Origin of the sequence: Rudanella lutea DSM 19387 (assembly GCF_000383955.1) — a bacterium.
Lineage (GTDB): Bacteria > Bacteroidota > Bacteroidia > Cytophagales > Spirosomataceae > Rudanella > Rudanella lutea.
The window spans coordinates 3,934,069-4,395,441 of sequence record NZ_KB913013.1 but is presented as its reverse complement, the minus strand read 5'-3'; the positions used below and the strand labels follow the sequence as shown (position 1 = coordinate 4,395,441).

General features: G+C 54.2%; 363 protein-coding genes and 7 tRNA genes (1 of these 370 only partly in view). 174 read left to right on the top strand and 196 right to left on the bottom strand.

Features of this window, described 5'->3' with window-relative positions:
• Window positions 1–192 precede the first annotated feature (192 nt).
• Window positions 193–1,980, top strand: coding sequence for an acyl-CoA dehydrogenase (locus RUDLU_RS0118230; RefSeq protein ID WP_019989849.1), 1,788 nt, complete (start codon window positions 193–195; stop codon window positions 1,978–1,980).
• Between the two features lie 37 nt (window positions 1,981–2,017).
• On the opposite strand, the gene RUDLU_RS0118225 is transcribed toward RUDLU_RS0118230, so the two are convergent.
• The 3 genes from RUDLU_RS0118225 to RUDLU_RS0118215 are packed head-to-tail and all read right to left on the bottom strand — an operon-like array spanning window position 2,018 to window position 5,556.
• On the bottom strand, window positions 2,018–2,815 hold the full coding sequence (locus tag RUDLU_RS0118225; protein WP_019989848.1) for an SDR family oxidoreductase: 798 nt from the start codon (window positions 2,813–2,815) through the stop codon (window positions 2,018–2,020).
• A gap of 49 nt (window positions 2,816–2,864) precedes the next feature.
• On the bottom strand, window positions 2,865–4,253 hold the full coding sequence (locus RUDLU_RS0118220; protein ID WP_019989847.1) for a cytochrome P450: 1,389 nt from the start codon (window positions 4,251–4,253) through the stop codon (window positions 2,865–2,867).
• A gap of 40 nt (window positions 4,254–4,293) precedes the next feature.
• Window positions 4,294–5,556, bottom strand: a complete 1,263-nt coding sequence (locus RUDLU_RS0118215; RefSeq protein ID WP_027303188.1) for a chorismate-binding protein — start codon at window positions 5,554–5,556, stop codon at window positions 4,294–4,296.
• Window positions 5,557–5,958: 402 nt separating this feature from the next.
• On the opposite strand from RUDLU_RS0118215, the gene RUDLU_RS0118210 reads away from it, so the two are divergent.
• From RUDLU_RS0118210 to RUDLU_RS27720, 3 genes are read left to right on the top strand one after another with little or no spacing between them, the layout of a single operon-like run.
• Window positions 5,959–6,987 carry a catalase family protein gene (locus tag RUDLU_RS0118210; protein ID WP_019989845.1) on the top strand — a complete coding sequence of 343 codons (1,029 nt, stop codon included), beginning with the start codon at window positions 5,959–5,961 and terminating at the stop codon, window positions 6,985–6,987.
• Between the two features lie 26 nt (window positions 6,988–7,013).
• The gene (locus RUDLU_RS27725) at window positions 7,014–8,951 is read left to right on the top strand and encodes a LodA/GoxA family CTQ-dependent oxidase (protein ID WP_019989844.1); all 1,938 of its coding nucleotides are present in this window, start codon (window positions 7,014–7,016) and stop codon (window positions 8,949–8,951) included.
• A 2-nt stretch (window positions 8,952–8,953) separates the two neighbouring features.
• Complete coding sequence (locus tag RUDLU_RS27720) at window positions 8,954–10,072, top strand: tryptophan 7-halogenase (protein ID WP_019989843.1); 1,119 nt, start codon at window positions 8,954–8,956, stop codon at window positions 10,070–10,072.
• Here RUDLU_RS27720 and RUDLU_RS0118195 read toward each other — a convergent pair.
• A complete protein-coding gene (locus tag RUDLU_RS0118195; RefSeq protein WP_027303187.1) occupies window positions 10,053–10,469 on the bottom strand; it encodes a hotdog fold thioesterase in 417 nt (138 codons plus the stop codon). The two genes, RUDLU_RS27720 and RUDLU_RS0118195, sit on opposite strands and share 20 nt — an antisense overlap.
• Window positions 10,470–10,601: 132 nt before the next feature.
• On the opposite strand from RUDLU_RS0118195, the gene RUDLU_RS0118190 reads away from it, so the two are divergent.
• The 5 genes from RUDLU_RS0118190 to RUDLU_RS0118170 all read left to right on the top strand — a co-directional run bounded on the left by RUDLU_RS0118190 (window position 10,602) and on the right by RUDLU_RS0118170 (window position 14,473).
• Window positions 10,602–11,237, top strand: coding sequence for a histidine phosphatase family protein (locus tag RUDLU_RS0118190; RefSeq protein ID WP_019989841.1), 636 nt, complete (start codon window positions 10,602–10,604; stop codon window positions 11,235–11,237).
• Window positions 11,238–11,536: 299 nt separating this feature from the next.
• Window positions 11,537–12,574, top strand: a complete 1,038-nt coding sequence (locus tag RUDLU_RS0118185; RefSeq protein WP_019989840.1) for a sensor histidine kinase — start codon at window positions 11,537–11,539, stop codon at window positions 12,572–12,574.
• A gap of 83 nt (window positions 12,575–12,657) precedes the next feature.
• Window positions 12,658–13,398, top strand: a complete 741-nt coding sequence (locus RUDLU_RS0118180) for a LytR/AlgR family response regulator transcription factor (RefSeq protein WP_019989839.1) — start codon at window positions 12,658–12,660, stop codon at window positions 13,396–13,398.
• Between the two features lie 43 nt (window positions 13,399–13,441).
• The gene (locus tag RUDLU_RS0118175; RefSeq protein ID WP_044130544.1) at window positions 13,442–14,239 is read left to right on the top strand and encodes a DUF3298 and DUF4163 domain-containing protein; all 798 of its coding nucleotides are present in this window, start codon (window positions 13,442–13,444) and stop codon (window positions 14,237–14,239) included.
• Between the two features lie 9 nt (window positions 14,240–14,248).
• Window positions 14,249–14,473 (top strand): VF530 family protein, encoded by a 225-nt coding sequence (locus RUDLU_RS0118170; protein WP_019989837.1) that lies wholly within the window; start codon window positions 14,249–14,251, stop codon window positions 14,471–14,473.
• A gap of 43 nt (window positions 14,474–14,516) precedes the next feature.
• Here the strand turns inward: RUDLU_RS0118170 and RUDLU_RS0118165 are convergent, their stop codons facing one another.
• The 5 genes from RUDLU_RS0118165 to tsaD all read right to left on the bottom strand — a co-directional run bounded on the left by RUDLU_RS0118165 (window position 14,517) and on the right by tsaD (window position 19,949).
• The gene (locus tag RUDLU_RS0118165) at window positions 14,517–15,440 is read right to left on the bottom strand and encodes a hypothetical protein (protein WP_211220217.1); all 924 of its coding nucleotides are present in this window, start codon (window positions 15,438–15,440) and stop codon (window positions 14,517–14,519) included.
• 201 nt (window positions 15,441–15,641) lie between these two features.
• Window positions 15,642–17,006, bottom strand: a complete 1,365-nt coding sequence (locus RUDLU_RS0118160; protein WP_019989835.1) for an Nramp family divalent metal transporter — start codon at window positions 17,004–17,006, stop codon at window positions 15,642–15,644.
• A 76-nt stretch (window positions 17,007–17,082) separates the two neighbouring features.
• Window positions 17,083–17,931, bottom strand: a complete 849-nt coding sequence (locus RUDLU_RS0118155) for a UbiA prenyltransferase family protein (protein ID WP_019989834.1) — start codon at window positions 17,929–17,931, stop codon at window positions 17,083–17,085.
• A gap of 137 nt (window positions 17,932–18,068) precedes the next feature.
• The gene (locus RUDLU_RS0118150; protein ID WP_019989833.1) at window positions 18,069–18,938 is read right to left on the bottom strand and encodes an MOSC domain-containing protein; all 870 of its coding nucleotides are present in this window, start codon (window positions 18,936–18,938) and stop codon (window positions 18,069–18,071) included.
• A 12-nt stretch (window positions 18,939–18,950) separates the two neighbouring features.
• On the bottom strand, window positions 18,951–19,949 hold the full coding sequence (tsaD, locus tag RUDLU_RS0118145) for a tRNA (adenosine(37)-N6)-threonylcarbamoyltransferase complex transferase subunit TsaD (protein WP_027303185.1): 999 nt from the start codon (window positions 19,947–19,949) through the stop codon (window positions 18,951–18,953).
• Window positions 19,950–20,119: 170 nt separating this feature from the next.
• Between tsaD and RUDLU_RS0118140 the strand changes: the two genes are divergently transcribed.
• Window positions 20,120–24,862: a translocation/assembly module TamB domain-containing protein gene (locus RUDLU_RS0118140; protein WP_019989831.1), complete on the top strand. Its 4,743-nt coding sequence runs from the start codon at window positions 20,120–20,122 to the stop codon at window positions 24,860–24,862.
• 80 nt (window positions 24,863–24,942) lie between these two features.
• On the opposite strand, the gene RUDLU_RS0118135 is transcribed toward RUDLU_RS0118140, so the two are convergent.
• A complete protein-coding gene (locus tag RUDLU_RS0118135; protein ID WP_019989830.1) occupies window positions 24,943–25,536 on the bottom strand; it encodes a hypothetical protein in 594 nt (197 codons plus the stop codon).
• Window positions 25,537–25,567: 31 nt separating this feature from the next.
• Window positions 25,568–26,113, bottom strand: coding sequence for a PAS domain-containing protein (locus RUDLU_RS0118130; RefSeq protein ID WP_027303184.1), 546 nt, complete (start codon window positions 26,111–26,113; stop codon window positions 25,568–25,570).
• 245 nt (window positions 26,114–26,358) lie between these two features.
• Between RUDLU_RS0118130 and RUDLU_RS0118125 the strand changes: the two genes are divergently transcribed.
• The 12 genes from RUDLU_RS0118125 (at window position 26,359) to RUDLU_RS0118050 (ending at window position 43,767) form a co-directional block, all read left to right on the top strand.
• Window positions 26,359–26,432 (top strand) — tRNA-Asp (locus RUDLU_RS0118125).
• 167 nt (window positions 26,433–26,599) lie between these two features.
• Window positions 26,600–27,865 carry a site-specific integrase gene (locus RUDLU_RS0118120; RefSeq protein ID WP_019989828.1) on the top strand — a complete coding sequence of 422 codons (1,266 nt, stop codon included), beginning with the start codon at window positions 26,600–26,602 and terminating at the stop codon, window positions 27,863–27,865.
• An 18-nt stretch (window positions 27,866–27,883) separates the two neighbouring features.
• Window positions 27,884–28,804 carry a hypothetical protein gene (locus tag RUDLU_RS0118115; protein WP_019989827.1) on the top strand — a complete coding sequence of 307 codons (921 nt, stop codon included), beginning with the start codon at window positions 27,884–27,886 and terminating at the stop codon, window positions 28,802–28,804.
• A gap of 1,339 nt (window positions 28,805–30,143) precedes the next feature.
• Window positions 30,144–31,394 carry a VapE domain-containing protein gene (locus RUDLU_RS0118095; RefSeq protein WP_157580264.1) on the top strand — a complete coding sequence of 417 codons (1,251 nt, stop codon included), beginning with the start codon at window positions 30,144–30,146 and terminating at the stop codon, window positions 31,392–31,394.
• A 382-nt stretch (window positions 31,395–31,776) separates the two neighbouring features.
• Window positions 31,777–32,556 (top strand): DNA-primase RepB domain-containing protein, encoded by a 780-nt coding sequence (locus tag RUDLU_RS28850; protein WP_019989822.1) that lies wholly within the window; start codon window positions 31,777–31,779, stop codon window positions 32,554–32,556.
• Between the two features lie 699 nt (window positions 32,557–33,255).
• Entirely contained in the window at window positions 33,256–34,092 is an 837-nt protein-coding gene (locus RUDLU_RS0118080) for a recombinase family protein (RefSeq protein ID WP_019989820.1), read from the top strand.
• Window positions 34,093–34,402: 310 nt separating this feature from the next.
• Entirely contained in the window at window positions 34,403–36,454 is a 2,052-nt protein-coding gene (locus RUDLU_RS27710) for a cytidine/deoxycytidylate deaminase family protein (RefSeq protein ID WP_019989819.1), read from the top strand.
• Between the two features lie 88 nt (window positions 36,455–36,542).
• Window positions 36,543–38,510: a hypothetical protein gene (locus RUDLU_RS0118070; RefSeq protein ID WP_019989818.1), complete on the top strand. Its 1,968-nt coding sequence runs from the start codon at window positions 36,543–36,545 to the stop codon at window positions 38,508–38,510.
• Between the two features lie 11 nt (window positions 38,511–38,521).
• Window positions 38,522–38,881: a hypothetical protein gene (locus RUDLU_RS0118065; RefSeq protein ID WP_019989817.1), complete on the top strand. Its 360-nt coding sequence runs from the start codon at window positions 38,522–38,524 to the stop codon at window positions 38,879–38,881.
• A 23-nt stretch (window positions 38,882–38,904) separates the two neighbouring features.
• Entirely contained in the window at window positions 38,905–41,391 is a 2,487-nt protein-coding gene (locus RUDLU_RS0118060; protein ID WP_019989816.1) for an Hsp70 family protein, read from the top strand.
• Window positions 41,392–41,618: 227 nt separating this feature from the next.
• Complete coding sequence (locus RUDLU_RS0118055; RefSeq protein WP_019989815.1) at window positions 41,619–43,415, top strand: DUF262 domain-containing protein; 1,797 nt, start codon at window positions 41,619–41,621, stop codon at window positions 43,413–43,415.
• A 52-nt stretch (window positions 43,416–43,467) separates the two neighbouring features.
• Window positions 43,468–43,767: a helix-turn-helix transcriptional regulator gene (locus tag RUDLU_RS0118050; RefSeq protein ID WP_157580262.1), complete on the top strand. Its 300-nt coding sequence runs from the start codon at window positions 43,468–43,470 to the stop codon at window positions 43,765–43,767.
• Between the two features lie 178 nt (window positions 43,768–43,945).
• Here the strand turns inward: RUDLU_RS0118050 and RUDLU_RS0118045 are convergent, their stop codons facing one another.
• Together RUDLU_RS0118045 and RUDLU_RS0118040 are read right to left on the bottom strand one after the other, a co-directional pair.
• Window positions 43,946–45,499 carry a two-component regulator propeller domain-containing protein gene (locus RUDLU_RS0118045; RefSeq protein WP_245581687.1) on the bottom strand — a complete coding sequence of 518 codons (1,554 nt, stop codon included), beginning with the start codon at window positions 45,497–45,499 and terminating at the stop codon, window positions 43,946–43,948.
• 442 nt (window positions 45,500–45,941) lie between these two features.
• Entirely contained in the window at window positions 45,942–46,337 is a 396-nt protein-coding gene (locus tag RUDLU_RS0118040; RefSeq protein WP_019989812.1) for a hypothetical protein, read from the bottom strand.
• 371 nt (window positions 46,338–46,708) lie between these two features.
• Here RUDLU_RS0118040 and RUDLU_RS0118035 point away from each other — a divergent pair, with 371 nt between their 5' ends.
• From RUDLU_RS0118035 to RUDLU_RS0118015, 5 genes are all read left to right on the top strand, one after another.
• A complete protein-coding gene (locus RUDLU_RS0118035) occupies window positions 46,709–48,199 on the top strand; it encodes a c-type cytochrome domain-containing protein (RefSeq protein ID WP_019989811.1) in 1,491 nt (496 codons plus the stop codon).
• 15 nt (window positions 48,200–48,214) lie between these two features.
• Window positions 48,215–51,469, top strand: coding sequence for a DUF1553 domain-containing protein (locus tag RUDLU_RS0118030; RefSeq protein WP_019989810.1), 3,255 nt, complete (start codon window positions 48,215–48,217; stop codon window positions 51,467–51,469).
• 4 nt (window positions 51,470–51,473) lie between these two features.
• Window positions 51,474–52,964, top strand: coding sequence for a DUF1501 domain-containing protein (locus RUDLU_RS0118025; RefSeq protein ID WP_019989809.1), 1,491 nt, complete (start codon window positions 51,474–51,476; stop codon window positions 52,962–52,964).
• A 161-nt stretch (window positions 52,965–53,125) separates the two neighbouring features.
• Complete coding sequence (locus RUDLU_RS0118020) at window positions 53,126–55,516, top strand: glycoside hydrolase family 95 protein (RefSeq protein ID WP_019989808.1); 2,391 nt, start codon at window positions 53,126–53,128, stop codon at window positions 55,514–55,516.
• Window positions 55,517–55,520: 4 nt separating this feature from the next.
• Window positions 55,521–56,762, top strand: a complete 1,242-nt coding sequence (locus tag RUDLU_RS0118015) for a flavin-dependent oxidoreductase (protein ID WP_019989807.1) — start codon at window positions 55,521–55,523, stop codon at window positions 56,760–56,762.
• 73 nt (window positions 56,763–56,835) lie between these two features.
• Here RUDLU_RS0118015 and RUDLU_RS0118010 read toward each other — a convergent pair whose 3' ends face one another.
• The 3 genes from RUDLU_RS0118010 to RUDLU_RS29355 all read right to left on the bottom strand — a co-directional run bounded on the left by RUDLU_RS0118010 (window position 56,836) and on the right by RUDLU_RS29355 (window position 59,949).
• Window positions 56,836–57,939, bottom strand: a complete 1,104-nt coding sequence (locus tag RUDLU_RS0118010; protein ID WP_019989806.1) for a quercetin 2,3-dioxygenase — start codon at window positions 57,937–57,939, stop codon at window positions 56,836–56,838.
• Window positions 57,940–57,984: 45 nt separating this feature from the next.
• On the bottom strand, window positions 57,985–58,932 hold the full coding sequence (locus RUDLU_RS0118005; protein WP_019989805.1) for an alpha/beta hydrolase: 948 nt from the start codon (window positions 58,930–58,932) through the stop codon (window positions 57,985–57,987).
• A 265-nt stretch (window positions 58,933–59,197) separates the two neighbouring features.
• A protein-coding gene (locus RUDLU_RS29355; RefSeq protein ID WP_152127412.1) for an IS5 family transposase occupies window positions 59,198–59,949 on the bottom strand; the annotation gives its coding sequence in 2 pieces (ribosomal slippage) (window positions 59,198–59,613 and window positions 59,613–59,949; 753 coding nt in all).
• Between the two features lie 205 nt (window positions 59,950–60,154).
• On the opposite strand from RUDLU_RS29355, the gene RUDLU_RS0117990 reads away from it, so the two are divergent.
• The 4 genes from RUDLU_RS0117990 (at window position 60,155) to RUDLU_RS0117975 (ending at window position 64,420) form a co-directional block, all read left to right on the top strand.
• Window positions 60,155–60,580, top strand: a complete 426-nt coding sequence (locus RUDLU_RS0117990; protein WP_019989804.1) for a response regulator — start codon at window positions 60,155–60,157, stop codon at window positions 60,578–60,580.
• A 22-nt stretch (window positions 60,581–60,602) separates the two neighbouring features.
• On the top strand, window positions 60,603–62,111 hold the full coding sequence (locus RUDLU_RS0117985; RefSeq protein ID WP_019989803.1) for a BNR-4 repeat-containing protein: 1,509 nt from the start codon (window positions 60,603–60,605) through the stop codon (window positions 62,109–62,111).
• 192 nt (window positions 62,112–62,303) lie between these two features.
• Window positions 62,304–63,617, top strand: a complete 1,314-nt coding sequence (locus RUDLU_RS0117980; RefSeq protein WP_019989802.1) for a hypothetical protein — start codon at window positions 62,304–62,306, stop codon at window positions 63,615–63,617.
• Between the two features lie 200 nt (window positions 63,618–63,817).
• Window positions 63,818–64,420 carry a GDSL-type esterase/lipase family protein gene (locus RUDLU_RS0117975; RefSeq protein WP_019989801.1) on the top strand — a complete coding sequence of 201 codons (603 nt, stop codon included), beginning with the start codon at window positions 63,818–63,820 and terminating at the stop codon, window positions 64,418–64,420.
• 68 nt (window positions 64,421–64,488) lie between these two features.
• Here the strand turns inward: RUDLU_RS0117975 and RUDLU_RS0117970 are convergent, their stop codons facing one another.
• Window positions 64,489–65,244, bottom strand: a complete 756-nt coding sequence (locus RUDLU_RS0117970) for a DUF547 domain-containing protein (protein ID WP_019989800.1) — start codon at window positions 65,242–65,244, stop codon at window positions 64,489–64,491.
• A gap of 135 nt (window positions 65,245–65,379) precedes the next feature.
• Here RUDLU_RS0117970 and RUDLU_RS0117965 point away from each other — a divergent pair, with 135 nt between their 5' ends.
• The 3 genes from RUDLU_RS0117965 (at window position 65,380) to RUDLU_RS0117955 (ending at window position 68,277) form a co-directional block, all read left to right on the top strand.
• Entirely contained in the window at window positions 65,380–66,471 is a 1,092-nt protein-coding gene (locus RUDLU_RS0117965) for a BamA/TamA family outer membrane protein (RefSeq protein ID WP_019989799.1), read from the top strand.
• Between the two features lie 176 nt (window positions 66,472–66,647).
• Window positions 66,648–67,340 (top strand): TIGR04283 family arsenosugar biosynthesis glycosyltransferase, encoded by a 693-nt coding sequence (locus RUDLU_RS0117960; RefSeq protein ID WP_019989798.1) that lies wholly within the window; start codon window positions 66,648–66,650, stop codon window positions 67,338–67,340.
• Window positions 67,341–67,380: 40 nt separating this feature from the next.
• The gene (locus tag RUDLU_RS0117955) at window positions 67,381–68,277 is read left to right on the top strand and encodes an SDR family oxidoreductase (RefSeq protein ID WP_019989797.1); all 897 of its coding nucleotides are present in this window, start codon (window positions 67,381–67,383) and stop codon (window positions 68,275–68,277) included.
• Window positions 68,278–68,398: 121 nt separating this feature from the next.
• On the opposite strand, the gene RUDLU_RS0117950 is transcribed toward RUDLU_RS0117955, so the two are convergent.
• On the bottom strand, window positions 68,399–69,403 hold the full coding sequence (locus RUDLU_RS0117950) for a metallophosphoesterase (protein ID WP_019989796.1): 1,005 nt from the start codon (window positions 69,401–69,403) through the stop codon (window positions 68,399–68,401).
• Window positions 69,404–70,031: 628 nt separating this feature from the next.
• On the opposite strand from RUDLU_RS0117950, the gene RUDLU_RS0117945 reads away from it, so the two are divergent.
• Together RUDLU_RS0117945 and RUDLU_RS0117940 are read left to right on the top strand one after the other, a co-directional pair.
• Window positions 70,032–73,007, top strand: coding sequence for a SusC/RagA family TonB-linked outer membrane protein (locus tag RUDLU_RS0117945; protein ID WP_019989795.1), 2,976 nt, complete (start codon window positions 70,032–70,034; stop codon window positions 73,005–73,007).
• Window positions 73,008–73,042: 35 nt separating this feature from the next.
• A complete protein-coding gene (locus RUDLU_RS0117940; RefSeq protein WP_019989794.1) occupies window positions 73,043–74,719 on the top strand; it encodes a RagB/SusD family nutrient uptake outer membrane protein in 1,677 nt (558 codons plus the stop codon).
• A 459-nt stretch (window positions 74,720–75,178) separates the two neighbouring features.
• Here RUDLU_RS0117940 and RUDLU_RS0117935 read toward each other — a convergent pair whose 3' ends face one another.
• From RUDLU_RS0117935 to RUDLU_RS0117915, 5 genes are all read right to left on the bottom strand, one after another.
• Window positions 75,179–76,339, bottom strand: coding sequence for a mevalonate kinase family protein (locus tag RUDLU_RS0117935; protein WP_019989793.1), 1,161 nt, complete (start codon window positions 76,337–76,339; stop codon window positions 75,179–75,181).
• Between the two features lie 327 nt (window positions 76,340–76,666).
• Complete coding sequence (locus tag RUDLU_RS0117930; RefSeq protein WP_245581686.1) at window positions 76,667–78,037, bottom strand: DUF3472 domain-containing protein; 1,371 nt, start codon at window positions 78,035–78,037, stop codon at window positions 76,667–76,669.
• A gap of 100 nt (window positions 78,038–78,137) precedes the next feature.
• The gene (locus tag RUDLU_RS0117925; protein WP_019989791.1) at window positions 78,138–79,589 is read right to left on the bottom strand and encodes a RagB/SusD family nutrient uptake outer membrane protein; all 1,452 of its coding nucleotides are present in this window, start codon (window positions 79,587–79,589) and stop codon (window positions 78,138–78,140) included.
• Window positions 79,590–79,601: 12 nt separating this feature from the next.
• Window positions 79,602–82,538: a SusC/RagA family TonB-linked outer membrane protein gene (locus tag RUDLU_RS0117920; protein ID WP_019989790.1), complete on the bottom strand. Its 2,937-nt coding sequence runs from the start codon at window positions 82,536–82,538 to the stop codon at window positions 79,602–79,604.
• 43 nt (window positions 82,539–82,581) lie between these two features.
• Window positions 82,582–83,952: a Gfo/Idh/MocA family protein gene (locus tag RUDLU_RS0117915; RefSeq protein ID WP_019989789.1), complete on the bottom strand. Its 1,371-nt coding sequence runs from the start codon at window positions 83,950–83,952 to the stop codon at window positions 82,582–82,584.
• A gap of 244 nt (window positions 83,953–84,196) precedes the next feature.
• Here RUDLU_RS0117915 and RUDLU_RS0117910 point away from each other — a divergent pair, with 244 nt between their 5' ends.
• Complete coding sequence (locus RUDLU_RS0117910) at window positions 84,197–85,213, top strand: LacI family DNA-binding transcriptional regulator (RefSeq protein ID WP_027303180.1); 1,017 nt, start codon at window positions 84,197–84,199, stop codon at window positions 85,211–85,213.
• Between the two features lie 3 nt (window positions 85,214–85,216).
• On the opposite strand, the gene RUDLU_RS27705 is transcribed toward RUDLU_RS0117910, so the two are convergent.
• Both RUDLU_RS27705 and RUDLU_RS0117900 read right to left on the bottom strand, forming a co-directional pair.
• Window positions 85,217–87,514: an IPT/TIG domain-containing protein gene (locus RUDLU_RS27705; RefSeq protein ID WP_169578051.1), complete on the bottom strand. Its 2,298-nt coding sequence runs from the start codon at window positions 87,512–87,514 to the stop codon at window positions 85,217–85,219.
• Between the two features lie 216 nt (window positions 87,515–87,730).
• Entirely contained in the window at window positions 87,731–88,825 is a 1,095-nt protein-coding gene (locus RUDLU_RS0117900; RefSeq protein ID WP_211220216.1) for a hypothetical protein, read from the bottom strand.
• Window positions 88,826–89,225: 400 nt separating this feature from the next.
• Here RUDLU_RS0117900 and RUDLU_RS0117895 point away from each other — a divergent pair, with 400 nt between their 5' ends.
• On the top strand, window positions 89,226–89,618 hold the full coding sequence (locus RUDLU_RS0117895) for a DoxX family protein (RefSeq protein ID WP_019989785.1): 393 nt from the start codon (window positions 89,226–89,228) through the stop codon (window positions 89,616–89,618).
• Between the two features lie 102 nt (window positions 89,619–89,720).
• Here RUDLU_RS0117895 and kbl read toward each other — a convergent pair whose 3' ends face one another.
• Complete coding sequence (gene kbl / locus RUDLU_RS0117890) at window positions 89,721–90,929, bottom strand: glycine C-acetyltransferase (RefSeq protein ID WP_019989784.1); 1,209 nt, start codon at window positions 90,927–90,929, stop codon at window positions 89,721–89,723.
• A 5-nt stretch (window positions 90,930–90,934) separates the two neighbouring features.
• Window positions 90,935–91,897, bottom strand: a complete 963-nt coding sequence (locus tag RUDLU_RS0117885; RefSeq protein ID WP_019989783.1) for an NAD-dependent epimerase/dehydratase family protein — start codon at window positions 91,895–91,897, stop codon at window positions 90,935–90,937.
• Window positions 91,898–92,108: 211 nt separating this feature from the next.
• Here RUDLU_RS0117885 and RUDLU_RS0117880 point away from each other — a divergent pair, with 211 nt between their 5' ends.
• On the top strand, window positions 92,109–92,573 hold the full coding sequence (locus tag RUDLU_RS0117880) for an Lrp/AsnC family transcriptional regulator (protein ID WP_019989782.1): 465 nt from the start codon (window positions 92,109–92,111) through the stop codon (window positions 92,571–92,573).
• Window positions 92,574–92,581: 8 nt separating this feature from the next.
• On the opposite strand, the gene RUDLU_RS0117875 is transcribed toward RUDLU_RS0117880, so the two are convergent.
• On the bottom strand, window positions 92,582–93,193 hold the full coding sequence (locus RUDLU_RS0117875) for a trimeric intracellular cation channel family protein (protein WP_019989781.1): 612 nt from the start codon (window positions 93,191–93,193) through the stop codon (window positions 92,582–92,584).
• 171 nt (window positions 93,194–93,364) lie between these two features.
• On the opposite strand from RUDLU_RS0117875, the gene RUDLU_RS0117870 reads away from it, so the two are divergent.
• The gene (locus RUDLU_RS0117870; RefSeq protein ID WP_019989780.1) at window positions 93,365–95,029 is read left to right on the top strand and encodes a GMC family oxidoreductase; all 1,665 of its coding nucleotides are present in this window, start codon (window positions 93,365–93,367) and stop codon (window positions 95,027–95,029) included.
• A 115-nt stretch (window positions 95,030–95,144) separates the two neighbouring features.
• On the opposite strand, the gene RUDLU_RS0117865 is transcribed toward RUDLU_RS0117870, so the two are convergent.
• The 4 genes from RUDLU_RS0117865 to RUDLU_RS0117850 all read right to left on the bottom strand — a co-directional run bounded on the left by RUDLU_RS0117865 (window position 95,145) and on the right by RUDLU_RS0117850 (window position 99,523).
• Window positions 95,145–96,266: an alginate O-acetyltransferase AlgX-related protein gene (locus RUDLU_RS0117865; protein ID WP_019989779.1), complete on the bottom strand. Its 1,122-nt coding sequence runs from the start codon at window positions 96,264–96,266 to the stop codon at window positions 95,145–95,147.
• A 68-nt stretch (window positions 96,267–96,334) separates the two neighbouring features.
• Window positions 96,335–97,756 carry an MBOAT family O-acyltransferase gene (locus RUDLU_RS0117860; RefSeq protein ID WP_019989778.1) on the bottom strand — a complete coding sequence of 474 codons (1,422 nt, stop codon included), beginning with the start codon at window positions 97,754–97,756 and terminating at the stop codon, window positions 96,335–96,337.
• 374 nt (window positions 97,757–98,130) lie between these two features.
• The gene (locus RUDLU_RS0117855; RefSeq protein ID WP_019989777.1) at window positions 98,131–98,772 is read right to left on the bottom strand and encodes a hypothetical protein; all 642 of its coding nucleotides are present in this window, start codon (window positions 98,770–98,772) and stop codon (window positions 98,131–98,133) included.
• A 121-nt stretch (window positions 98,773–98,893) separates the two neighbouring features.
• Window positions 98,894–99,523: an MgtC/SapB family protein gene (locus RUDLU_RS0117850; protein ID WP_019989776.1), complete on the bottom strand. Its 630-nt coding sequence runs from the start codon at window positions 99,521–99,523 to the stop codon at window positions 98,894–98,896.
• Window positions 99,524–99,671: 148 nt separating this feature from the next.
• Here RUDLU_RS0117850 and uvrA (RUDLU_RS0117845) point away from each other — a divergent pair, with 148 nt between their 5' ends.
• The 5 genes from uvrA (RUDLU_RS0117845) to RUDLU_RS0117825 all read left to right on the top strand — a co-directional run bounded on the left by uvrA (RUDLU_RS0117845) (window position 99,672) and on the right by RUDLU_RS0117825 (window position 105,088).
• A complete protein-coding gene (gene uvrA, locus RUDLU_RS0117845; protein WP_019989775.1) occupies window positions 99,672–102,665 on the top strand; it encodes an excinuclease ABC subunit UvrA in 2,994 nt (997 codons plus the stop codon).
• Window positions 102,666–102,673: 8 nt separating this feature from the next.
• Complete coding sequence (locus tag RUDLU_RS0117840; protein WP_019989774.1) at window positions 102,674–102,910, top strand: DUF4160 domain-containing protein; 237 nt, start codon at window positions 102,674–102,676, stop codon at window positions 102,908–102,910.
• On the top strand, window positions 102,867–103,250 hold the full coding sequence (locus RUDLU_RS27700; RefSeq protein WP_157580256.1) for a DUF2442 domain-containing protein: 384 nt from the start codon (window positions 102,867–102,869) through the stop codon (window positions 103,248–103,250). The genes RUDLU_RS0117840 and RUDLU_RS27700 overlap by 44 nt, the downstream gene beginning before the upstream one ends.
• A gap of 128 nt (window positions 103,251–103,378) precedes the next feature.
• Complete coding sequence (locus RUDLU_RS0117830) at window positions 103,379–104,359, top strand: pyruvate dehydrogenase complex E1 component subunit beta (RefSeq protein WP_019989772.1); 981 nt, start codon at window positions 103,379–103,381, stop codon at window positions 104,357–104,359.
• Window positions 104,360–104,803: 444 nt separating this feature from the next.
• Window positions 104,804–105,088 carry a hypothetical protein gene (locus tag RUDLU_RS0117825; protein ID WP_044130517.1) on the top strand — a complete coding sequence of 95 codons (285 nt, stop codon included), beginning with the start codon at window positions 104,804–104,806 and terminating at the stop codon, window positions 105,086–105,088.
• Window positions 105,089–105,098: 10 nt separating this feature from the next.
• Here RUDLU_RS0117825 and RUDLU_RS27695 read toward each other — a convergent pair whose 3' ends face one another.
• Window positions 105,099–106,502: an MBL fold metallo-hydrolase gene (locus RUDLU_RS27695; protein WP_019989770.1), complete on the bottom strand. Its 1,404-nt coding sequence runs from the start codon at window positions 106,500–106,502 to the stop codon at window positions 105,099–105,101.
• A 363-nt stretch (window positions 106,503–106,865) separates the two neighbouring features.
• On the bottom strand, window positions 106,866–107,663 hold the full coding sequence (locus RUDLU_RS0117815; RefSeq protein ID WP_019989769.1) for a sulfite exporter TauE/SafE family protein: 798 nt from the start codon (window positions 107,661–107,663) through the stop codon (window positions 106,866–106,868).
• 130 nt (window positions 107,664–107,793) lie between these two features.
• On the opposite strand from RUDLU_RS0117815, the gene RUDLU_RS0117810 reads away from it, so the two are divergent.
• Complete coding sequence (locus tag RUDLU_RS0117810) at window positions 107,794–108,018, top strand: hypothetical protein (RefSeq protein WP_019989768.1); 225 nt, start codon at window positions 107,794–107,796, stop codon at window positions 108,016–108,018.
• A gap of 59 nt (window positions 108,019–108,077) precedes the next feature.
• On the opposite strand, the gene RUDLU_RS0117805 is transcribed toward RUDLU_RS0117810, so the two are convergent.
• Window positions 108,078–108,464, bottom strand: coding sequence for a hypothetical protein (locus RUDLU_RS0117805; RefSeq protein WP_019989767.1), 387 nt, complete (start codon window positions 108,462–108,464; stop codon window positions 108,078–108,080).
• Window positions 108,465–108,490: 26 nt separating this feature from the next.
• Complete coding sequence (gene purN / locus RUDLU_RS0117800; RefSeq protein WP_019989766.1) at window positions 108,491–109,078, bottom strand: phosphoribosylglycinamide formyltransferase; 588 nt, start codon at window positions 109,076–109,078, stop codon at window positions 108,491–108,493.
• A gap of 156 nt (window positions 109,079–109,234) precedes the next feature.
• Here purN and RUDLU_RS0117795 point away from each other — a divergent pair, with 156 nt between their 5' ends.
• The 3 genes from RUDLU_RS0117795 (at window position 109,235) to RUDLU_RS0117785 (ending at window position 111,572) form a co-directional block, all read left to right on the top strand.
• Window positions 109,235–109,861, top strand: a complete 627-nt coding sequence (locus tag RUDLU_RS0117795; protein ID WP_019989765.1) for an ABC transporter ATP-binding protein — start codon at window positions 109,235–109,237, stop codon at window positions 109,859–109,861.
• Entirely contained in the window at window positions 109,858–110,559 is a 702-nt protein-coding gene (locus RUDLU_RS0117790) for a peptidylprolyl isomerase (RefSeq protein ID WP_027303178.1), read from the top strand. The genes RUDLU_RS0117795 and RUDLU_RS0117790 overlap by 4 nt, the downstream gene beginning before the upstream one ends.
• 92 nt (window positions 110,560–110,651) lie before the next feature.
• Window positions 110,652–111,572, top strand: coding sequence for an SDR family oxidoreductase (locus RUDLU_RS0117785; protein ID WP_027303177.1), 921 nt, complete (start codon window positions 110,652–110,654; stop codon window positions 111,570–111,572).
• A gap of 77 nt (window positions 111,573–111,649) precedes the next feature.
• On the opposite strand, the gene RUDLU_RS0117780 is transcribed toward RUDLU_RS0117785, so the two are convergent.
• The 4 genes from RUDLU_RS0117780 to RUDLU_RS0117765 form a co-directional block, all read right to left on the bottom strand.
• Window positions 111,650–112,462 carry a polyprenol monophosphomannose synthase gene (locus RUDLU_RS0117780; RefSeq protein ID WP_027303176.1) on the bottom strand — a complete coding sequence of 271 codons (813 nt, stop codon included), beginning with the start codon at window positions 112,460–112,462 and terminating at the stop codon, window positions 111,650–111,652.
• 90 nt (window positions 112,463–112,552) lie between these two features.
• On the bottom strand, window positions 112,553–113,596 hold the full coding sequence (locus RUDLU_RS0117775; RefSeq protein WP_019989761.1) for a class I SAM-dependent methyltransferase: 1,044 nt from the start codon (window positions 113,594–113,596) through the stop codon (window positions 112,553–112,555).
• Between the two features lie 185 nt (window positions 113,597–113,781).
• Window positions 113,782–114,489 (bottom strand): hypothetical protein, encoded by a 708-nt coding sequence (locus RUDLU_RS27690; protein ID WP_019989760.1) that lies wholly within the window; start codon window positions 114,487–114,489, stop codon window positions 113,782–113,784.
• Between the two features lie 106 nt (window positions 114,490–114,595).
• On the bottom strand, window positions 114,596–116,155 hold the full coding sequence (locus RUDLU_RS0117765) for a hypothetical protein (RefSeq protein WP_245581685.1): 1,560 nt from the start codon (window positions 116,153–116,155) through the stop codon (window positions 114,596–114,598).
• A 288-nt stretch (window positions 116,156–116,443) separates the two neighbouring features.
• Here RUDLU_RS0117765 and argS point away from each other — a divergent pair, with 288 nt between their 5' ends.
• The 3 genes from argS (at window position 116,444) to RUDLU_RS0117750 (ending at window position 119,926) form a co-directional block, all read left to right on the top strand.
• Window positions 116,444–118,234: an arginine--tRNA ligase gene (argS, locus tag RUDLU_RS0117760; protein ID WP_019989758.1), complete on the top strand. Its 1,791-nt coding sequence runs from the start codon at window positions 116,444–116,446 to the stop codon at window positions 118,232–118,234.
• 153 nt (window positions 118,235–118,387) lie between these two features.
• Window positions 118,388–118,945 carry a glutathione peroxidase gene (locus RUDLU_RS0117755; RefSeq protein ID WP_425414143.1) on the top strand — a complete coding sequence of 186 codons (558 nt, stop codon included), beginning with the start codon at window positions 118,388–118,390 and terminating at the stop codon, window positions 118,943–118,945.
• Window positions 118,946–119,029: 84 nt separating this feature from the next.
• Window positions 119,030–119,926: a 1,4-dihydroxy-2-naphthoate polyprenyltransferase gene (locus RUDLU_RS0117750; protein ID WP_019989756.1), complete on the top strand. Its 897-nt coding sequence runs from the start codon at window positions 119,030–119,032 to the stop codon at window positions 119,924–119,926.
• Window positions 119,927–119,929: 3 nt separating this feature from the next.
• Here the strand turns inward: RUDLU_RS0117750 and RUDLU_RS0117745 are convergent, their stop codons facing one another.
• Window positions 119,930–120,865 carry a hydrogen peroxide-inducible genes activator gene (locus tag RUDLU_RS0117745; protein ID WP_019989755.1) on the bottom strand — a complete coding sequence of 312 codons (936 nt, stop codon included), beginning with the start codon at window positions 120,863–120,865 and terminating at the stop codon, window positions 119,930–119,932.
• Window positions 120,866–120,949: 84 nt separating this feature from the next.
• On the opposite strand from RUDLU_RS0117745, the gene RUDLU_RS0117740 reads away from it, so the two are divergent.
• The 7 genes from RUDLU_RS0117740 to RUDLU_RS0117710 all read left to right on the top strand — a co-directional run bounded on the left by RUDLU_RS0117740 (window position 120,950) and on the right by RUDLU_RS0117710 (window position 131,009).
• Window positions 120,950–121,726, top strand: coding sequence for a hypothetical protein (locus RUDLU_RS0117740; RefSeq protein WP_019989754.1), 777 nt, complete (start codon window positions 120,950–120,952; stop codon window positions 121,724–121,726).
• Window positions 121,727–121,839: 113 nt separating this feature from the next.
• Window positions 121,840–122,913, top strand: a complete 1,074-nt coding sequence (gene hemH / locus RUDLU_RS0117735) for a ferrochelatase (RefSeq protein WP_019989753.1) — start codon at window positions 121,840–121,842, stop codon at window positions 122,911–122,913.
• Window positions 122,914–123,307: 394 nt separating this feature from the next.
• Complete coding sequence (locus RUDLU_RS0117730; protein WP_245581684.1) at window positions 123,308–126,508, top strand: SusC/RagA family TonB-linked outer membrane protein; 3,201 nt, start codon at window positions 123,308–123,310, stop codon at window positions 126,506–126,508.
• A 20-nt stretch (window positions 126,509–126,528) separates the two neighbouring features.
• Window positions 126,529–128,376 carry a RagB/SusD family nutrient uptake outer membrane protein gene (locus RUDLU_RS0117725; RefSeq protein ID WP_019989751.1) on the top strand — a complete coding sequence of 616 codons (1,848 nt, stop codon included), beginning with the start codon at window positions 126,529–126,531 and terminating at the stop codon, window positions 128,374–128,376.
• Window positions 128,377–128,385: 9 nt separating this feature from the next.
• Complete coding sequence (locus tag RUDLU_RS0117720) at window positions 128,386–129,057, top strand: DUF3823 domain-containing protein (protein WP_019989750.1); 672 nt, start codon at window positions 128,386–128,388, stop codon at window positions 129,055–129,057.
• 87 nt (window positions 129,058–129,144) lie between these two features.
• A complete protein-coding gene (locus RUDLU_RS0117715) occupies window positions 129,145–130,101 on the top strand; it encodes an arabinan endo-1,5-alpha-L-arabinosidase (protein ID WP_019989749.1) in 957 nt (318 codons plus the stop codon).
• Between the two features lie 65 nt (window positions 130,102–130,166).
• The gene (locus tag RUDLU_RS0117710; protein ID WP_019989748.1) at window positions 130,167–131,009 is read left to right on the top strand and encodes an MBL fold metallo-hydrolase; all 843 of its coding nucleotides are present in this window, start codon (window positions 130,167–130,169) and stop codon (window positions 131,007–131,009) included.
• Between the two features lie 59 nt (window positions 131,010–131,068).
• Here the strand turns inward: RUDLU_RS0117710 and RUDLU_RS0117705 are convergent, their stop codons facing one another.
• From RUDLU_RS0117705 to RUDLU_RS0117685, 5 genes are all read right to left on the bottom strand, one after another.
• Complete coding sequence (locus tag RUDLU_RS0117705) at window positions 131,069–131,431, bottom strand: hypothetical protein (RefSeq protein ID WP_019989747.1); 363 nt, start codon at window positions 131,429–131,431, stop codon at window positions 131,069–131,071.
• Window positions 131,428–131,772 carry a hypothetical protein gene (locus tag RUDLU_RS0117700; RefSeq protein WP_245581683.1) on the bottom strand — a complete coding sequence of 115 codons (345 nt, stop codon included), beginning with the start codon at window positions 131,770–131,772 and terminating at the stop codon, window positions 131,428–131,430. The genes RUDLU_RS0117705 and RUDLU_RS0117700 overlap by 4 nt, the downstream gene beginning before the upstream one ends.
• Before the next feature lie 77 nt (window positions 131,773–131,849).
• Window positions 131,850–132,212 carry a hypothetical protein gene (locus tag RUDLU_RS0117695; protein ID WP_019989745.1) on the bottom strand — a complete coding sequence of 121 codons (363 nt, stop codon included), beginning with the start codon at window positions 132,210–132,212 and terminating at the stop codon, window positions 131,850–131,852.
• Window positions 132,213–132,237: 25 nt separating this feature from the next.
• A complete protein-coding gene (locus RUDLU_RS28845) occupies window positions 132,238–132,975 on the bottom strand; it encodes a hypothetical protein (protein WP_019989744.1) in 738 nt (245 codons plus the stop codon).
• A gap of 11 nt (window positions 132,976–132,986) precedes the next feature.
• A complete protein-coding gene (locus tag RUDLU_RS0117685) occupies window positions 132,987–133,352 on the bottom strand; it encodes a hypothetical protein (protein ID WP_019989743.1) in 366 nt (121 codons plus the stop codon).
• 278 nt (window positions 133,353–133,630) lie between these two features.
• Here RUDLU_RS0117685 and arfB point away from each other — a divergent pair, with 278 nt between their 5' ends.
• Window positions 133,631–134,038: an alternative ribosome rescue aminoacyl-tRNA hydrolase ArfB gene (arfB, locus tag RUDLU_RS0117680; RefSeq protein ID WP_019989742.1), complete on the top strand. Its 408-nt coding sequence runs from the start codon at window positions 133,631–133,633 to the stop codon at window positions 134,036–134,038.
• 108 nt (window positions 134,039–134,146) lie between these two features.
• Window positions 134,147–135,286, top strand: a complete 1,140-nt coding sequence (locus RUDLU_RS0117675; protein ID WP_019989741.1) for a 5-(carboxyamino)imidazole ribonucleotide synthase — start codon at window positions 134,147–134,149, stop codon at window positions 135,284–135,286.
• 120 nt (window positions 135,287–135,406) lie between these two features.
• On the opposite strand, the gene RUDLU_RS0117670 is transcribed toward RUDLU_RS0117675, so the two are convergent.
• From RUDLU_RS0117670 to RUDLU_RS28835, 3 genes are all read right to left on the bottom strand, one after another.
• Complete coding sequence (locus tag RUDLU_RS0117670) at window positions 135,407–136,246, bottom strand: fumarylacetoacetate hydrolase family protein (RefSeq protein ID WP_019989740.1); 840 nt, start codon at window positions 136,244–136,246, stop codon at window positions 135,407–135,409.
• Window positions 136,247–136,435: 189 nt separating this feature from the next.
• Entirely contained in the window at window positions 136,436–140,038 is a 3,603-nt protein-coding gene (locus RUDLU_RS28840) for a putative Ig domain-containing protein (RefSeq protein ID WP_019989739.1), read from the bottom strand.
• Window positions 140,039–140,294: 256 nt separating this feature from the next.
• Window positions 140,295–143,027 (bottom strand): hypothetical protein, encoded by a 2,733-nt coding sequence (locus RUDLU_RS28835; protein ID WP_019989738.1) that lies wholly within the window; start codon window positions 143,025–143,027, stop codon window positions 140,295–140,297.
• 169 nt (window positions 143,028–143,196) lie between these two features.
• Between RUDLU_RS28835 and recO the strand changes: the two genes are divergently transcribed.
• Entirely contained in the window at window positions 143,197–143,889 is a 693-nt protein-coding gene (gene recO / locus RUDLU_RS0117655; protein WP_019989737.1) for a DNA repair protein RecO, read from the top strand.
• A 143-nt stretch (window positions 143,890–144,032) separates the two neighbouring features.
• Complete coding sequence (locus RUDLU_RS0117650) at window positions 144,033–144,728, top strand: 3-keto-disaccharide hydrolase (RefSeq protein ID WP_027303172.1); 696 nt, start codon at window positions 144,033–144,035, stop codon at window positions 144,726–144,728.
• Between the two features lie 100 nt (window positions 144,729–144,828).
• Here RUDLU_RS0117650 and RUDLU_RS0117645 read toward each other — a convergent pair whose 3' ends face one another.
• Complete coding sequence (locus RUDLU_RS0117645) at window positions 144,829–145,692, bottom strand: YitT family protein (RefSeq protein WP_019989735.1); 864 nt, start codon at window positions 145,690–145,692, stop codon at window positions 144,829–144,831.
• A gap of 260 nt (window positions 145,693–145,952) precedes the next feature.
• On the opposite strand from RUDLU_RS0117645, the gene RUDLU_RS27670 reads away from it, so the two are divergent.
• Both RUDLU_RS27670 and RUDLU_RS0117635 read left to right on the top strand, forming a co-directional pair.
• Window positions 145,953–147,887, top strand: coding sequence for a gluzincin family metallopeptidase (locus RUDLU_RS27670; protein ID WP_019989734.1), 1,935 nt, complete (start codon window positions 145,953–145,955; stop codon window positions 147,885–147,887).
• A 26-nt stretch (window positions 147,888–147,913) separates the two neighbouring features.
• Complete coding sequence (locus RUDLU_RS0117635) at window positions 147,914–149,356, top strand: MBL fold metallo-hydrolase (protein ID WP_019989733.1); 1,443 nt, start codon at window positions 147,914–147,916, stop codon at window positions 149,354–149,356.
• A gap of 89 nt (window positions 149,357–149,445) precedes the next feature.
• On the opposite strand, the gene RUDLU_RS0117630 is transcribed toward RUDLU_RS0117635, so the two are convergent.
• From RUDLU_RS0117630 to RUDLU_RS29345, 11 genes are all read right to left on the bottom strand, one after another.
• Complete coding sequence (locus tag RUDLU_RS0117630) at window positions 149,446–150,495, bottom strand: DUF3500 domain-containing protein (RefSeq protein WP_019989732.1); 1,050 nt, start codon at window positions 150,493–150,495, stop codon at window positions 149,446–149,448.
• A gap of 140 nt (window positions 150,496–150,635) precedes the next feature.
• Window positions 150,636–151,343: a hypothetical protein gene (locus RUDLU_RS0117625; protein WP_019989731.1), complete on the bottom strand. Its 708-nt coding sequence runs from the start codon at window positions 151,341–151,343 to the stop codon at window positions 150,636–150,638.
• Between the two features lie 66 nt (window positions 151,344–151,409).
• A complete protein-coding gene (gene nhaD, locus RUDLU_RS0117620) occupies window positions 151,410–152,708 on the bottom strand; it encodes a sodium:proton antiporter NhaD (protein ID WP_019989730.1) in 1,299 nt (432 codons plus the stop codon).
• Between the two features lie 30 nt (window positions 152,709–152,738).
• Entirely contained in the window at window positions 152,739–154,166 is a 1,428-nt protein-coding gene (locus RUDLU_RS0117615) for a DUF5723 family protein (RefSeq protein ID WP_027303171.1), read from the bottom strand.
• Between the two features lie 95 nt (window positions 154,167–154,261).
• Window positions 154,262–154,864 carry a NifU family protein gene (locus RUDLU_RS0117610; RefSeq protein WP_019989728.1) on the bottom strand — a complete coding sequence of 201 codons (603 nt, stop codon included), beginning with the start codon at window positions 154,862–154,864 and terminating at the stop codon, window positions 154,262–154,264.
• Window positions 154,865–155,068: 204 nt separating this feature from the next.
• Window positions 155,069–155,341, bottom strand: a complete 273-nt coding sequence (gene rpmA, locus RUDLU_RS0117605) for a 50S ribosomal protein L27 (RefSeq protein ID WP_027303170.1) — start codon at window positions 155,339–155,341, stop codon at window positions 155,069–155,071.
• Window positions 155,342–155,433: 92 nt separating this feature from the next.
• Window positions 155,434–155,751 (bottom strand): 50S ribosomal protein L21, encoded by a 318-nt coding sequence (gene rplU / locus RUDLU_RS0117600; RefSeq protein ID WP_019989726.1) that lies wholly within the window; start codon window positions 155,749–155,751, stop codon window positions 155,434–155,436.
• A 94-nt stretch (window positions 155,752–155,845) separates the two neighbouring features.
• Complete coding sequence (locus RUDLU_RS0117595) at window positions 155,846–156,160, bottom strand: hypothetical protein (protein ID WP_245581682.1); 315 nt, start codon at window positions 156,158–156,160, stop codon at window positions 155,846–155,848.
• 106 nt (window positions 156,161–156,266) lie between these two features.
• Window positions 156,267–156,437, bottom strand: a complete 171-nt coding sequence (locus tag RUDLU_RS29350) for a DUF1059 domain-containing protein (protein WP_019989724.1) — start codon at window positions 156,435–156,437, stop codon at window positions 156,267–156,269.
• A gap of 21 nt (window positions 156,438–156,458) precedes the next feature.
• Window positions 156,459–156,938, bottom strand: coding sequence for a DsrE family protein (locus RUDLU_RS27665; RefSeq protein WP_245581681.1), 480 nt, complete (start codon window positions 156,936–156,938; stop codon window positions 156,459–156,461).
• Window positions 156,928–157,098, bottom strand: a complete 171-nt coding sequence (locus tag RUDLU_RS29345) for a DUF1059 domain-containing protein (protein WP_019989722.1) — start codon at window positions 157,096–157,098, stop codon at window positions 156,928–156,930. Before RUDLU_RS29345 ends, RUDLU_RS27665 begins: the two co-directional genes overlap by 11 nt.
• A gap of 149 nt (window positions 157,099–157,247) precedes the next feature.
• On the opposite strand from RUDLU_RS29345, the gene RUDLU_RS29340 reads away from it, so the two are divergent.
• The 3 genes from RUDLU_RS29340 to RUDLU_RS0117565 all read left to right on the top strand — a co-directional run bounded on the left by RUDLU_RS29340 (window position 157,248) and on the right by RUDLU_RS0117565 (window position 163,087).
• Complete coding sequence (locus RUDLU_RS29340; protein ID WP_083940596.1) at window positions 157,248–159,167, top strand: sensor histidine kinase; 1,920 nt, start codon at window positions 157,248–157,250, stop codon at window positions 159,165–159,167.
• 211 nt (window positions 159,168–159,378) lie between these two features.
• Window positions 159,379–162,498 (top strand): sensor histidine kinase, encoded by a 3,120-nt coding sequence (locus RUDLU_RS27655; protein WP_019989720.1) that lies wholly within the window; start codon window positions 159,379–159,381, stop codon window positions 162,496–162,498.
• Window positions 162,443–163,087, top strand: a complete 645-nt coding sequence (locus RUDLU_RS0117565) for a response regulator (protein ID WP_019989719.1) — start codon at window positions 162,443–162,445, stop codon at window positions 163,085–163,087. The genes RUDLU_RS27655 and RUDLU_RS0117565 overlap by 56 nt, the downstream gene beginning before the upstream one ends.
• A 10-nt stretch (window positions 163,088–163,097) precedes the next feature.
• On the opposite strand, the gene RUDLU_RS0117560 is transcribed toward RUDLU_RS0117565, so the two are convergent.
• Window positions 163,098–163,538 carry a PaaI family thioesterase gene (locus RUDLU_RS0117560; protein ID WP_044130500.1) on the bottom strand — a complete coding sequence of 147 codons (441 nt, stop codon included), beginning with the start codon at window positions 163,536–163,538 and terminating at the stop codon, window positions 163,098–163,100.
• A gap of 128 nt (window positions 163,539–163,666) precedes the next feature.
• Here RUDLU_RS0117560 and RUDLU_RS0117555 point away from each other — a divergent pair, with 128 nt between their 5' ends.
• The 5 genes from RUDLU_RS0117555 (at window position 163,667) to nagA (ending at window position 167,539) form a co-directional block, all read left to right on the top strand.
• Window positions 163,667–164,437, top strand: coding sequence for a phosphosulfolactate synthase (locus tag RUDLU_RS0117555; protein ID WP_019989717.1), 771 nt, complete (start codon window positions 163,667–163,669; stop codon window positions 164,435–164,437).
• Window positions 164,438–164,520: 83 nt separating this feature from the next.
• Window positions 164,521–165,174: a DedA family protein gene (locus RUDLU_RS0117550; protein ID WP_019989716.1), complete on the top strand. Its 654-nt coding sequence runs from the start codon at window positions 164,521–164,523 to the stop codon at window positions 165,172–165,174.
• Between the two features lie 133 nt (window positions 165,175–165,307).
• Window positions 165,308–166,075 (top strand): shikimate dehydrogenase family protein, encoded by a 768-nt coding sequence (locus tag RUDLU_RS0117545; protein ID WP_019989715.1) that lies wholly within the window; start codon window positions 165,308–165,310, stop codon window positions 166,073–166,075.
• A gap of 18 nt (window positions 166,076–166,093) precedes the next feature.
• Window positions 166,094–166,384: a putative quinol monooxygenase gene (locus RUDLU_RS0117540; RefSeq protein ID WP_019989714.1), complete on the top strand. Its 291-nt coding sequence runs from the start codon at window positions 166,094–166,096 to the stop codon at window positions 166,382–166,384.
• Between the two features lie 12 nt (window positions 166,385–166,396).
• On the top strand, window positions 166,397–167,539 hold the full coding sequence (gene nagA / locus RUDLU_RS0117535) for an N-acetylglucosamine-6-phosphate deacetylase (protein WP_019989713.1): 1,143 nt from the start codon (window positions 166,397–166,399) through the stop codon (window positions 167,537–167,539).
• An 18-nt stretch (window positions 167,540–167,557) separates the two neighbouring features.
• Here the strand turns inward: nagA and ribD are convergent, their stop codons facing one another.
• From ribD to RUDLU_RS0117510, 5 genes are all read right to left on the bottom strand, one after another.
• Window positions 167,558–168,601, bottom strand: coding sequence for a bifunctional diaminohydroxyphosphoribosylaminopyrimidine deaminase/5-amino-6-(5-phosphoribosylamino)uracil reductase RibD (gene ribD, locus RUDLU_RS0117530; RefSeq protein ID WP_019989712.1), 1,044 nt, complete (start codon window positions 168,599–168,601; stop codon window positions 167,558–167,560).
• A gap of 27 nt (window positions 168,602–168,628) precedes the next feature.
• Window positions 168,629–170,161, bottom strand: a complete 1,533-nt coding sequence (locus tag RUDLU_RS0117525) for a P-loop NTPase family protein (RefSeq protein ID WP_019989711.1) — start codon at window positions 170,159–170,161, stop codon at window positions 168,629–168,631.
• Window positions 170,162–170,470: 309 nt separating this feature from the next.
• Window positions 170,471–173,863, bottom strand: a complete 3,393-nt coding sequence (gene infB, locus RUDLU_RS0117520) for a translation initiation factor IF-2 (protein ID WP_027303168.1) — start codon at window positions 173,861–173,863, stop codon at window positions 170,471–170,473.
• A 76-nt stretch (window positions 173,864–173,939) separates the two neighbouring features.
• Complete coding sequence (gene nusA / locus RUDLU_RS0117515; RefSeq protein ID WP_019989709.1) at window positions 173,940–175,184, bottom strand: transcription termination factor NusA; 1,245 nt, start codon at window positions 175,182–175,184, stop codon at window positions 173,940–173,942.
• 114 nt (window positions 175,185–175,298) lie between these two features.
• Window positions 175,299–175,802, bottom strand: coding sequence for a ribosome maturation factor RimP (locus RUDLU_RS0117510; protein WP_019989708.1), 504 nt, complete (start codon window positions 175,800–175,802; stop codon window positions 175,299–175,301).
• An 87-nt stretch (window positions 175,803–175,889) separates the two neighbouring features.
• On the opposite strand from RUDLU_RS0117510, the gene RUDLU_RS0117505 reads away from it, so the two are divergent.
• Window positions 175,890–177,059 (top strand): endonuclease/exonuclease/phosphatase family protein, encoded by a 1,170-nt coding sequence (locus tag RUDLU_RS0117505; protein ID WP_245581680.1) that lies wholly within the window; start codon window positions 175,890–175,892, stop codon window positions 177,057–177,059.
• Here the strand turns inward: RUDLU_RS0117505 and RUDLU_RS0117500 are convergent, their stop codons facing one another.
• Entirely contained in the window at window positions 177,060–177,470 is a 411-nt protein-coding gene (locus tag RUDLU_RS0117500; protein WP_019989706.1) for a molybdenum cofactor biosynthesis protein MoaE, read from the bottom strand.
• 121 nt (window positions 177,471–177,591) lie between these two features.
• A complete protein-coding gene (gene moaD, locus RUDLU_RS0117495; RefSeq protein ID WP_019989705.1) occupies window positions 177,592–177,840 on the bottom strand; it encodes a molybdopterin converting factor subunit 1 in 249 nt (82 codons plus the stop codon).
• 188 nt (window positions 177,841–178,028) lie between these two features.
• On the opposite strand from moaD, the gene RUDLU_RS0117490 reads away from it, so the two are divergent.
• Complete coding sequence (locus RUDLU_RS0117490; protein ID WP_019989704.1) at window positions 178,029–179,132, top strand: vWA domain-containing protein; 1,104 nt, start codon at window positions 178,029–178,031, stop codon at window positions 179,130–179,132.
• A gap of 100 nt (window positions 179,133–179,232) precedes the next feature.
• On the opposite strand, the gene gldG is transcribed toward RUDLU_RS0117490, so the two are convergent.
• On the bottom strand, window positions 179,233–180,918 hold the full coding sequence (gene gldG, locus RUDLU_RS0117485; RefSeq protein WP_019989703.1) for a gliding motility-associated ABC transporter substrate-binding protein GldG: 1,686 nt from the start codon (window positions 180,916–180,918) through the stop codon (window positions 179,233–179,235).
• Between the two features lie 136 nt (window positions 180,919–181,054).
• Here gldG and RUDLU_RS0117480 point away from each other — a divergent pair, with 136 nt between their 5' ends.
• Entirely contained in the window at window positions 181,055–182,038 is a 984-nt protein-coding gene (locus RUDLU_RS0117480) for an HNH endonuclease (RefSeq protein ID WP_019989702.1), read from the top strand.
• A gap of 694 nt (window positions 182,039–182,732) precedes the next feature.
• On the opposite strand, the gene RUDLU_RS0117465 is transcribed toward RUDLU_RS0117480, so the two are convergent.
• Both RUDLU_RS0117465 and RUDLU_RS0117460 read right to left on the bottom strand, forming a co-directional pair.
• Window positions 182,733–183,905, bottom strand: a complete 1,173-nt coding sequence (locus RUDLU_RS0117465; RefSeq protein WP_019989699.1) for an ATP-binding protein — start codon at window positions 183,903–183,905, stop codon at window positions 182,733–182,735.
• A 48-nt stretch (window positions 183,906–183,953) separates the two neighbouring features.
• Window positions 183,954–185,111, bottom strand: a complete 1,158-nt coding sequence (locus RUDLU_RS0117460; protein WP_027303166.1) for a cysteine desulfurase family protein — start codon at window positions 185,109–185,111, stop codon at window positions 183,954–183,956.
• A 127-nt stretch (window positions 185,112–185,238) separates the two neighbouring features.
• Here RUDLU_RS0117460 and RUDLU_RS0117455 point away from each other — a divergent pair, with 127 nt between their 5' ends.
• The gene (locus RUDLU_RS0117455) at window positions 185,239–186,714 is read left to right on the top strand and encodes an MFS transporter (protein ID WP_019989697.1); all 1,476 of its coding nucleotides are present in this window, start codon (window positions 185,239–185,241) and stop codon (window positions 186,712–186,714) included.
• A 158-nt stretch (window positions 186,715–186,872) separates the two neighbouring features.
• On the opposite strand, the gene RUDLU_RS0117450 is transcribed toward RUDLU_RS0117455, so the two are convergent.
• Window positions 186,873–187,274 (bottom strand): hypothetical protein, encoded by a 402-nt coding sequence (locus RUDLU_RS0117450; protein WP_019989696.1) that lies wholly within the window; start codon window positions 187,272–187,274, stop codon window positions 186,873–186,875.
• 262 nt (window positions 187,275–187,536) lie between these two features.
• On the opposite strand from RUDLU_RS0117450, the gene RUDLU_RS0117445 reads away from it, so the two are divergent.
• The 5 genes from RUDLU_RS0117445 (at window position 187,537) to RUDLU_RS0117425 (ending at window position 196,056) form a co-directional block, all read left to right on the top strand.
• A complete protein-coding gene (locus RUDLU_RS0117445; RefSeq protein WP_019989695.1) occupies window positions 187,537–189,447 on the top strand; it encodes an NADH-quinone oxidoreductase subunit 5 family protein in 1,911 nt (636 codons plus the stop codon).
• A gap of 9 nt (window positions 189,448–189,456) precedes the next feature.
• The gene (locus tag RUDLU_RS0117440; protein ID WP_019989694.1) at window positions 189,457–191,118 is read left to right on the top strand and encodes a complex I subunit 4 family protein; all 1,662 of its coding nucleotides are present in this window, start codon (window positions 189,457–189,459) and stop codon (window positions 191,116–191,118) included.
• 47 nt (window positions 191,119–191,165) lie between these two features.
• Window positions 191,166–192,449 (top strand): APC family permease, encoded by a 1,284-nt coding sequence (locus tag RUDLU_RS0117435; protein ID WP_019989693.1) that lies wholly within the window; start codon window positions 191,166–191,168, stop codon window positions 192,447–192,449.
• A 62-nt stretch (window positions 192,450–192,511) separates the two neighbouring features.
• Window positions 192,512–195,220, top strand: coding sequence for a TonB-dependent receptor (locus tag RUDLU_RS0117430; RefSeq protein WP_019989692.1), 2,709 nt, complete (start codon window positions 192,512–192,514; stop codon window positions 195,218–195,220).
• A gap of 89 nt (window positions 195,221–195,309) precedes the next feature.
• The gene (locus tag RUDLU_RS0117425) at window positions 195,310–196,056 is read left to right on the top strand and encodes an SRPBCC family protein (RefSeq protein ID WP_019989691.1); all 747 of its coding nucleotides are present in this window, start codon (window positions 195,310–195,312) and stop codon (window positions 196,054–196,056) included.
• Between the two features lie 80 nt (window positions 196,057–196,136).
• On the opposite strand, the gene RUDLU_RS0117420 is transcribed toward RUDLU_RS0117425, so the two are convergent.
• Window positions 196,137–197,354 (bottom strand): lytic transglycosylase domain-containing protein, encoded by a 1,218-nt coding sequence (locus tag RUDLU_RS0117420; protein ID WP_019989690.1) that lies wholly within the window; start codon window positions 197,352–197,354, stop codon window positions 196,137–196,139.
• A gap of 221 nt (window positions 197,355–197,575) precedes the next feature.
• Window positions 197,576–198,166 carry a DUF6134 family protein gene (locus tag RUDLU_RS0117415; protein WP_027303165.1) on the bottom strand — a complete coding sequence of 197 codons (591 nt, stop codon included), beginning with the start codon at window positions 198,164–198,166 and terminating at the stop codon, window positions 197,576–197,578.
• Window positions 198,167–198,295: 129 nt separating this feature from the next.
• Here RUDLU_RS0117415 and RUDLU_RS0117410 point away from each other — a divergent pair, with 129 nt between their 5' ends.
• The 3 genes from RUDLU_RS0117410 (at window position 198,296) to RUDLU_RS27650 (ending at window position 201,064) form a co-directional block, all read left to right on the top strand.
• Entirely contained in the window at window positions 198,296–199,750 is a 1,455-nt protein-coding gene (locus RUDLU_RS0117410; protein WP_019989688.1) for an APC family permease, read from the top strand.
• A 699-nt stretch (window positions 199,751–200,449) separates the two neighbouring features.
• Complete coding sequence (locus RUDLU_RS0117405; protein ID WP_019989687.1) at window positions 200,450–200,698, top strand: type II toxin-antitoxin system Phd/YefM family antitoxin; 249 nt, start codon at window positions 200,450–200,452, stop codon at window positions 200,696–200,698.
• Between the two features lie 63 nt (window positions 200,699–200,761).
• Window positions 200,762–201,064 carry a type II toxin-antitoxin system RelE family toxin gene (locus RUDLU_RS27650; RefSeq protein ID WP_019989686.1) on the top strand — a complete coding sequence of 101 codons (303 nt, stop codon included), beginning with the start codon at window positions 200,762–200,764 and terminating at the stop codon, window positions 201,062–201,064.
• 439 nt (window positions 201,065–201,503) lie between these two features.
• On the opposite strand, the gene RUDLU_RS0117395 is transcribed toward RUDLU_RS27650, so the two are convergent.
• Window positions 201,504–203,024 carry a bifunctional metallophosphatase/5'-nucleotidase gene (locus RUDLU_RS0117395; protein ID WP_019989685.1) on the bottom strand — a complete coding sequence of 507 codons (1,521 nt, stop codon included), beginning with the start codon at window positions 203,022–203,024 and terminating at the stop codon, window positions 201,504–201,506.
• A gap of 224 nt (window positions 203,025–203,248) precedes the next feature.
• On the opposite strand from RUDLU_RS0117395, the gene RUDLU_RS0117390 reads away from it, so the two are divergent.
• From RUDLU_RS0117390 to RUDLU_RS0117375, 4 genes are all read left to right on the top strand, one after another.
• Entirely contained in the window at window positions 203,249–204,604 is a 1,356-nt protein-coding gene (locus tag RUDLU_RS0117390; RefSeq protein WP_019989684.1) for a vanadium-dependent haloperoxidase, read from the top strand.
• 131 nt (window positions 204,605–204,735) lie between these two features.
• The gene (locus RUDLU_RS0117385; protein WP_019989683.1) at window positions 204,736–205,464 is read left to right on the top strand and encodes a hypothetical protein; all 729 of its coding nucleotides are present in this window, start codon (window positions 204,736–204,738) and stop codon (window positions 205,462–205,464) included.
• A gap of 72 nt (window positions 205,465–205,536) precedes the next feature.
• Entirely contained in the window at window positions 205,537–206,262 is a 726-nt protein-coding gene (locus RUDLU_RS0117380; RefSeq protein WP_044129530.1) for a hypothetical protein, read from the top strand.
• Between the two features lie 60 nt (window positions 206,263–206,322).
• Window positions 206,323–208,359 (top strand): kojibiose hydrolase, encoded by a 2,037-nt coding sequence (locus RUDLU_RS0117375; RefSeq protein WP_019989681.1) that lies wholly within the window; start codon window positions 206,323–206,325, stop codon window positions 208,357–208,359.
• Between the two features lie 37 nt (window positions 208,360–208,396).
• Here the strand turns inward: RUDLU_RS0117375 and RUDLU_RS0117370 are convergent, their stop codons facing one another.
• Window positions 208,397–209,782, bottom strand: a complete 1,386-nt coding sequence (locus RUDLU_RS0117370; RefSeq protein ID WP_019989680.1) for a DUF4403 family protein — start codon at window positions 209,780–209,782, stop codon at window positions 208,397–208,399.
• Window positions 209,783–209,855: 73 nt separating this feature from the next.
• The gene (locus RUDLU_RS0117365; RefSeq protein WP_019989679.1) at window positions 209,856–211,031 is read right to left on the bottom strand and encodes an alpha/beta hydrolase family protein; all 1,176 of its coding nucleotides are present in this window, start codon (window positions 211,029–211,031) and stop codon (window positions 209,856–209,858) included.
• 349 nt (window positions 211,032–211,380) lie between these two features.
• On the opposite strand from RUDLU_RS0117365, the gene RUDLU_RS0117360 reads away from it, so the two are divergent.
• The 6 genes from RUDLU_RS0117360 to RUDLU_RS27640 all read left to right on the top strand — a co-directional run bounded on the left by RUDLU_RS0117360 (window position 211,381) and on the right by RUDLU_RS27640 (window position 217,329).
• The gene (locus RUDLU_RS0117360) at window positions 211,381–212,283 is read left to right on the top strand and encodes an HAEPLYID family protein (protein WP_019989678.1); all 903 of its coding nucleotides are present in this window, start codon (window positions 211,381–211,383) and stop codon (window positions 212,281–212,283) included.
• Between the two features lie 21 nt (window positions 212,284–212,304).
• Entirely contained in the window at window positions 212,305–212,994 is a 690-nt protein-coding gene (locus RUDLU_RS0117355) for a response regulator transcription factor (RefSeq protein ID WP_019989677.1), read from the top strand.
• Complete coding sequence (locus RUDLU_RS0117350; protein ID WP_019989676.1) at window positions 212,991–214,361, top strand: HAMP domain-containing sensor histidine kinase; 1,371 nt, start codon at window positions 212,991–212,993, stop codon at window positions 214,359–214,361. Before RUDLU_RS0117355 ends, RUDLU_RS0117350 begins: the two co-directional genes overlap by 4 nt.
• 254 nt (window positions 214,362–214,615) lie before the next feature.
• A complete protein-coding gene (nhaA, locus tag RUDLU_RS0117340) occupies window positions 214,616–215,953 on the top strand; it encodes a Na+/H+ antiporter NhaA (protein ID WP_044129527.1) in 1,338 nt (445 codons plus the stop codon).
• Between the two features lie 71 nt (window positions 215,954–216,024).
• The gene (locus RUDLU_RS30550) at window positions 216,025–216,378 is read left to right on the top strand and encodes a hypothetical protein (protein WP_019989673.1); all 354 of its coding nucleotides are present in this window, start codon (window positions 216,025–216,027) and stop codon (window positions 216,376–216,378) included.
• 69 nt (window positions 216,379–216,447) lie between these two features.
• Window positions 216,448–217,329, top strand: a complete 882-nt coding sequence (locus RUDLU_RS27640; RefSeq protein ID WP_342663150.1) for a serine hydrolase — start codon at window positions 216,448–216,450, stop codon at window positions 217,327–217,329.
• Window positions 217,330–217,409: 80 nt separating this feature from the next.
• Here the strand turns inward: RUDLU_RS27640 and RUDLU_RS0117330 are convergent.
• Together RUDLU_RS0117330 and RUDLU_RS0117325 are read right to left on the bottom strand one after the other, a co-directional pair.
• A tRNA-Gln gene (locus tag RUDLU_RS0117330) sits at window positions 217,410–217,480 on the bottom strand.
• Window positions 217,481–217,645: 165 nt separating this feature from the next.
• A complete protein-coding gene (locus RUDLU_RS0117325) occupies window positions 217,646–218,878 on the bottom strand; it encodes an ROK family transcriptional regulator (RefSeq protein WP_019989671.1) in 1,233 nt (410 codons plus the stop codon).
• Between the two features lie 332 nt (window positions 218,879–219,210).
• Between RUDLU_RS0117325 and RUDLU_RS0117320 the strand changes: the two genes are divergently transcribed.
• From RUDLU_RS0117320 to RUDLU_RS0117280, 9 genes are all read left to right on the top strand, one after another.
• The gene (locus RUDLU_RS0117320) at window positions 219,211–221,283 is read left to right on the top strand and encodes an alpha-L-fucosidase (RefSeq protein WP_019989670.1); all 2,073 of its coding nucleotides are present in this window, start codon (window positions 219,211–219,213) and stop codon (window positions 221,281–221,283) included.
• Between the two features lie 49 nt (window positions 221,284–221,332).
• On the top strand, window positions 221,333–222,478 hold the full coding sequence (locus RUDLU_RS0117315; protein ID WP_019989669.1) for a glycoside hydrolase family 18 protein: 1,146 nt from the start codon (window positions 221,333–221,335) through the stop codon (window positions 222,476–222,478).
• 17 nt (window positions 222,479–222,495) lie between these two features.
• Window positions 222,496–223,464 carry an ROK family protein gene (locus RUDLU_RS0117310; protein ID WP_019989668.1) on the top strand — a complete coding sequence of 323 codons (969 nt, stop codon included), beginning with the start codon at window positions 222,496–222,498 and terminating at the stop codon, window positions 223,462–223,464.
• A 53-nt stretch (window positions 223,465–223,517) separates the two neighbouring features.
• Window positions 223,518–225,179, top strand: a complete 1,662-nt coding sequence (locus RUDLU_RS0117305) for a beta-N-acetylhexosaminidase (protein WP_027303162.1) — start codon at window positions 223,518–223,520, stop codon at window positions 225,177–225,179.
• 407 nt (window positions 225,180–225,586) lie between these two features.
• Window positions 225,587–228,691: a SusC/RagA family TonB-linked outer membrane protein gene (locus RUDLU_RS0117300; RefSeq protein WP_027303161.1), complete on the top strand. Its 3,105-nt coding sequence runs from the start codon at window positions 225,587–225,589 to the stop codon at window positions 228,689–228,691.
• Between the two features lie 7 nt (window positions 228,692–228,698).
• Window positions 228,699–230,294, top strand: a complete 1,596-nt coding sequence (locus RUDLU_RS0117295) for a SusD/RagB family nutrient-binding outer membrane lipoprotein (RefSeq protein WP_019989665.1) — start codon at window positions 228,699–228,701, stop codon at window positions 230,292–230,294.
• 95 nt (window positions 230,295–230,389) lie between these two features.
• Window positions 230,390–233,737 (top strand): VCBS repeat-containing protein, encoded by a 3,348-nt coding sequence (locus tag RUDLU_RS0117290; RefSeq protein ID WP_019989664.1) that lies wholly within the window; start codon window positions 230,390–230,392, stop codon window positions 233,735–233,737.
• Window positions 233,737–235,077 (top strand): vanadium-dependent haloperoxidase, encoded by a 1,341-nt coding sequence (locus tag RUDLU_RS0117285; protein WP_019989663.1) that lies wholly within the window; start codon window positions 233,737–233,739, stop codon window positions 235,075–235,077. Before RUDLU_RS0117290 ends, RUDLU_RS0117285 begins: the two co-directional genes overlap by 1 nt.
• A gap of 27 nt (window positions 235,078–235,104) precedes the next feature.
• On the top strand, window positions 235,105–236,541 hold the full coding sequence (locus RUDLU_RS0117280; protein ID WP_019989662.1) for an alpha-L-fucosidase: 1,437 nt from the start codon (window positions 235,105–235,107) through the stop codon (window positions 236,539–236,541).
• A 178-nt stretch (window positions 236,542–236,719) separates the two neighbouring features.
• Here the strand turns inward: RUDLU_RS0117280 and fabD are convergent, their stop codons facing one another.
• On the bottom strand, window positions 236,720–237,604 hold the full coding sequence (gene fabD / locus RUDLU_RS0117275) for an ACP S-malonyltransferase (RefSeq protein WP_019989661.1): 885 nt from the start codon (window positions 237,602–237,604) through the stop codon (window positions 236,720–236,722).
• A gap of 368 nt (window positions 237,605–237,972) precedes the next feature.
• Between fabD and RUDLU_RS0117270 the strand changes: the two genes are divergently transcribed.
• The 3 genes from RUDLU_RS0117270 (at window position 237,973) to RUDLU_RS0117260 (ending at window position 241,492) form a co-directional block, all read left to right on the top strand.
• On the top strand, window positions 237,973–238,671 hold the full coding sequence (locus RUDLU_RS0117270) for a succinate dehydrogenase cytochrome b subunit (protein ID WP_083940593.1): 699 nt from the start codon (window positions 237,973–237,975) through the stop codon (window positions 238,669–238,671).
• A gap of 24 nt (window positions 238,672–238,695) precedes the next feature.
• Window positions 238,696–240,633, top strand: a complete 1,938-nt coding sequence (locus RUDLU_RS0117265; protein ID WP_019989659.1) for a fumarate reductase/succinate dehydrogenase flavoprotein subunit — start codon at window positions 238,696–238,698, stop codon at window positions 240,631–240,633.
• A 106-nt stretch (window positions 240,634–240,739) separates the two neighbouring features.
• Complete coding sequence (locus tag RUDLU_RS0117260) at window positions 240,740–241,492, top strand: succinate dehydrogenase/fumarate reductase iron-sulfur subunit (protein ID WP_019989658.1); 753 nt, start codon at window positions 240,740–240,742, stop codon at window positions 241,490–241,492.
• A 99-nt stretch (window positions 241,493–241,591) separates the two neighbouring features.
• Here RUDLU_RS0117260 and RUDLU_RS0117255 read toward each other — a convergent pair whose 3' ends face one another.
• The 5 genes from RUDLU_RS0117255 to RUDLU_RS0117235 all read right to left on the bottom strand — a co-directional run bounded on the left by RUDLU_RS0117255 (window position 241,592) and on the right by RUDLU_RS0117235 (window position 247,174).
• Entirely contained in the window at window positions 241,592–243,676 is a 2,085-nt protein-coding gene (locus tag RUDLU_RS0117255) for a glycoside hydrolase family 3 protein (protein ID WP_083940592.1), read from the bottom strand.
• A 138-nt stretch (window positions 243,677–243,814) separates the two neighbouring features.
• Window positions 243,815–245,098 carry an ABC transporter permease gene (locus RUDLU_RS0117250; RefSeq protein ID WP_019989656.1) on the bottom strand — a complete coding sequence of 428 codons (1,284 nt, stop codon included), beginning with the start codon at window positions 245,096–245,098 and terminating at the stop codon, window positions 243,815–243,817.
• A gap of 2 nt (window positions 245,099–245,100) precedes the next feature.
• On the bottom strand, window positions 245,101–245,532 hold the full coding sequence (locus RUDLU_RS0117245; RefSeq protein WP_019989655.1) for a GNAT family N-acetyltransferase: 432 nt from the start codon (window positions 245,530–245,532) through the stop codon (window positions 245,101–245,103).
• Window positions 245,533–245,544: 12 nt separating this feature from the next.
• Window positions 245,545–246,468, bottom strand: a complete 924-nt coding sequence (gene hemC / locus RUDLU_RS0117240) for a hydroxymethylbilane synthase (RefSeq protein ID WP_019989654.1) — start codon at window positions 246,466–246,468, stop codon at window positions 245,545–245,547.
• Window positions 246,469–246,478: 10 nt separating this feature from the next.
• A complete protein-coding gene (locus RUDLU_RS0117235) occupies window positions 246,479–247,174 on the bottom strand; it encodes a polysaccharide deacetylase family protein (RefSeq protein WP_019989653.1) in 696 nt (231 codons plus the stop codon).
• A gap of 242 nt (window positions 247,175–247,416) precedes the next feature.
• Between RUDLU_RS0117235 and RUDLU_RS0117230 the strand changes: the two genes are divergently transcribed.
• Window positions 247,417–247,839: an Hsp20/alpha crystallin family protein gene (locus tag RUDLU_RS0117230; RefSeq protein WP_019989652.1), complete on the top strand. Its 423-nt coding sequence runs from the start codon at window positions 247,417–247,419 to the stop codon at window positions 247,837–247,839.
• Window positions 247,840–247,944: 105 nt separating this feature from the next.
• Here the strand turns inward: RUDLU_RS0117230 and RUDLU_RS27635 are convergent, their stop codons facing one another.
• Window positions 247,945–248,763, bottom strand: coding sequence for a glycosyltransferase family 2 protein (locus RUDLU_RS27635; protein WP_019989651.1), 819 nt, complete (start codon window positions 248,761–248,763; stop codon window positions 247,945–247,947).
• A 313-nt stretch (window positions 248,764–249,076) separates the two neighbouring features.
• Here RUDLU_RS27635 and RUDLU_RS0117220 point away from each other — a divergent pair, with 313 nt between their 5' ends.
• The 6 genes from RUDLU_RS0117220 (at window position 249,077) to RUDLU_RS0117195 (ending at window position 257,976) form a co-directional block, all read left to right on the top strand.
• Window positions 249,077–250,120, top strand: a complete 1,044-nt coding sequence (locus tag RUDLU_RS0117220) for a ribonucleoside-diphosphate reductase small subunit (protein ID WP_019989650.1) — start codon at window positions 249,077–249,079, stop codon at window positions 250,118–250,120.
• 77 nt (window positions 250,121–250,197) lie between these two features.
• Window positions 250,198–250,476 carry a DUF4258 domain-containing protein gene (locus RUDLU_RS0117215; RefSeq protein ID WP_019989649.1) on the top strand — a complete coding sequence of 93 codons (279 nt, stop codon included), beginning with the start codon at window positions 250,198–250,200 and terminating at the stop codon, window positions 250,474–250,476.
• Window positions 250,466–250,660: a DUF2283 domain-containing protein gene (locus tag RUDLU_RS0117210; protein WP_019989648.1), complete on the top strand. Its 195-nt coding sequence runs from the start codon at window positions 250,466–250,468 to the stop codon at window positions 250,658–250,660. The genes RUDLU_RS0117215 and RUDLU_RS0117210 overlap by 11 nt, the downstream gene beginning before the upstream one ends.
• 163 nt (window positions 250,661–250,823) lie before the next feature.
• Window positions 250,824–252,872: an OPT family oligopeptide transporter gene (locus RUDLU_RS0117205; RefSeq protein ID WP_019989647.1), complete on the top strand. Its 2,049-nt coding sequence runs from the start codon at window positions 250,824–250,826 to the stop codon at window positions 252,870–252,872.
• Between the two features lie 64 nt (window positions 252,873–252,936).
• Window positions 252,937–253,485 (top strand): hypothetical protein, encoded by a 549-nt coding sequence (locus RUDLU_RS0117200; RefSeq protein ID WP_019989646.1) that lies wholly within the window; start codon window positions 252,937–252,939, stop codon window positions 253,483–253,485.
• Window positions 253,486–253,560: 75 nt separating this feature from the next.
• Window positions 253,561–257,976, top strand: coding sequence for a LamG-like jellyroll fold domain-containing protein (locus RUDLU_RS0117195; RefSeq protein WP_019989645.1), 4,416 nt, complete (start codon window positions 253,561–253,563; stop codon window positions 257,974–257,976).
• A gap of 62 nt (window positions 257,977–258,038) precedes the next feature.
• Here RUDLU_RS0117195 and RUDLU_RS0117190 read toward each other — a convergent pair whose 3' ends face one another.
• From RUDLU_RS0117190 to RUDLU_RS0117130, 13 genes are all read right to left on the bottom strand, one after another.
• Entirely contained in the window at window positions 258,039–258,509 is a 471-nt protein-coding gene (locus tag RUDLU_RS0117190) for a DUF1801 domain-containing protein (protein ID WP_019989644.1), read from the bottom strand.
• A 124-nt stretch (window positions 258,510–258,633) separates the two neighbouring features.
• Window positions 258,634–259,869 carry an alkaline phosphatase family protein gene (locus tag RUDLU_RS0117185; RefSeq protein ID WP_211220215.1) on the bottom strand — a complete coding sequence of 412 codons (1,236 nt, stop codon included), beginning with the start codon at window positions 259,867–259,869 and terminating at the stop codon, window positions 258,634–258,636.
• Window positions 259,870–259,927: 58 nt separating this feature from the next.
• Entirely contained in the window at window positions 259,928–261,046 is a 1,119-nt protein-coding gene (locus RUDLU_RS0117180) for a vWA domain-containing protein (protein WP_019989642.1), read from the bottom strand.
• 7 nt (window positions 261,047–261,053) lie between these two features.
• Complete coding sequence (locus RUDLU_RS0117175) at window positions 261,054–261,980, bottom strand: AAA family ATPase (RefSeq protein WP_019989641.1); 927 nt, start codon at window positions 261,978–261,980, stop codon at window positions 261,054–261,056.
• A 392-nt stretch (window positions 261,981–262,372) separates the two neighbouring features.
• Window positions 262,373–262,855 (bottom strand): IS200/IS605 family transposase, encoded by a 483-nt coding sequence (gene tnpA, locus RUDLU_RS0117170; RefSeq protein ID WP_019989640.1) that lies wholly within the window; start codon window positions 262,853–262,855, stop codon window positions 262,373–262,375.
• Window positions 262,856–263,131: 276 nt separating this feature from the next.
• Window positions 263,132–264,070 carry a heme-dependent oxidative N-demethylase family protein gene (locus tag RUDLU_RS0117165; protein ID WP_027303159.1) on the bottom strand — a complete coding sequence of 313 codons (939 nt, stop codon included), beginning with the start codon at window positions 264,068–264,070 and terminating at the stop codon, window positions 263,132–263,134.
• 64 nt (window positions 264,071–264,134) lie between these two features.
• The gene (locus RUDLU_RS0117160) at window positions 264,135–264,938 is read right to left on the bottom strand and encodes an FAD binding domain-containing protein (RefSeq protein ID WP_019989638.1); all 804 of its coding nucleotides are present in this window, start codon (window positions 264,936–264,938) and stop codon (window positions 264,135–264,137) included.
• Between the two features lie 107 nt (window positions 264,939–265,045).
• Window positions 265,046–267,418, bottom strand: coding sequence for a xanthine dehydrogenase family protein molybdopterin-binding subunit (locus tag RUDLU_RS0117155; protein ID WP_019989637.1), 2,373 nt, complete (start codon window positions 267,416–267,418; stop codon window positions 265,046–265,048).
• Window positions 267,419–267,511: 93 nt separating this feature from the next.
• Window positions 267,512–268,081, bottom strand: a complete 570-nt coding sequence (locus RUDLU_RS0117150) for a (2Fe-2S)-binding protein (protein WP_019989636.1) — start codon at window positions 268,079–268,081, stop codon at window positions 267,512–267,514.
• An 85-nt stretch (window positions 268,082–268,166) separates the two neighbouring features.
• Complete coding sequence (locus RUDLU_RS0117145) at window positions 268,167–268,613, bottom strand: SRPBCC family protein (protein WP_027303158.1); 447 nt, start codon at window positions 268,611–268,613, stop codon at window positions 268,167–268,169.
• Window positions 268,614–268,797: 184 nt separating this feature from the next.
• A complete protein-coding gene (locus RUDLU_RS0117140) occupies window positions 268,798–269,937 on the bottom strand; it encodes a cysteine desulfurase family protein (RefSeq protein WP_027303157.1) in 1,140 nt (379 codons plus the stop codon).
• Window positions 269,938–269,939: 2 nt separating this feature from the next.
• On the bottom strand, window positions 269,940–271,049 hold the full coding sequence (locus tag RUDLU_RS0117135; protein WP_027303156.1) for an XdhC family protein: 1,110 nt from the start codon (window positions 271,047–271,049) through the stop codon (window positions 269,940–269,942).
• Between the two features lie 328 nt (window positions 271,050–271,377).
• Window positions 271,378–271,869, bottom strand: coding sequence for a DUF6265 family protein (locus RUDLU_RS0117130; protein WP_019989632.1), 492 nt, complete (start codon window positions 271,867–271,869; stop codon window positions 271,378–271,380).
• Between the two features lie 82 nt (window positions 271,870–271,951).
• Between RUDLU_RS0117130 and RUDLU_RS0117125 the strand changes: the two genes are divergently transcribed.
• The gene (locus RUDLU_RS0117125) at window positions 271,952–272,548 is read left to right on the top strand and encodes a 3-keto-disaccharide hydrolase (RefSeq protein ID WP_019989631.1); all 597 of its coding nucleotides are present in this window, start codon (window positions 271,952–271,954) and stop codon (window positions 272,546–272,548) included.
• Between the two features lie 59 nt (window positions 272,549–272,607).
• Complete coding sequence (locus RUDLU_RS0117120) at window positions 272,608–273,732, top strand: DmpA family aminopeptidase (protein WP_019989630.1); 1,125 nt, start codon at window positions 272,608–272,610, stop codon at window positions 273,730–273,732.
• 57 nt (window positions 273,733–273,789) lie between these two features.
• Here the strand turns inward: RUDLU_RS0117120 and RUDLU_RS0117115 are convergent, their stop codons facing one another.
• On the bottom strand, window positions 273,790–274,320 hold the full coding sequence (locus RUDLU_RS0117115) for a DinB family protein (protein WP_019989629.1): 531 nt from the start codon (window positions 274,318–274,320) through the stop codon (window positions 273,790–273,792).
• A gap of 160 nt (window positions 274,321–274,480) precedes the next feature.
• Between RUDLU_RS0117115 and RUDLU_RS0117110 the strand changes: the two genes are divergently transcribed.
• Window positions 274,481–275,032: a DUF4136 domain-containing protein gene (locus tag RUDLU_RS0117110; protein WP_019989628.1), complete on the top strand. Its 552-nt coding sequence runs from the start codon at window positions 274,481–274,483 to the stop codon at window positions 275,030–275,032.
• A gap of 84 nt (window positions 275,033–275,116) precedes the next feature.
• Here RUDLU_RS0117110 and RUDLU_RS0117105 read toward each other — a convergent pair whose 3' ends face one another.
• The gene (locus RUDLU_RS0117105; RefSeq protein ID WP_019989627.1) at window positions 275,117–275,830 is read right to left on the bottom strand and encodes a response regulator transcription factor; all 714 of its coding nucleotides are present in this window, start codon (window positions 275,828–275,830) and stop codon (window positions 275,117–275,119) included.
• Between the two features lie 224 nt (window positions 275,831–276,054).
• Between RUDLU_RS0117105 and RUDLU_RS0117100 the strand changes: the two genes are divergently transcribed.
• Window positions 276,055–277,203, top strand: coding sequence for an AI-2E family transporter (locus tag RUDLU_RS0117100; protein WP_019989626.1), 1,149 nt, complete (start codon window positions 276,055–276,057; stop codon window positions 277,201–277,203).
• 37 nt (window positions 277,204–277,240) lie between these two features.
• On the opposite strand, the gene RUDLU_RS0117095 is transcribed toward RUDLU_RS0117100, so the two are convergent.
• Complete coding sequence (locus RUDLU_RS0117095) at window positions 277,241–277,888, bottom strand: LON peptidase substrate-binding domain-containing protein (RefSeq protein WP_019989625.1); 648 nt, start codon at window positions 277,886–277,888, stop codon at window positions 277,241–277,243.
• Between the two features lie 15 nt (window positions 277,889–277,903).
• Window positions 277,904–278,380, bottom strand: coding sequence for a gliding motility lipoprotein GldH (locus RUDLU_RS0117090; RefSeq protein ID WP_019989624.1), 477 nt, complete (start codon window positions 278,378–278,380; stop codon window positions 277,904–277,906).
• Between the two features lie 112 nt (window positions 278,381–278,492).
• Between RUDLU_RS0117090 and RUDLU_RS0117085 the strand changes: the two genes are divergently transcribed.
• Complete coding sequence (locus RUDLU_RS0117085; protein ID WP_019989623.1) at window positions 278,493–278,855, top strand: BlaI/MecI/CopY family transcriptional regulator; 363 nt, start codon at window positions 278,493–278,495, stop codon at window positions 278,853–278,855.
• A 1-nt stretch (window position 278,856) separates the two neighbouring features.
• Entirely contained in the window at window positions 278,857–280,563 is a 1,707-nt protein-coding gene (locus tag RUDLU_RS28830; protein ID WP_019989622.1) for a M56 family metallopeptidase, read from the top strand.
• A 29-nt stretch (window positions 280,564–280,592) separates the two neighbouring features.
• Here RUDLU_RS28830 and RUDLU_RS0117070 read toward each other — a convergent pair whose 3' ends face one another.
• The 7 genes from RUDLU_RS0117070 to recQ form a co-directional block, all read right to left on the bottom strand.
• Entirely contained in the window at window positions 280,593–280,985 is a 393-nt protein-coding gene (locus tag RUDLU_RS0117070) for a hypothetical protein (RefSeq protein WP_211220214.1), read from the bottom strand.
• Window positions 280,986–282,269: 1,284 nt separating this feature from the next.
• Window positions 282,270–282,794, bottom strand: a complete 525-nt coding sequence (locus tag RUDLU_RS27625) for a hypothetical protein (protein WP_044129525.1) — start codon at window positions 282,792–282,794, stop codon at window positions 282,270–282,272.
• A 647-nt stretch (window positions 282,795–283,441) separates the two neighbouring features.
• Window positions 283,442–283,759 carry a hypothetical protein gene (locus RUDLU_RS0117045; protein ID WP_019989616.1) on the bottom strand — a complete coding sequence of 106 codons (318 nt, stop codon included), beginning with the start codon at window positions 283,757–283,759 and terminating at the stop codon, window positions 283,442–283,444.
• A 1-nt stretch (window position 283,760) separates the two neighbouring features.
• A complete protein-coding gene (locus RUDLU_RS0117040) occupies window positions 283,761–284,573 on the bottom strand; it encodes a hypothetical protein (RefSeq protein ID WP_211220213.1) in 813 nt (270 codons plus the stop codon).
• Between the two features lie 425 nt (window positions 284,574–284,998).
• Entirely contained in the window at window positions 284,999–286,156 is a 1,158-nt protein-coding gene (locus RUDLU_RS0117035; protein WP_083940591.1) for a PSP1 domain-containing protein, read from the bottom strand.
• A gap of 99 nt (window positions 286,157–286,255) precedes the next feature.
• The gene (gene purD / locus RUDLU_RS0117025; protein WP_027303152.1) at window positions 286,256–287,542 is read right to left on the bottom strand and encodes a phosphoribosylamine--glycine ligase; all 1,287 of its coding nucleotides are present in this window, start codon (window positions 287,540–287,542) and stop codon (window positions 286,256–286,258) included.
• Window positions 287,543–287,649: 107 nt separating this feature from the next.
• On the bottom strand, window positions 287,650–289,866 hold the full coding sequence (recQ, locus tag RUDLU_RS0117020) for a DNA helicase RecQ (RefSeq protein WP_019989611.1): 2,217 nt from the start codon (window positions 289,864–289,866) through the stop codon (window positions 287,650–287,652).
• Window positions 289,867–290,180: 314 nt separating this feature from the next.
• Between recQ and RUDLU_RS0117015 the strand changes: the two genes are divergently transcribed.
• Window positions 290,181–291,149, top strand: coding sequence for a KpsF/GutQ family sugar-phosphate isomerase (locus tag RUDLU_RS0117015; RefSeq protein WP_019989610.1), 969 nt, complete (start codon window positions 290,181–290,183; stop codon window positions 291,147–291,149).
• A 60-nt stretch (window positions 291,150–291,209) separates the two neighbouring features.
• Window positions 291,210–292,391 (top strand): ATP-binding protein, encoded by a 1,182-nt coding sequence (locus RUDLU_RS0117010; RefSeq protein ID WP_027303151.1) that lies wholly within the window; start codon window positions 291,210–291,212, stop codon window positions 292,389–292,391.
• A 57-nt stretch (window positions 292,392–292,448) separates the two neighbouring features.
• Here the strand turns inward: RUDLU_RS0117010 and RUDLU_RS0117005 are convergent, their stop codons facing one another.
• The 5 genes from RUDLU_RS0117005 to RUDLU_RS0116985 form a co-directional block, all read right to left on the bottom strand.
• Window positions 292,449–294,110 (bottom strand): ArnT family glycosyltransferase, encoded by a 1,662-nt coding sequence (locus RUDLU_RS0117005; RefSeq protein WP_019989608.1) that lies wholly within the window; start codon window positions 294,108–294,110, stop codon window positions 292,449–292,451.
• Between the two features lie 9 nt (window positions 294,111–294,119).
• Window positions 294,120–295,934, bottom strand: coding sequence for a MutS-related protein (locus RUDLU_RS0117000; protein WP_019989607.1), 1,815 nt, complete (start codon window positions 295,932–295,934; stop codon window positions 294,120–294,122).
• 11 nt (window positions 295,935–295,945) lie between these two features.
• Complete coding sequence (locus tag RUDLU_RS0116995; RefSeq protein WP_019989606.1) at window positions 295,946–296,359, bottom strand: Fur family transcriptional regulator; 414 nt, start codon at window positions 296,357–296,359, stop codon at window positions 295,946–295,948.
• A gap of 81 nt (window positions 296,360–296,440) precedes the next feature.
• Window positions 296,441–298,261, bottom strand: coding sequence for an ABC transporter ATP-binding protein (locus RUDLU_RS0116990; protein WP_019989605.1), 1,821 nt, complete (start codon window positions 298,259–298,261; stop codon window positions 296,441–296,443).
• Window positions 298,262–298,319: 58 nt separating this feature from the next.
• Complete coding sequence (locus RUDLU_RS0116985) at window positions 298,320–299,297, bottom strand: gliding motility protein GldB-related protein (protein ID WP_019989604.1); 978 nt, start codon at window positions 299,295–299,297, stop codon at window positions 298,320–298,322.
• A gap of 171 nt (window positions 299,298–299,468) precedes the next feature.
• On the opposite strand from RUDLU_RS0116985, the gene RUDLU_RS0116980 reads away from it, so the two are divergent.
• Entirely contained in the window at window positions 299,469–300,365 is an 897-nt protein-coding gene (locus RUDLU_RS0116980; RefSeq protein ID WP_019989603.1) for an outer membrane beta-barrel protein, read from the top strand.
• A gap of 295 nt (window positions 300,366–300,660) precedes the next feature.
• On the opposite strand, the gene RUDLU_RS29705 is transcribed toward RUDLU_RS0116980, so the two are convergent.
• Entirely contained in the window at window positions 300,661–300,972 is a 312-nt protein-coding gene (locus tag RUDLU_RS29705) for a hypothetical protein (protein WP_157580246.1), read from the bottom strand.
• A 478-nt stretch (window positions 300,973–301,450) separates the two neighbouring features.
• On the bottom strand, window positions 301,451–301,738 hold the full coding sequence (locus RUDLU_RS0116970; protein WP_152123244.1) for a hypothetical protein: 288 nt from the start codon (window positions 301,736–301,738) through the stop codon (window positions 301,451–301,453).
• Between the two features lie 447 nt (window positions 301,739–302,185).
• Here RUDLU_RS0116970 and RUDLU_RS0116965 point away from each other — a divergent pair, with 447 nt between their 5' ends.
• From RUDLU_RS0116965 to RUDLU_RS0116945, 5 genes are all read left to right on the top strand, one after another.
• Window positions 302,186–302,647 (top strand): regulatory protein RecX, encoded by a 462-nt coding sequence (locus RUDLU_RS0116965; protein WP_019989600.1) that lies wholly within the window; start codon window positions 302,186–302,188, stop codon window positions 302,645–302,647.
• 219 nt (window positions 302,648–302,866) lie between these two features.
• Window positions 302,867–305,338, top strand: coding sequence for a TonB-dependent receptor (locus RUDLU_RS0116960; RefSeq protein WP_019989599.1), 2,472 nt, complete (start codon window positions 302,867–302,869; stop codon window positions 305,336–305,338).
• 234 nt (window positions 305,339–305,572) lie between these two features.
• Window positions 305,573–306,355 (top strand): TlpA family protein disulfide reductase, encoded by a 783-nt coding sequence (locus tag RUDLU_RS0116955; protein ID WP_169578050.1) that lies wholly within the window; start codon window positions 305,573–305,575, stop codon window positions 306,353–306,355.
• 320 nt (window positions 306,356–306,675) lie between these two features.
• Window positions 306,676–306,882 carry a heavy-metal-associated domain-containing protein gene (locus RUDLU_RS0116950; protein ID WP_019989597.1) on the top strand — a complete coding sequence of 69 codons (207 nt, stop codon included), beginning with the start codon at window positions 306,676–306,678 and terminating at the stop codon, window positions 306,880–306,882.
• A gap of 66 nt (window positions 306,883–306,948) precedes the next feature.
• A complete protein-coding gene (locus RUDLU_RS0116945) occupies window positions 306,949–309,201 on the top strand; it encodes a heavy metal translocating P-type ATPase (protein WP_019989596.1) in 2,253 nt (750 codons plus the stop codon).
• Window positions 309,202–309,308: 107 nt separating this feature from the next.
• On the opposite strand, the gene RUDLU_RS0116940 is transcribed toward RUDLU_RS0116945, so the two are convergent.
• From RUDLU_RS0116940 to RUDLU_RS0116910, 7 genes are all read right to left on the bottom strand, one after another.
• Window positions 309,309–310,172 (bottom strand): aldose 1-epimerase family protein, encoded by an 864-nt coding sequence (locus RUDLU_RS0116940; protein WP_019989595.1) that lies wholly within the window; start codon window positions 310,170–310,172, stop codon window positions 309,309–309,311.
• 110 nt (window positions 310,173–310,282) lie between these two features.
• Entirely contained in the window at window positions 310,283–312,244 is a 1,962-nt protein-coding gene (nagB, locus tag RUDLU_RS0116935; RefSeq protein WP_019989594.1) for a glucosamine-6-phosphate deaminase, read from the bottom strand.
• 148 nt (window positions 312,245–312,392) lie between these two features.
• On the bottom strand, window positions 312,393–313,910 hold the full coding sequence (locus RUDLU_RS0116930; RefSeq protein ID WP_019989593.1) for a Do family serine endopeptidase: 1,518 nt from the start codon (window positions 313,908–313,910) through the stop codon (window positions 312,393–312,395).
• A 297-nt stretch (window positions 313,911–314,207) separates the two neighbouring features.
• A complete protein-coding gene (locus RUDLU_RS0116925; protein ID WP_019989592.1) occupies window positions 314,208–314,660 on the bottom strand; it encodes an Hsp20/alpha crystallin family protein in 453 nt (150 codons plus the stop codon).
• 214 nt (window positions 314,661–314,874) lie between these two features.
• On the bottom strand, window positions 314,875–315,639 hold the full coding sequence (gene rnc / locus RUDLU_RS0116920; RefSeq protein ID WP_019989591.1) for a ribonuclease III: 765 nt from the start codon (window positions 315,637–315,639) through the stop codon (window positions 314,875–314,877).
• The gene (fabF, locus tag RUDLU_RS0116915; RefSeq protein WP_019989590.1) at window positions 315,640–316,893 is read right to left on the bottom strand and encodes a beta-ketoacyl-ACP synthase II; all 1,254 of its coding nucleotides are present in this window, start codon (window positions 316,891–316,893) and stop codon (window positions 315,640–315,642) included.
• Between the two features lie 114 nt (window positions 316,894–317,007).
• Window positions 317,008–317,247 (bottom strand): acyl carrier protein, encoded by a 240-nt coding sequence (locus RUDLU_RS0116910; protein ID WP_009284998.1) that lies wholly within the window; start codon window positions 317,245–317,247, stop codon window positions 317,008–317,010.
• Window positions 317,248–317,558: 311 nt separating this feature from the next.
• On the opposite strand from RUDLU_RS0116910, the gene kdsA reads away from it, so the two are divergent.
• On the top strand, window positions 317,559–318,371 hold the full coding sequence (gene kdsA, locus RUDLU_RS0116905) for a 3-deoxy-8-phosphooctulonate synthase (protein WP_019989589.1): 813 nt from the start codon (window positions 317,559–317,561) through the stop codon (window positions 318,369–318,371).
• Here kdsA and RUDLU_RS0116900 read toward each other — a convergent pair whose 3' ends face one another.
• From RUDLU_RS0116900 to RUDLU_RS0116890, 3 genes are all read right to left on the bottom strand, one after another.
• The gene (locus tag RUDLU_RS0116900) at window positions 318,372–320,774 is read right to left on the bottom strand and encodes a sialate O-acetylesterase (protein ID WP_019989588.1); all 2,403 of its coding nucleotides are present in this window, start codon (window positions 320,772–320,774) and stop codon (window positions 318,372–318,374) included.
• 53 nt (window positions 320,775–320,827) lie between these two features.
• Window positions 320,828–321,892 carry a hypothetical protein gene (locus RUDLU_RS0116895; RefSeq protein ID WP_019989587.1) on the bottom strand — a complete coding sequence of 355 codons (1,065 nt, stop codon included), beginning with the start codon at window positions 321,890–321,892 and terminating at the stop codon, window positions 320,828–320,830.
• Between the two features lie 252 nt (window positions 321,893–322,144).
• Complete coding sequence (locus tag RUDLU_RS0116890) at window positions 322,145–324,274, bottom strand: S9 family peptidase (protein ID WP_019989586.1); 2,130 nt, start codon at window positions 324,272–324,274, stop codon at window positions 322,145–322,147.
• A 206-nt stretch (window positions 324,275–324,480) separates the two neighbouring features.
• On the opposite strand from RUDLU_RS0116890, the gene RUDLU_RS0116885 reads away from it, so the two are divergent.
• Complete coding sequence (locus RUDLU_RS0116885) at window positions 324,481–324,705, top strand: hypothetical protein (protein ID WP_019989585.1); 225 nt, start codon at window positions 324,481–324,483, stop codon at window positions 324,703–324,705.
• Window positions 324,706–324,797: 92 nt separating this feature from the next.
• The gene (locus RUDLU_RS27620; protein WP_044130469.1) at window positions 324,798–326,081 is read left to right on the top strand and encodes an amidohydrolase family protein; all 1,284 of its coding nucleotides are present in this window, start codon (window positions 324,798–324,800) and stop codon (window positions 326,079–326,081) included.
• Between the two features lie 149 nt (window positions 326,082–326,230).
• On the opposite strand, the gene rpoC is transcribed toward RUDLU_RS27620, so the two are convergent.
• From rpoC to RUDLU_RS0116665, 42 genes are all read right to left on the bottom strand, one after another.
• A complete protein-coding gene (gene rpoC / locus RUDLU_RS0116875; RefSeq protein WP_019989583.1) occupies window positions 326,231–330,577 on the bottom strand; it encodes a DNA-directed RNA polymerase subunit beta' in 4,347 nt (1,448 codons plus the stop codon).
• A gap of 117 nt (window positions 330,578–330,694) precedes the next feature.
• A complete protein-coding gene (rpoB, locus tag RUDLU_RS0116870) occupies window positions 330,695–334,540 on the bottom strand; it encodes a DNA-directed RNA polymerase subunit beta (RefSeq protein ID WP_019989582.1) in 3,846 nt (1,281 codons plus the stop codon).
• A 267-nt stretch (window positions 334,541–334,807) separates the two neighbouring features.
• Window positions 334,808–335,191, bottom strand: coding sequence for a 50S ribosomal protein L7/L12 (gene rplL, locus RUDLU_RS0116865; RefSeq protein WP_019989580.1), 384 nt, complete (start codon window positions 335,189–335,191; stop codon window positions 334,808–334,810).
• A gap of 69 nt (window positions 335,192–335,260) precedes the next feature.
• Window positions 335,261–335,791 (bottom strand): 50S ribosomal protein L10, encoded by a 531-nt coding sequence (rplJ, locus tag RUDLU_RS0116860; protein ID WP_019989579.1) that lies wholly within the window; start codon window positions 335,789–335,791, stop codon window positions 335,261–335,263.
• Between the two features lie 2 nt (window positions 335,792–335,793).
• Window positions 335,794–336,492, bottom strand: coding sequence for a 50S ribosomal protein L1 (rplA, locus tag RUDLU_RS0116855; protein WP_027303147.1), 699 nt, complete (start codon window positions 336,490–336,492; stop codon window positions 335,794–335,796).
• Between the two features lie 30 nt (window positions 336,493–336,522).
• Window positions 336,523–336,969 (bottom strand): 50S ribosomal protein L11, encoded by a 447-nt coding sequence (rplK, locus tag RUDLU_RS0116850; protein WP_019989577.1) that lies wholly within the window; start codon window positions 336,967–336,969, stop codon window positions 336,523–336,525.
• 160 nt (window positions 336,970–337,129) lie between these two features.
• Window positions 337,130–337,690 (bottom strand): transcription termination/antitermination protein NusG, encoded by a 561-nt coding sequence (gene nusG / locus RUDLU_RS0116845; protein ID WP_027303146.1) that lies wholly within the window; start codon window positions 337,688–337,690, stop codon window positions 337,130–337,132.
• A gap of 111 nt (window positions 337,691–337,801) precedes the next feature.
• Window positions 337,802–337,993 (bottom strand): preprotein translocase subunit SecE, encoded by a 192-nt coding sequence (gene secE / locus RUDLU_RS0116840; RefSeq protein ID WP_019989575.1) that lies wholly within the window; start codon window positions 337,991–337,993, stop codon window positions 337,802–337,804.
• Between the two features lie 13 nt (window positions 337,994–338,006).
• Window positions 338,007–338,080: transfer RNA gene (locus RUDLU_RS0116835), tRNA-Trp, on the bottom strand.
• Between the two features lie 97 nt (window positions 338,081–338,177).
• A complete protein-coding gene (gene tuf, locus RUDLU_RS0116830) occupies window positions 338,178–339,365 on the bottom strand; it encodes an elongation factor Tu (RefSeq protein ID WP_019989574.1) in 1,188 nt (395 codons plus the stop codon).
• Between the two features lie 137 nt (window positions 339,366–339,502).
• Window positions 339,503–339,574, bottom strand: a tRNA-Thr gene (locus tag RUDLU_RS0116825).
• Between the two features lie 95 nt (window positions 339,575–339,669).
• Window positions 339,670–339,742 (bottom strand) — tRNA-Gly (locus RUDLU_RS0116820).
• 17 nt (window positions 339,743–339,759) lie between these two features.
• Window positions 339,760–339,842 (bottom strand) — tRNA-Tyr (locus RUDLU_RS0116810).
• A gap of 169 nt (window positions 339,843–340,011) precedes the next feature.
• Complete coding sequence (locus RUDLU_RS0116805) at window positions 340,012–341,055, bottom strand: outer membrane beta-barrel protein (protein ID WP_019989573.1); 1,044 nt, start codon at window positions 341,053–341,055, stop codon at window positions 340,012–340,014.
• Window positions 341,052–341,906 (bottom strand): hypothetical protein, encoded by an 855-nt coding sequence (locus tag RUDLU_RS0116800; RefSeq protein ID WP_157580244.1) that lies wholly within the window; start codon window positions 341,904–341,906, stop codon window positions 341,052–341,054. The genes RUDLU_RS0116805 and RUDLU_RS0116800 overlap by 4 nt, the downstream gene beginning before the upstream one ends.
• On the bottom strand, window positions 341,872–342,462 hold the full coding sequence (locus tag RUDLU_RS0116795; RefSeq protein ID WP_019989571.1) for an RNA polymerase sigma factor: 591 nt from the start codon (window positions 342,460–342,462) through the stop codon (window positions 341,872–341,874). The genes RUDLU_RS0116800 and RUDLU_RS0116795 overlap by 35 nt, the downstream gene beginning before the upstream one ends.
• Before the next feature lie 86 nt (window positions 342,463–342,548).
• Window positions 342,549–342,818 (bottom strand): DUF983 domain-containing protein, encoded by a 270-nt coding sequence (locus RUDLU_RS0116790; RefSeq protein WP_245581678.1) that lies wholly within the window; start codon window positions 342,816–342,818, stop codon window positions 342,549–342,551.
• A gap of 358 nt (window positions 342,819–343,176) precedes the next feature.
• Entirely contained in the window at window positions 343,177–343,719 is a 543-nt protein-coding gene (locus tag RUDLU_RS0116785) for a DUF420 domain-containing protein (protein ID WP_019989569.1), read from the bottom strand.
• 9 nt (window positions 343,720–343,728) lie between these two features.
• Complete coding sequence (locus RUDLU_RS0116780) at window positions 343,729–344,439, bottom strand: SCO family protein (protein ID WP_019989568.1); 711 nt, start codon at window positions 344,437–344,439, stop codon at window positions 343,729–343,731.
• 1 nt (window position 344,440) lies between these two features.
• Window positions 344,441–344,767: a cytochrome C oxidase subunit IV family protein gene (locus tag RUDLU_RS0116775; RefSeq protein WP_019989567.1), complete on the bottom strand. Its 327-nt coding sequence runs from the start codon at window positions 344,765–344,767 to the stop codon at window positions 344,441–344,443.
• Between the two features lie 18 nt (window positions 344,768–344,785).
• Complete coding sequence (locus RUDLU_RS0116770; protein ID WP_019989566.1) at window positions 344,786–345,565, bottom strand: cytochrome c oxidase subunit 3; 780 nt, start codon at window positions 345,563–345,565, stop codon at window positions 344,786–344,788.
• A 35-nt stretch (window positions 345,566–345,600) separates the two neighbouring features.
• Window positions 345,601–346,194, bottom strand: a complete 594-nt coding sequence (locus tag RUDLU_RS0116765) for a cytochrome c oxidase subunit 3 (protein WP_019989565.1) — start codon at window positions 346,192–346,194, stop codon at window positions 345,601–345,603.
• 1 nt (window position 346,195) lies between these two features.
• Window positions 346,196–347,095 (bottom strand): heme o synthase, encoded by a 900-nt coding sequence (gene cyoE / locus RUDLU_RS0116760; protein ID WP_019989564.1) that lies wholly within the window; start codon window positions 347,093–347,095, stop codon window positions 346,196–346,198.
• On the bottom strand, window positions 347,092–348,117 hold the full coding sequence (locus RUDLU_RS0116755) for a COX15/CtaA family protein (protein WP_019989563.1): 1,026 nt from the start codon (window positions 348,115–348,117) through the stop codon (window positions 347,092–347,094). Before RUDLU_RS0116755 ends, cyoE begins: the two co-directional genes overlap by 4 nt.
• Window positions 348,092–349,975 carry a cytochrome c oxidase subunit I gene (locus tag RUDLU_RS0116750; protein ID WP_019989562.1) on the bottom strand — a complete coding sequence of 628 codons (1,884 nt, stop codon included), beginning with the start codon at window positions 349,973–349,975 and terminating at the stop codon, window positions 348,092–348,094. The genes RUDLU_RS0116755 and RUDLU_RS0116750 overlap by 26 nt, the downstream gene beginning before the upstream one ends.
• A gap of 25 nt (window positions 349,976–350,000) precedes the next feature.
• Entirely contained in the window at window positions 350,001–351,119 is a 1,119-nt protein-coding gene (locus RUDLU_RS0116745; RefSeq protein ID WP_019989561.1) for a cytochrome c oxidase subunit II, read from the bottom strand.
• A gap of 15 nt (window positions 351,120–351,134) precedes the next feature.
• A complete protein-coding gene (locus RUDLU_RS0116740; RefSeq protein WP_019989560.1) occupies window positions 351,135–352,439 on the bottom strand; it encodes a hypothetical protein in 1,305 nt (434 codons plus the stop codon).
• Window positions 352,440–352,547: 108 nt separating this feature from the next.
• On the bottom strand, window positions 352,548–353,153 hold the full coding sequence (locus tag RUDLU_RS0116735) for a c-type cytochrome (RefSeq protein WP_027303145.1): 606 nt from the start codon (window positions 353,151–353,153) through the stop codon (window positions 352,548–352,550).
• Between the two features lie 14 nt (window positions 353,154–353,167).
• Entirely contained in the window at window positions 353,168–353,704 is a 537-nt protein-coding gene (locus RUDLU_RS0116730; protein WP_019989558.1) for a DUF3341 domain-containing protein, read from the bottom strand.
• Between the two features lie 21 nt (window positions 353,705–353,725).
• Window positions 353,726–355,153: an NrfD/PsrC family molybdoenzyme membrane anchor subunit gene (gene nrfD, locus RUDLU_RS0116725; RefSeq protein ID WP_019989557.1), complete on the bottom strand. Its 1,428-nt coding sequence runs from the start codon at window positions 355,151–355,153 to the stop codon at window positions 353,726–353,728.
• Between the two features lie 38 nt (window positions 355,154–355,191).
• Window positions 355,192–358,278 (bottom strand): TAT-variant-translocated molybdopterin oxidoreductase, encoded by a 3,087-nt coding sequence (locus RUDLU_RS0116720; protein ID WP_019989556.1) that lies wholly within the window; start codon window positions 358,276–358,278, stop codon window positions 355,192–355,194.
• A 22-nt stretch (window positions 358,279–358,300) separates the two neighbouring features.
• The gene (locus tag RUDLU_RS0116715) at window positions 358,301–359,641 is read right to left on the bottom strand and encodes a c-type cytochrome (RefSeq protein WP_027303144.1); all 1,341 of its coding nucleotides are present in this window, start codon (window positions 359,639–359,641) and stop codon (window positions 358,301–358,303) included.
• Window positions 359,642–359,869: 228 nt separating this feature from the next.
• Window positions 359,870–359,940, bottom strand: a tRNA-Cys gene (locus RUDLU_RS0116710).
• Between the two features lie 179 nt (window positions 359,941–360,119).
• Entirely contained in the window at window positions 360,120–361,901 is a 1,782-nt protein-coding gene (rpsA, locus tag RUDLU_RS0116705) for a 30S ribosomal protein S1 (protein ID WP_019989554.1), read from the bottom strand.
• A 255-nt stretch (window positions 361,902–362,156) separates the two neighbouring features.
• Window positions 362,157–362,675, bottom strand: coding sequence for an HNH endonuclease (locus RUDLU_RS0116700; RefSeq protein WP_027303143.1), 519 nt, complete (start codon window positions 362,673–362,675; stop codon window positions 362,157–362,159).
• Between the two features lie 128 nt (window positions 362,676–362,803).
• Window positions 362,804–364,309 carry a tagaturonate reductase gene (locus RUDLU_RS0116695; RefSeq protein ID WP_027303142.1) on the bottom strand — a complete coding sequence of 502 codons (1,506 nt, stop codon included), beginning with the start codon at window positions 364,307–364,309 and terminating at the stop codon, window positions 362,804–362,806.
• A 98-nt stretch (window positions 364,310–364,407) separates the two neighbouring features.
• Complete coding sequence (locus tag RUDLU_RS0116690; protein ID WP_019989551.1) at window positions 364,408–365,745, bottom strand: MFS transporter; 1,338 nt, start codon at window positions 365,743–365,745, stop codon at window positions 364,408–364,410.
• A gap of 155 nt (window positions 365,746–365,900) precedes the next feature.
• Window positions 365,901–366,986, bottom strand: coding sequence for a saccharopine dehydrogenase family protein (locus RUDLU_RS0116685; RefSeq protein ID WP_044130463.1), 1,086 nt, complete (start codon window positions 366,984–366,986; stop codon window positions 365,901–365,903).
• A gap of 59 nt (window positions 366,987–367,045) precedes the next feature.
• Entirely contained in the window at window positions 367,046–368,830 is a 1,785-nt protein-coding gene (locus RUDLU_RS0116680) for an ABC transporter ATP-binding protein (RefSeq protein WP_019989549.1), read from the bottom strand.
• 222 nt (window positions 368,831–369,052) lie between these two features.
• Complete coding sequence (locus RUDLU_RS0116675; RefSeq protein WP_019989548.1) at window positions 369,053–370,267, bottom strand: glycosyltransferase family 1 protein; 1,215 nt, start codon at window positions 370,265–370,267, stop codon at window positions 369,053–369,055.
• A 127-nt stretch (window positions 370,268–370,394) separates the two neighbouring features.
• Window positions 370,395–370,796 carry an MBL fold metallo-hydrolase gene (locus RUDLU_RS0116670; protein ID WP_157580242.1) on the bottom strand — a complete coding sequence of 134 codons (402 nt, stop codon included), beginning with the start codon at window positions 370,794–370,796 and terminating at the stop codon, window positions 370,395–370,397.
• A complete protein-coding gene (locus tag RUDLU_RS0116665; RefSeq protein ID WP_169578049.1) occupies window positions 370,756–371,250 on the bottom strand; it encodes an MBL fold metallo-hydrolase in 495 nt (164 codons plus the stop codon). The genes RUDLU_RS0116670 and RUDLU_RS0116665 overlap by 41 nt, the downstream gene beginning before the upstream one ends.
• 36 nt (window positions 371,251–371,286) lie before the next feature.
• Here RUDLU_RS0116665 and RUDLU_RS0116660 point away from each other — a divergent pair, with 36 nt between their 5' ends.
• Complete coding sequence (locus RUDLU_RS0116660) at window positions 371,287–372,819, top strand: M20/M25/M40 family metallo-hydrolase (protein ID WP_019989547.1); 1,533 nt, start codon at window positions 371,287–371,289, stop codon at window positions 372,817–372,819.
• A gap of 31 nt (window positions 372,820–372,850) precedes the next feature.
• On the opposite strand, the gene RUDLU_RS0116655 is transcribed toward RUDLU_RS0116660, so the two are convergent.
• The 5 genes from RUDLU_RS0116655 to RUDLU_RS0116635 form a co-directional block, all read right to left on the bottom strand.
• On the bottom strand, window positions 372,851–373,435 hold the full coding sequence (locus RUDLU_RS0116655) for a Uma2 family endonuclease (RefSeq protein ID WP_019989546.1): 585 nt from the start codon (window positions 373,433–373,435) through the stop codon (window positions 372,851–372,853).
• A 122-nt stretch (window positions 373,436–373,557) separates the two neighbouring features.
• Entirely contained in the window at window positions 373,558–375,789 is a 2,232-nt protein-coding gene (locus tag RUDLU_RS0116650) for a S9 family peptidase (protein ID WP_019989545.1), read from the bottom strand.
• Window positions 375,790–375,896: 107 nt separating this feature from the next.
• The gene (locus RUDLU_RS0116645) at window positions 375,897–376,466 is read right to left on the bottom strand and encodes a hypothetical protein (RefSeq protein WP_019989544.1); all 570 of its coding nucleotides are present in this window, start codon (window positions 376,464–376,466) and stop codon (window positions 375,897–375,899) included.
• 288 nt (window positions 376,467–376,754) lie between these two features.
• Complete coding sequence (locus tag RUDLU_RS0116640) at window positions 376,755–377,822, bottom strand: NADH:flavin oxidoreductase/NADH oxidase (protein WP_019989543.1); 1,068 nt, start codon at window positions 377,820–377,822, stop codon at window positions 376,755–376,757.
• Between the two features lie 56 nt (window positions 377,823–377,878).
• Complete coding sequence (locus RUDLU_RS0116635; RefSeq protein WP_157580240.1) at window positions 377,879–378,250, bottom strand: DUF4783 domain-containing protein; 372 nt, start codon at window positions 378,248–378,250, stop codon at window positions 377,879–377,881.
• Window positions 378,251–378,439: 189 nt separating this feature from the next.
• Between RUDLU_RS0116635 and RUDLU_RS0116630 the strand changes: the two genes are divergently transcribed.
• The gene (locus RUDLU_RS0116630) at window positions 378,440–378,943 is read left to right on the top strand and encodes a phosphoribosyltransferase family protein (protein WP_019989541.1); all 504 of its coding nucleotides are present in this window, start codon (window positions 378,440–378,442) and stop codon (window positions 378,941–378,943) included.
• 6 nt (window positions 378,944–378,949) lie between these two features.
• Here the strand turns inward: RUDLU_RS0116630 and RUDLU_RS0116625 are convergent, their stop codons facing one another.
• Window positions 378,950–381,961, bottom strand: a complete 3,012-nt coding sequence (locus RUDLU_RS0116625; RefSeq protein ID WP_019989540.1) for a DEAD/DEAH box helicase — start codon at window positions 381,959–381,961, stop codon at window positions 378,950–378,952.
• Between the two features lie 259 nt (window positions 381,962–382,220).
• Here RUDLU_RS0116625 and RUDLU_RS0116620 point away from each other — a divergent pair, with 259 nt between their 5' ends.
• The 4 genes from RUDLU_RS0116620 to RUDLU_RS0116605 all read left to right on the top strand — a co-directional run bounded on the left by RUDLU_RS0116620 (window position 382,221) and on the right by RUDLU_RS0116605 (window position 386,789).
• Window positions 382,221–382,850: an IMPACT family protein gene (locus RUDLU_RS0116620; protein ID WP_019989539.1), complete on the top strand. Its 630-nt coding sequence runs from the start codon at window positions 382,221–382,223 to the stop codon at window positions 382,848–382,850.
• Between the two features lie 81 nt (window positions 382,851–382,931).
• Window positions 382,932–384,020 (top strand): alpha/beta hydrolase, encoded by a 1,089-nt coding sequence (locus tag RUDLU_RS0116615; protein WP_019989538.1) that lies wholly within the window; start codon window positions 382,932–382,934, stop codon window positions 384,018–384,020.
• Between the two features lie 27 nt (window positions 384,021–384,047).
• Window positions 384,048–385,499: a leucyl aminopeptidase family protein gene (locus RUDLU_RS0116610; protein ID WP_019989537.1), complete on the top strand. Its 1,452-nt coding sequence runs from the start codon at window positions 384,048–384,050 to the stop codon at window positions 385,497–385,499.
• Between the two features lie 78 nt (window positions 385,500–385,577).
• Window positions 385,578–386,789 carry an ATP-grasp domain-containing protein gene (locus RUDLU_RS0116605; RefSeq protein ID WP_019989536.1) on the top strand — a complete coding sequence of 404 codons (1,212 nt, stop codon included), beginning with the start codon at window positions 385,578–385,580 and terminating at the stop codon, window positions 386,787–386,789.
• On the opposite strand, the gene RUDLU_RS30545 is transcribed toward RUDLU_RS0116605, so the two are convergent.
• Window positions 386,786–386,950, bottom strand: a complete 165-nt coding sequence (locus RUDLU_RS30545) for a hypothetical protein (protein WP_342663147.1) — start codon at window positions 386,948–386,950, stop codon at window positions 386,786–386,788. The two genes, RUDLU_RS0116605 and RUDLU_RS30545, sit on opposite strands and share 4 nt — an antisense overlap.
• A gap of 151 nt (window positions 386,951–387,101) precedes the next feature.
• Window positions 387,102–387,350 carry a hypothetical protein gene (locus RUDLU_RS0116595; RefSeq protein WP_019989534.1) on the bottom strand — a complete coding sequence of 83 codons (249 nt, stop codon included), beginning with the start codon at window positions 387,348–387,350 and terminating at the stop codon, window positions 387,102–387,104.
• Between the two features lie 160 nt (window positions 387,351–387,510).
• Between RUDLU_RS0116595 and uvrA (RUDLU_RS0116590) the strand changes: the two genes are divergently transcribed.
• Window positions 387,511–390,444, top strand: coding sequence for an excinuclease ABC subunit UvrA (uvrA, locus tag RUDLU_RS0116590; RefSeq protein WP_019989533.1), 2,934 nt, complete (start codon window positions 387,511–387,513; stop codon window positions 390,442–390,444).
• An 82-nt stretch (window positions 390,445–390,526) separates the two neighbouring features.
• Here the strand turns inward: uvrA (RUDLU_RS0116590) and smpB are convergent, their stop codons facing one another.
• The 4 genes from smpB to RUDLU_RS0116565 form a co-directional block, all read right to left on the bottom strand.
• Window positions 390,527–390,988 (bottom strand): SsrA-binding protein SmpB, encoded by a 462-nt coding sequence (smpB, locus tag RUDLU_RS0116585; RefSeq protein WP_019989532.1) that lies wholly within the window; start codon window positions 390,986–390,988, stop codon window positions 390,527–390,529.
• 548 nt (window positions 390,989–391,536) lie between these two features.
• Complete coding sequence (locus tag RUDLU_RS0116575) at window positions 391,537–392,136, bottom strand: OmpH/Skp family outer membrane protein (protein WP_019989531.1); 600 nt, start codon at window positions 392,134–392,136, stop codon at window positions 391,537–391,539.
• A gap of 157 nt (window positions 392,137–392,293) precedes the next feature.
• Entirely contained in the window at window positions 392,294–392,647 is a 354-nt protein-coding gene (locus tag RUDLU_RS0116570) for a hypothetical protein (protein WP_019989530.1), read from the bottom strand.
• 55 nt (window positions 392,648–392,702) lie between these two features.
• Window positions 392,703–395,159, bottom strand: a complete 2,457-nt coding sequence (locus RUDLU_RS0116565; protein ID WP_019989529.1) for a penicillin acylase family protein — start codon at window positions 395,157–395,159, stop codon at window positions 392,703–392,705.
• Window positions 395,160–395,342: 183 nt separating this feature from the next.
• Here RUDLU_RS0116565 and RUDLU_RS0116560 point away from each other — a divergent pair, with 183 nt between their 5' ends.
• The 5 genes from RUDLU_RS0116560 (at window position 395,343) to RUDLU_RS0116540 (ending at window position 403,416) form a co-directional block, all read left to right on the top strand.
• Window positions 395,343–396,245 carry a glycerophosphodiester phosphodiesterase family protein gene (locus RUDLU_RS0116560; RefSeq protein WP_019989528.1) on the top strand — a complete coding sequence of 301 codons (903 nt, stop codon included), beginning with the start codon at window positions 395,343–395,345 and terminating at the stop codon, window positions 396,243–396,245.
• Window positions 396,246–396,310: 65 nt separating this feature from the next.
• The gene (locus RUDLU_RS0116555; RefSeq protein ID WP_019989527.1) at window positions 396,311–397,837 is read left to right on the top strand and encodes a GH3 auxin-responsive promoter family protein; all 1,527 of its coding nucleotides are present in this window, start codon (window positions 396,311–396,313) and stop codon (window positions 397,835–397,837) included.
• A 22-nt stretch (window positions 397,838–397,859) separates the two neighbouring features.
• On the top strand, window positions 397,860–398,210 hold the full coding sequence (locus tag RUDLU_RS0116550; RefSeq protein WP_019989526.1) for a single-stranded DNA-binding protein: 351 nt from the start codon (window positions 397,860–397,862) through the stop codon (window positions 398,208–398,210).
• Window positions 398,200–399,291 (top strand): tyrosine-type recombinase/integrase, encoded by a 1,092-nt coding sequence (locus RUDLU_RS0116545; protein ID WP_019989525.1) that lies wholly within the window; start codon window positions 398,200–398,202, stop codon window positions 399,289–399,291. Before RUDLU_RS0116550 ends, RUDLU_RS0116545 begins: the two co-directional genes overlap by 11 nt.
• Window positions 399,292–399,459: 168 nt before the next feature.
• Complete coding sequence (locus RUDLU_RS0116540) at window positions 399,460–403,416, top strand: sacsin N-terminal ATP-binding-like domain-containing protein (protein ID WP_019989524.1); 3,957 nt, start codon at window positions 399,460–399,462, stop codon at window positions 403,414–403,416.
• 181 nt (window positions 403,417–403,597) lie between these two features.
• Here RUDLU_RS0116540 and RUDLU_RS0116535 read toward each other — a convergent pair whose 3' ends face one another.
• A complete protein-coding gene (locus tag RUDLU_RS0116535) occupies window positions 403,598–404,089 on the bottom strand; it encodes a flavin reductase family protein (protein ID WP_027303137.1) in 492 nt (163 codons plus the stop codon).
• Window positions 404,090–404,257: 168 nt separating this feature from the next.
• Between RUDLU_RS0116535 and RUDLU_RS0116530 the strand changes: the two genes are divergently transcribed.
• Window positions 404,258–405,499, top strand: a complete 1,242-nt coding sequence (locus RUDLU_RS0116530; protein ID WP_019989522.1) for a 4-hydroxy-3-methylbut-2-enyl diphosphate reductase — start codon at window positions 404,258–404,260, stop codon at window positions 405,497–405,499.
• A 5-nt stretch (window positions 405,500–405,504) separates the two neighbouring features.
• Here RUDLU_RS0116530 and RUDLU_RS0116525 read toward each other — a convergent pair whose 3' ends face one another.
• Together RUDLU_RS0116525 and RUDLU_RS29330 are read right to left on the bottom strand one after the other, a co-directional pair.
• Window positions 405,505–407,184 carry a glycoside hydrolase family 10-like protein gene (locus RUDLU_RS0116525; protein ID WP_019989521.1) on the bottom strand — a complete coding sequence of 560 codons (1,680 nt, stop codon included), beginning with the start codon at window positions 407,182–407,184 and terminating at the stop codon, window positions 405,505–405,507.
• A 324-nt stretch (window positions 407,185–407,508) separates the two neighbouring features.
• Window positions 407,509–407,649, bottom strand: a complete 141-nt coding sequence (locus RUDLU_RS29330) for a DUF2256 domain-containing protein (RefSeq protein ID WP_083940590.1) — start codon at window positions 407,647–407,649, stop codon at window positions 407,509–407,511.
• Between the two features lie 112 nt (window positions 407,650–407,761).
• On the opposite strand from RUDLU_RS29330, the gene RUDLU_RS0116520 reads away from it, so the two are divergent.
• The 3 genes from RUDLU_RS0116520 to RUDLU_RS0116510 all read left to right on the top strand — a co-directional run bounded on the left by RUDLU_RS0116520 (window position 407,762) and on the right by RUDLU_RS0116510 (window position 409,798).
• Entirely contained in the window at window positions 407,762–408,031 is a 270-nt protein-coding gene (locus RUDLU_RS0116520; RefSeq protein WP_019989520.1) for a TIGR03643 family protein, read from the top strand.
• 178 nt (window positions 408,032–408,209) lie between these two features.
• A complete protein-coding gene (locus RUDLU_RS0116515; protein ID WP_027303136.1) occupies window positions 408,210–408,680 on the top strand; it encodes an Lrp/AsnC family transcriptional regulator in 471 nt (156 codons plus the stop codon).
• Between the two features lie 89 nt (window positions 408,681–408,769).
• Window positions 408,770–409,798, top strand: coding sequence for a sialidase family protein (locus RUDLU_RS0116510; protein ID WP_019989518.1), 1,029 nt, complete (start codon window positions 408,770–408,772; stop codon window positions 409,796–409,798).
• A 104-nt stretch (window positions 409,799–409,902) separates the two neighbouring features.
• Here the strand turns inward: RUDLU_RS0116510 and RUDLU_RS0116505 are convergent, their stop codons facing one another.
• Complete coding sequence (locus tag RUDLU_RS0116505) at window positions 409,903–411,129, bottom strand: tetratricopeptide repeat protein (protein WP_019989517.1); 1,227 nt, start codon at window positions 411,127–411,129, stop codon at window positions 409,903–409,905.
• Between the two features lie 189 nt (window positions 411,130–411,318).
• Here RUDLU_RS0116505 and RUDLU_RS0116500 point away from each other — a divergent pair, with 189 nt between their 5' ends.
• The 3 genes from RUDLU_RS0116500 to RUDLU_RS0116490 are packed head-to-tail and all read left to right on the top strand — an operon-like array spanning window position 411,319 to window position 413,919.
• Window positions 411,319–412,680 (top strand): D-arabinono-1,4-lactone oxidase, encoded by a 1,362-nt coding sequence (locus RUDLU_RS0116500; RefSeq protein ID WP_019989516.1) that lies wholly within the window; start codon window positions 411,319–411,321, stop codon window positions 412,678–412,680.
• A gap of 35 nt (window positions 412,681–412,715) precedes the next feature.
• Window positions 412,716–413,246 carry a hypoxanthine phosphoribosyltransferase gene (gene hpt, locus RUDLU_RS0116495; protein ID WP_019989515.1) on the top strand — a complete coding sequence of 177 codons (531 nt, stop codon included), beginning with the start codon at window positions 412,716–412,718 and terminating at the stop codon, window positions 413,244–413,246.
• Between the two features lie 55 nt (window positions 413,247–413,301).
• Window positions 413,302–413,919 (top strand): PDDEXK family nuclease, encoded by a 618-nt coding sequence (locus tag RUDLU_RS0116490; protein ID WP_019989514.1) that lies wholly within the window; start codon window positions 413,302–413,304, stop codon window positions 413,917–413,919.
• Window positions 413,920–413,924: 5 nt separating this feature from the next.
• On the opposite strand, the gene moaA is transcribed toward RUDLU_RS0116490, so the two are convergent.
• A complete protein-coding gene (gene moaA, locus RUDLU_RS0116485; protein ID WP_019989513.1) occupies window positions 413,925–414,905 on the bottom strand; it encodes a GTP 3',8-cyclase MoaA in 981 nt (326 codons plus the stop codon).
• A gap of 40 nt (window positions 414,906–414,945) precedes the next feature.
• Between moaA and RUDLU_RS0116480 the strand changes: the two genes are divergently transcribed.
• From RUDLU_RS0116480 to RUDLU_RS0116465, 4 genes are all read left to right on the top strand, one after another.
• Window positions 414,946–415,590 (top strand): ABC transporter ATP-binding protein, encoded by a 645-nt coding sequence (locus RUDLU_RS0116480; protein WP_019989512.1) that lies wholly within the window; start codon window positions 414,946–414,948, stop codon window positions 415,588–415,590.
• Between the two features lie 74 nt (window positions 415,591–415,664).
• Window positions 415,665–416,108 carry a DUF4920 domain-containing protein gene (locus RUDLU_RS0116475; protein ID WP_019989511.1) on the top strand — a complete coding sequence of 148 codons (444 nt, stop codon included), beginning with the start codon at window positions 415,665–415,667 and terminating at the stop codon, window positions 416,106–416,108.
• Window positions 416,109–416,369: 261 nt separating this feature from the next.
• Window positions 416,370–417,656 carry a metal-dependent hydrolase family protein gene (locus RUDLU_RS0116470; RefSeq protein ID WP_019989510.1) on the top strand — a complete coding sequence of 429 codons (1,287 nt, stop codon included), beginning with the start codon at window positions 416,370–416,372 and terminating at the stop codon, window positions 417,654–417,656.
• Window positions 417,657–417,741: 85 nt separating this feature from the next.
• Window positions 417,742–418,056 (top strand): DUF3467 domain-containing protein, encoded by a 315-nt coding sequence (locus tag RUDLU_RS0116465; protein WP_019989509.1) that lies wholly within the window; start codon window positions 417,742–417,744, stop codon window positions 418,054–418,056.
• Window positions 418,057–418,185: 129 nt separating this feature from the next.
• On the opposite strand, the gene tamL is transcribed toward RUDLU_RS0116465, so the two are convergent.
• Both tamL and RUDLU_RS0116455 read right to left on the bottom strand, forming a co-directional pair.
• A complete protein-coding gene (tamL, locus tag RUDLU_RS0116460) occupies window positions 418,186–420,600 on the bottom strand; it encodes a translocation and assembly module lipoprotein TamL (RefSeq protein WP_019989508.1) in 2,415 nt (804 codons plus the stop codon).
• A gap of 29 nt (window positions 420,601–420,629) precedes the next feature.
• Window positions 420,630–425,648 (bottom strand): translocation/assembly module TamB domain-containing protein, encoded by a 5,019-nt coding sequence (locus RUDLU_RS0116455; protein ID WP_027303135.1) that lies wholly within the window; start codon window positions 425,646–425,648, stop codon window positions 420,630–420,632.
• A gap of 336 nt (window positions 425,649–425,984) precedes the next feature.
• Here RUDLU_RS0116455 and rpsL point away from each other — a divergent pair, with 336 nt between their 5' ends.
• From rpsL to RUDLU_RS0116435, 4 genes are all read left to right on the top strand, one after another.
• A complete protein-coding gene (gene rpsL, locus RUDLU_RS0116450; RefSeq protein ID WP_027303134.1) occupies window positions 425,985–426,410 on the top strand; it encodes a 30S ribosomal protein S12 in 426 nt (141 codons plus the stop codon).
• A 141-nt stretch (window positions 426,411–426,551) separates the two neighbouring features.
• The gene (rpsG, locus tag RUDLU_RS0116445) at window positions 426,552–427,019 is read left to right on the top strand and encodes a 30S ribosomal protein S7 (RefSeq protein WP_019989505.1); all 468 of its coding nucleotides are present in this window, start codon (window positions 426,552–426,554) and stop codon (window positions 427,017–427,019) included.
• Between the two features lie 206 nt (window positions 427,020–427,225).
• Complete coding sequence (trxA, locus tag RUDLU_RS0116440; RefSeq protein WP_019989504.1) at window positions 427,226–427,525, top strand: thioredoxin; 300 nt, start codon at window positions 427,226–427,228, stop codon at window positions 427,523–427,525.
• Between the two features lie 16 nt (window positions 427,526–427,541).
• Window positions 427,542–429,716: an FUSC family protein gene (locus tag RUDLU_RS0116435; protein ID WP_019989503.1), complete on the top strand. Its 2,175-nt coding sequence runs from the start codon at window positions 427,542–427,544 to the stop codon at window positions 429,714–429,716.
• A gap of 283 nt (window positions 429,717–429,999) precedes the next feature.
• On the opposite strand, the gene RUDLU_RS0116430 is transcribed toward RUDLU_RS0116435, so the two are convergent.
• Window positions 430,000–432,306, bottom strand: a complete 2,307-nt coding sequence (locus RUDLU_RS0116430) for an SdrD B-like domain-containing protein (protein WP_019989502.1) — start codon at window positions 432,304–432,306, stop codon at window positions 430,000–430,002.
• Between the two features lie 428 nt (window positions 432,307–432,734).
• On the opposite strand from RUDLU_RS0116430, the gene RUDLU_RS0116420 reads away from it, so the two are divergent.
• Genes RUDLU_RS0116420 through RUDLU_RS0116410 form a run of 3 tightly spaced genes read left to right on the top strand, consistent with a single transcriptional unit; the run spans window position 432,735 to window position 436,025 of the window.
• Window positions 432,735–433,181 (top strand): LytR/AlgR family response regulator transcription factor, encoded by a 447-nt coding sequence (locus RUDLU_RS0116420; protein WP_019989500.1) that lies wholly within the window; start codon window positions 432,735–432,737, stop codon window positions 433,179–433,181.
• Entirely contained in the window at window positions 433,159–435,207 is a 2,049-nt protein-coding gene (locus tag RUDLU_RS0116415; RefSeq protein ID WP_211220212.1) for a histidine kinase dimerization/phosphoacceptor domain -containing protein, read from the top strand. Before RUDLU_RS0116420 ends, RUDLU_RS0116415 begins: the two co-directional genes overlap by 23 nt.
• 17 nt (window positions 435,208–435,224) lie before the next feature.
• Complete coding sequence (locus tag RUDLU_RS0116410) at window positions 435,225–436,025, top strand: response regulator (RefSeq protein WP_019989498.1); 801 nt, start codon at window positions 435,225–435,227, stop codon at window positions 436,023–436,025.
• Window positions 436,026–436,119: 94 nt separating this feature from the next.
• On the opposite strand, the gene RUDLU_RS0116400 is transcribed toward RUDLU_RS0116410, so the two are convergent.
• On the bottom strand, window positions 436,120–436,716 hold the full coding sequence (locus RUDLU_RS0116400) for a hypothetical protein (protein ID WP_019989497.1): 597 nt from the start codon (window positions 436,714–436,716) through the stop codon (window positions 436,120–436,122).
• A 580-nt stretch (window positions 436,717–437,296) separates the two neighbouring features.
• Here RUDLU_RS0116400 and RUDLU_RS0116395 point away from each other — a divergent pair.
• Together RUDLU_RS0116395 and RUDLU_RS0116390 are read left to right on the top strand one after the other, a co-directional pair.
• On the top strand, window positions 437,297–438,616 hold the full coding sequence (locus tag RUDLU_RS0116395) for a DEAD/DEAH box helicase (RefSeq protein WP_019989496.1): 1,320 nt from the start codon (window positions 437,297–437,299) through the stop codon (window positions 438,614–438,616).
• Between the two features lie 192 nt (window positions 438,617–438,808).
• Complete coding sequence (locus tag RUDLU_RS0116390) at window positions 438,809–439,258, top strand: ferritin-like domain-containing protein (RefSeq protein WP_019989495.1); 450 nt, start codon at window positions 438,809–438,811, stop codon at window positions 439,256–439,258.
• A 318-nt stretch (window positions 439,259–439,576) separates the two neighbouring features.
• On the opposite strand, the gene RUDLU_RS0116385 is transcribed toward RUDLU_RS0116390, so the two are convergent.
• On the bottom strand, window positions 439,577–440,443 hold the full coding sequence (locus tag RUDLU_RS0116385; RefSeq protein WP_019989494.1) for an aldo/keto reductase: 867 nt from the start codon (window positions 440,441–440,443) through the stop codon (window positions 439,577–439,579).
• Between the two features lie 142 nt (window positions 440,444–440,585).
• Entirely contained in the window at window positions 440,586–441,383 is a 798-nt protein-coding gene (locus RUDLU_RS28825) for a hypothetical protein (RefSeq protein WP_019989493.1), read from the bottom strand.
• 625 nt (window positions 441,384–442,008) lie between these two features.
• Between RUDLU_RS28825 and RUDLU_RS0116375 the strand changes: the two genes are divergently transcribed.
• Genes RUDLU_RS0116375 through RUDLU_RS28820 form a run of 3 tightly spaced genes read left to right on the top strand, consistent with a single transcriptional unit; the run spans window position 442,009 to window position 444,509 of the window.
• Window positions 442,009–443,184: a pyridoxal phosphate-dependent aminotransferase gene (locus tag RUDLU_RS0116375; RefSeq protein ID WP_019989492.1), complete on the top strand. Its 1,176-nt coding sequence runs from the start codon at window positions 442,009–442,011 to the stop codon at window positions 443,182–443,184.
• Between the two features lie 14 nt (window positions 443,185–443,198).
• Entirely contained in the window at window positions 443,199–444,056 is an 858-nt protein-coding gene (locus RUDLU_RS0116370; protein WP_019989491.1) for a prephenate dehydrogenase, read from the top strand.
• Between the two features lie 3 nt (window positions 444,057–444,059).
• The gene (locus RUDLU_RS28820; RefSeq protein ID WP_019989490.1) at window positions 444,060–444,509 is read left to right on the top strand and encodes a molybdopterin-binding domain-containing protein; all 450 of its coding nucleotides are present in this window, start codon (window positions 444,060–444,062) and stop codon (window positions 444,507–444,509) included.
• A gap of 36 nt (window positions 444,510–444,545) precedes the next feature.
• Here the strand turns inward: RUDLU_RS28820 and RUDLU_RS0116360 are convergent, their stop codons facing one another.
• The gene (locus RUDLU_RS0116360; RefSeq protein ID WP_019989489.1) at window positions 444,546–445,844 is read right to left on the bottom strand and encodes a hypothetical protein; all 1,299 of its coding nucleotides are present in this window, start codon (window positions 445,842–445,844) and stop codon (window positions 444,546–444,548) included.
• A 426-nt stretch (window positions 445,845–446,270) separates the two neighbouring features.
• Here RUDLU_RS0116360 and RUDLU_RS0116355 point away from each other — a divergent pair, with 426 nt between their 5' ends.
• From RUDLU_RS0116355 to RUDLU_RS0116340, 4 genes are all read left to right on the top strand, one after another.
• Complete coding sequence (locus RUDLU_RS0116355) at window positions 446,271–446,498, top strand: DUF433 domain-containing protein (protein WP_019989488.1); 228 nt, start codon at window positions 446,271–446,273, stop codon at window positions 446,496–446,498.
• Window positions 446,498–446,758, top strand: a complete 261-nt coding sequence (locus RUDLU_RS30045; protein ID WP_019989487.1) for a DUF5615 family PIN-like protein — start codon at window positions 446,498–446,500, stop codon at window positions 446,756–446,758. Before RUDLU_RS0116355 ends, RUDLU_RS30045 begins: the two co-directional genes overlap by 1 nt.
• 211 nt (window positions 446,759–446,969) lie before the next feature.
• Window positions 446,970–447,356, top strand: coding sequence for a RidA family protein (locus RUDLU_RS0116345; RefSeq protein ID WP_019989486.1), 387 nt, complete (start codon window positions 446,970–446,972; stop codon window positions 447,354–447,356).
• Window positions 447,357–447,452: 96 nt separating this feature from the next.
• The gene (locus tag RUDLU_RS0116340; RefSeq protein ID WP_019989485.1) at window positions 447,453–451,184 is read left to right on the top strand and encodes an SNF2-related protein; all 3,732 of its coding nucleotides are present in this window, start codon (window positions 447,453–447,455) and stop codon (window positions 451,182–451,184) included.
• A 94-nt stretch (window positions 451,185–451,278) separates the two neighbouring features.
• Here the strand turns inward: RUDLU_RS0116340 and RUDLU_RS0116335 are convergent, their stop codons facing one another.
• Window positions 451,279–455,058 (bottom strand): RICIN domain-containing protein, encoded by a 3,780-nt coding sequence (locus tag RUDLU_RS0116335; protein ID WP_019989484.1) that lies wholly within the window; start codon window positions 455,056–455,058, stop codon window positions 451,279–451,281.
• 323 nt (window positions 455,059–455,381) lie between these two features.
• Here RUDLU_RS0116335 and RUDLU_RS0116330 point away from each other — a divergent pair, with 323 nt between their 5' ends.
• On the top strand, window positions 455,382–457,310 hold the full coding sequence (locus tag RUDLU_RS0116330) for a DNA polymerase III subunit gamma/tau (RefSeq protein ID WP_019989483.1): 1,929 nt from the start codon (window positions 455,382–455,384) through the stop codon (window positions 457,308–457,310).
• Between the two features lie 48 nt (window positions 457,311–457,358).
• Here the strand turns inward: RUDLU_RS0116330 and RUDLU_RS0116325 are convergent, their stop codons facing one another.
• Complete coding sequence (locus RUDLU_RS0116325) at window positions 457,359–458,498, bottom strand: tetratricopeptide repeat protein (RefSeq protein WP_019989482.1); 1,140 nt, start codon at window positions 458,496–458,498, stop codon at window positions 457,359–457,361.
• A gap of 98 nt (window positions 458,499–458,596) precedes the next feature.
• Between RUDLU_RS0116325 and RUDLU_RS0116320 the strand changes: the two genes are divergently transcribed.
• The 3 genes from RUDLU_RS0116320 to RUDLU_RS0116310 all read left to right on the top strand — a co-directional run.
• Window positions 458,597–459,844, top strand: a complete 1,248-nt coding sequence (locus tag RUDLU_RS0116320; RefSeq protein ID WP_019989481.1) for a M16 family metallopeptidase — start codon at window positions 458,597–458,599, stop codon at window positions 459,842–459,844.
• 41 nt (window positions 459,845–459,885) lie between these two features.
• Window positions 459,886–460,365: a 2-C-methyl-D-erythritol 2,4-cyclodiphosphate synthase gene (gene ispF, locus RUDLU_RS0116315; RefSeq protein WP_019989480.1), complete on the top strand. Its 480-nt coding sequence runs from the start codon at window positions 459,886–459,888 to the stop codon at window positions 460,363–460,365.
• A 74-nt stretch (window positions 460,366–460,439) separates the two neighbouring features.
• Window positions 460,440–461,373: the 5' portion of an amidohydrolase family protein gene (locus tag RUDLU_RS0116310; protein WP_019989479.1), read on the top strand. 188 nt of this gene lie beyond the right edge of the window; only the first 934 of its 1,122 coding nucleotides appear in the window; the start codon lies at window positions 460,440–460,442; its stop codon lies off the right edge, out of view.

Here is a 461,373-nt window from a genome sequence, read left to right as displayed (position 1 = left end):
TGTCTACTCAAATTGTTGTTTAGAATCCCGCTAATTGCGCCCTTTATGGACAGATGGACGCACAAAAGGTTTAAAGGAGCTCCTTAGCCGCCAAATATGCAGCCGCTTACTTGCAGGATTGAACAACTTCACCTTATTTTTATCCAATAATTAGTATGCACGCATACGATTAACCAAAAATCAGCCCGTCCGATGGCAACCTATTTCAGCAAACGCAACCTACAGTTTCTGCTCCATGAAGTATTTCAGGCCGAGCAACTGGCCCAATACGAATACTTTAGCGGACACGACAAAGAGACCTTCAACATGGTGCTCGATTCGGTGACCCACATCGCCGATACGCTCATGTACCCGTACCTCAAAGAAGCCGACAAAAACCAGCCCGAACTAAAAGACGGAAAGGTAACGGTGCATCCGAAAATCAAGGAATACCTGAAGGCTATGGGCGAGGCTGGCCTCATTGGAGCCGGTTTTAGCTACGACCACGGCGGTCAGCAGCTGCCTGAGCTGATCAACTCGACGGTGGGCTTTATCCTGATGGCAGCCAACAATGGCATGATGTACACCGGCCTTACCTCTGGTGCGGCTCATCTTATCACGTCGTTCGGGTCCGAGGAACTCCAGAAAACCTACGTCGAAAATATGCTGTCGGGTAAGTGGCAGGGCACTATGGCCCTCACCGAGCCGCAGGCAGGTAGCTCGCTCTCAGACGTGGTCACGTCGGCCACTCCGCAGCCTGACGGCACTTACAAAATCCGGGGACAAAAGGTGTTTATCTCGGCCGGTGACCACGATGCCACCGACAATATCATTCACCTGCTGCTCGCCCGTATCGACGGAGCCCCCAAAGGCACCAAGGGCATTTCGCTGTTTGTGGTACCCAAGTACCGGACCGATGGCGCGCCCAACGACGTGACCTCTACGGGCGTGTACCACAAAATGGGGCAGCGGGGTGTACCGGCTATGCACCTGACCTACGGCGAAAACGACGATTGTATCGGGTATCTGGTGGGGCAACCGCACATGGGGCTTTCGTACATGTTCCAGATGATGAACGAGGCCCGCATTGGGGTAGGTATGACAGCGGCCGCCATTGCCACGGCCGCTTACCATGCAGCCCTGCAATACGCCAAGGAACGCCCGCAAAGCCGCCGACTGAATCAGAAACACGCGCTCGACGCCCCGCAAACACCCATTATCAACCACCCCGATGTGCGCCGGATGCTGCTGTTCCAGAAAGCCGTAACCGAGGGGTCGCTGTCGTTGCTGCTCGAAACGGCTCGCCTGTTCGACCTGGCGCAGGTGACCGAAGGCGAAGAAAAAGAAAACAACACCCTACTGCTCGAAATTCTGACGCCTATGGCCAAAACCTATCCCTCTGAAATGGGTGTACAGGCCACCAGCCAAAGCGTGCAGACTTTTGGCGGGTACGGGTTCACCGAAGATTTCCCGGTGGAACAACTCTACCGTGATATCCGGATTACGCCGATCTACGAAGGCACCACCGGGATTCAGGCGCAGGATCTGCTCGGTCGGAAAATGACCATGAAGGGCGGCAAAGCGGCCCAGCTGCTGTTTGCTGAAATAGGTAAGAGTATTGCCGAAGCGAGTGCTTACGACGACCTGAAGCCCTATGCCGACAAGCTCAACCGCGAACTAAAGCAGGCGCAGGAGGTATTTATGGCCCTGATGCCGCACGCCATGAGCGATGTGGAGCGCTACCTCTCCGACGCTACCCTGTTCCTCGAAATGCTCGGCATCGTCACCGTGGCATGGCAGTGGCTTAAGCAGGCCGTAGTTGCCAAACAGGCGTTGCTTACCCAAAACCCACAGGGTGACGAGTTGGCGTTCTACGAGGGTAAAATCCACACGATGAAGTTCTTCTTCCACTACGAAGTGCCCAAAACCCTCGGTTTGGCGGCCCGCCTGAAAGACCCTGAGGTGCTGACGATCGTATCGGAGAAAGAGCTGGCGCTGTAATAACCTGTAGAGACGCCTACTGGCGTCTCTACGTATTTTAACCCAATAACAGCGATTCGGCTCCGTCGATCCAGATGGGTGTACCCGTAATATGACTCGCCCGGTCGGAGGCCAGAAACAAGACTAAATCGGCAACTTGCTCGCTCGTACCCGGCTTGCCATCGGTTAGGGGGATTTTACCCTCCGGAAACTCGGCGGGCTCTTTTACCCGTTCGAGATCGCGGTGTTCGGTATTCTCTTCAATATTAGTCTCGATAGCCCCCGGACAAACTACATTGACCCGAATCTTGTGCTTGGCCAGTTCGAGGGCGATCATCTGGGTGAAGGCCACCTGCGCGGCCTTGGTTGACGAGTAGGCTGTGGCACCCGTATTCGTAAAAATACGCGTTCCGTTGACCGATGCCGTGACGATGATGGAGCCTTTGCCAGCCTGCTTGAGAAGCCGCAAGGCGTGCTTGACCGTCAGAAACGTACCGGTCAGGTTAATATCAATTGTTTTCTGCCATTCGTCGAGTTCAATTTCGTCGAGCGGGGCCCAAACTCCGTTAATGCCCGCGTTGGCAAACACAATGTCGAGTCGGCCGTAGCTTTTTTCAACCTGCTCGTACAACGCCTTCATATCGGGTTCTTTCGAAATATCGGCGGCAACGGCGATGGCCTCACCCCCCGCCTGTTCGATTTCGGCAACAGTCTGTTTTATTTCGTCGTCCGAACGACTCACGGCCACCACCTTTGCCCCTTCGCGGGCCAGTCGTAGGGCGGCCGCTTTACCAATCCCCGATCCGGCACCCGTAATTACGGCTACCCGGCCTTCCAGTTCTTTTTCTTGTGCCATAACGCTGATTATGTGTGCACTTACTTTACCAGCGAACAGGCCCGATTGTTCAGGAGAACCAGTTGGTGTTCCGTTGCATCACCAGATGCAGCGGTTTTTTGGGGCGTAACGTAATAAGTGGCTGCGGAACCGGTGGGGTTTCGGGACGTTGCAGTGTAAAGTCGCGAAGTAACAGCCCGAGCAGAATCTGCATCTCCATCAGGGCAAACTGATTACCAATGCAAAGCCGGGGACCGCCCCCAAACGGCAGGTACGCGTACGGATGCCGCTCTTTTTCGCGTCCGGCCGCAAACCGGTCAGGATCGAACCGGTCGGGGTTGTCCCAATGGCGTGGGTCGCGGTGCAACACGTAGGGCGATACCAGCACCGTAGCGCCCGCCGGAACCCGATGCGGGCCGAGCTGATCGTCGGTAACGGCCATACGGCTCATAGCCCAGGCCGGTGGGTACAACCGCAGCGATTCCTGAATAACCTGCAGCGTGTACGTCAGCGACCGGAAGGCATCGGCACCTGGCACCCGGTCGGTACCGAGTTTCTCCCGAATTTCGGTCTGCACACGGGCCTGTATGTCGGGGTGCGTAGCCAGCAGAGAGAGTGTCCAGGCCATTGATACGGCCGTTGTTTCGTGCCCGGCCGTGAACAGGGTCACGCACTCGTCGCGCAGTTGCGTATCCGACATTACGGCCCCGGTTTCTTCATCGACGGCATGGAGCAGCATATCGAGCAGGTCATCGCGCGACTCGCCCGTTTGGCGTCGGGTGGCAATAAACCCGTAAATCAGGGTATCGACCAGCGCGCTTGCCTTCCTGAACCGGACATTGTTGGGCGTGGGCCACGAACGCGGCACCTTAACAGGCGTCAGCAGCATCTGATTAGCCAGGTAATTGAGCGTTTCGAGCGAGTGCGAAAGCCCCTCGGTTCGGCCCGTGCCCGATACAGTTGTGTACTCCGTGCCAAACAGCGTTTTGCACACAATCCGCATGGTCACGTCCATGAGTGACTGCGACACATTGACCGGCCCACCGGGATTAGCCTCTACACCCACCCTCAACTCATCCACCCAACCCACGGCCTCCTCTACCATCGTTTGGGCCAGCATGGCCAATTTCTGCCGGTGAAACGCAGGTTGGGCCAGTCGCCGTTGCCGACGCCAGAAATCGCCATCACTCGTGAGCAGGCCTTCGCCCAGAAACCGTTTGAGTATCAGAAAGGCAGGCGACCGCACGTAGTTCCGGTTGTTTTCCTGAAACACGTACTTCACATCTTCGGGGCGGAGCGCCACAAACTGCTTTCGGCCGCCAATGGCAATACGCACCACCCGCTCGTATTGCTGCGAGAGCCGGGAAAACATCGCCAGCGGATTGCGGGCAAACTCAAGGGTGTTGCCCACCACGGGCCAACCCGGGTGTACGGGTGTGGAGGTTTCGGATGCTACCATGACTATCGGAGAGAGGTTCCGTAAAGATAGGGCGATCCGGCTACTGTCCGGCATTCAGGCTCTTCATCACCGAGAGCAATGTCTGGCATTTCATCTCGGTCTCTTTCCACTCTTTTTGCGGGTCGGAGTCTTCGGTCAGGCCAGCACCGGCAAATAGGGTTGCCTGGCTGCCTTCTACCTTCATGCACCGAATATGCACGAACAGATTGCTTTCGGTACCCTCGGTGGCGCCATCGGGCGTCATGTTGACCGGCCCCAGAAAACCACTGTAAAATTCACGGTCGTAGCCCTCGTGTTCGTTGATGAAGTTGAACGCGGCTGTGCGCGGCATCCCGCACACAGCCGAGGTTGGGTGCAACAGCCGGATCATCACGGTGCCCAGTTGCCCGTAGCGCACGGCCTGCGTGTCTACCGTAAAATGGCTGCCCAGGTGCATCAGATTCCCCGCCAGAATGGTCTTGGGACCTTCTTCGAGGTACTCCCGCAAACGGATTTTCTTAAAGCACTCAATGATGTAGCGGCTCACCAGGGCCTGCTCCTCAATTTCTTTCTGTGCCCACAGAGCCTCCGAAGTGCGCTTAAGCCGCCCCCCGGCATCGTAGGCTGACTGAGTGCCGGCCAGTGAAATGGTACGAAATATACCGGCCGCATCCACGCTTACCAGCCGTTCGGGGCTGGCACTGATCCAGACCTGCCGCCGGTCGGGGAGCCATACAGCCGCAACAAATGCGGTTGGGTAGGCTACGCACAGTTGGTCGAACAGGGCCACGGCATCGGGCTCTTCGTTGAACCAGACCGATTTGGTACGCGATAGCACCACTTTCCGGAATACGCCCTGCTGCATCGCCGAGACAGCCTCTTCTACACTCTGCTCGAAACGCTGTTGGGCTACGCTGTTGATTTGGTCGGCCGCCGAGTCGTCGACCATCTGGGCTACGGGGCGGCCGGTTGGTCGGTAGGCCTGCACCTGCCCGATGAGTTCTTCGGCCCGGCGCGAGGTTACGGGCCCGGCGAGTTCCCAGCCACGACCCGCCTGCTTCACGTGCAGGTCAGCGCGCAGGAACGGAGCCTCAAACGGCGCACCGGTGCCATAGTCAAAATTGTTGAACGGGCTCATTACAAACCCGGCGGGTAGTTCTTCCAGATCGACCGACACCATAGCGGGCGTCGGGTCGAGGTGAACGATCAGGTGTTTTTCGGTCTGATTGGGTAGCCGCCACAGCGCAGCCGGATAACCAGCCTGCCGGGCTACCTCCCACCAGGCTGTCGCGGTGGGCTGCGCGAAGTCTGGCCGAATATCCATTGCCTCTACTTGCATAATCAACGGACCGACGACCAACAGAGTCAGCCGGTTAAGAGGATAACAGTTTGTGCACCGAAAAAGTCACGGCACGGGCAAAATCAATGCGTTGGGTGCAGTTCTATCCCAATTCGGTACAAATAATTGACGCGGAGCCCCTAAATCAATGAAAAAGATACCATCTGTCAGAAAAGCCCGTCGGCCATCTACAGCATCACATATATTGATCCGAATTCTACCGCAAGCCATTCACAATTAAGACCTTACCCCCATGCGTTTTATCATCTACTTCGTCCGGATTCGTAATACCTGCCGACTGATCGTGTATTCCTACCCCTGACCAGGGGTATCCTGGACCCGTTCGGATCGCGTCTGCTTTTCTCTTTCCTCAAAACCAATACCTCTATGGCTATCGATTGCTCAGCCGACCCCATCGGGTCGCTTAAACAGATGTTCGTCGACAAGACAATGGGCCCGCGGATTCTGGCGGGCCAGCAACCCGTCCGACGGGCGGTTTTTTTGCGCCCGCACGGCGTTGCATACGGCACATTTACCGTTAACCCCGACTTGCCCGATACGCTCAAAATCGGGGTTTTCAGCTACCCCTCATTTGCGTGCTGGGTGCGGTTTTCGTCCGATACTCTACCCCTACTGCCCGATCAGGGTACTACGCTGGGCCTGTCGATCAAGCTAATTGATGTGCCCGGCCGCAAGTTGCTCCCCGGCGAAGAAGACGCCACCACACAGGATTTTACCCTCCAGTTCATCGACCGGTTTTTTGTGCCAAACGCGACTGAAATGTGCGCGTTCACCCAAGCTGGGGTGGTGGGGCACAATTACGATACCTACCTGAATTCGCACCCGGTTACGCAGGCGATCCTGAACGAGATGGACAAGTCGTTTCCCGATGTGCTGGCCACGCCCTACTGGAGTTGTCTTCCTTATGCTTTTGGCGAAGGCGAATACGTGAAATACAAGGTAACGGCTTCGGTTGCCGACCAGCCGGGCGACGTACCGACCAACAACCCCAACTACCTCCATGACCGCCTGCGTGGCCGATTGCTGGAGCAGCCTGTCACGCTGACGTTTTCGGTGCAGTTTCGGCGCAACCCGGCCACCATGCCCCTCGACGATGCCACTGTGGCCTGGAGCGAGCAGGAGTCGCCCCCGGTTCCGGTCGCTACCATCACGCTGCCGGTACAGGACATCGACGCCCCCGGTCAGGCGGCTTTCGGCGAAAACCTGGCGTTTAATTCATGGCACGCCCTGCCCGAACACGCCCCAGTGGGTAGTCTCAACGAGGTTCGAAAGGTGGTGTATCAGGCCTCGGCCGAACTCCGGCGCTACCTCAACGGCGTACCCGTTGGCGAACCTACGGTCAACCGGCCACCCCATCCGCCGTCCAACGTGATTCCGCAACCGGCTTCGAAGTAAACTCTTTCCTAAACCAACACGTAACGATGTCTTCTATTGACCAGACAATTGTGCGGGCGGCTATCTACCCCGCCATTGGCGTTGCCCGCGTAGGCAACAGCCCCGATTCGTATTTCATTGGCCCCGAGGTACTGGCCCCCGCCCGGCAGCCCGCAGCCTTCTACAAAGACCGGCGTGGAGCACTCAAACGGCAGGCCGCCCGGTTTCGGGTATTTGGCCTCAACGCGCAGGGGCAGGTGGTGCAGGAGCTGAACGCGTCGAATGCCTCCATCACCTGGACGGCCCATGTGGCCAATAAAAAAGCAGCCTGGTACGAGTTCGACGTGGCTATGGATATTCCGCAGGCCAAGCCCGTACCGCTTCGTAACGCCAATTTTCAGGGCAGCGACCGGCAGCAGCTGATTATTGATCCGGGGCCCGTGTCGATCACCGGCACCAACGAAAGCGGCCCGCAATATGCGTTTGACAAAGGGCAGTTTTTGGGTGAATCGGTGTATCTGGGCGAGCTACGCACCGACGAAACGGGCCACTTGCTGTTCCTGGGCGGGCATGGCGTATCGAACACGCCCTACCCCGGCAACACCCCTACGACCTTTGCCAACAACAACGGCTGGCACGACGACACCTCCGACGGTCCGGTGGACGCCATGGTGACGTATGAGGGCCAGAACCTACCCGTTGAAGGGGCCTGGGTTGTGTGCGGACCGCCCAATTACGCACCTGACATTATCTCGGTGCAGACCATGTACGATGTGGTGGCCGACGCCATCAGCGGGTATTTCAACACGCCCACAACCACGCGTCCCTCGTTTCAGCACGATATTCTGCCCATTCTGGATCAATTCAGCCAAAATCAGTGGGTTAATCAGGGCTTTTTTGTGGCCTACGGACACGGACAGGCCTACGATTTCACCCAGCCCGGCCTGCTGCACAAACTATCGACGATCACGACGGATGCCGATGGCAACGTAACCGACGATTACCGGGAGTACCGCCGACAGATTTTCAATTACTTCCGCTCGCCCAAATCAACTCAGATTGAGCCTCAGCGGTGGCCCTGGATGTACGGTGACAATATGAACGTGCCAGCCTCGACACCCAATGCCTACTTCACGCTCACCAAAACCCTGTATGGCTACCTGACCAGTTGGGTAAACGGAAACTTTACGCCCGACTGGGACCCGAATTACCAGCCCCCCCAATCCCTGGCGGACGTCAGTACTCCGCAGCAACAAGCCGACACCCTGACCAAAGCCGCACTTTGGTACTGCCTCGGTGGCCCGTTCCACCCCGGTTGCGAAATGACCTGGCCCATGCGACAGGTAGGCATGTACAGTGGCCCGTTTCGGATTCGTCGGCGGCCGGCCAACTACCCCGAGCCCGACTACGGCCCGCTGCTCTCGCCCGATTTGTTGAGCGATGTATTCACCACGCCACCCGGTATTTTCTGGAACGGCCCCGGCGACCTGACCCGCTGGATGGCCTGCCCCTGGCAGAGCGACACCGCCAGCTGCCGGGCCGGGTACGAATCGCAGTACGATCCGCTGGTGCCGACGTTCTGGCCCGCCCGCGTACCCAACACGGTTCTGAAACAGGCTGATTACGACGTGGTCATGGACACAGCCCGCGACCGATCAGAGCGGCTCGACGCGTTCAATCGTCGGGCCAGCTGGTACCGGATTCTCGGCCCTGGTTACCTCGATGCGCTGGTCAATATGGTCGACAAGTTCGGCGATCTGGGCGTGATTGGCCACCAACCGGGCCTGCCCGACGATCCTGATTTTCCGCCTGCGATGTACGTGGAGTCGCCCCCGTTTGCGCCGGGCGAAACACCCGATGCGGGGGTACTCATGGCCGATCACATAGACGCAATCCGGAAAAACCTGGCCGACGAAGCCACCCAAATTCCCGACGATCAGGGGTTGTACGTAGGTCGGGTAGGTCGGGCCGCCCGGCGGAGATAGCCATGCTGTACGATGTACTGATTGTGGGTGGTGGCCCCGCCGGAGCCGCGTCGGCGAGCCTGCTCAGCCGGGCGGGCCTGTCGGTTGGGCTGGTGTACGACCCAGGCGGACCATTATTTGCCGGAGGGGAGAGCCTCGCCCCTTCGGCAAAACCCATGCTGGTCGAACTCGGGGCGTGGGCGGCTTTTCAGGCCGACGCGCACCGGGTTTGTTATGGCAACACATCGGCCTGGGGCAGCAGCCACCTGGCCGATCGGTCGTTTATTCACTCGCCCTTCGGCAATGGCTGGCACCTCGACCGGCCCCGGTTCGACGACTGTTTACGACAAGTGGCCCGGCAGGCTGGTGCCACCTTGCTGCCGACACGGATCACGAAAATTGCCCGGCAGCAGACCGGTTGGCTCGTTATGCCCGACGACCCCGCCCAAAGCCCCCTGACCGCCCGCTTCCTGATCGACGCGAGTGGGCGCCGGGCGTTGGTAGGCCGGGCGTTGGGCATTCCGATTGAGCACCACGACCGGCAGGTTGCATTTATGGGTTGGTTTACGATTGCCAACGGCACCCCACCCGACGAAGAGGGTACTACTCTGATTGAGTCGGTGGCCGACGGGTGGTTTCATACGGCCCTGCTGCCTACCGGAAAGCGCGTGGTTTCGTTTTTCACCGACGGTCACCTCCCGGCCAGTAAGCTGGCTAAAACACCAGCCGGGTTCAGCACGCTGGTTCGGCAAACTACCCACATAGCCGAGCGGCTCCACCGATACGGGTATCAACTTCAGGGGCCACCCGTAGCCGCCGATGCCCGGAGCGGCCGGCTGGCCCAGGCTACTGGGTCGGGTTGGCTGGCCGTGGGCGATGCCGCCCTTCGGTTCGATCCGTTGTCGGCACAAGGGGTCCTGAGCGCCCTCTACACGGGTATTCTGGGAGCCAAAGCCATATTAAGCGAGCGAGCCGGCGCAGACGCCCTTCCATCGTATGCGCGCGCCCTCCACCACCTGTACGAGGCCTTTCTGACCAACCAAACCATGTATTACCGGCAGGAACAGCGTTGGCCATCGGCCCCTTTCTGGCAGGCACGGCTCAACGCTGATTCCGCAGTTATCAACCACCTACAATCATAACCGTAAGGCGGCTCACGCAAACCGAGCGCCCTTGCTCATCGCGGATACGAATGTCCCAAACGTGTGTGGTACGGCCCAGGTGAATAGGCGTACACCGGCCGTACACCCACCCATCGCGCACGGCCCGCAGGTGGTTGGCGTTGATCTCCAGCCCGACAGCCCGTTGTTTGGCGGGGTCGTCGAGCAGCATAAACGAGGCCGTACTCCCGAGCGATTCGGCCAGTACTACCGAGGCCCCGCCGTGCAGAATCCCGAAGGGCTGATGCGTGCGACCATCCACGGGCATACGGGCTTCGAGGTAGCCCTCACCAGCCTCTGTAAACTCAATACCAAGATGTTTGACCATGGAATCGGTGTGGGCGAACTGCAACGAACTCAGATCAAATCCAGCTTTCATAATGCGATTGGTTTTGTGTAATTTTGCACCCGATTTGACCATAGAGTTTATGGTTTTGGACACGTCATTGCCCACGTTTCAGCAGGGTACGACCGCCCCCAAAACCATAAGCCATAAACTACTGACGGGCGCTTGGGACATAAAAGTATTTATATAATTCGGCACGGCGAAACGGACTACAACCGTCGGGGAGTAGTACAAGGCAGCGGGGTCGACGCCGATTTGAATGATATGGGCCGCGCACAGGCACAAGCCTTTTTCGCGGCTTACCAGCATGTTCCGTTCAGCAAAGTGTACATATCGGCCCTGAAACGGACGCTTCAGACCGCCCAGCCGTTTATTGATCTTGGCATTCCGTACGAACGACACACGGGCCTCAACGAGATCAGCTGGGGCATTATGGAAGGCAAAGTGCCGGGCAACGTTGACGATGAATACTACCGCGACCTGACCGAGAGCTGGTCGTCGGGCAACACAGCCCGCTCAACCGAAGGGGGCGAAAGCCCGGAGCAGGTTCGGGACCGGCAGAAGCCCGTAATTGATCTGATTCTGTCGCGCCGGGACGAAAATCCGGTTCTGATCGCCATGCACGGGCGGGCCATGCGGATTCTGCTCTCCTGGCTCATGAACGAGCCCCTTTCGCAAATGGACAATTACGAGCACAGCAACCTCTGCCTGTACAAACTGGACTACGATTACGAAACCGGGCAGTTTACCATCGAACTGGCCAATAACACCGCCCACCTTATTTCGTTGGTCATGGCGTAGAAAAGGAGAAAGGAGGAAAGGGAGAAGGGACAAAGAAAATGAGTAACTTATAGCACGCTCATTTCTTTGTCCCTTCTCCTTTTTTCCCTTCTTCCCTCCTTCCCTCCCTTCCTTCCTTTTCTCCTTTCTTCCCCGTTTCCTCCCTTTCGTCCTTTTCTGCCGGGGTTTTTGCGTAGATGTCCTATCTTCGCTTATTGACCCTTAAAGGGACACACCCGAAAAAGGGACATACTGAGATGGGTTATCCGAAACATAAGATATATTGGTTTTGCCAGATATTTGGCTGGACACTCGTCATCATGATCGAGTGGCTGGCCTTTTGGCTGGATGATGGCTACAACCCAGATACGATCTATCTGGCGTTGGCTAACATCGTACTGGGCATTTCGCTGACACACGCCTACCGGCATGTGATCCGGCGCTGGAACTGGGTTCGCCTACCGTTTTTCCGGCTCGCCCCCCGCGTACTCCTGTCAGTGCTGGTACTGGCGAGTATCATGACGTTTGTGAATCTACCTTTCGACCGCACGCTTTACCCCGAACTCTTTATTAATGAGCCGGTTGTTTTGTTCGGCTACCTCATGAGCTGGGGCAAAACCATGTTTGCGTGGGTGCTGAGTTACACAGCCTATCACTACGTGGAGCGAACCCGCGATGCCGAGATCGAAAAGCTGCTCCTTAAAACAAGCATCCGCGAAACCGAAGCCAAAGTGCTGCGTTCGCAAATGAACCCGCACTTTATCTTCAACGCCCTCAACAGCATTCGGGCGCTGGTGTACGAAGACCCCACGAAGGCGCAGCAGGGTATCACGCAGCTATCCAACATTTTGCGCAACTCCCTCCTGGCCGACCGGCGTAAAACCGTCGAACTTCGCGAAGAAATCAAGACCGTAGAGGATTATCTGGCGCTGGAGAAAATTCGGTACGAAGACCGGCTCAACGCCCATATCGACCTCGATATGCGGACACTGTATTGGCAGGTGCCCCCCATGATGCTCCAGACCCTGGTCGAAAACGCCATTAAACACGGGGTTCAGAAGGCCGTGGGCGGTGGTTTTGTAGAAGTTACCTCCTGGCTCGAAGCCGATGCCAAAGACCACGACCTACTGCACATCCGTATCCGCAACACGGGGGTTCTGGGCGACAAAGAAGCTTCGGACGGCTTCGGTCTGAAAAATACCGCCCAGCGGCTCGACCTGCTGTATGGCTCACCCGCCAGCTTCCATATCGTGCAGGAAAAAGAAGATGTTGTTTGCGCTGAGATTGTCATTCCCAGCCAGTCAGACACCATTTTCCGCAAGAATGACACCAAAAACATAACCTCTCAGGCCGCCTGAAACCCGGTGCGACCCGGTAAGTTGTTGTCGTACCCTATGACAACGGCCTGAATCTGAACTTGATTATCTGACAAATACCAACCATGCGAACCCTGATTGTTGATGACGAACGTTTAGCGCGGAATGAGTTGCGCCGACTGCTTGAGAACTTCCCCAAAATTGACATTGTGGGTGAAGCGGCCAATGCCGACGAAGCCCTGCCCCTGATCGAGGATCTTCAGCCCGACCTATTGTTTCTGGATATCCAGATGCCGGGCAAAAATGGCTTCGAGCTGCTACAGGCTATCGAAGGCAAAGCCCCCGATGTGGTGTTTACAACGGCCTACGACGAGTACGCTATCAAAGCGTTTGAGTTCAACGCGCTCGACTACCTGCTCAAACCCATCGAGCTGAACCGGCTTACGGAGGCTATTCACCGGGTTGAAGAAGAATTGCAGAGTCACCCAACCGAGGCCCCGCGCCCAAGTTCGGAGCCCGGCACAAAAATTCTGGGCGAAAACGATCAGGTGTTTGTGAAAGACGGCGAGAAATGCTGGTTCGTTAAACTGGGCAAAGTGCGGCTTTTTGAGTCGATGGGCAACTATGTCCGGCTTTACTTCGACGATCAGAAACCCCTCGTACTCAAGTCGTTGAATGCCCTCGAAGACCGACTCGATGCGGCTACGTTCTTCCGCGCTAACCGCAAGCACATCATCAACCTCAACTGGATCGAGAAAATCGAACCCTGGTTTAGCGGGGGCTTGCTGGTGACCCTGCGGGGGGGCGACAAAATTGAAATCAGCCGCCGACAGGCTATTCGATTCAAGGATTTACTAAGTTTGTAAGAACGCTGGCGCGGTCGGTTTGGCCGCGCCGGTGCTTCTGTCCATGCGCATCCCTATTTTCGGTTTCTTTTTTGGCCTGCTAACAACCCTTTGGTGCTGCAACCAATCGGACGATGGGTCGACAACTACACTCAAACCTATTACCTACGAATACACCGGCGAGGGCCGGTGCGACACGGCTAAGAACCGGGGGGTAAAGGTATCGGCAGAGTATTTCGAACTGGTGGGTACGTCGCCCGCCACCCGAAGCATCAACGACTCTCTGCGGGCGATGGTGGCTACGGGCATCATCAACTGGGTCGATAGTACGGCATTGGCGCAGACACCCGCTGCCCGTACCGATCTGGGCAAAGGGGCCGCCCTATTCTGGGAGAGCTACCGGCAAATGGGCGAAGAAGGCCGTATGTTTGGCGGCTGCTGGGAACTGGAAATTCACTGTGATTCGATCTACAGCAGCCCCGAAATTCTGACCGTTCGGCAGGCCACGTTTACCTACTCAGGCGGTGCCCACCCCAATACCCAAACGACACTGCAAAGTTTTGACCGGCGCACCGGCCATGCCCTCAAGCTGACCGAAGTGGTGTCGGACACAACAGCCTTGCTCCCGCTGGTCGAACGGGCGTTTCGGCGACAACAGGAGATTCCGGCCAATGGGGACCTCGAAGCCGCTGGCTACTTCCTGCGCGATGGGCAGTTCTTTCTGCCCGGTACGTTCGGCATAGGCCGCGAAGGGCTCATTTTTCTGTACAATCCCTACGAAATTGCGGCTTACGCAGTCGGACCTATTGAGCTGACGGTGCCTTACGCTCAGCTGAAAGCGCTTTTGCGGAAAGAAAAGTAGTGTACGCCCATGACGCCCCAACAGCCCAACAACCCTCTGCACGGCAAAACTCTCGAAGCAATTCTGAACGAGCTGGTCGACTATTACGGCTGGGATGAACTCGGCGACCGCATTCGGATCAACTGCTTTCAGAGCAACCCCAGCATTAAATCGAGCCTTACGTTTCTGCGTAAAACGCCCTGGGCCCGGCAAAAAGTTGAAGACCTGTACGTTCGGATGCTCCGACGCCGGTAGTTGCCCCAACTTTATTTACCAACGGCCTTAAAGGCCCAATTGGCTACCGGGCTTCTACGTAAAACAGAAGGTCGCGCCAGGTATCTACATCCGGGTAGCCATTGGTACCGGGCAGAATCTGAACTCGTTGGCTAAAATCGGCTGGAAAATGAGCCGACGCGAGCGCCTGGGCATTGGCAGGGTGCGTAAAATCCTGACGGGGATCGGCGGAGACGGGCGGGAACAGACCGTTACCATCGCGCCGGATAGCATGACCCGCTGCATACTTCCCCGTGTAGTGATTGGCTAAGGTAAAGCCACAATCGAGCCCCATCTGGTCGAGCATTACCAGAAACGCATAGCGTTTACCCGGCTGTAGCCAGATCGGTTTGGCATCGGCAAACACAAAGCGCAAATACCGACCTTTCAGGCTGGGATGATCGGGCGGGACAGGCACGTCGGCCGAGGCAAAGCCAAAGGCCACTTTATCCGGGAAAACAGCCCCCGAAAACACCCCCAGCGACCGGTACTCCTCGCCCACCAGATAGTCGTCTCGTTCGGCAGGGATGGGCAAGGCGGGCCGATTGTGCGGAAACCCGTGAAACGCGTTCGTTGCCCCTTCGGAGCCGTTGGTGTGCCGTATGGGTTCGCCGGTCACTTCAAACAGTTGCAGCGATATGCCTCGGCCATACATGCCTGCACGAACCACGTTGGTTCCGTATCCGGTCGACACCGTGATGGCGGTCAACTGTCGGGCCACGGGCCCAGCATACGTAAACGTCTGCCCCAGATCCCGATCCCGTTTGATGTAGGGTATTTCACGGCCATCGGGCGTAAAATATCCCCACGGCTCTGCCTTGTACGGCGATGTTCCCGACCATTTGTAGCTATTCTCCCCATCGAACGCGACGGATGTATTGCCCCCGGTATCGTAACCGTCATACGAAGCCACGACGTTGGCAGTGGGTGGTTGCGCTACGACAGACACCTTCAAATTCGGTATCTGACCAAAGCCAACCGTCGACCAGACCAACAGGAAGCACAAGCAGATTCTTCGGAAGACATATTTAGTATTCATACCTGAATGCAGAATGAAAAATGCACAATGGACAACGACTTATTTATTTGATTATCAGTCTATTATTTATTTATTCTACATTATGCATTACCCATTTTATTTCGACTCCGTTCATAGTACTTGCCATACCCCGTAGACACTAACCCCCAGAATAGCCAATACGCTGAGCCAGAGCCAGAGATCGTAGGCCCGCGAGGGCTGCAAACTCGGCGGCAATTGCCGATACCGAAACTGAAGGGCCGCCCAAACAACCACCAGCAACAGCACCGAGGTAGCAACACCACCCAGCAGAATCATCAGCACAGGCAGTTTGATAAACAGGTACAACACACACCACAGCGCCGGGAACGCCCACGACAACTGCGCCACGGCGCGGGTGCGGGCCTGTGGGTTAGTAAAGTTCAGCCAGCCCAGTTCGCCAAACGCATCGGCAAAGATCCGCGACCAACTGGCCGTAGCCGTGAAAAGAGTCGAATACAGAACAAAGAAAGCCCCCACCATAAACGCTACCCGCGCCCCATCGCCGAGGGTGGCCGTAAACAACCGCGACAACGTCTCGACCATGGCGTAGCCTTCGGGCACTTGCCCCTCCTGCGCGTGCAGCAACGAGGCCCCCAACAGGTAAAACGCAGCCGTTACGGTAGTGTACACGACCATGGAGCAAAGGGCGTCGAAGGTCATGACCCGAATCCAGCCACGGGCCCGCTCGGTCCACTCCGCCGAGTCGTCGCGGGGGCCGGTATAAGCCGCGTACCCTTTTTCGATACACCAGTAATTGTAGTACATGATTTCGTCGCCCCCGACGCCCGTAATCCCGAAAGCCGCCAGGGCTACGCCCACCGTTTCGGGCGGTAGCGAAAACGACAATCCACTGGCCAGATCGGCTCCGCTGATGGCGAAAGCCGTTTGCTGGAGCAAAAACAACGACAACAGAATTAGACTGGTAAACAGCAGAATCATTACGAGCGAACCCGACTCAACCCAGCCGTAGCGACCGGTGGCAATAAGCCCGGCCGCCGACCCCGCCGAAATCACCGCCCATGACCAGACTGGCAGCCCCGGCCACGCCATGTGCAGCACCAGTGCCACGCCCCCGACAATACCGCCCACCTGCAATACCTTGAGCGTTTGTAAACTCAGCCAGAGCCAGATAGTCCAGTTGGCCTGCCCCAACCGTGGGCCGGGCAACCGATTCATCGACTGCATGGTGGGCACGCCGGTGTAAATGGCGTTTTTGCCAAACTCAAGCTGTAAGGCCACCTTCACAAAGCAGCTCACCAGAATCACCCAAAATGTGATAAAACCGGCTTTTGCCCCCAGCGCCGTGGTGGCAATCAGTTCGCCCGAGCCCACAATAGCGGCCGACATGATGAAGCCGGGGCCGAGGTGACGAAGGCTTTTCAGAAACGTAGGGGGGGCATCCCGCACACGTTCGGGCGTGAGGGTGTACAGGTCGGAGGGCGGAGTTGCGATCAAGGGAGTAGGCGTTTACCCGTAAAGCCTAAACTCGCCGTGACATAATCAGATCGGGGCCCGATTTACAGGCGCTCGCCTAAAGCACCAGAGCGGGCAACCAGAACACGGCATCGCCAAGCCAGCGGTAGCGCTCGTGTTTGCTGTAATAGCCCGGATACCGTTGGATCACGTACAGCACCACGCTCATGATCCCCAGCATCAGGGCCGACCGTTGCGCAAACCGCAAACCGCCCCCTACGCTGCCGTTGTCGGCCATGAGGCATATACCAAACGCAGCCGCCACCACGCCAAACGTGAGCCAGCGCAGAATTTGGTCGCAGGCCATCGACCCCCAGGCCGTAGCGAGAGAATAGGGCCGGGCACCCGTGTACGGTTCAGTTTGTTCGAACAGATCGAAAAGGAGCAGATTCTGAAACGCGATGGCCGTAAACATGAGTCCTTCGGTCCACTCGACGGCCGAAATCGACGCTCGTTGCGCCCACACGCTCCCCCACACACCGGCCGAAAACAGAATAGCCACCAGCGGCTCTTTGAGCAGGAGCGCCGGGTGCCGGGTCGGCAACCGAAACACGGCCAGCACGTAGCCGGCACAAATACCACCGAGAACCAATCCGAATTTCCAGACCGGTTTAGGCAGAAAAAAAACCAGAATACCCGCCAGCAGGGCTGCCCCCGCAACTATCTGCCCCAATAGGTTAGCATGCGTACGGTGAAACGTATGCCGGGGTGTTTGCGGGCCACTCGCTTTGCGTACATCCAGCAAACGATCGACGGTGTAGATAATCCAGACCACCAGCGCCAGCACAACGGACGTAGCCCAATGAATAGGCACTACGTCGGAGAGCCGGGCCGCCATCCGGTTCGACAACACAGCCCCCAGTACCACAGGCAGGCTCAGATAATTAAAGGTATAAAGTGGTCTCAATCGGTTGTAAGTGAATGTACAATGAATAATGCACAACTGAAAACAATTTATTCCCTTGACTGTCAGATTGTTTATCCATTCTACACTGTACATTATTCATTAAATAGTACTTCGTTCTGAGCGGGTAATCCGGCTCGCTACAGTCGGGCCTCCAGATGTTCGATCACCGACACCAGATCGCCTACCCGCACAACACCGCCCGCACCGGGCTGGAGCACCGCGTTTTGCCCAAACAAAATCTTATGGTCGATCTGGCGATAGGTAGCCAGCGTTCGGAGGGGCTCGTTGCCTTTCTGCGCGGTTTCGGGGTCAATCGTCGTCATGGTGCAGCGAACGCAGGGCTTCACCCCAAAAAACGATACGTCGCCCACCCGAAAATGCCCCCAGCCGTCCTCATCGTGCGGGCCTGCCGTACCCGATACAACCAGATTGGGTCGAAACCGGCTCATACTGACCGGCTCCGCCAGCCGTCGGTTCAACTCATTCAGCGACTCGGCACTTGCCACCAGATACGGAAACCCGTCGGCAAAGCTAACCGCCGGTGGATGACTCTGGTGGCGAGGAACCCGATAACCTGAGGAAACGGGCCGGGTAACCGTGTCAGGCATATACACCAACTGACATACCGTGCCGAGCATCTGACTAAACCAGGCGTCGGCCTCGGGGCTCACCAATTGTCCTTCAAACGGGGCGCTGTCCCATACCTGTACCGATACGGTGCCGCCCCCGGCTGCGGGGGTCAGGGGCACAGTCAGTACCGAGCCCGGTTGGTGCCGGTGGTTAATCTGGAGCGTTTCGCCCGGTCCGAAAGCCACGTCGAGCAAAGCTATGTTGGGGTATTGCCGCTGCGTCATCATCCGGCCTATCGGCAGCCCGTCGACCCGTTTCGGCTCTACGAGCATAAACCGGCGGTCGTGCCGGAAACCCCGTTCTTCGACCGTCGCTTCGGTCACCGAAATACCCGTCAGCGATTTTACCGGGTACAGCACCAGTTGAGAAAGTCTCATACACGCGAAGGGTTAAAAACTCATGCGCGGCAACGGGCTTACGTCCTGCCCCACAAAGTCCGACTGGTCAAATTTAAACTTGGCCGCCATAGCAATCATAGCGGCATTATCGGTACAGTACTCAAAGGCCGGGATAAAAACCCGCCAACCCAATTCCTGGCCGGTTTTTTGCAGAGTCTCCCGCAGCCCACTATTGGCCGACACCCCGCCCGCAATGGCAATGTCGCGGATGCCGGTTTCGCGGGCCGCCCGCTTGAGCTTGGTCAGCAGCATCTGCACGAGCGTGTGCTGGATACTGGCGCAAATGTCGGGCAGGTTTTGGTCGATAAACTGGGGATTGTTTTTGGTCTGATCGCGCAGAAAATACAGGATAGCCGTTTTGATACCACTAAACGAGAAATCGAGACCGGGCATTTCGGCGAGCGGAAACCGAAACGCCAGCGGGTTACCCTGCCGGGCGTACCGGTCGATGAGCGGCCCGCCCGGATACGGCAGGTTGAGCAACTTCGCCGATTTGTCGAAGGCTTCGCCCACGGCATCGTCCTGCGTTTGGCCAATCACTTCCATATCGAGCGGAGCCCGCACCAGTACAATCTGGGTATGGCCCCCGCTCACGGTGAGGCACAAAAACGGAAACGCCGGATTGGTATCGCCGATAAAATGGGCCAATACGTGCGCCTGCATGTGGTTTACCTCGATAAGCGGGATGTTGAGCCCGAGAGCGAGCGCCTTGGCAAACGAAGCCCCCACCAGCAGCGAACCCAAAAGGCCCGGTCCGCGCGTAAAGGCAATGGCATCCAGTGCGGTTTTCGGTATCTTTGCATCGGCAAGGGCCCGCTCCACCACCGGCACGATGTGTTGTTGGTGGGCACGCGAAGCCAATTCCGGAACAACACCGCCGTATTGTTCGTGGATGAGTTGCGCGGCAATGACATTCGAGCGAATCTGGTTGTCCACCAGAACAGCCGCCGACGTCTCGTCGCAGGAAGATTCGATTGCTAGTAAATTCACCGGACAAAAATACAAGTTACCGTTCAATCGGTTGCGCACCAGCAATGGGCGCTTTTGCGTTTAGAATGTAGTTTTGTGTAGCAACACCCCTTTTTTAGGCATATCCATTAAACAAAGGAGGGTCAAATCCATCTAAAGTCCATCGGTCGGACACCCAGCTTCCTCAGCGAATGCGTGATTTCTTCGCCATACTTGTCAAATCAATCGGCTACGCCCTGATGGCGGTAGTGGCTTTGGTATTGACCGTGGCGATTGGGTTGCAGATTCCGGCAGTACAAACGAAGGCCGTGCGTCAGTTGGCTGGGTGGGTGTCGGCCAAGATGCAGTTTCCGATTGATATTCAGCACGTTTCGATCAAATGGTTCGATTCGATGGTGCTCGAAGGCGTCACCGTCAAAGACCGGCAGCAACGCCCCATGATCGACGTGGAACGGCTGGAAGTGAACTACAACCTGCGCAACCTCATCGACTCGTCGGCGCACAACATTCACCTGGATGAGGTGCTGCTGTATCAGCCCGATGTACGGCTGGTGAAAAACCCACGCACCGGCGACCTCAACATCGACGAATTTATTGCCCGCATTGGCGAGTTGCTCGCGGCCGACACCACCCAGCCCCAAAAGCCCGACAACAATGTGCCGTTTACGATTGGCCGGGCTACCGTGGCCGATGGATCGTTTCAGTTCGATGATCCCCGGCAGGCCCGGATGAACGACCGGCGGTACTTCGACTACTACCACTTTCGGCTCGAACGCATCAACGGCAACGTTCGCAACTTTCTGGCCCTCGGCGACACCATCGCCCTCGACATCAGCAACCTCAAAACCGTCGACCGCGATTCGCGATTGCGGGTACACAAGCTGAACACGCAGTTTTTGTGGTGCGCCAAAAAGATGGAAATGAACGATTTATACGCCCGCATCAACGAGTCGACGGTGCGCGAACAAATTGTGTTTCTGTACGATAGTCCTTCAGCCTTCGGCGATTTCAACCGGGAAGTAACCATGATCGGGCGGCTCCGCAACAGTCTCGTTACCTCCGCCGATCTGGGGTATTTTTCGGAGTACCTGCGGAACCTGCGCGAAACCTGGGCCCTCACTACCGACTTTGTGGGCACGGTCGATAATTTCAAGCTCCGGCGTACCGACCTCCGCTTCGGGCCCGGCCTTCGGAGCCGGTTAGCGGGCAATATCGGATTCAAAAATCTGCCCCGCACCGACAACATCATCACCGATTTTGACTTTACGCCTTCGGAGGTGAACATGGCTGATATTCGGCAGTATTACCCCGACAAGGCCTTTAACGACGTGGTGCAGCAACTGGGCACCGTTACGTTTGCGGCTACGTTTGCCGGGCTGTTCGACGATTTCAAAACAGCCGGTACCTTCCGTACGGCTCTCGGCAACGTTACGGGCGATCTGAAGCTGAAGCTGGGCGAGCAGTCGGCACAGACCACCTACACCGCCAACCTACGGGGCGAAAACTTTGCGCTCGGTAAACTTATCAATCAGCCCGATCTGATTGGGCAACTCGACGGGCAAGGTCGCATTACGGGCCGGGGTGGCCTCGACCTCACCAAAGCCTCCGTCGACATCGACGGCAAGCTGACCCGGTTCGGCTTTCAGGGCTACGACTACCGTAACTTTACGGTACGCGGCAATCTTCAGAAAGCCTTTTTCCACGGGCAGGTAAGCCTACGCGACCCAAACCTGAGTTTCGACCTCGACGGCGAGAGTGACCTGGGCAGTCCCCGTAATCATTTCGACATCCGGGGCGCGGTGCAACACGCCAACCTGCGTGCTCTGGGCTACACCAGCGACACCCTCACGGTCAGCACCGAGCTGGACGTAATCATGGACGGCAACACGATTGATCAGCTCGAAGGGCGGGCCAATTTCCGCAACGCCATGCTGGTACTCAACCGGCGCCCCCTCAACATCGACACGCTACAGGTGCTGTCGGCGATTCAGCCCAACGGTCGCCTGCTGACGGTCGATTCGGATTTTCTGACGGCCGAGCTACGGGGTAATTTCCTCCCCAATCAAACCGTCAACGACCTGACCACGCTCGCCAAAGAGTACGCCCTCTACTTTACGGGCGACCTCAACACCCGGCAGGCCTACTACTACCGCAAGCTCAACCGGGCCAAAACCGGCCCCTCAGACCGGTACGATATTCAGTACCGATTCGCGACCCGCAATCTGCAACCCCTGCTCGATTTTGCCCTGCCTTCGGTACGGGTAGCGCAGGGTACCACGGTGGAAGGCCGTTTCTCGGTCGACCGGACAGCCCTGCTCACCGCCAACGTACAAACCGACTCGCTCCGGATCGGCGACATTCGGCTGGGTGCGAGCGAAGTGGACCTGACCACGTCGAAGTTTGTCGATAATCAGGAGGTACTGGCCTCGGTAGTAGCCACGTCGCAAAAACAGGCCCTGGGTAGCCTTGCCCCAACCGAGAATCTGCTGATTGAAGCCGCCTGGGACGTAGATCACATCGACTTTTCGAGCAGTGTGCAGCAACAGAACAGCACCAACCGGGCCGACCTGAACGGAGAACTTCGGTTCAGCGGCAACGCGCTCGATCTGATGTTTCACAACTCGAAAGTTCGGGTTCTCGACAGCACCTGGACCGTCAGCCCCGATGGTCTGGTGCGGAAAGTCGGGCGCAACTACACCCTTACTGACCTCATGCTCTCGCACAGCGATCAGCGCGTGATGGCCTCGGGTCGGGTTGGCACCGATACAGCCGCCGTGCTTCGGATTCAGGCCGATAACTTCCTGCTCGAAACCCTCAACCCGCTCCTGAATACCCGGCTGGCGGGTACGCTCGACGGCACCGCCAAGATCCGCAACGTGTACCAGACCCCGATCGTGGAGAGCAACCTGACCGTAGACCGGCTGCGGTACGACGATTTTCTGATTGGTAACGTCAACGGCCTGGGGGTGTATGACCCAAGCGGTCAGCGAATCAACATCGACGCCCGGCTCAACCGGGATGGAGTCGATGCGCTCACCTTGCGGGGCAGTTATACACCCGTCAACACCGACGAGGCTTTTGATCTGAAAGCTGTGTTTACCAATGCCGACCTGCGCGTGCTCGAACCGTTCACCGAGGGGCTGTTTTCCAATATTGGCGGCACGGCAAGCGGCACCATCGACCTCACCGGGCCGGCTACAGCACCCGTGTTGAAAGGGGCACTGGACGTCCAGAAAGGCCGCCTGACGATGGATTACCTCAAAGCCGAAGCGACCTTCGACGACCGGGTGTATTTCGGTGATGGCGAGATTATTGCCCGTCGGCTCACCTTGCGCGACCCGCTCGGCAACATCATGAACCTCCGGGGCGGGGTGTACCACGATCAGTTTCGGTATTTTCAGCTGCGGTTCGATGCCGACCTGCGCAATTTCCGGATCATGAACACCGCGGCCAAGGATAACGACCTGTTTTACGGAGCCGCCTTTGCCACCGGGAAAGCGGAACTGTACGGCCCCATCGACAACCTGACTATTCGGGCTGATGTGACCAGCAACAAAGGAACCCGCATCTACATTCCGCTCGATCAGGCCACCTCCGTATCGTCGGCCGAAGACGACTTCGTCCAGTTTGTCGACCGCACGCCAGTATCGACCACGGCGGTCAGCACCAGTAACGCCCTCGCCAACATCGACAAAGCCGAGCCGACCCTCGATCTGTCGGGCATCAAAATGGACTTCAACTTCGATATTACGCCCGATGCGTACTGCGAAATCCAGCTCGACCGCCAAACCGGCGACATCATCAAGTCGAACGGGGCGGGCCGAATCAACATGCAGATCGACACAAAAGGGGCGTTTTCCATGACGGGCAACTACGAGATTCAGCAGGGCGAATACACCTTTACGTTCGAAAACGTGATCAACAAGCGGTTCCAGATTCGGCCCAACAGCCGCATCACCTGGACCGGCGACCCCTACCGGGCGTTGCTTAACGTGTCGGCCGCTTATACGCAGTACACCTCCCTGCAACCCCTGCTCACGAGCCTGTATAATGGGGCCTCGTCGGGCGCCAGCCGCAACCCCGACGGCAACCGGCGGTACCCCGTCGATCTGATTATCAATCTGGATGGCGAGTTGCAGTCGCCCGCTGTTACGTACGATCTCGAGGTGAAAGAGTACCCGGCTTCGTCGGACTTCCGGCAGGCCGTCACGGCATTCGAAGCCCGCTTGCAGGCCAACGAACAGGAACTGACCCGGCAGGTGAGCAGCGTGTTGCTGTTCAGCCAACTACTACCCGAAGGTTCGAGCCTGTTTGATCAGGGCAATGTAAACAGCGGTTTGGCTAATAGCGTGGGCGAACTGCTTTCTAACCAGATAAGCCGCATTGCTTCAAACATCGACAAAAATCTGGACGTGGGCGTGTCGTTTGGCGGCTTTACGAGCAACACCAACAACGAAAACCTGCTGAATAACCTGCAACTCCGGTTCTCGTACCGGTTCCTCAACGACCGGTTTCGCATCAGCCGTGATGGTGGTTTTACATACGGACAGAATGGGGCGGGCCAAACGCAAACCAGCGCGGCCAGTTTGCTCGGCGAGTGGACCCTCGAATACTGGGTAACGCCCGACGGTCGGTTCCGGGCCAAGATGTACAACCGCAACCAGCAGAACGTGCTGAGCCAGGCCACCACCAACAGTACCCTCACCACGGGCGGGGGCATCAGTCTGCAATACACTCGTACGTTCAACCGGTTGTTTGGCGGCTCCCGTAAACCCGCCCCGGGCGTATCGGTGCCCAATGCCGGGCAAACGCCCAAAGCCGACCCCGCTGGCGAGCCTCTGCCGGGCCTGTCACTTCCGGTAACCCGAAATCCGGTTTCGTCGGGTCGGCGAAGCGTGTCGGTTCAGCTGGAGAAGTCATCGCTGGATCGGTAAAACATTCAACCCGACGGGTGGTTGAGCAGTAAACACAAATCATGCAACGGAGAGGCCATTTTTAACGGTTTACCCGCCTATCAGACTGGAATTGACTTTCGGTAACCGCCCTTTTTATCGAAGATGATAATCACATCTCCACCATTACCTGTTAAGTTCCGCCTGTTTCCCTCGTTCATTCTTCTGTTTGAAATCGGTAATACCATACTCGTCCAACGCGTTCGCTTTGGGGGGCGAGTAAATACGCGATCACCGATAATCTGCTCCAGGCAACGGTTGCGCGCGGCTATATCACCCGTTGTTTTGTAAGGATGCCCAACCGAGTCGGCATCGTACACCAAAATTATATCGCCATTAAAATCACTAAACCGGGTTGGCGGATTATCCTTGTAGCTATCATCTATCAAAGGCATAAGGAGCCAGCACTCCTCCCCATGTGCGTTTTGATACTGGTAGAGGTGAATAATTCCCTTATCGTATTTGGGCAAAAATTCTTTGTTACGGATACAAGCCCCCAGGAAATCGGCTAGAATGCGTCTTCGCAGCGGGTCGGTGTCGAGCTTTATTTCCTGCACGTTAGAACAAGGGGGCGGATTGCCTTGCTGCGCGTATGATTGATAGAAGAAGAGGAGCCACAGCAACTGCAGCCCGAGAGCCTTTTTTACCAGTTTCATAACGTCTGAGTCTACCGATTGCACGAGCCTCTCAGGCTTCGGCTACTTCGTGTTCCACTGCCAGAAAGTGCGTCAGGTCGCCCTGTGTGTTGCGCATTGGGCTGATCATAATTCGGCACAGATACGATTCGCCGTTTTTGCGGTGATTACGGGTCGTAATATTCACGGGTCGGGCATGGCGTAGCTGCTCCCCTACCTTCCGCATCAACGACATATTCGTATCGCTGCCCTGCAACAAGGAGGGCGTGCGGCCGAGCACCTCACCCATGGTGTACCCGGTCAGCGTCAGAAAACTATGGCTTGTCCACAGAATACTTTTTGATAGGTCAGTCAGCACGAGGGTCATGCCGTCCTGCAAGCTTTGGGCGTAGTACCGGCGCTGCTGCCGGGTGAGCTTCCAGTCGAAAATGCGGCACAGCCGGGCAAACAGGGCTTTCTCCCGTTCTTTAGCTCGTTGTTGAGCTTCGTGTAAGAGGGTAATTTCCAGGCTGGCAATCGGAAACGGCCGACAGCCCTCCTGTTGGGAAGGCCGAAATGACCGATTCAGCATTTCGACGTATGATTCAGAGACATTCATGAGATCGTGTAAGAGGAGGTGAACCAATTCGAAAACTACGATGAATAGGGTTCATTGTCAATTTTTTTTCGCGGAAATAATCAAGTGGTTTTCAAACGCATACCCTTCTTTAACGTCTGTATTGGCCATTTTCGGAGAAAGTTTTTTCACTTTTTTTTAGGCGCTCTCTTGCGTTGAATAGCCCGACGCACTACTTTTGCACCACGATTAAGGACAACGGCAACGGAAACTTAATCAGAAAAAATGGTGCGGTAGTTCAGTCGGTTAGAATACCTGCCTGTCACGCAGGGGGTCGCGGGTTCGAGTCCCGTCCGCACCGCTCAAAAAGCCTCTCAGTGCAAACTGAGGGGCTTTTTTCGGTTTTCACGTGCACTAAAAAAGTTTTTTTGTATCATTTAGTACCATAGAATTCGCCCTGTTTGATACAGATTTGATACACAAATTTTCGCTATATGTTTGAGCCGTTACTGACAAACAACGGCAACCATGACAGGAAAAGTAGCGTATCGAGTTCTCTACAATCGGGCCAATCGACTCGACACACAGGGTAAAGCATCAGTGATTATTGAGGCCATGATGAATGGTCGACGTCGGTACTTCAAAACAGGTATCAGGCTGAAACCAGCTGAATGGGATAAACGAAAAAACGAAGTGAAAGGTAATCCATCATATAACACGCTGATTCGAGATCGCATCCGCGAGTTGGAAACCTTTGAGCTCCGCTTCCCAGCCATTTTCGGACGTCCATTCACATTAGACGATTTTGACAGCTCTACAGATAACCAATCGTCTTCTGACTCAAAAGCTCCAGCACTGACATTTACAGAATTTGTCATCAGACAGTGTGAGCAGGATAAGCACAAAGTCTCTGAGGATACAACCCAACGCTATTTGCGTACCAATGAATATCTGAAGCTTTACAACAAAGACGTACCTGTACAATTCAAAGACATCACATACGACTTCGTTGAAGGCTTTGAATCATGGCTACGAGCATCTGGGCGGGCCAAAGAGAAGTCTACTATTTACAAACACCATAAGGGGATTAAGAAGTATCTAAGCTTAGCCACTCGCAAGGGCCTGTTTGATGCAAATACTAACCCCTATTTGAACTTCGCCATCAAAAACGGGGAGTCTATCATCGATGTAGTACAACCCAATGAAATACGTCGTTTAGAACAATTAGATCTCACTGGTGAAAACTCAAGGTATGCCATCTACCGGGATGCCTATCTTTTCGGCTATTACACGTTGTTGCGTATTAGCGACATAACACGCCTACGGCAGTCTCATTTGATAGAGACGGAAAGAGGGTTGTGTATCGATCTCAAAGCGAAGAAGACGGGGAAACATAACTGGATACCTCTTTACGAACTGCACCTTGATGAAAATGGTCAGAGCAAACCTGTGCAGTTGATTAAGCGATACACCCGCGATGATCAGAAACCATTGTTCGGCCGTACAGACCAGGTTATCAATCGGAATTTGAAGGTTCTATTCCGAATGGCCCGAATTAACAAGCCAGCTTATTTCCACACCGCAAGACACTCAGGCATCACCTTTTTGCTGGAGATAGGGATTCCTATGCACGTTGTTCAACGCCTGGCTCAGCATTCAAAGCCACAAATGACGATGAAGTACGTGCATTTGACCAATCATGATGTGGTTAAGATACTTTCCAGGACAGAATGGAATACCGGCTCCAATGCCAAGAGCCCACAAACATCAAAAACGCTCCCCAAGGATTTGTGAGAGCGCCCCACGACGATTATGCAGCACGATAATAAACACGGACAGAAGATTTCTGTAAAGCATTATCTCAATACTAACTTGAAACCCAAGTTAAGCGTACAAACAAATGAGGATGGATATGAGGAAATCCATCTTTATCCGATCTATGTTAGGATAAAAGTCAAAGGACAACTAACCCGCTTGAAGAGCAAATTAACAGAGTACTATTCTGAAGATGTATTTGCTCATATTCAAGGTGAGAATCCACTTCCTCATTATAGTCCGCTAATTCAAGATATAGAGAATGAAGAGTACATTATTATACAACAGATACTCAAGCAAAAACCGTTTGACAATCCAAATTTTAATTTAAATACTGCAGTTCATTGGAATTTTCACTATTGGCCCCCCTATTTGCTTGATACGGCGGTCAACTCGTACTTACGAAGTAGAGTTAATAATGTCTTTCAAGAAGTTGCAACGGAGGTGTACCACAATGATCAAGAGTGGATTAACATTGATGAGATAATACACCAGGTGTGGGTACATGATCCAGAATCTGAAGATGAAGGTGACTTAGTAGAGACTGCTTTACTACATTTTGGGGAAATCTTACCGGAATCACCCCGCACTGTTGCTGCAATGGTCTTTCTATACAGCCACTTCATAAAAGAAGTTAGAGATTTAAGAAACGAATACCCTCCTTCATTTTGGCAATTACAATACTACATTGATATCATGAGGAACGAATCCGGGCAATATGATCCTAAATACATTCCACCAATTGTTCGTAGAGAATTATTCACTATACGTGAATGGGTAACCGGTTCTTTTGAGGATCAGTTTATGAGGGTTATAGGCGATTCAAGGGCTCTTGAAGGGATAAAAATAGGCATCAACAAAATGCTAATGAACGACTCCGAGATAGCAATGGCTTTTAAGGATGCCGAGGAAAGGTGAAATAAATAAAATTTTATTTCACCTTTCCTTTTGTAATGAACCTATGGGCTTTACATTTGCTCTTGAAGGACTAAATAACCTTCTCAGAGCATGACACAGCATATCCCCCAGGTAAAGCCCTTAGCCATCGAGATAAGTGAATGGTTAACACCAGCTGAATGCAAACGTATATTCAAGCTGAGTAACACGAAATTCTGGCAGCTGGTAGCAAACGGCTACATTAAGGCTTACCGGCCAGACCCAACCCCTAATAGTAGGCTTACACGATTCCGCCGTTCCGAGGTTGAACGATTCTTTCTCACTGGTATCAAGCCTGAGCAATTAGCCAAAGCTCTATCCGAATAAATCTTCTCATTTAATTACTGCTTAAGGGCTTAACGACCTACTTATGGATAGCTATTCGCTATGGCCGTGTGGCATCGCCATGTCGTTTCAGCGCAGCTTACGAAGACACTAGACCCTGTAAGGCACTAATATACAGTCGCATACAAGATCGCAATGTAATTCTCATCCAACTAACTAAACGTTGTTAGTCTGCGCTAGATCAGGTCCTGAGTATGCCTTGAACGGCATTCAACTCATCTAGATGGAATTAAGAAAAACGGTCAAGTAGGGCAGCACTTGACCGTCTAATGCCTGTGCCGGAGGGACCGGCAAGGAGCCAAAAAGCACCTAGCGGTGCAAAGATTATGTAACATGGCAAAACTAACGGATGCACAATTCGGGAGCAAACTTCCTGAGCCAATCCTAATTGTTCGCCTTCGGGCTGAAAACCGGCGCAAGGACGCCATTATCGCAACTAAGAACCGCCAGATCGACCTTCTCATTGCTCAATTGACAAGTCAAAAGAGCCCACTGGCATCTAGCACCGACCCCCAAAGAACAGCTCTGTAAGCTGCTAGTCCAAAGAAGCCCATCGACCAGTCGATGGGCTTCCTCATACATAGTATAAGTAAGTTTCTGCACACTATGCCCCGCAACCGAAAAACCCAGTACAGTGCCTCTGAATGCACGTACATCAAGCCATTGAAACGTTTAATTGCCTTTGGCTTTTGGCGCAGTCGAACGCGCAAAACACAGCATATTTCCGAAGTAGCCAAGACAATTCTTGACTATGTGCAAAGCCAGATTAGCCACGAACCCATCTAAGTTCTACGGTGAAGCAGAGCCCCTGACCAATGGCTATCCACTTCAAAGTAGGCTCAATTCTACTTTTTCTAGCAGCACCTTACTTAGTGCTTTTCCAAGTCGCATTCCCTCAACGGCCGATTACGGACATCGAGCATTCTAGCTACCGCTTACCCATCCCCAATTTGATTTTAACTGCGTTCCTACAACCGTGAACAAAACGCTCACTGACGATATGGCTATTATCGCTATTGAACCCGAATCGGGCAAACCTAAGAATTCAACAGTCAAGCATTATAAGGGAGAAGAACCGCTCATTGTACGGCTCAAAAACTTTCTCAACGCGCGATATACCTTCCGGCTCAACATCGTTTCCAATGATCTCGAAGCTAAACCCGCTCGTTCTACAGCAGACTGGCTGGTACTTAACCCGGACGATCTCAACTGCCAACTTTACGAAGCCAACTATAAAGCGTTCGACAAACCCCTGTCAGCGTTGCTTGGCTCTAGTTACGTGCCGCGTTATGATCCCCTCGCGGCTTACTTCGAGCAGCTTCCCAAGTGGGATGAATCCCAACCCGATTACATACGTCAATTAGCAGGCTTTGTCAAAACAACAGACCAAAAATGGTTTGAAAGTATGTTTAAAAAGATGCTTGTACGAGTAGTGGCTTGTGGCATCGGTAGCCTTCCCTTCAACAAACATTGCTTTATTTTAAAAGGCGAGCAAAATGACGGTAAAACATCATTTGTTCGCTTCTTATTCCCTCCTGCCATGCAGCGTTACGCTACTGAATTCATTGATTTTCAGAGCAAGGATGGCTACATCAGCCTGGCCACAAACCTATTCGTTTTCCTGGACGACATGGATAAGATGCCAGAACCCAACATTGGCAAAATAAAAGCCATGTTGACCACTGCCACCATCAAATTACGAAGACCTTTTGGCAAGCGTGATCACCTTGATAGACGCCGAGCTAGTTTCTTTGGCACCACCAATCAAGATGAGTTTCTCACCGATACAACAGGCAATGTTCGCTGGCTCGTTTTCGACGTGCGAAAGATTCTCCATGACTATGGTGGCGAGAAAGGCTACAGTCAGAATATTGACATTGACCTGGTCTGGGCTCAAGCTTATGCCTTGTGTAAAGGGGGGTATGCTGCCGAACTCACAGGCGAAGAAATTAAGTACTCCGAAAAGAAGAATAAAGAATTCATGGTCCGCAGCTATGAGCTAGAGTTAGTCGAACAGTATATAAAGCCGAGCAAACCACATGCCCCTGGAGCTGAACATCTCACCGCCACTGACATCTACAATCGACTAGCCACTAAAACTCGTGCCCCTATCAATGTTTACAAACTGCAAACAGCCATCAAGGCCCAGTGTGGTAAACGCATAAGCAATCGTCACAAAGGCCAGAAATCTTACTCTATTCAGGGGTATTGGGTCATCATGGAATAGCACTAATTTTCTTTTTTTCTAATTATTTGCTGACTACAGTGACTACAAACCCCAAAAACGCCGTTCCCAGGCTCTAAACGCCTTTTTTTGTAGTCAGACATTGCTATTTTTTGCTGACTACAAGCTGACTACATCTGACTACATTTAATCAAAAAAACGATCATTTTGAGCGCATTTAGGGCCATAAATGGGCGTTTTTAGCCCTTTTTTACCCTTTTGCTGACTACAAAAAAGACTGACTACACTCCAAAAAGTGCCTCTACGGGCTCCAAACCGGCTTTGTAGTCAGTAGTCAGTGTAGTCAGACTATTTTTCGAAAAAATTCATCGAGCAATTAGCTATGTTTTTCTTCAACACAGCCCCCCACCAGGGGTAAAAAATTATGACAACAGCAACCGGGGTTATCGTGCAAACTTTTGCGGACGCGCTACGAGCTGAACGCTATAAGATTCAAGTGCACCATCCCCAAACAGAAGATGCCTTTTGGGTCGAGTACACTCCCGAGCAATTACTTCGGTCCGTTAGCTATTTGCGGTACAAGAATGGACAAGGCTTCAATATTTATGTTCGCCCAATAGGGTGGCAGTACGTGCTGCTCGATGACCTTACTCGGTCGTCGCTTACGGCGCTGGCTTCTCTAAAACCTTGTCTGCTCATTGAGACTAGTCCAGCCAATTACCAAGCCTGGTTGATTCTTTCCGAACTCCCCCCCGACCGAGCCAACGCCCTGGCCAATTGTCGCCAGCTAGCAGAGCAACTAGGCGGTGACCTAGCCAGCGCTGAGCCCGACCATGTTGGCCGTCTGCCTGGATTTACGAATCGTAAGGAGAAACATCGGCAAGCTAACGGCTATTACCCTTTTGTCCGCTTGTGCAAAGCGCACTACCGCCTGTCTACTTTTTACCCCTCGGGGGGGGGCGTGCCGAAAGAGGATGTATCAATACAGGCGATGCCTTCTTCTATTCATGCTACCCAGCTCAATAGTGAAAGCGAACATGATTTTGGAATTATCTGCGGTCTGATAAAGCTGGGACGTACTGACACGCAAATTACCGCTCATTTGCTCCAACACAGCCCTAACCTCATCCAACGAAAAGGCAGACATGTGCATAGCTATATCGAGCGGAGTATTCGTAAAGCGCGGGCCTGTTTTGCTGGGTAATACCGCCAGGTAATACCAGGATTTCGGGTAATACCGACATTTCAGGTAATACCGCTAGTAATACCGGCCGGGTAATACCAGGATTTTGGGTAATACCGCCGGGTAATACCGACATTTCAGGTAATACCGGCCGGGTAATACCAAGATTTCGGGTAGTACCGCCGGTAATACCGCCGGGTAATACCAGGATTTCGGGTAATACCAGCGGTAATACCGGCCGGGTAATACCAAGATTTCAGGTAATACCGCCGGTAATACCGGCCAGGTAATACCAAGATTTCAGGTAATACCGCTGGTAATACCGGCCGGGTAATACCAGCCGGTAATACCAAGGTTTCAGGTAATACCGGCCGGGTAATACCGCTGGTATTACCGTCTGCCCCTTCCTTGAAACAAGCAGGTATTACCAAAGTAGTACCGGTGAAGGACAAAAGACAAAGTGGGTAATACCGCTGGCAGAACCTAAAGCTCCCCAGTCCCTTCTGGTGTTGCGTCCTGAAAAAAGCAAGTGGTTTTCGCAAGCCAGAATTAAGCCTTGTTTTTAGGGCAAATCTGACCGGAAACAAAGCCAATTCATGCAACACTTTTTTTAGGACACTTTGGTATATTTATACCGAAGCCTACCGACGCGCCGTAAGCCTCGCATACCACCGGTAGCAATCAAGCTTGCTATCCACGCATCCATGAATGTGACTGTTTATGAACCAACCCAAAAAGATACCCAGCACCAGGAAAAAGAAGACTTCGGAAAAGGACCCCTATGAAGAGCCTACTCCTTACCTGAACCCTAACCATAAACTGGCCAACGTTAAGATTAACGGCGTCTGGCATCACTACAATGACGAAGGGGTAATGGTAGTGAGTAATCCTAAAAACCAATTAATCCCTGTTGCTCTCTTTGTAAGAGTTAGTAAAAAATCTCAAAACTATGACCGGCAGGTAGCCGATCTATTACCAGTTGCAAAACGCCAAGACTGGACAGTCACTCACATCATTGAAGAAAAGGGCTCTGCAACCAAACGTCGGTTGGCTAATCGCCCCGAGCTTACCAAGCTTTTAGAGCTGTGCCGATCAGGGGCGATCAAGAAGGTTCTTGTTACCGAGTTTTCCCGACTGGGGCGGCTACGTGGGGAGACACCACAAGTCATTGATGAAATAACAGAGCTGGGGGTTTCTATATATGCTCACAATCTGGGGATGGAAACCCTATTGTTCAACGGTCGTATCAATCCGGGAACAGCGATGGTGCGGGCAATTATGGTAGAAATGGCAGCTCAGGAGGTAGAGCGTAGCTCAGAGCGTATAATTAGTGGCCAACAGAAAGCGGTATTGGACGGTAAACACATTGGGCGACCCAAGGGCTCAATAAAGTCTGACCATAGTCTGTTAAAGGAGTATTCAAGCATTGTTGGCGATTTGCGTAAAGGTGACAGCATCCGGCGTATTGCTTCATACCGCGAGGTTTCTAAGGCAACCGTTGAGAAAGTAAAAGCAGCCTGGCTGCGTACCAATCCACCTACAGCTGAAAGCGTGTAATTCCCCTTGAATAGAATGCCACTAAATCACTACCGACACTGTAGCATAGCGGTATTGCTGCCGGTTTAGACATCGGATGAATCCATCAATTTAAGCTGCCGTATGTAAAGAACTTAATGGTTCTTGTTAACTACCTATGGGATTTAATTCATGAAATATCGTATTTTCCCATTTTGAACGGATTCTATACGCGCCTACCGCACCTTGTACTGACCTATGTTAGCCTGGGAGAACATGGCAGTTTCGTAAATGAATAACAAAATAAAGTTGTCTTCACACATTCGTCCACCACTACCAAGCAAAACTACAAATGGAAACTACTAAGCAAGGGACATCTTTGGATAAGCTGTACAATCTGAGAAAAGACTTCCTGGTAATCGGCCTTACCGGCCGCCTTGGGTCAGGCTGCACAGAAGTTGCTAAACTATTAAGAAGTCAGACCTTTTCTGCGTGCAATTTCCCTCAACCTATCAATCGGGATTTTACCAACAATGAAGCTAGGAAGTATCGTATAGTTTATAATTTCATGCAATCCAATTGGGATCCATTTACGCTAATTCGCGCTAGTGATATAATTACTGCTATACTTCTTGAGAATGAATTAGATGCTGTTATTTCATATTTAGCCAAGGAGTACAAAAAAGGTGCTAGCGATATTACAAGTTGGCTAGACAAAGAAATAGTTCACAATGGAAATACTTTGCGAAAAGAATACGAGGAGCTTCGTATTGAAAAGCTTGCAATAGAGGCAGTCGACGATAAAAGTGGTGATTGTGCTGATGTTGAACGAAAGAAAGATTTAGCTTATAAGTTTTATGTAGAAGACGGAAGGTTGTCAAAATTTGCAGAGTCCATAAAGCGTGTACTGATTGATGGGCTCAAAAGCTCAGAAAAGGCATCACCATATCAATACTTTGGCAATAATATAAGGATGTCAGGAAACGCCATTGATAATTCTAAGCAATCGGATGATTACTACAAAATCCCCAAAATATTAGATGAAATAATTGAGACAACACGTAGCAGAAACAAGCTTACGGGAAAGAAAACATGGATAGTTATAGATTCTATCCGTAATTCATTGGAGGCTTTTTATTTCAAAGAGCGCTACTCGTCGTTTTATCTGTTTGCTATCAATACTGACAATGAACACCGCTACAAACGCTTAGATAGTCATTATAATAAACGAGAATTAGAACGTTTAGACCAAGAGTATGATGATGATGTTAAGGCTCACGAAAAGTTTTATAAACAAGACATTAAAAGTTGTATCCAATCTTCCGATATATACCTTTATAACCCAACCGATGATGCAAATAGCGGGGATACTCGTAGAACACTCAAACAATCATTAATAAGATACTTAGCATTGATCTTACAGCCTGGTATAATAACACCAACACCAACAGAACGCTGTATGCAAATTGCTTATACGGCCAAATACAACTCCGGTTGTATATCCAGACAAGTTGGGGCGGTAGTGACAGATTCTTCTTTTTCAATAAAGTCAATAGGATGGAATAACACTGCTGAGGGGCAGACTCCTTGTTTGTTACGCAATGTAAATGATCTTATTACCAACTCAGATAGTAATGCTTTTAGCACTTACGAAAAAACAGGAAAAATAAGAAGCCTCTTAGAGACTTCTTACCCGCAGAGTGCCATAGACGAACGAAGTAACCGGTTACTGGGAAGAAATACGTCATTCTGTTTCAAAGAAGGGCAAAACTGCTTAGATGGCGAAAAGAACCAAGTACACACTCGTTCACTCCATGCTGAGGAAAACGCTATGCTTCAAATATCGAAGTATGGAGGAGAGGGTTTGAAAGATGGTTTTTTGTTTACTACTGCATCCCCATGCGAGTTATGCTCTAAAAAAGCGTTTCAACTGGGCATAAAAAAGATTTTTTATATAGATCCTTATCCCGGTATAGCAAAAGAGCAGATAATTGATTCAGGCGACAGTAACCATCAACCTGAATTATGTCTTTTCTCTGGGGCGATTGGTCGCGCTTACCATCAGATTTTTGAGCCTTTCATGCCCTATAAAGATGAACTGAAAATACGTCTGGATTACAATTACTCTACTGATCTTGAGACAGTAATCAAAAACGATGAAGCTGACACCAAAGCTTACATCAATGATCTACAAAACCAGAAAGATAAGATTGAAAAGATATTAAGACGACTAGCCGCCACCTCAGAAAAAAAACGAAAAGGTAAATCATCTCTTTTAAAACGATTAAATCTAGCAATTCATGCTAATCAATCTGCTACATCACCTCATGTGATACTTAACTCACATTTTGGACTGAGCGAATCGGAGTATCCACGCGCCGGGGAGAACATGGCAGACAATTAATACGGCCTAAGTGTAAAGTGATAGACTGAAGTTAGTATGTAACCTCACTATCTAATTTAAAGCAATCCACAACTTAACCTTACCTTTTATGCAGTACATAAACCCTATTGAACTATTTTTCCTACAAAACGTAGATCCTTCTACGATAACGACACAGGACATTCGAAAAGCGCGAAAAAAATTAATTGCAGAACTCAGTCTATCTGATTCTGATACTATTCAGTACAGAGGAATAAGCCTTAATAAATCTGATATAGAAGATATAACTAGCTTATTAGAGGATCCTGACAACCTTAAGGCATATCACTTTTTATCCAATTTCCCCACGTTAAATTCATTCTTGGCTACAGGCCAATTGAACTACTTTTCTTCCAACAAGTCTCAGCACCCCCCTTTGCCTGTTTCCCTAGATTTTATTGAAAAATTAGTCAGCCCTTTCTTTGCGGAACAATTTAATAAAGCACTAACAACTGCATTCAATGGTGGTGATTTTGTCACTGTACAAAAGCTATTCAGCAAACGCATTTTAGTTAAGCCCACGGATGAAAGTAAAGCGTATCGTGGAATCACCCAAGAGCTTGTAAATCGTATCAAGCGTATAGAATTAATTGATCATACACTGACAGTAAAAGGAGAAAAAGGAGAAAACCTTGATGAAAACATTGTGCAGATGCTCAGAAATGAGGTAAATGTTGAAATACTAAATTTACTACCCAAGTCTTTTCAAGCTTTGCGCAATCAGACTGCTTTGGCAATTCGAGGGTTATCAGTAACAGTTTTTAACCACTTTGGCAATGATCAAAAAGCACTTAAGTTACTTGAGTACGCCCTTAAGCTTAATCTAGATGGCCTCGCTAATGATAAGCTGTTAGCTGATAAGAAGCAGATTGATACCATCATCGCAGACCGACAAGACCAAATTCGAATTCAAGGTGTCTTTACGAAGTATGGAGGTATTGTAAAAGGAATTATAGACCATCTAGAAGCGGTAAAAAGTAAAACTACTTATCCAATAGCAATTAAGTCTTGGGCAATCCAGAACATTTCTGTCGGCGATATTAACCGATTGGAGGGCGAATTTTCTGAAATTAGAGATCAGATTGCGATTGGCTTAAAAGCACTATCAGTTGAAGTCTGGAATCAGTATAGTGACATTGACGTAGCAATCTTTTTGATTGATCTTTCTCTCACCATTAATATACAAAACTCTGAACTGAGCGAGAATATCAATAATGCCAAACGTCAACTAAGTGACATGAAAAGGCAGAGGGATTCAGCTCTACAATCTGTTTCATCTGTACCGAAGCCCAACCTTGTCCAGCCCAAGTTAAGCAGTGCTTCTCCAAAAGCTCCAACCCAATCAAATGAATCAAACGGCAGTACACTTTTATACCTGCTTGTTTTTATGTTCATTGTTTTTTTTATGGTTTTCTTGAATACGCAAGACGACACGTCCTCCGGATCAACTCAGTCTGTTGTAGATCCTACGGTAGATTATTCCACTAGTTCAACCACTCCTGACTCAACTATTATGACGATGGACAGCTCATCTAGTCCAGAGAAGCAATATGATCTACCCCTCTCCAATGAAGTTGAGCAAAATCCTTACAAAGGCAATCAATTAAGTAATGGAGCATCACCCTTCAGTAACTGCTTTGGTAAAGGTCGATACGGTGGCCAAGCCTTTATAATTTTTGATAATAGTAATGATTATGATGCTGTTGTTTCACTTGTAAATGTTTCCTCCGGGCAAACAATTCGTAATGAATACATTCAAGCTGGCAGCAGTTTTAAAATGTCACGGATACCAACTGGCATATACTACCTCAAAGTATATTATGGTAAAGATTGGAATCCATTAAAAGAAAACTTTTGCGGTACAACAGGAGGATTTGAGACGGAAGAGCATTTCAGCAAATCCGATGACCCAAGTGATTATCTACAGGTAGAGAACTCCGAATATAGTTACACAACTGGAAGTGTAACACTCTACGCTGTTCCTAATGGAAACATGAGTTCACAACCAACTAATGCATCTGACTTTTTCAATCGTTAACCTTATCCAAAATGCAAGATCCAATGCGTATTCCAAAGCTTTATCTCGACATCGTCAACCAGATATTTGAGATAGAAAAAAAAGCAAACAAACTACAGGAGAGCAACTCCATTCAGCGGAATATAAACAAGCTTCGTGAGATATTACAGAATGATTTATCAGAGCAAAGCGAAGAACCAGCTGGATTGATTTACCATAATCCAATAGGCGAAGATTACAACGAGACACGGACCGACTGTGAAGCCAGTATAGCAGGCAGCAGTACCGAAAACTTGAAAATTACGGATGTTATAAAGCCAATCATCCGATTCAACAGAGGAGGAATTAGCCTGATCGTTCAGAAGGGTATTGTTGTCGCTGAAGCAATCTAAAAACTTAAACCTTAATCCTAGACATGGAAAACATGATTAACTATGGTATCGATTTAGGTACCACCAACTCGGCAATTACAAAATTCATTAAAGGAGATGTTACTGTTTATAGTAATCCAACTGACTATGGCCGTAACACTTTACCTTCTGTAGTTGGATATAAGAAAGACCGAATTTTTATAGGCAGTAAAGCAAAAGAGCTACTTGAAAAAGACCCGCGCAATGTAGTTGGCACCTTCAAACGGAAAATGGGTACGTCCGAGAGTTATAAAATTAAAGCAATTAACGATTCCAAAACACCTATAGATCTGTCTGCTGCAGTTCTTAAAGAGTTAAAGACGTTTGTATCTACAGGTGATTCCCTGGACGCAGCTGTTATTACCATACCGGCATCTTTTGATACCATTCAATCTAACGCTACGAAAGAAGCTGGCCTACAGGCTGGTTTCAAACAAGTTGTTCTTCTACAGGAGCCTATCGCTGCAAGTTTGGCTTACGCCAACATGAAAAAAGAAAAAGACTTACAAGATGGTCAATGGTTAGTCTATGACTTTGGAGGGGGGACTTTCGATGTGGCGCTTATTCGAATCAAGGAAGGCGAAATGAAAGTATTGGACCATGAAGGTGATAATTACTTAGGTGGAGCAGACTTCGACCGTTTGATTGTAGAAAAAGTACTAGTCGCCAAACTGGAAGAAAAATATTCCTTTACTGATCTAGAGACATCTTTAAAAAGTGCTTCTGGACAACTGAACGCACAATATTATGTCATGCTTCGCCGAGCTGAAGAAGCTAAAATTCAACTTTCGGCAAAAACGTCCGCTGAGATAGTGGTTGATGGACTGACGGATGAAGATGATAATGAGATTGATGAAGAGATTACAATAACACGATCTGAATTCAACGATCTCATCCGGCCACATATCGACGCTACGTTGGATATGATCAAACAAATACTGACCAGAAATTCATTGCGTCCTTCAGACATTCAGTTTACATTAATGGTGGGAGGGTCAACGTATATTCCTTATGTTCGTCAGCGAGTAGAGGAAATCCTCCAAATTCCTGTTAATTGCGAAATTGATCCGACAACTGCGGTGGCAATTGGGGCGGCCTATTATGCAGCCACAAAACCGAAAGAATTAGCAGGTACTACCAAGGCAAAGGCCCAATCTCGCTTGTCCATCAAGGCTGCCTATGAAAAAATGTCCAAAGAGAAGGAGGAGATTTTTTCAGCCAGAATTACAGGCGACGTTAACGGACTCTTCTACCGTATAACACGAGAAGACGGAGGCTTTGATACAGGATTAAAGAATCTAACCGAACGTATTAACGAAGATTTACCACTTGTTGAAGGCGTCTACAACTTCTTTAAACTGACTATTTATGACGCCCAGAGCAATATTATCGAAACGGGTCTAGATATTATCGGCATAAATAGTGGATACGGAATTAGCGGACAGCCTTTACCAGAGGACATATGCTTAGTAGTAGATGATGAAGATAATATTGGAGATACAAGACTCTTTCCTGTTTTCCAGAAAAACTCAATTCTTCCACTTAGGAGATCGATAACAAGGCAACTGAATAAAACGGTACTCAAAGGGGCTAGCGAAGACATTATCCGCGTTAATATTTTAGAAGGTCCTCATACAGCGCTTCCAGAGGCAAATAAGACGATTGGTTATTTAGAGTTAACAGGACGTCAGCTAACCCGAGATGTTCATAAAGGATCCGATATTGAAATTACTATTCAAATGTCTGAATCGCGTGATCTAATAATTTCAGTCTACCTGACGATGGCAGATCAGGATTTCATGGGAACCTTCAATCCAAAGGCTCGCCACACCCCAATAGGTAAATTGCGGCTTGATATTGATAGTCTGTCCGAAAAACTAGAAGCAGAGATCGAAGAGGCTACTGAGCAAGAGAATTATGAAGTCGCGAAAGAATTATCTGGTTTACGTAAAGATGTGGAGGTAGTTGCTGAACAAATTAGCTCAATAGCTGATGATGATGTAACAGATGCTCGCTATCAATTAGAGGATAAAAAACGAAAACTTGCTCAGTCAATTGATTTTGCAACAAAAGATAAGCGTTTTACAGTAGCTCGAATCAAGTATTCAGAAGCAAGAGATAAATGCGTCAAGATCGTAGATGAAAACGGTAATGACTCAGAAAGGAAGCATATAAGCGACATAATAGCCCAAGAACCAATTTTCTTGAATGGTAATAATCTGAATAAAATTCAGGAAAAGACTGACGAAGTTTTAGCTATTCAATGGCAAATCCTTTGGCGAATGCCTAAATTCTTGACGAACTATTTTGCTTATCTAGTTCAGCAAACTCATCGTATGAACGATCAGGAAAAAGCCAGATCCTTTGTTGATGCAGGTCGTTTTGCAATTGAAAGCCAAAATTGGGAAAGGTTAAGAGAGGTAAACAGTTCTCTAATAAATCTACTACCAAGGTCTAACCGCGAGGAAATAAATACCATCATTGGCTTTTAACAAGATGATTTTTTACTGATAGCTAAGCTTAAATTTTTCTGTACGTATAACGTCAGACTTGAAATGGGTACGCATTTCCCAAGAATCGAGAAAAGCTATGGCTCGGGCAGGCTTTGCTACTAGTCCCAGTGTTTGAAGATCACACTAACTACCTTTTTGTACGATTGTAAAAATCACCACAGCCATTAAACCCTTATTCATCGGGTGTAAAAATCCTCAATGCTTTCATGATTCAATCCGCCAGCAACTACCCCCTTTCCATTCTTTTCAATCCAGACCAGAATAACAAATACATTATTCCCAAGTACCAACGCGAGTACGTTTGGCAGCAACATAACTGGGAGGCTCTTTTCGACGATATTCTCGAAAACGATAAAGGCCATTTTCTAGGGTCGATCATCTGCATCAACCACAGCACCGATGCCCTGCAAACCCTGCGGCTCGAACTGGTCGATGGGCAGCAACGCGTGACCACCACCTCGATACTTTTTGCTGCGTTGTACACCTGGCTTAACCAACATGCCGATAAATCGGACATTAACATACTGGTGGAGCTGGCGGGTATTCAAAACAAACTGATACAGAAAAACAGCCCGGCCGTTACGCGGCTCGAACCCTCGTTGCAGGGTAAAAACCTACCCGATTTTGAGTATGTGCTTAATCAGGCGGGTGTGTTGAAGCGCGAAGTCGATAAGCTGGCCAACGTAGGCAAACGACGCATCGAACGAGCCTATCGGTATTTCCTCAGCCGCCTGAACGAAACCGACGAAGACGGTATCATGCGATTCAACACGGCATCGGTACTGGCTTTTCTGGAAAAGTTAAATGCGGCATCGATGGTGAAAATCGAAGTCAGCAGCCATTCCGACGCGTTTACCCTGTTTGAAACCCTCAATAATCGGGGTGAGCCTCTATCGGCGCTCGATCTGATCAAGAATAAGTTGCTGGATGTACTCGAAAAGCAGAACGTCAATACACTGGATCAGAACTTCGAACGGTGGACCCGGCTACTCGACCACCTGACCGACGACTCGGCTACCCAACAGCGGTATCTACGGCATTACTACAATGCGTTTAAGTATCGGCCCGAGGTCGCTGTCAAAGGCTTTTCGAAAGCAACACGCTCCAACATTCTGGACATTTACTCCCGATTGATTGACGCCGATGTTCGTACCATTTTCGACAACCTGTACGATAAAGCAAAGCTATACGGCCGCCTGGTACGACCGGACCACCCCGACAATCCGGCCCTTGTTACTCAGGCTCTGCTCGATTTACAGCGTATTGGCGGAGTCACGTCGCAGGCGTTTTTGTTGTTTTTGGTCGCCAACTACCCAGACCTTTCCCCCAACGACCTGGCCGCCATTGTACGCTTGCTGGTTACCTTCTTCGTGCGTCGTAACATCACCGATACCCCCCCTACACGCGACCTCGACAAGCTATTTATCGACCTAATCGACTGGTGCCGACAGCACGAACAAACACCCACGGAGGCACATATCCGGTCGTTTTTACGTCAGCCTGTTTGGTATGTATCCGATGAGTTATTTCGTCAGAAGCTCATGGGCAACGTCTATCAGGACAATGTCGACGCGGCCCGCTTTTTACTGTGCAGCATCGAACGGACGCATCAGACACTCGAAACCTATACCGATCTATGGCGACGTCTGGAAAGTGGCCAATACGTCTGGACCATTGAGCATATTCTGCCTCAAGGGAAGAACCTCCCGGCTGAGTGGGTCAGCATGGTAGGTGACAGCGACGCCACTACCGCCCGGCAAATTCAGGAACAGCACGCTCATAAACTGGGTAACCTGACCATTTCGGGTTATAACAGTTCGTTGGGCAACCTGCCATTCAATGAAAAGCGGGATCGGAAAGACAAGAAAGGCCACCCGGTTGGTTACCAGAATGGCTTATTCCTGAATGAAACACTGGCCCATAAAGAGACTTGGAAAGCCGAAGACATTACCGAACGAACGCTGTATCTGGTCGATACCTGTGTGGCGCTTTTTAGCTTGTAAGGAATAATAAACCGCTTTCGCGAGAATATTATCATCGAATAAGTTGCTGAATATGGATACGAATTGGAATAATGTTCAAGCCATCAGAGCCACTTTCAGTGTTTTGTTCGAGAATCGAACCGACCAAGAACGTCGCGATGATGCCGCTCAGCTGCTGTCGTTCCGCTTTATGAGTGAAGTAGAACGGATAATGGACGAACGAGGCATGACGAAACACGATCTGGCTGAAGCCTTAGGTACGTCAACCGGTCACATCACGCAGTTATTCCGGGGAAACCGAATACTGAACTTCGATATGTTTGCTCGATTGGAAAAAGCGCTATCGGTCAACTTTACTATCAACTCACGTTAGCCTGGCTACAAGCCACCACCTATCCCGCTACACACGCTCATGATACATTCTTGATACACCCGACGGACAACCTCTGTAAGTAACTGTTAATCAAAACAGTCACCCAGTCCCGTCCGCACCGCTCAAAAAGCCTCTCAGTGCAAACTGAGAGGCTTTTTTGTTGCTCCTTACAAAGAGATTATCTCATATGTTTCCTGGCTACGATTTTGATAAAAAGCTTGACGTCGTCGGAGATAGTGCCATCACCAGACTTTAAAAAGTACTTTTCTGAGCCAGAATCGATACCCCACTCGGTTCGGTCAATGGTCAGCGCACCATTTAGCTCGACCGTTCCGTCCATTCCGTCCTTGAAGTGCATTTTTGCCCGAACGGTAACTGCCTTCGTGATCCCTTCAATAGTCAGGTTACCCGTAATGTTCAGATTACCTTCCGCTGTGACCCGAATACTTCCATCCGTTGGAACGTTTGCACTTGCCCCATTCTCCGGCTCAACCTTCGTAATAGTGAACGTAGAAAGGGGGAATTTCTTTACATCAAAAAAGGAGGGCAACTTGTTGCGTGGACGTTGATCGTCCATCGTTTCCTGAATGGTCGTCATGTCGATTTCAACAGTACCGCCCACCAAATGACGGTCGCTCCGGCGATCCGATTCGATGGTCAATTCTCCCTTTTTCAGACCGACGTTGCCCGTACGGCTACCATCGCCCCGAAACGTAGTACCTTCCCATCCACCCAGTAGCATAGACCCTCTCCATACGATAGCGCTTTGCTTCGGATCGATGCTATATTTTTTCTGCCCCCCTTTATTGTAAAAGTCCGTGATGGTCCTTCCATCATACCGATACACACCGGTCGCATCGCCAAACCAAATACTACCATCGTTCGCTTCCAGAAGCCCAAAAAAAGCCTTTCCCGACTTGATCTCGGTAACGATGGGGGTATCACTATGGAGCGACGTTGCCTCGTACCGGGAAAGTGCCTGAACCGTCCAATTGGCCGGATTTACGGGGCCCGTCGTCCAAATATTTCCTTTTTTATCTTCGATTATCGCATATGCCCCTCGCTCCGATACCTTCGTAAAAGTCCGGCCGTCGTAACGATAGAGACCACCGGTCCGGCCTACTCTAAAGCCATTGTAACCGCCCAGCCAAATGGTACCTTTTCGATCTTCGATTATGCTCCAAACGTCGAGAAAAGGCTCGCCTTTATGGGTCAGCGTGGTAAACGTTTTCCCGTCGTACACAAAGGCGTCGCCCCTTGTGCCTACCCACAATTTCCCGGTTTTATCTTCTAAGATTGTATGAATATCATGATTCCAATGTCCTTCTTTATAAAAAAGGGGAGCGTTTGGCGAGGTGAAATTTCGAAATGATTTCCCGTCGTAGCGACTGATTCCGTCGGCAGTGCCGAACCAGATAATACCATCTTTATCTTCATAAACAGACCTAACCGAATTACTGGCGAGGCCCTCCTTCGTGGTAAAATGTTGAATGGTTTTGCCGTTGTCATAATAAACGCCGGCATCCGTAGACGTGAACCAAAGGTTGCCGCGTCGATCTTCCAGAACATCCCAGAATTGGTGCGGACCCAGTTTACGGGTAAGATTCGTGAACGATTTCCCCGGCTCGTCGGGCAGGCGGGCATCGTACCGAAACACATCCCCAAAGGATGCATTGTTGGGGCCCGCCATCAGAATGGTGCCATCTCTGCCTTTTTTCAGATTACGCACCATCAGGTTGGGACCTATGTCTTTGATTTCGGTCTTGATGGACTCCTGTGTTTTATTGGGCTGGTTTTGTCCGCAGGAAGTAAGCCAAACAGACAGTACGAGCAGAGCGTATAGGCGGAAGTAGTTCATCTTTTTCCCTTTTTGGTATCAACGAATTTGGGCTGCACCGGCAGCACGGCACGGCGGGGGCCGTCTCTACGGTGCCCGGCATTGCGGTGGTCAGCAAACCTACCAGGCTTTGTTCGGAGATGTACCGGAGGGATAGCAAAAGAATGTTAACGAAACGTAAAAGTTACTTATACAGGCTTCAAGGTTTTACTGTCCATAGTAAGGTAAGCAAACCACACTTCGGATGGAATTGTAGCCTCAGAGACTTTTCAGATGATTTTATACGAAAAAGCGCAAGCCGGGGCATCCCAGCTTGCGCTTTCTTTGGTCATACGTATCACAACTGAGCAAATGCATCGTCATTTACCGACGCCATATCAATCGAAATGACCTGATTGATATAAATCTTTTTCTGCCGCAGGGCATCGCGAAATTCATCGAACAACCGGGGCGACTCCTCCTTGAATTTTAGCCAGTAACCGGGTGGTAGTTGCAGCATCAGCTCCCGAAGTGTCAGCGTCTTTTCGACCAAATAGCCGGCCTGTGTGTTCTGCTTATAAGCCCGAAACAGCGTGCTCCGGGTGTTGGCCCGAATAGGCAAATCCTGCACCAGCAATTCGTCGGGTAAACTTTCGGCCTGTTTCCGGCGTCGTTCTAATTCATCGGTTATTTGTTCGAGTGTTTTTTGTAGTTCCGTGGTGGGCGTGTAACGCAATCGCTTAATCGTACTCATCGAATGTGTTAGTGGGCAATTGGGCAATTAAGTGCAAAAAGAGCCTTGTCTAACCACCAAGTAAGCAAAAAACTAAATCGATCGACTTTCCCGCCATTACCCCAAACCAACATTACCTTCTCGCATTCAGGCAATTATCGCCCTCTCACCACTACGTTTTTTTCATATAAAATACCTGTGTCGCTCTTCAGAGGGAGTCGTCTGCCACTCGTGGTGTATGGGCCTCTCGCACGAAAATTGGCGGACAGCCTGGTAAAACAAACACCGGTTTATGCTTTCTTCATTGGGCACTTTACTCACGTACGCCCAAAACTTAAGTTTACGTAAGTTTGGCCTCATTGGCGCTTAATATCCGCAAACGTTCCATACACATGTTCGATTTTATTGCCCATTTGCACCCGTTGCTGGTTCACCTGCCCATTGGCATTCTCCTGTTTGCGGGTGCCCTGATGGTGTTTGGCCGGTGGCGGTCGGTCGATGTCGAAGCGGCCGAGTCGCTGGCGTGGGGGTTGGGCGCGGGGTCGGCCCTGCTGGCGTGTGGTGCAGGCTGGATGCTGGCGCAGTCGGGCGAGTACGATGCGGATCTGGTGCAGCGGCATCAATGGACCGGGCTGGCTACGGCCGGTTTTGGGGCGCTCACCTATTTTCTGAGACGCTACCGGCCGGTACTGGCTACAGCTACCGTGCTGTTTCTGACGGTAGCGGGCCACTACGGCGGCAATCTCACCCACGGCGAAGATTACCTCTTTCCGGGGGCAAAGTCGGTAGCTGATACACCCACTAACATGGACTCAACTGGATCGGCAGCGGTGGGCGAGCTGGCCATACGCGCTACGGATTCGGGCGCAACAGCCGCGCAACCCACCATCCGGCGTACATTTCTCTACCGCGACCGCGTGGTGCCGGTTCTCGAAACCAAATGCTACAGCTGCCACTCATCACGCAAGAAAAAAGGCGGCCTCCGGCTCGACACCGAAGCGTTTATCCGGCAAGGCGGCAAAAATGGCTCAATCCTGACTCCCGGCAATCCGCAAAAAAGTAAACTGTTTACCTATCTGCTGCTGCCCGAAGGCGACGATATGCACATGCCCCCCAAAGGCAAGCTGCAACTGAGCCGGGCCGAAATCGCCCTGATTCATCACTGGATACAAACAGGGGCTTCGTTCAAGGAACAAATCGAAGTCATTGCCCCGGCGGCAACCGGTAGTGGCCTGGTAGCCGCAGCTACCGATGCCCTCCCCGCCAACCCGGTGTATGAGTTGCCCGCCCTGCCCGCCAATACTCTCCCCCCGGCAGGTAGCCCGGTAGCGAGCCCACCCGCAAGCGTCGAGGCCCGATTGCTGACCAACCCTGTGGCGGCACCCGCCCCGGCCGTGCTCGAAAAACTCCGGTCCGAACAGGTGACCCTCACCCGGCTCACCGACGGCAGCCCCTACCTGTCGGCCAATTTTGTGAACGTCAAATCCTTTGAGCCCCGTCTGCTCGATGCGCTCACGGGCGTGGGTCAGCAGGTAATGCGGCTGCGGCTTTCCGATCAGCCCGTACGCGATGCCGACATACAGGCGTTGCGTCAGTTTCCGAACCTTACCCGGCTCAACCTCGAAAATACCCCGATTACCGATGCCGCCCTCGGGCACTTGTCGGCCCTGCCCCATCTGGAGCAGTTAAACCTATACGGTACAGCCGTGACCGACGCGGGTCTGGCCCAACTGGCGCAATTGCCCAACCTGAAGGTGCTGTATCTGTGGCAAACCAAAACCACCCCGGCCGGTGTGGAACGGCTTCGCAAAGCCCGACCCGACCTGATTCTTGACACCGGAACGCTTCAGCTGGCCAAACCCGATACCAACAAGGCGCTCTAAAACCCACACAAACGTATGCTTCGGTTCTTCCTTTTTCTGTTTGGTAGTGTGCCGCTCTGGATACCCACCGGGCCACCCGGCACCGACGTAAAACTCCCCGCCGACGTAGCCTCTGCTTACGCCAAATTACCGGCTGAGCTGGACTATAACCAGCACGTAAAACCGGTGTTGTCGGACAAGTGCTTTGCCTGCCACGGCCCCGACAAGGCCAAGCAAAAGGCCGGTCTGCGACTCGATGTGGCTTCGGCTGCGTATGGCCCCCTGCCCGAAAGTCCCGGCAAAGTGGCTGTCAAGCCCGGCAACTGGGCCAAAAGCGAAGTGGTGCACCGGATTCTGAGCACCGACCCCGACTATCGAATGCCCACGCCTGAGTCGCACCTGAGTTTGTCGGCCGAGGAGAAAGCCGTGCTGCTCAAGTGGATTAAAGACGGGGCCGTTTACAAGCCACACTGGGCGTTTGTCACGCCCCAGAAGAAAGCCCTGCCAACCCTGAGTGCCACGCTTGCCGGCCGGGTAGTGAACCCTATCGACGGGTTTGTATTGGCCCGACTCGAACGGGAAGGACTACAACCCGCCCCCGAAGCCAACCGCGAGCTGCTGCTCCGGCGGCTTTCGCTCGACCTGACGGGACTGCCCCCCACCCCGGCCGAAATCGACCGTTTTCTGACCGACAAAAGCCCTGATGCCTACGAAAAGCAGGTCGACCGGCTCTTGGCCTCACCCCACTACGGGGAAAAAATGGCAACCGACTGGCTCGATTTGGCCCGGTTTGCCGATTCGCATGGCTACACCGTCGACCGGCTGCGCGACATGTCGCCCTATCGTGATTGGGTTATTCGGGCGTTCAACCGCAATATATCGTACCGGACGTTTGTGCATCAGCAACTCGCCGGCGACCTCATGAAGGGCCCCGACGATGATAAGGCGGCCCACCGCGACAGGCTCATTGCTACGGCCTTCAACCGGCTGCATCCGCAAAACATGGAAGGCGGTATTGTGGAAGAAGAATTCCAGACTGAATACGTCATGGACCGGACCAACACCCTGGGCGATGCGTTCATGGCGATTTCGGTGGGGTGTGCGCGCTGTCACGACCACAAATACGACCCTATCAGCCAAAAGAACTACTACGAGCTGTACAGCTTTTTCAACAATGTGCGGGAAGCCGGGCAAATTTCGTGGAACGACGACCTGCCCACGCCCACCTTACTGTTGCCAACCGACAAGGAAGAAGCCCTGATCCGGTTTATGCAGTCGGGGATTACCGAGCAGGAAGCCGCCGTCGGCAGGGCTGAGCGCGACGCTCTCACGGGCTTTAGCGAGTGGCTGGCGTCGGGCAGTTACCGCAAACTGGCTTCCGAAACCTTACCTCAGGCCGGTTTGCAGGGATATTATCCGTTTGAAGACTCGCTGCGCAACAGCCTTAACCCTAAGCAGAAAGGCGTGATAAAGCGCGACGCGGGCGAGGCCGATACCCCTGTTTTTGAGACTACCCCACAAGGAAAAGTGCTGCTACTAAACGGCGACTCCTACGCCGACCTGCGCGATGTGGGTGTGTTTCGCAAGTCGGAGCCGTTTTCGGTGGGTATCCGGGCGTGGTTTCCGAACGGGTTTAAGGAGGGCGTCATTTTCCACAAAAGCAATGCCGAGCGGCTGTACAATTTCAAAGGCTACCACCTGCTGCTGAAAAACAACCGGCTCGAAATCACAATGGCCCATACGGCCCCCTCCAACGCCATTACGCGCCTGAGCACCCAACCCGTACCGCGCGAGAAATGGGTGCAACTCACCCTGACCTACGACGGGTCGGGCCGGGCCGAGGGGTTCCGGCTCTACCTTGACGGGGCTGAGCTGGCGATGGAAACGGTGATCGATCAGCTCTACAAAGACATCATTTTCTTCGAGAAGAACGAGCCCGCCCTGCAAATTGGGGGCTGGTACCGGGGGCTCGGTTTCAAGGGGGGCAAGGTCGACGATGTGGTGGTGTACAACCGCCCGCTTACTCCATTTGAGATTCGGGTGCTGGCCCGCAAAGCAAGCTGGGCTAACCTGGCGGGCAAAGCCCCGGCCGAGTTGTCGGAGGCCGACAAAGCCACCCTGCTGGCGTACTACCTTGCCGTAGAAGACACCAACGTGCGGGCCGCCCGGCAAACCCTGCAACAACGCCGTACGGCCTTCAGCGACTCGACCCGGCGCATTGCCGAACTGATGGTGATGCAGGAAATGCCCAGCCCGAAAAAAACGTTTCTGCTCAACCGGGGGCAGTACGACCTACCCGGCCCGGAGGTATTTCCGAACACGCCCGCGTCGATTCTGGCGTTTCCGGCTTCGTTGCCTAAAAACCGGCTGGGGCTGGCGCAGTGGCTCACCGACAACCGGCACCCGCTCACCGCCCGCGTAGCCGTGAATCGGTACTGGCAGAATTTCTTCGGCACGGGCCTCGTCAAAACCACCGAAGACTTTGGCAATCAGGGCGAGTTGCCCAGCCACCCTGAACTGCTCGACTGGCTGGCCGTAACCTTCGCGCAGGACTTCGACTGGGACGTAAAACGGCTGGTGAAGCTGATGGTGATGTCGGCAACGTACCGGCAGGATTCGCGGGCGTTGGCCGGCCTGCGCGAGCGTGACCCCGAAAACCGGTTGCTGGCCCGCGGCCCCGCCACCCGGCTCACGGCCGAAATGCTCCGCGACAACGCCCTCATGGCGAGCGGCCTGCTGAATCCCAAACTTGGCGGCAAAAGCGTGAAACCCTACCAGCCCGACGGCCTTTGGGAGATCAACAGCATGACTTACAAGGCCGACACTACCGATGCCGTGTACCGCCGAAGCCTGTATGTAGTGGTGAAACGGTCGGTGCCCAACCCAACACTGGGCACGTTTGATGCCCCGTCGCGGAGTAGCTGCGTGGTTCGGCGGCAACGCACCAACACGCCCCTGCAAGCCCTCGTAACGCTCAACGATCCGACGTTTGTTGAAGCTGCCGGGGTTCTGGGCGAACACATGGCCCGGCAACCCGACGCCCGGCAGGCCATTACCGATGCCCACCGACGCCTGACGGGCCGCACACCCGCCGAGCGCGAGCTGGCTCTGCTGCTTAAACTCCAGCAAACCGAATTTGAGAAGTTTAAGGCCAACCCCGCCAAAACAACCGGCTGGCTTAAAACCGGGCGTCACCGACGCGACCCGTCGCTCGACCCGGCTGGGGTGGCAGCCTATGCCGTAGTAGCCAGCACGATTCTAAACTCCGACGCCACCCTGACCAAACGTTAACCCCATGGCACATCATCACGACGAACCTTTTCGACCCAACGGGGGCGACTTCTCGGACCTGAACCGCAAGCTCGACCGCCGGGACTTTCTGCTCCGCACGGCTTCGGGGTTGGGCGCGGTAGCCCTGAGTGGATTGCTAACCGGTCGCGCGGTGGCCAACCCCGCCGAGGCAATGGCCAACCAGATTTCGGCCCGGCTGGGGCAAATTGCGCCCAAAGCCAGGCGGGTGGTGTATCTGTTTATGGCGGGTGGCCCCTCGCAGTTTGAGACGTTCGATTACAAGCCCAAACTGCTGTCGATGCTCGGCAAAAACCTGCCCGACTCGGTACGCAAAGGGCAGCGACTCACGGGCATGAGCGCCAATCAGGCCGCCTTGCCCATTGCCCCCTCAGCGTATCAGTTCAAGCCATACGGCAAAAACCAGACCTGGGTAAGCGAGCTGTTGCCCTACACGGCGCAGGTGGTCGATGAGCTGTGCCTGATTAAGTCGGTGTACACCGAGCAAATCAACCACGACCCGGCCATCACGTTTTTTCAGACGGGCCATCAGTTGCCCGGTCGGCCGTCTATTGGGTCGTGGGTGAGCTACGGGCTTGGCTCCGAAAACAACAACCTGCCCGCGTTTATCGTGCTGGTGTCGAAAGATGCCTCCAAAGACCAGCCGCTTTACGCCCGACTATGGGGCAACGGATTTCTGCCCTCCGAGCATCAGGGCGTGCAGTTTCGGTCGGGCAAAGACCCGGTTCTGTTTCTGAACAACCCCGAAGGCTACGACGGCACCGACCGCCAACAGATGCTGGCCTACCTCACTCAGCTCAACCAGTTGCAGAACGAAAGCTGGGGCGACCCCGAAGTAAACGCCCGGATTGCGCAGTACGAAATGGCCTACCGGATGCAAACGTCGGTGCCCGATGTGATGGACACCACCCGCGAGCCCGACGAGGTATTTGACCTCTACGGCCCCAGCAGCCGCGACAAGGGCTCGTACGCGGCCAACTGCCTGCTGGCCCGTAAACTGCTCGAAAAAGACGTGCGCTTTGTGCAACTCTACCATCAGGGTTGGGACCACCACGGGGGCCTGCCCAAAGGCATGAAGCACCAGTGCGGGCAAATTGACCGGGCTACGGCCGCCCTCATTGTCGACCTGAAACGGCGGGGACTGCTCGAAGATACCCTGGTGGTGTGGGGCGGTGAGTTCGGCCGGACGGTGTACTCACAGGGGCAACTGTCGGCCACCAACTACGGCCGCGACCACCATCCGCGCTGCTTTACCATGTGGATGGCGGGCGCGGGTGTGAAAGCGGGCATCTCGTACGGCCAAACCGACGATTTCAGCTACAACATTGTGAAAGACCCCGTACATGTGCACGATTTTCAGGCTACGCTGATGCATTTGCTGGGCGTGGACCACGAGCAGCTGACCTACAAATATCAGGGCCGCCGGTTCCGCCTGACCGATGTACACGGCAAGGTGATAAACGGCATTCTGAGTTGAATTCTGGCTTATCTTCCCAGCCGAGATGTCATCTTGTTTGGAAAGATGACATCTCGGCTGGGAAGATGACATCTCTGCAACGCTCCCCCCATACACTCCAAACAATTACCTTTAACCCCCGAACTCTTTACCGGCCTCAAAACGGCCGTTTTCCGACACTCATGCGTACCTGCTTCCTGTTTCTGGCCCTATTTCTGGCCCAAACGGCTTTGGCCCAACCCCACCCACCGCTCAAACTCTGGTACAAAACACCCGCCAACGCGCAAATAGCCGATGTCGATAGAGGCTGGAAAGACGACCCCGAATGGCTCAAGGCCCTACCGCTGGGCAACGGGTCGCTGGGGGCAATGGTGTTTGGTGATGTAAACAGCGAGCGCATTCAGCTCAACGAAGAAAGTATGTGGTCGGGGAGCCCCGACGACAATAACAACCCTAACTCGTTTGCGGCTCAGGCCGAAATCCGAAAACTCCTGTACGCCGGAAAATATAAAGAAGCTACCGAGCTGACCGACAAAACCCAGATCAGCAAGGGGGCAGGCTCCGGCAACGGCAACGGAACCAAGGTACCTTACGGCAGTTTTCAGACCCTCGGCGAACTGTATCTCGATTTTGCCAGCACAGCCCCCTATACCGACTACTACCGTGAACTCGACCTGCACGATGCCGTGGCCCGGGTCCGCTACACCCAAAACGGGGTTCGGTTTAGCCGCGAAGCTTTTGTGAGCTACCCCGATCAGGTGATGGCTATCCGGTTCACCGCCGACAAACCCGGTGCGCTGTCGTTTAAGGCCCGGCTGTGGCGACCTGAGCGATTCCGTACCTACACAGCCGATAATCAGCTGATTATGGCGGGCAACCTTTCCGACGGCAAAGGGGGCGACGGACTGGCCTACATGACCCGGCTCAAGGCCCAGAATAAAGGTGGCACGGTAGCCTACACCGATGCGGGGATTTCGGTCAGCGGAGCCACGGAAGTGATTCTGTATCTGACGGCCTCCACCGACTACAAGCTGCAACACCCCACCTACCGCGGTCGCGATCAGGTGAGTATTACGGCCCGCACGCTGCAACAGGCCATCCAGAAACCCTACACCCGGCTCCTGAATGACCACCTGGCCGACTACCGGCGCTATTTCGACCGTACCACATTTACTCTGTTTTCGGGCAACGACACCCAACCTACCGACGAACGGCTGGCGGCTTTCAAAACCAACCGCAACGACCCGCACCTGTACGAACTCCTGTTTCAGTACGGCCGGTATCTGCTCATTTCGTCGTCGCGGCCCGGCACACTACCCGCCAATTTGCAGGGCATCTGGGGTAATAAAATCCAGACTCCCTGGAATGGCGACTACCATACGAACATCAATATCCAGATGAATTACTGGCCGGCCGAGGTAACCAATTTGTCGGAGCTACACCTGCCGTTTTTCGATCTGTTGCGTTCGCTCACCACACCCGGTGCCGAGACCGCCCGTGTTCACTACCACGCGCGGGGCTGGGTGATGCACCCGATTACCAACGTCTGGGGCTACACCGCCCCCGGCGAGCAGGCCAGTTGGGGAATGCACACCGGGGCTACTGCCTGGTTATGCAGCCACATTGCCGAACACTACCGCTACACCCAGGACAAAGCCTTTTTGCGGCAGATGTACCCCGTACTGAAAGCGGCCACCGAGTTTTACATGGACTGGCTGGTGGTGCATCCGCAAACGGGCAAGCTGGTGTCGGGCCCGGCAGGCTCACCCGAAAACACGTTTATTGCGCCCGATGGCAGCAAAAGTCAGATTAGCATGGGACCCGCCCACGAGCAGCAGGTGATCTGGCAGTTGTTCCATGATTTTGGGATGGTTTCCAAAGCCCTCGGCATCTCGGATAGCTGGACCCGGCGCATTGCCGAGGCTCAGGGGCAATTGGCCGGGCCGCAGATCGGGGCCGACGGACGACTGATGGAGTGGGCCGAGCCGTTTAAAGAAGCCGAGCCCGGCCACCGACATATTTCGCACTTGTTTGCGCTGCACCCCGGTCATCAGATCAACGCCGTGCAAACGCCCGACCTGATGGATGCCGTTCGGAAATCGCTCGACTACCGCATTGCCAACGGGGGCGGGCATACGGGCTGGAGTGCCGCCTGGCTCGTGAGTCAGTACGCGCGGCTGGGTGAAGCCGAAAAAGCGAAGGCAAGTCTGGACGTAGTGGGTGCCAAAAGCACCTCTATCAACCTCTTTGGGCAGCACCCGCCCTTTCAGATGGATGCCAACTTCGGCACCACGGCCGGCATTGCCGAAATGCTCCTGCAAAGCCATGTTGAAACCCCGGAAGGCGGGGTGCTGATTGACCTGCTACCGGCCCTGCCCGCGAGCTGGGCCAACGGAGCCGTAGGTGGGCTGGTGGCCCGTGGTGGCTACAACATCAGCATGAACTGGAAAGCCGGGCGGTTGGATCAGGTAACGGTAGAGGCCCGACAGGGTGGTCGGGCCACGCTGCGGTACAAGGGCCAATCGAAGCCGGTTGTGTTGAAAAAAGGCGAGAAGCGCGTTTACCGATTCTAAACGAATGGTGAAAATAGGCATTATCGGCGGGGGGATTGGTGGGCTAACTGCTGCCCTCTGCCTGCATCAGGCTGGCTTTAGGGTACAGGTTTACGAGTCGGTGTCCGTTATTCGGGCGCTTGGGGTGGGTATCAATCTGTTGCCCCACAGCGTTCGGGTACTCACCAACCTGGGGTTGGCCCCGAAACTTGCCCGGATAGCCGTCGAAACCGAAGACCTGCGGTATTATAACAAACACGGGCAGCTGTTCTGGCACGAGCCCCGTGGTCGCCACGCGGGCTACCGGTGGCCGCAGTTTTCGGTGCATCGCGGGCGGTTTCAGGAAATGCTTTACGACGAAGTGCTGACCCGAATCGGGCCGGATGCCGTGCGGCTGGGTCACCATCTGTCCTCGTTCAGCCAAACCGAACAGAACGTAACCGCTACGTTTACCGACCGGGCTACCGGCACCGTGTTGACAACCGACACCGTTGACCTGCTGATTGGCTGCGACGGTATTCACTCGGTGGTACGGAAACAACTGTACCCGACCGAAACCGAGCCCCGTTTTTCGGGCAATGTGCTATACCGGGGTACCACTCGCATGAAGCCCTTTCTGAACGGCCGCTCGATGGTGATGATTGGCCACCTGAAACAAAAAATGGTGGCCTACCCCATTGGCGAACCCGACGAAACAGGCTTGCAGGTAATCAATTGGGTGGCTAATCTTTGGGAGCCCGAAACGGCTATGACCGTGCGCGACTGGAACCGGCAGGCCGACCCCGACCGGCTGGTGAATCTGTACCAGAACTGGCACTTCGACTGGCTCAACGTGCCCGCCATGATTGCCGGTGCGCCTTCGGTTTACGAGTTTCCGATGTCGGACCGCGACCCGCTCGACCGTTGGACATTCGGGCGGGTCACGCTGCTCGGCGACGCGGCTCACCCCATGTACCCGATTGGCTCCAACGGGGCGTCGCAGGCTATTCTGGACGCCGAAGCCCTCACGCAGGCATTGACCACCCAACCCGACGCGCCAACGGCTCTCCAGACCTACGACCGGGAACGCGTGCCGGCCACCACACGGGTGGTGCTACAAAACCGCCAAAAAGGGCCTGATCAGATTCTGGACATGATGGAAGAAGTCGCCCCCGACGGATTCGCCCACCCCGACGAGGCTATTCCGTACGAAGAGCTGAAACAGGTGATGGACAGCTACCGGCAAATTGCCGGCTTTGACAAAGAAACGCTCAATGGTAAAGAGTGAAAGAGTAAAAGAGTGAAAGAGTGATGCGCCATATCGACAATTCACTCTTTCGCTCTTTCACCAATTCACTCATTTACTGCGGTGGTCCCGGTCGTTCGACAAAGACCAGATCAAGCTGGCTTATTTTCGCGAAGTTCGGGCCGGGCGTCGGGGCTTGGGGGTACACGTGATCGGTGTACGGGTGCGCCGACCGGAAGAAATCTTCGAAAATGCCGGGCGTAAGCATACCTACAATGCGGGTGTACGGGCTTTTGAACTGGTACGCATGAATGGTACCGGCCGGAGCCGACAGAAAATCGCCCGGATTCAGGTCGAGCAGGGAGCCGTTGGCCCACATCGCCATTTGCCCATCTACACAGAAAAATGACTCGGAGTGTTTCTGGTGAAAGTGCTTGATAATCATGTGCCCGGCCGGTCCCTCGGTACCTACCACCAAAAGCTTATGGGCGGTACTGGCGTTGTCGCTCAGCACCGTAAACAACTGATCACCAATAGTGTACCGATCACCCTCGCCCGCTGCCAACACATACGGCACCACCGCACCGGGCAATTGCGCGTTGGTTACCCGACGGGGCGAGTCGCCCGTGAGGGGCTCGTTCGTAAACCGAATATCAGCCACCTGCTCAGCCTGTTGCATAACCTCGGCCGCCAACGGAGCCACGGCATCGCCCGGCTGCACATGGCCGGTGTAAGGCACTCCTAACGTCGAGTACAATAACGACAGGCCATCTTCGCTCGTCATCGAAATCAGCTGATTGCGGTGCGTATCCATCCGAAACCCGTGCGGTACCGTAGGCGGAATACTGGCAAAATCGCCTTTGACCAGCAAATGGTGTTCGCCGTTCAGCCAAAGTTCCACCACGCCCTCAAGTACGTAGATCACCTCGTGGGTGTGCGCGTGCGTGTGCATGGGCAGCGTGGCCCCTTTGCCGCCGGTCAGCACCGACCACTCGAACAGATTACCCGTATCGGCCGGGCGGGCCAATTGGCTCACCACCAGCCCACCAACCAGGTAGCGGTCGCCGGAGCCGTTGAGCAGGTAGTACGGGATTTTCTGGCCCGGCAGAGCATTTTGCGGGGTCACGGCCTGAATAGCCGACAGGCCGCCGGGCATCTCGGCGCCTTTTTGGTAGAGTGCCGTCAAATCGGCAGAGGTTAGTTGGGGTTCAGACGACATAGTGGTTCGGTGAATGGCTAAAAATGGGGCTGCTTGTCTGTCGGTTTACTTTTTGCGGCTCGCGCGGAGCGTGTCCAGAAAGCGGAGCATCTGATCAAAATACGGGTCGATCATGACGCCGGGGCCATGCCCACCACCCGGTACCAGCACCAGCTCGGTTTTGACACCCGTTGCCTGTTGTTTTTCAAACAACTTCTCGCTCTGACAGGGCGGTACCAGCGGGTCTTTGTCGCCGTGAAATAGCAGAAAAGGCGGGTTGCCTTTGCGCACATAGCTGATAGGATTGGCCACCGCGCACTTTTCCTTGTTCTGCTGAATAGGCCCGCCTACCAGCACCGACTCCGGCGACTGGGCGTCGTCGTGCGACATGGTGCTCCCACAGCTATCCATAATCAGAAAGTCGGTGGGGCCAAACCAGTCAACCACCGCGTCGACCTGACTGCTAACGCCCGTGAATGCGCCCAGATTTCCCTCCAGATCAACATCCAGCCCGGCCACGGTTGTCTTTTTGAGACCGTTGGTTGTCCCGGCCATAGCGGCCAGATGCCCACCCGACGACCAGCCCGTAATGGCCACAAACGAATCGTCGAGGTCCAGTTGCGCAGCATTGGCCCGCACAAACCGGATAGCAGCTTTCACGTCGTGAATCTGAGCCGGAAAAACGGCATCGCTACTCGACCGGTAGTTGATACTGGCCACGGCATACCCTTTTTCGAGCAACCGCTGCCCAATGCCGTCTTTAAACGAATTGGCTTTCCAGCTGTTCGACCGCCAGGCACTGCCATAAATGCAGATCACCACGGGGTACGGTGCTTTGCCGTTCAGCGGCAAGTGAATGTCTAATTTGTGGCCAACCAGATTGTCGCCCACGTAATCGAGGTCCAGCCAGTACCGCGATGATTGAATGGCAATTTTGTCGAAGTTCACAGGTTTATGTTGGGCTACGGCACCCAGTGCGCTAACCAGCAACGCCAGGGTAAGTACAAATCTCATACCCTATAAAGCCAAATGGCGGCCGTTATACCTACCCGGAGCGCGGTGCTGCCACCATGCTCGCCCGCCAGGTTCGTTAAATAAGAATCTATTTATTTTCAGGCACGTATAGTGGTGAACGACAGGCGTAGCCGGTACCTTCGAACTGCCTAAGCCAGTCTACAATTTTTGCCTGTCCAGGCCCACACTAATAGACACTTAAATCAGTTTTGTTTCTTAACAATTTACTTGTTAAATTTGATTGTTTATTAGAGTGTGTGGACAATCAGAGCAACAAAATCATACTTGAAGCCAGATGAACCATCGCCAAGAAGCTGCTGGCTGTTTTTTCGTAGCGAGTTGCTACCCGGCGATACTGTTTCAAGCGGTTAAAATAGCGTTCAATCTTGTTGCGATCAGCGTACAAATTCTCATCGATTACCCGCTGCTCCACCCGATTCACTTTGGAGGGAATGATCGCGTCACAACCGTTGTGGGCCAACCCTTCCAGCAACCAATCGGCATCATAAGCCTTATCGGCAATCACAGCAAAAGCCTCACAGTCAGCCAGTAAGGTGGCTGCGCAAGGCGCATCACCCGCATGGCCAGGACTTAACTCAATGCGGATAGGATTGCCTAAGGCATCCACCAGAGCATGAATTTTTGTGGTCAAGCCGCCCCGTGAGCGGCCTAATGCTTGTTGCTGGAGACTACTTTTTTTTGCCCAGCAGCCTGTTGATGAGCTCGCACCGTTGTCGAGTCAATCATTACCCAATCCAGGTCGGGCTCTTGCAGGGCATCAAAGACCTGTTTCCACACCCCAGCCTGAGCCCAGCGCCGAAATCGTCGGTAGTTGCTGTTCCAATTGCCGAAGCGTTCAGGCAAGTCGCGCCAAGGCGCACCCGAGCGGGCAATCCAGAGCACGGCGTTGATAAACAAGCGGTTATCGAGTGCTTTTCGGCCTGCTGAGCCTGCCTGTCCTGGTAGAAGAGGGGTGATTTTAGTCCATTCCTGCTCGGTGATCTCATAGCGTCTCATGCCACAAAGATCGTAGGATTGGGTAAGTTTATCCTAATTGTCCACACACTCTAAGACGTAGGCATTCCCGGGCAAACGTCGCCCAACCATACAGTCCACCTCTTCGCGCACCCCATTAGTCGGCTCCGGCCCGGCACTTCATTCAGTCGGCGTTTCTCTTTTTTGGGTGCTCCCGGGTACCTTCCATACGTTCTAACCACTCCACATGCTTTCTCCATCCAGTCAATCCCCTAATGTCTGGCTCGTCGACGACGATCAGGATGACCAGTTTCTGGTCTACACCGCGTTTGAACAACACACACCCTCCATACCGCTCAAAATCCTGAACGACGGCGACGAGGTGCTGCCCGAACTTTCCAACGCCCCCGAACCACCCCGGCTTATTTTGCTCGACATCAACATGCCCCGGCAAAACGGGTTCGAAACGCTGGCGCAGGTTCGGCGGACCGTTGCCTGGCAAGACCTGCCCATCATTCTGTTTACCACTTCCAGTACAGATGGGGATCAGGAACGGGCGCAGGCCCTGGGCGCGACCCACTTTTTGACCAAACCCACCGATTACGGCCAACTGAAGGTCATGATTAGCCAGTTGGTGAAACACTATTTACCCGGTAACACATTGCCCTCCTGAGCGTGTCGGGGCAAACCACGCTTTGGTACATTTAAAAGCCGTTAAGTACGGGTCGGGCGGTGCTTTTACGGATATGCTCAAACACCTTACCCTCCCGATTAGCCTGCTTGCGGGCATCAGTGCCTTTGCGCAACCGATTCCTACCCTCAACCAACCCGACGACGGCTACCGGGGCATCTGGTACCACATTGGGCCACTCAAAACCGAGTACGCATACAAATACAGCGGGGGTCTTGCCACCTATCCGGCCAACCACCACCCATTCGCCGTATATGCCCCAGCCGTTCAGAAAACGTTTTTCTGCTTCGGCGGAGCCTCCAAAAGCCCCCGGCCGAGCCTGCTCCACGAAGTTGGCGTATTTGACCACCGCACCGGCACGGTGTCACGACCCACAATTGTACTCGACAAACAGACCGACGACGCCCACGATAACCCGGTACTCAATATTGACCGGCAAGGCTACATCTGGCTCTTTTCAACCTCACACGGCACCGAACGCCCATCGTTGATCCATCGGAGCCGGAAACCATACGACATCACGACCTTTGAGCGGGTGCCAGCGACCCGGATGCAGGGCGATAGCCTTGTCCCGTTCGACAATTTCTCGTACCTCCAGAGCCACTACGACCCCGACCGGGGGTTTCTGCATCTGATGACCCACTACGAGCGCGGTATGCTTAAATACGGTCCGAAAAAACCCCGCCGAACCATTGGTTACATCACCAGCCGCGACGGTATCCGGTGGTCGGCCATTCGGGATATTGCCGCCATTGAGGAAGGCCACTACCAAACCAGCCACCAATACGGCCGCAAAGTGGGCACCGCGTTTAACATGCACCCCGACACCGAAAAAGGGGCCGGGCTCGACTATCGCACCAATCTCTACTACGTCGAAACAACGGATTTCGGGCAGTCGTGGCAAACAGCGGGTGGCCAACGGATCAGCCTGCCGGTACGCGAAACCCAAAACGCAGCCCTCATACATAACTACAAGGCCGAAGGGCTCAACGTGTACATCAACGATGTGGCTCACGACAGTAAGGGCAACCCCGTGATTCTGTACATCACGAGCAAAGGCCCTGAACCCGGCCCCAACAGCGGGCCTTACACCTGGCACGTAGCCCACTGGACGGGCAAAGCGTGGACTATTTATCCGGTCACCACCTCCGACCATAACTACGACATGGGCTCGCTCTACTGCGAACCCGACGGGACCTGGCGCATTGTGGGGCCTACGGGCACCGGCCCGCAGGCGTACAATACCGGCGGAGAGCTCGCCGTTTGGGTTAGCCGCGATCAGGGGCAACACTGGCAACAAACCGGCGCCCTCACCCGCAACAGCCCCCGCAACCACAGCTACCCCCGCCGACCGGTTGGTGCACATCCCGATTTTTACGGGCTTTGGGCCGATGGCAACGGTCGGCAGCCTTCTGAGTCATTTTTGTATTTCGGGACGAAATCCGGGGCCGTATTCAGGTTACCCGCCCAAATGACCGGCCCCACAGCCAAGCCGGAGCGGGTAAAACCGTAAAAAGGCCGGACAGAAAATACCGATGGGGTGAAAAAAAATAGTTTTTCACCCCATCGGCAAAACCCATCTGGCCATGAACCAATTAGCTCCATATTTTTTTTTAAATCTATAGGAGCTATAGAAACCGTAGCCTAAATAAATCGTAAACCTTCGTACATTTATCCAAACAATTTTCAGCCTCGTCAACTGCCAATGATTCAAGTGATGCCAACCAACTTCGACGCCCCGAAGTTGGTGGATTACCCATCTGTTTCCCATAAATCGTACACCCAACAACAGGCCTCCGAGGCTAACCACGCCTTCGATCAGGCGGTGCGTCAATTTCTGCACCAATGGATTGAGCAGGGCACCGCTGCCGACACCGAACACGCCTACGAGGGCAACTTGCAGGACTTTGTGCAGCAAGGCGCGTTGCGCAGCTTTTTCAAGCATCACGACGACGCCCTTGAGCGGCTGCTCAGCCACGATACGCTGGCCCGGCACCTGCTCCGACCGGCCAACGAGGTCTATTTTGAACCCGACGCGTACGAGCCACTGCTGGCCACCTTCGAACGGCGCATTTATAACCTGGCAGCTCACCGCGAACACCGCGAAGTGCCGTTTCGGTACAGCTCGCCCAACCGGCAGGGCGCTTACGGCGACTCCATTGGGCTGAGCGACCTCCCGCCCGAACAAGCCCGCGAGGATATTGGCTACTATTTTGGTACCCGTCGCTCCGACAACACCGCCCTGAACCTGCTGGCCCGTCAGTTGCGGTTCGAGGCCCGGTTTGCCACGGTTTTGCCCACCCACGTGCTCAACGAGGGGTACATGGCGGAGTCGTTGCGGATGGTGCGCCTACAAACCGAACAGCAGCAGGCCGAAGAGGATACAGAGCTTCATTGCTACGTGATTCACCGTCGGCACGCCATCGACGACCGGCATCTGGGGCTGGCTACCGTGCTCATGAACCCACAACAGCCCCACCGGCCGCAACGGGTTATTTTCCACGACACACTCCGGCCCAATGGGCGCGCCCCCTGGTGGAATACCTTCCGGCGTTGCCTCGATTCAGTGTTTCCGCAACCGGAAGGCGAGCCCCCGGCTTCGGATTTTCTGGAAGATGGCGGGGTGAATCTGCAACGACTGCATGATGGCGTACCCATTCGGCATCAGGATATCGACTGTGCGTTTTACACAGCCGCTATGGGTCGGGCGATGGTCCAACTGGCCAAGCAGTCGCCCGAACTGATTACGAGCGGCCCCATTGAGCAGTTGGTAAGCCAGATGACCGAGCGAATGACCGACTATTTCGACGGCCCTAACCAGCCCCAACACCCTGATACCATCCGGTTTACCAATATTGTGCGCCGGTGGGAAACGGGCCGTGCCGCTCTCGACGACATTCGGCAACAGTACCTGTTAACCCATACCGAAGTTCCCCTGCCCCCCGGCGGGCCGGACGCCCTCAACTGGGCCGCCCCCGACTCACTCGGCCAAAACCCCGACGTGTCGGTAGCGGCCTGATTCACAACCGGGCGGTCAGGTCGGAATTGTGCGGCTATCCCGACCTGACCGCTCACCATACGGCCACCCAGCTGTTTCTTACCGTCCGGCCCGACCCGCAAGTGGTTCGGAAACAACCCCTTAGGCTTCTATCAGCAAGGCACAAACCGATAAACAAGCCTGCTTGTAAACCTTTCGGGCAAGGGCGTGATTTAGTTTGCATGAATTTGTTTGAAGACGAGGTAGCGCTATTGGAGCAGCGCGTGCGGGCTCACCCGGCCGGTAGTACGGTGTTTTACGGTAGCTCGACCATCCGGCTCTGGCCCGACCTGAACGCCCACTTCCCGACTATCGACGCCTTGAATCTGGGTTTTGGCGGCTCTACGCTGGCGGCCTGTGCCTGGCATTTTGAGCGGCTCGTGGTGCCAGCGCACCCGCGCGCCCTCATCCTGTACGCGGGCGACAACGACCTGGGCGAGGGCCAGTCGCCTGAGGCTGTTTACCTTTTTTTCTGCGCCCTCATGGAGAAAAAAGAGCGGTTTCTGCCCGACGTACCGTTGTCGTTTATCTCGATCAAACCGAGCCCCGCGCGGTGGTCCCTGATCGAGTCGATTCGGGCGGCTAACCGGGCCATTGCCACCGAAATTAAACGGTTACCGCACTGCTCGTTTCTGGATTTGTCGGCGGCTATGCTCACCGAGAGCGGCCAACCCCGCCCCGAGTTGTACGAAGACGACGCCCTGCACCTCAACGCAGCCGGTTACGCCGTTTGGCGAACCGAACTGGCGCGACATCTATTTAATGGTGAAAGAGTGAATGAGTGAATGAGTGAATGAGCAAACGCAGCAACCACTCTTTCGCTCTTTCACTTTTCACTCTTTCACTCTTTCCCCTACTGTTCGTTCAAATTCCAGTTGTAATCGAGATAGGAGACCTTGGTATTCGCGTCGATTTTGGTGTTGGCGTACCGATTTACCCACTTCACCACCGACTGTCCGTTGTCGTTCCAGTCTCCTTTGTACCAGTCGAAGTACCTGGATAGTTGGGCTTTGTCTTTGGCCAGCTTGTTTTTGGCCGGATTATTCAGGAAATCGCTCCCCTGATCGTCGAGCTGGGCATCGAGTTTATCGGCCGTGAAGGCCTCATTGCGCAAACGCGGGCAGGAGATCGACGCGCACACGAGGGCGAAGTGAATCCGGGGATCATCGAACTGTTTACGTAGCGTACCGTGCTCAATGTTGTCGAGGCTCATCTTCTCGTTGCCGATGGTGATAAACTTAGCCGCCCAGGGGGTGGTGACAAACGGAATCTTGATTTTTGACCCAATATCCTTGATGCTTTTTACAGGGTAATGATTCAGAATCAGCCGGATGGTGTACGCGTTGTACGCATTGATCCAATAGGCCATCTGCTCCTTTTTCGACCAGCTACTGGCGGGCGGATTCTTGCTTAGCTGGTCCAGATACGCGTTGAATACCTTCTCGTCGGCCTTGAAACCTTTATAATCTACAAGGCCCTGCGTATTCACGTGTTTTTTTAGCAACCGATCGTAGGCGCTGTGGTCAACGGGTGCGGTTTTGGGTTTTACAAAGGCCACCATACCCACGAGCGTGGCTATCAGTAAGGCACTATTCAGGCGTTTGTTCATGGAGTTGATTTGTTGTTTCTATTCGTTTCGGTTATTTATTTACGCGTTTCGACCCCGAATGGTTTGATTTTTCGGACATGAACCCATCCCCTACTGTTTCCCGTATATATCCGCATCGATACGATTTCAGCCTCCATGCCCCTCGTCTCTCTCCTGCTCGCTCTGGCTTTTACGGCCCCGCCCGATAGTCTGCCCAAACGGTTTAAACTCCTGCCCCTGCCGCTGGTTTATTACACCCCCGAAACCCGGCTGGCCTATGGTGTAGCCGCTACGGCCACGTTTCAGCTGGGTGCCCGGCCCCGCCCGGCCGACACCACTAACACCCTCTCCCGGCCCTCGCAGGTTACGTTTGGCGTGGCTTATACCCAAAATAAGCAGATGCTGTTCTACCTGCCGTTCAACCTTTTTTGGGCGCGCGATACCTACTACGCCAATGGCGAAGTGGGCTACTACCGCTACAATTACTTTTTCTTCGGACTGGGGCAGCAGGAAGTGAGGCAGGAGTTATACGGTGTAGACTTCCCCCGGATTCGGATCAATGCGTTTCGGCGAATCATCCCTCAACTGAAGGCTGGAAAGCTTTACGCCGGGCTACGCTATCAGTACGAAGATTACCGGGTCACGAGTGTGGAGCCGGGTGGCTTATTGGCAAGCGGAACAGTACCCGGTGGAACCGGAAGCCGACTGTCGGGGGGTGGGCTGGGCCTGTTTTACGACCGGCGGGATCAAATTTTCTTTCCCACCAAAGGGTTGGTGGCCGACCTCACGTACCTCAATCATCACCCGGTGCTGGGTAGCGGAGTACGGTTTACGCGGTACGGGTTCGACGTTTCGTCGTATCATTCGCTCCACCGGCACGCGGTACTGGCCCTCAACTACGCCCTGAGCGGCACCATAGGCACGGCTCCGTTTAATGCGCTCTCGCTGCTGGGCGGCACCAAACGGATGCGGGGTTATTACGAAGGCCGGTTTCGCGACGACAATCTGGCCCTGCTACAGGCCGAAATCCGGTTCGACCTCTACCGGCGGTTGGGGGCCGTTGTATTTGGATCCGTGGGGGTGCTGGGCGATACCCAACGCTGGCTCCGGCCCGACGACCCCAAGGGTGCCTACGGGGGTGGCCTGCGCTTCACGCTCAACCGACGCGACCACCTCAACCTCCGGCTCGACTACGGCATCGGCCGCCAATCGACCGGGTTTTACCTGACCATCGGCGAAGCGTTTTGAGAGTTCGAGACGACCAAACACCTCGTTTTGCCGTATATGTCTATAAACCAAACTCAGTACTGGACATTCGATGTTGGACGTTAGACTTCTCTACAGAATGGTAGTAGGTCTAACGTCTGGTATCTAAAGTCCGAATGTCCAGTACTGAATAAATTGAACACACAAACCTATACTCTGTGACGATTAGTGTAATCATACCCACCTTCAATGAAGCCGACAATATCCGTCCGTTGGTCGAGGCCGTACGCACGTATGGCGGTCAGGCCGTAGCCCAGATTCTGGTAATTGACGGCGGCAGTTCTGACCAGACCGTTGCGCTGGCTCAACAGGCAGGGGCTACGGTACGGCGCTCACCGGCAAGCGGGCGGGCCGCCCAAATGAATTACGGAGCAAGCATCGCAACGGGCGAGGTGCTGTATTTTGTGCATGCCGATGTGCAGCTCAACCCGGCCTTTGCCGCCGACATTACCGAGGCCGTGCGGGCAGGGTACGAGGCCGGTTGCTACCGGTTTCGGTTCAATTCCGACAAGCCCATGCTGCGGTTCAACAGCTACGGCACCCGGTTTGAGGGGCTCATGAGCCGCGGGGGCGACCAAACCCTGTTTATTACGCGGTCGCTTTTCGACCGGCTGGGGGGCTTCAACGAACGGTACGTAATCATGGAAGACTTCGACATTATTGTCCGTATCCGGCAGGTGGCCCGCTTCCGCATTATTCCCAAAGACGTGCTGGTGTCGGCCCGAAAGTACGAAACTAATAGCTGGTTGCGGGTGCAGTTGGCGAACCTAACGGCTTTTTCCATGTTCTTCCTGAAGGTATCGCCCCAACGCATTGCCCGCACCTACAAATTCATGTTGAACCACCGCTAACCAACCGTTTCGGTTTAGCAGGTGTCCCTTTTGCTCTCTTATGCCATCTATCCTCCTTGAACGTAGCGCCCCAAAGCCTTCTTTCACCCATAAACCCACCGATACGCTCATACCCGGCGCACGCCAGTCGGCCTTTGCGGGCAAAGTAGCCCTTATTACCGGCTCTGAATCGGGCATCGGGCGGGCTACCGCCTTTGCACTGGGCGAAGCCGGGGCTCGCCTGGTCATTAATGGCTTGTCGGACGAACGACTGGCTCAAACCGAGCGGCTCTTACAGGCCGAGGGGTATCCGGTTGTGAGTTGTGTGGCCGATGTGACCCGGTTCGATGCGTGTCAGCGGCTCGTCGACACAGCCATCGATGCCTACGGACAACTCGATATTCTGATTACCAACGCCAGTATTTCAATGCGGGCGTACTTTGCCGATATGCAGCCCGACGTGTTTCAACGCGTGCTCGACAGCAATGTGTACGGCACGGTGTACCCCCTCAAAGCGGCCCTGCCCTACCTGATTGAGTCGCGGGGTAGTGTCACCTTTATCTCGTCGATTTCGGCGCTCAACGGGATGCCGAGCGGATCAGCGTATTGCGCGGGTAAGGCCGCCGTCTCGAACCTGGCCCACACGCTCCGACTCGAGCTGGCGCATACGGGTCTGCATATCGGGGTGGTACATTTAGGTTTTACCAAAAACGATACGACTAAACGCGTGCTCGACGCCAACGGGCAGCCCGTGCCCATTGCGTACCGGTCTCCGCGCTGGCAAAAAACGCAGGAGCAGGTCGCCCAGGTGATTCTGAGTCATATCCAGCGCCGACGGCAGCGGACAGTGGTTTCGGGGCTCGGTAAACTTATCGCGTTTGTGCACACCTACCTCCCGCGCTTAGGCGACTGGATTGTCCGGCAGTCGATGCGTCGGTTGCGGCACTTTTACGAATAGGTGGGGTGGGGTGGGTTTATAGTTTTTGGTTTTTAGTTTATGGTTTTAGGTTGGTTTGCTCGAACCAAAAACTATAAACGACAAACTATAAACTATAAACAACAAACTATAAACCACAAACTTACTTCCGGGCGGTTTGGGCTTTGCTCAATACCCGGCTGAACAGAATCTCCCCTTTGTAGTCGATTGCCTGCACCAGAAACTGGTCGGCCTGTATCGAAAACGTCATGAACCCGTTGACACCCGCGTAGAATACGTTTTCGGGGGTTTTGTGGGGAAAGTTGCTCAGCTCCGAGCCTGCTCCCGACAGAAAATGGTGCGTGGGGCCGGCTGGTTTGTTGTATTGCAAGTCGTGGTCGTGTCCGCAGAGGTAGAGGTCTACCGCGTACCTGTTCAAAATAGGCTCAATCACCTTCCGAACGGGGCCCGTTACGGCGATTCGTTTGCCCGCCGTGTACACCGGATGATGCCCCACCACCACGCGCCAGCGCAGGTCGGGGTCGGTATCGCTCAGGGTTTGGCGTAACCATTGCAGTTGCGCCGTGGTATCCTGCTGACTCAGCGCCGGGGCTAAATCTTCATTTTTGTAGTAGCCCGGCTCCAGACCGTTGGTGTCGATACACACAAACAGGACTTTGCCGCCCCCCGGCAGCCTTTTCTTAAACGAATAATACCGGCCCGGCATCCGCCACCGCCGACTGATCCCCGAATAAGCCACCTGCGCATCGGGGTTGCCGCCGTAATCGTGATTGCCCAGCACCGGGTACCACGGTGCCTGAAGCCACGCGTAGGTGTACACCTGCTCGAAACTGCTTTGCCAAAGCGGGTCCTGCGTACTCATCACGCCACTGGGATAAAAATTGTCGCCGGTGGAAATAATAAAACTACCACTCAGGCCCGCCATAGCTCGTGCCATCTGAAGGGCCACATCACGTTGCCGGTACTCGCCCTGCCGACCCCAATCGCCCACTACGGCAAAATGTAGCGCTTTATCGAGCGTTTGCAGTCCCGGAATAACGCCTAACTGATAGCCCGCAGCCTGTTGGCTCGAATAGTCGGCCGGGCGCTGGGCAAACAGCAAGCCACACCAAAGCCCGCTAAGCAAGAAAAATGAGAGAAACCGCATGGTTGGATTAGAAGCTAATGGGCAAAATTACTAGCTGACAGCCGAACAAAGCCGCCGGGCCTGTTATCATTTTATGATCTAAAAAACGGTACGTTGCCCTCTCGTTACTAAGGCCACTAACCAGCCAGGTTTACTGCCTTACTTAACCGACAATTATTACCAAACAGAGTATATACAGGTCCGTTCTTCACAAAAAAATAACCCACCGAACCCGAGTTACAATCGTAATTTTTCCGGTTTCGGCACACGCATCTACTTAAGCAAAGACTGAAATTGATCCTGTAAAATGGGTAAACGATTGATAAACAGCCCTTTTTAGTTTTTAAAATTTCTCAAAAACTAAACCCACCGATGAGAGTCAGTAATCACCTGAATAACAGTCATTTATCAATCATATACACCTCCTCCCTTACGCACACCACAAAATATTTCAAGTCGAACAGGCCGCCTACCCTTACATAGTATTATTTTATCTTTAAATCGCTCAAAGTTTGAGTATCGAGTACCCCCTCGGGGCCAATTTTGCACTTTAAACGTAGTATCCCGTATGTCTAACTTGTATGGATTCTCTACTCCTCCATGGGCTTCATCCTGGAGAGTACCCCTCTGCGCGTTACTGGCTTTTCCTTTGCTCACTGCGCAGGGTGCCACTGTTCCGCCAGCACGCACAACCGTGCCCAACGGAGCCACCCGTCAGGTGGCCGACATCACGGTCACGGGCCGGGTAGTTGATGCCGCCACCAACGAACCCCTCGCCGGGTGTAGCGTATTGCTCAAAGGCACACAGCGCGGTACCACCACCGACGCCAATGGTAATTACAAGCTTGTTGTTCCCGAGGGCTCGGCCGTACTGGTGTTCGGGTTTATCGGGTTTGTATCGCAGGAAGTAACGGTCGGCAACCAGTCGACCATCAACGTATCGCTCAAGGCGTCGGCTTCGGAGCTGAATCAGGTGGTGGTTATCGGTTACGGTAGCGCCACTAAAAAGGATATGACGGGCGCCATTAAGTCGGTCAAAAGCACCGATTTTAACCGAGGTATCGTCAACTCACCTGAGCAGTTGCTGCAAGGCCGGGTAGCCGGTGTGAACGTAACCTCGGCGAGTGGTGAACCGGGCGGGCGGCAGAACATTACGGTTCGCGGGCCGGGTGGCGTACGCACGGGCAGTACGCCTTTGTTTGTGCTCGACGGAATTCCGCTCGACAACTCCAGCACGGGCGGAGCCGGTAACCCACTCAACTTCCTTAACCCGCAGGACATCGAGTCGATCGATGTGTTGAAAGATGCCTCGGCTACGGCTATTTACGGGGCCCGGGGTGCCAACGGCGTTATCCTGATTACGACCCGCAAAGGCAAGGCTGGCGCGGCCAACCTGACCCTGTCGTCGAACGTCGGAATCTCGAACATTGCCCGCCCGCTGCCGCTCTTCACAGCCGACGAGTTTCGGAAAGAAGTAGCGGCCATTGGTGGGGTTGTTGATGATCAGCGGGCGTCGACCGACTGGCAGCGCGAAATTACCCGGACAGCCATCACGCAGGACCACAACATCGCTTTTAGCGGAGGAGCCGAGCGCCTGTCGTACTACGGTTCGGTAGGGGTGCAGAATCAGGAAGGTATTCTGAAAGGCAGCGGCCTGAAACGCTACACGGGCCGGTTCAACGCGTCGCAGAAGTTTATGGAAGACCGGCTGGTGCTCGATGTAAACCTGACGGCTTCGCAAACAGTCAACGACCGTCCGTCGATCGACGGTCTGATTGGCGCGGCTCTGTCGGCTAACCCCACGTATCCGGCCTACGACCCCACAACTGGTCAGCCAGCGCGTTATCAGGCGTTTACCAACCCGCTCATCACGCTGCAACTCCAGAAAGACGCCACGACCATCAATCGGGTAGTGGCGAGTGTGTCGCCTTCGTACAAGATCACCAAAAACCTGACGTACAAGCTGAACCTTGGCGTGGACAACGCCAGCTCAACACGCGATTTGCAGTCGCTGGCGAGTGCCCTGCCCCAACAGGACGGCCGTCTGGAAAGTATCTACGGCAACAACCGCAACGTTCTGATTGAGAACTACTTCACGTACAACCGCAACTGGGCCAAGCATAGCCTTTCGGCCTTGTTGGGTCATTCGTACCAGCAGTTCGATATTCGGGGCCGCAACTGGAGCATCAACCGATTCCCAGTTTCGCCCATTGAGCCCGGCAACAACCCCGGCTTAGGGCAGGAACTGGCGCTGGCCACCAACCGGCCGGGCGGCTTTGCTATCCAGAACGAGCTGCAATCGTTTTTCGGACGTTTGAACTACCAGTTTAACGACCGGTACCTGTTTACGGCAACCGTACGGGCCGACGGATCGAGCAAGTTCGGGGCCAACAACAAGTACGGGGTGTTCCCGTCGTTCTCGGCAGGCTGGCGGATTTCGGAAGAAGAGTTCCTCAAGTCGGGGCCATTCTCCGACCTGAAACTGCGCCTGGGCTGGGGGCAAACGGGTAATCAGGAGATTCCGTCAAAGATTACGCAGGCGCTGTTTACCTCAAGCACGTCGGCCGCTACGAGCTATCCGCTCGACAACTCGACCAACTTCCCGGCCGGTACCACCTATACCCGACTCGCTAACCCCGACATTCAATGGGAGCTGTCGACCCAAACCGACGTCGGTCTTGATTTTGGCCTGTTCAACGGTGCCCTGACCGGTACGCTCGATTATTTCCGCAAGGTATCGGGCAAGATTCTGCTCGAAGTAATCCCGGCCGACCCCATTCAGCCCGCATCGACCTACTGGACCAACGTACCCGACATGACCATCACCAACCAGGGCGTTGAAATGGAACTGAACTACCGGTATGTGAGCCAAAGCGGTCTGCGCTTCGACATCGGCGGCAACATGACGTTTATCAAAAACCGGGTCGACAACTCGCCCTACACCGTGATTACCTCAGGGTCAGCATCGGGTCCGGGTCTGACGTCGGCCACGGTCAACGGCTACGTAAACGGGCAACCCATTGGTACGTTCTACCTGCGTGAATACCTCGGTATCGACGAGAAAGGCGTGAACCGTTTCCGGGATGTGGACGGCGACGGAATTGGCGGCACCGACAAAGATCGGATTGCGGCTGGTAGCGCCCTGCCTACGCGTCAGTTCAACATCAACGGCAGCGTAGCGTACAAAGGCTTTGATCTGGCGGCCAACTTCAACGGGGTGTCGGGCAACAAACTGTACGACAACACGGCGAACGCGTTCTTCTACCGGGCTCGTCTGGTGAAAGGTCTGAATGGCCCGGCTTCATCGGTAGGCGAGGCAAACGAGTCGATCAACAACGCGGCTCCTGTATCAACGCGCTTCCTGAAAGACGGGGCTTTCTTCCGGCTCAACAACGTAGCCTTGGGCTACAACCTCAGCCCTCGCAGCATCGGGCTCGACCGCTGGGTGTCGAACATTCGGCTGTCGGCTACAGGTCAGAACCTGTTCGTCATCACGAAATACGATGGCTTTGACCCTGAGGTTAATACCGACCGTACCGTCAACGGCATTGTGTCGTACGGTATCGATTACCTGAGCTACCCCCGCGCGCGGTCGTTTGTGTTTGGGCTCAACGTAACATTTTAGGCAGGAGATCCTTCCATTTAAGACGAAAATCGACCATGAAAAAGATACTCGTAAGCTCGCTCGCCTTGTGCGGCCTGCTCTTTTTGAATAGCTGTACCGACCTGACCGAAAAAGTACTGGACGAATCGTCGGTAACGGGCCTGACCGACAAGCAGGCTGCGGATGGTAACCTGGCTCCGGTGTACGCCCGTCTGCCCGATATTTTCCTGCACACCAACTACTTCAACCTGCAGGAGATTTCGACCGATGAGGCCATTCTGCCTTACCGGGGTGGCACCGACTGGGGCGACAATGGGATTTATCTGGCTATGCACCAGCATACCTCTACCAGCACTGACCCGAACATCCGCAACACCTGGCAGTTTCTGACCCAGGGCATTTCGCGGGCGCTCACGGCCATCAACACCCTGCCCACTATCAACGACCCAGCCGCCAAGGTCTACATTGCCGAAGCACGGGGGATGCGGGCCTACTACAACATGGTGTTGCTCGACCTGTTTGGGCTGGTTTTTGCCAAAGACGATGCACAGGGTATTTCGGAGATTCTACGGGGTGAGAAAGCCTTCGACTATGTTCGAACTGAGTTTCTGGCCGTTGAGCCCGACCTGCTGACCAACGTAGGCCCCGGCCGCCTGACCAAAGGGGCCGTGTGGGGTTTGCTGGCTCGGCTGCACCTGAATGCGGCCGTGTACCGCGATCGCTACGCTACCAACTTTACCTTCAAGCCCGAAGATATGGACAAGGTGGTGGAGTACTGCGACAAGATTATCAACTCAGGGCAGTACCAGCTGGCGCGGGATTACTTCTCGATTTTCAACTCCGACAACAACACGAACAAAGAGTTGATTTTCGCAGTGGATCAGCGGGCCGAACTCAACGGCCACAACCGTCTGGCGTATTTCTCGCTCTCGGGCGATCAGTTTCCGCTACCGGCTTTCCCGGCCGCTAACGGTACCGATGGCCCGGCCATTACGCCCGACTTTTACCGGACCTGGGTAGATACCTACGCTCCCCGCGACCCGGCAGCCGCCGACCCCCGCTTTTTCAAGCAAAACCTGAACATCCCCGCTGACTCGTGCGTGTCGGCCAACGATTTCAACATGAACCGGGGTATCCTGCGTGGACAGCAGTTTGGTCTGATTCGGGTCAACGGCGCGTTTGTACGTTGCGGCAACAACTACCGCGTGGGCCGCTTGTTCAACGTAACCCGCAACCGCCCAACCACCCCCGTGGTATTTACCGAGCGTGTGGACTTTACCGTGGCTGGTAGCGATTACAGCACCGGTTTCCGGGTGTTGAAATATGAATTCAGCAAGAAGTCTTCGTCGGGCCGGAACCTGGGCGATGCCGATATTTCGATTGTTCGTTTGGCGGATGTGTACCTGATGCGGGCCGAAGCCAAACTCCGCAAGAGCAACGATGCGGCCGGTGCCCTAGCCGATGTGAACCTGGTGCGGGCCGCTCGTACGGCAAGTACACCCCCGCCTGCTCTCACGTCGATGAACCTGGATTTGCTGTTCCGCGAGCGGGGCTTTGAGTTTTACTGGGAGATGCTGCGCCGGACTGACATGATCCGCTTCGGAAAATACGAAGGCACCTGGACCGAGAAATCAAACAACGACCGCCGGAAGCGTATTTTCCCGATTCCGCAAACGGCCATCGATGGTGCTTCGAACCTGCCCGGCTATCTGGTACAGAATGAGAGTTACTAAGAGGGTTTATCGTTTTTAGTTTCTGGTTTATAGCGAGGACGCTGCGGTTAGGTGGTAAGAACACCGGCACCGAACAACCACCCCCCTCCCCCCTCCTTGAACTAAGGAGGGGGAGGAAAGAACGTCAAATTTGACCAACAGAAGGGAAGTTTCAAGGCTCTTTGGTAGTCTGGTAAGGTTCCCCCCCCTGTTTTTCAGGAGGGGGTTAGGCCGGGCGGCTGGGGCAGGTGGTCAACAAAAAGGCCCGGTACGGCAAGCATCTGCTCCGTACCGGGCCTTTTTGTTGACCACCCCCTCCTTGAACTAAGGAGGGGGTGGAAAGAACGTCAAATTTGACCAACAGAAGGGAAGTTCTAAGGCTCTTTGGTAGTCTGGTAAGATTCCCCCTCCTGTTTTTCAGGAGGGGGCTAGGGGGTGGTAAAGCTCCGTACCGGGCCTTTTTTTAGTTAAATCGCTTTCTTACAACGCCGTGCTGGTAGCCAACTGGTGGCGAACCGTGCCTTCATCAACCGACACAATGTAGGCCCGGCCACCTTCACGCTCGATGGCCTCAGCCACCCGACGAGCCGTCGCTAATGGATCGCTATCCGCTCCGCCGAGCGAAACGTCGCCCGGCGCATACGCAAACATGCAGCCGCCCCCACCTGAACCGTTGATTTTGCCCCCCAGCGCACCGGCTGCCAAAGCGGCATCGAGCATCCGGTCGATTTTGGGTGTCGAAATTCGCTGGGCATCGCGCAGGTTGGCGTGGTGTTCGGTAAGCAGTTGACCCAGCCGCGCATGATCGAGCGGGATGCCCGTTTGCTCCGACGCCCGAATCAGACTCAATGCCTGCCGCAGAATATCACGGTTTGAGAGGGTGCCTTTCAGCAACATGTAATCGTCTTTGGGGAGCACATCTTTAAACTCGGTCACCTGGGTCAATTGGGTGGTATGCAGCGAGAAAGCCGGGTTCAACTCGGTCAGTTGTTTAGCAATCCGCAACATCCCGTACTTCACGCGGCCCAGTATCCCGATAGTATCTTTCGGCTCCTGTGAATCGCCCAATACAAAAGCACCCAGTGCCGGTTTGTAGGTTTCGAGCCGGATAGCCGGTTGCGATTCGAGGTAGATAACCCCACCCACGGCCGTTGCATAATGGTCCATCATACCGCCGGGTTCGCCAAACTCAAGCACCTCGGCCCGGTAGGCCAATTCGGCGAGTTGGCGGGCCGACAGCTCGCGTGGGTTGTCGGCGAGTTGGGTCAGCACGTTGAGCCACGAAATCAACAGGGCCGACGAACTCGACGTACCCGCGTTGATCGGAATTCGGCCGCGTACCTCGCCCGCCAGACCATGCCCAAACTGAAATCCCTCGCGCAGCAGCACGTTGATGGCACTCCGGAAATAGTCCCGGTCATGCTGATACGGCAAAGGAAGTTCGGAAAGGCTAAACACTTCCTGACTGCCAATATCAGGCAGTTCGAGGTGAACCGTGGGTTGGTTGATTCGCTCGGCATTGATTTGAATCCGGCAGGAAATGGCTGCGGCAATCACAGGAAGCCCCAGATAGTCCTGATGTTCGCCAAAAAGGCAAATACGGCCGGGGGTCGAAACAGAAATAGCTTGGTTATGTATCATACCTGCAAGGTATTTGGCAGCTTCACTACCAGATGGTTTACGTAGTTTTTGGTTTTTAGTTTCTGGCCTGAGTACTGAACAACCTATACAATCAAGCGATTGACGTAGCCAACCGATGTCAACTGAACGCGGATAACGCCGATTTAACGAATTCACGCCGATGAGTAGATCCGTGAAAACCGGCTTAACCTATTTCATCCGCGGGCCAATTCTTTGTATTGCAGTAAGTACCCATACCGAAAACTCAGTCCCGAATTCGCTTTTCAAAAGAGTAGATAGACGAGACAATTTACTGTCGGGCTCGTGCGGAGCTAGCCCCCCGCGCCATTACGGTAAGGCCGCCCAATCGATAGCCGGAGCCACTGACCGGGCGGGGCGGGTAAAATCGGAGCGCAACGGGGTGTATCGATCAAAGAAACCACAGTTCCGCAGGAAAAACCGCCCCGACGCGCTCAAACCACCGGCATAGTCCATCCGAAACGATTTGCGGGCCGTGTTGTCGCCGGTAAATTGAACCTGGTTCAGCTCAATCCATTGGCCCTCCCGGGTGCGCGCCCAGGCATTGCCAAACTCGGCTTCGCGCTGCACGTTGCCCGTATTGGGCACAAAATTCTCCAGAAACGAATAGAGCGATTTGAGGTACGTGTTAGTTTGAGGCCGCCGGAAGCTCGCAATCAGCTGCCAACTGCCTACCCCTACCGGCCGGAAATACGCTGTGTACGTGGTGTAGCCATCCGTACCGGGCTGGCCGCGCAGCAAAAACGCATAGGTTTGACCCGCCTGCCAGTTGTACCGCAGAAAACTCTGCCCCCCCGACCCCTCGTTGCCAAACTCGTTGGTGACTACGTCCGGCCCTTTGCGGTCAAGTCGGATTTTCTGATTTTCGGGAATCTGCTTCGGGTCGTCGGTCTGAAACGGGCTCCAGACCGAAAACAGAATCCGGCGCTCCGTGGCTGAGTTCACCTGCATTCCGAAGTAGCCTTCGCCAAAGCCATTGGCCATGTAATACGAGCCAATAACGTCGTTCCCTGTAGGCACGGTGATTTCGTTGTAAAACCACTCCACCGGTTGCTCAGCCGGTACAGGATAGCGCAAGTGTACCGATGGCCCCCGCCGACCCCAGTAATAAAAGTTACCTTCGTTATTGCGCACAAAGGCCGTTTGTCCATCCACCACTTCCCCGCCTATGCCCAAATGGGTCACCTCGGCGTAGGTAGCGCCCGTTTTGCGCACGCCCTGCAAGCTAATTTTCACATAACCGCCGGGCGAGTCCACGCCAGGCGTGGATAACGTTTCGATACGCCATTCGCCCAGCCGGTGCTCGGCAAGGGCACTTCCGGCTATATCAAATTCTTTCGACTGCCCTCCAACTGTGACCCGAATCCGGCTTTTGCCGGTTGGCACGCGGAGCCGGGCCGAGAGGGTTAGCTGGCCGGTTTTTCCGAACCGGACGTAGGTGTCTACCACCGCGCCCGCACTCGACCAATTGGCCAGTCCCTCGGCCGTAAGGGTTTCGGGCAGATTCTCCCCACCCGTAATCCAGCTATTGCCCCCAAGGGGCACGCGTACAGCCAGGGTGTCGGCGGGCGCGGTCGGTAGGGCTTCCGGTGCTTTCGACAGGGTACAGGTGGTGGTCAGCAACAAACTAACGAGACAGGCCCAGAGCAACCGGGCAGACGGAATATGCATTTGACTCATGGGAATGGGTTGGTAAAACAACCGCTCTAAGCTACGGTTTCCGGCGAAAAAAAGACCACCCATCCAGGTGGACGAGTGGTCTCCGGTGTAAAACATCAGGTTACAGGGGATTTTGCTTTAAGTTTTTGTTCAGCACCAGCTCCGATTCGGGTACCAGATGCACCACCTGCTTATCGTCGGGGGGCACGGTTTGCTGGCCAGTGGCCGTATTGTGGTAACCGGGATAGTTGCGAACCAGGCTCCGGTTATTACGGAACAGGTCGTACGGGCGATGACCTTCAAACGCCAGCTCGACCCGGCGCTCCTGCAACACCACATCCAGCACGGAGGGCAAGCCCTTCAGGTCGGTGGGTGCGTAGAGATCGGTGCCACTCAGGCCCGCCCGACGGCGAATCAGGTTTACGTCGTCAATTGCCTTGGCCGATTCGCCCAGTTTGGCGTAAGCCTCGGCCCGATTCAGGTATAGTTCGGCAAGCCGCAACACAACCGGTGAGCTGAGCGTGGGCAGGCCCGCCTGATTGGAGAATTTCGTCACGTACACCTTATCAATGCCGTTGCGTTTCTCCTGCGCGCCCTGAGCTGTCAGCTTCCGTACCAGATACGACCGGCGCTGGTCGTTGGGATACTTGTTGACGAGATCCTGGAAGGCCTGCGATGCGTACACTTCGCCCCAGCCCACCCCGCCGGGTGAGGTGTAGTACATCGAACCGATGGAACTCCAGGTGCGGTCGTCTTTGAGCGTATGCTTGATGGCAAAAATGATCTCTTTGTTTTGCTCGTTTTCCACCGCATAAAAGTCGGGTACCTGCGTCGGCGTGGCCAGCGCAAAGCGGCCCTCGGCAATCACCAGATCGGCGTATTTGATGGCGTTGGCGTTGTCGTTCATGTACAGGTACACGCGCGAGAGCAGCGCATTGGCCGCTGCCGGACTCGCGTAGCTGTTGGTCCGGTTCACCGTCATGAGCCGGGCGGCTTTCTGCAATTCGCTCACTACAAACGCATACACTTCTTTTACGGTGGCACGGCTGGCGTTATCGTCGGCTCTGGTATCGGTTTTGATGATAATGCCGAGATTGGTTTCGGGGCTTTGGGTATAGGGCCGACCAAACAGGCGTACCAGGTCAAAATGCACCATAGCCCGCAGAAACAGGTTTTCGCCCAGAATCTGATCCAGCTCTTTCGAGCTTCCTTCTTTAATCGCTCCAATCACTTTGTTACACCCCACAATAGCCTGATACCCTTTGCGGTAAATCTGGAGCGCGTTGCCCTGATCGGAGGTTCGGCGGTAGGTATATGTCAGAAACAGAGGGTCGGTTGTTGTACCGCTCAGCGTGACATTGTCGCCGGGATACTCATTCATGATATACAGGTTCCGGGTGTAATCCGAATCCTTGATAAACATATAATTACCATCGGTTGCCGCCCGCAGGCCCTGCGCGTTCTGCAGCACGGCATCTTCGGGCAGACCGTTGTACGGTTTTTTGTCGATGCTACAGGCACTCATCATTACGACCAGTCCTAGCCCTGCCAACCGGGAAAATAAAGCGTTCATACGGGATAGTGGTTAAAAGTTGAGTTGAACACCAAAAACAAATTTCTTGCTGAAGGGGTACTTCGTTCCGACTTCGCCCGTCTCGGTCACGTCGGGGTCGATCCCCGAAAATTTGGTGACCGTAAACAGGTTGTCGGCTGAGGCCGTCAGGCGTACCCCTTCGAGCCGGGCCCTGCGTAGCCAGGTTTTGGGCACGTCGTAGTTAAGGCTGATGTTCCGCAGGCGGAGGTAGTTGCCGCTTTCGAGGAAGCGCGACGAGGGGCGCTGAGCATTTTTGTTGCCTCCAATCACGTATTTTGGGTGCGTAGCCACATCGCCCGGCTTTTCCCAACGGCTCCAGCCCGGCTGCAAGGCCATCAGGCTGTAACGGTCGTAGGCTCCGTCGTTGTCGAACAGGTTGCGGTCGCCGTTGTAGATCGTTACCCCGGCTGCGTAGGTGAAGAAAGCGTTCAGTTCAAAGTTGTTCCAGCTCAACACCTGACGTACCCCACCAAACAGTTTCGGATTGGCGTTGGAGCCGATAAACTGAAGCGTGGCCTCGTTGTAATTGTTGGTAGTCGCCACCGATCCGTCGGCATTGACTTTCTCCCAGAGAGGGTCGCCCGTGGGGGCATCGACGCCCGCCCACCGGCGCATATACCAGCTGTTGAGCGGCTTATCGAGCGCAAACGGACGTTGCCCGTTGGCCACCAATGTGCGGTCGCCGTACAGTTTGATGAGCCGGTTCCGGTTCAGGCCTGCGTTGAGTTCGGTGCGCCATTTGAGGGCCGTTTTCTGGAGAATATCCGCCGACAGTACCACTTCGAGACCCTGGTTACGTACCGCCCCGATGTTTTCAGTGATAAATGCATACCCACTTGTACCCTGCAAAGGCCGGTTGAACAGCAGATTGTTGGTAAGCCGGTTATACAGATCAACCGTTACCGAGAGCCGGTTCCAGAGGGTAGCATCGACCCCAACGTTGGCGTTGTTCGAGACTTCCCACGAGAGGTTTGGATTCTCGATCCGGGTAGGGAAGGCCGAGGGCACACCCGCGTACTGCCCTGTCAGGTTATACAGACCCTGTGCTGCGTAGTCATTGATTCCATCGGCATTACCTGTGGTTCCGTAGCTAAGCCGGAATTTGAGGTTGTTGAGCGTGGCATTGCTACTCAGGAAGGCTTCGTTCGAGGCAATCCAGGTAAGACCCACGGCGTAAAAGTTACCGAAGCGCCGGTTACGCCCGAACTTCGACGATCCATCGCGCCGGAACGAGGTCGTTACCAGATACTTCTCATTGTAGCCGTAATTGGCTTGCAACAGGTACGACGTAAACGCATTCTCGGTCTTGGTGCCGTTGATACTTTCGGGTTGCGAGGTCGCATCCAGAATATTCAGGCCGGAGAAAATACCCTTCCCCGTAGCCCCCAGCGATTCAAAGTAGTACCGCTGAAACTCATAGCCCGCCAAACCGTCGATACTATGTCCACCGGCAAAACTCTGCTTGAACTTAAACAGGTTGGAGGTCAGCAGGTTGTAATCGCGGCTGCTGTAGTCCGAGAGCCGGCCGAGTACGTCGGCAGCCGCGTTGCCGCGCAAATCCTGGCTGCTCTCGCTGCCATAGTAGCTGGTTTGTGCGCGGTTGGTGGTCGAAAATGAGAGCCACGGCAGCAGGTCATATTCGGCCTTGAACAGTACATCGCCCGCAAAGGTGTTCTCCCGAAACGTGTTGAACTGCCTGTTGTAGATAAAGTTGGCGTTGTCGCGGCCGTACCACCGTTTCGCGCCGGTTACGGGGTTATACGGCTTCCCGTCGAGGTAGGGGCTATCGTAGGGCAGGTAGGTGTATGCTGCGTAGAGAGCCCCGTTGCTATCGTCGTAACCACGTGTGTACAGGCCTGAGGTGTTAATGCTCACCCGAAATTTATCGCTCACGTTGTGGCTGAAATTGAGCCGCCCCCCAAACCGGTCGAGGCCGGTCCCTTTCAAAATCCCCTGCTCCTGATAGTAGTTGCCACTCATGAAAAAGCGGGTCTTTTCGTTTCCACCCGACGCGCTCAACTCAGCCAGCGTGTTGGTAGCGGGCCGAAACGCCAGATCGAACCAGTTGGTGTTGGCATTGGCTTCGGGCGTGGGCAGATAATCGTTGACATTGGCCGTGGGCCGGTCGCGCTGAAATACCCCTTTTTGCAGGGCGTACAGGTCTGTACCATTGAGCAGGCCAAAATTCCCCAGGCTCAGATAACCCATTCCTTTGTTGAGCCGGGCCGACAGTCGGGTTTTACCGGCGGCTCCCCGGCGGGTAGTTACGACAATGACGCCGTTGGATGCCCGCGCTCCGTACAAGGCCGTCGATGCGGCATCTTTCAGCACCGTAATGGTTTCGATATCGCTTGGGTTCGGAATCCCCCCGATCACCCCATCCACCACATACAGCGGATTTGAACTCGCCGTGAGTGTGCCAATACCCCGCACCAGCACTTTCGGAGGGGTGCGGGGGTCGCCCGAACTGTTGCCGATAAACACCCCGGCCGCTTTGCCCTGAAGCAGTTGCCCTACATTGTTGGCGGTTACGTCTTTCAGGTCCTTGGCCGTAACCGACTGAGCCGCCCCGGTCAGGTTTTTCTGGGTAGTTGAGGTGTATCCCAACACGACCACCTCGTCCAAGGTAGCCGTCGACCGGTTCAGCGAAATCTCCACCGAGGTGCGCCCGTCGACGGCGACCGTCGTACCCTGAAACCCAATCGAACTGATTTCGAGCACATCGGAAGGCTGCACCCGGATCGAAAACGAACCTTCGGCGTTGGTGGTGGTGCCGGTGGTGGTGCCCCGTACCACAACCGTTGCCCCCGGCAGGGGCTGACCGGCATCGTCGCGCACGGTTCCGCTCAGGCTGAGCGATTGCCCGTAGGCTGTCAGGGTCATCACAACCAACGACAGTACGAGCAGGCAGGCATACATTTTTTTCATATTGGATAGGTTGAAACGTGGACAGAAGCGAAAAACGCGCACATCAATACACTTCGTTGAGGCCGAAAATGGGCTTATTGGTTTTCCATTTACCCCGCGTAAAGTCGGGAATCTCGACCGGCTTGCTGCCTTTGGCAATACTCTCTTCCGACAGCGGGCTGATGGCACTCCAGGCGGCCGCGTCGTACACGTCGATGGGGGGCGCTACCTGATTTTTGATGGCCTCAATGAATCCACGCAGCACAAAGAAGTCGATACCGCCGTGGCCCGCATTCTGGGCGGTTTGAGCGTGCTGTTTCCAGAGTGGGTGGTCGTATTTTTCGCCGTATGGCCCAAACGGCTCCCATTGGTGCGGTTTAGGACTTATACCTTCCAGATAGATGGTGTCGCCATCGTCCATCCAGATTCCTTTAGTACCCTGCGCCCGGAACCCAAGTGAGTACGGCCGGGGCGAGTTGGTATCGTGAATAATCACGATGTTTTCACCGTTGGCACATTCTACCATCGTCGTCACCACATCACCCAGCTTGAAGTTGACCTTGGCGTTGGGATGGTTGGGGCCGCCCTTGTCGACCACGTATTGGTGCAGCCCCCGGCTTTTGGTGGCCATGGAGGTAAGCCGCACAAACTGATTGCCCCGGTTAATGTTGAGCCAATGCGCCACCGGTCCGAGGCCGTGAGTCGGGTACAGATCGCCGTTACGATCTACGGAATGCTGGGTGCGCCAGCTCGCTTCTGAGTAGGCGTTTTTGCCAAACTCAGCCCCTACGCCATGTCCTTTGCCATCGTTGAACTTAATGTTGCGCAGATCATGCTCGTAACCACAGTGGGTATACGTCATTTCGCCAAACATACCCTGACGCACCATATTCAGAATCGCCATTACATCGCGCCGGTAGCATACGTTTTCGAGCAACATGCAGTGCGAGCCCGTTTTTTCGTAGGTATTCACCAGATCCCACGATTCTTTGAGCGTTACGGTGGCCGATACTTCCAGCCCGGCATACTTACCTGCTTTCATGGTGGCCACGGCCATCGGCGTATGCCACTCCCAGGGTGTTGAAATCACCACCCCGTCGATGTCGTCGCGCTTGAGCATGTCCAGGTACGCTTCATCGCCTTTCGTGTAAGCCACGGGGGCCTTCCGACCCGCCTTTTCGATCATAGCGTTGGAGCGGGCAATTGCGTCGGGCGAGATGTCGCAGAGTGCCGTAATCTCTACATCGGGCCGGTACAGCGCCTGTTGCAGGTGGCTACGACCGCGTAAACCGACCCCGATAAAGCCGAGCCGAACTTTCGACAGGGCCGCGGGTTGTGCCTGGGCTGAGGCCGCCCCGGTCAGGGCGGGTAAAAACGGTACGGCGGCCGTACTGAGGGCGGCCGTACGCAAAAAAGAACGCCGGGAGGTTGTCATGTCTGGTGATGATTGAAGGGAAAACCGCACGCCCTGTTTGGGTCGTGGGGCGGCTAAAACTTTTTGAAAATTACTCCCCTCAATTGTCTCCTAAAAGGTCACATTCGGCCCAAAACTGTTTAATTTAACCCGTAGTACCTGTGCAAACGTTTGCTCTACGGTGTGCAATCGTTTGCTCAAAACAGGAGATTTTTTTGCGTTTGGGCACCCAAAACGTATTTTGTATACGTGGACCAGCCGTTCGATGAAAGAAACAATCACAATTAAGGAGATTGCCCGTCGGTTACACATCTCTCCGTCAACGGTTTCGCGGGCGTTGCAAAACAACCCCCGGATCAGCCCGGCCACCCGCGAGGCTGTGCATCGGCTGGCGGGTCAGCTCAAGTATTTTCCGAGCACCACGGCCCGTAACCTGCGCCGGGGCAAAACCGGGGTGTTTGCCATGGTGCTCCCCGAAATCCGGGAGAATTTCTTTTCGGAAGTCGTCAACGGCGTAGAAGAGCTGGCCTTTGGACATCAGTACACCGTGGCCCTGTACCAGTCGCACGACCTGTTTGAGCGTGAACGGCAGATTTTGTCGGTCCTGGCGGCCAACCAGGTCGATGGGGTGATGCTGTCGGTGGCCAAGGAGTCGCAGCAGTTCGACCATATCCAGAATCTGCTCGACCGCCGGATTCCGGTGGTCCTCTTCGACCGAATTCCGCCCCGGATCGAGACCCATCAGGTAGGCTGTGACATGGAAAAAGGGGCCTACGAAGCTACCAAGTGGCTGGCAAGCCGGGGGTTTCGGCGAATTGCCCTGATCAACGGACCGCACCCCCTGGTAGCCAGCGAAGACCGCTACCGGGGCTATGTACGGGCCTTGCTGGAAGAAAACCTGCCGGTAGAAAACGCCCTGATCAAGCGCGTCGACCTGACACCCGACGATACGGCCCGGCAAATGGCGCAGTTGCTCAGCACCCCGCACCGGCCCGACGCGGTGCTGGCGTTCAACGATTATGTAGCCCTCGACGCCATGCAGGTTTGCCGCAAGCAGGGCCTTCAGATCAACGCCGACATCTCGTTTGTCAGTTTTGCCAACCTCCCGCTCACAGCCTACATGGATCATTCGCCCCTGGCGTCGGTAGAGCAACACCCGTACCAGATTGGCCGCAAGGCCGTCGAGATTCTGCTGTCGGTCACCGAGTCAGGCACCCACGAGCCGGGCCCCGCTTTCCAGCGCGTTATGCTCGAACCCGACTTGGTGGTGCGGATTTGCTGATACCTACCGTACCGTAAAACTAACAGCCGTACAACCCTCTCCCCCGCTGTTGGTGATACAGATTGGGCCATTGGCGGCATCTGTAGGGACAGTAACCGACAGAGACGCTGGCGTGGTAGGCAACACCCGGAAAGTAGCCGCCGACGACCGACCATTGGTAAAGCGCACTTCGCGCGTGGTACTCAAATTGGCACCCGTAATAATCACTTCAGCCCCAACGGCAGCCGCTGTAACCGACAAGGCGAGGTTGGCCGGGGGCGGAATAAGCGTGAAGTTCTGGGTTGAACAACCTGTGCCCCCATCGTTTATCAGACAGATCGGTCCGGTCTGCGCATCGGGCGGTACAGTAACCACCAGTGTTTGCCCAACCATCCGAAACGGTGCGGCCGACGACCGGCCATTGTTGAACCGTACCTCCCGCACGCTCTGAAGGCTGGCGGCCGTAATGGTAATACTGCCCCCCACGCTGCTGCTGGTGGGCGCAAAGGTGAAATTGGTGATGGGCGCAATCACAAAGAAGGAACCTACCGAACAGACCGTACCGGCATCGTTGGTGACGCAAATGGCGCCGTCGGTGGCATCAGCAGGTACGGTGACAATCAACGACTGCCCCGACACCCGGAACCGGGCTGCCGACGACCGTCCGTTGCCAAACCGCACCTCCGTGGCATCGGTCAGGTTGGAGCCCGTAACCGTGATGTCGGTACCCGGCCGGGCACGGTCGGGACCAAACGCAATACCAGCCGGCGCCCGCAAAGCCGTAAAGGAGGTGGTGAGCGTTTCTCCCGCTTCGTTGACCACCCGGATGGGGCCGGTTTGGGCGTCGTTGGATACCCTCACCCAGAGTTCGCTATCGGTGTTGCGGCCGTCTGACGGAGCCGCCCCCTGGCTACCCGTAAAAAACACCTGTGCATTGAGTAGGTGAGCCCCGGTCAGAACTACCCGGCTCCCCACAATAGCCTTCTGGGTAAAGGTTGATATAACAGGGCGAAGTACCACCGTAAGCGAGCGGCTGCTGGTGGCTGTACCAGCCCGGTTGGTCAGCATAATGGGACCGGTAGTCGCGTCGGCCGGCACCGCAAATTTCACTTCCGACCCTTCGATTCGGCTTGTGATAGGGGCCGGCCGTCCGTTTACGGTTGCGCCCGTAATCCGAAACAAACTCTGTCCGTTCACCACAATCTCGCGCCCCCGAATAGCGCGGGTGGGCGAAAACGTCAGGTCGGCCGGAGCGTTGTAGTACAGAAATGGCTGCGTACTGGTGATACTGCCTCCGAGGTTTGTCAGGGCCAGAAACACGTTGCCTGCCTGCTGGCGTTCGGGCAGAATCACCTCCAGTTGCGTATCGTTGAGCGCCCGAAAGGTTGCGGGTGTGCCCCCCAACGTAACCGACGAAACATCGCGCAGGTTGCGGCCGGTTATCAGCAGCCGATCGCCCCGGACGCCCTCGGTGATGCTAAAGCCACCGGGGTCGATGGTGGGGACTAACGCCAGAAGCAAGGTATCGGCCGAAACAGCCGTGAGCTGATCGTAGAGGGTTACGGCAATACGGCCCGAAGTTGCATTGGCCGGTACAGTAAACCGGAGTTCAGTATCGGTATTACGGGTGAGGGGCATTCGGAGGCCGTTGAGCAGCACAACGCCATCGAGCAGGTTACGTCCCTGCACACTTACCTCCTCCGAAAGCCGGGGGCGCCGGGGAGCAAACGACGTGATTTGTGGAACACCCGCCACCAGAAACGGCCGGGATACCCTACCGCCTATGGTTTCTACTTCGAGTTGTTGCGGCCCGCGCGTCACCCCGGCTGGCACCGTCACGGTGATCGACTGCGGAGTCCCGTTTTCAACCGAATTGACGCCGTTTACGCCGAAGCCCACCCAGCGTAACTGATCCAGATAATCGCCCTGAATCACGATCCGCTCTCCGGGCAACGCGTTGGTTGGGGTAATGGAGGTAATCACGGGCATGGGCTGATTGACGGTGAAAGCCACCGGATCTGTAACGCCCTGCTCGTTGGTGACCCGTATCTGCGTGGCGCCGATGGGCATTCGTGGCACCGTTACTTTGATAACCTGATCGTTGGCGTCGCTTACCTGCGCCTGTACAAACGTTCCTTCTCGGCCAAAGTGTACGGTTGGTTCATCGCCAAACTGGTAACCGGTCAGCGTGATCTCCTGCCCGATTGGTGAGGTGGATGGCAGCGCCTGCGTTAGTTCGGGCGGATATTTCTGTACCCGGCACCCACTCAGGGCACCCATCAGTACAAGGCCCATCCAAACCAGCCTATACCAATAGCCCATTGGTTTCGGTGCAGCCCTTTTCTTCAAATCTAAAAACGTATACGTATTTACTAAAGAAGAGTATATAAGTCGATACATCAACCAGAGACGGTAAACGAATCCTCCCAACCCACTACTCTCGCTATTCATCTGCATTGTGCCAACGGTATCGTATATCCAACGCAAAAGTAGGCAAAAGGCGGTGGATTGGCGGTGCTCCCCGTGTCGTGTCTATGCTTACCCAAGAAAATAATGTACCAGCTTGAGGGGAGCGGGCACCTGCCAGAAGAAATTATGAAAGTGGTATTTGTACGTCGGGATCAACAGATTAAAGCACAAAATCCCAAGCATGACGTAGCGGGTGTACCGAATTGGATACCGGTTGGCCAATAACCCAAACGCAATCAACAGGGCCGGAAAACTATACGAAACGCTCCGGCTGACATCCCAAACGCAGCAGGAAACAACCAAAATAATGACCAAAATACCCAGATAACTCGCCAACAGGCTATACGACCGGTTCGTCAGGAAAACATAGGCAGCCGCCCCAATCAGCAGCCAACTGCCTTCGTAGGCCAGCACTACCGCCAACGGTATATGCGAAAGCTGGTCCAGAAATACCGAAAAACCCGCATCAGCACGCCCCCCAACAGGCGTGTGCAGGTCGTACTCCGCTTGTAATACGAGCCGCATAACCGCATACAGGCCCAGCGTTGCGAAGTACGGAATATACGTCCGGTAATTCGCCAGCATCTGTTTGGGCGTTAGGGTTTGCCAGCCACCCCTATCCAACAAGTGGTACAACAAAATCAGCGGAGATGCGATTACGGCCCGCTCATCGGTCCAGTACGCAAACGACAGGACCGCGAAAGCGGCCCACGGTTTTTTCAGGCACAGCGCCATCATCATAATGAAGAAAGCAATGCCATCGAAAAACGGGTAAAACTCGTAAAAAAAACAGCGGCCTATATAAACGAATACAAACGAATACACTACTAAAAACACACTAACCTTATCGGCAACCGTGGCATAGGCCCATTTGATAAGCATCAGAAAAAATAATACCCCACATAGGTGTTGTACAAAGAATATAAACATCACGCGGGAGAGCGGCTCGCTAAAGGGGGCAAGCTGACCAATCAGCGCCGGAAAAAGCCGAAACGCTATTTTTGCCTCATGGCTTCGTGGGTCATAATGCCCTGCTTTCAACGGATGTTCAATCTGATTCGCAATGGCTGTCCAGATTGACTTATAGTCGTTGTTGGGGTTCCAAAACCGCTCGTAACTGGGTAAGGCAAAAAACAATACACTTAGCAGAGAGAATATGAGCAACTTGGGTACCCAGTATTTACCACCCAATGCCGTCTCAATCTGACAAAATAAGGTTCGGTCGACTAAATTTTTGTGGATAGGTGTTTCCTCTGGAATTAGCTTCCGATGGTGTGTGCCGTATACATTGACCATTGTGGATGTGGATGGTATTCATGCGATTACTAAGAAACGAAATTATGTTTTTTTTTACAAACCCGAACCATCGCTCCTCTTCAGTCAAATATCGACACCTTACTCTTTACTTACGAGTCAAACAAAAATACCTGTGTTTATCCTCGCCCTCTACATTTCAAGCACTTATTAATCAGATTAATAAACATCTCTTAGTGCATACCGATTCGTATTTTAATCAGGTGGCCTACACATGTACCAAATAGGCTACCGAATAATAAATAACGGTATGGATCTGACAAAACATGCAAAAGTAGCCGCCCGGATAGCGCTGGGTAGCTCATTGATTTGGGCCGGCATAAGCCACCTGACCGTGGCCCGGCAGGAATTTCGGGCGCAAGTTCCCGACTGGGTACCACTCGATGTCGACGACACGGTGGTGTATTCGGGCCTTGCCGAAATAGCCCTGGGTAGCGCGCTGGTATTGGCCAACCCAACCTACGAACAAACGGTGGGCAAAGTAGCTGCGGGCTTCTTCGCAGCTGTGTTTCCGGGTAATATTTCGCAGTACGTGAACCGACGCAGCGCCTTCGGCCTCGACACCGACCGGAAACGGTTCGCCCGGTTGTTTTTTCAGCCCGTATTGATGTATTGGGCGCTCAAAAGCACCAACAACCTGTAAAAAAAGTCTCCTGTGCGTCGGCCTGCTTGTGGGCAAATAGGCTGACGCACAGGAGACTCTCGGCGAAGTAAAAAAGGCCGTTCCGGCGGACCAGTCTCTACGTTAGGCGACGGTTTCGGCGGCTTTGATAACCCCCAGCTCCTGCCCTACTTTGGTAAAGGCAGCAACGGCTTTTTGCAGATGTTCGGGCTCGTGACCGGCCGAAATCTGTACCCGAATCCGAGCTTTGCCCTTCGGTACCACCGGGTAGAAGAACCCAATTACATAGATGCCTTCCTGCAGCAGCCGGGCCGCAAATTCCTGCGCCAGGGGAGCGTCGTAAAGCATGATAGGCACAATGGGGTGCTCGCCGGGCAGAATATCGAACCCAGCAGCCGTCATGGCCTCCCGGAAATACTGCGTGTTGGTTTCGAGTTTATCGCGCAGGGCGGTCGAGCTTTCGAGCATGTCCAGCACTTTGAGCGACGCCCCTACGATGGTCGGTGCCAGGGTGTTGGAAAACAGGTACGGCCGCGAGCGTTGGCGCAACAGCTCCACAATCTCTTTGCGAGCGGCCGTAAAACCACCCGATGCTCCACCGAGGGCCTTACCGTAAGTACCCGTGATAATGTCGATCCGGCCCAGCACATTGCGGTACTCCGGCGTACCCCGGCCCGTTTTGCCGATAAACCCGCTGGCGTGGCACTCATCGACCATCACCATAGCCCCGTACTGATCGGCGAGGTCGCAGATTTTGTCGAGCTGGGCAATGGTGCCATCCATCGAAAACACACCGTCGGTCACAATCAGCGTCCGGCGGGCCGACGAAGCCGCCTGCAACTGGGCTTCGAGGTCGGCCATGTCGTTGTGTTTGTACCGGAACCGCTTGGCCTTGCACAACCGAATCCCGTCGATGATCGACGCGTGATTCAGTTCGTCGGAGATGATGGCATCTTCTTCGTTGAGCAGGGGCTCAAATACACCACCGTTGGCATCAAATGCAGCCGCGTACAGAATACAGTCTTCGGCCCCGACAAACTCGGCCGTCCGGCGTTCGAGCTCCTTGTGAATATCCTGCGTACCGCAGATAAACCGCACCGACGACATGCCAAAACCGTGGCTGTCGAGCGTTTTGTGAGCCGCTTCGACTACGTCGGGGTGCGACGACAGGCCGAGGTAGTTATTAGCGCAGAAATTGAGCACTTCGCGGCCATCGTGTACGGCAATTACCGACGACTGGGGCGATACAATAATCCGCTCTGACTTGAACAGACCGGCTTCTTTGATACTATCGAGTTCTTGCTGAAGTTGTTCTTTGATGCTTCCGTACATGGTGTTTAAACGGTTGCGACCAGCGGCTGGTAAGCCGGGGTCAGGTTGGTGATCATTTCGTGCGTCATCCGGGGCAGGTCAAACGCGGGTTTCCAGCCCCAATCCTGCCGGGCCACCGAATCGTCGATACTCCGGGGCCACGACTCGGCAATAGCCTGCCGGAAATCGGGCTTGTACACGGTCGAAAACTCCGGGAAATACGCCTGAATGGCGGCCGTCAGCTCGGCGGGCGTAAAACTCATCCCGGCCAGATTGTACGACGTACGCACGCTGATACGATCCGCGGGGGCCTCCATCAGTTCGAGGGTAGCCCGCAGGGCATCGTCCATGTAAATCATGGGCAGGCGGGTGTCTTCGGCCAGGAAACATTCAAACGGTTGCCCCTGCACGGCCGCGTGAAAAATCGACACGGCATAATCAGTAGTGCCGCCCCCCGGCATCGACTGGTAGCTGATCACACCCGGATACCGCAGCGAGCGCACATCGAGCCCGTAGCGTTTGTGGTAGTAAAGCGACCAGTTTTCGGCGGCTACCTTACTGATTCCGTACACCGTAGCCGGGTCGAGTGGGCTGCTTTGGGGCGTCTCGTCTTTGGGCGCGTGTTCGCCAAAGGCCGCAATGGAACTCGGCACAAATACCTTACGAACCTGGTACTGCCGCGATACTTCGAGCACGTTGAGCAGGGTCTGCATGTTGAGGTTCCAGGCCCAGAGCGGATCGCCCTCGCCTTTGGCCGACAACACAGCCGCCAAATGATAAATCTGCGTAACCCGATACCGGCGCACTATGTCGGTCAGGGCATCGGGTTTTGTGGCATCCAGCACCTCAAACGGGCCCGATTCCACCACCGGGGGGCGCAGGTCGGTAGCCACCACGTGGCCAACGCCAAACTGAGCCTGCAACTGCGGGAGCAGGGCCGTTCCGATTTGCCCATTTGCTCCGATCACTAATACGGTTTCGCGCTGCATAAGACGTTAAGTAAGGGTGTGATGAAGTAAGTTTCGTTGATGAAAACGCAATTCGACAACAGCGTCTATTTACGGAGCAAAGTTATTTTTACAGGGAATAAGTAGTGCGTTTCTGAATAAATCCGTGAATTTTATGGCTAATCAGATTTAATGCCGCAAGCCTTTCGATAACGTACTGTATTTTTAAGCCACCCATAGAAAATTTTTCGGCATGGACACCTTAGACGATACCGACAAGAAACTCCTGCGCCTGTTGCAGCAGGACGCCAAGCTCACCACCAAGGAGCTGGCGTCGCATCTGGGCCTCACACTGTCGCCGGTTTATGAGCGCATCAAACGGCTCGAAACCCTCGGCTACATCAAGCAGTACATTGCCGTGCTCGACAAAAGTCTGCTCGGTCAGCCCATCACCACGTTCTGTCAGGTATCTATGCGCTACCACGACAAAGCGTTTATCGACAAGTTTGAGGAAGAGGTCCAGAAACTGGAAGAAGTGCAGGAATGCTACCACATGGCCGGGCAGGTGGATTTTATGCTCAAGATTCACGTAGCCAGCCTGGCCGAGTACCACGATTTTGTGAAGTACAAGCTCTCCCAGATCGAGAACATCGGCGTACTCAACAGCACGTTTGTGCTTAAAGAAATCAAGCACAACTTAGGGTATCATATTCCGTAGCGGAAGAGCTACTCAACGCGGGGCAAAGACCAGCCCTTCCGGATAGCCACTAACCGAAACAAGGTGATAGTACCCGCCGAGAGAACGAAGTTCAGGTTGGTGTCGAGGCCGAGCGCGAGGCCAGCCAAATACAGAATAGCCCCCGCCAGACAGGGCGTTGCGTACAGTTGCCGGTCGAAAATAAGGGGCAAGTCGTTGACAAGGGTATCGCGGATAACCCCGCCAAACAGGGCCGAAATGAGACCGAGCAAAATAGCCGCCCACTCGTTTACCCCGTGGGCCAGGGCTTTCTGCATGCCCAGAATCGTGTAGATACCGATGCCGAGGGTGTCAAAAATCAGCAAAGGCCGCCGGAGCATCCCCAGCCACCAGGTACGGCACAAAACGGCAATAAGCACGCTGGCAATAATGACAACCAGGTAGTTCGGGTCGCGAATCCAGGCAATCGGGTGGGCGCCCATGATGATGTCGCGGAGGGTACCACCCCCGATGGCCGTCACGAAACCGACAAAAAATATACTGAACAGGTCGTGGTACATTTTCTTTTGCAGGGCCGATAAAGCGCCGGAAATCGCGAATACACTTGTACCAATCAGGTCGGTCAGGTACCAAATAGTCATGAATTGGGGGCAGGTTGGTAAACCAGCTGCGAAAGTACGGCATATTTTCGGCGGTTGCGGTGATGGGTTACGCAATCCCTTTTCCATAAAAAAGAGGCACACCCGGCTTTTATAGTCCGATACCGTGAAATAATTGTACCTTCAACATTCCTATCGTCTTTTCAACGAGTCATGAACTACGATTTTATCATTGTGGGTGCCGGTTCGGCGGGCTGTGTGTTGGCCAACCGACTTTCGGCCGACCCGTCCGTTTCGGTGCTGCTGCTCGAAGCAGGCGGTCCCGACTCAAAACTCGAAATTCAGATTCCGGCCGCCTACGGCAAACTGCACCGGTCGGCGGTCGATTGGGGGTTCTGGACCGAACCGCAGCAAGCCCTCGACGGCCGACGAATCTACCTCCCACGGGGCAAAACGCTGGGCGGATGCAGCAGCACCAACGCCATGGCCTACGTGCGGGGCAACCGCGAAGACTACAACGACTGGGCCCGGCTGGGTAATACCGGCTGGAGTTTTGAGGAGGTGCTCCCCTATTTCATGCGGTCGGAGCACAACGAACAGGCCGATCAGCTCGACGCGGGCTATCACGGCACCGGTGGGCCACTCAATGTTACCTTTGCCCAGACGTTTCGGACGCCCGTGGCCCCCGCGTTTGTGCAGGCCTGCGGACAAACAGGCATTGCCCCCAACGCCGATTATAACGGGGCCAATCAGGCCGGGGCTGGCTTTTTCCAGTTTACCATCAAAGACGGCAAGCGGCACAGCACCGCGAATGCATTTCTGAAGCCGGTACTGAACCGCCCCAACCTGAAGGTAATTACCCATGCCCTCACCCAACGGGTTATTCTGCAACAGGGCCGGGCCACGGGGGTCGAGTTTATTACCGGTAAAAGCACCACGCAGACAGCCACCGCCCGGCGCGAAGTAATTCTGTCGGCCGGGGCGTTTCAATCACCCCAACTGCTGATGCTGTCGGGCATTGGGCCTAAAGACGAGCTAAAACGCCACGGTATCGACGTGAAACATGAGCTACCGGGCGTGGGGCAGAATCTCCAGGACCACCTGTTTACGGCTGTCAGTGCGCTCTCGTCGCAACGCGGGAGCACGAGCAATTTTCACCTGGCTCCGCTGCGGCAGGTACTGGCCCTGACGCGATATTTCATGGGCCGGAAAGGCCCCATGAGCATCAGCCCGCTCGAAGCCTACGCCTTCACCAACCAACTCGACCCCACGGGCCGGGTCGACTTGCAACTGCACTTCGCCCCTATTCACCTCGGCGATCAGTACGATGTGGATTTGTACGACCTGAACACCTTCCCGCATACCGATGGCTACACCATTCTGCCCACGCTGCTCCGCCCCGAAAGCCGTGGCTACGTAGGTCTGCGCTCAGGCAGTGTGGCCGATGCTCCCGTGATTCAGCCCAATTTCCTGACGGCCGAAAACGACCGGGCCATTCTGATGGGCGGCATCAGACGTTCGTTGGAAATTATGGAGGCCGATGCCTTTGGGCCGTTCCGCCAGCGGATTCAGACGCCCCCCAACCGCTCCGACGAGGGTCTGTGGCATCATATCCTAAACCAGCTCGAAACGGTGTACCACCCAGTAGGCACCTGCAAAATGGGTATCGATGATATGGCCGTGGTCGACCCTCAACTGCGGGTGCAGGGGGTAGAAGGCTTACGCGTGATTGATGCGTCGGTGATGCCGCTGGTAGTGTCGGGCAACACCAATGCGGCCGCCATCATGATCGGCGAAAAAGGGGCCGATCTGGTACTGGGGGGTGTAGGACAAGTTTATTTTTCTGACCGCCCGGCGGCCCGGAGGATTACAGGATAAACAGGATTTTTTTGGGCTCAATCAATCCTGTTCATCCTGTAATCTTGTCAGAAAAAAACCTTTTGTCGAACCTATCACAAAGAACTTGTCCTACACCCGTGCTGGGGCAAACGGCTCAGATTTCGGCCAGCCAGCCCAAATTGCGCTCTACGATCTGAAACACCACTACGTCGGGTTTTTCCTGCTGCACCACGGCTGGGCTAAGGTAACTACTGCGGGAAAAATACGACTCCCGGAAGTAACCCGCCAGCAGGGGCATCATGCTGTGACTGAACGAGTCGCCAATAAAGAGGAGCTTCGGCGCACGGGAATTCGGGCCCACAAAACGGGTACTCGGAAACCCCGTAGCGCGGGGGCCGGTTTCGGTATTGGGTACCTCGGCGGTTTGGCGCGCCGTAATGGCCGGGGCGGTTTTAATCTCGTAAAATACCGGGTCACGGATGTCGTCCTGCAAAGCCATCATCCGAACCAGATCCCCGCTGCCCCCGCGCATTTTAGTAATCTGGTAATCGGCCGGTTGCACGGGTCTCATGGCCGGAAAATCGGGCCCAATCCGGTTCAGCAACCGGGCTGACCCTACCAGCGTACCGTAATCATTCCAGTGTGTGTCGGTCTGGTAATAGACCACATCCCGCTTTTTGGCCGCCAGCAGAGTGTCGCGCAGGTCGATAAACGGTACCTGCCCCTGCTGCTCAAGGGTTTGGCGGAGGACATCGAGCCGCGAGGGGGCCTTGTACGCAACGCGGTCGGGCAGAAATTCGGGGTAAATACTGTGTGAGTCGGGGGCAATGAGCACGTACAGCCGGATGCCCTGCGCGGTCAGTTCGGCCTGCCGCCGAAGCAGGTGCGTGCTGATGAGCCGGGCCGAGTCGGCCGAGAGCGGCATGAGGCCCCGGTGCTGCTTCACCACATTGTTGTAGCTATCGCCCAGGAAAAACCAGCCTTCTTTGCCCACCACTACTTTTTCGGGCAGGGGCGACCCACCCAGCCCCCAGTACTGCCAGCGGCTGTAGGCGTAAAACAAGGCGTTGCGCCAGCCAAAATTCTCTTTGTAATACTGATCGAACTGCCGCACAAAGCTATTGATGTGCGGAAAATGAAAAGCGGGCACCCCACCGGCCCGGCGGTTTTCGGTACTCTCGAACCGGGCCGACAAGCCCAGCAGCTGATCGAGGGTAGGCAGCAGCAACAGCAGTCCAAAGCCAAAAGCGAGTATGCGGAATCGGGGGTTGTTCATAGCGTGATGCCGGGTTTGTCAGACGGCGAAAAACAGAGGTAGGTATGGCCAAACAGCCAGTTGCCAACTCAGAACCGGAAATAAATAAACGGGTTGTAGGTGTCGGCGGCTAAGTACATAACCGCAGCGATAAACAGGCCAAACAGCCCCAGCGAGTACACCACCTCCCGAATGGCCACGGCCGGCAAACCCTGCCAGAACCGTTGAAACCGGTGGTACACAGGCGTAGCCAGCACCACGGCAAGGCCCAGCGATACCAGCACTTCGGTATTGATAAAAAACGAGAGCGGATAGGCCACAGCTGCCGGGCCTGCGCTCAAGCCGGCCATCTTACCCAGATACGCCAGGGCACTGCTCAGGTCGACCGCCCGGAAAAACACCCAGCCGACCAGCACCACCAGCAGGGTGTACACATGCCCCACTACGGCCGGGGCCCGCTCCAGCCGCTTACCCAACCCGGCGCGTTCAATCAGCAGAAATACGCCGTGGTACAGCCCCCAGACAATGAAGTTGAGACTCGCCCCGTGCCATAGGCCCGTCACAAAAAACACAATCAGGAGGTTGCGGTAGGTTTTAAACTCCCCGCCCCGGTTGCCGCCCAGTGGAATATACACATAGTCGCGAAACCAGCTCGACAGCGAAATGTGCCACCGACGCCAGAAATCCTGAATGGACCGGGCGATGTAGGGGTAATTGAAGTTTTCTTTAAAATCGAACCCTACCATCTTGCCCAGACCGATAGCCATGTCGGAATAGCCCGAAAAGTCGAAGTAAATCTGGAAAGTGTAAGCCACGATACCCAACCAGGCCGTAGCCGTGCTGATGTCGGACAGTTGCGCGTTGAAAATCTGGTCGGCGAGGCTCGCAAACGTGTTGGCCAGAAGAATTTTCTTGGCCATACCAATGATAAAGCGCTCGGCCCCCACCCCGAATTTCTCGACCGTTACGTGCCGCTCGGCCAGTTCGGGGGCAATGTCGGCGTAGCGCACAATAGGCCCGGCTATCTGATGCGGAAACATAGCCACGTAGGTACCGTAGTTGATAAAGCTCTTGTTGGCCCGGATGCGCCCCCAGTATATGTCGAGCGTGTACGAGATACCCTGAAACGTATAAAAGCTAATGCCGATAGGCAGGGCAATAGCCGCCAGCTCGATATTGCCGGCCCCGGGCAGGCTCAGAGCCTCGGCAAAGCCCCGCACCGACTCCACAGCGAAGTTGCTGTACTTGTAATAAAACAGCAATGACAGGCTCCCCGCCAGCGAAAGCCACAAACCAGCCTTCCGTTTGCCCTGCTCAATGAGTCGACCAGCTATGAAGTTGATCCCGGCCGACAAGAGCAGAATCAACACAACGATACCTTCTCCCCAGGCATAAAATACCAGACTGGCTGCAAACAAAAACGCGTTTTTGAAGCGCGTAGGCAGCAGGTAATAGATAATCAGAAAGGTGGGCAGGTACAGAAAAAGAAATATGGCCGAGCTAAAGAGCATGGGGAAGGACTACGTTTCGGGACCAAAATTAACAATCCGCCAACAAAGCCCGCGTATCTCTTAGCAAAGGGGGCAGAGTACCCCTCAGTTCCTTCCTACAAAAGGTCAGTATTACCAGACTTATAAGGCATATATCTCAGGACTGGACATTAGACATTAGATGTTGGACATTAGACGTTAGACTTCTCTACAGAATGGCAGTACGTCTAATATCTGAAGTCCGGATGTTCAGTACAGTAGGCGTACTATACTACCCCTTTTGTTAGTCAAGGTAAACGTTTCGAACACCCCCTCCTGATTTCAGGAGGGGGCCGGGGGGGGTGACCCGGCCACCGCAGCAGCCGGGTTGAACAAAACGGAGTTGTGCCCTCTGTTTAGAAGAACGAAATACGGAACACAAACGGGCTCCCGTAAATGGCCTGATTAAGCCGGTTCCCGTTGTAATTCAGATTGTACAGGGCCGTAATGTTTACCCCCGCCAGTCGGCCCACCCGCTGCGAAAACGTCAGACCCAGCAACGGAGCCGTTACGCTTGCCGTTTGCCGACCGCCATTGATGTTATCGATCACCTGAATGGCACTGTTGTCGACCTCGCCGTGCAAATACAGGTTCGGAATAACCGAGGGCAGTGCCTCAAACATGGCGAATCCGCGCGCACCAAACTGATTGTACGTCTCAAACGGAATAGTGCGACCCGTAACCCGGTCGATGGCTTTGTAACGCGTGTAAGTGTAGCTGCCGCCAATACCCAGCACCAACCTCTCCGACGCCTGATACGCGACCACCGGTGCAGCCCCTAAGCTAAACGGGTTTCCAAACCGGAACCCGGTAATGCCGCCCCCCACGCGCAGACGCTGCCAGAATGGCAACGGCCGCCCCTCAGGTGTCTGTGTACGGAGGGGCTCGTACCCCTGATTGCCCCGCTCCCGATCTTCGGGGTCTTCGGTGATTTGCCCGAAAGCCATGCCGCTGCTCAACAGCGCAACAGCCAGTAAAATACGACGAATATGTCTCATGGTTCGTTTAGAGTGTGCAGTTCGCGGGGTGGTTTCGGCCGGTGAGCCCGGTTGAGGGCAGCACGGGTGCCGAGACCCCACAAACTAAATGAAAGAACGAAAAAGGGGCACCCGAAATTTTTTAGAACACAAACTGCTTTACTTCGGCATCGTTTAAGAGCCGCTTGATACACTTTTCGTGGGCTTTATCAGGGCCCGACACCCGCCACTGTCCGATAATCTCATTACCAATACGCTCCTGACGCCCGCGCCGTGGCACCAGCCCGCACTCTTCAAACAGCCGCTCGTAGTGTTGCAGCGTTTTGTTTTTAAAGGTCGTCACGATTTTGTAGTCGCGCTGCTGATTTTTGGAGCCAATCCAGTTGGAGGTTCCTACCATGAGCCAGAGCGTTGCCAGCACCACCGCAGCCCCCACCAGCCCGATGTCGTAATGCCCACCGCCGATGCACATGCCCAGAGCCCCCACCGCCCAAACGGTAGCGGCCGTGGTGAGCCCTCGCACCCGGTTGTCTTCCTTAAAAACAATACCCGCGCCCAGAAAGCCGATACCGTTGACGATATTGGCGGCAATCCGGTCGCCGGAGTCACCGATACGTTCCGAAGCTAGCGTAAACAAAGCCGCCCCCACACAAATCATGATCATGGTCCGAAACCCCGCAGCCTTGCTGTGGTATTCGCGCTCTACCCCGATCAGGCCACCCACCAGCAGGGCCACCAGCAATCGGTACAAATCATCTTCGACAAAATTCATAGCGGAATGGTTGGTAAAAAACAACGAATCGACGGACAAGCTACCCAAACATACCGGCTCTTTGGCAAGCCAACGAATGATTGAATTCCAGAAACCTAATTCCGTTGAAAACCGTTAGCCTACAGATACGGTTTGCTTAACTTTCTGAATGAACACAACCTCCGGGAATCTTGCGGAAACAGGCCCAGCAGTCACTATTGACGACCTCGATCCGAAACAGTATATCCTTATCAAAGGAGCAAAGGTACACAACCTGAAAAATGTTGACGTTGCCATTCCCCGCAATAAACTGGTGGTCCTGACGGGACTCTCGGGCTCCGGCAAATCATCGCTCGCGTTCGACACGCTGTTTGCCGAAGGCCAGCGCATGTACGTGGAGAGTTTGAGCAGCTACGCCCGCCAGTTTTTGGGTCGAATGGAAAAACCCGAAGTGGAGTATATCCGGGGGGTATCGCCGGCCATTGCCATCGAACAAAAAGTCTCGACGCGCAACCCCCGCTCTACAGTCGGTACCAGCACCGAAATTTACGATTACCTCAAGTTACTCTTTGCCCGGGCGGGTACCACCTACTCGCCGGTGTCGGGCCGGGCGGTGCGCCGGGATACCGTGACCGATGTGGTCAACTATATTTTTGCGCAGGCCGCCCCCCCCGACCAACCCACCGAGCGGGTCATGATTACCACGCCCCTGCTCATTCACGAAGGCCGAACGCTCGAATATGAACTTCGGATTCTGTTGCAGAAAGGCTACACCCGCGTGGTGATCGACAACGGCACAACCGACCAGGCCGACCGTCAGGTACGGCAGATTGAAGACCTGCTCGAACTCCCCGCCAACGAACTCGACGCACTCGCTAACACAGCCCCGCTCGAACTGCTGGTTGACCGGGGTACGGTGTTGCTCGACGACAAGGGCCAACCCGACGAAGATACGCAATACCGGTTTTCAGATTCGGTCCAGACGGCTTTCAACGAGGGCGACGGCACCTGCCGCGTCGATGTAGTAAGCCGGGGAGAATCGCAGCTGTTTTCGGACAAGTTTGAACTCGACGGCATCGCGTTTGAAGAGCCGAGCGTGAATCTGTTCACGTTCAACAACCCGTACGGAGCCTGCCGCCGGTGCGATGGCTTCGGGAAGGTCCTCGGCATTGACCCTGATCTGGTGGTGCCCGACAAAAACCTGTCGGTATTCGAGGGGGCTATTGCTCCTTGGCGGAGCGAAAAAATGAGCGAGGAATTCCTGAAACCCCTGCTGCGCAATGGTATTCGGTTCGACTTCCCCATTCACCGACCCTTCAAAGATCTCACGCTGGAGCAAAAAGATTTGCTCTGGACGGGTAACTCGTACTTTTCGGGACTGCACGATTTCTTTGTGTGGGTCGAAAGTCAGACGTTCAAGGTGCAGTACCGGGTGATGCTCTCGCGGTACCGGGGCAAAACCACCTGCCCCGAATGCCGGGGTTCGCGCTTGCGGAAAGACGCCAGCTACGTGAAACTGACCGGCAGCGACGGCCGCAAAATCTCTATCACCGATCTGGTACTGATGCCCATCAGCGAGGTGGCGACTTATTTCCGCACCCTCGATCTGCCCGAGACTACCCAGAAAGTAGCCGGTCGGATTCTGGTCGAAATTCGGAACAGGCTCGATTACATGGAGCGCGTTGGGCTGGGCTATCTGACCCTCAACCGGCTCACCAATTCGCTATCAGGCGGTGAATATCAGCGCATTAAACTGGCCACCTCGCTCGGATCGGCGCTGGTGGGGTCGATGTATATTCTCGACGAACCGAGCATTGGCCTCCACCCGCGCGACACCCGCCGACTCGTGAGCGTACTCGAATCACTCCGCGACATGGGTAATACCGTGATCGTGGTTGAGCACGAAGAAGAGGTGATGCGGGCTGCCGACCAATTGATCGACATTGGCCCCGAAGCTGGTACCGGTGGAGGGCATTTGGTTTTTCAGGGCTCGTTAAGGAGCGAGGAGCGAGGAGCGAGGAGTGAGGAGATAGAGCTCGCGCAAGCAACTCCTCACTCCTCACTCCTCGCTCCTCGCTCCTTCCATTCCCACACTCTCGACTTCCTGACGGGCCGCGAAACCATCGCGACGCCCACGTTCCGGCGGAAGGGGATGCATTTTATTGAGCTGAAAGGAGCCAATGAAAACAACCTCAAGCACGTGGATGCCCGGTTTCCGCTCAACACCCTGACGGTCGTCACGGGCGTGTCGGGCTCAGGCAAGAGTACACTTATCCGCAAAGTGCTGTACCCGGCTCTTGCCCGCCTGAAAGGTGAAGGCTCCGAAGAGGCCGGCCGTTACAGCGAACTTACCGGCAGCCTCGATCAGATCACGGCCATCGAAATGATCGATCAAAACCCAATCGGCAAATCGAGCCGCTCAAACCCCGTCACCTACATCAAAGCCTACGATTATCTGCGGCAGGTGATGTCGGAGCAACCGATTTCGAAGGCACGCGGCTACAAACCGAGTCAGTTTTCGTTCAACGTCGATGGAGGCCGCTGCGAGGTGTGTCAGGGCGAGGGCGAAGTAAAGGTAGAGATGCAGTTCATGGCCGACATTTACCTCAAGTGCGAGGGGTGCAACGGTCGGCGGTTCAAGCAGGAAGTGCTCGAAGTAATGTTGCACGGCAAAAACGTGGCCGATATTTTGAGCATGACCGTAGATGAAGCCATTACGTTTTTCCGCGAAGCCGACCCCAAAATGGCCGACAAGCTACAACCCCTGCAAGAGGTGGGGCTGGGTTACGTAGGGCTTGGGCAATCGGCCAACACGCTGTCGGGCGGTGAGGCTCAGCGGGTGAAACTGGCGTCGTTTCTGAGCAAGGGCAACCCCAACAAAGGCGGCACCCTGTTTATTTTCGACGAACCGACCACGGGTTTGCATTTTCACGACATCCGAAAACTGCTCAAGGCCATCAACGCCCTGGTGGATCAGGGCGACTCGGTGATTATTATTGAGCACAACATGGAAGTCATCAAAAGTGCCGACCATATCATCGACCTCGGCCCTGAAGGGGGCGAAACGGGCGGGTATATCACCTTTGCGGGCACGCCCGAAGAGATGGCCCAACTCCCTGAAGGGCAAAACTACACGGCTGATTTCCTGCGGGAGAAATTGTAACTTGCCGTATGCCTACCATTTTGCTGATTCGCGGTTATCGCTTTTTCTTCTATCTGAATGAGCACGAACTAGTCCATGTGCATGTTACCAAAGGCGGCAATGAAGCTCGCTTCGTACTCGTTCCAGAAATTGACATGACCTATTCACACGGGTTCAAGAGAAGTGAAATTCGTGATATTGTTACCTTAATCACCCAGCATTATGCAACCCTCATCAGCGCCTGGCACAACACCTTCGGTGAGTAATCGTTTGGCAGCATGGCTACAGGACGAGAGTGAACAACCAGTTACCATCCGGGAAGATGAGTTCGACCGGCTTATTGCCGCGCAGAGCCTTCAGATTGTCCGCTTTGTATTTTTTCGGGAGATCGACATGTTCATCCTGATTTTGAACAACCGAAAAATTATTAACCGCCGGCTATCTGAATATCCTTTTCTTGCGCGTGCTACTGATGCACAGCTGTCTGATTACAGTGTGTCTGTAACCGGTATACACTGGCCACAGCTCGATGCCGACCTTAGTCTGCGTGGCTTTTTGATGCAGGAGGCTGTTGCCGTAGTCCAAGCTTATCCCTCTGTTGCATAAACTTGTCGTTGCCCGGTAGCTCATTTGCCCAATCCCCTATTGTTGTCTAATTTTGGCCGTTTTTGTGTGAGAACCCGGAGACTTCCCACTCGTACAGAAACCCTAACGGATAGATCACTCGAATTACTATGAGAGAAATACAGTTTCGCGAGGCCCTGCGGGAGGCTATGTCCGAAGAAATGCGCCGGGACCCGAAGGTTTTCCTGATGGGCGAAGAGGTGGCCGAGTACAACGGTGCCTACAAAGTCAGTCAGGGTATGCTCGACGAGTTCGGACCGGAGCGCGTATGGGACACCCCCATTGCTGAGCTGGGCTTTGCCGGTATTGGCGTCGGAGCGGGTATGAACGGTCTGCGGCCTATTATCGAGTTCATGACGTTCAACTTCTCGCTCGTTGCCATCGATCAGGTGATCAACAGCGCGGCCAAAGTAATGTCGATGTCGGGCGGGCAGTACTCATGCCCCATTGTATTCCGTGGCCCCACCGGCAACGCCGGGATGCTGTCGAGCCAGCACTCTCAGAACTTCGAGAACTGGTACGCCAATACACCGGGCCTGAAAGTGGTGGTTCCGTCGAACCCCTACGACGCTAAAGGCCTGCTCAAGTCAGCCATCCGCGACGATGACCCCGTGATTTTCATGGAGTCGGAGCTGATGTACGGCGACAAAGGTCAGGTACCCGAAGAAGAGTACCTCATTCCAATTGGCAAAGCCGATGTGGTGCGCGAAGGTAACGACGTGACCATCGTATCGTTTGGCAAAATGATGAAAGTGGCCAACCAGGCTGCCGAAGAATTAGCCAAAAACAATATTTCGGCCGAGGTAATCGATTTGCGTTCGGTACGCCCGATTGATTACGCTACCATCATCAACTCGGTAAAGAAAACTAACCGGTGTGTGATTGTAGAAGAAGCGTGGCCGTTGGCTGCCATCTCGTCGGAACTGACCTACAACATTCAGCGCAACGCGTTCGATTATCTGGATGCGCCGGTAGTTCGGGTGAACAGCCTCGACCTGCCGCTTCCGTACGCGCCTACGCTCATCGAAGTGATTCTGCCCAATGTGAAGAAAACCCTGCAGGCCGTTGATTCGGTGATGTACAAGAAATAAGCAGGTCCGCCTATAACAAAAGCCCCGATATCGCGCAGATATCGGGGCTTTTTTGTGGAGTGTAAAGGCATACATCGTACTAACTGAGACGCAGTAGGTTGCATCTCTACGAATTGGATACTACTTATCACGGACGTTTACAGTACCGGACATTCGGACTTCAGACATTAGACGTTCGACTTACTACCATTCTGTAGGGAGGTCTAACGTCTAATGTCCAACATCTAATGTTCAGTAGTGAGACGGACGGCCAATTCTGCACACAAAAAAAGCCCAAACCGAATGGCCTGGGCTTCTGCAAAATCTATACATCATAAACGCACCGGGGCACGCAGATATTTTGCAGTTGAAAAATAGTTTGATAATTTACCATAAAACAACTGATGTAACTAACACTATCCCCAAACCGTGCGCATCGAAACCAAGGTGATTTACGAGATCACCATGCAGCATATTGGCTCGCTCAACACGCTCCGACAACGAGAACCAAACACCATTTTTTTCTCGAACCTCAAGAAAGCCGTTGAAGCCATTACGGCCGAGCTGCTCGTGAACAACTGGCCACTGAAAGTAAATTACACGGCCGTGTACCGGGGCGTAAAACAACGAAAGTTTTACTCCTGCGATTTCGACGTAGCGGGTACCAAGGTGTTTCGGATCAAAGTAGTACCGCGGGTGCTCAACCCTGCCCTACCCCGGCTGGGTATCGACGAAAACCCGATTCGGTGAGACCGGCCGCTTAGTGCGCAGGCTCGCCTGCTTCGATCAGGGTTGGCGCGGCTTTTTTGATGGCGGCAATGCCCCCCTCTACGTTCACCACATTATCGAAACCCCGCGCTTTCAGAATCGAGTTAGCCACCATGGACCGGTAGCCGCCCGCGCAATGCACATACACCGCCCCCGTGCGCGGAATAGCCGCCATATGGTCGTTGAGGGTATCGAGCGGTACGTTTTCGGCACCGGCAAGGTGCTCCGGTCCAAACTCAACCGGCTTGCGCACATCCACCACCGGGGCTGCGGGGGTCTGCGCATGGCGTTGCACAAACTCCTCCGCCGAAATCGACTCCACCGTGTCGATCTCTTTACCGGCCGTACGCCAGCTGGCAAAGCCACCTTCGAGGTAGCCCACGCAATTGTCGTACCCGACGCGCGCCAGTCGCAGCACGGTTTCTTCTTCCTTTCCAACAGGAGCAATCAAGGCAATCGGCTGTTGCAGGTCCGGGATCAGAGCCCCAACCCAGGGTGCAAACTGCCCGTTGAGACCAATATTAATCGCGTTGGGAATAAAGCCGGCCGCAAACTCGGCAGCCTCCCGAACGTCGAGCATCAGGGCGCCGGTACCATTGACAGCCGCTTCGAACGCATCGGGGCCCAGCGGCCGACTCCCCCGCTGCATCACCTGATCGATGGATTCGTAGCCCTCCTTGTTGAGCCGGGCGTTCTGGGCAAAGTATAGCGGAGCCTGCGTGAGTCCATCGAGTACCTGCGTCACAAACTCTTCTTTCGAACGGGCCTGTAAAGCGTAGTTAAACCGTTTCTGATTGCCCAGCGTGTCGGTGGTTTCCTTGCTCATATTCTTGCCACAGGCCGACCCCGCCCCGTGCGCCGGGTACACAATCAGGTCATCGGGCAGGGGAATTATCTTTGTCTGTAAGCTATCGTACAGCATGCCAGCCAGATCCTGTTCGGTCAGGGCACCTTTAATGGCCAGATCGGGGCGCCCCACATCGCCGATAAACAGGGTATCGCCCGTGAAAATGGCATGGGGCCGACCTGTTTCGTCGAGCAGCAGATAGGTTGTCGACTCCAGCGTATGGCCGGGCGTGTGCAGCACCCGAATTCGGATTTTGCCTATGCTGAACTCTTCGCCATCGCGGGCTACGTAAGCTTCATAATTGGTTTTGGCGTTCGGGCCGTACACAATAGTCGCGCCGGTTTTACGGGCCAGATCGATGTGGCCCGACACAAAATCGGCATGAAAATGGGTTTCAAACACATACCGGATCGTTGCCCCGGCCTGTTCGGCCTTGCGAATGTAGGGGCCGGTTTCGCGGAGCGGGTCAATAACGGCAGCCTCGCCCTCGCTTTCGATGTAATAAGCCCCCTGCGCCAGGCAGCCTGTGTATAGTTGTTCGACAAGCATGGTTTTGAGTTTACAGTTTTTGGTTTAGAATAGTGTAGGATAAGTTTTTTGACAGGATTACAGGATGAAGAGGATTTATTCAGGCCTGGATAAATCCTCTTTATCCGATACGTCGGCCCGGCTGTAAATTCTCCGGACCGCAGGACGGTCAGAAAAACGTTTTTGCAAACCTGTCAAAATAAACTTGTCCTATACCCGTACCAACGGATGTTGGACAAGTTTTGTAGCTCTGGGCCATCGAATTAATAGCCCAAATAAACTTCCCTTACACTTGTTTAGAGCTTACAGTTGGGGTTGAGTCAAAAATCAAGTACGGTCACGTAGGTTAACTCTTAACTTGCAACTCTTAACTCCTAACTTCCTCTACATCACTTCTTTTAGAATAATGTACCCCGCTACCGCCAGCACAAACCAACCGAACCCTTTTTTGAGTTGATCGGGGGCCACAAAACGGGCCAGATACATACCCAGAAAAATACCGATGATGGATAACCCGGTAAACGGCAGGAGAAAATCCCAGTTGAGCCGGGTGTGCTGAAGGTCGCCGAGTAACCCCACAAACGAGTTGACTGCAATAATCAGCACCGACGTAGCCACGGCCCGGTGAATGGGTAGCCCCGCCAGCAACACCAGCATCGGTACGATCAGAAACCCGCCCCCGGCCCCTATGGTTCCGGTAAGCAGACCGACCGCCAGCCCGTCGAGGGCCAGGGTACCGTACCGCGGCCGACCATCGCGGGCCTCGCCCTGTTCGGGTTTCTGGTTACGGATCATGGCACGGGCAGCCATCACCATCACAAAAGCAAAAAAGAACAGAATGGCGTCTTCTTTGGCCAGATAGGTGTCACCAAAACGAACGATTGGGTCGGGCAGAGCGGGCACCAGAAACCGTCGCGACAGGTACACCGACAAAAACGAAGGCAAGGCAAAGGCCAGCGTAGTCCGCAAGTCGACACGACCCTGCCAAAGATGGTTAACAGACCCCACCATCGACGTAACCCCGACCACAAATAACGAATAGGTTGTAGCCAGCAAGGGCGAAATACCGAATCCGTACACAAAAATGGGCACCGTCAGAATTGACCCGCCCCCGCCCGCCAGACCGATAACCAGTCCTACCAGCAAAGCGGCCAAATACCCCAAAAAAGCTCCTCCTGTCATGCCGAATAAAGAGTAACAACACCGCCTGTCGGGTGTGCCTGCCGCCTGAATTAATTGCTACCTTTGTACACCTCGTCACGCCAAACTAAACGTAGGTCACAAACGTTATTGATTCGTAAACGCGACGCACATGTTACTTAAGATTCTGTTCATCATTGCTCTGCTCATCGCATTTGTCCCCCCCGTTCGCCGGTTTGTGTTTTACCTGCTGGTTGGTCGTCAATTGGTGAAAGAGCAGCGTCGCCAGGCCCCTCCGCGTCGCCGGGAGGGCGACACTAAGGTCGACTATGTGCCTCCCCGGCCCGACTCTCCCTACAAAGGTGGCGAATACGTAGATTACGAAGAGGTGAAGTAGGTTTTGGTTTCGGACAAGCAGCCAACCCAAAACCATAAACGCTAAACCAAAAACCTCCCTTAGTTTTCGGGCCGGTATTTTACGGCCTGCCCACTGAGCAGATAACCGTTTACGGTAGCGGTCGTGTAGTACGTGTATTTCACATTGATGAGCGCATCGGCCCCGGCGCGTTGGGCGTCGAGCGTCATTTTAGCCAGCAGCAACTCCTTATCCTGCATGGTATTACCCCGGCTTAACATGCGGCCGTCCTGATTCTGACGCCGGTCGAGTGGTAACTCCTGGCGGCTCTCCATTTCCTGCAACACCTCGTAGGGGCGGTATGGACGCTCGTTCTCGTAGAAAACATCAATAGGGAATTTCGGCCCCGTCGAGATCGGAATAGCCGGCCGGAAACAACCGGTCAGTGAAAGCAATAATCCTCCCAGAAGGAATATCCAGCGTAGCATATGAAGTGTAGTGGTTTACTAATCAATTAGAGCGAAGCCAGCACCTCGGCCACCACCCGTGGGTAATGCGCGTGTTCGAGCACCTGTACCTTGCGCGCTACCTCGTCGGGGGTATCGGTTGGCGCTACGGGGCAGCTTGCCTGATAAATAACCGCCCCCTCATCATAGTGTTCGTTGACGAAGTGAATCGTAATACCGGATTCGGGCTCCCCGGCGGCCACCACGGCCTCGTGTACAAAATGACCGTACATGCCTTTTCCGCCGAACTTAGGCAACAGGGCCGGGTGGATATTCACAATTCGATTCGGGAACGCCTGCACCAGTTGGGCGGGCACTAGCCACATAAAACCGGCCAGTACAATCAGGTCGACGGCCTGGTTCTGTAGCAGCTCGATGATCTGATTGGTCTGGTAAAACGTCGGGCGATCAAACACAACCACCGGTGTATGCACCCGCCCCGTACCAAAGCCCCGGCGGGCGCGCTCAATTACACCGGCTTTGGGGTTGTTGGTCAGAACAAGGTTTACCGAAACACCCTCGTGCTCGGCGAAATAGTCGGCTATTTTTTCGGCATTGCTACCGGATCCAGATGCGAAAAGGGCTATTTTTTTCAAAATGCGTAATGTGTAATGCTTAATGATGAATGCGAATGATGACTTTGCGACTGCGAACGTTTCTTTACGCATTACGCATTTATCATTACACATTCCCAACCCCCGAAATTACGAGGTTTTTGTAACTTTGTCGGAATGCTCCTTCTGCGTTAAGGTATGTTAACAACCCAGTCACTAACGTTTGCTTACGGCTCCGACAAACAATTTGTCTTTCCAGACCTTCACTGTGCCGACCGCGAGGCTCTGCTGATTCTGGGTCGTTCGGGCACTGGCAAAACCACCCTGCTCCACCTGTTGGCCCTGCTGCTGAAGCCGCACAAGGGGTCAGTTGTGATTCATAATACCGACCTGACGCAACTCAGCGCGGCCGAGACGGCCGCCTTCCGGGCTAAGCATGTGGGTATTGTTTACCAGAAACCGCACTTTGTGGGGTCACTGTCGGTGCTCGACAACCTCGTACTGGCCAATTATCTGGCCGGGCAACCGCAACATAAAGACCGCGCCCGCCAATTGGCCGCCCAGTTGGGTTTTTCAGACCGGCTCGACAAGAAACCCAACCAACTGAGCCAGGGCGAACAACAACGGGTAAGTATTGCCCGGGCGGTAATGAACGGGCCGAGTGTTATTCTGGCCGACGAACCGACCTCCAGCCTCGACGACACCAATACCGACCGGGTAATTGATCTGCTACGCCAGCAATCGGAGCAGATTGGGGCCAGTTTGGTGGTTGTTACCCATGATCAACGCCTGAAAGACGCCTTTGCGAATCGAGTCAACTTGTGAAGACTACCCTACTCCTACTCCTTTTACTACCTGTGCTGGCTCAGGCACAGAACCGCCGGAAAAAAGACTTTCTGGTCACGCTGACAACGGACTTTGGCACCATGCGGCTCCTGCTGCACGACCAGACTCCGAAACACAAAGACAACTTCATTAAACTCGTCAACGATAAGTTTTACGACGGGCTATTGTTTCACCGCGTCATTGAGCGGTTTATGATTCAGGGGGGAGACCCTAACTCCAAAGCAGCCGAAGCCGACCGACCACTCGGCAGTGGCGATGTAGGCTACAAGATCCCGGCCGAGTTTGTCCCGACTCTGTTTCACAAAAAAGGCGCGTTGGCCGCAGCCCGCGACGGCAACCCCGAGAAGGCATCGAGCGGTTGTCAGTTTTACATTGTGCAGGGACGCGTGTGGGACGATGCCGGCATGCAGCAGCAGATCAGCCGGATTCGGAACATGAGCGGCCACGTACCCACCCCCGAACAGCAGAAGGTGTACCAAACGCTGGGCGGCAGCCCTCACCTCGACGGTAACTATACCGTGTTTGGGCAGGTGGTTGAGGGCTTGGCCGTGGTCGACAGCATTGCCAAACAACCCCGCTCCGCACAGGACCGCCCGCTGAAAGACGTGCGAATGACCGTTTCGGGGAAATGGGTCAAAAAGAAGAAGTTAGCGAAACTATATCAGGTTCAGTTCTGAGGAATTGAACGGGTGGAATGAGTATCCGACGTGTGTCTGTTCTCACTCCTCACCGCCGGGCGGCCCCGTCCTCACTCCTCACTCCTCAAAAAATTATGCGTATACTCATTACGGGTGCCAACGGGCTGTTGGGCCAGAAATTAGTGGATCTATTGTCGAACAACCCCGAGGTCGAACTGATTGCGACCGCGCGCGGGGCCAACCGACTACCCTACACCGAAGGCTACACCTACCGGAGTATGGACATCACGGACGAGCAGGAAGTGCTCGAGGTAATAGGCGACGTACGGCCCGATGCCGTGATTCACGGAGCCGCCATGACCGATGTGGACAAGTGCGAGCGCGAAAAAGACGCCTGCTGGGCGCAGAACGTGACCGCCGTAGAATACATAGTAGAGGCTTGCCGACAAACCGACGCCTTTCTGTGCCATGTCTCAACCGACTTTATTTTCGATGGAGCTGCCGGCCCGTACGATGAGCAGGCACAGGGTAACCCTATCAGTTTCTACGGCTGGAGCAAGTATGCAGCCGAAAAAGTGGTGATAAACGCCGGTCAGGTAGGCAAACCCATTCGCTGGGCCATTGCCCGGACGGTGCTGGTGTACGGCATTGCCCACGATATGAGCCGCAGCAACATTATTCTTTGGGTGAAGAAGTCGCTCGAAGACGGCAAGAATATTCAGGTAGTGACCGATCAGTTTCGGAGCCCAACGCTGGCCGAAGACCTGGCGGCCGGTTGCGCCCTCATTGCGACCCAACAGGCAGAAGGTATTTTTAATATCTCCGGCAAAGAAGTACTCACGCCCTACGAAATGGCGATTCAAACGGCCGATTTCTTCGGTCTCGACAAGTCATTGATTGCGCAGGCCGACGGCTCTACGTTTAAGCAAATTGCCCGGCGCCCACCCCGCACGGGTTTCGATATCACTAAGGCCCAAACAGTACTCGGTTATAACCCACGCAGCTTCTCGGAAGGTATCGCCATTCTGGCCGAGCAGATTAGTCAGCGGTAACGTTTGTAGCCGTCAGCCTGGCAGATGTTGGATGTTAAGGTTTGCTTAACTTCAGCATCTGTCAGGCTAGTATCGCCCTACGCACTTACTTTGGCCTCTTCGATTGCCAATGCAGGCTTGCCGGGGATATAATGCCGAAAAAACGAGCCGATTTTCATTTGAAGAACCCCAAAAACGGCTTCCTTGAAAATCTTGGTCGACATTTTGGAGGTGCCTTTGGTACGGTCGGTGAAGATGATAGGCACCTCAACGAGCCGGAAACCGTATTTCCAGCAGGTAAACTTCATCTCAATCTGGAAGGCATACCCCACAAATCGAATCCGGTTTTGCAAAATCGTGTCGAGTACCCGGCGCGTGTAGCAGATAAAGCCCGCCGTCGGATCCATGATGGGCATTCCCGTCACAAACCGCACGTACACCCCGGCAAAGTACGACATCAGCACCCGGCCCATAGGCCAGTTTACCACGTTGACACCTTTGATGTAGCGTGAACCCACGGCCACATCGGCCCCCTCACGGGCGCAGGCATGGTACAGCCGAATCAGATCATCGGGGTTATGCGAGAAGTCGGCGTCCATCTCAAAAAAGTAGTTGTACCCCTGCGCCATCCCCCACCGGAAACCATCCAGATACGCCGTTCCCAAACCGAGTTTACCTTTTCGTTCGAGCAGGTGTAAGCGGGCGACTGTAGCCGTGCCCGCCATCTCGGCCCGAATGTCGCGCACCACCTGTGCCGTACCGTCGGGCGACCCATCGTCGACAATCAGCAGGTCAAATGGGCATTCGTCGGCCCGGCCATTGGGATCGCGCAGCGAAAACACTTTGCGGATAATGGCTTCAATATTCTCGATCTCATTGTAGGTCGGGATGACCACTAAGCATTCTCTCACAGCTATGGAAACGAGGGGGGAGGCTCGTTGTTGGTAAAACACAAAGAACCGCGAAGTTCGTGCTTTCTGCCTGTTAAAAATTGTTGTCGACTATTTTTTTGCCACCACCATGGCCCGGCCGGGTATGGTCAGGTAATTGATTATGCGGTGTGGTTTGAGCCCGGCCCCGGCTTGCCAGTCTTTTATTTCGGCAACGGAGTAGTTACCGGCCGTACTCGTGAGGCCATAAAACAAGTCGGTAGAGCCGCCGACCAACTCGGGTTTGGCACCGGTTTCGGGCCGAATAAACTCATTGATGATGTAAACCCCACCCGGCCGAAGGGCCCGCGCTACTTTCTGCGCCACGGCCCGGTTTTGTTCATCGTTGAAATGATGCGCCAGGCTCGACATCAGAATCACATCGTACTGTTCGTGGCCAAAATCATCGGTGAGGGCGTTGCCCGGCCGGTGTTGTACGCGCTCGCCCAACCCCAGCCGGGCCAGCAGCGGGGCAGCCTGCGCGATGGCCTCAGGTAAGTCCAGAATGGTGGAGCGGAGGGTTGGAATCCGGCGGCAAAGTGCCACCGAGTGCTGTCCGTGCGAACCACCAATGTCGAGCATATCGGTAGCCGTTTTGGCAACGGGCGCTTTGCGGCCAAACTCTTTTGCTTCGGTACCGGTAGCGGCCAGCATAGCGTTCTGGTAGTATTGCCACTCTTCGGCCGTCAGGTGGTCATGGTAGTGAATCCCCTTGCCGGTTTGCAGGTACTCGCCCATTTTATCGAGCCAAGGCCACATCACCCGGTTGTTAAACAGCATCATACCGTACACCGACTCGGGATTGTCTTTGAGCACCCATTTCCGGGCCGATTTGGTCAGGGTAAATCGTTCGTTATGGTACTTAAAATACCGCAAGGCCGTGAGCAGACCCATTAGCTCGCGGGTGGCTTTGGGGTGCAGGTTGCAGGTTTGGGCAACAGCGGCTACTGTGTCGGCCCCGGCGGCTACGGCCTCAAACACCCCTTTGTCGGCGGCTTCGAGCACGGCTTTGGCCACAACGGGCATAATCTGCACATGGGCAAGCGGCCAAGGCACAATGTCGGCCCGCAGGGCGAGCCATTCGAGGGGGTTGTCGGGAGAAATGGATAGCTGCATGTAGGGGGCGGGCGGTTCCTGGTTTATGGTGTCTGGTTTTTTGTTTATGGTTTGTGCCGTCTGGTGTATAACCGCGAACGCCTACCTCGTCGTCAGACAGGTAAACCAGCAATGAGCCAACCAAAATCGATGAACTATATAAACACCAAAACGCCGGTAATAAGCCCTAAAAATCTGTTTCCTGGCTATTTTGCCACCCGCCCGGCACGCTCCAGCCGGTCGAGTGCAAGCACGCGGCTGAGGCTCTGCCATGCCCAATGCAATTGCTGCTCCATACGTTGCCAGTCGGCTTCTTTGGGTACCGGATTCCGCCGACGAGCCTCGTCGTACTGCCGGATGGCCTGCGCCCGCAACACGCCATAATCGGCAAATCGGGCCGGGGGCAAGCCGTATAGCTTACCGGCACTTTGGGCCAATATGCGCGCCAGGTCGTCGTACGAGTAACGGCCCCGGTTGCGGTGCATCGCCCAGGCTTCGACGTCGAGCCGGGCCATAGCCTGCGGATCGAACGATTCGCCCGACAGCCGTTTGACGGCCGTGTAATAATCCAGCAGCAACGGAACAGCCGCTTCATAGTCGGCCGGGGTATTGCCTTCTTTGAGAACAAAGGCAGCCCGGCTCGCCTGAAACGCCAACCCATACGACCGCCAGTAGGGTGTATTAAACTGCGACCGCAGCCCACCCGCCAACTGCCGGTAAAGCGACACCCGGCCGTTGTTGACGTATGAGCGCCAAATGGCCGTTTCGATACGAGCCACACTGTTAGGGTCGAATTGTCGGATGCTGTGCGGCCGTGGAATAGCCAGATCCGTCACAACCCAAACCACCAATCCAACTACGAGTAAAATACCCAACCACCACCCGGCTGAGCGCCGGTTAAACCATCGATTCATTGTACAAAGTTTGACGTTCGCCCACGGGGTGCGCGTTTGGGCTGCAAGTTACGGAGTTCGCCGGGATTCAGGTTTTACCACTGCCAGTGGTCCCGCTAAAGACCATCTACTTCCCCGAACGGCTCGCTTTATCGTCGGCAGGTTTTTCGTCGAGCGAGTACGTGAGCTTGTTCAGATAGAACACCTCGCGGGGGTTGAAGCCCTGCCGGGGGTCGTCGACAATTTTCTGAAACCCGCAGGCCAGAAAATAATGCCCGTACCAGGCCGCTAAGTTTTCGTGTTCGCTATCGGTGATTTTCTGCCGCTCGTTGGCGCCCACCTTAAGCGAGAAGTTTTCGCGCTCCCGAATGGTGCGGTTACCCTGCATCACTTCCAGGTTGATTTCGCCTTTGTTTGGATAAGCCAGCACCAGTTTATCCTCCACCTGCGACACCTGCACCCGCTCTACCAGTTCGTTGCTTTCCATGTCTGGAATAGGCAGACAGTTGTCCCAGAGTAGGTTGCCCTGCCGGTCGAAGCCGCACACAATAGCGTGGGTGTAGCGGTAACTATCGAAGTACCGATCAACGGCCGACGGCCCTACGCGCGGGGTACTGATGGCGTACGGCAGGGCATTGCCCCGGTACTGCGGGAAAAACACCTCGGCCACCAGCAACAGCCCATCGTGGGTCAGAATAGGGTCGTGCACCAGCAACCGGTACCGGAATTTAGTCTCCCGATTCTCCTGCTTACGCCGGTCGATGCGGGCCTGCATTTTCTGCTGTTGCTTCGGTTTGAGGTACTTGAAAAAGTTTTGCAGGGCCGAAAACTCGATGTACTGAATCCGGTCGGCATCGGCGGGGCCGCTCTCATCGTGCCGGATACGGGTCACGTAAATACCCTGCGAGTAGGGCGTACAGTCGGCCGAGTAATTACCGATGAGCAGCAACTCATCATCGTTGACGGTCAGGAGTTTCCCCGAAATGAGGTTGTGCTCATCCCCGCCAAACTCCAGCGTCCGAATCGGCTTGGTATCATACCCGTACGAACGGACCGAAAACTGGCAGCCGCGTTTCTGGCTGTGTACCAGCACATGCACCTCGCGCCGGATCGGGTCGACCTCGATACTGCTGATTTCGATATGGTTGACGTACAGGCCGGGCAGCACCTTGGCCGTGCGGTCGAAAAACGAAAAGGCCATGACCACCGGCCGGGTGCTGTGACTACCGCCGATATACGCCAGGTTCTCCACCACTTTGAAATGATGAATATCCATACCGTTGAGCAAATCGCCCTCGAAGGTTTCGACCAGTCCGTCGTTGAGGCCCACCCGCAGCACCTGAATATTATCGGTATTGTCTTCCTGAAAAAGCCAGTACAGAAAGTTCTGATCGTGGTACGAAAGCCGGGGCTCAAACCGGCCATCCGCTTTGAATTGAGCGCTCCAAAGCTCCTTGAGGTCGGTGCTGTAGGCCTGAAACCGGAACTGAGCCGGGTCGTTGGGGTAATAGCCCCCTTTCCGAACCGTCACCAGAACGCCTTTCAGGCCGAGCGTCGTGACGTCGAATGACTCCTGCACGTTGGGGTCAACGGCAAATTCGAGTCGGCGAGCCTGCTCCAGTTGCGCCTGTGCACCGACCATCGCTCCCAGCCACCCAATCAAGATAAGAAGTAGTTGTACCCGCATGAATTTCAGCTTGTCCGTAGTGAGGTAAAGTTAAACGTTTAACGCTGCATATCCTGTATCAGAAGCTGTTTGAGTTAACCACTTTGGCTCGTAAAGGCAGCTTTCGGTCGCTGTCTGCACCACTTTTTTGGGCCGTAGCAACAGCTACGACCGGCAAAAATTGGCTTGTCAGCAACCAAAATCCGCTCCCTACAATCTCAAATCGCTAACTCAAACAGCTTCTCAAACATCCGCGTTGTACTTTTGCACCCGAAAACTCCCGTCGGACCACTAAGCCGACCGCATCGAATGGATTTACAAGCGCAACTAAAGGCCGCCATCGGGCAGGCGATCACCACGATTTACGGCGAAACCGTTTCTGATATCACCCTCCAGCCTACTAAAAAAGAGTTCGAGGGCCTTTACACGTTCGTTACCTTTCCGCTCACCAAAGCCCTCCGCAAGTCGCCCGTCGAAATTGGGCAGACCATCGGGCAGTGGTTGCAGGAAAACACCGATGTGGTCAGCCGATTCAACGTGGTGCAGGGCTTTCTGAACCTGAGCGTTGCCGATTCGGTCTGGACCGATCTGCTCACGGCTCTGCGTACCGAGGCCCCCGCCCCAGCCCATCGTGGCTCGGTGATGGTCGAGTTTTCGTCGCCCAACACCAACAAGCCATTGCACCTGGGTCACTTACGTAACAATTTTCTGGGCGAATCGGTTAGCCGAATTCTCGAAGCCAACGGTTTCGACGTGGTGCGGGCCTGTATTGTCAACGACCGGGGCATCCATATTTGTAAGTCGATGCTGGCCTACCAGAAGTTTGGACAACTACCCAACGGCACCTGGGAGACGCCCGAATCGGCCGGTCTTAAAGGCGACCACCTGATCGGCAAATACTACGTGCTGTTCGACAAGGCCTATAAAGCCCAGATTGAGCAGTTGGTGGCCGAGGGCATGGACAAAGAAAAGGCCGAAAAGCAGGCTCCGCTCATTCTGGAGGCACAGGCCATGCTCCGCCGGTGGGAACAGGGCGATGCCGAGACGGTGGCCCTCTGGAAGCAAATGAACGAGTGGGTGTATGCCGGTTTCGACGCGACCTACCGCAAAATCGGTACCCACTTCGACAAGACGTATTACGAATCACAAACCTACCTGCTGGGTAAAGAGGTGGTGGAAGAAGGCCTCCAGAAAGGTGTTTTCTACCGTAAAGACGACGGTTCGGTCTGGATTGACCTCACCGCCGAGGGCCTCGACCAGAAACTCGTGCTCCGCTCCGACGGCACCTCGGTGTACATCACGCAGGACCTGGGCACCACCGACCTGAAGTTCAACGACTTCGGAAACGACCGTTCCATCTGGGTGGTGGGCAACGAGCAGGACTACCATTTTCAGGTGCTGTTCTCGATTATGCGTCGGCTGGGCCGCCCTTATGCCGAGGGTTGCTACCACCTCTCATACGGCATGGTCGACCTGCCCTCGGGCAAGATGAAGTCACGCGAGGGCACCGTGGTCGATGCCGACGATCTGGTATCGACCGTGACCGAGGCCGCCCGCACCGCTGCCGACGAAGCCACCAAAGGCAAGGTCGACGAGTTTACGGCCGATGAGCAGGCCACCTTGTTTCAGATGGTCGGACTGGGGGCGCTCAAGTACTTCCTGCTCAAGGTAGATGCCCAAAAACGGATGCTATTCAATCCGGCCGAGTCGGTCGATGTGCACGGACATACGGGGCCGTTTATCCAGTACACCTACGCCCGTACACGCTCCATCATGCGCAAGGCAGCCGAGCAGGGGCTGGCTGTTCCGGCCGAGCTGCCCGCGGTGTCGTTCCACCCGACGGAGCAGCAACTGCTGTTTTTGCTGAGTCAGTACACGCAGCGAGTAGCCGAAGCCGGCGACGATTACGCGCCTTCGTACATTGCCCAATACGCGTACGAACTGGCCAAGACGTTCAATCAGTTCTACGCCGACGTTTCGATTCTGAACGAACCAGACGCCCGCATACTGATCGTGCGGTTGGCACTAACCGACCTGGTGGGGCAGACCATCAAGAAAGCCATGGGGCTGCTGGGCATTGAGGTACCCGAGAAAATGTAAGCCATATACGGTCAAAACCTTTCGTTTTAACAATGGGTTGTTTAGTTGCATCGATAACGATGTCTGCCAACAACCCATTTTTCGATTACCTCCGTGAAACGTACAATCACTGTATTTACTCTGGTCGCCCTTGCGCTGGTGACCGCTAATGCTATGTCACTCTCAACACTTGTCAAAGGCATTTTCAGCGACAAAAAAGCCGCTGCTTCTGCCCCTGCACACATGGAAGCCCCCGCAAAAACGCTGTTTGATTTTACCGTAAAATCGCTCGACGGCAAAACCATTGACCTTGGCAAATACAAGGGCAAGAAAGTGGTGATTCTGAATACAGCCTCGAAATGCGGCTATACCCCCCAGTACGCCGACTGGGAGAAATTCTACAAAACGCACGGCGACAAAATTGTGGTACTGGGGTTCCCGGCCAACAACTTTGCCGGTCAGGAGCCCGGTAGCAACGATGATATTGCTACTTTCTGCCAGAAAAACTACGGCGTTACGTTCCCGATGTTCGAGAAAGTGGAAGTAGTGGGCGACAATCAGCACCCGCTGTATAAGTGGCTCTCTAAAAAAGAGCTGAACGGCTGGAACGACAAAGCGCCTACCTGGAACTTCTGCAAGTACGTGATCAACGAGCAGGGTCAGCTGACCAACTTCTTCGCGTCGGGTGTGAAGCCAGACGACGCTGAGTTTAAGAAGGCAGTCGGAATTTAATGGCGAAAGAGTGAAAGAGCGAAAGCGTGGAATTCGAAGACGGGTTCTCTTTCACTCTTTCACTCTTTCACTCTTTCACTCTTTATGAAATCCTGGATTGCCGCTGCGCGCCCCCGTACCTTACCATTAGCCCTGGCCAGTATTATTCTGGGAAGTTTTCTGGCCTATGCTACCGGCCATTTTAGCCCAACCATTGCCGCACTCGCCTGCCTGACAACGGTTTTTCTGCAAGTACTCTCCAACTTTGCCAACGATTATGGCGACGCCGTGTCGGGCAAAGACACCGCCGAGCGGGTAGGCCCACGCCGGGCCGTTGCTACGGGCGACATTACCAAAGAAGCCATGTTTCGGGGGATTGTAGTCACGGCGGTACTCTCGCTGGTGGCGGGTATCTGGCTCCTGGTGGAAGCAACCCGCGTGGGCGGGCAGGTGGTGTTCTGGTCGTTCTTTATTCTGGGTCTCGGCTGTATCGCGGCCGCTATCGGGTACACCAACGGCAAGCGACCATACGGGTATGCCGGTCTGGGCGACATTGCTGTGCTTATTTTTTTCGGCTGGGTGGGCGTGTTGGGCACCTACTATCTGCACGCCCTTACGTTCGATTCGCTGCTGCTGTTGCCCGCTACCAGCGTGGGGCTATTTGCCACGGGCGTACTGAATATCAACAACATCCGCGATATCGAAACCGACGCCAAAACGGGCAAAAACTCGATTCCGGTGCGGCTCGGGCGGGCGGGGGCTATTCAGTATCATTGGGCGCTGCTGCTGGCTGGCATGATCTGCGCCCTGCTGTATTCGGTGATGACCTCGGCCCCATCGGTCACGTACCTCTACCTGCTTTCGTTTCCGCTGTTTGTGCTCAACGGCCGGGCGGTAGCCACCCACCGGCAACCGGGCGAGCTAAACCCACGGCTGGGGCAACTGGCCCTTTCGACGCTCGTATTTGTCCTGCTGTTCGGTATTGGGCAAGTGTTGGCCTAAAGGTCAGCGTAATCCTACCAGTTTACGGTTTTCGGTTGCTTGCGCCATTTCGGGCGGCAGATGAGCCAGTATTTCCCGGCGCAGGGCGTCGATGAGCCGACGCTTGAGGCCGTTGCGGTGCAGGAGCAAACTCACCTGACGCACCGGCTTAGGGTCGCCCAACGGCCGCAAACGAGCCCGGCGCGGCTCGTCCATGTCGAGCGTGGCCAGATACGGCAGCAATGTAAACCCCTCCTGCCGGTCGATGAGTTTGATGAGCGTTTCGAGCGAGCCGGTTTCGTACCGCAAGGCCGACCGGCTGCGTAAATCGGCCCCGCAGAGGTTCACTACCTGATCGCGAAAGCAGTGCCCTTCGGTCAGCAGCCAGAGCCCATCCGCCTGCAAATCGGCCCCTGACAACTCCCGTTGCCGGGCCAGCAGGTGCGAATCGGCCACGTACCCCACAAACGGTTCTTCGAACAGCGGCTTTTCGGTAAGGCCCATCTCGTGCAGGGGCGTTACGGCGAGGCCCACGTCGAGCAATCCCTTCCGCAGCTGTTCCACAATGTGTTCGGTGGTGAGTTCCTGAATCTGCACCGAGACGCCCGCAAACCGGTTCATAAACGACCCGATAAACAACGGCAGCAGGTACGGCGCGAGCGTCGGGATAATACCGAGCCGGAGCTCCCCGCTAATTTCGTCGCTCGACTCCTTCACAATCTCGGGAATACGGCGGGCGGCCTGCACCACCTCCCGCGCCTGAAGCAGAATCACCTGCCCCACCTCGGTCGGGACTACGGGCTGACGCGAGCGGTCGAACAACTGCACCCCCAGCTCGTCTTCCAGCTTCTGAATTTGCATGCTGAGCGTTGGCTGCGTCACATGACAGTGCTGGGCCGCCGTGGCAAAATGCCGGAATGTATCGACCGCGATGATGTATTCGAGTTGGGTTAGCGTCATATTGATTGCAAATCTACGGGTCTGAGCACCAAACAAATTGCCTTCCAAATTACTTTTGCCCTTAAACTCGATTCTCCTTTGCTCATGCGCAACCGCTTTTTACTCATAGTCGCTCTTCTGCTGAGCGTTTCGCCCCTGCTGGCCCAACGGTCAAAATCCGATAATCCGGCCGCTCCGGGCTTCGATATGGCCGGTTCTGACCCCCGTGCCGTACAAATTGCCGACGAGGTAATGCGGGCTATGGGTGGCCGCAAAGCCTGGGATCAAACCCATTTTATTGCCTGGACATTTTTTGGAAACCGACGGCTGGTTTGGGACAAATGGACCGGTAACGTACGGGTTGATAACCTCAAAAACGACCAGACGGTTGTACTCAACATCAACAACGATCAGGGGCGAGTGTACCGCAACGGCAAAGAAGAAATCAATGCCGACTCAGTAGCCAAGTACGTAAAAGCGGCCAAAGGGGCCTGGATCAACGATTCGTACTGGCTTGTGATGCCGTTTAAACTGAAAGACTCGGGCGTGACACTCAAGTATATCGGCACCGACTCGACCGAGGCCAAACAACCAGCCGATGTGCTGCAACTGACTTTCAAGGGCGTGGGCAACACCCCCGACAATAAGTACAAAGTGTGGGTCGATAAAACCACCCGGCTGGTGTCGCAGTGGGCGTACTATCCCAAATTCACCGACGAAAAACCGGGTTTTATTCTTCCCTGGACCGATTACCAGACCTACGGCGGCATCAAGCTATCGGGCAAGCGCGGCCCTCGCGAACTGTCCGACATTCGGGTGTTTACGGGCTTACCCGGCGAAGTATTCACCTCGTTTGAACGCCCGGATCTGAATCGATACTGACCTCTTAGAGTTTACAGTTTTCGGTTTACGGTTTTCAGTTAGGTTGCGAAAGGTAAGAACAACTGAAAACTGTAAACCGAAAACTGTAAACTCCTTTTTCGTGTTACCCGAACATGGAATCACCCGTATTATACCCATCCGTCAACAAATCAAAACCACGGGGCAAAACCGGCGTTCTGCTGGTTAATCTGGGCACCCCCGACAGCCCGGCCGTCCCCGATGTGCGCAAGTACCTGCGTGAGTTTCTCATGGATGGTCGCGTTATTGATATTCCGGCCCTGCCCCGGTTCTTGCTGGTTAATGGGATTATTGCGCCGTTTCGCGCCCCCAAATCGGCCAAGACCTACCGCGAAGTCTGGACCGATAATGGCTCTCCGCTCAAATACTACGGCGAAGTAGCCGAGCGCGAACTACAACAGCGGCTCGGCACCGACGAATACGAGGTAAAACTGGCTATGCGCTACCAAAGCCCCAGTATTCCCGACGGGCTGGCGCATTTTCAACGGCTCGGTCTTACCGAGATCATCGTAATCCCGTTCTTTCCGCAGTATGCTTCGGCCACTACGGGCTCGGTGTACGAGAAGGTGATGGACATTGTGTCGCGGTGGCAGATCATCCCCGAAATTCGGTTCGTCAACAGCTTCCTCGACCACCCCAAGTTTGTGGAGGGGTTCGCGCAGCTGGGCCGCAAATACATGGCCGAGCGCGCGTACGACCACTACCTGTTTAGCTACCACGGCCTGCCCGAACGTCAGATCCGCAAGGGCGACGTGACCAAGCAGGTGTGCAAGCTGGGCTCCTGCTGCGACTCGCTCACGGCCATGAACCAGCATTGCTACCGGGCGCAGTGTTTCGAAACCACGCGCCTGCTGGTGAAAGCGCTGGGTATTCCCGAAGGCAAGTACACCACCTGTTTTCAGTCGCGGCTGGGCAACGATCCCTGGATCAAGCCCTACACCGAAGACGTCATCAAGGAACTCCCCAAGAAAGGCATCAAGAGTGTGTTGGCATTTTCGCCCGCTTTCGTGGCCGATTGTCTCGAAACAACCATCGAGGTGGGAGAGGAGTACAAAGAAGTTTTTGAAGAAGAAGGCGGTGAACACTGGCAATTAGTCGAAAGCCTGAACGATAGCCCTATCTGGATTGACCTGCTCGAAGATCTGGTAAAATCGAAAGCATACCGGTAATAGCTCCGACGCCGAATTTATACCTACCGCTGACTTCCGCCCGAGAAGTAAGCGGTTTTTTTATTGCCCCGGCCCTCCCCTTTGCCCATCGTCTGCATAACAGACACACTTACTTATTTGTGACCTTCAGTATATATCAATTCTCAGTTAGCGACATGTTAAATATTAGCTACAATTGACTGTTTTTTCACAATTTTCATTAAAATTATTTTGTTTATACCCATCATCTTGCCCAATACTGACTGAATTTTGACATTTATTTGACTTTATTTCAACAGGACTTTAGCTTTGATTAATTGTACTTTTTTGCCTAAACATTTTAATCAGTAGTAAACCTGTTTAGCTATGTGTTCACCTACTTCCCTTTTAAAAGAAATCTAAACCAGTCAGCATCATGAGACGAGCATTACAACGCTATCCGGCAAGTCTGGCAATCCGATGCGCACTTGTACCCCTGACCTTGGGTCTGGTGTTTGGCGATGCCGAGGCATCGAACGAAGGGGCCGAACTACGATTGGCCTACGAACGCATGATGGAACAACCCGCCGACGTGGTGGTGTCGGGCAAAGTAACCGACGACAAAGGCGAGGCCCTTCCGGGGGTCAACGTGGTCGTAAAGGGTACCACACGGGGCAGCACAACAGACGCTCAGGGGCAGTTTTCGATCACGGTACCTAATCCCAATACAGTACTGGTGTTCTCATTTGTGGGTTACCGCTCGCAGGAGATCACGGTAGGCAACTCGACCCGGCTCACGGTTCAACTGGCGGCCGACGATCAGTCGCTCGACGAGGTAGTAGTGGTAGGCTACGGTACGCAGTCACGGGGTACGGTAACCGGCTCCGTAGCGGCCGTTAAAGCCGACGAGATTATCCGCACCCCTGCCGTAGCCACTTCGAGTGCACTGGTAGGCCGGGTGCCGGGCATTACAGCCCGCCAAACCGACGCCCGGCCCGGTGGCGGCACCAACATTCAGATTCGGAACATGGGCTCGCCCCTGTACGTCATCGACGGGATTGTGGCCGATGCCGGGCAGTTCAACAACCTCGGTATCAACGACATTGAAAGCATCTCGATTCTGAAAGACGGCTCGGCGGCCATCTACGGGCTCCGGGCGGCCAACGGGGTGGTGCTGGTAACCACCAAGCGGGGCAAAGCAGGTCAGAAACCCGTTATCAGCCTATCGGGGTATTACGGGCTTCAGAACTTCACGCGGTACCCACGCCCGGCCAACGCCTACCAGCACGTGCGGGCCCTGGCCGAATCGGATCAGAACCGGGGTATCCCAAGTACCATCACCGCCCCCGAACTCGAAAAATGGCGCGTAGGCACCGAAAAAGGTTACCAGAGTTTCGACTATTACGACATGGTGATGCGCCCCAACGTACCGCAGTCGTACCTCAACGGCAGCGTGTCGGGTGGGTCCGAAAACGTGACGTATTACGTATCGGCCAGCCATCTCTCGCAGGACGCCCTTATCCGGGATTATAGCTTCAAGCGGAGTAATTTTCAGGCGAACGTAGAAGCCGGGTTAAGCAAAAAACTCCGGATTGGTACCCAGATCAGCGGTCGGATCGAAGATCGGTTTCAGATTGGCGTACCGGGTCTCGACGACTACTTCAACCCCTTCCTGAGTATCTTCTCGATGTGGCCCACCGAGCGGCCCTACGCCAACGATAACCCCAAGTACATCAACCAGACGCACAACGTAAACGTAAACCCGGCTACGTACCGCAAAGAGATTACGGGTACCATCGACGAAATCTGGCGGGCGGCCAAAGCCAACTTTACGGCCCAGTACGACTTCGATTTTGGGCTGAGCGTGAAAGGTACGTACTCGTACAACTTCTCTAACTTCGATTTCGACGGGTTTGAGTACACCTACGATGCCTACACCTACGACCCCAAAACGGACACCTACAATGTGGTGCCGGGCGGGGGTAACCAGAACCCCTGGCGCGAACGCCGGAAGCGGAACATCACCGACCGGTTTATGCAGTTGCAGGCTACCTACAACAAGCAGTTTGGCGATCATGGTCTGGCCACGGTAGCCGCCTACGAACGGTACGACACCGACAACAAATATCTGGTAGTGCACACGGTTCCGCCCAACAACTACATCCCGCTCATGTCGTTTGCTAATCAGGATCTGCTCATCGACGAGTGGAACGTAACAGCGCGGGCGGGCTACATTGGCCGGGTCAACTACAACTACAAACAGCGGTACCTGCTCGAACTGCTCGGGCGGTACGATGGCTCGTTTCTGTTTGCCCCCGGTCGGCGGTACGGGTTCTTCCCCGGCGCGTCGGTAGGCTGGCGGGTGAGCGAGGAATCGTTCTTCAAAGACAAAGTGGGCAGCGCCATCAGCGAGCTGAAACTCCGGGCCAGCTATGGCAGAACGGGTAGCGACCTGATCAACGATAACTTCATTGTGGCTCCGTTCAGCTACCTACCGGGCTATAACTTTTTGCAGGGCAGCGCCATCTTCAACGGTAACTACACCATTGGGGTACAGCCGCGCGGACTACCCATCACCACGCTGTCGTGGGTGACCAACGTATCGACTAACTTAGGTCTGGACTTCGGTCTGCTTGGTGGCAAAATATCGGGTCAATTCGATGTATTTGAGCGCAAGCGTAAAGGTCTGCCAGCCGCCCAGTACGACGTGCTGTTGCCGAGCGAAGTAGGCTACACCCTGCCCAACGCCAACCTCAACTCCGACGCCATTCGGGGTATCGAAGGAGCCCTGTCGTACAATGGCAAAGTGGGCGGGCTCACCTACACCATTGGGGGCAATGCCACCCTGGCCCGGCAGCGGAGCCTCGAAATCTACAAGCCGCGCTTCGGCAACTCGTGGGATCAGTACCGCAACTCGGCCGTCGACCGGTGGTCGAGCATCAACTGGGGCTACCAGGTGGTGGGTCGGTTTGGCTCGCAGCAGGAAATTGACGCGTACAACGTAGACAACGACGGACAGGGCAACCGCACCCAGCTGCCGGGCGACTTTATCTACAAGGACGTCAACGGCGACGGGGTCATCAACAACCTCGACGAGCGGCCCATCGGGTACGCCGAGGGAGCCACCCCGTACTTCAATTACGCCTTCAACGGTACGCTGGGCTACCGGGGCTTCACGTTGCAGGTCGACGTAGTGGGCGCGGGCCTGCAAACGTTCCGGCGCGAAGTGGAGCAGAAAATTCCGTTCCAGAACAACGGCACCTCGCCGGGCTACATTTTTGAGGACCGCTGGCACCGGGCCGACCCGTTCAACGCCGACAGCCCCTGGATTCCGGGCACGTATCCGGCCGTTCGGAAAGACAGCCCCAGCCACGTAAACTACAGCCGCCGGAGCGATTTCTGGGTCACCAACGTGCGCTATCTGCGCCTGCGTAACCTCGAAATCGGCTACAACATCCCGAAGGCATTCCTGAGCCGGTTGGGCATGTCGGCCATGAAAGTGTACGTCAACGGCACCAACCTGATTTCGTTCGATAACCTGAAAGCCATTCAGGTCGACCCCGAAATCTCGTCGAACGGTGCTCTGGTGTACCCACCCCAGCGCCTGTACAACGCCGGTTTTGCGCTGAGTTTCTAATCCTCCAAACGACCTTACCAATGAACCGTTTTCATAAATACCTGTCGATTGGCCTGCTCACCCTGAGCCTGACGGCCTGCAAAGACGATTTTCTGGAGCGCCAGCCCCCCAACATCATTCTGGAAGAGCAGGTCTGGAACGATGCCAAAATGATTACGAGCCTGCTGGCCAACTACTACGACCGACTGCCGGCCCACACCCAGATCGACAACGGCTGGGATCAGTTTGCGGCCTACGACGAGGCCATGTGGTCGGGGAATAACGACGGCCCCAACAACATTGTGTCGTATGGTTTTGAGCGGTGGCGGCTATGGGATTACGGCCTGATTCGCGACATCAACCTCGCGCTGGAAAGCATCGAAACCAAAAGTACAGCCCTCTCGGCGGCTCAGAAAGCCCAGTTTTCGGCCGAGTTCCGGTTTCTGCGGGCGTTTATGTACTTCGAACTGGTGAAGCGGATGGGGGGGGTACCCATTATCACCAGGCAGCTTATTTACGACTTTAGCGGCAACCCCTCGTCGCTCCAGTTTCCGCGCAACAAGGAGTCGGAAGTGTACGACTTCATTGCCACCGAACTCGACGCCATCAAGAACGACCTGGGCAACACGGGCAGCAACACCCGCGCCAACAAGTTTACGGCCATGGCGCTCAAAAGTCGGGCTATGCTCTACGCGGGTTCTATTGCGAAATACAACAACCGCATGGGTGCCCCCATCAGCACACCGGGTGGCGAAGTAGGTATTCCGGCGGCCCGGGCACAGGAGTACTACACCAAAGCCCTCGAAGCGAGTAAAGAAGTGATTGCCGGGCCGTATCAGCTCTACCGGGCCAACCCCAATCTGGGCGAAAACTTCTTCGAGGCCATTACCAAAAAGCTGAACAACTCAGAGGTGATTCTGGCCAAAGACTTCCTGACGGCCAAAGACAAGCGGCACTCGTTTAGCTACGACAACATTGCCCGCAACATTCGCGAAGACAACCTATCGTCGTCGAACGTGACGCCGGTGCTGAATCTGGTGGAGGCTTACGAGTACCTCGACGGTACCCCCGGCACGCTGAAAACCCGCACCGCCGACGATAGAGATTTTATCTACTACGACAACCTGAGCGGCCCCTTCGCCAACAAAGACGCCCGCCTGTACGGCACCGTGATTTATCCGGGCACGAGCTTCAAAGGGCAGGAGGTGCAGATTCAGGCCGGTGTGATGGTCTGGAACAGTGCCAGCAATTCGTACCAGACCATTGAGGGCAACACCCTCGGGGCAAACCATACCGACGGGCGGCTCCTCACGGGCAGCTCGGGTCCGCAACGGTCGCAAACGGAGGTATCCAATACAGGGTTCTACCTGCGGAAGTACATCGACCCGGCTCCGTTGTCGAGCACACGCGGTATCCGAAGCGATATGTGGTGGGTGCGTTTCCGGCTGGGTGAGATCCTGCTCAACGCGGCCGAAGCAGCCTTTGAACTGGGCCAAACCGCCGAGGCCCTCACCTACGTAAACCGGGTGCGCGAACGGGCGGGCTTCCCGGCCAACAGCCTCACGAGCCTGACACTGGCGCGGTTGCAGAACGAACGCCGGGTGGAGCTGGCCTTCGAAGACCACCGCGTGTGGGATCTGAAACGCTGGCGTATTGCCCACGAAATCTGGAACGGTAACGTGACCAACCCCGACGCCATGATGTACGCCCTCTACCCCTACCGTATTGTGCGGCCCGGCGACCCACGCGATGGCAAGTATGTGTTTGTGAAACTGCTGGCTCCCCGGTTCCGGGCTCCGCGCCTGTTCCAGATGGGCAATTACTACTCGTCAATCGATCAGAACGTGATCAACAACAACCCGAAGATCGTTCGTAACCCATTCCACTAAGACCTGACTATGAAATCCATCTATTTTAGCCTGTTGGCGGGGGTTCTCCTGCTGACCGGCTGCCAGAAAGACAACTTCGATCCGCCAAGCTCGACCATTACGGGCCGGGTTATTTACGACAATCAGCCCGTGGGCGTGCGTACCAATGGCGTACAGCTCGAACTGTGGCAGCGGGGCTTCCAGCTCTTCACCAAAATTCCGGTGTACGTGTCGCAGGAGGGTACGTTCTCGGCGGTGGTGTTCGATGGCGACTACAAACTTGTGCGATTGCGGGGCAACGGGCCGTGGGTCGACAATAGCGATACCATCAATGTGCAGGTTCGGGGGGGCGCACAGGTCGATGTACCGGTACAGCCTTACTTCGTGATTCGGAATCAGGCATTCCAGAAAACCGGCACCAACATTACGGCCAACTGCACCGTGGGGCAGGTGGCAACGGGCCGGGCCATTGAGCGGGTTACGCTGTACGTGGGCGCTACGCAGTTTGTCGATATCAACAACAACGCGGGCTCCAACAGCCTGACCGGGGCTGCCCTGTCGGACCTGACCAAATCGCTGGCGTTTTCGGTTGCTGTACCGGCCGCCGTTACGGGTAAAGGCTACTGCTACGCCCGCCTTGGGGTCAAAACCGTGGGAGTAGCCGAGATGCTCTACAGCCCCGTGCAGAAGATTACGCTGTAAAGACTGCGATAGAAGAGATGTCATCTTGTTTAGAAAGATGACATCTCTTCTATCGCAGTCTTTACAAGTCTAAACAGATCCATTCCGATGCTTGCCCGACTTATCCTGTCGCTCACTTTACTGACTCACCTGACGGCCGTGGCGCAAACCCCGACCTCTACGTCGGGCCTTACCACACACGACCCGAGTACCATTCAGAAAGAAGCCGGCCGATACTGGTACTTTTCGACCGGGCACGGCATTCAGGCCGTCAGCTCAACCGATCTTAAGACGTGGAAACTCGAAAAACCGGTGTTTGAGCGGGGCACCTGGCCCAATTGGATTGATAGCACCGTGCGGGGGTTCAAAGGGCACTTCTGGGCACCCGACTGCATCCGCATGAACGGAAAATACTACCTCTACTATTCCTGTTCTACATTCGGTTCGCCCGTGTCGGCTATTGGGGTGGCCACCTCTCCTACCCTCGACCCGCAATCGCCCGACTACCGATGGACCGATGCAGGCATGGTGGTGAGCTCCAAAACGCGCGACGATTTCAACGCGATTGACCCCGGCCTCATGCGCGACACCGACGGGCGGGTGTATCTGGTCTATGGCTCCTTTCACGGCGGTATCGGAGCCGCCGAACTCGACACGCTGACAGGAAAGATAAAGGCAGGCACCACCGTTGGGCGGGTTGCCGGAGGGCGGCAGTCCGACTGGGAAGCGCCCGCCCTACACCGCGAGGGCAATTACTATTACCTGTTTGTGAACAATGGATTTTGCTGCAAGGGGCTCAACAGTACGTACTACATTGTGGTGGGGCGGTCCACAAGCCCACTCGGTCCGTTTGTGGATGGGGAAGGCCGTGACCTGACGGCCGGGGGCGGCACCCTCGTTCTGCGCACAACCGGGCCGTACATTGGGCCGGGGCACGTGGGTGTCTTGCGGGAAGGCAAACAAACGCTGGCCTCCATTCATTACTACGATGCCGACGACAAGGGCCGGTCGAAAATAGCCATCCGGCGGCTCAAATTCCGCAACGGCTGGCCCGTACTGGAGTAAGGTCGGGGGCTTTATCGGGGGCTGGCCTACTTTTGTTTACTTTGCCCCACAACATCACCTCCGCCATGATTACGCCTTTTCTTCAGGACGACGCCCTCCTTACCGACATTGAGACTGCCCGGCAACAGCCCGATCAACTGCATATCTGGTGGTTGGGCCAAAGCGGCTTTCTGATTCAGTACGCCGGGCAACATCTGCTTTTCGATCCGTACCTCTCGGACTCACTCACGCGTAAATACGCGCAGACCGACAAACCCCACGAACGCATTTCGGAACGGGTAATCGACCCGGCCCGGCTCCCCCGCATCGACGTACTTACGTCGAGTCACAATCATACCGACCACCTCGACGCCGAAACCCTCTGCCCCATTTTGGCCCACAGCCCCGACGCCCGGCTGGTCTTTCCCGAAGCTAACCGGACCTTTGTAGCCGACCGGCTCGGGCTCCCCACCGAGACACCTACGCTCGTGGGGCTCACCGACGGACAAACGGTTTCGGTTGACCCATTTTGGCTGTATGGCGTACCAGCCGCACATAACGAACTCGAACGCGACGCGCAGGGGCGACCCCGGTTTATGGGGTTTGTAGCCCGTGTAGGGCCATACACGCTTTATCATTCGGGCGATACGCTCTGGTTCGACGGTCTCGAAACCCTGCTGCAACCGTTCGGGATCGACGTGGCGTTTCTGCCCATTAACGGCAACAAACCCGAACGCCGGGTGGCCGGTAACCTAAACCCCGACGAGGCCGCCCGGCTGGGCAAAGCCATTGGCGCAGGGCAGGTGGTGCCGCATCATTACTACCTGTTTGCGTTCAACACCGCCGACCCGGCCGAGTTTATCCAGGCTTGCCATACGCACCAAACCCCCTACCGGGTGCTCCGGCTGGGCGAGCGGCTCACGGTATAAGTTACCCACAAAAAAACGCTGCCCGACCGGGCAGCGTTTTTTAACAGAGCCATAGTCAATCAGGCCTGCCCAAACTGCCCAGCCGCCGTACGCAAAGCCGCGGCTAATCCTTCAATCCGTACCGATAAGTCGCCCTCAGGGCCCAGCGTAACGCCGAGCTGACGGGCCTGCTCCGACATGGTCTGCAATAATTGTGAAAGCTCAGCCGGGTCGGGGCCGGTACCTTCGAGTCCGTTTTTCAGCTGTTCCAGCGAGCCCGCCAGGCCGGTCGTGTTTTCGCTGTGCCGTAGTTGCTCAATCCATTGGTCAATGATGCCCCTGCCGTTTTGCGGGGTCATCTCGACCACGTTCCCTTCGAGCAGATCCATTGTCTGGTCGAGGAGGTCGGTTGTTTTGGCGTGTATATCTTTTTCGGGGTTCATAGCTGATTACTGAAGTTACGTAACAGTTCGCTCATACTCTGTAGTCTGCCGGTCCACATGCCCTCGGCGCTGGGCCCCTGAGCCATATCTTCGGTCGCATCGGCCAGCTGGTCCAGCAACGTTTTCACCGTAGCCGGGTCGGGTGTGGGGTGATTTAGTTCTTCGCGTAGCTGGTGTAGACCATCACGAATGGCGTCGACATTGGCGTCACGCTCCAACGCCTGCAACCAGCCGTCGATCAGCATAACGCCCTGAGCCGGGCTTACCTCCAGCCCGTCGTTGCCCTGAAAAAAATCGAGGGTGTCCTCGATCATCCGTTGTTCCAAAATGTTTGTACCCATGATAAAAAGGGATAAAAAAACAAGGCAACCGGAGGCATCGGGACCTACCCTGCCGCCTTGTTTCTGATTGGGTTAAATTATACCGCCGTCGAAAGCTGCCCGGCAAAGTTGCGCAGGGCCGTCGACAGGGTGGTTAGTCGCGACGCCAGGTCGGCCTCTACTCCGGTTGCTTTTGCCTCGGTCAGATCGGCCAGTTGTTCCAGCAACTCCACCAACTGGGTATTACGGGGCGACCCCTGCTGCAACTCCTCGCGCAGTGCCTGCATGGGCTGCATCAGGTCGGCCGCCTGTTCGTTGTTCTCTACCGACGAAAACCAGTCGCCCAGCAGCGACATGCCCTCCTGGGGCGATGCGGCCTGTCCCTGATCGAACGCTTCAATCGTGGTATCGATGAGCGACAGCACCGGCGAATCGTGGGGTGATGTTTGTTTCGTATCCATACGGACTGTGATTTGGATGATGGGCCTACATAACCGGCATCCGGCCACCAGCACCGGGGCTCGATGCGCCCGTGTCGGTATCATCGGAACCACTGCTGGTAGAGTCGCCTTCGAGTCGGGCGCGGCTGGCATTATCGTCCATATCCGCACTCATCGACCGCTCGGTGCCTGAGTTTTGGGTTTCGTCTTCACCCGATGAGCCGGTACCGTATCCTGAGCCGTACGAGCCGCCCCCCTGCGTATTGCCCGCGTCGGGCGATTGGCGGGCGTAATTTTCACTGCCCGATTCACCTGTAGCACCTGCGTTGCTGCCTGTCTGATCGTCCATGTCTATATCAGTTGCGTATGTTCCCTGTGTGCTTTGATTGGTCGTGGTGCTGGTCATGGGTGCCTGCCCGCCGGTTTTGGCCGGGCCACTTTCACCACCAAGCTGCTGGCTAAAGCTTTGCAGGGCCGACGACAGTTCGGTCAGGGCCGACTGCGCGGCACCATCGGCCACCTCCCCGGCCTCGTTTGCCTGATTGGCCAGTTGTTCGAGCAACGCCTGAATGGTTTGGGCATCTGGATTGCCCCGCTGAAGCTCCACTTTCAGTTCACTCAGGGTGCTCGCAATCGGGTTGGTCGACGCGTCACCACTGTGCAGGGCGCTAATCCAGTTGTCGATCAGAGATACGCCATCCGTAGGCGAAATGGCCTGAACATCGCCGTTAAACGTGTCGATGGTCTGGTTCAGGAGCTGCGTAGTTTGTTGGTTCGGTTGCATGATCGTTGAGTTTAGGCACTGATTTGTGTATGAATGTTCTGGAGGGTCGACACGAGCCGTTGCAGTTCGGTTTGCTGGGCGCTCGCTTCGGGCGTTTGCATGTACGACTCGGTTTCGTCGATCAGCTCCTGCAAAAGCTCCTGAATGGACTCTACGTCGGGGGTTTCGTTCTGGCGGGCCACGCTCAGTTCGGCCTTGAGGTCTTCCAGAATATCGGCGATGGTGTCGGTTTGGTCGTCGCCGTTTTCGTCGAGGGCGTCAATCCACTGGTCAATAACCGACATGCCGTCGGTGGCCGTAGTTGACTGAATACCGCCGTCGAAGGTATCGGCGGTCTGCTCAATCAGAGCAGTGATTTGTTCATTTTGCGAAGTCATAATCGTTGAGTGTGTGGGCGGTATCAACGCTGCTTTATGGCGTACCGTTACTTCAGAATGCATCGCCTGCCCGTGAGCACTATGCGTATCTATCCGGCCAACGTAAGCCCATAAACCAGCAATCATTAACCACCCGAATTGCTGTACTGTCTACGACTCAAAACTCTACCGACTCTACAATGTTTATATTTTGACCGAAAATTGGACGTGAGGCTCCCGTTCCTTTATTTCGCGCCCGAACGCCCTCAAACCGGGGCCATTTTTCTCCTTTCATACGCATGGACGCCACCCGACTTCTGCCCGAACTGACGTACCAATTTGCCCGCAGTGGGGGCGCAGGCGGCCAAAACGTAAACAAGGTGGCCACCAAAGCCGAGCTTCGTTTTTCGGTGCGCGACTCGGCCCTGCTCACCGATGCCGAACGGACTATTCTGCTCGAAAAACTGGCCTCCAAACTCACGGGCGAGGGTGAGCTGGTACTCACCCACCAAACCGAACGGACGCAACTGGGCAACCGCGAGAAAGTAACGCGTAAGTTTTTGCAGTTGATCGAGAAGGCGTTTGAAACACCTAAACCCCGCCGACCGACGCGCCCCAGCCGGGCGGCCGTGGCCGAACGACGCACCGACAAACGGCTGCGGAGTACCCTGAAAGCCAACCGGCGCCGGGTCGATCCGGGCGAGTAAACGGGTTTGGCCTATACCAACCCATCGTAATCCGTGAAAGTGGGTTAATTTTGCGCCCGTATTCTTGTTCAACGGTATTCTTTCGCACCGGCCTCCCGGTTTTTCGTTTTGAATCCTACTATCGGTATCCTCGGTGGGGGTCAGCTTGGCCTGATGCTCCTGCAAGCCAGTATTGACTGGAACCTCCGTATCCATGTGCTCGACCCCGACGCTCAGGCATCGTGCCGACACCTCTGCACCCATTTCCAACAGGGCTCCCTCACCGACTACGACACGGTGTACCAATTTGGCCAGGGTGTCGATGTACTGACCATCGAGATTGAAAAAGTGAATGTCGAAGCCCTCGAAGCCCTCCAACGCGAAGGCAAGCAGGTGTTTCCGCAACCGGCCGTGATTCGTACCATTCAGGACAAACGGCTCCAGAAACAGTTTTTTCGGGATCACAACCTCCCCACCGCCGATTTTGTGCTCACCGACGACCGGGCCGATGTAAGCCAGCAGGTGGCCCAAAACCCCGACCTGCTGCCCGCGTTTCATAAGCTCGGCCGCGACGGGTACGATGGCCGGGGTGTGCAACGCGTAGCCACCACCGCCGACCTGCCCAAGGCGTTTGATGCACCGGGTGTACTCGAAAAAGCGGTTGATTTTGAGAAAGAACTGGCCGTGATTGTGGCCCGCAATGAGCGCGGTGAGGTACAAACCTTCCCGACGGTCGAGATGGTGTTTCACCCGGAGCTTAACCTGGTCGATTATCTATTTGCGCCGGCTTCTATCTCCGGCGCCATCGACCAACAGGCGCAGGCCATTGCCCGCCAAACCGCCGAGGCCTTCGGGATTGTGGGCTTGCTGGCAGTGGAGTTGTTTCTGACCAAAGAAGGCGAGGTGCTGATTAACGAAGTGGCGCCCCGGCCTCACAATAGCGGTCACCACACCATCCGGGCCAACGTTACCTCGCAGTTTGAGCAACATTGGCGCGCGATTCTGAACCTACCCCTGGGCAACACTACCAGCTATCAGCCCGCGGCTATGCTCAACCTGCTTGGCGAAGATGGGCATACCGGACCGGCCCGCTACGAGGGGCTCGATAGCGTCTTGGCCATGCCCGGCGTGTTTCCGTTTTTGTACGGGAAAGCGATCACGAAACCCTTCCGGAAAATGGGGCACATCACCGTCATGGACCCCGACCTCGATACCCTCCGGCAAAAAGTAGCCGCTGTGCAGGGGGCTATTCGGGTGGTTTCGGAATAGGTTCTAAAGCAAAAGCAAATGGATAATGCACAATGAATAATGAATTAGCTAACTGACTAATAGCTTATTAATTCATTATTCATTGTGCATTATCCTTTCATTTTCGCTTGAAACCCCAAACTATTCAGCTACCGGGTTTTCGAGCGTACCAATGCCGGCAATGGTAATCTGCACCACATCGCCCGGCAACAGGGTGAAGTCGTCGGGAGGAACAAGCCCGGTGCCGGTCATGAGAAAGCAACCATGTGGAAATGAGCACTCCCGGTACACGAACGAAACCAGCTCGGTATGTTGCCGCTTCATCTGGTTGATCTGAATCTGCCCTTCAAAAGCTACGGCCCCACCCCGCCGAATTACCAGGCCAATGGTGGTTTCGGGATCAATCGGCGCGGCCGGAATGTACAGGCAAGGGCCCAAAGCGGCCGCACCGTCGTAGGTTTTGGCCTGAGGCAGATACAGTGGATTCTCGCCCTCAATACTACGCGAACTCATATCGTTGCCGCAGGTGTAACCCACAATCTTGCCCGATGTCGTAATCATCAGCGTCAGCTCAGGCTCCGGCACATTCCAGCTCGAATCGCGCCGGATCCGTACCGACCCACCGGGGCCAACCACCCGCAAAGCTGTCGACTTGAAAAACAGTTCGGGGCGCTCGGCATCGTACACCCGATCGTAAAAATTATCGCCCCCCGACTTCCTCGACTCTTCCATGCGGGCGTCGCGGCTACGTAAGTAGGTAACCCCGGCCGCCCAAACCTCCTGTTGCCCAATAGGGGCCATCAGGCCGGTTTCAACCCAGGTACGGCACTCATCCGACGGGCTCGCCGTAGCAATGGACTGCGCCAGGTACTCGTGCAGATTGTCTTCGTTAACAAGGTAGTCCCAATCGTCGGTGGGGGCGCGGTAAAACTGATTTTCGTGTTGAACAACGAGGCCAGAGCGGGTCTTGTACAGGCGCATAGGGAAAGATAAAGGCTTAAAACTGGTACTGATATAATCCGAAATCCTGCCGAATCTAATGGCAGTCAGCCGACAAAATCCATTCGCCGGGCCGTTTCTAACCAAAAAGGGGCACCCGGCCGGGTACCCCTTTTTGGATTTATGGTTTTCAGCTCAGTGCTTTCAGAAACTAAAAACCCTAAACTCGTTTTATTCAATCTTCACAACGCGCACTGTTTTCACCGCGCTGCCCGATTGTACCCGCAGCAGATACGCACCCGGCATGCGGCCCAACTTAACTGTCACAGTGGCCGTTGTTCCTCCCACCGTCCACGCACCATCGGCTACCGGGCGGCCCGTCGCATCAACCGTTTGCACCTGCAAACTGGCGCTACCAAGACCGCTCACCCGCAGGCTTACCCACTCACCCGGCGTTGGGTTACCCAAAACCTCTACGTTCAGAGAGTTGGTCGGTTCGCTCGACGCCATCCGAACACTACCCCCACAGAAAGCCCCGAAGTTGAAGGTGATGCTGGTGGTTACGCCACTTTGCGTGGCCGAGATGACCAGCGGCTTGGGATCAGACCGCAGGCCCTCTTCTACCGTACCCGTGGCGCTCGTGGGCGAAGTCCGGCGTACCCCAATAGCGGAGAAGGTGATAGGCGTACCATCGCCACCGGCTGTGTTGAACACAATTACACCCGTAGCACAATTGTAGGTCGGTGTTGTGAGCGACAGCGCACTGCCTGGGCTGGTGGTTGGCGATGTAGGTGGCGTAGTGGGCGGAACTGGTGGCGGAACCGTACCATTGCAATAGCCCACCAGGTTGAAGGTCACACTCACCGATACCCCGTTTTGGGTAGCCGTAATCACAATCGGTTTGGGATCGGCGCGCAGACCAGGCTCCAGTGTTCCGGTTGTGCTTGTTGGCGACGTACGCTGTACCCCGACTGCCTGGAATGTAATGGGCGAACCATCGCCCCCGCTGGTATTGAACACAATCACGCCCGTGTTACAGTTGTAGGTAGGCTGTTGCATAGTCAGCGCCCCCGTCGGTGCCGGTGGGGTTGGGTCGGGCGGTAAAATCGGGGCAATACCCTGACAATACGCTCCGAAATCGAAGGTGTAGGTGGCGGTTATAGAACCGCTCTGCGTGGCCGTAATCACAATCGGTTTGGGATCGGCACGCAAGCCTGCCTCTACCGTACCCGACGTACTGGTAGCCGAAGCCCGCTGCACGCCAACAGCCGAGAACGTGATCGGCGTACCATTGCCACCCGATGTTCTGAACACGATAGCTCCGGTATTGCAGTCATATGTTGGTTGCAGTACCTGCAAGGCCGATGAGGCTGCCGGTGTCTGGAAAACAATCGTCAGATTGGTACGTCCGACACCTCCTTGTGGGTCCGTCCCCGTCAGGGTAAAGGAAACGACACTCGGCACATCGGCACGGCATAGGATAGCCGGCTCTGGCGTGTTGACAAGCGTATAAGCCGCAGGCATGCCGATGGCCCCATAGGTAATGCTGTTGCCCTCAGGGTCGGTGAAAATTCCCGCTACCGACAAACGATAATTAATCCCTGTACTCAGTGAAGCCGTGAGGTTGGCCCCTAATGGTACAGGCGGCCGGTTAGGCACACTCAATACGTTGATAATAAACGTAGTTGAGTTTGACAAACCGCCCTCATCTACACCAATAACCGAGAGCGTATAGCTACCTATGGCGGTTGGCCGACCAGTAATATTATTGCCTACCCGAGCCATCCCCGGCGGGTAAGTTCCCGTGACTGTGTACGACATTGGGAACCCATCTGGATCGCTGATGAGGCTTGTGAGCGCAAAAGTGCTCACAATACCTACAGCCGCTGTTCCACTCACTACCGCTCCCACACGCGTGGGAGCCCGGTTGGCCAGAATCGTCAGCGAGAAGGCCGTGGAAGCGGTCAGGCCACCTGGATCAGTAGCGGTAACCACCACGGTATTCACGCCCGGCTGCGACGGCACGCCAAACAGGTAGGTGCCGGTTTCGTCGTTGTTGAACACGATACCTTCCGGTAAGCCCACTACCGAGTAAGTCAGGGCGTCACCGTCAGGGTCCGAAAACTTGGGGAGTTCAAAATCGTAGGGCGTATTGAGCGGTACCCGCTGGTTTTCGATACCGCCAACCGGGGCTACCGGCGGCCGGTTGGCGGTGGGACTACCCACGTCAAACGTCTGACGGAACGTGATCGGGTACGACTGACCGGCATTTACACTAAATACAATAGTCAGCGATGAACCGCTCGTCAGGCCGGTGAGGTCGGCCCGATTGCCTGAGCCCGACGTAGGCGACACAATACCGTTACCACCCAGTACAGTCCAGGTAGTCAGCGCATTATTGGCATTGACAGCATAGGTAGCCGAGCCCGTAAAGCTACCGGGGCCGGTGAGCCGGGGTGTAGCCGCATTGGTTACGGTAGCGCCCGTGCGGGTTGGGTCAAGCCAGTTGCTCAGACGCGTGTTGTCGGTACCATTGCCAAACCACGATAGATCAAAACGGCCATACAGCATCCGGATGGGTGCGCAACCACTGGCCCCGCCATGCAACTGCCCGATAACCCGACGGTCGCTATTAAATAAGGGTGACCCCGACGAGCCCCCTTCCATGGTACCACTGGTAAAGATCATTTCGTGGTGCGACTCAGGGAAGGTACCGTTCCAGCCATTATAAATAGAGGCTCCTGATGCAAAGGAGATTTTCTTGACGCTGCCGTTGGGGTGGTGAATCCCGAAGGTGCCAATGTAGTTGCTCGTCCGGCGGTCCCAACCCAGAAACGGAATTTCCTGATTGAGGGGCAATTGGCGGTTCAGCTCCAGCAGGGTCATGTCAGTATTAGGCGAGCCGGCCCGGAACGTAGCACCGTTGATGGTCACGTAAATATTATCGTCCATGTTAGGCGTACAGGTCGCGCTCTGGTACTTGAAAAAGAAAGACCAGTTGGCTGTTGAGGCCGTTTCGGCGGGCTGCAATTGCAAATCACCCGTGAAGTCGATACAGTGGAAAGCCGTCAGAAAATACGAACGAAACGACTGCTGCGTGTCGTTGAGCATCGCGCCTGAGCATAGGTAGCCACCCCCGTTGTAAACCATAAAGATCTGGGCAACGGCATCACCTTCGTACTGATAATCAGGAGCACAAGCCATGTTGTTATGGCAGGCCAGGGCCGACCGGATGTTGCCGTACGGGCCAAACGGAATATTGTATTCGTGAATAATCCCCGACAGGCTGATCTCGCTCGGGCCAGCCTTGAGCGGCTCGTGCACCTCAATCATCAGCCGGTCGCCCATGAGCCGATCCGATATGTAGTGATTATCGGTTGTGTTTTCGGTACGGGTAATAGGACCAACGAGCGTAGTGCGGGCCGCATTGTACAGATAAATCTGGGTTCCTTCAGCCAGTCGGAGCCTATCGAAGTCAGCTCCGATACCAAGGGCACCGGGCGAACGGAGCTCATAGTACGTAACCCGCTCGCCATCGACAATAGTGGCTTTACCGGCCTGCAATACATTGACAGACGCGGGCTGCACAACGGCAATACGTAGGGGTTTACCAGCTTTCTGGTCAATTTCATCTTCTGCTTTAAGCCGGGCCACATCGACGGCGCCCGCTTCGAATGAAGGTACACCGCCTGCGGGCATCCGGGCAATGCGGGACATACTTGGATCGGCCGGATCGAGTTTCCGGGTAAAGACCTGTGCTGGTGCCCTTAGGGTCACCAGCAACCCAAACACTGTAAATAGTAACAGGGCAAGAGGGGGTAATTTTAACGTCATGAAAAATTGAATTGTGTTTGTCAATAGGTGTAAAACAGCCCCCAAATAAGCTAATTAGTAAATATGAATTACAATACACATTCTATTTATTTTCACAATTCAATCCGGCTTTAATCTATAGCTACTTACAGGAGAAAATATGCTTTTCGGCAGAATCAATAGAAATATATCGAACATATTAGGCCAACTTTTAGAAAAAACGAGCCTGATGGATAAGTACTTATCCATCAGGCTCGTACCAATTTTACGAAAAATTCTATTCACTCTTCACCACGCGCACCGTTTGCGCGTCTGTTCCCGACTGCACCCGCAGCAGATACACACCCGGCGCACGGCCCAGTTTCACCCCCACCGTCGCCGATAAACCGTCTACCGTCCACTGGGCATCGGCCTGTGTACGGCCGCTCGCATCGACCGTCTGCACCCGTAGCCCGGACGACCGCAGACCGCTCACCCGCAGGCTTACCCACTCACCCGGCGCTGGGTTACCTAAAACCTCCACGTTCAGGGAGTTGGCCGCTTCGATCGACGCCATCCGAACACTACCCCCACAGAAGGCCCCGAAGTTGAAGGTGATGCTGGTGGTTACGCCACTTTGCGTGGCCGAGATGACCAGCGGTTTGGGATCAGCGCGCAAACCCGCTTCGACGGTACCGGTGCTGCTGGTGGCCGAGGCCCGCTGCACCCCCACGGCCGAGTAGGTGATAGGCGTGCCATCGCCCCCACTCGTGTTGAACGTAATGGCTCCCGTGCCACAATTGTAAGTGGGCGGCAGCAACGTCAGGGCCGAGCCCGAAGGCGGGGGCGTGGTGGTGACACTACCCGGACTGGCGCAATACTGCCCAAAATCAAACGATACGCTTACCGTGACTCCGTTTTGGGTAGCTGTGATGAACAACGGTTTGGGATCAGCGCGCAAACCCGCTTCGACGGTACCGGTGCTGCTGGTGGGCGAAGCTCGTTGCACTCCCACGGCCGAGTAGGTGATGGCCGAGCCGTCGCCACCGCTGGTGTTGAACGTAATGGCTCCCGTAGCACAATTGTAGGTGGGCGGCAGTAACGTCAGGGCTGAGCCCGAAGGCGGGGGCGTGGTGGTGACACTACCCGGACTGGCGCAATACTGCCCAAAATCAAAACTTATGCTCACGGTTGTTCCGCTTTGTGTCGCTGTAATCAGTAGCGGCTTAGGGTCGGCGCGTAAGCCCGCTTCGACCGTGCCGGTGCTGCTGGTGGCCGAGGCCCGTTGCACCCCCACGGCTGAGTAGGTGATGGACGAACCGTCGCCACCACTCGTATTGAAGATAATTGTTCCCGTGGCGCAATCGTACGAGGGGGTCAGCAACGTGAGCGCCGTGTTGGCAGGCGGGGGCGTCACGGCCGTATCGAACACTTTGGCAAACTGAATAGGGTACCCCTGCCCATCGTTGACACTAAACGTGAGCGTCAGCGATGAGGCCGAGGCAAGCGGAGTCAGATTGGCCGTATTGCCCGCGCCCGACATGGGCGATACGGCCCCGGCCGCGCCCGTCACCGACCACGACACCACCGAGGCATTACGGGTATTGAGGGCAAACGTACCCACCGACGATAAGGCAGCTGGACCGCCCACCAACGGCTTCACGCCGTCGGTGGTCAGGTTAGTTGTGTTGTCAGGATCGAGCCAGTCGCTCAGGCGGGTTGCGGGCGTGCCGCCCCCCGTCCAGGACGTAAAGAACCGGCCGTAGTAATCGCGCAGGCTGAACCCGGTTGCCCCACAAAACGATGGCCCACCGTGCAACTGCCCTACAATGCGCCGGTTGCCATCAAATAACGGCGAACCCGACGAGCCGGGGTCAGTAGTACCCAGGCCGCCCCAGAAGGCAATTACGTGGGTATCTCCGCCGAAGCCCCCGTAGCCGCTCACCTGCGTGTCGGCATTGGTAAACGATATTTTCTTGACGTCTCCGCGGGGGTGGTGAATCCCGAAATTGTTGCTCGTGGTAGCCGCATCCCGATTCCAGCCGTTGTAGGTTGTGTTCACCTCCGCCGGAATCTGCTGTGTCAACTCCACCAGCAACACGTCACTATTTGGATAACCCGCCCGGAACGTAGTGCCGTTGAGGGTGATCACGTCGAGATCCTCCTGCGATGGCGAACACGTTGGGCTTTGGTAGTTGAAGCGCACGAGCCAGTTCTGCACGTCGTCGAGCTCATAATCTTCCAGCACACCGGTATCGTTCAGGTCGGCACAATGGAAAGCCGAGGTAAAAAATGACCGAAACGACTGCCGCATCGAATTCAGCATCGACCCGGTGCACAACCGCGAACCATCGGACAACAGAACCATAGCCACTCCATCGCCCTGCGGCTGGTAGTCGGGGTAGCAGGCCATGTTGGGGTGGCAGCTACCCGCCTGTCCAAACAGTTTCGAAACGGCTTTGTAGCCGTGCACTACCGAGCGTAGGTGCACCTGACTGGCGCCCTCGCCCACGAGGGGTTCCTGCACCTCAATGGTCAGGTTTGAGCCTTGCAGCACATCGGTCCAGTATTCGCGATTACCGGTATTCTGGGCGTCGGTAATTGGCCCGATCAGCATGGAGCCATCCCCGTTGTAGAGATACATCCGCGCCCCGGCTTTGAGCTGCAATCGACTAAAAACAAGGTTAATCGACAAAGCCCCGGCGGCATCGATCCGGTATTGATACACCCGAAAACCGACCAGATTGGCTTTAGAGGCCGTTCCCAGAATATCGACATCGACCGGGCGGGGCAGGCCAAACCGCATCGGTCGGCCGGCCTTATCGTCGCGCGCATCTTCAATTAGCAGCGGAGCGGCATCCACCGCAGGCAGGCTCAGCGTAGGCACCAGTTGCCGATTGCCCAGCAGCCCCTGCGCACGCAGATCACTGCCAGCCGCCAATCGGCGGGTACGCACCTGTGCCTCTGTGAGCAAAGGCCCCAAAAGCAGCAGCGTGACGAGAAAACTAAACCAACGCGTAGATTTTTTCATACAGATTGTTGTTAACTAAATGAAGGCCTATCATGAAGACTTCGACATGTATATAGTTTCAATACTACACTTTTCCTACGTGCGCCCAAGCAGAAAAAAGGCAAATTTATCGAGTGCCGTTCACTTACTTTAAAACCAGCAGCAAGCCTTCAGGGGCCGATTTATCCGTATGTTACAGAAGACCAAAGGCGTAGCGCTCAACTATATTCGATACCGGGAAACTTCGATTATCGCCCGTGTTTACACCGAAGATTTCGGCCTGCAAAGCTACCTGGTCAACGGTGTACGTTCGGCCAAAAATAAAAATAACAAAATCGCTTTATTTCAGCCACTTACGCTGCTCGACATGGTGGTGTATTACAAGGAAGACCGGGATCTGCACCGGCTTTCGGAGGTAAAAACAAGCCACCCCTTTCAGAGCCTGCCGTTTGAAGTAGCCAAAACAAGTATGGGGCTTTTTGTGACCGAGATGCTCACCAAAACCCTGAAAGAAGAAACGGGGAGCCCGGTACTGTTTCGATTTCTGGTTGAGTCGGTGCTGTTTCTGGAGGAGGCTCAGGCGCATTACGAAAACTTTCACCTCGCTTTTTTGCTTAAACTCACATCGTTTCTAGGGTTTAGCCCCGAGGGCGCGCGCGAGTTCGAAAACCAGCTGCGCGAACATTCGTACCCGTTTTTACCCGACAGCGATACCGAGTCGGCCCTGAATCTGCTCATTCGGTACCCCTACGGCACCCCCGCCCCCCTGAGCCGAACCGCGCGCAACGAACTGCTCGATGCGGTGGTAGCCTACTACCGGATTCACGTTGATTCGCTAGGCGAAATCAAGTCGCTACCGGTACTGCGCGAGGTACTGAGCTAATTCATCTTCAGGCGCATTGACCCACAATCCGTGTTTGTGTGAAGTTTATAGCAGTAATTCCGCCGATTCAGGGCTTTTAGTAAGAAACGAATCTGCAATAGACAACATCGGTTGCAGAAGAAATATCTTAGCTTACTGACTCTATGAAACGATCCCTTTTTATGCTGGGGCTGCTCACCGTCACGTTGACAGCCGCTACACCCCCATCCAAGCGAGCCAAATGGACCCCACTCTTCGATGGCAAAACGACTACAGGCTGGCATCGGTACCTGAAAACGGATACGAATGGCTGGAAAGTCGAAAACGGTGCCCTCACCACCGACGGGAAGCAGGGCGATCTGGTGTCGGACAAGGAGTTTGAAAACTTCGACCTGGAGTTTGAATTTAAGGTACAGCCCAAAGGCAATAGTGGGGTCATTTACAAAGTAATTGAAGACGCCCAGTACAACCAGACGTACATCTCAGGCCCTGAATATCAAGTAATTGACGACAAGGGATATGAGTGGCGCGACAAAGACGGCAAGCTTATGAAGCTGAACAACAATCAGCTGACGGCCGCCAACTACGACATGATTCCTCCCGGCGACCTCAATGTGTCAAAACCGGCGGGTGAGTGGAATAAAGGCCGGATTCTGGTCAATAACAACCACGTAGAGCACTGGCTCAACGGCAAAAAAGTAGTGGAATACGAATACGGCTCAGATACCTGGAAAGGTATGGTTGCCAAAAGCAAATTTGCCAAAATGCCCTACGCCAACCCGCACGTCAAAGGCAAAATTGCCCTGCAAGGCCACGGCGACACCGTTTGGTACCGCAACATCCGGGTAAAGGAAATGTAATGAGTGAAAGAGCGAAAGAGTGAAAGAGTGCGGGCCGCAAATGGCAAAGAGCGGTTTGATTTCGCCCTTTCGCTCTTTCACTCTTTCACTCTTTCACTCTTTAATGTAGCGGCCTTCCCTTCACCAATCCTCCGCGGGCATCGTCGATCCCGTGCTGAATCATAAACACGTTGGGGTCGATGAGTTCGACGGCGTCGCGCAGGCGGCTCAGTTCGAGCCGGGTCACCACCGTATACAGGACATCGGTAGCTTCGCGGTGATGCCCCCGCTTGCCGTAGCCCTTCTGCCCTTTCAGCACAGTCACCCCCTTCCCAAGTTCTTCGGTCAGCATCAGGCGCACCGTTTCGGCATGATCCGAGACAATCAGCACGGCTGTGTGTTCCTCGATACCGTGTACCAGAAAATCAATGGCTTTGGAGGCCCCAAAATAGGTAATCATCGAGTACAAGGCCACATCGACGCCTAAGCTAAACGCAGCCGCGCCGAAAATAAAGACGTTGATTACCAGGATAATATCTCCAACCCGCAACAAACTCGACCGGCGACTCAGCAGCAGGGCCGCAGCCTCAGTGCCATCGAGCACAGCCCCACCCCGCATGGCCAGCCCAATACCCGCCCCAATAAACACCCCGCCGAAAATGGCCGTCAGCAGCAAGTCGGGTGTCACGTCGGGAAACGGCACTACGGCAATACACAGGGCCAACCCGGCAATGCCGAGGGCACTTTTGATAGCAAATGACCGACCAATCTGGTAGTATCCTAAAATCAGAAAAGGCAGGTTGAACAGGGGCAACATAACCGAGAGCGACCATCCCGTCAGATTGGCGATGAGCATGGAAATGCCCGTGACGCCCCCATCGATAAAATGGCTCGATAACAGGAACCCTTTCAGGCCCATTGCCACCGAGAAAATACCCGCAATAATTAATACAGTGTCTTTGATATAGACTTTCGTTTGGCTCATAGAAATGGTGATTTATCCAATAGAAACGAGATCCCTCTTCTTGTACAACCGCCATACTGTACCGTCCGTTTCCGAAACCTCAATAAGTCTCCTGAGCGAACCCGGCCCCTCTGTCTTCAGCCGCTTACCAACACCTAAAAACGGGAAAATCCCCCTTGAAAAAACGCCCATTTTTGCGTATCTTTAAGTATAGACAACCGACCTCATACAACCTTCTCAGTAGGCATTTCTGACCCTCTTTAGCCTTTTTTACGCTGCTCATGCTCGAATATTCGCCCCAGGAATCGCGGCTCCAGACCGAGCGCAAAAGCCCACCGACTACCTGCCCGGTGCCTCCTTACCGCAAACTGCGCGGCTACGCCTTCGACCCCAGTCTGTCGCTCGAAATAGCCACGGCGACCATCAACGAGGTGGTGTACAAGGTGCGTTGGGAAGAGGAAGAAACCGATACGGGCGGTACCCTCTCCAAAGGGCCGGTGGGCGAGTACCTCGAAGTGGTAGACTACGACCCGGCGAGTGGGGTGTTTTACCACCCCGTCGATCTGAGTGACCCCTACATGCTGGCCCAGGACGGCCTAGCCCCCTCGGAGGGCAACCCGCAGTTTCATCAGCAGATGGTGTATGCCGTAGCCATGACCACCATTCAGAACATGGAGCGGGCGCTGGGCCGGTGGGTATTCTGGAACGATTACCACGAGACGACCGACGATTCCGGCAAGGTGCAGGGGCGGCACGCGTTTGTGCGTCGGTTGCGCCTGTACCCGCACGCCCTGCGCGAGGCCAACGCGTATTATAGCCCCGATAAAAAGGCCATTCTGTTCGGCTATTTTCCGGCCCTCAACGATAACACCACCGGCCAACTACCGGGCGGGCTGGTGTTTACCTGCCTCTCGCACGACATTATTGCCCACGAAATGACCCATGCCGTGCTCGACGGGATGCACCGGCGCTACGTAGAAAACACCAACCCCGACGCCCTAGCCTTTCACGAGGCTTTTTCGGACATCGTCGCGCTTTTTCAGCACTTCACCTTCCCCGAAGTACTCTACCAGCAAATTGCCGAAACCCGGGGCGATTTATCAGCCCAAAGTTATCTGAGCAAGCTCGGGCAGCAGTTTGGCCTGGCGCGGGGCAAGCGTAATTCCCTGCGCGACGCCATCGGCGAGATAAACCCGGAAACAGGGCAGTGGCAGATCAAAACCCCTAAACCGTCGGACTACGAAACCACTACCGAGGCCCATGCACGCGGGAATATTTTGCTGGCGGCCCTGTTTGAGAGCTTTCTGATTCTGTACAAAAGCCGCAGCGAGGATCTTCTCCGAATTGCCACCAACGGCACCGGTATTCTGCCGCAGGGCGACCTGCACCCCGATCTGGTGAAGCGGCTTGCGGGCGAAGCGGCCAAAACAGCCCGGCATTTGCTCAATATGTGCATCCGGGCGCTCGACTACTGCCCACCCGTCGACCTGAATTTTGGTGATTATCTCCGCGCCCTGATTACGGCCGATTACGATCTGGTTTCTGACGATACCCACAACTACCGGCTGGCTATTATCGGCGCGTTTCGGAAGCGCGGCATCTATCCCAAGGGCATCAAAACGCTCTCGCCTGAGAGCCTGCGCTGGGAGATAGTAACCGACGAGAAGCTGAAGGAATTTGAAGAAGGCAAAATCTTTCGGACGCTCACCAAAATTCTCCGCGACAAACTCTTCAAGGTTTCGGATGTAAAAACCCGCGAAGATTCGTACAACTTTTTCCAAGGAGTGAAAGGGCTCATTCACAGCAAAATCAGCAAGATGAACGATACCCACAAGTTCGACGACCTGACGGGGCTGAGCTTGACGAAAGACCCAGTCTGGAACGATCAGAAACCTGTTTTTGAGGTGCATTCGGTGCGGCAGGCCCAGCGGGTTACGCCCGACGGTGACACCGTCAGCCAGGCCATTGTGGTGCTTACCCAACGACGCGACGTGACGGCCGACGATGGCTCTACCATTCGGTTTCGGGGCGGGTGCACGCTTATTTTCGATCTCACCGGGCTCAAGTTGCGGTATTGCATCCGAAAGAATTTCCGGGATGAACGCCGACTGGCCGAGCAGATTGCCTACGTCACCAACCAACGCAATACACCCAACAACCGGGCTATGTATTTCGGGCTGGCCAACCGCGAACCGTTTGCCTTTTTGCACCGCTAACCCCTGATTTTTAACCAGCTCCGACAATGACAACCATCCGAATGTACAATGTAGGACTCGGCGACTGTTTTCTGCTCCGGTTCGAGGGCAAAACCGGGCCGTGGTTCATGCTTATCGACTGTGGGTTATTCAGGGGGTCGCCAGCCGAACGCGAAACTCTCAACGCCGTTGTCAGCGATATTGCCCAAACGACCCACGGTCGGCTCGATGTGGTAGTCGCCACGCACGAGCACCAGGACCACCTGTCGGGGTTTTGGTACGCGCAGGATTTGTTTCGGGCGCAGATTCAGATTGGTCAGGTATGGCTCGCCTGGACCGAAAACCCCGCCGACCCGATGGCCAACGCCCTAAAAGCCACTATGAGCGGGTTTGCCGGGCAACTGGAACAAACAATGACCCAACTCCGGCACGACCCCCGGCGGGGTATGAGCCCGGATGCCCTCGCGGCCGTTGAATCGGTGCTGGAGTTTGCCGGGTTTGGCGAACCGCTGGCCGCCGACGACCGACTGAGCATCAACCAAAAGGCGTTGCGGTTTCTGAAGGAAGCCCCCACCGATCCTGAGCGGCCGGTCGTGTACGTTGAACCGGGATCGATAGCGTCTGTAGACGCCTTGCCCAACGTGCGCTTTTTTGTGCTGGGGCCACCCCGATCGGAGCTGATCCGCAAAAGCGACCCCACCCGCAGCCGACCGGAGGTCTACCATTTTGGCGGGCAGGAACGCAGCAATTATGCCCTGCTGATTCCGGCCTCCGACGAAGCCGACACCACCCCTGACCGGCGCGACGCTGTGCCGTTCGACCTGTCGTACCAAATGAGTATTGCCGACGCCCAGAAAGACCCGTTTTTCTGCGAACGATACTGGAACGATACCGACCCGTCCGGTACAGCTCAGCACTATCGCCGAATCGACAACGACTGGCTCTACGCTGTGGGCGACCTGGCTCTGCAACTCGACGGCGACACCAACAACACGAGCCTTGCGCTGGCTATTGAGCTGGTCGACTCGGGGCGGGTGCTGCTTTTTCCGGGCGATGCGCAGGTGGGCAACTGGCTATCGTGGGACAGCTGTAGCTGGACCGGTTTCCCTAATCTGACCACGCAGCAGCTGTTAGCCAAAACGGTGTTTTACAAAGTGGGCCATCACGGTAGCCACAACGCCACCCTCCGCGAGCAGGGCCTCGAACGCATGACCCACCCCGATCTGGTGGCTATGATTCCGGTCGATGAAACGTTTGCCCGGCAGAAAAAGAAGTGGGATATGCCTTTTGGCGGCCTGTATAAACGGCTGGTCGAGAAAACACGGGGGCGCGTGATTCAGGCCGATGGATACACACCTCCCCTGCCCGACCCGCGCTACCCCTCGGTGCCCGATGCCACGGACCAGCAAGCGTTTCTGAACGCCCTACGCCACTGCCCCGACAAACGCCCCGGTGCCGCGTGGCCCCTCTGGACTGAGTACACAATTTGATAACTTACACGTACTGAGTCAAAACAAAATGGATAATGGATAGTGCAGAATGAACAATGAAAAGCTGACAGTCTCATTTATCCATTCCCTCAATGCTTTCGCTGCTCGTAATGGGTTCGGAGCATATCCTCGCCAAAATCGTTGGTGAGGTCGCGCACAACGGTATGTATGTGGTTGGCATTGTTCTGGGTATTGTCGTACTCGATCAGAATGGTGGGGCCGTGAATGCGGTAGTACCAACCGTTTTCGCCGGTGCCCAATTGCGGCTGAAGCCCACCCGCCCACGCAAACCGCAGTGAGTCGAGGTTTGCTTTTTCGAGCTTTTCTAATTGCTGTTTGGCCAGCGTAACCCGGTAATTGGCTAAGTACGTCTGGAGTAATTGGAGAAATAGCGTGCGTTGGCGAGCGGTCATTTGGGCTAACGGCAGGCCATCCATCCGGTCGAGCGAAGCCCGGCGACGGTTGCCGGTCACCAGATCGTTGTAAGCACGGGTAGCCAGTACGGCCTGTTGCCGCTGTTCGGGCGAGAGGGTTTCGAGCAGGGCAAACGCCAGCTCGGTTTCGCGCCGGAGAATCTGCCGCCCCTTCTGCGGTACCTCGGCCCGAACTTCGCCCGGGTTACTGCCTAAAAACAAAGGGGTAGCGCCCATAATCCGGCCCGTGAGCGACGAAAACTGCACCGACAAATGATGTCCCTCGAAACGCCATCCCCAGGGTTGAGTGCCTTCTGGGTCGCCGAAGAGCGTCAGAAAGTAATTGTCGGGATCGCGGTAGGTATCATTAGGGGGCCGGTTTTCGACCACCCGCAACACATTTTCGGTATCCATAATCTCGAGTGCTTTCCGGTAGCCTTCGTCACTGAGGCCGGTACGCAGCAGGGCCAAAGCCGCCCGGCGCTGTGGCTCCGTCATGCCCTTCATCGACAACCCTTTGCGGCTGACGGGCGTGTAATGCCACACAAACCGTTCGTCGTGGTCGAACGTAAACATTGCCTGCTGCTTCTGCTCAGCCGACAATGTTTGAGCAAACTGCCGGGCAGCCTCACGCATAGAGTCGGTTACGGTCGACGCGGCCGGTTGGGCCAAAGCCGCCCACGGCCCCAGCAGCCATAGGAAGAAAAAAAGTCGGGAAGCGTACATCAGGATAGCGTTTAGACGAAAAGACCGCCGGGCCTCAGTCTTACCGATTCATTTCCAGTGGCTTCGCAAGCGGGGCTTACCCACAAACAAAAAGCCGCCGGTTATGTCCCGGCGGCTTCAGTACCCAATCTAGGGTTGGGTTATTTCACCTCGAAATCGGAGTCTTTGGCACCGTCGTTGACTTTTACTTTGTCTACGCTCATCTGCATAGCCCGGCCCCCGGTTTGCGCCATGGTAGTGGGGTATTTCAGCCCTTTGAAGTCTTTGTAATCGGCATAAGTGGTAGTTTGGGTCATGGGGCCACGGGGAGTATTTTGGGTAGCCACGCTTTGCACCTTCAGGCCCGACTCTTTATCGTAAAAATCAGACCAGGTCACCGAGCCATCGGCCGAGGCATGATCAACTTTGTAAGCATCTTTTCCGTTTACGGCTTCTACACCCGCTACGGTGCTTTTTACGCCCATCTCGGCATAGCGCAGTTCACCGAAGAGGGTGTTCATCAAAATCATGCCCTGCGCGTCTTTACCCTCCATGGTACGGCTGCCCTGCATACCGCCCATGCTCACTTTGCTGCCGTCGCCCGTCATGCGCATTACCTCCATCCCGTTGGCGTTGATAATCTGCACAAATTTGTTGGGCGCTTTCATTTTGCGGGTAATCAGCACGGGATTTCCGTTGAATTCCGTCGACATTTCAACGCGCATATCCTGAATCCCAGCGAGCATGGCTTTACCGCCAACAGCCGCTACGTACTTATCCATTACTTCCTGTGCCGAGGGTAAGGTTTGGGCTACAGCCTGCCCGTAGAGGAAAGGGGCTAACAGGAAAGCTACAATTGCTTTTTTCATGATGGTTCTGTTTTTTGGTCGTCTTGATAATGGGCCTAAATAACGAAAATTTCGGGCAAAAACAGTTTAGTGCAGCAAGGCAAAAAAGGCCAGATATGTCAAGGCTCCGGCCAGATACCCCAGCAGGGCCAATCCGCTGATCTTGCGCAGATACCACCCAAAATCGAGCTTCTCCATACCCATCACGGCCACGCCAGCCGCCGACCCAATCACCAGAATACTGCCGCCTGTACCCGCACAATAGGCCAGAAACTCCCACAGTTTGGCATCGGCCGGGAACGTCGACAGCTCGTACATACCCATGGCCGCAGCCACAATCGGCACGTTATCCACTACGGCCGACACCAGCCCGATGAGCACCACAATCAGGTCCAGGTTGCCCACAGCCGCGTCGAGCGACCCGGCCAGGCTCCGTAGCACACCCGTTGCCTCCAGCGAGCCCACGGCCAACAGAATGCCCAGAAAAAACAGAATACTGGGTGCGTCGATCTTGCTCAGGGCGTAAGCCGGGGTAAACGGCTCTTTGTCGGCCTCGTCTTTATCGCTATGAATCAGCTCCGACGCGACCCAGATAACGCCCAGTACGAGCATCATGCCCATGTACGGCGGCAGGCCCGTAAGCGCCTTGAAAATCGGGACAAACAACATACCGCCAAGCCCGATAGCGAGCATGAGCCGCCGGTCGCGCCGGGCCGTGGCATCTACGTACGGGCGGCTGACACCCACTTCGCCGGGCGAGGGGACAAAAGCCGTAGCCTCCGTCGAGGTTCGGAACGTGAGTAGCAGCAGCGGCACCAGAAGCGCCACCAGACTGGGCAGAAACACAGTTGTGATGATGTTTACGGTGGTGATCTGCCCCCCAATCCAGAGCATTGTGGTGGTCACATCACCAATGGGCGACCAGGCCCCGCCGGCATTGGCCGCAATAATAATCAGCCCAGCCATCACGCGCCGTTGTTCGTCGTCGCGCACCAGCTTGCGGGCTACCGAAACCATCACAATGGCTGTAGTAAGGTTATCGAGCAGGGCCGACAGAAAGAAGGCCAGCACACTGATAATCCAGAACAGTGTACGGGTATTACGGCTGGCAATCCGGTCGGTAATGAGCGTAAAGCCATCATGCGCATCAATCAACTCGACCACAGTCATGGCCCCCAGCAGAAAAAACAGGATTTCGGCTGTATGGCCCAGGTGCTCGGTCAGTTGCTCACCCACCCGGTGGCTTTCGGTAGCCGTGAGGGCATACACCGCCCAACATACTACGCCTGTAATGAGGGCGGTAGCCGTTTTATTAATCCGAAGCGGATGTTCGAGCGTGATGAGTGTGTACCCAACCACAAAGGTCAGAATAAGGGCGAGAATCATGCCGCAAAGATAGCAGCAGCCCCTTGTCTGCTACTCCTCGTCGCGGCTTTTGATGCCCAGCATAACGCCAGCGTAAATGTCGGTGCCACGCGGCCGGAGGCCATTCTGTCCACTACCCAACAGGCCGAGCAGATTGTCGGACCCCACGCGCACCGGCCCCGCCTTGATCGTCAGCCCCAGCGTAAATCCCCGGTTTATGTACGTAATCGGTAACGACAACCCCACCACACCTGTCTCGAAACGGGGGGCAATGCTCACCAGCGACGGCTGCCGGACAGACGGGTCGTCGGCGGCTCGTACATTTTGCAACCAAACGGCACTGATGCCCGTTCGGGCCGATAGTTGATAATCGGCGGTGAGGTTCAGCGACGTGGGCAGCCCTACCCGAAACAGCGAGGGGTCGGCATCTTCCAGAATCCCTAACCGATTCCGAATAACCGTAGCCACCTGCTCAAAACTTCCCACGTTGGTCGAGTTGAAATCATCGGCCTCGAACCGCACATTCCGCTGGTTCACGTCGTACACCTCGCCCGTATACTGCATACCGCCCAGATCGGTCAGGCCGAGGCCGAGTTGCAGCAGTCGGTCATCGTCGGACTGCAACAGCACCGATACACCCAGATCAAAGCCCCAGCCCCGGCCGGGTGCGCTGGCCGAAAAGAGCGTGGATGGGGTGAGCCGCCGATTCTCCAGAAAGGTAGTGTACGCCAGGTCGGCATTCACCCGCGAGACCACCAGCGCCGGGTCGGCATTGGGGCCGGTGCCGGCTTCGAGCTGATAATCGAGCCCACGGTTGACAAACGAACCGGCCGAGTAACCCCGCAGCCGCTTTACCGTAAGGCCACCCGACACCCGGAACCCGTCGGCATCGACAATGGTATTGGTGTACGAGAGGGCCAATTCGGCATACGCGTTCGTATTGACCCCGAACCGGTTGTCGCGGCTCGGAATGCTGTACAAGCTGGAGGTGTTCAGACTGGCCCGCAATGCCGATAGCAATTGCTCCGATGCCCCATTGACCTGCCCAATACCACGCAGGCGGGTCGAGAAGGTAAGCACCCCGGCCGTTGGGCCTAAGCGCATCTGAATAGCAGGCCCACGCAGTTCGCCCCAAACGGTGGCGTTTTTGGGCTTACCGTCGAGAATTTCGGTGGTATAGTCCGACTCAAACCGAACATTGCCGTTGGCTTGCCGGTACGCGTCGGGGACATTACCCGTAAACAGTTTCAGCAACGAAAATGGAGCCTGATACCGCACGAAGTTATTATTGACGTGCAGGTTTGCCGATCCAGCGTGCAGAAACAGCCAATGGGGCGTTTCGGCGGCCAGGGCCGGATTGAGGTACGTGCGGTGCGTACCGGTATTAGGACTGGTTGAGATTCCCAGAAAATTTTGAGCCGGACTTACTGTTGCGCTCAGCAACAGGCAGACCGGCCCTAACCATTTTGTATATATCATGTTCAGGGGCATTGATCGTTCAAATAACGCACCACGCCCTAACAAAGCCCAAATTTTCGAGGAAAAGGAAACACCCCTGAGGAACCGGAACCCGGTTATACGCCTTCGGCTTCTACGAGTTTCACTTCGGGCACCAGGCGCGTCATCAGGTTTTCGATACCGGCTTTGAGCGTCAGCGTCGACGAGGGACAACCGCTGCACGATCCTTGTAATAAGACTTTTACGGTACCCGATTGCTCATCGAACGAGTGAAAATTGATGGCTCCCCCGTCGGACTCGACGGCCGGCCGCACGTACTGCTCCAGTACCGCTTTGATCTTCTGCACTGTTTCCGAATCGGCCTCTACACGCACCGTGTTGGCCTCCATGGTACGGGGGGCAAACACCGGCTTCTGGTCTTCGAAATATTCTTTCAGAAACTGCTTCAGTTCGAACATTACCTCGTCCCAGTCGGTCGCGTCGTCTTTGGTGATGGTAACGAAGTTGCTGGCAATAAACACCCGGGTCACAAACTCAAAGCCAAACAGGGCCACCACCAGGGGCGACGCTTTCCCGTCGAGCAGGGCTTCGCCGGGTTCGGCATAGTCGAACGAAAGGCCATCGGGGGCCAGTTCGACATTGAGCACGAACTTCATTGAGTTCGGGTTGGGGTTTTGCTGGGCAAAAATGGAAATCGGACGACGAAGGAGTGAGTTCATGCCTTTATGATTACGAAACAGGCGGTATTTAGCTCGCCTTTGTGAATGACCTTTTGTTTGATACTGCATAACCGGCCGAGTATCAACCCAGGTCAGTACAGCCTTCTCAGAAACAGCGCTCTGTTTTTTTTAGTTGCGCCAAACAAACAAAACCCGCTCTGCCGAAGCAAAGCGGGTTTTGGGTCATACCGTTGATCGGGGCAATTAAGCCACCGTCGCTTCCGCAGCCGGAACGATGTCAACGTATGAACGACGGGCGCGGCCCGGGCGGAACTGTACCGTACCGTCGACCAACGCAAACAGGGTATGGTCTTTACCCAAGCCTACGTTTTTGCCGGGGTGGTGAACCGTACCCCGCTGACGAACGATGATGTTACCGGCAATGGCCTTCTGGCCGCCGAAGAGTTTTACACCCAATCGCTTGCTGATCGAGTCGCGGCCGTTCTTGGAACTACCTACACCTTTCTTGTGTGCCATTTTCTTAAAAAGTTTTCGGTTTCCAGTCCTCAGTTTTCAGTTGAAGAAACAGCCGATAAGAACTGCAAACTGTAAACCGAATACTGTAAACGTTAAAGAGTAATGTCTTCGATTTGTACTTTGGTCAGATACTGACGGTGACCGTTTTTCTTCTTGTAGCCTTTCCGACGTTTCTTCTTGAAGACGATTACTTTTTCGCCTTTCAGGTGTTCAACAATTTTGGCCGAAACGGCTGCACCTTCCACAACGGGTGCGCCAACCGAGATGGTTCCTTCGTTGTCAACGAGCAGAACTTTGATCTGGTCGGATGCAAGTACAGCGTCCACGTCGCCCGCTAACCGATGGGTATAGATTGAGCGGCCTTTCTGGATCTTAAACTGCTGTCCTGCGATCTCTACGATTGCGTACATGATTTGTATAACTTGAAAATGAGGGTGCAAAGATAGAAAAAAGTCAACCGTTTGGCAAGGGCTAACGGCTTCGTTTTTAGAAGACCTGCCCTGTTTACTCGACCACCACCCGCGCCGGTTGCCGCAGCAGCATGGCCGACCAGCTACTCACTACCACCGACATAGCCACCTGCAACCAGGCCAGCGAGGTCTCGACGCCGTTGAGGATAGCCATGATGTGTAGCACAATCCAGCTTGCGTTGGTCACCAGCAGCAACAGCAGCATGGCTCGGCTTCCGGTGGTGAGACCGTCGTTGCGCACCGTCCAGCAACCCACGCCCGTACCAACCAGCAGCGCACCCCAGCCCTGCGCGATGAATGCCGTGCCGGGATTAAACCAGTCGGGGTTAGTCAGATACTGGCCTGCCATAAATTGAGGGGCAAACACAAGCCCCAGCCCATACAGCACTGAGACGAAAGCAACAAAAGAGAATAGTTCCGGGCGTTCATGCGTTGGTTGGTTTAGGAGTTTTGGGTTACTCGTCGTGAATGAGCGTTTTGATACCCTCCGCCATTTCGGGCGTGACGGTGACACCGTGGGCAGCCTGCGCATGTTGCGCGGCCTGTGTCAGTACGTCTTCTTCGGTTTCGGCCCGTACCTGCGCATCGCAGTCGAAGCCCACATCGCGGCATTTAAGCGTTTTCATGGGTGTATTGGGGTTTGGTTGTCAATACGTAAACATCCGATCACTGTCGGCGGCAAGCTGAACCAGTTTGGTGGGCATGGCAAACTCGGCGGGTTTGTTGCTGATGTCGGCATCGGTCATACCCCGTGCTTTGGCCGACATACCCGACACGTAGAACCGCCCGCCCGCTTTCACAATCGCATCATAGTGTTCGCGGAGTTTGCCCGTACCCAGCCCTTCGACCTTGTCGAGGTCGGCATCGCGGAGCAGCACGGCCGCATCGCCCGCCAGAAAGAGCGTGACGCTGTGGCCTTCGGTGAGGGCCGTTTTGGCTACCAGAAACCCAAGAGCGGCTTTGGTGGGGTTGTCGGGGCCGCAGGTGATGTGAATCAGGAACTTCATTTTTTTAGGCGTGACGGATGACTGGGCATAGGTAGTGGCGCAGGTAAGCAGCAAGCATAAAACGGCGAGCCAATAGTGGCTGCGGAAGCTCATCGAGCGTTGTTGATGGCTATTCATCATGAATCAGAGGCTTAATCTGTTCAACCATTTCAGGCGTAACGCTCACCTGATGGGCCTCAAGAGCATGTTGAGCGGCTAGTTGAAGCACCTCTGTTTCGGTTTGGGCCTGAATGACGCCGGGGCAGTCGAAACCCACATCTTTGCATCGTAACGTTTTCATAGACAGTATTTTTACATACCCTAATAAGTGTGAACAGGCATAACAAAGATGTTCGTTACAAACCGGCAGGTCAATCACCCGAAAGGGGTATTTTTAGGCGGATTCGGAGGTTGTACTTTTAGCCGTTCTTAGTTGAAATCAGCATCAGTATGGGCCATCGCCTAATCTACAACCTCCTGCTTCTCCTGATCGTGTTGCAGGGGCGAAGCCATGCTCAATCACGTTCTGTCATTGCCAATCATACGTCTGACTTGGAAGTCATATCCGATGCCGCCGTTTTTATTGATTCAACCAATCAGGTATCTATTCAGGATTTACTCCAGCAGCCATCCCTGCTTAAAGCAATCCGGCATAACATCAATTTTGGTCGTAACCGGTCTACAAACTGGTTAATGTTTACGATTCGTAACAAGCGCAGTCGGCCTACCCATTTTTTTGTTTACATCTACTATCCCCGGCTGGAATCGATACAGGCATACGCCCTTAGGCCTCCTCAGCCGGTGTTTGCCTTTCCGCGCACAGGCTGGGGAATACCACTGGCCCAACGGCCGTTTCCTCACCCCAAGAACGTCCTGCCGATAACCCTTGAAGCAGGCCAAAAGGCCACCATTTTTCTGGCTGTTCGCTCGCAGTATCAGCGCATCATCATCCCGGTAAGCCTGCACGACCACGAACCGATGCTCGCCCGGATACAGATAGCTACCCTAACCGACGGTATCGTTAGTTGTGTTTTGTTATTCGTCTTTATTATCTCTATCGCCTATTTCTTCGACTCTTCGTTCAGTGAGTGGGGCAACCTCTGGTACGGCTTGTATGCACTCGGCACATTCTTGTTTTATTTTCTACGCTTTGGCATACAATACATTAACCGGGAGCCACTTAACCCTTTGCTGAACCAGTATGTCGATGTTTTCACCACCCTGATTACGCTTTTCTATTGCCTGTCGGGGCGTAGTTTCATGTCGGACATTATGGTTAGCCGGCAGTTTACCAAATGGTATGCACCTCTAATGATTGGTTTGACGTTATCTGGTCTTTTTCTGCTCACGCTACATACACCTTCCTCTCTCGAACTGGCGGTAATATCCCGTATAGCCTTGTCGGTTGTAGGGATTAGTGGCCTGCTTTACATCCTGATAAAAGGATTAATTGAGCGACGCCAGTACGCACGGCTCTTCTTCTGGATATTTATTCCCTTATTGGTCTCATACGTAACCTTGACGTATGCCACTGATCTTAGTAATGGGTCGAATGATGTAGACACAGACCTGGAAACAAAAGCCGTTGTTTTCATTGAAACGAGTCTGATGATGATTGGCTTCATCTACAAAAACAACCGGGCTAAGCACCAATTAAAACAACAGCTCGCCGAACAGCAGGCACAAATTCTTCTGACCCAAATCCAAACCCAGGAAACCGAGCGCCAACGCATTGCCGCCGACCTCCACGACGATCTCGGCGGAACCCTGGCCACTATACGCCGACGACTGGCCGACATTCGCCAACACCTCCACGACCCGCATGCCGCCCGACAAATCGACATTCTAGAACCCCTCATTCAACGAAGCAGCCACGACCTCCGGCGTATTGCCCACAACCTGATGCCCCCCGAATTTGCCCGGATTGGTCTGCGGTCGGCACTGGAGCAGCTGGTACAAAGTCAACCCCACCAGCCGACCCGCTTCTCGTTTGTGGCAGCCGGGCCGGAATACCGACTGGCTACCGACACCGAACTGAACCTGTACCGGATTGTGTCAGAGCTAATCCAAAATATAAACAAGCACGCGCAGGCCGCCCGGGCGGCTGTGCAGCTACTGTATCACACCGACCACCTGACCATCACGGTCGACGATGATGGCCTGGGTAGTCGGGCCGTCGCAACCGACGAGAGCTCCTCCGGCCTGGGCCTGACCAGTAGTCAGTTGCGGGCCGAGTACATTGGTGCCCGGCTGTGGCGCGAAGCAGGCGAAGGCGGAACGCTCGTCGTGATCGATGTACCGTACCCTACGGCTACCCAAAGCCTCCGTACCGAACCTAAGCAAGCGAATCAACCTGTGTCAGTTTCGTAATCGGGTAACCGGACGGTAGGCAGAAAGGACAGGACCCATTGCAGAACACTAAAAAGACTGAAACCCGAAACCATCCGAAACCAATGTATCCTATTTTCGTATCAATACCGCCTGTTGCCCCTCCTAACCCCCTTTGTCTGTGCATCGTATCTGGTCTATAACGTTCTGGTTCCTGTTACAGCTCACCATCGGGAGTAGAGCCCAAAACAGTTTGCGTTTTGAACACCTCAACGTCAATCAGGGGCTGTCAAACCATATCATCTACGCCATGATTCAGGACAGCCGGGGGTACCTGTGGTTTGCCACCGACAACGGCCTGAACAAATACGACGGCTATACGCTGACCACTTACCACAAAAATCCCAACGATACGACCTCGCTGGTGGGCAATGCGGTGGTGCGGCTGATGGAAGACCGGGAGGGGACCATCTGGATCGGGATGATGGGACAGGGCATTTGCCGGTTCGATCGGCGCACGGAACGATTTACCCACTACCCCCCGAACCCAAAAACGCTGCAACAAGGTACTATTCATACCATGGGCGAAGACCAGTACGGGTACCTGTGGGTGTCGAACGGGCGGGCCGAGCTGCGCCGATTTGACAAAAAAACAGGCCAGTATTCCCGGTTTAACTATGCCTCCCTGCTGGCCGCAAAAACACCAACCGGCCCGGCCGTCACACCCGTTGTACATACCGTTTACTGCGACCGTCGGGGCAACGTGTGGGCCTGTACCGACACGGGCCTGTACCGGTTGCAGGCGGAGCCCGCCGAAGGGCAGGCCCAACTGACCCGCTACCAGCACACCCCTACCAACCCACACAGCCCCAGCCATAACCGGGTTTGGGAGATCTACGAAGACCCAACCGGCCTCCTATGGGTGAGCACCGACAACGGCCTCAACCGGCTCGACCCCAGCACCCAAACGTTTACGCACTATACGTACAGCCAAAAAACCGAAGCCGCAGCCAATGCAGCTATCAATCAGGGATTTCGCTACCTGACAAGCGACGGACAAGGGTACCTCTGGATGGGTACGGGCAACGATGGCTTATTTCGGTTCGACCCACGCAAAGGGCAGTTCACCCAATTTGTCCATGATCCGGTTGACCCGCTGGGGCTCAGCAGCGATCATATCCGGTCGCTGCTCGTCGACCGGTCGGGGTTGCTTTGGGTCGGCACTTATGGCGAAGGCATCGACAAAACCAACCCCACCCGACTACCGTTTCGGCACTACCGCCCCCTGCCCTATCGACCCGAAACGCTCAGCTACAAGTTTGTGAGTGCTATTCTGGAAGACCGAACCGGTACCGTTTGGGTAGGTACCGGCTACGGGCTCAACCGGCTCGACAAACGCACGGGTACGTTTAGTCATTACTACCACGACCCTGCCAACCCCCGCAGCCTGCCCAACCGCAACGTCGAGAGCCTGTTCGAAGACCGACAGGGGCGCTTGTGGGTCGCCAGCCGGGGGGCGCTGGCGCTGCTCGACCCGAAAACCGGCTTGTTTACCAACCTCACCCGAGATACGCTCGGCTACCCCGGTCTGGGCGGTCAGGCACGTATTTTTACGATCTACCAGGATCGGCAGGGACGGCTCTGGCTGGGCACCGACGTAGGGGCTAAACGGTTCGACCCGGCTACCCGGCAGGTGATTCATTATCCCTACGACCCGCAACGCACTGATGGTCTCAGCGATGGCTGGGTACTGTCGATACGCGAAGATCGACAGGGTTATGTCTGGATGGGTACCGGTAGCGTCGCCCTAAACCGGTTCGACCCGAGAACCGGCCAGTTCAAACACTACCGACCCGACCGGCACCGGCCTGGCAGCATCACGGCCGATGCTGTTTCGGCTATTCTGGAAGATTCGCGGGGAGTGCTCTGGTTTGGCACTTCGGGCGGGGGGCTGTGTCGCTTCGACCCAAAAACCGAAACGTTTCGGGCGTTTACGCAACGGGATGGGCTGGCCGACAACTCGATTCACGCTATTGAAGAGACCCCGCAGGGCGATTTCTGGCTCGGCACCTCCAAAGGGCTCTCGCGGTTCTCACCCACCCGCCTGACGGTTACCAACTACGATGCCAACGATGGCTTGCAGCGTTACGGTTTCCGGGCAGCACACTGCCAAGGGCGCGACGGAACCCTGTATTTCGGTGGAGACGACGGATTCACGGCATTCGATCCGGGTGGGCTGTCCACCAACTTATACACCCCACCAGTTGTGGTCACGCAGATCAAACTGTTCGACAAAGCCATTGCGGGACAGGGCGGTACTCAAACACTCTATTTGAACTACGACGAAAATTTCCTTTCGTTTGATTTTGCGGCTCTCGACTTTCACAACCCGTCGAAAAACCGGTATGCGTATCAGCTGGTTGGGCTCGAACCAAACTGGGTGTATAGCGGCTCCCGGCGGTACGTCAACTATACCAATCTGGCTCCGGGCACCTATATATTTCGGGTTAAGGGGTCGAATAACGACGGCGTCTGGAACGAAAGCGGTACCTCGATTCAGATTGTGATTCGGCCTCCCTGGTGGCAAACAACGCTTTTTCGGCTGTTGACCGGGATAAGCCTCATCGCACTATTGGCCCTCTCGGTCAGGCTTTACACCAAGGCCCGGCTTCGTCGGCAACAGCAGGATATTACACGCATAATCCGTACGCAGGAAACCGAGCGCCGACGGCTAGCGGCCGACCTTCACGACGACCTTGGCGGCACACTAGCCACCGTCCGTCGGCGGCTGTCCGACATCCGGCAGCGCCTTCGCGATGCCGAGGCCGCCCGCGAAATCGACGCCCTTGAACCCCTCATTCAGAAAAGCAGCCACGACCTCCGGCGCATCGCCCACAACCTTATGCCACCCGAGTTTGAACGCATCGGCCTGCGCCACGCCCTGCAGCAACTGGTGGAGAGCCAACCCGCTCAACCAACCCGTTTTTCGTTTCTGGTAGCCGGTCAGGTCAGGAGCCTGCCGCTCGAAACGGAGCTCAACGTTTACCGAATTGTGTCAGAACTGGTGCAGAACATTCACAAGCATGCTCAGGCCCGGCAGGCGGCCGTACAAGTGCTTTACTATGATGATTACCTGAGCATTACAGTCGAAGATGACGGTTTGGGAAGTAGAGTTGCAAAAACGGGCAACCCCCAGGTAGGAATTGGGCTAAAAAGTAGTAGTTTACGGGCTGAGTACATCGGAGCCAGGCTGTGGCGCGAAGCAAGTGAACAAGGTATGCTGGTTGTTCTCGATGTGCCTTACACAACCGTACCGCATGTTGCCGTCCGAGCTGACCCGAATTTTGCTGATCGACGACCATCACCTGTTTAACGATGGCCTCAAGAGTCTGCTGGATGAACAACCGGGCCTGCACGTTTGTGGGCAGGTGTTCAACCCAACCGAAGCTTTACCCGCCATTCAGCGCACATCCCCCCACCTTATTCTACTCGACGCCAACTTACAAGGCACGAACGGCATCGACCTGGCCCGCACTATTCTGAGTAGCTTCGCCCTCGTCCGGATTCTGATGCTGACGATGTACAATCAGCCTAAACTGGTTGAGGAGGCCCGGCGTGCGGGGTTGCACGGTTACCTGCTCAAAGACGCCACAACGGCCGAGCTGATGCGCGGTATCCGGGCGGTGCTGGAGGGCGGCACCTACTTCGACCCTAACCTGACCCCGCAAACGCCACCTGCCGGTAGCACGTTTGACGATGACTTTGCCCGGCGGCTCAACCTCACCTTCCGCGAGGTCGAGATTATTCGGCTTATCCGGCAGGGGCTCAACAACGAGCAGATTGCGGAACACCTGCACGTGAGTTACGAGACCGTCAAGACCCACCGCAAAAACATTCATTTTAAACTGGGCATCAGCAAAATAACCGATCTTATTCAGTTCGCCATTCGGCACGGGTTGTGAGGGCAATTGCCTACCCAATTTTCAGCCCGGTCTGAATCAGGTTGGTGCTGCACTTGGCAATAATCTTGTCGGTAGGGCCTGTAATCTTGCCCTCGACGTGTATGATGTTGCGGCCCGCCCGCACAATGCGAGCCTCGGCCGTGATGGTATCGCCTACACGGGCAGGGTTGAGAAAGTCGACGTTCAGATTAACCGACGTATAGCCGTATTCGCGACCGAGCGCAAATACCAGCATACCACACAGGTCGTCGAGAATAGCCGAAGCCGCACCGCCGTGTAACACACCTACCGGATTAGCCATATCGTCGCGAACGAGGTACTCGGCCACCATACGGTCGGGCTCCACCACACGCAGGGTGCCGCACAGCCAACGGCCTACCCCCGAAATACTCTGGGCCATAGGCTGGCCGATCTGCGACTGAAAATACGCCAGACGAGGATTTGTTTCCATGGCCAAAAATAGCACTATCCCAAGCCAAAAGGCGCTCTTGTACTCAATTTTCTGTACTTTCCTGTGTCGTTTGGATAGGTTCTATTAGCTTTGGGCCATTATTACGGTAGCCTACCTACTCACAACGAATGAATTACACGCTTACGCAAATCCCCGAACGCACCGCCAAGCCCCGCCATAGTGGTTTCACGATGGTGATGGATAAAGGCCTCAGCATTCGTCAGGCCGAAGATTTACTGTCAACCTCCGCCGACTACATCGATATTATCAAACTGGGCTGGGCCACTTCGTTTGTCACGCCTAACCTGCAGCAAAAACTGGACGTGTACGCAGCAGCGGGCATTCCGGTGTATTTTGGCGGTACCTTATTCGAAGCCTTTGTGGTCCGCAAGCAGTTCGACGATTACCGCCGACTGCTCGACAAGTACAAGATGACCTACGCCGAAGTATCAGACGGTTCGATCGAAATGGATCCCGACCAGAAATGCGAATATATCCGCCAATTGGCCACGCAGGTTACGGTACTGTCGGAAGTGGGCTCTAAAGACGAAGCCAAGATTATTCCGCCCTACAAGTGGATCAAACTCATGCAGGCCGAATTGCAGGCTGGTGCCTGGAAGGTGATTGGCGAGGCCCGCGAAGGCGGCAACGTCGGTTTGTTCCGGTCAAGTGGGGAGGTCCGGCAGGGTCTGGTCGAAGAGATTCTGACGCAGGTGCCCTTCGAAAGCATTATCTGGGAAGCCCCCCAGAAGGCGCAGCAGGTTTGGTTTGTAAAACTGCTCGGTGCCAACGTGAACCTCGGCAACATTGCCCCGCACGAAGTGATTCCGCTCGAAACCATCCGTCTCGGCCTCCGGGGCGACACCTTTACTCATTTTCTAAATCAATCCGAACTGTGATTGGTGCGTTTGCGCTGTCGGAGACCTCTGAATCCGTGTAATCACTCCAATCATACCGGGCCGCCGGTCGGTTCATACAACGTATGGAATTAATAAAAACGCTTCTGGATTTCCTGCTCCACCTCGACCGGTTCCTCGACATGTGGGCCAACGAGTACGGAGTACTGCTATACGCCATCCTGTTTCTGATCGTTTTCACCGAAACGGGTCTGATTGTGATGCCGCTCCTGCCCGGCGACTCGCTGCTGTTTGCCGCCGGTGCCCTGGCTGCCCGCGACACCAACGACCTGAGCGTAGCCGTCATTATTCCCCTGCTCATTGTGGCCGCGCTCCTGGGCGACAACGTGAATTATTTTGTGGGTAAAACCCTCGGTAACAAGATCAAAATGCGCGAGCGGATTCTGTTCTTCAAGCGCGAGTACATCACCGAAACCGAGCAGTTTTACGCCAAATACGGCGGTCAAACGGTTATCATGGCCCGCTTTATTCCGATTGTCCGGACCATTGCCCCTTTCGTAGCCGGTGCGGGCAGCATGGAATATGGCCGTTACATCCGGTTCTGCATTATCGGTGCTGTGGTATGGGTAGTTAGCATCACACTGCTCGGTTATTTTGCCGGGAATATTCCCATTGTGCAGAAGAACTTTGAATTGGTTGTATTCGGCATTATTGGCTTTTCAGTGTTGCCCATGGTGGTTGCTTTCGTTAAGAAAAAGCTTCAGAATCGCCAGAAATAAACCGTTTTTCAGGTTTGTGGTCTGAAGAAACCACAAACCGCCTACTTCATCAGAAATGGATAATGTGAACGAGCTGGGCTGGCTGATCGCATTATCCATTTTTTTGTACAATACCCCCTAACGTCCCGACCTTATGAACCGCTACGGACTCATTGGCTACCCACTAACGCATTCGTTTTCTAAAAAATACTTCGCCGACAAGTTTGAGCGCGAAGGGATTACCGATGCCCGGTACGACCTCTACGAAATGGCCGATGTAGCCACCCATCTGCCCGATTTACTTCAAACCCCCGGCCTCCGGGGCCTCAACGTGACTATCCCGCACAAGCAGGCGGTGCTCCCTTTTCTGAACCGGCTCGACAGTTCAGCCCAGAAAGTTGGAGCGGTCAATGTGATTCGGGTCGAAGCCGACGGGAGTCTCACGGGCTATAACTCCGATTACTACGGGTTCCGGCAATCGCTCGAAGAGTGGGTAAGAGGGCAACATCCCGGCGTGCAGAGCCTCGCCGAGTTTTTTTCGGGCGCACTGGTGCTGGGCACCGGCGGAGCCTCCAAAGCTGTTGTAGCGGCCCTGAGCGACCTCGGCATCCGGTACAAACTGGTGTCGCGGACAGCAGCGCCCGGTGGGCTGACCTACAGCGAGCTACCCGGCCAATTGGCGCATTTCCCGCTCATTATCAATTGTTCACCCGTGGGCACCTACCCCAATGTAGCGCAAGCGCCCGACCTGCCCTACGCCGAGCTAACGGCCCATCACTGGCTTTACGATCTGGTGTACAACCCCGCCGAAACCGTGTTTATGCGGCAGGCCCTCGACCGGGGAGCCCAAGCCCTCAACGGCTACCGAATGCTGGTGCTTCAGGCCGAAAAAGCCTGGTCGATCTGGAACGAAACCGTCTAACCTTTAATCCCAAACCCCATGTCGCTTCTCGTTTTTGCTACCATTACGGCCAACCCCGGCCAGGAAGAAGCCCTCAAAACGGCTTTTCACGAACTGATTCCGCTCGTACGGGCCGAGGCTGCCTGTCAGTTGTACGAACTCTACCACAGCACCGAAAACCCAACCCAGTTTATCATGCACGAGCGTTGGGACGACGAGGCCGGACTACAGGCTCACAGCAACATGCCCCACATGAAGGCGTTCGGTGAGAAGGCCCGCGCCAATGGCTGGCTTGCCAAACCCGCCGAACTGATCCGGGTGCCCGAATAAACGTGATTGCCGATGCTTTTTCACAACGCCACCGTTTTCACCGGTACCGAACTGGTTAGCCACGCGTCGGTACGGGTGGAAAATGGGCGGATTCTGGAAATAAACACGGCTAAGGTATCCGATGCCACTTCAAACAGCATCGACCTGGCTGGCGACTATCTGGTGCCGGGCTTCGTAGACCTGCAGGTGTACGGCGGCACCCAGGTTTTCCTGAACCAGAAACCCACTGCCGACACCGTTCGGCATATACTCGACGCCCACCGGCGCTGCGGCACCACGTCAGTGCTTCCGACTCTGTTCACCGCCCCTCACGCGGTGCTAACACAGGCAGCTGATGCCGTGCGCGAGGGTATGTACGAGCAGCCGTTTGGGGTGCTGGGCCTCCATGCCGAGGGGCCGTACATCAGCCCCGACCGCCGGGGGGTTCATCCGTCGTCGGCTATCAGCACCCCCAATCAGGACGATCTGGCACTCCTATTTGAGCAGTACGGCGATGTGACTTCTCTGATGACACTGGCACCCGAACAATTCACGCCCGAGCAGTGGACGTGGTTGCTCAACCACAAACCGGCCCGGTTGCAGTTGTCGATCGGTCACAGCAATGCCACCTACGGGCAGGCTCGGCGGGCCCTTGACGAGGGTATCGGGCTGGCAACCCATCTGTACAACGCCATGCGCGGTTTTGAGAGCCGGGAGCCGGGGGTTGTTGGGGCCGTTTTCGACCACCCAACGGTACACAGCAGCCTTGTGGCCGACGGGTTTCATTGCGACCCCGTCTCGATTCGGCTGGCTCACCGGCTACTGGGCAACCGCCTGTTCCTGATTTCCGACGCCCTCCTGATTAGACCCCAGCAACGCCAGTTTTGGCTTACTGCCGATATGCCCCTGCACTACGAAAAGGGCCGCATCCTGAACCACCAAAATCAGTTAGCTGGCTCAGCCATTACCTTGCTCGACGCCGTCCGGCTATGCGTGAATGAAGCCCGCATTGCTCTCACCGACGCCTTACAGATGGCCTCTACGGTACCCGCCCAAATAGCGGGTTTTGGGCACGCATTGGGCAAAATCGCGCCCGGCTACGTGGCCAACCTGCTCCGACTCGATCATTCACTCCGGCTACAGGGTGTGTGGGCCGAGGGGAGCCGAGTGGTGTAGCCCGTCCGGCCGTTCTACTCAGTTGGCATAGTAAATACTCAGCTCGTCGGGACCAACCATCTCCCGGCTCACCAGCCGCCCACCGACGGCCGGGGCTGGCACACCCGCCCCCAGCATCCTGGGGCTACGGAACACCCGCATTTCGTCCCACAGATTGGCTTGAATAAACGAACTGAGCAAAGCCACGCCCCCTTCTACCAGTACCGACTGGATGTGCCGACTGTGCAAATCGGGCAATAATTGCGACAGAAAGTCTTTGCCCGGACTGAGCGTTACAAACGTGGCCGGTGTATCAGCCGGTGCGCCCGTGTATGTGTAGCATAGGGTTGGCTGCGCCCCGTCGAACACATGTAGTGACTGCGGCAATGTACCCATCTTGTCGATCACAATGCGGGTCGGGTTTGGGCCCTGCCAAAGCCGGACGTTCAACCGGGGGTTATCGTTACGGGCGGTGTTGGTGCCTACCATAATGGCCGGTTCTTCGGCACGCCAGCGGTGTACGAGCCGCTGCGCCAACGGACCTGATATAGACACCGGTTGCCCGCCCGGTCCGCCGATGAAGCCATCCGATGTTTCGGCCCATTTGAGCAGAATATAGGGGCGCTGTTGTTCCATCTGTGTAAAAAAACGCCGATTCAGCTCACGGCCGCGCTCGGCCAACACCCCGGTTTCAACAGTGATACCGGCCTCGCGGAGCCGGTTGAGGCCACGCCCGGCCACCAGTGGGTTGGGGTCATCGTTACAGACTACCACCCGGCCTACCCGTTTCTCCACCAGCAAATCGGCACAGGGGGGCGTTTTGCCGTAATGCGAGCAGGGTTCCAGGGTCACATAAGCCGTAGCCTGAGGCAACAGGTGCTCATCTTCGGGCCGCACCGACCGAATGGCGTTTACCTCGGCATGTGGCCCACCGTAGCGTTGATGCCAACCCTCGCCAATAATGCGCGGCCCGGTGCGGTCGTCGTACACCAGTACGCACCCCACCATGGGGTTGGGGCTAACAAAACCGCGCCCCAGAGTCGCTAACTCCAAGGCGCGGGTCATATATAGTTCGTGATTCATTGGGTAGGCTGTTTGCAAGCCGCCAAGTTAAAACCGATCGTCGTCATCTTCGTCTTCTTCCTCACCAAAGTGCTTGGTCGGGTCGAACATAGAGCCGACCAAATCCTGAAACGACTGCCCGGTATCCATCGCTTTTTTGCCGATGAGCGAGTATTCGGCAATGCCGTGCAGGGCAAACTCCATCATAAACAGTTTCTCGGCTTTGCTCAGGCGCGGGTGCAGCTCGTCAATCAGATCGTCGAGGCCGTCAATGGTACGCAAGCGGCTTTCGTAATCGCGGTTGGGCAGGTCGCTCAGGATTTCCATCGTATTGCCATCGCCAAACCAGTCAGTGATTTTCTTGTAAATATTGCCACGTTTTTCCTTCTTGGCCTTTTCGGGGTTCGGGAAATAGTTCAGAAACTGCGTTCGGATGGCTTTCCCGATCAGGTTTTGGGCCACAATAACCGGGCCTTCTACCTCACCTTCGTACACCAGTTCCACCTTGCCGCAGATCGCCGGTACCACGCCGTACAAGTCAGCAATGCGCACGTAGGTCTCTTTCTCGCTGTTGATCAGAGCCCGACGCTCAGCCGACGACAGCAGGTTTTCGTAGGCCGAAATGGTCATCCGCGCCGATACCCCCGATTTGGCGTCGACATATTCACTTTCGCGGGCTTCCATGGCCACCTGCTCAATCAGATCGGTCACCAGGTCATTGGTTTTAACCAGCCCCTTCTGCTCCGTTTTCACGATAGCCTCCTGCATGGTAATTTTCTTACCCGTCGCAATTGACTTCGGATAGTGGGTCACTATCTGGCTATCAATCCGATCTTTAAGCGGGGTTACAATGCTGCCCCGGTTGGTGTAATCTTCCGGGTTGGCCGTAAACACGAACTGAATATCGAGCGGCAACCGCAGCTTGAAACCCCGAATCTGAATATCACCTTCCTGCAAAATATTGAAAAGCGACACCTGAATTCGGGCCTGCAAATCGGGCAACTCGTTGATCACAAAAATACAGCGGTGCGAGCGCGGAATAAGCCCAAAGTGAATTGTCCGTTCATCGGAGTAAGGCAGCTTGAGCGTTGCGGCTTTGATGGGGTCTACGTCGCCAACCAAATCGGCTACCGACACATCGGGCGTGGCCAGTTTTTCGGTGTACCGGTCGCTGCGGTGCAACCAGCCAATCGGTGTGGCATCGCCCAGCTCTGCAATACGATCGTGTGCATAGCGCGAGAGGGGTTGCAGCGGGTCGTCGTTTAGCTCAGAGCCCTCTACAACCGGAATATATTCATCGAGCAGGTTGACCATCAGCCGGGCGATCCGGGTTTTGGCCTGCCCCCGCAAACCGAGCAGGTTGATGTGGTGCATCGACAAAATAGCCCGCTCAACGTCGGGAATAACGGTTTCTTCGTACCCCCAGATTCCGGGAAAAACCGTCTCTTTTGCCTTAATTTTTTCGATCAGATTATCACGTAACTCCTGCTTGATGGAGCGTGTCTGGTAGCCAGCCGCTTTGAGTTCACCAAGCGTTTTGATAGTAAGCAACTCTTTTGCCTTCAGATTGCGGTAACTCATTCGTAGGGGAGCGTTGTTATTAGATGTTGTATTCCCGGAATCAACAGCCCGAAGGCTCGTTCAGACCGGACGTACACCCTTATGCTAACAGGGTTTTCGGCCAAATGGTTTTTACAAATGCCCTCGGTTTTCCTCGGCATCCTGCATCGCTTTGGCCACCCGGTTTTTAAGGGTTGAACGTATCGGTTTTCGGTACTCCTGAGGCTCCGTTGGCTTGCGTTGACCCGGGAAAATCAGGCGTTATTCGGCCAACAAAAACGCCCCACCTTGCAAGCAGGGCGGGGCGTTTCGTATGTGTTATGCGGCTGTCTACGTCGACGAGAGCGTCCGCTTTACTTCTTTGAACTCGAAACCTTCGATGATATCGCCAACCTGAATGTCGTTGAAGTTTTTTATGCTCAAACCACATTCGTAACCCTGACGAACCTCGCTTACGTCGTCTTTGAAACGCTTCAGCGCGTCAATGTCGCCGGTATGGATCACGATAAAGTCGCGAATCACGCGGATCTTGTTGTTCCGCTTGATGTTTCCATCCGTTACCATACAGCCCGCTACGGTACCGATCTTGCTGATCTTGAAGACTTCGCGTACTTCGATATTGCCCGTAATGACTTCTTCCTGCGTCGGAGCCAACAGACCTTCCATGGCATCCTTCACTTCGTTGATAGCGTCGTAAATGATCGAGTACAAACGAATCTCAATCTGCTCCTGCTCAGCCAGTCGGCGGGCGTTGGCCGACGGACGGACCTGGAAACCAACGATGATGGCGTCAGAAGCCGAAGCCAACAGAATATCCGATTCGGAAATCTGACCAACGGCTTTGTGAATGATATTCACCTGCACTTCGCCTGTCGACAGTTGGAGCAGCGAATCCGAGAGAGCTTCTACCGAACCGTCTACGTCACCTTTTACAATCACGTTCAGCTCTTTGAAGCTTCCGATTGCCTTCCGGCGACCGATCTCTTCGAGCGTGATGTGCTTGCGAGTCCGCAGCGACTGCTCACGGAGCAACTGCTCACGCTTGTTGGCAATCTCACGGGCTTCACGCTCCGTTTCCATCACGTTGAACTTATCACCAGCCTGCGGAGCGCCCGGCAGACCCAGAATCTGTACCGGTGTCGACGGTCCGGCTTCTTTGATCCGCTCACCGCGATCGTTGGTCATGGCCCGAATACGGCCGTAATGCGCGCCTACGAGCATCACATCGCCCTGCTTAAGAGTTCCGGTTTCAACCAGTACGGTCGATACGTAACCACGGCCTTTGTCGAGCTGGGCTTCGATAACGGTACCGATGGCCCGACGGTTTGGGTTGGCTTTCAGTTCGAGGACTTCGGCTTCCAGCAATACTTTCTCGAGCAGATCATCGACACCCAGACCGGATTTCGACGAAATCTCCTGCGATTGGTATTTACCACCCCACTCTTCTACCAGAATATTCATCTGCGAGAGGGCGTTGCGGATTTTCTCGGCATCGGCACCCGGCTTATCTACCTTCGAGAAGGCAAACACGATGGGTACACCCGCCACCTGCGCGTGGTTGATAGCCTCGCGGGTTTGGGGCATGATGCTATCGTCAGCGGCAATCACGATGATAACCACGTCGGTTACTTTCGCACCGCGAGCACGCATGGCCGTAAAGGCTTCGTGACCCGGCGTATCAAGGAACGTTACCATCCGGCCGTCGGTCGTCTTCACACTGTACGCACCAATGTGCTGGGTGATACCACCGGCTTCACCAGCAGCCACCTTGGTCCGGCGGATGTAGTCAAGCAGCGACGTTTTACCGTGGTCAACGTGACCCATGATCGTAACAATCGGAGCACGGGGTTGCAGGTCTTCAGCAGCGTCCTGAATTTCTTCCAGACCCGCTTCCACTTCCTGCTCAGCCGTTACAAACTCGACATCGTACCCAAACTCGTCGGCAATAACCGTAATCGCTTCAGCATCGAGACGCTGGTTGATCGACACGAACATACCGAGGCTCATACAGGTAGCAATTACCTCGTTGACCGAAACGTCCATCATCGACGCCAGGTCGTTGGCCGAGACAAACTCGGTTACGCGCAGTGTCTTTGATTCTTCGTTCTCCAGTTCCATCCGTTCGCGCTCGCGTTCGCTGCGCTCCCGACGGCGATCCCGACGGCGGTCGGCACCCCGGTTCTGGTTATTACCCTGCAAACGGGCATTGGTAGCCCGAATATTGGCCCGTACGTCGGCTTCCGAAGGTGTCTCCCGACGATCCCGCGTGCCGCCCCGGTTGTTGTTATTGCCTGTATTACCACCGCGGTTGCCACCCCGGTTGTTGTTGTTATTGTTGTTTGGCCGACCGCCCGTATTGTTGTTGCGGTTGCCACCACCCTGACCCTGGCCTTGCTGACCCTGGGTATTGTTGTTATTACCGTCGCGTGGGCCGCGGTCATTGCGCTGGCCACCCTGGCCCTGCTGGCCACCGGCCGTGTTGGCCTGACCTTCGCGGGGCCCACGGTCGTTACGCGGACCACCCTGCCCCTGACGGTTATCGTTCGGGCGGTTCTGGTTGTTACCATCGCGTGGACCGCGGTCATTACGTGGGCCGCCCTGACCACCTTGTCCCTGGCCGCCACCCTGTCCACCGCCTGCATTAGGCTGGGTCGAGCTGGCCACGCTACCTTCTTTACCCCGAATCCGCTTCCGCTTGCCCCGATCACGATCGCGACCACTGGGCTGGCGGTTAAACTGACTCAGGTCAATGGTTCCTTTTACAGTCAGACCCTGCAACTGAACTTTACCCTCTGCCCGAATCGTTTCGGGCTCTTTGGGTGGCTCAGGCGCGGCTGGTGGTGTATTGGCTGGTGCAGCCGGTGGCGTAGCCGGGCGGGCCGCTTCAGGAGCAGGTGCCTGCTTCGGTTCGGCCGGGCCACGATCGGCCGGGCTGCGATCAGCCGGGCCACGGTCAGCGGCCGGTGCTGGCGTTGGCTCAGGGGCCTTAGCCACAGGAGCCGGAGCAGCTGGGGCGGGTTTTGCCTGTGCAACAGGGGCTGCCGGAGCTGGCGCCGGAGCAGCGGGCTTCGGTGCCGGTGTTGGCTCAGGAGCCTTGGCCACTGGCGCTGGAGCTGGCTCGGGTGCCTTGGCTACAGGAGCCGGAGCAGCTGGAGCCACAGGGGGCTGAGCCGCAACGGGTGCAGCAGGCTTTGGTGCCGGAGCAGGCTCGGGTGCCTTGGCTACAGGAGCCGGAGCAACCGGGGGCTGCGGTGTAGCAGGCCGAGGTTGCGGAGCCGGTGTGCCAGGCTTAGCATTCAGATCAATTTTACCCAGTACCTTCAGGCCGGGCAGCGTTGAACCACCCGACTCAGGCTTGCGCTCACTCGGAGCGGCAGAACCACGATCGGCCGGGCTTTGCGCCTGAGGCTGAGCGGCCTCGGGCCGTTTGGCGTCCGATTCGATACGGCGCCCTGCGTCATCACGACGGTAGAGAATAACGTCATCGTCCTGCTTGCGGGGAGCTTCAGCCGGTGCCACGGGAGCGGGCTTGGAAGCGCCGTTCAGCAGGTCGTTTGATTTGAATTCTTTCGCCAACACCTCCAACTGATCCATAGGGATCTTGGTGTTGGGATTACTATCGACCTTATACCCCTTGGCAGACAGCTTGCTCACCACGGTGGATAACCCCACGTGGAGAACTTTTGCCACTTGGCTTAGTCGCATTGATTTATCTTCTGCCATACGTTCGGTATATGATCGGCAAATTTAGCGGTTGTTCCTACGATATGAACAACAAGTACTTCAATTAAAATCCCATTTACTCAAACTCTCTACGTAAAATATCGAGTATCTCCTCGATCGTAGCTTCTTCCAGATCGGTCAAACGAACCAATTCTTCTTTCGTGCGAGCCAGTACGCTCTTGGCAGTATCCAGACCAACGCGCCGGAATTCTTCGATGATCCACTCATCGATTTCGTCCCGGAATTCCATCAGATCGACATCCTCGTCGTCCTCCTGTCCTTCGTTGTCGCGGAATACATCAATCTCCATATCCACCAGTCGACCGGCCAGTTTAATGTTCTGTCCACCCCGCCCAATGGCCAGTGATACCTGGTCGGGCTTCATGAACACAGACACCCGACGGGCCTCCCGGTCAATATTCATCGAACTAACTTTTGCCGGGCTTAGAGCACGGCTGATGAGCAGTTCGAGGTTTTCGGTATAATTAATAACGTCAATATTTTCGTTGTTCAGCTCCCGCACAATGGCGTGAATCCGCGAGCCTTTCATACCCACGCAGGCACCCACGGGGTCGATCCGGTCATCGTACGATTCAACGGCTACCTTAGCGCGCTCGCCCGGCTCCCGTACAATCTTCCGAATAGAGATCAGACCATCATAGATTTCAGGGATCTCCTGCTCGAACAACCGCTCCAAAAATACCGGCGACGTGCGCGACAGGATAATCTTGGGCGTGCCATTGTTCATATCGACCCGGTGAATCACGGCCTTCACGGTATCGCCTTTGCGGGGCCGGTCTTTCGGGATCTGCTCGGTGCGGGGCAGGCTCAGTTCGTTGTTTTCGTTATCGACCAGAATTGTCTCATTCTTCACGAGCTGATACACTTCTGCCGTAACCAGGTCGCCTACCTGATCCTTGTATTTCTGATACAGGATTTCTTTTTCGAGATCCTTAATCTTCTGAATAAGCGTTTGCCGGGCCGTTTGTACTACCCGACGACCAAAGTCTTCGAGTTTTACTTCCTCAGCCACCTGCTCGCCTACTTCGAAGTCATCCTGAATTTTACGCGCTTCGGCCAGGGGAATCTTATCGTAGTCCCAAATGTCTTCCGAATCATCGTCCACAATCTCGCGGGTGCGCCACATTTCGAGGTCACCACTATCGGGGTTGATAATGACGTCAAAGTTTTCGTCCGTGCCGTATTTTTTACGAATCATCGTCCGAAATACCTCCTCCAAGACCGCAATCATGGTAGGCCGGTCAATATTTTTTGACCGGGCGAAGTCGGAAAACGACTCAATAAGTAAGCTGCTGGTCATTTTTATTGTTTACAGTTTTGAGTCTTCAGTTTTCTGTTTAGAGTTTTCAGTTGTTCCGGTTGGCGTAAGGCCTGTTGTTCACGAACTATCAAACTGTAAACGGTATACTGAAAACTATTTAAAAGAAATCTCTACAGTAGCCTGTTTGATCTGATCGAACGAAAACGCGGTGGGGCCCTCGGATCCGGGGATCAGACCGGCGGCTTTCATTTTGGTTTTCGACATCTTAACGGGCTGTACATCAAGCACAATCTGTTCGTCGGCCACACTATCGAGCTTTCCCTTCACCTGCTTCCCGTCGGTTAATGTCAGCAGTATTGTCCGGCCGACATTGCGCCGAAACTGCCGAATCCGGGTGAGCGGAAAATCAATGCCCGGCGACGATACTTCGAGTGTAAACGGCGATTCGCCGAAGAAATTCATCTCTTCCAGCTGATTGCCGAACTGACGGCTGATGCTCGCGCATTCATCAATGGTAATCCCTTCGTCACTATCCAAAAGGAGCGTGACTTTCAATTTTCCGCCCTGACGACCCGCTACCTGTACATCGACTATATAGAAATAATCGTTATTAAGGTATGGTTGAAGCAGTTCAGTTATTTTTGCAACGTCATTCATGCCCTATGGCTAACAAAAAAGGGAGTAAAACTCCCCTTGCCGCACACCTTCATGGTTGGTTAACGGTGCAAATATAAGGCATTGAAGATGAAATATCAAGTCTCTACTCCTGCCATGCCGTTTCCATTCTCAGTACGCCAACTCATCCGTTTATTTTTCCGGTCGCTGCTGTGGTCACTCAACGTGGTACTGGCACTTTACACCCTGCTTTTGTACTGGCTCCTGGACGATGTGCCCGTTGAACACTGGTCGGCCAGTATGCTGATGATTACCCTGCCAATTGCCTGGGCTCTCAATATCGCCTGCCTGTTAATCTGGTTTTTTACCAACCCGTGGCGATGCCTGCTTTCGCTGCTGGTACTGCTGGCGGGGTTCTGGTTGTGGCCCCGCACTATTGCCTGGAACGACCCCGTATCGAACCTGTACGGTAAGCCTACCCTGACGCTGTTGAGTTACAACCTGATGAATTTCAACGCGGAAGAATTTTATCGAAACCCGCAGGCCCGGCACGAAACCCGGCTCCTGACCGACTGGGTGGTGAAAAACGAGGCATCGGTGAAATGCTTTCAGGAGTTTTACAACTCACAACGGCACCCAAGCCTGCGGATGATTGCCCGGTTCGACTCGTCGGGCTACGCCTACAAAGCCTTGCTCTACCCCGACTACAAACGCCAACCCGACATGTACGTTGGGCTGGCTATCTTTTCGCGATACCCGATTCTGAATCAGGGGCGCGAAGCCTTCGGGCCGAGCCATAACGGGATTGTTTGGGCCGACATCAAGATCGGGGCCGACACCGTTCGGGTCATCAACGTGCATCTGGAGTCGATGGGTATTCGGGTTCGGCGGGTGCTCGATCAGCAGGAAATGGCGGGGGTGCGGCTACAAACCCGGGGGATTTTGTCGTCGCTGCGGGAAGGGTTTATGGCCCGGCAAGCCCAAATCCGAACGGTGGAGCGGTATGTTGACGAGAGCCCCTACCCGGTGGTGGTCACGGGCGATTTCAACGAGACGCCCTACAGCGTGGTGTACGGGCGTATGCGGGCCAAGCTCCACAATGCGTTTGAGGACGCCGGGCGGGGCTTTGGTTTCTCGCTCAACCGGGCGCCGAGCGTGCTCCGCATCGACAATCAGTTTTACGATGCCAACGCCCTCACAGCCCTGCGCTTCAAAACGCTCCGGCACGTTCCCTACTCCGACCATTACCCGATTCTGGGGAATTATATGTTCGAACGGGCGCGTAAGTCCCGGTTTTGATCAGGGCGTTGCGTTGACCCACACTTCGCCATCGGAGAATACCTCTTTTTTCCAGATGGGTACGGTCTGCTTGATGGTATCGATAATGTAACGGGTAGCCTCGAAGGCGTCGGCGCGGTGAGGGGTCGAAACACCAATCAGCACGGCCATTTCGCCAATGCGCAGCAAACCTGTCCGGTGAATAACCAGGCATCGCAAAATGGGCCACCGCCGGTGAGCCTCATCCACAATTTTCTGCATTTCGGAGATGGCCATGCGATCGTAGGCTTCGTACTCAAGCCGATCGACGGAACGGGCCGAGGTGTTGTCACGCACTACCCCCAGAAACAGGTCAATAGCACCGGCACCATCGGCCTGTAAAAATTTGTAAGCAGACCCCAGGTCGATTGGGTCGGTAGTCAGAGCAATCATGAGCAACAAACAGGGAACAGGGAACAACGAACAGTTTACAACGAACAGTGAACAGTTTACAACGATCAGTACCTAAAGGCTGCTTACTGTTCGTTGTAAACTGTTCACTGTAAACTGAAAGCTACCCTCCGCTAACGGGCGGTATGAGTGCCACTTCGTCGGTTGGCGTAAGTGGGGTATCGGGTTCGGCGTATTCTCCATTGACCGCTACCAACAACGCCCGGATTTCGCTCAGGCGCGGGTATTGGTTTTGCAACTGCTCCATCAGGTCTGAAACGCGGGCCTGAGCGGGTAACGGCTGCTGAATGGTATTCTGACCGGTAATGTCGCGGGTGATACCGAACAGGAGAACTGTGATGGGTGTATTCATTGACCAAAGAAAACGAGGAATTCCGTTTGTGTCAACGTATAGTGTCCGGAAAAATTGACCATGAACCGGCCATTTAGTCGAAAAAAGGGGTCAGCCGATTGTATCTTTGGTAAAGCACCCCCGGCCGAACATTTCCGGCTGACGTGCTGTTTTGTCGGAAGACAACGCCCAATAGTCAACAATTTCCCATGAAAGGCTTTCAATTCTCCCAATACGTTCCGCCTGAGCAAAAAGAAGGTAGCAAGTTTGATCAGCTGCTGAATATTTTCCAGCAGTTGCTGCTGATTACGTCGGGCGATGTGGAACAGGCCATGTCCTGGATGAATCAGCTTGACCGGCAGTACAGCCTGACCGACGACAAGTACGGCATGGGCGACTTTTTTCAGGATCTGAAAGATAAAGGCTACCTGACCGAAGAAAAAGGTGAAGGCCGGTTGGTGATGACGCCCAAAAGCGAGCAAACCATTCGGCGGTCGGCGCTGGACGAGATTTTCGGGAAGCTGAAACGTTCAAAATCGGGCGGGAACCACAACACGCCCTATACCGGCACCGGTGACGAACTCAGCAGCGACCTGCGTACCTACCAGTTTGGCGATACGCTGGAGCAGATTTCGATGACCGAGTCGATTCGGAACGCGCAAATCAACAGCGGAGTCGAAGAGTTTACACTCATGGAGCGTGACCTGGAGGTGACCGAAAAAGAGCAGAAAACCCAAACCTCCACGGTGCTGATGATCGACATCAGCCACTCGATGATTCTGTACGGTGAAGACCGCATTACCCCGGCCAAAAAGGTAGCCCTTGCCCTCACGGAGCTGGTAAAGCAGAAATACCCGAAAGACACCCTCGACATTGTGGTGTTTGGCAACGATGCCTGGCAGATTCAGGCTAAAGATCTGCCCTACCTGGAGGTTGGCCCCTACCACACCAACACGGTGGCCGGGCTCCAGTTGGCGATGGATTTACTCCGCCGTCGGAAGAATAAGAACAAGCAGATTTTTATGATTACCGACGGGAAGCCTACCTGCCTGAAAGAAGGCATCAAATACTACAAAAACTCGTTTGGCCTCGACCGCAAGGTGGTGAGCAAGACCCTCACCCTGGCCGCGCAGTGTCGCCGTCTCGATATTCCGATTACGACCTTTATGATTGCCACCGACCCGTACCTGAAGCAGTTTGTGCAGGAGTTTACGAAGGTCAACAACGGCCGTGCCTACTACAGCGGCTTACAGGGCCTCGGCAACATGATGTTTGAGGATTTCCAGCGCAACCGCCGGAAGAATATTAAATAACAGGGAGGAAAGGAGAAAGCCGGAAGGGAGAAAGGGGTGCGGGCGCGAGATTATAATCCGCCAGGCTTCCTTTCCTCCCTTTCTGCTTTCTCCTTTCTCCCTATTTCCCATATTTCCGCTTCCGATTCCACTGCCACACCACGCCGATCAGGCCCACTAGCGCCACGGGGCCAATCAGATTGAGCAGTTGCCAGCCGGTGCGCTCATTTTGCAGCCGAACTTTATCGAGCGGCCGCAGGGTCACCTGCCGGTTACGGGCTTCGATAACGCCCTCAGGGTCGGCGAGGTAGTCGATGGCGTTCAGGGCAAAATCTTTGTTGGCAAACGTTTGTCGGGTAAACCGGTCGAAACCCAGCGGATAGGGCGTTTGGTTCTGGTAATTGACATCGTTGACCACCAAATCGCCATCCGAACACACCACCACCCGCGACTCAGCCGTGGCTTCGGCCCGGAAACCGCGCGCGCGGGGGTCAGTTGGCAGAATCTGATTGGCAAACAGCGACCGAAACCGCCCTTCGAGCAGGCATCCGACCATCCGAACCCCACCGTTGTAGGTGCGCGGGTCGGGCTGCTGCCGGGCCTCGTTGTAGCCCACCACCACGGGCGCCTGCCGAATCTGGGTGTAGGGCGAGGTGAGCAACAGGGGCGTTTTGCGAATGGAGCTGTTGCCCGCACCCACCGCCCGAACGGTATCCATCGAACTGACAAAACGGGTCCAGACTACGTCGAGGTTACGAACAATCGGGTGACTGCCCGCGCCGGTTCCACGCCCGAAGTTGTTGATAACCGGGTAAAACCGCCACGGCACCAGCTGAATATTGGGTTTGTCGCCCACGTTGCCCACATTGAGCGGAATCACGTTGCAGCTCAGATCTTTCACCACATCGCGGTTCACCCGAATGCCCCAGCCAAAAAACAGTTCGTCGAGGTTCAGGTTGAGCGGTTGCGCAAACGTGCCCTCAGCCCCGACGGAATCCACGCGCTGCCCATCGACAAAAAACAGGGCCCGCCCGCCGTTGACCACAAACTGATCGACCTTGAACAGATCGTCGTCAGAAAACGGTTGGTCGGGTTTGGGAACCAGCAACACGTCCAGATTGGCAATGGGACCGGGCTTGCTCAGGTCGACAAAAAAGAGGTCGTAGTTTTCCTGCACCGACGCCAGCAGGTCCGAAAACCGCGAGGGCGGCACATTGGTACGGGCCAGCAACCCCACCCGCCTGCGGCTACCGGCCGGTTGAGTGAGCCGCCGAATAGCCGATGCCATAGCGTACTCCACCCCCTCGTACGATTGATTCAGCTGTTCTTCGGGCGAGGCCGCTTTATTGCCCTTGAGCAGAGGCACGGCTACCTCCTGCCCTTTGTACGTGACGATGGCACCCGGAAAAATGATTTTCTCGGTGCGTTTGCCACCCTCGTTGGCAAAGAGATTGGTGGGCAGTAACCCCTTCTGACTCAGTTGTTCAATCTGCTTAGCTTTGGCTTCGGCATTGCCAATGGCGTCGATGTCGATAAACCGGTAGGTCACGTTCTGCCCGGCGCGGGCTTCAAACTCATCGAGTGTTTCGCGCACGGCGTTTTCGAGCCGTTTGAAACCGGGGGGCAGGTCGCCGGTGAGGTACACGTTGACATGCACGTCATCGTCGAGGCCCGCCAGCAGGTTTTGCGTAGCGCCCGAAAGCGTATATCGTTTTTCGGCGGTAAGGTCGACCCGAAAAAACAGGAATGCCGACAGGACATTGACAGCCACGACGGCCAACAAGACCAGAAAGACTTTTTTCATCATCTACTAAACGCAAAAGGCATACCCCTTCGCACATTTTCGGGTACAAGGGGTTAGAGCCGGGCAAGTTACGGAATCAGGTGCTTTTTCGGATATTTGTCCCCAACCACTCCATCAGAAACCCATTTCTTACTTTCCCATGTCCGACCAACAGGTAGCCTATTTTATCCATGCGTTCACCCATTTAAACACCGGCGGAGGACGTATCAAAGAGAGTGCCCCTCACAAACCGCTCGTTCTCCTTTCGGTCATTCAGGGCTACGAAACCGGGCTACTGACGGACAACAAAATACCAATTTCGCCGGAACTGATTAGCCTGTTTAAAACGAACTGGAACACACTGGTTACCACCAGCCATACGTTAGGTTTTGCCATGCCTTTTTTCCGGTTGAAAAACGAGCCGGGAGCATGGTGGCAGCTCGTGGCGAATCCGGGTTGCGAGCTTTGGGTACAAACCGGCGACTTGTCCAGCTTTAGCAGCCTGAGCAATGCGGTAGCCTGTGCAGAAATTGACCCAAAACTTACACCACTGCTGCTGCATGACGAATACCGCAATGTACTCCGACAGAGACTGCTGAACCGCTACTTCCCCGGTCAGCAAGTCCATCAATCGACCGATTCCAGCGAAACGATTGACGCCATCAAACGCGAGATGTTTAACGAGTCCCCCGCCGACAACTCCCAAAAAATGAAAGGGATGAAAAAGCGGCTCAACGGCGAAACGTACGAGATCGAACTCTACACCCGCGAAGCCGTTTTCCGGCGTGAAGTGGTTCGGATTTATGATGATACCTGCTGCGTCACGGGAGCGCGGGTTTCGGGGCCTTTTTCGTTTTCGATGGTTGATGCCTGCCACATCATTCCCTTCTACAAAACCTTCAACAACCACCCCACAAACGGTATTGCCCTTTGCCCGAACCTCCACCGGGCTTTTGACAAGGGAGCTATTTCGATTGATAATGATTACCGGGTGATTGTTTCCCGAACCTTTGTGGAAAACGAAAGCAGCGCCTACAGCCTGAAGGCATTAGCCGGGAACCCGATTGAGTTGCCAAAAGACGAGCGATTCTTACCTGATCGGGAAGCGTTTGCCTGGCACCGGGAGCATGTTTTCAGGCAGTAGCATCCATGTTTTACAGCGTTATAGCTTCCCGGAAGGACTTTCTTGACCAGCGTAGAAAGTTGGTCTAACAAACTCTATAACATGATTAGGGAACTTATGCTGTGCTATTCTGTAAGCAAATCGCTCACATTTATAATAACCTTCGATCCATTCCCAGACTAAGGGGGTAAAGTAAATCTGTAGGATCAAGGATTTGTCTTTTTAAAACAAACTGATTGCTAAATGTGTCAAACTTTATAACTATCTTCTCCATATTAACCCTCAAAAAACGGTCTCATTGATCATTTTCCCACGAAATAGCTTGTTTTGCTGCTCAGTCAACGGCTTGCCGTTAATTTCAAAATCAACCCATTCTGGTTCTTTGATGTAGCCCATTGTTATGTGTTTCTAAAGTAATCTACCTAGAACCAAAATGAGTCAATAAACAGCCGGCCCCACATACCCCTGATGCAATTGCGAAACCGGGAAAATCAAGTCCCAATCGCGGCCCCAGACCACGTTACTGCGCTCAATTCGAAAGCGCTTGAAGTTGGCCAAACGGCGGTATTTGTTATGTTGGGGGTGCGGATGGTTATGAAGGAATGGACCAAAATCTACCGTTTGTGTGGTGCCATCCGAAAAACTTAGTCGTAAGCGAAGTTCACCTACGTGTTCTGCTCCTGTTACTGCCAGTGTTCTCATCCTCTTTGACGATTTAAGCCAACACGCCTGCCTGTGCCAGAATCCCCCAAACGTTGGTAATGCTGCATACGCGAACATCTTTCCGTAACCAGTAACTGTCGGCCTCAGGCGTAAGAATCAGGGTTTGTTCCAGGCCGAGGTCTATAATGGCCTGCGTGTTTCCGCGTGTTAGATTGGGAGCGTTGGAGTACCGAATTTCCAGCGCAACAACCGGCTTACCTCCTTTCACCAGCAGCAAATCTAATTCGGCTCCATTTTGCGTTCGGTAGTAATAGGGAATTACGTTCTGGGCCAGCCGCGAAATAATTTGCTGCACAACATAGCCTTCCCACGACGCTCCCAACAACACACTCCCCGATAACGCATTGAAATCATCGATGCCCGTTAGCCGATGAGCCAGGCCGCTATCGCGCACAAAGACTTTGGGAGCCTTCACCAATCGTTTGCCGATATTGACAAAGAAGGGCGGCAACCGACGAACCAAATAAGCATTTTCCAGAAAACTGATGTAGTTCTGAACGGTTGATACGGACAAATCAAGCGAACGGGCTATATCGCTGTAATTTAGCTGTCCCCCCTGAATACCTGCCAGCATGGTCAGCAAATTACGAACGGTAGAAGCCGGAGCCGATAAACCCAGGTCGGGCAGGTCGCGCTGTACATAGGTTTGAATAAAGCTATCCATCCACAATTGCCAAATCGGTTCATTCGGCGCTTGCAGCGCATCGGGGAAGCCGCCCCGTATCCAATGATCGCGGTAGTTGTACTGCGCTTCTATTTCCAACAGATGTAAAGGGGCAAGTTCAAGATAAACAACCCGGCCCGCCAAGGTTTCGGATGAATTCTTGAGTAAGTCCGGCGACGCAGACCCCAACAGGACAAACCGACCCGGAATCCGGTGCTGATCAATCAAGGATCGCAACAAGGGAAACAACTGGGGCATACGCTGAATTTCATCCAGCACGACCACCTTATCCTGATTAGCCTGGAAAAAGAGATCGGGCTCCCGTAGCCGATTTTGATCGGCAAAATATTCCAGATCCAGATAAATAACCTCTTTTTCGGAAGTACTTAGCAGTATTTTGACCAACGTTGTCTTGCCTACCTGACGTGGGCCCAATACGGCCACAGCCGGGAAATAGCTTAGACTCGTTTTCAGTAAGTTTTGTAGATGACGGGCAAACATTAATCAAGTAAATTTCCAACAAATATATAAATTTACTTGATTAATCCGCTAAACCAGCGCCCGCAGGCTCTCTACGACCTCCTTAACGGCCCGAACCGTTTGCGTAACATCGGCTTCCGTCGTGAACCGCCCCAAACTAAACCGCAGGCAGGAAAAAGCCTCGGTTTCGTTCAGGCCCATCGCCAGCAACACGTGCGAGGGATCAATGGAAGCCGCCGTACAGGCTGAACCGTTGGAAACGGCAATACCCTCCAGCCCCATAATGAGGGCGTCAGAATCACAGTTTTCAAAATAAATGTTGGTGGTGTTGTACAACCGGTTAGTTCTGTCACCGTTAACGCGGGTGCCGGGAATGGTCAGCAATTCGGTTTCCAGTTGGTCGTGTAAAGACGCAATACGTTGCGTCTCCTTTATGTCGGCCACCGGTGCCAATTCGGCTGCCTTTCCCATACCCACAATGCCCGGCACGTTCAGGGTGCCACTGCGCAGGCCGCGCTCGTGCCCGCCCCCGTGCAACAGGGCTTCCAGTTTTATTTTATGCGGACGCCGTTGGCGGACAAACAGGCCACCAATGCCTTTTGGACCGTAGAACTTATGGGCCGAGAAAGTGAGCAAGTCAATATGGAGGTTATCCACATCAATCGGCAACTTACCCACTGCCTGCGTGGCATCGGTCATAAACAGAGCACCGGCTTCGTGGGTCAGTCGGGCAATTTCCTCAATCGGCTGAATGACGCCCGTTTCATTGTTCACCCACATCACCGACACCAGAATGGTATCCGGCCGAAGGGCCGCTTTCAGGTCGTTCAGGTCAATGAGCCCCGCGCCGACGCTTCCAGCGGGTCGAACAGGCAGATACGTTACCTCATAGCCGCGCTTTTCCAGATACAGACAAACGTCGAGCACGGCCTTGTGCTCGGTTTGCACGGTGATAATGTGTTTGCCCCGACTTTGGTAATTTTCAGCAACTCCTTTAAGGGCCAAATTGATAGCCTCGGTAGCCCCTGACGTAAACACCAGTTCGTGGGTTTCACAGCCCAGCAAATCGGCCAATTGCTGCCGGGCCTTTTTCACCGCTTCGTGGGCCGATACGCCAAACGGGTGCGTACTAGCCGCATTGGCGAAGTTGTCGGTCAGAAACGGCATCATCGCGTCCAGCACACGGGGGTCAATCTTTGTGGTGGCGTTATTGTCGAGGTAAATCATATACGAAAATAGGGAGAAGGTAGGAAAGGAAGAAAGGAGAAAGCCGAAGTCCCCAGGGTCGGTTGGGTAAACATACCCACCGGGGCGATGTTTGAGAAACAGCCCCTCTATAATCAGTTTTGTGACCATGAATGTAACAAACCAGGCGTCGTTGCCCCCCAACAAATGGCTTGTGCTGGCAACGCTGGCCTTCGGTACGTTTATGGCGACGCTCGACAGTAGTATCGTCAACATTGCCCTACCAACCATCCGGCGCGAGCTTAACGCGGGCGACAGTGTGGAGTGGGTAGTGCTTAGCTACCTGCTCACTACCACCAGCACCCTGCTGATTATGGGCAAACTCTCCGACTGGCTCGGTCGGCGGCCCATGTACATAACCGGTTTCGTCATTTTCGTGCTGGTCTCACTCTTGTGCGGGCTATCGTGGAGCAGTGCATCGCTCATTGGGTTTCGGGTAGTGCAGGGGCTGGGTGCGTCGATGCTGTTTGCCATCGGTCCGGCCATAATTTCGGATACGTTCGCGCCCCACGAACGCGGTCAGGCCCTGGGGCTGATGGGGGCTGTGGTAGCGGCAGGCTCCAGCACCGGCCCGGTAGTAGGTGGTTTGCTGCTGGGCCAATTTGGCTGGTCGAGCATCTTTTTTGTCAATGTTCCGGTTGGGCTTATCGCTATCTGGCGGGCGTCGGTGGTGCTGCCTCCGAGCCCAAAACAAACGGGGCATAGCTTACGCCAGTTCGATCTGGTAGGAGCGGGTTTGTTTCTGGTGGGCGTAACCACCTTACTCACGGGTCTTGATTTTGGCCCCGAACCGGACTACGGCTGGCGGCATCCGGTCGTATTGGGGTTAATGGGCTCGGGCGTGGTACTGCTTACGGGCTTTTTCATCTGGGAAAATCGTACTCCACTGCCCATGCTTCAGTTGAGCCTGTTTCGGATTCGGCCCTACACCTCGGCCATTGTGGCGGCCTGGTTGGGCTTTGTAGCCTCGGGTGGCAACCTGTTCGTGATTCCGTTTTTCTTGCAGCAACTCCTCGGCTTTACCCCCCAGAAAGCCGGGCTGGTGTTGCTGGCAGGTCCACTCACCCTGAGCATTGTGGCTCCTATTGGAGGTTACCTTTCCAGCCGGGTCAGTACGCGGTGGCTGGCCAGTACGGGGCTACTGATTACGGCCTCAGGTTACTTTGCGTTTTCGTTTCTGAGCACCGACTGGAGCTGGCACGATGTGGTGTGGCGGAGTGGGCTGGTGAGTCTGGGGTTTGCCCTGTTTCAGTCGCCCAACAGCAGCAGTGCCCTCAATGCGGCTCCGTTGGGGCAACGGGGCATTGCCAGCAGTATGATCGCCTTTATGCGCAACATGGGGCTGGTGATGGGCATTGCCGTGGCTGCGGCTGTTTGGTACAGTACCCGGAATGGGTATGCTCAGGGAGCACACATGGCCCCCACCGATGCATCCGCGCAACTCGCCGGTATGCGCGCCGTGTACTGGGTACTGAGCGGGCTGGTGCTCACGGCGGCTATGGTGTCGCTTGGGCGCGGGTCGTTATCGCCAGACAAACCCCGGCCCGACGGGGTTGAAGAGCAACTCAGTACGCCCGTCAGCTGAAAAGCATACACACCAAAAAGCCGCGTCCGAACACATCCGACACGGCTTTTCCATTGTTACAAGTTAGGCAGATTATAGTTTTGGGGGCCAATACCGTACGTTATTGAATTCCAGCACGATTAACCAAAAACTACAAACCCAAAACTATACACGTACCATTACCCCCGGCGATACGGGCCACCCGGCCGACGGCCGTATGATTGCTGCGCATCAAACAGGCGGTCGCGTTGGGCGGAGGTCAGCACGGCGAGCATATCCTGACGCTTGCGCAATTGCAGGTCGCGGTAAGCGCGGGGTGTCAGCCGTGACGTGCTCATCATCCGGTCGTACTGGTCTTCAATTTTGTGCAGTTGCTTCTCCTGACGGCGCGACAGGCCAACGATAGCGTCGATCCGGTCAATTTTCAGTTCTTCGCGGTATTCATCACGGGCATCGTTGTACTGAGGTTGCGGTCCCCGGCGGTCTCGATTATCGGGATAGCCGTAACCGCGATGTTGGGCAAACGTAGCACCCGTGGTGAGGGCCATTAACAGGAAAGCGGCAGCAAGTGTCTTGTTCATGAGTATTGGTTGTGTTTATGTGGTATTTGTCTCTTGGAGGGCAAAACCCCGGCAAGGTTTAACCGGGGGTTGAAAAAAGCTCCGGTTAACCGGGAGGGAGGCTCATGAAAGCGCTTCATTTACCCAATCTCATCCATCCGGCACAGAGCCGTTTGGGGCATTTCAGGCCTTCAGAAAAAACCCCGTCGGTGCGAGAACTCCCTCTATCCTTCTCCTTGTTGTTTTCTCGCCCGTATATTTGCGGCCAAATCAATTGGCTTTCATGCACGACCCGCTCGCAACCACCCTCCTTACGCTTATACTGCTACTGCCTTTTGCGGGTTTTTTGGGCGTTCGGATGAGTTCGCAGCAGGTGGCCGGGCCACTGGCTATCGTACTCACGGGCATTGGCTTACTCCTGTCGGGGGTGGTGCTGGTTGGTACCACCGCACCCGCCGTTCCGATTCTGACCGAATGGCTCAACATGTCGGGGGTATCTATTCCGATTGGTTTCCGATACGACGGCCCCACGGCCATTATTCTCGTCTTGGCCCACTTTGTGGCCCTGCTGGTGCAGGTTTATTCCCTCTCCTACCTGGATACCGACGCCGACAAGCCACGCTACTTTGGGTATCTCCAACTGTTTGTCGGAGCCAAAGCGGGGATTTTGCTCGCCAGTAATCTGATTGTCATGTACGCGTTCTGGGAGCTGGTGGGACTGGCCTCTTACCTACTCATTGGGTTTTGGTACGAAAAACCACAGGCCGCCCGGGCCGCGCAAAAAGCCTTTTTATACAACCGGGTGGGCGATGTCGGTTTCCTCATCGGGATACTGCTCACCTACCGGCTCTTCGGCACGGTGGAGTTTGCCCAACTCACCGCCGAAGCCCCTACCTACGTGGGGCTATTGCTCTTTATGGGTTGCATGGGCAAATCGGCGCAGTTTCCGCTCATTGGCTGGCTTCCCGACGCGATGGAAGGCCCCACGCCCGTATCGGCTCTGTTGCACGCGGCCACCATGGTAGCGGCCGGCATTTTTCTGCTGGCCCGCATTCACCCGTTGCTCTCGCCCGATGCCCTCGTTGTAATTGCCCTCATCGGCACCATCACCACCCTCTGGGGCGGCTATTCGGCCTTGTTCCAGACCGACATCAAAAAAGTACTGGCCTTCTCAACGGTAAGCCAACTGGGGCTGATGGTAGCCGCTATGGGTACCGATAACCTGAACGGGGGCCTGTTTCACCTGCTCACCCACGCCTTTTTCAAGGCCGGACTGTTTTTGGGAGCCGGGGCCGTGATTCACGCCCTGCACACGCAGGATATGCGGCAGATGGGCGGTTTGCGCCGGTCGATGCCCGTCACGTTCTGGGCTTATACCATCTGCGCGGCCGCATTGGCGGGGGTGCCGTTTGGGTCGGGTTTTCTGTCGAAAGAAAGTATTCTGGCCGGGGCCTTTGCCTGGGCCTCCGGGCAACATAGCCCACTCGCCTACACCATTCCGATAGCCCTGCTGCTCTCGTCGGGGCTGACGGCCCTGTACATGGTCCGGCAGGTACGGCTGGTGTTTCTGGGTGAAAGCCGGGCGTCAGCCAACGCGCATCCGCACGAGCCCGACCGGCTGTTGCTGGGGCCAGTAGTGTTGCTGGCGGTTCTGTCGGCCTGGATTTGGTTTTCGCTCAATCCACTGTCGGCGCACAGTAGCTGGCCCGATACCCTATTTTCGGCCGGGCAACTGGGCCAACCCGTCAACTCGGCCGCAGTGCCCCATGCTGTACCCGTTTGGCTGGCTCCGCTTTCCATTGCACTGGTGGCACTGGGCGGCTGGCTTGGCTTCCGGCTCCGCGACCCGGCCCCCGATCAACTGGCCGTGCGGGCTTCGGTACAGTACGGCTTCCTCGACGAGTTTCTGAACTGGCTCGTCGTGCAGCCCGTGGTCCGGCTGGCGCATGGCCTCTACCGGGCCGATGCGCGGGTGGTCGACGGGGCGGTGAACAGTGGCGGAATCGGGGTGGTTGTGCTGGCGCACGTCGCCAACGCCATCGACCGGTTTGGGGTTGATGGGGTAGTCAATGGCGGGGCCTGGCTCGCCAACCGATTGGGCGGACTGACACGTTCGGTTGGGGGCGGGCGCGTACAATCGTACATCACGGCGGCCGTCGTGGGATTGTTATTATTGATTTGGTGGTTGGTTTAACGACGCGATATGCTGCTCTCTTTACTGATATTTCTTCCGCTGATTGGTGCGCTGGTCATTGCACTCCTGCCCGACACCCTGCGTTCGCAGTTCCGACTGATTGCGCTGGGCGTAACCGTGGCCGAACTCCTCGTCAGCGGGCTGGCTTACGCGGCCTTCGACCCGACCAACCCCGGCTATCAGTTACTCCAGCAAAGCGACTGGATTACCCTTGCATTGGGTAGTATCGGCTCGGTTTCTATTGATTATCTGGTTGGCATCGACGGTATCAGCCTGCCGCTGGTGATTCTGTCGGCGGTGGTTATGCTGGTGGGGGTGGTGTCGTCGTGGAACATCGGCGAGCGGCAACGGGCGTACTTTTCGCTGTATCTGCTCCTGACCGGCACCGTGATGGGCTGTTTTGTGGCCCTCGATTTCTTCCTGTTTTTCCTGTTCTTCGAGTTCATGCTGCTACCCATGTACTTCCTCATCGGGTTGTGGGGCGGCCCCCGGCGCGAATACGCCAGTATCAAGTTTTTTCTGTACACCCTGCTCGGCTCGGTGCTCATTCTGCTGGTGATGATTGGGTTGTCGATGTCGGTCATGGACCCGGTGAGTACGGCCCTGGCCACGGGCCTCATCAACAGCCCCGAACTAGCCGACACGAACATAATCCGGCTCATTCAGGCCCAACTGGCCAACGGGCAGATTGACCCTGCTCAGATTGTGCATACGTTTGATTTTCGGTACCTGAGCGATGGCGGCAACTACCTGCCGAGTGCGTTTTTGAGTCTTTCGGGCGAAACCCTGCCGCTCGGTATGCCCGCCCGGATGCTCGCTTTCTGGGCCGTTTTTATCGGGTTTGCCATCAAACTCCCCATTGTTCCGCTACACACCTGGCTACCCGACGCCCACGTTGAAGCCCCCACGCCCGTATCGGTGGTGCTGGCGGGGGTGCTGCTCAAAATTGGGGGCTACGGCTTTCTGCGGATTGCCTGGGGCTTTTTTCCCGATGGCGGGGCCGAGTACGCCCGCGTACTGGCGGGACTGGGCGTACTGTCGATCATCTACGGCGGCCTGAATGCCCTCGCGCAAAACGACGTGAAGAAAATGATTGCCTACTCGTCGGTTTCGCACATGGGTTTTGTGTTGCTGGGGGTAGCCGCACTCACGCCCGAAGGCATCAACGGGGCCATTTACCAGATGGTGAGCCACGGGGTACTGTCGGCTATGCTGTTTCTAATTGCTGGGGTGGTGTACGACCGCACCCACGACCGGCGCATCGATTCGTACCGGGGTCTTAACAAAGCCATGCCGCAATACGCCACGCTGACAACCGTCGCCTTTTTCGGGTCGCTGGGCTTGCCGGGGTTTTCGGGGTTTGTGGGTGAGCTGTTTACCCTGATGGGCAGTATGCAGTCGGCCTGGTTGCCGGGCTGGTTTACGGCTGCGGCTACGCTGGGTATTGCTCTGGCGGCTGGGTATTTTCTCTGGACGCTCCAACGCATGTTTTTCGGGCCGTACTGGAGCCGGCACGAGGCCACTACTCTCCCCGACCTAACCCCCCGCGAGCGACTGCTGCTGATACCACTCGGTTTGCTGGCATTGGTGCTGGGGCTGTTTCCCAACCTGATTTTCAACCTGACCCATGCGTCGGTGAGCGAGTGGCTCAAGCGGTTTCTGGTTAGCTGATACCCGCTCCCCTCAGCCCTCAACCGCCGTCGAAACGTTTGTCAACTATGACCCCACCGATTCATAAAATTGGCTGGCGAACGGCCTGCTCCTTAGTGATTGCCAACATGGTCGGCACGGGCGTATTTACGAGTCTGGGCTTTCAGCTGGCGGCCGTGCAAAACACCTGGTCTATTTTATTGCTCTGGACGCTGGGCGGGGTGCTGGCCCTGATCGGGGCGTTTACTTTTGCCGAGCTGGGTACCCACTATCCCGACGAAAAAGGGGGCGACTACGTCTTTATTTCCAAAGGGCTCCACCCCTTGCTGGGGTATTTATCGGCCTGGGTGTCGCTGGTGGGTGGCTTTGCGGCCCCGGTTGCCATTGCAGGCAAAGCCATGGAGTCGTACCTCGAACCGTTTGGACTGGCCTACCCGCGTCTGCTCACGGTGGGGCTCATTCTGGTCATTGGCGTTATTCATTCCATTACCCTGCGTCACAGCAGCCTGTTCCAAAACGCCACTACGCTTATCAAAATGGCGTTTGTGGGCGTGGTGCTGGCCATTGGATTTTACGTAGCCCCGCTGGCTGGCAACGCCCTCGACTGGGGCAGCGGGTATCAGCAGGAAGTGTTTACAAGCCCCTTTGCCGTTTCGTTGTTGTACGTCACCTACGCCTACACGGGCTGGAACGCGGCCGCCTACATCGTTTCCGAAATTCGGGAGCCGGGGCGCAACCTGCCCAAAGCCCTGTTGCTGGGTTCGCTGGTGGTCACGGTGCTGTACGTGGCCCTGCAACTGGTGTTTTTGCGGCTGTCGTCGGTTGAGCAGCTGACCGGTCAGGCCGACGTGGCCGTGGTGGCTTTCGGCGGGCGGTTTGGCGATACGGCGGGCCGCTGGATTAGCATTGGCATCGCTTTTCAGCTGGTGGCTACCATGAGCTCATACATCTGGATTGGGGGGCGCGTTACGAGCCGCATGGCCCGCGACTTCCCGCTTTGGTCTTATTTTCGGCACGAAAACAGCCATCATATCCCCGTTCGGGCCATCTGGTTGCAGATTTTGCTCACGTTGGTGCTACTTTTTTCGGGAACGCTGGAACAGGTTCTACTCTGTACATCGTTTGTTCTGCAACTGATGGGGACACTGGCCATCGCCAGCCTGCTCCGTACCGAACGCCTACCCACCGACTTCCCGAGCCCGTTTCGCCCCTGGTTACAGTGGGCCTACATTGCCTTCAGCCTGTGTGTGCTGGGGTTCATTGCCTACGACCGACCGATAGAAAGCTTTACGGGGCTGGGGATTGTAGGAGTTGGTAGTCTTACGTACTGGATAAAGCGGCCTACGGCTTAGCTGAAAGGGTTGTGCGAGCCGACAGGGTTCCCGGTCAGGTATGGATCATTCTCAACCAACCGATGAAGCACGTATTCTCCGTTCTTTTATGGCTTATCTCGCTGGGAGCGTTTGCCCAGCAACCCGAACTCCGGGGCCAGGTAATCGACGCCACCACCAACTCACCCCTGCCCGGTGCTACTGTTCAGGCCACCGGCAACCGGGGCGCAGCCGCCAATGAGGAGGGGCAGTTTACCCTCCGCGTGGGCGCGGGCGAAACCATCACCGTATCGAGCGTGGGCTACACTACCCAGCGCGTAGTGGTACCGGCCGGTGGCTCCCTCACCGTTGCCCTGCAACCGGGCGAAAACCTCCTCGAAAACGTGGTGGTGGTCGGGTCGCGGAGTAGCTCACGCACGGTGCTCAACTCGGCCGTTCCGGTCGATGTGCTGCCTGTGGGAACGTTGCAGCGCACCCTGCCCCAAAACGACCTGAACCAGCTGATGACCTACGTGGCCCCGTCGTTCCAGTCGAACCGGCAGTCGTCGTCCGATGGTACCGAACACATCGACCCCGCTTCTTTGCGCGGCCTCGGCCCCGATCAGACCCTCGTGCTGGTCAACGGCAAACGGCGGCATACCACCTCACTGCTCAACAATCAGGGCACGTTTGGCAACGGCACCGTGGGCACCGACCTCAACGCCATTCCGGTTTCGGCCATTGAGCGTATCGAGGTTCTCCGCGACGGGGCTTCGGCGCAGTACGGCTCCGACGCCATTGCGGGGGTTATCAACATTGTACTGAAGAAAAACACCAACGCGCTGGAGCAACAGCTCACGGGCGGCATCACCAAAGTAGGCGATGGCAAACTGCTGCGCTACAACGCCAACTACGGTACGGGACTGGGCACTAAAGGCGGCTTCCTGAACGTCTCACTCGAAGCGTACACCCGCGAAGCCACCAGCCGGACCCAAAACCATAACCTGCTGCTGTTCGATCAGTCGGCGCAGGGCAACTTCTTCGCCTACGATTTTACCGACAACCCGGCGGCCTCGCGCGCTATCGACGATCAGATTCTGGCGCAACGGGGCCTGACCCGCGACGATTTCAACTTCCACGTGGGCGACGCGGGCATTAAAAATGCCAACCTGTTTGCCAACCTGAGCCTACCCTTGGCCAACGGGAAAGGCGAGTTTTACGCCTTCGGGGGGTACAACTACCGGCGTGGAGAGGGCTACGGATTCCGGCGGCTGCCCAGCTCATCGAACCAGATGGTTTATTCCATTTTCCCGAATGGCTTTCAGCCCAACACCCTTTCCGATATTCAGGACCGATCTATCGCGGCTGGCCTGCGGTACCGGCTGGGCGAGTGGCAGATGGACCTGAGCAATACCCTCGGCAACAACCGGTTCGACTACGGGGTGAGCAATACCGTGAATGCATCGTTGCAGCAGCGCTCTCCAACGGAGTTTAAGGCTGGGGGCCATGCCTTCACCCAAAACACGGTCAACCTCGACTTTTCGCGGTATCTGAAAGGAGTGGCCAATGGCCTGAACCTCGCGCTGGGGGCTGAGTTCCGGGCCGAGCAGTACCGAATCCGGGCGGGGCAGGAAGAAAGCTGGCGCAATTACGGGCTGCAAACCGCGCCCAACGGCGAAGTGACCAACCCCTCAGGGCTGGCGGGCGGAGCGCAGTCGTTTATCGGTTTCTCACCCGCCAATGCCGGTACGTTTGGTCGGCAAAACATAGCCCTTTACGCCGACACCGAGCTCGACCTGACCAGCCGTTGGCTGGTGAGCGCGGCTGGCCGGTTCGAGAACTACACCGACTTTGGGAGTACGTTCAACTACAAACTGGCGTCGCGGTACACCGTTACCGACGGGTTTAACCTGCGCGGAGCTTTCAGCACAGGATTCCGGGCCCCCAGCCTGCACCAGCAGCATTTTAGCTACGTGAGCACCACCATTCTGAGCAATGGCCGACTGGGCAATACGGGCTTTTTCACCAACGACTCCCCACTGGCGCAGGCCCTCGGCGTGCCCAAACTCGCGCAGGAAACCTCGCGTAACCTGAGCCTCGGCTTCACCTTACGACCGAGCAGCCAATTCAGTCTGTCGGTGGATGCGTACCGGATTCGGGTCGAAAACCGGATCGTACTGACGGGTCTGTTCGGCTTCGATCCGTTTGGCGAGCCTGTACCGGCCATTCAGAACCTGCTGTTACCGTTTGAAGCGAGCGGAGCCCGGTTCTTTGCCAACGCCATCAACACCACCACGCAGGGCATCGATGTGGTAGCCACTTACCAGAACACCCTCGGCAAAGGTCGTTTCAACGCCACGCTGTCGGCCAACCTGAACCGCACCTTAGCCGACGATCAGTTCAACGTACCGGCCCGGCTCGAGGGGCAGGAAGATGTCTTTTTCAGCCCCAACGAACGCGGCCTGATTGAAACCGTAAACCCACGCCAGAAAGTAAACCTTCTGCTGACGTACTCCCTCGGCCGGTTCAGCGCTACGCTGGCAAACATCTATTTCGGCGAGGTAACCCGCAACGGCTTCCCGTTTGGCCCCGTTCAGACGTTTGGCGGCAAGGTGGTTACCGATGTGTCGGTGTCGTATAACCTACTCAAGAACCTTACCCTCACGGCGGGGGCCAACAACCTGCTCAATGTGTACCCCGATGCACAGGCCTACGGCAACAGTTACTTTGGCGTGTTCAAATATGCCCCGGTGCAAATGGGCATGAACGGGGCTTCGTACTTCGTTCGGATCACGTCGGTACTGGGTAAATAAGAGGGACCGCCGGGCTTGCCATTCGCTCACAAACGTCAACCTTTGCCAAGTACTCTTGTTGTTTTATAGAATAACCAAAGACAACGATCATGGCAAAGAAACACAAGCAGTCGAAAGCCAAACTGCCGGCGATGGCGCAAGTAGAGCCCATTCCGAGCGGATCGAGTAAGATTAACGTGGGCGATAGCGAACGGGTCCTGTCGGTGGCAGGTGGTGCTTTATTGGCTACCATCGGTATCCGGCAGGGCGGTTTTGGTGGCATTTTACTGGCCGTACTGGGCAGCACCATTGCGTACCGGGGCGTGTCGGGGTATTGCCCGGTCAGTGATATGATGGGCCGCGACACCTCGGAAGCCAAAACCCAAACCGACGTAATCGAGATAGCCCAGGTTGTGACAATCAACAAGCCCCGCGCAGAGGTGTACCAATACTGGCGGCAGCTCGAAAACCTGCCTACGTTCATGACGCACCTTCAGTCGGTCACACAGATCGACGAAAAGCGGTCGCATTGGGTAGCGCCGGTTCCGGGTACCGAAAAATTCGAAAGCTTCGGCAACATCGAATGGGATGCCGAGATTACGGAGGAAGTAGAAAATAGCCGATTGGTGTGGCGGTCGGTGCCGGGCGCGAGCATCGACAACGCGGGGGAGGTTCGTTTCACCGATGCCCCACAGGGACGAGGCACCGAACTGCACGCTGTAATCAAGTACCGGCCACCACAGGGTGTCATTGGTGAGTTGGTCTCCAAACTCCTCAACCCGGCCTTCAAAAGTATGGTCGAAGCCGACATCCGCCGATTCAAACGACTCCTCGAAACGAATAGTGTACCGGTTTAAAGGGAGGAAGGATAAAAGGAGAAGGGAGGAAGGGAACGCAAGCGCGGTTCTCCCTTCTCCCTTCTCCTTTCCTCCCTTGTTTATATCTTCTCCCATTCGAGCCGCCAGCCGCTGGCGAGCTCGGAAACAGGGGGCAAGGTTACGCCGGGCTGCTTTGGTTTCTCAACAGCCACCAGTCTCAGGTTGATAGACGCCTGCGTTTCGGCTACCACAAGCCGGTCGGTGTGCAGAAACACCCGGCCCGTAGTTGGCTCTATCATGTCGACGTAGGCATAGAGCATATCGCCCACGGATACCTTCTGTCCGTTTACTTCGCTTGGGCGTACCACTTCAAATAGAACCATTTTACCCTCCGTCAGCGATTCCTCGCCCAATCGACGGGTAAACAGGCGCGGCCCGGCCTGGGCTAGCCCGACCTCGGTGCCGTTAGAAGCTCCTACTTCAATCACCGGCGCACCGGCCACGGCCTCCTCATCAATGTCGATATCGGTAATGAGCGTCACTTCTTCAACCGGCTTCGGAGCCACCGAGGCCGTCAGGTTTTCGACCACAAAGGCTTCGGGCGTGGTGTACGAAGCCAGAATAGCCTCACGTTCCTGCGTCGTTACCTCGTCCGTCCCGGTCTTACTCAACTGAGCCAGAATATGCTCACTGAAATACTGACGATACTGCAACGGTCGGGTAAGCAACTCTTTGATGGCCATTGCCTGATACACGTACGCCTGCGTTTCGGCCGCGCGGTACGGCATCGCCATCGGGTGCTGATCGGGGTAACGTTTCCGAAGCTGTTGAATGTAGTTGGGCCCGGCATTGTAGGCCGCAGCCACCAGCATCCAGGAGCCCAGCTGCGCGTGCAACTGCTTTATGTACCGGCAGGCTGCGTGGGTAGCTTTCAGCAGATCGTACCGCTCGTCGCGACCTTTGCCTACCCGAAGCCCCAGTATCCGCCCGGTTTCGGGCATGATTTGCCAGAAACCCGCAGCTCCCCGGCGCGACACCGCCCGGTTGACGGCCGCACTCTCAAGCAGGGGCAGAAACTTAAAGTCGGCCGGAATACCGTAGCTGGCAATGATTGGGTCGATAACCGGAAATACCACCGAAGCCCGGCGCTTGAGGGTGGTCAGGTGAGTAGGCTGAGCGGCTTGCCGGTTCAGAATCCGAAACCAGCGTTGCTTCACAGCGGGCAGATGATCGGGCAATGATTCGCCACAAAACGCGACGTCGGCCGTCATTTGGGCCAGCAGAGGAAAGGCGAGAAATAAGGTGAAGGTTACGGTTGCGAGTACGTTTTTAATCATCAGAAAACGGTTTAACCGCTGGGCCTATCCTCCCGGACCTGACCCATTCGGCGAAATGGCACATTTGACATGACCACCTGTGCTGCTCAAACAAGCCTTGCACAGGGACTCCAAAACGGCCGCTTTCCCCTCTCTTTTCGGTTTATTCGTTCCCCTCACCTGCTGCCCTGTTTACCCCTCACCCCATCGTGTACTGAGGGGGTCAGAGCGGAACGGGCAGACTACTCCAACAGCCGTATTACAAAATTTTTAATGGCGTTCTTCTTAATAATCCGCGTCAGGCGTCCCCCTTCGTAAATGTACTCATCTTCCCGGTCATCGAACTGCGCCCGGTAGGTACCTTTGGGGGTTTTGCTCATCAAAAAATAGTCGCCAAAATACTCCGCGAACACCCGATTACGCCCAACCGGTTCGCTAAAGTACAGATTAGCAACCGAATAATCAATGGGTGCGGTCTGGCGAGCCTGCCGTTCGTACTTGTACTGATTCGCTTTGATGTCGTAATGATCGCCGTTCCAGACGGTGCTGGAGGCAAAATCGCCCCGGTTCGTTTTGGCTTCTACCACCGCCGACAGGAGCTTATTTCCCTGGTACTGGCACACCGTTTTGTAATAGATTTTAACCTTGTACACCAGCAGATTTACGAGCACATCGCTGATAATGGTGTATTGCGTGGTGGCTCCCTGAGTCTGGCGGGTAGCGGTCATGGTGCCTACGCGGGCTCCCGCAATTTCGATGGCGTACCGATGGGTTTCGGGCTGGGCGCTGGCCAGATTGGCCAACAGCATAAGGGAGACAAAAAGAAGACGCATGTGGGTAAAATTAGTGAAAAAGGGGGCACCAGGGCTCTCGGCTATCAACTCGCCCCGGCGGGCTGGTGTTGCGTACCGAGTTTTTCCCTTTCTTGCAGGATAAAGCCCCTCCTTTGTTAACAAATCTACATGGCACAACCCCTACTTGCAGACGAAAAAACTGAGTTTAAGCGTTCACTCGGCCTCACCGATTCCACGCTGATTGTATCCGGCTCCATGATTGGGTCCGGTATTTTTATTGTTTCGGCCGATATGGCCCGCAACCTCGGGTCGTCGGGCTGGTTACTTATGCTCTGGGTCATGACGGGCGTGCTGACCGTTTCGGCCGCTCTCAGCTATGGCGAACTGGCCGGTATGATGCCTAAAGCCGGTGGGCAGTACGTGTACATTGGGCGAGCCTATGGCAAGCTACTTGGCTTTGTGTACGGCTGGACGGTGTTTACCGTGATTCAGACCGGCACCATTGCCGCCGTGGCCGTGGCGTTCACGAAGTTTACAGCAGTGTTTATTCCGGCCCTCAACCCCGAACTGGCGTTTTTCACAATGGGAAAAATCAAGATCTCGCTGGGGTCGTTGTACGCCATCGGGAGCCTTGTTTTCCTGACCTGGCTCAACAACCAGGGTGTGCAAAGCGGCAAAGTGATTCAGAACATATTTACTTCGGCCAAGCTGGTGGCCCTGTTTGGGGTTATTCTGCTGGGTATTGGCGTAGGCCTGAGCGACGGCACCCTGTCGGCCAATTTCCAGAATGCCTGGGCCGCCAGCAGCACCAGTCCCGATGGGTCGGTGGTGCCGCTGGCAGGCATGGCCCTCTTGCTGGCGTTTGGGGTGTCGATGATTGGCTCCCTGTTTTCGGCCGATGCCTGGAACAACGTGACTTTTATTGCCGGTGAAATCAAAAACCCGCGCCGGAATATCCCACTCGCCCTGTTTTTCGGCACGCTGATCGTGACGGTCATTTACGCCCTCGCCAACGTGGCGTACCTGTCGATGCTGCCGCTAAAAGGATCGCCCGAGGCCGCTGATGTACTGGGCCGGGGGATTCAGTTTGCCGAGTATGACCGGGTAGCTACGGCGGCCGTATCGACCATCTTCGGCGATGTGGCCGTTGCCATTATGGCCGTGCTGATCATGATCTCGACGTTTGGGTGCAATAATGGGCTTATTCTGGCGGGGGCTCGGTTGTACTATGCCATGGCCAAAGATGGTCTGTTTATCAAGCAGGCGGCCACGCTCAACAAGAACTCGGTACCTTCAACGGCGCTGTGGTTGCAGTGCCTGTGGGCTTCACTGCTCTGCCTTTCGGGCACCTACGGCGACCTGCTCGACTATTGTACGTTTACCTCGCTCCTGTTTTACATTGTCACAATTGGCGGGCTGTTTATCCTTCGCCGGAAAGAACCCGAAGCCGAGCGGCCCTACCGGGCGTTTGGATACCCGCTGGTTCCGGCGCTGTACATCATTGCCGGTACGGCCATCTGCGTGATTCTGCTAATGGAAAAGACCTTCAACACGGGCATGGGCTTACTGATTGCCGGGCTGGGTGTGCCGGTTTTTTACTTCACCCAACGCCGAAAAAACTGACCACTTACTCGAAAAACAGCAACGAACGTTGCATAGCATTTTAATTCCTTTTTTATTTGTGGCACGTTCTTTGAAAAGAGAACGTGTACAATAGTACAAGTTACGGTGGGTAAAAAAGAGCTGGCGGATTGACCAGCTTATTTTTTTGCCCATACCTCAGGGATTTTAGGTAAAACGTAGGCTCTTCGCCCGTTTTAGGACTATATATGCAAAAAGCCGCCTGTTGCAGGGCGGCTTTTTTTATAGTTACAGTGAGTAAAGAATTCTACGGATTGTGGCAGAGACTGTGTACAAATATACACGCCTGTTCCCCAATAATCCCAGCATTACCCTATTGAATTAATATACATTTAACAAAACTTGCGGCCTGAAGGCCTTTTCGGCTTCAGTTTTAACGGAGTTTAATGGAAGGGGGTTGCGGGGTGCTAGTTTTATTGCCTTTTGAAGCAATTATCGGGATATCCCCCCTAGCTAAACCGGAAGCCGACCGATCGTCCCTCAATATAATTCGGCCTTCGAGAATACGCCAAGCCGCCAGAGCCAACGAAATAAAAAAGCCCCGCCATGTTGGTGGGGCTTTTTATAGGCAAATAAATTACATTCTGTACAGTTTGTAATTTATAGACAAAGTGATACTTTTGTACTATATCATAGTGTTCTAATAGTTCCCTAAAGAGCAGCCGTCAGGCTGGGTAAACCATGACAACATTTTCAGCGCAGGAAGCGCGCCAACACTTTTCAGAAGTAATTAACAAGGCAGGATTTGCAAAGGAGCCCGTGATTATTACCCGTTCGGGTAAAAACGTGGTGGCGGTCATCTCGTATGATGACTACGAATTTTTCCGCCAACTGGAGGATAAATTCGATGGCGAACTGGCGATGGAGCGAATTAATCAAAAGAATAAACGCTACTCGCTGGAAGAGGTTGAGGCCCAGCTGGGCCTATAAACCACCGAGTCGATAGTTATCTAACCCAGCCATTGACTCATTTATTAATGTTTGTCTCTAACAATGGATTCCGGTATTGAACCAAAACACTACACCGTACAATTTGATGAAACGGCTCTGAGCGACCTGAAATCCCTACCCAAACAGGCGCAAGCGCAAATTTTGAAAGCAGCAAAGAAACTAGTACAACTGGCAAGACCAAGCGGCTCCAGACAGTTGAAGGGATACGAGAAGCTGTACCGACTACGTACCGGGGATTACCGGATTATTTACGCGATTGAGAATGATATTCTTACGGTTCTAATCGTTGCCATTGGAGATAGAAAGCAGGTCTACGAAGACCTCTCACGGCGCATTAACAGATAAAACATGAGTCATCCCGAATTTTAGGGTAGTCTAGGCCTCGACCCAACCCAATGCCCCGTTAGGGGCCTAATGTTGGTAGAAAAGTCGTCTCCCACGAGAACCCGAGCCCCGAAGGGGCGTAACTTGATTCGAGTTACGCCCCTTCGGGGCTCGGGTATTTGGATCATTTTCCCCGTTAGCTACCGACATTAGGCCCCTAACGGGGCATTCTGGGGAACTTGGGGCTGAACCATCAAGATGTTGAAAATTCGGGGTGACTCATGTTTAGCTTCTATGCAGCGAGGAGTACGTTTCGTCTCTCAACTGGAACTCGCCATGCGACAGCGCATCGCCTTCGTTTATGTTGGGGTTGTTTGGTATCTGACAAGACCCCGCGGATGGGGAGCCTTGCAGTGACTCCCTTTTCACCGCCCACGTGGGGAAACTCCTCCATCCCCTCTTACTGCCTCAAATAGTTGATAAGCACTTTGCGGATGTCGGTTCGGGGATCGGTGGGATCGGGTTTGACAACGGCCTTTACACCAGCGTTGGCAGGGGTCAGGTAACTCAGCCCAAACTCCTTACCGGTCATCAGAAAATCGCTGATAGCTACCTCGTAATCGCGGTCAGTTTGGAGAGGTTTGTCGTTAATCAGCCAGGTATTTGTCTGTTCATCATAGCGGGCACCCGCCATTTGCAGAAACCCGCCCCGCCCTTTGTTGAGCCGCCCCGTATGGAGTAGATTATTCAATAGTCGGCCGGTCATGGCAACGCGCTGAATACCTCCGCCAAACGGCAACATCCTCACAATATCGTACTGGGTAATGTTGCCCCGCACCACATCGTCGATTCGGATAGAGCCCCCGTTGAACAGGGCCACGTCGGCGGTTGGGTAAGCCGCCCGCATAGCCTGCGCAATGGCATCGGTCATGGCCGTCGCCTGCCGACGAACGGCGGCTTCGCGGCCATCCCACGGCTCTTTGGCCACCGTGACCACCTGCGTAGGATCGAAGCCGAGCGCCTTAAAACTTTGGTCGGCAATCTGCTGCCAACGGTTTACGACCACCTGTGTCAGGCTATCGTCGGGCGTAGAAGGGTCAATGGCTTTCAGTTCCGACTCCACCCGCAGTTGCTTGTTGGCATCGAACCGGAGCCGGTGAATGTAAGCCGTTTTGGCGTTGGCGTCGGCTTTGGCAATGACCACGTTACCCACCCGTTCGAGCATATGGTCGTGGTCGTGCCCACCCATGATCAGCGCAAGCCCCGGCAAGGCCTCCGCCAGCCGCCGGTCGTCGACCATATCGATATGCGTCAGGGCCACCACCGCATCGCATTGCGGTTTCAGCCGCTCGTATTCGGCGCGGGCGGCCTCAATGGGGTCGGTAATCTGCACATACGGCTTATTAACGGGAATGGTTACGGCCATAACCCCAATTTTGCCACCGGGCGTCTGCAGAATTACCGAGGCCGGAAACGGGCGGGCCTGCCCTCCCAACTGCTTGGCGAAGGGCACAAAATCACCTCCCTGTTTCTGGCGAGCATTAGCCACAACCCAGTCGAAGGCTGACTCGTTGATTCGCTCTTGTAAGTTGGTGGGCTGCTCGTCGTCGAGGTCGAACTCATGATTCCCAAAGGTGACGTACTGCACCCCGGCCGCGTTCATGACATCGACCATTTGCCGCCCCCGGATGGTTTTACCCTCGCTTTTGAGCGTGCCGATCACCGACGGGCTCACAAAATCGCCGGCATGAAAAAAATAGGTGTTCGGGTTGTCTTTTTTGAGCCCCCGAAACACCGTAGCGACGCGGGCCATCCCGCCCACTTTCCCGTTGTCGAGGGGCGTAATCTCGTACACATCGTTGATATGCAGAAACGTAACGGATTGGCCCGAAGCCGACGGAGTCGACTGCGAAACTGGCTGGGTTGTGCGGCAACCCGCCATAGACAACCCTACAAGACAAGTATACAAAAACCGCTTCATAGGCGAAAAAGTCGTTTGGTGGTGGAGCGAAAGTAGGTAATCCCTGATTAAAGTCATCTGAAAGAGCCACTGACACCGCCGAAAAATCACATTCGATCCGTTAATTTTGTAAGTCAGTGGCTCATGAGTGCTCTGTATCCGTGAACCGGTTTACAGGTATCTGCCTTAGACGTACGCGCATGTTGTATGCACTTCTGAGCCGCCTATGCAAACCACTGGAACTTATGCAAAAAACGTTTCTGTATAGCTGGATACTCGCCCTGTTTCTGCTTGGCCTGGCAGGTTGCCAGAAAACCGGCAACCCCTCCGAATACAACGCCAAAGCGGCCGATCCTACCCGCTACGATGCGGCTATCAACAAGCTCACGCAGGTGGTGGTGCACGATATTTTCTCGCCCCCGGTTGCCAGCCGGATTTACGGCTACGCCAACCTGGCCGGGTATGAGGCTTTGGTGCCTTTTGACCCCAATTACGAGTCGTTGGGGGGTAAAATGAAGCGCTTTTCGACGGGGCCTCAGCCCGAAGCCAGTGCCGAATACTGTTTTCCGCTGGCATCGGCCAAGGCATTTATGACGGTGGCCCGTGCCCTGACGTTCTCGACCAACTTCTACGACGAATTTGAGCCCGCCTTTTTTGAGCAGTACAAGAAGGACGGCGTTCCCGACGACGTATACGACCGGTCGGTGGCCTACGGAGAAGCCGTTGCGAAGCATATTCTCGACTATGCCGCCAAAGACATGTACAAGCAGACGCGGGGTTTCAAGCACACCGTAACGAACGAAGAAGGTACGTGGGTACCCACACCCCCGGCCTACATGGACGCGGCCGAGCCCCAGTGGAACAAAATCCGATGCTGGGTGATGGACACCTGCAACCAGTTTCAGCCACCGAAGCCCTTTGCCTATAGCCTGAGCAAAGGCAGCCCCTACGAAAAAGAAGTGATGGAGGTGTACAACATTGGCAAGAACCTCACCAAAGAACAGCGCGATATTGCGTATTTCTGGGACGACAACGCGTTTGTGATGAACGTGGCCGGGCACGTGTCGTATGCGTCGAAGAAAATGACGCCCGGTGGCCACTGGATGCACATTACCCAGACCGTAGCCCGCCAGAAAAAGCTGAACCTAATGCAGACTGTAGAGGCTTACACCCTCACCTCGTTTGCCGTTGCCGACGGCTTTATTGCCTGCTGGGACGAGAAATACCGCAGCAAAACGGTGCGCCCCGAAACGGTGATCAACAAGTCGATGGACCCCAAATGGACGCCTTTCCTGCAAACGCCCCCCTTCCCCGAATACCCGAGCGGACACAGCACCATTACGGCCGCAGCCGCTACCGTGCTAACGGGGCTCATGGGTGACAATGTTGCCTTTACCGACTCCACCGAGTTTAAATACGGGCATGGCGTGCGGAAGTTCACCTCGTTTAAGCATGCTGCACAGGAGGCATCGGTAAGCCGGTTATATGGCGGCATTCACTACCGGTCGGCGCTGGACAATGGCGCGGCTATGGGCGAGAAAGTAGGCCAATGGGTACTGCAAAAAGCCCGCACCCGCAAGGGCGCCGTGGCGCAGAAGTAAAAATGGAATTAAATCATCACAGACCGGGCGGGCTAACCGGCCCGGTCTGATTTTTTGATAGTACCTTTCGCCCAGCCTCACCTCGCAACAGGGTGAGGCTTTTCGTTTCTAAACAAAGCTGCGTTTATTCCATGCAACGTCTCTCGCTGTTCGGCTCGCTTCTGTGTCTGTTGTTTCTGGGCATTGTGCCGGGTACCCTACGCGCTCAGCAAAGCCTTTTCAACGTACCCTCGTCTGATATTACTACTCCGCACAAGCTGTTTGTTCAGCAGCAGATCAATTTTAGCGGCATTGTGCAGGCCAATACTACACTCGATTATGGGCTTCCGAAAAACTGGGAAGTAGGGCTGAACCTCCTGGGGGCCGACTACTCGAAGGCCGATCACCGGTTCATTCGGAACGATCAGTTTGACGGCCATTCGCTTGCTCCGCTTCTGTTGCTCAATGCTCAGAAGGGAATCAACGTCAATGAGCACTGGAAAATGGGGTTGGGCACGCAGCAAGGCCTCAACCTCACGCCCAACCTGAAGTCGCACTACGCACAGTTTAGTTACGCCAACGTAGCCTACACTTCGGCCCACGAGCGGGTGCGTCTTAACGGGGGGCTGTACGCCGGTAACGCCAACTACCTGGGCGAAGGCAAACGGGAAGGGATCATGTTCGGGGCCGATATTGCACTGGTCCATCACAAAGCCCACCTTATGGGCGACTGGATTCTGGGGAATCATGACCTGGGGGTAGCCGTACTGGGTGCCGTTTACTACCCGAATCCTCACTTCCCGATTTCGCTCGGCTGGCAAATTCCGAACGCCCCTAAGGGCTCCAAGGCACTGGTTGTGGAGCTTACGTGGGTTCCCTGATCCTGAAATTGCGGGCGAGATAACCCTTTGCTGCCCACATCAGTTGAGTAGTGCGTACAACTACTCAATGTCATGAAACGATTTATGGGGGGCTTAGTGGCTCTACTCGGGCTATTGATTCGCCCGGCCCACGCCCAGGAAACCTTCTTCAACGTATCGGAATCCGAAATTACAGCGAAGAAAAAAGTGATGATCCAGCAACAGATCGATTACACCGATCTGTTGCATTCGGGTACTACGTTTGACTACGGGCTGGGGCGTAACTGGGAAATCGGCATCAATTTATACCACCTCAACTTCCAGCCCGACATAGGCCGGTTTGTACGCAACGACACCAGCAGCCAGCAACCCTACGCCCCTCTGCTCCTGCTGAACGCCCAAAAGATTTTTGACCTGACCGACAATCTGCGCATCGGTATTGGCGGGCAGGGCGGAGTCAACCTGACACCCGCACAGGGGCGGTCGGCGCTGGTGGGCTACGGGTACGCCAACCTGGCGGGCAGCTTCAGCAACGAACAGTACAAATGGGCGGCCGGGGCCTACACCAGCCACCCACGGTTTACGGGAGAAGGGGCCAAAGTGGGTTTTCAGGCCGGATTCGACGCCGGCATTTTCTACGAAAAACTACACCTGATTGGCGACTGGATTTCGGGGCAGCACGAGATGGGGCAGCTCATTCTGGGTCTGGAGGTGTTTCCCCGAAAAAGTCTGCCGCTGGCTATCGGCTGGCAACGAAACAACCAGAACGGAGCGCAGGGGATTGTGATCCAGCTAAGCTATATTCCGCAGGCCCATTAGCCCCCGATGTCGTAAAACCGGTGTATTTTTGATGCCTATTTTACAACGGCGTCAACAAGGATGAAAAACCTACTGCTTTTGCTGGCCCTTAGCTGCGGTGTAGCAACGGGGCTACAGGCCCAGACAACCCCTACCGACTGGCAGATTGCCGGGCAGAATATTAACCCGGCTAATTACTACGGCATTACGGTGGCCAACGGCATGATTGGCCTGGTGTCGTCGCCCGAGCCGATGAAGGTCAAAGACGTGGTACTCAACGGCGCTTTCGATACCTACGGGCGCGGGCGGGTCTCGAACATCCTGAAGGTGTTCAACTTTGCCAACATGAACCTCGATGTGGACGGCACCCGGATTGGCCCACGCGACATCGCCAACTACCGCCAAACCCTCGACATGCAGAAGGCGGCCCTCACCACTACGTTCGATTACAAGGACAAGGTGAGTGTGCGGCAAACGATGATGGCCCTGCGCCACCTGCCCTTTTCGGCCCTGACGATGGTAGAAATTACCGCCCGGAAAGACTGCGAGATCAGCCCGATGTCGGTGATTGAGTCGCCGGAGAACCTCAAAGACGTCAAGAATTTCTATTCCGAAATCGACCGGCCCCACGTCACCATCCGGCTGTTGACGTCGGTCGCCAAAAGCCCCACCGGACGGCATACGGTAGCCGCATCGACCAGCTTTCTGTTCAACGAACCACACGGGCAGGAACCCGACGTCATTCACGAGGACTGGGACTACAACATGCACCTGGCCAAGTTCAAAAAACGCCTGAAAGCAGGCGAAACCTACCGTTTTGGGGTAGTTGGCTCGGTGACCTCAACGGCCCACACCGCCGACGCCCACAATGAAGCCGAGCGACTCACCATTTTTGCCGCCCTCGAACGCAGTGAGCGGCTTCTGGCCCGGCACCATGCCGAGTGGGAAAAACTCTGGCAATCGGATATTGTGATCGAAGGTGACCCCGACGCGCAACGCGCCGTGCGGTCGGGCTTGTACCATCTGTACTCGTTTGCCCGCGAGGGAACGGCCTACAGCCTCTCGCCCATGGGGCTGTCGGGGCTGGGGTACAACGGGCACGTGTTCTGGGACACCGAACTCTGGATGTACCCTGCTCTGCTGATGCTGAAACCGCAGATGGCCAAATCGCTGCTCGAATACCGGTTTGAGCGGATGGCGATGGCCCGTCAGAATGCCTTTAGTCACGGTTACGCGGGCGTGATGTTTCCGTGGGAATCCGACGCCGACGGGCAGGAAGCTACTCCCGTGTGGGCCTTGACGGGGCCGTTTCAACACCACATTACAGGCTGCGTAGGCTGGTCGTTCTGGAAATACTACCAGGTCACAAAAGACAAAGAGTGGCTCCGCACCCGTGGCTATCCGATGCTGAAAGAAGTGGCCGATTTCTGGGTGAGCCGGGTTGAAAAAGGAACCGACGGGCAGCTGCACATCAACAATGTAATTGGGGCCAACGAGTGGCAGGAAAACATCGACGACAATGCCTTCACCAACGGCATGGCTAAAACCGTGCTTGGCTTTGCTACACAGGCCGCGCAGGAGCTGGGGATGGCCCCTAACCCCCGTTGGAATGCCGTAGCCGCCCAGATTCCGATTCTGAAGTTTCCGGATGGAGTCACGAAAGAAAACCGGACGTACGATGGCGTACCCATCAAACAGGCCGATGTAAACCTGCTGGCTTACCCTCTCACAATTGTCAACGACCCGGCTCAGGTTCGGAAAGACCTGGCCTATTATGCGCCCCGCTACGCACCCGATGGCCCGGCCATGGGCTGGTCGGTGCTGTCGACGTTGTACACCCGCATGGGCGACCCCGAAAAAGGCTACGAGTGGTTTGTGAAAAGCTACAAACCCAACGAAGTACCGCCGTTTGGCGTGCTGGCCGAAACGGCAGGCGGCACCAACCCGTATTTCGCGACGGGCGCGGGCGGTATGCTACAGGCGGTGCTGAGCGGCTTCGGTGGCCTCGACCTCACCGATAACGGGATTGTGCAACTGAAAACGAAGCTGCCCAAGGCCTGGAAGTCACTCACCATTAAAGGCTTCGGAGCCGATGGCAAGACCGTGACCATCCGGTAAACAATGCGGAGTCGTAAGGGGCTGTTTCGAACATCTCTCATAACTCCCGCACTTGCAGGGCTACTCGCGACTGCACCCGGATGAGCGCCTGAATTTCGTCGGGGCGGATGGCGACCTGCTCCGGGCGGAACCGAAATTCGCCGATGGCCAGATCCGTTTTTTTGGCGGCTTTACCCCGATTAAACGCCTGACTTATTTTGGCCGGAAACTGCGCAATTTCGTCGCCCAGCGAGATAGTCAGCATCTGCGACAACAACTTTACCATGCCTTTGTGAATCACCGACCCGATCAGCTTCGGCATCACGTCGGTGGTGCCGGTATCGAAGTCCAGATTCTGAATCATGAGCGTGTTAGTGAGCGTATCGAACATAGGCCGCCCGCGCAGGTACACCGTCCCGTTGAGCAGGCCACTCACATCGGTTTTGACAACCAGCGACCGTTGCCCGCCGTAGACCGTTACTTTCTTTATCCGCAACGTACCGAGCGCCAGCTTTTTGGCGTCTTCGCTCAGGGCTTTGTCGAGCACCCGGTTAATGTCAGCGTACGGAATGGCGCTCATGAGCCGCAAATCCGATACGGCCGGCAGCGTGTCGCGTTTCTGCAACGCGGGCAGCATCGTGGGGGTGTACGTCGGTTTCTGAAAGCTCAGTTTGGTTTGGGTTTCGAACGTAATGCGCAGGTGCGACACAATCTCGGTCCGACTACCCGTAATCGGGCTGGCCTCTACAGCCACTGGTTTGGGCAACAGCCACAAGCCATAATTTCGATCGATCAGCAGCGGTTTCTGGATATTTTTCCAGATCGGGGCCACAAATTTATCGAGCCGTAACTCCTTATAAATCGCCGTATCGACCGCCGACTCAATAGCAGGCTTGTACCGTTCGAGCATATCTTCGGCCAGGCTCGCAAGCGAGATTTCCTGCCCCAGCACCCGAATTTCAGGCTTTATTACCCATTCGTAATCGGTGAATTTGATCTGGCTCGCCAGCCGCCAGTTGGGTGTCACGGTAAGGGGGCTTTGAAACCGGACATCGAGCGAGCAAAACGGCCGCTCGGGCGGGGTTTTATCATTGCTGAACGGTTTAACAATCCAGAGTTGCAGGGGTGTCGAGAGCCGCAATTGCCCATTGGCGTACTGGATCTTCACCCGCCCCGACCGAGCCACCCGAAACGGAAAAAGGCCGCCTTTTTTGCCACCGGGGTCGCGTTTGCCCACCAGCACGGGGTCGAGTTCGCTATTGATTTTGTCTTCCAGCTCGTTCAGTTCAAAACCGAGAGGCCCCGCCACATACGATTTGGCGGGCATCAGCGCATTGTCAAAGCCTTCGGGCCTGGGGGGCTGCGGGTTGATGCTCTGGCAACCGGCGAGGCATCCCAAAGTCAGCAACCCCAGGCTGTAGCGAGTGAGGAGTAAGCGTTTCATACGTGAGTGAATGGAGTACTATATACCCTAAACTCGCCCGCTGGCAGATGGTTGCACCGGCTTGTCGAACGGCCTACCGATCGAGCAGGCTCATCACGGCTTCGTTGCCCACTACGGCATGGGCCGGGCGCGGGTGTTCGGCCGTAAATACGCGCAGAGCCTCCCGGTCGAGCATCGAGTTCGGCGCTTCGTCGAACTGCCCATTTTTGAGCACCCGGTCGAGGTTCAGGTTCAGGTGTTTGGCCAAAAACCGGTACGCAGCCGCCCGTTTGCTGGGGCCATAGTCGTGCCCCTCGTCGGGCAGGTGCACATTGGCTACGTTGTTTTCAGCCCCGTAAAGCCGGTACACGCCTTGCATATACGGAAACTCCACGGTGGGCGTGTTGTGCGTCCAGTCTTTCCCGTCCGACACCAGCAGCATAGGCCGGGGAGCCGCTAGGGCCGCAATCTCGGCGTTGGTGGTTTCGTGGGTCGGGCGTTTATGAATGGGCATCCCACTCTCGCAGGCGCATCCCCCGAAAAAATGAGCCGACACCATCACCACCGGCACCGATACCGTAACGCGGGGGTCAAGGGCAGTGAGCAGAAACGTCTGGGTACCGCCCCCCGACTCGCCCGTGACAGCCACCCGCTTGCGGTCGGTATTGGGTAGGCTCAGCAGGAAATCGAGCGCCCGGATACTGTTCAGCGTCTGGAGCTTGAGCGTTTTGGGTAGCTTGTGTTCACACTGTTTGGCGTCGCCGTAACCAGCCATGTCATAGGCAAACACCACCGCCCCCATCCGCGCCAGCGTAGCACACCGCTGCTGGGCGGTTTCGAGGGTCCGGCCTTCGAGCGAGGCCGAGTGTCCGTGCGGACAAAGCACCACCGGATGTTTGCCCTTCAGGTCAGTCGGCAGGTACAGGTTGCCCGTTACAAAATAGCCGGGTATGCTCTCAAACGCTACGTTCTCCACGGTGTAGCCCCCCATTTGCCGCTTGCCGTGCCGGATGGGTTTGAGCGGGGCAAATTGGGGTTTCTGGGGGAGCTCCATCCCGTCGCGGATACCCTGCCGGATGAGTTCGGCACGTTTTTCCCAGGCCGCACGCGAGGTGTAGGTTCGGGAGGTATCGGCCAATCGGCGGGCGGCTTCGGGTTCGGCAAAGTAGGCTCCCTGCCGCAGGTCGGGCCGGGCGGGATTGGGCTGGGCCAGTGCAACCGAGATGATGCCCAGACAAAACAGCAGGGCCGGAGTAAGCGAGCGGAGCATTGTTTAAAGAGTGAAAGAGTGAATGAGCGAAAGAGTGAACAGGGCGTGTAGCCTGAATGCATCATGAGTGAATCAGGGTATTGGAATGGGGTGAAACGCACATCCCCCCCCACTCTTTCACTCTTTCACTCTTTCACTCTTTCGCTCTTTCTTTCAAAGCCCCTCTCTGCCGCCATCTACCGAATCGGGCCAACGAGGGGATTTATAATTTTTTTCTAATCAAATCGCGGGCCTCTGGCCGGGTGGGTGGCTGTACCTTTGCTATCAAAATAGAGGAGTTTTTAGCCTAACCAAAAGGCTTTTACGTCTATTTTTCAACCAATTATAGACTATCCATCAAACTCAACGAATGATTCGTAGTACCCTAAACTGGCTGCTGTTTGTAGCCATCGCAGCAAGCGGGTGGCTCAGTGTACCCGCCTACGGGCAGAGCCCCGCCGACACCGTACGCCTGTCGGATGCGCAACTCGACAGCCTGTTTATCGACGAAGTTCAGGACCGCCGGACACCCGACAAGGTACTCCACGCCGAACCTCTCTACATTGACCTGATTCGGGATCTGGGCGCGCGCAAGGGCGAACGCGAATGGAACGTGGGCCTTAGCCTCACTGACAACCTGCGCTACGACACCTACCAGGCGCTCGTCGAATACGAGTGGGCCCCCGCCAACCGGCTGGGGATGGAGGTAGAGCTGCCCTTTTCGTTCCATCAGGTTACCAACCGAGAGCCGGGACCATCGGCACCCAGCAGCGGTCTCGATGGCCTGAAAACAGCCGTGCAGTGGTCGTTTTACGTGTCGGAGCGCCACAAGACTACGCTCGCGCTGGGCTACATCAATGAACTCAAACTAACTACCTACGGGCAGTGGGCCACCGGTCCGTGGCTCAAAGGCAACCAGTTTAACCCGTTTCTGGTGGCGGCCCGCCGGTGGGGCAACCGGTTTCATACCCTCATTTACACGGGGCCGCGCTTTACCCGCTATTTTGCCCAAAACGAGTGGAAACGCCAACTCGACATCAACACCAATCTGCACTACATGATACCCGGCACCCGCAACTTTGTGGGCCTCGAACTGAACAAAGAAATTCAGGCATCGGGTTTTACAATGGTGGCCCGCCCTCAGCTGCGGGTCGGCATTACCGATCAATTGCTGGTGGGTATTGTTACCGGGATTCCGTTCAACCGCGATCAGCAGCGGCTCAGCTCGTTTCTGCGGCTTATTTACGAACCGGGCCACCGGCACCGGGGCTAATGGGCCTACGCCATCCATCCCATGAAAAATATTCTGATTGTTGAAGACGAACAGCGGCTGGCCCGCAACATCAGCCAAACCCTGATGGACGAAGGCTACCGGACCGCCATTGCCTACGACGGCGACTCGGGCTTGCAGCGTAGCCTCGAAGAGCCGTTCGATCTGGTTATTCTGGACATCAACCTGCCCGGCATAAACGGCTACGAGGTGTGCCGCCAGTTGCGGGCGGCCAATGAGCAGTTGCTCGTTATTATGCTGACGGCGCTCGGTGAGGTGGAAGACAAGTTGCAGGGCTTTGAGCGCGGGGCCGACGACTACATGGTGAAGCCCTTCGACCTGCGCGAGCTGACCGCCCGGGTGGCTACCTGCCTCCGCCGAACTGCCCCCCGGCCTGAGGTACATGAGCCCGAAGAAATACTACAACTGGCCGACCTTACCCTGAACCGCAAAACCCGGCAGGTGTTGCGCGGAAACCACACGGTTGTGCTCACCGCCAAGGAGTTTTCGCTGCTCGAATACATGCTCCAAAACCCCGACCGGGTGCTGTCGAAACAGGAACTAACCGAACGCGTTTGGCAACTTCGGTTCGACCCCGGCACCAACGTCGTGGAGGTGTACATCAATTACTTACGAAAGAAAATTGATAAGGATTACACGCCCAAACTGATCCACACACGGTCGGGGCAGGGCTATGTTCTGGCCATCGAATGACCATCAGGAATCAGATTTCCGGGCAGTTTTCGTTTATCGTAGCCTCCATTCTGACCGTTTTTTCCCTGACGGTCTATATCATTTCGGCCGATTTTCGGGAGGAGGAGTTTTACGACCGGCTCAAGCAGCAGGCCCGCACCACGGCCCGGCTCCTGATTGAGGTGCAGGAGGTGGATATTCCGCTGCTCAAGATCATTGACCAGAACAAAGTGTCGGCGCTGGTTAATGAGCAGGTGCTGGTGTTCGACCAAACCGATCAGTTAGTGTACAGCAGCATCGACGACACCCTCACGCACTACCAACCCGAATGGCTGGCCCAGATCCGGGAAGAGGGCGAATGGGAGAGCCATACGGGCGATGCCGAACTGATTGGGCTGGTGATCCGGCAGGGCGACAAAGCATACACCGTGATGGCCTCGGCCTACGATCAGTTTGGGCGGAGCAAGCTGCGCTACCTCGCCTTTACCCTGTTTTGGGGGTGGCTGGCGGGCATCGGCGTAACGGTGATGCTCGGGTTTTTCTTCGCGGGTCGGTCGTTACGCCCCATTGCCCGGATCAACCAGCAGATTCAGACCATCACGGCTCAGGATTTACGCCAACGGCTGGACGAAGGCCGCCGGCAGGACGAGATCGATCAGTTGGCCGTTAATTTCAATCAGGTGCTGGCCCGGCTCGAACTGGCCTTTGAGCAGCAGCGCAGCTTTGTGTCGCACGCCAGCCACGAGTTACGAACACCACTGGCCACGCTCAAATCAGACGTACAACTGGCCCTCCGCCGAACCCGATCGGCCGACGAACTACGGGGTGTTTTGCAAACGATGCTGCCCGACATCGACCGGCTCAGTGCCCTGACCAACAGCCTCCTGATGCTCGCCCGAACCCTCGAAAACGGCTCGTCGATGCTTATTTCCACCGTTCGAATAGACGAAGTAGTGTTTGCCGCTCAGGAAGAGCTGCTACAGGCGTACCCCGCCTATCAGGTTGATGTTCAATACGTTCGACTACCCGAAGCCGAAGCCGACACCGAAGTACTGGGCAACGAGTCGTTGCTGAAACGGGTGCTTTACAACCTGCTCGACAATGCCTGCAAGTATTCGGCAAACCACCGGGCCGAGGTGCAGATCAGCTATGACCAACGCAGTGTGCAACTGGCCGTTCGCGACGAGGGTATTGGGGTTCCGCCCGAAGAGGAGGAGCGAATTTTCGACCTGTTTTACCGCACCGACCAATCCCGCAACTATGAGGGGTTTGGTATTGGGCTGTCTATCTGCCGACGCATCATCGAGCTACATCAGGGGCGGCTCACGCTACAGAGTACGCCCGGTGTAGGCAGCACGTTTACGGTACAACTACCCCGGCAGTTATGACCGGCCCGGCCGCTAACCCGCACATTCTAAGTTTTTTCTAATGGCCAACAGCAAAATAGTGCCATTCAAAGCACCCATCTTTGGTTTGTATTTGTCCATCATGCGAATACAGGTCAGCGCTCCTTCAGGTTGGAGCATTCCGATAGCCATTTGTCGCTGACAGGTGGCTATTTCTTTGGCGAATAGCCGCGAACCAAACACCAACCGGAGCGTTAGTTTTACATCTACCCCAGCAACTATTGGGTTCTACGTCTATGGCTAAACGAATTACACATCTGGTCCGACCGTTGATCCGGCCCTTTACCGAGTTTTTCCAGACCGAATCGTCGAGCGGGCTTATCCTGCTGGGCATGAGTGTACTGGCGCTTGTTCTGGCCAATACCGACACAGGGGTTGCCCGTTATTTTCCGGCCATCTGGGACAGTACCCTCACCCTGTCGATCAACGAGTTCAGACTCGAAAAAACGATTGCGCACTGGATCAACGACGGGCTGATGGCCCTGTTTTTTCTGGTGGTAGGGCTCGAAATAAAACGCGAGGTGCTGGAGGGTGAACTGTCGAGTATGCGGCAGGCGGCCCTACCGCTTTTGTGCGCATTGGGGGGAATGCTGGTCCCGGCCCTGCTGTTCTGGGTGTTCAACCACAACACACCCACTGCCGACGGCTGGGGCATCCCGATGGCCACCGACATTGCCTTCGCCCTGGCTATTCTGTTTCTGCTCGGCGACCGGGCACCCCTACCCCTCAAGATCTTTCTGACTGCCCTCGCCATTGCCGACGACCTCGGTGCGGTGGCCGTGATTGCCCTATTTTACACCCAGGAAATTCAACTGACGTACCTGGCCTGGGCGGGGGGTATCTGGGCCGGGTTACTGTTACTCAACTACCTTAATGTCCGGATTTTGTCGGTGTATCTGCTGCTGGGTGTGGTGCTGTGGTACTGCACCCTGAAGTCGGGTATTCATGCCACCATTGCCGGGGTACTGCTGGCAGCGGCCATTCCGTTTCGGATTCGGTACAGTCCGCAACAACTCCTGCACCTGATTCAGGAGCGGCTGCTGGTCATCAACGAGGCCATCGACACGAGCGATATTCAACCCCGCGACATCAGCGAGGAACTCGAAGCCATCAACATGCGCATTAGCTCGCCCGCCCAACGGCTCGAAGAAGCACTGCACGCTCCCGTATCGTTCTTTATTATTCCGCTGTTTGCGTTTTGCAACACCAGCATTACGGTTGAAGTTGGTTTGTTGAACCAGCTGGCCGGCCCGCTATCGCTCGGCATCATAGCCGGGCTACTACTGGGCAAGCCACTGGGCATCAGCCTATTTGCCTGGCTGGCTACCCGCCTGGGCTGGGCTACCCTACCCGACGGTATCCGCTGGCGTCAACTGATCGGGGTATCTTTTCTGGCCGGTATCGGGTTTACCATGTCCATTTTCGTCACGTTGCTCGCCTTTGAGAAGCAACCCGACTATCAGGGGGTGGCCAAGCTCGCTATTCTGCTGGCCTCGCTGGCCTCTGGCCTGATCGGGTACGTTATGCTGAGCAAAGCCGCCCACGTTCCGGCTAAGTCAGACTCGACAGAATAAGGAGTGCCAAATCGGCTCTGCACGCCTACCCAACGTTTGGTAATGTGCCGCTTTGGGTGCATCTTCACCCTATGCCCTCGCCCCTGACTCGACTCCTGCTGACGCTGAGTGCCGGCCTGAGTACCCTCACCGGCTATAGCCAACCCCGCACCGATGCTTTCCTACGCGACCTGATCCTGAAAAACCCGCACCCCGTGGTGCAGGCAGTAATGCAGCAGCCGGAAACCCACCGGCTACAGATTATCTACACCCGAATTGACCGCGACCGGGCCAACAAGCCCACCTGTACCCACTATACGTTTCGGGTCGATAGCCTGGAGTATTTCAACCCGGCCTCGACCGTGAAGCTCCCCCTGGCCTTACTCGCCCTCGAAAAGATCAACCGGCTCAACATCCCCGGCCTGACCCGCGAAACGGCCATGTAGTTCGACAGTGCGTATGCCCGCCAAACCCGGCTCCTCACCGATCCAACGGCGCAGTCGGGCTACCCCTCGGTGGCGCACCTGATCAAGAAAACATTGCTGGTGAGCGAAAATGAGCCCTACAACCGCCTGTACGAGTTTGCGGGCCAGCAGGCCATCAATCGGTCGCTGTGGGCGCAGGGGTACACCGATACGCGCATCACGCACCGGTTTGTGCGCATGTCGGCCGACGAGAACCGGCACACCAACCCGGTGCGGTTTCTGAGCCCAACAGGCCAGGTGATTTACGCCCAACCGGCCGCCTACAACCCTGATTCGATTCGGGCGGGCCGCCGGGATACCCTGGGGCGGGGCTACCTCGACGCCAATGACAAGCTCGTGAATGAGCCCTTTGATTTTAGTGGTCGCAACAAGCTATCGTTGCGGTCGCTGCAACAGATTTTGCAGGCTACCCTGTTTCCCCAGTCGGTACCGGCGCGGCAGCGATTCGGGCTCAAGCCCGACGACTACCGGTTTATGTACCAGTACCTTTCGCAGTTTCCGGGCGAGACCAACTACCCCAAATACGACGCAGCGACCTATTACGACAGCTACGCCAAGTTCTTTTTCATGGACAGCCTCCACCACCAGCTGCCCGAGGGCGTACGGGTCTTCAACAAAGTGGGTTGGGCGTATGGCTTCATGACCGACGTGTCGTACGTGGTCGATTTTGCCAATAAGGTCGAGTTTATGCTCACCGCCACGATCTACGTGAACCGCGACGGGATTCTGAACGATAACCGGTACGAATACGACGCCATCGGGATTCCGTTCATGTACCAGTTGGGGCAAACGATTTACGCCTACGAACGGCAACGCCCCCGTACCCACCGACCCAACCTCGACCGGTTTCGGGTTCGGTACGAAACCCGGCAACCCGACAGCCGCCCGGTTATAAAGACAGTCGATAATTGAGCCTGCCCTTTTCCGTACACGGCCCTAAAACCATAAGCCGCCTAATTGGCTTTCTCAGCTAATTAGGCGGCTTTTCTGTGTAGCCCGACCAGGATTCGAACCTAGACAAACAGAACCAAAATCTGTCGTACTACCCTTATACTATCGGGCTATCTTGCGATTGCGAGTGCAAATATAAGGGGCCACAAGCCCCAAATGCAAGCATTCTCCCGAAAATTTGTTGCGCAATCGTTCCACAAACACACAGTTTGCTCATTCCCAAACGCTTACAAAGCGCCCAAAAATGGCTTTTTTTTCGGGTATGCGTCCGGTACGCTTAAATACAGGCAAATAGATTCTCCATCACGTAGGCGTGGGTACCCAGCCACTTGGCCGCGCCGTTCAGCTGCGTAGCTTCAACGGTCAGGTCGTTGCGGAAACCGCTCAGGCAGTACTTGGTGATCGCCTGCTCAATTGGATTGATAATAAACGTGGACGCCTGGGCCAACACGCCATCGACGATAATAATCTCAGGATTAAACAGGTTGATAGCTACCGAGAGGCCCTTACCGAGCTGATACCCTGTGTCGTGGAGCATGTCGATCGCAAATGAGTCGCCGGCATGAGCCGCTTCGATCACGTGGTTGATCGTAATCTGACCTACATCCTCCTGATAAACGGCCAGTTTCGACACGCAGCCTTCGTGTACGGCCCGCTGCACCCGCCGAACCAGCGACGAGGCCGAGGTGATCGTGTCCAGACAGCCCACTTTGCCGCAATAGCACAACTCACCCTCAGGGTCTACCTGAATATGACCCAGCTCGCCCGCAAATCCCGATGCGCCCTGGAACACCTCACCGTTGAGAATGATCCCAAGGCCCACCCCCCAGTCAATATTGATCGACAGGGCGTGTTTTTTGCCCTGCGCCCCCCCAAACCGGTTTTCGCCCAGGGCGGTGGCTTTACTGTCGTTGATCAGGTACACCGGAAACCCTAACTGCTCTTCGAGGCAGGTCGTGAGCGGTTCGTTGGGCGCGCTCAGATTTGGGTAGGTGAGGTTTATACCCCGGCGGGCATCAATCAAGCCCGGAATAGCCAGCCCCAACCCAATGATATCTTCTTTATTTACGGCTGCTTCCTCGATAGACTCCTGTACAAACGATAGCAGAAACGACACAAACTGCGCGTTGTTTTCGAGATGCGTGTCGACACACCGCCGAAACACCACCTGCCGAAGCGGGTTGACCAGCATGAAGCAGGTATCGTGGGTGCTACTATCCAGCACAATTACATAATGTCCATTGGGGTTGAGGCTAAACAGCACCGGGCGTCGGCCATTATTGCCCGTAGCCGTTCCGGTCGTGCGCACCCACCCACTTTCAACCAGTTCCTCAACAACGCCCGTAATCGACGGAACGCTGGTGTACAGCGTTTCGGCCAATTGTGCCAGCGTGCAGGTTTCTTCCTGATACAAATGCGATAGCACTCCTCGTAGCTTCTGGTTCTTTTTGTAAACAACCACAGAGCGTTTGGGCGCAACGTCGTCTCCGAGGGGGGGTGAAGCGATCATAGTTAGCAAATAATTAGTTGTATGAGTTTGTCACTCATACATTTTACTCATTAGACGGATTATATTTGGTTAAACCCACTTTTGAAAAAATTTTATAAACTTTGGATTGGGTCAGATATTTTTTAAAATTGTGTTCAAATTCTTATTTTACCAAATACCTCAAGGCATTTATTTATAAAAAATAGGGTACCTACCCGTAACTCATGTTGGTTGGTTAGTATCCTTTGGGTCGATGAAGCGTAGTCAGCTTACAACCGAGCCGAAAAAGCGGGAGTAGTCAGCTTCCGAATTGCGTCTTTACCCTTAAAAACAAAGCCTCAAGCACCGTCCTCATGCGTTTCGCTCTTCTGTTTTCGCTTTTTCTTGGCTTACTCAGCCCGGCATCGGCTCAGGCGCCGGCTCCGGCCCCCTATGGCGCACTTCCCAAGGCCCGGCAGTTGCAGTGGCACAAGCTCAAGTACTACGCGTTTGTCCATTTCAACATGAATACCTTCACCGACGAGGAATGGGGGCACGGCACCGAAACACCCGACACTTTCAACCCTACTCAGCTCGACTGCCGGCAGTGGGCGCGGGTGGCCAAACAGGCCGGGATGGAGGGCATTGTGATTACGGCCAAACACCACGACGGGTTCTGCCTGTGGCCGTCGGAGTACACCAAACACTCCGTCAAATACAGCAAATGGCGTAACGGCAAGGGCGACGTCTTGAAAGACCTCTCGGCCGCGTGCAAGGAGTACGGCCTCAAGTTTGGGGTGTATCTGTCGCCCTGGGACCGTAACCATCCGGCCTACGGCACGCCCGAGTACAACGAAATTTTCAAGAAAACGCTGAAAGAAGTACTGACCCAATACGGCGAAGTGTTTGAGGTATGGTTCGACGGGGCCAACGGTGAAGGGCCCAACGGCAAAAAGCAGGTGTACGACTGGCCCGGCTTCATTGCTACGGTGCGTCAGTACCAGCCCAACGCGGTTATTTTCAGCGATGCCGGTCCCGATATACGTTGGGTTGGTAATGAGAACGGTTACGCAGGCGAAACCAACTGGGGCACCCTCAATCGCGACAAAGTGTACCCCGGCTACCCCGATTACTGGGAACTGACGCCCGGCCACGAAGACGGCACGCACTGGGTACCCACCGAAGTCAACTGCTCGATCCGGCCGGGCTGGTACTACCACGCCAGCGAAGACAATAAAGTAAAATCGCTGGAGCACCTGGTCGATATTTATTACAGCTCTATCGGGCGCAATGGCAACTGGCTGCTCAACCTCCCCGTCGACCGGCGGGGGCTGGTTCACGAAAACGACGTGAAAGCCCTTATGGACCTGAAGGCGTACACGGACAAAGCCACCGTCAACCTGGCGAGCAACAAGCCCGTTACGGCCAGTACGGTATTCAATAAAACAGCCCGGTTTGCCCCGCGCAACGTGCTCGACGCCAGCCGCGATACCTACTGGGCTGCGGCCGAAGGCAGCAAACAAGCCACCCTCGACATTGATCTGGGCAGCCCCACCACGCTCAACCGGCTTCTGATTGAAGAATACCTACCGCTGGGCCAACGGGTGAAGAAGTTCTCGGTAGCCGCCCTCCAGAATGGCAGCTACCAGACCATTGCGCAGGGCACCACCATTGGCAACCGCCGGATTCTGCGTTTTCCAACCCTGACCACGGCCCGCATCCGGGTTAGCATCGACGAGGCCAAAGCGACTCCGCTCATTCGGCATATCGAGCTGTACAATGCGCCTGAGTTGATTGTCCCCCCCCTTATCAGCCGCAGCAAAGAGGGGTTGGTTCGGATTGTTTGCCCCCGCACCACTGACCCCGTGATTACGTACACCACGGATGGCTCGGAGCCAACAGCCCAAAGCCCGCGATTCGGGGAGCCCTTCGCCCTGCCGCAAGGGGGCGTAGTGAAAGCCCGCGCGTTTGTGAACAACATGACCAGGGCAAGCACACCCGTTACGGCTCAGTTCGACATTAGCCCCGCCAAATGGACGGTGGTGTCGGCCGGAACAGCCACTACCGGCCAAACCCTCAGCCGCCTGATCGACGGAAACCCTGAGAGCCTCTGGCAGCAACGCAAAAGCCCCGAAGGCCCCACATCGGTCGTGCTCGATCTGGGCGAGTCGCTCAACCTCCACGGATTTACTTACCTCCCCCGGCAGGACGGCCGTACCGAGGGCATTGTGTACCGGTATGCCGTTTGGGTCAGTCAGGATGGAAAATCCTGGTCGGCACCGGCGGCCGGGGGCACGTTTAGCAACATCAACAATAACCCCACCCAACAGGCGGTCCGGTTTGAGAAACCACAAACCGCCCGGTACCTGAAATTCGACGCCCTGGAAACCACCAAAGCCGATGACCCGGGCGTATCGGTGGCCGAGCTGGGAGTACTCACGCGGTAACCCACACGCCAGTAACCTTCTTTCTGATCAATCAACAACTACCAACTAGATGAAACAGCTTTTCCGCTTTTCCATAGTCGCGCTGCTCATGGGCCTCTTTCTATCCCCGGCCCAGGCGCAAACCCGCAAAAATTCATACGTCGTGATCGGCTACGTGACCGGCGACGGCTGGACCAAAGAACAGATTCAGGCCCGGCGGCTTACCCACATCAACTACGCCTTTACGGTACCTGCCGAAAATGGGGAGCTGGCACCGATCTCGGCCAAAGACTCGGCCAACCTGGCGGCCCTGACCTCACTGCGGTCGGAGAATAAAGACCTCAAAATTCTGATCTCCGTGGGTGGCTGGGGCGGCTGTAAGTACTTTTCGGATGCGGCCGTGAGCGAGGCTGCCCGCCGGAAATTTGCCAACAGCGCGGTGGCGTTTCTGAAAAAACATAAGCTCGACGGGGTAGATATTGACTGGGAGTACCCGGCGCAAATCGGGGCGGGCAACATTTTCCGGCCCGAAGACAAACAAAACTTCACCCTGTTTCTGAAAGCCATCCGCGACCAACTCGACGTGCAGGGTCGGCTCGACAAACGCACCGGTAAGAACCACTACCTGCTGACGGCCGCCACCGGGGGCGACACCGCTTTTGTGAGCCATACCGAACTCAACAAGGCGCAGCGGTATCTGGACTACGTCAATATCATGACCTATGACCTCTACCACGGCAACGACAAGGTAACGGGTCACCACAGCCCGCTCGACCAATCGAAAAAAGGGGATCAGTCGCGCAACAGCTCCATGTCGGCGGTGGATGGGCACATCCGGGCGGGTGTCCCGGCGAGCAAAATCGTGCTGGGTATTCCGTTTTACGGCCGGGGGTGGGAAGACGTGCGCCCGCAGGACAACGGCCTCTATCAGCCCGCAGCCGGTAAGCACCATTTTATCGGGTACGACGGCCTGCTCGACAACTACATCAACAAAAACGGCTTTGTCCGCTACTGGGATGCCGACGCCAAGGCCCCTTACCTCTGGAACGCCGAAAAACGCATGTTTATCACCTACGCCGACGAGGAGTCGTTTACGCACAAAGTGGCGTATGTAAAAGCGAAAAAACTGGCGGGTGTCATGTTTTGGGAGTACATCTACGACCTGAAACACAAGAGCCCGCTGTTCAACAAACTCGTGAGCGACCTCAACGAATAACCCCCACCCAACAGACTATGAAACAAGTTGTTGCAGGCATCGACATTGGGGGTACCACCACCACCGTCGGCTTAGTCGACGCCACGGGGCATATTCATGCCAAACAAACCTACCACTCCGGGCAAATTACCACCCTGCCCGATTATCTGGCCCAACTCCGGCGGGTAGTAACCACGCTGGCCCACCAACACGGGGCCGAAATCGAAGCGGTGGGCGTAGGGGCTCCGGCGGCCAACCACCGCACGGGCACCATTCGGGCTTCGAACCTCAAATGGGCCTACGGGATTCCGTTTGCCGATGCGCTCGCCGAGGATTACCACCTGCCTATTGCGCTCGACAACGACGCCAATGCCACCGCTATTGGCGAAATGCACTTCGGGGCCGCTCAGTCGTACCGCGATTTTATTCTGGTCACGCTCGGCACAGGTTTGGGCAGCGGCATCGTATCAAACGGGGAGGTGATTTACGGGCACGACGGTCTGGCCGGTGAGTTGGGCCACATCTGCGTGGATCGCAACGGGCGCGACTGCGGCTGTGGCCGCAAAGGCTGCCTGGAAACCTACGTATCGGCCAACGGCCTGAAACGAACCGTGTTTGAGTTGCTGGCCCACCGCACCACGCCCAGCCCCCTGCGCGACGTGAGCTACTCGGCCCTGAGCGCCCGGCAGGTGAGCAAGGCCGCCAAAGCCGGCGACCCCATTGCGCTCGAGGCCTTTGAGCAGGTGGGTGAACTGCTGGGACTGAAACTGGCCGATGCCGTAGCCCATACCAGTCCGCAGGCCATCATTCTCTTTGGTGGGCTGGCCAACGCGGGCAAGCTCTTGTTTGAACCGACCATTCGCTCGCTTCGGAAACATCAGTTGTTTTTGTACAACCCCGATTTGCCTATTCTGCCCTCGGCCCTACCCCAGGCCGATGCCGCCGTATTGGGGGCAGCCGCCATTGCCTGGCAAAAACTCCGCAAAAGCGACCACGTACTACTTTGATTGACCTCAGCGTAACAACGACAAACCACAAACGATAACCCTTTTTCAACTCCATGCGAATTCTACGAGTCTGTTTGTTGCTGCTGGTATTCAGTACGCAACTGCTGATGGCCCAATCGGCCAAATACGCCATTTTGCCCCGCCCCGCCCTGCTTACCGAGCAGCCGGGTACCTACACCCTGCCCGCAACAGTCTCTATTCTGCTGCCCAATACGAACGCCGAAATTCGGGGCGTAGCGGGTCTGCTGGCCGATCAACTGACGCGGGCTACGGGCCGTACACCCAAAATTGGTCAGGGTCAATCGGGTAAGCAAGCCATTGTGTTTGCCCTGGGCAAAGGCCCCAAACTGGGTGCCGAAGGGTACAACCTGCGGGTAACGCCCAGGCAGATCACGATTACGGCCGAGGAACCGAAAGGGTTTTTCTACGGTGTGCAGTCGCTGTTGCAATTGTTCCCGGCTGAGGTGTTTAGCCCGTCGGTGGTAAAGGGCGTCAGTTGGGCCGCCCCCTGCTGCTATGTCGAAGATCAGCCGCGCTACGCCTACCGGGGGCTTCACCTCGACGTGGGTCGGCATTTTTTTCCGGTGAGCTTCATCAAAAAATACATCGACCTGATTGCCCTCCACAAGCAAAATACCTTCCACTGGCATCTGACCGAAGATCAGGGCTGGCGGATCGAGATCAAGAAATACCCCAAGCTGACCCAAATTGGCTCGCAGCGCAAGGAAACCATGCTCGGCCGCTACGGCGATAATAAGTACGACGGTAAGCCGTACGGTGGTTTCTATACGCAGGACGAAATTCGGGAGGTGGTAAAGTACGCGCAGGAGCGTTTCGTAACAGTGATCCCCGAAATCGAACTGCCGGGCCACTCGGTGGCGGTTCTGGCGGCTTACCCGGAGCTGGGCAGCAACCCCGACAAAATTGTGCCGGTTGGCACCAAATGGGGGGTATTCGACGATGTGCTGTTTCCCCGCGAAGAGACGTTTACCTTTTTGCAGGACGTGCTGACCGAGGTAATGGCCCTGTTTCCGAGCCAGTATATCCACATCGGGGGCGACGAGTGCCCCAAGAAGCAGTGGAAAGAAAGCCGGTTTTGTCAGGACCTGATGAAAAAAGAAGGTCTGAAAGACGAGCACGAGCTGCAGAGCTACTTTATCCGGCGTATCGACCAGTTTATCACGTCGAAAGGCCGCAAAATGATTGGCTGGGATGAAATTCTGGAGGGTGGCCTTTCGCCCAATGCCATTGTGATGAGCTGGCGCGGCACCGAGGGCGGTATTGCGGCCGCTAAGCAAAAGCACGACGCCATCATGACACCCGGTGGGTTCTGCTACCTCGACCATTATCAGGCCGACGCCAAAACCCAGCCCATTGCCATCGGGGGCTTTACAACCCTCGAAAAATCGTACGGCTATGAGCCTACCCCTGAAAACCTCACCCCCGACGAAGCCAAGCACATTATCGGTGTGCAGGGCAACGTTTGGACCGAGTACATGCGCACACCTGAGTACGTGGAGTACATGGTTTGGCCACGCGCCATTGCCCTCGCCGAAGTAGGCTGGACGCCCAAAGAGCGCAAAAATGTCGACGACTTCCTGCAACGGCTCACCATACATAAGAAGCGGCTCGATTACCTGAATGTGAATTATTTCGGGGCACCGATTAACAATAAGTTCGAATACCAGTGGCCTGCCCCAACGGCTCAGCGGTAACGCCCCTGCCCCGGCTTTACCGAATCTGGCTGGTTGGTTAAGTCAACTTACCATCAGGCTGAGTACTCTTGACCAAACGACAAAAGCCCCGTTGCTGGGGCTTTTGTCGTTTGTTAGGCCGGTCTTTGAGTATCTATGCTTAAGCGTTTATGGCATAGAGTCAGGAATTACCAGAAGGACCAAATTCCTCCGGTGTCTTTATAATTCTATTTTTTCCGTATTTATTCTTATTTCATTCCTAAATACCCACCTCGAAAAGAAAATTATTTTTATAAATATTAAGGGCATTTTAAAAATTTTTATTAATTTTCAATAAGTTTGCCAAATGGGAATTTAGGCCAAATTCTGTATTGAGTTTGGAGGCCCTTGCCAATTACTATTCTCTAACAAATCATTTCAATAATTCTATGAAGCTAAAACTACCTGGGGCATTACTACCTAAGGTTTTGCTCTGCCTGGGAGCCTGGCTTATGCTGGGCTTGTCTGTCTCGTTGGCCGTTGATAAGGAAATCACGGGTAAAGTAACCGACGAGAAAGGGAGTGAAGTGGCCGGTGCCACGGTGACCGTAAAGGGCACAACACGGGGTACCAACACAGACGGAAGCGGCCGGTACCGCATCACCGTAGCTGATGACAACGCCGTTCTGGTGTTCTCATACATTGGCTACACAAAGCAGGAGATTCAGGTGGGCAACCGCTCGGTAATCGACGTGAAACTCGTTCCCGGCGAATCCGTACTGCAGGAAGTCGTCGTAACCGCCCTTGGTATCTCGAAAGATGCCCGCAAGGTGGGTTATGCCGTAACCACCATCGACGCAACGGCGTTTACGCAGGCTCGGGAAACCAACGTGGGTAACTCACTGGCAGGCCGGGTATCGGGTCTGTCGGTAAAGGGAACCAACAGCGGTCCCGGCGGTACGTCGAAACTGTTGCTGCGCGGTATGCCCAGCATGAACTCGGCCGGCTCGCCCCTGATCGTTATCAACGGCGTACCCATGGACAACACCCAGCGCGGTAGCGCCGGTGAGTGGGGTGGTGCCGATGGTGGCGACGGTTTGGGTAACCTCAACCCCGACGACATCGACAAGATCACGGTTCTGAAAGGCCAGTCGGCCTCGGCGCTGTACGGCGCACGGGCGTCGAACGGGGTTATTCTGGTAACCACCAAGCAAGGCCGTAAAGGTGACTTCTCGGTGGATTACAACATGAACCTGACGACCGATCAGCCGGTTAACTTCACCGATTTCCAGTACGAATACGGTCAGGGTATCGGCGGTGTGAAACCCGCTACGCAGGCATTGGCTCAGCAAACGGGCCGTTTGAGCTGGGGTGGCCGTCTCGACGGTTCGCAGACGATCCAGTTCGACGGAAAGCAGTATCCCTACTCAGCCCAGCGCGACAACATCCGCAACTTCTACCGCAACGGTACCAACTTCACCAACACGGTATCCGTTGGTAAGGGTGGTGACAACGGCTCGTTCCGTCTGTCGCTGTCGAACCTGGACGCCAAGTCGGTGCTGCCCAACAGCGGTCTGGGTCGGAAAACGATCAACCTGACTCTCCAGCAGAACATTACGTCGAAACTGAGCTTCGATGTACTGGCCAACTACATCGACGAGCGCGTGAAGAACAAGCCAATCCTGAGCGATGGCCCGCTGAACGCCAACAACGGTTACCTGCTGGCAACGAACATCGATCAGCGGATTCTGGCACCGGGTTTTGATCCGGTAACGGGCCGGGAGATCATCTTCAGCGAAGACGAGTACGTAACGAACCCGTACTTCGTGGTGAACCAGTTTGTAAACAACGTAGACCGGAAGCGTCTGATCTCAATGGCTTCGACCAAGTATCAGTTTGCTGACTGGATTTACGCCCTGGCCCGGATTGGTTACGATAACTCGAACGACCGCAATTTCCGGGTAACGCCCTGGGGAACGGCCTACTCAAACGGTGCCCGCGGTGGTCTGGACGAACTTTCGAACGCCCAGCGTACCGAACTGAACATCGACGGTTTGATCGGTATCAACAAGTCGATCAACGAAGACTTCACGGTCGATGCTATCCTGGGTGCCAACCTGCGGAAGAACAAGTACGAGAAGCTGAACATCAACGGTGGTCCGTTTGTACTGCCCTACCTGTACAGCTGGAACAACGTCGTTAACTTCAACCGGGGTTACGAAGTAGCCAACACCGAAGTACAGTCAGCGTACTACAACGTCGATCTGGGTTATAAGGGTATCCTGAACCTGAGCACCACGGGCCGTTACGATACGTACTCGACCCTGCCCAGCTCGGCCCGTTCAATCTTCACGCCATCGGTAACGGGTGCGTTCATTTTCCAGGACCTCATCCGGATTCCGAACCTGAGCTTTGGTAAGCTGCGGGCCGCTTACGCTATGACCAGCGGTGAGCCTACTACAGCCTACGGTACGAGCGTGTACTACGGCGTAGGTAACGCCATTAATGGTATTGCTACGGGTAACTTTAGCTCACAGCTGCCTAACCTGTTCCTGAAGCCCTTCACGAAGAGCGAAGTGGAAGTGGGTCTGGAACTGCGTTTCTTCGGCAACCGCCTTGGTCTGGACGTAGCGTACTACACCCAGAAAACCAACAACGAGATCATGCCCGCCAACTACAGCTGGGCAACGGGTTACTCGGCCGGTATCGTAGGTACAGGTTCGACCCAGAACAAAGGGGTTGAAGTGCAGATCAACGGCAACCCGCTGAAGACCTCACGGCTGAACTGGAACGTATCGCTGAACCTGACTTCGGTACAGAATAAGATCCTGCAAACAGACGTGAACAACAACCCCATCGGCCTGGGCTCAAACCGGGCTACGCTGGGTAACGCCATCACGGCTTTCGTAGTGGGCGAAGCAGGTCCGCAAATCCGGGCATACGATTACAAGTACGGTGCTAACGGACAAATTGTGGTTGACGCGTCGGGCCTGCCGGTTCGGGGTGATCTGATCAACATGGGTACGGTATTGCCAACCCTGTTTGGTGGTCTGAACAACGACTTCTCGTTCAGCAACTTCAACCTCTCGTTCCTGGTCGACTACAACTATGGCAACAAGATTCTGTCGGCTACCGAAAACTTCGCGTACCGCCGGGGCTTGCACAAAGAGACGCTGGTAGGTCGCGACGGTGGTGTTCGGACGGGTGTGTCGGAGACGGGTGCCCCCAACACCGTTACGGCTACGCCACAGGCTTACTACACAGCACTGGCCAACAACGTAACCAAGATCAGCGTCGAAGATGGTGATTTCATCAAGTTGCGTCAGCTCACGTTCGGCTACAACCTCCCGGCTCAACTGCTGAAGAATGTACCACTGATTCGGGGCGTTAATGTCTCATTTGTTGCGCGGAACCTCTTCTACTTCATGAAGAAAACCGACAATATTGACCCAGAAGCTTCGTTTGGAGCGAACCTGCGTTATGCGGGTATCGAAGGTGCCAACCTGCCCTCTACCCGGAATTATGGTGTTAACGTGAACATTAAGTTTAAATAACCGAATTATGAAGAAGAAATTAATCGCGTTGAGCTTTTTGGTGGGAGCTATGCAGTTCTCCTGCACCGAAGATCTCGACCAACTCAATACCGACCCAACCCAGGCCTCGGCCACTACGTTTGATCCGAACCTGTTGCTGCCTTCGGCTCAGTGGAACTACGTAAGTTCAATTGCAGGTTACAACGGCCCCATTCTGTTCCAGAGCATGTGGGTACAGGTGTTGTCCTCGACTACGTCGGGTGCCGCCAACTACTACTCCAATGCCGACAAGTACGTGCAGTCGAGCAACACGGCTAACTACCAGCAAGGTACCTGGAACGTAGGGTATCAGGGTGCCAGCTATGCGTACGAAATGGAGCAGTTGGCCAAAGGAAAGCCCGCCCTGGCGAACTTGGCAAACATTGCCGTTATCATGCAGGTACAGGCGCTCTCGTCGATTGCCGACACCTACGGCGATATTCCGTACACGCAGGCTCTGCAGGCCAAAGGTGGTACTACCCTCCCCGCGTATGATACGCAGGAGAGTGTGTACAAGTCGCTGCTGACCCGGCTCGAAACGGCTACGGCTGCCCTCAACGCATCGAGCCCGGCTCCGACCAACGACGCCTTTGCCTACAAAGGCAACATTGCTCAGTGGAAAAAGTATGGCTACTCGCTCATGCTGAAACTGGCGATGCGTCTGGTAAAATCAGATGCCGCTACGGCTAAGACCTTCGCCGAAAAAGCCGCTGCCGGTGGTGTATTCAGCAGTGTAGCCGACGATGCGTACATCATGGCCGACGACTCGAAAGGCTTTGGCAATGGTAACGGTGCCGCTTTGAGCACCCTGGCCGACGTATATCAGGTGCGCTGGAGCAAGACGATGATCGACTACCTCAAGTCGACCAACGACCCCCGTCTGAGCCGGGTAGCGGAAGTTCCCGCCGATGGTTTGACCGCAAACCAGGACATGGCGAGCGCCGGTAACACGACACCAGCCGCTCAGTTGGGCCTGCCCAATGGCTACGATCTGAACGGTGGTGCTACCGACATCTCGAAGTCACCGGGCTATCCTGGTGGCACTGGTACGGGTGCTAACGCAACGCCGATTGGCAAGTACTCACGCCCGACCATGATGTACCGTAACCGCAACGCTCCCCTGTTTGTGCTAACCTACGCCGAAGTTGAGCTGTTGCTCGCCGAAGCCGTAGTACGTGGCTTCAACGTGGGTGGCACGGCCGCTGGTCACTATAAGAATGGTGTGGTTGCCGGTATTCAGTCGCTGTCGAAATACGGTGCCACGATCGACGCGGCTACTGCCACGGCCTATGCCGACGCCAACCCGCTCGTGACGGCCAACGCGTTGAAGCAAATCAACGAGCAATACTGGGCTACTACCGGTTTGCTGATGAACTTCTCCGAAGCCTGGAACAACTGGAAGCGCTCGGGCTTCCCCGTGCTGACTCCGGTCAACTACGTGGGTAACTTCTCAGGCGGTCAGATCCCCCGTCGGCAGCCTTACCCAACCGGCGAGGCTACGCTCAACTCGGCCAACTACAAGGCAGCGGTAAGCAAGCTGTCGGGTGGTGATAACTGGGTTGCCCGCAGCTGGTGGGATAAATAACCGGCTTCACCGGGTGAAAAGTAGGGGGCCTGGCGGCCCCCTACTTTTTTTTGCTATTTTTATGTATTTCTACCTGTCGTTGCTACGTGTGCGCTATGCATAAACTGTTTTCTTTTCAATGGATCACCCAACGGCGATACCGCCAGAGCCGTTTCGACGGGTGGCTCCTTCTGATGATTGGCGGATGGTTGCTCTCGCTGACTGTTCATGCCCAGTTGTTCAGACCGCTTAACCCACTCCAGACGGGCATCACCTTCCGCAACGACATCGACGAAACCGAAAGCCTCAACGTACTGGCCTACGAGTACTTCTTCAACGGGGCCGGGGTGGCCGTGGGTGATTTCAATAACGACGGCCTTCAGGATATTTTCTTCACCGCCAACCTGGGCTCGAACAAGCTCTACCTGAACGAAGGAAAACTCAACTTTAAAGACGTAACCGCCGAAGCGGGCGAAGGCCTGGCTGGGCGCGAAGGCGGCTGGAAAACCGGCGTCAGCCTGGCCGACGTGAACGGCGACGGCTGGCTGGATATCTACGTCTGCTATTCCGGCAAAAACGACGCTACCCGCCGGAATCAGCTCTTCATCAACGAAACGGGCGGCAAAGACAAACCCCTGCGGTTTGTGGAACGCGCCAAAGAATACCGCCTGGACGACCCAGGATACAACACCCAGGCTGTCTTTTTCGACTACGACAAAGACGGCGACCTCGACGTATTTCTGCTGCACCACAACATCAGGAAATACGATAATATGGAGCTGGCCCGGCTTCACGAAGAAACCGACGAACTGGCCGGTAACCGCCTGCTCGAAAACGTGAAAGGCCGGTTCATCAACGCGACCCAGCGGGCGGGCATTCACCAGTACCCGCTTACCTTCGGGCTGGGCGTGGCCGTGGCCGATGTGAACTTGGACGGCTGGCCCGACATCTACGTCACTAACGACTACAACGAACCCGATTACCTTTACATCAACCAGAAAGACGGCACTTTCCGCGACGATACCGAGCACTGTTTCCGGCACCTGGCGCAGTTTTCGATGGGCGTGGACATTGCCGATTTCAACAACGACGGCCTGCCCGACGTGATGTCGCTGGATATGCTACCCGAAGACAACCGGCGGCAGAAACTGCTGCAGTTGCAGGAAAATTACGAGTCGTTTGAGCTGATGACGCAGCAGGGCCTTCAGCGGCAGTACATGCGCAACATGCTGCAACTGAACAACGGAGACGGTACCTTCAGCGAAATTGCCCAGACGGCAGGCGTATCGAACACCGACTGGAGTTGGGCACCCCTCATGGCCGATTTCGACAACGATGGCTACAAGGACCTGTTCATCACCAACGGCTACCTCCGCGACTACACCAACAAGGATTTTCTGCGCTACTGGGGCGACTATAAAATCAAGAAGGCCATCAACCGCGAGCCGGTGCAACTGATGGATCTGGTCCGGGCCATGCCCTCCACCAAAGTGCCCAATTACATTTTCAGCAACAACCGCGACCTGACCTTTACCAACCGGCAGCAGGATTGGGGCTTCACCACGCCCACTATCTCCAGCGGGGCCGCCTACGCCGATCTCGACAACGACGGTGACCTGGAAATCATCATCAACAACATCAACGAAACGGCTTACGTGTACCAGAACATGGCCCGTGAGCAGGCTCAGAATACTTTTCTGCAAGTCCGGCTGCTGCCCACGGCCGGTAACAAACAGGCTATTGGCGCGCAGGTGAAGGTGTACGCGGGCGGTCAGCAGCAGTATCAGGAACTGAGCCCGGTGCGCGGCTACCTCTCCACCCAGCCGCTTACCCTGCACTTTGGCCTCGGCAAAGCCACCCTGGCCGATTCGGTGCGGATTAGCTGGCCCGATGGTTCGGTGCAGAAACTGACGCAGGTAGCGGCCAATCAGGTGCTGGAGGTGCAGCAGTCGGCCGGCAAACCCGAGACGCCGGTAAGCCCCAAAACCCCGGCCCCGCTGTTTGCCAAAGCCACTCCGGCGGTTTCGTACACCCACGTGGGCATTACGGATAACGATTTTAAGCGCCAGCCGCTCATGCTCTGGATGTACTCGCATACTGGCCCGGTACTGGCCAAAGGCGACGTAAACCGCGACGGGCTGGAAGACCTGTTTGTGAGTGGCGACGGCCAGAAAAAAGGCGGTATCTGGCTACAGCAGAAAGACGGCTCGTTCCGGCAGGCGCCGGGGATTGCCATTGGCGACGAAACCAATTCGGCCATTGTAGCGGCTGTATTCTTTGATGCCAACGGCGACGGTGCCGACGATCTGTACGTGGCCAAAGGCGGGTATTCGCTGTTTGAACCGCTCACGCCCGCTTTGCAGGACGAACTGTACCTGAACGACGGTAAGGGTAATCTGCGGCTGTCGGCTGCTTCGTTGCCCAACCTGAGCGCCAGCAGTAAATCCTGCGTGCGGCCCGCCGATTTCGACGGTGATGGCGATATCGACCTGTTTGTAGGCGGGCGCGTGGTGCCGGGTCGTTACCCAGAGGCTCCCCATTCGTACCTGCTTCAGAACGGGGGCAAAGGGCTGTTTAAGGTAATGCCTTCGCCGTTTGCGACAGTGGGCATGGTGACCGATGCCCAATGGGCCGACCTCGACGGCGACAACCGGCCCGAGCTGGTGCTGACTGGCGAGTTTATGCCCATCAAGGTTTACCAGAACACCAAAACCGGTTTTGTCGATAAAACCACCACCTATTTCCCCGAACCCGACAACGGTTTCTGGCAGTCGTTGCTGATTACGGACCTCAACGGCGACGGCCGGAAAGATATAGTAGCCGGGAATCTGGGTACTAACTCCCAGCTGAAGTTTTCGCGCAAAGAGCCGGCCGAGCTGTACTACGCCGATTTCGACAAAAACGGCTCCATAGACCCCTTCTTCTGCTTTTACGTGCAGGGCGTATCGTACCCCTTTGTGAGCCGAGACGAACTGAACGACCAGATTTACGCCATGCGGAAGCGCTTCGGATTCTACAAGGACTACGCCGACGCGCCCTTGGACAAAATTCTGACGCCCGAAGAACTGAAACTGGCCCGCAAACTAACCGTGACCGAGAATCAGACCTGTGTTTTCCTGAACGAAGGCGGACGGTTTACGAAACAGGTATTACCCATTCAGGCCCAACTCGCGCCGGTTACCCAACTGATGGCCGACGATTTCAACGGCGACGGTCACCCGGATTTGCTGCTGCTGGGCAACAAATCGGACAACAGGCTGAAACTGGGCAGTATGGATGCAAACTACGGTTGCCTGCTGACCGGTGATGGTAAGGGTAACTTCACGTACGTGAGTCAGCCTACGGCCGGGCTGTCGGTGCGGGGAGATGTCAAATCGGTGGTGTCGATGAAGATTGGGCAGGTACCTTATTGGCTGATAGGGGCGTTTAATCAACCCCTACAGGCCTACAAACGGGAAAAATAATGAAGCGATATGTATTAATTTGCCTGCTTTTGATCGTTTGGATTAGCCCGGCCAAAGCCGCCCGGCCCGATCTGAACGCCCGGCTGCAGCCGACTGTCTTTGCCCTCACGATGGTAATGATCCACGATGTGGCCAATCCACCGGCGGCCAGTCGTTTTTATACCTATTGCCTGCTTGGAGCCCACGAAATTGTGGCCCGGCAGCAAGCCGGCGGTGTCTCGCCCGCCCGGCTGGTCCGCAGCTTTAAGCCCCTGACGGTCGACAAAAGCAAACCCTACGACTACCAGATTGCGGCCCTGTATTGTATGCTGGAGACGGGTCGGCTGATTCTGCCCTCGGGCTATATGCTGGCCGACGAACAGACCAAGTTCCTGGCCGAACTGAAAGGACATTACCCCGACGCGCTGGTGGCACAGTCGGTGAGCGTGGCGCAGGCCGTAGCCAAACAGGTGCTGGCCTACGCGGCTGCCGACAATTACTCGAAACTGAGCGCCCGGCTGCGGTACCGGCCCACCAAAGCCGACGGCTACTGGTACCCTACGCCACCGGGCTATATCGAAGCCATTGAACCGCACTGGCGCACCATCCGGCCCATGCTAATCGACTCCTGCGGGCAGTTTAAGCCCAAGCCGCCGGTTGCGTTCAGCAAAGACACCACGAGCGCCTTTTACCGGATGATGCAGGAGGTGTACCAAACCGGCAAAAACCTGACCGCCGAGCAGCGTTTTATTGCCTCGTACTGGGACTGCAACCCCTTCGCTATCAATACCTCGGGGCATATGTCTATCGGCTTCAAAAAAATAAGCCCCGGCGGTCACTGGATGAACATTGCGGGTCTGGTATCGACCAAAGCCCGCTTGCCGTTCGATCAGGCGGTGATGGTGCAGTCGGTGGTGGCCATGACGCTGATGGATGCCTTTATCAGTTGCTGGGACGAGAAATACCGCAGCAACCGTATCCGCCCCGAAACGGCCATTAACCGATACCTCAATCCGCGCTGGCAACCCTTGCTGCAAACGCCCCCCTTTCCGGAATACACCAGCGGGCATAGTGTGATTTCGAGCGCCGTGGCCGAGGTACTTTCGTATTTGATTGGCCCGGATTTTTCGTTTACCGATACCACCGAAACCATTTTCGAACTCCCCGAGCGGAGCTTTACCTCGTTCCGGCAGGCTGCCGAAGAAGCCTCCATTTCACGCCTGTACGGTGGTATCCACTACCGCGACGCCATCGAAAACGGACAGGCGCAGGGCAGGGCCATCGGGACGTTTGTGGTCGAGAAGCTCCGCAAAGTCGGGGTGAAGCCACAAACAGGCCAGGTTGCCCGGCTTAAACCTTGAACCATTCAGTTACCCCAATAGATAGTTATGAAACGCATATTCCTCTCGCTGCTCCTGCTCCATGTACTCACCCTGGTAGCCGTGGCGCAGCAGCACTCCGAACAGAACCACTCCAAATATGTACCGCCCAAAGACCCGCTGGTGCAGCAAAAGCTGAGTGGGTGGCAGGATATAAAATTCGGTTTGCTGATGCACTGGGGCACCTACAGCCAATGGGGCATTGTGGAATCCTGGTCGCTCTGCCCCGAAGACGAGGGCTGGTGCGAACGCAAAGGGCCGTACTCGGCCAACTGGTACGAGTACAAAAAAGCCTATGAGAACCTGCAGACCACCTTCAACCCGACCAAATTTAACCCCGAACGCTGGGCCGATGCCGCCAAAAACGCGGGCATGAAATACGTGGTGTTCACCACCAAGCACCACGACGGTTTCTGTATGTTCGACAGTAAGCAGACCGACTACAAAATCACCAGCACGAAGTCGCCGTTTTCGAGCAACCCGCGCAGCAACGTCACCAAAGAGATTTTTAACGCCTTCCGCAACCAGAATTTCATGATCGGGGCGTATTTCTCCAAGCCCGACTGGAACACGCCCACCTACTGGGACCCGTATTTCCCGCCTAAAGACCGGAATGTAAGCTACGCGCCCAAGCGCTACCCCGACCGCTGGCAGAAATTCAAAGACTTTACCTACAACCAGATTGAGGAACTCATGACCGGCTACGGCAAGGTGGATATTCTGTGGCTCGACGGCGGCTGGGTGCGGCCCTTCAGCACCATCGACTCCACCATCAGCTGGCAACGGACCATCCCCTACGATCAGGACATCGACATGGCACGCATTGCCCGCATGGGCCGCAGCCATCAGCCCGGTCTGCTGGTGGTAGACCGGACCGTGACGGGTGAGTTCGAGAACTACGTAACCCCCGAGCAGTCGATTCCCGATCAATACATGCCTATTCCCTGGGAGTCGTGCATGACCATGGGCGATTCGTGGTCGTACATTCCGAAAGAAAATTTCAAATCGACCCGCAGGCTGATTCACACGCTGGTGGATATTGTGGCCAAAAACGGCAACCTGCTGCTGAACATTGCACCCGGTCCCGATGGTGAGTGGCACGAAGAAGCTTACAGCCGCCTGCAGGAAATCGGCAAGTGGATGAGCATCAACGGTGAATCGATCTACGGCACCAAACCCGTAGCCCCTTATCGCAAAGGCCAATGGGCCTTTACCGGCAAGGGTACGTCGACCTACGTGACCTACCTGCCCAAGGAGGGCGAAACATTACCAGCCAGCCTACCCCTCTCCGACGTTTCGGTGGAGAAAGGCAAAGCCGTCATGCTGTTAGGGTATAACAAGCCACTAAAGGTGGAGAAAACCGCCAACGGGCTTACGGTACAAATTCCTGAGGCTGCCCGCAAGCAGCTGGCGGCCCAATCCGCCTGGGTGTTTCGGGTAGGTTAAGCCTACTCTGAACAGCTTGATTACGCGGAATAGCTTTAATGACGTGAAGTATGCAAGTTGCTGACGCGCGGGCCTTCGACAGGCTCAGGCTGACAGGCAGCTTTCAATAATTTACGTTATAACAACAACGGCCCCGTCCTGATGACGGGGCCGTTGTTGTTTGTATAAATCCGGGAAACTACACGCCCGCTACCTCGGCGGCTGGCGCAATTTTCTTCACCAGACCCTGCAATACCTTGCCGGGGCCGCACTCCACAAACAACGTAGCGCCATCGGCAACCATTGCCTCCACAGACTGCGTCCAGCGCACCGGAGCCGTGAGTTGGGCAATCAGGTTCGCCTTGATCGTCTGAATCGCCGTGGCGGGTTGGGCATTGACATTCTGGTAGATGGGGCAACGCGGCTCAAAGAAAGGCGTTTCTGCAATGGCTTTGGCCAGTTCTTCGCGGGCGGGTTCCATCAGTGGCGAGTGAAATGCACCACCTACTTGCAGCGGCAACACCCGTTTAGCACCGGCTTCTTTCAGTTTTTCACCCGCCAACCGAATACCCTCGTGAGTACCCGAAATTACTACCTGACCGGGGCAGTTGAAATTGGCCGCAACAACCACTTCACCGCCCGCTGTTACGTCGGCACATATCTGTTCGATGGTGGCATCGGGCAGGGCCAGTACAGCCGCCATCGTCGACGGGTTCAGTTCACAGGCCCGCTGCATGGCTTCGGCCCGCTGCGACACCAGCCGGAGGCCGTCTTCAAACGACAGGGCTCCGGCAGCAACCAGCGCCGAGAACTCACCCAGCGAGTGCCCTGCCACCATCGCCGGTTCGAAGTCGGCAACGGTTTGTGCCAGTGCCACTGAGTGCAGGAAGATAGCGGGCTGGGTTACGTTGGTTTGCTTCAGTTCCTCGTCGGTCCCTTCAAACATTACTTTGGTCAGGCTAAAGCCCAGAATCCGGTCGGCCTGTTCGAACATCTGCTTAACAGCCGGTGAGCCATTCTGGTACAAGTCGAGGCCCATGCCTTTGAACTGCGATCCCTGACCGGGGAAAACGTATGCTTTCATAAAGAGCGAAAGAGTGAAAGAGTGAAAGGGTGCGGGCTGGGGTCGGCAAAGAGTGACCTTTTGCGCCCTTTACTACGTTACAAAGGAACGGCATTTGGCCTATTCAGTCCAAAAGTCGGATCTACTTGTTGCGCGGATAGCTAAAAAATAGAGCACACATTTTGTTGAAGTAAACAAACAAAAAACTTAAACAATCTGTTGGCAAAACAGGTGACATAGCCTATTTGAACTGGTTCAAAATTGAACAACTTACCCCGAAAAAACTACCCTGATTTTGGACGCGTGGGGTTTGTGATTTAGTTTTGACCCTTGGTCTAATCAGGCTGTTAATCATACAATTTTTACGCATAATCGGTGCACTACACGGTATGTCTTGGGTAACACAAACGCTTTCCAGCTCACTCGGCCGAAAAGTCATCATGTCGCTGACTGGGTTGTTTTTAAGTACATTTCTGGTCGTCCATATGGCCGGAAATCTTCAGTTGTTCAAGGGCGATGAAGGACGAGCTTTCAATGAGTACACGTACTTCATGACTCACAACCCGCTCATCATTACAGTTTCTTATCTGCTCTACACGTCGATTCTGGTACACGCGCTGATGGCCTTCGTGCTGACGCGCCACAACCAGGCGTCACGTCCTGTCGATTACGCGTTCAAGCGGCCCGAAGCCAACAGCGCCTGGTCATCGCGTAACATGGGAATCCTCGGCACTGTGCTGCTCATTTTCATCATCCTGCACATGCGCACGTTCTGGTACGAGATGCACTTCGGGTCGGTACCGATGGCCGAGTACGACGGTAAGCAGTACAAAGACCTGTACACGGTCGTTGTGGCGGCTTTCTCGCAGTGGTGGTACGTGCTGATCTACGTCGTGTCGATGGTAGCCCTGGGGTATCACCTCGTTCACGGGTTCCAGAGTGGTTTCCAGACTCTGGGTCTCCGTCATAAAAAGTACACCCCGCTCATCGAAGCGCTGGGTACGTATGTGTTCGCCATTTTGATTCCGGCCCTCTTTGCGGCCATGCCGATTTACATCTTCCTGAAGGCGAACAACTTTATTGGGTAAATGGCATCTAACCAACTGTTAACTATGAAATTAGAGGCAAAGATTCCTGAAGGCCCGCTCGCAGAAAAGTGGGCACGTCATAAGTTTGGCCTGAAGCTCGTGAACCCGGCCAACAAGCGTAAGTACGACATCATTGTGGTCGGAACGGGCCTTGCTGGTGCCTCAGCGGCCGCTTCGCTGGCCGAGTTGGGTTACAACGTAAAAGCATTCTGCTTCCAGGATAGCCCCCGCCGGGCCCACTCCATTGCAGCGCAGGGCGGTATCAATGCCGCTAAGAACTATCAGAACGACGGTGACTCGGTGTTCCGTCTGTTCTACGACACCATCAAAGGAGGTGACTACCGGGCCCGTGAAGGAAACGTGTACCGCCTGGCCGAGGTGAGTGTCAACATTATCGACCAATGCGTAGCGCAGGGGGTACCTTTCGCCCGTGAATACGGCGGTCTGCTGGCCAACCGTTCGTTTGGTGGTGCGCAGGTATCGCGTACGTTCTACGCCCGCGGCCAAACCGGTCAGCAGCTGCTGCTCGGTGCGTATTCGGCCCTGAGCCGGCAAGTAGCCAACGGCAAGGTGAAACTCTACCCACGCACCGAAATGCTCGACCTCGTGGTGGAGGGTGGCAAGGCACGGGGTATCATCACCCGCAACCTCGTTACGGGTAAGATTGAGTCGCACTCGGCCCACGCGGTACTGCTTTGCACGGGTGGTTACGGCAACGTATTTTACCTGTCGACCAACGCCATGGGTTCCAATGTAACGGCCGCCTGGCGTGCCCACAAGCATGGTGCCTTGTTTGCAAACCCCTGCTTTACGCAGATTCACCCGACCTGTATTCCCGTAAAAGGCGACTATCAGTCGAAGCTGACCTTGATGTCGGAGTCGTTGCGGAACGACGGCCGCGTGTGGGTTCCCAAGCGCAAAGAGGATTCAGAGAAGATTCGGAAAGGCCTCATGAAGCCGACCGATCTGAAAGAAGAAGACCGCGATTACTTCCTGGAGCGTCGCTATCCTTCATTCGGTAACCTGGTGCCCCGCGACGTGGCTTCGCGCAACGCGAAATACGTGTGCGACGAGGGCCGTGGGGTGAGCAAAACGGGTCTGGCCGTGTATCTCGACTTTGCCGACGCCATCAAGCGCGACGGTCGCAAGACAATCGAAGCGAAGTACGGTAACCTGTTTGAGATGTACGAGAAAATCGTAGACGACAACCCGTACGAAACGCCGATGATGATTTACCCGGCCGTACACTACACCATGGGTGGTCTGTGGGTTGACTACAACCTGATGACGACGATCCCCGGTCTGTACGCTCTGGGCGAAGCTAACTTCTCCGACCACGGTGCTAACCGTCTGGGTGCTTCGGCCCTGATGCAGGGTTTGGCCGACGGTTATTTCGTAATCCCCTACACGGTAGGCGACTATCTGGCGACCATCGGCCCGGCCGATAAAGTATCTGTCGATTCACCAGTGTTCAAGCAGGCCGAGCAGCGGGTTCAGGATCAGATTCAGCGGCTGCTGTCGATCAATGGAACCACGCCGGTTGATGAGTACCACCGCAAGCTGGGGCTTATTATGTGGGACTACTGCGGTATGTCGCGCACGGAGGAGGGCCTCAAGAAAGCGAAGAAGATGATTCAGGAGCTGAAAGCGGAGTTCTGGAGCAACGTGAAGGTAACCGGCGACAACGAAGAAATGAATCAGACGCTAGAGCAGGCTGGCCGTGTGGCTGACTTTATCGAACTCGGCGAGCTGATGGTCGACGACGCCCTGAACCGGAACGAGTCGTGCGGGGGACACTTCCGCGAAGAGTACTCAACCGAAGACGGTGAGGCCAAGCGCGACGATGAGAACTACGCTTACGTGGCTGCCTGGGAGTACAAAGGCGAAAACCAGCCCGAAGTACTGCACAAGGAAGACCTGGTGTTTGAAAATGTGAAGTTGACCCAACGTAGCTACAAATAAGTTTGCAGTTTACAGTATACAGTTTGCAGTGGCTGACGCATAAGTACTGAAGCTCGGCAATTGAAAACTGAAAACTGAAAACCGGAAACTGAGAACTTTAGAACTGATGAAAGTTAATCTCAAAGTCTGGAGACAGAAAAATAACAATACAGCGGGTAAGTTGGTCGAGTACAGCCTCGACAACATCTCGCCCGATATGTCTTTCCTGGAGATGTTCGACGTACTGAACGCCGAGCTGATTCGGAAAGGTGATGAGCCCGTCGCCTTCGATCACGACTGCCGCGAGGGTATCTGCGGTATGTGCTCGATGTACATCAACGGACGGGCTCACGGCCCCCAAACGGGTGCTACAACCTGTCAGCTTCACATGCGTTCGTTCAGCGATGGCGACACGATTGTGGTTGAACCCTGGCGGGCACGGGCATTCCCGGTGATTAAAGACCTGATGGTCGACCGGACGGCCTTTGACCGGGTGGTGCAGGCCGGTGGTTACGTATCGGTGAATACCGGTTCGGCCCCCGATGCCAACGAAATTGCCATCCCCCGGACCATTGCCGATGAGGCCATGGACGCGGCTCAGTGCATTGGTTGCGGTGCCTGCGTAGCGGCTTGTAAAAACGCATCGGCCATGCTGTTTGTGTCGGCGAAAGTGTCGCACATGGCGGTATTACCCCAAGGTCAGGCCGAGCGCAAGATTCGGGCCGAGCGGATGGTGGCGCAGATGGACGCCGAAGGTTTTGGTGCCTGCTCATTCACGGGTGCCTGCTCGGTAGAATGCCCCAAGTCGATCTCACTCGACCACATTGCGCGCATGAACCGCGAGTACCTGGGTGCCAAGCTGACGTCGGAGAACGTCTAATAGTTTCTGCTATAGTTTACCAAAACGGCCCGCTGATTGTCAGCGGGCCGTTTTGGTTCAGAATCCGGGACTCGACAGCACGAGATCGGCACGGACCTTTCAATAGGTCAGGCCCTCGCCGTATTTGAATAAAGCGTACCCCGGCCCTTCGAGATAACCTGGAACATCCTCTTTTCCGTTTTTGACCGCCTGAGCCGATATAGGGGTGGTAAACGGCATTTTACCGGTCGGCTTAAACTGCCCGGTAACCACATCAAGCACGGCTTCAGCAGTGGTTCCGAACGTGGCCAACACCCCTTTTACATTGTCTTTGACGGCCGGGTTATAAATTTCATCGATCACCCACGGGTTGGTGTAATTAATGGCCAAAACGGTCGGTTTTTTGGCGATGAGTGCGTTGATGTACCCGACATCTACCGCATTTTTCGACAGCGACAGTTCGAGCGGGCTCCCGTCGGAGGCAAACAACGACCGTGAGCCGGGCGCAATCCAGAGCAGTATTACATCAGCCTCATCGGGCGTTTTTACGAACTCCACCGGCAGGTTCGGGTTGTTTTTAGTAAACACCTCGCCCGGCCCCGATGCCGGTGCACCCGCCCGCTTCTGATACGTTTCGAAGTACACCTTGGTACGAGCTTTCAGGGGCAGTGTTTTATTCTCGTTTCGCAATAACACAATGGATTTCCGCTGGGCCAGGTCGGCGCGGGCCTGAAACGACTTGTTGCCCACAATCTGTTCGGCGGCATCTTCGTCCACGTACGGGTTTTCGAAAAGGCCCAGCTCAAATTTCTCGTTCAGCAAGCGCACCACAGAGTCGTCGATCAGCTTCATATCTACCATGCCGCTTTTCACCGTTTCGAGCAGGCTCGACGGGTCGGCCGTGCCCGAGTAAAGGTTTACGCCGGCTTCGAGTGTACGCTTATACCGCTCGGGAATGGCCAGATTTTCGGCTCCCCAGGGCATCATTTCGATGGGGCCCGTATCGGAGTTTATAATGCCTTTGAAGCCAAGTTTAAGCCGCAACAGATCATGAATGACAGCCCGATTGTACGCGTAAGCAATAGGCTCATACGCAGTCCCAACAGGCATGGAATAATACGGCATAATGGCCGACGTACCCGCTTTGATGGCCGCTTTGAACGGAATCAGGTTATTTTCGAACATTCCGCCCGGAAACACCTCTGTTTTTCCCCAGTCGAAGTGCGGGTCCTGCCCTTCCTTACCGGCCCCTCCGCCCGGAAAATGTTTGGTGGTCATGGCAACCGAGGTCGGGCCTAACTTCGGTCCCTGAAAACCAAGCACCACCTGCGTAATCATCTGCGCGGCCCAGTCGGCATTTTCGCCAAAGGTGCCATCTACCCGTTGCCAGCGCGGCTCCGTTGCCAGATCGGCCATGTACATATAGCCTTTGCGAAGGCCCACGGCGGCCCACTCCTGCCGGGCAATGTCGGCAAACTCGCGGGTTAGCTTGAGGTCACGCATGGCAGCCAGGCCCAGCTCGCCGGGCCACGACGAAAACACGGTTTTGCCGACGCTCGTACCAATAGCGGCCGAAGCGGTAATATGATTGCGCGGGTTCGAAGCCACAATAGCCGGGATACCCAACGGTTGGCTTTCGCAGAGAGCCTGTAGCTTGTTGGCCCACTCGGCCGTTATGCGGGCGCTCACGTTGGCCCGCAAAATGAAATGGCGCAGCCCAAACTGGGTTACGGCCTTGGTGGTTCCAGCGGCATTCATAATAGGTGTGGGCAAGGGCTTTTTGGTGAACATATTCATGGTCGCCACCAGATCGTCCTCGTTGAAATCGCTCGTAATGGGCTCTTTGCCCCGGGGTGCTTCAAATGACCAGTCGTTTTTCAGGCGGGTGGTGCTGATGAGCATAAAACCAACCTTTTGCTCCACCGACATCTGACGCAGCAAATCACGGCTCCGGGTCTCGGCCGGCAAGCGCCAGTCTTCGTAAGGGTCGAGCCGTCCGTTGCGGTTCAGGTCTTTAAACGTGAAGGAGCCAACCTGAATCGTTTTTACCGATCGGGTGCCCAATTTTGGCTGAACAGGCTTTGCTTTTTGGGCTAACCCTACGGTACTCAGCCCAAGCAGGGCCAATACACCCAGGCGGGCGAGATGGGTGCCGGATCGGGAGCGCTCCGGCCGTTCATTTGTTCTTAACTTGTCAGGATTCATACATGTACGATGGTTTAGGGCCGCACCAGGTTGTGCGGATCTTTGGGGCATAAGTAGTTTTGCCCGGTATCTTACCCAAACGAAAAGGCTCCCCTATCGGTAGGAGAGCCTTCAAAAACCAAAGACATCACAGGGTGCTTATTCTTCCGCCAGTGTCCGCGAGATATTCATCCGGTACACGCCCAGCGCGGGCAGTGCAGCCGCTACCAGCCCAATGATTACGGCAGCCGCCAGAATGTACCATTCCTCAGACAGAATACTGAAATTAGTGAGGTCGTAATGATAGTTGCCCTGAACGTAGCCCGAAATAGCCCACAAACTCAGGCGGCTCAGAATCAGCCCGGCCACAAAACCAATTAAGGCCAGCACCAGCCCTTCGAGCAGGAGCATCAGGAATAGTTGCGTTCGGGTAGCGCCCATCGACAGCATCAGGGCCATTTCGTACCGGCGTTCTTTGAGTGAGTTATACAGCGACACAAACACGCTGATTCCCGCCACCAGAATAATAGCCAGTGCCAGATACCGCAGCGTTTCGACGCCCACGCCCAGCAAATCAAACAACCGGTTCACCTCAATATTAGGCATAGCCGCCTGAAGCTTCGAGTTGGTGTTGATACCACGGGCCAGCATCATCCCCATCGGGTTCCGAAACTTGATGAGCATACTCGTAATCTCGCGCTCTTCCTCATGGGTCTCTCCTTCTTCGTGGTCGTGGCCTTCATGCTCATGGTCGTGCTCTTCCTCCACAGCCGCCCCACCGGCAGTTGCCTCAGCCTCGTGTTCGTCGGCATGTTCTTCGTGCCCGTGTTCATCATGAATGGCCCACACACTCGCTACCGGCGTCAGAATCAGCTGATCGGCTACTGAGTTGCTGGGGTTCAGAATGCCCACCACCTTGTATTTGGCGTCCTCGTGGGCTTCACCTGCTTCGTCGAGGCCGTGCGACCCGGCAAACGTATCGCCAATTTTCAGGCCGGTAACCTGGGCTACCCGTGGGCCAATGACGCACTCCAGTGGCTGAGCAAACAGCTTCCCCTGACCCACGGTTACCTCGTAATGGTCGAGGTACTGCTTGTCTGTCCCGACAATCCGAAACGAGCGGTAATTGTCGCCCAGAGCGAGCGGAATCGCCGTTTTGATCATCGGATTGCGGGTAAGCCGCTCGGCCTCGGCCAGCGGAATGTTGCCCACGGGCGAATCGATCTGGTAAATGCTCGACAGAATCAGTTGCAGTGGGCTTCCTTTGGCACCCAGCACCATGTCGATTCCCCGGATGTTTTTTCGGAACTGCTCGTCGAGCTGCTTGTTGAGCAGCAGAAGCAACGAAATAATCGCGATGCCGAGGGTCATGAGCAAACCGCTCAGGAAACTGCTCAGGGGCTTGTCGCGGAGGTTACTCCAACTGATTTTGAAGAGATTCATGGCTACAAGGATAGTGAAAAATGATGGCTGCTGATCCGAAACCGTTTGTTCAGGTACAGGCGGTGGGCATCGGCACGGTCGGGGCCGTGACCCGAGTCGAGCGAAACGGTTTTGCACCCAAGCTGACGGGCCTGTTCGATCACAAAGTCGAGCAAAGCCCCGGCGTACCCGTTGCCACGGGCCTCAGGCAAGGTGGTCAGGTCATCGATATAGATTGTTTTTCCCGACACCAGCAAGGTTAGTTGCCGGTAGGTAATCACGGCCGGGGCCGGGGCATCGCCCCCGTCGACAAACGCCACCGAAAACCGCTCGTTCGCCTGTTGGTCTTGCAGCGACGCCAGTACGGCTTCGGCCTCCAGCTGAGGGCGTAAACACAGCAGAGCGGGCAAACAAACACGGAGGTCGGCTTCGGTTTGGGCAATGCGAATGGTCATGGTCTGCCTTAGTTATAAGTTGGCGCGAATACTCAGCAGGATCTCGGCACCGCCCAGCCCCAGAATATGCTCGGCCAATTGGTTGCCCAGCTGCTCGGCTTCGGCGGGTGGCCCTACAAACGTTTCGCGAAGTATCTGTGTACCATCCAGACTGATGATTCCACCGGTCAGGCTCACGTTTTCGCCCACCCAGGTGGCCAGCCCAAACACCGGAATGCTACAACCGCCTTCGAGCCGACGCAGGTACGCTCGCTCAGCTTTCAGGCAGGCTTCAGTGGGTTCGTGATTGGTCAGTCGGCGAACGGCTTCGAGTTTGTCGAGGGGTAATGTATGGGCCGCTTCAATGGCAATGCTGCCCTGCCCCACAGCGGGTGTAAAGTCGGCTATGGGCAGGTGTTCGGCAATTAGGTCGTCGTACTGCATCCGGTGCACACCCGCAAAGGCCAGCAGCAGCGCGTCGCACTGCCCCTCGTCGAGTTTCCGAAGCCGGGTTTGAAGGTTACCGCGCATATCGACTACCTTGATGTGCGGGCAATAATGCCGGAGCATAGCCACCCGCCGGGTGGAGGAGGTGCCGATTACAAACGGCTGCCCGCTCGTGAGCGACAGCGCGTTGTTGCGGCTCACCAGTACATCGTTAACCTGCTCGCGCTCCGTAAAGGCAATAATGCCCAGATCAGCCGGTAGCGACGATTGCAGGTCTTTGGCACTGTGAACGGCAATGTCGATAGAGCCCGCCCGGAGTTGATCTTCCAGCTCCTGTGTAAATACGCCTTTACTCCCGATTTTGGCCAGCGACCGGTCCAGAATCTGATCGCCTTTGGTTTCGATCAGAACCAGCTCCGACGTAAGCCCTCCGGCCCCCAGCACCTGTTGAATATGTTCGGCCTGCCAGAGCGCCAGTCGGCTCGCGCGTGTTCCTATTTTAATGTGCATGATGTCTGTTTTATACCAGTTTACCCCACTTCACCTTACGCCGAAACCGGGCAAACGATTCAGAACCGCGTACGTCGATCCGGTTCAGCTCGTAAAGGTCGCGCAAGGGCAACGGGTTGATCCGGTTTCCGATCCGAAACGCCAGTTTAATCCCCAGCCGGGCCATTGTTTCCCGCATCAGCTGCCGGTCGGCCGGGTTTTTGGGCCGACCGCCGTACGAATACGAAAACGCCGGGGCCATGGGCAATCCCATCCGTTCGGCTTCGGCATGGCTCTGTTCCAGATCGGCACGGATACGCGCACCCGTTTCGTTTTTGAAGTTCAGATGCTCGTGCGTATGGTACGCCAGTGCAATGCCCGCTTCGCTTAAACCTTTGAGCTGTTCGACGGTCAAAAGAGCGTCAGTACCTTCATCCCAGACGTTGGTTTGCCCGACGTAGGCGGTGGGCACAAAAATAGTAGCTGACACAGACAGTTCGTGCAGAATCGGCACGGCATAGGTCAGGTTATTTTCGTACCCATCATCGAAAGTAAGCAGCACGGACCGGCGGGGCAGGGCTATGGCGGGGCTGGCAACCGAGTTGAGTACCTGGTTCAGGGTCACAAACTGGTAACCCGACGTTTGCAGGTAAGTAATATGCTGGCGCAGCTGTTCGGTAGTCACGGTCAGCGGGCCGGGCGTGAGCGGGTCAACTTTGTGGTACATCAGAACCCGCAGGCTGGGGCGGTGGCTGTGGAAGTTTAACCACAGAAGCACCCCAAAAAGCAACACGATAAAAATCCACACAGTACAGTTACGCGTAAGTTATAGTACAAGAAACGGCTAAAAATACGCCAAAACGGCCGAAAACGGCTTTTTGGTTTAAAAAAGTCGGACAGCCTGTCGCTCTTTGCGCGAAGGCACGATAGTTGAATAATACTCTTTCGAACAGTAAACAACACATACCGATGAGAGCGATAGACAATGTGTTCAGCGGAACGGGAGGTCAGATTGACCTTCTCAATACGCTCTACGGCGGTTCGAGCATGACGACGATGAACGTGGACCGGGAAGACGACCGGTTGGTCATTACGTTGTCGGCCCCTGGCGTCAGTGCCAATTCATTCAATGTTCTGATTGAAGGCAATAAACTGGTTTTGTACACACTGCTCGTTGGCGAATCGGCCCGGCAGGACTACGATATTCTTGATCCCGACGCGCAACCACAGCGTTTGGCTGTACCGATGTTTCTGCGGGTGCTGGATATTCCCACGTTTGTGGATGCAGAGCAAATTGAGGCCGTACATGAAGACGGCCGGGTGATGGTGTACCTGCCGCTCAACAGCGAAGATCAGTTGCACCGCCGGATCGATATCAAAGATCTCTTTTAAGGCGTTTGTCAGCGCTTAGCTGCTGTCATTGGTCGTGTGTGGCATAGGTATGACCATTCTCCTCACCACTACCACCGACGTCCGCCGAGCCCTACTCGGGACTGCCTAATGGGTCCTGTCTTCATACATGCGTGCAGGTCGTTCCTCCGGGGACGACCTTTTTTGTTGGAGTTCGTGCAGCTTGGCATACTTCACCACCGGGTACATGGCCGAAAACAACGACCATACAAAGCCCGGATACCCGTTGAGTACGTTTTTTTTCAGCAGGTACTCTTTCAAAAACGTAAGCGGCAAACGAAACACAACCTGAGCCGTTGAGGCTTTGCGGCCACGCCGGTCGAGCTCGCGGGCACCGGCCGTGGTGTAGCGGTTCAGTTTTTCGAAGTACTCATGCATCGACCCGTAGCTGTCGTGCAGCATATGGTCTTTCAGGGTAAGCACCCGCCCCCCGCTTAGTTCTACATCCTCGTGTACATGACTCAGATTGTAAGTACCAAACGTCCGGTTGAACAGCCGAAGGTGCGGCATCTTGTATTCGCTGCCGTGACGCATGAGCCGCTCCATGAAAATAAGCGAGATCGGCACTTTGTAGCCCACTACGCCCTCCTCGTGGCCCACTCGACTCTGAATTTCGGCCCGTAGCTCAGGGGTTACCACCTCGTCGGCGTCGACCACGAGCACCCAATCGTGCACAGCCTGCGCCACCGCGAACCGTTTCTGCGGCCCAAACCCGTCGAAGTCACGGTGTAACACCCGGGCACCCCGGTCGCGGGCTATCTGAAGCGTACCATCGGTACTACCCGAATCGACCACCACAATCTCGTTGCACCATTGCAGGGCATCGAGAACGGGGCCCAGCAAACGCTCAGAATTGAGGGTGATCAGAACGGCACTAATCGGTGTTGCCACAGGGGGTATATTCATACAGCAAAAATAGAATGCTTGAGTAAAAGTCTATAGACCTAAATGCCACACATACTCATAATTAATTGAAAATCAATCTCAATCAAAAATCTTTTGGACTATTCTAAGAGGTACCCCTCTATCAAAAAAGGCAATTGCCTGATTCCGTTCGGGTTAGTAAAATGGGGTTCTGTACACCCACATAAAGTAAAGTTTTTGCGGGTTGATCGTCTTCCCGAAACGGTTAACTTTGGGAACAATACGACTTGAACAGGAGCTTCCGGCAACCCGCCGGCTACCTTATTCATCACGCCTTAAAACGATATACGCCCCCATGGCAGAGTTAACCGCAATTGAGCCAATTTTAGAAGAAGACAAAGGCCGTTTTGTCCTTTTTCCGATCAAACACTGGGACATTTGGGAGTTTTACAAAACCCACGAGGCTTCATTCTGGACCGCCGAGGAAATCGACCTTGGACAGGATCTGAAAGACTGGGCTAATCTTAACGACAACGAGCGCCATTTTATCTCGCACGTACTGGCCTTTTTTGCTGCCAGCGATGGTATCGTAAACGAGAATCTGGCGGTCAACTTCCTGTCGGAGGTGCAGTACGCCGAAGCCAAGTGCTTCTACGGTTTCCAGATTATGATGGAGAACATCCACTCGGAAACCTACTCCCTGCTGATCGACACGTACATTAAGGATGCCGCTGAGAAAGACCGGTTGCTCAACGCCATCGACACGATTCCGTGTGTGCAGAAAAAAGCCGAATGGGCACTGCGCTGGATCAGCAATGGTTCGTTTGCGGAGCGGATTATTGCCTTCGCAGCCGTAGAAGGCATTTTCTTCTCGGGTTCGTTCTGCTCAATCTTCTGGCTCAAGAAGCGGGGACTGATGCCGGGGCTATCATTCTCCAACGAGCTTATCTCACGCGACGAAGGTCTGCACCGCGACTTTGCCTGTCTGCTTTACACAGACCACATCCAGCACAAACTGCCCGAAGAGCAGGTGTACACCATCATTAAAGATGCGGTTAAGATTGAGCAGGAATTTGTGACCGACGCCCTACCGGTATCGCTGATCGGGATGAACGCCGACCTGATGAATCAGTACATCGAGTTTGTGGCCGATCACCTGCTGGTATCGCTCGGCTTACGGAAGGTGTACAACGTATCCAATCCGTTCGACTTCATGGATATGATTTCGCTGCAAGGCAAAACCAACTTCTTCGAGAAGCGGGTTGGCGAGTATCAGCGGGGCGAAGTGATGGCCAAGTTCCGGGCTATGAAAGCCAAAGCTACACAACCCGAAGCCGGTGAAGCCGCTCCGGTCGAAGTAGTCGAAGAGAAGAAGTTCTCGATGGAAGAAGATTTTTAAGTAAAACGCTTAGAACTAAAATAATACACCAGTGCCCGATCCAATCGGGCACTGGTCATTTAAAGCCCCATCGTAAAATGGATAAATTCGATTACAAGCTATCAGTACATGCATCTGAGCAAGCCCAAGAGCGTGGAATATCTGAGTTAGTTATACATCAAGTACTTAGATCGCCTGAGCAAATAGTGGACGATGAATCAGGCGTAGAAGGACAAAAAGTTTTCCAATCGAGAATCATTTTTGACGAAAATAGAACGTACTTAGTGAGAGTATTTGTCAACATCAGCCAAAACCCCGCTGTAGTAAAGACAGTTTACAAGACATCACAAATAAGCAAATACTATCATGAAGGTTAAGTATGATCGTGAGGTTGACATTTTGTACATCCGGTTAACCGAAAGTCAGATTGAGGAGAGCGATGAAAAAACGCCGGGCCTTATTCTGGATTACGATCAGGATGGTGCCGTGGTAGGTATTGAAATTTTGAATGCCTCTCAACGCATCAGTAAACCTAACAGCATCGAGTTAGCCATTGCCTGATATCACCTAAACCCTTGTGGGCCGAAGCCAGTCTGGCTTCGGCTTTTTTTATGCCCACGCACAGAAAAGCCCATTCGGGCGGGGCGTCTGCCGCTACAGGCGGAAAACGCCGAAAAACGTATAACTTGCCCTCAACAAGCCATTTATCCTTTTCTGTTCGTCTATGTCCGACTTCAAACCCTTCATCTCCGACAACGAATCGCCGGCCGAGTTTACGCTCAAAGCCATTATCACGGGGGCCTTGTTTGGCGTCTTGTTCGGGGCCGCCACCGTTTACCTGTCGCTCAAGGCTGGTTTGTCGGTATCCGCTTCGATTCCGATTGCCGTACTGGCTATCTCGTTTGGTCGACGGTTTCTGAACACCACCATCCTTGAGAACAACATTATCCAGACCACCGGGTCGGCGGGCGAGAGTATTGCTTCGGGGGTAGTGTTTACCCTGCCGGGCTTTCTGTTTCTGACGGGGGGCGTAGGAGCCGATTTTTTTAATTACTGGACTATTCTGACGCTGGCTATTCTGGGTGGCCTGGTCGGCACCTTGATGATGATTCCGCTCCGCCGGTCGCTCATTGTGCAGGAACACGGTACGCTCCCCTACCCTGAGGGTACGGCCTGCGCGTCGGTATTGATAGCGGGCGAACGCGGGGGCGACTTTGCCAAAACGGCCTATCAGGGACTGGGTATAGCGTTGGTGTATGCCCTGTTGCAAAAAGTATTGCACCTGATTGCCGAAGTACCGGTATGGGCTACCAAACAAACGAACCGTTATTTTCCTTCGGCGCAGGTCTCGGGCGAAATTACTCCCGAATACCTCGGTGTGGGTTACATTATCGGCTTCCGTATTTCGGCTGTGCTGGTGGGCGGGGGTATTCTGGCCTGGTTGGGGCTTATTCCGCTGCTGGCGTCGCTGGTACCGGGCGACGTAATTGCCGCGCAACTCATCAAGCTGGGCTACCTCACCGATCTGCAAACGGCGGGCGGACCCGGCGGCTGGAATCCGCAAACCAAAACCTTTACCGACACAGCCGCGGCTGTTTACCGGGCATACATCCGGCAGATTGGGGCCGGGGCCGTAACGGCCGGTGGTTTCATGACCCTGATCAAAACCATCCCGACCATCGTTTCGTCGTTTCGGTCCAGCTTTGGTGGGGGCACTACCCTCTCCTTAGGTCAAGGGGAGGGGGCAGGAGCAGGGACCACCCGCCGGACTGAGCAGGATTTAAGCATCAAAATTGTGGTACTGGGAAGTCTGGCTTTAGTAGCGCTGATGCTCATTTTACCCCAGATTCCCGGCGATTCGCTGTTGACCAAATTATTGATCGGCGTATTGGTAGTCGTATTCGGATTCTTTTTTGTGACGGTAGCCAGCCGAATTGTCGGCCTAATCGGGTCGTCGTCGTCGCCGGTTTCGGGGATGACCATTGCCACCATCATGGGCACCTCACTTGTTTTCATTGCTTTCGGGCTTACAGGGCAAGCCTACGAGCCTGCCGTACTTGTGGTGGGGGGTATGATCTGTGTGGCAGCCGCTACGGCCGGGGCTACTTCTCAGGATCTCAAAACGGGGTACATTGTTGGCGCGACGCCCAAATACCAGCAAATTGCCCTGTTTATCGGGGTCATTGTTTCATCGCTGGTGATTGGAGCCACGGTCAAAGTGCTGGATACCCCCACGCCCGATCTGGTAGCCCAGGGCATCAATCACGCCATTGGCTCCGACAAGTTTCCGGCTCCGCAGGGTACGCTGATGGCTACCCTCATCAAAGGGCTACTCTCGTTCAACCTCGACTGGCAGTTTGTACTCGTAGGAGCGTTTCTAGCCTTTGTATTCGAGCTGGTTGGCGTAAGTGCTCTGGCCTTTGCCGTAGGGCTTTACCTGCCGCTCTCCACTACCCTGCCGATTTTTGCAGGTGGGCTCGTAAAGGCTTTTTCGGACTGGAACAACCGGCGTCGGAACCAGGTCGAAGAAGATTCAGACTTAGGCAAAGGCAACCTGTTTGCCACCGGCCTCGTGGCAGGTGGTGCCCTCGCGGGAGTGGCCGTAGCCCTGCTGTCGGTTAATGAAACGGTGTACAACGCGCTGGCGGGCTTATCGCTCGAACCGGCCCTGGCCGAAACGCTCGGCGAAGGTGGCTACATGTTGCTGGGGGCACTGGCCTTCTCGGGGCTGGCCGTTGTGCTGGGCCGGGTAGCCAGTCAACGACAAGTCTAAACGCAGTTGGGGCTGGTGCGCGGCACCAGCCCTTTTTATTGTAGTATCAAGACGCCTTCCAGCTATGTTCCAAACTCTATCTGCTTTTCTGTACCGGATTGCTTCCCGAAAAACCCTTTGGCTGATCACGCTGCTATACCTCCCTTTTCCAACCCTGTTTTTCAAAAATCTGGAGGAGCGAATGAATAAACTGGCCGGTCAGCCCATCGGTCCAATCGACCTTTTGTTTGGGTACAACCCCGACCGAATCACGCAAATGGTTGCCGCTTACGGGCCTGAAGGACGGGCTATCTACGCGCAGGGAGAGCTAACCATCGACCTGGTTTACCCGATTGTTTACACGTTTTTGCTGGCTACGGTGCTGTCTCTGCTTTTCCGGAAACAGCCGTACGCGCCTTTTGCTCAGGTCAATGTACTGCCCCTAACCGTTCTGGTTTTTGATTATTGCGAAAACGCCTGCATCGTCTATTTGCTCAAGAGCTACCCTGTTACATCGCCAACTATTGCGGCCCTATGCTCGGTGTTGACAACCCTGAAATGGCTGGCTGCAGGGGCGGTACTGGCTCTTATTCTGTATGGCGTCGTTCGGCGGGCAACCGGGCGCGGGCGGTAAAAGCTCAGCCCCCAAACCGTTTGTTTAGCTACCACCACCGTATCTATTTATCAATAAAGTTCTCTACCATTTCCAATGATTGCTTTCGTTCGGCTCATTGGTCGCAGCTACATCGCCCTGATGCAGCTGATGGCCCTGTCGGTTGGAGCTGCTATAGCTCAGGAACTCCCCCCAATCAAGTACACCAGAACCGATCACTCCACTACCGACTGGTATCTTGAAACGCTGAAACCCACGCCCAACTATTACAAAGTCAGAAAGCTGTACGACGAATTTTTCAGTACGCATGGGTTAGAGAAAAGCCCGCAGCGCAACATTGTTTTGCGATGGCTCCAAGTATATCGTAATTACCTGAACGCCAACGGCGAAGTGGTCATCGATGCCGTCCCCCCTGCCGAAACACAGGCACTCATGCAACGGAATACGGCCAACGCCCGGCAGGCCGCCGGGGTTTCGCCCTACCCGGCCTGGAATGATCAGGTGGGTACGTGGCGGATGATTGGGCCGTATCATGGCAAAGACAAGAGTTGTTACAACCAGCCGTACATGTCGGGCGGATTCAACGACCGGGTGTACATTAACCCCTATAACACCCAGAATCTGTACGCTGGGCAATCGTACGGGGGCCTATGGGTAAGTCAGGATCAGGGCGCGACCTGGAAACTAACCGATGCCGAATTCCCGAATGGCAAAAACACCTACGCCAACCGCGATGTGTATTACGGCGACATCAAAGCTTCCAAAGCAAATCCTAACCTCGTGTTTGCGGCCACCGAAGCGGGCTTGCTCAAATCGACCAATGCAGGTAACAGTTGGTCGCTGGTAAGTGGCCTCAACTACATCGAAAGACCCACCGAACGGGCCTATTTTGTAGCTCCCTCAAACCACGACACCAACCTGCTACTGGCCAGTTACGGGCGAAGAATCTACCGCAGTACCGACGGGGGAGCCACCTGGACGGTCGTATTCAGCAATACAGCTGGGGGTACCAACTACAGTCAGGGACAGCATACAACCAACGGCGTGGGGGATCGGAAATACAACTTTGCGGGCCTGAGTTTTCACCCCACCAACAACAATGTGGTGTATCTGGCCGCCCGCGAAGCCTCCACCAACCGCATCACGGTGCAGGTCTCTACCGACTTTGGCCAAACCTGGTCGGTGCTGATTCCGGGGAGTCGGGTGGTGAATGGCGTTACCCAGACCACTACCAACGGACCGGTAAAAATGGAGATTTCGCCCGCTGCTGCCGACAAAATTTATCTGTTCAACCTGTTTCAGGATTTGAACTCAGGCACCACAATTGGCGCCACTAAAGGCATAGTCAAATACAACACAAACGGCGATCTGCTCCAGGCCATTCCCTACCCGGTGACGGGGCATCTGCTCGACGATTGTACGGTGTCACAAACCGACTCAACGGTGCTGTATCTGGGTGGCTATGCGTCGGGTGAGGTGCATAAATCGACCAACGGTGGGTTGACCTTTTTTACCAACAACCCCGGTTACACGAGTTGCGTAAACTACGTACACGCCGATGTGCGCTGCCTGTCGAGTGTAGGCGACCTGCTACTAATTGCCTCTGACGGGGGTAATCATATCTCCAAAGACGGTATGGCCACCATTCAGCCCACGGGCGAATGGATCAGTGCTATCGACTTGTGGGGCTTCAGTGCGGCTTTCAAAGGCGATGTGGTAGCCTCCGGCGACGATCATGGTCCTACGGAAGTGCGCTGGTTCGACGGGGATCAGGGCTGGGAACACGACGGCGGAGCCGACTCAAAAGACTTGACCATCAACCCTGTACAGCCTCGATGGATTTACGCGATGGACATATACCGGAAATACCGGATGGTCACCAAAGAAGCCGCCTTCGACAAATCGTACCCCATCGACAACAACTCAATTTCGTCACTCAAGTACCATGCCGTTCACCCCAATATTTACGGCAAGTCGTACCCCTTCAAAGACAACAAACTGCTGGTTTCCAATGACAACATGGCCTCGCTGGCAGGCACGCTTTACACGTTCCCCGAAAACATCACGCGGATGAAACAACCGCTACGAAACCCGTCTGTTTTCTTCGTACTGACCAACAACAAAGACGTTTACAAAAGCACCGACGGAGCCGCTACCTTCACCAAACTGACGCCTTCCACAACCATTACCGGCGGCCGAACCAATATTACCGACATTGAAGTTAGCCAAGACGGCTCGGTGGTGTGGCTGAGCTACGGGCAGGTGCAAACCACGTGCAAAGTCGTCAAATCGACCGATGGCGGGACCACCTGGACCAACTACAGTATAGGTTTACCATCGCCTGCTGCTTCTAACATCACTATGCAGCGGGGCACCAACGGCGGGGTTTACGTAAGCACGAATGGCGGAGGTGTGTGGTACCGCGACAACAGCATGAGCGCGTGGGCCATGCTGGGTACGGGCCTGCCCATGCTGGGATACGTTACGTCGGCGTATGTGGTACCCGACAAAAAGGCCTACCGCATGGGCACATCGAGAGGAGCGTTTGAGCATGAACTGGCGTTTTTGACAACCTCCGATGCCCTCATTGCCGTTGACAAAAACACCGCTGGCACATGCCGCGACACGCTTTTTTTCCGGGATTACTCGGCCTACGAAGGTACAACTGGTATTCGGTTCGCCTGGACATTTGAAGGAGGCACACCTGCTACCTCAACCGCCGAAAACCCGAAAGTGGTGTACGCCAACCCCGGCACGTATGATGTATCGCTCACCGTGACCGATGCCAACGGTGTTAGCTCGACCCACACGCTGACCGACTTTATTTCGGTGACAGCGGCCTATTGTGGCCCCGACACGCTACGCGGCAAAGCAATGCAGATTACCGCGCAGAACAGCTACGTACAGGCCCCCGCTCCGAACGTGGCTACTACCAACACGTACACCATGATGGCCTGGGTGAAACTAAACGGCGCACAGGCCGACTACGCGGGTATGCTCTCGCTGAGTACAACCACCGGCTTGGTCCACCTGAACCTTCGGGATGTGAACCCCGACAGTACGCAGCTTGGGTATCATCATCCTAATGGGCAGTGGTGGTACAACTCAGGGCTTTACCTGAAACCCAACGTCTGGACGCACGTAGCCCTGGTGGTGCAGCCTAACGCTATTTCGGTGCTGAAAGACGGGGTGCGGGCCACACACACAGGCCGAAACGTAGTACCGGCTTCATTTGTCGGTAACGTGACCATCGGCACAATGGCCGGGGGGGCCGAGTGGTACCGGACATTTATTGGCGACATCGACGAGGTGGCCATCTACAAACGCGCTCTGACCGACGATGAGATCAGGCGAATGATGCACCTGACAAAAAACAATCCGCAATACCCCGTTCAGGCCGACCCTGATCTGATAAACTATTATCAGTTCAACGAATCGGGTACATTGATCTTTGACCGGGTTAGCACACGCGACGCCAGTTTTGTGGGCGGTGCTGTGAGCCGGGTCGAATCGACGGGGCCGTTCAGCGGGGGACTTAGCGAGACGATGGCCTCGGTTGCATCAGCGGGCCCCAAATCCTTCACGGGTATCGGGCTGACGCTCAACCAGCCCGCTTCAGGTACGTATGCGGCTGGTGCAGTTACGGCCTATCGACTGCTCGAAAAACCGTATATGCCGCCCTCGGCTTCGGTAGCGGGAAATTATTGGATCGTCCGCAACTGGGGAACCAGCAAAACGTTCTCGTCTCTGGTTTCGCTGACCGTCAATGGTATGCCCGTTGCCCCATCTGACCTCGATACGCCCGGCAGTCAGCGGCTGTATGCGCGCCCGCAGAACAGCCACTTAGCCAACTGGTTTCTAAGCGACGTACCTGCCAGCGCGGTTACGGGTTCGCCAACGGGCAGTGTGCAGTTTTCCGGCAGTGGCCTCACTACCTTTGGCCAACTGGTGCTGACACGCACGGACGCCCCCGCTCTGATTGCCACCACGCCCACCAATGCAGCCACTGGCGTTTCGCCCACCACCAGTCTGACGCTCGTGTTTGACCAGTCGGTTACAAAGGGCACCGGCAATCTGCTACTGGTGCGTACCTCAGACAACACAACGGTAGAAACGATTGCGGTAAGCAGTTCGCAGGTATCGGGCACGGCTACAACCTGGGTTATTACCCCCGCTCAGCCACTATTGGTCAACACGGGCTATGCACTCCGGGCCGACGTTGGTACATTCAGCAACAGTTCGGGTGGGCAATTTACGGGCCTGCTTACCAATGCACCGTTTAGCTTTACCACCGGCAGCGGGGGTACGGGCATGTTTTCTACCAAAAACGGCTTGTGGTCAGACCCGGCCACCTGGTTGGAGGGGCGGGTACCAACGGCCACCGATACAGTCACAATTACGCATACCGTGACCGTCTCGGCCAATTACACCGGCAACGCCCTACGCCTGATTATTAACCCACCCGGTAAGGTAATTTACATTTCTAACGGCAAGCTCAGGTTGGGAGAATAATGGGAGATAGGGAGTTGGGTGGAAACGGTGTGGGTTCCAGCGTCCGGTGCTACCCCAATACCCTATTTACCTGACTTTATGGCCTTTCGCTGCTGTTCGTAGATCGTTATCCAGCCTTCGGGAGTCAACTTGGCAGCGAGTTCGGCCAGGAGCGTGTACGGAATCTGGTCTGCCTTTTTGAAGCGGATACACCCCTTGCCCATGTCGAGGCTGGTTTTGCTGTGCTTCGGATATTCTCCGACAAACCAGTCGAGCAGGGCTTGATCGAGGAACAGGCCAACATGATGCAAGACCACGTAATTCTTCTGCGAACCCACATTAATGAACGGTAGCGGTAATTTTGGGTTGGTGTGGTAACCGGCCGGGTAAAGTGCGTGGGGGACTACGTACCCGATCATTCCATAGCTCATTTCCTCGGAAAAGCCAGCGGGTAAGTGCTGCCGAAGAACGTCGCAAAGTTGGTTGATAGTTGCCTTCCTGTCATCGGCCAGTGAGTCGATGTAGTCGTTCACGGTTTGGCTGGTTGATTGCATCGTGATTAGGGCTTTTTGAGGTTTATCGACACAAGCATACGACCCGAAGAGCGTAACCTTTTTCCGTTGTACAGACTCCTCTATAAAAAAATGGCTTCCGCAACCTACCCTCGCTATAAGTACGTTATTTCAGCACAATCCAGCGATTAACGGAGTTATCGGGGCCTTGCAGCCAGATTTTGTAAAACGATGAGGGGCGCTTTTCCAGCGAAAACACAGCCTGCTCCTGCCCTAATGGCACATTGCCGAGCAATTGGTAGCGGTCTGTACCGCCGGTTTCAAACGCGTTGGTTGTGGATAACCAAACCTTTACGCGGCCCGTTTGTGAAAACGATTTCCAGCTAAGGTGCAGGCTTTTGCCCTGTAGTTTTGCCTGCGGCTCGGCCAGCGAAACGGGCCCGATGAGCGGCACCCCGTCGATTTCGCGCTCCACCTGGGCGGGGAGTTGGAGTAACATGTGCCGGGCGATAGTCGGCATCAGGTCCACAATACCCGGCACCTGTTGTTTCCCGTAAGCGTTCAGGTCGGGCTTGTTAGCTACGATCCAGGTCTGTCGTTCACGATCCGACTGCCCGCCGTGGTTATGGCCCGTTTTGGCATCGCGGCCGTGGTCGGTTGTAATTACCAGCAGCCAATCTTCGGCAAATTGTTGTTGGCGTTGTTGCAGGGCCCAGCTCAATCGGCCAATCTGAGCGTCCATCTTTTCAACAGCAGCATACATCTGCGGGCTATCGCCGTAGCGGTGCCCCATATCGTCGGTGTATTCCAGATATACCCACGACAAATCCGGTGCCTGTCGACTCAGACAAGCCACGGCTTCGTCTACCACCCGGTCGTCAATTCGGCTCATGTAGGTCTTCTCGCGGTCGTGTGGGAAGGTAACGGTGTCCAACTCGTACCCATCGGCGTGGAAGTCAACCTGTAACTTTCCGGTTTGGGGCAGGCCCTCACCAACAAGCTTCGTGCGGTTGTCGAGCCAGCTCGAAAAAACGGCTGTTTTGCGGTTGGGATACTGGCTTTTCAGCAGTCGGAAGAGGGTTGGATACTGGTAGTTGGGGTCTTTGATGTCGTTGTCCCAAACGTTGTGTTTGTTCACCCAGGTGCCGGTCAGGAGGCTATTGTACCCAACCGCCGAGATCGTGGGTGTCTGCGAATACGTCCCTTTTTGCCCACCCACATACGCTTGTTTGTAAAACCCGACTCGGCTCAGGCTATCCAGATGCGGGGTGTTTGTCTTTTCCAGCACATCGGCCGGAATTCCGTCTACAATAACAAACACCGTTTTTGGGGTGCGTACCTGTGCCCTGGCAGGCGCCAGAAAAACAAGGGTCAGCAGCAAGAAAAAGCTCGTACGTTTCACAATGAATACAGGTAGATTTCTGCACAAAGGTAGCCGTAAACGCACACTGTAACTCTCCCTACAGCCAGGCGTCAAGCGCGCGCAGGCTCTCTACGTTATGCACCGGCGCAAACCCGTCGAGCAGCGGCAGGGCAGCCTGCATGCCCGCTACGTTGGGTTGGAAAGAAGGATTGCCCGCCAGCGGATTGAGCCAGACAACCTTGCGGGCTTTCTGCTTAATGCGGGTCAGGCTCTCGGTGAGCACGTCGACATCGCCCGTATCCCAGCCATCGCTCAGGATAATCACGAGCGTGTGTCGGTCAACGAGGTTCAGGTACTCGTCGGCAAACTGTTGCAACGAACCGCCGATTCGGGTGCCTCCCCCCCAGCCCGAAACTGATTCTGAAAGCTCGCGCAGGGCTTCGGCAAAGGGGCGGTTGCGCAGAGCAGGCGTAATCCGGTGGAGGCTCGTGCTGAACACAAACGTTTCGATACGCCGATACACCGTCTGAAACGCGTACAAAAACTGAATCAGAAACGCACTGTAGAGGTCCATCGACTGACTCACATCGGCCAGTACCACCACGTTGAGATGGTTTTTGCGAGGTCGGCGATAGGCCACTTCGAGCAACTCACCCCCGCGCCGGAGATTTTTACGCAGGGTTTGGGGCAGGTCGAACTGCCGAGCTGCGGATGTTTTGCGGTACCGTCGGTTGGCCCGGCGGGCCATCGTGAGCGACAATTCGCGGATACGCTGCATCACCTCGGCCAGATCGTCGGCGGCAATGACCGAAAAATCTTTCTGGCTCAGATTCTCCTGTACAGAGTACGTGGTCAGCTCGGTTTCTTCGGATGGTTTATTGCCATATAGCCAAGATTTCAGCTGGTTGAAGTCGGGGCCGGGCTTTGGCTTCTGCCGTTGCTTTTTGGGGTCGTCTTTGATCTTCGAGTCAACAGCCTTTTCAAGCTCTTTCCAGTACTGCCGAAACAGCCGGTCGAACGGCTCCAGATCCTGCACGCGCCGACAAAGCACCGTGCGCAGGGCCAGCCAGAAAGCATCGCGATCGCCCAGGTCAACCTGCCCCAGCGCCTGTAGGGCCGTGCTTTCCTCGTCGGGGCCAATAGCCATTCCGTTCTCCCGCAGAAACCGGCAAAACGCTACGATATTGTGCGAAAGGGTGGTTCGGCGCGTAATCATGGCGTGTTCAGAGCGTATCCCATTTCGAAATGACACCCGCTTTCTCGTACAGTTCGCTCAACGACAACTGCACGTGCCGAACGTCTTTCCAGTCTTTCAGAATCACACCGAGGGTCTGCTCCACCAGTTCCTTGTCGAGATGATCGAGGTGCATGGCCGCAAGGGCCGTTGCCCAGTCGAGGGTTTCAGCGATACCGGGCGTTTTCTCGAGCCGAAGCTGGCGAAGGGCCTGCATAAACGAGCTGATTTGTTTGGCCAGCCGGTTATCAATCTGCGGTACTTTTTCGAGAACAATGGCCAGCTCCTTGTCGTAATCGGGATAATCGATCCAGAGGTATAGGCACCGTCGGCGGAGGGCCTCCGAGAGTTCACGGACACGGTTACCCGTAACCACTACATATGGGATGTGCGTCGCCCGGATGGTGCCGATTTCGGGGATGGTAATTTGCCAGTCGGAGAGTACTTCGAGCAGGAAACTTTCAAACTCCTCATCGGCCCGGTCAACTTCGTCGATGAGCAAAACCGGCGGCTTATGGTGCGTGATGGCCTGCAACAAAGGCCGTTTGAGCAGAAACTTGTCGGAGAAGAGGGTTTCTTCCTGAGCCTGCACGGCCTCGGCCGATGGGGTTTCGGTCGTTTGGCTGCCCGTTACTTCCAATACTTTCAGGTGCAGCAACTGTCGCTGGTAATTCCACTCGTACAAGGCATGGTTGGCGTCGAGGCCTTCGTAGCATTGCAACCGGATCAGGTCGGTATTGAGAGCACGGGCCATCACCTTAGCAATTTCGGTTTTACCAACCCCGGCCGGCCCCTCGATCAGCAGCGGTTTTCTCAGTTGCATGGCCAGAAACACCGACATCACCACCTGTGGGTCGGTTTGGTAGCCCTGAGCCTGTAGGAGTGTCTGAATGGATTCGCGGGTATGTTGAGGCATAAAAGGCAAACAGATTAAATGGGTAGTTGGGGTTACGGAGCAGACCGCTCGGGCCTATGCAATTTACGAGAGAAAGCTATTACCTATTAACGGTGAACCCCTACGGGGTAAATTGCAACCGACTGTTACAACCCGGTGCTATTAACTGCAAACCCCTACGGGGTAAATTAAAATCAACTGCTTCGACCCATTGCTAGTAACCGAAAACCCCTACGGGGTAAATTGCAACCGACTGCTTCGACCCGTTGCTAGTAACCTTAAATTCCTACGGGGTAAATTACAACCGATTGTTTCGACACATGCTATCTACCCCGTAGGGGTTTGCAGTTCGTAGCTAAACCGGATGAGCCTACCCGCTTCGCTTGCTCCGTAGGAGCTTTCCGTTTTCTGATTCAGTCTTTAGTGTCGGCTGTCTCATCATAAAAATCGAACAGGTAATGTTCATCATAAGGCACTTCAAACTTCTGCAAAAAGCCTATGTATTCTTCCCGAAATGTGCGCTTTCGGTGATGTTCTTCCTGATTCAACACATACTGGACAATGGTGTTTATCTGCGATTGGCTGTAGCTAAATGCACCGAACCCTTCCTGCCAATAAAAACTCGGTTTTACCAATTGTTGCTCTTTCATCCACAAGGTAGTCGCTCGCTTTATATCTCGTACAAGGTCCGACAGAGCGAGGTCGGGCGTGAACCCAATGAAAAGGTGCGCGTGGTCGGGCATACAATGCACAGCCATTAGTTTTTGCTCACGTGCCTGAACGATACCTGTGATGTAACGGTGTAAATTCTCTTTGGCATGCTTTGGAATAGCATTTTGTCGTCCTTTTACGGCGAAAACAACGTGTACGTAAAGTTGAGTGTACGTGTTGGGCATTGTTCTATTAACTGTAAACCCCTACGGGGTAAATATGCACCTACCTCGAACCGGCTATTAACGGTGAACCCCTACGGGGTAAATTGCAATCGACTGTTACAACCCGTTGCTATTAACCGCAAACCCCTACGGGGTAAATTGCAATCGACTGTTACAACCCGTTGCTAGTAACGGTGAACCCCCACGGGGTAAATACGCTAATAAAATGGCTACCGCGAACCGGCTATCACGCATTAATCAGACTACTCCCTATCAGCTCGCCCAGACTCCAACACGCTACAGATTAGCCTTGGTAAGGCCCCGCTCTAAAAAATGAATCAACGGGCTCAGGAACGGCGAAATCCCCTTGTAGTCGATCATGGCGGGCGGGGTGGTATTTAGGACATTCAGCAGCCGCCGGGCCGCATCGGGCCGTTGAGCCATCTCATCAGCAAGCCGGTTTTGGTAGGTGTGAATGCCAAACAGAATAGCCCCCGAACGCGAAAGCCGGGTAAGCGTTTGCCGCTCAATCCGCACAAAAAGGTGCGCCCCGGCCGTTTCGGGCGTCAGCGTAGGCAACCGTTGTTGTAGTTGGTCGTTCAGGTGGGGCATCCGCCGACTGCTCATGTCCAGTTGGTCGCTTGCCTTAATGCTCCAGTTGAGCCGCCATACCGTGCGGCCGGCGGGTAGCCGCTGCATCAGTTGTCCGGCGGCCTGCATCATAGGCGGCACAATGGGGTTGATAGGCGCGTGGATTTCCCAGAAAGGCAAGCCCAGTTTTTCATCGAGGCACCAGCCATTTCCAAAGCACAATTGGCCTGCCACGAGCCGGGTCTCATCGCCCGAAAGCAACAATAGGTCTTCCTGTACCTGTTGGCCTATCCAATCAATCGGAAACGTTGACAGCGCTCCTTCCTTATGGGGCCAGATAGTCGTGGTTTCGCCCAAAAGTCGGTTAGTCCAGACCCACTGCCCGGCCTGTTGAACAAACAAAAACGAATCGGGGTAGTGCCTCGCTGCGTGCTGCATCAGTAGTTCGGCAGCTTCCCAGTGAGCCAGTTCGTAACCGGGCAAGGCCTGTGCATAGTAACCGGGAACCGTAGCCAGCAACTGCCGCTTCAGGCTTATTTCGGCCCGATAATGGGCATCTACTTCCAGCAGCGGCTCGGTCGGGCCCAGGGGGGCCGTCCCCATTTTATCGTTAAACCGGTCGCCAAAAGGGAAGTAAGGAAGCATAGACATAAAACGAAGAGCACGGAAAATCGGCATAACCGACTTTATCCGTGCTCTTCACCCAAAATTAAGCAACGGCGTTGAGCGCGCGCTTCAGAAATACATTCGCCAAATGCCGCCGGTACTCCTCCGATGCGTAATGATCCGACATCACCGATACACCCGAGGCCACCGAGGTAGCCGATTGGCCGCTGTTCAGTTGCTCTTCAACGGCTGTATCGCGGAAGGGCGTGTCTGAAACGCCCGAAAACGCAACGCGCACCTTACCATCGGCCGATTTTACAACGGCACACCCCACAATAGCGTAGCGCGAGGCTGGTTGCGAAAACTTCTGGTAGGTCATCCGGGCACCGTTCTCAACCGGCACCCGAACCTGCGTAATCAGTTCGTCGGCCGCTAAGGCCGTCTCAAACATACTCGTGAAAAAGTCGGAGGCTTTGATTGAGCGGCTCCCCGATGGCCCCTCGACCACAATCGTAGCATCAGCGGCCAAAACCATAGCGGGCCAGTCGGCCGAGGGATCAGCGTGGGCGAGCGACCCGCCAATGGTGCCCCGGTTGCGCACAGCCGGGTCGCCAATATGACTGGCCCCTTCGGCAAACATCGGCAGATGTTGCTTCACCAGGTCCGACGATGCAATGTCGCCGTGGGTGCTACCCGCCCCAATCACGAGTTCGTTACCGTCGAGCCGAATACCTTTCAGCTCGGCAATACGCCCTACATCGACGAGTGCATCGGGTGCGTTCAGACGCAGTTTCATCGACGGGATCAAACTGTGGCCACCCGAGAGGGCTTTACCACCTTCGGCCAGCAGGGCTACAGCCTCGGCAATGCTACCGGCTCTTTTATATTGAAAAGGGTATGTTATCATGGTGAAAGAGTTTACAGTTTCCGGTTTACAGTTTTCAGTTGAACTACTCCGCCAGGACTAGCACCGGACGAACTGTAAACCGAAAACTGTAAACAGGAAACTTCTTATTAATTCATGGCCCGCCAAACGCGTTCGGGGGTAAGGGGCATCAGGATATCTTTGACCTGATGACCTCCGCTCCAGAGAGCATCGATCACGGCGTTGACGACGGCGGGCGTCGACCCGATGGCCCCGGCCTCACCGGCCCCTTTCACACCCAGCGGATTGTGTGGGCAAGGCGTTGTTTGGTTAGCCGTTTCAAACATGGGCAGGTCATCGGCGCGGGGCATACAGTAATCCATGTATGAGCCGTTGGTCAGCTGCGCGTTCTCGTCGTAAATGGTGCCTTCGAGCAGCGCCTGCCCGATTCCCTGAGCCAACCCGCCGTGAATTTGGCCCTCCACAATCATGGGGTTGATAATATTCCCCACGTCGTCCACGGCAATCATTCGCTTCAGCGTCACCTTACCGGTTTCCTTATCCACTTCGACCACAGCGATGTGGCAACCAAATGGATAGGTGAAGTTGGCCGGGTCGTAGAAACTTGAGAAATCGAGGCCCGGTTCGAGGCCCGCCGGGTACACGTGCGGCACATAGGCCGTCAGGGCCACGTCGCCAAAACCAATTGACTTATCGGTACCTTTTACGGTCCATTTCCCGTTGCCGTATTCGAGGTCGCCCTCGGCGCATTCGAGTTTGTGGGCCGCAATTTTGGCCCCTTTCTCCAGCACTTTATCGATGCTCTTCATAATGGCCGAACCACCAACCGCCAGCGAGCGCGAGCCGTAGGTACCCATACCAAAGGCAACGGTATCGGAGTCGCCGTGTACCAGTTCCACGTCTTCCATCGGGATACCCAGCTTATCGGCAACCACCTGTACAAACGTGGTTTCGTGGCCTTGTCCGTGCGAGTGCGAGCCCGTAAACACGCTTACCTTACCCGTAGGTTGTACGCGTACCTGTGCCGACTCGTACAAGCCAGCGCGGGCTCCCAGTGCCCCCACCACCGCCGACGGTGCAATACCGCAGGCTTCGATATAGGTCGAGATACCCACACCCAGCAGTTTGTTCGATTGGGCGGCTTCTTTCTGGGCCTGCCGGAAATCTTCGTAACCGAGCATTTCAAGCCCTTTTTGCAGCACCGGGTGGTAGTTGCCCGAGTCGTATTGCAGGGCTACCTGCGTCTGATAACCGGGTTGTGTGACCCCGTCGAAAGGCGGAATAAAGTTCTGGAACCGGAGTTGCGCAGGGTCTTTGCCCATTTCGAGAGCTGCCAGATCAATCAGGCGTTCGAGCAGGTAGGTAGCCTCCGGCCGACCGGCCCCCCGGTACGCATCTACCGCTACGGTGTGCGTAAACACACAAGTCATGTCGATGTTGATTTTCGGCGTTGTGTACACTCCCTGCAGCAGCGTACCGTGCAGGTAGGTAGGTACGGCCGGGGCAAACGTCGACAGGTAAGCGCCCATGTTGGCAATGGTCTTTATCCGCAGACCCGTAATGTTACCATCGGCATCAAAGCCCATTTCGGCCTTGGTTACGTGGTCACGGCCGTGGGCATCCATCAGAAAAGCCTCCGAGCGGTCGGATGTCCATTTTACCGGTTGCCCCAGTTGCTTCGACGCCCAAGTTACCAGAGCCTCTTCGGTATAGTGATAGATTTTTGAGCCAAAACCACCTCCTACGTCGGGGCCAACCACGCGCACCTTATGTTCGGGAATACCGAGCACAAACGCGCACATCAGCAACCGAATCAGGTGCGGGTTCTGGGTAGAGGTGTACAACGTGTACTTATCGGATACCGTATCGTAATGCCCGATGTAAGCGCGCGGCTCCATCGCGTTGGGCACCACCCGCTGATTGACAAACTCCAGCGTGGTCACGTGGGCCGCACTTTCGATGGCGGCATCCACTTCTTCAACCGGGTTACCGAATGTCCAGTCGAATGCCTTGTTATCCGGGTATTGGTCGTGTACTTTGGGCGCACCGGGTTTCAGCGCATCGGCCGGGCTGGCGATGGCGGGGAGCTCTTCCCACTCCACCATTACGGCTTCGGCGGCATCAGTCGCAATGGCTTTAGTTTCGGCAATAATGACCGCCACGGGATCACCAACGTGCTTGGCCGTGTCGCCGGTAGCAATGAGCATCGGGTGCTTCGGCTCACGCATGGTCTCGCCGTTGCGGAAGTTCACCTGCCAGCCGCACGGCACCCCGTTGAGCTCCTTCACGTCGTCGCCGGTAAAAACAGCAACTACGCCTTCCATAGCCAGGGCCTCGGCCGTGTCAACGCTCAGTACGCGGGCGTGGGCGTAGGGGCTACGCACAAAGTGGGCATGGAGCATGCCCGGCAAATTGATATCGTCGGTATAACGGCCTTTTCCCGTCAGAAAACGCTTGTCTTCAAGGCGTTTTACCGATTGTCCAATGAATTTATTGCTCATGGTTCTGGTGGTTTATCGTTTACGGTTCATAGTTTTTAGTTCGTTGACGCGTCAGCCAACCAAAAACTTTTCACCAAAAACCTTAAACTCATTTTAGTGGGTTTCAACGACTTCGCCGGTCGTTACATCATTGGTGAACAGGTGCTCATCGGCCACAACAGGCTCCTCCTGCTGATTGGGCTCAGGCTTGGTTGAGTGCGTGGCGGCCCACTGAATCGCCTTCACGATATTGTGGTAGCCCGTACAACGGCAGATATTCCCTTCGAGCGCTTCACGAATCTCAGCCTCTGAGGGGTTGGGGTTGTGCTTGAGCAGGTCGGCAGCCGTCATAATCATCCCCGGTGTGCAGAAACCGCACTGTAGCCCGTGGCACTCTTTGAAGCCCTCCTGAAGCGGGTGAAGTTGTGAGGTAGTCGGGCTATCCTGAATGGCCATACCTTCGATGGTCGTTACCGAGCAGCCATCGGCCTGAGCAGCCAACAGCGTACACGATTTTACCGCCACCCCATCAACATGAACTGTACAGGCTCCGCAGGATGACGTGTCGCAACCGACGTGGGTACCCGTCAGGTGCAGTTGGTCGCGGAGGTAGTGAACCAGCAAGGTGCGGTCTTCAACCTCCGACTTACGGGTTTTCCCATTAACTGTGACTTGAATTTGCATAGGAAAAAGGGGTTATAGTTTGTGTGTCAAGTGCGTAAAGACAGGGCCTGCCCGTTGGCGGGGCGGTTTCCGGCCTTACCGTTGACTATGGATTCTCGTTGATGGCCTGTTCGAGGTTATCGAAAAACTGCTTGGTGAGGGTGTTGGCGACCCCCGAAATGACCCGCTGTCCCGTGCGGGCCAACAACCCCGACAGCCGGGCGTTGCCGTCGAACGACACTTCGGTCTGGGTATCGGTAATGGGCTTAAGCGAAATAGCCACGCTGGCGTCGGCATTGCCGATCTTGCTGTTCTGCTTGACGTGCAGGGTATAGCCTTCGTTCTCGCGAATGTCGGCCAACGACAAATCGCCGGAGAAAGAACCGCTTACGGGGCCTATTTTCACCTCAGCAATGGCCTTGAATTCGTTATCGCCGGTTTTTTCGAGCCGCGAAACAGCCGGAACTACCTGCGCGAGCGTGTCGGCATCCATCAGCATGCCCCAGATTCGAGACACGGGCGCATTCAAAACATGTGAACCAGTTAACTGCATAGTATTCGATAAAGGGTAGGGGCGACCTACTGTATCGCCTATTAAAAGTATAATTATCTTACTATTTAATGCAATTTTCCGGAATGCTTTTTCTTAGGGGTAGAACTTGATAGAATCGTTCATAAATGTGAGAGAAAAAGCCAGCCCGAGCGGCTGTAGAAGAGGTTCGGGCAGGTACGCCCGCTTACCGGCGCAACTGCCCGACTACTTGTTTAACGTGCTCCACCGCAACCTGAATATCGGCCTCGGTCGTGTGTCGCCCCAAGCTGAAGCGCACCGAACTGTAAGCCAGTTCGTCGGGCAGGCCGAGGGCCTTGAGCACATGCGACGGTTCGGTAGAGGCCGCATTACAGGCCGATCCGTTCGAAACCGCAATTTCGTTGAGACTCATCAGCAGCAACTCGCCATCGACGTCGGCAAAACGGATGTTTGTGGTATTGGGCAACCGCTGGGTGCGTGAACCGTTGACGGCACTACCGGGAATAGCCGCCAGAATGTCGGTTTCGAGCTTATCGCGCAGGACCGACAAGCGCGCAGTCTCTTCGTCCATGAGCGACTGGGCCAGCTGGGCAGCCCGGCCCAGGGCCACAATGCCCGGTACATTAAGCGTACCCGACCGGCGGCCCCGCTCGTGCCGACCGCCATCCTGCTGGGCAATCACGGTGGTTTTGTTTCGTACCACCAACGCGCCAATGCCTTTGGGCGCGTACAGCTTGTGGCCCGACAAGCTGAGCAGATCAATCGGGAGTTCGGCGAGGTTGATGGGCAGTTTACCCACAGCCTGCGTGGCATCGGTGTGGAAAAGTAGGCCCCGCTCGCGGGTCAGGCGGGCAATGTCGGCAATGGGCTGAACAACGCCAATCTCGTTGTTGGCCAGCATCACCGACACCAGCAACGTGTTGGGCTGTAGGGCGTCGGCTACTTGCCCGGCCGTAATGAGCCCCTCGCTATCAGGAATGAGGTAGGTGACCTCGGCCCCCAGTTTTTCGAGATGAGCGCAGGTGTCGAGCACGGCTTTGTGCTCGGTTTGTACCGTGATAAGGTGGTTACCCCGGTGCCGGTTAGCTTCAAAAGCGCCTTTCAGTGCCAGATTAATAGACTCGGTGGCCCCGCTTGTAAAGGCTATTTCGTTGGCGGCTGCCCCCAGCAGCCGGGCCAATTGTTTACGGGCTACATCAACGGCCTCTTCAGCTTTGAGTCCAAACACGTGCGTGCGCGAGGCCGCATTACCAAAATGGACGTTGAAATACGGCAACATGGCCTCCAGCACCCGCTCATCGACAGGGGTGGTGGCATTGTAGTCCATGTAAACCGGGTAACGCATGATTAGTCTCGCTCGTGAATGGGAGCCTGCCGGAGCCGCAAAAATGAACCACTCCGGCCGGAGAGCACCGCCCTGATTTCGGCCACAATGGAAAGGGCAATTTCTTCGGGTGAGGTGGCCCCAATATCGAGCCCGATGGGCGCGTGCATGCGGTCGGTTTCGGCCACGGGCGTCCCTTCTTCAGCCAGTTCCGACAGCATACGTTCGGTACGCACCCGGGGACCCAGTACGCCCACAAACGGCGCGTCGGTGGCCAGTGTGCGGGGCAGGTTGGCTTTATCAGTTTTGAAATCGTGCGCCATGAGCACAAAAGCTGTTTGATCGTCCACCGGAATGGCGTCAAAATCGGCGGGGGCCACCAAGGCATTGGCCGCGCCAAACAGGGCCTGGGTCACCTTTTGGGGGTTGGCTACTACAGTCGACTGCCAGCCGAGTTCGTTCAGGATCCGGACGAGCGGGTACACATCGTACTGCTGCCCGAGCAGCACCACATGCGGGATGGGAGGCATCACCTCCACAAACAACTCGACCACCCGGCCATCGGCGAAGGGTATCTCGACCGGGGCCGACTTGCCTTTCTGAATATACCGTTCAATTTTTTCGGTAGCCGTAGTCATGGCGGCTTCGTCGGCCAGTTGAGCAAGGCTATTGGGGCCGGTGTACCGAAACATATCGCCCGTACCGAGGCCGTCCACCTCGTCGGAGACCTGCGTCACTGTCAGCAACACGTGGGTTTGCCGGTTGGCGGTCAGGCAGCTTCGGAGCAGTTCAATGGCTTTGGGAGCGTCGGCCTCAATGGGAGAGATGAGCACATCAATAACGCCGTTGCACCCCAGCCCAACGCCAATCTGGTAGGCATCGTCCTGCGTGGTGTCGTAGGTGATCAGGGTTGGTTTGGCCTGCGAAATAGCCAGCCGGGCCCGTTTGAGGGCGTCGCCTTCGAGGCAACCTCCGCTGATACCGCCCACCCAGGTACCATTGTCCATGATAAGCATACGGGCGCCGGTACGGCGGTACGACGACCCCTCAACCCGGACTACGGTGGCTAAAGCGGCTTTGGTTTCGGGGCTTTTGGCGTCGTAAGCGTTGATGATGGCTTTGATCTCTTTCATGGGTATGACAAGGCTACGGCCGTTGGTGTTGGCATGATGAACAGCCGCAAAAGAAATACATTTTTCGGGGTTTTTGTTTCCTCCTTCCAAGCCAAACCGGGTGATTTTTGTCAGGAAACGGGTTGATTCCCGGAATAAAATAGCTCAGTACTGGACATTAGATGTTGGACATTAGGCGTTAGACCTCCATCTATAAAGGCAGTAAGTCTAACGTCCAGTGTCTGAAGTCCGAATGTCCAGTACTGCAGTAAAATAGCCCCTGACTCTCCGTAGTACCGGTGAATCAGGGGCTTCGGGAAAGCCCGACATAACTGAAAGCAGGTGAGAATCAGCGTACCCGGTTGAACACAAACAGGTCGCTAAATGCCCAGTTGGCGTCTTTTTTCTCGCCCCGCCGAATTACGAGCTGATCGGGCGTACGTTTTTCGTAGATAATCCGAATGGAGCCGTCTTCTTTTTCAAACAGGGCCTCTTTGGCCGAAGCCTCCAGAAACCGGTACCGGTCCGACTTGTCTTTTTCTTCCCAGCCAATAAGTCCCTCTTTGAAATGCTTCACCATGGCTACGGGGCCAGCCGCCGTTTGCTCAAACGCAAACAGTTCGTACAGGCTGATTTTGTCGTTTTTCATCATTCGGATGAATCCGATAATGTTGTTGGCCTCCGGGGCCGACCAAACGGCTTCGATGGGGCCGCCGTTGTACGTGCCGCGCCAGTGGCCTTCGAGGAAACTGACAGCCGCCAGCGTAGCGGGTTTGCCCGATTGGGCCACGGATAGAAACGGCAAAAGCAACAGAAGGGGCAGTAGCCGAAGTGTTTTCATAGTACGCTTAGGAATCGGTTTTGTATAGGTAGAAACCTCGGCGCGTCTATCTTTACTCATCAAACAAGTCACTTACGCAAACATGAACCGTTTTGTCCCCATCGTTTTGTGCCTGATTGCTCTGGCATTCACGGCCCCCACCAAAAAGACCCGCCTGTTTAACGGCAAAGACCTGACGGGCTGGAAAGTGTATGGCACCGAAAAGTGGTACGTGGAAGACGGAAACCTTATTTGCGAAAGCGGCCCCGACAAAGGTTATGGGTATCTGGCTACCGAAAAAGCGTACAAAAACTTTGACCTTTCACTGCAGTTCAAGCAGGAGGCCAACGGCAACAGCGGGGTGTTTTTCCGGTCGAGCATCGAGGGTACCAAAATCAGCGGCTGGCAGGTCGAGGTAGCCCCCAAAGACCACGACACGGGCGGCATTTACGAATCGTACGGCCGGGGCTGGCTTCAGCAGATTCCGGCCGAAAAAGAAAACATCCTCAAGCCCGAGCAGTGGAACGACCTTCGCATTCGGGTGATAGGCGACCATGTGCAGACGTTCCTGAACGGGCAGCTGATGGTCGATATGCACGACGAGAAAATTGGCGCGGCCAACGGCTCTATTGCCCTCCAGATTCACGACGGTGGCGGTATCAAAGTCCGTTGGCGGAAACTGGTTGTGCAGGAGCTATAATCCGACACAACGAACCCGCATAGATTGAGTAATTTGGGGCGCACAAACCTGATCTTCAGATGGCGCCCCTTTTTCGTGTCTTTCTTTTTCTGCTGCTCGTCGCGAGTTACAACCCAGCGACTGCTCAATCCACCAAACGCCCCCGCGAATACGGCATCCGGTTTGGGGTTTTACCCACAGGTCCGCTCAACGCCATTACGGATGTGCCGGGGGTTCGGGTAGGTCAAATAACACTCCTGCAAGGCCCGAACGTCCGGACGGGCGTCACGGCGGTGTTGCCGCACACGGGCAATGTGTTTCGCCAGAAAAGCCCGGCGGCCATTTACATCGGCAACGGGTTCGGTAAACTGACCGGCTACAGTCAGGTTGAAGAACTGGGAACGCTCGAAACACCGATTGTGCTGACCAATACGCTCAATGTACCCACCGCTACCGATGCCCTGATCGACTACACCCTCACGCAACCCGGCAACGAGGAGGTGCGCTCGGTAAATCCCGTGGTGGGCGAAACCAACGACGGTTACCTTAACGATATTCGGGGGCGGCACGTTACCAAAGCCCATGTGTTGCAGGCACTCCGGGAAGCCAAAACCGGACCGGTTCAGGAGGGCAACGTGGGTGCCGGCACGGGTACCGTTTGTTTCGGGTTCAAAGGTGGAATCGGTACGGCTTCGCGGAAACTCCCCGGCAGTTTGGGCGGCTACACCGTGGGTGTACTCGTGCAAACCAATTTTGGGGGTGTATTGCAAATTGGCGGGGTGCCGGTTGGTGTTGAGCTGGGCAAGTATAGCTTCAAAGAGAAACTGGACGGCTCGTGCATGATGGTGGTGCTGACCGACGCTCCGCTCGACGCCCGCAACCTGAAACGATTGGCCAAGCGGGCTTTCATGGGCCTGGCCCAAACCGGCGGAATAGCCTCAAACGGTAGTGGCGACTACGTGATTGCGGTATCGACCGCTTACCAGATTCCGCACGACTCCGCCGAAGCGTTCGATCAGATCAGGGTTTTACGTAACGATGCGGTCTCGCCCCTGTTTATGGCTGCCATCGAAGCCACCGAAGAGGCTATCATCAACTCTCTGTTTGCGGCCCGTACCCTCACCGGCGACGGAGGCCACACCGCCGAGCAGCTACCGGTGGAGAAAGTGGTAGAAATGATCAGGAAGGCCGGGCAACTGAAATAAGACCAAACCAATTATAAAACACCAAAGCCGGGCTCAGGAGCCCGGCTTTGGTCTGTATCAGAACAGTTTTTCGTTCGGGGGTTTGATTCCCTTCATCCGAATGTAAATGGTTGTCTGGCCCCGGTGGTGGGTCTGGTGTTCAAACCCTTTCGCAAAAGCCAACTCGCGCGACATCTCGTTCTTGCCAAATTTGACCGTTTCGGCCATTTGGGCATCCGTTGTGCCTTTCAGTGCATCGATCATAAAATCGTAGCTGTCCAGCACTGCCTTACTCAGGGCCGCTTTAGTTTTCAGCTCCTCCATTTTCTCCATCTGCTTGCCGGCCATCGGGTTGGCTTTACCCGTAGCAATGGAGCCAAACAGGTAATTGCCGCTGGCCAGATGCAGCATCTGCTCAGCGAAGCTCCGAATCTCCGGTGTCGGCTTGAAGTTGGTACCCTCTTCGGGCATCGCGTCGAGGTATTCTTTCGTGTATTCTTTGGCTCGTTGCCATTCGGTAAGCTGCTGGCTTACACCCGTCATGGGTCGGTAACTACTCAAAACCGTTGTAACGGCAAGCAGCAAAAAGGGGAATAAAAGGCGTTTCATGCGATAAAGAGTCTATTTTCCGTTCAACGTACGAAAAATATCCCACATCTCTTAGCTACATACCGGCCGAGTTCGGGAAAGGCAAAAGCCGAATGCCTGAGCCGGCGAAGCCTGCACAAAAACCGGCCGCCGTTTGTTATCCATCAAACGAATCTGCGTTATGAAACAAGCAATCAATATAGCCATAGCCCTGTTGCTGACGGGGCTTATATCGGCCTGTTCGCCCTACCGGGTTATTCGTAATCAGGCCGACAAAGGGGCTAGCTGGTCGGCCTATAAGACATTTGCCTTTATCGATACGGCTGGCATTGCCCGAACGCCCCGCCCTACTTACGGAGCGGCTATGGAACAGATAAAACAGGCCGTAAAGGCTCAACTGCAAAGCCGGGGCTACCAACTCACGACCGACAACCCCGACCTGCTGGTCAACCTCGGGGCCGTTGTGCAGGAGAAAACCCAAACCCGCCAAACTACCATTCGTGAAGCGCCCGTGTATATGGGACAGCGCCGGTACAGTTGGCGTAGTCAGGAGGTGCCGGTGAGTACCTACGAAGAAGGCACCGTAAACCTGCACATCGTCGATGCGCAGAAAAATGCACTCGTGTGGGACGTGGCCGTATCGAGCGTACTGACGCGCCGGAGCCTGTCGGCCGAGCAAATTGAGCAGGCAGTGGCCAAAGTCTTTGGAAAATTTCCGGGCAAAGCGGATTAAAAACGGTCCATTCCACTTGCCGAAAGCACAATCGGGCGACTCAGGGGTGAGTCGCCCGATTGTTGTAAATTTATATACCCAGCCTCAGGCTTGTTCGGGTTCATCGGTAAACATGTACCCAACGCCTTTGAGGGTTCGGATGTAGGTTTCGCCAATTTTCTCGCGGAGCTTGCGGATGTGCACGTCGACCGTGCGTTCGAGCACGTAAATGTCGGCACCCCAAATCCGCTGTAGCAACTCCTCCCGGCTAAACACCTTGTTGGGGTGCTGGGCCAGAAAAAACAGCAGTTCAAACTCTTTTTTGGGTAACACCACCGATTTTTCGCCGAAGTTGGCCGAGTAATTCTGCCGATTGATGGTCAGGCCCGCAATTTCGATCCGGTCGCCGGGGTCAGCTTTTTGAGCCTCGCGCCGAAACAGAGCGTTGATCCGGCTCATGAGCGCGCGGGGCTTGATCGGTTTGGTGATGTAGTCGTCGGCCCCAATATCAAAAGCCGCCACCTCCGAGTACTCTTCCGACCGGGCCGTGAGGTACAGAATATACGTTTGCCGGAGTTCGGGAATCGTCCGCATTTGCCGCCCGGTTTCTATACCGTCGAGTTGCGGCATCATGATATCGAGCAATACAAGCTCGGGTATGTACGTACGGGCAACCTCCAGGGCTTTGAGGCCGTCCATGGCGGTACGCACCTCATAGCCTTCTTTTTCCAGATTGTATTGAAGCAACTCGACCAGATCCGCGTCATCGTCAACAACCAGAACGCGGTGAGCAGAAGTAGATGCTTTGGTAGGATTCATCAGCAAGCCGATTGAACAGATAGTGACCCGAAATTAGGGCGTACTATGCGTATTTTATCACGATTAGGTGAGTCTTAACATAAAGATAACAGATTTTTGCCCCCTAACTCAACGCCCAAACGGGTAAATATGCTCTGCCAGATGCTAATAATTTCTGGCCTATGTGGCTTATTCGCAGTTAGTATCGCAAGTACATCCTGGTACCGCCATTCGCACGCACATTTATGCAAAATCGCTCTCCTGAAATTCAACTCCCCCCCTACGCACGCCTGACGTGTATCCTGATCTCGCTGGTCATTATTGTCTATGGCCTGTCGGTGCTTCAGGAAACACTCGTCCCGTTGGTATTTGCGGTCATGTTTTCGGCTATCCTGTTCCCCTTATGTCGGCGGCTCGAACGGTGGGGAGTGCCCCGGGTGGGCGCTATTCTCATTTGTATTACGCTCGCCCTCGGCGTTCTGTACGGGTTGTTTTATCTGATCAGCATTCAGATCGGTAATTTTACCCAGGAAGGCCCCCGGCTCCTGAAACGGGCCAACCAGATTCTCGATCAGCTTCAGCGGTACGCCGATACGCACAACATCGACCGTCGGCGGGTGGTAGCCGAAGTACGCAAGTACCTCAACTCGTCGCTCGAAAGTGCCGGTACCGTACTCACCTCTACCCTGCTGGCTACCACCAATACGTTATCGACCATTGCGCTGCTGCCTTTATTTATTTTCTTCTTCCTGCTTTACCGCGACTTTTTCAAGTCGTTTTTCTACAAGATTTTCGGGCATACCCGCAAAACCAAAGTCGACGTGGTATTCAGCCAGATTTACACCGTTGTGAAAGACTATTTGGTTGGGCTGGTGCTGGTTATCATCATCGTCGGGATTCTGAACACGGTGGGTCTGCTCATTCTGGGCGTTGATTATGCCGTGTTTTTCGGCTTCTTCGGGGCCTTTATGATCCTGATTCCGTACGTGGGTATCGCCATCGGGTCGGTGCTGCCCGCACTGTTTACGTTGGGTACTCACCCCAACCCGCTGGTGGCCCTGGGGGTGGTGGGGGTGTTTCTGTTTGTGCAAGTGCTCGAAGGCAATTTCATCACGCCCTACATTGTTGGCTCCAAAGTGAGTATCAACCCACTGGCGGCCATTATTGTCCTTATTTTATGGGGGCAGTTGTGGGGGCTCCCGGGCCTTATTCTGGCCCTGCCGCTAACGGCTATTCTTAAGGTTTTGTTCGATGCTGTCGACGACCTGAAACCTTACGGATTTCTACTGGGCGAGGCCGAAAAACCCCGCCCCCCCATCAAAAATATTCAGGAACTTACCGACCAGCTCCCCGAGCGAGTCCGCCGAATTGGTCGCTCGGATGTGAAGAAATAAAAGAGCCGCCCCGGCGTACCGGGGCGGCTCTTTTGGGTTAAAACTTCAGCGGGTCCAGATTTTTGAAGTGTCCATTCATACGGATGCGCTGCTTGGTCCGCTCCATTTCCGACACCACCGGAATTACCTTCGTCAGGTGGTCAATCAGGTACTTTTGTCGTTCGGCTTCGGTGGGCAGGGTCAGCAGTTCGTATTCCTGCTCAATAGACAGCCCCACTTTGTGGCCTACCCGGTACGAAAGTGCCGGTTCATCGGGCCGAATCTCATCCGTTTCGATCTGAAGCAGATCGTACAGGCGTTCGAGCAGGCCCAACAGCTGCTCCCGATGTACGCTGAAAAGGTCAGACGGCAAGTCGCTGCCCGGCCCCACCAGGGTTACGTCGCCCCCGGCGTATAATTTACCCGGTACCGGATTGGTAAAGTTTAGCAGTTGAAACACACGGAGGCCTTTCGTCTTGATGTCCATCCGGCCGTCTTCGTACCGTTTGTGCAGGGTTGTTATGTGGACCTCAGTACCGTACCCAGGCAGTTTATTATCGATAAAAACAGGAATACCGAAGGTGGTTTGCCCCTCCAGACATTCGTTGATCAACTGGCGATAACGAGGCTCAAAAATATGCAGGTTGAGGTCTTCACCCGGAAACACAACCAGGTTCAACGGAAACAAGGCAAGTTTTTTCTCCATAGGTAGGTCGTCAAACTATTTACCGGCTTTTTCCACCGAAATACCCACACTCAACACATCGGGTAGCGGATTTTGGCGCATGTACTGCTTGATACGGATGGTGTACTGCCCCGGCCTGGGAAACTGATAATTAGGCTTGATAAGCACTTTGTGATCGAAAATATCGCCCAGACCATCGCCACGAGGCTCGCCTGTTTTGGGGTCCATCAGAATCAGTTCGTCGAGCCGCGACTCAATCACGCGCCCGCTCGAATCGCTCAGGTAGCGCGTCAGATACAGATTGTAGTACGGATACGACAAGGCATTCCGCAGGTTATAGTACACATTGTAGCGCTGCGTGGCGTCATCGATCCGAAACGTAAATGCCGGGGCGTGGTTCACAAACCATTTGCCATCTTCAATGTCTTCGTACTCACTATAAACCGTATTGGTATCACAGGCCGTTAGCCAGACCGTTAGCAGGAGCACAAGCAGGCCCAATCGATGTTTCATTCCCTCCATGAGTTTTCACAAATCTACCATCTGGTACGTCCGCTTGCAAACTATAAGAATAGTTCTAACTTTGCTCTGGCAGCGAAGCTGTTGGAACAAATCGGATGACCCCATGGAAAAACTAACGGCAAAAGAAGAAGAAGTAATGCAGGTGCTCTGGAAATTAGAGCGCGCTTACGTCAAAGATATGCTTCCGTACTTCGATAACCCACCGTTGCACTACAACACGGTATCGACCATTATTCGTAATCTGGAAGAGAAAGGCTATGTAGGCCACCGGGCGTACGGCAATACGCACGAGTACTACGCCATTATCGAAAAAGAAGACTACCAGAACCGCTTTGTGCTGAAGCGCGTGGTAGCCGATTATTTCGACAATTCGTACAAGAATCTGGTAAGCTACTTTGCGCAGAACGAGAAAATCTCGGCCGACGAGTTGCGCGAAATTCTGGCCCTGATCGACAAACAGAAATGAAATGGCACCGCTCAACTACGTGCTACAGGCCAATCTGATCCTATTGATTCTTGTGCTGGCCTACAGCGGGCTGGTTGGGCGTACTACCCGGTTTCGGCTCAACCGGGTGGTGCTTTGGCTCCTTGTACTGGCTGCCATAAGCTTGCCTATAGCCCGATGGCCTCAGGTGCAGCCCGAGCCTATACGCCGGGCCGTGAGCCGGACAGCCGATGTACTTCGGGAACCGCTCCAGGCCGTTACCCCCACTCAACCACCGGTATTTTTCCGATTCCCGGACGAGAAATCGTATCCGGCCTCGTTCAACCCAACACCCCAACCCAACTGGGGCACTCTGGCCTGGTGGGCGTATGGTCTTTTCACACTCGGGCTGGCTCTTCGGCTAATCCGGCGGTTGATCCGGCTGCGGGTGCTCATCGAAACGGGTACCTGGACCCCCTATCCCGACTTTACACTGGTGCAGGCCCCGGTCGACGACCCGTTTTCGTTTGGGCGGTTTGTAGTGCTCGACCAGCATCGGTACAGCGCTTGTCAGCTCGAACAGATTTTGCGGCACGAGCGGGCACACGTAAGCCAAAACCACACGGCCGACGTGTTGCTGGCCGAGCTTGTCACGCTGGCCTTTCCGCTCAATCCGGCGGCTTACCGCTACCGGCAGCTGGTGCGGCAAAATCTGGAATATCTGGCCGACGAAACCGTACTGGCCGAGGGTGTCGATGCGCGGGCGTATCAGTACAGTTTGTTGCAGGTAAGCCTCGGCACTACGGCCTCGGCACTGCCCAGTCGCTTCAACGAGCCGTCGCTGGCCGACCGCATCCGAATGATGCTCCGACCCCGGTCGGGGACCTGGAGCTGGGCGCGGTATTGGGGGCTGGCGGGCGTGCTGGGCGTGGTGGTGCTGGTACTGTCGCTGCGCGAACTCGACTCAACCCCATTGCTGACCCCGCCACCTGCCAACGCCCCCGACTGCCCCGAGATGAACTGGCTGGCCTTCACGTTTAACGCCGATAAGGAAGAGTGGAGTGGCAGGCTCATTTTTCGGGACGGCCGCACCCGAGGCAAGTTACCCAATATTAATGTGATCGGGCTGACGAACAACCATCTTACAGTCACCGAAGAGTACCGGTACAATACCGACGTATTCATTAACTGCCAACCTGCTTCGTTGGCCGATCTGAGCCGGATTGAGAGCGAATTTATCGACGAGCTGTACGTGTATGAACAGGCCCCGTACTCCGAACGAAGCGCCGATAAGCCCTGGCGAATTGTGGTACAAACAAGCCCCCGCGCTATATTTCCGAACCCCACCCGAAATCAGTTCCTTACCTTTTTGCAGGCTGCGACCATCAGCCCCAATCCGTTGGGTAAACAGGATTCTTTTTCGATGAATGACGTGCTCGAAGCCACCTTTTTTCACCGCAAAAACGTGCTGGTGGAGCGCACCCAAAACGAGCACCTGAAACTTTACGACGACCTGGTAGCCCATACCGACGTGCTGATCAACGGCCTGCCCGCGTCGGCCAAAGAGGTGCAGGCCATCCACGTGCGGGAGGTTGATAAACTATACACGGCCGAGCGTCATTTTGCGCTCTGGTTCCGGCCCGACAGCCCCGCCAAACGGTTTGTGCTGTCTATCGAAACTAGCCCCCGCCGGGCCAAACGCGACAGCAGCTACTACGTGTTCAGCCCGTTTTATTCGGGGGATTTTTGAGGCTTTGTAGCGGGTTTTCGCCGAGCGTCTTAAAATGCGCGTAGCCGGGCGTCAATTCCGTTGCGGGGGGGCGCGCCGAAAATAAAAACCTCTACCTGCCCCTCATGTTCTTTTTGGGGTTTAAAGGAGGGGGCCTGACGTACTGCCAACACGAGTGAGTCGGGCGACAGACCGCGCCAGTAAGCAATTGACTGCTTGAATATTGTTTTTCCTTCGAGCACAAGTCGCTGGGTATCTGCCACGGCTATCATCGGGCGTTTGATTTGCCTGGCAAGAACCTGTTTCAAGGAGTCAATTAACCCGTTTCGGTTAGGGTACGTAAACAGGTAGTTGGTTACGCGTCGATCATACAATGCGGTTTCGGGCTGTTGCTCACTGTCATAATCGCCTGTTTCGTAGATAAACTCCAATCGTACTGTCACGCCTGAAGGAAGCCGGGTGTAGTAATGACCGGGTGCCTGAAACTGTAGTTTTTGCTGGCGGGTGGCCTCCCCAATAGTCACTGGAAACGTCCATTCCCGCCCCTCATAGTACAGTTTTTTTGGGGCTGACTTTGTATCAACGCAAGCCATTGAAAGGCCAACCACAAACAGAAGAGGTTTCAGTGAAAAAGGTTGTTGCCTGACCACATTTTTCTGTAAGAAAATAGCTGTAATTAAGTTCATTAACCCGCCAGGACGGGAAGCCCTATTGCCAAACTAATGCATCACAGGCCCTATGGCCCCTTCTGTATCATGGGAGCAGGAAACTTCTGTTGGCGTTGAATAGCCTTTCGCTTCCAATCCAAACTAAACCAAATTGTAATGGCTGAAACTGTGACAACCAGGAGAATTACAGTAAACCTCATTGACCGTTGGTAAACGTTTTCTTTCTTAGCAAAATATAAATAGCCAAATACGCCCAAAACTATTGATGGCAAAAGGACTACAAAGTTCTCTTTTGTAATATCCCAAATTTCCTGTACTGCCATTTGTTGATGTTTTAAATGTACTTTCTTTAGAAGCATTGCATAGGTCGGCAAGCTCTCTCACAGCTCTGCATCAAGTATCCATAAAATACATCCAACAACAGTCACATAGTGTACGGCCGTGAATATTAACCAAAACACCAATGCTCTCTTCCGATTCTTAATAAAGGACCTGAATACGAAAAAAGTAAACACTGACATCAATATAGATAATATAGAAGCCATCATCCAATACCAATTATTATGCACCATGCAAGTAGCCCAGCAGAATTTAACTGATTTATTTAAGGCGGGTGTTTTTATTATCCCTCCTTTGTCGTGATAACAAAAACACCCGTTTGATTCTGCTTGCTTACTTAAGCCTGGCTTTTGAATAACGTCCAGATTTCCATGTTGCCTCAAGTCTTTGGACCCTGTCAGGTCAATCGTATCGCTTCATTCTCTCACTTAGTTACTTCCTTCCTCTCCCACTTCCATTGCTTGAAGGGTGGTCTATCACGGGACAGATACAGGAAATAACCGAACATTAGCAAGCTCAGTAAGAACATAACTCGCCCATAAACCGAACGAAGCTCCGGCCTCCGTCTTGATAACAAAAGAAAGGCAACATAACTCATAGTAAAACAGACAAAAGCCAATTGCATCACTACAGCAGCAATTGCCATGTAATTCGTACTTAAAATAGTACAATGGCTGTTGAGAGTATAGTTCATGGATCTATTTGTAAGATACTGTCGCTCTAATTACAAGTCCCACACGTACGTAAAGAATCCTCAAAAGTTATAACGGCTAAGTTCCACTCGCTTTCTGCGTTTTGCATAGCTCTGAAGTTTGAACCAGCATCTGCTTCGGCTGCATTCATTTTCGCAATAAACGAACTAGCAGTACTAATACCGCCTAACAATAGTGCAACTGAAGATACACCTAGTGCTCCAATTGGGGTCGCTACAAAAACAGATCCACCTTCGATCACTATTGCTGCAAAACCAATCCCGACAGCCCAACTTTCAAAAAAATCACTTTGAAAGCGACCACTAATCTCATTTTTCTTGCTTAGATAGTCAGCGAAAGCATTGTCTCGTTTAATTCTAGCAACTTCTATTGTTGCCCTTGCTTCTTCCTTACATCTTCGACAGGCATCTTCAGCGGTTTCACTCGGCTCGTAATAACTTCCCCCTCCTCCTCCGCCATCACTTGGGGGCGTATCCTGTTCGATATCCCGCAGATGGGGAGGGTCAAAGTTCTTGTTACCCCCGAACACCACAGCCCCGAAGGGGCGTAACCATAAACAAGTTACACCCCTTCGGGGCTATGCTATTGGGCTTATCGTCTGGGTTAGCTACCGATGTTTGGCCCCTGACGGGGCAACGAAACGGGGGTAACACCAAGACCTTAAACCCAGGGATGATTCATGTCTACTATTTCATTTTTAGCTCCAATTTTGAATCCTGGTCTAATCTGGCCTTTTTAATTTGTTGCCATTGCCAAGAAAACCAAAAGCTAATCGCGAGAATTACGATGCCCATAGCGATAACCGTGTATTTCTGGTAGCGTTGATAAACGTTCTCTTTCCTATCAAAGTGTAGATAGCCAAGTGTAACAAAGACCAGTACTATCAGTATGGTATTACTCTGACTTTTAATTAGTGTCCAAATTTCCATAGTGTTGAACATGAGTTATGGAAAATTGCTGAGGGATAGACCTTCGACAGGCTCAGGCTGGCTTAAACTTGAGAGCCCTCAGTAAGCCTGTTCCTGTCGAAGGTCTATCCCTCAGCAACTACTGATGAACCAGTTGTTTATGTCGAGCACCAAGGATAATTCACGTTGGTTAGAGTCAAACGTTCCCCTAGTTATCAAGATGGGCCGAACGGAAACATCAGTTCGACCCATCTCAGTACAGCGACATCTGTTAGTCACGAGCCTTTTGCTGCGCTTCAAATTCTTTCAAGGCCTTTTCTCTGTAGTAGGGGTGTTCTATTTGATTCAGGATTGTCCTTGTCCTTTCAGCGTAATTATCCTTTACGAAAGGGGGCTTATTCCGATTAAGCCAAGCCATTTCTAGAGCCAAAAAAAGGCCAAGAAATAGCATTACTTTAAGGTAGGTTCCCTCTATACGTTTTGGCACCAGACCTAGCTTCACAAAGATAACGCCTACCATAAATGACATGGGCACTGCTAGAATGATAAGCTTTAACACCCACCAAGTGATTGTCCAATAATTACCCATACTAGTTACATTTAGAAGCACATGCTGATTTCTTCGCTTCGTAATCTCTAATTGCAGAATTAAAAGCTGCTGCTTCCTTCGAAAAGTTCAACTCGATTTCTGCCCGCTTTTGAGCACGACTTCCTTCTTTGTAGTCGTAACAAGCTTTCGCTGCGACTCCTCCTACAATTAGGGCCGCTGTAGACATGGATATCCATCCTATGGGAGTAGATGCAAATGCACTAACCCCCGCCCAAGTTAAAGGTCCTCCACCAGCTCCTAACCATCCAACAATTGCACTGGCAGCTCCTCCTGCTACAGTACCTGCGGAGAAGCAACTCATGATATCATCTAAAATTCCTTTATCTTCTGCTTGTAGCCCTAAATTTCGGTTCTCCTGCGCTCTTTGCCAAGTTCTTGTAGCATCGCTAAAAGCGTTATTTGCAGCCTGATAGCACTCCTGACACTCGCGCTGCCTTGTCTCCTCAGGCGTTTCCCCACTCACTCCGCCCCCGATGGGTTCATTTTCAACGGGGTTTTGCTCAACGGGTGGTGAATTAGGATCTCCGTTTTCGTAATGGCCTCCGGGCGCTCCTCCTCCCCAGCCACCATCGTCATAACTACTACCGGGTTGCACCCAGCGGATCGCACCCATTCCTTGATCTGGCTCACCGGCCTCTGGTGTAACCGTTACCACAGCCGTATCGCCACCCATCTCCGAACTCATCGGCTCCGGGCCTACCGGCAAACGCTCCTCAACATATAACGCCGAACCATCCAACCGGGGTACGACGAGCAATGGATTTGTCTTTTTCTTGCCCAGCAACTTTCGCAACGGTATCTGCACCGTAATCCCCAGAAAAGGGGTCCGGTTACGCCCATCTCGCAGAGCGGGTGGCTCGGCAGACGTTGCGCCCTCACGTAAGGGTTGAGCAAACACATTGCTTAGGGTTAGCCACAACCCCAAAACTATTACAAAGTAGTGCTTTTCATAGGATATAGTTGTTTGGTTTGGGTCAAACTAAACAACTATATCCTATGAAAACAAGTCAATATTTAATTCATTTATTAACCGGTGATTTTATAAAAATATTCTGATGTATAAGTTTAGGTACATTGTTTCGCTCCAATCTACAAGTGAACGAGTTGTAGAAACTCTACCGCTTGTACCTATCTCGCCAGTTCAATGGCCCCAAACCAAACAAAAGCGGGGCTACCCGGCTTTACACCGAGTAGCCCCGCCAGAGCAACGTTTCCCGCTTACTTTTTCACGGGTGGTTTCTTCTTCTTTTTCTTTTTGCCACCTGTCTTGATCGCGTATTTCTTGTCCAGCTGGTCAAGGTCGCTGTTGAGCTCATTGACAGGGATGGCCTCTTTTTCGCCCACGGGCGTCAGCACATCAAACGATTCGGGGATAACCCCTTTCTTGTTCAGCTCGACAATTTCCAGTACGCGCTTGATAGCCAGGGGGTGCCAGGTACTCTCGGAACTGTAGCCAAACCACATAATCTTGCGGAAAATGTCGGTTTTCTGTAGAAAGGCGCGGCCTTTCTGGGTTTCGAGCGGCTTGTCGATAGTCGGGATGTCGCGCAGGGCATCCACGTAGGTATCGAGCTCGTAATTGAGGCAGCACTTGAGTCGGCCACACTGCCCCGACAACTTGGCCGGGTTGAGCGACAGGTTCTGATACCGGGCGGCCGAGGTCGTGATGTTCTTGAAATCGGTAAGCCAGGTAGAGCAGCACAGTTCACGCCCGCACGAGCCGATTCCGCCCAGCCGTCCGGCTTCCTGCCGCAGGCTGATTTGGCGCATCTCGACCCGAATCTTAAACTCACCCGCCAGGGCCTTGATCAATTCGCGAAAATCGACCCGCTCTTCGGATGAATAGTAGAACGTAGCCTTTGTGTTGTCAGACTGATACTCCACGTCCGACAGCTTCATGTTCAGTTTCAGTTCCCGGATAATTTCGCGAGCCCGGTACATGGTCGGCAAGTCGCGGTTGATGGCCTGCTCGTGCTTTTCAAGGTCACGCTGATTGGCAATTCGCTGAATCACCTTCATATCGTCGTTGACCTTCACGTTCTTGCGCTTCAGCTGAAGCCGCACCAACTCACCCTGCATCGACACAGCGCCCATGTGGTACCCCGATGGCATTTCGACCACCACATAATCGCCCGTAGTGAGGTCCAACTGATGAACGTTCCGGTAATATTCTTTCCGGCCACCCTTGAACTTCACCTCCACCACATCCGACTTGATACCCGGTTGAGCCATATCGCTCAGCCAGTCAAACGAGTTTAATTTATTACATCCACCGGTCGAGCAGCCTCCGCTGCCACAGCCTTTCACCGCCGACCCATCGGCAGCAACAGCCGTGCGCGAACCGCACCCACCGGTTGTACATGATTTACATGACATATTTCTTACGAAGTTTACAGTTTTCCGTCTACCGTTTTCAGTTGAATTATGTACAGACCGCTTCGCGCAACCGTAAACTGAAAACCGTAAACTGAAAACTCAGTCCGCGTACCGAATCAGGTCGAGACCGATGTCCCGGCGGTACTGCTTTCCGTCAAACTGCACCGTTCGGGCCGCTTCCTGCGAACGCCGAACAGCATTTTCGAGCGAGTTAGCCACGGCCGTAATAGCCAGCACTCGCCCACCATTAGAAACCACCCGACCGTCGGAATCGGCCGTGCCGGCATGAAACGCCGTCACTTCTTCCAACTGATCTAAGGCCGTAATTTCTTTCCCTTTCTCGTACGCTTCCGGGTACCCCCCCGATACCAGCACCGTGGTTACGGCCGTTTGGGGCGATACCTGAAGGTTAATTTTATCCAGTTCGCCATCGGCTGCCGCCACGAGCAATTCAACCAGGTCTGTCTGAATACGCGGCAGAACTACCTCCGTTTCAGGGTCACCCATGCGGGCATTATACTCAATAACGTACGGTTCGCTCTTTGTATTCATTAACCCGACAAAAATGAAGCCAACGTACCGGATGCCGTCTTGTTGCAACCCCGCCATGGTTGGTTTCACTACTTTGTCTTCTACTTTGCGCATAAACGGCTCCGTAGCAAACACCACCGGCGATACCGCGCCCATGCCGCCCGTGTTGGGGCCTGTATCGCCCTCGCCAATGCGCTTGTAATCTTTGGCTTCGGGCAGAATCTTGTAGTTCACCCCGTCGGTCAGAACAAACACCGACAGTTCGATACCGCGCAAAAACTGCTCAATCACCACTTTATGCCCGGCCTCGCCAAAGCGTCCCTCGGCCAACATATCGCGCAGGGTAGCCTGGGCCTCTTCGACCGTTTCGGCGATGATAACGCCTTTGCCGGCAGCCAGTCCGTCGGCTTTCAGCACAATCGGTAAGGTGTGCGATTCGAGGTAGGTTAGTCCCTCGTTCAGCGTATCAACGGTAAACGTTTGCGAAGCGGCCGTCGGAATCCCATGCCGCTGCATAAACGCCTTGGAGAAGTCTTTACTGCCTTCGAGCTGTGCGCCCTGTGCGTTGGGACCCACAATACGCAGGTGCGCCATATCGGGCTGCTGACGCAGGTAGTCGACTACACCTTTTACCAGCGGCTCCTCAGGACCCACCAGCAACAAATCAATCTGATACTGCCGGATAGCCTCGGTCAATGCCTTAAAATCCGTAACCGAAAAGGGCAGGTTTGTTGCCACACCCGCCGTACCGGCATTTCCGGGGGCAACATAAAGCGAATCGCACAATGGGCTTTGACTCATCTTCCACGCAAACGCGTGTTCACGCCCACCCGATCCAAGAATAAGTATGTTCATTAATGGCTTTGGTTTCCAGTTTGCGGTTTCCAGTTTTCAGTTAACGATCAGGCCACTACTGACGGCCGAGCCAACTGTAAACTATAAACCAAAAACTGTAAACTATTTTAATTAGCTACTTCCGAAAGGAACTTGATCCGCATCAGGCGCAACTCCTGTTCGGTGAAATCTTCACCGGCAAACTGGCGCATGGCTACGGCAATATTGTCGGTTTCGGCCGACATGAAGTAATCAAAAATCTCGTCCTGCCGCTCTTCGTCAATAATCTGGTCGATGTAGTAATCGAGGTTCAGGCGCGTACCTGAGTAACAGATATGCTCAATCTCCTCGACCAGGTCTTCCATCGTCAAATCTTTCGACTCCGCAATCTCGTCGAGGTCAACTTTCCGGTCGATTTGCTGGATGATGAAAATCTTGATCTTCGACTTATTGACCGTCGATTTAACAACAACATCTTTGGCTGTTTCGATCTCCCGATCCTCCACATATTTGGCGATCAGATCAATAAACTGCTTGCCAAATTTTTGCACTTTCCCCATCCCGACGCCGTTGATCTGGGCCATCTCGTCGCGCGTGACGGGATAGGTAGTGGCCATTTCTTCGAGCGAGGGATCCTGAAAAATAACGTACGGAGGCAGCCCTTTTTCCTTGGCTACTTTCTTGCGTAATGCCTTGAGTAAGCCCAGCAGTTCTTCATCGTACGCATTGCCACCGGCCGATGGTTGCACGTCTTTATCATCGTCGGCCTTTCCGTCGGCAATCTGCTGATCGTAATTATGATCGCTGGCCAACGTGAGCGGGTAGGGATCCTCAATGTAGTTCATCCCTTTCTGCGACACGCGCAACACCCCGTAGTTGTCTACATCTTTATCGAGCAATCCGAGAATGGTAATCTGGCGGATCAACGAACACCAATATTCCGGCGACTCGTTAAACTCCCGGCCTTTCCCGTACACCTCAAGCCGGTTATGCTCGTAGCTGGTCACATACTGGTTTTCAGTAGCCGTGAGTACGTGCGAGAGGTGATTTACATCGAACCGCTGATCCGTTTGCAGTACGGCCTGTAGAGCCAGAACCACCTCATCCTGTGCCTTGATCCGGGGAGTCGGCTTGCGACAGTTATCGCAGAAACCGCAGTCTTTCTCGGTGTATTCCCCGAAATAGCTCAACAGTTGCCGCCGGCGGCAGGCACCCAGATTAGCATACGACACCATTTCGCCCAGCAGGTGCTTGGCATTGTCGCGCTCGGTAACGGGTTTGTCTTTATTGAACTTCTCCAGCTTCACGATATCATCGTAGCTGTAGAACATCACGCAGTTGCCCTCCAGCCCATCGCGGCCGGCGCGGCCCGTTTCCTGATAATACCCTTCGAGCGACTTGGGCGCATCGTAGTGAATCACAAACCGAACATCGGGTTTGTCGATCCCCATCCCGAACGCAATGGTCGCACAAACCACATCGACATCTTCATTCAGGAAGGCATCCTGGTTGTTCATTCGGGTCTGCGGATCAAGGCCGGCATGGTACGGCAGCGCCTTGATGTCGTTTACGTTGAGCAGTTCGGCAATATCCTCCACCGTTTTACGGCTCAAACAGTACACAATGCCCGACTTGCCTTTGTTGTTTTTGATGTACTTGATCAGCGCCTTTTTGGCATCTACTTTCGGCTTGATCTCGTAGTACAGGTTTTTCCGGTTGAACGACGTTTTGAAGATGTGGGCATCTTCCATTTGCAGGTTCTTCTGGATGTCGAGCTGCACTTTGGGCGTCGCCGTCGCCGTCAGGGCAATTACGGGCAGGCTACCACTGCCGATATTGTCGACAATGCCCCGGATTTTGCGGTATTCGGGCCGGAAATCGTGCCCCCATTCCGAAATACAGTGGGCTTCGTCGATGGCCACAAACGAGATATTGGCCCGCTTCAGAAAGTCGAGGTTTTCTTCTTTCGTAAGCGATTCGGGCGCAATGTAAAGCAGTTTGAGGGTGCCGTTGAGGGTTTCCTTCTTGACCTTGGTCATCTCCGCCTTCGAGAGCGTCGAGTTCAGAAACTGGGCGTTTATGCCAAAGGCATTGAGTTGATCCACCTGATTTTTCATCAGGGCGATCAGGGGCGAAATAACAATGGCCGTACCGTCGCTGACGATAGCTGGCAATTGATAACAGAGTGATTTGCCTGCCCCGGTGGGCATTATAACAAATGTGTTCCGACCGGCCAGAATATTGTAAATAATGGCCTCCTGTTCGCCCCGGAACTGACTAAAGCCAAAGATCTCTTTTAATCGTTCCTTAAGGGTTACCTGTACGGACTGGTCAACCTGCATCATGCTTTCGCGACGTACAAAAAGTTACTGGTTCTTTTAACTACGCTACCCTCGGTGCTTCCACAATATATTACTGGTAATCAACAACATAATGGATAGCAGACAATCGGATAGTTTGAACAGACAGTTGTCTGACTATATCTTTGTCAGGCCGGGAACGGTGTTTACCCGATAGCCTGAGTGGCTTTGACAGGATCTTAATGGACTTACTGTATCGGTTAAGTCTAAATACAAGCGCCAATAATCCTATATCAAAGTATCACTTTCTAAAGTTAGCGAATTTATATCCAAATCTGTTTCGACAACAGAATCAGAACTTGAAAGTAGTAAAAAATCCGCAAACGATTGCCCGCGAGGTTTTACGGGCCGAAGCCGACGCTATTCAGAAAGCGAGTACGTTTCTGGACGAGCGTTTTGACCAATGCGTGGAGGCTATTATTGCCAGTCGGGGCCGGGTTGTCGTGACCGGCATTGGCAAAAGTGGCCTCATTGGCCAGAAGATTGTGGCTACGCTCAACTCAACCGGAACACCGGCTCTGTTTATGCACGCAGCCGACGCCATTCACGGCGATTTGGGCATGATTCAACCCACCGACGTGGTCGTGGCCATCTCCAAAAGCGGCAATACGCCCGAAATTAAAGTACTGGTACCGCTTATTCACCGGACTGGGGCCAAGCTGATTGCCCTCGTTAGTGAGGCCGATTCGTACCTGGCCCGCCATGCCGATTGTGTGTTGCTGGCCTATGCCGAGCGGGAGGCCGACCCTCTAAACCTCGCCCCTACCACCAGCACAACCGTGACCCTGGCTATCGGCGACGCGCTCGCGATTGCCCTGCTCACGGCCCGCGATTTTACCCGGCAGGATTTTGCCCGCTACCATCCGGGTGGCTCGCTGGGCAAAAAATTATACCTGAAAGTAAGTGATTTGTACCCGCACAACCAGCGACCAACGGTACCGGCCGACGCGCCGATTCATCAGACGATGCTCACCATGTCGGCAGGGCGATTGGGGGCTACGGCCGTTGTCGACGAAGCCGAACAGGTGTTGGGTATTATTACGGACGGTGATGTACGTAGGATGGTGAGCCACCATGATGATTACCGGCAACTGACCGCCCGCGACATTATGACCCCAAATCCGGTAGGTATCGGCCCCGATGCCTACGCCGTACAGGCACTGGAAATTATGCAGGGGCGAAATATTACCCAACTTCTGGTACTGGATGAAGGTCGGCTGGCCGGCTTCGTACACCTGCACGACCTGCTCCGCGAGGGGCTGGTCTGAACGGTGTAGTTATAAAATAGTTTTACTATTTTTAAGGTGCAGCTATAAAATAGTAAAACTATGTTTTTACCACGCGCCATATATCCAGCCTTGCGGGCTCATCTGGCCCGCCCGCAAATTACAGTGCTCACCGGAATGCGCCGAACCGGTAAAACAACACTGTGTCGGCAGTTAATGGCCGATTCTCCGATTGAGCAAAAGCTATATATTGATCTGGAGCGGATTGACAATCGAATTTTGTGGAGCGAGCCAAATTATGAACTGATTTTACAGGCGCTCACGCAGCAAGGTCTGCACGTTGACCAGCCGTTACTGCTGGTTCTCGACGAAATCCAACTGGTACCCAATCTGCCGAGTGTACTGAAGTATTTGTACGATACGTATGCTATTAAGTTCGTTGTGACCGGGTCGAGTGCCTATTATATGAAGAACCAGTTCACCGAATCGCTGGCAGGTCGGAAGAAAGTGTTTGACATTTACCCGCTCAATTTTGGTGAGTTACTACAGTTCAAAGGCATAGTGGCCACGTCACTTGATTGGCCAGAAGCATCCCGGTTTGTACGCTCTGAGTATGAACGGCTCAAAGGGTATTATGACGAATACATCGAATACGGTGGATTTCCTGAGGTTGTACTAACCGAATCTGTTACGGACAAAAAAGACCTTATCAGCGATATCCTCAGCTCGTACATCAACTTCGATATCCGAACGTTGTCAGACATTCGGGATCCGGCCAACCTGTATAAACTGATCAAATTACTGGCTGTACGAACAGGCACAAAACTCGACATCTCGAAGCTGACCAGTCTAATCGGGCTGTCTCGGCCAACTGTCGAAAATTATCTCACGTTGCTTGAACAGAGCTATCTGATCCGTACAATTCCCGTATTGGCCACCAGCCCTGACCGCGAAATTGTCAAAGCACGTAAACTTTATTTTCTGGACAACGGAATTGCCGCGATGGTTGGTGACGCTGGTAGCGGAGCTAAATTTGAGAATGCCATCTTCAACCAACTGCTTCACCGGGGCGAATTGGCCTATTACCAGCTCAAAACAGGCCGGGAAATCGATTTTGTTATCGATCAGGAAATCGGCATCGAAGTTAAGGAAACTGCTGCCGAGGGCGATCTAAGAAACGTGCACTCATTGGCTCAGAACTTAGCCCTACGTCAAACGTATGTAGTTGGTCGCTACCCACTTCGAACATTCGAAGGCTACGTGTGGGGTGGGATGCTTCGTTGAGTAAGCAAAGAGATGACATCTTGTTCAGGAAGATGTCATCTCTTTGCTTACTCAACGCTACTTCCGCTTGAAGAATACGAACCCGTTTTCTTCTTTCACGACTTCCAGATTCGGGTTTTGCCGATACCGGTCGGCGTTGGTGATTTTAGCGATCAGGAACGTCGGCTTGTCGACGGGGCCATTGAGCAGGTATTCCTCGTCGGCTGTACGTGGGTTTACAGGCGGCTTTTTCCCGAAATAGAAATACTGAGCGTAACTCTTGTAGCCAATCGGCTCCACGTACACATCCTGCCCTTGTTTCGACTGGTAAAAGTCAATAACCGTACCCTGGACAATCTGCTCCACGTTGGGCACCACATTCGACGCGAAGAAAAACAGCATCAGAGCCGTACTGCCAAACAGGCCCACGGCTGCCGGGTAGGTATACCGCCGGAGCTGGAGCACACACCCAACTAAGGCTACCATCCAGCTCCCCCCAATAAGCCACTCCCAGCCGCCCCAACTTACCTGAGCCTGTAGGTTAGCCACCGCAAAGGGGTCCTTGATGTACGGAATCAGAACGTCTTTGTGCATACCCACAATGGGGGCCGCTGTCAGGATAATCCCCAACAAAATACCGAGCACCAGCAAGCCCGCCGATAGCCCACGGGGCCACCGCACCCGGCCCGTTGCGAGCGCATACAGGTGGTAAGCCGCCAGATACGATACCGGAAACCAGGCCATCGACGAGTAATGCACAATTTTGGTCCTGACAATTGAAAACACAATCATAACCACCCAGAAGAGAGCCACCATCCACGGCATAAAGGGGGCGTCGGCCCCAGTATTGCGGAGTCGGGTAAGATACCGGATAGCCAGCACCGACATCGGAAATGCCCCCAGCAACACCACCAGAAAATGGTAGTAAAACGGTTGCTCGTGACCCGCGTCGGGCGTGGTGAACAGCACAATCTGATACTTGATAAACTCGACCAGAAACCAGGGGCCGTTTTGCGCCACTTCGAGCCCAAACCAGGCCGTTGTTACGAGTAAGCCAACGGCCAGCATCAGACCCAGCGCTTTCCATGACAACACCGGTCTGAACCCACCCACGGCCCACAATACGCCAAGCATAAGGCCCGGCAGCAACGCCCCAACCGGCCCTTTGGTCAGCACGGCCAGGCCGAGAAACAAGCCAGCGAGAGCAGCATTGGTCAACCCTGTACGCACACCGGCACGATCCTGTAACCCGGCTCCAGCGGCTTTTGACCCGGTTGCCTGCCGGTACAGAAACCATACCCCAACAAAAATGAAAAAGTTGAAAGTGGGGTCGATGATGGCCGTTTTGAAGTAAAAATGCGGGGTAATAGAGCCCAGGTAGCCCAACGCCCACAGAAACCCAAACCGGGCATCGTGCAGCCGCCGACCTACGCCGTACAGTACCAGCAACGTAAGTACCCCCATCACCGCATTCGGAAACCGGGCTGCGTACTCGCCCACCCCGAAAACGTGCATAGCCAAAGCCTGTAACCAGAAAAATAAAGGTGGCTTCTGCCAGAACGGCTGAAAATTGATCTGTACCCGCGCGTAATTGCCCGACACCAGCATTTCCCGCGCTGACTCTGCAAAGTTGATTTCGTCCCAATCAAACAGGTGTACCCGACCCAGGAACGGGAAAAAGAAAAAAGCCCCGAGGGCTACAAGCAGAATCGGGTAATAGCGGGGGTTGATACGCGGCATCACAATCGGTTAATGATTAGCCAGATCCATGTCGATGCCGATCGAACGCATCAGCTGACTGGCGTTGAAACTCTGGCAAATGCCGTCGCGCAGTTGGTAGTCGAACAGCAGTTTGCCGTCGCGAATATCGGACTGGAAATGGAAGTTCCGTACAAAGTGGAGCGGAGTTCCGTCGGGATGAGTAAGCTGCCCCAGTTCGAGGTCGTGCGTGGATACAAAACCCGACGCCGACGTTTTGTGCAACTGCCGGATAAGCGCTTCGGCTCCCCGGTGCCGGTCGGCGGAGTTGGTGCCTTTCAGAATTTCATCCAGAAAATACAGTACCGGGAGGCCGTCGGGCTGCCCCGCCAGCCGAATGAGCGTTTGCAGGCGTTTGAGTTCGGCGTAAAACGACGAGGTACTTTCTTCGAGCGAGTCCTGCGTGCGCATGCTGGTGAAAATGCGCACGGGCGAGATCACAAAGCGCTCGGCACTGACCACGGCTCCGGCCAGCGCCAGGACCCCATTGGCGCCGAGCGTTCGGAGAAACGTACTCTTTCCCGACATATTGGAGCCCGTGATAAGCACCGTTTCGCCGTTACCGTCGACCGACAACGAATTGGCTACGCCTTTGCCGGGCACCAGCAACGGATGTGCCGCCTGTTGAGCCTGTAGAGTCAGGCGGTTATCTTCGACAATGTCGGGGCAGACGTAGGTCGGGTGCGCGTAGGCAAAGCCAGCCAGACTGTTGAGGGCCTCGAGTTCGGCCAGTGCCTTAAACCAGCCGTCGAGCCGGGGGCCGTACTGCTGCCGCCAGCGTTCGAGCCGGATCAGGTAATGCACATCCCACAACACAGGCAGGCCAACAAACAGATAGAAATACGGATTTCGGCGAAAGTTGAAGTTTTGCACCAGCGCCGACAGCTGCCCCACCCGCGCTGAAGCCAGCTGACCGTCGGCGGTCAAAGCGTCGCGTACGAGCCGGAGCCTTTCGGCTTTACCCGTTACCTGTTCAGCATGGGCCAGCAACTCCCGAAACGTACCCAGGGCGGCTGTAATATCGGCGGTTTGCTCGCTCACCTGTTTAGCTCGTTCGCTTACCTGGTTCAACAAGGCACCCGATACGGCAATGGCACCCAGCACCGCCCAGCCCGACACCCAGCCACTCAGCCAGGCTCCCAGAAGGGCGGCCGTCAGCAGCGGCATCAGAAACCGGGCTATGTTGAGGTAAGCCGGTAAGGCCGGAGCCTCGGCGGTAGCCCATTGGCGCAAGGGTTCCACCGGCCGCGCAACGGCTTCGTTCAGGTAAGCCAGACCTTCAAACGTTTGCCGCCAGTTGAGCTGGGGCACAAGTTCATGTGCGGCCTGTTGCCGAAAATGAATGGTTTGGGGCGTGGCGGGTGAGAGTAGCCACTCGGCCAGCCGACGCGTGCCCTCATGAGTATGTGTGCGGTTGAGCAACCGAAACAACGACAGTTTACCGAACACATCGAGGTCGCCTACGTACGGATGCGTGGCACTCCCAAACGAATCGCCGGTTTCGGGCCGCAGAAATCGGCGTTCGAGCCGGGCCAGTTCGTCTTCGTTCACAAAGGCCAGATGGCGGTTCAGGTCGCGGGTGCGCCGGATGGCCATGTGCCGCCTGAGCATTCCCATAAACCCAAGCAAACCAACACCGGCCACGGCCCAGGCTGCGGTAGTTTGATCGGCCGCGCGGAGAGCCCACACCGCCACCACAGCCCCTATAAACCAAACAAGCCGCCAAAGCGCCAGTTGGTTGTATTGACGCTGAGCGGCTTGTTCGGCCTGTAAAAACTGTTGTCGACGGGTGTTGAATGCTTCCAAACCAGCTCGTTTTATTTGTTGCATTCTGAGCAAACGCCCTGAATGAGTAAATTAACTTCCTTTCGGCTGTAGCCAGCCGGCAACGCTACGGCCGGCACATGAATATGATCGAGGCAGGTAGTTTGCCCACAATCTTCGCATTTGAAGTGGACGTGATCGTGGTGATGATGTCCCTGCGCGCAGGTTTCGCGACACAAGGCATACTTCGGATTCCCGCCATCGTCGAGCACTTTGTGCAATATCCCTTTTTCAAGAAACGTGCGCAAAGTGCGGTAAATAGTCACCCGGTCGTGCGAGGGGCCCAGCCCCGTTTCGATGTCGCCGTGCGAAAGCGCATGATCGGCCCCCAGAAACAGGTTGAGTACCTCTTCGCGGCCCTGTGTGTGCCGCAAATCAAAGTTTTTGAGGGTTTGTGCAGCGTTCATTTTTTAAATGGATAATGGAAGATGTACCATGAATAATGAGTAGCCGTCTATCAAAGGGAGTTAGCCGCTCTACATCGTTCATTATTCATTATACATTACCCCCGTTTCAAACTGCAATTTAACCAAATTCGCGTAGAGCCCGTCTTCAACATGGGCCAGCTCCTCGTGCGTACCCTGCTCCACTACCTGCCCTTCGCGCAAGACATAAATCGTATCGACCTTGCGAATGGTAGCCAGCCGGTGGGCAATAATCAGGGTGGTTCGGTTTTGCATCAGCTCATCCAGAGCCTCCTGCACCAGCTTTTCCGACTCAGCATCGAGCGAGCTGGTCGCTTCGTCGAGAATCAGGATAGCCGGGTCTTTCAGAATGGCGCGGGCAATGGCAATCCGTTGCCGTTGACCACCCGATAGCTTAACCCCTCGCTCGCCCACCACCGTCTGAAAGCCTTCCGGAAACGACTGGATGAACCCGTAGGCATTGGCCTTGCGAGCGGCTTCGTGAATTTCGGCTTCGGTAGCGCCGGGCCGGCCATACTGAATATTTTCGGCGATGGTGCCGCCAAACAGCATCACCTCCTGTGGCACCACGGCGATGTTCTGCCGCAGGTGCGTGATATTGAAATCGCTTAACCGACGGCCATCCACCGTAATCTGCCCCTCGGCGGTGTTGTAGTACCGCATAAGTAGCTGCACAATGGTCGACTTACCCGCGCCACTTTGCCCTACCAGAGCAATTTTCCGGCCCGAATCGACCCGCAGCGAAACACCTTTGAGCACCTCAACATCGGGCCGCGATGGGTACGAGAACCGTATATTTTCGAACACCACATTGCCCTTTATCGGTACGGGTAGAGCCGCCTGCTCGCTATCGGCGTCAACTTCCGAATGCTCGCCCAGAATTTCCAGAATCCGCTCCGAGGCACCAATGGTTTTCTGGAGCTGAGCGTACAAATCGCCCATGCCCGCTACCGAGCCACCGATAAACGTCGTATAGACTATAAACGTCAGCAAGTCGGCAAACGGCATTTCGCCGGCCTGCACCAGCGTACCGCCGTACCAAACAACGCCCACAATGCCCCCGAAAAGAGCAAAAATCACAAACGACACAAATGCCCCCCGGAACCGGGCCGCCCGCAAGGCAGTACCCACCACTCGCGCCAGGGCCGAGCCGTACCGCCCAATCTCGTAGCGCTCGTTGGTAAAGGCTTTGACAACGTTGATCGACTGCAGGGTTTCTTCGACCACCACGTTGGCTTCGGCCAGCTGATCCTGCGCTTTCTTCGACAGCGTCCGGATAAACCGCCCGAACACCATAGCCGCAATAATGATTACCGGAAACGTAGCCAGCATAAACAGGGTCAGTTTCCAGGATACGTACAAAATGATTCCCGTACCGATGAGCAGCGTGGCTATCTGCCGGAACAACTCAGCCAGGGTCAGCGTCAGCACATCCTGCAACTGCGACACGTCGGCCGAGATCCGGCTGGTGAGTTCACCCACCCGGCGCTGCTCAAAAAACGGAATCGGCAAGGTTACAATTTTGCTATACGTCGACCGACGCACATCGGCCATGGCCCGTTCGCTCACCTGCGAGAAAAAGTAGATCCGAAAAAACGAGAAAATAGCCTGAGCAATCAGTACACCCACAAAGAACAGCGTAACCTGATTGAGTGTAAACTCCGATTTGCCCTGAATCACGCTCGTAATCTGCCCAATGAGCAGACCAAAACTGAGAGTAGTGGTGGTGGAGAGAATCAGAAACAGAAAGCCCAGCGCGTAGAGCCATCGGTAGGGCTTTACGAACCGGAAAATGCTGATTGCCCGCCGAATGCTCTCGCGACTCAGCGGTTTTTTGTCCTCGGGACTGGCTTCTTCGCCAAAATTTCGTCGTCCTTTTGCCATGTATTTGGTCACGGGTTAGGGGCATTGGCGGTAAAGTTGCCATGCCCGAAGGCCCGTGTTAATTTTCGTCTTTTTGCCCTTTGTATCCCGACTCCATAAAGAGTTTGCGCGCGTCGTCGGTCGCCATCAGGTCGGTAATCGACGGGTTCGTTTGCTTGTCGAAGTAGCGACCCACAATGCGCCAGCCCACCCAACGCCCAATTGCGCCGGGGCAGCGCGGGCCAATCTCGGCCGTAAAGGGCCGCTCGTTCATGTAGCGGTTCTTTATGTCGGGGCGAGTTTCGTAAATAAGCTGCTTATCAATAAAATGCGCCCACACCATATCCTGCGCGTTGTAGGTTTCGGTGAGCTGCACATCGGAATAGCCAATCACGAGGCTGTCGGCTACGGCGGGCATCATGGTTTTGGTAAACACATAGCCTTTGCCAAAGTAAACCATATCGGCCAGCATGGTTTGGTCGGCCGGGTTATTCTTGTTAAACGCGTCGGAGAGGGTAAAGACCACCGTCGGGGCAATGTATTCTTTGGCGTACCGGCGCAAAATGTACTGCGGAAACTCAGGGCCACGGGGCCGGTATTTGGCTTTGGGCCCCAGAAAATAATCGAGCCCCACAATCACGAGGCTATCGCTCACGACCAGGTCGGGGCCCATAAAGCCCGTGACCATAGTCACCACACGCGGAGGCTTAAAGTCGGGGTACGCTTTCTTGATATTGACGAAGGCTTCACCCAATTGGGCCGCCAGCTCGTTTTCTTCCGGAAACTCGTCCTGAACCTGCTTGTACAATAGGTTGAGTTCGGGGTCGTTTACCCGATGGTGCAAATCGGCAACCAACGAACTATCGGGGCCGTTGTCCGCGCCAAAGTACAATTGTGCAATTGACTTGTTTCGGGCCAGAAACTCCCGAATCTGATCGGGCTCTTTTGCTGCAAACAGGGCCTGATCGAGCCGGTCGAGCGGAACCCGTTCCTTTTTGGCACAGGAGTTGAGCAGTAAAACAGCAAGAAGCGCCCCAAGAGCGGCTGGAAAACGCATTTATTTTGAAAAAGAGTGATCTGAACAAGGCGTTCACTAATCCATCGGGCCGTTCAATTGTCGAAGCTATAGCACAAAAAAATCACCACCACTGCGGTTGTCTCTGATTGTCCTGCCACCTTCTGAGCACGCCCGGTACGTGAACTCCCTTTCTTGAAAACAGACAAATTTATGGAAAAAGTTGCAGTCCTGACCCTGATTTTGACGCTGACAGCCGCAGTCGGGGAATCGTGGGGTCAACAGTGGCAAGCGTCGACCGACGAATTCGCAACGGCCCGGGTTACGGAGCGCCGTTTCCGCAAAATCCTCGGCGACGATTACAAGGTGACCGTGACCGACGAAAAACCACTTCGGAAACGGAAGAAAAAAACAAGCACCGACCGGGCTATCGACCGCGCCTACCAACAATCGCGCGATGAGGCCTACCCCGACTACGAGCGCCCCAGCCACCTGATTGAGATGAGCGTGCGGTTTGCCCCGCATGCCACCATCAACCGGGTCGAGAGTTCGGGTAACTACCTGGGTTTTATGCAAAACGGCACCGCCCTACGCCCTAGTGTGGGGGTATCGCTCGATTATTTCTTTTTTAAAGATCGATACGCCTTTAGCTCAGGGCTTTGGTACACCATTAAGCGGGTGGGCTACCGGATTCCGGGCTCCTATGGCGAAACCCGCTGGAACCCCGGCGCACCGGCCAAGTACGCGGTGTATAACCTTCAGTATGTGCAGATTCCGATGACGGTGAAACTGTTTGCCAACAACCTGCTTCCATCGTCGCGGCTTTATATTCAGACGGGCGGTCTGCTCGACGTCAAACTGGCCGAAAAAGCCCTCGACCCCACGCGCAACGTGTACCATCAGGTAGCCCAGAAAGAAGGCACCCGGCGGCAGTTTGGCTTTGCCGATGTGGCCTGGGTGCTGGGGGGCGGCCTTCAGTATCGGTTGAGCCAGACCAATGCTATCAACATCAGCCTCAGTTATCAGCGGGGGCTGCTCGACGTGGCCCGCCCCCGCGACCTGCACGTGCGCAACCGGGTGGTGGCGCTGGAATTGGGGCTGAAGTTTTAGGCTGCATAAAAAAAGGCAATCGGTACGAAAACCGGTTGCCTTTTTGGTGTGTCCAATGGCGTGGTACAGATCACCGTAGTACGGCGCATAGTCAGCATAATGCACCCGAACCAGACTGAAATGGTGTGGATATAGCAGTCAGATAATCTGTCTGGCAAAACAATCATATCGGAGCCAGACCAGCAACCTGAAAACTACCCGTTCTGATACGGGGAAAATACGTGTCTTGTTTTTGCAAAAAAGATACATAAGCTATTTCAGGTAACGCCTTCAAGTAAGTACCTAACCAAGGGGGTCACTTAAAATATCTTTCCACCAACTCATAGTAGTACCGCACACTGTCGGCTTCGCTACCCACTTTAGCTACGTAACCCGTTGCCTGTACCTGATCGGCCGGCTCGTTTATCCAGTACTTTCGGAACAGGGGAATGTTATCGTAACTCACCACAAAGCTACGATTCTGGCAATCTGGATCTACTCCCAACCACTCATTGGTAGCAGTAGTCGTGTTATCTCTAATAAGTTTCTCGCTTGTATTAGGACCGGGCAATCGACCACTAACTGGGTATATTTTCAAGGTCTGTGGTTGGGCAAAGGTCGTTTGCATTCTGGTTGGATAAACAATTTTGACAAGTCGCCACGTACCACGAGTGTCTAAATAAAAAGTACTTACTGCTGGTGAAGAACATTTTTTTTCACAACTGCTGTTAACAGTCAACAGGACAACTGCAAACAAGACTAGGAATTTTATCCGTTTCATGATCTGTATCTGATTACAATTTTGCTCTGTCAGCGAATGCCCGAAATCATCTTCACGTTCTGATTGTAATGGATGTCTGCTAACTCTGTTGGTTGCATCGGCCGGTCAAATAGACGGATAAGCGACGCCTGAACAGAGTTTGTACGATCTGTAGTAACCATATACTTGAATTTTGTCGTCGTCCACACTAACGTAAATTCGTTAACTCCTATTCGCTTAGTCGTTCGCAGCAGTTTGCTTAAGGCATCTATCTAATAAACCATCTTGTCTCGCTGGAATTGGGACTGAAGTTTTGAAAAAAGCGTGTCAACTATGACACGCTTCATTATTTGTCGAAGTAATTTCTTTCTACCAACTCATAGTAGTACCGCACACTGTCGGCTTCGCTACCCACTTTAGCTACGTATCCCGTTGCCTGTAGCTGATCGGCTGGCCCATTTATCCAGTATTTTCGGAACAGGGGAATGTTATCGTAACTCACCACAAAGCTACGATTCTGGCAATCTGGATCTACTCCCAACCACTCATTGGTAGCAGTAGTCGTAGTGTCTTTAAAGAGTTTTTCACTAACATTAGGACCGGGCAATCGACCGCTACTTGAATAGATTTTCAAGGTTTGTGGTTGGGCAAAGGTCGTTTGCGTTCTGGTTGGATAAACAATTTTGACAAGTCGCCACGTACCACGAGTGTCTAAATAAAAAGTACTTACTGCTGGTGAAGAACATTTTTTTTCACAACTGCTGTTAACAGTCAACAGGACAACTGCGAATAGGACGAGGAATTTTATACGTTTCATGATCTGTATATGTTTGCCGGAACGGTGAGCGTATTACACGTCTCCCCGAACCCATAAAGCTTCGCAATGCTCATCAGGTCAGCAAGATGCAGATGTGTTGCTGCCGTGTAGTTACAGCTGGGGCTACTTTCGCTGTTCTATCAAATAACGACGCCCAACTCATGAAAACAAATAAATTTATCAATCGGCTACATACGGGCTTCTTTAGGAGCTTTTTGCCCGTTGTTCCTGTTTAGCTTGGTACACAGGCCTCTTACCCATCGCATGACCGAATACCTCAAAGACGCCCTCCGTAAAGCCGCTTCGTTTTGTGCCTATCAGGAACGGACTCAACAGGAAGTCCGCGACCGCCTGAACGACTGGGACATCTACGGCGACGATGCCGAGGAGATTATTGCCGAGCTCATCAGTCAGAATTACCTCAACGAAGGGCGGTTTGCCCGGTCGTTTGCGGGCGGCAAATTTCGGGTGAAACACTGGGGCAAACGCAAAATCCGGCAACACCTGCAACAGCGGGGCATTACGGGCTACAACCTCGATCAGGCTATGAACGAAATAGCCCCCGACGATTACCGGGCCGCCCTCGCCGATCTGCTGGCCAAAAAACGCCGGACCATCCGCGACGATAACCCGCTCGTGGTGAAGCAAAAACTGGTTCGGTTTGCCCTGAGCAAAGGCTATGAGTCGGATCTGATCTGGCAGGTTCTGGGTGCCGACGACGAATAGTTTCCCCAAACCGGACCGCCGGTGCAACCCTCACCCCCGTTTGGCCATCTTTCGGGCAGCAACCAACGGTTTGAGCACAAGGGCGCGGGGTAAAGCCGGGCTCTCAACGGCAGTCCGGCAGGCGTCACGACGAATTCTTAAATTATCCTAACAGCGTCGAAGGCACTTTTGCAGCACTCTACCTTTGTTGCAGACAATAGGGTACAACCTTCAGCCTTTATGAACGCTTTTCTTTACGTCCTCACCTTTATCACGTTTGGCGCGTTTGCCCAGACGCCATCTACCGGCAAACTAACGGGCACCGTAGCCGACTCCACAACCCGCCAACCCATTTCGTATGTGACGATTGCCGTGTCCACGGGGGCCGTATCCACGTCGGCCGTATCCACGTCGGCAACGGGGGCTCGTAAAATTTTGCTGGGCGGCACGGCTGATGACAAAGGCGCTTTTGTGCTCGACAACATTCCGGCGGGGGTCTACCAGATTACCCTTTCGTTTGTGGGGTACCGTACCCGAATCATTCCGAACGTGGCTATCGTACCCGCCAATGGCCCGGTCGACCTGGGTACGGTACTCCTCGCACCCGATACCAAAAGCCTCAATGAAGTGGTGGTAACGGCCCGGAAAGCACTCGTCGAAGACAAGGGCGACAAGCTGGTGTACAATGCCGATGTGGACGCCACCAACACGGGCGGAACCGCCGTGGATGTACTGCGGAAGGTTCCTATGCTCACCGTTGACCTCGAAGGCAACGTAAAAATGCGGGGCAGCAGTAACATAAGGGTACTCGTAAACGGGAAGCCATCGAGTATTATGGCCCGTAATCTGGCCGATGCGCTCAAGCAGATGCCCGCCAACATCATCAAATCGGTGGAGGTGATTACGAGCCCCGGCGCTAAATACGATGCCGAAGGTTCGGCCGGGGTGATCAATATCATCACCAAAAAACAGCTTCAGGGCACCAACGGCACGATAAACGCTACGGTGGGCAATTTCAACAACTCACTGGGCGGCAACGTGTCTGTAAAGCAGGGCAAAGTAGGACTCAGCGCATCGGGCAACGTGTACACCTACCGCAACATCATGGAAATGGGGCAGAGCCGAACCACCCTCGTGGACGGGCAACCGGTGAGCGAGTTGTCGCAACGGAGCACGGCCGATAACACGGGCATGGGCGGTCATAGCGAACTGAGCCTCGATTACGACCCCGACTCACTCAACCGTCTCAATTTCTCGGTGAATGCCTGGGGCGGCAACTTCCCCAACAATAGCCAACTGGGTAGCCGGCTGGTGTCGACGTCGGGGCAGGTGGTTCAGGATTTCCGGCGCGACATTGCGTTTCGGAACCCCTACGGCAACGCCGAGTTTAACCTCGGCTGGACCCGCTCGTTTACCAAACCCGGCAAGGAGTTTTCGGTGCTGTCGCAGTACAGCTACATGCCCGACAACTATTACTACACCATCAATCAGTTCGACCGGGCGTCGGAGCGGCCTACATTTCTGGAACAAACCACCAACCTGAGCCGCAACAACGAGTTTACGTTTCAGAGCGACTTTGCCAACCCGTACAAACTGCGCGACTCGGCCAGCCTGAAGGTCGAATTCGGGGCCAAAACCATACAGCGGTTCATCGGCAGCGAATCGACCACCAACCTCTCGCTTACGGGGCTGGAGCAGGATTACGCCTTCGATACGGCGCGGTCCAACGAGTTCAAGTACATTCAGCGGGTATTCGCAGGCTACAGCTCGCTCAAGTTCGACACCAAAAACAAGTGGGCGTTATCGGCCGGGCTCCGGCTCGAACACACCCGCATCAATGGGGACTTTATCACCCAGCGGTTTCAGTTCAACAGTCAGTACACCAACCTGGTACCCAGTTTTACGGTTGCCAAAACGGTCGCCAAAAAGCACACGTTCAAGCTGGCCTACACCCAACGTATTTCGCGCCCGCTCATCTGGTACCTCAACCCATTTCGCAACGTCAGCGACCCACGGAATATTCAGACGGGCAACCCCTTTCTGCGCCCTGAGCTTACCCACGCCACCGAGGTATCGTACAGCACCTTTGGCGAAAACGGCTTTTCGCTGAATACCTCTCTGTTTTGGCGGCAAACCAACAACGCCATCGAATGGCTCTCGACCGTCGATGCGGCCGGTGTAGCCGTTACCTCGCCCCAAAACATTGGCCGCAACGCCAGCTACGGCGCCAACCTAAGCCTAAGCATGCAGCCCAACAAACGTATCGATCTGAGCCTGAACACCGACCTGACGTACGTGATGCTGTCGAGTGTGGCTCTGGGCCAACGCAACTCGGGTTGGGTAATGGGCGTGGGGCCTAACCTGACGTACAAGCTCCCCAAAGACGTATCGGTGCAGGTGATGGGGCAGTACAACACAGGCTGGATTAGCCTACAAAGCACCAACACGGGCTGGTACTTCTACGGGTTGTCGGGGAAGAAAGAGTTCTGGAACAAAAAAGCGAGCCTGACGCTAAACGTAACCAACCCCTTCAATCGGTGGAATCTAATGCGGGGCGAATCGTCGGCTCCGAGTTTTGACGCTTCGAATCAGTTTCGGCTCGTCAACCGGTCAGCCCGCCTGACGTTCAGCTACCGGTTTGGGCAGATGAGTAGCGGGGGCAAGCAAAGCCGCAAAATCAGCAACGACGACGGCAAAGGGGGCGGTCGGTAAATGGCTACCCCTACCACTTAGTAGACACAAAACGAAAGTTGAACAGCCGATTTTTTTTCATAGAAAGCCTATTACTTTGGATCGTTCAAAGCGCCCTTTCCCAAAAAACGCTTGCGCCACTCCTACGTGTTCTACACCATTCGCCCAGGCATAGCCATGAAATACGCCCTTCTTTTTCTGTACATTTTGCTCGGATTGCTATTAGCCGTTGGCATCCAATCTACCTTCTTGCTTATGCAGGCAAGATACCCCGTTCTGGTAACATCTGGGCTGCTGTTTGGCGTAGGCTATCTGTTAACCGCCTATAATCCGCTAAAACTAAAGCCAGTGGTTGTTTACCTGCTGGTTTCAATCTGTTTTACACTTATTCATCTATACGGGCTTTACATCAATTTTGATGGGTTGAAATACCTCTCGCCCACGTTAGTTGTCTTCTTTGCGTTGGCGTTCTTTACCGGAGTTAGCGTCAGGAAAAGCGGGTCGGCCAGCACGTATATGGCCTTGGGCTTTCTGGTTTTGAGTACGCTCTATATGGCTTTTTCGGTACTGCCCAGATTGCAATTCAACGAACGTATTGCCAACGGACAGCGCCCGTTTCCCAGGCAGTTTACCTTGGTACAAACAGACGGGAAGCCGTTTAAACTTGCCCCCGATCAAATTGCCGTGATTAACTTTTGGGATTCCGGGTGTGCATATTGCTTCAAGAAAATCCCCTATGTGATTGAGCTACGAGAGCAGATTTCAAATCCAAGGGTGGTTTTTGTGGAAGTGAACACGGGCAGAGCCGATTCCTTCGAAACGTTTAAGCAGCTCGTTGCCAAACAGCGTTTTGTGCCATCTATCAATCCCGTTTACGATCAGGGAGCGGCACTGTCGACCCAGCTGAACATACAGGGCATCCCCCGACAAATCATTGTGAAGAACAACGTCGTTCTGCACGACCTCACGGGCTTCAACACCGAGGAGGCAGGCATTTACCTGGATTACACCCGGCAACTTATCGAAGGCCTATTATAAGTAAGGCGTTTGAGCGGCCAGTTTCCCGGCCACTCAAACGCCCTTTCGTCACCATTAGCTGTCTGTCTACGTTAGTAACTCCATTTCGGCCGGGTTCATTCCCCGGTCGTTTTTTTTGCCCCGCTATCGCTCATGTATTTGTCGGCCTGTTGCTCCTGCGCCAGGGCTGGCACTCATGTCTAAATCTTGTACGCTCCATCCCGAAACCTATACAGCCTAAACCGGAGCAAAACCGACCTTTGTATTGTTCTTTAAAGAGCAGGCCGGGGCGACCAAAAGCCCGGTTTGCTCAATCTGTTACACATAAACTGATCCATCAGATGGCACTCGAATTTAAAACCAATATGAAATGTGGCGGCTGCGAAGCGCAGGCAACGCCTTATCTGAACGAAGCCTTCGGGGCAGGCAACTGGCAACTAAACACAGCCACACCCGAAAAACGCCTGACCATTACCGCTCCCGATGCTACCGCTGAGCAGGTGAAGCAGGTGGTTGAGAAGGCTGGGTTCAAAGCCGAAACGCTGTAATTGCCTGTAAGAAAGGCTCTCGGGATCGGGGCCGCCCAGCCCTGACCCCACAACCAAAAACGAATCATGACTCAGCTAATTGGCACCGAAGTCCGAAAGACGTACCCGGTACTCGAAATGAGTTGCGCGGCCTGCGCCGTCAGCGTAGAGTCGATACTCAAGCATACCCCCGGCGTCAGCAACGCCACAGTCAACTACGCCAACCAGTCGGCCTCGGTGCAGTTTAACCCGCGCACAGTCTCGCAGGAGGCTCTTCAGCAGGCCGTTCGGTCGGTTGGTTACGACCTCGTCATCGACGACGAAGACCCGCTCCAGATTCAGCAGGAAGCCCAGCAGCGCCAGTACGAACAGCTCAAAGCGCGCACCACGGGGGCTATTGCGCTCTCGATACCGGTGGTTATTCTGGGCATGTTTTTTATGGATTGGGCCTACACACCCTGGATCAGCCTGTTGCTGTCGGCGCCGGTCGTGTTCTGGCTGGGCCGGTCGTATTTTATCAACGCCTGGAAACAAGGGCGGCACGGGCGGGCCAACATGGATACGCTGGTGGCCCTCTCCACGGGCATTGCCTTTCTGTTTAGTGCCTTCAACACGATCTATCCCCAATTCTGGCACCATCGGGGCCAAATGCCGCACGTTTACTACGAAGCGGCCGCTGTGGTCATTACGTTTATTTCGCTCGGCAAGCTGCTCGAAGAACGAGCCAAGTCGAACACATCGTCGGCCATTCGGCAGCTGATGAACCTGCAACCCAAAACGGTGCATCTGCTCGGCCCCGACGGCACCGAACGCGAAGCCCCTGTGACCGACGTGCAAGTAGGCGACTGGCTGAGTGTACGGCCGGGCGAGCAGATTCCGGTGGATGGGCTGGTCGAAACAGGTGAGTCGTACGTGGACGAAAGCATGATTTCGGGTGAACCCGTCCCCGTGGCCAAAACCGCCGGAGCCGCCCTTTTTGCGGGCACCATCAACCAGAAAGGCAGTTTTCGGATGCGGGCCACCAAAGTCGGCAACGATACCATGCTGGCGCGCATTGTTCGGATGGTGCAGGAAGCACAGGGCAGCAAAGCCCCCGTACAGCAATTGGTCGATAAAATTGCGGGCGTTTTTGTCCCCGTCGTAATTGGTATCTCCCTGCTCACCTTTGCGGTGTGGCTACTGGCGGGCGATGCCCTCGCGCCGGGCGGCAATGCCTTTGCGCAGGCGTTGCTTACCTCGGTCACGGTGCTGGTTATTGCCTGCCCTTGTGCGCTGGGTCTGGCAACCCCCACGGCCATTATGGTCGGTATTGGCAAAGGCGCTGAACACAACATTCTGATCAAAGATGCCGAAAGCCTCGAACTGGGGCAACGTGTCGATGCCGTGGTGCTCGACAAAACAGGCACCATCACGCAGGGAAAACCCGTGGTTACGGATTTTGTCTGGCTGAGTCATCGCCCCGACACCGACCACCTCAACGCCGTACTTGCATCGCTCGAAGCGCAGTCGGAGCACCCACTGGCCGAGGCCGTGGTTGAGCATTTGAAAGAGGCCGGTGTGCGGCCAGGCGCGGTATCGCCCACCCGATTCGAAAGCCTCACGGGTCGGGGTGTGCAAGGTACGGTTGAGGGCGAAACCTACTGGATCGGTAACGGCCGACTCATGCGCGAGCAGGGCCTGGCTACCAATGCAGCCGAGACGCAGGCGGCACAACTCCGGCAACAAGCCAAAACGGTGGTGTACTTCGCCGACCAAAATCAATTGCTGGCCCTGATTGCCATTGCCGACCCGATCAAACCCACGTCGGCGGCCGCTATTCAAACGTTACAACAACGGGGTATCTCGGTGCATTTGCTTACGGGCGACAACCCCGAAACGGCTGCGGCTGTCGCCAAGGCTGTCGGCATACGTGAGTTTACGGCCGAGGCCATGCCCAACGACAAAGGGGAGTTTATTAAAGCCTTGCAGGCAAAGGGCAAGGTGGTAGCAATGGTAGGCGATGGTATCAACGACGCGCAGGCTCTGGCTCAGGCCGATGTGAGTCTGGCGATGGGCAAGGGGTCGGATATTGCGATGGACGTAGCCAAAATGACGCTCCTCACCTCCGACCTCAACAGCGTACCCAAAGCCTTGTTGTTATCGAAGCGTACCGTACAAACCATTCGGCAGAACCTGTTCTGGGCGTTTGTGTACAACCTGATCGGCATTCCGATTGCCGCCGGCGTACTGTACCCAGCCTTCGGGTTTCTGCTCAACCCCATGCTCGCGGGGGCTGCTATGGCGCTCAGTTCGGTTTCGGTGGTTACCAACAGCCTGCGGTTGCGAAGCCTGCGGTTATAGTCTGAAAACGTTCAAAGATGACATCTCGTTTGGAGAGATGTCATCTTTGAACGTTTTCAGACTATGCGTTGGCTAGAGATGTCATCTTTCCAAACAAGATGACATCTCTAGCCAATGGTAACAGTAAACGTAGCTTCGAAGACCTCGCCAACGCCCACCTGCTGAATCGCTTCTTTTTGCGGGAACGGCACCGGCTCACCCACCGAATCGGCACAACCAAGCCAGGGCTCAATACACACAAATGGCGCACCGGGCTTGGCCCAGATGCCCAGATACGGAAACTGGTCGAATCGCACGGTTACGGCCCGGTCGTGGTTTTTGCTTCGAATCTGCACCGCACGCGAACGCAAACTCTTGATCACCAGCGCGTCCTTGTCGAACAAGTGTTTGGTGAGCGGAATCCGGTTGTCAATCTGTTCAATTGGCTCAGTTTGGCCGGTAAAATACCCTTCGGGCGAGAGCAGATGGGTCTGCAACGGCTCGGTGTACGCAAACTCAAGCCAATAATCGGTTAAATCTTCATTGGCACCAAACGGCACGTTAAACGCCGGATGCGCCCCCACCGAGAAAAAAACCGGGCGGTCATCGGTGTTACGAACCCGGTACGTAACAGCCAACGTGGCCCCCTCAAGTGTGTACACAATCTCAAACACAAATCGGTATGGGTACGACGCCCGCGTCTCTTCAGAGTCGGTCAGTACAAACCGGGCCATCGACTCGGTCTGCTCGGCAAGAGCAAACACCGACTGCCGCGTGAAGCCATGACGACCCATCGGGTAGGCCTGCCCATCCACCCAAATCTGATTGTTCAGGCATCCACCCACCACCGGAAACAGATTTGGAGCGTGCCAGCCCCACACGGCTGGGTCGCCCTGCCAGAGGTGCTCAGTACCCGAAGGCTTATGAAAAATAGACGTAAGCTCGGCACCCTGCGGCCGGATATTGACAGAGAGAATGTCGTTAAATAGCATAAAGCATCTATATAAAGTTAAGAGTTGGCTGACGCAGGCCCACGGCTTACGCTTCACCAACTCTTAACTATTAACCACCGGGCGGCCCCGTCTTACCGTTTAACTCTTTATTAGAATTTCCAGCGTACAAACGCTTCCATAGCCTCGTACTCAGCCAGGCCCAGGCGGTTGTAGATAGCAGCGGTACCCCGGTTGCGTTCTTCGGCGCGTTGCCAGAACTCCCGCGAGTCGGTACCCTGATACACCACGCCGTCTTTTTGCGACTGATGCTTGAAGATACCCAAACGTTTTTTCATCACCTGATCGGGCGACATCGGGACGGCCATCTCGATTTCGCTCACATCCCACTCGGCCCAGGCGCCCCGGTACAACCATACCCAGCAGTCCTTCATGAAGTTTTTGTGCTTCAGCCGGCGTACGGCTTCCATGATAGCGTCGAGACACACCTTGTGCGTACCGTGCGGATCGGCGAGGTCACCGGCGGCATAAATCTGATGCGGCTTGATTTTCTCGATCAAATCCATCACCACTTTCACGTCGTCTTCGCCGAGCGGCTTCTTCTCCACCTTACCCGTTTCGTAGAACGGCATATTCAGGAAGTGCGCATTTTCGACGGGAATACCCACAAACCGGCAGGTCGCTTTGGCTTCGCCCATCCGAATCAGGCCTTTCACGTGCCGCACTTCAGGTGTATCCATTTCGCTGTCTTTCTTCAGACGCAGCGACGTAGCGGCATCCTGGAAAATACGCGTTGCTTCGGGGCTATTGATGCCAAATTTCGAGTTGAAGTCGACCACATAATCGGCAAATCGCAGAGCCTCATCATCGGCAACGGCAATGTTGCCCGACGTTTGGTAGCCTACGTGTACCTCATGTCCCTGATCGTGCAGACGCTGGAACGTACCGCCCATCGAGATAATATCGTCGTCGGGGTGCGGGCTGAAAATGATACAACGTTTCTGAGCAGGCAGGGCGCGCTCGGGGCGGTTGGTATCATCGGCGTTGGGCTTACCGCCGGGCCAGCCGGTAATGGTATGCTGCAACTGATTGAACACATCGATATTGATGTCGTATGCCTGCCCGTACTGAGCCAGCAGGTCGCTCATCCCGTTATCGTTGTAATCGCGGTCGGTGAGTTTCAGAATCGGTTTGCCCAGTGTCAGCGACAGGTGCGTAACCGCCTTCTTAATCATCTTGTTGTCCCACACTACCGTATCGACCAACCAGGGTGATTTCATCCGGGTCAACTCGGAGGCCGCTGCTTCGTCGATCACAAACAGCACGTTGGGGTGCGTTTGCAGGTACGAAGCCGGGTTGGTTTCGGTTACGGTACCTTCAACCGCCCCGCGAATCACGGGGGCTTTGCGCTCACCCCAGGCGAGCAGCACTACGCGTTTGGCAGCCAGGATACTCGCAACCCCCATTGTAATAGCTTTGCGGGGTGTGCGGGGCAAACCACCAAAATCGCCCGAGGCAGCCGCCCGTGTCGAGTGGTCGAGCATCATCAGGCGGGTATGCGAGTTGATGAGCGACCCCGGTTCGTTGAACCCAATGTGGCCGTTCCCCCCGATACCGAGCAACTGAAAATCGAGCCCGCCCGCTTCGGCAATCATCTCCTCGTACCGCTTCACAAACTCAGCTACTTTGTCGTAGCGGATAGTGCCGTCGGGTACGTGGTAGTTTTCAGCCGGAATGTCGACGTGGTCGAATAGCTGCTCCCGCATGAAACGCCAGTAGCTCTGCAGCGAATCGGGCTCCATGGGGTAGTACTCGTCCAGGTTGAACGATACGACATTGCGGAAACTCAGTCCCTCTTCGCGGTGCATCCGAACCAATTCGGCGTAGACCGTCTTAGGCGACGATCCGGTGGCTAACCCCAGAATGCAAGGTTTTCCTTCCCCTTGCTTTTGCCGGATCAGATCCGCGATTTCGTGGGCTACTGCCCGCGATGCGGCCTTGGCATCGGCATAAATGTGGGTGGGAATTTTTTCGTACGTAATGGCCGAATGTACCGGTCCATTATTGACAGACTGATTGTTAGGTGCATCCGCAACGGGCGAATCAGTGATCATGAGGGAATGTAGATTGGTGATTTACGGGGCAAAGTTCCACAAAATGACCAAACTACTGAAATACTATTCACAAAATTTAGGCAAACAAAAAGGTCTACCCCGTAATCAAGGGCAGACCTCCGTATAGCAAGTTGCTTATTATCAGCCGTTACACCGGCACGGCGTAGTAATACATCCGTGAGCTTCCCGGATACATACCGATCAGCATCAGACCTTCGCCTTCTTTCACGTTAGCCATGATCGTTTGCAGGTCTTTCACAGTTTTTACATTCTTACCGTTGGCTTTCACAATGATGAAACCTTCTTCAATATCGGTTTCAGCCAGTTTGCCGTCAAGAATCTTCTTCACACGCACCCCACCGCTCAGGCCAGCCTGTTGCAGCTCGCGGGCGCTGATGTCTTCAAACTCGGCTCCTAACGTACCAAGCGATGCCGTAGCGGCCTCGGCTTTTTTGATCACGTCGCGGCCGCCGTTGCGGTTACGAAGTTCTACTTTGAAATCGCGCTCGGTACCACCCCGGTTTACCGTGACGTTGATCACATCACCCGGACGACGGCGACCAATGATCTCGCGCATTTGGGCGTCTGAATCAACCGGCTGACCTTCCATTTTCACGATCACGTCGCCTTTCTGCAAGCCAGCGGTTTTAGCAGCTCCATTGTCGACCACATTATCGATATAAATACCCCGGCCCACTTTGGCGTTCAGTTCGGCAGCCCGTTTGCTGTCCAGCTCAATCGGAAGAATACCAAGGTAGCCACGCTGTACGTTACCGTACTTCAGTAGGTCGGCCGTTACTTTTTTCACCAGCGACACCGGTACGGCAAAACCATAGCCACTGTAATAACCCGTTGCCGAGGCAATGGCCGAGTTGATACCTACCAGTTCGCCACGCAGGTTGACGAGTGCCCCACCCGAGTTACCAGGATTGATGGCTGCATCGGTCTGAATAAACGATTCGATGGGCGTGTCGGCGTTGCGGTCATTACGATCTACGTTCTGGTTCAGAATACCGATACCACGGCCCTTAGCACTAACAATACCAGCCGTTACGGTCGACTCCAGGTCGAGCGGATAACCAACGGCTAACACCCATTCGCCCAGTTTCAGGTTGTCTGAATCGCCCAAGGTAATGGCGGGCAGGCTACCACCGGCTTCCACCTTAATCACGGCCAGGTCGGTGAGGGGGTCAGTGCCAATCACTTTGGCTTTAAAGCTCCGCTTGTCGGTCATCACCACCTCTACCTGATCGGCATCCTGCACCACGTGGTTGTTGGTTACGATGTAGCCGTCTTTCGAGATAATTACGCCCGAACCGGAGGCTTGTCCTTGCTGACGGCGGGGTTGCCGGGGCTGTGCGCCACCAAACTCATCGCCGAAGAATTCGCGGAAAATATCCGGAACCTGCTGCTGACGAACCGTGCGCGTTACCGTCGTGCGAATGTGTACCACCGTTGGGGTGGCCGACTCAGCGGCATAAGCGAAATCGCCCGGTGCGCTCGTCCCGTTGCCCGTGAGGGCGGCTAACCGACCCGTAATGGTCGGGGTCGACGACTCATTGAATACAACATCCCGCTTGTTAAAGCCAAGGAAGTTGTAGGCCGCCAGGGTGATTGCACTCGATAAGATGGCAATCAGCGTCAATACTTTCCAGTTGCTTTTCATTAGTTTTTGAGGGTAATGCATTGTCGGTGATCCGACAGGTTGTCTTCATAGCTTGCTCATGTCTGTGAGTCACGAGCTACTCAGCAAAATAACGGAATCCTGGGGTCAAAAAATTCGTGGACAAGTGGGTACTTAACAATTATTAACAAGCGATTGTTGAGCCAAATTTACCATGGGCCACCCCACAATTATCCACCTCCATACCCGCCCCACCCGCCGTATGCGTACCCGGTCGCAGAGAGCAAAACCGTATGGCCTCGCCCCCTGCGACCGGGTACAGTCACGGTTCGGTTCCGATTAACCGCCAATTTCAATTTGCCGGGGTGGCTTGGGTTTAGCCTCCTCACGCTTCGGAATCTCGATGCTCAAAATTCCATCGGTATAGGTAGCCCGAATCTGATCCACGTCGACCGAGTTGGGCAGCATAAACGTCCGTTGAAACGATGAATAGCTAAACTCCCGGCGCGTGTACTTTTCGTTCGGTTTCTCTTCAGTCTTATTCTCCTGATACGCTGAAATCGTCAGGTTCGTATGGTTCAGGCTCAATTTAAAATCCTCTTTTTTCAGGCCAGGGGCCGCTACCTCAATCCGAAAGCCATCGGTATGTTCGGCTACGTTTACGGCTGGTACACTATTGGGCGCCTGTGTGCTCTGGCTGAAGAAGTCGTTAATTTCACGACCCAGGGGGCTGTTCATGCGAAACGTTTCGATCAACGAGGGGAACTGGTTAGAGCGGGTTAAAGCGTTCATGGTACTGGTTTGATTAACGGTTTCTGTATTTGTTATCTACCATCGGTTAGTCAAGTTTTGTACCAGCCCTACTATACGGCCAAATTGACACGATAAAGAGCCTCTCACTACGCCAATTGGGTCATTTTGACAGAAAGCCCGGCCTATACTCCACAAAAAAATGCCATGTGTTTGGGCACATGGCATTCAGGGTATCATACAGTTTGAGCTACGTCTACTTGGCATCGAGAAGCTCAAGGGCTTTCTCGGCAGCTGACTGTTCCGCTTTCTTTTTGGAATAGCCGCTACCCGTGGCAAAGGGTTCTTCGTTAATCACGATCTGCGCGATAAACTCCCGGTAATGGCTATTCCCTTTCTCGGCAATAATATCAAACCGTACTTCTTTACCTTCACGTTGCGCCCACTCAATCAGGCGACTCTTGAAATTGGCATTGTTCTGCACCAGCGAGTCGATATCGTAGTGCGACAGCAGGTTCTTCAGGATAAACCGGCGAGTAAACCGGAAACCTTTATCGAGATAAATGGCACCAACCAGAGCCTCCAGCGCATCGCCATACATAGAGGTACGGGCGGGCAGACTTTTAGTACGGGCCCCGTCGTACTCGATGAGCCGGTCGAGGCCGATTTTGCGCGAGATACCGTTAAGCATCTCCCGGTTCACAATCCGCGACCGAATTTCGGTCAGAAAACCCTCGTCTTTGTACGGGTATTTTTTGAATAGAAACTCAGCAATGACCATACCCAGTACGGCGTCGCCAAGGTATTCAAGTCGTTCGTTCGACTCGCGAAAGCCTACAATGACCGTCTCCCGGGAGGCCGACGAGTGCCGTAGCGCCAGTTGGTACAGGCGCAGGTTCGACGGATTTTCCCCGATAATATGGGCGACAGCATTCTTTAACTTTTTCCGTTTGTCGGCATCCTGCGAGCGGAAAAGGTTCAGAAACGTGGCAAAGTAGCTACGAGGCAAAGCGAGTTGCACTTAGTCGGAAAGTTTACGGAAAATAACCGATGCGTTATGCCCGCCAAAACCGAATCCGTTGCTCATGACCGTGGTCAGCTTGCGGGGCTGGGCCTGATTGTACGTCAGGTTGAACCGGGGGTCAATCTCAGGATCGTCGGTAAAGTGGTTGATCGTTGGAGGCACAATCTGGCGTTCCAAAGCAAACAGACAGGCAATGGATTCCACCGCCCCGGCCGCTCCGAGAAGGTGGCCAATCTGCGACTTGGTCGAACTAATGTTGATGGCAAAGGCATGGTCACCAAAGAGTTGGTGAATGGCCTTCAGCTCCTGCGGGTCGCCTACGGGCGTCGAGGTGCCGTGTGTGTTGATGTAGTCAATTTCTTCGGGCTTGATACCGGCATCATCGAGCGCATCGTGCATACCCAAACGGGCACCTAACCCATCGGGGTGCGGGGCCGTAATATGAAACGCATCGGACGACATGCCCCCGCCAATCAGTTCGGCGTAGATTTTGGCGCCCCGTGCTTTGGCATGCTCATACTCTTCCAGAATCAGGGCACCGGCGCCTTCACCCAGTACAAAACCGTCGCGGTCTTTATCGTACGGGCGAGAGGCCGTCATGGGGTCATCATTGCGTTCCGAGAGGGCCCGGTTCGCGTTGAAACCACCAATACCGGCTTTGGTGACGGCGGCTTCGGAGCCCCCGGTCACGCAGATATTCATGCGGCCCAGACGGATGTAGTTGAACGCATCGATCATCGCGTTCAGGCTCGACGCACAGGCCGATACCGTCACGTAATTGGGTCCGCGGAAACCATAGCGCATCGAGATTTGGCCCGGTGCACTGTCGGCAATCATGCGAACAATAAAGAACGGATTGATCCGAGGAGTACCGTCGCCTTTGGCGTAGTCGATCACCTCGTCTTCAAACGACTTCAGACCTCCAATACCCGATCCCCAGATAACGCCGACCTTGTTTTTGTCAATTTTTTCCAGGTCCAGCTTCGAGTCCTGCACTGCCTGTTCGGCCACAATCAGTGCGTAATGGGTGAAGGGGTCCATTTTGCGCGCATCCTGACGAGGGATGTACTGAGTAACGTCGAGCCCTTTCAGTTCGCAGGCAAACTGGGTCTTGAACTTGCTCGCATCGAATTTGGTGATTGGGCCGGCACCACTGGCACCAGCGGCCAAGCCATCCCAAAACGTGGGCACATCGTTACCGATGGGGGTGAGGGCACCAAGGCCCGTAACTACTACTCGTCGGAAGGTCATACAGGAAAACTGCAGATGGAATAATAAGAAGAAAACAGGCGCTACGTGTTTGAGTAGTTAAGCTTTCGAAGAGAAAACCTAAAGACTCAAACAGGTAGAAGGCCCTGTGCAGGCTTACTTGCCAGCGTTTTCTTCGAGATAGGTGATCGCCTGACCAACGGTGCCGATGTTTTCGGCCTGATCGTCAGGGATAGAAATGTTGAATTCTTTCTCAAATTCCATGATCAATTCAACAGTGTCAAGCGAGTCGGCCCCCAGGTCGTTGGTGAAGCTTGCCTCAGGCGTAACCTCAGACTCTTCGACACCTAATTTCTCAACAATAATGTTCTTAACTTTTTGTGCAATTTCTGACATTTTAGTAGTCAATTGGGGTTGAAAAACGGCACAAAGAAAACCATTTCCCCTATCATTGTCAAACAATTTTTTTGTAGCCTGGGCGTTAATACCTATGCCGTAATTAAATATAAATTATTGATTTATAGTAGTTTATATATTGACTATAGAGTTTAATCCTACACCGTCTACTAAAGCCTCTTTCCTACCAAACCGTACTCTTTGGTGCACAAAGCGCCGAATCGGGCGGCTATACGAGGGCTTCGATACCGAACTACTGAGTTCCTAAAATCCGTTGCACCTTTGTATGCCTCAATAGGCTACCAATACGTATGATCCAACTTTCGAAGCTCCGCCATACTGATTCGCCCAACTTTTTTTTGATGGCTGGTCCCTGCGCCATTGAAGGCCGCGACATGGCTCTGCAAATTGCCGAACGCATTGTTACCATTACCGATAAGCTACGAATTCCGTACATTTTTAAAGGTTCGTACCGCAAAGCCAACCGAACCAAAGCGAACTCGTTTACGGGCATCGGTGATGAATTGGCCTTGTCGATCCTGAAGGAGGTTGGTACTACTTTCAACATCCCAACGGTGACCGACATTCACGAGTCCGACGAAGCCGCTATGGCTGCTGAGGCTGTCGATGTGTTACAGATTCCGGCTTTTCTGTGCCGCCAAACCGAACTGCTGGAGGCTGCCGCCCGCACCGGTAAGGCCGTGAACATCAAGAAAGGCCAGTTTTTGTCGGGCGAGAGTATGCATTTTGCCGCCGAAAAAGTCCATGCTATAAACCCGGAAGCTACGGTGATTCTGACCGACCGGGGTAACTCCTTTGGCTACGGCGACCTGGTTGTCGACTACCGGAATATTCCGGCCATGCAGTCGTTTGGTGTGCCGGTTGTGATGGATTGCACCCACTCATTGCAGCAGCCCAACCAGTCATCGGGGGTCACGGGTGGGAAACCGGCCCTGATTGCTACCATTGCCAGGGCGGCCATTGCCGTTGGGGCCGACGGCCTTTTCATCGAAACGCACCCCGATCCATCCTGCGCCAAGTCAGACGGTGCCAACATGCTCCCCCTCGATCAGTTAGAAGCCTTGCTGGAACGGCTCGTGCGAGTCCGCGAAGCTATTCTGTAACTATCGTCCTCGAATACTGACCCAGGCGGTATCATCTTCGCCATTTTCGGTCCCATTCCCCGGGGTGGAGTCCGAATCGGCGGGGTTGGCCGCCCAAATCTGTGCTTTGGTCAGCTGCTCACCGGTCGCAATCAGGCGAGCCATAAACACAAGCGTGGTGCTACTCCCGGCATTGAGGTTGTTGACAGTTCCGGTTACGGTCTGTCCCGTTGCCGACAAACCACTCACGTAGCTAAGTCCGGCGGGAAGAGTAGCCGCTACGGTAATAGCGGTAGCCGAGGCCCCGCCCCGGTTTGATACAACAAGGCTATACGACACCAGCTCGTTGAGAGCTGGTGTGCGGGTATTGGTCACCAGTTGTAAGCTCAGATCAGCGCGACTGGCTTCAGGAGCGGGCTCATTGGACTGTACGGCAGGCAATGGAACCTGATTGGGGTTAGCCGATTCGAAGATTGCCCCGCCCGCACCCGGCGTGCGCCACTCCACACTCGCTTCGTCGTCCTGACCGGTGCTTGTACCGGTTCCCGGCTGGCTATCACTATCCGTGGGGCTGCTTTGTACGATCTCGGCCGCGTTGCGGTAGGTTCCCTCAGCCAGTACCTGTACCCCGAAACTCAATGTTATCGATGCTCCGGTGGCCAGTTGGGCTACATTGCCCACCAAAGCGGTACCGGTATTAGTCATACCACTGGTTGTTACCACCGACAAATTGGCCGGCAACCGGTTTTGCACCTGTACGTTGGTTGCCGAATCGGGACCACTATTCTGGAGGATTAGTTGTACGGTGAGGGTTTCGCCGACCCGCACGACCCGGCTACTTGTTACTATGGCAAGGCTCAGATCGGTACGTGGAGCAGGGGGCGGTGGGGGTGGTATTCCCAGTTGAAACTTATTAGTTGGTACGGCGGGCAGTATTGGATTTGTAGCCACCAAACGCAGACGAAACCACCCTGTTGTCAGGTCAGAAGGAAGCTTTGTTCGGACCGGGTTGGTGCCAACTCCGGGCAACGCTTCGATAAAGCGCCCGCTTGAGTCGAGTAATTGAACCTGCCAGCCATTATCCCCCCCAAACGTTCCGATGGTGTACACCGCCAGGGTAACACTATCGGCAGGAGCAATGATGCCCGCAACAGAACCGGTTACGGCAAACTGCTGCGGCAGTACCGGAGCGGCATTTTGAAAAAAAGCGTTGTTCAGGCTGTTGTTCCAGTTTCGGGCAAACCGCGATAAACCCATCGAAGCCGGAATTGAATTGGGATTGTTGAAATACTGCGGGTGCGTAGGGGGGCGTAGTTCATTCCCGAAGTGCACATTGTTTACACCCGCCTGCCGGTTGATGATCGTATCGTTTAACGGTCCCTGGAATGCCAGCAAATTAGGTGTATCAATAACCTCCTGCTGTTTGGCAACTACCTCGGGCCGGGTCACCTGACCGTCGAACGAAGCCCGCGCAATGACCCAGGGCAGTGGCCGCCCGTTGAAGTCGGCCCGTGACTTGGCAATCAGCTCACGCAGCCGCGTGGCATACTGCGGGATACTGCCGCTGCTGTTGTCGCCGTACTCGGCCTCGCCCTGATGCCACAGCACTGCCCGGGCGCCCCCCGTTGAGCCGTAGTAATGCAGAATATTTTTCAGATTGGTATATGGCTGTAGATTAAGCCAGTCTCCACCCGAACACCAGTACCGGTTGCAGGCCGGTATACCATTGGCCGTGTTGATCCAGTTCTCAATGGTCGATGAATCCCAACCAGCGTTGTAAAACACAACCGGCACATTATAACGACTCACGATATAATCGCCCAACTCACCCCACCCCCAGGAGCTTTCGCCCATGGGAAACATACGCCGGGCCGCAGTGAGCGCTTTGTACCGGGGAAACGGCATGGGGTCGCCCGACGAGAACAGCGGCTGACCCGACGGATAATAGTGATTGATGGTGTCGATCGTACTGACCCGGTCGGTGGCCGTACCGAGGTCGTTATCGCCATTGCCCAGCCCGCGCGAGTTTGACTGGCCCGCCGTGATAAACACCTCGCCGATCCCAACCGGCCGAACGGACGTTTCATTGATGACTATATTGTTGCGGATGGCGCGCAGGTTAAGCACGTACCAACCGCCGGTGCCGGTCAGTTGCCCGTAGAAAACGCCGTTTTGCGGGTTAGTCTGAATAACCTGCCAAGTGGTGCCACTCCCCTGCCCGGCCGCAACGGGCGTAAGCTGCCCCTCAATCCGGTCAGCAGCAAAATCGAGACGGCCCGATACGTACAATTGCCCTTGATTGTCGGCCCCCCGCTGAACCACCAGCCGGGGCACCGGATACGATACCTCAAACTGTTGGGCATACCCAACAACCGGTGAAAACCAGATTAGATAAAGTAGTAACTTTTGAAAATACCTGCTCACGTTATAGACTATGGATCAAACCCCGATACTGGTGTGGCTGCTCAGAGTACCCGCTACCGGTACCCCTTTAACCACAGCTTCAGCATGTCGGTATCAGACAATACCTCCAAATCAGATTTCGACGCTTTAAGCATCTTTTTAACCTGGTTGAGGTAGGTGTTGAAATTAAATTCGAGACTTACCGGCGAATGAATAAAGCCAAATGCCGAGCCCAGCATCCGCCCCAGCCGCGACTGTAGAGCAAAGAGTTTAGCATCCAACTCGGCAACCTGCCCTTTCAAAAGTTTGTTGTAATACCCGAGCTGCTCATCCGCCAGGGTTTCCAGGTGTTCCTGATCAATCCGGTTAAACTCCATTTGCAACCGAAGTAACCCGAGTAAATCGTTGTCGTCGTAGGCTTGCGTAACCCGCTGCATAATCTCGGTTTTACGGATTTTCTCGGTCTCGTCGGGTTCACGGTCGGGATGAAACGTTTTTACCAGATCCATATAAAGCGCCCGAACCGACCGGGTGATGTTGCGGGCCTCCTCTGCCCGTTTGGCTTCGCGTGCCTGTTGCTTCTCCGACTTTGGTCGAGCGGCCCGTTCCTCCTCGGCCCGTTTCCGGCGCCATTCTTCAGCTTCGGCTTCGGCTTTCTCCCAACTGTCCTCTTCCTCGGCAGGCGTACCTTCGGGATGGGCTTCCTCGTTTGTACGCTTATTGTCGCCCAGGGCATCCGACTGCTGCTGATGACGTATCCGTTCGTCAAACGTCACGTCACTGTACCTATCGTGAATGGGCTTCAGCGCATCAATGCCGTGTTGATCGATCAGGTCAAAGGTAAGCTCGGTAATCAGCTCGGCCAGTTTACGCCTGTCTGCGCGCGATACGTCCTGTTGCGTAGCAGCCCGATCATACAGCCTAACCAATTTGACCTGTACATCGGTCAGTTTTTTCAGGAGCGGCCGGAGTTCTCCCTCAACCCGCTGTTGAATCCGGTCGGCAGCTTCGCGCAGAGTGGCCAAGTCTCTCTCTGTTTTCTCGATTTGCCGGGTCAGCTCATTAAACTCTTTCTGAGCCTTACTCAGTGAGGTTTTTTCTTTTACAATATCTACCCGAACGATTTGCTGTTTTGCCATACGCCTTATGCAACCGGCTCAAAGGTAACAGCTTGCTAAAAAAACACGGCTATGCTTGTTGGCAAGTGGTACTAATCTTATCTACCGATTTCTCAAGATTATGGACTATTCTGCTACACATTCGGCCAGCTCAAATATGAATCACGGAGACTGACCCGGTAATGGAAACGCCCCGCGCCAAAAAAAGCGGGTAACCGGTCATCTTTCGACTCCAGTTACCCGACCTAAGTAAGCCACGTTACCCTTCAATGGCTACTGTTGAATACCCAACAGGTTCAGCATGAATGCATATTCGAGCGCCACTTCTTTTAGTGCTTCAAACCGACCCGATGCGCCACCGTGCCCGGCTTCCATGTTGGTGTGGAGCAGGAGCTGATTCTGGTCCGTTTTTAGGGTACGTAGCTTGGCCACCCACTTGGCAGGCTCCCAGTATTGCACCTGCGAATCGTGCAGGCCGGTCGTAACCAGCATATTCGGGTAAGCCTTTTTCTCGACGTTATCGTAAGGCGAGTACGACTTCATGTAGTCGTAGTATTTCTTCGTTTTCGGATTGCCCCACTCTTCCCACTCGCCGGTTGTGAGCGGAATGGTTTCGTCGAGCATGGTCGTCACGACATCGACAAACGGAACGGCCGCCACCACGCCCCGGTACAGCTCAGGAGCCTGATTGACCACCGCACCCATCAGGAGCCCCCCGGCCGAGCCACCCAACGCAAACAGCTTGCTGGGGCTGGTGTATTTGTTTTCAATCAGGAATTTTGAGCAGTCGACAAAGTCGTTGAAGGTGTTCTTCTTCTTCAGCATCTTGCCGTCTTCGTACCAGTGGCGGCCCATCTCCTGCCCACCCCGAATGTGAGCAATTGCATAAATGAAACCCCGATCGAGCAAGCTCAACCGGGCCGAGCCGAAACCAGGCTCAGTATTGCTCCCGTACGAACCATAGGCGTATTGGAGCAACGGTGCCGAACCATCCTTCTTAGTGCCCTTCCGGTACACGAGCGAAATGGGCACTTTTACGCCATCCCGCGCCGTAGCATACACCCGCTCCGACACGTAATTGTCTTTGTTGAAGCCCCCTAACACCTCCTGCTGCTTGAGGAGCGTTTTGACCTTCGTGTCCATATTGTAATCGAAGGTAGAGCCCGGCGTGGTGAGCGAAGCATAGCTGTAGCGTAGCACGTTGGTATCAAATTCCGGGTTGTACGACATACCAGCGACATAGGCAGGCTCCCCAAATTCGATATAGTGATCTTCGCCAGACTTTTTCTGGTTGATAATCCGCAGCCGGGTCAGGCCCTCTTTGCGTTCGCCGAGTACGAGGTGGCCCGCAAACACGTCCATGTTTTGCAGAAACACATCGGCCCGGTGCGGAATCACCTCTTTCCAGGCCGCCCGGTTTGCCTGCTGCCCCTCGGGCACCTCCATGAGCCGATAGTTCTGGGCTTTGTAGTTGGTACGGACGTAAAACTTATTACCGAAGTGTTGAATATCGTACTCGTGCCCGCGTTCACGGGGATAAAACACCGTAAAATTCTCGGTTGGCCTGGCGGCCTCTAACAGTCGGTATTCAGTCGTGACGCCGTTATGATCGCTCACCACGGCAATATACTTCTTCGACTTCATCCGGTACAGGCCCATGTAAAACTGGTTGTCTTTCTCTTCGTACACCAGTACGTCCTGTTTCGGATCGGTACCCAGTACGTGCCGGTACACCTGATAACCGAGCAGCGTTTGCACATCCTTTTTGATGTAGAACAGCGTTTTATTGTCGGTGGCCCAGGCAAAGTCGCCGGCTTCAACGTTCGGAATGGCTTCGGGGTAGATCTGCCCCGTCTTCAGGTTCTTAATCCGCAGCGTGTACAACCGGCGGCTCACGGTATCCTCACAGAAAATGGCTAACTCGTCGTTGTCCGATACCTCGTAACCGCCCAGATTGTAGTACGCGTGCCCCTTGGCCAACTGGTTACAATCGAACATAACCTCTTCCGGTGCCGACAGTGACCCTTTTTTACGAACATAAATCGGGTACTCGCCCCCTTCTACAAAGTTGGTCTGGTAGTAATAGTCGCCTTCTTTGTAGGGCACCGACTGATCCTGTTGCTTGATACGGCCCTTCATTTCCTCAAACAGTTTCTGGCGCAGCTCTTTGACGGGTGCCAGCGTCTGTTCGAGATAGGCATTTTCGGCCTTGAGGTAATTGATTACCTCGGGATTTTCCCGTTCGTTGAGGTAGTAGTAATTATCGACCCGCGTGTCGCCGTGAATCGTAAGTTGTTTGGGCTTCACAGCGGCTTTAGGTGCCGCTAAAGGAGTTGGCGTTTGTGCGTTGGCCATGCCAAAGAAAGTTGTCAGACAAAAAATGGACAGGTAGTTTGTTTTCATCGCGAAGTGGGTAAGCCGAGGCAACATCTGCGCGATGTTGCAATGCATACAAAGGTAGGCGAAAATGTAGCGGTTTATGTAAGCTCGTTATGCTGAAGAAAGATCAGGTTTGGCTACAGGTCAGCACCGTTCGGTCCGGTTGCCTGGTTAAAAATTAGCCTATATTTGATTAGGCAATCGCAACGTATTTCCAGACCCGAACCACCATGTACAAACGCTACAAATACTGGCACGGCCATCTGTCACCCTGGGCGCAATTAGCCGTTGGATTCGGCTGGTATTGGCTTTTTTTTCTGTCATTCCGGCTCCTCACCGACCGGTTTATTTTCCATCAGGATCATACGCTCGGCTATTATCTGTTTAATGCAACCTTTGTGGCTTTGGTGTTTATGCTGGTTTTTAAACGAGCCAGAGCGAAACTCAAACCCTGATGACGGGTGACTCGTACGGCTCCGTCGATGAGGAGAAATTTCAACTCCCGAAAGCTACCCCTCGTGTGAATTTAAATCCACTTTTCAACCATATGCGTGCCATTCTCTTTTTCTTCGCTGCTTTCCTATTTCAGACGACCTTTGGTCAGCAGCCAACCCGGTATCTGATCAAAGCCGGTAAGTTCTTCGACTCCGAAAAGAAGCAGTTTCTGCGAGACCAATATATTGTTGTTGAAGGCGACAAAGTAGTTAAAGTCGGCAAATCGGCCGACGGCTTTAAGGCCAACAGTCAGTTTATCGACCTATCCTCGGCCACTGTAATACCGGGCCTGATTGATTCGCATACGCACTTTCTGTTTATGCAGAAAAGCGGCACTCCCATGGAAACCGACCTGATTGAGAATTCGGATGCCGATCGACTACTCCGGGGAGGTAGTATTGCCCAATCGTTTCTGGAAGCCGGTATTACCACCGTTAAAGATCTGGGCAATTCGGGGCCGTACCTGGATGTAGTCTTGAGAAATGCTATCCGGAAAGGCTGGGTCAAAGGTGCCCGAATGCTGGTATCGGGGCCAATCATTAGCCCGCCCAATGGTCAGTTTGGCAAATTGGCATATCTGCACAAAACGTTACCCGCCCGCGAATACAGTATTGTGCGAACGGTCGACGAAGCCCGGAGTGCGGTCAACGAGCACATTGTAAATGGGGTTGATCTGATCAAAATCTGCGCGACAAACGATAACGGATTGGTTCTCTCACCTGAGCAGATGCGGGCCATTGTGGAAGTGGCTCACCAAAACGGCTTAAAAGTCACAGCTCATGCGACCTACGATGAAATTATTCGGGACGCTGTTCAGGCCGGTGTCGACGGGATCGAGCATGGCTATGGCATTTCGGACAGTACACTCCGGCTAATGGCGCAAAAAGGCACCTATTTGGTACCCACCGATGGCTCTTTCGAAGGGTATAAAGGCATTGTTGAGTTTGCTAAAAGCAACATAACCGATGACGACATCAGGAGCTTTGTGGCTACCACCAAAGAGCGACTTGTAAGAGCCGTAAAGGCAGGGGTCAAAATCGTCTATGGGTCTGATTTGTACCTATATACTCCGCGGGCAATCGGCTTAGAAGCGAAAAACACGCTGGTTTCGTACGTTGATGCTGGTTTGCCCGTTGCCGATGTATTACAGGCAGGTACGTATCAGGCCGCCGTAGTCATGGGCAAGCAAAAAGAATTGGGTGTGATCAAAGAAGGCGCTTTGGCCGATATTGTTGCGTTTAGTGGTGATCTTGAAAAAGATTTCAAAGAGGTCATTTACAATCGAGTACAGTTTGTCATGAAAGACGGAGTCGTGTATAAACACGTCACCCGATAAAGCCCCTGTTACGCCCCGACTGATCGTTATCACTCAATTAAATACTCATCCAGCCCATTTTCTCACCAGATTGTTGGTGTGGACGATAAACGAACAACGCCCCGATCATTACTGACCGGGGCGTTGTTTCTATCAATACTTGGTTCGACTTAAGCCGTTACCCGCTTTTTGGTACGTGAGAACTGCTCGCGCGATTCGGTAATGGTTTCGTACTCTTCTTTTGAGCCGACGATAACGCCCTGGTAACGACGAACACCGGTACCGGCCGGGATCAGGTGACCCACGATCACGTTTTCCTTCAGACCTTCGAGGGTATCGTTCTTACCACGGATCGAAGCCTCGCTCAGTACCTTGGTCGTCTCCTGGAACGAAGCGGCCGAGATAAAGCTTTCCGTACCCAACGATGCCTGGGTGATACCCATCAGCGTCGGTTGCGAAACGGCTGGCATGGCATCCCGCACTACCACGATGGGCAGGTCACGGCGCTTCAGGCTTGAGTTCTCATCACGCAAACGACGTGACGAAATAATCTGACCCGGCTTCAGGGTTTCAGAGCCACCGGCATCCATCACCACTTTAGCGTCCATCACCTTATCGTTTTCCTCACGGAACGACCACTTGTCAACTACCTGACCTTCGAGGAAGTTCGTATCGCCTGAGTCGATGATCTCTACTTTCTGCATCATCTGCCGAACAATGGCTTCGATGTGCTTATCGTTGATCTTCACACCCTGCAAGCGGTATACTTCCTGAATTTCGTTCACGAGGTACTCCTGAACGGCCGTTGGTCCTTTAATCGCCAGAATATCGCTCGGCGTAATGGCACCATCCGACAGCGGAGCACCAGCCCGTACGAAGTCATTGTCCTGTACCAAGATGAACTTCGACAGCGGAACGAGGTATTTCTTCTTCGTACCGTCTTTCGACTCGATGAAGATTTCCCGGTTACCACGCTTGATGGTTCCGTAGGTTACAACACCGTCGATTTCCGAAACGACCGCCGGGTTCGATGGGTTACGGGCTTCAAACAATTCCGTTACCCGTGGCAGACCACCCGTAATATCGCGGGTTTTACCCACGTTACGCGGAATTTTGGCCAGTGGCTGACCCGCCTTGATGGTTTGGCCGGTTTTTACAACCAGGCGCGCACCCACCGGCAGGTTGTACCCTTTCTCGGTGATGTCTTCCAGCAGCGTACTCACACCACTAACCACGATAGCCGGGTTTTTGGTCTTATCACGGCTTTCGATGATTACCATCTCCTGGAAGCCGGTCTGCTCATCAAACTCTTCGCGGTAGGTGATGCCTTCCTCGATCGCGTCGAACGAAACGGTACCGGTCAGTTCAGAAAGGATAACGGCGTTGTAAGGATCCCAGGCGCTCAGTTCGTCGCCTTTTTTCACCATATCGCCATCTTTCACCCGCAGGAACGCACCGTACGGAACGTTGTTGCTGATGTAGACTTGATTGCGGTCATCGGGGTTGACAATCCGAACTTCACCTGAGCGACCCATTACAACCGTCTGTGGGTTACCTTCGCTGTCTTCCGACTCTACCGTACGCATTTCTTCAAATTCAATCAGGCCGTCGAATTTAGCCCGAATCGAGGCATCAACGGCGATGTTTGAAGCCGTACCACCCACGTGGAAGGTACGCAGAGTCAGCTGTGTACCCGGCTCACCGATCGACTGTGAGGCAATAACCCCTACAGCTTCACCGATGTCGACCATGCGGCCCGTAGCGAGGTTGCGACCGTAGCATTTGCTACAAACACCCTTCTTCGATTCGCAGGTCAGTACCGAACGGATTTCAACCGTTTCGATGCTGGTTTCGTCGATAGCTGCGGCAATTTCTTCGGTGATCAGATCACCCGAAGCTACCAGCAACAACGGATTACCGTCAGCATCTTTCTTGAGCGGATCGTACACGTCGTGTACCGTAGTCCGACCCAGAATACGCTCTGACAGCGGCTCTACGATATCTTCGTTGTCTTTCAACGCCGACACTTGCAGACCCCGCAAAGTACCACAGTCGTTTTCGCTGATGATTACGTCCTGAGCTACGTCGTGCAGACGACGGGTCAGATAACCGGCATCGGCCGTTTTCAAAGCCGTATCGGCCAGACCTTTCCGGGCACCGTGCGTTGAGATAAAGTACTCCAATACGTCGAGACCTTCTTTGAAGTTCGACAGAATCGGGTTCTCAATGATTTCACCGACTGAGCCTTGCAGGTTTTTCTGAGGCTTGGCCATCAGACCCCGCATACCACCCAGCTGACGAATCTGCTCGCGCGAACCACGGGCACCTGAGTGCATCATCATGTAGATCGAGTTAAAACCACCCTGATCAGCTTCCAGCTGCTTCATGAGGGTTTCGGTTACACGCGAGTTCACCCGCGTCCAGATATCAATTACCTGGTTGTAACGCTCGTTCTCCGTAATCAGACCCATCAGGTAGTTATCCCAAACACCCTGTACGCTTTGCTTGGCCTCTTCAATAAGGCCCTGCTTCGCTTCAGGAATCATCACGTCGCTCAGACCGATCGACAGACCACCCCGGAAGGCCATCTGGAAACCGAGTTCTTTGATATCGTCGAGGAAAGCCGCTGTTTTGGCAACACCTGAGATTTTAAAGATCAGCGCAATGATTTGCTGGAGTTTCTTCTTCGTCAACAGTTCGTTGATGAAACCTACCTCTTTCGGTACAAACTGATTGAACAGCAACCGGCCGGCTACCGTCTCAACGATTTTGGTTTCGAGCTCACCCTGCTCATTGCGTACCTCAACCCGGCACTTAATGTTAGCATGCTTCGATACTTTACCTTCGTTGATGGCAATAATCACCTCTTCAGCACCGTAGAACGTCATGCCTTCGCCGGCAATCGGATACTCGGGCGTTGTTTTGCGGCCTTTCGTCACATAGTACAGACCCAACACCATGTCCTGCGACGGTACCGTGATCGGCGCGCCGTTGGCTGGGTTAAGAATGTTGTGCGATGCCAGCATCAACAGCGACGCTTCCAGGATTGCCTCCTGACCCAGCGGCACGTGAACGGCCATCTGGTCACCGTCAAAGTCGGCGTTGAAGGCCGTCGTCACGAGTGGGTGCAACTGAATCGCTTTACCCTCGATCAGCTTAGGCTGGAATGCCTGAATACCCAAACGGTGCAGCGTTGGAGCCCGGTTGAGTAATACAGGGTGACCTTTCAGTACGTTTTCCAGAATGTCCCAGATAACCGGATCTTTACGATCAACGATTTTCTTAGCCGATTTCACCGTTTTCACAATCCCCCGCTCGATGAGCTTACGGATAATAAACGGCTTGAACAACTCGGCGGCCATGTCTTTTGGCAGACCGCACTCGTGCATTTTCAGCTCGGGACCTACCACGATTACCGAACGACCTGAGTAGTCGACACGCTTACCAAGCAGGTTTTGCCGGAAACGGCCCTGCTTACCTTTCAGCATGTCAGACAGTGACTTCAGCGCACGGTTACCCTCCGAACGAACAGCGTTGACCTTGCGTGAGTTGTCGAACAATGAGTCGACAGCCTCCTGCAACATCCGCTTCTCGTTACGAAGAATCACCTCAGGTGCTTTGATCTCGATCAGACGCTTCAGACGGTTGTTCCGAATAATAACCCGACGGTACAGGTCATTTAAGTCAGACGTAGCGAAACGGCCACCGTCCAGAGGGACGAGCGGACGCAATTCGGGCGGGATAACCGGTACCATCTTGATCACCATCCACTCAGGGCGGTTCTCAATCCGGCCGTTAGCCTCCCGGAATGCTTCTACTACTTTCAACCGCTTCAGAGCCTCAGCCTTACGCTGCTGCGATGTATCGGTAGCGGCTGCATGGCGAAGCTGGTACGAAAGCGAGTCGAGTTCGAGCCGTGACAACAGCATCTCCAACGCTTCGGCCCCCATCTTGGCGATGAATTTGTTCGGGTCTTTGTCGTCGAGGTGCTGATTGGTGCTCGGCAGCTTGTCGATAATATCGAGGTATTCGTCTTCGGTCAGGAAGTCGAGCTGGTTAATACCATCTTCGGCTTTTACACCCGGCTGAATAACGATGTACCGCTCGTAATAAATGATCTGATCGAGCTTCTTGGTAGAAAGACCGAGCAGATAACCGATTTTGTTTGGAAGGCTCCGGAAATACCAGATATGCGCCACAGGCACCACCAGTTCGATGTGGCCCATCCGCTCCCGGCGAACTTTTTTCTCCGTTACCTCAACACCACAACGGTCGCAGATAATGCCTTTGTAGCGAATCCGCTTGTACTTGCCGCAGTGGCACTCCCAATCTTTCACCGGGCCAAAGATGCGCTCGCAGAAAAGACCACCCATTTCCGGCTTGTAGGTCCGGTAGTTGATCGTTTCAGGCTGCGTCACCTCGCCGTATGAACTCTCCAGAATCGACTCAGGCGACGCCAGGCTAATCGTCACGCTGGAGAAGTCGCTGTTGAGTTTCTTGTTCTTTTTGAACGACATGAAGTTGGAGATTTAATTAGTGGAGTTTACTGTTTTCAGTCTACAGTTTTCAGTTGGCTGACACAGCTACAAGTTTGTGTCAACCAACTGAAAACCGAGAACAGTAAACTGAAAACTTTACTCAAGTGTAATTTCAAGTGCTAGACCACGCAACTCGTGCACAAGTACGTTGAACGACTCAGGGATATTTGGCTTCGGCAGGTTCTCACCCTTCACGATAGCTTCGTACGCCTTTGCCCGACCAACCACGTCGTCCGACTTCACCGTCAGGATTTCCTGCAGGATGTTCGATGCCCCGAAGGCCTCCAACGCCCACACTTCCATCTCCCCAAAACGCTGACCACCAAACTGCGCCTTACCACCCAGCGGCTGCTGCGTAATGAGCGAGTAGGGGCCAATCGAGCGGGCGTGCATCTTATCGTCGACCAAGTGACCGAGTTTAAGCATGTAGATGATCCCCACGGTTACTTTCTGGTCAAAGCGATCGCCGGTCAAACCATTGTACAAATAGGTACGACCAAACGATGGCAAGCCAGCGGCATCGAGCTCGTCAACAACCTGCTGCTCGGTAGCCCCGTCGAAAATCGGCGTTGCATACTTGCGGCCCAGTTTCTGACCAGCCCAGCCTAATACGGTTTCGTAAATCTGACCGAGGTTCATCCGGGAAGGTACACCCAATGGGTTCAGTACGATATCCACGGGGGTTCCGTCTTCGAGGAACGGCATATCTTCGTCACGAACAATCCGGGCAACAACCCCTTTGTTACCGTGGCGACCGGCCATCTTATCCCCTACTTTCAGCTTGCGCTTCTTAGCGATGTACACCTTCGCCAACTTCACGATACCCGCCGGCAGTTCGTCACCAACTTCGAGGGTAAACCGCTCCCGCTTGAAGCGCCCCGTTACCTCGTTCCGGCGCGTGTTGTAGTTTTTCACTACCTGCACTGCCAGTTGGTTCGTATGATGATCGTCCGTCCAGCCTTCGAGCACCAGATCGCTCAGGAGGTTGACTTCCTCAGGAACCGAGTAGCCACTCTCATCGCGATACGGGTTCTTGTCTGGGAACAGGTTATCGGTGATGTTCTTCCGGTTGAACTTAACGCCTTTGCTGACGATTTCGTCGCCAAACTTATGCTTCACACCCGCGCTGGTTTTGCCGTCAAGCAGGTCAACCAGTTTGTCAATCATCCGGCTACGCAGCGCTGTCAGGTCACGACTAAACTTCTTCATCAGAACCTTAATCTCTTCCTTGTGCTTACCGCGGTCTTCCTTCGACGGACGCGAGAACAGTTTTGTATCAATTACAACCCCTTTCAACGACGGTGGTGCTTTCTTCGAGGCATCTTTTACGTCGCCTGCTTTATCACCAAAGATTGCACGGAGCAGTTTTTCTTCCGGTGTCGGATCGCTTTCTCCCTTCGGCGTAATCTTACCGATCAGGATGTCGCCTTCTTTCACCTCCGTACCTACCCGTACAATACCGTTTTCGTCGAGGTTGCGAACGGTTTCTTCGCTCACGTTCGGGATTTCAGAAGTCAATTCTTCCTCGCCCCGCTTCGTGTCGCGAACTTCCAGTTCAAATTCTTCGATGTGGATAGACGTGAAGATATCTTCGCGTACTACACGCTCCGAGATCACGATAGCATCCTCAAAGTTGTATCCCTGCCAGGGCATGAACGCAACTTTCATGTTCCGGCCAAGCGCCAGCTCACCCTGTTGTGTTGCATAACCTTCACAAAGCACATCGCCCTTCGTTACTTTCTGCCCTTTCAGTACAGTCGGCTTCAGGTTGATGCAGGTATCCTGGTTCGTCCGGCGGAACTTGATCAGGCTATAGGTTTTCACCTCATCTTCGAATGTCACCAGACGCGAGTCGGCATCCAGCTCGTAACGAACCATGATCTTGGTCGAATCCACAAACTCAACCACGCCGTTAGCTTCGGCAATGTAGAGAGCCCGTGAGTCAACTGCAACACGTCCTTCCAGACCGGTACCCACGATTGGGGCCTCAGGCCGAAGCAGTGGAACCGCCTGACGTTGCATGTTAGAGCCCATCAAGGCCCGGTTAGCATCATCGTGCTCCAGGAACGGAATCATCGACGCAGCCACCGATACAATCTGGTTGGGCGCAATATCCATGAAGGTTACACTCGTTGGCTCAGCCATCGGGAAGTCACCTTCAAAACGAGCCTTCAAACGGTCAACCTGGAAGTTGCCACTATTGTCAATACCCGCATTCGCCTGGGCAATGTAGTGCGTATCTTCTTCCTCAGCCGTCAGGTACATTACTGGTTTCTCCAGCGACACCTTACCGTTTTCGATCACCCGGTACGGTGTCTCGATAAAGCCCATGCTGTTGATCTTCGCGTACACACACAAAGACGAAATCAGACCGATGTTTGGACCTTCCGGCGTTTCAATCGTACACAAACGACCGTAGTGCGTGTAGTGAACGTCACGAACTTCGAAGCCAGCTCGCTCACGCGACAGACCACCAGGTCCCAGTGCCGACATACGACGCTTGTGCGTCACCTCGGCCAATGGGTTGGTTTGGTCCATAAACTGTGAAAGCTGGTTGGTGCCGAAGAACGAGTTGATAACCGACGACAGAGTCCGGGCATTGATCAAATCAACCGGCTTGAAGTCTTCGTTATCCCGTACGTTCATCCGCTCCTTGATAGTCCGGGCCATACGGGCCAAACCAACACCAAACTGTGCGTACAACTGCTCCCCAACGGTCCGCACCCGGCGGTTGCTGAGGTGGTCAATATCATCGACTACAGCTTTTGAGTTGATAAGCCCAATGAGGTACTTCACAATAGATACGATGTCTTCCGTAGTCAACACCTTTGTATCAGAAGCCACCTCAAGACCCAGTTTCTTGTTGATCCGGTACCGGCCAACATCGCCAAGATCATACCGCTTATCGGAGAAGAACAGGCTCTGGATAATTTCCCGAGCTGTTTGCTCATCTGGAGCATCGGCGTTACGCAACTGCCGGTAGATTTGCTCAACGGCTTCTTTCTCCGAGTTTGAGCTATCCTTCTGCAGTGTATTGTAAATAATATTGTAATCAGCCACGTTCATGTCTTCCTTGTGCAGGATGACCGACTTCTGGCCTGAGTCCGTAATCACGTCAATATCATCAACCGAGATAACGGAGTCACGCTCGAGGAGAACCTCGTTCCGGCTGATTGAAACTACTTCACCTGTATCTTCATCAACAAAGTCTTCCGTCCAGGTACGCAGTACCCGAGCGGCCAAGCGACGCCCAATCGCCTTCTTGAGGTTAGCGGGAGTTGCCGGAATCTCTTCCGACAAGCCGAAGAGATCAAGAATGTCTTTATCAGATCCAAAACCAATGGCACGCAACAGGGTCGTAACCGGGAATTTCTTTTTCCGGTCGATGTATGCGTACATTACGTTATTCACGTCCGTTGAGAACTCAATCCAAGATCCTTTGAACGGGATGATCCGGGCTGAGTACAGCTTAGTTCCGTTGGTGTGTTTGCTCATAGAGAAGAACACACCCGGCGAACGATGGAGCTGCGAAACAATAACTCGTTCCGCTCCGTTAATGACGAACGAGCCCTTTTCGGTCATGTAGGGGATATTACCAAGGAATACCTCCTGCTCGATTGTCTCGAAGTCTTCGTTATCTGGATCGTTGTTCGACAACCGCAGTTTTGCTTTCAGCGGCACCGAATACGTCAGCCCCCGATCGATACACTCATCGACGGAATACTTCGGTGGATCGACCGAATAGTCGATAAAGTCCAGCACGAAGTTTTCGCGTGAATCCGAAATAGGGAAATTTTCCTGAAACACCTTAAACAGACCTTCCTGCGACCGGTGGTCTGATGGTGTATCAAGTTGGAAAAAATCTTTGAATGATTTAATTTGGATATCGAGGAAGTCAGGATATCCGATTACTGGCTGAATCGTCGCAAAGTTTTTGCGCATGCTGGTGTTGTTTGCGTTTGTAGCCAATGTTAGAGCCATTACATTTGTGTGGCCGATTGCGCTCCGCCCCTGTTTTAAGAAGGTAAAAAATCGGCCCTAAATGCCCTAAGCGTCACCCGCTCGAGGGGGCAATAGTGAGGTAACGTTTAGACCAAAAAATTAGTTTAAACAATATCCTCTATATATAGACAAAAGTCTCCAAACAGGAAAAGACCTGACGGATAGTCAGGCCTCCCCTATTTGGAGTTGTATTGAAAAAGCAGTTGCTTACTTTACTTCTACTTCAGCACCAGCTTCTTCCAATTGCTTCCGGAGAGCCTCAGCTTCGTCCTTCGCTACGCCTTCTTTAACTGGTTTCGGAGCACCGTCAACGAGTTCTTTCGCTTCTTTCAGGCCCAGACCGGTCAAGTCTTTAACCAGCTTCACAACAGCCAGTTTACCAGCACCTGGGTTCTTCAGGATTACGTCGAAAGACGTTTTCTCAGGCGCAGCCGCAGCAGCTTCGCCACCACCTGCACCGCCAGCTACCATTACGGGAGCAGCAGCTGCTGGTTCGATACCATACTCGTCCTTCAGGATAGCAGCGAGTTCGTTAACTTCTTTTACCGTCAGGTTTACGAGCTGCTCAGCGAACGCTTTCAAATCTGCCATTTCAGTATTGTAATTTGATTGTGATACGATTGTTTGGAAAATTACAGGCACCCGCCCGTAATAGATAAATTAAGCCTCTTCGCGCTCTGACAGCGTTTTGAGGATACCGGCCAGTTTGCCACCACCGCTCTGAAGGGCAGACACCACATTCTTCGCAGGTGATTGCAAGAGACCAATAATATCGCCGACCAGCTCTTCCTTGCTCTTCAGCGAGATCAACGTATCCAGCTGATCTGCACCGATAAACAGGCTATAGTCGATCGAAGCGCCTTTCAACTTCAGCTTGTCGTTCGTTTTACGGAACTCCTTAATGAGTTGTGCCGGTGCCTTCTGGTTTTGAGCGTGAAACATCACACCTGACTGACCAGCTAATACCGTATCGTTAAACGGCGTATAATCCGTTTCAAGCGTTTCGAGTGCTTTTTTGATAAAAGTGTTTTTTACCACTTTGTACTCGATACCCCGCTCGAAGCATTTCCGACGAAGATCATTGACTTCAGCAACGCTCATGCCACTGGCCTCCGTGATGTAGAAGAAAGGAATGCTCTGAAACTTCTGAGCTAACTCTTCTATAATCGCTCCTTTTTCTTCCCGTGTCATGATTAGATTCCTGCTACAGTGCCTTTGTCAATGGTTACGCCTGGGCTCATCGTGCTCGATATGTTGATCGACTTCACGTATGTACCTTTCGCTGATGAGGGCTTCAGACGCAACAGCGTGGAGATGATCTCCTGTGCGTTTTCAGCCAACTTCTCGGGGGCAAATGATACCTTACCGATGCTCGTGTGAATAGCACCCTGCTTATCAACTTTAAAGTCGATTTTACCGGCTTTCACCTCTTGAACGGCTTTCCCTACTTCCAGCGTTACGGTACCTGACTTCGGGTTAGGCATAAGACCACGAGGCCCCAATACCCGGCCCAAACGGCCCACCTTTGCCATGACGTTCGGCATTGTGATAATCACATCAACGTCCGTCCAGCCTTGCTCAATCTTCTGAATGTAGTCGTCGAGGCCAACATAGTCAGCTCCGGCATCTTTTGCTTCCTGTTCTTTGTCGGGGGTGCAAAGCACCAGCACACGAACCGTTTTGCCCGTACCATGTGGGAGCGTAGCAACGCCACGAACCATCTGGTCGGCTTTACGCGGATCAACGCCCAACCGAACGTCAATATCCACAGAAGCGTCGAACTTCGTGTACGAAATCTCCTTCAGAATACTCGCTGCCTGTTCGAGCGAGTATGCCTTAGAAGCATCGTACTTCGACATCGCTTCCTTTTGTTTCTTGGTTAACTTTGCCATGTCTCGTAAATTGCTTTTGGCAATAATTGCTTACTGGTCCTCCCAGGGTGCTTTACCCTGCACCGTAATTCCCATGCTGCGTGCAGTACCGGCAATCATTTTCATTGCCGACTCAATCTTAAATGCGTTCAGATCGGGCATCTTCGTTTCCGCGATTGTCCGTACCTGATCCCATGTTACTGAGCCAACTTTGTTACGATTCGGTTGTGCAGAGCCACCTTTCAGCTTGGCAGCCTCCATCAACATGATCGGTGCAGGTGGGGTTTTAATTACAAAGTCAAATGACTTGTCTTTGTAATAGGTAATCACCACCGGCAATACCATCCCCATCTTATCCTGCGTCCGGCCGTTAAACTGCTTGCAGAATTCCATGATGTTCAAACCCTTGGAACCCAGCGCCGGACCGATCGGTGGAGAAGGGTTAGCCTGGCCGCCCTTAACCTGCAACTTTACGTAGCCACCTACTTCTTTTGCCATTGTCTTGGTGAATTTATGGCCGCAGTGCAGCCCATCGTGATTGCAAACAACTCAGCCGTACGTCACATTACATTTGAGCAATCTGTCAATCGGTACTCTAAGTTTGGCAGCGGACTCCGAGTGGGAAGCACGAGTCCTGATTGCCGAGACCTAACCTGAATTAAGCCTCTTTATCTACTTGCGCGTAACTCAATTCAACCGGTGTGTTTCGACCAAAGATCTTAACGACTACGTTCAGCTTCTTCCGGTCATCAAACACCTCTTCAACCGTACCGATGAACCCGCTAAATGGTCCATCAATTACTTTTACGGATTCACCTTTAAGGTAGCCTACCGTAGGCGCGGCTGCTTCCTGAGTTTCCTCTTCTACCCGCCCTAAAATCCGATTAACCTCTGCCTGACGGAGTGGAACGGGAATTTTAGAGTTTGTACCGGTTTGCGAGTTACCCAAAAAGCCTAAAACACCGGGCATATTCAGGATCATATCGAGAGCCCGGTTGTTAGTCAGATCAGCAGAGATCAGGATGTAGCCTGGGAAAAAAGATTTCTCCCGTACGCGCTTCTTACCGTTACGCATTTCATACACCTTCTCCGACGGAATCAGGACCTGAGGGATTACCTCATCCAATTTTTGCCGGATAATCTCATTGTCCAGATAAGACTTGATTTTCTTTTCCTGCCCAGACACTGCCCGAATAACATACCACTGAATCTCAGCCATGATCGTTGTCATTTATTGCCATTATGATAGCCATTAGCGTACCGCTTGAGGGTGCTTAGTAGCTCGCCCTCTGAACGGAGATAACGACTAATGACGAATAACGACGTTCTGTTAGAATGATTGATAGAAGGCGTTAAGGCCGTTCTCAAAGATGAAATCAATCAGACCAACCAATAGCGCAAAAATCAGCGACGCAACAAGTACCAGCGTCGAGCTGGCTTGTAGGTCGCTGAACTTTGGCCAAGTGACGTTGTGCTGAACCTCCTCCCAGGAAGCTTTCAGAAACGATATAAACTTGTCCATCTATGTAGAAGATTGGCACGGGTGGAGAGATTCGAACTCCCATCAACGGTTTTGGAGACCGCTATTCTACCCTTGAACTACACCCGTGTATGTTACCCCGCTTAAACGGAGTGCAAAACTACGAAAACTAAGTAAAAAAACAAGTGCATTCCTGCGAAGAAATGCACTTGTTTTCACTTTTGTATTAGTCGAGGATCTCCGTTACCTGACCAGCACCTACGGTGCGGCCACCTTCGCGGATAGCGAAACGAAGACCTTTCTCCATAGCAATCTTATTGATCAGGGTTACCTCGATGGTGATGTTATCACCAGGCATAACCATCTCAACACCAGCTGGGAGTACGATCTCACCCGTTACGTCCGTGGTACGGAAGTAGAACTGGGGCCGATATTTGTTGAAGAACGGTGTGTGACGGCCACCTTCTTCTTTCGACAGAACGTAAACTTCAGCCTTGAACTTCTGGTGGGGAGTTACTGAACCAGGCTTGCAAATAACCATACCACGACGGATATCGGTTTTTTCAATACCACGGAGCAGCAGACCTACGTTATCACCGGCTTCGCCACGGTCCAGAATTTTCCGGAACATTTCAACACCCGTTACAACTGACTTGAGGCCTTCAGCACCCATACCCAGGATTTCAACTGGCTCACCTGAGTTGATTACACCACGCTCAATACGGCCCGTAGCTACAGTACCACGACCAGTGATTGAGAACACGTCTTCTACCGGCATCAGGAACGGCAGATCCGTCTGACGAGGAGGAAGCGGAATGAATGAATCAACGGCTTCCATCAGTTGCTCAATCGTAGCAACCCACTTCGGCTCACCGTTCAAACCACCCAGAGCTGAACCTTGAATAACAGGGATGTTGTCGCCATCGAAGTTGTAGAAGCTCAGCAGTTCGCGGATCTCCATTTCAACGAGTTCGAGCAGCTCAGGATCGTCTACCATGTCAACTTTGTTCATGAAGACAACCAGCTGAGGTACACCTACCTGACGTGCGAGCAGGATGTGCTCACGCGTTTGGGGCATCGGACCATCCGTAGCAGCCACTACCAGGATAGCACCGTCCATCTGGGCAGCACCCGTTACCATGTTCTTCACATAGTCAGCGTGACCAGGGCAATCGACGTGTGCATAGTGACGATTTGCAGTCTGGTACTCTACGTGTGAGGTGTTGATGGTAATACCACGCTCTTTCTCTTCAGGAGCGTTATCGATAGACGAGAAATCCCGAACAGCAGCCAGGCCTTTCTCGGCGAGTACTTTCGTAATGGCTGCCGTCAGCGTCGTCTTACCGTGGTCAACGTGACCAATCGTACCGATGTTGACGTGCGGTTTCGAGCGGTCAAAATTCTCTTTTGCCATGCTTAAAAAAACGCTTTAATGAACTGTTATTGGTTTTCTTGGATGATTTGCTATTTACGAAGAAAGTGCCCTTGTGGGGACACTTGCTATCACAGCCTTGCCAAACTGAACATCCAATATCAGCACTGACGGGCTTGAGCCTTCTATCGGATTTGAACCGACGACCTCTTCCTTACCAAGGAAGTGCTCTACCACTGAGCTAAGAAGGCAGGTACTAAATGAATAAAGTATAATGATTAATGAATGAAGGCAGTCGAAACATTATTCATTTGGCATTATTCATTATACGCGTACTGAATCACTGAGCGGGAGACGAGGTTCGAACTCGCGACCTATAGCTTGGAAGGCTATCGCTCTACCAACTGAGCTACTCCCGCTTACTGGTACTTTTGGGTGGGGAGTGGAGGATTCGAACCTCCGAAGGCGTACGCCAGCAGATTTACAGTCTGATCCATTTGGCCACTCTGGAAACTCCCCAAGATATTATTAAAGAACTTTTTCCGCCCCAGCGTTCCGGTTTGGAGTTGCAAAATTAGTGCTTTTATCCCTTTTGTCAATACGTACACCAAAAATTATTTAGTCAATAAATAAAAGGCCACCTCTGCAACGAATGAGAGGTTGGCCTTTTAAAATGATTCTCTGCTACTTACAGTGAAATCCCAAAACTTAATGCTCTTGCCTGGGGGCCTTTTTCCGTCTGAAAAAGTGGGGTGAGGTCATACTTTACAAACAAGTTCGTTTTCAAAATACCTAAATGAGCCATTAGTCCGTAGCGTAAATCATTCAGAAAAAAACGATCATGGTCTCTGTCTTTGTCTCTGCGACCATATTTGATCATACTATAACTATCAACTCGATACCCTGCGTAGGCCCCAGCGCCAAAGTGAAACACCTTGCGGCCGTCCTGATTGTAAACCGATAAACGGGGTACTACCGGTAGTTGCAGATTGCAAACTGTAAGCTTGGTTTTATCAATAGGCTCCTGAATATTGGCAAACTCTACCCGACTTTGCCCTCTGACGGGGGTAACCGGGTTGTCAAACATGAAGTTGTTCCAGTTAATTTCCAAAGCATAATGAATACTCAGACGAGCTCTTTTCCCCTTAATTAAAGTCGGACGCTGCCCAAAACTGATGCCAACAAACCGTGAACCAATTGGCCGGAGTTCATAAAGAGCTGGATCGTACAATCCTGTCTCTGCAGGAATAATCAGTGTATTGAGGCCAACCAGAATATCGGTTTTGACACGCCAGTCGCCAGTATCGCTCCGTTTCTTGCGTAGCCGGTCTATCTTGTACTCTTTGTCAACTTGATTTGAGTCAGAGGCCGTCTTACCATCCCGTCGTACGATGATTCGAATACCACCCTCTTCACCTTGCTTTCCGTCTTTGCCGCGGGTAATCACGATGACTGTGTCCCGAAGGTACCGATCGCCATCTTTCCCTTCAATCCGAATGGATGTTTGTCCATTAGGAACAGAGTCAAGCTTCATTCCCATTTCCCGGACAATCTTATTCAGATCATAACTGGACAGATTTTTTATTGCCTCCCGATTTGGACCGTAGATAACTATCCTGGTTTGGTTCGCAAATTGTACGATCAACGAGTCGGCCGTGTGACGGGCTATCGTATTTATAGCTGTCAGACTCATCAGCAGCCCAGTTAGGATAAGTCCATTAAGTCGTTTCATTGTTTTTGGGATTTACTGTGGTTGTCTTTATTTCGTGCTGTTCGAACGAGTCGGTCAAGAAGCCCGCTTTCGTCGTCATACTCTATATCAGGATTAACTCTGGCTATTCCTTCTCCATTTTTTAACCGCCGAATTTGCTGGAACATACGGCCGATCTTTCGACTTCCCATCCCCTGCCCCGAGCTCGTTTCGACAACAGGTTCATCGGTTAGGGAAGCGCTGGAAACAGGTTCAGCTACACTCACAATAAGTGTCCGCTCGGTTTCAAGTGTTTTTGTACGCAAAGGCTGGGTGCTTTCATTTTGATTACTGTTAGCCAATCGTTCATCTTTTTCGCCTGTTTGGAGCATTCGCCCTTCCTCAACTATCGGCGCTGGTTTTTCAACTACAGCCAGGGTTTGTGTTGCTGGCTGATCGGATCTCACCATTGCCGGTTTGGGCGCTGTTACATTCTGTAACTTGCTTATGGTTGCTTCGGCTCGTCGTACTGGCGGCTCGTTCTTAGCGACAGCTTCGAACTGAGGTAAAGTAACAGAGCTACCTCCCTTATCATCCAATACTTCTACTGGTTTAGGTTGGGCCGACTTTACCTTACTGGCTAATTGCAAATCGGGCTGTTTGTCAGTACCCAACCGGGTAAGCAGGAGAACGATCAGTACACAAGCAGCTGCGGCCGACCAATACCAGAGCGGACCCATCCGGTTTACTTTCGTTTTTTCAGCAGGCCGCTGCTCGCCCTGCATTTTAGCTTGCAGACGATTCCAACCATCAGCGCTGGGTGTAACCGTAGCATTTTCAAGCTTGCGCCTGAAAAAGTCATCCAACGGTTGATCTGCTTTTGATTTGTCCATAGTTTTCTTTCTCAAGTTTTGCCAGACTAGCCTGTAACCAGGCACGCGCCCGGCTCAACTGTGATTTTGATGTTCCTTCACTAATGCTTAACTCCTGTGCGATCTCCTGATGCGAATATCCTTCGATGGCATAAAGGTTGAAAATGGTCCTGTACCCCTCGGGCAGTTGACCAACCAATCGGAGTAAATCGTCCGTTTTTAGTGCCTGATCAGCCCACTCATAATCGGGTTCCTCTGCTACTTCGTCCAATGAAATTGCCTGACGCCAAGCTTTCGTTCGCCTTAAGTACATGAGCGATTCAGTGACCATGATACGGCGCAGCCATCCTTCAAAACTCCCCTCCTCCCTGAACTGCCCAATACGCTCGTAAGCGCGCATAAACCCGTCGATCATGACTTCCTCTGCATCGCTCCTGTTGGCAATGTACCGTGTGCAGACCGCCATCATTTTTCCAGCATACCGCTCGTAAACGGCTTTCTGAGCACGACTTTCGTTTTGCTGCAGTGCCTTCACTAATTGGGTTTCAGACTGGAAAAAAGGTATAATGCGGAGCATAAAAACTGCTTTATACTGGCAAGATGCACGAACAGAACATTAGGTTGCACGGCCTACAAAAAAAGTTTATGGCAAAAAAAAGGGGCTTATAGCCCCTTCTTGTACTTTATGCCGGCTACAAAGTGTAGCCACACTACCCTCGACATCCTAAAATTGACCGGTGCTATAAGCAGCATAGCTGGCGCTATTACACCCACGTATATCCATCCGTCTGGATCACCGAAAAAGTAAAACAGAATAAATCCCAGTACCAAAGCCAAACCACCAGAGAAAGCGTAGCTTACATACATAGCCCCAATAAAATAGCCCGGTTCGATTTCGTACCGTAATCCGCAATGCGGACAGTGTTCATACATATCGTCGAAGCCTGTCAGCGAATAGAACGGTTTACGAAAAATCTTACCCTTCCTACATTGAGGACATAGCCCGTTTAACACGGCTTGTGATTTCGAGACGTCGGACATATTCTTTCTTACTGTTCCGGTACCAAAAATAAGCGACCCCTGCTACAATTAAATAAGGCGCGGCCAGCAAGTAAACAATGCCGAAGTTCAGCTCAGATGCTACCACACTGCGACCATTGCTTACTGTACTTTCAACAGTGCTCCGGCACATAGCACACTGGGCAGCCACATCTGGCACTGCAACCACACACAGCAAGGCGATTACTAATGCCGTTTTAAACCAAACGTTCATGCTCAGACTTAGTTTGAATTAATGATTGTAGTAAGGTGCAATCAGAAAATAAACGATGACACCCGTGATACTAACATACAACCAGATCGGATAAGCCCATTTTACCACCGCCTTGTGCTGCGCAATTTGACCCGATATGGCATAATATACTGCTCTCAAAACAAACCAGACTACCACAATTGAGAGCACAATGTGCGACACCAGCAGGAAATAATATACCGGACGAATCCAGCCCTGACCACCAAACGGTGTTGACTCGTTGGTAAGGTGATACAATACATAACTTACCAGGAATACAGACCCCAATGTGAATGCACTCAGCATACTCACTCGATGCCCCGCAATGTTTTTCTGTTTGATGAAGTACAGACCAATAAGAAGCAATACCGAGGTGAGTGAATTGATTACGGCATTCAGGTGAGGTAAAAACGTTGTCCAGTCACCCAGATCAACTTTCTGCCGTATTCCTAATAAAACAGCAACAGCAACCGGAATCGCAATCGAAAGAATATTGATAATTCGATTTGCCTTCCTTTCTTCTACAATTTGGACAGTTTGCATAGTGGGTAGTTATTGTTTACTGTAGATATCCAGTAACACACGAATTTCAAGAATTAGCCGATCAACATCCTTCTTATCTGTTCCATCATAGAACCCCCGGATATGACCTGCTTTATCTACTAAAACTAACTTTTCACTATGGATAAAAGTTTCGTCGGGGCTGCCGTAGCTAACCCCATGATCAACAACAGGAAGGAAGTAGCCATGCTGAGCCAGATTATAAATCTGAGCCTTGTCACCTGTTAAAAAAAACCACTTCCCTGGAATGGCTCCATACCGCTTGGCATACGCTTTTAACTGCTCAGGCTTATCGTTTTCTGGGTCGACTGAAAATGATACAAAGGTGATTTCAGGTTTTTCACGAAAGACGTCCTGAACCCGGGTCAGTTCGCTTGAGATTTTAGGGCAAACGGTTCCACAACGAGTAAAAAAGAATGATGCTACGTGGATTTTTCCTTCAATAACAGAACTATCTGTTATGCCCCCGTCCTGGTTTACAAGTCGGAACCCCGGAACAACTCGAAATACCGTATCCTCAACCTCCTGACCAAAATCATTTATTTGTTTTTGAATCAGCGGCTCACCCGTAGTAGAGTCTATGACAGGAATGTACCGTCGCAAACCGTAATGGTTTTGGCCGAATCCCTTGAGCAGTATATATGCCAAGGCCGGGACCAGCAGAACAATCAGCAGGATCCCGGCCTTTTTATTTCGTTTCATGTTATCGAAGCTGGAAGATAGATCCGCCTTCCATTAACAACGCAATCAACAGCCAAACAACGAACATGCAAGGAAGCAAGATTGCCCAAATAAGACTTTTCACTTCATGCTTAAGGTGCATGAACTCAGCCACAATATAAAAGGCCTTCACTATGGTCAGCCCCACGAAAATGGCTGTCTTTAATGTGCCAGCACCAATGGTGAAGGCAATAATAAATTCCAACGTAGTTACGGCAGCCAGAATGTAGAAAACCTTCCAAATCGTTTTGGTTTGTGCAGGTGCTACTTCCGTACCGCTATGATCTGCATGATAATTATGATCGGACATTGTAGTAGAAGTCTTAAATTAAACGAGGTAGAAGAAGGTAAACACAAAGACCCACACCAGATCAACAAAGTGCCAATAGAGACCCACTTTCTCAACCATTTCGTAATGGCCACGACGCTGATACAGACCTGTTGCGGCCCGGTAAAAAATCAGGATGTTTAAGATAACACCACTAAATACGTGCGTGCCGTGGAAGCCCGTGATAAAGAAGAATAGATCGGCAAATGCCGGCGGACCGTACTGGTTTTCGGTCAGATTTGCGCCGAAAACAGTGCGGGTAACCCACTCACCACCTACCAACTCTTTAATCTGCATTCCCTGCTCAGTACCGTGAATAAAGTGTGACCACTCCCATGCCTGACAGCCGAGGAAAGCAAAGCCGCCGAGGATCGTCCAGAGCATGTATTTCTCTACATCCGCGCGATCCATACGGTGACCAGCTTCCACAGCAAGTACCATTGTCACACTACTAAAAATCAAAACGAAAGTCATCAAACCGACGAACACCAGCGGTGCATCCACACCGTGCAGGAACGGTACAGCGTTATACACTTTCTCTGGAATTGGCCAGTAAAGATTTGAGAATTGGAAAGCTCCGTGAATAGCCGGGTCGTAGGCTGGGAAGCTGAATCGGATCAAGCCGTACGTTACGAGAAGAGCCGAAAACGTGAAGGTATCCGAGATGAGGAAAAACCACATCATCAGCTTACCATAGCTCGCGTTCATTGGTTCGACACCACCCATCCAGGTTTTCTTGTCGAATGTCGTCGTTGACCCCGTTGTCACAGTCGTCGCCATGCGTGAGTTAAAGTTTGGCGCGTAAACGCCACAGATTAATGGAAATAGATTAAAAACGCGAACAAATATAACCAGAGAACGTCCAAGAAGTGCCAGTACGTAGCAGCAATCTCGATCTGGTCCAAACTTTTAGCATGAATGTGTAAACGAAAAGCAGCTCTCAGTGCAAATAAAAGGACTATTAGCCCTGATATTATGTGAAATGCATGCAAACCTGTGAACACATACATAAATGAGCCTGCCGGATTCCCCACAAAGAATACTTTCTGGTCGACCAACTGTACCCATCCTTGAAACTGCATGTATAAGAAAGCAATTCCGGCCACAAAAGTAATGCTTATCGCCAAACGCATTAGACTGAACTGGTCTTTTTTTGCAGCCCAGTACGCAAGATGCATGGTGATACTACTAAAAATTAGCACAGCAGTGCTGTACGAAAATACAGCCGGTATGGTGTATTCGAGCCAATTTCCTTCTGCCCGACGTACCAGATAGGCGCTCGTCATGGCAGCAAACAGCATAATAATGCTTACGATGAAAAGCCACATGATGAACTTTTTAGGGTTCATCGAAAGCGTCTCTTCTGGCTCTTCGATGGTATAGTCGATACTTTCCAACTCCTCTTTCATGTCACACTTTGTCTAAGACATAAGCAATTTGAACTACTGGCAAATACAAAAAGGAACCAAACATGAGTTGCAATGCACTACGGTCAGTCCCTAATTTGACCAGGCGGAAGTTTAGGTAGAGAAAAGCTAAACCAGCCACTATGCTTACCCAGGCCGAAACTGTTCCTGTGAAGCCAAACAGAGTTGGTAAAACACTCGTTGGCAACAAGACCAGCGTAAACATGAGTACAATTAGCGCTGTATTGTATGATTTGGCGTTGGCCAACGGTAGCAATCGAAAGCCAGCTTTGCGATAATCATCATCTAACACCCAGGCAATAGCCCAAAAGTGCGGAAACTGCCAGATGAACTGAACCCCAAACAGGACCATTGCTTCCAGATCAATTGTCCCCTTCGCGGCTACACAACCGATGAGTGGTGGTAGCCCTCCAGGAATTGCCCCTACAAATACAGCTATTGGGCCTACCCGCTTAAGCGGTGTGTAAGCAAAGCTGTATAGGAGGTACGAAACAAACGATATCGCAGCAGTTAGCGGATTAAACCAGAGTGCCTGAGTTAACAGACCCACAAACAATAGTACTCCAACAAAGTATAGAGCACTCCGTTTGCTTAATCGACCAGAGGGTAACGGTCTGGTACCTGTGCGGTTCATCAATCGATCTAACTCTATCTCCAGTATCTGATTAGTTGCATTAGCAGCACCAGTAATCATCAGGCCACTGATGCTAAACAACAGAATCATTCCTGCGTTGTAGCTCTCTTTAGTTGCCAGCATGTACCCCAGTGCACCCGACAAACCCACGATTACAGCCAAACGGAGCTTGAGTAACTCTACGTACGCCTTAATTTTGGTTCGCCAACGTAACCTAGTCGAATCTTTTCTTTCCTCTACCGTCATCATGCTGTGTGCACTACTTTCCCTTCCGATGGTACTACCTGCCCTGAAAACACAACTCCTTTATTCAATAACAAAATGAGGATGAATTGTATTCCCAAAGCGATGATTGCAATGGTTAAATGGATTGGTTGTGCAAAAGCCGGCATTCCAAAGTGAGACAGCGTAATGCCGGTCACAATCTGTGCCAATGTCAATCCCATCACCCATTTGCCCAAGGCAGACAATACACCTCCCTGCTGCTCTTTATAAAACCGCCAGTACCAGAGTAACTGCGTTAAAACCACTATCCACGAAAACGAACGGTGGATAATGAACTTAATGCCGAAGTAGTTAACCCATTGATCACGGTTGGCGTTACCCAGGCGCTCAGCAACGTAATCGACCTCTTCACGAACTTGCGTCCCTAACAGAATCTGCACGAGAAGAACAATCGAACTCAGGATAAGAAAACGGTTTACAAAAGATCTGCTGCGAATCGTATCCTTTGGAATTACTCCCGAATATGACCGAGCCGTAACATAAAGCAATACCCCTACAATCACTATGGCTACCAACATATGCAGGGTAATCATCCAGGGCGCTAACAAGCTCGAAACTACTTTTGAACCAAGCCATCCCTGAAAGCCAACCAGAATAAAGGCTGCAAAGCTGAGTACCGTGATGGTACGGTCTGTTTTAAGAAAGCGTAAGGAGGAAAGAAAGGTCAGGAAAATAAAGAACCCGGTCAGCACGCCTAAGAGTCGATTTACGTACTCAATCCACGTCTTGACCGGGTTAAAGACTGTATCGGCGTAACCCCGATGACTGTAGATTTCCTGATAGTTAGACGGAAGCTGAGAGACATCCGTCGGAGGGACCCACTGCCCGAAGCATTTAGGCCAATCAGGACAGCCCATCCCGGAGCCGGTTCCTCTGACGATACCACCTGCCAAAATAACGAGGTAGATAGTAACAACGGTCAGAAGAGCCAGTCTCCGGAACTGCCGTTCATTTTTTAACTTAATGGGGTTGCTTGAACTGATCATTTAAGTTCTGAGCCTCGATTTCCTTCTCCAAACCAATCAACTCATTCTCATGCGGAAGGTTTGACTCGGGAGTTTGTGAATAAGGCACGTTTTGCGGGATAAAGTCATCCTTCGCACCAGGCTTGCTGTAATCGTATGGCCAACGGTACACAGCAGGGATTTCGCCTGGCCAGTTACCATGACCTGGCTCAATTGGAGCAGTCCATTCCAGCGTGTTTGACTTCCATGGGTTCTGTGTGGCTTTCTTACCCCAGAACATGCTGTACACAAAGTTGTACAGGAACAAGAACTGAGAGCCAAAAGCGAAGATGGCAGCAATACTGATGAACGAGTTCATATCAGCAAAGATGTTCTTCGTGTAGTCGTAGCTAGTAAATGCGTAATAACGACGTGGGAAGCCTGCAATACCCGTGTAGTGCATTGGGAAGAACACGCAGTAGATACCGATAAAGGTCATCCAGAAGTGCACATAACCCAGTTTATCGTTCATCATCCGACCAAACATCTTGGGGAACCAGTGGTAAACCCCAGCCAACAGACCGAAAGCTGAAGATGCACCCATTACAAGGTGGAAGTGAGCAACAACGAAGTAGGTGTCGTGCAATTGGATATCCAGTGCTGAGTTACCGAGAATCAGACCCGTAACACCACCTGAAATAAAGAACGATACCAGACCGATTGAGAACAACATGGCCGGTGTAAACCGGATGTTACCCCGCCAAAGGGTCGTAATATAGTTAAACGCCTTTACAGCCGAAGGTACCGCGATAATCAGCGTAAGGAACATGAAGATCGATCCCAGGAACGGGTTCATACCTGTCACAAACATATGGTGTGCCCATACGATGAACGCCAGGAACGCAATACCCATCATTGAGGCAATCATAGCACGATAGCCGAAGATTGGCTTACGAGCATTTGTCGCGATGATTTCAGATGTAATACCCAAGGCAGGCAACATCACAATGTAGACTTCTGGGTGACCCAGGAACCAGAACAAGTGCTGGAACAGGATTGGGCTACCACCTACGTTCGGCAATGCCTCACCGTTGATGTAAATCTCTGACAGATAGAAGCTGGTACCAAACGACCGGTCGAAGATCAGCAACAAGGCAGCTGAAAGAAGTACTGGGAATGAGATCAGACCAAGTACAGCCGTCAGGAAAAATGCCCAGATTGTCAGGGGCAACTTGCTGAACGACATCCCGCGCGTACGCAGGTTGATAACCGTTGTGATGTAGTTGATACCACCCAGCAGCTGAGACACGATAAACAAGGCCATACTGCTCAGCCAAAGCGTCATACCGAGTTCTGAACCGATGTGCGCTTGTGGCAAAGCACTCAGAGGTGGATAAATAACCCAGCCACCTGCAGCAGGTCCTGTTTCTATAAACAGCGACGCAAACATGAGCAAACCGGCCAGGAAGAAGAACCAGTATGACAACATGTTGAGAAAGCCCGACGCCATGTCACGTGCCCCAACCTGAAGCGGAATCAGGAAGTTTGAGAACGTTCCGCTCAAACCGGCTGTCAATACAAAGAACACCATGATGGTTCCGTGCATTGTTACAAGAGCCAGGTAAAAGTTCGGATCGAGTTTATTTGATTCGTTAATCCAGCTTCCAAGAATAGGCTTCAGGAAGCTAAGATTCATGTCGGGAAAACCTAACTGAAGACGGAAGATAACTGACATGCTAATGCCAATGATCGCCCAAATAATACCTGTGATAAGGTATTGCTTCGCAATTGTCTTGTGATCTTCAGAAAAGACGTAAGTGCGTATAAAACTCTGCGGCTCGTGGTGCTCGTGCTCCGCAATGTGAGCCGTTGTCGCGAGGTTGGTTTCTACAGTCGCCATCTTTTATGTTCGTAATTGTCGTTTTTTAACGTAATGAAACACTGGCTGCTACACCGCCACCCTGCTCGGTTGAAGCTGTAGTACTGTCTGATGGTGCCGCAGCATCAGCAGGCAGGTACTTAGCAGCCTTAGCTTTGAGGTTGGCTGGAATACGCGACGCATATTCAGGAAACGAAGTCAACAGTGGCTTCTGTTCAGCACACCACTTCTTCCACGACTCTTCGTCTTCCACGATCAGACGAATACGCATTGAGAAGTGACCACGTCCACAAATTTCAGTACAGGCAATCTCGTACGTGAAGTCTTGGTTGTTCAGCTCATTCTTCATCTGCTCCGTAGTTTTGTCAGCTACGAACCAGAAACGAGTCGGCATACCTGGCACGGCGTCCATCTTAACACGCAAGTGAGGGATGAACACGCTGTGCAATACATCTCGAGCACGAATTTTCAATGCGATAGGCTTACCCACCGGGATGTGCAACTCCGTTGTCGACGTAAAGTCATCAAAAGCTTTCTCATCCGAGAAGTCGATTCCCGTGTCGTTATTGTTGTCGATAAGCTTGTAGTTGAAGTTGCCAAGCTTATTATCGTCAACACCCGGATACCGCACAATCCAGTTGAATTGCTTACCGACGATCTCAACTTCCTGAGCGTTAGCAGGTGCCTCCGACATGATGTCGCGCCATGCACGCCAGCCAGTAAACACCATAATTGCCATAACGATTGCCGGAATCACCGTCCAGATCAACTCTAACTTATGGTTCTCAGGATAGTAAGCAGCTTTGTAGCCCTTCTTAGCCTGATACATGTACGAGAAGATAAAAAGTACAGCGTTGGTAATCAGGAATGCCGCCGTAACGATTGCCATGCAGATCCAGAATAAAGAGTCGGTACGACGACCATGTGGAGATGCTGCTTCAGGCAAGAAGTACTGCGTAGAATGTAAGAACGACCAGGTAGCGGCAATAGTCCCCAAAACCAGGAAGACCAGAAACATGGCTCCGTTGATTTTGTTACTGTAGCCTGTGTAGGAATTTTCTTCTTCTGGGCCATTTACGCCACGCACGACGGCTGCCATACGGGACACCACCAATGCTGCAAGGGCCAGAAAGATTACAGCTAATAAGCCAACTATGTAGACCATACTAGTACGGGGATGTTAAATGTCGTGATGAATTGCTTCTTCAATCATCGGGTGATTCTTCGGATACAAATTCGCCTTGGCAAGCTGCGTCGATACAGACCACATAAAACCACAAGCGAAAATCAGAATCATACCAAACTCAATAGGGCCAAAACCACCATGTTCGCCAACGGTACCAGGCATAATGTTGGTGTAGAAATCAAAGTAGTGACCAACAATAATACCCCAGCAAGCGATCTTCATAAAGATGTTCGTCCGCTTTGCATCTCTTGTCATTAAAACCAAGAATGGAAAGACAAAGTTTAAGAACAAGTTGATAAAGAATGGAGCCTGATAGATACCACCATACCCGCTGAAACGCTCCCGATAATAGATGGTTTCTTCTGGTAAGTTGGCGTAGTAGATAAGCATGAATTGAGCAAACCAAACGTATGTCCAGAAGATACTGAACGCAAACATGAACTTGCCTAAGTCGTGCAGGTGATTCTCATTTACTGCCTGCAGATAACCACGCTCCTTGAGTGTTACAACCGTCAGTGTGATTACGGCCAGACCTGTTACGTGCCAGCTTGCAAGGGTGTACCAGCCAAACATAGTTGAGAACCAGTGCGTGTCAATCGACATCACAAAATCCCAGGCAGATGTAGAAGAAGTTACCGCAAACACTACAAGGAAAGCTGTAGCGAACTTGATGCTTTTCTCATAATACTCAGTACCTCCATTCAGGTCTTCCTGAAGAGAGAAGTTCCGTAGTACGCGCCACAAACCATACCAGGCAACGAAGTAAACTACAATTCGAATCACATAGAATGGCGTATTCAAAAAGCCACTCTTACCAGCAATGATTGGATCGTAATGTTCGCTGTTGGGATCGTAGAGATCATGGTGAGTCCAGTGGAACAGATCATGACCCGCAACGAAAAAGGTAATCAGCATTACAATACCTGTTACAGGCAGAAAAGCAGGCATGGCTTCAGGAATACGCTTGAAGACCGACGACCAGCCCGCCTGAGCCAGATAATTGTACGAAATAAAGAACATACCGATAACTGAAACGCCAGTAAAATAAACTGCATTCAGCCAAAGGTTGGCCCACAATCGAGTGGTCCACTTAAAACCATGTTCTCCTTCATGGCCAGCACTATGTCCCTGGCCTTGGACTACTTCGTGTGAGTGATCGCCAACACCCGATGCAAGCAGAAACGCTCCAATCGCGACGAGTACCACACCTGCGCCAATACCAATCATTAATCGGCGCTTCGACTCGCTCGTGAATTCGTACTCTTGCTCCAGCGATGGAATTGCGTGAACAGATGCCATTTTTAACCGTTTGAGAGTTTCAGGTTTCAGGTTTCAATCGTAGTGATAGAACATTCAGATTATCAAGACTCGGAAACCTGAAACACTATTGAAACTTGAAACAAAAATTTATCCTTGCTGTAGTTTATGAACGTACTGAACAATCTTCCAGCGTTCTTCAGGAGTCATTTGAGAGCCATGCGGCCACATACGACCCTTTCCGTGCGTAATTACATGGAAAATGTGGCCGTCATTCATGGTCTTGTAGGCATCTGCTGAATAACTCGGTACACCTTTGTATTGCTTACCAACCAGACCGTCACCTTTGCCACCTTCACCATGACAATGCTGGCAATAGCGGCCATATAGCAACTTACCTTCTTCCAGAGTTTTCTCGGTCTCTGGAATGGGGTTAGTCAGGGTACGTTCAGCAATGGCAATGCTGTCTTTGGGAATGTTGTAGATCATCAGATCTGCCGATGCACTATCACCTTCACCGAAACGGGTATGGTAGTTCGGACGAGCAATTGTTCCCTGAGCTGGCATTCGCATGTTCAAGCCCATTGGGTTAACCGTATTCGAGTCAATTTGCCTGTACGGCTCATACCCAACCGGGTAATACATATTGGGAGCGAATTCCGACCCAGTGTCGTTATGACCCTTCGAGCATGAAGTGCTAAGAATCGCAACGCCCAGGAAGGTAAGAGACGCTAGTGTTAACTTCTTCAGTATCATTGTCGATCTTACCATTAAAACTGCTTAACGTTTACTTCGGCCGCTCCGGCGTCTTTCAGAATTTGCTCAATCCGTCCTTCCACAAGCTGATTTTTGCTCAGGTCGATGGCCATAGCAAACTTGTTATCCGTAGTCCGAAGATCGAACATTAGCGGCTTGACACTGGGTCCGAGGCCATTCGATACAAGGAACGTACCCACCATACCGAGTGCACAGAAAAGTACCGTTAGCTCGAAGATAACCGGAATATAAACTGGGAAGGAATAAGAATCCTTACCCCCTACGACCATCGGCCAGTCGAACTTCTCTGTGTATGCTGTCAGCGAAAGTGCTGTAAGCGTACCCGTCAAACCGAACAGGAAAGCCGCGATACCCAGGCGTGTGCGGGGGTGTCCCAGCGCCACATCAAGGCCGTGAATTGGAAATGGGGAATAAACTTCGTGAATACGAACCCCTGCTTGTTTTACTTCTTTGACAGCTTTCAGTACCACATCATCATCATCGAAGATGCCTACCAGAAACTTGCCGCCATTGCCGTGTATATCTGCCATTGTTTCGTGAGTCTCTAAGTTTTATTCTACGTCTTTGTTAAACGTAGGGTTAGCAACACGCTCGCCTTTAGCCACACCTGATACAGATTTAGGCAGTTTCTCTGATGAAGACTTAATAATCGTCTTTACCTCCGCCATGTTCACAACCGGCAGGAACTTAGAGAACAACAGGAACAACGTGAAGAACAAACCAAACGAGAAGATGTAATCGCTGATGTCGAACAGAGTTGGGTGAAACATGGCCCAGCTCGATGGCAGGTAGTCGCGGTGCAGTGAGGTTACGATAATCACGAAACGCTCAAACCACATACCAATATTCACAACAACCGACAACACGAACGTCCAGATTACCGAGCGACGAATAGTACGTGACCAGAACAGCTGCGGAGAAATTACGTTACAGGTCATCATGGCCCAGTAAGCCCACCAGTAGGGGCCAGTTGCCCGGTTGATAAACGCGTACGTTTCGAACTCTACGCCTGAATACCAGGCAATGAAGAATTCTGTCAAGTAAGCAATACCTACAATCGATCCGGTCAGTGTGATTACCTTATTCATCGATTCGATGTGCTCAACCGTGATGTAGTCTTCCAGGCGGAATACTACGCGGATGATCAACATCAGGTTTTGCACCATAGCAAATCCAGAGAAGATAGCACCAGCAACGAAGTAGGGCGGGAAAATAGTGGTGTGCCAGCCCGGAATCACCGACGTTGCAAAGTCGAATGATACGATGGTGTGTACAGACAATACGAGTGGTGTTGACAGACCAGCCAGAATCAAGCTCATGTACTCGTAACGAGCCCATGTTTTAGCCGAACCATTCCAACCCATCGACAGAGCACCGTAGATGTAGCGAGACACTTTGCTACGAGCCCTGTCGCGGATGGTAGCCAGGTCAGGAATCAGACCCATGTACCAGAACACCAACGATACCGTAAAATACGTACTGATGGCAAACACGTCCCATACGAGAGGTGACTTGAAGTTTACCCACAACGAGCCGAAGGTATTTGGCAGCGGCAATGCCCAGTAAGCCAGCCAGGGGCGGCCCATGTGCATTACGATAAAGCTTGCTGCACAGATAACGGCAAAAATCGTCATGGCTTCTGCTGCCCGGTTAACGGCGGTCCGCCACTTTTGGCGGAACAGCAGAAGAATGGCGGAGATCAGTGTACCGGCGTGACCGATACCTACCCACCATACGAAGTTGGTAATATCCCAGGCCCAACCGATAGTCTTGTTCAGGCCCCAAACGCCCAAACCTTCCCACCAAGTCCAGAATACACAAGCGGTTCCGTAGATCAATACTACAACCGAAATGGCAAAAGCAATCGTCCACTCGCGGGTGGGACGGCCTTCTACCTGTCTGCTCACGTCCTCCGTTACATCGGCATAGGTTTTCCCACCGGTAACAAGCGGAGTTCTTACGGACGAAGTGACATGCATGGTTTTATCTCAATTAATTACGTTGGCTCACTTAAAAACTACGCTTGCGACTCCTGAACAGACTTCTGTTTCGGCTCTTCGTCTTTGTTACGAATCTTGGTCAGATACGAGATCTGTGGCCGAACGTTGATTTCTTCCAGTACGTGGAAAGCCCGCGACTCCAGTTCTGAAGCCAGTACTTTCGAAATTGTGCTTTCAGGATTGTTCATATCCCCAAACACAATTGCATTCGTTGGACAGGCCTGCGCACAGGCTGTCTGTACTTCGTCGGGCAACAACCGACGACGCTCTTTCTTTGCATTCAGCTTACCTTCCTGGATACGCTGCACGCAGAATGAGCACTTCTCAATCACACCCCGTGAACGTACGGTTACGTCTGGGTTGATGACCATCTTACCGAGGTCATTGTTGAAGTGGTAATCGAAGTTGTCGTTGTCGAAATATTTAAACCAGTTGAACCGGCGAACTTTGTACGGACAGTTGTTGGCACAATAACGCGTACCGATACAACGGTTGTACGTCATCTGGTTCAGACCTTCGGTGCTGTGCGTAGTAGCCAATACCGGGCAAACTGTCTCGCAGGGAGCGTTTGAGCAATGCTGGCAAAGCATCGGCATGAAGGTCACCTCTGGGTTAGCCGAGGCTACCTCCAGCGCTTTGTAATCGCCCTCTTCACCGTCGCTGCTGTAATACCGGTCGATACGCATCCAGTGCATTTCACGACGCATGATAACCTCGTCGCGGCCTACAACCTGAATGTTATTCTCTGAGTTACAACCTACCACGCAAGCGCCACAACCGATACACGAGTTCAGGTCGATCACCATACCCCATGAGTGGTTTGGCTTGCCATAACCATGCCACAGAGTAATGTCGGTGGCATCTACAGGTCCTTCTGATGTCTCAACCTTTGGAATGTAGCGACCAGCTAGTTTGTCTTTCTTGTAAGCTGCGAGCGTAGCCTCCTGCAACACCGCCCGGCGACCCATAACGGTCTCGTGCGTTTGCGTTTGTGCGATTTCACGCTTACCACTGGCTCCGTCTACTTTCGCATTGACGGCTACCATTGAGATGTTACCGTTTACGATGGAAGCAAGCGGATAGGCGTTTTTACCAACACCGGCAGCAGCGCGGCCAGCTTTTTCACGACCATAACCAATAGCTACACCAACCGTGTTGTCGGCCTGACCAGGCTGAACCAGAACAGGCACTTCGATAGCGGCTTTACCATCTACCGATATGCTAATCAGGTCGCCTTGCTCCCAGCCTTTCTCAGAAGCTGTTTTCTGAGAAACCATAGCGTAGTTATCCCAGCAGGCCTTCGTTACCGGATCGGGAAGTTCCTGAAGCCAGGGGTTGTTAGCCATAGCGCCTGTTCCAACACCAACTGACTCGTAAAGGGCCAATTCAATGTTGTTAGTGGGCCGATAGCGTTGCGCAATGGCTGAACCAGCAGGAGCAAGAGCAGCAGTATTGAATGAAGCACCCGAAGCAGTTGCTGCACCTTTGTTTGGCTCGAATACACCATCATTCAACGTCTGGATCCAGAATGCATCAAATGAAGCGAAGCCGCTTGCTTGTGGGTAATAGTTTGCCCGCCAGAAATTCTTCAGATAGGCCTGGAAGTCGTTTGGACGACCTGCCCACGTCAGCAAGCTCGATTGGAACTGACGCGTTTTGAAGATATGCGTGATAGCAGGTTGCGAGATGCTAAAGAAGCCACGCTTGGGCTCTGCATCGCCCCAGCACTCCAGGTAGTGAGGTGCGGGCGTGATGTACTTACACAATGATGCGGTTTCTTCTGCCCGATCAGCAAATGATACTGACAGAGCAATCTTTGGCAGAGCTTCGGCCAGTTCCGTACCCCGTGGGTGATCATAAACCGGGTTAGCACCAAAGAACAGAACGGCCTGAACAGCACCTGATTTAGCCTCATTGATAAAGGCATTCATCTGCTGGTCGTTACCCTGACGGTAGTTGAGTGGCGTACCCAGATCAATTGTAGTTCCGTAGCTACCCAAGAGGCTGTTCAGGGCGTTTACCACTACCTGGACATTCGGGTCATTTGAGCCACAAACAACCAGTGAACGACCGCGCGATGCCGCGAGGTCAGCGGCAGCTTTGTCAAGGTACTGAACTTCAACCGCTGATACGCCACCAATCGGAGAACCACCCAGCTTAGCAGCCACTTTGTTATAAAGGGCAGCCACAACCAGGCCTTCCTGTGATGGCTTGTAAGTACCGCGGTAGTCAGCGTTTGAACCTGTCATGCTCATTACCGTTTCGAATTGGTAATGACGCGACATGTCTTTCTTGTTAGCGCCTACTTTGCGGGTTTCAGCATACGGACGAGCAAACTCCAGAGGAGCTACCCATGTGCCGAGGAAGTCAGCACCGATGCTTACAATCGTTTGCGCCTGATCAAAACGGTACGAAGGAATTACCGCCTGCCCGAATGATGTCTGATTAGCCTGTACAATACCAAAAGAGGAGTTGGCATCGTACATGATATGGCGAGCTGTAGGAAACTTCGCCACGAAATCAGCCACTACAGCCTTAGTAGCCGGGCTCATGATCGTACCCGTAACAATACGGATAGCCCCACCACGACCAGCAACTGTATTCAACTGATTGATAATCTCACGGTCAGCCGTTGCCCAATCAATATCAGCCTCACCCCGCTTTGGACCTTTCAGTTTGTCAACATCATACAGTGACAGTACCGATGCCTGAACACGAGCAGTGGTACCCCCACGCGTGATGCTGGAAGCAGGGTTACCTTCAATCTTGATCGGCCGTCCTTCCCGGGTTTCAACCAACACTGCCGCGTAGTCACCACCTTCAGTAAAGGTAGACGCGTAGTAGTCAGAGATTGACGGAAATGTAAATTCAGGCTTATTAAGGTACGGTATTGCTTTCCGAACGGGTGCTTCGCAGGCTGCCAGTGAGACAGCAGCCATACCAAAGCCCATTGCTTTTAAGAAATCACGGCGTTGGGGGTTATCACCAAGCAGGTCTTCTTGAGTAGTCGCATTATTGAACTCAGTATTTGCGTTTTTTACAAACTGAGCATCATTCCGCAACTCTTCAACACCTTTCCAATACCGTTTAGTCGTATTCTCCATGTGTAATTGAATGAAAATCGAGTTAGTAGTGGCACTTTGAACACTCAAGGCCACCGATATTGGCTACTTTAAGTGGCTCCTTTGTCTCTTTGGCGTGCAGCGCAACGAGCTTATCGTAGTAAGCGTTGTCTTTGGTGTTAACCTCCGTTTTCCGGTGGCAATCGATACACCAGCCCATTGTCAAAGATGACCGTTGCTCAACCACTTCCATCTTCTCAATTTCACCGTGGCAAGTCTGGCACTGAATGTTGCCGACGTTCACGTGTTGAGCGTGGTTAAAGTAAGCCAGATCAGGCAGGTTGTGAACCCGGATCCATTCGATAGGGCGATTTTCCTCGATAGCCGTGTAAATCTTCTGGATTTCAGGCGACTCTTTCTTAATCACACCATGGCAGTTCATACAAATGTTAGCCGCCGGAATAGTGGCCGACTTACCTTTGTTTACACCCGTATGGCAGTAGTTACAGTCGATCTGATACTGACCAGCGTGCAGCTTGTGTGAGTACTGAATCGGCTGCTTTGGTGCATATCCCTGATGAATACCGACACTGTACGTACCATCAACTACCTCTTTGGCTACAACCAGAACAAACAGCCAAACCACAATAGAGCGGATAGTCGGATTGTTGATTGTGTTCGACAAGCCTTTCCGAAGACGCTCGCCCAGTGAAGCTACCGGAGCTCCACCTTCGACCGTTGTTCCGGTTGTCTGAACGGCTTTCGAGAGAATGGTTACGATAACCAGCAGCACACCCAGTACAAGCAGCATCACTACCAGGAGAGCTACCAGTACAAGAGTAAACAGGTTTGATGGCGAACCACCGCCGTTCTCGGCTGAGGCACCGGCACCACCCCGATCTTGTGCTTGCCCTTCGCCACCAACAGCGGCTGCTGCGGGGGCACCGGCTGAATCTACATAATCCAGAATGCTCTTGATGTCGTCGTCCGTCAGGTTCGGAAAATTCGACATCTGGATTTTGTTGTATTTGTTGAATACCTGAACGCCATAGGCATCACCAGAAGCGATTACCGCCGACGAATTGCGAATCCACTTATACAACCAATCCTCACCGGGAGTCCGTTGCCGAACGCCTTTCAGGCCCGGTCCAACGACAACTTCATCTGTAACAGCGTGGCACTGAGCACAGTTATTATTAAACAGCCCCTTGCCTTTTTCGACGTCACCACCGCCACTTGCTGGGGCGGGTGTTGCTGCCGCCGGACCACCACCGGCTGCCGCTGCCGAGTCCTGTGCGTTCACTTGACCACCGTTCAATAACAATGTCAGTGATAGAGTTAACACCCCACAAAACCTCGACAAACGACTCGTTTTCAATGATTTATTTAGTGAATTGTTATACATATTGCTCACCAATTTTTATTGGCACACAAAAGTAATGCACGATTGCTGTTTACCCAAACGTTCACTTTTGATATTTTGAGCCCTGTTTTAATTTATACGGGGTCTAAGCTCAACGCTGGAATAACCGTATGTTCAATAATTTTTGTTTAGAAAAACCAAACAAACTTCACACATTGACTATACAGAAAAAGCCCCGCCTAAACCTCTTAGTTTAAGCGGGGCTTTATGAGGTTCCGAGCGGATTCGAACCGCTGTACGAGCTTTTGCAGAGCTCTGCCTAGCCACTCGGCCACGGAACCATTTTGGGTCTCAAACAAGCCTTTTGACCTGTTTGGACTGCAAACATAGGAAAAAATCAGACACTAAGAAACCTCACTTTTTAAATTTCCTTACGGGAAACCACTAACTCCCTTGTTAAGAGGCAGAAAAAAGGCCAACGAGAGATTCCCGTTGGCCTTTTTATATAGACAGCTATAACTTAGTTGCGGCCTTCCATTTGCTCTTTCAACGCAGCAAGGGCGTCGAGGTCACCAAGCGTAGCACCCCGCTCCGGCTGTGAAGACGCTGATGAAGCTGGCTTCGAAGCCTTAGGCTTGCTTTCCCGCTTCGGCTCATCTTTCTCCTGCCAGGTACGCGTATGCGACAGCATGATCCGCTTTTCGTCTTTCGAGAACTCCGTAACTTTGAAGTCGAGCGACTCGCCTACTTCGGCTACCGTACCATCTTCTTTGGCCAGGTTACGCAGGGTCGAGAACCCTTCGATACCGTATGGCAATTCCATGGTAGCGAGTTTGTCGTTTTTGCTCAGAACCGTGCAACGGTGTACCGAACCTACTGAGAACAGATCTTCGAACGTATCCCATGGGTTCTCTTCCAGTTGCTTGTGGCCCAACGCCAGACGACGGTTTTCAATATCCAGCTCCAGTACGACTACTTCCAGGTCTTCACCTACCTTGATGAAATCAGAGGGGTGCTTCACTTTCTTAGTCCACGACAGATCGGATACGTGAACCAGACCATCGATACCTTCTTCGAGTTCGAGGAAGAGACCGAAGTTGGTCAGGTTACGAACGATACCTTTGTGACGGCTGCCTACGGCGTACTTCTCGCGGATGTCCGGACGAGTCCAGGGATCTTCGGTCAGTTGCTTGATGCCAAGTGACATTTTGCGCTCCTGACGGTCGAGGGTCAGGACAACAGCTTCTACTTCGTCGCCCACTTTCAGGAACTCCTGTGGGTTACGCAGGTGCTGCGACCATGACATTTCTGATACGTGGATCAGACCCTCTACGCCCGGCATGATTTCGAGGAAGGCACCGTAGTCGGCTACATTCACGATTTTGCCTTTCACCCGTGAACCAACCTGAATTTCGGCGGCCAAAGCATCCCAGGGGTGAGCCTGAAGCTGCTTCATACCGAGCGAAATCCGCTTCTTGTCTTCGTCGAAGTCGAGTACCACCACGTTGACACGCTGGTCGAGGTGCAGCACCTCCGACGGATGGTTGATACGACCCCACGAGATATCCGTGATGTGCAACAGACCGTCGACACCGCCGAGGTCGATAAACACACCAAAGTTGGTCATGTTCTTGATCACACCTTCCAGTACCTGACCTTTCTCGAGGTTGTTCAGGATCTGGGCGCGCTGTGCTTCGAGGTCTTTTTCGATCAGTACTTTGTGCGATACGACTACGTTGTCGTTCGCATAGTTGATCTTAACAACTTTAACCTCCATTTTCTTGCCAACGAACACGTCGAAATCACGGATCGGCTTCACGTCGATCTGCGAACCTGGCAAGAACGCTTCAATGCTGTAAATATCAACGATCAGACCACCCTTAGTCCGGCGCTTCACGAAGCCATCGATAACGAGGTCTTCGTCCAGAGCCCGCTGGATTTTCTGCCATGCCGTAATGACTTTCGCCTTCTTGCGCGACAGAACCAGCTGACCATTGGGGTCTTCCTGATTCTCAACGTACACTTCTATTTCATCACCCATCTTCAGATCTGGCATATCCCGGAATTCTGAAGCAGGTACCAACCCATCCGACTTAAATCCGATGTTCAGGATAATCTCGCGGTCGGTAATGCCAACCACGGTACCCGTCACAACCTCTTTCTCGTTCACCTGCGACAGTGTGTTGCCGTAGAGTTCTTCCATCCGGCTGCGTTCTTCAGCCGTGTACCCGCTACCGAATCCTCTGTTGTCTGCAAGATCCCAATCAAATGCAGGCAGTTCGCGTTGCTGCGTTTTGCTCATAAAAATTTAGTTGCTTGACCCGCTCAATACATCTACCCGTGGGCCAAATGGCGGATAGATTTTTAGTTTGACTTAATTTTTAAAAAGGACTGCAAAGGTAATCAAAATATATCGGACAAAAGTTTCGGACGGCCAAAAACTGTTTGATTTTGTGAGTTTTGAGTCTCGAACCGGCCCGACAACAAACCGCCCGGACAGGGTTGTCTGTCCGGGCGGCTGCATTGGCTCGGTCGGGAGCCTGTTAACCAGTTGATATCAATCGTAAATCCGTTCTCGCTTGCTGACCAGAAATGGCATCCAGCTCGCATCTACGGTTCCCGAAAAGTCGCGGAGAAACATCAGGAAGGAGGGCTTGAAAGGACGTTGCCGGAGCTTCATGTTGGCCTCTTCGGGAGTGTAATCCCCTTTGCGCGAGTTACACCGTTTGCAGGCCGTAGCCAGATTATCCCAATTGGTTTTGCCTCCGCGCGACTTGGGTTGTACGTGGTCGAGGGTCAAGTCTTCATGCGTGCCGCAGTACTGACACCGATGCCCGTCGCGTTTGAAGATATTCTGACGGGTTAGCATGACCCCTTTGTAGGGCAGATTGATGTACCGGTGGAGTCGGATTACCGTTGGCATCGGAAATTCGTCTCGAACGGTGTGTAGCTTGTACAAGTCAGATTCGGCGACCAGTTCGGCTTTGTTAAGGTAGACGAGCAAAAATGCCTTAGGAACGGAACAGATGCTCAATGCGCTGTAATCTTGGTTTAAGATTAATACTTTCCTGCCCATATCTCGTTTAAATCTCCTCTGTTTTGTAGCAATTTAGCGAGTTATCCACATTTCCACAAGTGCCGTATGGGTTAATTTATTTACGGTGTTAAATAAAAAAGCCACCTCATCAGAGAGGTGGCTTCGGTTTACTTAAGTTGTTGTGCCAGAGTATTCTCGACGCCTTCTGTCAGCATTTGATGCAGTAGGCTGCTCACCGCTTCGGCAAAGCCCGGCCATTGGGTCAGATCAACCTCCCAGAGGCCTTTATCGCTCAGAACAGCATCGACAAACTGCCGCACCGAAGTCTCCGAACCGGCTTCCACATTGCGCCAGTGTTCGTCGAAGTACGTAGCCTTGTCATCGCGCAGTGGGTAAGTTAATATGCCACCGTTTACGTTAGCTTCGGCCACGTACCCATCATCGGTTTTCCGGGCGGGTTTCATGAAGAGCAGATAGCCCGCAAAACCCGTTGCCATAAGCTTAGGCACCGTATTGAATTTCTCGTAGTAACGCCCGATAGTAGCTACGTTACGCGCCTGCATTTTGGCGGTTTGGTGCAGGGTAATATTCAGGAGCAAATGCTCGATGTACGGGTTACTAAACCGATCAATTACATCCTTACCGAATTGGAGTACAGCGTCGGGCCCCATGTTCTCTCCCATACCCTGCGGCACGGTCGGTACAATCTCGTCGAGCATCAGGCGCTCAATAAACTGTGCGGTGAGCGCATTCTGCATGTTTTCGCTCACGGTCTCGTTACCCATCAGGTAGCAGATCGGGGTTGTAAACGAGTGGGTACCGTTGAGCAAGCGGAGTTTACGCTCGCGATAGAACGTGATGTCTTCGTCGATAATGACACCGGGGTTAACCTGAGCGAACGACAGGATTTCACGCACACGCTCGTCGCCTTCAATGGCCCACAGATTGTACGGTTCGGCCACGGTCAGCAGATCGTCTTCGTAACCAGTCTTCTGGGCCAGATACTGTCGGGCTTCGGTATCGGGCTTACCGGGCACGATCCGGTCGACGAGTGAGTTACAAAACCGAACGTGAAACTTAAGCCATTTCGAGAACAGTTTGCCTAACTCATTATACCGGGCCAGTTTCTCCACCATCTCGCGGAGCTTGAGCCCGTTATCAGTGACCAGCTCCGTCGGAATGACCACCAACCCACGATTACGAGAGCCGCCTACGTCCTTAAAACGTTCGTACAGAAACGCCGTCAGCTTGGCCGGAAACGACTTCGGTGGGTTTTGAAAAATACTCTCCTCTACATAGGTCAGCCCTACTTCGGTGGTGTTCGAGATAATCACCTGAAGTGTGGGGCTTTTGGCAATTTGCAGAATATCTTTCCACTCCGACTGGGCCGACAACACCCGGCTTACCGCCGTAACCGTGGTAATCTCTTCAACAGACTGCCCCTGCTGGATACCCCGGACAGCTACTGTGTACAGGTTATCCTGCGCGGCAAAGCCATCCGTTTTTCCGTCGGTAGACTTTACAATGGCAATTGAGCCTTCAAAAATGCCTTGTTTATTGGCTTTATCGATGTAAAAATCGGGCAATGCACGTAACAAAACGCCGGTTCCAAACTGCAGTACACGTTCGGGGTACGTGCTTGCGTTGTACGTGCTGCGATTCAATGCTGGCATAATACGGGTAAAAGTTATCGGTAATCAGTAAACAATGGTTGATGGGTACACTTCGGGGGTTACCCAGCCCGCTCTCACAAAGAAATCTATCGGTAAGCCTAGACCAGTACTTCTTCGATCTCCTCGGCCCGAACAGGTTCAAGCCGGGGTAAGATCAGGTGAATAATCACCAGGGCTACCAGATACGCACAACTGGCAATAATGAACATGGGCAAATATCCAAAATTGGTAATGATACGACCCGCCAGAAAAGCCAGCAGAATACCACCAATTGCGCCAAACATGCCGCCAATACCCGTTACGGAAGCAACCACCGAACGCGGAAACAGATCGGACGCAAACGTGTACATGATGGCAGCCCAGCCCTGATGCGCAGCCGTGGCGAGGGCAATCAGCCCAATAGCAACGGTCAGGCTGTTAGTTTGGGCAGCCGCAAAAATTGGCACCACGCACAAGGCACAAATAAGCATAGTGGTTTTGCGCGCGTGGTTGGCCGACCACCCCCGGTTCATCAACTGCGTGGCAAGCCAGCCGAAAAACACACTACCCGCATCCGACACGACGTAGATAATCAGAAACGGTATGCCAAATGATTTCAGATCCAGTTTGTGGTCTAAGGCCGCATTGGAATTGAAAAAATCGGGGAGCCAGCTCATGTAAAACCACCAGATTGGATCGGCCATAAACTTGCCTACCGCAAACGCCCAGGTTTGTTTGAACGTCAGCAACTTCCCCCACGATACTTTGAGCGTGGCCTCTTCGGTGGCATCACTGTGGATGTAGGCCAGCTCTTCGCGACTGAGTTTGGGGTTTCGCTCGGGCTTGGAATAGGTAAACCACCAGAACCCAAACAGGAAAAAACCCAGAACCCCCGTCACGAAAAACGAGCTACGCCAACCGTAGTTAGTAATCAGGTATGGTACCAACAGTGCTGTCAGAATAATGCCTACGTTGGAACCGGCATTGAAGAGGCCGTTGGCAAACGACCGCTCCCGACGCGGAAACCATTCCGATACCGTTTTAACCGACGAGGGAAAGTTAGCCGCTTCGCCCAGACCCAGCAACGCCCGCACACTTATGAGGCCTCGCACGGAACTCACAAAGCCCGTCATGACCCCGGCAATGCTCCAGATGATGATGCCCAACGAAAACCCGCGTTTGGTGCCTATCTTATCAATAAGCCAGCCGATTACGATAAACCCAATGGCGTAGGCAAACTTAAAAGCGGCATCCACATCCCCGTAACTGATTTTGAACCGGTCGATGGCGCCGGGGGTTAATATTTCATCGGGGCCCAGACCCAGCATTTCCTTGCGGAAAAGCTCGTCGGTCATCGTGAACGATAGCACTTGCCGGTCGATGTAATTAATCGTTGTTGCAATAAATAGGAGCGTAACGATGCGCCAACGAAAATTACCCGGTGAAGCTGGTTGCATGAAGCGGTCTAAAAGTAAGTATTAGGCAGAAAAGAGTATCAGGGGCCCAATATACCGTTGCAGAGCCGTTTCATCGACATTAGCTATTCATTTGGGAAGAAAGTAAAAAGCCACCCCGATGGAGTGGCTTTGGCAATCAAACCTGTTTTGTGGGTTTATAAAGCTACGCCCTGCGGCTTGTGAGCGGCTTCGAACAAGCTGCCGTTGCGTGTTTGCAAAAGACCATCGAGAGAGATATCCTCCTGCTTGATAAAGCCCTGCTGCGGCAATTGACCATCGGCCACCATTTCAACCACGGCCGCTACCGAGGCCGCCGTCGTCCACGAAATAGCCCGCCAACGCTGCCCCTCCACCGTGATGGGGTAATACGCATGACTGAACTCCTCGCGCTTGAGATGGCCATCTTTCCAGCCTTCAACTACGGCGTACACGTACACCACGTCGTCCTGCACAGGCGGTTTGGCTTCAGTCAGGATTTGCTCAACCAACTCGCGCTTGTCTTTCAGGATCAATTCGTACAAAAGGAACCGCATCAGCCGACAGTGACCGGGGTAACGCATGGTTTTGTAGTTGAGCGTATCAACCTGCCCGGCATAGGTCTCACACATGGTGCCCAAACCGCCGGAAGTCGAGAAAGCCTCCATTTCCATGCCGTTGAAGTTGATCACTTCCAGGCCTTCGAGCGCGGGCACCCACTTGCGAACCCCGTTGTGAATCACCTCGCAATCATTAATGTACTCGTTGATAACCCCGGCCGGCGACCAGGTAAACGAGTACCCAAGCAAGCCATTCGGGTTTTGCGGCAGCGCGCCCACCCGCAGTTCAATGTCGCGAAGCCGGTCGAACCGGCGACTCAAATCGGCGCCAATAATGCCAATGTAACCCGGTGCCAGCCCGCACTGCGGAGCCATCACGGCCGTACTCGTTTCGGCCATTACCCGGATCGCTGTGGTGGTCGGAACGTCTTCGGTCAGGTCAAAATAATGAACGCCCAGCCGGTGAGCCGCCTGCGCAATGGGCAGGTTGAGCGAGTAAGGCAGGCAGGATACTACGGCATCGAAGCCCTGAAGAATGTTTCCGAATGCATCGACATCGGTAATGTCGGCTTCGAGTGTGGGGAAGGGAAGGTTGGCGTAGGCGGGTTTTTGTTTGTCTAAGCCCGTAACGCTGAATCGGCGGCCCAATAGCACGCCAACCAGCGATCCGACTTTGCCCATGCCTACCACCAGTACGTTTTGAATCATGTTACTGAGATGAAGGTGCGGAGCAAAATACAAAAATTTTACGGCTTGGTCATACATCAGGCCGCTTCGGCCAACTCCGAACGCTCCTGCTGGTGTCGCCACATTTCGCTAAAAATGGGGCTATGCTGGCGCAGATACATAAACGTACCCTCATCAACTACATGTCCATTGCGCATAATGTAGATGTAATCGAACATCGGGAGCAGATGCAGCCGGTGCAAAGTCGAGACCACGGCTTTGTCCGCAAACTCCTCCAGCAATTTGTGGTAAATATCAAACTCGGTTTTGGGGTCTACGCTACTCGTTGGCTCATCAAGTAGCACGATGTCGCTACTACGGGCGGCCAATACCCCGCGCGCCAGAGCCAGGCGTTGTTTCTGCCCGCCCGACAGGTTCACGCCCTTCTCCTGGATAAAGGTTTGTAAGCCCTGCGGCAACATACCTACAATTTCGGCAAACCGCGCCGACTCGCAGGCGGCCAACACCTCGTCCTCATCGAACGGCAGGCCAAGCGTGATGTTGTACGCTACGGTATTCTCAAAGATTTCGGGTTCCTGCGGAAACAAGGTCACCGTGTTGGCAATCAGATCCAGACCAGCCTGCTGCTCACCATCGACTACCACACGTACCGCCGGATCGGGAGCGTACAACCCGCGCAACAGGGTCAACAGGGTGCTTTTGCCGCTACCGCTTTCGCCAATCAGCGCCACCCGACGGCCGCGCTCGATATGAATGGCGACATCCTGCAAACCGGCCCGCCGACGCACCAGCCCCGGCACGAAGCTATGCGAAAAATTGAGCCCACTGATGTCGATCGTTTGCCAGTTGTCCGGCAGTTCGGCAACGAGCTCGGGCCGCTCATTCCGGCTGAACGCTTCGCTAATCCCCTTGGCCGTTTCTACGTCGGTATTGTACTGCACAATTTGAGTGTACTGCCAGGCCACATCGACAAACACGCTCGTGAAGTTGTTTACGTAGCCAATCAGGGCCACCAGCCCACCTACGTAGAACACGGTACCGGGTATATAATTCTGCCATACGTACCCCATTGTGATAACAGCATAAATGGTTGCTACCAGCATACTGGCCACAAACCATTTCCATTCGTTGATGCGGATATTTTGCCGAAAGGGCCCAAAGGTGTCAAGCACTTTCCCCATGAGACTGCCCTGCATCTGCTTTTCGAGCCGTAGGGTTATGACCGTGATAATGTTCGACAGGCTATCGAAGAGGGTCGACGCCACAATGTGTTCGCGTTCGTTGGTTTCCTCCAGCGTTCGGATAAACGGCTTGTCGAACGTCATAATCACCCAAACAGTAAGCACTCCCAAAGCTACCCCTACCAACCCAAAAGCAGGCGAGAAGTAAAGCATAGCACTAAACGAAAACACACATTTGAGCAAGGTGTGCAGATACGTGAACCCGCTCTGAAAAAAGAGTTTCAGAGCATCGTAAGCTTTCCGAATCCGGTTGATGGTAGCCCCGCTATGGTGCTCTTTGTGCCAGCGGACGGGCAAATGCAGGGTCTGATGATATAGCTCTTCGAGGAAGTTCTGGCTTACATGAAACGCCACCTCGCGCTCCAGAATACGGGCCGGCCCATGAAACGCCCACTCGGCCAGTTTGAGGGTCATAAAACCACCCAGATACCAGCCGCAAACCGTCAGAACCGATGCGTTGTGCGCCTGAATCTGATTGATAAACCAGCCAAACAACAATGGGTGAAGCGCCCCAATCACATTGGCGCACAAGAACAAAGCGTACACCAGTAAATACCGGCGTTTTTGTTGCCGGGCATACTGCCACGCCGTACGCAACAACGAAACATAGGGATTTTTCATAACAAGCTACAGCGGCTACTCCATAGGGGTAGTTCCACGCAAAGTTGGCAATAAACCCATTACCCCAACTACACTCTATCCCGCTAATAGGCTTGTTTAAGCAAAGTTTAACCCACTTGGGGCCAAAACAAAGAAATGGCGCACCGACCGCGTATCGGAAGCTCTGATTGTCAGGCTTTCGGTACGCGGTCGATGCGCCACACGCTAACGCAACAGATATCCTTACTGCTCAAACGGAATCTGTACCTGCGCGTTGATATGGCGGCACATTTCGTTCCAGGTTTTGTTCCACGAGCTTTCGGCCAGCAAATCGTCGATACCAGCCCAATCGGTCGGATGATGACCGTTTAGCGCCCGCTCAATGGCCTTCTCGAAAGCCTCGGCGGTGTCGGCAATCTGCGCAAAGCCGGGCGCTCCGTAGGTCCGAATCACGTCGCGAATGGGGGTAGATACCACCGGCAAACCCGCTGAGAGATATTCTGGAGTCTTGGTAGGACTGATAAACCGGGTCGACTCGTTCAGGGCAAAGGGCAAAATGGCCACATCCCAGTTGCTGAAGTAATTCGGCAACTGCTTATAGTCTTTCATGCCGAGGTAGTGAATGTTGGCCCCCTGTGGCAAACTGGCCGGGTCTATTTTCACTACGGGACCCAGCATCACAAACTGCCACTGCGGCCGACGGCGGGCCACTTCGGCAATCAACTCCCGGTCGAACCGCTCGTCGATAACCCCACTAAACCCGATACGCGGGTGCCCAATCGACCGCTGATCGTCGGGGTCGGGTTGTTTGGCGCGGGCCGCTGAGAAGTGCGAATGGTCAATGCTGCTCGGAAAGGCATACACGGCTTCATGCCGGTCGCGTTTAGCTTCGTACAGGCTGTAGCCACCCGTAAACACGAGACCGGCCTGTGTGAGCAGTTCCTTTTCTTTATCAATCAGCTCGCGGGGAGCGCCCAAAAACGCCGACAGCTCATCCATGCAATCGTACACTGTTAGACTGGGGCGCAGGTGATCGGTAAAATTCAGGGCCATAGGCGTGTAATACCAGGCCACATAGTCGGTCAGTTTTTCGCGTTCAATCAGTTCATCAACCAATTGCCGCTGGTACTGGATCACCTCGTCGTGCGTGAGGCCATGCGGCAAATGGGGCACCACAATCTGCAAATCGTCGGCCTGCTTACACAGCGAAATACAGAGCTCATTTCCCCAAATTGGCTCTTCAATAAAATAAACGTTGAAATCCTTACTCGCCCGACTCATGATATGCTGCGGCCGCTGGTACACGAAGTTCCAACGCAAATGAGAGAAACAGATAAGAGCCTGCTTCTGAGCCTTGGGGGATGTAGCAGCAGGTACAACAGGATTAACCAGTTTAGACTCGGCACGTTCGACGAGTTCGCTGGCAGAATTAGAACCTAAGTATTCCGGGATCTTCATGAGCGGTAATCGATTAAGAGGACATTCAGCAGGAGGCCGCTAAACAAGCCAGGGTAACAGAAGATTAGTTAACGTATAGGTATAACCTACTACTGTTTCCTTTGTTAATCGTGCTCTATTTTACCGATTAAGCGGTCCTACCTACCGGTAAGTCGATCTGACCGTTACCCTCCAGCACTGACCGAACGACGTAATCGGCCCCTACATCATTCTGGGTAAACAGCTTCACGGCCCACTGCTCGCGCAGGCCCGCTACCTTCACCAGCGCCTGCCCCCGCACTCCCCGGTCATACGCCTGCTGTACCCGACCCACGATGTCTTCGAGGTATTGTAGCTTTTGCCGAACCGCCGTTTTACCGTGTTTCAGAACCGGGTTATGCCCGCAGAAAACGGTGTCGAAATCGTACTGCAGCACCCGCCGGGTCGATTCGATCATTTGGTGGATGTTTTCGCCCCGGCGGAAGATTTTAAGCTTACCCACATAAAAATCACCGGCAAACAACCAGCCTTCGTTCGGTTCGAGCAGCACATGATGATCGTCGGAGTGGCGGTGTCAGCATTGGCCGAAGCCCGTACGGCCCCACCGAAATAACCTCCGGAAGCGGCTGTACCGTAACCCCAACCTCAGCCGAGCAGGGGTCAATAGCCCCGAACCAGAACTGTTCGTAGGCGAGCAATGGAAACGACGCCCGGATACGCTCGGCGGTGATGGTGCCGGTGAGCACCGGAGCCTCATGCGCACGCGCCAAAGCGGCCACATTGCCCGAATGATCTTCGTGAAAATGGGTCAGAATAATCTGCCGGATGGGCTTCGGCCGGAAGGTAGCCAGCACATCGGCCTGGCAGTGCCGTTGCCCGGTGTCAATCAGAGTATCGTGCAGATAATAACACCATACCGGAAACGGCTTGACGAATCGAACCGGAGAATAGCCAAACTGATACCCTTCAACAGGGCCGTGATGAAGCGTTGAGCGAATGCGCATAGAGCAAAATTCGGCGAACGGTTCGTAATTTCCGTCATGAAACATGCACTACTTGTACTGACTACCCTGGCGGCCTTGTCGGTGCGCGCACAGGCCCCAACCACAAGCCAACTGCAGGCCATTACCCAAAAACACATTCGGCAGTCGTACGCTGATTTGCAGGCACTGTTGCGTATCCCGAACAATGCGCATATCGAGGGGCAGATGCAACCCAATATCGACTGGCTACGGCAGGCCTTCGAGCAGCGAGGCTTTCGGGTATCCTTGCTCAACACCCCATCGAACCCGTTGATTCTGGCCGAGAAGCCTCTTTCAGCACCAATAAAAACCCAAACCGGACAGCCTAAAACCCTGCTGCTATACATGCACTTCGACGGGCAACCGGTAGTACCCGCCCAGTGGCAACAACCCGACCCTTACGAGCCGGTGCTAAAACAACGTAACCCCGACGGCAGCTGGACCCCGCTCGACTGGACCCGTCTCCAGACCGAGAACGCATCGCCCGACTGGCGAATTTTTGGCCGGTCCTCCTCCGACGACAAAGGCCCCATCGCCATGTTGCTGGCGGCTCTGACCGCGCTGGAAAAAGAGAAAATTCCGCAACGCTACAATCTGAAGGTGATTTTGGATAGTGAAGAAGAGATTGGTTCTCCGCACCTCGCTCAAACCGTTCAGGCCCATAAAGACGAACTCGCAGCCGACTTGCTGCTGGTCATGGACGGAGGGCGGCACCTCTCCAACCTGCCTACCCTGATTTACGGTTGCCGGGGCATCGCCACCGTTACGCTCACTACCTACGGCCCACGTGGCCCTCAGCATAGCGGGCATTACGGCAATTACGCCCCCAACCCGGCCCTACGCATGGCGCAACTGCTGGCGAGCATGAAAGACGAAGATGGCCGCGTGACTATTCCGGGGTATTACGACGGAATTACCATTGATCCCAAAGCGGCTCAGATTATGGCCGCCGTTCCCGACGACCCGGCTCAGATCGCCAAAACAGTGGGCTTTGCCACTCCTGACAAGGTGGGACGCAACTACCAGGAAGCCTTGCAGTATCCGTCGCTCAATATTCGGGGTTTGCAGAGTGCCTACGTGGGTAAGCAGGCCGGCACGGTAATTCCCGACCGGGCCGTTGCGGAGCTGGACCTGCGGCTGGTGCCCGAAACAGACCCGGCGCGGCTGATTGGCCTGGTCCGTCAGTACATCCAACGTAAAGGGTACACCATTCTGGACCATGAACCTACCGAAGCCGAACGGATGCAGTACCCCAAACTCATTCAACTACAAAGCAGCGGTGAGATGTTGCCGTTTCGGACCGAAATCGGTATTCCCGAAGATGTCTGGCTCACGCGGGCTATGGTGCGGGCCTTCGGGCGCGAGCCAGTCAAAATTCGGATGACAGGCGGTTCAGTGCCTATTGTTCCGTTTCTTCGGACGCTCAATATCCCCGCTATTCATGTCCCGATGGTTAATCTGGACAATAACCAACATGCCCCCAACGAAAACCTGCGGCTGGGTAACTACGTTGAAGGCGTAACAACCTGGCTGGCTATTCTAACAAATTAAAGGGAGATGAGGAATAGTGGAGGTTTGCGACCTACAACCCCAAAACTTCCTTTACGTTCAGCGTAAACCCAATTAGTACATCTTCGCCAGAGAGTGTTTGGCCGAAGGGAACCTCTTCAGGGACTTGATTTGGGCGGTAGACGATAGTTGTCTGCTCCTGCGTATCTACCAGCCATGCCAGGCGAACACCGTTGGCAAGCCATTTATTCATTTTTGCTTTCAACTCCGCCAAACCATCTGATTCAGAACGAACTTCGATGACGAAGTCCGGCGTGACTGGAGCAAATTTTTTCAGTTGCTCTGCCGTAACGGTTGCGAGTCGCTCATTGCTCACCCAACCTACATCCGGTGCGCGCATGGAGTTGTCGGGCAGTTTATAACCGCCATTAGAATCGGACACACGGCCTGCTTTTGTCTTGCGGTTCCAAACGCTGGTCTCCGTCTGTAGCTCGTTGTTTACGAAACTTGATTCTAATCCGGTAGGTGGCATAATGATGATTTGACCGTTTTCATCGCGCTCAATACGTAATTCAGGATTTGCTGCGCAGAAATCGTACAGCTCATCGTCGGAGAAAATATCTATCCGTCGGGGTATCTGAAGAGTGATCGCTTGCATAACTGTCTGTCCTTTTACCAAAGATACACAAAAGGAGTGAGGAGATAGGAGTGAGAAGTGAGAATGCTTGCGCCAGCCTACTCTTGCGGAGCATTCTCACTTCTCACTCCTACCTCCTCCTTTTATAACTTCTCCAGAATAAACTCCGTCATCATCTGGTACAGGTGCTGGCGGGTGTTGCCGCCGTAAATGCCGTGATTTCGGTTGGGGTAATAAAACGACCGGAACGGTTTGCCGGCCGCTACCAGCGCGTTGACAAACTCAATGGAGTTCTGGAAGTGCACGTTATCATCCCCGGTACCGTGAATAAGCAGAAAATTCCCTTTCAGCTTGTCGGCGTGTGTCACGGGCGAGTTTTCGTCGTATCCTTGTGGGTTATCCTGGGGTCGTTTAAGGTAGCGTTCGGTGTAAATGGTATCGTAAAAACGCCAGTTGGTCACGGGCGCCACGGCAATGCCGGTTTTAAACACATCGGCTCCGATTGTCATGCAGAGCGATGTCATGTAACCCCCGTAGCTCCAACCCCAGATTCCCACCCGTGCCGGGTCTACATAGGGCAAGGTTTTGAGGTATTTGGCCGCGCTGATCTGGTCCTGCGTTTCGATTTTACCCAGTTGCCCATACGTGACTGTCCGGAAAGCGTTGCCCCGCGCCCCGGTGCCCCGGTTATCGACCGACACAATGATGTACCCTTTCTGAGCGAGCATCTGATACCAGAAGTAATCACGACTATCCCACTCATTTTTAACTGTTTGCGAACCTGGCCCTCCGTACACAAACATGAGTACCGGGTGCCGCTTTGTGCTGTCGAAGTTAACCGGCCGGATCATCCAGGCATTGAGCCGCTCACCCGTCGGAATAGGCACCGTAAAGAACCGCTTGGCCGACAAGGGGTACAGGTTGAGCCGTCGGCGCAGGTTTTCGTTGGTTTCGAGCACGCGGAGGGGTTTGGCATCAGGGGCTCCCGCCCGAAACAGGCTCACAGTCAGGGGCGTATTGGCGGTTGTGTGCGAGAGCAGGTAGTACGCAAAGTCGGGGCTGAAATTAGCCGAGTAGCTGCCCCGGTTCATGGTCAGGCGTTGCTTACCGCGTCCGTCGAGACCAATTCGGTAAAGGTGTTTCTCCAAAGGCGACACCTCCGCCGAGAGGTAATACGCCACCTGCTTTTTCTCATCCACACCGAGCAAGGCCAGCACCTCGTAGTTACCGGCCGTAACGGGGCCGAGCAACCGACCGGTCATGTCGTAGCGATACACGTGCTTGAAGCCACTGCGTTCGCTTGTCCAGATAAACGTCTGCCCATCGGCCAGATACGTGAGGTCGTCGGTGAATTCGAGATCCACATACGACGGCTGCCCACCGAGTGTATTAACCGGCGTTTCGGTCAGAATCACCGCCGACTTACCCGTTGTAGCATCCGCGTGTAACAAATCAAGCTGCGTCTGAAGCCGATTAAGCCGCCGAATCGACAACAGATTTGGGTTACGGGTCCACTGGATCCGGGGCAGGTAAATGTCCGTTTCGGCTGGCGCTCCCGTTTCCATTCGCAGTTTTTGCCCAGTTAGCGCATCGGCAACCCACACGCTCACCTGCGAGTTGTTGTCGCCGGCTTTGGGGTACTTAAACTTATAGTCGGCCGGGTACAACTCGCCCCAAACCTGCATGTTGTACTCGGGCACCTCGCGCTCATCGAACCGGATAAACGCCAGTCGGCGGCTATCGGGCGACCATTCAAACGCCCGGGCCATACTGAATTCTTCTTCATACACCCAATCGGCCCCGCCATTGATAATTTCGTTGCGTTTGCCGTCGGTAGTCAGCTGCTTTTCAGTCATCGTTGCCAGATCGACCGTAAACAGGTTATTATCCCGAACAAAAGCCACTTTGCGGCCATCGGGCGAGAAGGTCGCATACTGTTGCTTTTCGCCCTGACTCAACAGCCGCAGCTGCCGCGTGCCGAGGTCGTACACGTAAAAAGTAGCCCGGCTCGACCGCCGATAGATGGGCTCTTCGGCCGTAGTCAACAGCAGTTTTTGTTCGTCGGCGCTGAGCTGGTAATCATCAACCGATAGTACCTGCCCACCCGCCCGCACCGTACGCGCATCGAACAAGGTATCTACGGCTTTACCGTCGGTAATGGAGTACTTCACAACCCGATCATCGGCAAGGGTGGTATAAAAGCCCCCGGCTTTCATCCAGTTGACCCCCTGCACGGTACGGGGCGTAAACGTACCGGCGTTACGGCCCCAAATGTCGTCTAAGGTAATTTGTTTGGGCGGAGCCAACTGCGCCTGTGTGGTCAGTGTGCCTACCAGACAGAGAGCCGTAAACCAACCGCGAAGGGAGAAGTGCATACAGTAAAGGGAGAGACGGATTAGCCCCCGGACACGGGGAGGTTACCGGTAAAAATAGCAAAAAGCCCAGCCTTTTCAAGCCGGGCTTTTCGTCGTAAATCGGGAGGTTAGTTGCCCGGTTCGAGCAACAGCGACTTGCGCTTCAGAATCGTTTCCAGAAACCGTACATCATGGTCGCTGGTGAAAATGTTGAACGGCAGGTACAGGAACTGCGCCTTCGACAGGCCACGGGTCACAAACTTGGCAAACCAGTTAGCCTTTACGTTGCGGAGGGCGTCTTCGCTGTTCAGGTAAAAAATGTACGCATTCTTATTTTTCTCCACGGCCTTGATCTGCTCCCACTTGAGCAAGCCCCCTTCTTTGGCGTTGATGCGCATCAGAATCTGGCGGCTGTCGATTTCGTAAACGTACTTCTCAAACAGCGGTTTACTTTGTTCCATCTGCGAAATACCGGTGATCTGCACCGCCCAGAACAGAACGTACAGGATGGTCAGCAGGAAAATCACCACGTAGATCCAAATGTTGGGATAAATACCCGTGATGCCCAGAACGGCATTCAGAAAAATAAAGGCGATGGGAATAAAAATGTACTTCCAGTTGTCGCGAAGCCACTGTTTCAGAGCCACGTTGATGTACGTTTTCTGGTCAATGGCGTATCGTTTCGTTTTAATCGTCATGTTGCCTAAAAATGAAGGCACAAAGATAAGCGATGATAAAATAGGAACACTGTACTGCTTAACTAAGAAGCGGTTTGAGTTAGCGATTTGAGACCGTAGGGAGCGGATTTTGGTTGCTGACAAGCCAATTTTTGCAGGTCGTAGCAACGCTACGGCCCAAAAAAGTGGCGCGGACAACGACCAAAAGCCGCCCTTACGGGCCAAAGTGATTAACTCAAACCGCTTCTTAGTTAAGCAGTAGCAACCCGTTAAAAAAGTAGCGACCCGATTTTAATGCCATGCGGCTGGTTAGCGCCGGGCGCGTTCGTACTGCACCGGCCACGTAACCTCGTCGCCCAGTTGGCGGGCAGCGTGCAACGGGAAATACGGATCGCGCAGAAACTCACGGGCGAGCAAAATCAGGTCAGCCTGACCGTCGGCCAGAACGGCTTCGGCTTGTTCGGGGCTTGTAATCAGGCCCACAGCCCCGGTTGCCAGGCCGGTTTCTGCCTTGATGCGGGCCGCAAAAGGCACCTGATAGCCGGGGTGCAGCGGAATAGTAGCCCGGGGCACATTTCCACCCGACGAGCAGTCGATCAGGTCGGCACCGTCTTCTTTGAGCCAGTTTGCCAGCTGCACCGAATCGTCGGGCGTCCAGCCGCCTTCGGTCCAGTCGGTTGCCGAAATCCGTACGAACAGAGGCAGATCGTCGGGCCAGATCGCCCGCACATCCTGCACAATTTCGCGCACCAGCCGGGCCCGGTTTTCGAGCGAGCCCCCGTAGGCATCGGTGCGTTGGTTACTCAGGGGCGACAGAAACTCGTGCAGCAGATACCCATGCGCTGCATGAACCTCGACTACCTTGAAACCCGCCTGCAACGCCCGGTCCGCAGCCGCCTTAAAATCGGCCCGGATTTTGGCAATACCGGCCGCATCGAGGGCGGTAGGTACAGGCCCTTCATCGACAAACGGGGTCGGACTTGGAGCCACCGTTTGCCAGCCCTCGGGTTCGTCCGGGAATATACCTTTGCTACCTTCCCAGGGGCGGGTATGGCTCGCCTTCCGGCCTGCATGAGCCAGCTGAATACCAGCCACACTCCCCTGCCCGGCCATAAAATCGACAATTCGTTTAAGGCCCGCTATGTGATCGTCGGTCCAAAGACCCATGTCGTGCGGGGTAATCCGGCCTTCGGGCGAGATGGCCGCGGCTTCGGTAATGACCAGGCCGGCCCCACCAACGGCGCGGCTACCCAGATGCACCAGATGCCAGTCGTTGACAAAGCCGTCGAGGCTCGAATACTGGCACATGGGCGAAACAACAATGCGGTTTTTCAGGGTCAGGCCCCGGAGTGTAAGCGGAGAAAAAAGAAATGACATAAAGCCGGTTGAGTCGTGCGTTTGTAGGTGGCAACACACCCAACCGGCCTCTTTGTTCAACTTTTGCGTAAATGCAGGGTGTCGATCACCAGATGATGCTGTGCATCCTGCCGCATCAGAAGATACACCGAAAAGCGTTGACCACCGGTCTGATACACACCCGTGATGTACCGCGACCGGGCCGAACCACCCTGGTACACGTACTGAAAGTCTTTAGGCGGATGTTTTCGGAAAAAGGTAGCCAGAATCAGCTCGGCGTGTTTGGCCCGCAACTCGTGAAAATCGACGGCTTCGGTATCAATCACCAACTCAATGTGTTTATCGAAATAAAGGGCCAGGTTTTGAGCGCTGCCCGTCCGAAACGACGACCGAATTTCGTCGCCGGTAGTCATGAGCAACACGCTCGGGTTAGCTGAAGTAGTCCGCATTGGTGCTGCACCAACGGGTGCCACCTGACTTGCGGCTAACCAGCAATAACAAAAACTTAATACTATAGCTCGGGTGGCTTTCATGTGGAGAGGAGAATTTGCTCATCCTTGGGCGAAAATTGTGCCAAAAGGCGTGCCATTCCACTTAAAAAGTAGCGACTTTTGTGTTTTGGCCCAATATTCTCCAGCATGTCATCGCAGCCTATTTTGTCCGCCGAGCAGCTTCGTCAAAAGATTCGGCGCATTGCCTTTCAGATTTACGAAAACAACTTCGATGAACCAGCCGTCGTATTGGCCGGGGTTGCGGGCGAGGGGTACGTGTTTGCCGAGCGGCTTCTGGGCGAATTGCGGCAGATAGCCCCGTTCTCGGTTACGCTGCTCAAAGTGAACCTCGACAAGTCGCAGACAACCCAGCCCGCCATCGACCTGACTGGGCAGGGTGTTGACCTGACCGATAAAGTAGTGATTTTGCTCGACGATGTGCTCTACACGGGGCGCACACTGGCATTCTGTTTGCAGCCGTTCCTGAGCGTGCTGGTGCGAAAATTGCAGGTGGCCGTGCTCGTGGATCGCAACCACCCGCGCTACCCCGTAGCCGCCGATTATAAAGGATACGAACTCTCAACTACCCTCACCGAACACGTGGAAGTGGTTCTGGGCCAACCCGACCGCGAAGGGGTGTGGTTGAAATAACTCCCGTTACTCCAACAACGCCATCACGTCTTCTTTGGTGAGCGATTTCACGAAGCTCTCTTCGGTGGTAATCAGCTCGCTTGCCAGTTTCTGCTTGGAGCGTTGTAGAGCCAGAATCTTCTCCTCAACCGTGTTTTTGGTGATAAACTTGTAGGTAAACACGGTTTTCTGCTGCCCAATGCGGTGCGCCCGGTCTACGGCCTGTGCCTCGCTCGCGGGGTTCCACCAGGGGTCCAGAATAAACACGTAGTCGGCAGCAGTCAGGTTATGGCCCTGCCCACCCGCCTTGAGCGAAATAAGGAAAAGTTTCACCTGATCGTCGGTCTGAAACAGGTGCACCTGCTCCTGCCGATCGGTTGTTGATCCGTCGAGGTACGCAAACCGAATCTGCTTCTCCTTTAGGTACTGCCGAATCACACTCAGGTGTTTTATAAACTGACTGAACACCAGTATCTTGTGCCCCTCGGCCATGGCGATTTCCATACGCATGATCACGTCGTCCATCTTGCCGGAGTCGCCCTCGTAACTTTCGTCGATCATGCGCGGGTGGTTGGCAATCTGCCGGAGCTTAGTCAGACCCTGCAACACCACCATCTGCGACCGAGCCATGCCGTCTTCCTCAATACGCTCCAGAATCAGGTTTCGGTAGTACGATTTAGCCTCTTCGTATTGCTGTTCCTGCTCGGCAGTCATATCGCAATAGAGCACGCTTTCCACTTTTTCGGGGAGGTCGGTGGCTACCTGCGATTTATTGCGCCGGAGCATAAACGGCTTGATAAGCCCGTACAGCCTGTGCGTTTTTTGCTCGTCGTTCCGTTTCTCAATCGGAATCTGAAACTCGTTCCGGAAAAACGTTTGGCTCCCCAAAAGGCCGGGATTGATAAACGTCATCTGACTCCACAAATCCATCGTACTGTTTTCGAGCGGGGTACCTGTCAGAATCAGCCGATGAGCCGAACTGAGGTTCATAACGGCTTTCGTGATATGCGACGAGGGATTCTTGATAGCCTGCGATTCGTCGAGGATCACGTAGTTGAACCGGTACGTTCGGAGCAGATCAATATCGATCCGAACAATGCCGTACGAGGTCAGAATTAGGTCGTAATTATTGAACTGAGCCGTGTTTTTCTCGCGGTACGTGCCCGTGTACAGCATCACACGCAGGTGGGGCGTGAACTTGCGGGCCTCCAGCTCCCAGTTGTACAGTAGCGAGGTAGGCATCACCAGCAGCGAAGGGCTTGATGGGGCATCGCGGGCGTCTTTGCCCCCGGTGGCCATTTCTTTCTGCGCCTGCAACATGGCCAGGGTCATCACGGTTTTGCCCAGACCCATGTCGTCGGCAAGGCAACCGCCAAACCGAAACTGCCGCAAAAAACTCATCCAGTCATAGCCTGCTTTCTGGTAGGGTCGCAACACCCCGTTGAAATGCTGCGGCAAAGGCGAGCTCTCGATGCCTTCAAAGCTTTGAAGTTCCTCCAGCCGCCGACTGATGACCGTTTCGGCCAGGCTATCCTGATCCAGTTGCTGCACCAATGCCAAATGATGCTTTTGCAGAATCAGCCGTTCAGAACGAGTCAGCGGGTCGATACCGTGTGCCGCCGGTTCTTCCACAAACGAAAGCAGTTCGGAGTACCGCGTAAACCAGGCTTCGGGGATCACGGCCGTTTCGCCATTAGGTAGCAAAAACTCCCGCTTGCCCGCCATAATCAACGACCGAAGCTTGATAAACGGAATCTCATACGGCCCAAACTGCACGTTGGCGTGAATATCGAACCAGTCGTTGCTTTCGCGGATAGTAATCTGAATCGACGACCGCCCCAAAAAATACCGCTTCCGGTCGGCTACATCCTGCTGCAACACAAAGCCGGCCTCCTGCACGGCCGCACTCTGCTCAGCCAGCCAATCGAAGGCTTCGGTTTTAGGCAACGACAAACGGCCCTGCCGCAGATCAAGGCCGTGTTCGCGTAGAAACGTGAATTTCTGCCGCTCAAACCGCAGGTCGCGCCGAATCTTGTGAAAAATATAGTCGTCGCCTTTTTTTTCCAGACTTACATTCGACTGACTTGAGAAGCTGTCGAACCGAAACGTGAACGTGCCGTACTGAAACGACAGGTCGAACGCCAGACGGGTGTCTTCGTCGTCAGCGGCCTCAACCGTGGTCTGAAGTTGATGACGCGGCTGATTTCCCAGCACCGACGATATCGGCGAGGGCGTGGTACGATGCTCGGCTACGGTCAGAATCGGCTGTGGGTCGAGCACTTCGGCCCGGATTTCAAACCCTTTGGCAAACACCTCGTAATTGGCAATCAGGGGCACCACAAACCGCCGGTAATACTCATCTTCGACTTTACGGGGTACCACAATATGGTTTTTGTTCAAAAAGGGGCGGAGTTTTTTACCGTCCACATTTTGCGCAAAATGGTACAAACACTGCCCCACGAGCATCCAGGCAGGCTCATCGCAGAGAATCATCGCGTTTTTGAACTGAAAATCGACCCGCTGATGATTCTGCCGGATAATGGGGAAGTAGTGCGTTGAATCTTCGTTTCGTACAAAATGGAAATGTACCCGGGCCGGTTCGGTCAGCCATTCGATAGGCATCCAGGCAGGGTTGCCATCTTTACCCATGATGTAAAAGGGCTTTCCCTGCAATCGTTCCAGAATCTGCGGCTTTATGTTTTCGAGATAGCCGGCAATGGCTTCCTGCAAGAGTTTATCGCCCTTCTGACTGTCGTAGACCTTCAGAAAAAAGTCAATAGCGGGCAGTTTCCGGCTGTTAAACTTTTTCACCACCATATCCTGCTGAATAGCATCGATCAGGCGAATGAGTTCGAAGTCGCGCTCGTCGAGCCCATCGGCAAACTCACTCGCGTTTTGGGTCGAGAGGGTCTGATTCTGAAGCGTGAGCTCACCTTTGGCATTGCGTTGTACCACAAAAGCCTCGATCAGATAGCCCAGAAACTCATGTTCCAGTAACGAATAAACAAGCTGGAATGGCTCGGTTGGCGAGACTTTCATGCGACGGTCAAGAGGATTCTCAAAACGGAGCCCAAGCCAAAGCCGCGCTCCGTTCAGGGATTGAACATAAGCAGGATCGTACGTACGGCGGGGGGTTATCAGGCTGAAGAATAAAGATAGCCTGTACGGTATTTATGCCGTATTTTCTACAGGTAACGATTCCAAATATACGAATCATAACACCAATACCAAATGATGGTTTAATTAAGTCTTAATTTTGTCTATTATCTGAATAACAGGCCACCTTCTGGTCAGTAGAATGCTTTTTGACGACACTTTTTGCACGCTTTCCGAACCCACCGAGGGGCAGTTTCGCGACCGGGGCAGCCGCTTTCTGGCCTACGCCTACCCGATCCGGTCGGAGACAGACGCCAAACAACGGCTCGAAACCCTGCGCCAGCAACACCCCAAAGCGGCTCACCATTGCTACGCCTACCGGCTGGGCTTGGGGAAGGACCATTACCGGGTCAACGACGACGGTGAACCAAGCGGCACTGCCGGACGGCCGATTCTAAATACGATTTACAGCCACGACAAACCGGGTCAACCGCTCACCAATATACTGGTGGTGGTGGTGCGCTATTTTGGCGGAACCCTGCTGGGAGTACCGGGGCTGATCAACGCCTACAAAAGCGCTACGGTCGAGGCCCTCGCCAACGCCCGGTTCGAGACCCGTACAATTGATGAGCAGTACCGAATTCGGTTCAGTTTCGAGCAGATGAACAGCGTGATGCGGCTGGTGAAAGAGCAACAACTGACGGTCCTGAGCCAATCATTCGACAACGAGCCTACGCTGGAGGTATCTATGCGCAAAACGCAGGTCAACAGCGTACTCGACCGACTGAGTCAGCTACCCGGCGTGCAAACCGAGTGGATGCCAAATGGGTAGTTGACCCAACCGCCAACAAACCATTCGCCCGGCCACCGTGTTGGGCGAGTATAATCTGGCTTTGGATTTGCCGAACGCGCTATGCCGCTACGACTGGAACTGAATACCTCCGTTACCGACGACCGACCGGTTTTTGTGTCGGGCAATTTTTGCGGCTGGCACCCCGATCTGGATGTGTTTCAACTGCAACGGTCGGGCCCCGGAACCTACACCCTGACGTTTCCGGCCGACATTCGGCTACCCGACATTGTCGAGTACAAGTACACACGGGGTGGCTGGGACAGCGTTGAGCTGACCGGCGCGGGCGAAAGCCGCCCCAACCGGGTTTTGAGTCCGGGCACCGAGTTTCAGCAGGATTTTGTACCCCACTGGCGCTTATCGGGTCAGGCGTTCAACCCGGCGCTGGTGCCGCATCTGGAGGTGTTGAGTTCCGATTTTTACGCCCCTCAGCTGGGTGCTTCGCGCCGGGTCCGGGTACTCCTGCCCTACGATTACCACCAGAACCCCGACAAACGCTACCCGGTTTTGTACCTCCACGATGGCCAGAACCTAATTGGCGAAGGCGAGGGGTACGGCTCGTGGGGCGTAGAACAAAAAATGGCGATTCTGGCCGCCCGGCAACATCATGAGGTGATTCTGGTCACTATCGACCACGGCTATCAACAGCGCATCGAAGAGTTTACGATTCACAAAAGCCGGATGGCGCAAGGGCGTGGTCGGGCGTATCTGGCTTTTATTGCCCAAACGCTCAAGCCTGCCATTGATGCGCAGTACCGAACCCGGCCCGATGCCCCGCATACCGGCCTGGGCGGCAGCTCGCTGGGTGGGCTCATCAGCATTTACGGGGGGCTGCTGCACCCCCACATTTTCGGGCGGCTCATGGTGTTTTCGCCCTCGCTCTGGATCTCGCCCAAAATCTATTTCGATGCCATCCGGTTCCAGACGCCCTCGCCTATGCGCATCTACGTGTACGGGGGCGAAACCGAATCGAAATACATGGTTCCCAACCTGCAACGGTTTCAGGATTCCCTCCTGAAACAGTGCTACAAGGGGCAACCCATCGACATTTACCTCTCCGTCGACCCCGACGGAGCCCATCAGGAAGTACATTGGGGCCGCGAATTTCCGGCGGCACTGGAGTGGCTATTCTACTCGCAACCAGCCGTCTGAAGCCCCTCGTTTTATCCATCTGTTCCCATGCACCTATCAATTTTGCAGTCGGCCACGCCCGATACCCTTCTTATTCCGGTTGTTCAGAACGACAACCTTTCGGCTACATTAACCGAGTTGGCCCGCACGGTGCGACTGCCAACCTCAACACTCGAAGCCGATTTTAAGGCCGACGCCAAAGACGTTTTGCCTATTTACCAACCCGACGGCCGCAAAACATACCTGATCGGGTTGGGCAAAGCACCGGGCGTCAATGAGTGGTTCCGCACCTTCCGTAAGTTCTTTTACGACCAGAAAAGCAGGCTCCCGCAGCACGTAGGCGTCGATTTGCGCCTGTATGGGCCCGACGCGCTGGAGGGGGTTGTGCTCGGCGCGTACGGGGGTGGATATGACCTGAAGCTGTACCAGACCGACAAGCCCGAAGGCCCGGCGTTTTACGGCGAAAACGGCCAACTCAGCTTGCTCGTCAACGACCCGGCAGCCTATACCGACGCGCTCGGGCGGGCCGAAGCTATTGCCCAGACCCAGCGGCAGATCATGAACCTGATGAACGCGCCTTCTAACTACAAAACACCCCAAACCCTCGCCGATTGGGCCGTGACATCAGGCCAGCAATACGGGTATGCAGTGCGGGTACTAAACAAGGCCCAAATAGTGCAGGAGGGGCTACAGGCGCTGTTGGCCGTGAACCGGGGCAGCGATCACGAGCCGGTGTTCATTATCGCCGAGTACAAGCCCGACAACGCGCCAAATGCCAAGAAAGTGGGTCTGGTGGGCAAAGGAATCACGTTCGATACGGGTGGTATCTCGATCAAACCGTCGGCCAACATGCACCTGATGAAATCGGACATGGGCGGGGCCGCGGCTGTGTTGGGTACACTCGAAGTAGCCGCCAAGCTCAAACTGCCGGTACACCTGATCGGGATTGTGCCCTCAACCGAAAACATGGTCGATGGCAGTGCCACCAGGCCGGGCGATGTGATTGGCTCGTACCTCGGCAAAACCATCGAGGTAATTGACACCGATGCCGAAGGCCGCATTATTCTGGCCGACGGGCTGGGCTACATGGTGCGCAACTACGGCCCCGATGTGCTGATTGATCTCGCGACGCTTACCGGCAGCGTAATTGCCACCCTGGGCTACCATGCGGCCGGGCTATTTACCAACAACGACGAGCTGGCCGAGGCCCTGAACCGGGCCGGTACCCAAACCGGCGAGCGAGTTTGGCGACTGCCTCTTTGGGACGTGTACGCCGAAGACATCCGCTCCGACGTAGCCGACCTCAAAAACTTTAGTGGCAAGCCCATGGCCGGGGCTATATCGGCGGGTAAGTTTTTGGAAGTATTCACCGAAAATCACCCCGCCTGGGCCCACCTCGACATTGCCGGCACTGCCTTTGGAGATACCGAGTTTGGCAGCCAGAAAAACGGTACAGGCTTCGGGATTCGGCTGCTGATCGACTGGTTACGAACGTTGTAAAATAGACCTCTGGGTCGGTGCCGTTGGCAAATTCAGTCGGCGTGTTGTAGTTTAGGGTGAACATCGACCTTACATCCTATGCGTCCACTCTCGTTTCTCTGTATTGCTACGTTTTTCAAAGGTGAGGCCTTCATGCGGGCCTGCAAAGAGCTTGGCCACACGGTGTACCTGCTCACGGTTGAAAAACTGGCCGATAAACCCTGGCCGTTCGACGCCATCGACGAGGTGTTTTACCTGCCTACCGAAAGCAATGACAGCGAAAATCTGGACCGGATGATTCTGGGTCTGTCGCACACGATGCGCTCCCGCCGAATCGACCGGGTGGTCGCACTGGATGATTTTGACGTGGAAAAAGGGGCCCTCGTCCGGGAAACATTCCGTATCGACGGGATGGGCCAAACCACCGCCCGCTACTTCCGCGATAAACTGGCCATGCGGATGCGGGCGCAGGCGGCTGGCATCCGGGTGCCGGGGTTCAGCCCGCTTTTCCACGACGAAACAGTCACACACTTTCTGCAAACCACCGAGGGGCCGTGGCTCATTAAACCCCGCGCCGAAGCCTCTACTACGGGCATCCGGCGGGTCGACTCGCTTGAGGAGGCCTGGGAGGTTATTCACGGCCTGGGCGACAACCGCCATAACTACCTGATTGAGCAGTTCAAGCCGGGTAAGGTATTCCACGTCGACTCGTTATCGGTCGACAGCCACCCGGTGTTCACACGGGCGAGTGGGTATCTGGCAACCCCGATGGAGGTAGCGCATGGCGGTGGCGTGTTCCGCACGGGGATTCTGCCGTTCGACTCGCCCGACACAGCCGCCCTGCACAACCTCAATAGCCTGGTGTTGCAGGCATTCGGAATGCGGTACAGTGCCTCGCATTCGGAGTTTATCAAAGGTGACCATGACGGGGAGTTTTACTTTCTCGAAACGGCCTCACGGGTAGGTGGTGCCCACATTGCCGAACTCGTCGAAGCCTCATCGGGCATTAATCTCTGGGCCGAGTGGGCCCGGCTCGAAACTGCCGTAGCTTTGGGGCAACCGTACTCCATTCCGGCGGAGCAACAAAACTACGCGGGCCTGATTGTTTCGCTCGCTCGTCAACAATGGCCCGACCAAAGCATCTTTACCGAGCCCGAAATCTGGTGGCGTCTCGACAAGGAGTATCACGTGGGGCTCATTGTTCAGTCGGGCAGCCGGGAACGGGTTCTGGACCTGCTCGATACGTATATGGCCCGTATTTATGCCGAGTTTCACGCATCGGCCCCTGTACCCGACAAACCTACGAGTTAGGGAAGGTTGCCCAGCAGATCGTTTAGCTCACCATCAGTAAGGTCTGCTTTCTCCGATTTGTCGTAGATGGTAAGCAAATAAACGGTGGTCTCCACAATCTGGACGTAGGTAATGACGCGGGCACCACCCCGTTTGCCTTTCTTTTTGGAAGATATATTCAATCGAACCTTGAAGCAGCTTTTACCAATCGGCGTACCCTGTTCAGGCGTCTCTTCCAAAGTAGAGATTAGCTTATCAATGTCACCAGACAGAGATGCATATTTTCTGGCTAAGTGGCGAGATGCTTTCTTAAAGCTTTCCGCCACGACAACATCATAACTCTTTGAGGAACTCACGGGCCGATTGCAGTTTAATTTTGCCAGCGCGGTGCAGCTTTACCTCCTCAATCGCGTGTTTTAACCCCTCAACAATCTCTTCCTTTGTTGGCTCAACGTAGGCATCGTCAACGGCCGGCGATTCGTCGGGCAAGCGGCCGTTTTTTTTGATTTTTTCCCACTCCCTAATCGGGATAAATACGCCTGTTAGCTTGCCCTTGCTATCATGCAGATATTGAACGTTCATAGACTGGTCAGATTTACTATCCAAGTTACGAAGAAACAATGGGATTGGCTAAATAGGTCACAAACCCCCGCTTATTTGCCTATACACTTCGGAAACCAACCCCCGCCTGTTTTGCGTTGTTGTTTAGAATAAGCCTACCGCTCCGGGGGCATAACACAACGTGACAAACAACAACGTACTAACGTCGCAAACAAGCCCGGTTTCCGGGCCTTCTGCCGGCCTCAACGACATTGCCCTCACGGGGTATGAGCAAATTGAAGTGCTCGGCGCCCGCGAACATAACCTCAAAAATATCGACGTGACCATTCCGCGTAATAAGCTGGTAGTGGTCACGGGGATTAGCGGCAGCGGCAAATCGTCGCTTGCTTTCGACACGATCTATGCCGAGGGTCAACGCCGGTACATGGAGAGTTTTTCGGCCTATGCCCGCTCGTTTATCGGCGATATGGAGCGGCCCGACGTCGATAAGATTGATGGGTTGAGCCCAGTTATCTCGATTGAGCAGAAAACCACCTCCAAAAACCCCCGCTCCACCGTAGGCACCACAACCGAGATTTACGACTTCCTGCGGCTCCTCTACGCCCGCGCTGGTGATGCGTATTCGTATGTGACAGGTCGAAAAATGGAGCGGCAGTCGCAGGATCAGATCATCGACACCATCATTGAACAGTACGAAGGGCAGAAACTTACTCTGCTGGCTCCGGTGGTGCGCGGCCGCAAAGGACACTACCGCGAACTGTTTGTACAGATTGCCAAACTCGGCTATACCAAGGTTCGGGTCGATGGGGTGGTGCAGGATATTGTCCCGAAAATGCAGCTCGACCGGTACAAAATCCACGATATTGAGATTGTGATTGACCGGCTGGTGCCCAAGCGCGACACCGCCGACGAATCGAATACGCGGTTTAGGTTGAGTCAGTCGGTGCAAACGGCGCTAAAGCAGGGCAAAGGAGCCATGCAGGTGCTGGTCGGTACCGGCGACGACCGCTCCGGCGGACCGGCCCAACTGGTGTACTTCTCGCAGAACCTGATGGACCCGGAATCGGGCATCAGTTACGACGAACCATCGCCCAACTCGTTTTCGTTCAACTCGCCTTATGGCTGGTGTCCTACCTGTCAGGGTATTGGCCATGTTGAAGAAATCACCGAAGAGTCGATTATTCCCGATAAGAAGTTGAGTGTGAGCCGCGGGGCTATTGCCCCACTCGGCGAGTACCGGGAGCTGTGGTTTTTCAAAGAGATCGAGGTTATCCTGAAAAAATACAAACTCAGCCTGACCACGCCCCTCGAAAAATACCCCGATGACCTGCTACAGGCGTTGCTCTATGGTACAGAGGAAGAGGCCACTATGCCTTCCAAGAAACATCCCGGCACCGACTATTATCAGTTCAAGTTTGAGGGCATCATCAACTTTCTGAAACGGCAGCAGGAAAACGGTTCCGAAAAAATTCAGGAGTGGCTCAAAGACTTCATGGTCATTAAGCCCTGCCCCGACTGCAACGGTGCCCGGTTGAAAAAAGAGTCGCTGTATTTCAAAATTGCCGACAAAAACATCTCTGAGTTGGCTCAGATGGACATTTCGGAGCTGTCGGCCTGGACCACCGACCTCGAAAGCCGCCTGACCGACCGCCAAAACGTGATTGGTAAAGAGGTACTGAAAGAGATTCGGAAACGGATCGGCTTTCTGCTCGATATTGGCCTCGACTACCTCACCCTCGACCGCCCGCTCCGAACTCTGTCGGGGGGCGAAGCGCAGCGCATCCGACTGGCCACCCAGATCGGAACACAGCTTGTGGGTGTGCTATACATCATGGACGAGCCAAGCATCGGCTTGCATCAGCGCGACAACGTCAAGCTGATCGACTCGCTCAAGAACCTACGTGACCTGGGCAACACGGTGCTGGTTGTTGAACACGACAAAGACATGATGCTTGAGTCGGACTATATTCTCGACATTGGGCCGGGAGCTGGGCGGCATGGCGGGCAGGTGGTAGGCCGCGGCACCCCCGACGAGTTTATCCGCAACGGCAGCACCACCGCCGATTACCTCAGCGGCCGTCGTGCCATTGAAGTCCCCAAAGAACGGCGTAAAGGCAACGGTAAGTTTCTGGTTATCAAAGGCGCTACGGGCCATAACCTCAAAAACGTAACGCTCAAACTGCCGCTCGGCCGGATGATTTCGATCACGGGCGTGTCGGGGTCAGGTAAGTCGTCGCTCATTCACGAAACCCTGTTTCCGGTGCTTAACAAGCACTTTTACAAATCGAAGCGGGAGGCACTGCCCCACAAATCGGTGGAAGGGCTGGAGCACCTGGACAAAGTCATTGAGGTCGATCAATCACCCATTGGGCGCACCCCGCGCTCGAATCCGGCTACGTATACGGGCATGTTCTCGGAGATTCGGGCGCTCTTTGCCGAATTGCCCGAAGCCAAGATACGGGGCTACAAACCGGGCCGTTTCTCGTTCAACGTAAAGGGCGGCCGGTGCGAAGACTGCGAAGGCGCGGGCATGAAGAAAATCGAGATGGAGTTTCTGCCCGACGTACACGTAATGTGCGAAACCTGCAAGGGCAAGCGCTTCAACCGCGAAACGCTGGAAGTCCGCTTCAAGGGTAAGTCTATTGCCGATGTGCTCGATATGACCGTGGAGCAGGCGCTTGAGTTTTTCGAGGCTCAACCCAAAATTCTGCGTAAGGTGCAAACCCTCAACGATGTGGGTCTGGGGTACATCACCCTGGGGCAACACGCCACCACCCTGTCGGGGGGCGAAGCACAACGGGTGAAGCTGGCCGAGGAGCTTTCTAAAAAAGATACCGGCCAAACCATGTACATCCTCGACGAACCGACCACGGGCCTGCATTTTCAGGATATTGCGCACCTGCTCGACGTGCTCAACAAACTGGCCGACAAAGGCAATACGGTTCTGATTATTGAGCACAATCTGGACGTGATCAAAGTGTCGGATCACATTATCGACCTGGGGCCGGAAGGCGGCAACAAAGGCGGTCAGATCATCGCCGAGGGAGTACCCGAAAAAGTAGCGAAAGTACAAGGCAGCTACACCGGCAAATTTCTGGCAATGGAGCTGAAATAAAGTAGGCAGTTTGCAGTGGGCAGTAAGCAGTAGCTGACTCAAGAGTACTGCTTACTGCCCACTGCAAACTGCCTCCTCAAACTTAATACCGCTCGCGCTGCATCTCCCGCGTAACGTCGCGCTCCTTGATACTATCGCGCTTGTCGTACAGTTTTTTACCTTTTGCGAGGGCAATATCGATTTTCGCAAAGCCCCGGTCGGTGGTGTACATACGCACGGGCACAATGGTTAACCCCTGATCTTTTAGCTTCTCCGTCAGCCGCCTAATCTCGCGTTTGGTCAGCAGGAGCTTCCGATCGCGTAGGGGTTCGTGGTTATTGTAGGTACCTTCGGTGTACGGCGAGATATTCATGCTGCGGATAAACAGCTCGTTGTTCAGAAACAGACAGTACGCATCGGTCAGGTTTACTTTCCCCTGCCGAATGGATTTAATTTCGGTCCCCGTCAGTACAATACCGGCGGTGAATGTTTCCAGAAAATGATATTCGAAGGAGGCACGCCGGTTTCGGACGTCCACCTGCTTTACAATGGATGATGATGCCATTTCAGATTGGGCCTCTGGGTTGCTCTACGGTTGCTACCGGCTAAGCAAACACAGAATTTGGGGCGTGAAGATAGACAGAATAGCGAGTATCCTGAACCTTAGAAAGCTAAACGTAAAACAGACGGGGGTGGTTTCGCCTAAAAATACAACTTAGGCTACGGAAGAGTGACGTATAGACGACATCACCATCTAAATAATACATTCCCTTTTTAGGAAGGGGTCGCCCGGCAGGTCGGTGTCTGTTTCGTGTCACAGCCTCAGGACCCAATTCAGTACACCGACCATGCCAAAGCGATGTTGTTTGCTACACGAAAGTAAGTAGCTTACTGGTACATCAATATACGAAATTTAGGGCAAAAAAGATGCCTGTTTCGATGAAAATCGAAAAAAAACCGCTGAAAACCTCATTTTTTACCACTGGTTGGGTTAGATGCCGCACAAAAACTGAAATCCGTATATATACCCCCAATACGTCAAAAATCGCGCCAACAGAAAGGCCCCGTCTCTGAAAATTGACGGGGCCTTTCTGTATTTATTAAGCGTGCTTTTTATTTTTTCGGAGCCGCCTGTTTTTCCTTGTATTCCTGATTCAGGCCGTTCAGCACTTTTGAGGTCACATCATTGCTGGTATCGGCAAACAAGATTCCACCGCCTTTGGTGTAACCGAGTACAAACTGATACTTATTCTGGGCGTTGTACTTCTTCAGGTAGTCGTAAATCTTGTTGTACAACTCTTCGTTTTTCGATTGCTCTTCAACAGCCAGGTTTTGGGCAGCCCGCTCCCGGTACTGCAACAGTTCCTGCTGCTCTTTCTGCAACGAAGCCTCCGTGGCCCGGCCCTGCTCCATCGTCATGGTAGCGGCCCGCTGCTGGAAGAAAGCGGCTTTGTTTTGCAGGTTGCGGCTCCGCGAAGCCAGGTCATTTTCGAGTTGGAAACGCTTACTTTCGAGTACTTTCTGGGTGTCTTTAAAGAAATCGTACTTTGTCAGCAGTGAGTCAACATTTACATACACAATTTCTTTGCCTTTGGCGGCCTCAGGAACCTTAACAGCAGATTCGGCAGGCTGGCGGTCTTTAAAGTGCAGGTAGTACAGTACGGCTACAGCAATGGCTAAAACAACGTTCAGCGCTAATGAGGCATTCTTCACGAGTTGGTAATTAAGTGTTTGTTACAGATTTAAAAACAAAGCTAAGGATTTTAAGTCGATAGTTCTTATTCCAAAGGGTCGACCTTACCAGACGAACAGACACCGGACGACAGACTTCAGCACAGACAGGCAACTCTACGACCGGGCGTCCCGCAATCTAACGTCTGACGGGTTGCCACAGCTGGCGCACATAAAAACCGGCCAAACCTGATACTCCGCCCACCAGCCCGCCAATCAGCGGAGCCAGTGTAACCAGCATAGCGGGCGAGTTGGGCACTTTGAAAAGTAGCTCGCCCAGCCGGGAAGCCAGTACGCCCCCATTCTGAACATTCAGGAAAACAATGTAGGCTGCCCAAACCAGCGTAACGCTGGCCGTGCCTTGCAAAAAAGCGTTACCGGCGGTGGTACTTTGCCAGAAACAGACGCCAAAAGCGATCGGCGCAATAATCCACCACGGGAAAATAAGCTGAGCCAGGGCGCTCAGTAAGGCAATAATCAGCGTTGGTGCCATAATAAAGAGTGTAAGGCTCCGTGAGTTTTTCAGACTCTCTCACGGAGCCGGAGGTTTACTTGAGTGTCAGAGTTTGTTTTACTTTCGGGTGCTGCTCCGTGGCCGTTTGCAGGTAAACCAGTTCGTTAAGTTTACCCTCGCGCCAGGTTTCGATCAGGTTCTGATAAGCAGGACTACCGGGATTCCCCGACTGTCCACCCGGATACACCCCGTAGCCTTTGGGTTTAGGCCCGAGCGCCACCACCATGCGCCACGAGGGGCCGGTACGGGCGGTGGTGGCATTGACCACGGTGCCGCCCCCACCATTGAGTACATCCATTGCGCTAAACGCATCGACGCCCGGCAACAGGTGACGCACATCGGTACTTTTGTGCTTTGCCCAGGCCCAGGCGGGGCTTAGCGGTCCATGTGCCCGTGTCAGCGAATCGCAGGCGGCTTTAAAACTGGCCGTCACGACATCGTTGATGGTTTCGCGGGTGGGCGTAGCCGTATTATCAAACCAACGGGCGGTTGGCTCGCGCTGTAGCATCAGCAACGTCCGGTCGAAGCTTGGGTAGCGCATTGGCAGGGTATCGCCCCCGTCGAGTTCGTCTTTCCAGATCGTTTCCAGCAGTTTCTCCGTCCAGAGCGTGAAAATCGACGGACCGATTTCGTCCGGGTCGTTCCGGCGCGACCACTTGCTCACCGTTTCGTAGGCCAGTCGGGCATCCCCCTGTAGCGATTGGGTTTGTACCAGCGGCAACAAGGTGGGTAAGGCATCGGAAGCACGCAGGTTCAGGTTGTCATTTTGGAGCATCCGCAGGCTGTCGGCGGTTGCGTTGGTCATGGCCGTCAGTCGCTCGTTGATCCGACGCCCACGCTCGGCCGGGGCAAACTGCCAGTTCAGATAATACGGATACGTCCGGTCGGTAGAGAACTGGTTCGCCGAGCTCACAAAATTCCGGGGTGGGTTTTTCACCAATGGGTTCTGATCGGCCGGAATCCAGCCCTGCCAGTCGTGGGCCGGGTTGCTACCGTCGAGAACGAGTTTGCCCTGATTTTTCCACTTGAGGGGGTACTTGCCATTGGGCGAAATAGCAATGTCTTTATCGACACTGGCAAACACAAAGTTCTGGGCCGGGGCCGCGTAGTACATCAGTGCCTTGCGGTAATCGTCGTAGTTATTGGCCCGGTTGAGCAGGTAAAAGCAGCGCAGGTCATTAGCCGCTTCGTGGGCAATCCAGCGGGCAGCGTGGCCCGTTGGAATATTCGGCCGGAGGGCTTTCTCGCCCGTAGCATACACCACCGGACCATGATGCGTGTACCGAACGGTATCGAGCACATCGGGCTTACCCTTTACCTTGTACCGCTCAATGCGCATGGTGGTCGGCTTCCATTGGTTATCGTGCCAATACGCCGACTGCGTGGCGTCTTTAAACTTGATGGTGTAAAAGTCGAGAACGTCGGCCCCGACGTTGGTTACGCCCCAGGCCACTTTCTGATTAAAACCGATAATCACGCCCGGCGATCCCGGCAGCGACACTCCGCACACGTTCATCGTGGGCGTTACGAGCTGAACCTGGTACCAGATCGAGGGCAGGCTGAGCGTCAGGTGGGGATCATTGGCCAGAATGGGATAGCCCGTTGCTGACTTTTGCCCGCCAACGGCCCAGTTGTTACTGCCAATAGCCGGGTTATTCTGCACCAGTCCGGCCTCAAACGAGCGGGCCGTCAGCGTAAGCAGTTGCCGCTGCATGGCCGCATCGGTCGGGGTAGCGGGTACGGGCAGCGGCTTAAAATCCCACTTGGTACCTTCGGGTATAATCGGGCTTTCCAGCGTTGGGTAGTCGGGAAAGAGGTCGGCCACTACGTCGGGGCCGTACTTGCGCAGTATGTTGGTCATGCGCAGGTCATCGGCTCCCATCGCCAGCGTACTCGTCATGAGTTTGAGCAGGTAGGCACACTTGATGGGTGTCCAGGGCTCAGGTGCGTAGCCCAGCATCTTGTATTCGATGGGGTAATTGGCGGGCTTGAGTCCGGCAATGTATGCATTGATACCGGCCGTGTAAGCTTCCACCACAGCCCGCGACGTGGGGTCTTCGAGCATCATTTTTACGGCTCGTTCGGCCCCGAAGCCCATACCCATACGCCGGTTGAAGCGGTCGAGTTCGAGGGCGCGCTCGCCCACAATCTCGGTCAGCCGCCCGGCAGCCGCGTGGGTCTGAAACTCCATTTGCCAGAGCCGGTCGCGGGCAGTTACGTAGCCCTGCGCAAAGTACGCGTCGGCATCGTTCTGGGCAAAAATGTGCGGTACGCCGTATTCATCGTACCGAACCGTAACGGGTTGGGCCGTTCCTTCTACCTCGACCTCCTGATCAAACTCAGTAATAGAGGCACGTTCGGCATTTTGCCAGAAGCCCGTGAATGGGCTCAAAAACGGGCCAAATGCCGGCGCTGGCCCCCATGGCCGATTCAACGCCCACACCAGCCCAACCGCCAACAGGCAGATAAGGATAGCACGAAAAACTCGCATTAGATGGGATTAGTACAGTTTCGTCAAAATGGGTGGCAAATTGCCCATTGTCGTTGGATTCAGCAACTATTAAGTAGGCATTTTTTGAGATTTCCTGCCCGCTGCGTTTACTTTTAAGATAGTAAGTGAGTATCTTTTCACCTCGTTCGGATATACTACCTTTGGAAAACCGTTTCTGCGTATATGCCTTTTTACCTGTTTGTCTGTATGTTCATTGCGCACACACTTGCCGCCCAAAACCCCGCTCTCGACGTGCAGGGACATCGGGGTTGCCGGGGTCTAATGCCCGAAAACACCATCCCGGCATTTCTGAAAGCGCTCGAACTGGGCGTAACGACGCTGGAACTCGACGTGGTAATCAGCGCTGATAATCAGGTAGTGGTATCGCACGAGCCGTATTTCAACGCGGCCATTACCCTCACCCCCGACGGACAGCCGATTAATAAAAAAGAGCAGAAGCAACTGAACCTGTACCGGATGCCCTACGCCGACATCAAACAGTACGATGTAGGCAGCGTAGGAAACCCCGCCTACCCCGAACAGCAACCTGTTAAAACCCACAAACCCCTGCTCTCCGACGTGATTCGGGCAGCCGAAGCCTACCAGAAAAAACTCGGCCGACCGGCCTGTGCGTACAATATCGAGATCAAGAGCGTGCCCTCCGAATACGGTGTTTATCAGCCCGAGCCGGAGCCGTTCTCCGACCTGGTGTATGCTCAGATCATGGAACAACTGCCCCCCGAACGGGTTATTATTCAAAGCTTCGATTTTGCGGTGCTCAAACACTGGAAAACCCGAATGACTGAAGGCAAATACCGGAACGTGCGCCTGGCCGCCCTGGTCGAAAACACGCGGAGTATCGAAAAGAACTTGGCGGAGTTGGGATTTTTGCCCGACATTTACAGCCCATATTTTCGCCTGTTGAGCGGGCGCAAGATAAGTCGATTGCACCAACAGGGTATCCGGGTAATTCCCTGGACGGTAAACCGGGCAGAGGACATGAACCGACTGATTGCCTGGGGTGTCGATGGCCTTATCACTGACTATCCGAACCGATATAGCGAACTGATGCACGATAAACGATGAATGCAGAAACCTGGCTGACCGAATAGTTTTCCTCATCCTACACCCAACCATTCATCCTTCAAACTATGGCACTGCTCAATACGACCCTGAAATGGCTTTTAAGAAGACGCCTGCCGCGTCTGGAAGCTATGATGGCGCACCCGGGTGCGGTGCAGCAACGTGTATTCACCCAACTGATTGGGCGGGCCCGCCGGACCGAATGGGGCAAAACCTACGAGTATAGCAGTATCCGTTCGGTGCGGGAGTTTCAGGAGCGGGTGCCAGTTTCGAGTTACGAAGACCTGTTTCCGTACATTGAACGCATGATGCGGGGCGAAACCAATGTGCTGTGGTCATCGCCCATTCACTGGTTCTCCAAATCGTCGGGGACAACCAACGCCCGGAGCAAGTTTATCCCCGTTTCGCAGGAATCGCTCGACGAGTGCCATTTTCGGGGTGGTAAGGATATGATGGCGCTCTACATCGCCAATAACCCCGACAGTCAGACATTTACCGGCAAGGGGCTTTCCATTGGCGGAAGCCTGCACGAGAACCCGTACAGCAAGCAGGGCGCGGCCGGCGATGTATCGGCGGTGATTATGAAAAACCTCCCGGCCTGGGGTCAGTTTATCCGAACTCCGCCCCTTGAGGTTGCCCTCATGAGCGAGTGGGAAGCCAAAATGGAGCGCATGGCCGAGATTACGTCGCAGGAAAACGTGACGAGTATTCTGGGCGTGCCGACATGGACCCTGGTGCTGCTCGAAAAGATTCTGGCCCGCACCGGCAAGCAGAACATTCTGGAGGTTTGGCCCAATTTTGAGGTGTTTATTCACGGAGCGGTGGCTTTCCAGCCCTACCGCGAACTGTTTCAGAAACAGGTGTTTCCGTCGTCGAATGTCCGGTATCTGGAGGTATTCAACGCGTCGGAAGGTTTTTTTGCCATTCAGGACGACATCCGGCGCATCGGCGAGATGATGGTGATGCTCGACTACGGCATTTTCTACGAGTTTGTGCCCATGGATGAGGTCGATAGCCCACACCCCCGCGCCCTGACCATTGAAGAAGTCGAAGTCGATAAAAACTACGCCCTTGTGATCTCGACCAATGGCGGGCTTTGGCGCTACAAAGTAGGCGACACCGTCCGGTTTACGTCGCTGTACCCGCACCGGCTGAAGGTAAGCGGCCGCACCAAGCATTTTATCAACGCCTTTGGTGAGGAGGTCATCGTTGAAAATGCCGAAGCGGCTATCACTAAAGCCTGCGAAGCCACTGGAGCCATTATTGCCGACTACACGGCCGGCCCCGTGTACATGGGCGAGGGGCAGCACGGCCGACACGAGTGGGTCATTGAATTTTCGACGCCCCCCGATAGTCAGGCCCGGTTCAATCAGTTGCTCGACGAAACCCTGCGGCAGGTCAACTCCGACTACGACGCCAAGCGGTACAACAACATGGTACTTATTGAGCCGCTTATTCATGCCGTACCACGCGGTACGTTCTACCGCTGGATGACCCAACGCGGCAAAGTAGGCGGGCAACACAAAGTGCCCCGGTTGGCCAATTCACGCGAGTATCTGGACGATATTCTGGGGCGTGAGTTGTTGTCTTACTGAACCAATCGCCCAACTAAACCCTATGCGAAGCCTGAATAAAGTGACCCTGATCGGCAACCTGGGTGCCGATCCTGATTTTCAGCAACTGGATGGCAATGTGGCCGTTGCCAAATTCTCACTAGCTACGACTGAAACGTTCAAAGACCGAAACGGCCAAACTCAGTCTAACACCGATTGGCATACAGTTGTGCTCTGGCGTAACCTCGCCGAGTTAGCTCATAAATACCTACAAAAGGGTAGTCTTATTTACTTGGAAGGGAAACTGAAAACCCGTCACTATGACGACAAGGATGGAAACCGACGTTACGTGACCGAAATAATAGGCGAGCAATTGATTATGCTGGACAAGAAAGCTAATGTCGATGCAGAGTGAAATTCCTGATGATTGGCAATTTGAGTTGACAGAACATCATCACAAACCTGTTATTCTCATTCGATTTCCTTACGATAAGGAAGGGCTAACGCTTGTGCGGAGACTGACGGGTGTGCGTTGGAGCCAATCGCGCCGGGCTTGGTATGTGCTGGATACGCCTATGTATCGTCAACGGTTCGGCCTTCAGACGGAACTTGCCGGAAAAGAGGTACTCAGCCAAATTCATCCTGTTAATCAACCTGCCTTAGAGCGATTTATTCAGACACTTCAACTTAAAGCTTATAGTCCCAGCACAATACGGACCTATCGGAATGAGTTTGCTCAGTTGCTTTACTTGCTGAAAGATAAGTTGGTTGACGATCTGACCGTCGACCGTCTACGCGACTACTTCGCTTATTGCATCAATAAGCTCGATCTCTCAGAGAATACGCTGCATAGCCGAATCAATGCCGTAAAGTTTTACTTTGAGAAAGTACTTCAGAGGGAAAGGTTTTTCATGGAAATTCCTCGCCCTAAAAAACGAATAATTCTCCCAAATGTACTGGCTATTAACCAAATAGAGAAGCTCTTTGCACAATTGGAAAACCTCAAGCACAAGACCATGATTTATCTGGCCTACTCGGCCGGGTTACGGGTAAGTGAAGTGGTAAATTTGAAAATCAAGGATATCCATTCCGAACGAATGGTAATTAACATCAGAGGAGCAAAAGGCAAAAAAGACAGAATAGTAGCTCTTTCGGAAGGGATTCTGGAACTTCTACGCAGTTATTACACTACCTACAAACCGACCGACTGGCTTTTTGAAGGGCAATATGCCGGTGAGCCGTATAGCGCACGTAGCCTTCAAAGCCTGTTCCATCGGGCAAAAGAAGCGGCCCGAATCAGGCAGGATGTTACGTTTCATAGCCTGCGTCATAGTTACGCGACACATCTGCATGAAGCAGGTGCTGACATTAAACTCATCCAGGAACTGCTCGGCCACAACGATCTGAAAACAACCCTGCGCTATACGCACGTGAGTCAACGGACACTGGAAAGGATCAAAAGTCCATTCGATGCGTTGAACTTGAAGAAAGGCTAGTGACAATACAAAAACTACGGCACGATAACTACTGCATCAAAAGTTCAAGATAAAAGTAAATAAGTTCAATTAAACACGACAACTACTGCAAAACTTGCGTATATTTGGGAGTTATATGCCATTCTTGGGGACACTGCTAGCTTTGAACTGACGAGCTTTGAATAAACAATGAGTAAACAAACTTTTATACAGGACTTATGTAAAGAGAATTCTACTTTCAGTTCGCCAAGGCAAGCTGAAATGGTTGCAAATTTACTTGACACCGTTTCAAGCGACATCTATTCAGAAAGCCAGCGATTCGTATTTGAGTTGATTCAAAATGCTGATGATGCAGCGAAGGACACAAACAATGTTGTTCATTTTGACTTTCTTCCTAATTGCTTAATTGTTTCTCACAACGGAAAACCTTTTGACGAAAACGATATTATTTCTCTCACAGGAGCAGGTGCAAGCACCAAGCGAGCAGACCCGACCAAGACAGGTTACAAAGGAATCGGTTTCAAATCTGTATTCGGAAAATCAGAACGAGTTACAATTTTTTCAGGCGACTATCAATTTCGCTTTGACAAGTCAGTTCATAAAACAAAACTTCCATGGCAGATAATTCCTATTTGGACAGAGCCAAAAGAATTAGCCAGTGAAATTCAAAACAGCATTTCAAAAAACAAGTTTGCTGTTTCTACCATCATTGAAATTAAGAAGGCAGATGCTTTGCTGAAGGACTTGAATGAATTATTAAGTAATGGACAAATACTCCTATTCCTAAGACGAGTTTCAAAGATTTCAGTTTCCAACAACGGAAAAACAATTTCTTCAATAGAGAAAAAAATAATCAATCAAGATACTTCATTCAATGAGGTTAGTTTGCATAAAGACGGAAAGGAAATTAGTTCATGGCTCACCAAAACATTTGAGAAGATTTCTATTTCCCCAGAAACGAAGGAAGCATTAAAGCAAGACGAGAAAACACCTGAAAAACTTAAAGAAGCGGACTTCACAGAAATATCTTTTGCTGCAAAGATTGAAGAAGGGAAATTAAGACCACTAAAAAAAGAAGAGAGTTTAATTTTTACTTATCTCCCTACCAAAGTTGCTGACTTTGAATTTCCGTTTTTAATTAATGGAAGTTTTCTAACCAACGCTGCAAGAGAAGGACTGCATGAAGATAGAATTTGGAATCAGTGGCTTTTCAAGCTGACTGCCGAAAAAATCCTTGATTGGTTAGAAATACTTGCAAAAGGGAAATTCAAATTTCACATTCTCCAGTTACTTCCAACCAAATTCAGTAGTGTAAATAATGAATTGAAGAACTCATTTGACAATTCATTAGAAAGAGCAGCGAAAGAAAAAACATTTGTTCCTTCAAAGAGTTCAAAACTCCAAAAGCCAGGAGAGATTATCGTTGACAAAACGGGACTTTCAGATTTGACTTTCATTGCTCCTGAAACAGTAATTGATTTCATCAATCAAAAAGAAAACACAAGTTTCAAGACGGATTCATTTGTAAACTCACAACTTCAACGAACTGACAAACTCCGTTCATTCGGTGCAAAATTTTTTGATGCAGAAAATCTTGAATCTTTTTTTCTCTCCCCTATTTTCAAAGACAGTCATCAACCTTCCGAAAATTTTGCACTCATAGAATACTTTCATAAAAAGGCAGCAAAGGAAGAAAGCAAAGAATGGAATGAAAAACTTAAAGCAATTCCATTCATTTATGCGAAAGGAAACAAATTAAAAAGTCCACAGACAGTTTGTTTCCCTTCGATAACTTTTGAAACTGAATTTGGTGAAGGCGTTACAGTAATTCACAGCGAAGTTTATCCGAAGATTGAAAACAACAGCAAGGTTAAAGGTTGGCTTGAGTTACTTGGAGTAAAAGAACCTTCTGATGCCGCCTACCTTGAAAATGAAATCATAGGCAATATTGAAAACTGCATTGAAAAAGACAATTACCTTAAAGTAACACGATACATTTTCAATCAGCATAAGAAAGGTTTACTAAGTGAGTTGCATTACGACCAACTTCAAGACCTTAAACTTTTTACAACGAGTAAAGAGTTCAAAGCAGCAAAAGAATGTTACCTATCTGACTTTTACGAACCTTCATTGAAATTGCAAAAGGTAAATGAAGCAGGAAAGTATGTTTCTGAAAATTATAAGCAGCAAGAAGATTTAGTCAGTGAATGGAAAACACTTTTCTTGAAAATTGGAGTCAGTGAAAACATTTCAATGATTCGGATTAAGACAAATATCAACGGCAACAATGGAATTGAGCAGAGTTATTTTATACAAGTTGGGAACGAGGCAAAACAAGGACACAGTTATCCTCACTTAGTCGGCTCATCAAATTCTATCACCCTTGATAAAATTCGCTATTCAGAATTTGCAAGAGATTACAAATTCTCAAAAGTATTCTGGCAACAAGCTATTAAAACGATTGACCCCGACACAGTGAATCAATACGCTTATATGCCTTGGGGATATTACGGCAGCCAGTGCGTTGTCAAGAATTATTTTCATTGGAGCATTCAGCACTCACAAATATTTCCTTCCACAACGAAGGAGTGCTTAACAGCAGACAAACTTTATATAAACGACAAAGAAATTACTGAAATAGCGGGAAAGTATCTTCCAGTTTTTGATTATGACGAACCATTGCCTGAAGAATGGAGAACTCTTTTGCCGTTCAAAGACAAATTAGATTTAGGCGATTACTTAACAGTGCTTGAAAAAATTGCAGAGCAGACAGAGGAGGATGAGATTCTAAGAAAATACAACCGAAAAAAAATCGGTTTGATTTACAACAAACTTGCTTCGCTGCTTCCGGACTTTTCAGAAGATAAAAAGAAAACCATTTCAGATTGGGCAAATGAAAACAAGTTGCTTTCAGCAAACGGAAAATTTGAGTTAGCAAACGAACTTAAATGGATAAAGATTGACGGCTTCTCAAACGCATCTGAAAAATTAAAAGTCATTCAACTTCCCGAAAATTGCGAAACACAAGCAGCGACATTTGAAGAATTGATTTCCCTTTTTGATGTTCAGATAATTGACAAGTTCACCCCAACATTTGAAAGTAAGAAAATAGATATTGACTTGCATCGCAAACTACAAAACATACTCCCTTACTTTGTTGCAATCATTGAGAGAAAACAATATGCCGACTACACAAAAGAATTTGAACGGCTTTTTTCTTTAGTGTCAAAAGCAGAGTTCTACAATGCGACTTCAATCAAACTTTCATTTACCTACCAGTCAGAAACTATTGAAGGTGAATCACTAACTGTTTTTCAAGAACAGAATAAACTCTACTTCAAAGGGAAATGGAAAAGCCCAATTACAATGTTCAATTTAATTCCTGAACTCTCAACATTGTTGCAGGTTTCGGGATTGAATGACGAGTTGCGACTTCTTTTAGAATTGGATGAATCAGAAATTACTGAATGGCTGACAGGACTTGGATATGATTTGACAGTAGTGAAATCAAAACCTGAATATCAAAAAGCGAAACAGAAAATTGAAATTGCTCCCCCAAAGAAGTTACAACTCACTACAGAAACTGCAAGTGTAGTTTCTGAACCTGATGTTGAGGAGGGATACGAGGAAGAATTTGAAGAAGTAGAATCAAATAGCTTTGAACCCGTTTCAACTCCCAAAGAGTTTGACACATCAAGAATATCTGTAACGAAGAAAACATTTCTCAATGGGAATCAGGTTGCCGAAGCGAAGTATTCAGAAATTCAAAGCAAAGAAGTGCGTGAAGATGTTGGAATTTGGAGTGAGGAATTTGTTTATGAGTTTCTCACAAAAAACAAAAACAATTTCTCTGAAATAGTTTGGATGAACAAAGACGGTGAAAGTGGAATGCCTTACGATTTTAAAGTTGTAGAGAATGGAACAGAAAAATTTATTGATGTAAAAGGAACTCCATCAAGAAGCAAGGATGTAGTTTATCTTTCTCCAAACGAGTGGACGTTTATGTTTGAAAAAGGAAATGATTATTCCATTTATAGAGTTTACAATGCGGGACAGCAGACAGCAAAGATTGAAATCATAGAAAACCCAGGCGACTTGTTGATTAGAGGGAAAATATTTCCTAGCCCTATTACATTACAAGTATGAACGGACAGATTAGAACGGCATATAACATGGGCTTGCCAAAAGCGGGGGTGACGAGCTTCTATGACAGTTTTGTGCTTAACCGAACTTTAGTTTTTCAAATGAATAGCAGTGCTGAAACACCCCGCCTTCGGCAAGCCCCGAAACGTTAAGCCCATATTTTTTGTCAGTCATCGAATTTGACTCAGCCGCGCACCAGCTTCTTTTCTTTAATAAAGTGGTTGGTCATCACCCGCTTGTCGGGGTTGAGCACCACCTGCTTGTCAACGGCGCATACAAACAGCTCGTGGTCGCCGGCCGGTACCCGGTCAATCACCCGGCACTGAGCATACCCGATGGCCTCGGTCAGGTACGGGCAACCGCGTTCATCGATGGCGTAGGGCAGGTTTTTGAACTTGTCTTTATCCCGGCCGCTCTGCTGCCCCAGTTTCCGAATTAGCCCGGTCTGCTCTTCGGCCAGCAGGTTTACATTCAGAATACCGCTTTCGCGCACCAGCTCAATCGTCAGGTCAGGTTCGTAGAGGGCCACCACCAAATGCGTGCCCCCCATAGCGGTTTGCATCACCCAGGTAGCAATGTTCGCATTCCGTCGGCCGGGCCGGTCGGGCGTTTCGGGGGTGCAGGTGGTTATCGAGTGAACGTCGTAATTCTTGTATTTCAGTAATTTACGGGGCATAGCGCGTTTGGCCTTTTTGGTTTGATGGGTCCCGGCTGCGGCAGGCCGCTTTGGGTTTTCTATACGAACAAACAACGGGGGCACAACGTTAGCAAAACAGACGCCTGTATCTTTGTGACTAACTGACGAAACAGAGCCGCCCGCCGGGCGAAAGGCTCTCGACTACCGATGAAATCATTCAACATCCCCGATTACTACCGCAGTACCATTATCACCCCTCTGAAAGAGTTTCGGCGGAAACGCGACAAACTGAAGCGTGACTTTACGCCGACATTGCTCGATTTCGGTCCGGTACGGTTTTATCTGGCCCGGCATTTTGGGTTCTGCTACGGGGTCGAAAACGCGGTCGAAATCGCCTACAAGGCCATCGACGAAAACCCCGGCCGCCGGATTTTTTTGTTGAGTGAGATGATTCACAACCCCGATGTCAACGCCGATTTGCTGAGCCGGGGGGTGCAGTTTCTGATGAGTACGAGTGGCGATCAGCTGATTCCGTTCAGCGAGCTTACCCCCGCCGACGTGGTCATTATTCCGGCGTTTGGCACCACGCTCGAAACCTATCAGCAATTGGCGGCCATTGGCGTCGACATTGAAAAATACGATACCACCTGTCCGTTTGTGGAAAAAGTGTGGAATAAAGCCGCCCAAATCGGCCAGAAGAATTACACCGTAGTAGTGCACGGTAAACCTTCACACGAAGAAACCCGCGCTACGTTCTCGCACAGCAAAGAAGCTGCCCCCACGGTGGTGGTCAAAAATATGGCGCAGGCCGAGCGACTTGCCCGCTACGTCACGGGCGAAGCCAAACCGGAGGAGTTCTTCACGGAGTTCGCCGGGCAGTATTCGGAGGGTTTCGACCCCGCCCGCGACCTGCAACGGATTGGCGTTGTGAACCAGACAACCATGCTCGCGTCGGATACGCAGGGGATTGCCGACTACCTGAAGCGGGTGATGATGACCCAATACAACCTGACCGATGCCGCCGACCGGATCGAAACGATTGAAGATCGATTTGCCAATACCCGCGATACGCTTTGCTACGCCACCAACGATAATCAGGACGCTACCTACGCTCTGCTCGAGTATCCGGCCGACTTGGCTATCGTGGCCGGGGGGTATAATTCGTCGAACACCTCGCATATTGTGGATCTGTGCGCCGAAAAACTGCCGACGTATTTCATCGAATCGGATCAGAAAATCCTGTCGCCAGAGCTGATTCGCCACTTCGACCTGAGCAGCAAGCAGGAAATTGTCACCGAAGGCTACCTGCCTCAGCAGCGGCCCGTTACTATCTTGCTCACTTGCGGAGCCTCCTGCCCCGACGCCGTGGTGGAGGGCATTCTGAACCGGCTCGTGGGCTTCTTCCCCGACGCCAAACCCGTCAGCGCCGTTATGGAAGCCTTTCAGTAGAGAGGCTACTTCCCATTCTGCACCACCGGATTGACCAGCAAAGCCGTTTCGCGGCTCTCGTTGTGCAGCCGGTCAAACGCCGTTACGACGTAGGTGTACCGTTTGTTCGGGTTGGCCGTTTTGTCTATAAACCGCGTATTCGATTCGCCCTGGCAAATGGTCAGAATATACTGCGGATTATCGGTACGGAACTGCCGCTGACGTCCCTCAAACCGATACACCACGTAGTAGCGGGCCCGGTCGCCGTCGGCAGCCGGGGCGGGTTCGTGCCAGAATAGCTCCACGCCCGATGGCGTCGCGGTGGCTTTCAGGTCGCGCACCGGTTCGGGCGCGAGGCTATCCTTCCAGGTCATGGGCGGAATCAGAGCCGGGTATTTGTACAGGTTGTTCTGCAACGAATCGCGAACACCCAGCGGGTTGTCGCGCAGTGATTTGGCACTGAAATACACACTCCCCAGCGTTGGCTTCATGGACCGGGCATACCGCACCTGATTGGGCATCTGCGTGGGGTTATTCCACGACGGTTCGCGTTGGCCACCCTTGCCCACCCGGTACGCTCCGTGCCCGATGTAGAGGTGCCGTTCGCCGGCGTTGCGCGTCCACCAGTCCACCAGTTCGCGGTAGGGTGCCCGCGGGTGGTCGTGCGTGAAGTAAATCTGCGGCACCATGTAATCGACCCAGCCTTCGAGGGCCCATTTGCGCGTGTCGGCGTAGAGGTCGTAGTACGCCTGTCCACCCGACGTAGGCGACCCCTCAGGGTCCGAAGCGGCATTTTTCCAGATGCCAAACGGACTTACCCCAAATTTGACGTGGGGTTTTACGGCATAAATCGAGTCGCGGATTTCGAGAATGAGCTTGTCGATATTCGACCGACGCCAGTCGTTTTTGCTCATCCCGTTGTAGTTGGCCCGGTAGGCCTCGTCGTCGCGCAGGGTTTGCCCGGCTACGGCATAAGGATAGAAATAATCGTCGAAATGAATCCCATCGACGTCGTAATTCCTGACAATATTGGCCACCAGCGAAGCCACGTAGGTACGCACCACCGGCATACCGAGGTTAAACAGCTTACGCTCGCCGTAGCTCAAAAACCACTCCGGCTTGCGGGTAGTAATGTGGCCGGGCGCAATGGTAGCCCGGCGGCTAAACGTACCCCGGTCGAGGTTGAGCCAGGCATGAAATTCCATGCCCCGGTTGTGCGACTCCTCCAGCATAAACTCCAGTGGGTCGTAAAAAGGCGAGGGAGCCAGCCCCTGCTGCCCGGTCAGCCACTCCGACCAGGGTTCCATACTTTTGGCGTAGAACGCATCGGCCGCAGCCCGTACCTGCACCACCACGGCGTTGAACCCCGCCTGCCGCTGCCCGTCGAGCAGCGCGCGGTACTCGGCCTGCTGCTGTTCGGCAGGTAAGCCTTTTTTACTGGGCCAGTCGATGTTGTCGATCGTCGCAATCCAGACGGCCCGAAACTCGCGTTTGGGCGAAGGGGCCACGCTCTGATCGAGCGGCTCAAAAGCCACCGTATCGGCCGGTTTGGGTTTCACAGCCACGGGGGGAGCCGGTTTTTTAGGGGCTGGTTTGGGCACCGGCGCCGGGGGCGTCCGGGTAGGCGCTACAGGCCGTTTGGGGCGACAACCCGCCCAAAAACAAACAATCGAAAGCAGGAAAAGATAACGGAAGAACCGGGGCATTGCAACACTGATTTGTTCCAAAGTTAGCACATTTACCCCGACCGGACTTGCCGGGGAGTCATTAGCGTGGTTATTCTTTGGACAAATACGCCCCGTGGACGTTTAACCTGAAGTCAGCTTTCGGGCGGTAAAATCTGGCTATTAGAGGTGTTGCGTTAGTATCTCTGTTCGGATTACAGTCCCCATTTATACCCTGCCAGTGGTCGAAGACCCCACAACGGAGGTTGCTGGCAGGGGTTGCGGGTATTAGTTGTACAGGTTTGTTTAAACCGGAGATGCGCGAATTGCTGCATTCAACAAACATCTATTGTCCAGTACTCCCGTTCAGCGCCCTTCCCGGCGGCAACGGTCGCTGCAATACACCACATTGTCCCAGTCGCGCTCCCATTTCTTACGCCATGTGAAAGGACGCTTGCAAACCGGGCAGGTTTTGGTCGGTAAATCCGACTTTTTCCGCATTTTCATTTGACATAGCCGCACTTTCGCCCGGCGATTTTACCGGGATACTTAACTTCCGGGGCCGCAGAATAGTTTATACAAAAAACATTGGCCCACAATTAGCCGCCTGTATCGTCTTATGCTTACCCCCGAAGATATTGACCGTGTTATCGAAATGGCCTGGGAAGACCGCACGCCCTTCGATGCTATCGAGGCTCAGTTTGGTCTTACCGAACAGGAGGTTATCAAGCTCATGCGGCAGGAAATGAAGCCCTCGTCGTGGCGTATGTGGCGGGCACGGGTGCAGGGCCGCGCCACCAAACACGCTGCTCGTTCGGCGGCTGACGATCACCCGTTTAAGGCCAATCGCCAACGGCAAATCAGCCACAATCGTGTGAGTAAGCGGTAAAGCATACCGTTTGGTATATGACGATTTAGCTGTAATTTTGTGCGGCAATTTCAGGTTTTGGCTACACTTTGTTTTATCAATTTGTAAGATTTCCGTATTTTTTTAGAATAATTTATGGAAAAGCACGTAGCTTTGCGCCAGCCTGAGCAACAATACTTACTCCTGCAACAGTATGAATATGTCGAGTTCCAAATTAGATCAGATCGACCGCAAAGTCTTAGATATTCTTCAAGATAACGCCAAGATTACCAACGCTCAACTATCCAAAGAGATTGGTCTGTCTCCCGCTCCTACCCTCGAACGAGTCAAGAAACTAGAAACGTCTGGCATCATTCAGAGTTATCACGCCAAACTCGACCCCGAACGGGTAGGGCTGGGCGTTACGACATTTGTAATGGTCACCCTCGTGGGCCACAAAAAACAAGTGACCGACTCCTTTGTTGCCAAGGTCAATACAATTCCGGAAATCATTGAATGTCACCACATTACGGGTGATGGCGATTTCCTGCTCAAAGTGATTTCGAAAGACATCAACTCGTACCAGAAGCTGATGCTGGAAGTGATCAACGAAATCGAGGAAGTAGCCAACACCAAGACCATGGTGATCCTGAGCACATTCAAAGAGAGCAAGGCACTGCCTATTCCGTAACCGAAGACATTTGTTGAAAAGAGCGATATGTTGGGTAGAACCGCATATCGCTCTTTTTTTATGTATAAACCACCCTTTTCCAACACGATATGCTTCGTCGTTCGTTTCTGCTTCTCTTTGTTATTTCGGGCCGTTTGCTGGCTCAATCGCCCAAAGCCGAACTCAGCCGTGAGTTTGTGTACGAACAGGCACCATTCCCATCGTGCCATGCCTCTACCCTGGCCGAAACGCCCAAAGGGCTGGTGGCAGCCTGGTTTGGCGGCACCCACGAGAAACACCCCGACGTGGGTATCTGGGTAAGTCGGCGGACCGGGCAAGGCTGGACGCCCCCCGTTGAAGTGGCCAACGGCGTGCAGGCCGACGGCAAACGGCACCCGACCTGGAACCCGGTTCTGTTTCAGTACCCCAAAGGCCCGTTGATGCTGTTTTATAAGGTAGGCCCCAGCCCGAGTACCTGGTGGGGTATGCAAATGCAATCAAACGACGGTGGCCTTACCTGGTCGAAACCGGTGCGCCTGCCCGACGATATTCCCGGCCCCATCAAAAACAAGCCGGTGCTGCTGGCTTCGGGCACGTTGCTGAGCCCTTCCAGCTCGGAAGACAACGGCTGGCGTTTGCACATGGAAACCACCAGCGACATGGGCAAAACCTGGAAACGGACCCCTGCCCTGAACGACGGCAAAACGGTGGGGGCTATTCAACCGTCGGTGCTGTTCTACCCCAACGGCAAGCTTCAGCTGGTAGCGCGTGGCACCAACGGGTTTGTACAATCGGCCTGGTCGGATGATAACGGTTCCACCTGGAGTCCCCTCGAAAACCTCGCCCTACCCAACCCCAACTCAGGCATTGATGCCGTGACGCTCAAGGATGGTCGGCAACTGATGGTGTACAACCACGTACCGACCGAAGCTCAAAAGTGGGGCAAACGGTCGCCTTTGAACATAGCTCTTTCAAGCAACGGCAAAGACTGGACACCTGTGGTGGAACTCGAAAACGAGCGGGGCGAAGAGTTTTCGTACCCGGCCGTTATTCAGACGAGCGATAACAAAGTGCACGTGATGTACACCTGGAAACGCAAGAAAATCCGGCACATCGTTCTCGACCCGGCTAAGTTGTAACCTCCTAACTCTCTATTCCCAAACGAAGAAGGCCCCACGCAGGTGGGGCCTTCTTCGTCTAATCACTCCGGGCTGGGTAATGGTGGCACCCGTCAGCTCGGTGGTCAGTCGTCCCGGCGCTTCCGGCGCTCTTCCCGGCGCGATTTTTTGCTGTCCTTGAGCGCTTTCTCAGCTTCTTTGTACTGGCTCGATTTGCGCTCGGCCGCGTCGATCACTTGTTTGTAGTAGTTACGGGCCAGGTCGTAATTCTTCTCCGTATCGGCAATCTTACCCATGTTGAGCAACGACGCCCAGTAGTAGCCCGCGTTGGTCGCGTTGGTTTGCCGGGCAAAGTCGATAGCCTTCTGGTAATACGTCTTGGCTTCGGGCAGGTTGTGGTAGAAGTTCTGGTTCACATACGCCAGAATGTACGCGGCTGTGCGCCCACTGACGGGCTCATAACCGGCTTTGCCCTGCGCTAACTTGTCCAGAATCCGCTTCGATACAGTTTCGGCTTCGTTGAGATAGCCCCGTACAAACGCCGAACGGGCATAGTACCGCTCAAAAAACGGATTGTCGGGGTACTGCTCATTCATGTACTTGGCCAACTCGTAAGCTTTGTCGTAGCGGTTTTCCATGCTGTAAATCTGCAGCAGGAAATAACGGGCCTCGGTACGGGTGTAAAACGCATTGTTGGCGTTGCGCTCCAGCTGCTTAATCCCGCTTTCTTTGTTGCCCTTCGGGAAAAAGGCCAGGATCGGTTTCAGCAAGGGGTAATTCTGCGGAATCCACTGCGCATAGTAATTGTACAACCCGTCGCCAAAGAGCAGTTCGGGGTTAAAGTCCCCGTTGCCCTTACACTTTTCGAAATACTTCAGCGCGTTTTTTCCGGCAAAGGTTGCCTTGGTCCACTTTTTCCGTTCGGCATAAATACGGCCCTTGAAGGCGTAAGCTGCCGCCAGGAAAAACGAGGGCTCGATCTTGTTATCGCTGTCTTCGTAAAGTTGCTCGGCCAGCGTAATGGTGGTATCCATAAGGGCCAGACAACGGTCGTCGTAATCGGTCACCTCAATGTCGGGCACCATTTTCCACCACTCGGCCAGACCCATCAGAAAATACGGCATCGGGTGTTTGGGGTACCGCACCCGCAACCACCTAAACTCCTTGTCAGCCTCGTAAAATTTGTAGTTATACAGCTGGTTAATAGCCTCCGCCGACTCCAGCTGCACACCGGGGTGCTTGAGCAAACCATCGTACTTCTTATCAAAGGCCGATGGGTCATACAATTGAGCCCTGGCAATGGTTACCAGACACAGGCAGAACGCGGTCAGCCAACTAATTTTTCCGTTCACTCGTCCACAGATGGTTAATTCGTACTATCAACGTTTTAGCAGTCGAGTCCGTTTACTTTAAGCCTATTTTTTAGTGCATCCGGTTAGTATGCGGAGGTTTTGCGGTGTTCGGGAGCGGTATGGTAAGGGCCGGTCGGTAAGGAGCCGGGGCGGGTGTCTTTTACCGCTGTATCTTGTTGCCTAAACCCCATGAACAAACGTACCTTTTTGAAAACCTCATCGACCCTGCTCGCAGGCAGCCTGTTGTCGCCACTCGTTTCCTGCCAACATCAGTCCGACGGCCAACCCCTGACCAATTGGGCCGGAAACCTCACGTACAGCACCGGCAATGTGAGTTCGCCAACCACAGCCGCCGAGGTTAGTGATAGCATTCAAGACAACAAACGGGTGCGGGCACTGGGCAGTCGGCACTCGTTCAACGCCATTGCCGACAGTACCGTGGCGCAGGTATCGCTCAAGAACCTGCATACGATTGTCTCGCTCGACCGCACCGCCCAAACGGTCACGGTTGAGAGCGGAGCTACCTACGGGCAATTGTGCGAGTATCTGCACAAAGAAGGGTTCGCCCTGCACAATCTGGCTTCGCTACCGCACATATCGGTGGCGGGTGCCTGTGCCACCGCTACGCATGGTTCGGGCATCAAAAACGGAAACCTCGCAACGGCCGTCACCGCCCTCGAACTGATCGACGCGAACGGCCAAACAGTCACGCTCTCGCGGGCACAGAACCCCGATCTGTTCGATGGAGCCGTGGTGAGCCTCGGTAGTCTCGGCGTGATTACCAAACTTACGCTTGCCCTTCAACCCACGTTTATGATGCAGCAGGCCGTGTACCGTAATCTGCCAATGGCGGTTCTGGAAACCCAGTTCGAAACCATTATGTCGAGTGGGTACAGCGTGAGCTTATTTACCGACTGGCGCAACCAGAACATCAATCAGGTCTGGATCAAGAGTCGGGTGGAGGGCGATAGTCAGGCCCCGGTTTCGCTAACGCCCGAGTTTTACGGGGCCAAATTAGCTACGCAGAACATGCACCCCCTCGACGACCATTCGGCCGAAAACTGCACCGAACAGATGGGTGTTCCGGGGCCGTGGTACGAGCGGTTGCCACACTTTCGCATGGGGTTCACACCCAGCAGCGGCAAAGAGCTTCAATCCGAATATTTTGTACCGATCGAACACGCGTATAAAGCCATAACAGCCGTGGCCAGTTTAGGGGCAAAAATCAGCCCGCACCTGTTTATCACCGAAATTCGGACCATTGCCGCTGATACCCTCTGGCTGAGCCCGCAGTATAACCAGACAACCGTGGCTATCCACTTTACCTGGAAACCTGAGTGGGAAGCCGTACGGCAGCTCCTTCCGCTTATCGAAGAAAAACTGGCTCCGTTCAACGGGCGGCCGCATTGGGGCAAGCTGTTTACCATGGCCCCCGCCACCTTGCAGAGCCGAATACCCAAACTGGCCGAGTTTAAAGCGTTGATGCAGCAATACGACCCGAGTGGTAAGTTTCGAAACGCGTTTATCGACACAAACCTGTTCAGTAGCTAAAGTTGGTTGTATCTTTGGCTTTTGCCAGCCAATCCATGTTGACAATTCACGACAAAACGTTTGTTCCGTTTATTGCGGCCAACGACATTCAAGAGCGCATTACCGACTTAGCCGCGCAGATCAATCAGGCGTATCACGACAAAAAACCGTTGATGGTGGTTGTCCTAAACGGGGCGGTGCTATTTGCCGCCGATTTGTTCCGGCAACTGACCATGCCCTGCGAAATCACGTTCATCCGGGTTTCATCGTACACCCAAACCAGCTCTACGGGCCATCTGAAACAGATTCTGGGCTTGGGCGAGTCGATCACCGGCCGCGACCTGATTGTGGTAGAAGACATTGTTGATACGGGCCTGACCCTCGGCGATGTGTGCGACCAATTGCGCGAGTCGAAGCCGGCTTCGCTGGCGGTAGCGACTCTGCTGTTCAAACCCGAAGCCCTGAAACGCCCGCTGAAGCTCGATTACGTCGGGTTCGAGATCGAAAACCGGTTTGTGCTGGGCTATGGCCTCGATTACGACGGACTGGGCCGTAACACAAAGGACATTTTTGTGCTGAGCGAGTAAAGAAACTCAGATTCTGAATAGTTAGTATAGTGGAGCAACAGAAACAGCAAACGTGATGATAGCCACCCGAAAAGGTATTCAGAGCCGACAACCCCGCCAAAACGTACCCGATTATCTGGTGTACGAACTCATGGACGGTAAGCCGATCTATTACAGAGGTTACCAAGCTGTTATATCAGGCAAAAAAACGTTTTCCGAAATCATGGGGTCGAGCACCTTACAGTCATTTATTGTGGCGTATTGCCAACGGATTCTTTTCAAGCAACTGGACGAAGACCTGTTTACCATCCTATCGAGCGAAACAGGTATTCATCTGGATAAGCACAATAATCTGGCGGGCGACATTCTGGTATTCGATAACGCAACACTCCCCATTACAGCTATCAATACCAACTACGCCGATGTGCCCCCTAAACTCGTTATCGAAGTTGATGTGACTGCCGACCCAACCCACCTTGATGAAAACGCTTACATTTTCAAGAAAACACAAAAGCTACTCAGCTTTGGGGTTGAGAAAGTGATCTGGATTACTACCGAGGCAAAAAAAGTGACGATTGCCACAGCCAATGAAGACTGGCAAATCAAAGACTGGCATAAAGACATTGACGTGATGCCGGGGGTTGTGTTTACTATTGGCCAGTACCTGACTGAAAAAGGCTCGCCCTACGCCTAACCTCACTACCCCCCAATTGTCGACATAGACTCGGTAACGGGCGCCCGGTGCTGTTCGGCTTCGAAGCCGTTGGCAGGGCGGTGCGCAAAAGCTTTGAGAAACGCAGCCCGCAACTCGTCGTCGGAGGCACCGGCCCGCAGCAGCGCGCGCACATCGAGCACGCCATTGTCGTACAGGCAGGTTTTGAGCGTACCCTGGGCCGTCAGACGGATCCGGTTGCAGGTGCCGCAAAATGTCCGGCTGAAGGCCGCTATCACGCCCAGCGTACCGGCATAGCCCGGAATCTGGTAGTCGTATGAAGTCGAGAAGGGGCCATCGGGCACTTTTTGCAGGTCCGGGTAGAGCTGCTGTAGCTCGTTCAGAATCCGGCGGTACGTCCAGTTCAGCACGGGGTAGTGCGTTCCCTCACCGTTAAACGGCATTTCTTCGATAAACCGCACCGCTACGCCCGGCTGCCGCGAGAGTTCGGCCAGTGGCCCCAGATCCTGGGTATTCTGCCCCTCCATCACCACGGCATTGATTTTCACCTGCACGCCCGCGGTCAGCAGCGCATCGAGCGTGTTGAGCACGGCCGGCAACTCGTCGCGCCGGGTAATCTGCCGAAACCGCTCCCGGTCGAAGGAGTCGAGGCTCAGGTTCACCGACCGCACACCCAGCTCCACCAGCTCGCTTACGTGCGGGGCCGTCAGCACGCCGTTGGTGGTCATGGCCAGCTCGTTCAGGCCCGGAATGGCGCTGAGCGTTCGCATAAAGTCCATGAGTCCGTTGCGTACAAAGGGTTCTCCGCCCGTAATTCTGACTTTCGAAACGCCCATTTCGGCCAGTACGCGCACAATTCGCTCCATCTCCTCATAAGTTAGGAGCTGATGCTTGGGCAGGTACTTAATACCCTCTTCCGGCATACAGTAAAAGCACCGGAGATTGCAGCGGTCGGTTACGGCCAGTCGGAGATACTGGATAGGGCGGTTATGATTGTCGTACAGCATGAGAATACGCAAGTTAAGGAACAGACGCTACCTTTGCGCCATGATTCAGCTTACTGCGAGTGATGTTGGTAAAAAATATCGGCGTGAATGGGTGTTCCGGCACGTCGACCTTCAGCTGACGAGCCACTCCTCGCTCACCGGCCCGGCCAACAGTTTCACCTTTGTGGGCCCCAACGGGAGCGGCAAATCGACCTTGTTGCAACTGCTGTCGGGGGCGCTACCCACCACCGAAGGCCGCCTGACCTACACCTTCCAGGGCACAACAATCCCTACCGATGCCTGGTTTCAGCACGTGACCATCGTAGCTCCCTATCTCGAATTAATTGAGGAACTGACCCTGCGCGAAATGATGGCGTTCCACCAGACGTTTAAGCCGTTTAAGACAGGCCTCAGCCTCGACGAAGCCGCCGACCGGATGCGTTTGAGCCACGCACTCGACAAGGAGATCAAGTTTTACTCGTCGGGCATGAAGCAGCGCGTCAAGCTGGGCCTCGCCTTTTTTTCGCAGGCCCCCGTTGTCATTCTCGACGAACCCACCAGCAACCTCGACCGGCAGGGGGCGGCCTGGTACCACGAACAGGTGCAAACCCTCCACCCCGATCAGCTGCTGCTGATTGGCTCCAACGACCCCGCCGAGTACGAGTTTTGCACTAATGTGCTGGATGTCATGCAGTGGAAAAAATAGTATCTTTGAGAGGTTGATGACCGGATCTCGTTAGTCGTCCGGCATCGGCTGTTTAATATCCAACGTCAAAACGCATGAAATACGCACTCATCTTCGCTTTGTCACTGGGCCTCACTGTGGGTGCCACCGCACAGAGCTTTCACGGCAAGAAAATTACGGAAGACGGCGCCATCCCCGCCCCCGAACTGGTAGCCAAACTGGGCGACAAGTCGGAGTTTAATACCAAGGTGCAGGGTACGGTTGAGTCGGTCTGCAAAATGAAAGGCTGCTGGATGAAAGTCAAAACCGCCGATGGCCAGACCATGCGTGTGACCTTCCGCGACTACGGCTTTTTTGTTCCGAAAGACATTGTGGGCAAGCAGGTTGTTTTTGAAGGCACCGCCCAGCAAACCACTACCTCTGTAGCCGACCTGAAGCACTACGCCGAAGACGCCGGCAAGAGCAAAGCCGAAATTGCCAAGATCACCCAGCCCGAAAAAGCCGTCACGTTTGTTGCCGACGGCGTGATTGTGAAGTAGATACGCGAAGTGTCGCGTATCTCGGCTCAGTATTTACACAACAAAGGCCCTTCTTTGTGAAAGCCACTTCAACGGTTTTCACAAAGAGGGGCCTTCATGTAGTGAAACGCTCTGCCCTTGTTTTTTCGGGTACTCTGCTGTAAACTGGTACCTTCCCCGTCAGAGACCCGTCTCGTTTCGTTCATTGCCCGATTCGCTGTATCTTGCTGACGGCCCCCGAACGGACCGTACCGCCTGTGGTGGCCGTAAAACCGTACCTGCATGAAAAAGCACTACTTGTACCTATTGACCGCACTCACACTGGGCGCAACACCCGCCCTGGCCCAACAGCGCACCCTACTCCACTGCGGCAATCTCTTCGACGGAGTACGCAACGATCTTCAGCGCGAAATGACCGTAGTGGTCGAAGGCAACAAGATCACGGGGATTCAGAAAGGCTACACCGCCGGATCGGGCCAGGATCAGGTAATCGACCTGCGTAGTAAAACCGTGCTTCCCGGCCTTATCGATATGCACGTACACCTCGAAAGCGAAACCCGCCGGGGTGGTGCCTACGAGCGATTCACCCAAAACGTGCCCGATGTAGCCTATCAGGCGGCTCGCTACGCCAAAGTTACCCTGATGGCGGGCTTCACCACCGTGCGCGATCTGGGCGGCTCGGGCGTAAACATTGCCCTGCGCAATGCCGTAAACCGGGGGCTCGCCGAGGGCCCGCGCATTTTTACCTGTGGCAAAAGCATTGCCACCACCGGCGGCCATGCCGACCCCACCAACGGCTACCGGCGCGAACTGGCGGGCGATCCGGGGCCGCTCGAAGGGGTCATCAACGGACCCGATGACGCCCGAAAGGCCGTTCGGCAGCGGTACAAAGAGGGTTCCGACGTGATTAAGATCACGGCTACCGGTGGGGTTCTGAGTAACGCCAAAGATGGGCAGGGACCGCAGTTCTCCGACGAAGAACTGAAAGCTATTGTCGAAACGGCCAAAGACTACGGCTTTACGGTAGCCGCTCACGCCCACGGGGCCGAGGGTATGAAGCGCGCCATCCGGGCGGGTGTGACCACCATCGAGCACGGTACGCTCATGGACGACGAAGCCATTACCCTCTTCAAGCAGTACGGCACGTACTACGTCCCGACGATCATTGCGGGCCGCACGGCCGCCGACTCCGCCCGCATTTTTGGGTATTACCCGGCGCTCGTAACCCCCAAGGCGCTGGCTATCGGGCCCAAAGTGCAGTCAACATTTGCGAAGGCGTACAAAGCAGGCGTTAAAATTGCCTTCGGTACCGATGCCGGGGTATATCCGCACGGCTACAACGCCAAAGAGTTTGAATACATGGTTGAAGGCGGGATGCCCCCACTCGAAGCTATCCGCGCGGCCACGCTCGTCAATGCCGAACTGCTGGGGATGAAAAACCAGCTGGGTTCGGTTGAAACGGGTAAATTAGCCGATCTGATTGCGGTAGACGGTAATCCGCTGCAAGACGTCAAGACGTTACAAACGGTACGGTTTGTGATGAAAGACGGAAAAGTCTACAAACAATAACCAACCGCTACGGCCGGGCGCGCACCAATTCGGCCGTGGTATCGTTCCCTATACACGATTCTTTGTCCGCAATACACGTTACCTAATGAACAACCAATCTCAGGAGAATACCATCGACGTAGAACTGTCGGATGATATTGCAGAAGGCACGTACGCCAATCTGGCGATGATTGCCCATTCGAACAGCGAGTTTATTCTGGACTTTATCCGGCTGATGCCCGGTGTGCCCAAAGCCAAAGTAAAGGCCCGGATTATTCTGACACCCGAACACGCCAAGCGGCTGCTCTCAGCCCTGAAAGAAAACATCGGGCGGTACGAAGAAAGCTTCGGTAGTATCGATCAACCCGACGACAACTTCCGGTTCCCGTCGGGCTTCGGTGGCCCCGTTGGGATGGCGTAGCGGTCGTTGTTTTTAAACCTGTAAGCCGGGCGGCCGGTGCCGTCTCAAAGACCTTGCAGGTTTTTTGGGTCAGTAAACCTGTAAGCCGGGCGGCCGGTGCCGTCTCGAAGACTTTGCAGGTTTTTTGGGTTAGAACGGATAGCCAATCGCTACGTTAAGCACCAGATTTTGCCGACGCCAGACCGGGTCGCGGAAGTTGATCTCGTTGAATACCCAACGCTGCCCGTCGGGCCGGTCGGGTCGGCGGAAGGGGATCCCCAAATCAAGCCGGAAAAGGAAGTACGACAAATCGACCCGCAGGCCAATTCCCCCGTTTACGGCGATTTCCTTGTAAAAGTTACGGCCGAAAATGGTGCTCGCACTGTCGTAGAGGACGGCATTCGATGGGTCTTTCAACCACACATTACCCGCATCAATAAACAAAGCTCCCTGCAGGTACTGGTTAAACTTGGGGCGAAGCTCGGTACTGGCTTCCAGCTTAATGTCGCCCCCGCCGTCCTGAAAAATAAAGCCGGTGCCGTCGGTTACCCGCGTAAAGGTACCCGGCCCGAGTGTACGGGGCCGAAACCCGCGCAGGCTGTTGCTCCCCCCCGAAAAGTACTGCTTAATGAGCGGCAGCCGACTACTGTTGCCGTACGGTAAACCCACCCCCGCCAGAAACCGGCTGGCCCAGGTCATGCCCGACGACAATCGCCAGTAGTAGCGCGTGTCCAGATCCAGTTTCAGGTACTGCGCAATAGGTGCGCCCAGTAGCTCATTGCTGCCTTCGCTGTTTCGGTTGTTGATCACGAGCGAAGCCAGATTTCCTGCTGGCTCAATACCGAACTGCACCCGGTACGTGCGGGGGGTAGCCGTGCGGGGCGACGAGCTATAACTGACCGTGTAGAGGCTGTTCAGGATAATTTGTTCGCCCGTGATGATGTTGTACCAGATGGGCGACGTTTGTGGGTCGAGCGCCAGCGAATCGAGGAACGGCCCCTCGTTGGCCAACTGCACATAGTTGATGCTGAACGGCGTGAAATTCTGCTCTACCCGCTGATTGGTTCGGAACGCATAGCCAAACGACGCATTGAACGAATTGAGCGTGTAGTACTTCGACCGGTTGAGTGCCTCAAACCCCGCACTGATGATTGTTTTGGGTAACGACTGCCGCTGATCGTACCGAATCCGGAACGGCACCATCAGGCGCGGCACATTCAGGCTGGCTGTAACCCCGTACCGGTACGTGGTCGTGACGCGGCCCAGCGCAGCTACCGGAATTTCGAAACCGCCACTGGCATTAAGCGTGAGCAGTTCGGCCCGCCGGAGCAGGTTCCGGTTGAGCAAACTGAGGGTCAGCTCCGACCCCACCAGCCCGTTGGAGCGCGACGTACCAGCTATCTCGCCCCGAATTGATTTTTTGGGGTAGGGCGTCAGGTAATAATGCACATCGAGCAAGGCCGAATCGCCCTGCTGAATTGGCTCGAATCGATTTCGGACAAACTTAAACGTGCCCACGTTAATAAACCGGCTCAGGGTCAGGTCCTGCGCCCGGCTGCTGAACCGGCGGCCGGGTTTCAGACTCAGAATATCGTTGAACAACCGGGGTTTGTAGAGCCGTGCCGAATCGACGATAAACACCCGCCGGAGGGTCGTGTCGCTCGGCGTGTAGGCCTGCGTCCGGTTGGTGTCGTTGCCGGTTTGGTTGTTGATCGTGTAGTTCGGATATACGTACACATTTCGGATAAAGTACGGCTGACCGGCTGCTTCGGGCATTTCGGGCTTGAGCGCCACGTAGAGCCGCACTTTATGGTTGCCAACGGCACTATCGGCCAGAATAGCCACGTAATCGGGCAAGAAGTAGATGAACCCCCGGTTTTTGAGCGTGGTACTGATTCGCTCCTGCTCCGCCTTGATCACATCAAACTGGTACGGATCGCCGGGTTTAAGCAGCGTACGGGGCGATATGGCAAACATGGCATCGTCGGCCCGCCGGATGGTCGGTTGCTGTCGCTCGGTGCGGGGGGTATCGCGGGCATCGTCGTCGTTGAGGGTGTCGGGGCGCTGCGGCAGGTCGGAATTGGTCAGAAACAGCACCGAGTCGATGGTGTACCGGGCCGGTACGCGCACGTCGTACACCCCACGCGCCTTGTACCCCTCTTCGGTCAGCCGCCCGGTTACGCTCGACCGGAAATAGCCCTCGTTCTCCATCAAACCGGCAAAAATGGTCGCATTAGACGAGATCGCTTTGGCGCTTGCCAGTACAGGAGCCTCCCCAAATTTACGCCGAAACCACGCCCGAAAGCCCTTCTCCGTTTTAGGCTCGCCGAACAGGTAGTACATCGCTACCTTGTACGGATACCCAAACAGGGTTTTGTTGGGCCGGGGGCGGGCAAGTTCTTTCAGTTGCACCTGCAATTCGTCGCGGGCCTCCTTGGTCACCGTCGAGTCGGCCGACAGGTTCACGTCGGTTCCTACGTACAGGCGCTCGTTGGCGGGCAGACGCTTGGCGAGGTTACACGCTTGCAGGCAAACAGTAAGTAAAATAAAATAGCGAACGTTCATGAACAGAGCACGACAGTTTGTGGGAAACTTCACAGCGTTTCCTCCTTTCTCCGTCGCCGTAAATCAGCAAATGTGTTGTAGTCGACCGTGATCACGAAGCCGACGCCCGTCTCAACTACATAGCCCTCCAGCACGGTTTGCTGCTCGTTGCGCCGGTAGCCCCGCACCACATAACGACCGTCGCGGGTGAGGTTATAGTTAAGCGAGAAGTTATCAAAAATCTCATTGGGGTTCCGCTGAATACCCGTTGTGTTTTCGAGTACAAAGTTGCGCCCGACAGATACCGAAAGCCGCCCCGACAGAAAGCTTTTTGAGAGACCCACGTTCAGGTCGGTTCGGCTGCCGGTTGGCCCCTTGGCGGTAGCTGCCTGGTTGGTCGAGTTGAGGTTGAAGTTCACATCAACGCCTTTGATCAGGCTCGATGCAAACCGCTCCAATTGTTCAGACAGAATCTTACTCACGCTGTTTCGGGCAATGTTTTCGGCTCCCGCGCCCACGCCCCCACCGCTTCCGGTTGAGAAGAAATCAGACGTGTTTTCGGAGATAAAATTACCCAGCACCAGCAAGGCAAACACCTGCTTGTTGATCTGCGACTGATCGCGCCGAAGTAGCGCCAGTTTGTTGTCGACGGTCTGCGTAACGCCCCCGGCCACAATGGCGTTGCTATTGCCGTTGGTGGGCCGCACAATATCGAAGTTCAGGCTTGGCTTGGCCAGATTATTGCCGATTTTGAGCAATACATTGAACGGCATTTTATTCTGGTACAAGGCGTTATTTTGCCCGGCAATCTCATTAGCCACCAGGTTGGCGGGGGCTGTCCGGGTTTCGTACACGGCCGTAATATCGACCTGCGCACTTAGCGGATCTCCGGTCCAGGTAATCGAGCTGCCTCTCTGGATTTTGAACTGCCGTTTCAGCACCTCATAGGTAAGCGAGTACTCGCCCTCGGTCACCTCGTAGCGGCCCAGAATCCCGATGTTACCCGCCGGGTCGATGGTCACGTTGAGGTCGGCATTGCCCCGTGCCCGCAGATAGTCGCCGTTCAGTTCATCGACCACAATCGTAAACTCCGATTTCTCATCGACTTCGATGTTGAGCGAAATGGTCGCGTTGTTCAGTTCCTCAAACGCAATTTTGGTGTTTACGGTGTCACGTTTGGGCTTCACCAGGTACTTGCTCAAAGCGAGTGTATCATTGTGATTAATGAACGTAACCGTTTGGCGGGCGTCGTTCAATTCGGGCGTATCGTCGGGTAATACAAACGACACCTTGGTATCATCTTCAACCCGTACCGTACCCACCACCGACGCGTTGGTGCCCGTACCCCGGATACGTAGATTGGCCGTCACCGACGCCTGTCCGTACACATAGTCATTGTCTTTGCGGGCCGCATTGAGAGCCAGGAAGTCGTTGGCCCGCACATTCAGGTTATACCCCACGTCGGGAATATTGGCCAGCGTTACGGTCCCCGTCGTATTGAGGGTGCGACCAAGGGTATCGGTCAGTGTGAAATTGTTGAGGCTAATGGTTGAACCACTGAACTGAAGGCGTTCCTGATCGATACGGTAGGTTGCGTTAAGTTGTTTGATGTTGAACGCTACCGAATCAAACCGGACCTGCCCGTTTATTTTAGGATTGGTGGTCGTACCGGCCACGGTAAACTGCCCCGTCAGGTCGCCACGGGCCTGCCGGAGTTCGCCGAAACTAAAGGCTTCGATGGTACGGGCCGCCAGTTTTTGCAGATCAACTACCAGATCAAGACCCGAGTTGGCTCCGTTGTACGTACCGTTGAGGGTGGCCTGATTGTCGGGGCCGCTCAGCGCCACGTTGATACCTACTTTCCCCTCGGTGCTGTTGGTGAATCGGCCGGTCAGGTTGCCAATGGGCTTGTCCATCACCCGCAAACTATCCACATTGACCGAGCCCACAAACGACAGATCGGAGTCTTCGCCCAGGTAGTCGCGTAGGACCACGGTACCGTCGAGCTGCCCACTCGCGAGGGTCGTATCCTGATTGGCAATTTTAGCCGCGTCGGTCAGGTTGAAATTCCGAATCGTAACCCGCAGTGGCGCGTTAGCGTAGGGTTCCGTGCTGGCCAGTTCAATATACTCGTCGCGGTGCCGCAACCGCAGCGTATTGACAAACAAACCTGCCGGGCCGTATTGCACATAACCTGTGGTATCGGCCGACCAGTTCTGATAATTGAGCAACAACCCATTTTGGGCCAATTGCACCCGATAGTCCTGCCCTAACGCGGCCACCTGCCCGCGTAGGCCGTACACATCCCGACTCGACGAGTCTTTGCTCATCACCTCAAAATTGAGCTTGTTGTTGGCCGCCGTCCCGATCAGGTTGGTCAGGCCAATTTCGATTCCCGACGCGTTGGCCGAGCTGATTTGGCCACGTACAAACAGCTCGCCGTTACGGGTCACGGGCAGCTGCTCCGCAACAGGTACAAGCAACCGGTTGACCGACGTGTTCAGGCTATTACGGGACGCAATCCCAACGGGCAACGGCTGTACATACCCGTTCGCCGTACCCCGCAGCAGCAAGTTGGCACTCCGCACCAGGCTGGAGTCGTATTCAATGACGCCCGTTCGGAGCGAGGCCGCAAAGGTGGTGTCGTTACGGTTGTCCAGATAAGCCGCCAGCCGAACCGTGTCGAGCCGGGTGAGTTTCGGCACAAACGCTTTCAGCAACGGGTGCTGGTACGCCTTAGCGTCGATTTTGAAGTCATACGGCGGAGGGGTATTTCGGTACGTGAGCCCCGGAATGGCAAAATACCGGCTTACTTCCGATACAATGATGTCGTACAGCCGATCGTAGGCAAACTGACCGTCGAGCTTGAGTTGGGCAAACGGCACCCGGGCGGCAATCTGCTTGCGCCCCCCGTCGGCAGTGGCTTTGAGATACACCTCATCGAGTGGGTACGACTGCCCCCCGTACCGAATCACGGCCCCATCGGTCGAGAGTGTTCCTACGGGTTTGGCGGGATCGGTCGAGGCCATATCGAGTACAAGTTTACCCCGCAGGTCGAGGGGCTCGCTGTATAGTTTCAGCCGGTTCAGGTCGAGTTGGGCAATGTTTACGGTACCCGTAATGCTGGGGTAGTCGCTCAGCAGCCCCACCCGCGTATCGAGCTGTAAGCGGGCGTTGGGGTCATCGCTCACGCCCTTGATGTTGAGCACACCCCGCGCCAACTGCCCCGAAGCGGCTATATTCTGGTAACGATACCCATTCAACGTTGCCTCATCGACGGTTACCCGAAACGAGGTATTCATCGATTTTACGTCGAGCCCGGTACCATTGACGGTGGCAATGGCCGTAACAGGCCCGTACTGCTTTGGATCTTTAAGCCATTTGCCAGCCTGAAAGTCAGCCAGGGCCAGCGTTCCCGAATAGCCCTGGTTACGGCCTTCCACGAAGCCCCGGAGTTGCCCGTCGAACGTAGCGTTACCCCAACTGGTATTGAGCCGGGTTTGCAGGTCGAGGTCGTTGAGCCGCCCCCGAACCCGACCCGATAACCGTAATTGGGGCGGAATATCGACCGCATCGGGAAGAGCATTTTTGGGTACAACCCGTTGAATATCGGCCAGCCGCGTGGTGGCTTCTGTAATGGTCAGGTCGAGACCCAGCCGGTCGGTATCGGTCAGGTTGGTAAGCCGGCCACGGGCGCGGATGCGCGTACCCGACAGGGCCGCCAGATCCAGCACGGGCAGGTTGAGCGCAGCCAGCGTACCTGTAGCGCGGGCGTTCATACGGATGGTGGCCGCTTCGTTATTTTTGAACGTGCCTGCCAGTTGCGGAGCCAGCAACAACACATCCGACAAGGCCATGACGCTCTGTCGCAGGTTTACATTAACCCGCACCCGGTTGGCCTGCCCCGGCCGCGAGAGCTGCCCGATGGAATCGTACCGCAACACAACCTGATCGCGCAGCAAGGTTTTGGGCGTCTGAATCCAGAGGTTCGTCAGGGCCGTTGTTTTGTCCGTGTAAAGCAAGTCGCCGTCGAGCCGTTGCAACACCAAACCGCTTTTGTCGCGCAGGCGGCCCTGTCGTAATTGCCCCGAAATCTGCTGGGGGTTGTACCGCAGCTGTTCACCCCGGAAGGCCACGTCGCGCAGGTCGAGGTGAGCGTAGTCAACGCCGGTGCGCTGCCGGGGCTGAGTGAGGTCGTCGTAGCGGACATTGGCTCCTGTGAGCACCAGCGACTTCACTCCCAGCCGTTCGCTGTTCAGAAAGAAATAATCGGTTTCCATCGCCAGCGTCTGCAACTGCCCGGCGGTGGTTAGTTTTTGTTCGACCAGATTCACGTCCCAGCGGGCGCGGTTGATCTGCCATTTACCCAGAGCTATATCCAGCGTGTCGGGCGAGGGGGGCGAATCGGGCACAGGCAGACCTTTGTAGATCCGGGCGCGGGTGTTTAGCCCGTCGACGGTCAGGTCTTGCAGGCGGTACACGTTATTGGCCACATCGGTGCGTTCAAAATTGGCCCGCAGGGTATCCACGTACGCGTCGACATCGGCACCGGTCACATCATCGAGGTATTTGACCCGTACATCTTTAAGAGTTACCGCTTTGAGGTTGATATCGAGCGGGGCCGTAGTGGTATCAAGCGGGGTTGGAGTCGGTTGTGGCTTTCCGGGCGTCACAAACGCGTCGAGCAGGTAGCCAAAGTTGAATGTTGTATCGGGCAGGGTACGGCTGATGTTCAGGCGCACCTTTTCCAGATCAATCTGATTGATGGCCACCCGGTTATCGAGCAGGCCCAGCATATCCAGGTCCACAAACATCCGTTGCCCGATCAGGAGCGTATCGCCCTTGGGGGTTTGGAAGAACACATCGTTCAGCTCGATATAGTCTGGAATTTTGTAGCTGATCCGACCCACCCGAAACGGCGACTGGAGTTTCTTAGCTAAATACCGATTCACCTGTGCCGTCACGATGCGCTCGCCCCAGGAGGTAGTCGCAATCAGGGTCACAAAGCCGAGCACAAGAAGCACGACCGCCAGCAAGACGAGCAGTATGGTTGAAATGGCTTTTCTCACGGGTATTGAGTACGGAATGGTATCGGCTATCGCTGCCGGGCCTCTCTTTTACTGGTGATTAAACGTAGCGCCCACAAGTTAGCATACAACACAAAACGCGCGAGTGTGGCATTGTGTTGGGAATACGACTTAGCGGCCCTTTTCTGATTTTGTAAGACGCTTTTGTACCAATAAAGTTTCAGCAGGTGGCGCCCACCTCTGTCGGGCTCACACAAGCCCACAAATTATCGGAATGAGTAAGCGTGGTTAGGGCTTTATGTTGTGATTCTAACCCAATTTACCTACCTTTGCACCTCAATTTTCGCGACGACTGTACAAAAAACATTTTTCAGCGTAATGCCAACCATACAACAATTAGTACGTAAAGGCCGCGAGAAGCTGGTTTTCAAGTCGAAATCACCAGCTTTGGATGCCTGCCCTCAGCGTCGGGGCGTGTGTACGCGTGTGTACACCACGACGCCTAAGAAGCCAAACTCGGCGCTGCGTAAAGTAGCTCGTGTTCGCTTGTCGAACGGCAAAGAAGTCAATGCTTACATTCCGGGCGAAGGCCACAACCTGCAGGAGCACTCAATCGTGCTGATCCGCGGTGGCCGGGTTAAAGACCTTCCGGGTGTTCGTTACCACATTGTTCGGGGTGCTCTGGATACTGCCGGTGTAAACGGCCGTCTGCAAAGCCGCTCGAAATACGGCGCCAAGCGTCCGAAACCAGGTCAGGCTCCAGCCGCTGGCAAAGGTGCGCCCGCTAAAGGCAAGAAGAAATAAAACGAATAATGGGTAATGCATAATGCATAATGCCTATTCGGGCAACGCTCATTATCCATTCCTCATTATTCATTGTACACTAAAATATGGACTGCCCGTTGGTCAGCAGCGGCAGAGTAAGATCCAGAATCTGAAGACACAATGAGAAAGTCGAAACCGCCAAAACGGTACGTGTTACCCGATCCGAAATTTAAGGAAGTACTGGTAACCAAATTTGTTAATAACCTCATGTACGAGGGCAAGAAGAGCATCGCGTACACTATTTTCTACGACGCACTGGAGATTGTTGGTAAGCGTACCAGCGAAAACGGTCTCGACGTATGGAAAAAGGCGTTGAACAACGTAATGCCTTCGGTCGAAGTAAAAAGCCGTCGGGTTGGTGGTGCTACCTTCCAGGTTCCCACCGAAGTACGGGCTGACCGCAAAGTATCGGTAGGCATGAAATGGCTGATTAAATACGCTCGTTCACGTGGCGAAAAAACCATGACCGACCGCCTGGCTGCTGAAATCGTAGCTGCTGCGAAAGGTGAAGGAGCTGCCGTGAAGAAGAAAGACGATACGCACCGTATGGCCGAAGCCAACAAGGCGTTCTCACACTTCCGGTTCTAAAAACAATTCAGTCGAAGCGAAATTGAAAAGCCCCGCCGTTTGGCGGGGCTTTTTTGGTTAGCGGGGTTGGGAGTAGCTTTCACCGCACCAGGCCAGTGAAAGCCACTCCCGAACCGCCCTGAAACTGCCCGGCCCTGCTTGCTGTTATATCCGCAGGCAAGTGCATGTGCATTCGCTACACCCAAAACAACAAAACGAAACATCCGATGAACCCCTCATTTAAAGACTTGGTCAAAGGCGACACACCCGTGCTGGTTGATTTTTACGCCGACTGGTGCGGCCCCTGTAAACAACAGGCCCCTACCCTCAAACAACTGGCCGACCGCATGGGCGACAAGCTGAAAGTGATCAAGGTCGATATTGACCGCAGCCGGGCCGCAGCTACGCAGTATCAGATTCAGAGCGTACCCACGCTTATTTTGTTCCATAAGGGTAAGATTGTCTGGCGTAAGTCGGGCGTACAGCCGTTGCATACGCTCGAAAACCTCGTTCGGCAGGTGATGTAATCTTGTTTACCGTTTCATGCAGCCCATTCTCCGATCTGTCCGTTACTTTTTATCGAGCCACTACTTCTCCGATGGGCTGCGGACTACGGTAGCCGTGCTGTTACCGGCACTCTTCTTTTTTCAGGTTCAGAAACAACCCGACATAGGCTTACTCATTGGCCTGGGAGCGCTCTCGGCCAGTATTACCGATATGCCGGGGCCGCTCATTCACAAGCGCAACGGGTTACTGGCCTGCTGCCTGACCATTTTCCTGACGGCTATTCTGACCGGGTTTGCCCGGCTCAACGGCTGGACCCTCGGTCTCGAAATTGGCCTGCTGAGCTTTTTCTTCGCCTTGTTCAACGTTTATGGCAACCGCGCGGCTGCCGTCGGCTCGGCGGGGATGCTTACCCTCATTTTGACCATGGCTCGGGGGGTGAGTAGCGAAACAGCAGACACAGCTCCCTTCTCTCTCCCGGAGATTCTGACGCAGGCTACGCTTATTCTGCTCGGCGGCTTGTGGTACACTGGCATCAGTTTGGTATTTCGGCAGTTCAGACCCTATCGGCAGGCGCAACAGGCTCTGGCCGAGTGTATCCACGAAATTGCCCGGTTTCTGCGCATCAAAGCGGATTTTTACGATGGCCGCACCGACCTCGACGACGATTACCGTCGGCTGGTAGCACAGCATGTGGTCGTGAGCGAAAAACAGGACGTTGTACGCGAACTGCTTTTCAAAAGTCGGCAGGTAGTGGCCGAAACTACTTCTACGGGCCGGGTACTGGTGTTGACCTTCGCCGAAGTGGTCGATTTATACGAACAGATTTCGGCGATGTACTACGATTACCAATCGTTGCGCGAGCGATTTGGGACTACGGGCATCCTGAATCTAATTGCCACCCAGATTCATCGGCTCGTCAACGAACTCGACGCTATCGGTCTGGCCATTCTGGAGGGTAGCCCGCACCGGCCGCGCTTAGATATGCACGCGGCTTTAGAACAGATTCAGGCGGCTATCAACGCCCTGCCGCCCAACACCGACATGGGCAACCCGCTGGTGCTTCGGCGGGTACTGGTAAGTATCCGGCAACTGGCCGAGCGTATAAACGGGTTATTGCAAATTGCCCCCGACACCGGCACCACCCCCACCGACCCGTCGACGCTCGATTATTCACGCTTTGTATCGCACCAACCGATTGACGTGGCCCGTTTGCGCGACAATCTCTCGCTGCGTTCGTCGGTATTTCGGTATTCGCTCCGCATGGCTATTGCCTGTGTGGTAGGCTATATTGTGGCTACCTTCTGGCCCAACGGCCACCATAGCTACTGGATTTTGCTCACCATCACGGTTATTCTTAAACCAGCTTATTCGCTCACTCGCCAACGCAACAGCGACCGTTTGCTGGGTACGCTTGCGGGTGGGTTGCTGGGGGTAGTTATTCTGGCCTTTGTTCCCAACCCGGTTGCCCAGTTTGTGTTTATGGTGCTGTTTATGCTCGGCACCTACAGTTTTCAGCGCCGGAACTATATCACCATGGTGATCTGTGTGACGCCCTTTGTGCTGATCCTGTTCAACTTTATGGGAATCGGCTTCCGTGAAGTGGTAGGCGAACGGATGCTCGACACACTCATTGGCGGGGTCATTGCCGTTATTGCCAGCTATGGGTTACTACCACGCTGGGAGTCGGAACAGGTGCTGCCGGTGCTGCGCGATGTACTCAACGCCGACATCAAATACCTTCAGAAACTGGAAGAGAGCCTGTGCGGCCGGGGGGTTACCGAAACCGACTACAAACTGGCCCGGAAGAGCGTGTATGTGCAGTCGGCCAACTTGTCGGCGGCTTTTGAGCGGATGTTGTCGGAGCCGAAAAGCAAACGGCGGCATCAGCAGGATTTACTTCAGTTTGCCGTACTCAACCACATTTTCTCGTCCAACGTAGCCACCATTGTGCTGACTACCGTCGACCGGGAGCATACCCCCGCAACAGACGCCCTGGTGCGCCCCGTGCGCCGGTCACTCGAGCACCTGGCCGAGGCCCTGAGCCGCATCGACCGAACCGACAAAAACGCCGAGCCAACATCTGCGCTCACCCTACCGCCAGCAAGCCCGACCCCGGCCTCCCCCGACGATCAACTCCTGGCCGAGCAACTGGCGTTTGTACAAAAACTCACCGCCGACATGGCCAAAGTAGCGGCTACCATTCAGGGTTAACAAAAAACCCCGGCAATAATCATCACCGGGATTTCCTTCGACATATTCTCTCTAAAAAAGCGTTTGGTTTATGGCTTTTGGCCTATTGGTGTTTCGAGGAGGTAGCTTCAATCCCAAACGTGCCCAACCAAAAACTCTAAACCAAAAACCATAAACGCTAACTCAGTACTGGACATTCGATGTTGGACATTAGACGTTAGACCTCCCTACAGAATGGTAGTAAGTCTAACGTCTAATGTCTGAAGTCTGAATGTCCAGTACTGAAAAACGCTAAACTACTCCCCTAATTCCCTGCCAGGCGGTCGGGGCGAATACGTGTTACCGTGATCGGAATACACTTTTGCGGGGGGCAGGTATTAAAGCCGAAATCAATCGAAAAGTCATTCTGACCATAACTCCGGGTCGTAAAGGGTACTATAGCGTTGCCATTATTCACGATGGCGTCAGCGTCAATCCGATCATCACCCGCACTATTTGCTACCGACACCGACCGACCTGCCAACACCGGGGCCGACAAGCCGATCCGAATTTCGTAGGCAGTGTAAGGTTGTAGCCCACCCGGCACGTTAGTCGGGCCGAAGTAGTACTCGCCTTCCGCATCGGTTTGGGTGGTTGCTACCAGAAAGCCATTCTGATACAGCCCCAGGGTCACACTCGCAATGCCGGTTTCGTCGGCATCCTGCCGGCCGTTACCGTTCGTATCGTTCCATACCACATTACCAACCTGGAGGGGGGCAGCGTTGCAATTCAGTTCCACATCGCCCAGGCCATTGGCTTTTCCAAACGTGCTGGCGTTGTCGGAGCGATAGATTTGGGTACCTGTCCGGCGGTATTCCACCGCCCGCCGTTGCACACCCGTGAGGTTATCAAAATACCGGAAACCCGCCGAAATAAGGTCGAGCGGCTCCACCGACACGTTGACTACCTCGCCCCGGCCCGGCAACAAAGCGAGCCCGCCATAGCTGCTTTCGCCGTGGCAACAGAATACGTTGTCGTCGTAAAATTCACCCCCACCCGGCCCTTCGCCATTGGTACCAGCCGTAGTTGGCGCGGCACCGCATACCGAACCGCCACTCTCGAGCACGTACGTTCCGGCGGGCCCGCAGGGGCCTGCCCGGAGCAAATCGCCCGTAGCCGCACTCGAATACAAGGCCGCATCGGCCGGATTGGTGCCCAGATTTTGATAGCCCGTCTGATCGCCAAACCGGTCCCGGACGCCCAGAATCATAGCCCCGTCGACATCAAATTCCAGATCGGTCAGCCACGGTTGCGGGTACGCCAGGTCGTCGGCTGGGCGGCCGGGTACACCCAGGAGTGCATCGTAAAAATTATTGCCCCAGGCATACCATTTCCGGAGCGCCGGTCGCCCGTCGACGGTAGCACCTTTGGGATAGGTAAGCGGAAAACTAAGTACCTGCGTTGCCACCGGGCTTAAGGTATTGGTAGCGGATGCTACATCAAAGGCATACACAAACGCGTTGCCGGGTGCGGGCACTGCATACGGGCTTTGCTGCACCGGGAGGCTCTCATTGCTACACACCATGCCCACGTAGAGTTTACCCCGCCAGAATTTAAGCGCAAATGGGCGGTAGGTGCCGTTGCCACAACCGGGATCGGGCACGGGTACCGATGTAATGGTTCCGGGCGCGATAAAATCGCGGGGATCGGCTCCGGCGGGTGGGTCGCTCACCAGCGGAATCAGATAGATTCGGCGGTCAAACAGGTTCACGACGTAGAGCATCCGGTTATCGTCCGACAGCTCAATATCGCCCAATCCTACTTTGCCTACCGCGTCGAAAGCACCCTCGTCCCGATTAGCCGCGTTGGGGTCGGTGGGGAGGTTCGTGTGCGGGTCAGCCCCGGCGTTCAGGGTGGTAAATAAACTTGAGGTATTAGTGGTTAAGTTGGTCAGGTAAATAGCACCCGGCCCGCCCGGTCCGAAACCCACGTGCCGTTTGGTGAATGCTCCTGAAAACAGCTTGTTGGCCGATCGCAACACCGCGAGTCCGTACACCGACCCGATTTCGGCCCCTTTGGCCACCATCGTTTCGGGCGGGGTGAGCCCGGAGGCACTGTAGGGCACCGACACCAGCACATCGCGCAGGCCCGCGGCCGATACGCCCGATGCACTCACCGGGTTTCCGTTGACATAACATGGCACCAGTAGGGCCGGGTCGGGCACCCCGCAGTAATGGGCCGGGTAGTTCAGGGCCAGATCAACCGGGGCACTCCCCGCCGTCACAAACCGAACATCGGTCCGATTTTGTGTACCCCGCAGGCTGACATAATCGCCCGTCTGAAAACCCGTAAACAGGACTCTGAACCGGCCCGGCCCCGTATTGAGCGTGTACCCCCCCGAGGCCGACGTGGTGGTACTGGCCACAACGGCATTGGCCGCATTGAACGCCATAACCCCAACACCAGCAATACCCGGTTCCGAATAACCGCCGGGACCGTTCTGGGTGCGTTCGCCATTGCTATCGAAATCCCGGTAAACGGTTCCGCTTATGCTCTGCGCCTGAGCCGAAAATCCACTCACTACGCAGAGCCCCAGGCAGAGCCGCGCCAAAACAAATAAATACTGCTTCATACAGTAAACTGACTGATTATGAGAGAAAATGCCTTGTAAATATAACAGGGAATCTGAGTATTGAATACGCCCATTTTAGCAACTGACAGTACACGTCGCTTACGGGTGCAGGGCTATCGTCCAATATGCTCTGTTAACCTGATATGTTTTGGACTACGAGCTGCCCAAAGCGATACATCTGGCAAATCGATCGATTTACGCGGCCATGAACACGTGTTGTTCCGCATTCGCCTACATAAATCCGGCGTTGACGTACAAAGAACTCGTACTCACCCAAATGGCCTTGCTCCGCGATCTTTTTAGCAACTATTTGAATTCGTATTTTTTTTGTTTGTTTTTGAGCGAATGGTCTATGTGACATCAAAAAAAAACACTTACCTTTCGCTTCATACGTTCCTTTCTCTTATATCAACTTCTCTTTTTTAACCATGAATCCACTCCTTCCTCTTTCCAATCAACCATCAACCCGAACCAATGGAGTAGCCACCATCCGCGTCAACGACCCCCTGTACGGCTGGCGTACCCGCTCCATCCACGAGTTGGTTATGATTCGGGGAGCCAAAGGGTACAGCTGGCTGCACTGGCGCGATGGCAGCCGGCACATTATGGCCTACACCCTGAAGCACTACGAAATCCAGCTCCCCAACGCAGCGTACATCCGAATTCACCAGAACTGCCTCGTCAATCGGGCCTTTGTCCAGAAAGTACAGCTCACCCACAAGGGGCCTATGCTCCACCTCTCCACCGGCGAGAAAGTAGCTGTGTCGCGCCGTCGGTGGGTATCGGTCAAGCGAGCCCTCAATCCAAACCCCTGGACCGGCGTAGTCGAAGACCACGTGCCGAGTGCCAGCTTTGCCGCATCTGACCTGGATTAGACAAGCACACAACATGGTCGCCCGGCGGCTTTTCTGCCTTACCTGTTTCGCGGGGTGTCTGCTCCTGGCAGGCACTCCGTTTTCGTACAGCCAGATTCGACCCCTGACCCGAACCGACTCACTGCAGATCGAAGCCTGGTACACCCAGTGGCAAGACCTGCGCCCGGTTCGGCCCGATTCGTCGTTGGTGTATGCGCAACGTATTCACGACTGGGGTAAACAGCATAGGCAGCCGGTGATATGGGCCCGCGGTCTGGCGTACCTGAGCGCCGAAGCCCGCGACAAAGGCAACTTCAACCGGTCGGTAGTACTCATGCAGCAGGCATTACCGGTTTTCGAGCGGCATCGTTACCTGCCCGGTATCGCGTTTGCCAATCAGGGACTGGCGCTCACGTACAAGCGCATGGCCGACGCCCAGAAAATGGAAGGGTTTACCCGGCTGGCGCTCCAATACGCTAAACAGGCACTGGTACTGAACGAGCAGCTAGGTTCGGCAACGGCCATTGCCAACACCTACAACACTATCGGCATTATTCAGCGCGATCTGAAAGCCTACGAAGAAGCCCGGCAAGCGTATCGGGCGGGGATTAGTCTGCTGGAAAAAGAAGGTATTTCCAACAACACCCTGGCCATTCTTTACGGCAACATGGGGCAGCTTTCCATCGAACCCGACCGGCAGTTCGAACGGGCCATCGACTACCTGGAGCGGGCTCTGGCTCTCAACGGAGAGGCCCGGCGCCTGACCAATCTGGAGCACAATCACCGCAACCTGAGCGATTTGTACCAACGCTTACAGAAACATCAGAAAGCGGTGTTTCACGGCGAGCAGTCGGTGCGGCTGGCTAACCAGCTGGGCGATCCACACCGGTTGTTCAATTCGCTGGGGGTCGCCTACAAAGCCTACCGCGATGCGGGCCATTTTGAACAGGCGTTGCACTATCTCGAACAGGCCAAAGTCATTGAGGATTCGCTCGGCCGGGCCGACAAAACCGGTCAGATTGCCCGCTTACAAGCCGCTTTCGACAATGAGCGGGCGCTGCAACTGGCGGAGGTAGAGGCTGAGAAACAAAAACAGATTGCGAGCCTAAAAACAAGCCTGTTGCTGCAACACGAACGGTTGGTGGCACAGATACAGGCCGACCGGGACCGGGATTTGCTCCTCATCAAAAAGCGCACCGATCTGGCCAGGGCCCAGAACCTGGCCGAGGTAAACGCCCGGTTCGTTTCGCGGCAAAAAGAAACCAGTATTCAGCAGCTACAAACCCAAAACGAGCTGCAGCAGCGGCAGCTGACGTGGCTGGGCTGGGGAGCCGGGTTGTTTTTCGTGCTGTCGGGCCTGTTGTTCTGGCAGTATCAGCGTCTGGGTCAGAGCCAGGCACAAATCAAGCAGCAATCGGCCCAGTTGCGGTTGCTGATGCGCGAGCTTCATCACCGGGTCAAAAACAACCTGGCCATTGTGTCGGGGCTGCTGGAGTTACAATCGAACCGATTGGCCGACGAGAACGCCAAGCGGGCTTTCCGGGAGGGGCAACAACGGGTGCAGGCCATGTCGCTCCTGCACCAGCGACTTTACCAGACCGATTCGCTGACCACTATCGATATGGGCGAGTACGTAGCCAGCCTGATCGAATCGCTGATGGGTGCCTACGGGTACACGCACCAGACTGTAGATACCCGTGTGCAGGTGAGCAAGCAGGAAGTTGATGTGGACCTGGCGATTCCGATTGGGCTGATTCTGAACGAAATCCTGACAAATACCTTCAAGTATGCCCTGCCCTATACCGCTGCCCCGAGTCTGTTGGTGGATCTGCGTCGGCAGGGCGATAGCCTGCTTATGCACGTAGCCGACAATGGCCCCGGCCTCGACCTGACGCGCTGGCAACGGCCGGGTGGGTCGTTTGGCAAACGGCTGATTGCTGGCTTATCGGATCAGATTGGGGGAACCGTGTCGGTCGAAAGTGGCAATGGAACACAGTTTTTTATTCGAGTACCGGTCAATGAGCCCTCGCCCGTTCGGGCCGCCTAATACCCTTTAACTCCCATATGGACGATTCGATCAATATTCTGATTGTAGAAGATGAGGCCATTCTGGCAATGGCCCTCTGCGATAGCCTCGAAGCTGAGGGATACTGTGTGGTAGGGATGGCATCGAACGGGGCCAAAGCGGTTGATCTTTTTCGGCGTAATCAGGTCGATCTGCTCCTGTGCGACATTAACATCCGGGGTGATCTGGACGGTATCGAAACGGCCCACCAACTGTTGCGCATCCGACCCGTACCGATCATTTACCTGACGGCCTTCTCGGACCCCGACACGGTAGAACGGGCCAAACAAACGGCCCCGGCGGCCTACATGACCAAGCCGCATAACCTGCTCAACCTACGCATCGCCATCGATGTGGCCATTCATAACTTTGCCCGACAACCCCAGCTCCCACAGCGGACGCCCCCGCCGGAAGAGGCTCAATCGGCCGAAAAGAAACCCGACACACCCGAGCGCGACCCGCCCGGCCGGGACACCATCCTGAAAATCGACGACTACGTGTTTGTGAAGCAGGGCTTTCAGTTCGTCAAAATCAGTTTGGCCGATATTCTGGTCCTCGAAGCAGAGGACACCTACACCACCTTTGTAACGACCGCCAAAAAGTACGCCCTTCGGCAATCATTGTCGGCCGTGCTGGAGCGGCTCAATCACCCCCGTTTTGTTCGGGTACACCGCTCATACGCGGTCAATATCAACCGGGTCGATACGTTCGACGACCACGGCATAACGCTGGGGAGCCAATCGGTTCCGTTGGGCAAAAACTACAAGGATGAGTTTATGCGCCGGTTACAGGTGCGATAACATCCCTTGTCAAAAAGCCGATGCCGAACCGCCGTTAGCTCCTGGAGCCAGTTGGGGTTCGGCATCGGTAGCGGTGGCATCGGCGGCCCGCATGTTACCGGCTTACGATGATCTGCTCCGTAAACTGCTTGAAATCGGGGCCTACCACAAATGTGTACCCGCCAATGGGCAAACGGTTCAGGTCAAACTTAGGCACCTCGCCTTTTTCGTAGGTTTCGCTGAATACCAGGGCGTTGATCTGGTCATAAATGGCCACGTTGACTTTCTCGGCGCCATCTACGTTCAGTTTGAATTTGTTTTTGCCTACACTCACAAGCGTTGGCTTCACAAGGCTGCTCTTGTTTTGCGGGTCAATGCTAACCTGATTGTTGTGAATTGTCAGCCCCTGCGACATCCAGAATTCGTTGTTTGTGGCCGTCAGGAAGTAGTGTCCGTCGGGCAGGTTGGTCAGGTTAACCGACGTAGCCTTGCCGCTTATAGACCGAATTTGGCCTTTGTACAGCACCGTTCCGTTGTCGTCGACAAGGACCATTTCAACGTTGCCCGGTGTTTGCAGTTTCACCTTCTTGGCGTCTGACTTAATCACGTTTACCTGCATTACGCCATCGTTTGGCCCGCCAAAAGCCAGGCCTGTGCTGGTTAAACTGCCGGCCACGAGCAGGGCCGCTACGGTCATTTTGATACGTTTCATTTTGCGTTTTGATTTTGCGTTGAACTGCGACAAAGGTGAACGACCGACGCCATTCGACGCAACACAAAACCCCTTGGTTAACAATTGCTTAACGAAAATTCTTTTTTCCGTGCAAGCGTTTATCAATATCGTATAGTGAAAATCGGGAAAGTACAACAAGTCCCTCTAAATGAACCAATTGCCTTTTTTTAGCCATCCCATGAAAGAATTGTATCGCGTTTCGGGCGGGCCATACGTTTTTTCGAGAATAATCCAATTTGCCCATTTTTCACGTTTTAGGCGCTCCCTCAAAATGGGCCTCTGATTGGGCTGGTAACAGACACAACACGCCCTCCAACGCACCGACCCAGGCCCCGTTTGAGCGCCGACCATCGCACCCGGCATGGTCAGGTTGGGAGCCGGGTTAGTAGGTCAGGCCAGAGCTTCCGAGTTATTTCGGGGGGTGGGGCATTAATTTGGCCTGTTTGTTGTTGGTACGTTATTGGCGGTCTGGTTTAGTCAGTTTTATGATTTGCAACCTGCCGCATCCACAGCCCGAACCCGTATTTGTTTTGCCGGGGTCGGCTCTTAAAGCGATTGCATGACATTTTCTGATTTGAACCTCATCGAGCCTATTCTAAAGGCGCTCGATGCTGAAGGTTACACCACTCCTACCCCCATCCAGCAACAAGCGATTCCGTATCTGCTCGAAGAGCGGGATCTTCTGGGCATCGCCCAAACCGGTACAGGAAAAACGGCCGCGTTTGCCATCCCGATTCTCCAACTCCTCGATCAAAATAAGCTGTCGAATAAAGGCCCCCGTGCTATTCGGGCGTTGATTCTGACCCCGACCCGCGAGCTCGCTATCCAGATCGACGAGAGCATTGCCGCCTATGGTCGGCACATGAACCTGCGCCATACCGTTATCTTCGGAGGAGTGTCGCAACACGCGCAGGTAAACGCCCTACGCGCGGGTATCGACATTCTGGTGGCTACGCCCGGCCGTTTGCTCGACCTGATGGGCCAAGGCTACATTAATCTCCGCAGTCTCGAACGGTTTGTGCTCGACGAAGCCGACCGGATGCTCGACATGGGCTTTATCCACGACGTGCGGAAGGTGATTGCCCAATTGCCCACCCGTCGGCAGTCGTTGTTTTTCTCGGCGACCATGCCGCCCGAAGTGGCCAAACTGGCCGACACCATTCTGAACAAACCCGCCAAGGTAGAGGTCACCCCGGTGTCGACTACAGCCGATACGGTTGATCAGGTGGTATATTTCGTTGATAAGCCCAACAAGAAAAAACTGTTGGTCGATGTACTCCAGGAGCGGTCTATCCGCTCGGCGCTGGTGTTTACCCGTACCAAGCACGGGGCCGATCATGTGGTAAAAGACCTCCGCAAGGCAAGTATCGAAGCCGAAGCCATCCACGGCAACAAGTCGCAGAATGCGCGTCAGCGGGCGTTGAGCCGTTTCAAAAGCGGTGAACTGCGCGTGCTGATTGCCACCGATATTGCGGCACGGGGTATCGACGTCGATGAGCTGTCGTGCGTGATCAACTACGAAATTCCGAACATTCCCGAAACGTACGTTCACCGCATTGGCCGGACTGGGCGTGCCGGTCATGAGGGCCGTGCCATGTCGTTTTGTGATGAAGAAGAACAAGCTTACCTGCGCGACATTCAGAAGCTGATCGGGAAGCAGATTCCCGTGGTATCGGATCACGAATACGCCATGGCGGGCGTTAGTGTGCCCCTCACGCGGCCTAACCAATCCCGCCAGCAGGCACCCACCAACGGAGCCTCGGCCAATGGTCGGCCCAACGGCCCGCGCCCCAACGGGCAACCGGGTGGCGGTGGCAACCGAAACCGGAATCGCAACCGGCGGTTTGGCCAGCCCCGGCGGCAGGAGCCAAAGGTATAGGTCCTGGTTTACCCGTTTTGCATGTAGAATACAGGTCGCAGCTTTCGTAGCTGTGACCTTTTTGTTTCCAGGATAGCACAAAAAGGGTTTACCAGATACCCTGGCGACTTACCGAACGGCCCAAACAATCGCCCATACAGCCCGTTTATTGATAAGGTTAACTACTACCAACCCTCATAAATACAAAACGTTATGATTAAGGACGAAGAAATCGTTGAGTCGCTCAACGATCTGGTAAAAATCAACAACGACCGGATTCAGGGATACGAAAAAGCCGTTGAGGACAACGAAGACTCGCAACTCGACTCGCTGTTTCGGCACATGATTGTGCAAAGCCAAAACTTCCGCAGCCAACTGGCCGATCATATTGTTCGGATTGATGGTACCGCTGTTTCGGATGCTACCTCGACCGATGTGAGCAGCAAGATTCACCGGGCCTGGATCGACATCAAATCGGCATTGACAGGTAAAGACCGCGACACCGTTCTGAGCTCTGTAGAGTTTGGCGAAAGTGCCGCTGTTGAAGCTTACGAAGATGCCATTGAAGACGACCACCTGCCCGCGTACATCAAAGAGCAGCTTCAAAACCAGCTTAGCGAACTACGGGCCGCTTTGGACAAAATCAAAGCCCTGCGTAAGTAAGCTCTCAACCATTCTAAAGTTGCTCACGCCTTTAAGCCGGGCGCTTTATGTATAGCCCAAAGAAATCACGACAACCCATCGGTTCCGATGATACGTCAGTGTCATTCAGGGCACGGCACCCCTACAATCATCCAGCACCATAGCGGGTTGGTTGGAGGGTCACCTGACCCCTGAATCCTAACCTTTTGCCCCATGCTTTCCCGCAGTGAGTATGGGTATGGCAGGCCACCCCGGGGTGGCCTGTTTTTGTTTGTTCCCTACGAAAAAGGCAACCCAGACGAGCCGGGTTGCCTTTTTCGTTTTATACTGCCTGAGCCCTTAGTGCGGCAGCGGCATATCCTGAAAGTCTTCATCGGTCAGCTTGATCTGGGCAGCAGCCGTGTTCTCTTCAAGGTGCTTTACCGATGAGGTGCCCGGAATCAGCAGCATCACCGGGGATGCGGCCAGCAACCAGGCCAGGGCAATCTGGTACTCGGTAGCACCATGCCGCTCGGCCACGCGCTTCACGGCGGCTTCGGCACCTAGGTTGCCACCACCCAGCGGATACCACGGAATAAAGGCAATGTTGTTTTCTTCGCAGTACTTCAGGGTCGAGTTCCATTTCTGCTGCCCGAAACTGTACATGTTCTGCACCGAGACGACCTCAAAATATTGCTGGGCTTCTTTGATCTGATCGACCGTTACCTCCGAGAGGCCAATGTGCTTGATTTTTCCCTGTTGTTGAGCCTCTTTCAGAAAACCGAGGTACTCTTCTGAGGGCACCTTGTCGTCGAAGCGATGCAGCTGGTACAAGTCAATCTGCTCCAGTTTCAGACGCTTCAAACTCCCGTTGAGGGCTTCTTCGAGGTGTTTGCGGCTTCCGTCTACCGGCCACTGATTGGGGCCGGTCCGCAGCAACGCCCCTTTGGTGCCAATCACCAGATCGTCGGCATAGGGGTGCAGGGCTTCGGCAATAAGCTCCTCGGAAACATAGGGGCCGTACGAGTCGGCCGTGTCGATAAAATTGATGCCCAGATCCAGGCAGCGTTTCAGCACCCGGATAGCCTCGTCGTGGTCGCGGGGAGGTCCCCAGATTCCGTCGCCGGTAATACGCATGGCGCCGTACCCCATTCGGTTCACGGTAAGGTCGCCCCCGAGGGTGATGGTGCCAGAAGCAAGGGCGGGTTTTTCAGTTTGTGATTGCATACGACTGTTTACTGTTGGTTTGTTTTGAGTCGTTGGTCAGGCCCGAAAGCCACACCAGACAGTACAAACCTTACCAGCCAAACGGGAAAACTGTTTATCCATAGTCCGTTTTTTAATATCGGATCAGAGGTTCTCCGTCCTTTCAATCCAGATACTCGTGCACCGTGACGCCCACAAACATACCAAAGCACAGCAGCGGATTGGTGCGGACAACTTCTTCCTGCACAAGCCGGCCGCGCGCATCGTATGTCAGCTTCTGTTCCGAAATACTTTCTTTCGACTGCGGAATAAACTCATCCACCCGGGCCGTACGTCCTTTGTACGTGTACACCATCGACCGAAAAGCGGTACCGGTACCACTTCGGGTTTCTTCTTTCATCAGACGCCCATTCTCGTACTGGTACGTGGTTATCTGGGTCGGCTCGTTGGGTGAGGTGTTGTATAAACTAAAAAACGTTGACGTAACAGGCAGGTTGTTTTGCCGAACCGTCTCGATCCGGGCTTGTGGTTTCAGAGCGCCCGTCTGATAATCGGCATAGAGCATAGTTTCTACGGTTTTATCGGGACTGGGGTACGTGTATTGTCGCGTCGTGCTCGGTTTGAAATCACCGTTCTGCGACGTGCGGCTGTACTCGACCCGGCTCTGGAGTTGCCGACTGCCGTTGTATGTATAGGTTTCGTAGGCGTACCGATCCATACCACCGTTGGCGTTCCGGCCCAAACGATCCACGCGCTCAAGCAGGCCGCTTGCGTCGTAAACATATCGAATTTCCGACATAACTGTTTTATTATCAGGCCCACCCAGCGAGTAGGTCCGGGCAATCCGCGCCGAACCGTCGGGCACTATAGCCGGGCCATTGTCGGCGGTCTGTAGCAGGTTGATTTCACAACTGCTGAGGGTCAGCAGCAGGGCGGTCAGAAAAAGTAGCGGTCTCTTCATTACAAAAGACTTAATACACAGACAATCAATGATATAAATAAAACACTAACACTTCATTTTAGGGGATGGTTAGTCTGGACCACCCCCTAACCCCCTCCTGAAAAAACAGGAGGGGGAAGTGAAATTTCCACCTCGCTTAAATCAAGGGAAGCCACAAACACACAAGCTTGTCTGGACTACCCCCTAACCCACTCCTGAAAAAACAGGAGGGGGAAGTAAAATTTCCACCTCACCTAACCCAAGGGAAGCCCATAAACACACAAGCTTGTCTGGACTACCCCCTAACCCCCTCCTGAAAAAGCAGGAGGGGGAAGTAAAATTTCCACCTCGCTTAAATCAAGGGAAGCCACAAACACACAAGCTTGTCTGGTAAGCCCTCCCCCTCCTTTTTTTAGGAGGGGGCCGGGGGGTGGTCCACGTCCCTACGGACTCCGAAACGGACAAAACGGTTGGAAGCGCACCTACTTTTTTTACATGCCAGGGGCAGAGTCTGAAAGTTGGGTAGGCTTTTCAGCCTTAGGCTGGTATTTTTGCACGACACTTCACTCGCAAACAGCTCTAACTGCCAAACCGCCGGATTGCCGGACCATCGGACCGTCGGCCTATAACTGTTTATTGCCTGCTCATGATTATTCCCCTCGCTCACCGCGCTGGTCAGACACAAGAGTACTACTTTTCGGTGAAACTGGCCGAAGTTCGCCAGCTGATTGCCGCCGGCCACGACGTCATCAATATGGGTATTGGCAACCCGGATATGATGCCCTCTGCCGATACCATCGACACGCTTGCTCAGGTGGCACAACGCCCCGATGCCCACGGGTATCAGCCTTACAAAGGAACACCCGCGTTTCGGCAGGCAGTAGCCGGATTTTATAAGCATACCTACGGCGTTTCGCTCGACCCTGAAACCGAGATTCTGCCCCTGATCGGCTCAAAAGAAGGCATCACGCATATTTCGCTGACGTTTCTGAACGAGGGCGACGGCGTGCTGGTACCTGAGCTGGGTTATCCGGCCTACCGGGCCGTGAGCAAGCTGGTGGGGGCCAACGTGCGCGAGTACCCGCTTGGGGAAAATAACGGCTGGCAACCCGACTGGGCAGCACTGAGCGAGTTGGTGCAGCAGGCACCGGCCAAAATTATGTGGCTCAATTACCCCCACATGCCCACCGGGGCACCGGCTACCAAAGCACTTTTTGAACAGGCCGTGCGGTTTGCCCACGACCACAAGGTGCTACTTTGCCACGATAACCCCTACAGTCTGGTCCTCAACAAGCAGGCCCCGATTAGTTTGTTGTCAATAGACGGGGCGAAAGAGGTCGCTATGGAGTTAAACTCCATGAGCAAGTCGCACAACATGGCGGGCTGGCGGGTAGGCTGGCTCTCGGCCGCCAAGCCGTATATCGACGCCGTGCTCACTATCAAGAGCAACGTGGATTCGGGTATGTTCAGGCCGCTGCTCGATGCGGCTACCGTAGCCCTCAATAACCCCGACGCCTGGCATGCCGAACGGAATGCTGTATACGCCGGGCGGCTCTCGGCGGTATATGCCTTCCTCGACACCCTCGGCTGCACCTACGCCACCAATCAGGAAGGTATGTTTATCTGGGCCAAACTCCCCGACTCGGTGCCCTCGGCCGAAGAGCTGGTCAACCGGCTGCTGGTCGAGAAGCACGTATTCATTGCGCCGGGTTTTATTTTTGGGCCTAAAGGTCAACGGTATATCCGGGTATCGCTCTGCGTCGACGAAAGCCGGATTCGGGAGGCCGTCGACCGGCTTAACCAAACCGAAAACCCGGCTTAATTTCACAGAAACAGATGAATATAACCATTATAGGCATTGGTTTGCTGGGTGGCTCAATGGCCCTCGCCGTGAAGGAAAAATACCCCAAAGCCCGGTTTTTCGGGGTCGATGCGTCGGTTGTACACGGGCAACTGGCCGTAGCAAAGGGGCTCGTCGACGAGGTGTTGCCGTTTGAGCAGGCCGTGCCGCAGTCGGATCTGGTGGTGCTGGCTACACCGGTCAACACCATCATCAATCTGTTGCCCACCGTGCTCGATGCCCTACCCTGGCACGGCACCGTCGTTGACCTGGGCTCGACCAAAGAAACCATCTGCGCCATAGCCGACACGCACCCGCGCCGGGCGCAGTTTGTGGCCGCGCACCCTATGGCCGGCACCGAAAATTCGGGACCGGGAGCCGCTTTTCGGGAATTATTGCCGGGCAAAAACCTCATCATCTGCGACCGAGAAAAAAGTAACCCCGACAGCCTCACGCTGGTTGAGTCGGTGTTTCGCGACATCGGCATGAAGCTGTTTTACATGACCCCCAGCGAGCACGACCTGCATCTGGCCTACGTGTCGCACCTGAGCCACATCAGTAGCTTTGCCCTGGGGCTGACCGTGCTGGAAAAAGAAAAAGACGAGCAGGCCATTTTCGATATGGCGAGTACGGGTTTCAGCAGTACCGTGCGGCTGGCCAAAAGTTCACCGGCCATGTGGGCTCCCATTTTCGACCAAAACCGGCAAAATGTATCACGGGCGCTGGCCGATTATATCCAGTTTTTAGAGCAGTTTAAAGCCGCTATTGATGGGCAGGACCTGAGCCAATCGTACGATTTCATGAATCGGGCCAATGTGATCCGGCGCGTACTCGACGGTATCGAAAAACGATAAGCGGTGGCCCTGCAAACGGTCTATATTCTCTACGCAAGCGCCATGAGCCGGGCTGTTCTCGATACAGTCCGGGCTGTTCTGGCGGAGCAACTGCCCGCGTGCCCGTGCGTTGAGCAGCCGGTAGGGGGCAGGGGCAATACACCCGCCGAGTGGGAAGGCCTTTTACAGTCATTGATTCGGCCCGGCGAGGGAACGCTGTTGCTCACCCTGAGCGATTGCGGCCCCACCGACCCGGTGCCCGATGCCACCACGGCTCTTTGTACCCGTTTGCTGCCCGGCTTTGGCGCGCTCATACGTACCGGACTCCCCGAAGCCCTCCTCTGGCGAAATACCGCCGGGCTTTGCGGGCAAACGTTACTGCTCAACCTGCCTGCTTCTGCGGAAGCCATTGAACAGAGACTCCCCAGGCTGTTTCCGGCCATACCCAATGCGGTGATGCTGGCCGGGCGGTAAGCGCAGGGGCGTCCGTTTCTGGAAGAACGAAGGGCCTTACCTGGCCGGTGGCGCTTTCAGTTGCCCCTCAATCCACTCCATACCGCGCTCCATAAGCGCATAGGCATACCGCACCCGGTTGTCGAAATGCTCATCGCCCGTCACTTTCTGGGCCACAAACTTGCGAATCAGGGCGGCATTGTCGGCGGCAGTGGGGTTGGGCACATCGGGGTCTTCGTCGGTCCGAAACGACGCAAACTCCGGCCGGTCGGCTTCAAAATTCTGGAAAAACAAGTGGCCCTGTGCCGTCCGGACGGCACACAACACCCCGCTCGCCCGGCTGGTAGCGGGCGCCAGCGTCCCTTCCAGCCCCCGTTTCATCACAATAGCCGCATCGAAACCGGCCATGAGGGCCAATTCGGCCATCTTCATCTGGTAGGTAATGTGAAACACCGACGTCACCAGAATCCGCGCTCCGCAGGGGTTCAGCACTTTTTCGAGCGTTGCCAGAAACGGGCGTTTGAGCAGCACCTGCCGCCGGTCGACCCACCGGTTGAGCGCAGGCGAGAGGGCTTTCTGGTCCAATACCCAGCCGTAGGGCATAAGCGGCTCGGTCAGTTCGTGGCGGCTCTGCATATACTGGCAACCCAGGTGCATGTACAGATCATGAGCGTTGAGCGTCAGCTTAGGGCCACCCGACCGGCCCACCATCGACAAGGCCCCGTAGCCCCGCCGTTCGAACCAGTTGGCCAGCAGGGGGGTAATCATGTAACTATGCTCGACCCCATCAAACGGCTCGGCGAGCTGCACGAGCGGGCGTTCGCTCACGGTTTGGTTGAGCCGGAAACCAGGCGTGAATGTGCGCTCGGCGGCCCGCATCAGGCCTAAGTACTCGTCGTTGGTTTCGTGGCGCACCCGCATGATACTGGCCGCAAACCCCCGAAAAGCCTCGCAGGGCTCATTACCAAACAGGTAGTCGCCCAGTTGCTCGGCTTCGCTCACCGACAACGTATGCCCCCGGACTAACCTGACGGCAATGGGCAACAGGCCTGCGTGCAGGTCGGTGCAGAGTTTATGAATCAGAAAGGTGGGGTGCCCAAAAGCGTCTTTCCCGATGGCCGATTCGAGCGTCAGCTCGGCTTCGGTAGGGCCCTTTGCCAGCAGGGCTCCGATAAATGCCCCCCGTTGCAGCGGGTGCGTGTTTGGGTCGGTCAGGGCCTGTCGGCAGGCTTCGAGCAGATCGGCCGGTAAGGGTTTACTACCGTGTTTACCAATCCCGATATGTTTGATTGCCTGGCCAAGTACTGTACTGCCGGGTGCCACGTGAGTCGGGTCGAGATTAATCACAGACGCCAATGCTTAATAGGGTGTAACAACAGATTAGCGGTTTTCTGCTTTCGTTTTTGCGTGAATGAAGTGCGAATGGCCGGTAGAGTCAGCTAAAAATTACGATCTAAATGCATGCGACAGGCCATTTTGGGGCAACTATTCCCTAAAAAACACGCTGGCTGCAACCGGCATAAAACGATCAGCATTTAAAATAAAATTATTCCGGGAAACTACTTCTATCCCAATAGATTCTGACGCAATGGAGTGGGTTTCATTCAGTACTGGACATTCGGACTTCAGACACCAGACGTTAGACCTATTGACATTCTGTCAAGAAGCTAACGTCCAGTGTCCAACATCGAATGTCCAGTACTGAGATGGTACATCAAAGAGCCGACACGAAAGAAGAAGGCCGTACCAGAAAAGCAGTATATTTGATTAAATCGTAGAATCATGGATAACTACAGCCAATACATACAAATTAACCCGAGCATCCGGTTTGGTAAGCCCTGTATAGTTGGTACCCGAATCACCGTGCAGGACATCCTAAGCTGGTTGGCTTCAGGAATGACCAACGAGGAGATTTTAGAGGACTTTCCCGAATTAACACTGGATCACATTCGGGCAGCGTTGGCTTTTGCCGCCGATAGCGAACGTCGTACACGTCTAATCGTTGCCTAATGAAACTGTTACTGGACGCTAATCTGTCGTATCGGTTAGTGAAGAAACTATCGGATACGTTTCCTGATTGCTTACATGTAACACGCACGGGCCTACCTGTGCCGGCTGACGATAGTATGATATGGCAATGGGCCAAGCGAAACGATTATTTAATCGTAACCAACGATGACGATTTCTACAATTTAGCAAACCTGTTTGGCTTTCCGCCTAACGTAGTTTTGTTACGAATGGGGAATCAATCTTCGTCAGGAGTGGTCTAAATCCTGACGAAGCATTTCGACGACATTCAGGCACTCGCCGACTCTTCCGAATACGGCTTACTGGAGCTTTATTAACGGCATACGCATCAGACACACTGACAAGCATACAACCCAGTCCTGCATAACCCTTCTCCGAATAAGGTATTAGCGGCCCAATAACGCCTTATACCGGTATATTGCGCTGTAGGTGCAATAACCAACCACGTTAACTATGTCACGACAAAACATCCTGACCGGCTCGCCCTGGGAAGACAAAATGGGCTACTGCCGGGCCGTGCGGATCGGTAACATCATCGAAGTATCGGGCACGGTAGCCATTGTGGATGGCGAAACCGTTAAAAAAGACGACATATACGCCCAAACCCACAATATTCTGACGCGGGTGGCCGACGTGCTCCAACAGGCCGGAGCGTCCATGAGCGACGTAGTCCGCACCCGCATGTTTACCACACAGATTGCGCGCTGGGAGGAAATAGCCCAAGCACACGGGGCCTTCTTTGGGGAAATTAAACCCACCACGGGCATTTACGAAGTGAGTGCGCTCATCAGCCCGGATTACCTGATTGAGATTGAATTTACGGCCGTTTTGAGCGAGTAAACCGCCTTTTCGATAGGATGATTTAGACGATTGGTGAATTTTTCGATGCATCTCGCGTTATGTACCTAAGTCTAAATCGTCCTTTTCTCCGTTTCAATGGCTGAACGCATTAGCTACGGCAAAACCTGGTGGGGGCAGCAATGGCTGGGTGCCCTGACTCAGATTGACCTGACCAACCGACTGCCCCGTGGCAAAACCTATGCTAACAAGGGAGCTGTGCAGGGTCTGAAAATCGACAATAACCAGATCAGTGCCTCGGTTAAAGGCTCCAAACCCCGACCTTACAAAATCAAACTCCTGGTTCCTCTGTTTTCGGACACCGAAAAGGAGTCGCTTCTGACCGAGATTGAGGAGAACCCGGTTATTCTGGCGCAGTTGCTCAATCGGCAACTACCGCCCGAACTGGTTGAGTTTGCCGAGCAGCGATCCATTGCTTTGTTCCCCCAATCGTTCGACGATTTGGGCATGGGTTGCTCCTGCCCCGACCATGCCATTCCCTGCAAACACCTGGCGGCCGTGATCTACGTGATTGCCAACGAGATCGATCGAAACCCGTTTCTGGTGTTTCAGCTAAAGGGGCTGGATATTCTGGAAGAACTCAAAAACGTTCAGGCCGATGTAGTAAGCGGAACCCTGAACGAGGTACTCTCATTGCACGATCTGGGTACGGAGGATTTGCCCGACGATGAGGACTGGAAACCCGACGACGATGCCCGCGCGCAACTCGACTACGCGACCATTCCGCCCCTCGCCGATCAGCTGCTCGACTTGTTACAACCCACGACCACCTTTACCAAAAGCGATTTTTTGAAGTCGCTGGCGCGGGCATACACCCTGTTCAGCAAGCCCCTCGATGAGCAGCCCAAAACCAAAGCCATTCTGGCTAAGCGCCGGGCGAGTGGCTTGTCGAACGACGCGCGTAGTCAGGCGCCCGGCACCTCGCCCGACCTGAGCGATAGCATCGAGCTACAGCTCGACGAGTTCATGGACATTAAAAAGATCGGGGTTTACAGCGAACATGGCGAGCCCCGGTCGTTTACCGATTATACCCTTGGCGACCTCACCAGCTGGCTTCAAAGCCTGAATGAGGCCGATTTTGCCGAAATGAGCGACTCAGTGCGGGGTTTGTATTTAGCCACGCAGTTTTCGGCAGCTCTGCTTCGGCGCGGAGCTGTGGTGCCGCAACTTCTGCGCGTGGGGCCCACCGAAGAATACTACCGGGTACGCTGGATGCCGGCCACCCTCAACGAGGCCGTGCGGCAGCAAACCGACCTGCTGGCGGCTCAGTTGCCCCCCTTGCTCCTTACTCTTCGCTGGCAGAAAGAGTGGCTTGCTCTGCCCGGCCGCGAGCAGGTGCTCACCCTGTGCTCGCTGCTCGTGCGCCCCAGCATTCACGACACCACCGTGGAACTGTGGGAGCGTTGGCCCCTTGAAGACGCCGACCGGCTCTTTTTCGGGGTCGAAACGATCCGGTTTGAGGGCTTCGGCAAACGCGAAATGCCCCTGGCTATGCAACTGTGGCTCAACGATTTTTTCCTGAGCCACAAACGCTTTGTGCCGGTGTTGGCCGTAGAAGACTCCGAACCGGGCGCATCCACGCCGGGCGAAGAGTTTCGCATAAGCCTGCTCGTGCGCGATAGCGATGCCAGCCCTGTGGCCCCGACTGTTACCGCCAAAACTGGCCGCGGAACACGTAAGGCTTCGGTAACTCCGCCAGCAGCCCCGCCGATCCCTCTGGCCGACATTCTGCGCGAGAAAGCTCATGCGGGCATCCGAATGGCTGTTTTGCAGGATCTGATTGTGCTCTCACGCCATTTCCCCGATCTGGCCCAGCTCACCCGTACCGACAGCCCTGCCTACCTCTACTACAAATCCGCTGATTTTGTCAAGGTGTTGCTCGACATTCTGCCCCGTATGCAGCTACTCGGCATTACGTTGCTGTTGCCCAAATCGCTTCGGCACTGGGTGCGGCCATCGGCGGGGGTGCGGCTTCGGGCTAAAGGGAAGAGTGCGGCCGTTGGCGATTCGTTTATGCGGCTCGACGATATGCTGGCCTTCGACTGGCAGGTGGCCCTCGGCAATGAGATGGTGAGCGTGAAAGAGTTTCAGCGCCTGGTGAACAACACAACCGGTCTGGTCAAAATTAAGGATCAGTACGTGTTGGTCGACCCGTCGGAGCTGAACAAGCTGTACAAACAACTTGAAAACCCACCCGAACTGACCGGAGCCGAGATGCTCAGGGCAGCCCTCTCGGAAGAGTACAAAGGCGGACGCGTGGGCCTGACAGACGATGTACGTGCCATTATCCGGCAGTTTACCGATGCCCAGGCTCAGCCCCTGCCCGATTCACTACGGGCCAGTTTGCGGCCGTATCAGCACCGGGGCTACGATTGGCTTATCAAGAACACGGCCCTCGGTATGGGCAGTTTGCTCGCCGACGACATGGGTCTGGGTAAAACTTTGCAGGTGATTGCCCTGCTGCTCAAATTCAAGCAGGAAGGCCGGTTCGACAAGCAGAAAGGGCTGGTGGTACTTCCCACAACCCTGCTCACCAATTGGCAGAAAGAAATTGCCAAATTTGCCCCCGACCTGAAGCCATACATTTACCACGGCCCCGGCCGTAAACTCCCGGCGACAGATACGACGGGCGCGGATACATCCGATACAAAGGCCTCTCCGAAAAAGAAGGAAAAGGGTAAGCAGTCGGCCTCGTATGATTTGCTGCTGACCACCTACGGCGTAGTGCGGTCTGATCTGGAGAAGCTGAAGAAAACCACCTGGGCTACGGTAATCATCGACGAAGCGCAGAACATCAAAAACGCCGACACCGAACAAACGAAGGCCGTGAAAGCGCTCAAAGCCCCAATTCGGATTGCCTTGAGCGGTACGCCGGTCGAAAACCGGCTGTCGGAGTTCTGGAGCATCATGGATTTTGTGAATAAGGGGTATCTGGGTGGCATTGGTAAGTTCAACGAGGAGTTTGCCCGGCCTATTCAGCAGGAGCGCGACCACCAGAAACTCGATCAATTCCGGCGCGTTACGAGCCCTTTCCTGCTCCGGCGCGTAAAAACCGACAAAACCATCATCAGCGATCTGCCCGACAAGATCGAAAACAACCAGTACTGCGCGCTCACAGCCGAGCAGGCATCGCTGTACGAAAATGTGGTGCAGGAAAGCATTCAGGCCATCCAGAATAAAGACGGCATTGCCCGCCGTGGGTTGGTGCTGAAGTTGATGACGGCCCTGAAGCAAATCGGTAATCACCCATACCAATACCTGAAAGAAGGCAATGCCGCCCCCAGCCTTTCGGGCAAGGCCACGCTATTGCTCAATCTGCTCGAAACCATTTACGCCAACCACGAGAAGGTACTGATTTTTACGCAATACCACGAGATGGGTGTGTTGCTCCAGCAGTTTATCAGCGATCAGTTTGGGCAGGAGCCGCTGTTTTTGCACGGTGGTACGAGCCGCCCCGAACGCGACCGCATGGTGGAGCAGTTTCAGAAGAACCGTTCCGATCACACGTTTATTCTGTCGCTCAAAGCGGGCGGCACTGGCCTCAACCTGACGCAGGCTAACCACGTCATTCACTACGACCTGTGGTGGAATCCGGCCGTGGAAGCACAAGCCACCGACCGGGCGTTTCGTATTGGCCAAACCAAAAATGTGCTGGTGTACCGGCTCATGAATCAGGGCACGCTCGAAGAAAAGATCGACGCCATGATCCGCTCCAAAAAAGAACTGGCCGACCTCAGCGTAAAGACTGGCGAAACCTGGCTCGGCGACCTCAGCGACGAGGATTTAAAGGAACTGGTGAGCCTGGGGTAACTATGAACGTCAGTTCGCGACAGGCGTCTGTCCTACAAATTGGACAGACGCCTGTCGCGAAATCTATTTGAGAGAATATGTCGCGTGCGGCAACTTACCGGCTAATGACCAGCCGCAGCGATGCCTTTCTACCGTCGGCCGGGCTAACCGAAATCAGATACACCCCATCGCTATAAGTCGTAGTTGGGATGGTGTGTTGCGTTTCGACCTCCGTCAGAACAGTTTTTTGGTACAAGATTCGGCCGGTCAGATCCGTCAGTTGCAGGTTAGTGGGTTGGCCATTGGCCGCTCTGAGGTCAACGCTGACCTTATTCTGGGCCGGGTTTGGGTACAGTTTGAAGCCCTCATCGGTCGGTTCGGCGAACGAGTCGAACACCGGTATCACCAGTCCGTCCCCTGCCATTCGGGCGCCCGAGGTTGCGCATTTCACCGTCTGCACAACCCACTGCTGGGCTATAGTCCCATTGACTGTGTACTGCACGATCTCTACGTTCTGGGCAGAACTGGCTCCCCGCTGATCCATAGCACTGCCTGAGTGTCGGGCCGTCAGCAAATAATACCCCTGCGGATCGCGCGTGATTCGCCATTGCTGACTGTACTCTGTGTTGTTGGCCCACTGAACCAGATTGGTGTAATCGGCTGTGGAACCTCCGCTCACATCAATCGACTTGCCGCTATTCACATTCTGTAAACGGTAATACCCTTCTGAATTCAGCAGAATTTTCCACTGCTGCGAAGCCCGCCCTGAATAAGCCTGCTGCCGAATAATAGCCCCATTGTCTTTCGATTCGTTAGACACGCTAACGGCTTTGCCACCGTTGCGCGCCGTAATCCGGTAACAGCCTGCCGACGAGAAGTTGAGTTGGGTATTCGGGTTGATACAGGTGCGCTGCTCAATACTCCATTGCTGAGCCTGCGTGCCGTTGGGTGTGTATTGGATGATTTCGCCCCCTTCGTCCACATTGCTACCCCGTACGTCGAGCATTTTTCCCGAATGCCGGGCTACCAGTTGATAATACCCCTGCGCATCGTACTGGAGCCTCCATTGCTGGTTGTTTCCTCCGCCGTACGTCCATTGCTGGATAGCAGCATAATCAGCCGTCGAACTACCGGCTACATCCAGTACCTTGCCACTATGATTGGCTACTACCTGATAGTAGCCGTTGGACGTTGCTACAAATTTCCATTGCTGCCAGGGCTGATTGGCGTCGGTTCGCTGCCGGACGGTTGCCCCGTCGGCTAACGAGCCATTTTCCACACCCAGCACTTTACCACTCACCCGAGATACCAGCCGATAGCAGGCATTGGCTACGGGCGTCAGTGAGGCTGAAACAGGAGCCGATGGGGTTGCGCTTGTTTCAACACCCCCTGTCCAGGCGGTACCCCGGCGGGTATAAACCCGGAAAAAGTATTTCTGCCCGGCTGTCAGGTTTGTAACAACCAGACTGGTCGCCACGCCCTGATAAACGACTTTGCCCCCTTCAAACGCAGCTCCACTACCGGTAAAGCTGGCGTCCTGCGCGTAGACGAGATCGACCGGCCGGGTTGTGAAGCCGCTCCCTGCTTTCGCTACCACCAGAACGTTGTCGTACGCAACCGAGGGCGGGGTCCAGTTGAGCCGAACAGAGTTGGTTAAGGCGGTTGCCTGCAAATTGCTGATTGCTAAACTGGGCGAGTTGCAATCCGGGTAAATCTTTACCGAGTCACGGGCGGTAAGCCCTCCCCGGTCAGTGACTGTCAGCTGAATGAGATAATAGTACGTTTCGCCATCGCACCCCACAGGCGAGATATTTACCGTAGGCGAGGCTGTGGTTAGTGCCGGTTCGCGGTGTTCGTGGTTGTTGTGCCGGAGCGTCACCTGCCACGCATACGTCAGACCGGGGACATCATCGTCGGTAACGGCTGCGGTAAGGGTGTACTGACTTTCGCGGTCGAGCGGGTACAGGGCGTTGTTGACCGGATTGGTGATCTTCGCGGTAGGGGCCGGATTGTTGACAGAGACCTGTACGGTTTTCGAGTCGCTCAACCCGCGCCCATCGTTTACGGTCAGGCGAACCGTAAACCCCTGGCTGCTGGTGCTGGTAAACACCTTGGTGGGGTTAGCGAGCGTAGAGGTGGTCCCATCGCCAAAGTCCCAGGCGTAGGTAAGTGGGTCGCCGTCGGGGTCAGACGAGGCATCTCCCCGAAAAGACACCGTCAGCGGAGAGGGCCCCGTCAGTGCCGATGAGGTAATAGAGGCCACCGGTGGCTGATTTCCCCCGTAACTGATTTTCAGAAGCTCCCCCGTATTGATATTGACGTAGTAAAGAGCCCCATCGAGCGTGTTATATTCCAGATCAACAATGCCGTTGCCTCCGCCATTGGGCAGAAAGTCACGAACCTGAGTCACCGCCCCGTTGGCGTCGAGCGTAGCCGCCCGAATCCAGTTGGCTCCGTAATCCGCAAAGTAGTAGGTGTTCCGCCAGGTTGTGGGGAATGCGGTGCCTGCATAATAAGCACCGGCCGTGGAGCAATTGCCCCGGAAAGGCGTGCCGGGTACGCCACTCGCTGTACCTAAAGTAGAGGCCGTAGCTACGGATCCGTTAAACGTAGGGGTGCGGGCCACATCGGCCCCATGCTGCCAGTCGAGGGCGGGGCGGGCATGGATATAACGACGCTGTAAGCCGGGCAGCGCCTGCCCGCTACAGGGGTTGGTTACGGTCTGCACCGGGTTGGTCGGTTGTTTGAGTAAATCCGCAAACGTCAGAAATGGCTTATTACAGGTGTTGGTTGGGTTGGGCTCGTCTTTGTTTTCGAGCGTTTGGGCAGCTGTGGCGTAGCTGCTGTGCATTTCGAGGCCCTCAAAAATAGGCCAGCCCGCATTTTCGCCCCCTTGCCGAACTACGTGCATATCCTCCCACACATTCCAGCCAACATCGCCCACCAGCAGGGTACCGGGGTTACCGTCGGCCGGGTTAATACTGCCGGTATTGGGCTGAATTGTCATACGGTAGGGGTTCCGCAGACCCAGTGCCCACACGCGCGATTTAGCCGAGCGGGGGTTCGTGGCATCGTAAAACGGGTTACTCGGCAAACCACTGCCCGTATTGGGGTCCATCCGCAAAACTTTACCACAAAACGAGTTAACCATCTGCGACCGGAAAGCGCCCACATTTTCATTGGTCCGCATAATGCCGTCGTTGATCGCCTGCTGAAAATAGGTTTCCGGCGCACTGCCTTTGTCGGTGCTGGCGTAACTGGCGTTGTCGCCGGTGGAGAGGAGCAAGGTACCATCCCGCCCAAACAGCAGGGTTCCGCCCGCGTGCGACTCATGGGTCAGGGGTACACCCGTCGATTTGGTTTCGCCCAGCAATACCTTACGGCTGCTTAAGCTGGCCGAGAGGGCACCGTTGGTATTGAGCAATTGATAACAGCTCACCCGGCTGATGGTAGCCTGGTAGTACGTGTCCGTAGTGGCGCTGTAACTGGCTGTCCCGAAGTTCATCAGATGGTGCCGGTCCACTACGTAAAACAGATAGATTTTGCCGTTGGTGGCAAAGTTGGGGTCCAGACAAACGCTGAGCAGCCCAAAATCGCGCCAGTTGCCTACCTCTTCGCTGATGTCGAGCACCGGAGTAGTTTGTTTTACATACTGGCCGCCGTTCCAGTTCGACACCCAGATTTTACCGCTTTTCTCCCAAACAAACTGCCGTTGTCCGTCGGTGGTAAAAATGACGCCCATCGGGGCGGTATAACCCGTTTGGGTTTTCGATTGAAGGAAACCGCTGGGCAGCTGAGCGAGAGCCATTGGGCTCGAAAACAGGCCCCCAAGCAGAAGGGCGACCACGCAGATGAGTAGCCGGATGGTAGACACCCGGAAGGAGTGAGTAAACATTGGGGCGATATCGTATGGGTTACGTTGAAAAGGAGCTACCCAAACCCGAGGCTGAAGGCCAGAGCAAACATCTTTTGTATTAAGTATGACTACAAGCTGATAGGTAAGTAACACTCTTTCAATACAATAGAGTATTCAGACGCTGTACCTTCAGCCTTTGCCGTCTGCTCTGGCAAGCAGGCCTAAATCCTGAACAGTCAAAACTTACCTCCACAAAAAGGATCGCAGGCTGAACATCTCGCCGGTGTCGGGGCTGATTCACTTTGCCCGCAACCAGGACCGGTGACCTTTGAAACTCGGCCCCAAAAGTCGTACCTTTGGGTATGGAAAATTTTGTGGTCTCGGCCCGGAAATATCGCCCCGCAACGTTCGACACCGTCGTTGGTCAGGAGCATATAACCACCACCCTGCGTAACGCCATCCGTACCAATCATTTAGCTTCGGCGTTTCTGTTTTGTGGGCCACGCGGTGTGGGCAAAACCACCTGCGCCCGCATTTTAGCCAAGACAATCAATTGCCAGAACCTCACCGCCGAAACCGAAGCCTGCGATACCTGTGAGTCGTGCGTGAGTTTCCGGCAGAATACCTCGTTCAACGTTCACGAGCTGGATGCAGCCTCGAACAACTCCGTCGATGACATTCGGATGCTCATCGATCAGGTCCGGATTCCGCCCCAGGCCGGTGCCAAATACAAAGTTTATATCATCGACGAAGTGCACATGCTCTCGTCAGCGGCCTTCAACGCGTTTCTGAAAACGCTCGAAGAGCCGCCCAGCTACGCTATTTTCATTCTGGCTACTACCGAGAAGCACAAGATTCTGCCGACGATTCTGTCGCGGTGTCAGATTTTCGATTTCAACCGAATTCAGCCAGGCCACATTGCCGCTCATTTGGCCAACATTGCCACCCAGGAAGGCATCACAACCGAGGCCGACGCCCTCGACCTCATCGCGCAGAAAGCCGATGGCGGTCTGCGCGATGCCCTGTCGATGTTCGACCTGAACGTGACGTTCTCTACCGACCGGACGTTGCGGTACAAGGAAGTACTCGACAACCTGCATATTCTCGATTACGATTATTACTTCCGGCTCACCGACCTGCTGCTGAGTGCCAACCTGCCCCAAAGCCTGCTGACGCTCGACGAGATTCTGCGCAAGGGGTTCGATGGGCACCAGTTTATTGTGGGCCTCACGCGCCACTTCCGCGACCTGCTGGTGAGCCGCGATGCCGCTACGGTGCAGCTTTTGCAGGTGACCGAAAATGTTCGGACCAAATACCTCGATCAGGCCGCGCGGGCTCCGTTGTCCTTTCTGTTGTCGGCCCTGAGCATTGGCGGGCAGTGCGACCTCAATTTCAAGCAAGCGAAAGATCAGCGTCTGCACCTGGAGTTGTGCCTGATGAAACTGGCCGCTCTCAGGCATACCCTCAACTGGGAAGCCCTGCCCGACCTGGCCCCGCCAGCCCCAGCCTCACACCCGACCATCAACGCCAATCCCACCCCGGCCGCGATTGAGGCACCTACGCCGGACGTATCCACGCGGGATACCGAAAAAAAAAACGGCAGTCCGTTAGCCCATAACCCGGCTCCGGCGCATACCCCCGTCCCGACGCACCCGATTACGAGTGAGCCAGTCAACGGTTACCATGCCAATGGCAACGGTGCAAGCTATCCGGTACCGAACGGAAATGCCACCCATGGACAGTCGGTTACGGCCACCCACCCATCCGAAACCGCTCCGCTGACGCATGCCAACGGCAAGCCGGTGATGTCGGTGCCCAGAATTCCGGCGGGCAGCAAACTTCGCAGCACCGTCAGTCTGCAACCCAAAGCAGCCACCAACGCGGATAACGACGCCGATGTAGCCGTGGTCGACAACCGGCCCGACCTGCCCTTTACCGAGGTCGACCTGCGCGCTGCCTGGGATCGCTTTAAGGTGTTGCGCAACGCCCAAACCGGCATGGTGAGCGAGCAGCTCATACTCGACCGTGAGTACAGGCTCGACGGAACCACCATTCATCTGGCGCTGGACAACAACCTGATGGCCGGCCTCATGGTCGATCTGAAACCCGATTTGCTGGGTTACCTGCGCGAGCAACTCCAGAACCGGCAGATTCAGTTAGAATACCGGGTCGAGGCCGTCGAAACCAAAAAGCTCATCTATTCGCCACAGGACAAGTTCAACTTCATGGCCGAGAAGAACCCCGCCCTCCACGAGTTACGGAAGGCGCTGGGTTTGGAAGTTGATTATTGAGAAGAGAGCATTTACGATGCTGATCTGACAACAGTACAAACGGGCCACTTACTTGAACGCTTTAGCCTCGCGCTGCAGCGACTTGTATTCGCTAATCCCAAGTGCCTTGCTGTAGTACGATTTTGCCAGCGACGAGTTGTTGGCGCGGGCCGCTATACGGGCCAGCCCGGCATAGGCCATCGCGTGGTACTCTTTGGTGTACGGCATCACAAACGTGTGCCGGAGCGCGGCCTGATAATGCGTACCCGCGTCGCGGTCATTTTTAGCGTCTTTTTCGGCCAGTAACCCCTCAAACAGCTGAATCGGTACGTTCAGGAACGTGCGGGGCATAGCCTTGAGCCGGGGCATAAGCCGGGCCGCTTCGTCGTACTGCCCGTTGAGCAGCAGACTTTCGGTGTAGCGCATCAGAAACACCGGATTATCAGGAAAACGCTCCACGAGCGGTTTCAGCCACGCACTCGCGCGGGTCGGCGAGCTCTCGTGTTGCAGGTAAATATTGGCCAGATAATAGGCGGTTTCGTGTCGGGTAAAGGTAGCCCGTCGGGTAGCGGCTTCCATCTGACGCAACCCCAGTGGCATATTCCCACTTTTGAAAAACCACATCATCGGCTTCACAATCGGGTTCTCCATGGGGTAGCGCTCCACATAATAATTATACAGGCCGGTGGTAAAGTAAAACTCCGGGTTCTTCTCGGTCAGCTCGAAACCCTGCTTCATGTAACTATATGCCCGGCGCGCTTCATTAACAGCCTTCATCAGCTCATCATCGTTATGGTACTTCAGGGCCAGATACGAGTGGGCCGTCAGCGCAAAAAACACACCTTCGGGATCGTCGGCATCTTTCTCCAGCCGTTTTCTGGCTAGGGTCAATGCCTGTTCGCACGCCTGACCGTACTGAGCGGTAGCCACCTTATTGTCTTTCAGCGGAATGTGTTGCCAGTAGAGCTGCATGGCCCGTAACATGGGGCCCGCCGGATGCTGCGGATACCGGCTCCGCAACTGCCGAATATACACGTCGGCTTCGGCAAAATCGCTGTTGTAGATATTATCGAGGGCCTTCAGGATCGTCTGATGGAGCACCGTATCGGTCAGTACCTGGGCCTGCACGGGGCGCGCCGGCAGGCTCGATACCACACCCGCCAAAAGGGCAAATAAGAAAAGATATGTACGGTATTTGGTTCGTGTCATGGATGGCATTCCCGCTAAGGGGTTCAAAAGAGGTGGGTTAGGTTTGAATGGAGGTGTGCCGTATTTTTGTGTAAACCGGCCTTCTGCCGATTCTCCGCATGATTCATTACGAACAGTTCACGCTGGACAACGGCCTTCGGGTGTATGTTCACGAAGACGCCAGCACCCCCATTGCCGCCGTCAATATACTCTATAATGTTGGCTCCCGCGACGAAGACCCGCAACGTACGGGCTTCGCCCACCTGTTTGAACACCTGATGTTTGGGGGTTCCAAACATATTCCGAGCTACGACGAACCGCTGCAACGCGTAGGGGGCGAAAACAACGCCTTTACCAGCCCCGATATTACGAATTACTACATCACCCTGCCCGCGGCCAACATCGAAACGGCGTTCTGGCTCGAATCGGACCGGATGCTCAGCCTGTCGTTTGATCCGCAGGTGTTGGAGGTGCAACAAAAGGTGGTGATTGAAGAGTTCAACCAGCGGTACCTCAACCAACCCTACGGCGATGCCTGGCTCAAACTCCGCCCCCTCGCCTACCAGCAACACCCCTACCGCTGGGCCACTATCGGCAAAGACATCAGCCACATTGCCGAGGCTACCCTCGACGATGTAAAAAGCTTCTTTTTCCGCTACTACCTGCCCAACAACGCCATTTTGGTGGTGGCTGGCAACGTGACCGTAGAGCAGGTAAAGCAACTCTGCGCCAAGTGGTTTGCCCCGATCCCGGCCGGCAAGCCGTACCTCCGCAACCTGCCCAAAGAGCCCGTACAAACCGAGGCCCGACGTCTGGAAACATCAGCCGCCGTACCGCTCAACGCGCTCTACAAGGCTTACCACATGCCCGGCCGCTACGAGCCCGGTTTTCAGGCCGCCGATTTGCTGAGCGATATGCTCGGCCGGAGCAAGTCGTCGCGGTTGTACCAGAAGCTGGTACGCGATACGCCCCTGTTCAACAACCTGTCGGCTTACATTACAGCCTCGCTCGACCCCGGCCTGCTGGTGATTCAGGGCACGCTTAACGAGGGCGTCATGCTCGAAGAAGCCGATGCCGCTGTAGAGGCCGTGGTGAACGAACTGATCGACCAACCCGTACCCGACGACGAACTGGCGAAGGTAAAAAATCAGGCCGAGTCGACGCTGGCGTTCTCGGAAGTCGAGTTGCTCAACCGGGCCATGAACCTCGCCTTTGCCGCCAACGCGGGCGATGCCGAACTGGTAAACGGAGAAGCCGAAAAAATTCAGGCTGTTACGCCCGATGCCATTCAGGCAATGGCCCGGCAGGTACTCCGCCCCGAAAATAGCTCGACCCTCTTTTACAGGGCCGAAGCTGCTACCGCGTAAGCTCGAAAAGAGATTCTAAAAACGACTGACCCCTATTCACTGTGAAAATACGTGTAGGACAAGGCTACGACGTCCATAAACTGGTTGAAGGGCACCCGTTCTGGCTGGGTGGCATTCAGATTCCGCATACCCACGGTGCATTTGGCCACTCCGATGCCGACGTGGTATGTCATGTGCTCTGCGACGCCCTGCTGGGAGCCGCCAACATGCGCAACATTGGCTACCATTTCTCGGACAAAGACCCGCGCTGGAAAGGCGTCGACAGCAAGGTACTGCTGGCTGAAGTGTTGCGGATGGTGCGCGCGGCCGGGTACGAAGTCTCGAACGTGGATGTGACCGTTGTGTTGCAGGAGCCTAAGCTGAACCCCCATATTCCGGCCATGAAAACCTGTTTGGCCGGGGTGATGGATATTCCTGAAGACGATATTTCGATAAAGGCCACTACCTCCGAACACCTCGGCTTTGTAGGCCGTAAAGAGGGAATCGCGGCCCATTGCGTGGCTTTGATTTATACCCCCTGAAACCCGTATCTTGCAGTCTGTTACTGTTTCGACAACCCACCCAAACGATTGACCGTTTGGTTTTCCGCGTTTCTATGAAAATCTCCCGTTCTGTTCTGTTGCTACTGCTGTCAGGCACGTGTCTGGCCCAAAGCCCCAAAACCGCCGATATGCCCCTCGGCTTTGAAGAATACGACCCCGTATCGACGCTAAAGGTGCCGGAGCATAAGCTCACGCGGGCTAAGTTTCCGTTTATCGATGTGCACAACCATCAGTTTCAGATGGATAAGGCCGACCTGCGCCCACTGGTAGCGCAAATGGACAGCCTGAATATGCAGGTAATGATTAACCTGAGCGGGCGCGGCTGGGGTAATGTCGACGAGAGCACCCGGTTTTTTAAGGCTGCCGCCGATAACATTCAGAAAACAGACCCCAAACGACTGATTCTGTTCTCGAATATCAATTTTGAAGGTATTGGCGAACCCGGCTGGACCGACCGGGCCGTGAAGCTGCTGGCCGAAGACGTGAAGAACGGAGCCAAAGGGCTCAAGATTTACAAAAGCCTCGGTTTCAGCGTTAAAGACAATACTGGTAAACGGGTACAGGTCGATGATTCGCGGCTCGACCCGATCTGGGCCAAATGCGGGGAACTGGGCATTCCGGTTCTGATTCATACCGCCGACCCGAAGTCGTTCTGGGATCCGATGGACCGCTACAACGAGCGTTGGCTCGAACTGAAGCTGCACGCGGGCCGCAAACGCGACGCCAACAACCCGGTACCCTGGGCCGACCTGCTCAAAGAACAGCACAATGTATTTCGGAAACACCCCAAAACCACGTTTATCAACGCACACATGGGCTGGTATCCCAACGACCTGAACAAGCTCGACAGCCTGATGCAGGTGTTTCCCAACACGCTGGTTGAAATTGGGGCCGTCATTGCCGAACTGGGTCGCCAACCCCGGGCGTCGCGTAAGTTCTTCGAGAAATATCAGGACCGGATTCTGTTCGGCAAAGATTCGTGGGTGC

Excerpts from the sequence above, each read along its gene's own strand:
- RUDLU_RS0118230 (WP_019989849.1), top strand. The coding sequence starts at position 193 with ATGGCAACCTATTTCAGCAAACGCAACCTACAGTTTCTGCTCCATGAA.
- RUDLU_RS0118225 (WP_019989848.1), bottom strand. The coding sequence starts at position 2,815 with ATGGCACAAGAAAAAGAACTGGAAGGCCGGGTAGCCGTAATTACGGGT.
- RUDLU_RS0118220 (WP_019989847.1), bottom strand. The coding sequence starts at position 4,253 with ATGGTAGCATCCGAAACCTCCACACCCGTACACCCGGGTTGGCCCGTG.
- RUDLU_RS0118215 (WP_027303188.1), bottom strand. The coding sequence starts at position 5,556 with ATGGATATTCGGCCAGACTTCGCGCAGCCCACCGCGACAGCCTGGTGG.
- RUDLU_RS0118210 (WP_019989845.1), top strand. The coding sequence starts at position 5,959 with ATGGCTATCGATTGCTCAGCCGACCCCATCGGGTCGCTTAAACAGATG.
- RUDLU_RS27725 (WP_019989844.1), top strand. The coding sequence starts at position 7,014 with ATGTCTTCTATTGACCAGACAATTGTGCGGGCGGCTATCTACCCCGCC.
- RUDLU_RS27720 (WP_019989843.1), top strand. The coding sequence starts at position 8,954 with ATGCTGTACGATGTACTGATTGTGGGTGGTGGCCCCGCCGGAGCCGCG.
- RUDLU_RS0118195 (WP_027303187.1), bottom strand. The coding sequence starts at position 10,469 with ATGAAAGCTGGATTTGATCTGAGTTCGTTGCAGTTCGCCCACACCGAT.
- RUDLU_RS0118185 (WP_019989840.1), top strand. The coding sequence starts at position 11,537 with ATGATCGAGTGGCTGGCCTTTTGGCTGGATGATGGCTACAACCCAGAT.
- RUDLU_RS0118180 (WP_019989839.1), top strand. The coding sequence starts at position 12,658 with ATGCGAACCCTGATTGTTGATGACGAACGTTTAGCGCGGAATGAGTTG.
- RUDLU_RS0118175 (WP_044130544.1), top strand. The coding sequence starts at position 13,442 with ATGCGCATCCCTATTTTCGGTTTCTTTTTTGGCCTGCTAACAACCCTT.
- RUDLU_RS0118170 (WP_019989837.1), top strand. The coding sequence starts at position 14,249 with ATGACGCCCCAACAGCCCAACAACCCTCTGCACGGCAAAACTCTCGAA.
- RUDLU_RS0118150 (WP_019989833.1), bottom strand. The coding sequence starts at position 18,938 with ATGAGACTTTCTCAACTGGTGCTGTACCCGGTAAAATCGCTGACGGGT.
- RUDLU_RS0118140 (WP_019989831.1), top strand. The coding sequence starts at position 20,120 with ATGCGTGATTTCTTCGCCATACTTGTCAAATCAATCGGCTACGCCCTG.
- RUDLU_RS0118135 (WP_019989830.1), bottom strand. The coding sequence starts at position 25,536 with ATGAAACTGGTAAAAAAGGCTCTCGGGCTGCAGTTGCTGTGGCTCCTC.
- RUDLU_RS0118130 (WP_027303184.1), bottom strand. The coding sequence starts at position 26,113 with ATGAATGTCTCTGAATCATACGTCGAAATGCTGAATCGGTCATTTCGG.
- RUDLU_RS0118120 (WP_019989828.1), top strand. The coding sequence starts at position 26,600 with ATGACAGGAAAAGTAGCGTATCGAGTTCTCTACAATCGGGCCAATCGA.
- RUDLU_RS0118115 (WP_019989827.1), top strand. The coding sequence starts at position 27,884 with ATGCAGCACGATAATAAACACGGACAGAAGATTTCTGTAAAGCATTAT.
- RUDLU_RS28850 (WP_019989822.1), top strand. The coding sequence starts at position 31,777 with ATGACAACAGCAACCGGGGTTATCGTGCAAACTTTTGCGGACGCGCTA.
- RUDLU_RS0118080 (WP_019989820.1), top strand. The coding sequence starts at position 33,256 with ATGAACCAACCCAAAAAGATACCCAGCACCAGGAAAAAGAAGACTTCG.
- RUDLU_RS27710 (WP_019989819.1), top strand. The coding sequence starts at position 34,403 with ATGGAAACTACTAAGCAAGGGACATCTTTGGATAAGCTGTACAATCTG.
- RUDLU_RS0118070 (WP_019989818.1), top strand. The coding sequence starts at position 36,543 with ATGCAGTACATAAACCCTATTGAACTATTTTTCCTACAAAACGTAGAT.
- RUDLU_RS0118065 (WP_019989817.1), top strand. The coding sequence starts at position 38,522 with ATGCAAGATCCAATGCGTATTCCAAAGCTTTATCTCGACATCGTCAAC.
- RUDLU_RS0118060 (WP_019989816.1), top strand. The coding sequence starts at position 38,905 with ATGGAAAACATGATTAACTATGGTATCGATTTAGGTACCACCAACTCG.
- RUDLU_RS0118055 (WP_019989815.1), top strand. The coding sequence starts at position 41,619 with ATGATTCAATCCGCCAGCAACTACCCCCTTTCCATTCTTTTCAATCCA.
- RUDLU_RS0118050 (WP_157580262.1), top strand. The coding sequence starts at position 43,468 with ATGGATACGAATTGGAATAATGTTCAAGCCATCAGAGCCACTTTCAGT.
- RUDLU_RS0118045 (WP_245581687.1), bottom strand. The coding sequence starts at position 45,499 with ATGGTGCGTAATCTGAAAAAAGGCAGAGATGGCACCATTCTGATGGCG.
- RUDLU_RS0118040 (WP_019989812.1), bottom strand. The coding sequence starts at position 46,337 with ATGAGTACGATTAAGCGATTGCGTTACACGCCCACCACGGAACTACAA.
- RUDLU_RS0118035 (WP_019989811.1), top strand. The coding sequence starts at position 46,709 with ATGTTCGATTTTATTGCCCATTTGCACCCGTTGCTGGTTCACCTGCCC.
- RUDLU_RS0118030 (WP_019989810.1), top strand. The coding sequence starts at position 48,215 with ATGCTTCGGTTCTTCCTTTTTCTGTTTGGTAGTGTGCCGCTCTGGATA.
- RUDLU_RS0118025 (WP_019989809.1), top strand. The coding sequence starts at position 51,474 with ATGGCACATCATCACGACGAACCTTTTCGACCCAACGGGGGCGACTTC.
- RUDLU_RS0118020 (WP_019989808.1), top strand. The coding sequence starts at position 53,126 with ATGCGTACCTGCTTCCTGTTTCTGGCCCTATTTCTGGCCCAAACGGCT.
- RUDLU_RS0118015 (WP_019989807.1), top strand. The coding sequence starts at position 55,521 with ATGGTGAAAATAGGCATTATCGGCGGGGGGATTGGTGGGCTAACTGCT.
- RUDLU_RS0118010 (WP_019989806.1), bottom strand. The coding sequence starts at position 57,939 with ATGTCGTCTGAACCCCAACTAACCTCTGCCGATTTGACGGCACTCTAC.
- RUDLU_RS0118005 (WP_019989805.1), bottom strand. The coding sequence starts at position 58,932 with ATGAGATTTGTACTTACCCTGGCGTTGCTGGTTAGCGCACTGGGTGCC.
- RUDLU_RS0117990 (WP_019989804.1), top strand. The coding sequence starts at position 60,155 with ATGCTTTCTCCATCCAGTCAATCCCCTAATGTCTGGCTCGTCGACGAC.
- RUDLU_RS0117980 (WP_019989802.1), top strand. The coding sequence starts at position 62,304 with ATGATTCAAGTGATGCCAACCAACTTCGACGCCCCGAAGTTGGTGGAT.
- RUDLU_RS0117975 (WP_019989801.1), top strand. The coding sequence starts at position 63,818 with ATGAATTTGTTTGAAGACGAGGTAGCGCTATTGGAGCAGCGCGTGCGG.
- RUDLU_RS0117970 (WP_019989800.1), bottom strand. The coding sequence starts at position 65,244 with ATGAACAAACGCCTGAATAGTGCCTTACTGATAGCCACGCTCGTGGGT.
- RUDLU_RS0117965 (WP_019989799.1), top strand. The coding sequence starts at position 65,380 with ATGCCCCTCGTCTCTCTCCTGCTCGCTCTGGCTTTTACGGCCCCGCCC.
- RUDLU_RS0117955 (WP_019989797.1), top strand. The coding sequence starts at position 67,381 with ATGCCATCTATCCTCCTTGAACGTAGCGCCCCAAAGCCTTCTTTCACC.
- RUDLU_RS0117950 (WP_019989796.1), bottom strand. The coding sequence starts at position 69,403 with ATGCGGTTTCTCTCATTTTTCTTGCTTAGCGGGCTTTGGTGTGGCTTG.
- RUDLU_RS0117940 (WP_019989794.1), top strand. The coding sequence starts at position 73,043 with ATGAAAAAGATACTCGTAAGCTCGCTCGCCTTGTGCGGCCTGCTCTTT.
- RUDLU_RS0117935 (WP_019989793.1), bottom strand. The coding sequence starts at position 76,339 with ATGATACATAACCAAGCTATTTCTGTTTCGACCCCCGGCCGTATTTGC.
- RUDLU_RS0117930 (WP_245581686.1), bottom strand. The coding sequence starts at position 78,037 with ATGAGTCAAATGCATATTCCGTCTGCCCGGTTGCTCTGGGCCTGTCTC.
- RUDLU_RS0117925 (WP_019989791.1), bottom strand. The coding sequence starts at position 79,589 with ATGAACGCTTTATTTTCCCGGTTGGCAGGGCTAGGACTGGTCGTAATG.
- RUDLU_RS0117920 (WP_019989790.1), bottom strand. The coding sequence starts at position 82,538 with ATGAAAAAAATGTATGCCTGCCTGCTCGTACTGTCGTTGGTTGTGATG.
- RUDLU_RS0117915 (WP_019989789.1), bottom strand. The coding sequence starts at position 83,952 with ATGACAACCTCCCGGCGTTCTTTTTTGCGTACGGCCGCCCTCAGTACG.
- RUDLU_RS0117910 (WP_027303180.1), top strand. The coding sequence starts at position 84,197 with ATGAAAGAAACAATCACAATTAAGGAGATTGCCCGTCGGTTACACATC.
- RUDLU_RS27705 (WP_169578051.1), bottom strand. The coding sequence starts at position 87,514 with ATGGGCTATTGGTATAGGCTGGTTTGGATGGGCCTTGTACTGATGGGT.
- RUDLU_RS0117895 (WP_019989785.1), top strand. The coding sequence starts at position 89,226 with ATGGATCTGACAAAACATGCAAAAGTAGCCGCCCGGATAGCGCTGGGT.
- kbl (WP_019989784.1), bottom strand. The coding sequence starts at position 90,929 with ATGTACGGAAGCATCAAAGAACAACTTCAGCAAGAACTCGATAGTATC.
- RUDLU_RS0117885 (WP_019989783.1), bottom strand. The coding sequence starts at position 91,897 with ATGCAGCGCGAAACCGTATTAGTGATCGGAGCAAATGGGCAAATCGGA.
- RUDLU_RS0117880 (WP_019989782.1), top strand. The coding sequence starts at position 92,109 with ATGGACACCTTAGACGATACCGACAAGAAACTCCTGCGCCTGTTGCAG.
- RUDLU_RS0117875 (WP_019989781.1), bottom strand. The coding sequence starts at position 93,193 with ATGACTATTTGGTACCTGACCGACCTGATTGGTACAAGTGTATTCGCG.
- RUDLU_RS0117870 (WP_019989780.1), top strand. The coding sequence starts at position 93,365 with ATGAACTACGATTTTATCATTGTGGGTGCCGGTTCGGCGGGCTGTGTG.
- RUDLU_RS0117865 (WP_019989779.1), bottom strand. The coding sequence starts at position 96,266 with ATGAACAACCCCCGATTCCGCATACTCGCTTTTGGCTTTGGACTGCTG.
- RUDLU_RS0117860 (WP_019989778.1), bottom strand. The coding sequence starts at position 97,756 with ATGCTCTTTAGCTCGGCCATATTTCTTTTTCTGTACCTGCCCACCTTT.
- RUDLU_RS0117855 (WP_019989777.1), bottom strand. The coding sequence starts at position 98,772 with ATGAGACATATTCGTCGTATTTTACTGGCTGTTGCGCTGTTGAGCAGC.
- RUDLU_RS0117850 (WP_019989776.1), bottom strand. The coding sequence starts at position 99,523 with ATGAATTTTGTCGAAGATGATTTGTACCGATTGCTGGTGGCCCTGCTG.
- uvrA (WP_019989775.1), top strand. The coding sequence starts at position 99,672 with ATGAACACAACCTCCGGGAATCTTGCGGAAACAGGCCCAGCAGTCACT.
- RUDLU_RS0117840 (WP_019989774.1), top strand. The coding sequence starts at position 102,674 with ATGCCTACCATTTTGCTGATTCGCGGTTATCGCTTTTTCTTCTATCTG.
- RUDLU_RS27700 (WP_157580256.1), top strand. The coding sequence starts at position 102,867 with ATGCAACCCTCATCAGCGCCTGGCACAACACCTTCGGTGAGTAATCGT.
- RUDLU_RS0117830 (WP_019989772.1), top strand. The coding sequence starts at position 103,379 with ATGAGAGAAATACAGTTTCGCGAGGCCCTGCGGGAGGCTATGTCCGAA.
- RUDLU_RS0117825 (WP_044130517.1), top strand. The coding sequence starts at position 104,804 with ATGCAGCATATTGGCTCGCTCAACACGCTCCGACAACGAGAACCAAAC.
- RUDLU_RS27695 (WP_019989770.1), bottom strand. The coding sequence starts at position 106,502 with ATGCTTGTCGAACAACTATACACAGGCTGCCTGGCGCAGGGGGCTTAT.
- RUDLU_RS0117815 (WP_019989769.1), bottom strand. The coding sequence starts at position 107,663 with ATGACAGGAGGAGCTTTTTTGGGGTATTTGGCCGCTTTGCTGGTAGGA.
- RUDLU_RS0117810 (WP_019989768.1), top strand. The coding sequence starts at position 107,794 with ATGTTACTTAAGATTCTGTTCATCATTGCTCTGCTCATCGCATTTGTC.
- RUDLU_RS0117805 (WP_019989767.1), bottom strand. The coding sequence starts at position 108,464 with ATGCTACGCTGGATATTCCTTCTGGGAGGATTATTGCTTTCACTGACC.
- RUDLU_RS0117795 (WP_019989765.1), top strand. The coding sequence starts at position 109,235 with ATGTTAACAACCCAGTCACTAACGTTTGCTTACGGCTCCGACAAACAA.
- RUDLU_RS0117775 (WP_019989761.1), bottom strand. The coding sequence starts at position 113,596 with ATGCAGCTATCCATTTCTCCCGACAACCCCCTCGAATGGCTCGCCCTG.
- RUDLU_RS27690 (WP_019989760.1), bottom strand. The coding sequence starts at position 114,489 with ATGAATCGATGGTTTAACCGGCGCTCAGCCGGGTGGTGGTTGGGTATT.
- RUDLU_RS0117765 (WP_245581685.1), bottom strand. The coding sequence starts at position 116,155 with ATGCGGGTACAACTACTTCTTATCTTGATTGGGTGGCTGGGAGCGATG.
- argS (WP_019989758.1), top strand. The coding sequence starts at position 116,444 with ATGGATTTACAAGCGCAACTAAAGGCCGCCATCGGGCAGGCGATCACC.
- RUDLU_RS0117755 (WP_425414143.1), top strand. The coding sequence starts at position 118,388 with ATGTCACTCTCAACACTTGTCAAAGGCATTTTCAGCGACAAAAAAGCC.
- RUDLU_RS0117750 (WP_019989756.1), top strand. The coding sequence starts at position 119,030 with ATGAAATCCTGGATTGCCGCTGCGCGCCCCCGTACCTTACCATTAGCC.
- RUDLU_RS0117745 (WP_019989755.1), bottom strand. The coding sequence starts at position 120,865 with ATGACGCTAACCCAACTCGAATACATCATCGCGGTCGATACATTCCGG.
- RUDLU_RS0117740 (WP_019989754.1), top strand. The coding sequence starts at position 120,950 with ATGCGCAACCGCTTTTTACTCATAGTCGCTCTTCTGCTGAGCGTTTCG.
- hemH (WP_019989753.1), top strand. The coding sequence starts at position 121,840 with ATGGAATCACCCGTATTATACCCATCCGTCAACAAATCAAAACCACGG.
- RUDLU_RS0117730 (WP_245581684.1), top strand. The coding sequence starts at position 123,308 with ATGAGACGAGCATTACAACGCTATCCGGCAAGTCTGGCAATCCGATGC.
- RUDLU_RS0117725 (WP_019989751.1), top strand. The coding sequence starts at position 126,529 with ATGAACCGTTTTCATAAATACCTGTCGATTGGCCTGCTCACCCTGAGC.
- RUDLU_RS0117720 (WP_019989750.1), top strand. The coding sequence starts at position 128,386 with ATGAAATCCATCTATTTTAGCCTGTTGGCGGGGGTTCTCCTGCTGACC.
- RUDLU_RS0117715 (WP_019989749.1), top strand. The coding sequence starts at position 129,145 with ATGCTTGCCCGACTTATCCTGTCGCTCACTTTACTGACTCACCTGACG.
- RUDLU_RS0117710 (WP_019989748.1), top strand. The coding sequence starts at position 130,167 with ATGATTACGCCTTTTCTTCAGGACGACGCCCTCCTTACCGACATTGAG.
- RUDLU_RS0117705 (WP_019989747.1), bottom strand. The coding sequence starts at position 131,431 with ATGAACCCCGAAAAAGATATACACGCCAAAACAACCGACCTCCTCGAC.
- RUDLU_RS0117700 (WP_245581683.1), bottom strand. The coding sequence starts at position 131,772 with ATGGGTACAAACATTTTGGAACAACGGATGATCGAGGACACCCTCGAT.
- RUDLU_RS0117695 (WP_019989745.1), bottom strand. The coding sequence starts at position 132,212 with ATGGATACGAAACAAACATCACCCCACGATTCGCCGGTGCTGTCGCTC.
- RUDLU_RS28845 (WP_019989744.1), bottom strand. The coding sequence starts at position 132,975 with ATGCAACCGAACCAACAAACTACGCAGCTCCTGAACCAGACCATCGAC.
- RUDLU_RS0117685 (WP_019989743.1), bottom strand. The coding sequence starts at position 133,352 with ATGACTTCGCAAAATGAACAAATCACTGCTCTGATTGAGCAGACCGCC.
- arfB (WP_019989742.1), top strand. The coding sequence starts at position 133,631 with ATGGACGCCACCCGACTTCTGCCCGAACTGACGTACCAATTTGCCCGC.
- RUDLU_RS0117670 (WP_019989740.1), bottom strand. The coding sequence starts at position 136,246 with ATGCGCCTGTACAAGACCCGCTCTGGCCTCGTTGTTCAACACGAAAAT.
- RUDLU_RS28840 (WP_019989739.1), bottom strand. The coding sequence starts at position 140,038 with ATGACGTTAAAATTACCCCCTCTTGCCCTGTTACTATTTACAGTGTTT.
- RUDLU_RS28835 (WP_019989738.1), bottom strand. The coding sequence starts at position 143,027 with ATGAAAAAATCTACGCGTTGGTTTAGTTTTCTCGTCACGCTGCTGCTT.
- recO (WP_019989737.1), top strand. The coding sequence starts at position 143,197 with ATGTTACAGAAGACCAAAGGCGTAGCGCTCAACTATATTCGATACCGG.
- RUDLU_RS0117650 (WP_027303172.1), top strand. The coding sequence starts at position 144,033 with ATGAAACGATCCCTTTTTATGCTGGGGCTGCTCACCGTCACGTTGACA.
- RUDLU_RS0117645 (WP_019989735.1), bottom strand. The coding sequence starts at position 145,692 with ATGAGCCAAACGAAAGTCTATATCAAAGACACTGTATTAATTATTGCG.
- RUDLU_RS27670 (WP_019989734.1), top strand. The coding sequence starts at position 145,953 with ATGCTCGAATATTCGCCCCAGGAATCGCGGCTCCAGACCGAGCGCAAA.
- RUDLU_RS0117635 (WP_019989733.1), top strand. The coding sequence starts at position 147,914 with ATGACAACCATCCGAATGTACAATGTAGGACTCGGCGACTGTTTTCTG.
- RUDLU_RS0117630 (WP_019989732.1), bottom strand. The coding sequence starts at position 150,495 with ATGTACGCTTCCCGACTTTTTTTCTTCCTATGGCTGCTGGGGCCGTGG.
- RUDLU_RS0117625 (WP_019989731.1), bottom strand. The coding sequence starts at position 151,343 with ATGAAAAAAGCAATTGTAGCTTTCCTGTTAGCCCCTTTCCTCTACGGG.
- nhaD (WP_019989730.1), bottom strand. The coding sequence starts at position 152,708 with ATGATTCTCGCCCTTATTCTGACCTTTGTGGTTGGGTACACACTCATC.
- RUDLU_RS0117615 (WP_027303171.1), bottom strand. The coding sequence starts at position 154,166 with ATGATATATACAAAATGGTTAGGGCCGGTCTGCCTGTTGCTGAGCGCA.
- RUDLU_RS0117610 (WP_019989728.1), bottom strand. The coding sequence starts at position 154,864 with ATGAACTCACTCCTTCGTCGTCCGATTTCCATTTTTGCCCAGCAAAAC.
- rpmA (WP_027303170.1), bottom strand. The coding sequence starts at position 155,341 with ATGGCACACAAGAAAGGTGTAGGTAGTTCCAAGAACGGCCGCGACTCG.
- rplU (WP_019989726.1), bottom strand. The coding sequence starts at position 155,751 with ATGTACGCAATCGTAGAGATCGCAGGACAGCAGTTTAAGATCCAGAAA.
- RUDLU_RS0117595 (WP_245581682.1), bottom strand. The coding sequence starts at position 156,160 with ATGGCAGGCCAGTATCTGACTAACCCCGACTGGTTTAATCCCGGCACG.
- RUDLU_RS29350 (WP_019989724.1), bottom strand. The coding sequence starts at position 156,437 with ATGAAAACGCTTAAATGCCGCGATGTGGGCTTCGACTGCGATGCGCAG.
- RUDLU_RS27665 (WP_245581681.1), bottom strand. The coding sequence starts at position 156,938 with ATGATGAATAGCCATCAACAACGCTCGATGAGCTTCCGCAGCCACTAT.
- RUDLU_RS29345 (WP_019989722.1), bottom strand. The coding sequence starts at position 157,098 with ATGAAAACGTTACGATGCAAAGATGTGGGTTTCGACTGCCCCGGCGTC.
- RUDLU_RS29340 (WP_083940596.1), top strand. The coding sequence starts at position 157,248 with ATGGGCCATCGCCTAATCTACAACCTCCTGCTTCTCCTGATCGTGTTG.
- RUDLU_RS0117565 (WP_019989719.1), top strand. The coding sequence starts at position 162,443 with ATGTTGCCGTCCGAGCTGACCCGAATTTTGCTGATCGACGACCATCAC.
- RUDLU_RS0117560 (WP_044130500.1), bottom strand. The coding sequence starts at position 163,538 with ATGGAAACAAATCCTCGTCTGGCGTATTTTCAGTCGCAGATCGGCCAG.
- RUDLU_RS0117555 (WP_019989717.1), top strand. The coding sequence starts at position 163,667 with ATGAATTACACGCTTACGCAAATCCCCGAACGCACCGCCAAGCCCCGC.
- RUDLU_RS0117550 (WP_019989716.1), top strand. The coding sequence starts at position 164,521 with ATGGAATTAATAAAAACGCTTCTGGATTTCCTGCTCCACCTCGACCGG.
- RUDLU_RS0117545 (WP_019989715.1), top strand. The coding sequence starts at position 165,308 with ATGAACCGCTACGGACTCATTGGCTACCCACTAACGCATTCGTTTTCT.
- RUDLU_RS0117540 (WP_019989714.1), top strand. The coding sequence starts at position 166,094 with ATGTCGCTTCTCGTTTTTGCTACCATTACGGCCAACCCCGGCCAGGAA.
- nagA (WP_019989713.1), top strand. The coding sequence starts at position 166,397 with ATGCTTTTTCACAACGCCACCGTTTTCACCGGTACCGAACTGGTTAGC.
- ribD (WP_019989712.1), bottom strand. The coding sequence starts at position 168,601 with ATGAATCACGAACTATATATGACCCGCGCCTTGGAGTTAGCGACTCTG.
- RUDLU_RS0117525 (WP_019989711.1), bottom strand. The coding sequence starts at position 170,161 with ATGAGTTACCGCAATCTGAAGGCAAAAGAGTTGCTTACTATCAAAACG.
- infB (WP_027303168.1), bottom strand. The coding sequence starts at position 173,863 with ATGGCAGAAGATAAATCAATGCGACTAAGCCAAGTGGCAAAAGTTCTC.
- nusA (WP_019989709.1), bottom strand. The coding sequence starts at position 175,184 with ATGACCAGCAGCTTACTTATTGAGTCGTTTTCCGACTTCGCCCGGTCA.
- RUDLU_RS0117510 (WP_019989708.1), bottom strand. The coding sequence starts at position 175,802 with ATGAATGACGTTGCAAAAATAACTGAACTGCTTCAACCATACCTTAAT.
- RUDLU_RS0117505 (WP_245581680.1), top strand. The coding sequence starts at position 175,890 with ATGAAATATCAAGTCTCTACTCCTGCCATGCCGTTTCCATTCTCAGTA.
- RUDLU_RS0117500 (WP_019989706.1), bottom strand. The coding sequence starts at position 177,470 with ATGATTGCTCTGACTACCGACCCAATCGACCTGGGGTCTGCTTACAAA.
- moaD (WP_019989705.1), bottom strand. The coding sequence starts at position 177,840 with ATGAATACACCCATCACAGTTCTCCTGTTCGGTATCACCCGCGACATT.
- RUDLU_RS0117490 (WP_019989704.1), top strand. The coding sequence starts at position 178,029 with ATGAAAGGCTTTCAATTCTCCCAATACGTTCCGCCTGAGCAAAAAGAA.
- gldG (WP_019989703.1), bottom strand. The coding sequence starts at position 180,918 with ATGATGAAAAAAGTCTTTCTGGTCTTGTTGGCCGTCGTGGCTGTCAAT.
- RUDLU_RS0117480 (WP_019989702.1), top strand. The coding sequence starts at position 181,055 with ATGTCCGACCAACAGGTAGCCTATTTTATCCATGCGTTCACCCATTTA.
- RUDLU_RS0117465 (WP_019989699.1), bottom strand. The coding sequence starts at position 183,905 with ATGTTTGCCCGTCATCTACAAAACTTACTGAAAACGAGTCTAAGCTAT.
- RUDLU_RS0117460 (WP_027303166.1), bottom strand. The coding sequence starts at position 185,111 with ATGATTTACCTCGACAATAACGCCACCACAAAGATTGACCCCCGTGTG.
- RUDLU_RS0117455 (WP_019989697.1), top strand. The coding sequence starts at position 185,239 with ATGAATGTAACAAACCAGGCGTCGTTGCCCCCCAACAAATGGCTTGTG.
- RUDLU_RS0117450 (WP_019989696.1), bottom strand. The coding sequence starts at position 187,274 with ATGAACAAGACACTTGCTGCCGCTTTCCTGTTAATGGCCCTCACCACG.
- RUDLU_RS0117445 (WP_019989695.1), top strand. The coding sequence starts at position 187,537 with ATGCACGACCCGCTCGCAACCACCCTCCTTACGCTTATACTGCTACTG.
- RUDLU_RS0117440 (WP_019989694.1), top strand. The coding sequence starts at position 189,457 with ATGCTGCTCTCTTTACTGATATTTCTTCCGCTGATTGGTGCGCTGGTC.
- RUDLU_RS0117435 (WP_019989693.1), top strand. The coding sequence starts at position 191,166 with ATGACCCCACCGATTCATAAAATTGGCTGGCGAACGGCCTGCTCCTTA.
- RUDLU_RS0117430 (WP_019989692.1), top strand. The coding sequence starts at position 192,512 with ATGAAGCACGTATTCTCCGTTCTTTTATGGCTTATCTCGCTGGGAGCG.
- RUDLU_RS0117425 (WP_019989691.1), top strand. The coding sequence starts at position 195,310 with ATGGCAAAGAAACACAAGCAGTCGAAAGCCAAACTGCCGGCGATGGCG.
- RUDLU_RS0117420 (WP_019989690.1), bottom strand. The coding sequence starts at position 197,354 with ATGATTAAAAACGTACTCGCAACCGTAACCTTCACCTTATTTCTCGCC.
- RUDLU_RS0117415 (WP_027303165.1), bottom strand. The coding sequence starts at position 198,166 with ATGCGTCTTCTTTTTGTCTCCCTTATGCTGTTGGCCAATCTGGCCAGC.
- RUDLU_RS0117410 (WP_019989688.1), top strand. The coding sequence starts at position 198,296 with ATGGCACAACCCCTACTTGCAGACGAAAAAACTGAGTTTAAGCGTTCA.
- RUDLU_RS0117405 (WP_019989687.1), top strand. The coding sequence starts at position 200,450 with ATGACAACATTTTCAGCGCAGGAAGCGCGCCAACACTTTTCAGAAGTA.
- RUDLU_RS27650 (WP_019989686.1), top strand. The coding sequence starts at position 200,762 with ATGGATTCCGGTATTGAACCAAAACACTACACCGTACAATTTGATGAA.
- RUDLU_RS0117395 (WP_019989685.1), bottom strand. The coding sequence starts at position 203,024 with ATGAAGCGGTTTTTGTATACTTGTCTTGTAGGGTTGTCTATGGCGGGT.
- RUDLU_RS0117390 (WP_019989684.1), top strand. The coding sequence starts at position 203,249 with ATGCAAAAAACGTTTCTGTATAGCTGGATACTCGCCCTGTTTCTGCTT.
- RUDLU_RS0117385 (WP_019989683.1), top strand. The coding sequence starts at position 204,736 with ATGCAACGTCTCTCGCTGTTCGGCTCGCTTCTGTGTCTGTTGTTTCTG.
- RUDLU_RS0117380 (WP_044129530.1), top strand. The coding sequence starts at position 205,537 with ATGAAACGATTTATGGGGGGCTTAGTGGCTCTACTCGGGCTATTGATT.
- RUDLU_RS0117375 (WP_019989681.1), top strand. The coding sequence starts at position 206,323 with ATGAAAAACCTACTGCTTTTGCTGGCCCTTAGCTGCGGTGTAGCAACG.
- RUDLU_RS0117370 (WP_019989680.1), bottom strand. The coding sequence starts at position 209,782 with ATGAAACGCTTACTCCTCACTCGCTACAGCCTGGGGTTGCTGACTTTG.
- RUDLU_RS0117365 (WP_019989679.1), bottom strand. The coding sequence starts at position 211,031 with ATGCTCCGCTCGCTTACTCCGGCCCTGCTGTTTTGTCTGGGCATCATC.
- RUDLU_RS0117360 (WP_019989678.1), top strand. The coding sequence starts at position 211,381 with ATGATTCGTAGTACCCTAAACTGGCTGCTGTTTGTAGCCATCGCAGCA.
- RUDLU_RS0117355 (WP_019989677.1), top strand. The coding sequence starts at position 212,305 with ATGAAAAATATTCTGATTGTTGAAGACGAACAGCGGCTGGCCCGCAAC.
- RUDLU_RS0117350 (WP_019989676.1), top strand. The coding sequence starts at position 212,991 with ATGACCATCAGGAATCAGATTTCCGGGCAGTTTTCGTTTATCGTAGCC.
- nhaA (WP_044129527.1), top strand. The coding sequence starts at position 214,616 with ATGGCTAAACGAATTACACATCTGGTCCGACCGTTGATCCGGCCCTTT.
- RUDLU_RS30550 (WP_019989673.1), top strand. The coding sequence starts at position 216,025 with ATGCCCTCGCCCCTGACTCGACTCCTGCTGACGCTGAGTGCCGGCCTG.
- RUDLU_RS0117325 (WP_019989671.1), bottom strand. The coding sequence starts at position 218,878 with ATGATCGCTTCACCCCCCCTCGGAGACGACGTTGCGCCCAAACGCTCT.
- RUDLU_RS0117320 (WP_019989670.1), top strand. The coding sequence starts at position 219,211 with ATGCGTTTCGCTCTTCTGTTTTCGCTTTTTCTTGGCTTACTCAGCCCG.
- RUDLU_RS0117315 (WP_019989669.1), top strand. The coding sequence starts at position 221,333 with ATGAAACAGCTTTTCCGCTTTTCCATAGTCGCGCTGCTCATGGGCCTC.
- RUDLU_RS0117310 (WP_019989668.1), top strand. The coding sequence starts at position 222,496 with ATGAAACAAGTTGTTGCAGGCATCGACATTGGGGGTACCACCACCACC.
- RUDLU_RS0117305 (WP_027303162.1), top strand. The coding sequence starts at position 223,518 with ATGCGAATTCTACGAGTCTGTTTGTTGCTGCTGGTATTCAGTACGCAA.
- RUDLU_RS0117300 (WP_027303161.1), top strand. The coding sequence starts at position 225,587 with ATGAAGCTAAAACTACCTGGGGCATTACTACCTAAGGTTTTGCTCTGC.
- RUDLU_RS0117295 (WP_019989665.1), top strand. The coding sequence starts at position 228,699 with ATGAAGAAGAAATTAATCGCGTTGAGCTTTTTGGTGGGAGCTATGCAG.
- RUDLU_RS0117290 (WP_019989664.1), top strand. The coding sequence starts at position 230,390 with ATGCATAAACTGTTTTCTTTTCAATGGATCACCCAACGGCGATACCGC.
- RUDLU_RS0117285 (WP_019989663.1), top strand. The coding sequence starts at position 233,737 with ATGAAGCGATATGTATTAATTTGCCTGCTTTTGATCGTTTGGATTAGC.
- RUDLU_RS0117280 (WP_019989662.1), top strand. The coding sequence starts at position 235,105 with ATGAAACGCATATTCCTCTCGCTGCTCCTGCTCCATGTACTCACCCTG.
- fabD (WP_019989661.1), bottom strand. The coding sequence starts at position 237,604 with ATGAAAGCATACGTTTTCCCCGGTCAGGGATCGCAGTTCAAAGGCATG.
- RUDLU_RS0117270 (WP_083940593.1), top strand. The coding sequence starts at position 237,973 with ATGTCTTGGGTAACACAAACGCTTTCCAGCTCACTCGGCCGAAAAGTC.
- RUDLU_RS0117265 (WP_019989659.1), top strand. The coding sequence starts at position 238,696 with ATGAAATTAGAGGCAAAGATTCCTGAAGGCCCGCTCGCAGAAAAGTGG.
- RUDLU_RS0117260 (WP_019989658.1), top strand. The coding sequence starts at position 240,740 with ATGAAAGTTAATCTCAAAGTCTGGAGACAGAAAAATAACAATACAGCG.
- RUDLU_RS0117255 (WP_083940592.1), bottom strand. The coding sequence starts at position 243,676 with ATGAATCCTGACAAGTTAAGAACAAATGAACGGCCGGAGCGCTCCCGA.
- RUDLU_RS0117250 (WP_019989656.1), bottom strand. The coding sequence starts at position 245,098 with ATGAATCTCTTCAAAATCAGTTGGAGTAACCTCCGCGACAAGCCCCTG.
- RUDLU_RS0117245 (WP_019989655.1), bottom strand. The coding sequence starts at position 245,532 with ATGACCATTCGCATTGCCCAAACCGAAGCCGACCTCCGTGTTTGTTTG.
- hemC (WP_019989654.1), bottom strand. The coding sequence starts at position 246,468 with ATGCACATTAAAATAGGAACACGCGCGAGCCGACTGGCGCTCTGGCAG.
- RUDLU_RS0117235 (WP_019989653.1), bottom strand. The coding sequence starts at position 247,174 with ATGTACCACAAAGTTGACCCGCTCACGCCCGGCCCGCTGACCGTGACT.
- RUDLU_RS0117230 (WP_019989652.1), top strand. The coding sequence starts at position 247,417 with ATGAGAGCGATAGACAATGTGTTCAGCGGAACGGGAGGTCAGATTGAC.
- RUDLU_RS27635 (WP_019989651.1), bottom strand. The coding sequence starts at position 248,763 with ATGAATATACCCCCTGTGGCAACACCGATTAGTGCCGTTCTGATCACC.
- RUDLU_RS0117220 (WP_019989650.1), top strand. The coding sequence starts at position 249,077 with ATGGCAGAGTTAACCGCAATTGAGCCAATTTTAGAAGAAGACAAAGGC.
- RUDLU_RS0117215 (WP_019989649.1), top strand. The coding sequence starts at position 250,198 with ATGGATAAATTCGATTACAAGCTATCAGTACATGCATCTGAGCAAGCC.
- RUDLU_RS0117210 (WP_019989648.1), top strand. The coding sequence starts at position 250,466 with ATGAAGGTTAAGTATGATCGTGAGGTTGACATTTTGTACATCCGGTTA.
- RUDLU_RS0117205 (WP_019989647.1), top strand. The coding sequence starts at position 250,824 with ATGTCCGACTTCAAACCCTTCATCTCCGACAACGAATCGCCGGCCGAG.
- RUDLU_RS0117200 (WP_019989646.1), top strand. The coding sequence starts at position 252,937 with ATGTTCCAAACTCTATCTGCTTTTCTGTACCGGATTGCTTCCCGAAAA.
- RUDLU_RS0117195 (WP_019989645.1), top strand. The coding sequence starts at position 253,561 with ATGATTGCTTTCGTTCGGCTCATTGGTCGCAGCTACATCGCCCTGATG.
- RUDLU_RS0117190 (WP_019989644.1), bottom strand. The coding sequence starts at position 258,509 with ATGCAATCAACCAGCCAAACCGTGAACGACTACATCGACTCACTGGCC.
- RUDLU_RS0117180 (WP_019989642.1), bottom strand. The coding sequence starts at position 261,046 with ATGATTACGCGCCGAACCACCCTTTCGCACAATATCGTAGCGTTTTGC.
- RUDLU_RS0117175 (WP_019989641.1), bottom strand. The coding sequence starts at position 261,980 with ATGCCTCAACATACCCGCGAATCCATTCAGACACTCCTACAGGCTCAG.
- tnpA (WP_019989640.1), bottom strand. The coding sequence starts at position 262,855 with ATGCCCAACACGTACACTCAACTTTACGTACACGTTGTTTTCGCCGTA.
- RUDLU_RS0117165 (WP_027303159.1), bottom strand. The coding sequence starts at position 264,070 with ATGCTTCCTTACTTCCCTTTTGGCGACCGGTTTAACGATAAAATGGGG.
- RUDLU_RS0117160 (WP_019989638.1), bottom strand. The coding sequence starts at position 264,938 with ATGATAACATACCCTTTTCAATATAAAAGAGCCGGTAGCATTGCCGAG.
- RUDLU_RS0117155 (WP_019989637.1), bottom strand. The coding sequence starts at position 267,418 with ATGAGCAATAAATTCATTGGACAATCGGTAAAACGCCTTGAAGACAAG.
- RUDLU_RS0117150 (WP_019989636.1), bottom strand. The coding sequence starts at position 268,081 with ATGCAAATTCAAGTCACAGTTAATGGGAAAACCCGTAAGTCGGAGGTT.
- RUDLU_RS0117145 (WP_027303158.1), bottom strand. The coding sequence starts at position 268,613 with ATGCAGTTAACTGGTTCACATGTTTTGAATGCGCCCGTGTCTCGAATC.
- RUDLU_RS0117140 (WP_027303157.1), bottom strand. The coding sequence starts at position 269,937 with ATGCGTTACCCGGTTTACATGGACTACAATGCCACCACCCCTGTCGAT.
- RUDLU_RS0117135 (WP_027303156.1), bottom strand. The coding sequence starts at position 271,049 with ATGAAAGAGATCAAAGCCATCATCAACGCTTACGACGCCAAAAGCCCC.
- RUDLU_RS0117130 (WP_019989632.1), bottom strand. The coding sequence starts at position 271,869 with ATGAAAACACTTCGGCTACTGCCCCTTCTGTTGCTTTTGCCGTTTCTA.
- RUDLU_RS0117125 (WP_019989631.1), top strand. The coding sequence starts at position 271,952 with ATGAACCGTTTTGTCCCCATCGTTTTGTGCCTGATTGCTCTGGCATTC.
- RUDLU_RS0117120 (WP_019989630.1), top strand. The coding sequence starts at position 272,608 with ATGGCGCCCCTTTTTCGTGTCTTTCTTTTTCTGCTGCTCGTCGCGAGT.
- RUDLU_RS0117115 (WP_019989629.1), bottom strand. The coding sequence starts at position 274,320 with ATGAAACGCCTTTTATTCCCCTTTTTGCTGCTTGCCGTTACAACGGTT.
- RUDLU_RS0117110 (WP_019989628.1), top strand. The coding sequence starts at position 274,481 with ATGAAACAAGCAATCAATATAGCCATAGCCCTGTTGCTGACGGGGCTT.
- RUDLU_RS0117105 (WP_019989627.1), bottom strand. The coding sequence starts at position 275,830 with ATGAATCCTACCAAAGCATCTACTTCTGCTCACCGCGTTCTGGTTGTT.
- RUDLU_RS0117100 (WP_019989626.1), top strand. The coding sequence starts at position 276,055 with ATGCAAAATCGCTCTCCTGAAATTCAACTCCCCCCCTACGCACGCCTG.
- RUDLU_RS0117095 (WP_019989625.1), bottom strand. The coding sequence starts at position 277,888 with ATGGAGAAAAAACTTGCCTTGTTTCCGTTGAACCTGGTTGTGTTTCCG.
- RUDLU_RS0117090 (WP_019989624.1), bottom strand. The coding sequence starts at position 278,380 with ATGAAACATCGATTGGGCCTGCTTGTGCTCCTGCTAACGGTCTGGCTA.
- RUDLU_RS0117085 (WP_019989623.1), top strand. The coding sequence starts at position 278,493 with ATGGAAAAACTAACGGCAAAAGAAGAAGAAGTAATGCAGGTGCTCTGG.
- RUDLU_RS28830 (WP_019989622.1), top strand. The coding sequence starts at position 278,857 with ATGGCACCGCTCAACTACGTGCTACAGGCCAATCTGATCCTATTGATT.
- RUDLU_RS0117045 (WP_019989616.1), bottom strand. The coding sequence starts at position 283,759 with ATGGGTAATTATTGGACAATCACTTGGTGGGTGTTAAAGCTTATCATT.
- RUDLU_RS0117035 (WP_083940591.1), bottom strand. The coding sequence starts at position 286,156 with ATGTCATGTAAATCATGTACAACCGGTGGGTGCGGTTCGCGCACGGCT.
- purD (WP_027303152.1), bottom strand. The coding sequence starts at position 287,542 with ATGAACATACTTATTCTTGGATCGGGTGGGCGTGAACACGCGTTTGCG.
- recQ (WP_019989611.1), bottom strand. The coding sequence starts at position 289,866 with ATGATGCAGGTTGACCAGTCCGTACAGGTAACCCTTAAGGAACGATTA.
- RUDLU_RS0117010 (WP_027303151.1), top strand. The coding sequence starts at position 291,210 with ATGTTTTTACCACGCGCCATATATCCAGCCTTGCGGGCTCATCTGGCC.
- RUDLU_RS0117005 (WP_019989608.1), bottom strand. The coding sequence starts at position 294,110 with ATGCCGCGTATCAACCCCCGCTATTACCCGATTCTGCTTGTAGCCCTC.
- RUDLU_RS0116995 (WP_019989606.1), bottom strand. The coding sequence starts at position 296,359 with ATGAACGCTGCACAAACCCTCAAAAACTTTGATTTGCGGCACACACAG.
- RUDLU_RS0116990 (WP_019989605.1), bottom strand. The coding sequence starts at position 298,261 with ATGGCAAAAGGACGACGAAATTTTGGCGAAGAAGCCAGTCCCGAGGAC.
- RUDLU_RS0116985 (WP_019989604.1), bottom strand. The coding sequence starts at position 299,297 with ATGCGTTTTCCAGCCGCTCTTGGGGCGCTTCTTGCTGTTTTACTGCTC.
- RUDLU_RS0116980 (WP_019989603.1), top strand. The coding sequence starts at position 299,469 with ATGGAAAAAGTTGCAGTCCTGACCCTGATTTTGACGCTGACAGCCGCA.
- RUDLU_RS29705 (WP_157580246.1), bottom strand. The coding sequence starts at position 300,972 with ATGCAAACGACCTTTGCCCAACCACAGACCTTGAAAATATACCCAGTT.
- RUDLU_RS0116965 (WP_019989600.1), top strand. The coding sequence starts at position 302,186 with ATGACCGAATACCTCAAAGACGCCCTCCGTAAAGCCGCTTCGTTTTGT.
- RUDLU_RS0116960 (WP_019989599.1), top strand. The coding sequence starts at position 302,867 with ATGAACGCTTTTCTTTACGTCCTCACCTTTATCACGTTTGGCGCGTTT.
- RUDLU_RS0116955 (WP_169578050.1), top strand. The coding sequence starts at position 305,573 with ATGCAGGCAAGATACCCCGTTCTGGTAACATCTGGGCTGCTGTTTGGC.
- RUDLU_RS0116950 (WP_019989597.1), top strand. The coding sequence starts at position 306,676 with ATGGCACTCGAATTTAAAACCAATATGAAATGTGGCGGCTGCGAAGCG.
- RUDLU_RS0116945 (WP_019989596.1), top strand. The coding sequence starts at position 306,949 with ATGACTCAGCTAATTGGCACCGAAGTCCGAAAGACGTACCCGGTACTC.
- RUDLU_RS0116940 (WP_019989595.1), bottom strand. The coding sequence starts at position 310,172 with ATGCTATTTAACGACATTCTCTCTGTCAATATCCGGCCGCAGGGTGCC.
- nagB (WP_019989594.1), bottom strand. The coding sequence starts at position 312,244 with ATGATCACTGATTCGCCCGTTGCGGATGCACCTAACAATCAGTCTGTC.
- RUDLU_RS0116930 (WP_019989593.1), bottom strand. The coding sequence starts at position 313,910 with ATGAAAAGCAACTGGAAAGTATTGACGCTGATTGCCATCTTATCGAGT.
- RUDLU_RS0116925 (WP_019989592.1), bottom strand. The coding sequence starts at position 314,660 with ATGAACGCTTTAACCCGCTCTAACCAGTTCCCCTCGTTGATCGAAACG.
- fabF (WP_019989590.1), bottom strand. The coding sequence starts at position 316,893 with ATGACCTTCCGACGAGTAGTAGTTACGGGCCTTGGTGCCCTCACCCCC.
- RUDLU_RS0116910 (WP_009284998.1), bottom strand. The coding sequence starts at position 317,247 with ATGTCAGAAATTGCACAAAAAGTTAAGAACATTATTGTTGAGAAATTA.
- kdsA (WP_019989589.1), top strand. The coding sequence starts at position 317,559 with ATGATCCAACTTTCGAAGCTCCGCCATACTGATTCGCCCAACTTTTTT.
- RUDLU_RS0116895 (WP_019989587.1), bottom strand. The coding sequence starts at position 321,892 with ATGGCAAAACAGCAAATCGTTCGGGTAGATATTGTAAAAGAAAAAACC.
- RUDLU_RS0116890 (WP_019989586.1), bottom strand. The coding sequence starts at position 324,274 with ATGAAAACAAACTACCTGTCCATTTTTTGTCTGACAACTTTCTTTGGC.
- RUDLU_RS0116885 (WP_019989585.1), top strand. The coding sequence starts at position 324,481 with ATGTACAAACGCTACAAATACTGGCACGGCCATCTGTCACCCTGGGCG.
- RUDLU_RS27620 (WP_044130469.1), top strand. The coding sequence starts at position 324,798 with ATGCGTGCCATTCTCTTTTTCTTCGCTGCTTTCCTATTTCAGACGACC.
- rpoC (WP_019989583.1), bottom strand. The coding sequence starts at position 330,577 with ATGTCGTTCAAAAAGAACAAGAAACTCAACAGCGACTTCTCCAGCGTG.
- rpoB (WP_019989582.1), bottom strand. The coding sequence starts at position 334,540 with ATGCGCAAAAACTTTGCGACGATTCAGCCAGTAATCGGATATCCTGAC.
- rplL (WP_019989580.1), bottom strand. The coding sequence starts at position 335,191 with ATGGCAGATTTGAAAGCGTTCGCTGAGCAGCTCGTAAACCTGACGGTA.
- rplJ (WP_019989579.1), bottom strand. The coding sequence starts at position 335,791 with ATGACACGGGAAGAAAAAGGAGCGATTATAGAAGAGTTAGCTCAGAAG.
- rplA (WP_027303147.1), bottom strand. The coding sequence starts at position 336,492 with ATGGCAAAGTTAACCAAGAAACAAAAGGAAGCGATGTCGAAGTACGAT.
- rplK (WP_019989577.1), bottom strand. The coding sequence starts at position 336,969 with ATGGCAAAAGAAGTAGGTGGCTACGTAAAGTTGCAGGTTAAGGGCGGC.
- nusG (WP_027303146.1), bottom strand. The coding sequence starts at position 337,690 with ATGGCTGAGATTCAGTGGTATGTTATTCGGGCAGTGTCTGGGCAGGAA.
- secE (WP_019989575.1), bottom strand. The coding sequence starts at position 337,993 with ATGGACAAGTTTATATCGTTTCTGAAAGCTTCCTGGGAGGAGGTTCAG.
- tuf (WP_019989574.1), bottom strand. The coding sequence starts at position 339,365 with ATGGCAAAAGAGAATTTTGACCGCTCGAAACCGCACGTCAACATCGGT.
- RUDLU_RS0116805 (WP_019989573.1), bottom strand. The coding sequence starts at position 341,055 with ATGAAACGACTTAATGGACTTATCCTAACTGGGCTGCTGATGAGTCTG.
- RUDLU_RS0116800 (WP_157580244.1), bottom strand. The coding sequence starts at position 341,906 with ATGGACAAATCAAAAGCAGATCAACCGTTGGATGACTTTTTCAGGCGC.
- RUDLU_RS0116795 (WP_019989571.1), bottom strand. The coding sequence starts at position 342,462 with ATGCTCCGCATTATACCTTTTTTCCAGTCTGAAACCCAATTAGTGAAG.
- RUDLU_RS0116790 (WP_245581678.1), bottom strand. The coding sequence starts at position 342,818 with ATGTATGAACACTGTCCGCATTGCGGATTACGGTACGAAATCGAACCG.
- RUDLU_RS0116785 (WP_019989569.1), bottom strand. The coding sequence starts at position 343,719 with ATGCAAACTGTCCAAATTGTAGAAGAAAGGAAGGCAAATCGAATTATC.
- RUDLU_RS0116780 (WP_019989568.1), bottom strand. The coding sequence starts at position 344,439 with ATGAAACGAAATAAAAAGGCCGGGATCCTGCTGATTGTTCTGCTGGTC.
- RUDLU_RS0116775 (WP_019989567.1), bottom strand. The coding sequence starts at position 344,767 with ATGTCCGATCATAATTATCATGCAGATCATAGCGGTACGGAAGTAGCA.
- RUDLU_RS0116770 (WP_019989566.1), bottom strand. The coding sequence starts at position 345,565 with ATGGCGACGACTGTGACAACGGGGTCAACGACGACATTCGACAAGAAA.
- RUDLU_RS0116765 (WP_019989565.1), bottom strand. The coding sequence starts at position 346,194 with ATGAAAGAGGAGTTGGAAAGTATCGACTATACCATCGAAGAGCCAGAA.
- cyoE (WP_019989564.1), bottom strand. The coding sequence starts at position 347,095 with ATGATGACGGTAGAGGAAAGAAAAGATTCGACTAGGTTACGTTGGCGA.
- RUDLU_RS0116755 (WP_019989563.1), bottom strand. The coding sequence starts at position 348,117 with ATGATCAGTTCAAGCAACCCCATTAAGTTAAAAAATGAACGGCAGTTC.
- RUDLU_RS0116750 (WP_019989562.1), bottom strand. The coding sequence starts at position 349,975 with ATGGCGACTGTAGAAACCAACCTCGCGACAACGGCTCACATTGCGGAG.
- RUDLU_RS0116745 (WP_019989561.1), bottom strand. The coding sequence starts at position 351,119 with ATGGTCTACATAGTTGGCTTATTAGCTGTAATCTTTCTGGCCCTTGCA.
- RUDLU_RS0116740 (WP_019989560.1), bottom strand. The coding sequence starts at position 352,439 with ATGGCATCTGTTCACGCAATTCCATCGCTGGAGCAAGAGTACGAATTC.
- RUDLU_RS0116735 (WP_027303145.1), bottom strand. The coding sequence starts at position 353,153 with ATGATACTGAAGAAGTTAACACTAGCGTCTCTTACCTTCCTGGGCGTT.
- RUDLU_RS0116730 (WP_019989558.1), bottom strand. The coding sequence starts at position 353,704 with ATGGCAGATATACACGGCAATGGCGGCAAGTTTCTGGTAGGCATCTTC.
- nrfD (WP_019989557.1), bottom strand. The coding sequence starts at position 355,153 with ATGCATGTCACTTCGTCCGTAAGAACTCCGCTTGTTACCGGTGGGAAA.
- RUDLU_RS0116720 (WP_019989556.1), bottom strand. The coding sequence starts at position 358,278 with ATGGAGAATACGACTAAACGGTATTGGAAAGGTGTTGAAGAGTTGCGG.
- RUDLU_RS0116715 (WP_027303144.1), bottom strand. The coding sequence starts at position 359,641 with ATGTATAACAATTCACTAAATAAATCATTGAAAACGAGTCGTTTGTCG.
- rpsA (WP_019989554.1), bottom strand. The coding sequence starts at position 361,901 with ATGAGCAAAACGCAGCAACGCGAACTGCCTGCATTTGATTGGGATCTT.
- RUDLU_RS0116700 (WP_027303143.1), bottom strand. The coding sequence starts at position 362,675 with ATGGGCAGGAAAGTATTAATCTTAAACCAAGATTACAGCGCATTGAGC.
- RUDLU_RS0116695 (WP_027303142.1), bottom strand. The coding sequence starts at position 364,309 with ATGCCAGCATTGAATCGCAGCACGTACAACGCAAGCACGTACCCCGAA.
- RUDLU_RS0116690 (WP_019989551.1), bottom strand. The coding sequence starts at position 365,745 with ATGCAACCAGCTTCACCGGGTAATTTTCGTTGGCGCATCGTTACGCTC.
- RUDLU_RS0116680 (WP_019989549.1), bottom strand. The coding sequence starts at position 368,830 with ATGAAAAATCCCTATGTTTCGTTGTTGCGTACGGCGTGGCAGTATGCC.
- RUDLU_RS0116675 (WP_019989548.1), bottom strand. The coding sequence starts at position 370,267 with ATGAAGATCCCGGAATACTTAGGTTCTAATTCTGCCAGCGAACTCGTC.
- RUDLU_RS0116665 (WP_169578049.1), bottom strand. The coding sequence starts at position 371,250 with ATGCGCATTCGCTCAACGCTTCATCACGGCCCTGTTGAAGGGTATCAG.
- RUDLU_RS0116660 (WP_019989547.1), top strand. The coding sequence starts at position 371,287 with ATGAAACATGCACTACTTGTACTGACTACCCTGGCGGCCTTGTCGGTG.
- RUDLU_RS0116655 (WP_019989546.1), bottom strand. The coding sequence starts at position 373,435 with ATGCAAGCGATCACTCTTCAGATACCCCGACGGATAGATATTTTCTCC.
- RUDLU_RS0116650 (WP_019989545.1), bottom strand. The coding sequence starts at position 375,789 with ATGCACTTCTCCCTTCGCGGTTGGTTTACGGCTCTCTGTCTGGTAGGC.
- RUDLU_RS0116645 (WP_019989544.1), bottom strand. The coding sequence starts at position 376,466 with ATGACGATTAAAACGAAACGATACGCCATTGACCAGAAAACGTACATC.
- RUDLU_RS0116640 (WP_019989543.1), bottom strand. The coding sequence starts at position 377,822 with ATGTCATTTCTTTTTTCTCCGCTTACACTCCGGGGCCTGACCCTGAAA.
- RUDLU_RS0116635 (WP_157580240.1), bottom strand. The coding sequence starts at position 378,250 with ATGCGGACTACTTCAGCTAACCCGAGCGTGTTGCTCATGACTACCGGC.
- RUDLU_RS0116630 (WP_019989541.1), top strand. The coding sequence starts at position 378,440 with ATGTCATCGCAGCCTATTTTGTCCGCCGAGCAGCTTCGTCAAAAGATT.
- RUDLU_RS0116625 (WP_019989540.1), bottom strand. The coding sequence starts at position 381,961 with ATGAAAGTCTCGCCAACCGAGCCATTCCAGCTTGTTTATTCGTTACTG.
- RUDLU_RS0116620 (WP_019989539.1), top strand. The coding sequence starts at position 382,221 with ATGCTTTTTGACGACACTTTTTGCACGCTTTCCGAACCCACCGAGGGG.
- RUDLU_RS0116615 (WP_019989538.1), top strand. The coding sequence starts at position 382,932 with ATGCCGCTACGACTGGAACTGAATACCTCCGTTACCGACGACCGACCG.
- RUDLU_RS0116610 (WP_019989537.1), top strand. The coding sequence starts at position 384,048 with ATGCACCTATCAATTTTGCAGTCGGCCACGCCCGATACCCTTCTTATT.
- RUDLU_RS0116605 (WP_019989536.1), top strand. The coding sequence starts at position 385,578 with ATGCGTCCACTCTCGTTTCTCTGTATTGCTACGTTTTTCAAAGGTGAG.
- RUDLU_RS0116595 (WP_019989534.1), bottom strand. The coding sequence starts at position 387,350 with ATGAACGTTCAATATCTGCATGATAGCAAGGGCAAGCTAACAGGCGTA.
- smpB (WP_019989532.1), bottom strand. The coding sequence starts at position 390,988 with ATGGCATCATCATCCATTGTAAAGCAGGTGGACGTCCGAAACCGGCGT.
- RUDLU_RS0116570 (WP_019989530.1), bottom strand. The coding sequence starts at position 392,647 with ATGGCACCAACGCTGATTATTGCCTTACTGAGCGCCCTGGCTCAGCTT.
- RUDLU_RS0116565 (WP_019989529.1), bottom strand. The coding sequence starts at position 395,159 with ATGCGAGTTTTTCGTGCTATCCTTATCTGCCTGTTGGCGGTTGGGCTG.
- RUDLU_RS0116560 (WP_019989528.1), top strand. The coding sequence starts at position 395,343 with ATGCCTTTTTACCTGTTTGTCTGTATGTTCATTGCGCACACACTTGCC.
- RUDLU_RS0116555 (WP_019989527.1), top strand. The coding sequence starts at position 396,311 with ATGGCACTGCTCAATACGACCCTGAAATGGCTTTTAAGAAGACGCCTG.
- RUDLU_RS0116550 (WP_019989526.1), top strand. The coding sequence starts at position 397,860 with ATGCGAAGCCTGAATAAAGTGACCCTGATCGGCAACCTGGGTGCCGAT.
- RUDLU_RS0116545 (WP_019989525.1), top strand. The coding sequence starts at position 398,200 with ATGCAGAGTGAAATTCCTGATGATTGGCAATTTGAGTTGACAGAACAT.
- RUDLU_RS0116540 (WP_019989524.1), top strand. The coding sequence starts at position 399,460 with ATGAGTAAACAAACTTTTATACAGGACTTATGTAAAGAGAATTCTACT.
- RUDLU_RS0116535 (WP_027303137.1), bottom strand. The coding sequence starts at position 404,089 with ATGCCCCGTAAATTACTGAAATACAAGAATTACGACGTTCACTCGATA.
- RUDLU_RS0116530 (WP_019989522.1), top strand. The coding sequence starts at position 404,258 with ATGAAATCATTCAACATCCCCGATTACTACCGCAGTACCATTATCACC.
- RUDLU_RS0116525 (WP_019989521.1), bottom strand. The coding sequence starts at position 407,184 with ATGCCCCGGTTCTTCCGTTATCTTTTCCTGCTTTCGATTGTTTGTTTT.
- RUDLU_RS29330 (WP_083940590.1), bottom strand. The coding sequence starts at position 407,649 with ATGAAAATGCGGAAAAAGTCGGATTTACCGACCAAAACCTGCCCGGTT.
- RUDLU_RS0116520 (WP_019989520.1), top strand. The coding sequence starts at position 407,762 with ATGCTTACCCCCGAAGATATTGACCGTGTTATCGAAATGGCCTGGGAA.
- RUDLU_RS0116515 (WP_027303136.1), top strand. The coding sequence starts at position 408,210 with ATGTCGAGTTCCAAATTAGATCAGATCGACCGCAAAGTCTTAGATATT.
- RUDLU_RS0116510 (WP_019989518.1), top strand. The coding sequence starts at position 408,770 with ATGCTTCGTCGTTCGTTTCTGCTTCTCTTTGTTATTTCGGGCCGTTTG.
- RUDLU_RS0116500 (WP_019989516.1), top strand. The coding sequence starts at position 411,319 with ATGAACAAACGTACCTTTTTGAAAACCTCATCGACCCTGCTCGCAGGC.
- hpt (WP_019989515.1), top strand. The coding sequence starts at position 412,716 with ATGTTGACAATTCACGACAAAACGTTTGTTCCGTTTATTGCGGCCAAC.
- RUDLU_RS0116490 (WP_019989514.1), top strand. The coding sequence starts at position 413,302 with ATGATAGCCACCCGAAAAGGTATTCAGAGCCGACAACCCCGCCAAAAC.
- moaA (WP_019989513.1), bottom strand. The coding sequence starts at position 414,905 with ATGCTGTACGACAATCATAACCGCCCTATCCAGTATCTCCGACTGGCC.
- RUDLU_RS0116480 (WP_019989512.1), top strand. The coding sequence starts at position 414,946 with ATGATTCAGCTTACTGCGAGTGATGTTGGTAAAAAATATCGGCGTGAA.
- RUDLU_RS0116475 (WP_019989511.1), top strand. The coding sequence starts at position 415,665 with ATGAAATACGCACTCATCTTCGCTTTGTCACTGGGCCTCACTGTGGGT.
- RUDLU_RS0116470 (WP_019989510.1), top strand. The coding sequence starts at position 416,370 with ATGAAAAAGCACTACTTGTACCTATTGACCGCACTCACACTGGGCGCA.
- RUDLU_RS0116465 (WP_019989509.1), top strand. The coding sequence starts at position 417,742 with ATGAACAACCAATCTCAGGAGAATACCATCGACGTAGAACTGTCGGAT.
- tamL (WP_019989508.1), bottom strand. The coding sequence starts at position 420,600 with ATGAACGTTCGCTATTTTATTTTACTTACTGTTTGCCTGCAAGCGTGT.
- rpsL (WP_027303134.1), top strand. The coding sequence starts at position 425,985 with ATGCCAACCATACAACAATTAGTACGTAAAGGCCGCGAGAAGCTGGTT.
- rpsG (WP_019989505.1), top strand. The coding sequence starts at position 426,552 with ATGAGAAAGTCGAAACCGCCAAAACGGTACGTGTTACCCGATCCGAAA.
- trxA (WP_019989504.1), top strand. The coding sequence starts at position 427,226 with ATGAACCCCTCATTTAAAGACTTGGTCAAAGGCGACACACCCGTGCTG.
- RUDLU_RS0116435 (WP_019989503.1), top strand. The coding sequence starts at position 427,542 with ATGCAGCCCATTCTCCGATCTGTCCGTTACTTTTTATCGAGCCACTAC.
- RUDLU_RS0116430 (WP_019989502.1), bottom strand. The coding sequence starts at position 432,306 with ATGAAGCAGTATTTATTTGTTTTGGCGCGGCTCTGCCTGGGGCTCTGC.
- RUDLU_RS0116420 (WP_019989500.1), top strand. The coding sequence starts at position 432,735 with ATGAATCCACTCCTTCCTCTTTCCAATCAACCATCAACCCGAACCAAT.
- RUDLU_RS0116410 (WP_019989498.1), top strand. The coding sequence starts at position 435,225 with ATGGACGATTCGATCAATATTCTGATTGTAGAAGATGAGGCCATTCTG.
- RUDLU_RS0116400 (WP_019989497.1), bottom strand. The coding sequence starts at position 436,716 with ATGAAACGTATCAAAATGACCGTAGCGGCCCTGCTCGTGGCCGGCAGT.
- RUDLU_RS0116395 (WP_019989496.1), top strand. The coding sequence starts at position 437,297 with ATGACATTTTCTGATTTGAACCTCATCGAGCCTATTCTAAAGGCGCTC.
- RUDLU_RS0116390 (WP_019989495.1), top strand. The coding sequence starts at position 438,809 with ATGATTAAGGACGAAGAAATCGTTGAGTCGCTCAACGATCTGGTAAAA.
- RUDLU_RS0116385 (WP_019989494.1), bottom strand. The coding sequence starts at position 440,443 with ATGCAATCACAAACTGAAAAACCCGCCCTTGCTTCTGGCACCATCACC.
- RUDLU_RS28825 (WP_019989493.1), bottom strand. The coding sequence starts at position 441,383 with ATGAAGAGACCGCTACTTTTTCTGACCGCCCTGCTGCTGACCCTCAGC.
- RUDLU_RS0116375 (WP_019989492.1), top strand. The coding sequence starts at position 442,009 with ATGATTATTCCCCTCGCTCACCGCGCTGGTCAGACACAAGAGTACTAC.
- RUDLU_RS0116370 (WP_019989491.1), top strand. The coding sequence starts at position 443,199 with ATGAATATAACCATTATAGGCATTGGTTTGCTGGGTGGCTCAATGGCC.
- RUDLU_RS0116355 (WP_019989488.1), top strand. The coding sequence starts at position 446,271 with ATGGATAACTACAGCCAATACATACAAATTAACCCGAGCATCCGGTTT.
- RUDLU_RS30045 (WP_019989487.1), top strand. The coding sequence starts at position 446,498 with ATGAAACTGTTACTGGACGCTAATCTGTCGTATCGGTTAGTGAAGAAA.
- RUDLU_RS0116345 (WP_019989486.1), top strand. The coding sequence starts at position 446,970 with ATGTCACGACAAAACATCCTGACCGGCTCGCCCTGGGAAGACAAAATG.
- RUDLU_RS0116340 (WP_019989485.1), top strand. The coding sequence starts at position 447,453 with ATGGCTGAACGCATTAGCTACGGCAAAACCTGGTGGGGGCAGCAATGG.
- RUDLU_RS0116335 (WP_019989484.1), bottom strand. The coding sequence starts at position 455,058 with ATGTTTACTCACTCCTTCCGGGTGTCTACCATCCGGCTACTCATCTGC.
- RUDLU_RS0116330 (WP_019989483.1), top strand. The coding sequence starts at position 455,382 with ATGGAAAATTTTGTGGTCTCGGCCCGGAAATATCGCCCCGCAACGTTC.
- RUDLU_RS0116325 (WP_019989482.1), bottom strand. The coding sequence starts at position 458,498 with ATGACACGAACCAAATACCGTACATATCTTTTCTTATTTGCCCTTTTG.
- RUDLU_RS0116320 (WP_019989481.1), top strand. The coding sequence starts at position 458,597 with ATGATTCATTACGAACAGTTCACGCTGGACAACGGCCTTCGGGTGTAT.